The following is a 446,485-nucleotide window of genomic DNA, read 5'->3' as shown; positions in this document are numbered from 1 at the left end:
GTCACCGCACACGACGCGGGAACGCTGCTCAACCCTGCCCTGGCCGACGGGCAGATTCGCGGAGCATTTGCACAGGGACTGGGCGCGGCCCTGATGGAAGAGTTCCGCTACGGCACCGACGGGAGCTTTCAGTCGGGCACCTTCGCCGACTACCTCGTGCCAACGACCTGCGAGGTGCCCGACCCCTTGATCCTTCATCTGGAGACGCCAAGCCCCTTCACCCCGCTGGGCGCCAAGGGTCTGGGCGAGGGCAACAACATGAGCACGCCACCCTGCATTGCGAATGCAGTGGCCGACGCACTCGGCGTTTCCGATATCCGACTGCCCCTCAAACCTTCGCGGGTGCTCGAACTCCTGGGCATCGACGATCCTTTCCCTTCGAGCGGAAGCCGCACCGCAACGGACGCCGCCCGTACTGGGGTCGAGCATGGCGACGAACACTCACTGCCAGACGCTTCCCCACGCAAGAGCGGCAAGGCGCTTTCTGCACGGGGCGAAATCACGCTGCCCGCCACGCCGGAGGCGGTTTTCACGGTCCTGCTCGACCCGAAAGCGTTGGCACGCGTGATTCCAGGCTGCCATGCGCTCGAAGAGACCGCGCCCCATCACTATCGGGCGGATGTCACCGTAGGCGTCGGAATGATCAAGGCCCGCTACGCGGCAGAGGTTTCGCTGAGCGACCTCGACCCACCGCGACGCCTTCGACTCGCGGGATCGGGGATCTCGAGCATTGGCAGTGCCCGCGGCGAAGGACTTGTGACGCTGAGTGCCACGGACGGAGGAACGCTCCTGAAGTACGACTACGAGGCGGAGGTCTCCGGCAAAGTCGCGGCCGTTGGCGCACGCATGCTCGACGGAGCCGCCAAGATCGTGTTGCGCCAGCTCTTCGAACAGCTCGGACGCCAGGCGGGAGGACAAGAAGGGATCGACGCTGCCGCGGCTTCCACCAGCTTGTGGCAACGCTTGCTACGCCGACTGGGCGTGGGGGGTCATCGATGAAGCCGGCCGCTTTCGACTACGTCCGCGCCGAGAGCGCGGCCGAGGCTGCGCACGAGTTGCAGCGCCGGGGCACGAATGCGCGCATCCTGGCAGGTGGTCAGTCGCTGATGGCGGTGCTCAACATGCGGCTCGCGCAACCGTCCGCGTTGATCGACATCTCGCGCACCGCCGACCTCCACTACGCTCGTCCAGAGGGCGGGATGCTCGAGGTGGGCGCCGCGGTCACGCAGGGCCAGCTCGAATGGCGCGACGCTCTTTCATCCGAAGTGCCGCTGCTCGCGCAAGCGATTCCCTTCATCTCCCACTTCCAGATCCGCAACCGCGGTACTGTCTGCGGTTCTGTGGCCCACGCCGATCCCAGCGCGGAGATACCGCTGGTGCTGCTTGCCCTGGACGGCGAAGTGGTGTTGCGCAGTACCAAGCGGCGGCGCACCCTCCCCGCCGCCGACTTCTTCCAGGGCATGCTGTTGACGGCGCGCGAGCCCGATGAGCTGCTTGAAGCGGTCCGTTTCCCACTCGCCCCCACCGGACAGCGCAGTGCATTCGACGAGTTCTCGATGCGTCATGGCGACTTTGCGATCGTCTCGGTCGCGGCCGTGGCCGATGCTCGGGGACTTCGTCTTGCCATCGGCGGTGTGGCAGATCGTCCGCGCCTCGCACGGTGGCCTGCGGATCTTCGCGGCGCGGACCTGGAAGCCGCGCTCAACGATTTGGCCTGGGAACTCGAAGCGCAGGACGACGCGCATGCAAGCGCGGCATTCAGACGTCATCTCGTGCGCCGTCTCGGCGCGAAACTGGTTCGGCAGGTCACGGAGCCCGTCCAATGAAAGAAATCGCCCACGACAGCCTGCACATGGTGCGACTGAAGCTCAACGGACATGCGCGCGGTGCCCCGTGCACACCCCGCATGCTGCTGTCCGACTTCCTGCGCGAAGGACTCGGTGCCACCGGCACCCATGTTGGCTGCGAGCACGGTGTTTGCGGCGCGTGCACGGTACAGATCGATGGCGTGGCCGCCCGCTCATGCATGACGCTTGCCGTGCAGGTCGAGGACCGCGCGGTCGCCACGGTTGAGGGCCTGTGTGCGTCGGACGGCCCCCTGTCGGACCTGCAGGAAGCCTTTGCCCGCAACCACGCACTGCAATGCGGTTTCTGCACCGCAGGCATCCTGATGTCATGCGATGACTACCTGCGCAGGCGCCCCTTGCCGAGCGAACAGGAGGTCCGCGACATGCTCTCGGGCCATCTGTGCCGCTGCACCGGCTACACGCCCATCGTCCGTGCGGTCATGGAAACCGCCGCGCACCGCGCAACCTTGCAATCCCCCGCTGAAGAGAACTGACATGCTGGACCTCGGAACGACCTTCCTCCAAAGCGTGGAGCGCAGCCCGCACGCCATGGCGCTCGTCGATGGCGCGGTGCGGCTGACCTATCTCCAATGGCACGAACGGGTGGTGCGCGTCGCGGGCAGCCTTGCGGCGCTTGGCCTTCGGCGCGGCGACCGGTTGCTGTCGGTGATGCAGAACCGTCATGAGGCCGCAACCCTGCACTGGGCCTGCCAACTCAGCGGCATCGTGATCGTTCCGCTGAACTGGCGCGCCAAGGCCGAAGAGATCGACTATTGCATCGCCGATGCGCAGGCCAAGGCCGTGTTCTTCGAGCCAGTGAGCGAGGCCGCGGTGCGGGCCAGCGGCGCCGCGCACGGCCTTCCGTGCATCGGCGCCGGCGCGATCGGCGAAGGAGCCGCCACGGCGCATTGGGATGCCTTTTGCTCCGGCGCCCGCGACATCGGGCCCATCGGAGAAGAAAGCGCGGCGGACGCGCAAGACATCTCGCTCATGCTCTACACCTCGGGCACCACCGGCAAGGCCAAGGGCGTTCCCCGCCGGCATCGCCATGAGCGCGCGGCCGCACTTGCGCACGTGGCGCAGAACCAATACGGCCGTGGCGAGTGCACGCTCGGCGTCATGCCGCTGTACCACACGATGGGCGTGCGTTCGCTGCTCGCGATGGCGCTGGTGGACGGGTGCTTCGTCTGCCTGCCGCGCTTTGATACGCATCAGGCTTTGGCCCTCATCAAGAGCGAACGTGTCACTTGCCTCTATCTGGTCCCCACGCTCTATCACGACATGCTTGCTCAGCGTGAGCGCGATGGCGGTGGTTTCGGCCCCGCCCCGGACATCGCGTCGGTGCGCAAGCTGGGCTTTGCGGGCGCACCGATGCACGACGCACTGCTTCAAAGACTTCAGCGCGCCTTCGAGCCGGACCTCTTCGTCAACCATTACGGATCGTCGGAGGTCTACACCTTCTCGATCGACCCGGACGCCGTCCGCAAACCAGGCAGCGCCGGGCGCGCGGGCCTCAACACGCGGCTGCGTGTCGTCAGGCTCGACGCCACGGGTTCCAGCGAGGAGGCCGCCATGGCCGCTGCGCTGGAGGAAGGCCAGATCGTGGCGGACCTTCGAGGCGACGAGGCTTTCGAAGGCTATTGGCAGCGGCCCGATGCCGATGCGAAGTCGCTGCGCGACGGCTGGTACTTCACCGGCGATACGGGTTACTTCGATGCCGACGGCGATCTCTTCGTGACCGGGCGCGTCGACGACATGATCATCAGCGGCGGAGAGAACATCTCACCGGTCGACATCGAGTCCGTCATCTCTCTTTGTCCGGGCGTGGGCGAGGTGGCGGTCGCCGGCCTTTCCGACCCGCGCTGGGGACAGCGGGTGGTCGCATTCGTCACGCGCGCCGACGACTCGAACGAACTCGATGCACAGGCGCTGGACGCGCATTGCCGGCGCTCGGACCTGCCGAACTTCAAACGCCCGCGCGAGTACGTCTTTCTCACCGAGATTCCGAAATCCTCCGTCGGAAAGATCCTGCGTCGCAAGCTGGTGGCAGGCGAGTACGAGACCGCTCCCGACGGCCGCTGAGCCGGCCCCTCACTTTCCACTTCTCATGGCAGGAACTCTCATGACCACCGACCGCTCAGCCGAAGACACCGCGCCCGCTCCGTTCACCGATCTGCGCAAGTGGCTCACCCATCTGGCTCGCACGGGCCGCCTGGCCGTCATCCGCGAAGGCACGCCGCTGAACCATCGTCTGGCAGCCATCGCCAAGCGGCTCGACGGCAAGCAGGCCGCCTTCTTTCCCAAGCCCGACGGACATCACGGCGTACCCGTGGTATCAGGCTTCATGTCCCGCCGATCGTGGATCGCCGAGGCAATGGGCGTGCCGGAAGACCAGCTGCTGCGGCGCTTTCGCAAGGCCGCCGCGAACCCGTTGCCCTGGCGCGAGGTGCCACCAGCGGAAGCCCGCTGCCAGGAGGTGGTCCATCGCGACCGCGACGCCAGGGAGGTTCTGCCGATCCCGACGCACAGCGAGCACGACAACGGCCCCTACATCACGGCCGGCCTGGTCATCGCGCGAAACCCCAAGAGCGATATCCAGAACGTCTCGATCAACCGGATCCAGGTTCACTCGAAGGAGCGCATGGCGATCCTGATGCTGCCCCGCCACCTCTGGGCGTTCTACAAGGAAGCCGAATCGCGCAACGAACCGCTGGAAGTCGCGGTGGCGATCGGCATCGATCCCCTGACGCTGCTGGCCTCGCAAGCGATCGCTCCCATCGACTTCGACGAGCTGGAGATCGCGGGTGCCTTGCACGGTGCTCCTCTGAAAGTAGCGAAGTGCCTGACCAACGAAGTGCGCGTGCCCGCCGACAGCGAGATCGTGATCGAGGGCCGCATCCTGCCCGGGGTGCGCGAGTCCGAGGGGCCCTTCGGCGAGTTCCCCAAGTACTACAGCGCACGCGAGCACCGCGAGGTCATCCAGGTGGACGCCATCACGCACCGCCACCATCCGATCTACCACACCATCGTGCCCGCGGAAATGGAACACCTGCTGCTGGGCTCGATCCCGCGCGAGGCCACGCTGCTGGCTCACCTGCAGCGCAGCTTCCCGAACGTGAGCGACGTGCACCTGGCGATCGGCGGCGTGGGCCGCTATCACTTGTACGTGCAGATCCGCAAGACGCATGAAGGTCAACCCAAGAACATCATCTGCGCGGCCTTTGGCGCGCATTACGACATCAAGCAGGTGATCGTGGTGGACGAGGATGTGCAGGTCCACGATCCAATGCAGGTCGAATGGGCCGTTGCGACGCGCTTCCAGGCGGATCGCGACCTGGTCGTCATTACGGGTGCGCAGGGCTCGGCGCTCGATCCCTCCACCACCGTCGGGCAGGATTTCTCGGGGGGTGTGCCACCTGCACACTCGCAGGGATTGAGCGCCAAGATGGGACTGGACGCCACCCGACCCGTTGTCTATCCGGAGCATGTGTTCACCAAGGTGCGCATTCCGGGCGAAGGCGAAGTCGACCTTGCCGACGAGATCGACACCGCTTCGCGGATCGACTTCGAGGCGATCGGAGCCGGCACGTGAAACGCCGTCTGATCGTGGCCATCACCGGGGCGAGTGGCACGATCTACGGCGTGCGGCTCCTCCAATTGCTTCGTGCGATGCCCGACTGGGAAACGCACCTCGTGATGTCGGCATCCGGCGCCCTGACGGCCTCGCAAGAGCTCGACATCAAGCGCTGCGACATCGAGGCGCTTGCCGATGTGGTGCACAACGTGAAGGACATCGGCGCAGCCGTGTCCAGCGGTTCGTTCAGAACTGCCGGGATGGTGGTTGCCCCCTGTTCGATGAAGACACTCGCCGGTATCGCGCACGGCCTCGCGGACAACCTGGTGAGCCGCGCGGCCGACGTCGTTCTCAAGGAGCGCCGCCGCCTGGTCCTGCTGGCACGGGAGACGCCCTTCAATCTGGCGCATCTTCGCAACATGACCGTCGTGACCGAAATGGGAGGCATCGTCTTTCCTCCCGTGCCGGCGTTTTATGCCCGGCCGGCATCGATCGAGGACATGGTCGACCACACCGTGGGCCGCGTGCTCGACCTCTTCGACATCGAGCATCGGGATCTGGTGCAACGCTGGGAAGGCCTGCGCCGTCCGGAGCATGTCGCCTGATCGTTCCCGGACCGGACACGTCGATCTGCCCCGGTCCTGATCCATCGCTTCTTCATCACCCTTCTTCAGGAGTAACCATGCCCCAGCTTTCGCACCCTGCACACACACTGCTCGAGAAATTCGACGGCTTCCGCGTCGAGATCGACTCCGCACGCGAGCGCGCGGACATCGTGCTCATGCGACCGCCCTACAACATCATCTCGATGGCACAACGAGACCAACTTCGCCTGACCTTCGAAGCGCTCGACGTGAACCCGTCCGTTCGTGTCATCGTGCTGCGCGCCGAAGGCGAGCACTTCTCCAGTGGAGGGGACATCAAGGGCTTTCTGGAAGCTTCGCCCGAGCATGTGTCCAAGCTGGCCTGGAACATCGCCGCGCCCGCGCGCTGCGAAAAGCCCGTGATTGCGGCAAATCGCGGCTACTGTTTTGGCGTCGGCTTCGAGATTTCCCTGGCCTGCGACTTCCGCATCGTCACCGAGACGACCCGCTATGCGCTGCCCGAGCAGAAGCTGGGCCAGATCCCGGGTTCGGGCGGCTCCGCGCGACTCCAAAAGATGGTGGGCATCACCCGCACCAAGGACATCGTGATGCGCTCGCGCCGGATACCCGGCAAGCAGGCCTGCGAATGGGGCGTGGCAACGGAATTCGTCGCCGACGCGGACCTCGAGGCCGCGACCGACCGCCTTGCCGACGAACTGCGCGGCTTCTCGCCGCTTGCTCAGCGCACCGCGAAGAAGCTTCTCAACGACACGGAAGACTCCACGCTCGCCGTCGCGATCGAACTCGAGGGGCACTGCTACAGCCGGCTGCGCAGTTCGGACGACTTCCGCGAAGGCGTGGAAGCCTTTCACGGCAAGCGCGAGCCGAAGTTCAGCGGTCGCTGAATCGCACCTGGCCTTGCGAGGCGGGAGGAACGGATGTTTCGCCTCCATCTGTGACCTTTTTTCATCCTCGCTTTTCCGCGGGACGGCTCGAAGAACGGGCCAGGTCTTCCTACCATTCGTGAACCGACGCGGCACCAACCACACAAGGTGTCGCGGTGGCAACAACATCGAATGGAGACAAGCCCCGTATGACCGTATTCCTCGCGCCTGGCGCGGCACGCCGAACCTGGCGCCGACTGTTCGCCACCTTTCTCCTCGCAGCCGTCTGCGCAGGCTCCGCACAGGCGGAATGGCCGGAGCGCGAGATCGGCTTCATGGTCCAGTTCGGCCCCGGCGGCACCACCGACCTTGTCGGCAGGGCGCTCTCGGCGGAGCTCTCCAAGAGCCTGGGCCAGCCTATCGTCGTGCTGAACCGCCCGGGCGGCCAGGGCACCGTGATGGGATCGCTGCTCGCACGTGCGCAGCCCGATGGCTACCAGATCGGCATGCTTTCCAGCGGCCTGGCTCTCTGGCAGCTCGTGACCGACAAGCCCTACACGGTCAAGGATTTCAGCAGCATCGCGAGCGTTGGCCGTTACGTCTTCGCGGTCGTGGTCAATGCCGACTCGCCTTACAAGACGATCGAAGATCTCATTGCAGCTTCGCACAAAGCAAAGGGCGGCATCAATTTCGGGGGGCCAAGTTCGGTCAACACGCTGGGCATGCTGCTGCTGGCCGAGAAGACCGGCATGCAGTTCGAGACCGTCAACTACCGCTCAGGCTCCGACTCGGTGGTCGCATTGCTCGGAAACCAGATCGACGTGGTCGTTCAGAACCCGACGGACTTCATGCCCTATGTGAAAGCCGGCAAGCTGCGGGTGCTGGCGGCCTGCAGCGAGACGCGGCTGAGGGACCTGCCGGACGTTCCCACCTTGCGGGAACTGGGATACGACGTGGTCACCGATGCCTACTTCGGCGTGGGTGCGCCGGCCGGCCTGCCCGAGCCCCTGCGCGCGAAGCTGGAAGCCGCCACCCTGAGGGTGGCACGCGATCCCGCCTTCCAGAAGCAGCTGATCCAGACCTACGGCATCGAACCCGCCCCGCTGAGCGGCGCGGAATATCGCGCCGTCATCGAGAAGGCCCAGATCACCGTGGCCAAGCTCAAGAGCCGCTTCCCCTCTTCTTCTCCCAAGTAACGCCCTCCCATGTCCTCTCTGGAAAACCAAGCGGCCGGCACCGTCGCCGACCGTGTGGCCGCCGCATGCCGACGCCACGGCGTGCAAGTCGTCTTCGGCCAATGCAACCCGGTGCGCTTTCATCTGGCCGTACCGCACCACGGCATGCGCAACATCGGCTATCGCACCGAAAACGCTGGCGGCGCAATGGCCGATGGCTTTGCGCGGGTCGCGAGGCAGGCCGCCGTTGTCACCGCACAGAACGGACCGGCAGCCACCTTGCTGGTCGCGCCGCTGGCGGAAGCCCTGAAATCCTCCGTGCCCGTCGTGGCCCTGGTGCAAGACGTCCCTGTCGGCGCGCGAGAGCGCAACGCCTTTCAGGAATACGACCATCAGAAGCTGTTCGCCGGCTGCAGCAAGTGGGTGGGACGCATCGACACGCCCGAGCGCATCGACGAGTGGGTCGATATGGCTTTTCGGGTCGCGACCAGCGGCCGCTGCGGTCCCGCCGTGCTCTTGCTGCCGGTGAACGTCGGCGATGCACCAGCGAGTGGCGAATCAACGCGTCGCGCCCACAACGGCGGCTTCCCGCTCGACCCGGTGGTCGCGGCACCACAACGTCTGAAAGAGGCAGCAGAACTGTTGATGGCCGCGCGCAGGCCGCTGATCATCGCGGGCGGGGGCATTCACCTGTCAGGCGCATCCGAGGCGTTGGGCGTGCTTCAGGAGCGCTTCAGCCTGCCGGTGGCCACCACCATGATGGGCAAGGGTGCGGTGTCGGAGCAACATGCACTGTCGCTCGGCGTGATCGGCAATGTGCTGGCCGAGGGCGCGCCGGCCTGGGAAGCACGCGAACTCATCACCGAGGCGGACCTGGTGCTGCTGGTGGGTACCCGCACGGCAGCGAACGGCACCGATACCTGGAACCAGTATCCCCGCCGGGCTCGCTTCATCCACGTCGACATCGATCCCGTGGAGATCGACCGAAACTACGAAGCCCTGCGGCTCGTGGGCGATGCGCGCCTGACGCTCGAGGCGCTTGCCGACGCGATGACGGAACTCGACGGGTCGGCACGCCGCGAAGCGCGAGGCGTGCTGGAGGACACGATCGGTGCCTCGCGCCGCGCCGCGTTGCGGCTGCAACACCGGGTCCGCACGGAGGACCGGCAGCCGATCCGTCCCGAGCGACTGATGCATGAGCTCGAGCAGTTGCTTCCCTCGGACGCGATCGTCACAGCCGATGCGAGCTATGCGTCGATCTGGGTTTCCATGTACCTCACGGCTCGCCGGGCCGGCGACCGATTCCTGCTCCCGCGAGGGCTGGCGGGATTGGGATGGGGTCTGCCGCTGGCCATGGGCGCCAAACTGGCGCGGCCAGGAGCCACGGTCGTTGCGGTCGTGGGCGACGGGGGCTTCGGTCATGTCTGGAGCGAGCTCGAGACGATCCGGCGCCATGGAATCCGCCTGATCCTCCTGGTCCTCAACAACGGCGTGCTCGCCATGCAGGAGGACATGGAGGTGTTTCGCTACGGTGGGCGGACCGACACCCGGTTCGAGGCCGTCGACCATGCTGCCGTGGCACGGGCCTGCGGGCTGCGCGGTGTGTCTATCCACGCGCCGGACGCGCTGCGCGGAGCCCTGCGCGAAGCGCTCGCGGCCGACGTTTCGACAGTGCTCGACGTTCACGTCGACCCCGCGGCCTGCCCGCCTCTGACCGCGTATGCCAGCCGGCCAGGCCAGCTCAGATGAAGGGACATACGATGAATACGGCATCGCGCTCCCCTGTCGCACTGGTCACGGGTGGCCGCCAGGGCATCGGTCGCGCCTGTGCGCTGGCTCTTGCACGCCAAGGGTTCCACATCGTCGTCGCCGACCTTCATGACGACGCCCGCCTGCGCGAGACGCTCGGCGAGATACGCGAGACGGGCGCACGCGCCGATTTCGTGCGGGTGGACATCGCCGAACTCTCGGCCCACGAAGCGCTCGTCGAGCAGGTCTGGGCGCTGCACGGCCATGTGGATTGCCTGGTGGACAACGCGGGCGTCGCCGCACGCCCCCTGAAGGACGTGCTGGACATCACCCCCGAGGACTTCGACAGCAACTTCGACGTCAACATCCGCGGCACCTTCTTTTTCACCCAGGCCGTGGCACGCCGGATGATCCAGGATCCGGAGCCAGCATCGTACCGAAGCATCCTCGTCATCTCATCGATGGCAGCGCACTATGCGCGCATCCAGCGGTCCCAGTACTGCATGTCGAAGGCGGCGGTGGCCATGATGGCGAAGGTTCTCGCACTCAGGCTCGCACCGCACGGCATCCACGTGCATGACATACGCCCGGGGTTCATCCGGACCGCCATGACCGGCTCCCTGGACACCGGCCCTCAGGATGCACGCATCGCCAGCGGCGAAGTGCCGCTGCGGCGCTGGGGTGAAGCGGACGACGTCGGCCGCCTCGCCGCGACGCTCGCGGCTGGACTCGTGCCCTATGTCACCGGCGAACCCTTCGTCATCGACGGGGGGCTACGCGCCAACAGCGCCTGAAAAAGGAAACCCATGCTTGCACTGCGAAAAACCTCTCCCGACTTCGGCATCTCGTTGATGCAGGTCGCTCCTCCTGCGGCGCCCGGCCCCGGCGATGTCATCGTGAGCGTGGAAGCCGCCGGAATCTGCGGCAGCGACCTGCATATCTACGACGCCAAGGGCAACGCCTATGCCAACGTCTGGCCTCGATTGCCGCTTACTCTGGGTCACGAGTTCTGTGGCCGCGTGGTGAGCGCCGGCGAAGGCGTCGCACCCGGACTGCTCGGCCAGCGCGTCGTGGCCCTGCCGGTAGGCATCGGCATCCAGCGCGATGGCTGCTTCGCACCCTTGGTGAGCGTGGCCGCGGCGAATTGCTTGCCCGTGCCCGATGCACTGGACGGCGAACTCGGCGCGCTGATCGAGCCCCTCACCGTCTCCGAGAGTGCGGTCGCGCTCTCGGAAACCGGCCCGGGGCGCCGGCTGCTGATCATGGGTGCAGGTACCCTGGCGCAGGGTGCGGCGCTTTTTGCCCGCCTCGCAGGGACAGGCGAGATCGTTATCACCGGCTTCGCGGACAGCCATCGCTTCAAGGTGCTGCGCTCAATGGGTTTCGATCGGTTGATTGATCGCTCCGAGCCCGGTTCGGAAGAGCAGCTCACGGAGCTGGCGGGCGACGGATTCGACGCAGTGATCGAGATGACCGGTGCCACGGCCACGATCGGCGAGGGTCTGCGAGTCCTGCGCCGCGGCGGCATCCTGGTTGCCACCGGCATTCACCCGGAAGCCGCGCAGGTCGACATCACGTGGATGGTGCGACAGCGCCTTCAGCTGCGTGGAAGCTACGGCAACACGCGCGAAGGCTGGGAGAAAGTGATCGGCATGGTGGCAGCCGACCCCGAGGTCTTCCGACCGCTGATCACCCACCGCTTCAGCCTCGAGGACGGCGTCGAGGCCTTCCAGACCGCGTATGCACGCATCGCAAGCAAGGCCGTCCTGCGCCCCGCTCCTGCGGACTCGTGCTTCCCAGGCGATGCCCCTCATGAATGAATTTCTGTTCGGCGGCAAGCCGGAGACAGTCATCCAGGCCGGCCATGTGGTCGAGGATATCGACGCGGCGATCGTCTCCTTCGCCGCAACGCTGCAGATCGGCCCCTGGTATCGGTTCCGCACCTCGCAGCCACGCAAGGGTTCGCTCTATCGTGGGCGCGAAGTCAACCATGATCTGTCGATCGCACTGGCCTTCCACGGCTCGATGATGCTGGAGCTCATTCAGCAGCATGATGATGGTCCGTCGGTCTTCCGCGAAGGCGTGGCACGCACCGGCTGGGGGCTGCACCACTGGGGCATCGGAACGCGCCGTTTCGACGAACGGGTTGCCGAGCAAGTCGCCAGCGGCAAGGAAATGCTCTACACGGCGCGCACGGGCCGCGGTGCACGCATCGCCTACTTCGAGGGGCCCACGCCGTTGCACGCGATGGTGGAACTGATCGAGATCACCGAGACCAGCGAAACGTTCTACGCGGGCATCGCGGCGCAGGCGCGCAGCTGGAATGGAAAATCGCCCGAGTGGCCGGCATAGACGTCCATCCGTCCCGCATGCCGCCGCGCCCGGGACGGGGCCGTCATCGAGCTGCTGGAGGAAGAAAGGCCGGCGACGAAGCGATGCGCTCGCGCAGAAACTCGATGAAGGCCGCGGTTCGCGGGCTTGGATTCTGGTTGTGAGGATAGATCGCCCAGATCGGGTCGCTCTCGGGCTTGGTCGCGCTATCGAGCAACGCGACCAGCGCTCCGCTCGCAATGTCTTCACCGACCACGTAATAAGGCAGCTCGGTGATCCCCACGCCGGCCACGCACAGCCGATGCAGCATCTCGGCCTGGTTGCAGCTGATGTCTCCCTCCACCGAGGCAGGCTTGAGGGGAGACTCCGCGCGCAGACCCCAGTGGTAGTCATGCGTGCGGATCGAGAAGTTCAGGCAGTTGTGGTCCTTCAGGGCATCGGGCGATTCCGGGACGCCGCGTCGCGCCAGGTAGGAAGGCGCGGCGCAGATCACGTGCTTCGTGCTCCCGATGCGGCGGGCAAAGTACGCACTGTCCTGCAACACACCCAGTCGAATCGCCACGTCGATGTTTCGCTCGACCAGGTCGACCCGCTCGGCGCCGAGCTGAATGTCGATCTTCACCCGGGGAAAGCGCTCGACGAACGCGGCGATGAACGGAACCAGGGTATAGCCGAAGCTCGGCAACGTGTAGATCCGCAGGCGCCCGCTCAGATCGGCGGTGAGCGCGGCGAGATTGCGATGCGCATCGTCCATCGCCTCCACGACCCGACGTGCTCCAGCAAGGAATACCTCCCCTTCGTAGGTGAGCTGAAGCGATCGGGAGGTGCGGTTGAGCAGCCGCACGCCGAGGCGCTCTTCCATGCGCGAGATCGCCTTGCTGATCGCGGACGCGCTGAGTTCGAGTTGCCTGCCGGCCGCCGAGAAACTGCCGCTTTCGACGGCGCGGATGAAGACCGAAAGTTCGGCGAAGCGATCAAAGGACATCAGCTCCTTTTACCTTCTTTCTTACCTCCCGGTAAATGCCTATCAAAGGCGAGCGCTTTCTTGCAGCCTCGCGAGAGCGCTGCGGGTGTGGCGTGCTCCGAGTGCCATGGCCCGACGCAGATAGAGTCCCGCGTCGTGTTCGTCCGCGAACCCGATGGCACCATGGAACTGCACCACCTCCTGAGTCACGCGCAACGCCGTGGCGGATGCACGCACGATCGCCGCCGCGGCCGCCCAGTTGCCTCGAGGGCTGTCGGCGGCCCGAGCGGCCTCGTGCACCAGCGCACGACTTGCAGTCGCGTCGACATGGCAATCGGCAGCGTGATGCTGCAGTGCCTGAAAGGACCCGATCGGTACGCCGAACTGGTGGCGAAGACGCATGTACTCCAGCGCCAGCTTGAGTGCGGCATCGGCGAGGCCGCAAAGCGCCGCGGCATCGGCCAACCAGGCAAGCCGCAAACCGCGCGACCAGATCGACGCACCCTCAGCGCCCTGGAGAATACGAGGCGCATCGAACCAGGCCGCACGCTCCACCCGCGCATCGGCCAGCCGGCTGCCGTCGACCGCAGCGCGCACGGACAAGCCAAGGCCAGGCGAACCCACCCGCAGCAAGCGCGCCTCGAAGTCGGCCCCATCGCCTCGCACGGCCAGCCATAGCGACGCCGCATCGCCCTCCGGCACCAGGCCGATGTGGAAGATTTCCTCGCCTCGATCGGCCGTGGCGGCGCACGCCATGGCGACATGGCCCTCGCCGGCAAGCAACGCCTGCAATGCCTCGTCGGCCGGGCGCAACGAACGCGCGGCGGCGAGGACCGATGCCGCGGCCATTCCCGTGGCCAAGGGTTCGCTCAGCAACGCGCGCCCGGCCTCCTCCGCCACGACACACGCGGCGGCGGCGCCCAACGCGAGACCGCCGTCGGCCTCCGGCACCGCGATGCCGAACCAGCCGAGTCCTGCAATGGCTCTCCAGGTCTTCGGGTCAAAGGCCGAAGCGCCTTCGTGCACTCTCCTTGCGCGTTGCGGGCCGCCACGGGCGGCCGCGAAGTCGGCCGCGCTGGTGCCAATCATGCACAGCTGCTCGCGCAGTTCTTCGTTGCTCATGCTCTTCCTCCGCCCTTGACGCCGGCGACGGGGAGGCTCAGCACGCGCGTTGCAATCAGGTTGCGCTGGACCTCGCTGCTCCCGCCATAGATGCCGAGCCGGCGCGCCTGCAGGAACATTTCGTTCGCATCGAGCATGTCGTCCCCGTGACGCACCGCATCCCGCAGCGCACTCGCGGGGCCGGCCACCCGGCGCGTGAGCGCAAGCAGCCGATGCACCGTATCGGTAGCGAGCAGCTTGAGGTAGGAACTGTCAGTGACAACGCCCTGCTCGGCCGCCTCGGCGGCTTCAAGGTAGGCGGCGGTCAACGTCTCCACCTCCACCTCGACAAGCGCAATGGCCTCCAGCATCGCGGCATCGACCGTGCCAACGGGTGCCGCGTGCATCATCATGCGCAGTCGCTCCAGCGCCCGCAGCGCCTGGGCAGGCGCACCAATGCGAAGCCGTTCTTCGCTGAGCACCGCGGTGGCGACCTGCCAGCCCTTGTCGATGTCGCCGACGACATTCTCGAGCGGCACCGAGACACCGTCGAAAAAAACCTCCGCAAACTCCTCGTCGCCCGCGATGGTCCGAATCGGACGGCGACGGATGCCGGGCGTCTGCATGTCGATCAAGACGAAGGTGATGCCGTGCTGGGGTCTTGGGCTGGTGGCCGTGCGCACCAACGCGAACATCCAGTCTGCATGATGGCCCCAGGTGGTCCAGATCTTGTGGCCGTCGATGATCAGCCGATCCTCGCGGAGTTCCGCGCGCGTGCGCAGGCTCGCGAGATCGGAGCCCGAGCCTGGCTCGGAGTATCCCTGGCACCAGATCGCATCGCCCGACAGGATGGATGGCAGGTGGCGTGCCTGTTGCGCCGGCGTGCCTCGGGCGATCAGCATCGGTCCGATGTGATTCAGCCCCTGGGTCGGTATGTCCGGCGTTCCCGCGCGCGCCATCTCCTCCATCAGGATGACCTGCTCGACCGCGCTGGCGCCCATGCCGCCATACGCCTTCGGCCAGTGAGGCGCAATCCAGCCTTTCTGCGAAAGCGCTCGGTACCAGGGCATGCCCTCGGCCGGCAACGGCCTGAAGGTCTTGTGGCGCAGCGCTTGTGGCACGTTTGCAGCGAGCCAATCATGCACTTCGCCACGGAACGCCGCTTCGGCAGCGGATTCAGGTCTCAGCATGAACATGCACGGGGGCCCCGGGGGGCCACCGCTCTCCTCCTTGGACGACGGTCATGAATCGGTGTGAAGGGACCTGCGCCGGCCGAACGGTCGGCGCGGGCCTCAGGCGAGCTGCTCGCTGCCCGCCAGGCGCGCGAGCGCCATCTCGCGCAGATCGGCTTTCAGTACCTTGCCGACACCGTTGCGCGGCAGCGCATCGACGAAGAACACGTGCCGTGGCTTCTTGTAGCTGGCGATCCTCGAACGCGCATGCTCGACCAGATCGTCGGCATCGAGCCGCGCGCCCGGGTGCAGCTCGACGAAGGCGGCCACGGCCTCCCCGAAGATCTCGTCGGGTACGCCCACCACCGCGGCATCGGCCACGCCTTCGTGCTCCACGAGCACCTGCTCCACTTCCTTGGTGTAGATGTTGAAGCCGCCGCTGAGCACCATGTCCTTCTTGCGATCGACGATGTAGAGATAGCCGTCGGCATCGAAGCGCCCCATGTCGCCGGTGTGGACCCACCCGTCGACGATGGTCGAGGCCGTGGCATCGGGGCGACCGAAGTATCCCTTCATCGTCGTGAAACGACCCGCCTCGCCGGAGCGCACCAGGATCTCGCCGACATCGTCGACCGACACCTGCCGACCGGCGTCATCCACGAGCTTGACCTGCACGCCGGGAGTGACGCGCCCCACGGAAGAAGGATGCGTGAACTGCTCATCGTGGTTGAGCACGGTGACGGACCCCACCTCGGTCATCGCGAAGAAGGAATGCAGTCGGGCCTGGGGCAGGAAGCCGATCATGCGACGCTTGAGTTCGACTGGAAAGGCCTCCCCGGTGACGATGATGTGGCGCAGGCTTGCGCAACGCGCGGCCTGCTGTTCGAGCACCGGCATCAACATGCGGGCAACGGTCGGAACCATGCCGGCGGCCGTGACCTGCTCGCGCTCGATCGTGTCGACGGCCGCTTGCGCATCGAAACGCTCCATCACCACCAGCTTGGCTCCCAGGCACATGGAGTTCATGAGTCGAGCGAGGCCGGTTCGGTGTGCCAGCGGCGTGGTGACGAGGAACACCTCGTCCGCGGTCACGCCCCATTCCACCGCATTGATGAAAGCGTTTCCGATCACGAAGTTGGCGTGCGTCAGGATCGCGCCCTTGGGCTTGCCGGTGGTACCCGAGGTGTAAAGGATCATGGCATCGTCCGGCGCCAATGCGATCTCGGAAACGCGCTCGTCGGAGGGCGACAGCAATGCGTCGAAGGATTCGGCGCCCGGCACCTCGCCCCCCACCGAAAAGCGCCGAATCGCACCGAAATCGGCATCGACCTCTCGCATGGCGCTCGCCATGGTCGAGTGAAACACCAGCAGCCGCGCCTGGCTGTCCTGCACGAAGTAAACCAGCTCCCGGGGCGTGTTGCGGTTGTTCACCGGAATGACCACCGCGCCGATGGTGAAGGCAGCGTACAGCAGCTGCACGAACTCCACGCAGTTGGGCAGATAAACCACGATGCGGTCGCCTTGCATGACGCCGGCACGGCGCAGTCCCGTGGCCAGTGACCGCGCGCTGGACTGGAGCTCGCCATAGCTCAGCGCTTTGCCGCCGATGACGACAGCCGGCTTGGTGGGCGTGCGCAGCGCATGCGCCGCCATGAAATGTTCGAGACGCATGACGGTTCTAGGCCAACTCGAAGGCCGGATACGGATGCTCCGGTGCCAGATGATCCACTGCGAGCTTCACGCGCTTGCCGACAGTCAGATCGGCCGGCGCGCAGTTCAGCACGTTCGCGATGATGCGCACGCCTTCATCGAGCTCCACCGTCGCCACGCACAGCGGGATGCGGCCCTCGACACCAGGGCCGGGAATGCGCACGACGGTGCAGGCGTAAATCGTGCCGGTGCCCGACACCTCGCGCCACTCCAGGGTGCGCCTGCCGGTGAAGCCGCTGACAGGCTTTGGATAGTGCTGGAAGCGCTTGGCAACGGTGCAGTACTGCAGCACCAGCTTGCCTTTGGCGATGCCGTCCCAGAAGGGCTTGCTGTCGACGTAGACGCCCTGGCGCGGGATCGGCCGGGTCGGCGCGGATGCGGGGGTGGTTTCGATCATTTTCTTCAAGCCTCCAGAACCATGGCCGAGCTGGTACCCCAGTTGCGGCCGTAGGGGATGACACCGATGCCGGTGACCAGGGCATTGCACGGGTTCTCGACCTGGCGGCTGCCGCCTTCGCCGAACATCTGGCGCACGGCTTCCGCGAGGTTGAGTCCGCCACTGGCCAGGCCCGGCTGGCCCGCAGAGATCTGGCCCCCACCGGTGTTCAACGGCAAGTCGCCATTGAACGAAAGGTCGGTACGCAAGGTATAGGCCGACCCTTCGCCGCGCTCGCAGAAGCCGAAGGCCTCGAACTGCATCATCACGGCGATGGTGAAGTCGTCGTAGGGCTGGAACATGCGAACGTCCTTCGGTGCGAGTTGCGCCTTGCGCAGCACTTCGGGGCCGATCTTGGTGAAGCCCGACAAGGTGATGTCGGCCACCGGATCGGCACCGTTGAAGTTGGTCACTTCACCGTAGGCGACCGGATAGACCATCTTCTTCAGGCCCAGGCGCCTGGCGTTTTCCTCCGTCGTCACGATGAAGGCGTTGGCACCATCGCAGAACATCACGCTGTCGAGCACTCGCAGCGGATCCGAGATCACGCGCGACTTCATGTACTCCTCCATGGTGAGTTCCTTCTGGAACTTCTTGTACCCGTTCGGGTTGTGCAGTGCATGCGCGCGTTGCGTCACGGCAATCTTGCCCAGCGCTTCGGGCTCCAGGCCGTACTGGTGGATGTAGCGACTCATGAGCAGGCCGAAGGTCGCCGGCGGTCCTTGAACCCCCGGAGGGTCCTGGAACTCGCCGCGATAGGCACCATAGTTGGAGCGCCAATCGGAACTGGGTGCGTCCGCGGACATCACGACCGCCAGCTTGCACATGCCGTCCCGGATCGCCGACATGGCGCGGGCGATCCCGCCCGTGGCCGAGCAGCCACCCATTCCGCCGTAGTTCAGCCACGTCGGTGTGATGCCCAGCGCTTCGGTCATATAGACCGCGAAGAAGGGATTCTGCGCCTCAGACAGCGCGGTGGTCACCGACAGGCCGTCGATCTCGCTCTTGTCCAGGCCGGTACGCTCGAGCAGCTGGTCAAGCGCTTCCCCGGCCAGGTCGTAGGCGCTGCGACCGGTCTTGAAATCGATCGGGGTCTCGGCATAGCCCGCGATCACGATGTCTCTTTGCTTCATCTATTACTCTCCTCGGAAGCCAGGCGCGCGCTTTTCGCGGAAGGCCGTGAGCCCCTCCTGGCGGTCTTTCGTGAAATACAACATGAAGGACACGTCGCCCTCCGCGGCCATGCCTTCGGCCAACGGAAGATCCATGCCGCGGTCGATCACTGCCTTGGTGAACATGACCGAAAGCGGCGCGTTGCCCGAGATCGTGCGCGCCAGGTCGCGCGCCTTCTCCAGCGCCTTTCCCGCGTCGGTCACGTGGTTGACCAGGCGGTACTCACGCGCCTCGGCGGCGCTGATCCGCCGCCCCGTCCACATCAGCTCTTTGGCGAGCGCCGGTCCGATGAGCCGCGGCAGCGTCTGCGTTCCGCCCCCTCCGGGCATCAGGCCGAGGCGGATCTCGGGCAGGCCGAACTTGGCGTTCGCACCCGCAACGATCATGTCGCCCACCAGTGCAAGCTCGAGGCCGCCGCCCAGGGCGAAACCCTCGATCGCGCTCACGACCGGCTTGCTGAAACCCGGCAAGTCACGAAACAGCTGGTTGACCTTGCGTGAGCGCTTGCGCTTGCGATAGAAGTCGAAATACTCGTTGTCACCGATGCTGAACTCGCTGGTGTCGATACCGGTGCAGAAGGCCTTCTCGCTTCCTTGCAGGATCACAGCCGCGATGTCTCGTCGCGACTCCGCTTCGCCGAGCGCGTCGAGGATTTCTTCGGCGGTGGTCTCGCGCAGCGAATTGAGTTTCTCGGGCCGGTAGATGGTGACTTCGAGCCAGCCCTCCACCTGTTCAACGATGATGTCTTGATAGCTCATCTGAAGATCGCTTTCCTTTTCTAGTGCTGGGTCTTTGTTGTGTTGGTGGAAATTCCGTCGTCCTCGCCCGCCGACGCGTCTCCGCCGATGGCGCGCTCGATCTGGCGATGCATGCGGGCCATGCAGGCGGCATCGATGCGCTGCTCGGCGTCGATCGAGAGTTCGAGGCACACGCGCGCCGGTGCGGCCAGCACGAGGACGCGGTCCGCGATCTCCAGCGCATCCTCGATGCGATGGGTCACGAACACGCAGGTCTTGCGCTGTTCGCGCACGATTTCGGCGAAGTCGCGGCGCAGGGTCTGGGAGGTGACGTGGTCGAGTTGGCTGAACGACTCATCGAGCAGAACCAGCGCTGGATCGACCGCCAGTGCGCGGGCCAGGGAGACTCGCTGGCGCATGCCGCCTGACAGCTCCGAGGGGTACTTGTGACCCGCGTCTCCCAGCTTCACCCGTGCGAGCCACTCTCGTGCACGCTCGCGCGCTTCGGCCTTGGAGCGGTTGAGCAGCAGCAAGCCGAGCTCCACGTTCTCCTGCGCGGTGCGCCAGGGCAGCAGACGATCTGTCTGGAAGCTCACCGAGAGCTTGCCGCGCAGGGCGACGAAATCCCGCGAAGGATCGGCTCCCGCCACGAGCACCGTTCCCTCGTCGGCTGAAGCCGTGCCCATGAGCAGGGACATCACGGTGCTCTTGCCCGCACCAGTCTGGCCAAGAAGAGCGACCGTCTCGCCTTCGCGCACCTCCATCGACAGATGGTCGATCGCGGTGTGGCTGCCGAAACGCTTGCTGACGTCTCGCAACTCGATGATGAATGGGAGGGAAGCGTTCATCTCAGCGCACCTTCGCTTCCTTGCGCCAGCCCAGGAAGCGGCTTTCGGCGACTGCAGCCAGCCATTGAATGACGAGGTTGAGCACCACCAGCAGGAAGGTCCATGCCATCACCTGGTCGATGCGAAAAGTCGACTGCGCGAAACTCATGCGCGATCCGATGCCGAAGGCCGAAGCCACCAGTTCCGCGAAGATCACCATGCGGATGGCATAGCCGATGACCGATTTCGTCGTGAGGAAGATGTAGGGAACGATGTGAGGCGCCACCAGGTAGCCCAGCATCTGCCAGCGCGAGGGACGGAAGCTCTCCAGCATGTCCACCCATTCGGTCGACAGCGCGCGCACCCCCTCGTAGACGTTCAAGGCGTAGAACGGCAGCAGGATCACTGTCAGGATGAAGAAGATCCGTGCCTCCGCATCCTTGAACCAGAACACCGCCAGCAACATCCAGCTCAGGGCTGGAATCCCCGTGTCGACCACCACGAGCGCCTTGAGGTAGGGCCCGACCTTCTTGGACGTTCCCATCACCAGTCCGATGGCAACCCCGGCGACGGCGGAGAAGAGGATCGCGACGCACAGGCGCCCCAACGTGATCGCCACATGAAGCAGATCGGTGGTCAGCAAGTCGCCGAGCGCGCGCGCGATGACCACCGGCGAAGGCATCACGTAGTCCGGTACGTAGCCGCTCGCGACCTGCATCACGATGCAGATCAGCACGATGACCACGAAGAGCGCCTTGAGGTCGCTGCGGTCGCGCGCCTTGGCCGGGCGGGCCAGTGCAACCGACGCCGGAGAGGCACGCCCCGACGCCGCGGGGGAAGAAGGTGCCGGGGTGCCGCGCGATGGCGTCCCGGGGGCGGCGAGTCCTGCCTGTTTCATAGCGCGAAGAACCCGTTGTCGACGGTCTTGGCCAGCGCGCCGTTGCGCACCAGGAACTCGCTGGCCGCAATGATGGTTCGCCGCCCTTCGTCGGTCTGCATCGAGGTGTGCTTGAACTCCAGGCGCTTCGAGGCGATCGCGGTCTTCAGCACGTCGGAGGGGATGCCCGAGTTGGCGCCCGCGATCGTCACCGCTTCGTCGGTCTTGCTCGTGATGCCGTCGATGCACTGCGCAAATGCCTTGTTCAGCCGGGCGATGAGCGTGGCGTCGCGCGCGATCGCCTCCTTGCGAACGGCCACGCCAAAATACGGCAGATCGAGGCCGACCTTGCGGCGGTATTCCTCTCCGGCGTTGTAGAGAACGCGCATGTCCGGCACGCGCTTCAGTCCTACCGAGACATTGGGTTCCCAGGTCAATCCCGCGTCGGCCCGATTGGCCATGACGAGCGTCACCGATGCCGCCGGGTTGTCGACGTTCTGCACCACGGCGTAGCTCTCGAGATCGATCCCGGCCAGCTCCTTCACCACGGCGCGCATCATTCGATAGGTGCCGGTGGACTGCGGCGCTGCAAGGGTTTTCCCTTTGAGGTCCTGCACCGCCGACGGCCCCTTGCCCTGAGTGACGATGTTGATCATGTTGCCCGTGGTGACCGAGCACACGTACTGCAGGGGCACACCCGAGAGGTGGCGCGACGCGAAGGTGTCCCAGCTCCCGATGCAGACGTCGTAGTTGCCGGCCACGAAGTCGTTGTAGTAGGTAGTGACGGACGTATAGGCGGTGGGCTTGCCCAGCGGCAGATCGTTTGCCTTGTCGATTCCCTTGGCCACCATGTAGTCGGTGAGCAAGGTGGTGAAGCCCGGGGCCAGATTGGCCCATTTGAGGCCCGCCTGGGCGTGCGTCATGGCCGGCGCCAGTGTTCCGAGACCGAGGGCTGCGGACGGTGCCAGGGCCGAGGCGGCCCGAAGCAGCGCCCGGCGCGACAGGGCGTGAGCATGCATTGGTTTGTCTCCGTGCTTTGCGGTTTGAAGGTTTGGCGTCGCCTCTGGCGTCGACGCTCCCGTGCTTGTGCGGTCAATCCTAGGGAGCACCCCGCGTTCCGAATAGCTGCAGACATGGACCGGGCGTTCCACTCGTGGAACGTTCGTATTCCATCCGGCGCCGGTTGTGGTCTACGCTCGAGCAGCCTCGCCGACGCACGCAGGAGATACCGACCACCCATGGCCGAAAAACTCGATCTGAACTCGCTTCGACTCTTCCACGACGTCGTCAACGCCCAAAGCATCACGCGCGCCGCCACCGAACTCGGCATTCCCAAATCCACCATCAGCCGCAAGCTCACGCAGCTCGAGCAACAGGTGGGCACGATCTTGCTGAAGAAGGGTCAGCGTCGCCTCACCACGACGGAGATAGGAGCCCGCTTCTACGAGCACTGCAAGCGGGTGGTCGACGAAGTGGAACAAGCAGGCATAGAGACGCTGCAATTGCAGACCTCGATGCGAGGTACCCTGCGCGTGAGCATTCCCATCGACTTTGGGGTCTCGTGGATCGGAAAGGCCATCGCGGAATTCGTACAGGCCTATCCGGACCTGGAACTGGAGGTCGATGTGAACAGCCGACCGGTGAACCCCCGGGAAGACCCTTATGACCTCACCATTCAGCTCGGCCCCCTGAAAGACACGGACCTCACCTACCGTCGCATCGCCACCATCACCCGCGGGGTCTACGCCAGCCCCGAATACCTGCGCCGACGCGGCGTGCCGCTCGCGGTGGACGACCTGCACCGGCACGACTGCATCATCACGACGCAGCAGCGCGCCGACGGCATCTGGACGCTACGCAACGAAGCCCAGCATCGCTATGCCAACGTCGAAGGGAAAGTGGTGGTGAACAACATTTCGATCGCGCGCGAAATGGCCATCGGACATGTAGGCATGGCCATGCTGCCGAACGTGATGTGTGCCAACGACCTGCGCAACGGGAGGCTGGAGCGAGTGCTCAAGCACTGGGAAAGTCCATCCGTGCACGCCACCGCATTGGTACTCAGCCGCAAAGGAATGCCGAGCAAGATCCGGGCATTCCTCGATTTCCTGTCGGAACGCCTGAGTTCGGACCAACGCTCCACCGGCCAATAGCCCAAGCGCCGCCCGGCGGGGAAATCCCTACACGATGCCGTGCAGGCACATGTCGCTCGCCTGGTCGGCCAGCGTCTCGAGGCTCAGGCGCCCGGTGGGCTGGTACCAGGTGTAGGTCCAGTTCAGCATGCCGTACATCAGCATCGCGTGCGTGGTCGCGGCCTGGCGGTCCTTGAACTTCTGCGCGTTGATCTCGCGCAGCAGCGCGCACAGGAAGCCCACCAGCTTCTGCTCGTTGGCATTCACCTGCGCGCGCACCTCCTCGGGCAGGTGGTAGACGTCCTCGATCAGCACGGTGTGGCGGTCGCGCTGCTCGTAGTAGTACTTGAGGTGCGCGAGGAAGTAGTTGCGCAGCCGCGCGCGCGGATCGATCGGCGCCGACACCAGGTCCGAGGCGATCGCCACCAGCGCGCTCACGTGCTCGGCGAGCATCTCCGCGAGCATCGCTTCCTTCGACGGGAAGTAGTGATACATGCGCGACTTCGACGCGTTGCAGGCCGCGCCGATGTCGATGATGTTGGTGTTGCGAAAGCCGTTCTTGGCGAAGAGGGACGCGGCCACGTCGAGGATCGTGGCCCGGATGTCGTCGAAGTTCTCGGATTTGGTTCTGGCCATGTCGGCATCGCCCGCAAAAGAAAAATGGTTCGTTCGAAACACCCGCGCCTCGCGCATGTTTCGTCCGCCCGCCCTGTACGCACCCGGGCGAAACAGCGAAATTTATTCCGTCCGGACGGCCTACTCTAACCGAGGCCTCGCGACCTCGCGGCGGGGCCTCTTTCCGATCTTTCCGATCCACCCGCCCCACGGAGCCGCGCATGAATCCCTCGCTACGCCACGCCCTCGCCGCCCTCGTCGTCGCCATCGCCAGCACCGCGCAGGCGCAGGATGCGCCCGTGCGCATCGGCATCGCCGCGCCGCTGACCGGCGCCATCGCCCATCTCGGCAAGGACATGGAGAACGGGGCGCGGCTCGCCATCGAGGACCTCAACGCGCAGGGCCTCGCGATCGGTGGTCGCCGGCTGCGCTTCGAGGCGGTGATCGAGGACGACCGGGCCGATCCCGCCAGCGCCACCACCGTGGCGCAAAAGCTGGCCGATATGCAGGTCAACGGCGTCGTCGGTCACCTCAACTCGGGCACCACCATTCCCGCGGCGCGCGTCTACAACGACGCCGGCATCCCGCAGGTCGCGCCAGCCGCGACCAACCCGCAGTACACGCGCGCCGGCTACAAATACGCCGCGCGGCTCATGGCCACCGACGTGCAGCAGGCCGACGGCATCGCCGGCTACGTCGCGCGCACGCTGAAGGCGAAGACCGCCGCCGTGATCGACGACCGCACCGCCTACGGCCAGGGCCTGGCCGACCAGGTGGTGGCCGATCTCGGCAAGGCGCAGGTGAAGGTGCTCAAACGCGAGTTCGGCACCGACCGCGCGACCGACTTCTCGGCCATCCTCACCACCCTGCGCGGCCTCGAGCCCGACGTGATCGTCTACGCGGGCGCCGACGCGCAGGCCGCGCTGGTCAACCGGCAGATGAAGCAGCTCGGCCTGAGCGCGACCTTCATCGCGGGCGACGGCGTGTGCACCGGCGAATGGAGCAAGCTCGCGGCCGGCGCCAACGAGGGCGCCTACTGCTCGCAGGCCGGCGCGCCGCGCGAGGCCATGGCCGCCTTCGCGGCCTTCAACCAGCGCTACAAGGCGCGCTTCGGCACCGACGTGATCGTGTTTGCGCCCTATGCCTACGACGCGGTGATGGTGCTGGTGGAAGCGATGAAGAAGGCCGGCTCCACCGATCCTGCGGTGTACGGACCGAAGCTCGCGGGCGTGACGCTCACCGGGCTGATCGGTCCGATCGCCTTCGATGCGCGCGGGGACAACCTGCGCGGGACGGTGACGATCTATCAGGTGCGTGGGGGAAAGCTGGTGGTGGCGCCGTAGCGCGAACCACCGGCTTCACAGAAAGACTCAGGCCTTGACACTGCTCAAACGCAGCATCAAGGTCATCGGATGCAGTGGCGACTCGATGAACCCGTGGTGCGCATAGAACTCTTTTGCGCGCTCGTGCAGCGCGTGGACGAGCAAGGCGCGCACGCCGGTGTTCTGCGAAACCGCGATGGCTCGCAGCACCGCGTCCTGCAACAGGGCTGCGCCGAGCTGGATGCCCTGGGCACGCAGGTCGACCGCCAACCTGGCCAGGACCAGCACGGGAATCGGGTCCGACATGTTTCGACGGACACCGCTCGTGGCGTCCTGATGCGACACGGCACCGGCAGCCATCGCGTAGTAGCCATGGACCTGCCTGGCCGTATCGCACACCACGAAAGTGCGGCTGGCACCCGTGGCCTGATTGGCCAGCGCCCGCTTGCGAAGCCAGTCGTCGAGGCTGGCCTCCCCGCAAGCGAACTCGCTCAGGAGGTGGGCAAATTCCAGCGGCTCCGGCGCACCCAGCGTCAGGCTCATGCCCTGGAAGCCTTCTTCCACGGAACCTTCACGGCCATGAGCCGTTCGAGGCCTGGATTGGGCGCCAAGGGCGCATCCAGCATCGCGTTGAATGCCTGGAAGCGCGTGGCATCCAGATTGAAGAACACCTGATCGAGGATCACCGCCTGCGCACGATCGCAAGCGGCTTCGAGCATGAAGTCGGACCGGTTCTTCCCCAGCAGTTCGGCCGCGTGGTCGATCAGGTCACGCTGCTCGGGCAAGGCCCTGAGATTGATGGCTGCGTCGCGCACGGCAGGCCTCCTTGTCTACACAATTGATATACAAATCATAGCCGTGCGTGTAGCTATTGTCAACACAGAGAGATCGGCCCCCTGCGAGCCCTTGGGCGGTCTCCTACTTCGTGAACCCCTCGCGCTTGCGGATCTCGTCAAGGTAGTTGTAGATCGAGAAGCGCGACATGTCGAGCGCCACCGCACCACCCTGCCCTTCTCCAGATCGGCAACCTCCCCGGTAGCCTCAAGCTGCCGCCGGGCGGCATCGGCCCCGAGTCGAAGCAGGTGATGGAGAACATCAAGACCACGCTCGAGGCGCATGGCCACACCATGGCCAACGTGGTGAAGTGCACCGCCATGCTGGCCGACATGAGCGAGTGGGGAGCCTTCAACGAGGTCTACAAGACCTACTTCGCCGAAGGTCGGTATCCGGCGCGCAGTGCCTTCGGTGCGACCGCGCTGGCTTTCAATGCGCGGATCGAGGTGGAGTGCATCGCGGCGAAGTAGCTCGTTTGCCTTCAACGCCAAGGCAGCGATCCCACTGTTGGGGTATCCGGATATTTGTAGAAGTGCGCATCATCAAGAAAATGCGCACTTCCATTCCGGGGACCCTGCCATGCGAATTGTGACCGCCTCCAATTTCGAGAGCCTACTCGGCGAGTTTCTTGAGGCTGTCGAAAAGGACGAAGGTGTCAGCGTGTTGATCGAAGGGGATCGCCGCCCTGCGGTGATGCTCCTGAGCGCTCCAGTGGCCGAGAAGGCCATTTTGGGGGCCTATGCCCACGGCGTGCTGCCGCGCGCTGTCGCGATGCAGCTGCTTGGTCTGGACTGGTATGGCGATCTTCTGCAGCGAATGAATCTTTATGCCATAGAGCATCGGTCGGTCTCCGCCGAGGACGCGCGTTTCATGAAGCAAGCGGCGGATGATGCACTACGACTCCCGGTCGAAACGCATGGCCTTGCCGCTCCTCACTTGGCCACCAAGCTTACGAAGAAGGGAAATCCTCGGATGAAAGGCTCGGGCAGCGGGCGATAAGCACCCGCTATTGCCCAGCAGCCGCCGAGGATAGCGCCCCGTTCAATCCTCGACGAACGCCTCTTCCCGCTTCGCCTTCACCGAAGGCAGCAGAACCACCACCAGCAGCAGCAGCGCCGCCGCGAGCAGACCGGCCGACAGCGGCCGCGTGACGAACACGCTCCAGTCGCCGCGCGACAGCAGCAGCGCGCGCCGCAGGTTCTCTTCCATCATCGGCCCGAGGATGAAGCCCAGCAGCAGCGGCGCGGGCTCGCACTTGAGCTTGAGGAACAGGTAGCCCACGATACCGAAGATCGCAACCATCCAGACGTCGAAGGTGTTGTTGTTCTCCGAGTACACGCCCACCGCGCAGAACAGCACGATCGAGGGGAACAGCCACTTGTAGGGAATGGTCAGCAGCTTGATCCAGATGCCGATCATCGGCAGGTTCAGCACGATCAGCATCAGGTTGCCGATCCACATTGAGGCGATCAGGCCCCAGAACAGCTCGGGGTTGCTCGTCATGACCTGCGGACCGGGCTGGATGTTGTGGATCGTCATCGCACCGACCATCAGCGCCATCACGGCATTGGGCGGAATGCCCAGCGTCAGGAGCGGAATGAAGGAGGTCTGCGCACCGGCGTTGTTGGCCGACTCGGGGCCCGCCACGCCGCGGATGTTGCCCTTGCCGAACGGCACTTCGCCGTTCTGGAGCTTGATCTTCTTCTCGATGGTGTAGGCCGCGAAGGCCGACAGCAACGCGCCGCCGCCTGGCAGGATGCCCAGGGCCGAACCGAGCGCGGTGCCGCGCAGCACCGCGGGCGTCATGCGGCGGAAGTCTTCCTTGGTGGGCCACAGGCCCTTGACCTTGGCGGTGAAGACCTCGCGCTCATGCTCGGGCACCGCGAGGTTGGCGATGATCTCGCCATAGCCGAACACGCCCATCGCGATGGCGATGAAGCCGATGCCGTCGGTCAGTTCGGGGATGTCGAAGCTGTAGCGCGCCACGCCCGAGTTCACGTCGGTGCCCACCAGCCCCAGCGCGAGGCCGAGCAGGATCATGGTGATGGCCTTGAGCAGCGAGCCCGAGGCCAGCACCACGGCGCCGATCAGGCCCAGGATCATCAGCGAGAAGTATTCGGCCGGGCCGAACTTGAAGGCCAGCTCGGTCAACGGCGGCGCGAAGGCGGCCAGGATCAGCGTGCCCACGCAACCGGCGAAGAACGAGCCCAGGCCGGCTGCGGCGAGCGCGGGCCCGGCCCTGCCCTTGCGCGCCATCTGGTAGCCGTCGATCACCGTCACCACCGAGGAAGATTCCCCTGGCAGGTTCACGAGAATCGCGGTGGTGGAGCCGCCGTACTGCGCGCCGTAGTAGATGCCGGCCAACATGATGAGCGCCGACACCGGCGGCAGCGCATAGGTCGCGGGCAGCAGCATCGCGATGGTCGCGACCGGGCCGATGCCGGGCAGCACGCCGATCAGGGTGCCCAGCAGGCAACCGACGAAGGCGTAGACCAGGTTCTGCGCCGTGAAGGCGACGCCGAAGCCGATCGAGAGGTTGGTGATCAGGTCCATGGTTCTCTTGTCTTGTCTTTTCGTTCTTCTTGTAGCGAGATCAGCCGGCGATGAAGGTCGGCCAGACCTGGAACTGCAGCTTGAGCGCGACCACGAAGGCCAGGTAGCTGCCGAGCGCGAGCACGGTGGCCAGCACCGTCACGCCCTTCCAGCCGAAGTTGTCGCCCGCGAGGCTGGCGATGAAGGTCAGTGCATAGATCGCGACGATCAGCCCCATCGACGGCAGGCCGATGCTCGGCAGTCCGCCGAGCAGCACGCCGAAGACGAGATTGGCGCCGATGATGAACACCAGCGGCTTCCACGCGATGCGCCCCACGGGCTCGCCGTCGTCGGTCTCCACCGACAGCGCCTTGAGCGTGATCAGCACGCCCATCAGCGCGATGAGGATGCCCACGATCAGGGGGAAGTAGCCCGGGCCCATGCGGGCGCCGGTACCGACGTTGTAGGTCGTGGCGCCCCATGCGAAGGCCACGCCGAAGGCGCTGAAGAGCACGCCCGAGCAGAAGTCTCTCTGACTCTTGATTCTCACCGTTGATGTCTCCTGGGAAATGGCTGGGACCGCGGCGCGGCCCGTGCGGCTGGCACGAGGAAGTGCGAGCCGCCGATCCTAGGAATTCGCGGCCTTGCCGTGCGTGAACACAACATTGCCGTTCGGCAATGTGGCGACTCTCAGTCCTCGCCGGGCAGGTCGATGCGCGCGCGCAGCCCGGGTGCTGCGTCCTCGAACGCGAGCTGCCCGCCATGCAGCGCGATCACCGCGCGCACGCTGGCCAGGCCCAGGCCATGGCCCGGCGTGGCACGATCGAGGCGATGGAAACGCACGCCGATGCGCTCGCGCTCGCCGGCGGGAATGCCGGGGCCGTCGTCCTGCACGAACAGCTGCGCGCGGCCGTTCACGGTCTGCGTGCCGATGCGCACCACCGCGCCGGCGCCCGCGTACTTGAGCGCGTTGTCGACCAGGTTGGCGACCGCGCCCGCCAGCAGGTCGCGGTCGCCGAGCGCCGTGGCCGCCTCGCACGGTTCGCGCCGCAGCGCGATGCCCTGCACCTCGGCCACGGCCTCGTAGAGCTCGGCCACGTCGTCGGCGATCACGTCGAGCGCCACCGGCGCGAACTGCTGGCGCCGCGCGCCGGCCTCCACCTCGGCGATCTGCAGCAGCTTCTCGAACACCACCGCGAGCTCCTCGAGCTCGCGGATCGCCGTGCCGACCGCGCCGCGCTGCGCGTCGTCGGCCGGCAGGCCCGCCTCCACCGCGCGCAGCCGCACCAGCACGCGCGTGAGCGGTGTGCGCAGGTTGTGGGCGATGGTGTTGGAGACATGGCGCACGCCGTCCATCAGCGACTCGATGCGGTCGAGCATGGCGTTGATGTCGTGCTCTAGCAGCGCGAACTCGTCCTCCTCGCCCGATGGCGACACACGCTCCTGCAGCTCGCCCGCGGCGATGCGCGCGGCCGTGCGCCGCACCGCGCCCACGCTGCGCTCGAGTTCCTGCCGGAACACGAAGGTGCCGCCGATCAGCAGCAGCACCGCGACGATGCCGGCCGCCGCGCTCGCGCTCGCCACCAGCGATTCGATCGACTCCTGGTCGCGCAGGTCGTGCCCCACCACCAGCATGCTGCCGTCGGGCAGCGGCCGCATCACGAGGTAGGCGATGACGCCCTGGCCGTTGCGCAGCACGCGCCGGTGCACGCCGTCGCCCGCGTCGGGCGCGCTCGAGGGCATCTGGTCGAGGTTGCCCGCGAGCTTGCGGCCCTCGCGGTCCATCAGCAGGTAGACCTCGTTGTCGGAATGGCGGTCGTCGGCCAGCAGGTGCCCGATCTCGCCCGCCACGCCCTCGGCGCCGCGCGCCTCGTGGCGCACCACCAGCTGCTGCACACTGGCCGCCACCTGGCGCACCATGCGCTGCTGCAGCACGCCCACGGTCTGCATGTAGACGATCGCGAGCGAAGCCAGCATGGTGATCGCCACCAGCAGCCCGTAGTAGAAGGCCAGCCGGAATCCGACCGAGCGCCAGAGCTGGCGCAGCGCAGGAATCATCGACGCGCCGGCTCGGTTTCGGGCTCGGGCGGTGCCAGCCGGTAGCCCGCGCCGCGCACCGTCTGGATCAGGGTCGGCGCGCCGCCCGCGTCGAGCTTGCCGCGCAAGCGGCTCACCTGCACGTCGATGACGTTGGTCTGCGGATCGAACTGGTAGTCCCACACGGCCTCGAGCAGCATGGTGCGCGTGACCACCTGGCCCGGATGCATCATCAGGTAGGCCAGCAGCCGGAACTCGCGCGGCTGCAGCGCGATGGGACGGCCCGCGCGCTTCACCTGCCGGCTCGCGAGGTCGATCGAGAGGTCCGCCACCTCGAGCGTGCGGATCTCGGGCCCGGTGCGCGAGCGCCGCACCAGCGCCTCGGCGCGCGCGGCCAGCTCCGAGAATGCGAAGGGCTTGGCCAGGTAGTCGTCGCCGCCGGCCTTGAGGCCGCGCACGCGCTCGTCGAGCGCGCTCAGCGCGCTGAGCACCAGCACCGGCGTCTTCTTGCCGAGCGCGCGCAGGGTGGCGAGGATCGACAGGCCGTCGACCTCGTTCGGCAGCATGCGGTCGAGGATCACAAGGTCCCAGGCTTCGCTGGTGGCGCGCGCCAGCGCATCGGTGCCGTCGCGGCTGATCACGGCCACGTGGCCGAGTGCGCGGAAGCCCTCGGCGATGTAGCGGGCGTTGTCGGCGTCGTCCTCGACGATGAGGCAACGCCACAGGGGAGTGGGAGGGATCACGCCTGCGATTGTGCCGCCCGCCGGCGCTACAGGCTCGCGTCAGCGCGCGCGACGCGCACCACGCGGCCCTGCAACCCATCCACCAGCAGGTACAGCCCGCCATCGGGCCCCTGGCGGATGTCGCGGATGCGCTCGCCGAGCTCGGCGAACAGCGGCTCGCGCCGCACCACGCGCGGCGCGGCGTCCTCGCCCGCGAGCTCGATGCGCCACACGGCTTTGCCGGCCAGCGCGCCCACGAGCACGCTGCCCTTCCACTCGGGAAACTGGTCGCCGGTGTAGAGGATCAGGTTGCTCGGCGCGATCGCCGGCAGGCCCCAGTGCACGAGCGGCGACGCGAGGCCGGCCCTGGCAGTGCCTTCGCCGATCGGCGCGCAGGTGTTGTACTCGCAGCCGAAGGTCACGAGGGGCCAGCCGTAGTTGCGGCCCTTGCGCACCACGTTGATCTCGTCGCCGCCCTGCGGTCCGTGCTCCGCCACCCAGAGCTGGCCGGTGCGCGGATGCACGAAGGCACCCTGCGGATTGCGATGGCCGAGGCTCCAGATCTCGGGCCGCGCGCCCGCGCGCTGCGCGAAGGGGTTGTCGGCCGGAATGCCGCCATCGGTGCGGATGCGCACCGTCTTGCCCTGGTAGTAGCCCAGCGACTGCGCGCGCATGCGGTCCTCGGGCGCGTAGCGGTCGCCGAGCGTGAGGAACAGGTGGCCGTCGCCCGAAACCGCGAGCCGCCCGCCGAGGTTCTCGCCGATCGCGATCTTCGGCGTCTGGCGGAACAGCACCTTGAGCTGCTCGACGCGCGCGCCGTCGTCGCTGAGCCGCGCCCGCGCGACCGCGATGCCGTTGCGCCCGGCGCGGCTGCGGCGGCGATCGACCTCGGTGTAGCTCAGGTAGATGAGCCGGTTGGCCTCGAAGCCCGGATCGATGGTGACGTCGAGCAGCCCGCCATGGCTGCGCCGGTCGACGGCCGGCAGGCCGCGCACCGGTGTCGAGACCTTGTCGCCCTGCGCGTCGACGATGCGCAGGCGGCCCGCGCGCTCGGTCACCAGCAGGCGGCCATCGGGCATGAACTCCATGCCCCAGGGCAACTCGAGCCCGGCCGCGTAGGTGCTGGTCTGGAAGGCGGTGGGCGCGGGCCCGCGCGCCGCATCAGCGGCGTGCCCGAGCAGGAGGCCCGCGCTTAGCAGCCCGGCCCGCAAGCAGGTCGACAGGGAGGGACGGGGTGCGGTGTTCATGTCGAGCGGAACGGCGACCCCGTGACAGGGCAGCCATCGCTTCGGATCATAAAAACGATCGGGCGCGCACGAACGCCACGAACATTACCGTTTGTCCATGTTCGGCCGCTCGGTGCTCGGCCGCGATCAATTTGTTGCACATCTCCACCAGCCGCGCGGCCGCGGGCGAAAGCGAATGGCCGCGGATCGTCACGATGGCGATGGTGCGGCTGAGCGCCGGGCCGATGATGCGCACCACCTTGAACGGCGTGCGCCGCGGCAGCGCCACGCGCGGCAGCAGCGCGATGCCCAGGCCCGCCTCGGCCATCGCGACCAGCGTCGTGACCTGCATGAACTCGTAGTTGCTCTGGTGCGAAAGGCCGTTGGCCTTGAGCGCGTTGTCGACGTGGTCACGAAAGGCGGTCGAGCTCGACAGCTTGAGCAGCGGCAGCTTCGACAGCTCCCGCAGCGAGATGCTCGCGCGGCCGTCGTCCTGGTAGCCGCGCGGCAGCATCGCGTAGTAGTCGTCAACGAAGATCGGCGCGAACTCGAGTTCGCCCTTCTTCTCGGGCACCGGCCCGATCGCAAAGTCGACCTCGCGCCGGCGCACCGCCTCCAGCAGGTCCTGATTGGCGAGTTCTCGGCGAGGCGGTGTGGGGCCTGGGTGGCTCGGCGGCGAGCTATGCGGCGATGCGGATCGAGGAGATCGATGCGGCGTTCGATGATGTGCGCTGAGGGCGTGGGCGCTGCGGCTTCCTAGACGGTCCAGGGCGGATCTTTTTCAGGCCTTGTCGTGTCGCATGATGGCCAATTTGCCGCGAGTTGGTCAAAGTCGTTGATCCGAGCTGATCAAAGTTCGTGCACTTGCACGCGCGGTCGAGAAGTGCCGGCTATCGGCCGCTGCCGGCATTCGCAAAGGAAAAGACGATGACAGGCCCCGACATCCTGGAAGTCGTGCACCTGCAGGACGGCGCGGTATTCATCGACGACAACCTGATTGACCCTGTACCCGCATCAGTACCGCCCTGAAGTAGAAACTTCCGGCTCCTCTGACATCGCCGTTTCTGCCAGCAGGCAGCAACGGCGGGCGAAATCGGCAGGCGTCGCCCACCCCAGCGCAGAGTGGGGGCGACTCTCGTTGTAGTCCTGGCGCCAAGCCCCGATCTTGGCCTGCGCGTCGGCCAATGACAAGAACCAGTGCGCGTTCAGGCACTCCTGGCGCAGTCGGCCATTGAAGCTCTCCACGGCGGCGTTGTCGGTGGGCTTGCCTGGCCGGCTGAAGTCGAGTTCCACACCGCGCTCATAGGCCCATTTGTCCATCACCTTGGAGATGAACTCGCTGCCGTTGTCAGTCTTGATCGTGCGCGGCAGGCCGCGCTGCGCAGTGATGCCATTGAGCGTGCGCACGACGTCTTCTCCCTTGAGGCCCCGCCCGACCTCGATGGCCAGGCACTCGCGCGTGAACAGATCCACCACCGTCAACATGCGCAGCTTGCGCCCGTCGAACAGCGCGTCGGCCACGAAATCCATGCTCCAGATCTCGTTGATGGCGTGGGCCAATTGCTTGGGCTGGCGCAGCTTGGCGGCCTTGTTGCGCCGCGGGCGCTTCAGCCGCAGCGACAGCCCTTCTTCCCTGTACAAGCGATAGATCCGCTTGACGTTGTCGGTATGGCCTTCGCGGCGCAGCAGAACGTGCACCCGGCGGTCGCCGTAGTGCACTCGCGTGTCGGTGATCTCCTTGATGCGCATCTTCAGCGCCGACTCGTCCTTCTTGACAGGCTTGTACAGGTAGGCCGAGGCCGACATCTTCACCACGCGCAGGGCATTGCGCTGGATGCATCCAAAGCGCTGCATCAATTCGGGCACCAACGCCCGGCGCTGCGAAGGCCTCAGCTTTTTTGCGACCACCGCCTGCAGCATCGCCTTCTCCAGGCTCAGGTCGGCCACGATCTGCTTGAGCTTGCAGTTCTCTTCTTCGAGTTGGCGCAGCCGACGCAGCTCCGATGGCCCCACGCCTGCGTACTTCTTGCGCCACACATAGAAGGTCGCATCGCTGATGCCCATCCTGCGGCACACCTCCTCGACGCTGGTGCCCAGTTCCGCCTGCTTGAGCGCAAAGGCAATCTGATCCTCAGTGAACTTGCTCTTCTTCACGACATGCTCCTGGCCCGATTTGGGCCTTCATCATGCCGGTCGTTCTGTTACTGAACGGTACGGAAACCTGGGACAGGGTCACAGGTTCGCGCCCTGAGCGGAAGTTCAGCTTTTATTGAAAGCGGCCCTTGAGCAACTGCTCATCTCAACATCCGCGCGGGGGCATTCTCGACCTAATCAGCCCCTGCGCGTTCCCTCAACGGCAACCGCGAGGCTCGGCGCGCTCATGAACCACGTCTTACACGTATGCCCGGCGCCGTGAGAGCAGCGACCAATACGGTACCGTTAGTCGAGTCAGTCACGTACAGCGTCTTGTTGTCGGCTCCCCCGAAAGCCATATTCGTCGTTGAGGAACCATCTTGGCCTTTGAGCAGAGCGACTGGTTGCGCCTTCCCGTCAAGCATCCAAACTAGACCGAGTCCCGGATTGGCGACAAAGAGGTGGCCAGCCTCATCCGAGGCGAGCCCATCTGGACCTACGGGACCAAACGAGGTGAAGAACTGGCCAACCTTTCCGATACCACCATCCTTGAAGAGTGGAACGCGCCACACGCAATTGCCTCGAGTAGCCGCAAGGTAGAGGACTTGCTCGTCAGGAGCGAGAACGACCCCATTGGGGCTGGGAACATTAGAAAGAAGCTCCTCCAGTTGGCCTGTGGGCCGCAGGCGATATAGCCTGCCTGTGGGGTCTTGCAGGCCCGTCTGTCCCTGGTCTGTGAAATAGAGGTTGCCCTGCGAGTCAAACGTGAGGTCGTTCACACCCTTGAACCGCTCCGTGTTTCGACGAGTCAGAAATGGACGGACCTCACCCGTAGCAACGTCCAGCGACAGCAGCCCATTCATGTAGTCGGTGACCACCAAGCGCCGGTCATCGAGGAATTTCAAGCCGTTTGGCTCGCCGTCGTACTCGACAACAAGGTCCCAGTGGCCGCGAGGGTCAATCCGAAAGACCCGCCCCCAAGGAACGTCGGTTACATAAAGATTTCCCGCCTGGTCGAAAACCGGGCCCTCCAGAAACGAATGGGCAGGCCGACCGCCGCGATTGGCATCGGCCCAGTTGCTTCGCCGTCCATCTCGGCGATAGTGAGCCGGCATGCTGGAGAAGACTTCGAGTTCAATGACCTCCGGTTGCCGCAGGAAGAACATGCCTCTTTCCCTCCACCGTCACTGCTTTTCAATCTTGGAGGAATCGGCGACTTGCCCCCAAAGCCGCGAGTTCTCTCGCAGCAATTTGGTGAACTCATCACCGCTCAGAACGTTCGGAACCGAGCCGATGCTTTCAGCGAATTCCTGGACGTCCTTGCTCGCCATTGCTGTCACAATCTCCTTCTGAAGCTTGGCAACAACTGGCGCAGGTGTGCCCTTTGGGGTCCATAGGCCCGTGAAGTTAACGACGCTATAGCCTTTGAATCCGGCCTCAGCGAAAGTCGGCACGTCGGGCAGTGCCTTCAAGCGTTTGGCGCCGCTGATTGCCAGAAGGCGGACCTTACCTCCCTGGACCTGGCCGATGACACCTGCCGTCGACGCCAACTGGAAATCAATCTGATGTCCCAGCAGCGCCATCGTGGCTTCACCGTTGCCCTTGAAGGGGACGTGCGTTGCCTCGAAGCCCGCTGCAGCCTTCAGTGCCTCGGTTCCGAAGTGGGGCATGGTTCCAGCGCCACCGGTGCCGTAGTTCAGTTTGCCGGGGTTGGCCTTCGCGTACCTGACAAGGTCCGCCAGCGTCTTGAACTTCGAATCGCTGGCCACGACTACAGCCACCGGGGCGAAGTTGAATGCTGCGATTGGTATCAGGTCGTGGTCATAGTCCCACGGCAGTTTGTTGAATACGTACGGCAGGATGGAATAGGTCAAATCGTTCGCCACCAAGGTGTAGCCATTGGGTGCTGACCGCACGACTTGACCGATGCCGATGGTGCCGGTTCCCCCCGGCTTGTTGTCGACGAAGAAGCTTTGTCCGGTTTGCTCGGTGAGCTTCTGCGCGACGCGGCGTGTGACTTGGTCCACCGCGCCACCGGGGGGATAGGGCACGACGACCTTGACCGCCTTTGTCGGGTAGGTGTCGGCGGCTTGAGCCGAGACCTGAACAACGATGGCGGCAACAAGGGCAAGCCCCAGTTTCGACGCAAGCGACGGTGCTTTTGACATGTATCTCTCCACGCTGTTTGAACCAGGTCAGTCGACCTTGATGTTGCCGGCCTTGGTGACGCCAGCCCACTTGGCGGTCTCCGACTTCACGAATGCCGCAAAATCCTTGGAGCTTGAGCCCACGGCTTGAACCCCCATCTCGGCGAAGCGAGCTGCCACTGCCGGGTCAGCGACGACGGCGCGAGTCTCGGCCTCGAGGCGGTCGAGGATGGGACGAGGCGTGCCAGCGGGTGCAAACAAGCCGTTCCATTCGTTCACTTCGAAGCCCTTGACGCCGCTCTCCGCGACGGTTGGGACCTGCGGCCAGCTCTGTTGCCGCTTGGACGACGTGATGGCCAGCGGCTTGAGCTTGCCGCCTTTCACAAACGTTCCGCTCGCGGTGGTCGCGCTGAACATCAGGTCGACCTGGCCACCAATCAGGTCCGTGAGTGCCGGCGCACCACCCTTGTACGGAATGTGCGTCATGGAAATTTTCTCATTCTGGGCGAACAACTCCGCCGCCAGGTGCTGAGCACCGCCACTCCCGGCGGACGCATACGTGAGCTTTCCCGGAGTGGCCTTCGCTGCTTTGACGACGTCCGCAACCGTGACATACGGAGAGGTGGTTGGCACGACCATCAGCAGCGGGACCTGCATGATGAGCGAGACTGGTGCGAGGTCCTTCGCCGGGTCGTAGTTGAGCTTGGGGAAGAGGCTCGGATTCACCGTGTACGACGTCGCGTCCAGGAGCAGCGTGTAGCCATCGGCAGGTGCCTTTGCCACATACGAGGCGCCAATCGTTCCGCTTGCCCCCGGGCGGTTGTCGACGATGATTTGCTGCTTGAGTCGCTCGCCAAGGTACTGAGCCAAGATGCGTGCCGTGTTGTCTGCTGCGCCGCCCGCGGGATAGGGCACCACCAGCTTGATGGGTTTGTCTGGCCATTGCGCGTGCGCTGCGCTCGCCAGTCCCAGCGCAATCGCGGCGGCGGTCAGAACGGGCTTCATCCAGTGCTTCATTTTTTGTCTCCTGTAGAAAAGGGGGTCGGGCAAAGGCAGCGATTTCCCGCGCAGCCCAACGGTCCGGGATGCCGTGCGTGCGAGCGTGCGGGTTACACGGTCGCGATAGGGGTGGCAGGCGACCCCACGGCGCCAGGCAGGCGCAAGGGAGGTGCGGTCAGCAGGAAGCGGGAGCGTCCATGCTCTCGAAGCCATTTCGCCAGCGGCGTGAGATGCCACAACTCACCAAGGTGGATGCCGTTCTTGAACAGGCAGTGCTCGTGCAGGGGCAGGCGTGGACCTCGAATCGGCGTCGGCTGAGTCAGGCGAGGCATCACCAATTCAACCGCGGGGTTGTCCGCCAGAAGGCATGCAAGACGGACATCGACAATCCAGTTCAGCAGCTTGGCGTCGTTGCCGTCCAGCCCGCTGCCCGTCTCGTGCAGCCTCTCGAGGTCGGGTTGGCGATTCATCGCGAGCAGGGTGTCGGCGAAGCCGGTATGGATGCACACCATGTCGCCGGCTTCGATTTCGACGCGGTCCTCCTCGATGATTCGCATGAGCCGGTCGTAACCGACGGCTTCTCGGCGACGTCCGACGTGATGCTCCAGGTCGAGCAAGACGCCGCGCCCTTGGACGCCGTGTTCGGCCAAGTTCTCGATGCCCAACGCTCCTGCGCGAGGCGCCGGGAAGCGCATCCAATTTGCAAGTGCCTCCTTATCCTCCTCGGAGGAGTGAATCTCCACGCCAGCGCGGAAGCCGTTGTAGAAGACGGCTTCGGGTTCACCGTCGCCGTCTGCATCGAAGCGACTACCCATGTGTGCAAGGCTGTCCCATTGGGTCGAATACTGCGTATTCATGACCAGCACCTCGTCGCAGACCACGTCGGTCAGCGTCGGGTCCTCGTCGAGGTACGACCAGCAGAAGCCCTGCGCGCCGGCGCTCTTGCCATCGCGCAGGGTCGCGAAGGTCTGCGCCGGCATTCGCCGGGGATTCATGGTCATTCCGCCGGGCACGTCCAGAGGCAGAGACAGACAGAAGGTCTTACCGAGTTTCACTTCAGCCACGCCTTGAAGAACCTTCGAGCTGTCGACCAGGTTCATGCGACCTCGCTGGTCGTCGGCTCCGAATTCGCCCCAGGTGCTGCGGTCGGGAGCGTGCTTCCATCGCTGCATAGAACTCTCCTCAGGCCGCCTCAACTTGCTTGGCAAGCACGGCGAGCGCGTTCCTGGCGGCCGATTCGCCCATATTGATGTAGGCGTCAGACGTCACCGAGCCCACGTGAGGGCTCAACACAAAGCCGCGTTGGGATTGGAACGGATGGCCAGGCGCCATGGGTTCCACAGCGAAGCTGTCCAGGCCCGCAGAGCGGACGTGGCCGGTGCTGACGGAATCCAGAAGTGCGGCTTCGTCAATCAGAGCGCCGCGTGCCGTGTTCACGATGATGACGCCTGGCTTGCAACGGGGGAGAGACTGCGCATTGAGCAGCCCCTGATTGTCCTCAGTCAGGGGGCAGTGCAGCGAGATAACATCGGACCGACTGAATAGCTCCTCCAGGTCCACCAGCGTGACGTAGTCGGGCACATCCTTGGCGAACGGGTCGAAAGCGACGACCTTCATTCCGAAGCCCTCGGCCATTCGGGCGAAACGCCGGCCGATGGCCCCCAAGCCGACGACACCGACAGTGCGGCCAGAGAGCTCCAGGCTCGAATGACCGGCTTTGTCCCAATAGCCCGCGTGCATCCGCGCATCGACAGCCGGGATTGACTTGGCACAAGCCAGAAGAAGCGCAAACGCATGCTCGGCGACTGCGCTGGCGTTGGCTCCGACCGCTGCCACGACTTCGATACCGCGCTCCTTCGCGGCGACCTTGTCGATGTTGTCGGTTCCGGACCCGTGCTTGGAGATGACCCGCAGGGCCGGCGCGGCGTCCATGGCGTCTGCACCCACTTTGCCGTACCGCACGACCATGCCGACAGGGTTGTGCTGCTTGCACAGTGCCACGATGTCTTCGGGGGTTGGCGTTTTGCCCGTGTAGACAAGTTCATAGCCCTGCAGCAGTGCGACTGCGCTGGGCGCAATCGCTTCTGCCGTGATGACGATGGTGCTCACAGGCTTTCCCCTTCCTTGAGCACACCCGCGGCGCGCAGAGCGGACACCAACCACTTGGCGTTTGTGTCGCCGCCCTGAATGGCCTCGATGCGCGCCGCCTCATCCTTGACCTTCTTGGCCGCGATAGGCAGCAGCCCTCCAATCTTCTCGCGCTCGACGACCACGACCCCATCGGCGTCGCCGATGACGAAGTCTCCGGCGTGCACCATGACCCCGCCAACGGAGACGGGATGGCCGATTCGGCCGGGCACCAACTTGGTCGGACCGTTGGGGTTCGTTCCTACTGAGAAGACCGGGAAGTCCATCTCCTCGATTTCGAGGCTGTCGCGGGCGGCGCCATCGATGACCACGCCGGCGATGCCGAGCTTCTTGCAGGCGGTCATCATGATGGTCCCCATCAGCGCCGCCGTTTGGTCTCCCTTGCCATCGATGACGAGTACGTCGCCAGGCTTTGCCATGGCCATCGCTGCGTGAATCATGAGGTTGTCGCCCGGACGCACTTCCACCGTGAAAGCGGTGCCAGCCACTTTCATGTTCGGACGCAGCGCCTTGATGCGTCCGTGCATGGCGCCGCGCCGTCCAGCGACATCCGCCAGGATGGCGGGCTGGAAGGTCGACGCCTCCTTCACGATGTTTGCGGGTACGCGGTCGAAATCACGGATGATGTCGGGTACGTTGCTCATGGTTCGGATTCCAGGATTGAAGGGTGAGGTTGGCCCCGACCCCGCGCACGCAGGGTCGACTGGGAGGGAAGAGAAGAAGGTCAGTCGACCTTCGCGCCGGATTCCTTGACGACCTTGGCCCAGCGGCCGGTCTCGTCGCGTACCAGGGTGGCGAACTGCTCGGGGGTTCCGCCCAGTACGTCGGCACCCTGCTCGGTGAGCTTCTTCTTGACGTCGGGGGTCTCGAGTGCCTTGTTGAATGCGGCGTTGAGCTTCCTCACGGCATCCTTGGACACGCCGGCAGGCGCGGCGATGCCGAACCAGGTCACTGCCTCGAAGCTCTTGTACCCCGCCTCGGCTACCGTCGGAACGTTCGGCAGGTCGGCAGAACGCTTGGCAGACGTCACGGCGAGCGCACGCATCTTCCCGTTCTTGATGTGGCCGCTCAGTGTGACCACCGACGAGATGTACATCTGAATCTGGCCGCCGATCAGGTCAGTGACGCCCTGCGCCGCACCCTTGTAGGGGACGTGCGTCAGCTTGACGTTGGCGATGCGCTGGAGTTGTTCCGTCGCGAGGTGAGCGACCGTGCCGCTTCCGGAGCTCGCGTAGTTGATGCCCTCGGGGTTCGCCCTGGCTGCGTTGATGAGGTCCGCGAGCGTCTTGTAGGGCGAGTTGCTGGCCACCGCGATGACCAACGGGGCACTGGCGACCAACCCCACCGGGGTCAGGTCCTTCTGCGGGTTGTAGGGCAGCTTGGCATACAGCGACGGATTGATGGCCATGTTCGATGTCTGCCCCATCACGAGTGTGTAGCCGTCGGGCGCCGCCTTGGCGGCTGCATCCATGCCGATGTTCCCGCCCGAGCCGGGCTTGTTGTCGATGATGATGGTCCAGCCCTGCTGCGTTGTGACCGTCGTTGTGACTTCCCGTGCAATCAGGTCGGGACCTCCGCCAGGAGGAAACGGCACGATGAGCTTGATGGGACGCGCAGGATACGTCTCTGCCGCGGCGGCGCCAGAAGCGAACGCAAGGGCCAGCAAGCCGGCGGTGAAGGCGAATGCGCGAAGAGCGCGGACGTTGTGCAACGAGTTCACTTGATGTCTCCAGTGTGATGTGCGTCAGGCGCACCTCTATGGAACTGGAGTATTCGCTGCCCCCTTCATGCGGTCCAATCGAATTTTTCTTGGAATCGATAAATCCAACTTTGCCTATTCGGCCGCAGGCAGCCGGGCGTGCCTGGCCAGCAGTGCAATCAGCCGCTGGGCGGCAGGCGAGACGTAGCCGCTTTCCCGGAACGTCACCACCATTCGGCGCCGCATCGTGGCGCCGCGCAACTTCACCTCGCGCAACCTCGCTCCCGAACTTCCCTCCTGCAGATGCAGGCGAGAAATGAAGCTCAACAGGCCCGTCTCGCCAATCAACGTGGGCAGCATCAGCAGCATGGTGCTTTCAACCTGAACGACGGGACGCGGCAGATGATGCAGGTCGAAGGCCTGGTCCAGCCAGTCGCGGATGGGGGCTCCTTGCGGCTGCAGGACCCACTTGTAGTCCGTGAGGTCCCGGAGCGACACTTTTGTCTTCGCGAACAACTCGTGGTTCGCGATGGCAGCCACGACAATCTGGTCCTCTGCCAACAGGCGAGAGGTGAAGCCCGGTTCGCTCGGGCCTTCCGTGCCGACGAGGAGGTCGATGTCGCCGCTGCGCAGGAGCGGGGCAAGGACGTCGCCCAACGCCACCGTCGTTCGCACGGTCACGCCAGGCGCCTCCTTCAGCAGGTCCCGGGCGGCAGGGGGCAACAGGAACTGCGCCGCGGTGGGGACGATGCCAAGCTTGACCTGGCCGGAGAGCCCTTGGCCGATGTCGCCAATCTCACGGCGAGCACTTTCGACGTCGAATCGGGTCCGCTGCGCCCACTTCAGCAATGCCCGCCCCGCAGAAGTCAGTCGGATGCCGCGACCGGTCTTTTCCAACAGTATGGCGCCGTACGCTTCCTCCAGGCGACGCACGCAGCTTGTCAGGGCTGGTTGGGTCTTGTGCAGGCGCTCGGCGGCGCGGCCCATGTGCTCGAGCTCGGCAATGACTTCGAAATACCTCAAATCCCGCAGGTCCACGGGTCCCCTTTCAGCTGGCTCTGATGTCTGACGGCAAACCGCCCCCAAGGGCGGGACAACTTTCATGCGCCAGACGAGTGGCCGCCTGGACTACGCGAAAGTCTAGCCGTGTGCGCATGCTTCCGGTTTCGATGACATGGCCGCGCGCTTACGAGGAGGCAGCGGCGGCAGCGGGTGGGCCGGGCCACAAACTTGCGCCATGACGAACTCTGCCATCGCAATGGCCTTTGCTATCACAACAGCACCGTCAATCGCTCGCACTGCGATCCTCGAGAGTGGTTGTGACGAAGGGACTGCGCGGAGGGCAATGGGCCAGCAACACCCTAGGAAAGTTGACTCTCAGCGCATGAACTTCGAACAACGCTGCGGACGCGGTGGTCAAGAGTATTGCGAAGGCCGCTGAGCTGCGAACCGGTCCATTGCAGCAACTTCGACCACCGACACATGACGGCCGACGCAAGTTCCGTTTTTTCGTTCTTTTCCGATATTCGACGAAATTTCGGAACATCCGGCATCACCGATCTCCGCGCGCCAGGCCCTGGCCGGTGACCCTTCTCAGGGCACCGCGACACACCTCCAAGCACTCAAGGCCTGCGCCGTCGGAATCTCCCCCGAAGCATTGCGCGCCAGCGAAGGCGCCCCACTCCGCGCCTGGTCGTCGTGCACCCAGCGGTCGAGATCGGCCAGCGCGTTCCAGTTCAGCTGCAGGGGCGTGAGGCCGAGCCGCTTGAGCACCGCATTGGTGTTGTAGAAACCGTGGCTGTAGTCCTCGACGAAATAGGCGCGCACGGTGTTGCGGATGTCGGCGGCCGCGACCTGGCCGCCAGCGGGCAGGCCGTTCAGTTGCTTGACGAACTCGCCGGCCTGCGTGCAGGGCACGAGGAAGTCGGAGGTGCCCTGGTAGATCACGATCTTCTTGCCCTTGCCGCCGTCCCGCTTCTGCCGCGCCGACATCCGCAGGAAGGGCACGAGCTCGTCGGGCCGCACGTTCCACACCGGGGCCAGCTGGTCGAGAAGCCGGTGGTATCCGTCGTAGTCGGCGCCCGATTCGATCGCGACGTCGGCCAGGTAGCGCGAGGTCACGCCCATGCCGTCGCTCAGGGTCTGGGGCGACACGTCCTGGCCGAACAGGCTGGTGAGCACTGCCGAGGCGCTGGCCCAGTTGGTCGTCCAGTCGTTGACCGCGTCGGGCACCTGCAGGGTCTTCAGCAGGTTGGTCTCGTCGACCGGCGGCGCGCCCGCGACGATGCCGTCGTAGGCATCGGGCCAGTTGGCGATGGCCTTGAGCGCCTGCCGGCCGCCGGTGGAGATGCCGACGAAGTAGGTGTCGGTGGGCGCCGCGCCCGTGAGCTTCTTCAGCAGGTACAGGCCGACGTCGAGCGTTTTCTTAATCGAGTCCTGCCCGAAGTTCTTCACCATCTCCTGCTTCGCGACATCGGCGAGGTTGCGGCCCGGGCGCACGAAGTCGGGATCGAAGGCGCCGTTCGAGCCGTCGGCGCCCGCGTCGCTGAGCACCACGGCGTAGTTGGCCAGCGCCATGCCCTGCAGCGGCAGCGCGAACTGCTGGCTGGTCTGCGTGCCGGCGGCGACTACGTCGGACTTCCAGGCGAAGCCGCCGCCGCCGAGTTGCACGAACTTGCCGTTCCACTGCGCCGGGATGTAGATCTGGTAGTTGATGTCGCGCACGCGGTAGCTCGGGTCCTTCACGGCCGGGTCGACGCCGCCGGGCGAGGTGGGCTGGATCGTGCCCTTGACCAGGCAGTAGGCCGGCAACGCGAGCCAGACCTGCTGGACGGACATGACCTTGAAGCCGCCGGTCTTCGGCGAGGCAAAGCGGCTGCCGCGAAAGCCGTCGAGCACGGCGTCGCCGTACTGCGAACCATCGAGCTGGTTCGAGCAGGTGCGCACGAGGGTGTTGGAAATGTCGGTGGCCGCCTGGGCCCACGAAGCGAGTGCGCCGCAGGCCAATGCCACGAGCAGCGAGCGGATCCACCGCACGAGATTCTCTGTCTTGGTCAAGATGTGTCTCCAACGTGATCGGTTCGCATTCACAAGACCCCACGCCTGAGCCGGAGCGGGGACCACGCCTTCTTCCAGAGGCGGTGAAATTCTTGATCGCGCTGGAATGGACCGCACTATCCCTGCGGCGCCAATCGACTGACTTCGGGCGCTCGTGGCCCGCGCCCTCTCAAGCCTCGCGCTGGATCTGCGGCGCGGGCAATCCCTCGATCATCACGTTGAGGCACGCGGGCTTGCCGCTGGCGATCGCGCGCCGTGCCGCGTCGGGCAGTGCATCGGCCTCGGTGACGAGTTCGCCGTGCGCGCCGAAGGCCTGCGCCACCGCGTCGTAGCGCGTGGGCCGCAGCTCGCAACCGATCAGGCGCTTGGGCCCGTAGTCGCGCAGCTGGATCTGGTACTCGGCGTTCCAGCGCGCATCGTTGCCCACCACAGCCACGAAGGGCAGGCGGTGCCGGATGGCGGTGTCGAACTCGGCGATGTGGAAGCCCACGGTGCCGTCGCCCATGACGGCGATTACCGGTGCCTCGGGCTGCGCGCAGCGCGCGCCGAGCGCATAGGCGAGTCCGGCGCCGATCGCGCCCGCCACGCCGTTGTTGACGCGGTGCGGCGCGCTCAGGCAGGCCATGGCCCACTGGCCGATCTCGCCGCCATCGCAGACCAGCACCGACTCTGGATGACTGTCGAGCAGGGCCTGCAGCGGCCGCAGCATCTGCGCCGGATGCAGGCGCTGCGGCAGCGAGGCGCGCGCTTCGTCCCAGGCCGCTGGGCGGTAGGCCAGCCATGCATGCGCTTCCCGCAGCCACGACGGATCCCGGGCGCGAGCCGCGGCCGCTGTCAGCGCCTGCATCGCGGGCCAGGCATCGGCCTGCGCTTCGGTGCGCAGGCGCTCGCGGAGGGCACGGCGGCTGCGCGCGAGCTCATCCGCATCGGGATCGATCTGATGGACCCGTGCATCGGCGGCCAGCGCGGTGCCGAACTTCAGCGTGAAGTCGAGGCGCTTACCCAGCAGCAGCACGCAGTCCGCGCGCGCCAGCAGTTGCGCGAAGGCGCCGAGGCTCGCATCGCCGATGCCGCGCGGGCTCTCCATGCCGGCGACCGGCACGCCCGTGGCCTGCTCCAGCGCGGCGATCAGCGCGCGCCCATCGCGCGTGAGGCAGGACGGGCCCGCGAGGATCAGCGGGCGCTCGGCCTCGGCGAGCTGCCGGGCCAGCGCGGTCGCGAGCGCGGGGTCGAGCAACCGCTGCTCGGGCGCGAAGGCTTCAGGGCCGAAAGCGGGCACGGTGGTCGCGCCCTCGAGCACATCGCTCGGCAGGCTCAGGTGCACCGGCCCGGGCCGCCCCGACCTCGCGATACGGATGGCCTTCGCGACATCGCCCGCCACCGCGTCGGCACTGGCGCAGCGCCACGACGCCTTGCAGACCGGCTCGGCCATGTCGGCCTGGCGCATCTCCTGGAACGCACCCTGGCCCAGCTGGTCGTTCGGCGCATGGCCCGACAGCAGCACCACCGGCGCCTCGGCCATCTGCGCGGTGTACAGCGCGGCCACGGCATTCGCATGGCCGGGACCGCCGGTGACGAGCGCGATGCCGACCTCGCCCGACACCCGCGACCAGGCATCGGCCATGTGCACGGTGCTGGCCTCGTGGCGCACGTGCACGAGTTCGATGCCCGAGCCGAAGGCCGCGTCGAACACCGGCATGACGTGGTTGCCCGAGAGCGTGAAGATGCGCGCGACGCGGGCCGCGCGCAGGCATTCGATCAGCGCATCGGCGCCGCGAAAGGTTCGGGTGGAGGGCATGCGGCGGACAAGGGGGAGCTAGGACTTGCGCGATTTTCCGGGCAACAGCGCCGCGACCACGCCGAGCAGCGGCAGGTAGGCGATCGCCTGGTAGACGAAGGCGATGCTGGTGTGGTCGGCCAGCAGGCCCAGCACCGCGGCGCCCAGGCCGCCCATGCCGAAGGCGAAGCCGAAGAACAGCCCCGAGACCATGCCGACCTTGCCCGGCATCAGCTCCTGCGCATAGACGAGGATGGCCGAGAAGGCCGAGGACAGCACCAGCCCGATGACGATGGTCAGCGTGGTGGTCCAGAACAGGTCCGCGTGCGGCAGCAGCAGCGCGAACGGCGCCACGCCCAGGATCGACACCCAGATCACCGGCCTGCGGCCGATGCGGTCGCCGACCGGCCCGCCGAGCACCGTACCCACGGCCGAGGCGAACAGGAAGAAGAACAGGTGCAACTGCGCGCTCTGCACCGTGAGGCCGAAGCGGTCCATCAGGTAGAAGGTGTAGAAGCTGCTGATGCCCGCGACGTAGAAGTACTTCGAGAAGATCAGCACCAGCAGCACCGTGATGGCGCCCAGCACCACCCGGCGCGAATAGGGCGACTCGACCACGCCCTTCTTGCGCGCGCCGGCCGTGACGTGATGGAAGGCATACCAGCGGCTCACCTGCAACAGCAGGCCGATGCCCAGCAGCGCGGCCAGGCCGAACCAAGCCACGCTGTGCTGGCCGAAAGGCACGATAACCGCGGCCGCGAGCAACGGCCCGATGGCCGTGCCGAGGTTGCCGCCGACCTGGAACACCGACTGCGCGAGCCCGTGCTGCCCGCCCGAGGCGAGCCGCGCGATGCGCGAGGACTCCGGATGGAAGATCGACGAGCCGAGCCCCACGAAGGCCGCGGCCAGCAGCACGATGCCGAAGCTGGGCGCGAAGGCCAACAGCAAGAGGCCGATGAGCGTGGCCGTCATGCCGATGGGCAGCGAGTACGGTTGCGGGCGCCGGTCGGTGAACAGGCCGATCAGCGGCTGCAGCAGCGAGGCCGTCAGCTGGTAGGTCAGCGTGATCAGGCCGATCTGCGCGAAGCTCAGCGAGAACGCGCCCTTGAGGATCGGATACATCGCGAGGATCAGCGACTGCATCATGTCGTTGACCATGTGGGCGCTGCTGATGGCGCCGAGGATGCCGAAGGCGGGCTTGGCCTTCGCGGGACTGGCGGCGGCGCCAGCGGGCGTGGCCTGGGATTCGAGGGAAGCGGTCGCGGAGGGCGGCATGGGGACTTTCACACGGGGGAGACGGGACCGGCCGGCACGAGGGGCGCGAGTTCGGGAGGAACGGGCCGCCGGCGCCCCGGAATTATGAGAGGATGCGCTTCGCCTGTCTTGCGCCAACCGACCAACACCTTTCGCGAAAAGGACATGAACCACCCGCGCCGTCCCAAGTCATTGCCCGAGGTGTTGCGCGAGATCGAGGGTGAGTCCGCGTCGATCGCGGGCCGCGCCACCGACTATCCGGCCGGCTGGCACATCAAATCGCACCGGCACACCAAGCACCAGCTGATCTATGCCCTGCGCGGCGTGATGGTGGTGCAGGCCGAGGCCGGCCGCTGGGTGGTGCCGCCCACGCGCGCCATCTGGATGGCCGCGGGCATGGCGCACGAGATCCGCTGCGTCGGCGAGGTCCACATGCGCAGCCTGCTGGTGAAGCCCGAGGTGGCGCCCCGGACCCTGACGACGACGCAGGCCGTGGGCATTCCGCCGCTGCTGCGCGAGCTGATCCGCGCGGCGATGGAGGTGAAGCAACCCTATGCACCCGGCACCCGCGACGGCCGGCTGATGCGCTTCATCCTCGACGAGCTGCGCGGCCTGCCGGTGCTGCCGCTGCACCTGCAGATGCCCGCCGACCCGCGGCTCTTGCGCATCTGCGAACGGCTGCAGCAGCGCCTGGACGATGCCTCCACGCTGGCCGACTGGGCCGAACGGCTGTCGCTCGACGTGAAGACCATCCAGCGCCTGTTCGCGAAGGAGACCGGCATGACCTTTGGCCAGTGGCGCCAGCAGGCCCGGCTGCTGCGTGCGCTGGAGCTGCTGGCCGGTGGCGAGAAGATCATCGACATCGCCCTGCGCCTGGGCTACGACAGCCCCGGGGCCTTCGCCACCATGTTCCGCAAGCACTTCGGGCAAACGCCGAGCCAGTTCTTCGCCGAGCCCTGAGCCGGCGCGCCGCGGGTCAGGCGTCGGCGCACTCCAGCGCGAAGGTCGGCACGTCCGCCTGGCGGCTCAGCCACACGCCGCCGCCCATTTCCTTGAAGCCGCGCGTCAGCCCGCGCCGGTACACCTGGGCGCGGTGGCGGAACAGCCGCGGGTCGCTGAGGTCCTCGTCGACCACGTCCTGCTCGAAGTCCTCCTGCGTCACGGCCTCGAGGTAGAGCGCGCCCGCGCTGAGCGACCCCAGGTTGCGCAGCGCGGTCTTGAGATCGGAGGGTTCGAGGTAGGCCAGCACGCCCTGGCAGATCACGAGGTCGAAGCGCTCCCTGGCCCGGTAGTCGACCACCGAGCCCCGTTCCCAGCCGTAGCGCTCGCACAGGTATTCGCTGAACTCCACGCCGTGGTAGCTGGCCTTCGGAAAATGCAACGCGATGGCATCGCGCCAGTGGCCGATGCCGCAGCCCATGTCGAGCACGCGCCGCACGGGCACGCGCAGGTACTTGAGGTACGAACAGACGAAGGCCGCGAGGCGCTCGGCATGCTGCGGGTCGACCACCTTCGTTTTCTTGTCGAAGTAGTAGCGCCGGTAGTAGGCCTCGTCGAAGGTCGCCGCGTCGGCAGATTGCATGCAGGTTGTCTTTCAGGAAGGAAGTGCGGGCCTCCTCGCGAGGCCCGGCGCCATTTTCGCCCCGGAACCCACCCGCCCCCACGGTAAAGCCCGGCCGACGCCCGCCCGGCCTCAGGCAAAATGCCACGTCCCCTCCCCGCGCCCGGCGCGGTCCGTGACTTTCTCACCCTCACACAACGCGCGAAGCGCTCACCGCCACTTGGAACGGCCGCCCCATCCCACACCGACGCAGCCCGTCACCCTGGCGAACTGCGACAGCGAGCCCATCCACATCCCGGGCCTGGTGCAGCACCATGGCGCACTGTTCGCGTTCGATGCCTCGACCCTCACGCTGACGCGCGTCAGCGCCAATGCCCGTGCGCTGTTGGGCGACACGGCACCCGCCCTGGGCGAACGCCTGTCGGCCAGCCACTTCATGGGCGACGCGCTGGTGCACGAGGCACTGCACGAGGCCAACGGCGTCGCGGTCGATACCGGCGAGGGCTCGCCGATCAACTTCGAGGTCAGACTCGGCGAGCGCCGCTTCGACCTGATCCTGCACCGCGTCGGCTACGAGCTGGTGGCCGAGTTCGAGGCCCGCGACGCCACGGCGGACGCGGTGTCGGACTTCGCGCTCAAGGCGCACCGCGCGATGGACCGGCTCAAGCGCCAGGGCTCGATCGACGGACTGCTCAATCTCTCGGTGGAAGCCGTGCGGCAGCTCACGGGTTTCGACCGCGTGATGGCCTACCGCTTCCGCCACGACGACAGCGGCGAGGTGGTGGCCGAGCGCCGCCACGAGGCGCTCGAGCCCTTCGTGGGCCGCCGCTATCCGGCCAGCGACATCCCGGCGCAGGCGCGCCGGCTCTACGTGATCAACACCCTGCGCCTGATCGCCGACGTGCAGTCGACGCCGGTCGGGCTCGACGTGGCCGATCCGCAGCTGCCGCCGCTGGACATGAGCCACTGCACGCTGCGCAGCGTGTCGCCGATCCACATCGAGTACCTGCGCAACATGGGCGTGGGCGCGTCGATGAGCATCTCGATCGTCATCAACGGCCAGCTCTGGGGCATGCTGGCTTGCCACCATCGCAGCGCCCACCAGGTGCCCTACGCGATCCGCATGGCCTGCGACGTGCTCGCGCAGCTGCTGGCCTCGAACGTGCAGAGCCTGCTGGCGCGCGAGCAGGCAGGCTGGGTCTCGAGCGCGGCGCAGCTGCGCGGCTCGCTGATCGAGGCCGTGCTGCATGCCGAGGACACCTTCAGCGCGCTGATCGGGCTGGCGCGCCCGCTGGCCGATGCCTTCGACGCGCAGGCGGCGATCATCGCAGAGCAGTCGCGGCTGCATGTGGAAGGCGACATGCCGCGCGAGGCCGCGGCGGCGCTGATCCAGTGGCTCACCGCGTCGACGAACGGCGACGAGATCGTGGCGCTGCACGAGCGCGAGCGGCTGCCCGAGAACCTGCGTTCGCTGGGCGGCGTGTGGTGCGGCTTTCTCGCGCTGCGCTTCGACGCGATCGACAACGGCTGGCTGGTGCTCGCGCGCAAGGAGCAGGTCGAGACCATCAGCTGGGGCGGCAAGCCCGAGAAGCACTACGTGAGCGGCCCGCTCGGCCCCCGGCTCACGCCGCGCGGCTCCTTCGACGTCTGGAAAGAGACGGTGCGCGACACCAGCGTGCCCTGGGGCACCAACGACCTCGACTTCGCGCGCCAGTTGCGCGACGAGCTGATCCGCGCCAGCGCGGCGCGGCTGGCCGACACCTACAAGGCCCGCACCGAGCTGCTGGCCGTGCTCGGCCACGACCTGCGCGATCCGCTGCAGTCGATCACGATGGCGGCCAAGCTGCTCGAGCGCAGCCTGCCCGACGGCAGCAACGCCGGCGCGCGGCTGGGCCAGCGCATCCAGACATCGAGCAGCCGCATGGCGCGGCTGATCGGCCAGGTGCTCGATGCCTCGCGCCTGCAAAGCGGCATGGGCCTGCAGGTGGTGCCGGCGCAGATCGACCTGGCACGGCTGCTGGAAGACGCGGTCGACGAGTCGCGCACCGCCTACCCCGGCTCGCAGCTCGAGCTGGAGGCGCCCAGCACGCTGCCCGTGCTGGCCGACCCCGACCGCATGGCGCAGCTGGTCGGCAACCTCGTGAGCAATGCGCGCCACCACGGCCTGCCCGGCGAGGCGGTGCGCATCCGGCTCGAGCAGGCCGAAGGGCACGTGGTGTTCAGCGTGGCCAACCGCGCGCCGCCGATCGATGCCGCGCTGGTGCCCGACCTGTTCAGCGCCTTCAAGCAGCGCAGCGTGCCCAACGAGCGCAACAAGGGCGGACTGGGCCTAGGGCTGCACATCGCGCAGGCCATCGTGCGCTCGCACCGCGGCAGCCTCGGCTATGCGCACGACGACGGCTACGTGGTGTTCACCGTGCGGCTGCCACACACGCCCACGCCCGCCCCCGCGGCCTGAGCTTTTCGCGCCGGGCGGCGCAAGACCCGCTCCTATAATCCGCCCCGCCGGCCGATGCAAACGAAAGCATCACCGAAGCCGGCACGCGCGAAGGTGCGCCGGTTGCAGGACCGGCGTTAAACGGGAAGCAGGTGACGAGCCCTCCAGGGCCCCAGTCCTGCGCTGCCCCCGCAACGGTCGGCGGATTCGCGATTCTCACGGTCGATGCCCTCGCGGGCATCGTCAGTCACTGTGCCCCGGCATGGGAAGGCGAGGATCGCGGCAACGGCGCATCTCCCTGATGCACCGCGGCGCTCCGCAAGCCCGGATACCGGCCTTCGCCTCGTTCGGTCGCTGCGGGAGTGCAGGCAAGCCGTATCGGTCACGCGTGGGCGCGGGGCCGGTCGCTGGCGGGTCCCCTCGGCGTCCGGTTGTTCTCATGGCCCGCGGGAGCGCGGGCTCGAAGGAAACCCTCGTGCGCAACATCTCCCGGCGCGGCCGCGTCAGACCCCACCAAGCCCTCATCGGATCCGGCGTCATGCTGCTCGCCTCGGTCGCTTCGGCGCAGGACGCCGAACGCTCGCTGCCGCCCACCACCGTCAGCGACCGCAAGACCATCTCCACCGCCACGCGCCAGGAAGCCGACACGCTGCGCCTGCCCTTCGCCACCTATTCGGTCGAACGCGCGCAGCTCGACGCGGTGGGCGCCGTCACGCTCGAGGACACGCTGCGCAGCGTGCCGGGCCTGCAGTACGGCACGCAGGGCAACTACTACTCGCGCTTCGAGACCCGCGGCCTGCGCGACACGCAGGACGTGCTGGTGCTGATGGACGGCGTGCCGCTGCGCCTGCTGCAGGGCAATGCAGACATCACGCTGATCGCGCCCGACCTGGTGGACCGGCTCGAGTTCATCAAGGGCCCGGCCTCGGCGCTCTACGGCAAGAACGCGATCGGCGGCGTGGCGCAGTTCTTCATGAAGCCCGAGCGCGCGGGCGGCAGCCTCACGGCCACCGTCGGCAGCTACGGCCGCCTCGACGGCAGCCTGCGCTACCGCTGGGACTTCGAGCGCGGCAACCTCTATGTGGGCGTGGCCAACAGCGACTACAAGGGCTTCCAGCGCGATGCCGGCCGCGCGCAGTCGGCCCTGCTGGTCGGCGGCGATTTCGCCGTCACGCGCCACTGGACCACCGGCTTCCAGCTCTACGACACACGCGTGCGCGGCGACCGCGGCTCGATCGTGCCGCTGGTCAACGGCAAGCCGATCTTCGGCATCACCTCGCGCGACAACTACGGCATTCCCGACTCCTACGTCACGGGCGACTACCAGTCGTTCTCGTGGAAGAACCGCTTCGAGCTCGGCGCCGGCTGGTCGATCAACCACCTGAGCAGCTTCGCGCGCTACAACCGCTTCTTCGCCGGCGGCATCACCATCGTTCCGCCGCCCGCGGCCGTGAGCAAGGGCTATTCCGAGAGCTACACCGCCGACCGCGGCGTCTACCACGAGCTCGCCGCCACGCACCTGATGGCGGGCAAGGGCTGGAGCAACGAGTTCCAGGCCGGCTTCAACCTCGAGCGCGGCTGGCAGGGCCTCGACTCGCCGAGCTTCAGCAACGCGCCCACCTACCGCGGGCCGTTCTACGACATCCCCGTGAGCAACGTGCGCAACGATCCGCGCGGCGTGCGCGGCAGCATCACCTCCTCGCGCTTCGACCAGGAGGTGCGCAGCGTCTACCTGCAGGACCGCTTCGAGTACGGCCCGGTCGGCTTCACGCTGGGCGTGCGCCACGACCGCTTCGAGCAGACGCTCGGCCGCACGGGCACGCAGGTGATCTCGGCGCAGGAAGGCAGCCACACCAGCCCGCGCGCCGGCGTGGACTGGCTGTTCCTGCAGGGCGATGCCTCCTCGCACGCCCTGTTCGCGAACTGGAGCGAAGGCTTCCGGCCGCAGGCGGTGGCGCTCAACACGCGCGGCGGCGTGGTGGTGCCCGACATCCTGCGGCCCGAGATCACGCGCAGCAAGGAAGTGGGCCTGAAGGGCCGCGCGGCGGACGACCGCTGGAGCTATCAGGTCAGCCTGTTCGAGGCCGAGAAGATCGACGGCCAGCGCTCCTACCGCAACGGCCCCGACTCCTTCGTCTTCAGCAACGCGACCTCGCGCACCAAGGGCATCGAAACCCAGTGGCAGTTCCAGCTCTCGCCGCGCTGGAACGGCTACCTGCACTACACCTGGCAGGACGCGCGGCTCAAGGACTTCCAGACCTACACCGACAGCGGCGCGCGCAGCACCAACTTCGGCGGCTACCGCGTGCGCATGTCGGCCCACAACATCGCGGGCGCGGGCCTGACCTATGCGCACGGCGCCTGGGCCGTGACCGGCACAGCCAGCTACGTGGGCAGCCGCTACCTCCGCGACAATGCGGTCAATCCGCAGAAGCTGCCCGCCTACCTGCTGCTCAACGTCGCCGTGGCTTACCGCGTCAATCCTTCGCTCACACTGCAGGCCGGGGTGAACAACCTGACGAACAAGTACTACATCGCCGACGACCTGTCGGCGCAGGAAGCCGGCAACGCCGGTGCACCGAGGACGGTGTTCGCCCGCGCGCGCTACACCTTCTGAGCGTGAACCGGCGCGACGCGATCCTCGGCATGGTGTGCATGACGGCCGTTCTGCCCGCGGGCGCCGAGGGGGCGCCGTCGGCCGGCTTCCCGCGCGAACTCGTCGATGCGCTGGGCCGGCGCGTCGTCGTGCCGCGCGCGCCGCAACGCATCGTGGTGGTGTTCCCGAGCAACGTCGAGCTGGCCTGGGCGCTGGGCCTGGCCGACCGCGTGGTGGCCATCGGCGGGCGCGTGCGCTGGCCCGAGGATGCGCGCGCCAAGCCCAGCATCGGCAGCGCGCTCGGCTACTCGGCCGAGGCGGTGGCCGCCTTCCAGCCCGACCTGCTCGTGGTCACGCCCTCGCACCATTCAGCGCTGTCGCTTGTCGATGCCTTCGACCGCGCGAAGCTGCCCTGCGTGGTGCTCGCGCATCCCGACCTGCCCTCGGTGTTCCGCAACATCGACCTGCTCGGGCGCGCGACAGGTGCCGACGAACAGGCCCGCCGGGTGCGCGAGGACATGCAGGCGCGGCTGGCCGCGATCGAGCGCCGGCTCGAGGGCGCGCCGCGCCGCAGCGTCTATTTCGAGACCGCCGCCGCCGCGCGCGGTGCCTTCCAGACCGTGGGCACGGGCCACTATGCCAACGACGCGCTGGGCTGGGCCGGCGGACGCAACGTGTTCGCCGACCTCCAGGGCGCGGCCCAGGTCAGCGCCGAGGCGATCTTCGCGCGCGACCCCGACGTGATCGTCTCGCTGCAACAGGTGCCGCGCGATCCGGCGCTGATCGGCCAGCGCCCCGGCTGGCACACGCTGCGCGCCGTGCGCACGAAGCGCGTGGTCGTGCTCGAGCGCGGCCACAAGCTGATTCCCGGCCCGCGCCAGATCGAGGCCGTCGAGCAGTACGCGCGCGCGCTGCATCCGGAGCGCTTCGCATGAGGCGCGCCACCGACGGCCGGCGTGCATCGACGACCACGGTGTGGCTCGTGCTGCTCCTGCTGCTGGCCGCTGCCGTGGTGCTCGCGCTGAGCGTGGGCGCCGCCACGGTCTGGCCCACCCAGTGGTGGGGCACCGGCACCCTGCAGGCCGAACTGGTGCGCGTGTGGCGCGCGCCGCGCGTGGCCGGGGCCTTCTTTGTCGGCGCCTGCCTGTCGCTGGCGGGCCTGGTGTTCCAGGGCGTGTTCCGCAACCCGCTGGCCGAACCCTACCTGCTCGGCAGCGCCAGCGGCGCGGCCGTGGGCGCCGCGGTCTCGCTGCTGCTGCCGGCGCTGGTGCCCACCGCGCTGAGCCTGCCGGTGCTGGCCTTCGCGGGCGCCTGGGGCGCGAGCTGGCTGGTGCTGCTGGCCGGCAGGCTCGGCGGTGGCTGGCAAAGCAACCGCCTGCTGCTCGCGGGCGTCGGCCTGGCCGCGATCCTGGCCGCCCTGCGCAGCCTCATCGTGATCGTGTTCGGCGACGAGTCGACCAACCTGCGCGCCATCATCTCTTGGCAGCTCGGTGGCGTGCAGACGCCCACGAGCGCCGAGATCGCCGTGCTCGCGCCCGTGCTGCTGGTGCTGGTGCTGCTGGTGCGCGCACTGGGCCGCGGCCTCGACGCGCTCGGGCTGGGCGAGGACACGGCCCATGCGATGGGCGTGCGCGCCGCCTCCTTCTCGGCGCGTGCCGTGCTCGTGGCCTCGCTCGCGACGGCGCTGGCCGTGAGCTGGGGCGGCCTGATCGGCTTCGTGGGCCTGATCGTGCCGCACGTGATGCGCTGGTGGATCGGCCCGCTGCATGCGCGGCTCACCGTGCCCTGCGCCATCGCGGGCGGCGCCCTCATGGTGCTGGTGGATGCGCTGGCGCGCTCGGCCATGGCTCCGAGCGAGATCCCGGCGGGCCTGCTCACGGCACTGATCGGCGGCCCCTTCTTCCTTGCGCTGCTGCTGTGGAGACGCGGATGACGGCCGATGCCCTGCGCCTCGACGGCCTGCGGGTGCAGGCTTCGGGTCGCACCCTGCTCGACGGCATCGACCTCGCGATCCCCGAGCGCGGCCTGTTCGGCATCGTCGGCCCCAATGGCTCGGGCAAGACCACGCTGCTGCGCGCCGCGCTCGGGCTGGTGCGACCCCGCGAGGGTCGCGTCGCGCTGCTCGGGCGCGCACTCGACCAGTGGAAACCGGCCGAGCTTGCGCGCCACATCGGCTATGTCGCGCAGCACGGCGAGAGCCATTGGGACCTGACGGTGCGCGAGATGCTGCAGCTGCAGCGCCCGGGCCGCGCGCCCGATCCCGCGCTGGTCGCTCGCTTCGAGCTCGACGCGCTGATCGACCGCCGCCATGCCTCGCTGTCGGGCGGCGAGCGCGCCCGCGTCGGCGTGGCGCGCGCGCTCGCGCACGACCCGCGGCTGCTGGTGGCCGACGAGCCCGCGGCCCACCTCGACATTCCGCACCACCACCGCCTGATGGCCCTGCTGCGCGACAGCGCCCGCACGCGCGCCGTGCTCGTGGTGCTGCATGACCTGCATGTGGCCAGCACCTGGTGCGACCGGCTCGCGCTGCTCGGCCAGGGCCGGCTGGTGGCGAGCGGAACGCCGGCCGAGGTGCTGAGCGACCAACGCCTGGCGCAGGCCTATGGCCCGGGCATCGCCGCCTTCTCGAGCGGCGGCCTGCGCTTCTTCACGGCCGCTCCCGCGCCATGACCGCACGCGCGCTGCGCATCGACCTGGCCGGCTGGTCGCGCGAGGCCACGCTCGGCCCGTCGCGCGAGTTCTTCGCGTTCTTCGAGGAAGCCGAGCGGCTGGGCTTCGACGGCGCGTGGTTCCACGAATTCCGCCTGCTCGCCGAAGGCGGCCCCTATCCCTCGCCGCTGCTGCTGGCGGCCGCGCTGCTCGCGCGCACCGAACGGCTGCGCATCGGCGTCTCCGCGCTGGTGGTGCCGCTGCACCATCCGCTGCTGCTGGCCGAGGAGATCGCACAACTGGCGCTGCAGAGCGATGGCCGCTTCGACGCGGGACTCGGGCGTGGCACCGATGCATCGACCCTGCGCGCGCTCGAGATCGATCCGCAGCAGACGCGCGAGCGCTTCGCGCAGGGCTGCCGCCTGGTGATCGCGGCCCTGCGCGGCGAGAGCGTGTCGTCGAGCGACGGCCCCTGGCGCTTCGAGGCGCAGCAGATCCGCCACCTCTCGACCTCGGCACCGCCGCTGTACATCGCGGGCTCGACCGAGGAGACGATGCGCTTCGCCGTCACGGAGGACCTGCCGCTGCTGTTGAGCCTGGAACCACCGGAGCCGGCGCAGCTCGCGCATGTGGAGGCGGCTTTCGCTGCGCTCGACGATGAAGCGGTAGCGCCGCGACGTGCCGCCTTCCTCGCACGCTCCTCGCTGTCGCGCTACGTCTGTATCGGCGCGACCCCGGTCGAGGCGCGTCGGCAGTTCGACGCGCTGCTGCCCCTGCTCCATCGCCGGCGCGAGCATTTCGCGATCCTGCGCGGGCAGGCCCCTGGCACCTTGGCGATGCGCGATCCTGCCGAGGTGCTGCGCTCGCAGGCGATCGTCGGCGATCCGGCTTCGTGCCTGGAACAGATACAGACCCTCGTCGCGCGCACCGGCATCCGGCAACTGCGCTGCGTCTTCAATGGCAACGGCGTGATCGATCGCGCGGTGGCGATGCGCGGGATGCGGCTGTTCGCGCAAGAGGTGTTGCCGGAACTCAAGCGGGGCTGAAGGAACCGCCTTATCCTCCCCGCGAGCCCACTCCTTCGGTACCTCGCATGTCCGCTTCGCTTTTCACCTCCGACGACCTCGCGTTCCTGGGATCGCTTCTCGCCACTGCCGCGCGCGAAGAAATCATGCCGCGCTTCCAGACGATCCACACCGTCGACCGCCGGCGCAAGACCTCGTCCTTCGACATCGTGACCGACGCCGACGAGGCCTGCGAGGCCGCGGTGCTCGCCGGCTTGCGCACGCGCCACCCCGAGACCGTGCTGATCGGCGAGGAGGCCTGCGCGCGCGAGCCCGCATTGCTCGAGGCCATCGACGACGCCGAGCTCGCATTCATCGTCGATCCGCTCGACGGCACCAAGAACTTCGCGAGTGGCCTGCCTTTGTTCGGCACCATGGCGTCGGTGACCGCGCGCGGCGAGGTGATCGCGGCGGCGATCCACGACCCGGTGCGCGCAGACACGGCCTTCGCGATCCGTGGCGGCGGCGCGTGGATCGAATCGGCCTCGGGCGCAAGGCATCCATTGCAGGTCGCGCCCGCGGTCCCCGTCGAGAAGATGGAAGCCATCGTCGGCACGAACTTCCTGCCCGAGCCGCTGCGCAGCGAAGTCAACGCACGGTTGTCGCGCCTGGGCATGACCAACTGGTTCCGCTGCGCCGCGCACGAATACCGGCTCGCGGCCGCGGGCGACATCGACGCCCTGTTCTACAACAAGCTCATGCCCTGGGACCATGCGGCGGGCTGGCTGCTGCATCGCGAGGCGGGCGGCTATGCGGCGCATCACGACGGCACGGCGTACCGGCCCGCGCACCGCAGCGGTGGGCTGATCTGCGCGGCCGATCGCGCGAGCTTCGACGCGGTGCGCGCGGCCTTGCTGGGCTGATTCGCGTCCGAAGCTCAATAGCCGACAGCCAGGCCGTCGCGCCGCCCGTCGGAGGCGGCGATGTAGAAATCCTCGCCGCCGCGCTGCACCAGTTGCGCGGCGCCGAAATCCAGATGCCCGGTCGGCAGTATCTGGACGGCATGCCCCCGGGTCCGCAGCCCTTCGGCGACTTCCGCGGGCATGTGCGCTTCCAGCTTCACTGTGCCGTCGAGCGGCGAGACCATGAACCGCGGTGCGTCGTTCATGGCCTGCGGATTCTGGGAGAAGTCCGCGAGCCTGCACATCATCTGTACATGGCCCTGCGCCTGCATGAACCCACCCATGACGCCGAAGGCCATCACGGGCTGGTGGTCGGGGCCGGTCACGAAGCCGGGAATGATCGTATGCAGGGGCTTCTTGCCGGGACCCACTTCATTGGGATGTCCCGGCACGAGGCTGAAGTTCCATCCTCGGTTGTGCAGCGAGATTCCCGTTCCGGGCACGACGATGCCCGAGCCGAAGGCGTAGTAGTTCGACTGGATGAACGAGACCATCATGCCGCCCGCGTCGGCCGCGGCCAGGTACACGGTGCCGCCGGCCCTGGGCGTTCCGGCCTGCGGCCGGCCCGCGCGCGTGGGATCGATGGCAGCGGCGCGTGCGGCCAGGTAGTCGGGGTCGAGCAGCGCACTCGCACTGACCTTCATCGAGCGCGGATCGGCAACATGTGCGTGCAGATCGGAGAAGGCCAGCTTCATGGCCTCGATCTGCAGATGCAGCGTCGCTGCGGTATCGAGGCCACTGGCCCGCAGATCGAAATGCCGCAGCATGCCCAGCGCCATCTGGGCCGCGATGCCCTGGCCATTGGGCGGAATCTCGTGCAGCGTGAAGTCGCGGTAGCGCAAGGCCAGCGGCTGGACCCATTCCGCCCGATGCGCGGCCAGGTCCTCGGCGCTCAGTGCGCCGCCGTGGGCCTCGGAATGCTGCAGCATCCGTTGGGCCAGTTCGCCGCGATAGAACGATTCGCCACGGCTCTGCGCAATCTCGGCAAGCGTGCGGGCCTGATCGGCGAAGCGCCAGAGCTCGCCCGCTCGCGGCGCCCGCCCGCCCGGCAGAAAGGCATCGGCAAACCCGGGCTGGTCGGCCACCAGGGCGGCGAGCTGGGGCCAGACCGAGGCGATCACCGGCGACACGGGAAACCCCTCCCGCGCGTAACGAATCGCCGGCTCGAACAGGCGTTCGAACGGCAGCACGCCGAAGCGCTCCGACAACGCCAGCCATCCGGCCACCTGGCCGGGCACGGTGACCGAATCCCAACCGACGCGCGGCATCTCGGTGCGCCCCGCAAAACGCGAGGGACGCCAGGCCGCGGGTGCCGCGCCGGTGGCATTGAGGCCATGCAGTTCATGGCCGTCCCAGACCAGCGCGTACATGTCGCCGCCGATGCCGTTCATGATGGGCTCGACCACCGTCAATGCAATGGCCGTCGCCAACGCGGCATCGACGGCATTGCCTCCGATCTGCATCATCGAAAGCCCTGCCTGCGCGGCCAGCGGTTGCGAGGTCGAGACCACGTTGCGTGCCAGGGTCGGCATGCGATGCGATGCGTAGGGAAGTGACCAATCCATGGTGTGAAGCCGCTGCGAAGAGGGAAGTCCAGCGTAGCTTCGAGCCATTGCGTTGACAACAAGATCGGGTCGGTATGCGCGGCCGGGGCGCGATGTTTGCCAGTTTTCGATAGTGCGGGGCGCGGGCGCGACCTTCGCCTTCGATCACGGCACCGGCAGTTCGCCGTGTCGACCTTCGGTCCATCCACCTGTCGTGGGGAGTAGAGCCATGAGATTTCATTCACGCCTGTTGCGAGCGCTTCTTCTCTCCGCGCTCACGTGGGCGACGGTCACCGCGTCCCATGCGCAATCCGGCGAGGGGCCCCTGCGCATCGTGGTGGGATTCCCGGCCGGCGGATCGGCCGACACCATCGCTCGCCTGCTGGCCGACAAGTTGCGCCTGGACTTCCAGCGGCCCGTGCTCGTCGACAACCGCCCGGGTGCCGGCGGCCGCATCGCGGCGATGGCGCTCAAGGGTCTTCCTCGGGATGGCTCGGTCGTGATGCTCGCGCCGGACGCGCTGGTCACGACGAACCCGCTGGTCTTCAGGAAGCCCGGCTACGAAGTGGCGGACCTGGTGCCGATCTCCCTCGTCGCCGAGTTCGCCTTCGCGTTCGCCACCGGCGCGGAGACGGGCGCGAAGAGCTTTCCCGAATACGTCGCATGGGCACGCGCCAATCGCCCGCGCGCGGACTTCGGCTCGCCGGCACCGGGCAGCCCCTTGCACTTCATCGGCCTGATGGTGGGCAAGGACATCGGCGTCGACCTCGTTCATGTGCCGTTTCAAGGCGGACCGCCGCTGCTGACGGCCATGATCGGCGGCCACGTGTCGGCGGGCATCAACACACTGACCGACATGCTCGAGATGCATCGCAACGGCCGGGTGCGAATCCTCGCGGTGCCGGGCAGCACGCGCGACCCGCGGATTCCCGACGTGCCGACGTTCTCCGAGCTGGGGTTCAAGCAGGTCGTCGCGCGCGGCTTCTTCGGCCTCTATGCACCGGCCGGCACGTCGGCCGCCTCGGTCGAGCGCTGGAATGCCGCGATGCGCCGCGTGCTGGTCCTGCCCGAGGTGCGGCAGCGATTGGGCGAGCTCGCCTTCGACCCCAAGCCCAGCTCGCCCGAGGAGCTCGCGAAGAAGGCGAAGGACGAGACCGCCATCTGGGCGCCGGTGATCAAGGCCTCGGGCTTCTCGATGGATTGACGGCGCCCACCGCGGCCGGACCGGCTCAGAACTTGAACTTCTGCAGGTTCTTCGGCGTCACGATCTCGGCCTCTCCCAGCACGATCTCGCCGTTGTCGAGGATGGTGTAGCTGCCCAGGCGGCCCGCCGTGAAGCTCTCGCCCTTCTTGCCGGTGATCTTGCACTGGGCCAGTTGCTGTGCGGCGTGGTAGGCGAGATAGCCGAGGTCGCTCACGTTCCACCAGATGTCCTGCGCGGAGCCGGCTTCGATGTACTTCTTCATGAAGGTCGCGGGTGCGACGCCCGTGAGCTTGATCTTCTGGATGCCGCCCGATTGCTCGAGCGCGCGCGCCGCCGCCGGCAGGCCGATGCCCGCCGGCACCAGGATGCCCTTGAGGTTCGGGAAGGCCTCGGCCAGTGCCAGCGCCTGTTGCTGGTTGATCTGCTCGCTCTCCTCGCCGTAGGCCACCTGCACCAGCTTCATCTGCGCGAACTTGGGATTGTTCGCGAGTTGCGCCTTCATCACGGAGATCCACGTGTTCTGGTTGGTCGCGGTGGGCGTGCTCGACAGGATCGCGAACTCGCCGCTGTAGCCGATCAACGCGCCCATGCTGTCGAGCATCTGCAGCGCCAGGCTGTCGGAACGCGCCTGGTTGATGAACAGCGTGCGCGCCTCCTTGGTCGCATCGGAGTCGTAGGTCATCACGCGCACGCCCTGGGCACGCGCGCGCCGCAGCGCCGGTGCCAGCGCGTTCGCGTCGGTGCTGGAGACCACGAGCACGTCGACCTTCTGCGCCACCAGCGCATTCACGAACTCGATCTGCGCATCGGCCGTGGCGGTCGAGGGCGCCTGCTGAATCAGCTTGCCGCCGATCTCCTTCTGCGCCTCGAGCGCACCCTGGCGCGCCACATGGAAGTAGGGGTCCGTGTCCATCTTCGGCAGGAAGCCGATGGTGCCCGGCGCCTTCAGGCACGCGGGGTCGGCCGCCGAGGCCGGCAGGGCCGCGGCCATGCAGCCGCAGGCGATCAGGCAGCAAGCGAGGGTCTTCTTCAGTGTCATGGTTGTCTCCTCAGGGAACCGGTCCTTCGATCCGGCGGTTGGAAAAGCGCTGGACGAGCCGTCGCGCGAACGCGGTGTTCGCCAGCCTGCGAATGCCGTTGCTCAGCAACAGCGAAAAGATCAGCAGGAAGCCGATGGCCAGGCCCTGCGCGTCGCCGCCGGTCTGGTTCAGCGCGAGCAGGTTGCGGATCAACGCCACCAGCGCCAGGGCCCAGAAGACGCCGCCCATGCGCCCCCTCCCGCCGAAGACGCTGATGCCGCCGAGCAGCGCGATGGTGATGACATCGAGCTCGAAGCCCAGCCCGTTGCTGGCGCGCGCGCTCGACAGCCGCGCGGTGAGCACCACGCTGGCCAGCGCGCAGACCAGCCCGCTCGCCACGAACATGCCCATGCGCAGCCGCGCCACGCGAATGCCCGTGTAGAGCGCCACGTCGGGATTGCCGCCGATGGCATAGATGCGCCGGCCGGTCGCGGTACGGTGCAGGAACACGGCGAAGACGGGAGCCAGCAGCAGGAAGGGAACGAAGATCCAGGGCACGGCCGTTCCCGGCACGTTGTCGACCCCGAAATCGGTCAGCAGGGCCGGCAATTCACTGACCGAGTCGGTGCCCAGCAGGATGTAGCTCAGCCCGCGGAACAGCGCCATCGTGCCCAGCGTGACCACCAGCGAAGGCAGCAGCAGCCGCGTGACGAGCAGTCCGTTCATCGCGCCGGCGGCCGCGCCCACCGCGAAGGTGGCGGCCACGGCGGCGGCCAGCGGCACCTCGGCGCGCAGCAGCAGCCCCAGCACCACGCTGCACAGGCCGAGGATGCTGGCGACCGAAAGGTCGATCTCGCGCGCGATGATCAACAGCACCATCGGCAGCACCAGCAGCGCCTTCTCGGAGACGCCCGCCGCGATCTGCGACAGGTTGAACGAGGTGGCGAAGCCCGGCACGCGGGCCCACCCGTAGGCCGCCACCAACAGCACCAGCAGCGCGAGAAAACCTTCCCAGCCGGCCGCGCGGCCCAGCCATCGAACGAAGCGGTTCATGCGAGGCTCCTGGTCACGCGCCGGGGTTGGTTGGCGCGCCGCGTCACGACCGCGTCGATCGTGATGGCGGCGAGGATCGCGAGGCCGTAGACGGCCTGCAGCCACAAGGGATCGATGCGCAGCAGCACCAGCCCGTTGCGGATCAGCAGCAGCGCCACCACCCCCAGCACCACGCCGAGCACGGTGCCCGAGCCGCCGCGGATGGCGACACCGCCGACCACCACGGCGGCGATCACGGTGAGCTCGAAGCCGAAGGCGGTGCGCGAATCGATGGTCGCGTAGCGCGACGCCCACATCGCGCCGGTGAAGCCGGCCAGCATGCCGGCGATGCAGAACACGGCGAGCACGCGGCGCCCGATCGGGATGCCGATCAGCCGCGCGCCATCGGGGTTGGAGCCGATCGCATAGACGTCGCGGCCCACGGTCGCATAGCGCAGGCCGAGCCCCACGGCCAGCGCCGCGGCAAGCGCGAACCAGGCCGTGGCCGGCAGGCCCATCACCGCGCGGCTCGACACCTCGAGCCACGACGCCGGCACCTGGTCGGCGCTGACCTGGCTGCCGCTCGCGAGCATGCTGTCGAGCCCGCGGTACATCGCGAGCGTGCCCAGGGTCACGACGATGGCCGGCACGCCGCCATAGGTGACGATGGCGCCGTTGACCAGCCCGCAGGCCAGGCCCACGCCCACGGCCGCGCCGATGGCAGCGGCCGTGCCGAGCTCGGGATGCGCCCGCATCAATGCCGCGGCCACATAGGCCGACAACCCGACCACCGAGGCGACGGACAGGTCGATGTTGCGGGTCAGCAGCACCAGCATCTGCGCCAGCGCGACGATCAGCAGCAGCCCCGCATCCATCGCCAGCGCGCTCAGGTTGCTGGCGCTCAGCATGCGCGGGTTCAGCAGCGAGACGCCCAGCACCACGGCCGCGATGACCACGAGCAGGCCCAGTTCGCGCCGCGGGAGTGCGGCGGACAGCCGCCGCGCGGCGGTGTTTCGTCCGGCGGTGGCCACGGGGGTCGGCATCGCCACGTCGACGCGCGGCGCCGCCGATGCGGCCGCGCTCGCCCGCCCCGCATCGGTGGCCGCATAGATCACCGACTCCTGCGTGGCCTCGGAACGGTCGAAGCTGCCCGACATGCGCCCCTCGCGCATCACCAGCACGCGATGGCTCATGCCCAGCAGCTCGGGCAGCTCCGACGAGATCATCACGATCGCCATGCCGCCGCGCGCCAGGTCCGCCATCATGGCGTGCACCTCGGCCTTGGTCTGCACGTCGACGCCTTGCGTGGGCTCGTCGAGGATCAGCACCTTCGGGCCGGTCGCCAGCCACTTGCTCAGCACCACCTTCTGCTGGTTGCCGCCCGAGAGGTCGCTGATGGGCTGGTCGTAGCTGCGGTAGCGAAGCCGCAGGCGGTCCAGGTGCGGCGTGACCGCGCGCAGCTCGGCCTCGCGGTTCACCAGGCCCGCGCGCTTGACCTGGTCGAGCACCGCCAGGGTGGCGTTGGTGAGGATGCCGAAGTCCATGACCAGGCTCTGGCCCAGGCGGTCCTCCGACACGTAGGCGATGCCCGCCTCCATCGCCTCGGCGGCCGAGGCGAAGACGCGGCGCTCGCCGGCCAGCACGATGTGCCCGCTGGTGGGCCGGTCGATGCCGAAGAGCACGCGGGCGATCTCGGTGCGACCGCTGCCGACCAACCCGCCGATGCCGAGGATCTCGCCGGCCTGGAGGTCGAACGACACGTCCTCGAACGCACCGTCGCGCCCGAGTTGCTCCACCTCGAGCACGACCGGGCCAGCCGGCGGCGCGAGCGCCGGATACAGGTCCGCCAGTGGACGCCCGATCATCAGCCGCACCGCGCGGTCGTGCGGCATGTCGGCCACCGGCGCGACCTCGACGATGCGGCCATCGCGCAGCACCGCCACGCGGTCCGACACGCGGTAGATCTCCTCCATGCGGTGGCCCACGAACATCATCGCCACGCCGCGGGTGCGCAGCTGCGCCACGACCTCGAACAGCCGGTCGACCTCGCGCGTGGTCAGCGCGGCGGTGGGTTCGTCCATGATCAGGACGCGGGCCTGCACCGACAGCGCGCGCGCCACTTCCACCAGTTGCTGCTCGGAGCTGCGCAACCGGCCGAGCGGCGTGCGCGGCGCGCACGACAGGCCCACGGTCTCGAGCAGGCGCTCGGCCTCGGCATGCATGCGGCGATGGTCGAGCGCGCCGAACGGGCTCTTGAGCTGCCGCCCCATGAACAGGTTCTCGGCCACCGAGAGATCGGCGAACAGCCCCGGGTGCTGGTGCATCACGGCGATGCCCATGCGCTGGGCATCGAGCGGCGAGCGCAGCGTGACCGGCTCGCCGCCGACGTGCACCTCGCCGCGCGTGGGCTGGTGCACGCCGGCGAGCAGCTTCACGCAGGTGCTCTTGCCCGCGCCGTTCTCGCCCAGCAGGGCCAGCACCTCGCCGGGCATCAGGTCGAAGGACGCGTCGCTCAGCGCGACCGTGCCGCCGAACTGCTTGGTGACGCCGCGCAGTCCGGCCACGCCGCGGGGACTCCCCGTGAAGGGAGACGAAAGATCTTGCATGGAGTGCTCGCTGGTTGCGGCTATGCGCCGGCCGATTGGAGGAATGCCTTGTCGCTGCGGTACGCCGCCGGGGTCATCCCGCGAAGCCGGCGAAAGTGGCGATTGAAGTTCGAGATGTTGTTGAACCCGACCTGGTAGCAGATGCTCGATATCTGCTGGTCGGTGTGACGAAGCAGGTGGCATGCCTTGGTGATGCGCGTGCGCGTCACGAACTCGACGAAGGTGCAGCCCATCACCCGGTGAAAGGAGCGCGAGAAAGTCTGCGCGCCCATGCCCGCGAGCTCGCCCATCCCGCCCAGCGTGAGGTCTTCCATGTAGTGCTCGCAGATGTGGCCGACCACCTTGTCGATCCGGCTCGACAGCCGTTCGGTGACTTCCTGCGATGGCCGCGGGAGCGCGCGGTCCATCGACAGCGGATGGCTCTCGGGCCAGGTCGCGAGATAGCTCAGCAGTGCCACCAGCTCCGCGAAGCGCGCCAGGCCGCGGTAGGCCCGGATGCGGTGGAAGTGTTCGCGGATCTCCTCCCCCATGCCCGCGAACTCGATCCCGTGGCGTGCCCGCTCCAGCAGGCGCAAGGCCTCGCCCAGATCGGGGAACAGGCCCGCCGCCTGGCGCAAGGCATCGTCGCCGAACTGGATCGCCAGGCTTCGCACGGCCACGCCGCCCGCCGGTACGTCGTGGGAGACGAAATGGTGCGGCACCGATGGGCCGATCAGCGCGAGGAAGCCCGGCGCGAAATCGACGATCTCGTCGCCGATGTAGGCCTTGCCCCGGGTCTTGACGACCAGGTGCAGCTCGTATTCGTCGTGGTAGTGCCAACGGTCCAGCCGCGACGGCGCGCCGTGCACGAGGCAGCCGATGCCGCTGGATGGCGCGGTCTCGAAGCCCAGCGCCGGGTCGCGCAGCAGTGCGTGCTCGAAGGTGGCCTCGTGCGGCTCGCGCAGATGCGGTGCGCCTGCTAGCGCGTACGTGGCGCGGGCGACGGGAGCGAAGGCGGTGGCGATGCTCATTGCACGGACTCCATGAAGCGGGGAGAAAGCGCCTGCGCACGCGCGCCGAACAGGGGGGCCAGGACGCGGTACATGTCGCGGAAACTCCGGTAGCGGGTGTCGAACATCGAAGCCAGCGCTTCGTCGGGCTGGTGGCGCGACACCACGCGCGCGGGCCTGCACACGGCCCGTGGGTCGTGGCCGAGCGCGAGCCAGCCCAGCCGCGCGGCGCCCAGCGCGGCGCCGAGTTCGCCGCCCGCGAGCCGGTGCACCGGCTTGCCCAGCACGCTGGCGAGCATCTCGGTCCAGTAGATGCTGCGGGCGCCCCCGCCGACGACGGCCAGGGAGGCGATGCGCGTGCCGGTCGACTCGATCGCGGCCATGGCATCGCGCAGCCCGAAGCACACGCCTTCGAGCACCGAGTGCCCGAGCAGCGCGGCGTTCGTGTCGTGCGACAGGCCGAAGAAGACGCCGCGCGCATCCACGTCGTTGTGCGGCGTGCGCTCGCCCGACAGATAGGGCAGGAAGAGGGGCGCCTGTGCCGGATGCAAGGCCTGCGCGGGATGGCCCCCTCGTGCCATGTTGCCTTCGATCACGCGCAGCAACGCGTCTTCGTCGGGCTCGCCGACGACGCGGCTGATCCAGCGCAGGCAGCTCGCGCCCGAGAGCATCGCGCCCATCTGGTACCAGCGCCCGGGCAGCGCATGGCACCAGGCGTGGATCGATGCCGCCTCGTCGATGGCGGCGTGGCCCGTCACGGCCACGATCGATGCGCTGGTGCTCAGGTTGACGAAGGCGTCGCCCAGTTCGATCGAGCCGATGCCCAGGCCCGACACCGGCGTGTCGCCGCCGCCGGCAGCCACCACGACGCCGGCCGCTAGGCCGAGCTCGGCCGCGATCTGCGGCAGCAGCATCGCGCCCGGCTCGGTGGACTCGCGCACGCGCGGCAGTTGCGAGAGCGCGAGGCCGCTGGCCGCGACCAGCGGTTCGCTCCAGCAGCGCCGCTTCACGTCGAACCACAGCGTGCCCGCCGCATCCGAGACGTCGGTGGCGCGTTCGCCGGTCAGGCGCAGCCGCAGGTAGTCCTTGGGCGACAGCACGCAGTCGATGGCGGCGAAGCGCTCGGGCTCGTGCCGCGCCATCCAGCGCAGCTTGGGCGCGGTGAGGCCGGCCATCGGCCGGCTGCCGGCGATCGCCGCCACCTGCGGCACCGCGGCTTCGATCTCCCGGCTTTCCTTCACCGCGCGCCCGTCGTTGTGCAGCATCGCCGGGCGGATCGGCTGGTCGTCGCGGTCCAGCACGACCGCGCCGTGCATCTGGCCCGTGAGGCCGATGCAGGCGATGCACGGCCAGGCCCGTGGACAGGCGTTGCGCAGGTCGGCCAGCGCCTCGCGCACGGCGGCCCACCACTGGCGGGGATGCTGCTCCGACCAGTCGGGCTGCGGACGGGAGATCGGCAGGCGCTTGTCGACATGGCAGAGCACCGTGCCGTCCTCGTCCAGCAGCAGCACCTTCACCGCGGAGGTGCCGAGATCGATCCCCAGCGAAACGTTCGTGCTCATACGGGGATCGCTCCCCGCATGGCGCGCCGGTCAGCGTCGGCTAGGCACAGCCACAGGAACGGCGCACCATGAAGGTCGGCGCCAGGCGAACGGTCTGCCGTGGACCGTCGGGCGCCTTGATGCGCTTGTTGAGCAGCTTCATCGCGCGCAGGCCGATGTCCTGCACCGGCTGTGCCATGACCGTGAGGCGTGGCTCGAAGTACTCGGCCCAGTCGAAATCGTCGAAGCCCACCACGGCCACGGCATCGGGGATGTCCAGGCCCGCCTCGCGGATCGCGCTGACCACGCCGATGGTCATCAGGTTGTTGGCCGAGACGATGGCCGTGGGCGGCTCGGGCAGCGCCAGCAGCGCCTTCACCGCCTCGCGCGCCGGCCCGATCGTCGACTGCCCCTCGCGCACCAGCGATGCATCCCAGGGCAGCCCGGCCTGCGCCAGCGCGTCGCGGTAGCCCTGCAGGCGTTCCATGGAGGTCGAGAGCTCCGGCGCCCCCGAGACGAAGCCGATGCGCCGGTGGCCATGCCCGACCAGGTGCGCGACCATCTGCGCGGTCGATGCCACGTTCTCCACGCCGACCTGGTCGAAGTCCGTCGACATGAGCCGATCGACCAGCACCGTGGGCACATTGGCTTCCTGCAGGTACTTCAGCGCCCGCCGCTCGGGATCGGCGGCCGGGGCGAACAGGATGCCGTCCACGCGGCGCTGGTGCAGCGTCTTGATGGCCCGCAGCTCCTGGGCCGGATCGTCGTGCGTGTCCACGAACAGCATCGCCAGCCCGAGCCGGCTGCACTCGGCTTCGATCGCATGCACCGTGCCCGAGAAGTAGTGGTTCGACACCGCCGCGATCGCGACGCCGATCGTGCTCGAGGCCGAGCGCGCCAGCGAGCGCGCGAGGATGTTCGGCGTGTAGCCGACCTTGGCGATCGCCGCCTCGACGGCGCGCACCGTGTCCGGATGGACCACGCGGGTGCCGTTCAGCACATGCGACACGGTGGCTGTGGAGACCTTCGCCGCGAGCGCGACGTCGTTCATGGTTGGCAAGGGGAAGCTGCTCCTGTTGATCGCCCGGCGCCAAAAGCCGGGCGGACACGATTATTCCCTCGAACGGGGAGCTCCCTGGATGCATCTTGCTCAAGCCAGTGCCTCCGCGGGGAGGTCCTCGGGCCGCTTCGCACCGGTCATGACCGCGACCACGTCGCTCATGCCGATCGCGTTGGGGTTGACCACCGCGGCGCGGCGGCCGAGCCGCGCGATGTGGATGCGGTCGGCGATCTCGAACACGTGAGGCATGTTGTGGCTGATCAGGATGACCGGCAGCCCCTTGTCGCGCACGCGCCGGATCAGCTCGAGCACCATGTTGCCCTCCTTCACGCCAAGCGCGGCCGTGGGCTCGTCGAGGATCACCACGTGCCGCGCGAAGGCGGCGCTGCGCGCGACCGCCACGCCCTGGCGCTGGCCGCCCGAGAGCGTCTCCACCGCCTGCACCATCGAGCGGATGCCGATCTGCAGCAGCTTCATGTGCGCCTCGGCTTCGGCCAGCATGCGCTTCTTGTCGATGATGCGGAACAGCCGGCCCAGCAGGCTGTCGCGCAGCAGCTCGCGGCCGAGGAACAGGTTCTCGGCGATGGTCATGGCGGGCGCCACGGCGAGGTCCTGGTACACCGTCTCAATGCCCTTGCGGCGCGCATCCATCGGCGACTTGAACTGCACGGGCCGGCCGTCGAGCAGGATCTCGCCCTCGTCCGGAATGGTCGCGCCCGACAGCGCCTTGATCAGCGAGGACTTGCCCGCGCCGTTGTCGCCGATCACCGCGAGGATCTCTCCGGCGCGCAGGTCGAAGTCGGCGCCGTCCAGCGCCGTGACCTGGCCGTAGCGCTTGACCAGGCCGCGCGCCTGCATCACGAGCGGGGGAGGTGTTCTGGCGTTCATGTTCATCCCTTCTTACGCGAGAGTTCGTCGGTGGCCACCGCGAGGATCACCAGCACGCCGGTGATCAGCACCTGGTAGACCGAGGACACGCCCATCAGCGTGAGCCCGTTGCGGAACACGCCCACGATCAGCGCGCCGAGCAGCGTGCCCAGGAGGAGGCCGCGCCCGCCGAACAGGCTGGTGCCGCCGAGCACCACGGCCGTGATGGCGTCGAGGTTCTCCGTCTGCCCCGCGTTGGGGTCGCCCACGCTGGTGCGCGCCACGGACAGCAGGGCCGCGATGCCGTAGAACAGGCCGGCGACCATGTAGACGCCGAGCAGCACGCGATCGGTGGAGATGCCGGTCAGGCGCGTGGCCTCGGGGTTGTTGCCCACCGCATAGACATGACGGCCGGGCCGTGTGTCGCGCAGCACCCACCACATCAGCGCATAGAGGCCGAGCATGAGCACGGTGCCGTAGTTGATCTCCACGCCGCCCATCGACACCGTGCCGCCGAACCAGGTCAACGGCGACGGAAGATCGGTCACGGTCTGCGCATTGGAGTAGAGCTGCGTGATCGCGAACGCGATGTTCATCGTGCCGAGCGTGACGATGAAGGCCGGCAGCCGTACCCGCGTCACGAGCAGGCCGTTGAGCAGGCCGAAGGCCACGCACACCAGCATGCCGCAGGCGATCGCGAGATAGGGATCGAGGCCGGCGGCCGTCGCGAGCTTCGTCATGAAGATGCCGCCGAGCGCCATCACCATGCCGCACGAGAGATCGATGCCGGCCGTGAGGATCACCAGGGTCTGGCCGATGGCGATGGTGCCGACCACCATCACCTGCTGCAGCACCAGCGAGAAGTTCTCGACGCTCAGGAAGCGATCGCTCTGGAACGAGAAGAAGGTGCAGGCCAGCAGCAGCGCGATGACCGGTCCGAGCGAGGACAGCCGGGGCAGGCGATGCCGCAGGCTCGGGCCCGGCGACGGGCCGGCCGTTCGGCCGAGCGACGATGAAGTGGGGGATGCATGGCTCATGGCGGCCTCGTGGTTGGCGGTGGTGCCCTGCGTGCGGCATGGCTGCGCCCGACCGCCATGCGAGCCATGGCGGCTGGAGGAAGAAACGGGTGAACGGTGGCCGGGTGCTCGCGCGTGCGCCTACTTGGCGCCCCAGCACAGCCCGAGGCCGACGGCGCTGTCCTTGCTGTCGATGCCGGGCATGGGCTTGTCGGTGATCAGCGTGACGCCCGTGTCGGTGTAGCCGCTGGCCTTCTTGCCGGTCTTCGCGAAGGCGATGCCGGCCTCGACGCCGAGGCTCGCCATGCGCAGCGGATACTGCTGCGAGGTCGCGTCGATCATGCCGGCCTTGAGGTTCTTCACGCCGGTACATCCGCCGTCGACCGCGACGATGACGACACCCTTATCCTTGCCCGCCTTCTTCAGCGCCTGGTACGCGCCGGCGGCGGCGGGTTCGTTGATCGCGTAGACGAGGTTGATGTCGGGAGACTTCTGCAGGCAGTTCTCCATCGCGGTCTGCCCGCGCGGCTGGTCGCCGTAGCTGTCGGCCATGCAGACCACCTCGGGCGCGGTCGACAGCTGGTTGCTCCTGGCATCGGCCACGCCGGGCAGGCCGAAGCCCGCGAGGAAGCCGTTGTGCCGCTGCGCGCCCACCGGGTGCCCGGGGAACAGGTCGATGGTCGCGATCTTCGCGGGCTTCCCGCCGAGTGCCGCCTTCGCATACCGGCCGATCAACTCGCCGGCCGTGTAGTTGTTGGTCGCGAAGAGCGCGTCGCTGGCCTCGATGGGATCGGTCGGGCTGTCGAGCGCGATGACCATCACGCCCTTGGCCTGCGCCCGCTTGATCGTCGGCACGATCGCCTTCGAGTCGCTCGGGGTGATGAGCAGCGTCGTGGCACCCGCCGCGAGCATGTTCTCGATGGCCGTGACCTGACCGGCGTTGTCGTTGTCGAACTTGCCGGCACCCGTGAGCAGCTTCGCGCCACCGGCGTCCGCGGCCTGTTTGGCGCCTTCCTTCATCTTCACGAAGTAGGGGTTGGTGTCGGCTTTCGTGACCAGGCCGATGACGGGCTGGGCAGCGAAGGCGCCGGGTATCGCCGCGTGGGCGAACACGACGGCGATGCACGCCGCGGCGTGGCGAATCTTTATTAGCACTCTTGCCTCCTTGAAAACGGCATTCACCGCCGTTGGAGGCATTTTTCAACGACGTAAGCGCTTGCGCAAGCGCTTAACATTGCCAGATTCCTAGGGAAAACCAGACCATCGCGGGCTGACCGGCACGGAATGAGAACTGCGTCACACTTTGAAGGCCCGGGGAGTTCGGCCGGCGCGCTGCTGGCAAATGCGCCGATTCGCCGCCAGGCACGAGACGCGGCGCATGCCGGCTCCTATGCTGCGTTCATGACCGCCTCCGACCTCGCCACCCTCTACCGCCACTACATCGACTGCCTCAACGCCCAGGACTGGGCGCGCCTGGGCGACTTCGTGCACGACGACGTCCGGCGCAACGGCGTCCGGCTCGGGCTCGCGGGCTACAGGGAGATGCTCGAGACCGATTTCGCGCAGATCCCCGACCTGCGCTTCCTCATCGACTTGCTCGTGAGCGAGCCGCCCCGCATCGCGAGCCGGCTCGCGTTCGAATGCACGCCCAAGGGCCTGTTCATGGGACTGCCGGTGAATGGCCGGCGCATCGCGTTCGCCGAGAACGTCTTCTATGAGGTCGCCGACCAGCGGATCCGCGAGGTGTGGTCGGTGATCGACAAGGCATCGATCGAGGGACAGCTCTGACCGGGTGCGCGGGCCTCTGGCACGGCCCCTTCGTTCACACCGGCGCGCGTGCTTCGTCCTTGTTTCTCACGCAGTACTCGAGCGCCGCCTCGAGCATCGGCCAGTTGGCGAACACGTAGACCCGTTCGACCCGGTCCCAGCGCCCACCGAATTCCTTGAGCGTCAGCGCGAGCCCGGAGAGGCTGCCCAACACGGCGGGCTTGGATTTTCCATAGGGTTCGCAGTGCTCGGCCACTGTGCAGCCAAGCCGCGCCGCAAGGCCCTGTGCGCGGTCCGTACCGCTCGAAGGAGGAAGAAGCATGCGCGGATTTTCGCAAAAGCCCGGGGGCGCATGTTTCTCGTCGCATCCCCCAAACGTGGGGTTGTCAACCGCGATGCCGGTGTTCGGGCCGCGCTGGCTACCGAAAGCTGGCCTCAGGATGAGGGCAGTTCGATCAGTCCCGCGAGCGGCACCGCCTCGATCCGTTCGGCGCTTGCGATCACGATCGCGCGGTCGGACCGGCCGGCGCTCTCGGAGAGGGTGCGCCACAGACAGCGGATCGAGTTGGCATCGAGCGCCGCGGTGGGTTCGTCGAGCAAGATGAGTGCACGCCCCGAGGCCAGTGCCGCCGCCAGCCAGACTTTTCGTTTCGACCCGGTGGAGAGCATGTACATCGGCTTCTCGAGGTGCGGCGTCAGGGAGAAGCCCTCCACGAGCGCTTGCCACTTCGATGCATCAAAGCCTGGGTCGCCGGCACTCAACGATGCGGTGCACTGCGTCGCCGGGATCTCATTGAAGGCGTCGGTCTCCGGGTCGACGAAGAACAGGTTCCTGGCATAGGCGTCCCGGTCTTCGTCCAGGCGCGCTCCAGCGAGGTCCAGCTGGCCTTCGCCGCGAAGCTTCCCCGCCAGCAGCCGGAGCAGCGTCGACTTTCCGCTGCCGTCGTCACCGTGGATCTGGGTCACCCCGGCGCCGACGCTGGCGTTCCAGGCGGACAGGAGCGCGGGCCGCCCGGGGTAGGCGAAGCTCAGGCTCCTGACGACGAGAAGGGGCGAGACAGACGCTGGGTTCATGCCTCGACCCTAACGCAAAACCGGCGCGTGCCGCGCTCGTCGGGTCGACGCTCTCAGGACGCCGCGATCACCGGAAAGTCCGTCCCCAGCCACTTCTGATAGAGCTTGTTGAGCTCGCCGTTCGCGCGGTTGCGCGCGACGAACTCGTCGAGCGTCTTCTTGAGCTCGGCCTGGCCGGGCCGCATGGCGATGGCCATGACCTGCTCGCGCACGGTGAACTTCTTCTCGTAGGTGTCGGGCGGCACGCGCTTGGCGATCTGCGCGGCTACGGTGGTGGAACAGCCGATCGCATCGACCTGGCCCGAGATCAGCGCCTGCATGCCCGAGGCATCGTCGTCGAAGCGGCGGATCTCGGTGCCCTCGGGTGCCATGGCGGTCAGCGCCACGTCCTGGACGCTCGCGCGCGCCACCCCGATGCGCCGTCCCTTGAGGTCGGCCGCGCTCTTAATGTCGACCTTCTTCGCGCCGTACAGGATCACGGTGGCGGTCGCATAGGGCGCCGAGAAGTCGACCTGCTTGGCGCGCTCGGGCGTGATCGCGAGCGAGGCCACGAGCAGGTCGACCTTGTTGGTCAGCAGGAACGGGATGCGGTTGGGCCCGGTGACGGGCACGAGGTTGAGCTTGACGCCGAGGTCCTTGGCCAGCAGCCGCGCGACGTCGGCGTCATAGCCGTCAGGCTGGTTCTGCGCATTGGTGGTGCCGTAGGGCGGAAAGTCCACGAGCAGCCCGACCGTGAGCTGGCCCTTCTTCTGGATTTCCGCGGCGCTTTGCGCCACGGCGGCACCGGACAGGCCGGCCATGGCGGCACCGGCCGCGACCGCCAGCAGTTGCCGGCGCGACATCGAATCGAACATCTGAGTCTCCTTGTGAATGGGCGGCGGGGTACGAGAGAGAGGCGAGGCGGTCCCGTCACATCACGCCGAAGGTTTCGAAGGCCTCGACCGTGCTCATCCCGTTGCGGATGGCGGTGCGCACCGCGTTCTCGGTACTGGCCTTCTCGAGCGCGCGGCGCAAGGCCTCGACCTCGGCCTCCTTCGGCACGATCAGCACGCCGTCCTGATCGCCGAAGACGATGTCGCCCGGACGCACGCGCACGCCCTGGATCTCCACCGGCACGCGGTAGTCGACGACCTTGCCGCGCGGGCCCTGGTCCTGCGAATAGCCGCCGAGCGAGAAGACCGGCAGGCCCAACTCGAGCACCTCGTTGGTGTCGCGCGAATAGCCGTCGAGCACCGCGCCCGCCGCCTTCAGGTGCTGGGCGCGTGTCGTCATGAGCCCGCCCCAGAGTGCGAACTGCGGCGCGCAGCCGGTCGCGACATAGACCTCGTGGGGCTTCAAATCGTCGAGCGCCTGGAACAGCAGTCCGAAGGGTTGCCGGCTCAGCGGCGTCTTGCCCTCGGGCTCGGTGCGCGCGAAGCAGTTGGTCTCGAGCACCGGCATCGCGCGGCCCGCGATCACCATCGAGCGCTCCACCGGCCTGATGGCGGGCGGCAGGAACTGCCGCAAGAGCCCCATGGTGTCGAGGATGTCGCCCACGACGGCGGGGAACAGCTTGGTCTTCATGAGCTGGAACAGCTCGTCATCGTCTTTCCACATGCTTGTCTCGTTCGTTCGGTCGGCCGGTAATCAATGGCCCGATTGAACGGGGCGCCCGCGTGGGTCGCAAGCTCTCACCCTATATGATAGGTAGACGATGACCGCCCACCCCTTCGTCCTGGACAAGCTCGAGCGCGTGCCGCTCTCGGAGCAGGCCGTGCAGAGCCTGCTGGGCTACATCGAGCGCTCGCGGCTGGCGCCCGGCGCCGCGCTGCCCGGCGAAGGCCGGCTGGCCGAGATCCTCGGCGTGAGCCGGCCCGTAGTACGCGAGGCGCTGCGCACGCTCAAGGGCATGGGGGTGGTCGACATCGCCAACGGCAAGAGCCCGATCATCCGGCGCGACCTCGACGCCACCGCGATGTCGATCTACTTCGCACGCGCGCTGCAGGTGCTCGACAACTCCACCGAGGACCTGATGGCCGTGCGCGCGGCACTCGAAGGCCAGTCCGCGGCGCTCGCGGCCGCGCGCCGGCAGCCGGCCCAGATCGAGCGCATGACGGCGCTGGTGACCCGCATGCAGGGCTGCCTGCACGACCCGGCCACCTATGCGGCGCTCGACACCGAGCTGCACGTCGAGATCGCGCGCGCCAGCGGCAACCCCTTGCTGTGGCAGATGATCGGATCTATCCGCGCGTCGCTGGAATCGCAGTCGCGCCAGGGCATGGAGCGGCGCAAGACTCGCAAGAGCCTGCAGCAGGTGCAGGACGGCCATGCCGAACTCGTGGCGCGCATCTGCGAGGGCGACGTGGCCGGTGCCGCGGCTTCCATGCAGGCCCACATGGCCGCGGCGCTGCATGCGCTGCTGCGCGAACCTCAGGCGTGATCGGTCGAGCGCGTCACCGCTTCCCAGGCATCGATCTCTTCTGACATCGCCGCGAGCTTGGCGCGCACGAGCGCGAGCGCGTCGGTGCCCAGCAGCAGGTGCGCCGGCGGATTCGGCGCATCGACCAGCGCGAGCAGTGCCTGCGCCGCCTTCGCGGGATCGCCGGTCTGCGCCCCGCTCTTGGCCTGCCTGGCCTCGCGGATGGGATCGAAGAGCGCGTCGTAGTCCGCGATGCTGCGCTCCGATCGCACCATCGAGCGCCCCGCCCAGTCGGTGCGGAACGAGCCCGGCGCGACGGCGGTGACATGGATGCCGAAGCCCGCGACCTCCTTGCCGAGCACCTCGGAGATGCCCTCGAGCGCGAACTTGCTGCCGCAGTAGTAGGCGATGCCGGGCATGGTGATGAAGCCGCCCATCGAGGTGATGTTGACGATGTGGCCGCGGCGGCGAGTGCGCATCGAGGGCAGCGCGGCCTTGATCATCGCGACCGCGCCGAAGACGTTCACGTCGAACTGGCGTTGCATCTCGGCCAGACTGGACTCCTCCAGCGTGCCCTCGTGCCCGTAGCCCGCGTTGTTGATCAGCACGTCGATGGGCCCGTGCTCGGCGATCAACCGGGGAACGGATCGCTCGATCGCGTCGAAATCGGTGACGTCGAGCACCACGGCATGCGATCGGCCGGGCGCGCTGCGCTCGAAGGCTTCCTTGTTGCTTTCGCTCCTGACGGTACCGAGCACCGTGTGCCCCTGCGCGAGGGCGGCCGCCGCGAAGGCTTTTCCGAATCCCGAGTTGACGCCCGTGATGAGGAAGGTCTTGAGTGATGTCTGGGTCATGTTCGGCTCCTTGAAGATCAGGCACCTATCGTAGAAATCGCAGCACGGTCGCGATATGCCGAGTCCCACACATGGCTTGCCTAAAACTACGAAGCCGTGGACCCGGCGGCCCGGCTGTGGCAGATTCGCGACTCCCATGAACGACGCTCGTCCACGCAACGCACCACCCAAGGTCTACCCTATGCAGCGGCAGATGGTCGACCTGGTGCGGCCCTTGGCGCCGATCGAAGGCTACAACCTGACTGTGCTGCCCGATGTCCGGATCCTCCGGTCTGACCGGCCGCTGGCCCGCGCGCCGGTGCTCTACGAACCCGGCATCGTCATCGTGCTACAGGGCCGCAAGCGCGGCTTCCTCGGCGACGAGGTCTATCTCTACGACGCGCAGCACTACCTGGCCGTGTCGGTGCCCGTTCCCTTCTCGATGGACACGGACGCATCGGCGCAGGAGCCGCTGCTGGCGATCTACTTCCGCCTCGACTTCCAGGTCGCGGCAGAACTGATGATGAAGCTCGACGAACACGGGTTGGCCGAAGGCGCGGCACCCAAGGGCCTGATGTCGACCCCGATGGACGCTCGCCTGGCCCGCGCCGTGCTGCGCTTTTTAGAAGTGATGAATTCGCCGCTCGAGGCGCCGATCCTTGGCCCCGACCTGGTGCGCGAGATCTACTTCCGCGTTCTCACCGGCGAGCAGGGCAGCGCCATCCGGGCCTCGCTCACGCGCCAGGGCCACTTCGGCAAGATCGCGAAGGCCATCCGCACCATCCATTCGCGCTTCGATCAGAAGCTCGACATCGACGGCCTCGCCGACGAGGCCGGCATGAGCCCCACCTCGTTCCACGCGCACTTCAAGGCCGTCACCTCGACTTCGCCGATCCAGTACCTGAAGACCACGCGCCTGCACCAGGCGCGGCTGATCATGGCCCGCCACCAGGTCACGGCCGCGCATGCCAGCGCGCAGGTGGGCTACGAAAGCCCCTCGCAGTTCAGCCGCGAGTTCAAGCGCATGTTCGGCCGCGGCCCGGCCCAGGAGGCCGCGCGCATGCGCGAGGCCTTCGCGCGGCCCGATCCCTCGCCGCATGCGCTGTACGTGGCCGCGCACTGAAAGCCATGGGGCGTCTTTCAGCTTGACCTGTCGGCCAGCTTACTGAGGGCTCGTTGTCCGCCCCTGCCCCGTGGCCTGCGTGTTGGGGTTCTCGCCCGCCTTCGAACCCATCGACGAACCAGTGCCGGGGCGCGCCTTCTGGTTCGACGCCTTGCCCTGCGGATTCAGGTTGCCACCCGACATCGAGTTGCCCTGGCTGGTGGCGGAAGGCTGGGTGGTGGCCGAGGTCCCGCCGTTCTTCGGTTGCGTCGCGACACTGTCCGAGCTGTTCAGGCCCGGACCGCCGCCGCCGCTGCCACCGGACTGGGCCAGGGCGGGCACGACGGCCAAAGCAAAACCGCTGGCGCAAAGGATTCGGGTGATTCGGTTCATGAAGAAGTCTTTCCTGAAGTGGTGAAGAGAAGACTTCAATGAACCGCCTTGCCGCATCGGCCCGGGTGGGGCATCCGCGCCCTCCCCTGTCAGCCAATGCGCATCCCGCGCGACCCACGCCATGAACCGCGGGTTTCCTACGGCCGCCGAGGGAGGGCGCGGGCACGGTGTCGGCCATGGCCTCTTCCTCGACCCGCACCGCCCGCTCGCCCGGTCTTCTTCGCCTGTGCAAGGACGCCGTGATGGCATGGATCGACGATTTCGCGCCGAGCATGGGCGCGGCGATCTCGTACTACACGATGTTCTCGCTGGCGCCATTGCTGGTGATCGTGATCGCGGTGGCCGGCGCGCTGTTCGGCGCCGAAGCCGTACAGGGCCAGATCGCGGCGCAGCTCTCGGGCCTGATCGGCGCGGAAGGCGCACTGGCGGTGCAGGGGCTGATCCGAAGCGCCAGCGAACCCTCGCGCGGCCTGGTGGCCGGCGCGATCAGCATCGTCGTGCTGGTGGTCGGCGCCACCACGGTCTTCGCCGAACTGCAGAGCGCGCTCGACCGCATCTGGCATGTGCCCGAGCGCGTGAAGCCGCAGGGCGTGTGGGGCATTCTGCGTGCGCGCGTGCTGTCGTTCGGACTGATCCTCGGCCTCGCGTTCCTGCTCATGGTCTCGCTCGTGGTGAGCGCGGCGCTCGCCGCGCTGGGAAGCTGGAGCGCCGCGCTGCTGCCGGGATGGGAGGCGCTGCTGCAGGGCGTCAACATCCTCGTCTCGCTCGCGATCCTCACCGTGCTGTTTGCGATGATCTTCAAGTTCATGCCGAGCGCGCCCATTGCCTGGCGCGACGTGTGGGTCGGCGCCGGCGTGACTGCCGTGCTGTTCGAGATCGGCAAGGTGCTGATCGGCCTGTACCTCGGCAAGAGCGGCGTCAACGAATCCTTCGCGGCCGCGGGCTCGTTGGTGGTGCTCCTGGCCTGGGTCTACTACGCGGCGCAGATCTTCCTGCTGGGCGCGGAGTTCACCAAGGTCTATGCCAATGCCCATGGGTCGGTGGCCGCGGGCAAGGCGCAGGCGGCCACGGAGGAAGCCGCGCGGCAGGCGGAGGCGGGCACGGACAGCCAGGTCGCGACCGGTCGCGCGCCGCCCGAGCCTGTCCGTCGCGCGCCGCGCCGGCTGGCATCGCCACTGGCCATGTTCGTCGGCGGCGCGCTGTTCATGGCGCTGGCGATGCGCCGCACGCGGCGGATCAGGCCGGCACGGGCACCGCGAAGCTAGCGGCGCCCGACATCGCGAGTGCGGCGGGCGACTTGCGCGCCGCTCTCCGGCGGCTCACGTAGTCGGGATGGAAGCAGCGCCGGCTGCCATCCTCGAAAGCCACCGTGACCATCCCGTCGGTCGAGGACACGACGACGCCGGCGCCGAAGCGCTTGACCTTCACGGGATCGCTCTCGGCGAAGGGCATGCGCTCGCGCGTCGCGGCTTTCGCGACCTTGGCGGTTTGCTCGCTCACCACGATGGGCTGCGCCATCGCGGCCTCGTGCGCCGCGATGCGCCGGCAGTTGTCGCAGGTGCCGCAGCGCTTCGCCGTGGCCGAGGGATCGAGGTCGTCGAGCAGCAGTTGCCAGCGGCACTGGCCCGACTGCGCATAGGCCAGCATGCGCTCGAGCGTCTCGCGGTCCTGCTCGCGCCGCGCCTTGTAGCCGTCGAGCATCGCGCCGAAGTCGGCGCGCTCGGCCATCGCCTGCCGCAGCGCGATGCGCCCGCGCCGGTCGATGGCCAGCAGCTTCTGCTGTCGCAGCAAGGCGATCGCCGCCTGCATGCGCGTGCGCGGACGCTCCAGCGCATCGAGCAGGTTCGCGGCGGTCCAGCCCTCGGGCGTTGGTGGCTCCGCGAGCAGTTGCCGGTACACGGCATCGAGGTCCTCGAGCTGCGGATAGCGGCCCGCGAGAAAGAATTGCTGCACCGATCGGTCCTTGGCGTGGAACAGCAGCACGCAGCGCGCGCGCTCGCCGTCGCGGCCCGCGCGACCGGCCTCCTGGTAGTAGGCATGCAGGCTCGAGGGCATCTGGCAATGCACGACGAAGCGGATGTCGGGCTTGTCGATGCCCATGCCGAAGGCATTGGTCGCGACCATCACGCGCGCGCTGCCCGCCATGAACGCTTCCTGCGCCTCGGCGCGCTCGCGCGCACCGAGCTTGCCGTGATAGAGCGCGACCGATTGATCGGCCGCCTTCAGGGCATCGAAGGCCTCCTGCGCGGCCTTCACCGTGGCAGCGTAGACGATGCCGCTGCCGGCCTCCTCGCGCACCAGTTCGACGATGCGGCGCTGGCGCTCCGGCTCCTGCGTCGTCTGCTCGACCTCGAACCGCAGGTTGGCGCGGTAGGCGCCGGTATCGATCAGGCCCGCGCGCGGAATGCCCAGGTTCTTCATGACATCCGCCGCCACCTCCTCGCCCGCGGTGGCCGTGAGCGCGAGCACGGGCGGGCCGCCGAGCGCGCGGACGGCCGGACCGATCTCGAGGAAGGCGGGCCGGAAGTCGTGGCCCCATTGCGAGATGCAGTGCGCCTCGTCGACCGCCACCAGCGCCACGCGGTGCGCCGATAGCCGGCTCACGAACCCGGGGTCCGCCAACCGCTCGGGCGTGACCAGCACGATGCGCGCGCTGCCGTCGTCGATCGCCTGCTCGGCCCGTTCCAGCTCTTCGGCGCCCAGCGCGCTGTTGACCTGCACGGCGCAGATGCCCAGCGCCCGCAGCTTGTCGCACTGGTCCTTCATCAACGCGATGAGCGGAGACACCACCAGCGTGCGGCCCTCGAGCAGCAAGGCCGGCAGCTGGTAGCACAGAGATTTGCCGGCGCCGGTGGGCATCACGGCCAGGGTCGAGCGGCCGGCCATCACGCGCTCGATGACCTCGGCCTGGCCCGCGCGCAGGCGGGCATGGCCGAACACCTGGCGCAGCGTGTGCTTGAGGCGCGCGGCTGCATCGGGAACGCCTGGCATCAGGCGGTCTCTTCGTCGTCGTCCTCGCCGTTCTCGTCGGCGAGCTCCTCGGCATTCAGCGTTTCGGGGTCGTCGACGGCGTCGGCGACCTCCGTCGCGGCGTCCGGAAAGACGCCCACGCGGTCGGGCAGGATGTCCGCGTTGGTCGCCGGCTCCTCGCCGCCGTCGATGACGGCGCGGTCGTCGCCCGCGGCATCGCTGCCGCTGTCGCTGGAATCGCTGGGGCCGAGGGCGTCGGCGTCGGTGCCCTTGGGGGCGGTCGGGGCGTGCTCGCCGCCGAGGATGCTGCTGGTTGCCATGTGCGTCGTTTCCTTGGAAGACAGATGCACACAGACTGGGAGCCATCGCGCGCGGCGGAAGTAGGAGATTCGCGCATCCGGGCCGCCATCGATGTCTACGGATGCGGGTCGCCTCGACGGGCGCTTCAGACCGGCGGGTAGCTCCCGGTCCCGTCGGGCCAGTGCGTGAGCACCTCGTGGCCCTCGGGCGTGACGGCCACCATGTGTTCCCACTGGGCCGAGAGCGAGCGGTCCTTCGTCACCACCGTCCAGCCGTCGGGCAGGTGGCGGATCTCGCGCCCGCCCGCGTTAAGCATCGGCTCGATGGTGAACACCATGCCCGGCACGAGCCGCAGGCCCTCGCCGCGGCGTCCGTAGTGCAGCACCTGCAGGTCCTCGTGGTAGACCTGCCCGATGCCGTGGCCGCAGAACTCGCGCACCACGCCGAAGTGCTCGCGCTGCGCCACCGACTGGATCGCATGGCCGACGTCGCCCAGCGTGGCGCCGGGCCTGACGGCGAGGATGCCGGCGCGCATCGCCTCGTAGGTCGTCTCCACCAGCCGGCGCGCGAGCACGCTCGGCGCGCCGACGAAGTACATGCGGCTGGTGTCGCCGAACCATCCGTCCTTGATGACGGCCACGTCGATGTTGACGATGTCGCCCTTCTTCAGGATCTTGTCGGGCGAGGGAATGCCGTGGCAGACCACCTGGTTGACCGAGGTGAGGATGGTCTTCGGATACCCCTGGTAGCCCACGTTGGCCGGGACGAGGCCCTGCACGTTCACGATGTAGTCGTGGCAGATGCGGTCGAGGGTTTCGGTGCTCACGCCCGGCACCACGTGCGGCTCGATCATGGCGAGCACTTCGGCCGCAAGGCGGCCGGCCTGGCGCGCCTTGTCGATCTCTTCGGGGGACTTGATGTGGATGCCGGAAGCCATGGATGCTCGAACCTCAATGCATATCGCATATACGAAACATATATGAATCATACATTCTCCGTGGCATCCGCCCTCGCCTGGAAGGAGGGGCCGGCGTGACACAGGCGCTGCCTATACTGGCCCGCAGGAGGGGAACATGCTGTCATTCATCCGCCGCCTTTTCGACCGGAAGCCCGGCACCGAACATGTCGCCCGCTTGCTCCTGCAGGAGCTGCAACGCCTGCTGCCCGACGAGAAGCTGGTCCTCGATCCCGAGCAGTTCCTGATCCGCCGCGCGGACGGCGGCACGGTCTACCTGCACAACCTCTACACCGACTGCTGCCAGGCCCGGCCGGCGGAGCGGCGCGAGCAGATCGCGCGCTTCGCGCTGGGCGTCGCGGGCATCGGCAGCGACCGGCCCGCCGACCTCGACGAGGCCAGGCCGCGGCTGCTGCCCATATTGCGGCGCCTCGCCGGCGTGGACCTCGCGCGCATCTCGCATGGCGACTTCTCGAAGAAGCTCGAGGACACGATGGTGTGGACCCCGTTCTCGCCCACACTGGGCGCGGCCGTCGCCATCGACAGCGACCATGCGATCGCGCAACTGAGCCCCGACGACCTCGAGCGCTGGGGCATCGGCTTCGAGCAGGCCTTCGAGATCGCGGTCGACAACCTGCGCCACAAGGCCGCGCCGGCCTTCGGCCAGCTCGCGCCCGGGCTCTACGTGTCGAACTACGGCGACTACTACGACGCGGGCCGCATCTTCCTGCACGAACTGGCCTGGCAGTTGCCGCTCGATGGCGACCCGGTGGCGATGGCGCCGAACCGCACCTGCCTGCTGGTCTGCGGTGCCGGCGATGCGGACGCGCTCGAGAACATGATCGCCACCGCGCGCCGGGTGCTGCGCGAGCAGTCGCGCCCGCTGAGCGCCGAGATGTTCAGGCTGCGCGACAAGACCTGGTCGCTGTGGACCCCGCCCGGCCAGGCTGGCGTGCAGCTCGCGGCGCTGCTGCGCGAAGAAAAGGCGGTCGACTACAACGACCAGCAGGAGGTGCTCGAGAAGGCCCACGTGGAGGCCGGCATCGACGTCTTCGTCGCCAAGCACAGCCTGCTGCGGCGCGAATCCGATGGCGCTCTGGTCAGCTATGCGGTGCTGCCCAAGGGCGTCGACACCTGGCTGCCCGAAGCCGACCTGGTCTTTCTCTGCGAGGTCGCGGACGAAACGCCGACCATCGTCGCATGGCCGCATTTCGCCGAGCATGCGGGCCACCTGATCGAGCGGCTGCCGCTGGCCGTGCCGCGCTGGAAGGTGCTCGGCTATCCCGAGGGCGACTGCCTGCGGCGGCTGCGGGCGCTGGCGACGACGGTGGAGGCCGTGCAGCTGCAGTGAGCGGGACGGCGGCGGTTGCCCTCAGCCCGCCGCATCCTCCGCGCCGTCGAGCAGGCGCGCGGCCTCCTGCAGGTCCGTCGTCTCAAAGCCCTCGGCGAAGTTGGCGAACACCTCCGCGAGCAGATCGCGGCCTTCCTGCGCGCGCTCGCCATCGGCCCACAGCCGCGCCAGGTCCATTGCCACGCGCAGCTCCCACGAGCGTGCGCCCTGCTGGCGGCTGACCGCCAGCGCCTCGTCCAGGCATTGCCTCGCCTGCGCGAGGCGCGGGGCCGGCCCGCCCGACAGCGCGCGCGCCTTCACGCGCAGCAGCTCCGGCAGGTTGTAGAGGTCGCCCTTGGCATGGACCAGCGCGAGCGTGTCGTCCATCAGGGCCAGGGCTTCGTCGTGCCGGCCGGTCATGACCAGGCCTTCCGCGAGCGTGAGGTTGAAGGCCGAAGTCAGCAGCTCGTAGCGCGATTCGCGCAGCTCGACCAGGCAGCCCTGCAGCGCGCGCACGCCTGGCTCGGCATCGCCACGCCGCACGCAGAGCTCGCCCTTCACGCCGCGGCCCACCGCGAGGTAGGGCGTCAGCGAATGCGATTCGGCGAAGGCGATGAAGCTGTCGATGTCGCGCTCGGCGCGCTCGAGATCGCCGGCCCAGAGATAGACCGACACGGCCCAGATCAGCGCGATGCACAGCGTGACCGGATGGTTGAGCGCGCGCGCCTCGTCGACCGCGCGCTGTGCCAGTGCCATCGCCTGCGAGGGATGGCCCTGCAGCCACAGGGTGCGGGCCAGCGAGATGCAGGCGCGGTTGTGGAAGTCGAAGCCCGAGTAGATGCTGGTGCCCTGCCGCGACAGCGTCGACCCCGCGATCGCGGCCTCGAGAAAATGCCGCGCGCCCGCCTGGTCGCCCAGCAGGTGGTTCGACAGCCCCACGAGCGAATCCGCGATGGCCCGCGCGGTCGGGTCGTCGATCGAGGCCGCCACGCGCGCGCAGCGATTCGCATGGCTCAGCGACTCCACGAAATCGCCGATCCGCTCGTGGAAGATCTGCAGCCGCGCCAGCAGCTGGACCTGGCTCGCGCCGTCGCCGAGCGCCTCGGCCACCTGCAGGCTGCGCTCGAGCGCATGCCGCACCTCGTCGCTGTTGCCGCGCGTGAACATCTGAGAGAGACCGACGGCCGCCTGCAGATGCATCTCCACCGCGCTGCCGCGCGCGGCGGGCGTGAGTTCGGCCAGCGCGCGCTTCGACCAGGCATGGCATTCGGCCAGCAGCGACATCGCCATGAAGGCCGGCACGGCCGCCACCGCCAGCGAGAGGCCCAGGTCCTTGTCGCCGCCGCGGTCGAAGCACCAGGCGAGCGCCGAGCGCACGTTGCCGAGGTCGGCCAGGTCGGAGGCGCGGGCGGTGTCGCCCGAGAACGCATCGTGCTCGGCGGCCATGCGCTCGAGCCGCGTGCGGAAGTGCAGCGCATGGCGGCGCGCGCTCGCCTCGGAGGTTTGTGCATCGGCCTTGGCGAGCGCATAGGCGCGCGTGCTCTCGAGCAGGCGGTACTGCGCGGAGCCGCCCGCGCGATGCACCGCGAGCAATGATTTCTCGGCCAGGCTCGCGATCGCGTCGACCACCTGCGCCTGCGTCAACGCCTCGTCGGCCACCACCTGCCGCGCGGCCTCGAGCGAGAAGCGGCCGACGAAGACCGCGAGCCGGCACAGCACCTCGCGCTCGCGCGGGTCGAGCAGCTCGTAGCTCCAGTCCAGCGTGGCCTGCAGCGTCTGGTGGCGTGGCCGCGCCGTGCGCTGGCCGAGCCACGACAGCGCGAGCCGCTCGTCGAGCAGCGCGGCGGTCTGGCGCAGGCCATAGGTGGTCACGCGGCGCGCCGCGAGTTCGATCGCGAGCGCAAGGCCGTCGAGCTTCCTGCAGATGCCAGCGACGACCTGCGCGTCGGCATCGTCGAGCGCCGGCATCGCGCCGCTCGCGCCGGCCCGGTCCATGAACAGGCGCGTGGCCGGATACAGCAGCACGTCGCGCGCCAGCAGGCCCGGCTGGTCGGGCGGCGTGGCCAGCGGGTCGAGCGGATGGATGTGCTCGCCCGGCACGCGCAGCGCCTCGCGGCTGGTCGCGAGCAGGTGGATGCCGGGCGCGGCCTGGAAGATGCGCTCGGCCAGCAACGCGGCCGCCGCGATCACGTGCTCGCAGTTGTCGAGGATCAGCAGCATCCGCCTGCCGCGCAGGTAGGCGATGAGGCTGGGCACCGGATCGGCCGAGCGCACCGACAGCCCGAGCATCGAGGCGATGGCGCTCGGCACCAGACCGGGGTCGGCCAGCATCGAGAGGTCGACGAACACCACCGCGCCGTCGAAGCCGCTCAACATGCCCTGCCCCACGCGGATGGCGACCGAGGTCTTGCCCACGCCGCCCGAGCCCACGATGGTGACGAAGCGGCTCCTGGCGAGTTGCGCGGGAATCGCCGCGAGGTCCTTGGCGCGGCCCAGCAGTTCCAGCGGCTGCGCCGGCAGGCCCGGTTCGATCGGCCCTACCGCGGCTGCTGCATCGGCCCGGACTTCGGCCACGGCCTCGCCGCGCGTGACGCGTGCGACGAAGCAATAGCCGCGGCCCACCACGTTCGACAGGTAGCGCGCGCCGTCCTCGCCGTCGTTCAAGGCCTGCCGCAGCATCGTGATCTGGTAGCGCAGGCTGCCGTCGGACACCACCATGCCGGGCCAGGCGCGTGCCATCAGCTCTTGCTTGCTCACGATCGCGTTGGCCTTCGCGACCAGCACCAGCAGCACGTCCATCGCGCGACCGCCGAGCTCCACCAGTTCTCCGTCGCGCGCGAGTAGGCGTTCGCCCACGCGCAGCGTGAAGGGACCGAAGTGGAGGATGTCGTCGGCCCCGGAGGGCGGTGCGTCGCTCATGGCGGAAAGGGGATCTGGGGGCGTCGGGGCGCGCCGAGGATACCCGAGCGACATGCGCCGCGCGCGGGCGCCGCGTCACCCGTGCGCGGCGGATTTGTATGGCCGTGTGTCGCGCCGCCTTGCAGGTACTTGCGCATGCGAATCGGCCGAATCTTCACACACCCGGGATACATCGGCTGGCTTCAATCGAGTGGTTTTCACTTCACAGAGACCACACCATGACCGAACCGATTTCCTCCCTCACGCGCCGCCGCCTGCTCGCCACCTCGATGGCCTTCAGCGCCGCGTCGGCCGCCACCGGCGCTTTCGCCATGCTGCGCCCGCCTTCGGCCACCGGCCCCGACGACACCTCGGTGCGGCCCTTCCGCGTCGCCGTCGATCGCGAGGCGCTCGTCGACCTGCGCCGGCGCCTCGCCGCCACGCGCTGGCCGAGTGCCGAGACCGTGGCCGACACCTCACAGGGCGTGCGCCTCGCCACCCTGCGTTCGCTGGTGCGCTACTGGGCCACCGACTACGACTGGCGCAAGGGCGAGGCGCGGCTCAATGCCGTGCCGCAGTTCGTGACCACCATCGACGGCCTCGACATCCAGTTCGCCCACATCCGCTCGCGCCACGCCGACGCGATGCCGCTGATCATGACCCACGGCTGGCCCGGCTCCATCTTCGAGCTGCTCAAGGTCGTGGGCCCGCTGACCGACCCCACCGCGCACGGCGGCCGCGCCGAGGACGCGTTCCATCTCGTGCTGCCCTCGCTGCCGGGCTTCGGCTTCTCGGGCCAGCCCGAAGCCACCGGCTGGGACTCCAACCACATCGCGCGCGCCTGGGGCGTGCTGATGGCGCGGCTGGGCTACAAGCAGTTCGTCTCGCAGGGCGGCGACTGCGGCTCCGTGATCTCGCACCGCATGGCGATCCAGAAGGTGCCGGGCCTGATCGGCATCCACGTCAACATGCCCGGCACCGTGCCCGCCGAGATCGCCGCCATCCTCGCCGCGGGCGGCCCCGCGCCCGCCGGCCTGTTGCCGAGGGAGCGCGCCGCCTTCGACAAGCTCGACGACTTCTACAGGAACAGCTCGGGCTACTCCGCCATGATGGTCACGCGCCCCCAGACCCTGGGCTACGCCCTCGCCGACTCACCCGTGGGCCAGGCCGCCTGGATCTACGACAAGTTCGCGACCTGGACCTATTCGGGCGGCGTGCCCGAGCGCGTGCTCCCGCGCGACGAGATGCTCGACGACATCTCGCTGTACTGGCTCACCAACAGCGCGACCTCGGCGGCACAGATCTATTGGGAGGACCACTCGAACAACTTCAATGCGGTCGACATCTCGCTGCCCGCGGCCGTGACGGTGTTTCCGGGCGAGATCTACCAGGCGCCGCGCAGCTGGGCGGACCGGGCCTATCACAAGCTCATCTACTGGAACGAGGTCGACAACGGCGGGCACTTCGCGGCCTGGGAGCAGCCGGAGCTGTTCAGTCGCGAGGTGCGGGCGGCGTTCAGGTCGTTGCGCTGAGCCGGGCGCGCGAGCCCTGTCGTCAATCCGCCGCGTGCGGACTGGGCCCGCGTTCGACCAGCGTGCGCAGCGCCATCTGCGTGCGCGTTCCTTCCACGCCCTCGACCTCGTGGATGCGCGCCAGCAGCACTTCCAGCGCCTGCGCATCGCGCGTGCGCACCTTCAGCAGGAGGCCGCTGTCGCCGGTGACGATGTGGATTTCCTCGATATCGGGAAGCGATTCGAGCGCCGCGATCTGGCGGGCACGCTTCACGGTGCTGGTGATCACCTGCACGAAGCACAGCAACGGCCGCCCCAGCTTCGCGCCATCGAGGCGCGCCACGGTCGCGAGGATCACCCCGTCGCGTTTGAGCCGCTTCACCCGCTCATGCACCGCGGGCGCCGACAGGTGAAGCAACTCGCCCAGCGCGGCATAGCTGAGCGTGCTGTCGTTCGCGAGAAGCCCTAACAGTCTTCGGTCGACAGCATCCAGGCGGGCGGGTGCCTTGCTCTCCGGTTGAAGCTGGTTCGTATTTTTGGCCATGGTCCTGAAAGCGCTAGGGCAGCTGAATGATGTTCGGGAGAATAAGCCAAAGACAGAACATCATTCGGTGAACAACATGCCTGCACTTTCGGACCTCGCCTTTCCGCTCTCAGCATCAGAGGCAGCCCCACCCAGCCGCCTGCTCGGAGCGGTGCCACCGGACGCATGGGCACGGGTCCTGTCTCGCATGAGCCCGATCGGCCCTTCATCCCGCGAACAACGTACCGTGGACGTGATCGATCACGCCAGCGCCGAGTCGCTTCGCGCGATCGGCGTGCCCGCACAGGCCCGGCCGCTGGAAGAGGTGGTCGACCAGATGCTGGACGAGATCTACCCCTGGCGTGCGCGCATGGACCATCCCCGGTTCCTGGCCTTCATTCCGGGACCGTCTTCGCCGCTGTCGGCCCTGGGCGACTACTTGACCGCCGTTCACAACGTCCACGCCGGCAGCTGGTTGCAGAGCTCGGGGACCAGCGTCATCGAAGCGGCGCTCATTCGATGGCTGGCGGCGCAGGTCGGGCTCCCGCCTTCGGCGGGCGGCCTGTTCGTGTCGGGGGGCTCCATGGCCAACCTGACGGCGCTCGCGATGGCACGCGATTTCAAGCTCGAGCCGGCGCAGCGCCTGCAAGGCGTTGCCTACGTTTCGGAGCAAACGCATTCATCCGTTGCCAAGGGTCTGAAGATCCTCGGGCTTCTGCCGCATCAGATTCGCCGCATGCCCACCGACGCCGCGTTCCGCATGGACATGACGGCCCTGGCGGCCGCGGTCGAGCAGGACATCTCCGATGGGCTCAGGCCTTTTGCCGTGGTCGCAAGCGCGGGCACGACGAACACCGGCAGCATCGATCCACTGCGACGGATTCGCGCGCTGTGCGATGCGCACGACATGTGGATGCACGTGGATGGCGCGTACGGTGCATCCGCAGCGCTGTCGCCATCGCATCGGGGTTTGCTCGACGGCATCGGCGAGGCCGACAGCCTAAGCTGGGATGCGCACAAGTGGCTGTTCCAGACGTACGGCTGCGGGATGGTTTTCGTGCGTCAGCGCAAGCACCTCTCGCAAGTCTTCCATACCCGACCCGAATACCTGCTTGATGCGCATGCCGACACCGACGCCGACCAGATCAATTTCTGGGACCTCGGCGTCGAACTCACCAGACCGGCACGCGCAATGAAGCTGTGGCTCACCTTGCAGGTGCTGGGATCGGACGCCATGGGCGAGGCGATTGCGCATGGTTGCCGGTTGGCAACCTGGGCTCAGGACGAGCTCGAGAAGGATCCTCGCTGGGACATCGTGTCGCCCGCGCAGTTGGGCATCGTCACCTTCCGCATGACGGATGCGGCCATGAGCCCGGAGGCGCTCGATGCGCTGAACAGCGAGATTTCATCGCGGGTACTTCAGGAGGGCTTTGCGACGGTCTTGACCACGCGATTGCGCAATCGAACCGTGCTGCGAATTTGCGCGATCCATCCGGATGCCACTGAAAGCGATATGCGGAAGACGATCCGGATGCTGACGTCATATGCCGACGCGGTACTCGCTTCGGGCGTTCATATCTCCAAATCCTTTTCGTAACGAACCACCGGCCGTGCCCTTGAGCCGGTCGCTGACCAGGGAAGCCTTATTCGCCCGCGATGCGACGTAAGACTGAATAGGGGCACACCGGCGCGTCTCGATCTATAGCCCTTCTCCGTCCGCACCACACTGAGCGTGACAAATCCGCGCCGCCCCAATCGCACCCGCCCCACTCTCCTCTGCCACGGCGTCACGCCACCACCAACGGCAACGTCAACCGCGCCTCCACCCCTCCAGTACGCCGGTTCTGCAACAACAACTCCCCCTGCATCGACCGCGCCAACCGCCGCGCAATCGCCAGCCCAAGCCCAGACCCAGGCTTGTCCTCCTGCCCCTGCCGCCCCCGCACCCAAGGCGCGAACACCGCATCGATCTGCGCCGGCTTGATCCCCGGCCCCGAATCCACCACCGCCAGCACCAGCCGCTGCGCATCGACATGTGCGCACACCCGCACGTCGCTGCCATAACGCAACGCGTTGTCGATCAGGTTCGCCAGCACGCGCCGCAGCGCGAGCGGGCAGGCGACCACGGGCTGGCCGATGCGGCCGTCGAGCGCGATGGCGCGGCCGGCGTCGCGGTAGCCGCGCACGAGGTTGTCGAGCAGGCCGTCGGCATCGACGCGCTGCAGTGGCTCGGCCACGCTGCGCTGCATGCGCGCGCTGGCGACGCTGGCCTCGACCAGCTCCTGCATCTCGGCAAGATCGCGCTGCATCGCCTCCCGCAGCGCGGGGTCGTCGAGCATCTCGCAGCGCAGGCCCATGCGAGTGAGCGGAGTGCGCAAGTCGTGGGCATAGGCGGCCTGCACGTCGAGGTGCTCGGCCTCGCGCTCGACGCGGCGGCGCCGGCCCTTGTTGATGGCGCGTGCCAGCCGTGCGATGGCGCGCGGGCCGCTCTCGGGCAGTTCGGGCATGCGGGCATCGCCGCCGTGCGACTCGAGGGCGCGGGCGATGCGCACGGCGCCGGCGCGGTAGGCCAGTAGCTCGAGGCCGAGGCAGGCACCGATCAGCGCGAGCACGACGAGCACCGATACGCCGAGGATCCACAGCAGGCCGTCGTCGATGCTGCAGACCATGGGCGCGAGCGTGGCGGCGTGCGTGTTCTGGCCGAGGGCGGCGAGTGCCAACGCACGGGCGGCGTACAAGGCCAGGCCCTGCGTGCGCGGGATCGCCTTGGCGGGTGTTTCGGATGCGAGGTCGATGGGTGTCTGAAGGCTGCGGGTCATCTGGAATCTCCTGTCGCCGACGCACCGGCCGGCATGGAAGCGATGACATCACGCGAGGTGGGCCGCCCACCATCGCACCAGCGTTCGCCCAACCCCTACGAAGGTTTGCCCCCGGCATGCGCGCGGCTGGCGCGGCAAGAGACGATGGCGTGGGCGGCGCGCCTCAGCGCCGCGCCTCGGCGTCGTGCAAGGCGTGCCGGATCCAGGCCTCGAGTTCGGCGGCGTCGATCGGCTTCTCGATCAGGCACAGCGCGGTGCTGGCGCGCACGCGCTCGCGCGTGTGCGCCGAGGCATAGGCGGTGATGAACAGCGTGGGCACGCGCAGGCCATCGCGGTCGAGGCGCTCGAGCAGCTCGATGCCGTCCATGGCCTCCATGCGGATGTCGCACACGAGGCAGCGGGTCTGCCGCTGCAGGCCCGAGGCCAGGAAGTCCGACGCCGATTCGAACGCGCGCGCCTCCCAGCCGAACGAGCGCACCAGGCTGCTGGTGGCGGCGCGCACGAAGGGGTCGTCGTCGACGATGGAAACGAGATCGATGGCTGACAGGGACAAGAGGCTTCCCGTTCTCTACCGGGCTCTGGACGATGGCGCAGGACACGCGGGCACGACCCGGGCTTGCAGAATACCGGCGGCACGGCGCGACGCCATCATCTCTAGGTATGGTGCGCGACGGCCGGCTGCGCGCGCGGCAGGCCCTGCACGACGCCGAGCGCTTCCATCTTGCGCACCAGCTCGGCGACCGAGCGCGATTCCATCTTGCGCATGGCCTGGCCGCGGTGGATCTTCGCGGTGATCTCGGCAATGCCCATGCGGTCGGCGATCTGCTTGTTCATGAGGCCCGAGGCCACGTGCTGCACCACCTCGCGCTCGCGCGGCGTGAGCAGGGCCCAGCAGTCGCGCGCGGCCTGAAGCGCGCGGTCGGTGTCGAGCCGCCTGGCGTCGGCATCGAGCGCGGCGGCCACGGCGTCGAGCATGTCCTGGTCGCGAAAGGGCTTGGTGAGGAAGTCGACGGCGCCGGCCTTCATGGCGCGCACGGTCATCGCGATGTCGCCATGGCCGGTCATGAAGATGATCGGCATGTGCGGCCGGCCTGCCTCGCGCAGGGCCTGCTGGAACGCAAGGCCGCTCTGGCCGCGCAGGCGCACGTCGAGCACCAGGCACGAGGGCCCGGGCGCGCGCGGCGCGGCCTGGAACTCCTCGGTGGTGGCGAAGGCGCGCACCTCGAGGTCGACCGAGCGCAACAGGCTGCCGATGGCGGCGCGCACCAGGTCGTCGTCGTCGACGACGAACACCACGCGCGCGTCGCCGGCCAGCGGGGCGCCCGGGGATCTGTAGAGGAGGCTTTGGGAAGAGGTCATGGGGCGAGGCCAGGTTCGGACAGGGGCAAGGTGAAAACGGCGCGCGTACCCGCGGGCTCGCGCCGCGACAGCGACAAGGTGCCGCCATGCGCGTCGAGGATCGACTTGCAGATCGCCAGGCCCATGCCCATGCCGTCGGCCTTGGTCGTGAACAAGGGCTTCAGCAGGTGCTCGCCCGCTTCGTCGCCGATGCCGGTGCCGGCGTCGTCCACGGCCACGCGCACCCGGCCCTCGCCGTCGCCACCACCATCGCTGCCGCAGCTCAGGCACAGCGGACGCGGGCCCGGCGGCAGCGAAGCCATGGCCTCGGCGCCGTTCATCAGCAGGTTGACCACCACCTGCTGCAGCTGCACGCGGTCGCCGTGCACGAGCACGGCGGCCTCCAGGCCGCGCAGCTCGAGCGCCACGCCGAGCGTGTCGAGCGGGCCGGCCACCAGCACTGCCGCTTCGCGCAGTGCCTCGTTGAGGTCGAAGGCCGCGAGCCGCGGCTCGGCATTGCGTGCCTTGGCGCGCAGGGCCTGGATGATGCTGCGGGCGCGCAGCGCGCTCTTGCCGATGTGGGCGAGCATCTCGCGCGCCTCGGCGATGTCGGGCGGGCTGCGGTCGAGCCAGCGCAGCGCGGCGCTCGCGGAGGTGTCGACGGCGGCGATCGGCTGGCCGACCTCGTGCACGATCGACGCGACCAGCTCGCCCATGGCCTTGAGCCGGGTGGCGCGCTCGAGGTCGGTGAGCGCGCCGCGCAACTGCTCCTCGGCGCGGGCGCGCTGGCGGTTCTGGTCGACCAGCTCCTCGTAGAGGCGCGCGTTCTCGAGCGCGAAGGCGGCCTGCGACGCGATCACCTCGAGCACCTCGGCCTTGGCCGGCGTGAAGACGTGCGAGGCGAGGTTGTTCTCGAGGTAGAGCACGCCGACCAGGCGCGCATGGCGCATCAGCGGCACGCACAGCACGGAGCGCGGCCTGCGCCGGCGGATGTAGTCGTCCTGCGCGAGCGAAGCGTTCTCGCGCGCATCGTCGATCACCATGTGCTGCTGGGTGCGCGCGACGGCCTGCACGATGCCGAGCGGCAGAACGTCGGGACCGAAGGTCGCGGCCTCCTGCGTGACCGCGATCGTGCCGTCGACCACCGAGGCCCGGGCGCGCAGTTGCCATTCGTCTTCGCGCAGCAGCGCCAGCGAACCGTGCTCGGCACCGGCGTTCTCGAGCGCAGTGCGCAGCAGGGTGTCGACCAGGCGCTCGGGCACGATCTCGCTGGCCAGCGCGTTCGAGATGCGCAGCACGGCCTGCGCATCGAGCGCCTGCAGCCGGCTGCCGGCGCCCACTTGCTCGTCGCTCTCGAACAGGCCCGGGTACTCGGCCTGCAGCAGCCGCACCTTGGCCATGGCGCCCCAGCGCTGCCAGGCGCCGCGCGCATGCCGCAGGTTGCCATAGGCCGACAGCTCGTCGCCACGCGCCGCATGGAAAGCACCGGCGCATTCGGCGGCCAGCGCTTCCACTTGCGTGAAGCCATGCCGGCGCGCATGCGTCACGGCGCGCGCATAGGCCTCGACCGCGGCCGCGGGATCGCCGTCGATGCGCAGGCGCTCCGCGCGCACCAGCTCGTGCCGCGCGAGGAAGTTGCCCGGGCAGGCCAGGGCCCAGGTCTCGAGCTGGGCCAGGTCGCGCCGCAGCGCGGCCTGCTGCGCGTCGTCGCGCTCGGGCAGCGCGAGCAGCGCCAGCGCGCCATAGAACGGCAGGTCGCCGCTCTCGGCGAAGGTGCGTGCCGAATCGGCGCAGGCCTCGGCGCGGCGGCGCGCCTCGAGTGCCTCGTCGAGCCGGCCGAACAGCAGCGCGGCCTGCAGGCGGTAGACCCAGAACGCGAAGTCCACGAGCGTGGCGGGATCGCCCTCGCGCGGAACGCGCGGCTGCGCCTGCGGGTCGCCGTCGCTGCCGTCCTGCAGTTGCGACAGCAGCTGCTTCTGCGCGAGCAGCGCGTCGATCACGAGCTGGAAGTTGGCGTCGCGCGCAATTGCCAGGCCGCGCTCGACGGTGTCGCGCACGTCGCCCAGCAGTTCGCCCGCGAACAGCATGCCCGTGGCCTGGTTGCGCCCGCAGTAGATCGCGAAGGTGTGGTCGCCGCTCGCCACGGCGAGCTCGTAGGCGCGCCGGATGTAGTCGCGCGCCGCGCGCGCGGGCTGCGACCACGGGACGACCATGGTGCCGAAGGTCATGTAGACCCGGCCGCGATAGCGCGCGAGGCCGCGCTCGTCGACCAGGTGCAGCGCGAGCGCGCCGAACTCGCGCGCCGTGGCGTAGTCGCCGTAGCGCACGCCGAACACCTGCGTCATGCAGACGTAGCCGTCGGCCGAGGCATCGGCATGGCCGTGCGCGATGCCCAGCCGCGCCATGTGCAGCAGGATCAGGTCGACCAGGTTCTGGTCGGTGTAGAGCGCAGGCGGAATCAGGTCGGCAAAGATGTCGGTGATGGCGCGGCGCAGCGGGTCGGCCACGATCGGCAGTTGCCGGAAGGCGGCCATGCCGTGGCGCTCGATCCAGGCCCGCAGCGCCGCATGCTCGCGGTCCACCGCGGCGGCATCGGGCTGGCGCGGCAGCTCGATGCCGGCCTTGCGCAGGAAGGCCAGGCCGACGTCGAGCGCGCGGTCGAAACGGCCGAGCGTGGTGTAGAGCGCCGCGCGCAGGCGCGTGAGGTCGGCGCCGAAGATGCCCTCGCCCGCGACCTGCTCGAGCGCTGCCAGCCGTGCCTCGGCCACCTCGAGCGCACCGGTCATGAACTCGGCCTCGCCGCACAGGGCGCGTGCATGCAGGCCGTCCTCGCTCGCATCTTCTTCGCCCAGGAAGGCCAGCGCGGCACGGAAGAAGCCGAGCGCCGAGTGATGGGCGGTGGCGGCCTTCGCCTGCCGGCCGGCCTCGAGGTTGAGCCGGGCGAAGGCGCGGCGCTCCTCGGGCGCGTCGACGGCCGGTCGCGCGAGACTGGCCTGCACGGCGAGCGTGAAGCGCTGCGACGGCGCGCCTTGATGCGCGAGCTGGCGGCGCACGATCTGCAGGTGCAGGCCCGGACGCTCGCCGGCCGCGAGCGAGAGGTAGGCGGCTTCGCGGATGCGGTCGTGCCAGAACACCCAGTCCTCGCCCTCGCGGTGCACGCTGCCGGCCTCGAGCGCGGGTTCGAGCACCGCATCGAGCGCACGGGCCGCCTCGGCGCCGGGTGCCAGGCCCATGGCGACCGCGAGCGACTCGGCCGAGACACGGTGGCCGAGGCAGGCCATGACGCGCAGCGCCGCCTGCGCGGACGCGGGCAGCAGCTCGAAGCGGCGCGCCATCAGTTCGGCCACGTTGTCCACGCCCGGATGCGAGGCGAGGCGCTCGAGGCTCCAGCGCCATGAAGCGCTGTCCGCGTCATAGACGAGCACGCCGTCGTCGGCCAGCAGGTGCAGCAGGTGGTGCGCGAACAGCGGATTGCGTCCGGTCTTGTGGCCGATGGCGCGCGCCAGTTCGTCGACCTCGTCGGGTGCCTGCTGCAGCGCCTGCGCGATCATCTCGCGCAGCGCGGCTTCGTCGAGCGGGCCGAGTTCGATGCGCGCGGCGCCGGGCACCCGGGCCAGCTGGCCGGCGCGCAGCGGATGGTCCTCGGCCACCTCGCCCGCGCGGTAGGCGCCCACCAGCAGCAGGGCCGCGTCCTCGTGCTGGTGCAGCAGGCGCTCGAGCACCTGCAGCGTGCCGGCATCGGCCCATTGCAGGTCGTCGAGCAGGATCACGAGCGGCCGCGCCGAGCTCGCGAAGCAGGCCAGCAGCCGCGCCATGCCCTGCAGCACCCGTTCGCGCTCGAGGCCGGGAGCGGCGTCGGGCGCATCGGGCGGCTCGGGCTGCGCGCCGAGCACGACGGCGAGCGCGGGCAGCAGTCCCGAGAGTGTGCGGTCGACCGGCTTGGCCGCGGCGGCGATGCGGCGGCGCCAGAGCGCGAACTCGTCCTCGGCGCAGCCGAGCACGAACTGCAGCAGCTGCTCGAGCACATCGACCACCAACGCATAGGGCCGGCCGCGGCGCCCCTCCTCGCTCTTGGCCGTTGCCAGCAGCGGCGCGCACGACTGCTGCATGCGCAGCATGGCCTCGCGCAGCAGCGTCGACTTGCCGATGCCCGAGTGGCCCGAGACCCAGGCCACGCGCGAGCGCGCATCGAGCGCAACGCCGCGGTACAGCGCGAGCAGCGCCTCGAGCTCGGCATCGCGGCCCAGCACGCGCGTGAGGCGCGGCAGCCGGCGCAGCGCCGAGTGCGCATCGAGCGCGAAGCGCGGGATGCTGCCGCGCTCGCGCAGCAGGGTGTCGCAGCGGCGCAGGTCGGCCAGCACGCCGGCGGCGTCCGCGTAGCGCTGCTCGGGCGCCTTCTCGAGCAGCTTCATGATCAGCAGCGAGAGCTGTTCGGGCACATCCGCCACCAGCTCGCCCGGTGCGCGCGCGGTGCGGGTCGCATGCGCATGGACCCGTACCGCGGCATCCTCGCCCTGGAACGGCGGGCGGCCCGTCAGCAGCTCGTAGAGCACGCAGCCCAGCGAATAGAGATCCGCGCGCGCGTCCACGCGCAGGTTCATGCGCGCGCCCAGCTCGGGCGCCATGTAGTGGAAGCAGTCCTCGTCCCAGGCGGCCTCGCCGTGATCGGGCGCGGCCTCAGCGTCCGACATGGTGGCGGCATGGCCGAAGCCGGTGAGGCAGGCCCGGCCGTCGGGCGCGAGCAGCAGGCGGTCGGGCGTGATCGCGCGATGCAGCACGCCGGCCGCGTGCATCGCACCGACGGCGGCGACCAGCCGCAGCGCGAGATCGAGGAAGGCGGCAGTGTCGCTGGCGCCCGCACTCGCGCCGCTGCCGCGCAGGGTCTCGCCGCCCGGGTCGCGCAGCACCAGCAGCGCGCCTTCGCCGTGCGGCATCAGCGCGACGGGGAGCGCGGCCCAGTCGTCGCGCAGCACATGGCGCAAGCCGTACTCGCGCTGCAGCAGCGCGGCCGCGGCCGGCGTGGCCTGGCCCCGGCCCGCGACCAGCGAGGTGGGCCCGGCGCCCGCGCGCGCGCGTTCGAGCCGCGGCATGCCGCCGCTGAGCTCGCGAAAGTCCTGGAACCGCATTTCCGGCGGATGGGCCGGCCCCTCGGGTGGATCGGACGCCGCCGCGCTGTCACGTGTCCCGAGTTCCTGATCCTGCATGGTGTGAGCCTCCTGCCGGCTGCTTCCGACTGACGGCCTCGATTGGAACCGCGCTGGCCGCGCGAGAGCGGCGACTGGCGTTGGCGGGTGTTAGGCGTTGTTAGGCGACGGCGCGGAAGCGGGTTTTTGTCGTCGCGGCATGAAAAGTAATGTGCTCATGGGCCGCCTGGACACACAGGCATACAGAGGCCGGCGGCTCGCCGTGGCAGCGCCCCTAGATTCAGCGCCATCGGCCGATGCCGACCACCCCCCTCCCCCTGTTCAAGCAAGGAAAGACACCATGACCCCGATCTCCCGCCGCCTCGGCGCCACCCTCCTCGCCGGCGCCTTCGGCCTCGCCGCCCTCGCGCCGCTGGCCACCTTCGCGCAGCCCGCGCCCGGCGCGCAGCCGCCCAAGCCCACCATCGTGCTGGTGCACGGCGCCTTCGCCGATTCGTCGAGCTGGGACGGCGTGGTGCGCGATCTGCAGAAACGCCACTACCCCGTGATCGCGGCCGCGAATGCGCTGCGCGGTCCGGCTTCCGACGCGGCCTCGGTCGCCGCCGTGGTCGATTCGGTGAAGGGGCCGGTGGTGCTCGTGGGCCACTCGTATGGCGGCTCGGTCATCACGGCGGCCGCCAACGGCAAGCCCAACGTGAAGGCACTCGTCTACGTGGCGGCCTTCGCGCCCGAGGCCGGCGAAACCGCGCTCGGCCTCACCGGCAAGTTCCCGGGCAGCACGCTCGGCCCGACGCTCGCGCCGCCGGTGCCGCTGGCCGACGGCGGCAAGGACCTCTACATCGACCAGGGCAAGTTTCCCGCGCAGTTCGCCGCCGACGTGCCGCTGGCCCAAGCGCGCCTGATGGCCGTAGGCCAGCGCCCGATCGCCGAGGCCGCGCTCAACGAAGCGGCGCAGGCGCCGGCCTGGAAGTCGGTGCCCTCGTGGTTCGTCTACGGCGACCGCGACAAGAACATTCCGCCGGCCGCGATGGCCTTCATGGCCGAGCGCGCGCATGCGAAGAAGACGGTGGTGGTCAAGGGTGCCTCGCATGTGGTGATGACCTCGCAGCCCGAGGCGGTCACGCGCGTGATCGTCGAGGCGGCGGGCGGTTGAGAAGGAGCACACCATGAGCGACATGAATAACGAAAAGGCACTAACGGCGCGAGGACAGCACTCGTCTTCGGCGGCGCAAGAGGCATCGGGGCCGGCGGCCATGCCGTGGCCTTCACCTACGTGTCGCGCCCCGACAAGGCCAGCGGACTGGTGGCCACCGTGGAATCCGGCGGCGCACAGGCGCTGGCGATCGAGGCGGACAGCGCAGATCCCGGGGCGATCCGCCACGCCGTGACGCGTGCGGTCGAGCGCTTCGGCAGCATCGACGTGCTGGTGGTCAACGCCGGCTTGCTGCGCATGGGCACCATCGACACGGTGAGCCTCGAGGACCTCCACCGCATGCTCGACATGAACGTGCGCGGCGTGTACCTCGCGATCCAGGCCGCGCTGCCGCACCTGCGCGACGGCGCGCACGTCGTCACGATCGGCAGCAACGTGGCGATCCGCACCGGCCTCGCCGGCGCGAGCGTCTACCAGCTGACGAAGACCGCGGTCGCGGGCCTGGTCAAGGGCGTGGCGCTGGACCTCGCGCCGCGCGGCATCACGGTCAACAACGTCCAGCCCGGCCCGACCGACACCGACATGAATGCCGGCGCGATCGACGCGCTGGCCGGCATGAGCCCGCTCAAGCGGGTCGCGCAGCCGCGCGAGATCGCGGGCCTGATCGCCTACCTGGCGAGCGACGAAGCCGGCTACTTGACCGGCGCGAGCTTCACGATCGACGGCGGGCTCACGCTCTAAAGGCGTCGCCCGCGGCGCTCTCATGTCCGATGCCCGCGCCGCACAAGCACCTCGCCGGCCTCGACGCGGTAGCGCGTCGCATCGACCGCCAGTCCCGGCAGCGCCGCGAGGCGGGCGCGGAATTCCTTCATGTGGGGCGTCTCGAAATGGGCCTGCAGGGCGCCGTCGTCGTCCCACAGCTCGCTGAGCCATGCACGCCCCGCCACCTGCGCGTCGAATCCGATGGCGTAGTGGAGACAGCCCGGCTCCGCGCGCGTAGCGCACTCGAGCACCATGCCCAGTTGCCGCAGGCGTTCGGCGGCCCGAGGGTCGACCTCGATATGCCCGATCACCGCGATCATGCGTCGCTCCCTTCGATTGCGGCGGCATGCGCCACGGCCTCGATCTCGATCAGCCACTCGGGCCGCACCAGGCGCTTGACCACGACGAAGCTGCTGGCCGGCGGCCGCTGCGTGTTCACGAAGCGGTCGCGCACGACGACCACCGAGCGCAGGTCCACCTGAGGCACGCGCTCGTCGCAGAAGTAGTTGAGCTTGACGAGGTCGGCCATTGACGCGCCCACGGCTTCGAGCGCGTGTTGGATATTGAGGAAGCACTGCTGCAGCTGCGCGGTGAAGTCGCCTTCGCCGACCAGCGCGCCATCGGCGTCGCGCGCGGCCTGACCCGACACGTGGATGAGGCGGCCGCCCCGGGACTGCACCACGTGCGAGTAGCCCACCGGTGGCGGCAGGGTCGCGGGGTTGTGAAACAGCGTGGAGCTCGGTGTATGGGTCATCGGGAGAGGTCCTTTCAATGGCGGTGGAAGCATCGGCCCATCGGGGCCGCCGCCATTGCAAGGGCTCGAGTGCACTGGAGGTCAAGCACTTTCCGCGCGCGCGCAGCGACGCGGAAAACCCGCCTGGCGATGCGCCCGCGGCTGGCTAGGATCGACACACACGCAAGGAGACCTTAATGCACGACCTCGCCTCGCTCCAGCAACTGCTGGAACCGATCTTTCCCGGCCTGATGGGCGTGCGCCTCACCGTGCTCGAACCCGATCGCGTGGTGGCGCAGATGGAGGTGCGCGCAGACCTCTGCACTGCCGGCGGCATCCTGCACGGCGGCGCCTACATGGCATTCGCCGACACGCTGGGCGCGGTCGGCACGATCGCGAACCTGCCCGAGGGCAAACGCACGACCACCACCGATTCCAGCACCAAGTTCATCGCGGGCGCGAAGCTGGGCACGAGCGTGACCGGGACCTGCGTGGCGCTGCACCGCGGCCGCACGACGATGGTTTGGCAGACCTCGGTCACCAATGCCGACGGGCGGCTCTGCGCGCTGGTGACGCAGACGCAGCTCGTGCTCGGCTGAGGGATCAGGCGTCTTTCTTGCCGCCCTCGGCCTTCTCGGGCGTCTTGTGTTCGGCCAGGCCCGCCTCGTGGAGCTTTGGATTCTTCACTTCCTTCATCAGCTTCTCGCCCTCGGTGTCGCGACCATCCGTCGGCACCGACTCCTCGCGGGTGACCTCCGGCTCCTCGCGCGGAAGCGGCTCGGTGTTCTCTGCGTGCTCGGCGCTGCGGGTGCTGGCTGTCATGGGACCTCCTTTGGCGGGCTTGGGCGGGTGAAACACACAGCCTCGCCAGCGCGCACGGCACGGCACGCCATCCTTCGGCGACAGCGCGTGCAGGACATTGACCATGGTCGGCCGGTGCTTCCCTACTTCTTGAGCAAGGTCACGATGCCGGTGACCACCGACACGATCGCCGTCACGATCGGCGTGACCAGTGTGATGAAGTCGCGGATGCGCTCGGTGTACTGGCGCAGCCGCTGCGCCTTGCCCGGTGCGGGCGAACCGTCGGTGAGCGCGCTCGCGAGTCGGTGCGAGAGCCGGTCGATGCCGCGGTTGCGGCGATGGAACACCAGCAGGCCGGTGAAGATGCCCGTGATGTGGCTGAACGCGATGCTCGTCACGTAGTAGAGGATCTCGCGCCATTCGCGCGCGCCCTGCGGCATCAGCGGCACGTCGTCGGTGTAGGCGATGACCACCGCCATGCCGAGCACCGACAGCACGGCAATGGCCCCGGCCATCAGCAGCTGGTAGGGCAGCCGCACCCTGAACAGCGCGACGAACAGCATGCCCAGGCCCAGCGGCAAGATCACTGAGGCCACGCGCAGGAACAGCTCGTTGAGATCGAGCAGCACGATGGTCACGGCATGCATCGCGACCAGGCACAGCACGGGCAGCACGAGGAACAGCAGCACCGATCCGATGCCGGGACGCTGGGGTTGTGTCGGGGTTGGCGGGATCGCGGGCTCGGCTGCTTCCGGTGCCGCGACCGGCGCGTCCACGGGAACGGCAACGGGCGTCGCCACCGCGCTGCGCGAGGCACTCAGCACACTCTCGAGTTCCGCGACCCGCCGCGACAGCGCCTCGAGCTCGCGCCGCAACGGCGCGAAGAAGAACAGGTCGCGCCCGCAATGCCGGCAAGCCAGTGCCTGCTCGGCGATGGGCTCGGCGCAGTAGGGACAGGCGACCGTGAGCGGCGCGTCCGGCGAGATTGCGGCGACCCCCATGCGGACTACTGCGCCTTGAACTGGATCAACTTGCTGCTGACACGGCCCTCGGCATCGCCGACCTGCACGCGCAGCTGGTGTTCGCCCGCGGGCACGCGCGCGGCGTCGATCGCGATGCCGGTGTCGCTGATGTAGGGCCGCACGCGCTCGGTGAGATCGACCACCGGCTCCTTCATGTACTGCACCTTCACCGTCTTCGGATCGATCACGACGCCGCCGCGCGGCTTGAAACCGATCTTCAGCGCGACCGCCTCGCGGCCGGCTTCGGTACTCGGGCTCGCGACCTCGATGCCGGGCCCGCGCGTGAGCCCGGCGCGCTTGTTCTCGAGATAGGCCGAAGGCAGCTTCGCTTCGGCATCGGTGATCAGCTCGAGGCTGGAGGCGGCATGGCAGTACGCCGCGCCGCAGAGCAGGAAGACCAGGGTTGAGAACTTTTCTCTGAACATCGATTGCCTCGCCATTCGCCATTGCCGAAGACCAAAGTCTCGCGCCATCGCAGCGGGCCTCGCGCTACGAAAGCTCGTAGTCGAGAAGCCGCGCAGGCGCCCTTAGCTTCGGGGCATCCACCGCGAGAAAGATGCTCTTGCCCACGCCGCTCCACCGCCTCCTTCTTTCATTGCTCCTGCTGCCGCTGGCCGCCGCGGCCGCGCCGCCGTTTCCGCCCTTGGGCGCGGCCTATTCGGAAGTCGGCGGCCTCGTGCGCGAATCCGATGAGTTCGAGAAAGCCGGCCGCTTCCGCGACAGCGACGAACGGCTTCGCCGCGCGCTGCAGCAGTTGCCGCGCGAGCAGGCCGCCTCGCTGTCGATGGAGGCCTTTCTCGCGAAGGACCTGATCCTCGGCCGGCTCGCCGACAACAGCGATGCGCGTGCCGACGATGCCGCGCGGCTGGCCTGGCTCGAGCAACGCGCGGTCTGGCGCGATGCCTTCTGGGGCCGCGAGGCCAATGCGGCGCTGTCGGGCCGCAACGCACTCGCGCTGCAGTTGTGCAAGGTCGGCCGCTGCCGCGAGGCGCTCGCGCTGCAGGAAGAGATCTACCGCCTCACGCTGAAGTCGGCCGGCTCCACCTCGCGCAACACGCTGGTCGCGCGCCACAACCTCGCGGGCACGCTCGGCGAATCGGGCCGCTATGGCGAGGCGCTGGCGATCGGCGAGGAACTGGCCGCGGCCGCGCAGGCGCAATGGGGCGCCGACGATCCGACGACGCTGCGCATGCGCAATGCGGTGGCGGTGAACCTCAGCGACCTCGGCCGTTTCGCCGAGGCGCTGAAGCTGCACGAGCAGGTCTACGAAGCGCGCCGCCGCGTGCTGGGCACGCAGGCACCGGACACGCTGAGTTCGCTGGCCAGCCTGTCGGCCACCTACTCGGCGCTGTATCGCCACCGCGAGGCCCTGGCCTATGCGCAGCGCGTGCACGAACTCACGGCCGCGGCCCATGGCGACGCCGATCCGCGCAGCGCGCGGGCCGCGAGCGCCGAGGCCATCGAGCTGCGGCGCATGGGCCGACTCGGCGCGGCGCACGACAAGGCGCGCACGGCCTGGACGCAACTCGCGGCCGCGCGCGGCGCGGGCCATCCCGACACGCTCTATGCGCTCAACGTCTATGCGAGCGTGCTCGAGGCGCAGGGGCGGTACACGGAAGCGGCGCAGCGCTCGCGCGAGGCGCTCGACATCCGCGTCGCGCTGATGGGCGAGCAGCATCCGCTGACGCTGGCCGCGGTCCACAGCCTGGGCCGCTCGGTGCTGTCGGCCGGCGATGCGAACGAGGCGCTCGCACTCTTCGAACGCGCGCACGAGGGCCGGCGCGCGCTGCTGGGCGACGCGCATCCCGAAACGCTGCTGTCGCTGATCGAACGCATGGGTGCCGCGCTGGCGGCCGACCGGCTCGACACGGTGAAGCCGCTGATGCCGCGGTTCCAGCGCGACGTGGAAGCGCTGCGTGCGCAGCATGGCCTGAGCGTGAAGAGCCGCCGCGCGCTGTTCGAACGCTACGTGGAAGGCTATCGCCACCATGCGCTGACCAGCGTGCGCGACGGCGAGAACGCGCGGGCCTTCGAGATCGCGGAGCTGTCGAAGGCGCGCACGCTGATCGAGAGCACGGCGCTGCAGCAGGCCAACCGTGGCCGGCTGCTGCCCGCAAAGGAGCAGGAGGCGGTCGACCGGCACGAGGCCGAGCTGGCACGCATCGACCGCAGCCTCGACGAGACCGGTGCGCAGGTCGACCGCCGCCAGACGCTGGAGGCCGAACGCAACCGCGTGGTGTTGTCCTATGCCGACCTGCAGCGGCGGCTGCGCGCGCAGCATCCGAAGTACGCGCAGCAGTCGCAGCCGCACATCGCCTCGCTGGCCGATGCGAAGCAACTGCTGCCGGCCGACAGCGTGTTCGTGAGCTACCTGCTCGATGGCGACCGCGTGATGGCCTTCGTGGTCGACCGCAGCGGGCTGCTGCAGGCCGCCGAACTCGCACCGCTGCCCGGCCTGGCCGACAGCATCGATGCCTACCGGCGGCTGGTGGGCGATGCGCTCGGCGAGGGGCAGGCGGTGTGGCAGCTCGGGCCCGAGCGCTATCGCGTGGCACCGGCCGCGCAGCCGCCGCAGGAAGGCGCGCAACTAGTGAGCGATGCGGCGCCGATCGGGCAATGGCTGTCGAAGCGGCTGATCGCGCCGCTGCAGGCGAGCATCGGCGCGCGGCGGCGGCTGATCGTCTCGCCCGATGGCGCGCTCGCGATGCTGCCCTTCGAAACGCTGCCGGTCGACGGCGAGCTGCTCGCGCAGCGCCACAGCGTGGGCTACGTGCAGTCGCTCTCGATGATGGAACTGCTGCAGCGCCGCTCGGCCAGTTACGGCCGCCTGCCACCGCGCAAAGCGATGCTGGCGATCGGCAATCCGGTGTACGAAGGCAATGCACGGGCGGCACAGCCTTCGGCCAAACGCGGCGCGGCCGCCGGCGACGATGCGCTGCTGTCGGCCCGCGCCTCGGCCGAGAGCGAGGAAGGCATCGGCGCGGCGGTCGAGGAACTGCGCGAGAACAGCTGGGAGAACCTGCCCGGCACGCAGCGCGAACTCGAAAGCATCGCGCGCGTGTTCCGGCATCGCCAGGTCGACCTGGTCAGCGGCGCCGACGCGACCGAGCAGAACCTGCAGCGGCTCGACCGCGGCGGCGAGCTCGCGAAGTACCGGCACCTGCTGTTCTCGGTGCACGGCTACCTGAGCCCGAGCGTGCCGGCGCTGAGCGCGCTGGTGCTGGGCCAGGTCGACAACCCGCCGTCGGTGGACGGCTATGTCACGGCCGCGGAATGGCCGGGCTACACCTTGCGCAGCGACCTGGTCGTGATGTCGGCCTGCGAGACCGGCATCGGCAAGGTGGTGGCGGGCGACGGCGTGATGGGGCTGCCCTATGCGCTGTACGTAGCGGGCAACGTCAACACGGTGATGACGCTGTGGCCGGTCAGCGACGAGAGCACGGCGCGCTTCATGGAGGCCTTCTTCGCGCGCATCGAGCGCAGGCTGCCGGTGGAACGCGCGCTGGCGGAGACCAAGCGTGCCTTCGCCGAGGGCGAATACGGCGAACGCCTGCGCAAGCCCGCCTACTGGGCGCCGTTCGTGCTCTACGGCACCTGAAGCGCCGGTTGCAGCGGCACGTGGCGCGCCATCACCTCGGAGGTGGCGCGATCGCGCGGGAACCACATCTCGACGCGCAGCGAGGCCGGCGTCACGTCCTGCGGCAGCGCGAACACGCTCTGCATGACCTCGAAGGACAGCGCGCCGAACTCGGTGTCGAAGACGAAGCTGAAATACGGCACGCCGACCGCGCGGCCGCGCTCGGGCATGCGGCCCGGGTAACGGCGCTCGAGCGCGCGTGCGAGCCATTCGACGCGCGAGGCGAGCGCGGGCCGGCTCCAGGTTTCGGCGCGCAGTTGCGTGAGCAGCGCGGCGGCCGTGGCCTCGGGTTCGCGGGCGCGCGACAGCAGGCCCTGCGGATGCCCGATGGCCGTGATGATGTCCAGGCCCATGCCACCACCGCCGGCCGTGCGCCAGAGCCCGGGCATCACGACCGACGACAGCCAGCGTGCGCCGCGGTTCTGTTCCACCGTCTTCCAGTCGGCATCGAAGGCCAGGCCCGGATGCGGCAGGTGCGCCTCGAGCGTGCGGCGCACGGCCTCGCGCACGAGATTGGCTTCGGCGCCCTGCGTGTCCTCGTCGGGCTGCGGCAGCGCGAATCCGCATTGCAACAACGCTGCGTTGCGCACCGACACCGGCACGCCCAGCTCGGCCATCCACGCGAGGATCAGGCCGCGGCTCGGCAGCGCGCGGCCGGATTCGAGGAAGCTGACGTGCCGCTGCGAGACGTCGAGACGCCCTGCCAGCTCGAGCTGGCTGATGCCGTGCTCGAGGCGCGTGCGGCGCAGGATCAGCGCGATGCTCACGCGGCCGGCCGCTCGCCCATCGAGGAGATCGTGCCTTGCGCGACGGCCACCAGCTTCTCGCCGCCGTCGGCATCGAGCGCGAAGATCTCACAGGCACAGACGGCCTGGTGCTTGCCGCCATGCAGCACGCGGGAGCGCGCGAGCAGCGTGTCGCCCTGCGCGGGGCGCACATAGTTGATCTTGTACTCGGCGGTGACGACCGCATCGGACAGCGCGCTGCCGCCCGCGAAGGTCAGCGCGTTGTCGGCCAGGTAGCTGAGCACGCCGCCATGGGCGAAGCCGTGCTGCTGCTTGAGCTCGGGCCGCAGCGCGAGTCGCAGCTCGGTGAGCGCGGGGCCGAAGGCCAGGATCTCGGTGCCGAGCAGCACGCTGAAGGGCTGGGCCTGCAGCACCGCGCGTGCATGGGCCAGCTGCTTGGGCTCGCTCATGGCGCGGGCTTCTTCGGCGCCATCTGCGCGGGGTCGTAGAAGAACTGCTCCGACGCGATGCGCTCGCCCGACCAGCGCTGCCAGGCGATCTCCTCGATACGGCTGCTGCTGCCGTCGAGCCAGTCGAACTCGAAGATCCAGCGGATCGCGACATGGTCGCCCTGCACGAACGCCGGGCGCACGCACTGCGAACGGACCGCGGACGCGCGGGCCAGCGTGGCGCGCTCGCGCGCGATGTTGGCGGCCAGCCCCGCGCGCGGCGGCGACTGGTTCTCCTGCATGGTCGAGTCCTCGGTATAGAACTCGGCGAGGGCTTCGGCGTGGAAGTTGGACTCCACGCGCGCGATGAATTTCTCGAGGGTCTCTGCTGTGGGCATGGGAAGGGCTTTCGAATCCGGGAGGGGCGCGAGGCCGCGACGGGCCGGCCGACGTCGGCCATCATGCGACGCGACGGCCGGGTTGTCGATGACCTCCGACGTAGTCGGAGGCCCTCCCGCGGCAACTCAGGCCGTGGCTGATCCGGGCGTCGTGCGTCGCGCGACGCGACGCAGATCGTGCGTGTTGAGACGTCGAACCTGCGTTGCCTGCGCTTCGTCCATTCCCTGTGCAGCCTGGTGCAAGAAGCGCTTCATCGCCTTGTGAAGGCCCGAAGCGGACCAGGGGCTGGGCCGGGGCACCCCGGGGGAGAAGCGCGCCAGCACCGCGATACCGTGATTGCTTCGCGCGTTGACATGCGGCTCGAGTCCGTGACGCGCCAGTTCCTGCTCCAGTTCGTACACATGCTCAGCCGCAATCGGCAACCGCTTGGTCACGCGTGCAGAATCCCTCACCTCGAGCAGCCAGGGTTCTGCGCGGTGGGCACCTCCCTCGCCTCCGGGCGGCACCAGGTCTTCGCAGCGCAGTGCCGTCACCTCGCCGAGCCGCAGGCCGGTGGCGCGGATCCAGCGCAGCGCTCGGCGGAGCCGGCGCGCCGCCTCGTCGTCGCTATGCCGTTCCAACTCCCGATCAAGGTGATCCCATGGCATCGGATCTGCCCGATCAACTTGCGCTACCACTGGCGGAGTCGCGGGCAAGGCGTGTGCCGCAAAGGGGCTGTGCGTGAGATATCCCCGTTTCACAAGGTGGGCGAACAGGCCACGCAAGATCACCAGGGCCTGCCGCTGTGCCGCGGGAGAGAGTCCACCTTCAAAGGGTCGCCATAACGGTGACCAGCGTTGATGGTGACGCGGACCGCACCATTCGGCAGGCGGTGATACAAGAAATCTCTGGTAGGCAGGCACATCCTCAGCCGTGAGCGACGATAGGGGCTTGCCTCGCTCGAGCGTAGCCCACAAAAGCATACGCTCGGCCTCCTTGCGATAGGACCGTTGCGTGGCGCTGAGCACCGACGGCACGGACGAAGTGACCGCCCCCAGAGAAGTGCTTCGACTGCCAAGCCACTCGACGATGGCCTCGACATCGTTGCGCGCGGACGGGTTGCTATCGGCCGAAACTGCACTGCGAAACGCCCCTTGGCTGCCATCCAAGGCGGGTGGCAGCATCAGCTTCTCCAGCGGTCGAAGTTCCGGCGCAGGCGGCACCACCGCATGGAGTTCATTCAGCGCCAGTTGTGATCGTTTGCGCAGGGCGTGTCGCCCCACGGGCAGGCCAAGCGCTTGCTCATTCGCCTGCAGCCACTCCACCACGCGTGCCGCCTTGTGCGCGCCGATACCGGGCACCTTGGCCCACCAGCGCGCGCCGCTCTGATTAACGCGCTCGACCAGTTCTTGCAGCGTGCGCAATTGAGCCCTTTCCAGCCGGCCCGCCAGCAAGGGATGCAGCCACGCGCTGACGGGATCGTTGGGTCGTGGATCTTCAGCTGTCAGATCCTCGAGCCAGCGCAAGGCTTCCAGTTGGCGCTGCACGACCCGGGCCCGGCGCGAGCTCGCGCCGCCCTGCGCGGCGCCGTCGCTGGCACCCGCTTTCGGATGAGCCGCCTCGTACGCCTCGATCTGCTCGGCATGGGAGAAATCTTCCAGCCCCTGCTCGCGCGCGAAATCCTCCAGGGTTGGGAAACTGGGTGCGCTGGCGAAGCGCTCTGGGTCCAACAGGATCAGCCGCGCAGTACCAGGGCGGCGCTCGCGCCGCGCAGCGGCCGCGAAGGCATCGCGCATCCACCCGATGGTGCGCCGGACATTGCGCATGTCGGCCGACTCCCCCTCGAGCCGCAGATACCGATCCCAGCTCGCTCGAGCGTCGAGACCTTGGATCAACGCGCGCATAAACGCGAAGTGCGCGCGTTGCAGGCGTTGACGGTGGGTTTTCATGTGAAAAATCGGAGACGGGACGATCGCGACGCCGCGGCACGTCCTGCCGGACCACGCGCGCAACCCCGCCGCATCGGATGCTCTACCCTGACTGATTCTAGCTGGCGTCCCACGGCGTACCCGGCCGGCAAGGCGCTCCACGGGTCTTCACCCCCTTCCCGCGCTCATCGCGAACAGAAGCGATCGATCATCGCGACATCGATCGCGCGTCCGATTCGCTCGAGAACGTCCGGCGGCGGCTGGATCCGACCGAGTTCTAGGCGAGAGATCATCGCGCGAGACACGCCGGCGCGTCGTGCCAACTGCCTTTCGGAAAGGCACGCCGCATTCCGAAGATCGAACAAGTTCTTACCGCTGCGCATATCCCATCGGTCTCGTTGCAAGCTCAATGAGTCCCGAATTTTCAAGGGGCTTTGTGCGTCCCCGGGGGGCGAGGAAACACACGACGACCATTCATCCGCTCCAGGACCTAGCTGGCGGCCAAGCCATGTCACGTCGATCCACTGTCGCATGACGTCTTCATGACTTCAAGCTCGAGGCGACAGGCCTCGTCGATGATCAACGAATAGAGCGCTTGCAGAAAGCCGCCACGAATGCCATGGTCCGCGGCGAACGCAGACGCGAGTCGCTGGACGCGATCCATCCGCCAAGGCTCCAAAAGTGACATACCGTGCTTGCGCTTGTGGAGACCAATGCGAGTGCTGCAGTCCAACCGCTGCCGGAGTGCGTGGAGCAGACGTTCATCGATGCCATCGAGCTGATCGTGAAGCGCATTCAGTCTCGCGAGCGCTTGGTCGGGGCTGGCGCTCACTGTCCGACTGTCGAGCGCATAGAACGAAGATGGGGGTTGCATGAGTCCGATGGAAGAAATTCTTGGACCCCATCCTTATCGCTTCCGTGATCGACCGCAAGGCTTGCATGAGATGCAAAGTCATGTCGCTCTGACCTGAACGCGCGGCAAGCTCGAAACCGCGCCGGACAACGATACAAGTCAGTCGGAGCCATGCGCCTTTCGTGTGACGCAATTGTGGTCGGGGACTATGGCACCGTGGTGGCCTCTCCCGCCACGGCACACTGGTCCTTTTCTCGCCAGGAGACGGTCCGTGGTAGCGCTACCGTTTTGATCTGCACACGGCGAGCAACGTTGGCAGCCGTCACCGCCCCGCGATCCACGCTTGTCTCCGGTGCCAGATCTGGTAGTTCTCAAAGTCAGTGCGCTTTCATCTAATCCTTCAAGGCAAACTCAGTGAAAGCGAATCATGCACATCGTGGCAGGCACCGCGAACTCTTTGTCGACTAGCGCATTCGCGGCGATGGCGCACTACCGGTATCGCGTATTTGTCGAAAAGCTTCATTGGGAGCTTGAGAACGATGGCGTCACCGAACTAGACCAGTTCGATCGTCCGGACACCATGTACGTGATGGCGCGCGAGCGAGATGCTCGTCTGAAAGGTGTAGCCAGACTTCTACCCACCAATCAGCCCTACCTGCTGAATGACGTTTTCCCCCAGCTGCTTGACGGCCATCCCCCCCCGAACAGCGAAAAGGTATGGGAGCTGTCAAGATTTTCAGTCATCGATCTCGACGGTCCCCGCCTCGAAAGCCAAGTCTCAAACGACGCCCCCGAACGCGCCCTGGCACTGCTGGACGTCGTGATGCGCATGGCAGCTTTCGGCGGCGCGGACGAACTCGTCACCGTTTCGCCCCTCGGCGTCGAGCGCATTCTTCGTCGAGCCGGTGTCGTCGCACATCGCATGGGCAGGCCAGTTTGTCTGAACCAGCACTTCCTGTACGCATGCAGGATCGAAATCGCGCCATCGATCCGCAGGCGGGCAGGCCATTGACCTTTTCGATGAAGCCTCACGAGCGGCCTTGGCGTGTCAGCCGCTACCTTGCCGCAAGGCGACAGCAAGGCTGCAGAAAAGCATTGGGGTACTGCTGCCCAATCTCAGATCAGCAGTCGGAGACGAGCCAGACACGCTACCGCCGCAGCCTTGTTCGCAACCCGCAGCTTTCGGATTGCGTTCTTTACGTGGTAGTTGACCGTATTGGGCGAAACGCCGAGCAAGATAGCCACTTCGTCCGACGTCTTCCCGTCTGCCGTCCAACGCAAAACATCCAGTTCACGAGCCGTGAGAGCCGGGCACAGCCGCCGCTCGCTCGGCCAGAGTACCTCCGAAAGGTGCTGGTGTGCCGCATCCGACAACCATTGCACCTGCGCGCCTCGCGCCGATACTTCCGCTGCGGAGAGCGGCTCATGCGAGCGTGCCAGCGTAAGCATTCCGACACCTCCGGTGGCATCAAATGACGACTGGGCCCAACCCGCAAGCAAACCTGCCTCGCGGGCCTCCGTCCAGAGCTGCGGGACGTCCTTGAATACATCCTGTCGCCAGATCAACGGCGCGCGCGAGCGAACGCCGTGCGCTACGGTCGGGTCGATTGAGAGATAGTCTTGCTCACGATAGCGTTGCTGCCAAGCCGGCGCATAGTTGTTGACCATCAACGTCTTGGGATGGGCGAAAGAGTTGAAGACCCGAAATCCATAGGCACAGTGCTCGAACCCCAAGCATCGCGCACCACGGGCAATCGCTTCGAATTTGGACTCGACCCCCGTTGCGCGTTGCAACGCATCGTCAATCTCCAGAAAGAAGTTGTTTGTTCGAATGAGACTGTCGCTCCGTCGGGGTTTTGAGAGCCGCAGCACATTGCCATGGCGGTGACCCAGAGACGGTAGGTAGGATTTTTTCTTCACTGTCGGACTTTCATTCAACAAATGTCTACGTCCGTCGGTCTTTGCTTCGCCAGAGCATGAATGCAGAAAACCAAACCGGTCGCAGGCAGTCTAAGAACAGACTTCTTTCGTCACACCGACAAATATTCCATCCTTCCCGCCACGGAAGCGTGCTCGCGGCCATTTCGAAACGGCGACGTCTAGGATCGAGCAAGGGCACCAAGTCTGAGTGCCTCGACGCCCCCAATACCTCCATTCACCCTTGATGGCGCAAATCTGGTTGATCGTTGTCGATGGATTCGAACTGTTCGATGTCGCGGCAGCGATACGGGTCTTCGAGGCAGCCAACACGGCTCACGCCGAGATCTACGGGAGATCGTTCTATGAGATCCACATCTTTGCTCCGGCGGCAACTCCGGTTCGTGGCGCTGGCAGCACCATGCTGAACATGAGCGCACTGCCGGCAGATTTCGGCGAAAAAGTCCACACCACGATGGTGATCGGTGGCACTGCATCGCACATGTTGTCCGCATCTTCGACGCATACGAGCCATGCGCGTGATTGGATCCTTCAGCATCGATCGAAGATCGATCGCATTGCCTCGGTCGGAACCGTTGGCTTCACGGTGGCCGACGCCGCACACCGAAGGGCCGGGCGACCAGACGCGCGTCGCCTGTGGGATGCCGTGGCGGCCTCCGCAGGCATGAAGCTCGCACTCAAGCTGGTGGCGGACGACCTCGGGCAGCCTATCGCCATCAAGGTGACCGAGCAGATCGGCGCCTCGTGGGAGCCGATCTCTGCACCGTTCCGCTTTCGCAGCGGCCTTCCCGCACGCGCTACCGGGGACAGTCGTGTCATTGCCCTGCATGCCTGGATGGACGAGAACCTCCACGAGCGCCTGTCCGTGGAGACACTGGCGGAACGGGTGGCGATGACGCCAAGAACCTTTGGTCGCTTTTACCTCCGAACCACTGGCATCACGCCGGCGCGCGCGGTCGAGTTACTTCGTCTAAGTCGGGCTTGCGACGAGATCGAGACAACGCCGATGTCATTCAAGGCCATAGCCTTGCGTTGCGGCTTCTCGACAGAAGAAGTGATGCGTCGAGCATTCTTGCGGGTTCTCAAGATGTCGCCGAGCGACTATCGCCGGCAGTACCGGGCCGGTACGCAGCAAAGTAGCCAGGACTGACCAGCAATCAGCAGTAGTCTCTCAGGACTGCGGAAGGTGGTCAGGCCAAATGAGACGCAAGGACAAGATCCTCGCGCCGATCGATCGTCACTCAGTTGGCAAACTGCTCGCTGCCCACGATCCCGATCTTGAGGACGCCGAGACGCTGAGCGCTGGCCATGACGCCTGCCACATGCTTGTACGGAACACTCTTGCTGGGGCGCAAATGGACCTCGGGTTGATCGGGCTGCGCGGCAATCGTTGCCAGTCGTTGCTCGAGATCAGCGCGGCCGGACACGACCTCTCCGTTCCATCCGATTGTTCCATCGGCTTCGACCTCGATGCGGACCTCCTTTGTGACAATCGGCGGATGCGGATCGTTGCTGGGGACCGGCATATTCATCTTCACGGCGTGTGTCTGGATGGGGATCGTGATGATGAACATGATCAACAACACCAACATGACGTCGATCAGCGGTGTCGTGTTGATGTCGACGATGATCTCTTCATCACCATCGCCGCTATTCGCACTCATTGCCATTTTTTCTCCTACCGGCTCGCGCTGCCCGCAGGCGGCTCGGTGATGAATCCAACCTTGTGGATGCCTGCCCGTCGACAGGCGGCCACCAGTCGCCCGACTGCCTCATAAGGAACTTCTGCGTCACCGCGAATGTGGACCTCGGGTTGCGGCTCCTTGACTGCCATGATCTTCAATCGGGCGACCAAGGCTTCCACGTCGGGCATCCGTTCCACGCCCCAGTAGAGGTCACCGCCACGGCTGACAGCAAGCACGATGTTTTCCGGCTTGGTCTGCGTCGGAACGTTACGTTCCTTGGGGAGTTCGAGCTTGATGGATTGCGTCACAACCGGAATGGTGATGAGAAAAATGATCAGCAATACCAACATCACATCGACCAAAGGGGTCGTGTTGATGCTCGAGTTCAATGCCTCGTCATTCCCATCGGAACTGACGTTCATTCCCATTTCGCGGGCTCCGTCGTGATGACAGGCGACTGAGCCCCCGCCTGTCCGTAGGCGCGCAGCAGGTAGGCAGGCACTAGCACGACCAGGCTCATCGCTTGGCTCCGATCAGCACATTGTGAAGATCTCCGCTGAAGTTGCGCACCCTCTCCATCGCGCTCTTGTTGCGTCGGATCAGCCAGTTGTAGCCCATCACTGCGGGAACGGCGACCGCCAGCCCGATGGCTGTCATGATCAACGCCTCCCCGACTGGACCTGCCACCTTGTCAATCGATGCCTGGCCTGAGATACCGATCGCCGTGAGTGCGTTATAGATGCCCCAGACCGTGCCAAACAGACCCACGAAGGGCGCGGTGGAACCGACCGTCGCAAGAAAGGCAAGCCCATCCTGCAGCCTGCTCTGCACCTTCTCCACGGCGCGCTGGATGCTCATCGTCACCCATGTATGCAGATCGATCTGTTCAACCAGCGTGCCCTCATGGTGCTGACTGGCCGTCAGGCCCTGTTCGGCGATGTAGCGAAAGGCGCTTCCATTTCGCAGCGTTTGCGCTCCGGCTTGCACACTGCCAGCCTTCCAAAACGACTTGCTGGCCGCGCTGGCGGCATTCAGCAGCTTTTGCTGCTCGTACAGCTTGACGAAGATGATGCACCAGCTTCCGATGCTCATGAGCACCATGATGATCAGCGTCCCTTTGGCGACGAAATCACCCTGCGCCCAGAGGGCGCTCAATCCATAGGGATTCTCTACGGCGTGCGCGGACGTCGCTGCGCCGAGGCCTTGGGCCTGGATATCGGCGGGCTTTGGCGACGAGAGGTTTCCGTTGGCGCCCGCGGCTGTTGGAGCGCTGGCCGCCGGCGCTACCGGACTTGGCACCGCCTGGGCTGACGCCGTAAGTGCGCCAACCATCAGGGTGACAGACATGACAGCGAGCCTGGCGCTGCGAATGAAGTTGATGAGGGACATGAGTGCTTCTCCATTAGAAAATTTGACAAAACTTGCTTCACTGGCACGTGGATCGCGCGTGGCCATGCGCCCCGCACGAACAGACCTGTCGCGGCAGACGCGGCGAGCGCGCGACGGCGAGGCGGCTCTTACTCGAGCTTCCACACGTACTCGACGGTGGCGACCGCACCGCCTATCGGTTGCCCCTCCGAATCGGTGCCCGGCTTGAAGGGACACCTGCTCAACACCTCCACCGCCGCCGCATCCAACGAACGATGCTCCCGGGTCGGTCCCGAGGGCCTGTCGATCTCCGCTTTCGCCACGCGACCAGCCGCGTCGATCGTGAAGCGAATGCGCGTGGTCCCTGTGGCCTCCGCCCTCAATGCCGCTCTCGGGTACTCCGGCTTCTCGCAAGAAGACACGTCGATGCGCGCCGGTGTGCCCAAGGGTCGAGGCACAGACGGCGGCGCTGGCGGCGCGATGACCACGGGCGCGGGGGGCGGCGGCACCGAAGAGGCCGTGATCGACGGCTGCGCATCTGCAGGCGGCGCGACATTGAGCTCGGGCGGAGGCACATAGCTCGGTGGCGGCGGCGCGGCCTTGCGTGGAGGCGGAGGCTTTCGGGGCGTTTCTTTGGGCGGCGGGGGCGGCGGCGGCGGCGGGGGCGGCGGTGCCTTGGGCTCCTCCAGGATGCTGACTTCCACGGGTGCCTTCACGACTTCCACGACCCTGCGCGCCAGCCCGCTCACCAGCGCCCAGCCCAAGAGCAGATGCAGTCCGACCACCACGAAGAAGCCGACCGCCTTGCTTGCAGGTCTTCGGTTTTCACTGAAATCCATGGATCAATTTCCTAGCCGGGGATCTGCCAAGCAGATGTCGGCAAAGTGCGAGGCGACGCAACTGCGGCGTCGGCAAGTCAGAGCGTTGAGCAACCCGTTCATGCGAACCTCGAGGGTGAGAACGCCTTCGCCTCCGTGTAAGGCCGCTTGGACTCGATAAGGTCCGCCAGAAGGCGTGCCCCGGCCGGCCCCAACGTGAATCCATGGTGCCCATGACCAAAGTTGAACCACAGGCCGCGATGGCGATGCGCCCGCCCGATCACCGGCTTCATGTCCGCGCAACATGGCCGCGCGCCGACCCAGGGCTCGTCTTCGACGGGAATACCCAAGCTCAGCAGTTCACGGGCCTCGGCTTCAGCACCGGCGAGCTGACGTGGCGTCGGATGCGCATCGATACGCGCGATCTCTGCGCCCGTTGTGATGCGCAGGCCTCGACGCTGCGAAGACATCACGTAGCCGCGTTCGGCGTCCAGGGTCGGAACGAGCACGCCATCTCCCCCGATGTAGTGCCGGTGGTAGCCACGCTTGACGAACAGCGGCAACCGATAGCCCAGTGGTTTGATCAGCGAATCGGACCAGGGGCCGAGCGCAACCACCACGTGCCGTGCATGCAAGATGCCGCCATCGAGACGAGCCTCCCAACCGATCGATCGCTCCCTCAAGGCGATCGCGTCGGCACGGATGATGTGGCCGCCTCGTCGCTCGAACGCCTTGGCATAGCGTTCGACCAGTGCCCCTGGATCGCTCACGCTCCACGACTGCACCCAGTGAACGGCGCCGGCAACCGGCATGCGCAGCGCCGGCTCGGCCAAGGCCATCGCATGGGTGTCAAGTGCGTCAAAGGCGATGCCGTACTCCAGCTTCAGGCGCTCGGCCTGGGCGACTGCTCCCTCGAAGGCGCGCGGACTTCGGTACATCAAGCGAAGCCCCTTGCGGCGTACCAGATCTTCGGCGCCAGCAAGCGCCACAAAGCGGCCGTGCTCGTGCGTGGAATGTTTGATGAGCCCCGCGTACTCGCGACTGATGCGGCGATGCTTCGACGGGGCAGAATTCCGCCAATAGCGCACCAACTGAGGTAGAGCGGCCAACAGGTCCATGAAGTGATAGTTGATGTCCAGGCCCCGTCCGAGGGCGGCACCGACCAGCGCCTTCAGATCGCGCGGGAACGTATAGGGTTCGACAGCCTCGCGTTGGATGACTCCCGCATTGCCATAGCTGGTCTCGCGCCCGACCGGCGAGCGATCGACCAGCGTCACTGAATGTCCGCGCAGCGTCAGTTCCAGGGCCGTACAGGTGCCGACCATGCCGGCGCCCAGCACCACGATTTCATCTGGCATCGGACATGGCTTCGGTTTCGAGCCGCGCTGCGGCGGTCACCGTGATTTCGATGCGTGCGCCCGGCACCAGCAACTGTGCCACCACCGTCGTGCGCGTTGGATACGGCGTCTGAAAGTGCTTTCGGTACGTCGCATTGAACTCAGCGAAGTCCTCCGCGCGTGCGAGATGGACGGTGACCTGTACGACGTCGGCCAAGCTCAGGCCAACGGTGCGAAGCGAGGCATCGATGCGCTCAAGCGTCAGATTGGTTTGTGGCGCGATGCCATCGGGAATCGGTCCAGCGTCCGGGATCGGGAGCTCGCCGGAGAGGAAGACCAGTCCATTCGTACTGCGAATCTTGGAGAACGGAAGTTGGTTGTCGGTACGGTTCATCGTGTGCGCTGCGCCGTGCTTTGGCGCAGATAACTTCTGTGAAGTGAAAGGTTGGAAAACTTGTCGAGAGCCGGGGGAGCGCCTGCGAGCGATCGAGAGCCGGCCTTGCTAGAGCAACTCGCGCAGCGCGCCAAGCAACTGGGCGATCTGTTCAGGCGTGTGATCCGCGAAGGCAGCGCAACGCAACACGCCCATCGGTCCGGCGCCCACGTAGGTGGAATAGGCCACGAAAATGCCCTGTTCCCAGAGTGCGCGCTGGATCCGCTGCATCTGCAGACCATCCCCGTGCACAAAGGCGGCAATGGGTCCGGCGTTGTCCTCGACCTTCAGACCCAGGCCCCGCAGGCCCGCCTTGAGCGACCGCGCGTTCTCACGCAAGCGCAGAAGGAGTTCGGGGCGTCTGCGAATCAGGCGCAGGCTCTCCGCGGTCATAGCGGCGCCCGCGGAGCAGCCCAGCACCGCGCCACGCGCCACCGGGGTGCGCCACAGCTGCGCGATGGTTTGCGCATCACCAAGCGCAAACCCTCCGTGCGCGCCCAACGCCTTGGCAGTCGAGCCGCCGATCACCAGCCGGTCGAAGGGAAGCTGCGCGAGTTCTGCGCTCCCCCTTCCCTGCGGACCGATCGTTCCGAAGGCGTGAGACTCGTCAACCACCAGCCACCCGTTGAAAGGGGCGATCAGCTCCGCATACGCCGACAGTGGCGCAATGGCTCCCGTCGTCGCGAACACTCCGTCCGTGGCGACGAGTGGCCGCTGACCGCGCTCGAGTGTGTTTCCGAGCATGCGCGCCAGGTCTTGCACATCGCGATGCGCAAACGAATGGATTGGCTTGCCGGCCGCGTGGGCTCCTTCCCGCAGGCTGTAGTGGGCGGATTCGTCGATGTAGACAACATCACAGTCGGGCGCCAGTCCGGTGAGCGCGACAAGCCCGAACAGGTAGCCCGTTCCGAAATACATCGCAGCTTCCGTACCGAAGAACCGACGCGCTTCGGCCTCCGCTTGCTGGTTCGCGCCTGAACTGAAGCCATAGTGGCGCGGCAGGTGTGTGCTCGCACCAAACTGCCGCAGCGCAGCGCAGCCGATCTCGACGAGTTCCGGCGCGCCTCCCAGCCCGAGGTAAGCCGAGCCGCCGAAACAAAGCAGTTGCCGCCCGTCGACCATCATCGATGCGCCACTCGGCGATTCGACAAGACAAGGCGGTGATCCGCCGCTAGCCAAGGAGATCGTGGTGTTCATGCCAGATGCGGGGACGGGTTGTCTGTCGCGGGGAAGAAGTGCATGTGCCGATGGCGGTACGGGAGTCGTGCGAAGTCCATCGACAGCGCCGCACCGGTTTCAATGACGTGCCGATCCGTCGACAGCTTCGAGAACTCCCCGTAGTAGTGATGGCTCGACTTCACCGCGATGACCCGGGCTTCATGCAGAGGAACGCCCAACCCGGTGAAGGCGGATGGCGACAGCGTTTGTTGCCGCCGGCTGCTCAGGACGATGTCCGTGGCATTGACGCGGATCCAGGCGGCGCGACCCAGCGGATCACGAATACCCCCGACGCACTGCACGTGATCGGGCGCGAGCCCTCGAACGATTGCGAGCACCTCGAGAGGTTGTCCCGATACCGCTCCGCTCTTTCCGCCCAGGCTCAACCGCAAGCGCGTCCCGATCCCGGAATCGAAGCATGCCTGGACACTTTGCGGGTCGACCAGCATCCCCAGCGCGCTGCGAAGCTGCGTGCGCTCCAAGAGTTCGGCCAGCAGCACGGTGTGGTCGCCCGGCGCCCCGCCGCCCGGGTTGTCGCCTGCGTCCGCCAGCAGCCGAGGCGCTAGGCCCTGCGCGTCGAGACCTTCGAGCGCCTGGCTGACCGACTCCAGACGAGGCAGCATCGCATGGCGGATCCGATAAAGCGCCTGCGCAAGTTCTGTGGCCTGGGCCATTGCGAAGGCGGCGTCGCCGTCCGCCACCACCAGCACCTTCGTTCCCGCATCCGCCACATCGCCCCATGGGAAACCATGCACCAGGCTCACCGAAAGGACGCCCGGACGTTTCTCGACCTCGCTCATCTTGTCCACCAGGCCGCGCATCGGCTCGATGGTCGTGGGATAGAAGCCGACCATGCGGCAATCCGCGACGGCCATCACCGGACGGGTGACACCGCTTGCCGCGGCCCGGCAGGCGTCGAACAGCTCCGCGGCCCGGGCTTCGTAGTCCGTGTGGGGGTACTCGCGCATGAGGATGATGACGTCCGCATGCTGGGTCATGGTGGACGTCATGTGGCAGTGCGGGTCGAGCTCCACGCCAATCACGCATCGGGGACCCACGAGTTCGCGTACGGCGCGGATTAGGTCTCCCTCACAGTCGTCCTCGCCTTCGGCCACCATTGCGCCATGAAGGAACAGCAGCACCATGTCCAGCGGCATCGCCGCGCGCGCTGCGCTAAGGATCTCTCCGCGCAACTGCGCGTAAGCTTCGGCTCTGACCCGCCCCGCCGGTTGAGCGATGGCATACACGCCTTCGATCACCTCGTCGCCATAGCGGCGCGCGCGAAGGCGCCACTTTTCCACGATCGGGCCGACGTCGCCCAGCGCTCGCGCGGGTGTCGGTCCTCGAATGATGCCCAGTTCCTCGAACGACGCGAGGGTCGTGGGGTGCTCCGAGAATGTGTTGGTCTCCGTGACCAACGCGGATGTGAAGATCTTCATGAAAAAGAGCCTGTCTTAAAGCGCACGCAAGCGCGGTGCGAGCAAAGCGACGATCACTAGCGCGAGCACGAGTACTGATGCCGGCGCCGCCAGCCAGAGCAAAGCCAAGCGCTGTAGGGACGACGCATCGGGCGCCGCGCCCAGGGTTCCAACCCAGCCGAGCCCGATCCCCACAACGATGCCACCCAGTGATTGACCAAACTTCTCGGCGGAAAAGAGAACACCGAGGTATAGCCCGAGGCTTTCACCTTGCGCGGACGACTGTGTAGCGGTCTCCATCGCCAGTGTGGTGATTACTACCGTGAGCCCTCCACAAGCGACGCCGAACAGAACGGCTCCAGCAACCATCGGCGTGAGCGTGCGCGGTCCGGCAGTGAGGCAGACGACGCCGACGAGCGCCAAGAAGAGCGCGCCGCCAAGGATGCGAGCCGGGGCAACGCGACGCGCGACCCACGGAGCCACGGCAACGCCCGCCAACAGCGCGACAAAGATCGGCGTAAGAAGCAACGAGAGGCTTTCAGGACCTGCCTTGAGCAAATGCTTGTTGGCGTAGGGCAAAGCGCTGAGGAGCGCCGTCGAACTCGTGCCAAGTAGCAAAAGAACTAGCGCGACGCCATAGAACGCCTTGTTACGCAGCGTCGCGCGCAAAGCCTTCGGCAGCGACGGAGGCCGCTCGCGCTCGATCCCGGTGCGCATCGGGACCCTCCGCACGACGAGCCAGCAGACACCCAAAGCGACGAAAGCACCGGCGGCCAGCACCAGCGCGGCGACGAGGTAGCCGCCATGAAACTCGCTAAAGTGCGCAACGATCTGTGGCGCCAGTACAGTCACCAAGAGTCCTGCAATGGTCTGCCCAAGTGCACGGGATGACATCAAGGTGCTCCGGTGCTCCATGCCGTCGCACATATCACTCGCAATCGCTGTGTGGGCCACAGTGAAGACAGTGAGCAGCAACGATTGCAGGATCAAGATGGACCCCAGCACAAAGATCCTTATCGGCAGCGGAAAAGCCCACGTAGGCACAAAAAGCAGTACCAAAATGAAGGGGAGCGAGAAGGCACTGAAGGCAATCAAGTGACTTCGACTGCCCGCGGCACGCGCGGCGTTGTCACTTCGTCGCCCAATCCATGGGTCGAGCAGCAGATCAGCAAGCTTGGGAATCGCCAATAGCACGCCTGCCAGCGCGGGCGGTACCTTTGCAAACTCTGTCAGGTAGAACAGGAAAAGCAGAGGCACCACGCCAGAACTCAAGGTAGAGCCGAACGCCCCGGCACCAAATCCCGCCAGGGCTATGCGCGAGGGCGCGCGCATCTCAGCCATGGGAGCGATCCCTTGTGAACCGCAGCTGTCGAGTGCGTGCGGTATCCAACAATAGCTCGCGCTCCCCGTCCTTACCGGTCACCAGGCGCAGCGTGCCGTGCAAGGGTAATGCCGGATCTTCGCTGACCATCAGACAGGTATCGGCAATCAACGGCTCCAACTTGTAGGTGCTGCGTCCATACAGTCCCGCGATGCGCATCAACCCAGGGCGGCTGTCCTCAATCACGGCCTCGCCACCGAGTTCCCTGCTGCGCCACTTGCCCGCGAAGGCCTCGAGAACCTTCCGATCCTTCCCGGCGTTTTCGAGGCGATCACAGCGATAGCGCCGGCCTTGTTCGATCACGTCGATCGCGACAACCCTGTCAGCGTCGTTGCGCACCAGCTCGACCGTCAGGGCAATCACCGACAACAGATTCACCTGCAAGACGTCCGACGTCGATTGAGTCAAGGGGAGCGGAAGCCCGAAACTGCGCAGGACCAAGGTGTCCCCCTGCTTTGCAATGGCAAAGTGGCGGCCGTTCAAGGCACAGTGAAAGTCACCGCACAGCGCATCCGCAGAATCTGCGCTCACTGGTTCCTCCGCTGCTTCTAGTTCGTCCTCGAGCATCACGCTCAACAATCGCTGTGCAATCTCTACCGCGGTGACGTCGCTGCGGTTGCTCATGACCACGATCTGGACACCGTAATCAGGTGCCGCGATCATCTGACATGTTCCGCCCACCACGCCACCGGCATGATGAAGAATCTGCACGCCTCGCCATGTCTCACGAATGAGCCCAAAGCCGTAAGGGTGGAGGTATCCGTTGTTCAGTTCGGTTGGTGCCATCAACTCGTGTGAGAGCCGCTGCGGCCAGATCCTGGGCGTGATGAGGTGGCTCAGCCAGCGCTGCATATCATCCAAGGTGGACGCAATGCCACCTTCTCCGAGAATGACCGAGGGAAAGATCCCCTTCGAGAATCCGCCCTCGGCTCTCGCGATGTGCGAGGTCGCGCTTCCAAGCAGCGGATCAAGATCTGTACACCACAAGAAGGAATCGTTCATCGACAACGGCTCAAATAGCCGTTCACGCAGGCCTTCAGCCAAGGAGACCCCAAGCACGCGCTCGAGCACCTTGGACAGCATGCGGTAGCCCCCGTTGTTGTACATGAGCTGTTCGCCAGGCTTGAAGTTTTCTTCCTGCTGTCGGCACTGATAGTCGAAGGCCCCTTCGCTGGGCACAACGGTCATCCCGTTGGACAACAAGGAGAGGTCCAAATAGTCGCGCGTGCCCCCCGTGTGATTCATGAACTGCCGAAGTGTGCGGATTCCTTGAGTCGCTGGAAGCTCAGGCAGCCAGCGCCCGACGGGCTCATCGATCGAGAGCAAACCTTCATCACGAAGCAGCAGCGCGAGCGCTGAGGCGAAATGCTTGCTCGTCGAGCCGATGCGCATCTTCGTGGAGGGTGTGTTGATCAGGCCCGAGTCCAGGCTGGCCATGCCATAGCCGCGACGCAGAAGCGTCTTCCCATGGTGCTGGACGCTGGCCACCAGGCCGGGGGCGTCGTTGCGGTGAAGTTCGGAAAGCACGGCTTCCAGCTTTTCGGTGCGATGGAGGGTCATGGTTCTATTCGGTCCTAAAATGAATGATCAATCATTGTTTTTTCTGTGCAGCATGCCCAAACGAGATGAGAGCCACATGGCGTCGGTGCGTAAGCAAATCCTGGACGCCGCCCGCGTCGTGTTCGAACGCAAGGGAGTCGCTGACGCATCGATGGCCGAAATCAGCACGCAAGCGGGCCTTTCGATCGGCTCGATCTACGTTCACTTTCGTGCGAAGGAGGATGTCCTGCTTCAATTGATCGAAGCGGCGGATGTCAATGCCTCGCCCTTCGAGCAGTGCAGCAGTGCGGGAGAACTGCTGGGTCTTGTGGAAAGCCTGCTCAAAGCCCAGGAGCGCCCGGATGCCAGCAACCAGACGGCCCGCACGGCGCTCGAAGTCGCCGCGATCACGCGACGCAATCCGGACGTTCAGGCCGTTGTCACAAGAAACTTCAAGAGCTTGCGTCGCGCCCTGCTCGAGGCGGTGGCGCGCATCGGCCAGGCATCCGGTCATGCCGACGACGGCGAGATGCTTGCCATCGGAGAGTCGATCCTGGCGCTGCTGATCGCGGCCCAAGCCCAGATGCTGATCGGTGTTCCTACCAATGCTGAAGCCAAACTCAAGGCGGCGCGACTGCTGATCAAGTTGCTGCACGGCGCCCCCGTTCGGGTGAAGCGGTAGCCCACAACGGCTGCTCACTCGTATCGATGACAAAGGCTGCATCGTCAAAATCGATGTAGCCATCCGCGTAGGCTGCCGCCGGCGTGGTGTCTGAAGCCATCAGCAAGGGCGAGTCGAGGTCGACCAGGTCGGCCCACTGCGCTGCGATGAACGCCGGCTGGATGGCACGCGATCGTCCTCCCATGCACCCGACCATCACTTTCATGCCGCGCTCACGCGCTGCGTGAACGAGCAGCAAGGCAGCGCTCAAACCACCGCATTTGTCGAGCTTGATGTTCGCAACTTGGTATCTCTGCGCGACATCGTCCAGGTCTTCGATGGTCTGCAGAGATTCATCCGCGGCGATCGGAATCGGCGAGAAGTAGCCCTGCAGTTCGTGATCGTTCGCGGCGGGCAACGGTTGCTCGATGAGCACTACCCGGCAAGCGAGCAAGGCGCCCATCATTCGCTCAAGGTGGGCCATCGACCACCCTTCGTTCGCATCGACGGAGAGTGCCGCGTCCGGCCGTGCAGAGCGTACTGCCTTGATCCGTTCGATATCGAGCTCGTGCCCATCGAGCTTGAGCTTGAGAGCCTTGGCCGCCGAGTGCGACCGCGCTGCCAACGCCATGCATTGAGGCTCGTCCACCCCAAGCGTCACCATGGTGGGGAGTGGACGCAGCGAGGGCAGAAATGCCATGCGATAGGCGGGTTCCCCCCGTTGCGCGGCCATGAGCTGCCAGAGCACCCAATCGAGTGCGTTGCGTGCGCCACCCGCGGGCATCTTCTGGACCTCGCGCCAGGCACCAAGGAGGTCCTGCGGCAGCCAGTCGCGCATGGCCTCGATGTCTTGTTTCATCCGCAGCCCGTCCTCGCCGCGGTAGAACACGCCAGCGGCCTCGGCGCGCGCCACATGGCGCCCATGGCGCCCTTCCACGCCGAGGACACACTGCCCCGGCAGCACGCGCCCGGCAATGGCCAACGGCTGCTTGAAAAGGATGTCCTGCGCGGACGCGTGTATTTCCATCGCGTCTCGCCGCTCAGGAGAAGTCCATGGAGAACTGCAGCCCGATCGTGCGCGGGGTGATAAGGTTCACCCGCGCCGGTCCGCCCGCAGTGCTCAGGGTGGTATCGGCTGCAGTCTGCCCGCGGCGATTGGTCAAGTTACGCACAAACAGACCCACATTGACCTTGCCCACCTGCACGCCGCCGCGCAGGTCGATCGCCGTGTACGCCGGCAACCTGTATTGAGGGATCCCAGGGGAGGACTTGAAGCTGTTCAAACGGTCGCCGGTATAGCGCAGGGTCGCACCGAAGTACGCCGGGTAGCCGCTGACGCTGAAGTTGTAGTCGGCCTGCACGGCGGCCGAGACCCGCGCCGTGTTGGGCAGTCGCTCCCCAGCCCTTCCACCCAGATCGGGGCTGTCGTCGACGAGCTTCGCGTCGATCACGCTGAGCGATGTGGCCAATCGCAGCGAGTCGATCGGCGCCGCGCGCAGCGTCCATTCAAGACCGCGCGAACGCGCACGCCCCGCATTTCCTATGCCGGAAAAGCCCGCGCTCGACGTGAACACCTGCATGTCCTTCCAGTCGATCTGGTAGAGCGCCACCTCCGTCGACAGGCGGCCCGGTATCACGTCGCCTTTCCAGCCCAGTTCATAGCTCCACAGGCTGTCGGACTTGAAGGAGGAGTTGGTGAGCGGTGCTCCGGTCAGGGGATTCACGATAAGTGGCAGCGGTCCCCCTGGCCGGTATCCACTGGCAGCGCGTACGTAGATCGCTTGATGTTCGGCCGGACGCCATCTTCCTGTGAGCAGCCAGGTCGTCACGCCCTCCGATGACTGCGACGCAGGCTGGGGTTTTGGCGCGAAGATGCCGCTGAACTGCTGATCCAAGCGTTGACTGTTGCGGCTGTGGCGTACCCCCATGGTGACGTCGGCATCTGGCGTGATGTAGTAGGTGCCGGTGCCGAAGATGGCGGTTTCACGGAAGGTCGATGGAAACTTGGCATCTGCCAGAACCGGATTCGTCGGCTGCGCAAACGCGTTGAACGGGCTGAGATGCTGCGTCTTGGAGCCAGTCTCGTCGGTATAGAAGAAGCCCCCCAGCCATTCAAACTGCCGACTGCGCGGCGAGGTCAGTCGCACCTCCTGCGTGAACTTCCGGTTGTTGAACCCATAGTCCATGCCATACGCACTGTTGACGATTCCTTGCGGCGCGAGCAGCGGCACGTAAAGTGCAGAGGTGTCGACGCGGCCCGCGCTCGAGGTACGCTGCCATCCGGTGATCGCATCGAGCGTGGCCCACTTCAGATCGACTTTGAGTGCTGCAGAGACGAGGTCGTTGCGAACCTCGGATGGCTCGCTCAACATGAGCCGCTTGGTCCGTGCGCCGAAGAGGGGGCGACCTGTCGCGATGTCGGTGTCCTGGGTCGACGCTCCGTCGCGCTCCTGGTTCTGGGTCAGCGCGGTCAGCCGAACAGTCACGTCCTTCGAAGGCGTGAGGAGCAAAGCGACGCGAGCACCGTCCGTCTTCGAAGCGTCCACCAGGCGTCCGGAGCGATTGACGTCACGGATGAATCCGCCGTCCGAACGCTGATAAACGGTCGCCCGAAGCCCGGCGACGCCGTCGCTCAGCGGCGCGTTCAACATACCTCGCATGACGTGACCGGTCTTGCCGCCCTGCACACCGGAAGCTTCCGCGGTCACTTGGCCGCTGAACGCGCTCGAATCCGGCTCTACAGCCACATACTTGATCAGCCCCCCCATGGCGCCGGCGCCATAGAGCGTTCCCTGTGGTCCGCGAAGCGACTCGACGCTCGCGAGATCGAACAGGCCGAGATCGAGCGAGGAAGATCCCCCGCCTGCATAGGCGGAGCTCGAGCCGAATGGAACGTCATCCACGTACATGCCGACCGTCGCCCCAACTTGCGAGCCTGTCGAAATGCCGCGCATGGTGATCTGGCTTCCGCCCGTGCCGCCCCCCGACTGGTTGTGATTCATGCCGGGCAGCAATGCAGCCAGGTCACTCAGTGACTGGTAGCCACCACGCTCCATGTCCTCGCCTTTGAGCACATCCGCCGTCAACGGAACCTCCCTTGCCGGCTCTCTGCGTCGCTGCGCGGTGACGCTGATGGACTCGATCGATTTGGGCGCAGCGGACTCGGAGGTGGACACGGCAGGCGGCGCATCTGACTGCGCACTGGCGTACAGATGCACGCTGCCACAAGCAATGGCGATGGTGGCTCGCAGCCACGCAGGGCGCCGAGGTGCGCCAGAGTGATCCCGAAGAACTAACATTTGTCTCCTATCAAAATGAATGAGGCTTCGTTTTTTTTGAATTGTGCGGTTTTTCTCTTTCAGGTGCAAGTGGTAGTTCAAAAGGCTCTGCATGCGCGCGGATCAGCGCGGGTGCGACTGCTTTGACGGCGGCGAGACGACGGACAGAACCGCCAGACTTGGTGTATGGGTGCAAACAACTCAGGTCGCCCCGGGGACAGCTGCGGCGCCTTGTGCTCGACGGCGATACGAACAACACCTCGCGCACGGCACTTCGCGCTTCTTCACGTATGCGTGCGTCCGGGGACGGGGCCTGCCGTTCTTCATCGACAGCCGTCGCCGATCCGCTGCACCGGGACCACGGCGCCGCAGCCCACCGCGCCGCCGACGATCGGCGAGCACACCGATCGCATCCTGCGCGAGGTGCTGGAGATGGCGCCCGAAGCGATCGCATCGCTGCGCGAGCAGCGCGTCGTTTGAGAGGGCATCGATGACGCACAGCTTCGAAAACCTTCTTTGCGACGTGTCAGACGCAGGCGTCGCGACGCTCACGCTCAACCGTCCCGCATCGCTCAACGCCATCAACCGGTTGATGGCCGACGAAATGACGGATGCGCTGGAACGCCTCGCCGCCGACGCCAGGGTGCGCGTGCTGATCTTGCGCGGCGCGGCTCATGCGTTCTGCGCAGGCGGCGACGTGCGCGACATGGCGGGACAAGGCATCCGTCAAGCAGGCGAAGCCCTCGAAGGCATGAGCCGGTACCGCCGGCTCGTGCTCGCACTGCACGGTTTTCCGCGACCGGTGATCGCCGCCGTGGACGGCGTGGCCTCCGGCGCCGGCATGAGCCTCGCACTTCTGGCCGACATGGTCCTGCTGAGTGATCGCGCGAGGCTCTGCATGGTGTTCCAGCGTGTCGGCCTGATTCCTGACTGTGCCGCACTCTTCACCCTTCCGCGTCTCGTGGGCCTGCAGCGAGCGAAGGCCCTCACCCTGTCGGGGCCGAGATCGGCGCGCGAGATCGGCGCGACCGAAGCGCACGCCATGGGCCTGGCACTCGAAGTCCTGCCTTGGCAAACCCTGCATGCAAGGGCGGACGAAGTATCCGCCGCACTGGCCACCGGTTCGCCTACCGCGCTGTTGCTGACCAAGCAGGCATTGGACGCATCACTCCAAAGTGATTTGCCGACGATGCTGGCGATGGAAGCGAGTGCGCAAGCCATTGCCCTGGCAAGCGAAGAACACCGGATCGCGGTGCAGGCTTCGTGCGCAAGAAAAGGCAGTAAAGCGAATGGCCAGCGAGACGCGCTGAGAAAGCGGAGTCGTTATGCCTGAACGTCGAAAGAGAGCCTTCGGCGAGCTTGCATCGCGACCATCGCGCTGGGCAAAGCTTTTTCGAGCGACACCCGCGCCTGCTGCTCGACGAACCTTGCGAGTTGGCCTGACGCGGGCGCAATCTGCAGCCTCGACCCTCAATTGCAGAAGGACACAGAACGCACGAATTCGTTCGCATGCCGACGAACGGCCCCTGGCAGAATCGCAACATGCTTCTTCCAGCTCCCCTAGGTTCTCAGCGCGCGCAAGGACTTGCTGCCCAATTGGGCTGCACGGTGGGCGATTTCGCATCGTCGGATGGTCAGCCGGAGGCCGCGTTGCTCGGCAGCGTGGCCAGTCTTGCCGACATGCTCCTCGAGTTTGGCGCACGCTTCGATCCCGGCGAGAAGGTATATGTGTTCCGCAACTGGCCGACGCTCGAGGCTGCTCTGAGACACATCGTCGATTCGCGAAAATCGAGCTAAGCTGCTGGTGTTGCGGGATCAACGCCAGGTGCAAAGGCATAGATCTCGATGGTCTTGGCATTCCGTCGACGTTCAGGGCTGGAAATCCGTTGCGGGCGAAGCCGCGAATGCTGGGTGACAGATCGATGGCCTGCTGCACGTCGCGCTGAGGCGGCATGTAGGGTAGATGGCGTGCACAGTTCATTGACCGCGCGGGTGGTAAGGGCAGAAACCGGCGCCCTTCGCTTTCCTGTCGGCTAAGCGGTGATCAAACTCGGTTCAAAGGTTCTATCGGCTTCAGGTCGCTCGCCGATCATTTTTGCGGAGACGCGCCATCGGTCTTGCGAAGTCCGCGCAGGTTCATCGCGGCCAAGCAGACTTGGAGCGCAATCAGCGCCCAAGCGCTTGAATAAAGGCCCCAGACACCCCACAGCGCGTTACTTGCAAGAAATACCCAAAATCCAATGTTGCGCTTACTCTTCACGTTCGATGCAACAAGCCAGGCGGCGCCAACCGAGGCGACGAATGCGGGCCATTGCAGCCAAGAAATCCAGTCCATTGCGCTTAGCTCGCGGAAAACGTTGGCGGGTCTGCGGCCGCCGACCGGCTCCCTATCCAGGCGAGGCACTGTTCAAGTAACAGGTCGATCGATGCAAGCGCATTGCACTGCGGCTCGAAGATTGGCAACTCGCAATAGCGTTCGCCCCCGCGACGAATTTGCGTAGTTCCGAATAAGGTGGCGAGCGCGGGCGCCGGCATGAGTCTGTGATGAACCTCCCATTCCTTATAGCGCTCGGAATGCGAGAGCGCATCGCGCTCGTCACCGCGCACAGCGGGCGTCTTTGGCTGCTTTCGTACAACGAAGGAGTGGAAGGGCCGTGGCTGATGCATATATGACATGTCGGATGAGCAGAGACCGGGCGGAGCCCGGACTCGGAATGGGACTTCGTTTGATCCCAAGATGCAGAAGAGCGTACTCAACGGCTTTTGCAACGTTTGTCGGAAAAGATGCCGACAAGCGCGAGCCGGGTCCAGCAAGCGTCGGACCATCGCAGAAGTATCGCTGGACGTCCTAGACGAGACCGCGAGTTTCTTTCAACGTCGCGGATGTGCCGCGCCAAAATTTGAATGAACACCGTAGCTATCGACTGAGGATAAGCTGCAGAACGTGATCTACCAAGGCGATTGAAAGAGGCCAAAGGCGACGATGCGACCGCTCTGCTCGTTGGAGGAATTTCGATTTTTCGTTGCTGCGCATCTCCGCCGTGCGTGTACCCCTACGGGCACCATCCACAGGTTCTAGCGAAGAAGCAGCGTGACGACCTGCGGCGTGCTTTTCGCCAAGCCTCGATAGGGAACCGTGTTGAAGGCGAATCGCAGTTTGGTAAATCGGAACGGGTGTTCGACCCTGGCTGGGATGCTGGCCTTCACCTTCTCCATGTGCTCGGTCACGAACTCAGGTTGGATCAAGCACCCTGCCTGCCCGCGTTGTCACATGTCAGGCCGACCTTGCGGCGCGGCGCGCTCGCGCATGCCCGGGTAGCCTGAGTCGCCGAAGCCGTGTTTCGTCGATCTGATTCAAGAACTCAGGCACTTCCTGTCCGCCACCTCATCGCGCAGTTGAGCGCTCCCGAGGCCGGCCGGAGCCCGGGATGCTTCATCGAAAGTCACGGAGTTTGAGAGGCTGGACAGAAACGGCGACGCTCGAATGCATGAAGCTGGGCCTGAGCATGAACATCGTGAAGCTGCCCTCGATGGGCGGCGTGTTCCGCATCGCGCCGCCGCTCACCATCAGCGACAGCGAGATCGACCTCGGCCTCGAGCTGCTCGACAAGGCCATCGCCACCGCGGTGCGTTTGCAGCGGGCTTCCCGAGCGATCGCGATTTCATTCAAGCCGGCTTAAGTTTGGCGGCCGATACTGGCGTCGACGGTCTTCAGGCGTTGCTAGAGGTCGCTTCGGCGCCCGCTCTGGCAGCGGTTCCTCGAGCCGTGGGTCGTCACGAATCTTCCGCCATGGCCGCTTCGCATTGCGCCCATGCCGACAGCCGGGCGGTGCCATCGTCCTACGCTTTGCGCCGCCTGACATCGCACGATGGCGCCCATGACAGCGGAAGCGGCCAGCCTCCAGAGCCTTCCATTCGGCAGCGTGGTCACGTGGGATGTCGAGCCCGGCGCCTACTGCAGCGCGCACGAACGCGAGACGCGCGCCCATTTCGCGCGCCGGCTCGCCACGCTCAAGCGCTATGCCTACGCGGGCGACTGTGGCGGGCGCGCGGGGCCGAGCCTGCGCGCGGACGCGCCAAGGACCTATGGCGGGCATGTCTACTTCGTCCCGAGCGGCACCGTGACAGACCCCGTTCGCGCCCGCGCGATGGGTATCGCGGGTGCGGACGACCTGTTCGGCGGTGTCGTCGAATTCGCCTTCGTCGCCACCAAGGCGATCACCCACCCGTTGCCCGATGCCGGCGCCGCGCGTCCCGCGGGATGGTCGACGCACTTGGGGCACGCCGTCGCCGGCGCGGTGCTCGCGGGCTTTTCGGCCTTTTCGCCCGATGAGGCGCGCCGGGCCGGACGGCGCCTGCTCGAGGCCGGCGCGGTGCAGGTCAAGCCGGTGCGTGCCACGGGCGGCCGCGGCCAGACCGTGGCGCACGACACGGCCGAGCTCGACCGCCAGCTCGATGCGCTCGACGCCGGGGAGCTCGCCGCCCACGGCGTGGTGCTCGAGGAGAACCTGCGCGATCCCGACACCTTCAGCGTCGGCCAGGTCGTGGTCGACGAACTCACCGTGAGCTACCACGGCCGCCAGCGCATGACGCGCGACAACGCGGGGCTCGCGGTCTACGGCGGTTCCGACCTGATGCTGACACGCGGCGGCTTCGACGACCTGCTTGCCGCGCGCGACCTGAGCACGCCGCTGCGCACGGCCATCGACCAGGCCCGGCGCTACCACCAGGCCGTGCGCGACGGCTTCCCCGGCTTCTTCGCCTCGCGCGTCAACTACGACGTGGCGCAGGGCCGCAATGCCGCGGGCCGCTGGCGCTCGGGCGTGCTCGAGCAGTCGTGGCGCGTCGGCGGCGCCACCGGTGCGGAGATCGCAGCGCTGGAGGTCTTCCGCCGCGCGCCCGAACGCCGGGCGGTGCGGGCCTCGACCTTCGAGGTCTACGGCGCGGCCATGGTGCCGCCCCAGGCCATCGTGGCGTACCGCGGCGAAGACCCCGAAGTCGGGCCGCTCGCCAAGTACGCCCTGATCCAGAACCATGACAGCGACACGACATAGCACCATCGACATCCCCGTGGACGGCCAGCACATCGCCGGCACCCTGGTCGCCGCCTCGACCATGGTGCCGGGCGTGCTGCTGGTGCACGGCTGGGACGGCAGCCAGCAGCAGTACATGGCGCGCGCGCACGAGCTCGCGGCGCTGGGCTGCGTGTGCCTCACCTTCGACCTGCGCGGCCATGCGCAGCATGCGGACCAGCGCATGAGCGTGACGCGCGAGGACAACCTGCGCGACGTGCTCGCGGCCTACGACGCGCTCGTGGGCCATCCCTCGGTCGCTCCCGACGCGATCGCGATCGTGGGCAGCAGCTACGGCGGCTACCTCGCGGCGCTGGTCAGCAGCATGCGGCCGGTGCGCTGGCTCGCGCTGCGCGCGCCGGCGCTCTACCGCGATCGCGAGTGGCTCACGCCCAAGGGGCAACTGAGCCGCTCCGACCTCGTGGCCTATCGTCGCACGCTGGTCGGCCCGGACGACAACCGGGCGCTCGCGGCCTGTGCGGCTTTCAAGGGCGACGTGCTGATCGTCGAGTCGGAGGACGACCAGACGGTGCCGCACCCCGTGATCGAGAACTACCTCGCGGCCTTCAAGGGCGGCGTGCGCTCGGTCACCTACCGCGTGCTCGCGGGCGCCGACCACGCGCTGTCGCGCCAGGAGTCGCGCCAGGCCTACGGCACGCTGCTGGTGTCGTGGATGACCGAGATGACGCTGGGTGCGAAGTCGGTCGGCGCGCCGATCACCCGGCCGGTGCAGGCGGCGCCGGCCTGAAGGCGAGCATGGCCGCCGCCGCGATCCGCATCGGCATCTCGGGCTGGCGCTATGCGCCGTGGCGCGGCAGGTTCTATCCCGCGGGGCTCGCGCAGCGGCAGGAACTCGCCTTCGCCTCGCGCGTGCTGCCGACGATCGAGATCAATGGCTCCTTCTATTCGCTGCAGCGGCCTTCGTCCTACGAGGCCTGGCACGACGAGACGCCCGCGGGTTTCGTGTTCGCGGTCAAGGGGCCACGCTACATCACCCACATGCGGCGCCTGAACGACGTGCGCGTGCCGCTCGCGAACTTCCTGGCCTCGGGCGTGCTCGCGCTGCGCGACAAGCTCGGGCCGATCCTGTGGCAGTTTCCGCCGCGCATGGCCTGGGATCCCGAGCGCTTCGAGGCCTTCTTCTCGCTGTTGCCGCGAAGCAGCGCTGCCGCCCTGAAACTCGCGCGCGAACACGACGACAACGTGGCGGGGCAGGCCTGGCTGCACACCGGCGGCCGGCGGCGCATCCGGCATGCCGTCGAGGTGCGCGACGACAGCTTCGTCGACCCGGCGTTCATCGCGCAGTTGCGTCGCCACTGCATCGCGCTCGTGGTGGCCGATACCGCGAAGCGCTGGCCGCTGCTGGAGGACCTGACGGCCGACTTCGTCTATCTGCGGCTGCATGGCGACAAGGAACTCTACGCAAGCGGCTACAGCCGGCAGGCGCTGGCGCGCTGGGCCGAACGCATTGCAGCCTGGCGCAAGGGCCGGCAGGTGCGGGACGCGCGTCTGGCCTCCAAGGTCGCGGCGAAACGCGGCGCACGCGAGGTGTTCTGCTACTTCGACAACGACATCAAGGTGCATGCGCCCTACGACGCGGCGCATCTGGCGCGGGCGCTGGACCTGCCGACGCGGCTGGAGGAGGGCGCGCGCGACCGCTTCGCGCTGCCGGCGGAGATCTCGTTGCGGCCGGCGCGGAAGAAGCGGGCGTAGGACGCCCGCACGGCCGCGCCCGTCCGCCAAGTGCATCCAGGTAGCAGCAGCGTCCTACAGGTGGAGCGGGGGCCGCGCCCTACTTTCGGTTTCCCGAGGTCACCGACGAGGCGAGCATGCCGAGGCCGAACGAGCAGGACAAAAACAGCGAAGGTGCCGAGCCTTCCGGGAAACGCGGCTTCCTGAACCGCCTCGGCCCCGGCCTCATCACGGGCGCCGCCGACGACGATCCCAGCGGCATCGCCACCTACACCCAGGCCGGCGCGCAGTTCGGCTACGGCATGGGCTGGACCCTGCTGCTGACCTATCCGTTGATGGTGGGCATCCAGCTCGCGAGCGCGCGCATCGGCCGCACCACGGGCCGCGGCCTCACCTCGGCCTTCGCCACCCTGTGGCCGCGCCCGGTCGTGCTGCTCGCGGTCCTGCTGCTGCTGGTCGCCAATGTGGTGAACCTCGCGGCCGACATCGGTGCCATGGCCGAGGTCGCGCGGCTGGGCCTGGGCGGGCCCGAGGCGCTCTATGCGCTGGGCTTCGGCCTGCTGTCGCTGGCGCTGCAGGCCTGGCTGCCCTACCACCGCTACGTGCGCGTGCTCAAGTGGCTCACGCTCTCGCTGCTGGCCTACGTGGGCGTGGCGCTGGTGGCGCACGTCGACTGGAAGGCCGCGCTCGCGGGCGCGCTGCTGCCGCGCCTGCACGGGGATGCCGAGAGCATCAAGATGGTGGTGGCGATCCTCGGCACCACGATCAGTCCCTACCTGTTCTTCTGGCAGGCGGCGCAGGAGGTGGAGGAGATCGAGCGCATCCCCGGGGACCACGCGCTGCGGACCCATCCCGCGCAGGCTCGCGCGCAACTGCGCCGGCTGCGGCTCGACACCTGGGTCGGCATGGGCTTCTCCAACGCGATCGCCTTCTCGATGATCGTGGCCTCGGCCGCCACCCTGCATGCCCATGGCCAGACCGACGTGGCCTCGACCGCGCAGGCGGCCGAGGCGCTGCGTCCGGTGGCCGGCAGCGCGGCCTTCGCGCTGTTCGCGCTGGGGATCGTCGGCACCGGCCTGCTGGCGCTGCCGGTGCTCGGCGGTTCGGCCGCCTATGCCTGCGCCGAGTTCCTGCGCGTGCGCCGCGGGCTCGAGCAGCCGGTGGGCGCCGCGCCGGCCTTCTACGGCATCCTCGCGGCCGCCATGGTCTGCGGCATCGGCATCAGCCTGTGCGGCGTCGATCCGATGAAGGCGCTGGTTTGGGCGGCGGTGCTCAATTCGTTGATGTCGGTGCCGATCATGGTCGGCGTCATGTGGGCCGCCGGCAGCCGCCGCCTCATGGGCGAACTGGTGCTGCCGCTGCACTGGCGGGTGCTGGGCTGGGCCGCGACCGCGGTCATGGCGCTGGCGACCCTGGCCTTTCTCTGGACAAGCCTGCGGTCCTGACACGAGACGGTAAAAGTCCAACCGCAATGCAAGGCTGGTCAGCACGATGGCTTTGGGCCCCTGCTCAATATGATCTTCCTCGTCAGTAGCGATGTTTCCGCTCGTGGACTTCTTGCGATTGTGCCACTCACGGAGACCAATTTAATTTCGACAACCGTGGAGGTGAGAGCCGCAGAAAGCGTCGCCGCGGCAGAAGCGCGTCAGCGCTGTCCTGCCGCTCGCCGCGTACGGCCTACACGCAAGTTTTTTTTTCGCACACACGAATGGCGGGTTCGCCTTCGACACGGACCAAGGCTCTTGCCGACCGTTGATGCATGACAGATCAACTCCTCTCCCCAGCCGAAACGGAGCCCTCGTCCAACAGCTCTCGCATAGATGAAATGCGCGCGTTCATCTCGTCCAAGGGTTTTCCGTGCGTGGGCGCGAAATCCGCGCTCAACAAGAAGCGCATACGGTTCATTCAGCTGCAGACGTTGGGAGACCCATCTCAGACACCAGCGCTTTTCGACGCCCTTGTCGCCTACTCAACGGCCTTTCCCGACCCGGGCCTCGTGCCGGTGAGCTTCGTTGCCCTCTTCGACGGATTTCCCACTACCGAGATCGAGTTCGAAACAGCCCTGTGGACCCAACTTCAATCGCTGCATGACCTTGATCGAGCACGCGGCTATAGGTGGAACGGTGAAGTTAGCCACGATCCAGAGCGCAGCGATTTCTCATTTAGCGTGGGAGGCCGGGCCTTCTTCGTCGTGGGTATGCACCCGCAGGCTTCGCGCCATGCGCGCCAATCGCCCATCCCTTGCTTGGTATTCAACTTCCATGATCAGTTTGAAGCAATGAAATCGTCCGGGAAGTACCAGTCGATGCAGGAGGCCATCCGGCAGCGCGAAATTGCGCTGCAGGGATCAATCAATCCTGCGCTCGCCCGCTTCGGTGAAGCCTCTGAAGCGCGGCAGTACTCTGGCCGCGCCGTGGAATCGAATTGGAAGTGCCCATTTCATCATCACTCTTGAAAGGACTCGAATGACCGAGGAGAAATCGCTGACCCACACAGCTGGCTGCTGCCGTATTCCGCCGCAATCGGGCGTCGCCTTCACCTTGCGAGGCGGTCAGATCCTGCGCATCAACGATCCATTCGGCGAACAGGTTGCCGACCTGTACGCCTTCGCACAGGACGACCACAGTTGCAGCCTGTCCTCCGGACGGTCCATCGACTATGCTTCAAAGATCTACCTGACCAAGGGCGATCTACTCTACGCAAACAACAGCCGCCCAATGTTTCGCATTGTCGAGGACACGGTCGGTCGACACGACTTCCTGTTAACGCCGTGCAGCCAGGAGATGTTCGAAATTCTGTATCAGCACCACGGGCATCATCCCAGCTGCTTTGAGAATCTGTACCGAGCTTTTGAACCCTACGGAATTCGTCCAGACCAGATTGGAACGACGTTCAATGTTTTCATGAATGTCGGCGTCACCGCGACCGGTGAGGTTCAGGTCAAGCCGCCCATATCTCGCGCCGGCGACTTCATTGAGCTATGCGCCGAGATGGACCTCATCTGCGGATTGACAGCGTGTTCGGCTGAGAATTCGAACAATGGCTCTTTCAAGCCCATTGACTACGAGATACGCTAAGAGGTTCGCGGGGTACAGCAGTCAAGAGAGGCATCGAGGCGCGCACAACATCGTCCGGCTTTGGAGATGTCTCCATCATCCCCGCTGCAAGCAGCGCCATTTCTTTGACGCTGCGGCAGCGGCCTCTCAAGCTGCGCAGGACGGTTGCGTCGTTCTGGATGGTGCTCACCACCTTGCGCAGGGTTGCGAGTCGTTCTTCATCTCTCGGCGCCGACGCGTGGCGCGCCAAAGTCGACAGCAGGTTCCCGAGGTGGTCTCTCAAAAGCAACTGTTTCCGTGTCATCGGATCGACGTAGATTGCTTGCAGGCCGAACTTCGCGGCTTGATACTTGTTGTACTCGTACACGAGGTAATCTTCGTCCCGGGGGATAAACGGTTGTGACTCCAACAGCCACGTTCCGAGAAGTTGCGCGAAGCTGGCGAGTGCGGCGGCTCGCTCGATAGACAACGGGCTATCAAGGACGCGAATCTCGACAGTCCCATACTCAGGCTTCGGTCGGATGTCCCAATGCAAGTCCTTGATTGACTTGATGACCCCGCACGCAAGCCATTTAGACAGGTACTCGGTGAGTTCGTGCCAGGAGTTCGTAAATGGCGCGCGGGGTCCTGTAGGAAATGGGTTGGGGCAGTACGTCCGGGTGGAGTCGAATCCGGTGTCCCTTCCTTCCATGAAGGGACTGGACGCCGAGAGCGCAATAAAATGCGGCACGTATCTGGCGAGCTGGTGCATCAATAGCGGGACACGCTCAACGTCAGCGCATCCAAGATGAATGTGCTGCCCGAATACAGTTGTCTGCTTAAGTACTTCCCCGTACAGCGAAGTCAGGTCGCGATAGCGTGGGCTGTCGAAGATCTGCTGTTCCGACCAGTGCTTGGAAGGATGCAGCCCGCCGCCGGATATGCGGGCGCCGTGTTCGGCGGCTGCGCACGAGACCCTGCTCCGCAGAGATTCGAGGTCAGTAGCTACCTCACAGGCATTCGCACAAACGCCTGTGGAGATCTCGATCATGCCGGCGCTCACCTCAGGAACGATTGCCCCTCGTGCCAAAGGCCTGGGCAGACGTGCGGCCTGAAGGATCTGCGGGCTCCGCTGAGCGAGATCGCCCGTCTCTGCATCGATGAGCTGCAGTTCGAGTTCGACACCGAGGCTCATATCCGCGGACGGTGCAAAGTCGAATGAATGTTGAGCAGAGTTTGACATGGTGGCCTCGGTTTTGCTGATGAACCTCGCAGACGGCGCCTGTTGTGATTGGTGGGAGGTCTTGTCTCTGCGTCACAGATCACACAAGCCTTCAAGTGAACTCCACGTAGGACAAGTCGAATTGCTCATGTGCGGGGACGCGTGCAGAGCGCCGTAGGCAGGCGCGCGATCCAACAGCGCGGTGATTGGCGCTGCGGGTCCGCATCGCTGACGCTCACCCCGATCGTAAGGATCTGTCTTCCTGAATCAGGCATCGGTCGCGACTTGGTCTATCGATAAATGGAGGCGGGATTACAAGACCGCCCGATGTCGGCCGACGCCTCTTACGCTGTCGATCCCTAATCTACTGCGCCTCACTGCACGACGAGAGGATCATGACCACACCAGACTTCTTCGCTCAATTTTTCCGCGACGGCTGGGAGGTGCGTTGCGCAGTGACTCGCGCCGCCCCCGGTGGCAACCTTTCCGGCCGCGCAGAGATTGTTCAAGGCGATCAGGTCAGATTCACAATCAATTCGTCTGGGGTCTATAAGACGCGCCTCGAGCTCGCTGAAGCTCTGAAGAAAGATGCCTTCAGGTGGATCACCGGCCAGCAGCGCGACCGAAGGGCTTGAACAGCTTCGCGCGCACAGTTCCGTTGCACCCTAAACGTATCCCATAACGCCATCGCACTGCAGGTCATTCGCTGTGACACCTGAGTTTGCAACAGAGATCTCTTCGGTTCCTGAGGGGACGGTTTTCCTGCGGTGTACTGGCTGTTCGGCGTACGCCCGAGAGGTCCATAAGATGCCACTGTGCTCTCCCATCGCGCCAAAAATTTTTCCATGATCAACAAAGACAGAAACACCTCGGCCTCCGACACCGAATTCCTCGAATTCGCGCAACGGGTCTTTCAGTTGGCGCGCACCGGCGATGCTCAAATGTTGAAGCGCTTGTTGACAAAGGGGCTGCCGCCTAACATGAGCAATCACAACGGCGATACGCTCTTGATGCTCGCCGCGTATCACGGCCACGCGGAAGCTGCGGAGGCATTGCTGGAGGCCGGTGCCGAACCTGATCGATTCAATGACAAGGGCCAGACGCCACTGGCTGGAGCAATATTCAAGGGGTTTCAACCCATCGTTGAGTTGCTGCTGGAACACGGGGCTCAGCACGGCTTTGCGCCGCCCGGCGCAAAGACGCCGGTCATGTTCGCAGCGATGTTCAACCGACTCGAGATTTTGAAAGTGCTTCTAGAGCGTGGCGCGGACATCGATGCTCGGAGCACAGAAGGTTTGTCGGCACTTGACCTCGCTCGAACTATGCGGGCACCCGACTCGGTGGCCTTCTTGGAAGCGCTGAGGCCGGCCTGACGCTGATCCGTCAAGCGACGGACCGATTGGTGATTCCGAGCAACTTGGGAAGAGACTTGGCGGTCATTCGGCCTCGGTGGTTAGCTGGACACTCCGAGTTCCGCACGTGGCACCCAACGCGAATGCAGGAGAAGCGAGCTGTTCTGAGGCACGGGAGGCTTCCATGGATGACGAGCCGAAGAAATCCGGACTCAACAAGTAGCTGATCGACTTGAAGAAAATCCGCCGAGCGAGGTGTTGAGCCGAAGTACTTGGCCGCAGCAAATGCCGGATGCCGGACGCGACGAGAACAATGGACTGTTCCGCCGGACAGGTGCGGGTGGATTCCAGCGAGCGGACGCGCCCTGCTTTCGGCGAATCTCGGTGCACGTTTGACGAACCGGATCCTGGGACGTTCAACTGGGTGCCGATACAGGAAGACGGCTAGCGTCGGCTGGGACAAGAACTCCTCAAGCCCGCACATCTGCAAACGCTGGGTCAAGCCTAGCGATCGCCACTTCTCGCTGCTGGCCTCGCGGAAGATGACCGACACGGCCCCAGTATCAGTGTCGAGGAAAGGACGCGTCGCCTGCGGTGCCTTCCGTAGACCTTGCAGGCGCAGCCTTGAATGCCTGGATCGTAAAACCTTTGGGCGAGCCGGCGGTGGACTACCTTGCGGACTGGCCCGGCTTTGATCGCTTACTCGAGCGCGGAGCGATCCATGTAGGTAAGCGTCCGGCCAACCCATCTTGATCCCCGCCAGAAGGCCTAGGAGCATCGTGTCCACTATTCCACTTATTTCTTGGCGGACACGTGAACACTATCGAGACGACGGTCAAAGGAGATCGGCGCCGCAGGCGCCTCCATACCGATGAGTTCAAGGCGAGCCTGGTCGCCGCCTGTTCCCGGCCCGGAGTGTCGATCGCCTCGGTGGCATTGGCCAATGGCATCAATGCGAACCTGTTGCGCCGCTGGATCGAGCAAGGCGGTCAACGGTTGCCCAGCGTCGAGTCGATCGAGACGACTGTCGACATGCCGCGGGATCGAGCCAAGGCGGCGTTCGTGCCCGTGCAGCTCGACTCCACGCCCTCGTCGACAGCATCTGACATCCGCATCGAACTCCAGCGCGGCGCGACCACAGTGGTCGTGAACTGGCCATCCAGTGCCGCCGCGGCGAGCGCTGCTTGGCTTCGCGAGATCTTGCGTTGATCCGCGTCGAGTCGATCTGGATGGCGGTGCAGCCGCTGGACATGCGCGCCGGCACCGAGGCTGCCCTGGCCCGAGTCGTGTTGGTGTTCGGCGCTGCACGCCCGCACCATGCCTACCTCTTCGCCAACCGGCGCGCCAACCGCATGAAGGTGCTCGTGCACGACGGCATCGGCGTGTGGTTGGCCGCAAGGCGGCTGAACAGCGGCAAGTTCGCCAGGCCCAAGAACATCGACGGAACGCTCACACTGAGCCGGCCGCAATTCGATGCGCTGGTACTGGGACTGCCCTGGCAGCTCGTCGGTGAGGCCGGTGTGATCACCACGCTGTAGCGCGTCCGTTGTGGTATCTGCGGATGGCGTGTGGGCATGGTTGCCGGCACGATCACTGTCCGTGATCGCCGACGACATCGACACACTGGACCCACAGGAGCTTCGCGAGAGGCTGCGCAAGGTCGACGCGCAGTTGGTTCCAGAAGTCGATCATCGACAAGCTCACGCACGAGAACGCGATCCTCAAGCGACTGAAGTTCGCCGCCAAGAGTGAAGCTTACAACGCCGAGCAAAAGAGCTTGCTCGAGGAGACGCTGGACACCGATCTGGCCGCCGTCGCTGCGGAGATCGAAGCACTGCATGCAGCGAGGACGTCCCCTGCCGAGAAGCAACAACCCAAGCGCGAGAAGCTGCCGGCGAACCTGCCGCGCCGCGAGGTCCACCACGAGCCCGAGAACACCACCTGCGGGTGCGGCGAGCCGCTGCAGCGCATCGGCTAGGACATCGCCGAGAAGCTCGACTACCAGCCGGGCGTGTTCACGGTCGAGCGCCACATCCGCGGCAAGTGGGTGTGCAGGTGCTGCGAGAAGATCACCCAAGCGCCGGTGCCGGCTCACGTCATCGACAAGGGGATGCCCACCACCGGCCTGCTGGCGCAGGTGCTGGTGGCCAAGTACCTGGATCATCTACCGCTGTACCGGCAGGAAGCGATCTTCGAGCGCGCGGGCCACGTCATCGCCCGCTCGACGCTGGCCCAGTGGGTGGGTGAGTGCGGCACACAGCTGCAGCCGCTGGTGGATGCACTGGCAGCACAGCTGCTGCGACACGACGTGCTGCATGCTGACGGACCCCTGTGGCAATGCTCAAGCCCGGAGCGGGAAAGACGCACCGGGCCTACCTGTGGAGCTACTGCACGACGCAATTCAACCCGGTCCAGGGCGTCGTGTTCGACTTCGCCGACACCCGTGGTGGACAGCACGTGCGCGACTTCCTGAAGCTGAGCGCAGCCGGTGTCAAGCCGAGGTGGCAGGGCAAGCTCGTCACCGATGACTTCAGCGGCTACAAGGCCTGCTTCGAACTCGGGGTGACTGAGGTCGGGTGCATGGCACATGCGCGGCGCAAGTTCCACGAACTGTGGGCCAACCACGGCAGCCTGGTCGGCGAACAGGCGCTGAAGTTCTTCGGTCCACTGTATGACGTCGAGCGCGAGGTGGCGCGGGCTGATAGCGGCAGCAGGCTCGAACTGCGACGACTGCGATCAAGGCCGGTGGCCGATGCGTTGCATCAGTGGATGCGCCAGCAGCGCCAGAAGATCCCCGACGGATCGGCGACCGCCAAAGCGATCGACTACAGCCTCAAGCGCTGGGATGCGCTCACGCGCTTCCTCGAAGATGGAGACCTGCCGATCGACAACAACTGGGTAGAAAACCGGATCCGGCCGGTCGCGCTCGGCCGCCAGAACTGGCTGTTTGCTGGATCCCTGCGCGCCGGCAAGCGCGCCGCGGCGATCATGAGCCTGATCCAGTCGGCCAAGCTGAATGGGCATGAACCGTATGCCTACATCCGCGATGTACTTGAGCGGCTGCCTGCGCAGCCAGCAAGGCGCATCAGCGAACTGCTGCCCCACACCAATGGCAGCCACGGGTCCGCCACTAGCGCCGGCCCGCGTCCTTCAAGGCCTCAGCCATGGCCGACACGATTGGCCCAACTGCAGATGGCGGAAACGGGGACACGCTACTGACGTTGATCTCGCACAGGACGTAGCGCTCTGGCTCTTCGGGTGACGGTTCTCCGAACATGAAGTCGCAGTCCCACAGTAGCGGCAAGTGCTCACGGTGCAAGCCGACACGTTGCCGCAGGAGTTCGACCCACTGGGTCTCCAGCATGCGGCGCAGGTATTGGAGCTGCGGCAGGTCAGCCGGGTAGTACAGGCGGGGCCCGGCAGGTGGCGCGGGTTCTCCGTCTTGCCCCGGGGTACAGCGCATTGACGGCCTGGTGCCCGAATCCACCGACGCGATCCCCAACGAGATAGGCACGCACCATCCCCTCTATCAAGCGCGGCTGCCATGCCTGGTCAATCATGTGGCCACCGTTCGCCGTCTCGAAATACGGCGCCATGCGTTGCAGCAAGGCAGGCATGTCCAAGACTTCTTCCTCACTGCCACGCTGGGCGTGCCGCACCCGCAGTTGCGTCGAATCCGCGATGGCCTCGACCCGCCATACGCCTATGCCACTGTGGCCGCGATGCTGTTTGAGTACCCGCGCTCCCGTGCGCAGCCGTCCGGGTAGTTCTGTTGCAAGTCGATCGAGTGAATCCACGCGCACCACGTCGCTGCCAAAGGGCAAGTCGCGCACGTCCAGCAGCACGTCTTTGGTGCCCAGCCGCAGGATGGCATCCGGGTGCGCGCTCACCAAAACACCTCGCTGTGCGACCTCCCTGAGCATCGCATCGAGCTGATCACGTCTGCGCCCACTCTCGGCAGGGTTGTGCCAGACAAGCACCCCGTCAACGCGGTGCAACTGGGTCGCGACTTCGTCCGCAAAGTCGTCGTGGTACACGGCGGGCCCCGCGGCGATGCCAGCGGCCTTGAAGGCGTCGAACAAGGCGGCGAAGCGGCTCTCGCGCGAGTCGGCACGATCACGCATCGCGCGGTCGCCGGGGTAGAGCAACGCTACGGTAGTCGGGCGTTCCATCAGCATCTCCTGTATCGGCACAAGCTCAGTGCGGCAGCAGCGTGACCGCCAGCCCCACCACCGCGCAGGCCGCCAGCAGCGGCATGATGCCCAGCTTGAACCGGAACAGGGCTACGGCTGCTGCTACGGCGATAGCGGCGGCCGCCGCGTCGAAGCGCTCCGTGAAGCCCTGCGGCCACACGACGTGGTAGACGAAGAAAAGCGCCAGATTCAGGATCACGCCCACGACTGCGGCCGTGATCGCCGCCAGCGGCGCGGTGAAGCCCAGTCGGTTGTGCGTGGCCTCGATCAGGGGGCCACCGGCCAGGATGAACACGAAGGACGGCAGGAAAGTGAAGAAGGTCACTACCGTTGCTGCGGCCACCCCACTCGCGAACGGCCCCCAGGGCCCCAGTGCCTGATGCAGCCAGCCACCTACGAAGCCGACGAAGGCCACCACCATGATGAGCGGCCCGGGCGTCGTCTCGCCCAGGGCAAGACCGTCCATCATCTGCGGCCCGGAAAGCCAGTGGTACTGCTCCACGGCGCCTTGGTACACGTAGGGCAGGACCGCATAGGCGCCGCCGAAGGTCAGCAGCGCGGCCTTGGTGAAAAACAGACCCATCTGCGTCAAGGTCTGATCCCATCCCTGAAACATCACCAGCCCGGCAACAGCGGCCACCCAAAGGCCCACACCGCCCGCGAGCACCTTGGCCAGGAAGGCCGGCGACCAGCGCGCATGAGCCGGCGTGGGAGTGTCGTCATCAATCCGCGCTGCGCCATAGTGCTTCTCGACAGATCCATGTCCCCCGCCCAGGGCGAAAACACCGGGCACCCAGCGGGAACCGAGCCAGCCGATCAGCGCCGCCACCGCCACGACGGCGGGGAACGGGGTATCGAAAGCGAAGATGGCGATGAATGCAGCAGCGGCGATGCCCCACATCCAACGGTTCTTCAGCGCACGGCTGCCGATGCGATGGGCCGCGTGCAGCACCAGTGCCGCCACCGCCGGCTTGATGCCATAGAAGATGCCCGCCACCGCTGGCACGTGGCCAAAGCGCATGTACACCCACGACAGCGCGATGAGGATGAAAAGCGAGGGCAGCACGAACAAGGCGCCGGCGATGATGCCGCCCGCAGTTCGGTGCATGAGCCAGCCAATATAGGTCGCCAGTTGCTGCGCCTCGGGGCCCGGAAGCAGCATGCAGTAGTTGAGCGCGTGAAGGAAGCGCTTGTCGCTGATCCAGCGACGCTGCTCGACGAGCTCGGTGTGCATGATGGCGATCTGCCCGGCCGGGCCGCCGAAGCTGATGAAGCCCAGCTTGAGCCAGAAGCGGAACGCTTCAGCGAAAGTGACAGGCGCGGGGGCCTGGGAAGACGGTTCGGGCAAGGCGGTGTCCACGGACGAAGCTCCGGCAAGGTCACCAGCGCTTGGACGGACACCGTCTACCCCGAAAGGCCGGGAGGCTGTGTTCCCGATGGCGTGATCGTAACAGCCTCGTCGAGGCTGGCGGCCTTAGCCATGCAGTCCCTTGCAATCAAGCGGACAAATCCCGCCGGCCGTCAATGTGAGTTCGCCGGACGCTTACCCATGTAGCCCCGATGCCCAGAAAAAATTGGCAGTGGTGCGCGATCGTCGTCGGCAAGCCTGGTGGTCGCTTACCAGAAGGTCGTGGCCCCTGGCTGGAAGGCGTCACGCCACGGGTTGCCGTCGGGCGCGCTATCGTGGCCGCTCGATACGGCGGCGGGGTGCACGACTAAATGGGCGGCCTTAGAGAACAGACTCAGAAAATTCTCGAATTGAGTCAGCGACGGTAGCCGAACGCATTGCGATGACTGCGTTCGGCTACAAGCCTTGCGGCCGGTTATGCGACCTGCACGTCGATGCGCCGCGGCTGCGCATGCTCGGCCTTCGGAATACGAAGCTTCAGCACGCCCTGTGCGAGTTCCGCCGACACATTCTCGGTATCCAGCTCCTTGCTCAACGTGAAAACACGTCTAAACCGTGCCAAGCCAACTTCGGTATGTTGGGAAGTCAAGCCGTCCGGCACGGTCAGGTCGGACTCGGCCTCGATCGTCAGCGTGTCCGCTTCGACATGCAGGTTCAGCTTCTCGCGACTCACGCCGGGCAGATCTGCGAATAGGGTGATGCCGTTTGCATCCTCGACAACGTCCACCGGAGGCGTTAGCGCAGCGTCGCTGTAGCGCGACCGATCCTGCGAGGTAGGACCGCCACGCGCGGCGTTGCTGTGGGTGGCTCGGACATCGTTCGACATGACATATCTCCTTTCTCGGTTGGCGACCTGTGGGGTTACTGGATGGCGATGCGGCGCGGCTGTGCAGAGGCGCGGCGCTGCACCGTGATGTGCAACACGCCATCGCGCAGCTTTGCGTCGACAGCTTCCGGATCGGCGTCATCGGGCAACGTCAGCACGCGGCGGAAGCGTCCGTCGAAGCGCTCGTTGATGTGCACGGCCGCTTTGGCCTGTGCATCGGGCAGCGGGCTCTTGCGCTCGCCTGCGATGGTCAGCAAACCACGTTCCAGATTGACTTCGAGCGTGGAAGGATCAACGCCTGGCGAGAAGGCGTAGATCTCGATGGTCTTGGGCGTACCGCCGACATTGAGAGCAGGAAACCCGTTGCGGGCTAAGCCGCGAATGGTGGGTGACAGATCGAAGGCCTGCTGCACGTCGCGCTGCAGGCGATCCATCTCCGCGAAAACGTCACGAGGAAAAAGGGATCGGTACATAGCGAAAACCTCCATTCAAGTGTTGAACGGAGCGCCGGAGGCGTCTCCAGCGCTTCCGGTGAGTGACATAGCGATTCAGCACAGAGATTCAAGAGGCAAAAAAAGCTATCCGGAGCTTAAGCGCGATTGCTACGCGTAGGGCAGACAGCACTATCGGCGCCTCCAATCGCAACGAGCCGCCAGCCGTGCTGCGTGATTGCGCCGGCCTAGCAGCCCGGGGGGCCCGGCTTTACGCTGTGTTCACATGCTGACGTGGGCGGCGGCCTCAATGCCGACGGTCGATGAAAAAACTGCGGAGCTATTCACACCATTTGGACTGTTTCGGACTGTCCTGTGCAGGCTTTTTTACGCTCGCGGCACTCCGAACCCGGAGCCGAACAGCCCGCCCCTTCCGCTTGCGCGGTGGCGCTTCCGGATCCTCTTCGCGCGGCCCGACCGCAAGGTCTTCGATCATCCCCTGCAGTTGCACCAGGCCAGCCGCCATGGCTGCGCCGTAGGTCTTCTCGGAGTCCCGCTGCTCGTCAACCGCGAACCATTTCCCGTCGGGCGTGAGCTCCGCCATGCGCCAACGGTACGCCTTGTTGGCGGACTGGATCACGGTCACCGCTAGGTGGCGGAGGGGCTGCCTGCCTCTATCTTCCCGTGCGGCACGCGCGCCAACCGTCAGAAGCTGGCTCGTGATGCGTGCTCTCCGGCCCGCCCTGGGCGCTCCGAGCCTGCCGTGCCACTACCTTATCCGTGACCAGTCTTCAAACGCGAGCGCCTTGGACGCGAGCCCTTTGGGCTGCGGATCGCCAGTGCTCTACTGCATCCTGGTTGGCGCGGCCCGCGCACTAGGTGGCCGCGGGGGCCACCGATGCTTCGTGAAAATTCGCGGCATGCGTTTCCGCCACAGGGGTGGAGGAGCTTCGGGGTAATCGAGCTTGGCCAGTTCTTCCCGCCCCTTCTGCGTGACCGCCAGTACCTGGGCAGCCAGACCGTCACCCGAAAGCGTGAGCGGATTGGAGGGTGCAGGGATCAGCGCCACGACGAGTCCGGCCGCCCTGAGGATCCGTACTTCATCGATGTCTTCGGTTCGATAGAACGAGACCGGCAGGCGGGAACTCGCGATCTGCCGCAGCAAGTTCATGGTCATAGAAGCCTCCTTTTCGGTTGACCAAAACTTCGACGATGATCAATCTAGGAGCGGCTGCGGAAACTTTCAAGACCCAGTTGCCCAGCAGGTCCCAATCGAGCGTTGCGCCCAAAAAAGAGCCCGGCACGCGGCCGGGCTGAGGTTTACAGCAAGGTGCTACGGCAGGAGCCGCAGCGTGGGAAATGTAGGACTTGCGCCTTTTGAGACGTGTCGGACAAGCTTGACTTTTCGTGCTCAGCGGACTGACCTGCTCTATATGAAAAGACATAGAACAGATCTCTAAAATTCCAGCATGCTCTTTCCAAAAGAAGGGCCATCGCTATAGTTGCCTGGGCGGCGGCCTGCGAGCGGCTCCGGGTGGCGCTCACCCCTCCTGCTGGGTATCCAATACCGACAGGAGCGGACATCGAGGCCGCGTTCACGAACGCGGCCGAGCGGCTGCACACACTTCGAGCTCTCACGACGACGCCGGACGAGTGAGCAGCCAGCCCAAAGAGGCTAGGCCAGGGGTACGCGTAACGCGTCGCGGAGTTTGCCTACAAGGTTGAGCCGGAGACCATTCGACACTTTTGCCCCGTCGAAAACTTCATGCCTACGTCTCCGATGGCCCTCCATCTTCTTTCGTTAATTGCAAAGCGCTCAGTCCCCTGCGTGATCACGGATGGCGGAGAACTTCGCCTTCTCTCGAAACTGGTGTTCGCCGGGCTGGTCGAAGCTCAGTTTGACCCCGACGACCAAGGGGCTCTCCGGCGCAGCAGCGCGCAGACCGCGACCGTTACCGCGATCACCCCGGCCGGGCGCAAAGCCTTGGACGAGATGCAAACGCCTGCCTTCCGCCGCGGGGCGAGCTGATGGAAATCAGGCTCCACAAGGAGCGATGCCCTCGACCGACACAAGGACCAGCGGGGCGACCTATGGCGCAGGCTTTGGTGAGGAGCGCCGCCTGCTCCCGTGATCAGGCGGGGGCGGCGCGAGCAGCGAATCTCAGGGCGGTTCATCTCGTAGGATCTCTCGCGCTCGAGCCCAGATGCCAGTTTCATTGAGGGGATGGGTCGCTGGCCGCGCTCTCGTTTTGTTCCGACCAAAGCGCCACCCACAGCCTCCCCGATCGGCTTTCAACGGCGCCAACGCTTCCGCATCGACACCGCCAGGATCGTTCTGGGCCTCGATGACGGCCGCTTCGGCAACTGCCCACTCAGCATAGCGTTGCGCGAGAAAGGGATTCGGCATCATTGAACTCCGGTCTGCCAGGCGACCGATCATCGCGATCCGACGGAACTGCGCCCAAGTTGCCACGACCCACGTTGAAAGTGGGCGAGACCGAGGTCCGTGCGCCAACGAGCGCGGCGTACCTCTCATCGGCTATAGCCTTCATCAGACTGAACTTTTCCTCCCACTCGGTGGAGTGCTCCGATGGCCACTGATCCAGAGCCTCGTACAGATCCGCCTCCGCAGCGGTCCACGCTCCGAACAGCTTCTCAAACATCCCGCCCGCCATTCGCATCCTTCTGAGTCAAATTGGCGAGGCGAGAATCTAAAAGAGCTAGGTCAGTGTGTGATGTAGGAAGTCACCGCATGCAGCGCTCTCAGCCTCTAAGAGCGACGCACCCCGAGCGGAAGGTTCCCCATCGTTACTCGCACCAGGACCGCCCATCCTCTCGCCTCGATCAAGAGGAGCACGACTCGGTATGCAATGCGGGGTTCGCATCAGAGCCCCCGCGCTACTGCAGTCCCTCGTTGCGAGCGCTTCTCAGATGCTCGCGCCCGTGGCCGAGTCCGGACGAAATCGCTTCGGAAGCCAGATCTCGGTGCCGACTGGAACGTCAGCCTTCGACGCGCTCGGCAGGACGCAGGTCCAGCGAGGCTCGACAAGTGGCGGAGAGAAAAAAGAACGCTCGATCCTGAGCGTCGCCGTGGCGACTTCCCCGTCGGGCAGACGCAGTTCGACCTGAGGCGCGTCTGGCCCAGCGTACTCGTCAATTTTCGGGCAGGGAACGACGACCAACCCGCGTCCGGAAATCTGAAAAGAGTCTTCGACTGTCAAAAGTTTGCGCATCGCTGACACCTCGATTGCAGGTCCCAAACTCCCCTCGCGCAAATCATAGCGAGCCGAGTCGTTTGCTGCCCTAGCGCCGTTCACGTCTCGCGCGACCGTCCGAGTGCCCCCTCGCCGGTGCCCACGGCGGAGGTGCAACTCACTTCCAGCCCAACGCAGCGCCCTCACAAAGGACCCGCTCCATCGCTCGCGCTCCGGCGGCCTGGCCAGTTCAACTGACCAAAGGCGACGCCGTCCACGATGCGCTCGGGTAAGCATCAGCCACAGTCAGCCCACCTGCGCGAAGGGCCGGCGCGCACTCAAAAGCCCTCACGCTTGCCGCCGTCAGTGGGTTCAGGCAGAACAGGGGGGTTTGTCTCACCCCATAGTTCCGCCAGCAGCTGATTGGCAAGCTCGCGAAGGTGATCAACCTCGTCGTGGCCGAGCGGGCCATGCCTGTCCATGGCTTCATAGACTTTGGCCTCAGCTTCGGCCCAGGCGTCATAACGCTTGTTGAACGACCCCATCGATGAAAGCTCCTAGGAGAACGCGTCACACCCGATTGGCTTAGCCGATCTCGACACCACGGATGCGGGAAGAGGCGAAGGCCGGTGCTATTTTGGCAGCGGCCCGCTCTCTGCGGGTTGGTCAGTGATGAACGCGGACCGGACCGTCCGCTGAGGCGAGGATTCCAGCGGACCATAAGTCCATGAATCGCTTATTAGCCTCAAGCTTGAGGGCTGCAACTTCGTCCAACAGGCCTATAGGGGCGTCCGGCCCAAGTTGACGCAGCAGATCGTGGATCGTCGTCTCCGATGCCGCCCAAGCGGCAAACAGGCCTTCATCGAATCGAGCCATGTCTCCTCCTTCTCCTGGGGTTACTGCTGAAGTAGCAGTTTTTCTGCCCGTAGCGGCGATGCTAAAGGGTTGAGCCGAATTTCGTGTCAGAGACTTGCCCGAAAATACCTTGGCGCGTGCTCGCCTTCTCCAGACTCAACACGCTGGCCCATGGGACCGGTAAGACGTCAGGAACGGCGCGGCCTTTTGCTTCGCCACGAACCCTGGAGGCTTGCAAGCAACTCACGCCCGGCGGGGGTGATTGCAGTGACGGTCGCGTCGAGGTCTCCACGGTAGAGGTCAGAACGCCCGGAAGCGAAATGGAAGTCGGCCTCTATCAGCCCCGCACACACGAGTTTCGATACCGTCTAAGCGTTCGACGCGCCGTCGATCCTGAGCGGGAGGGCACTTGATGCCAGCACCTTGAGCAACGAAATCGGCATCATGCAGACGAACAACGAAGACTGGTCGAGCTCGTCCGTTCCCCTATTTCGCCGGGCCGACGCCGGTCGGTCCGTCAAGCACATCGCGCACACGCCGAGCCAAATCGAGGAGCCGGTACGGCTTCTTGATGAGTTCAAACTCCGACGGCGCAGCCGCCTCATACGAGCTCAGGTCGCGGTCGAATCCACTGGTAAGAAGGATCCGCATTGAAGGCGACACCTTCTGTATTTCTCTGGCGAGCATGTACCCGTTCATCTTGCCAGGCATCATCACGTCGCTGAACAACAGGTCGATCTGATCTGCGCCGATTTCTTCGACTTTTTTCAGCGCCGACTCCCCATCCTCCGCGATGTGGACCGTGTACCCAAGGCCTTCCAACATACCCTGTGCAACCGCTGCGACCTCCTCGCGATCCTCGACGAGGAGGATCGTTTCATCTCCGCCACGCATCGTCGAACGCGTAGGCGAAGTGATGTCGACCGAAAGCGCGGAAGCGGCGGTCGGAAAGTACATGCAAATCGTCGTGCCCGAGCCGATCTTCGATTCGATCGACGTGGCACCACCAGACTGCTTCACGAAACCGTAGACCATCGACAAGCCAAGCCCGGTGCCCTTGCCTTCTGCCTTGGTCGTGAAGAACGGGTCCATGACCCTCGGCAACATCGCCGGATCGATCCCTTCACCCTCATCGGACACGCACAGAGATGCGTAAGTCCCGGGCGCCAGAATGTCCGGCCCTGTGCCGGCATTCGAGGCGACGACCACCTGCCGCGTCCGCAAGGTGATCGTGCCACCATTGGGCATTGCATCTCGCGAGTTCACCAGCACGTTGAGAATCGCCACTTCGAGCTGTGTCGTGTCGATCTCGATGTTCCCCGCATCGTCAGCCAGGTCGAAGTCGATTCTGATCGACTCACCGAGCGTTCGCGCAGCGAGTTCGGACATGCCGCGCGCGACCGCATTCAGGCTGACGACCCGACCGCGCAGACGTTGACGGCGAGAGAAAGCGAGCAACTGCTGCGTCAGATTCGAAGCCTTCGAGATGGCCGACCTCAGATTCTCGACGCCGAGACGCATGCTCTGCTCATCCAACGCGCCCTTGTCCAGCCTCACGGCAAGAATATCCAGGTGGCCTGACATGACCTGCAGAAGGTTGTTGAAATCGTGCGAGATGCCGCCGGTGAGCTGACCAAGCGCCTCCATCTTTTGTGCCTGCGCCAACGCATCCTCGGCGTCTCGTCTGCGGCTGACATCGAGCTGCGAGGCAAAGAAGTAAATCAGCTGACCAGTCGGATCGTATACAGGAGAGATGAAGAGCGCATTCCAAAAGCTGGTCCCGTCCTTGCGATAGTTCAATATCTCGATATTGATCTGCTTGCGCGCAAGAACTGCTTCCCGAATGGCAGCAACCGATGCGCGATCGGTAGCCGCGCCCTGCAAGAATCGGCAGTTATTGCCGATGATTTCTTCCATGGAATAGCCAACCATGGCGACAAATGCCCTGTTGGCAAAGACAATTGGATTGTCTTCTTGCCGCGGGTCAGTCACCAGCATTGGCATCCGCGTCGTCTCGATTGCGGCAAAGAAAATGTCGTCTTTGTGGTCTCGAAACTCGTTCGGACCTCCTTCCGCACGAACGCTTGTGGATGTAAAAGACGGCTTCTCAGGAATTTCCATGGATTGTATTCTCAGGGCTATCGCCCACATGACCCGTCAATTTTCCCCGATTCTTTCGAAGGAAAATCCGTAATGTGAGTAACGGACAAAGCCATGCACTATGCGCGCGTTTACGCGCTTCTTGAATGTCAAAAGACATACAGAGCTGGTTTTCTGGACGTCGCACGTACCAATGGTCTACACGGCGGTGTTCAGAGGACAGCGTAGACGTTGCTGTGTCAGCACCTCGAGCGCCCTGGAGAGCAGCGATCGTCGCCTAAAATCTCGATTCAGCGTGAGCGCAGGACAAGCTCTCTCATGCGCTGCAGCTTTGGCGACGCGACCGGCACAGTCAGCATCGTGCTTGCCACCGCCATGATCAGCAGCGCCGTGAACGTCGCGTTGGTGATGATCGCCTTGTCCAGCAGCACGTTGGCGAAGATGATCATGATGAGGGCTTTGGTCTGCAGCAGCCACCCGATCAGGGAAGCTTCGCCCGGTTGCCAGCGCAGCAGCCGCCCGGCCAGGCGAAGCCCGATCAGTTTTCCGGCCACCGAAGCAACCAGCAGCATTGCCGCCACGAGGAAGACCGCGGCGCCACCAACCTGCCAATTGGTTCGCAGGCCGGTGCTCAGGAAGAACACCGGCATGATCACCAACAGCACGTTGTGACGCAGCCAGTCCATCTGCTGCTGGTCAAACCAGTCCGCGTCCATCACTGCGCCGGCGATAAAGGCACCCACCATATAGTGCAGGCCCGACCAGTCGGCGCCGAGCCCACAGGCTGCCAGCCAGATCAGCCCGGCGTACCAGCGATCGCGCTCCGGGACGCGGATCATCAGCCGGCGGAACAGGATCGAAGCAACGGCGAAGACTGCCAGGAAGCCCGCCTGCCTGCCGACCCGTTCCCAGTCCATGAGGATCAGCGCCAAGACGCCCCAGATGGCGATGTCGTCCAGGCTCGCGTAGCGCAGGATGCGCTGGCCTATCGGCTGACGCAGGATCTGCAGCTTCTCCATTAGCAGGATCAGGATGGGCAGGGCCGTCACTGCGCACGACATGCCGATGCCCAGCACGAACTGCCAGGACGTGCCACGGGCGCCCATCCAGCCCGGGTAGGGCAGCAAGGCAAGCGCTGCCACGGCACCGAAGGCCAACGGCACGCCGAGCGCCAAGCCTGCCGTGATGCCGCTTTCTCGGCGGTGCACCCAAGCCTTGCGCAAGTCGAGCTCGATGCCCGCGATCCAGACGAACATCATGACGGCCCATTGGGCGATGGCGTTGAGCGACTGGATCACCGGCCCGTTGAAGACGAACATGTAGTAGTCCGGAAGCGCCGTGCCCAGCACGCCCGGCCCCAACACGATCCCAGCAATGATCTGCACCACGACGAGAGGTGCGAAGTACTCGGTACGCCCCAGGCGCCAAACGAGGTACGGCACCGAGAAGATGATCAACATCGCGACGAGGAAGATCTCGGAGGTAGTCATTCAAGCAACGTTGAAGAGAAGGGCGGAAGTGCAGGAGCCAGCGATCTCGGCGGCGCGAAGCAGCTCCATTGAGCTGTGTTCAATCGTAAGTCGAGCTGTTGGGGCATCCGAAAGCAAGGGTAACCAAAATTCAGAAGTGCCACTGCGCAGATCTGGTTCTCGAAGGCGCGATCCTAGTAACGGGCAGAACCCATAGGTGCCCTTGTGCTTTCCATATGGCTAAGCGTTGCTCGAACGAAGACGCTGGGGGTGTTCTCCCGACGAGGCCATTTTCCGGCCCGTGTCCCTCGCCGATCAACTCTGCGAAGCACTCTCAGTCTTTTGGAGGCCGCGCAGATTCATGGCGGCCAGGCAAACCTGGAGCGCAATAAGCGCCCAAGCGTGTGAATATAGGTCCCAGATAACCTAAAGGGCGTTACTCGCGAGAAATACCCAGAACCCAGTATTGCGCTAGTCCTTCGCATTCGATGCAACCAGCTAAACGGCGCCGACCGAGGCGACGAACGCGGCCCATTTCACCCAGGATATTCAGTCCATGGCTCAGTTCGCGGAAGTCGCCGGCTGATTCGCCACAACCGGGCAGTTCTCGATCCACGCGAGGCATTGCTCGCGCAACAGGTCGATCGAGGCGAGCGCATTGCACGCGGTTCGAAGATCGGCAGCTCACAATGACGTTTGCCCTCACGATGGATTTGCGCGGTGCCGAAGAAGGCGGCGCGCGCCGGCACCGGCACCGGCACCGGCATAAGACTATAGTGAAATTCCCATTCCTGATAACGCTCGGAATGCGACAGCGCATCGCGCCCGCCACCGCTTAAAGCGGGCATCTTTGGCTGTTTTCTCAGAACGAACGAATGGAAGGACGGTGAGTTCATCAAAGACATTTCGGATGGGGCGGATAAGGGCGAAGTTGGAATCGAACTTCCGAGTCAAGACTTCCAACCTGTTGGAAAAGCATAGTCGGCGGCCTTCGCCACGGATGTCGGAAAGGATGCCGACAGGCGCAGGCCGGATCTAGAAGAGCAAATTCTTGTTCTGTACTCGGAGGCATGCGTAAACCGAAGCGTGAGCCTTCGGTTCCCTCAGGGCTCGCCCCTCCGCCATAGGCGGTCGTAACCTAGCATCCATGTGTTTCTGGGCCGTTTGCTTCTTTGTGCTCCATGAGGTGTTGGCTCCCGTGGAAGCTGACTGCTGAAATCTGCGCTCCAGCCCGGTGGGCGGTGAAAGCGTCAGTACGTAGGGGAACAGCCACCCTGCTATCCAGTCGGCCACTCGATCGATGCGAGCGCGGCGATCATCCCTAACTCCGACGTGAAACGCACGCTGATGACCATACGTGCCTACACCGAAGGCAGCCGTGCAATGCCATCGTGGACGCCGCGGCCCAGGAAACCGCGCGGCACCATCCCGATGTCGGCGCGCGCAAACACAACCAGGCCTTTTCCGATTCATGATGTCGCTGGTCAAGCGGCTACGGCACCGAGATGAGCCTGGAGATCACCTCGCTAGGCATGCAGGTGCATGGCTGCATGGGCTTCATCGAGGAGACCGGCGCAGCGCAGCACTACCGTGACGCGAAGATCCTCAAGATCCGCGCGCCTTGCAGCGCCTGGGCTTGATCGCGCCTTTCGTAACGGTGTTTGCCTCGACTACACGACTTCAATCCCTCTGCCTTTGACCGCTCCATGTCTTCGGGCCGGCCAAAGCCCGACAGAGCGATGGCGGGCCATCGACTGGCCTGCGGCAAGTTTCGCAGACGTACAGCGCCAACGCCGCCGACCTCGCCACCACCATCGGCGTCGAAGACGCGGCCTGCCCGTGAAGCAGCAGTCGTCGCCGCGCCAGGTGGCTGGCGGCCCACGCGCCGAGAGCATCTACAAGTGTCAGGTGAAGCCCTTGGACCTCGGCGACGCTACCGATGGCGGCGCGCGGTTCACCGATGATCAGAAGGCGCGGCTGGCAATCGTCTTCCCAGACAGCGTGTGCGACTGGGACAAACTCGGCGTCGGCCAAGTGCCGGTCACGCCCTGGCTAAGCTTCGCTGCCGGCCCTGGCGGCCGGCCCCTGGGCACGGCGCCCGTGTCAGTAGCAGTGCCTTGATGCGCATGGGCGTCGACACTGCCACTCGTTCAATATCGCCACGGCGCGCCGGACCGCGTCAGTCCGCGCCGTCGGCGACGAACTTTCGCTTCTGCGCCGCGAGTTGCATCAGGCAGCGGTCCCGCCACCCCGATCGCTCCGTAATCCGCGATAGCGGCAACCGGTCGCGGCGCTCTGCCTCCATCAGCCCGAGAGCCTCGGCATTCCAATCGAACGGTATGCTTTCCCGAGCGACGCGCTGGTAGGTCGGCCCGAACCGATCCGCGTAGTCGAGCAGACCGCCAGGCGCATTCAGGTCGATGGTTTCAAATGGCCCCATGAACGCCCACCGCATGCCCAGCCCATCCCGCATCACCGCATCGAGATCTTCCACCGAGGCATACCCCTGCTCGTGCAGCGACATCATTTCGTTGAGCACCGCGCCCTGAACACGGTTGACGAGAAAACCTTCGATCTCCTGGCGCAGGAGCACCGGCGACTGTCCGGCAGCCCGGTAGATACGCTGCGCGCACTCGACCGCCTCGCGCGAGGTCCAGGGGGCTGGACAGACTTCCACGAGAGGAACGACATGGGGCGGATTGATCGGGTGCCCGACGAGGCAACGATCACGATGCAACAGATCCTCGGTGAATCGCGAAGACGGAATCCACGAGGTCGAACTCGCGATGGGGACGCCCGGCGCCACCAGTTGGTCCAACTCCGAGAAGATCTGCCTCTTCGTCTCCAGCGTCTCTCTAACGTTCTCCTGCACGAAGATCGCTCCGTTCACGGCCTCCAGCAAGGAAGTGGTGGTCGAAATCCTTCGGACGATCGCCTCCGGGCTCTCCTCAAGAAGACCATAGCCATTCAGGTCCTCGAGGCTTTCTAGGACCGCTTGTTCGCAATCCTTCAAGGCCTGCGCCGACATGTCGTAGAGGCACACGTCGAAGCCCGATCGCGCGAATACGACCGCCCACGCGCGGCCGATCAGCCCCGCGCCAACGATGGCGATCCGGGAGTTCTCGTTGTTTCCATTCATCATGATCTTTGCTCATCGGCTGTTGCAATGCGGGCGAACGAGGCCCAGAGCGACGCGGCCATGCCGTCGTCGCCTCGAACCTCACTCGAAGTAGTTACCCGCTCGCACGATCACTCGTTGCGACTCGGGCCCGGTGCCCTCGGGAACGGCGCCTTCCTGGATCGCGCGGATCTGCCGGGTCAGGAGCCTCCTCAGCATCACGACGCCCTTGTCGCTCGTCGCGAGGTGCTCGTCGCTGTGGGCGGGGATGCTTCCCTGGCTGGACTGCGCTTCATAGTCGTCGGGAAACTGCTTGTGCTCCTGCTCGCTCATCTCCCACCACGTCTTGCCCTCGTGCGTCGCCATCCGCGAGCGGCGTGAATAGAGCGGTTCCTCGTTCTTCGGCACCCTGGCCACGCCGAACGAGCGGTGGTGATGGCTGTCGACGGGAACCAGCCACGCCACCTCGCGACCCTTGCCGGGCGTGAGCTCGATCGAGGGAACGATGCGCACGTTCGGAAGAAGGGTTTGCGTGATGCGCGTGAGCACGCCCGACTCGGTCTGGCGGACCGAGCGATACATCACGCCGTGGTCGCACAATTCCCACTCGACATTCGGCATGACGGCCATCTGCTGCCGGAACTGCACGCCGCTGAAGCGGGAGTGAAGGATCACGACATGGAAGGGATCCATCACGTTCTCGAAGTTCTGCAGCCAGCTGTAGGGCGCCACGGGGTTCTCGGCCGTTGTGCCGCCGCCGATGTAGAAGCTCTTATCCTCCTGCTGCAGTTCCTCGTCCGGGCCCAGCTCCTCCAGGACGTCATAGTGCGGCAAGGGGGGCATCGCGTCGAGCGGCCCCATGTAGGCGAACACCAGGCCGTAGCGCTCCTCCACCGGATACCAGGGCTGCCGGCACTTGTCGCGATGCTGTCCGCCGCCGGGCTCGCACGGCTGCTCGACGCATGCGCCGTCCACGGCGAACAGCCACCCGTGATAGCAGCAGCGGATCCCTTCGTCCTCCACCTTGCCGTAGTACAGCGAGCTGCCACGGTGCGCGCAATGCTCGTGCAGCAATCCCGCGCGACCCTTGCCATCACGAAAGAGGATCAGGTCCTCCCCCAGGATCTGCACCTTCGCCGGATCGCTCGTGACCTTGGCCGAGATCCCGACCGGATGCCAATAGCGGCGCATCAGCTCCCCGCACGGCGTTCCCGGCTCCACCAAGGTCAGGAAGTCGTCGGAACGCCCGGGTTGCTTGCCATAGCCACCGCCCTGCTGGCGCTTGCCGAGAAAAGCGATCGGTTGCTGACGAGGAGACGCGGTGTCGTTCATGGATGAGGGCTTGCGAAATGGACGCTGGCGACATTGCCTCGACCCCGTGATCGGGATCAATTAATTGCATTATGCAAATGATTATGTCGCCTCGCAAGTCGGCTTATGCCCGCGAAAAACGATGCGTCGTGCCCGCATGGCGCGAGCGCGGGCCCTTCAATCGTCTTCGCCTTGCCTCGTGGCCAGCACGCCTTGCGCGAGCGCCGCCACCTGCGCATCGATGCGTTCCAGGATGCTCTCGAGGCTGCGCACTTCCTGGCTGGTCAGCCCCGCGCGCAGGAAGAATTCGTTGGTCATCGCGCCCTGCTCGATCTCGTCGTAGATCGAGCGGCCACGCGGGGTCAGTTGAAGGCTGGCGCGCCGGCGGTCGGCGGGGTCCGCTTCGCGCGTGATCAGGCCCCGCTTCACCAGCAGATCGATTGAACGCACCACCCGATAGGGATCCGAGGAGGTCTTGGCGCCCAGTTCGCCCGCCGAAAGAGGCCCATAGCGAGCGATCACGGCCAACGAGCGCCAGGCCGGCATCGTGAGCTGGTGCTGTTCGACGTACTTGGCGGCCATCACCGCGCCGACGCGAGAGGCCACCAGGCCGAAACGGTAGGAGATCCAGTTCTCCAGGGGAAGCTTCTTCTTTGAGGCCATGACTGCCAGCGCGAGCTGCTTGAGCAAGGGTTTCCGAGGATAGCGCAGCGATCCGGTCGAGCGCGATCGCCCTGGACCGCCTCGCCAGTCCGTCCTGGGATGCCAAACACCGATTGCGGGCTTGGTTTTTTATTTTCATAATGCAAGTATCAAGGCGCGGTTTCGGGCCGAGACGGACCGGGACCGGATGCTTGGATGGATGGCGCCTTGCCGAGCAAGAGACAGAACATTCACAGGAGACAGACCCCCATGAAATACAGAAGCCGCTCTGCGCTCTTCCTGCTGCCGCTGGCGTTCGGCCCCTGGGCAGCCCGTGCGCAGGACCCCTGGCCCAATCATCCCGTCCGGCTGATCATTCCCTTTCCGCCGGGAGGGTCCACCGACTCGCAGGGCCGGCTGGTCGGCCAGCACCTCGGCGAACTCTGGAGACAGCCGGTCATCGCGGACAACAGGCCGGGGGCCGGGACCGTGCTGGCAACCAACACGGTGGCGAAGGCACAGCCCGACGGCTACACCCTCGGGATCGTGGTGTCCTCGCATGCCATCAATCCCACGCTGCGCCCGAACCTTCCCTACGACACCCTGAAGGATCTGCTGCCCATCTCGGAGATCGGCGTGCAGCACATCATCCTCGTGGCCAATCCATCGCTGCCGGCCAACAACCTGCAGGAGGTGCTCGAACTCGCGCGCAAGGATCCCGGCAAGCTCAGCTATGCCAGTCCCGGCAGCGGCACGGCCCATCACCTCGTGATGGAGCTTCTCAAGTCCAGGACCGGCGTGAACATCGTGCATGTCCCCTACCGCGGAGGCGCTCCCGCGCAGCAGGACGTAATGGGCGGGCAGGTGCCCCTGTTGATGGACACGTACTACGCCAGCGAGGCGCTCATCAAGGCCGGCAAGCTCAAGCCGATCGCCCTGTTCAGCCCGAAGCGGCCAGCCAGCGTGCCCGACATCCCCGTGGTCGCGGAGACGGTTCCCGATGTCTCGGCCACCAGCAGCGTCGGCCTGGTCGCGCCCGCGGGCACGCCCTCCGCCGTCATCGCCAGGATCAGTTCCGACATCGCGCGATCGGTGCGGACAAAGGCCTTCGCCGACCGCCTGCTGACGATGGGCCTCGACCCCGTGGGCTCCTCGCCGCAGGAGTACGACCAGCGGATCCGCGGCGACATCCTCAAGTGGGCGCCCGTGATCAAGGCGACCGGGGCCACGGCCGACTGAGCAGCGCCAACACGTGCATCGGGGGTCTGCCGAATTCATTGTTGACACATCAACGTTGATAGATCAACAATTAGCGTTTCGCAAGCTTCCGAACTCACCATGCCGGCCAAGAAAACGCCTTCCGCACCTCGGCGCGCCCAGCGCGCCAGCCCTCCCGCCAGGACGCAGGAGCGCAGACACGACGGCCATGACCCCGTCGTGGGACGGCCGGTGCCCGGGCTCGCCACCGACTTCATCGGCTGGCTGGTCACGAGCCTGTCCGTGCGATTGAGCCGCAGCGCTTCGAGCTACTACATGCAGCGCTGGGACATCGGGACCACCGAATACCGGCTGCTGCTGGCGCTGGGCGTCGAGCACGAATGCAGCGCCGCGTTCGTGGCCGCCGCCGCCGATGTCGACAAGGCTGCGGCCAGCCGAAGCCTCCAGGTCCTGAGCCAGCAGGGCCTGGTCGTTCTCGCCCGGCATGGGCGGGAGATGACGATCAGCCTGACCGAAACCGGGCGCTCGCTCTCGCAGGAGCTCTACAGCACCTCGCTGCAGCGCGAAACGCGCCTGACCCACGGCATGAGCGCGGCGCAGGTCAAGCGATTGCGCGCGGACCTGCACCAGCTGATCGAGAACCTGCCGCGGATGGGTGACGACAGCCTCGACGCCGATCCCGCGGACTGACTTCCTCCACTCCAAGACAACCCCACGCGAACCATGCTCAGCAAAGAAAACAACGACCTCCTGACCCGCACCGGCCCCGACACCCCCATGGGCCAACTGATGCGCTGCTTCTGGACACCGGCCATGACCGAGGCCGAAGTGCCGGCCGCCGACGAGGCGCCGGTGCGCCTGCAACTGCTCGGCGAAGCACTCGTGGTGTTCCGCGACACCGAAGGCCGGGTCGGCGTGCTAGACCAGCACTGCCCGCACCGCGGCGCCAGCCTCTTCTTCGGACGCAACGAGGAAGGCGGTGTTCGCTGCGTCTACCACGGCTGGAAGTTCGGCGTCGATGGCGAATGCCTCGACATGCCGACCGAGGCATCCGACAGCCCCATGCGATGCAAGGTGCGCGCGCGCGCCTACCCGGCGCGCATCGCCGGCGGCGTGCTCTGGGTCTACATGGGCGAGCCCGACAAGATGCCGCCACTGCCCGACTTCGAGTGGCTCGGACTGCCTTCCTCGCACGTCTACGTTTCGCGCTGGGAACAGGATTGCAACTATGCGCAAGCCATGGAAGGAGAGCTCGACAGCGCGCACGTGGGCTTCCTGCACAGCCTCGTCGACAAGACCCACGACGACGACCGCGCGCTGACGGGGCGCTTCTTCAAGAACGACAAGGCGCCGCTGTGGAAGATCGTGCCGACGCCTTCCGGCTTCCTGGCCTGCAATGGCCGTCGCGTCGACGAAAGCCAGCGCTACTGGCGCGTGAACCAGTTCCTGCTGCCGTTCTACACGATGATTCCGCCGCACCCCGCCGAAGCCCGGCTGGTGCGCATGTGGGTGCCGATGAACGACGAGCGCTGCTGGGTGCTGTGCGCCACCTTCCGGCCGGACCGTCCGCTGGAGGAGAAGGAGCTCACGGCCTGGCGCAACGGCGACTATGCGCACCGCCGGGTGATTCCCGGCACCACGCGTCCCACCGAGCGGCTGGACAACGACTACCTGATCGATCGGCAGCAGCAGAAGACTGTCTCCTTCACGGGCATCGCGGGCATCCGCGCGCAGGACGCGATGGTGTCGGAGTCGGCAGGTCCCATCGTGGACCGCACCCGGGAGCACCTGGGGAGCAGCGACCGTGCCGTGGTCGCGATGCGCCGCTCGCTCATGGAGGCAGCGCGCGCCTGCGTGGACGGCCAGCGGCCCGTCGGACCCGACCACCCGTACCTCTACGGCGTTCGCGCCACCCAGACGGTTCTGCCCGAAAGTCTCGATCCCACCGAGTCCGACGAGCTCATGGGCACCGCGCGTCCCAAGGATCTGCCAGCCGCCGCGGCCTGAGCCGGTTGCAAACAACGGCAGCACAAGAGGCGTCCACGCCCCGCTGCCCCGCCCCTACATGCCAAACACCAGGAGACCCACGATGAAATCCCCCCATGCCCGGTCCGGCGCGCGAGCGCTGATCCGTTCCATTGTTCTGGCCGGCCTCTTCAGCCTCGGCCTCGCGCAGAGCCAGGCGGCCGAGACCGATTACCCCAAGCAGCCGGTGAGCATCATCGTGCCCTTCGCACCCGGCGGCAGCCTCGATGCGACGGCGCGCGTCATCGCCGAGAAACTGCGCGACCTGCTCGGCCAGCCGGTGCTGGTGGTGAACCGCCCCGGCGCCGGCAGCGCCGTGGGAGCGCGCTACGTCGCCCAGGCCAAGCCGGACGGGTACACGCTGTTCATCGCCTCCGGTTCGGCCTTCGGCTTCCTGAACCTGATCGTTCCGAACTTCGAATACCAGCTGAAGGACTATGCCCCGCTGGGTGGCGTGGCCGTCTACACCTCGCTGTTCGCGACCAACGCGTCGGTGCAGGCCAAGACCCTGCCCGAACTGGTGAAGCTGTCGCACGAAAGGCCCGGTGGCCTGAGCTTCTGCACGACGGGCGTGAGCGGGCTGAACCACCTCCAGCTCGAGATGTTCAAGGGCCTGGTCAAGACGAAGACCGGGACCGCGCTCAACGTGATCCACGTGCCCTACAACGGCGTGGCACCGGCCCTCACCGCGCTGAAGGCCGGCGAGGTGCAGGCCTGCGCGCTGCCCTACAGCACCATCGTGCGCAACTTCGAGGGCAACGGCATCCACAACATCGCCGTGCAGCGCCATGAACGGCTCAAGGCCATGCCCCAGGTCGGCACGACGGGCGAGCAGGGCTACGCGGAGATGGACGACAACGAGCAGCTCGTGACCCTGTCGGCGCCCGCGGGCACGCCGGCACCGGTGATCGCCAAGCTCGAGTCCGCGCTGCAGACCACGATGAAGGACCCCGAGATCGTGAAGAAGCTCAACGACCTCGACGTGCAGCCCACCTTCGTGGGCTCCGCCGAGGCGCGCAAGTGGCTCGAGAAGGACGTCACCAAGTTCAGCAAGGTGATCAAGGCAGCCGGCCTGGCCGTGCAGCAGTAACGAGGAAGGATGACGAGGCCGCATCCGATGCGGCCTCGAATGGACATGCAGCAAACGACCACCGACATCCCCTCGCAGGCCGACGAGCTCCTGCGGGTTCAGGTGAGCGCCATGCGCCTGGAATCGCCCGACGTGCTCAGCATGGAGCTGAGCGGCGTCGATGGCCTGGAACTCCCCCCGGCGTCACCGGGCTCCCATGTCGACGTGCGCCTGCGCGATGGGCTGACCCGCCCGTACTCCGTCGTGCGTGGCGACGAAGGCATCTACGTGCTGGCCGTGAAGCGCGAGCCATCCGGCCAGGGTGGATCCGCCCATGTGCACGAGCGGCTTCGTGTCGGCGACGTGATCCGGGTCTCGGCGCCGCGCAATCATTTCGCCCTGGCCGACGACACGGGTCCCGCCGTGCTGATCGCGGGAGGCATCGGCATCACGCCGCTGCTTCCGATGGCGCGTGCGCTCGAGCGCGCGGGCCGTTCCTGGCGCCTGCACTATGCCGCGCGCGGTACCGCGGCGGCCCCTTTCGTGCGCGAGCTTCGACAGCTGGGCGACCGGGTCTGCCTGCACGACAGCGAGACCGCCGGACGCCTCGACCTGGCCACGCTGGTGGCGAAGGCGGAGCCCGGAGCGCATTTCTATTGCTGCGGTCCCGCGGGCATGCTGGATGCCTTCGCCGAGGCAACGCGGGATCTCGATCCGGCGCGCGTGCACATGGAACGCTTCGGCGCCGCCGCACTGCCCGCGGATGCGGGCAGCTTCGAGGTCCGGCTCGCGAAGAGCAATCGACGCGTGCTCGTGGGGCCGGACGTGAGCACCCTCGACGCATTGCTCGAGGCCGGCGTGGACGTGGACTACTCGTGCCGGCAAGGCATCTGCGGCGCCTGCGAGGTCCGCGTGCTCGAAGGCGTGCCGGACCACCGCGACGAGATCCTGACCGATGCCGAGCGGGCGAGCAACAGAACAATGATGGTCTGCTGCTCGCGAGCATGCAGTCCGACACTGGTACTCGACCTCTAACCGCCAGCCGTTTCGGCCGCCGCTACAACAAGCAGCTAGCCCACGCTGAATCACCTGTCGGTCTGATCACCGGTCGACGGAATCAAATTTGAACCAAAGGAACTGCAATGTCGATCGAGAGTCGGCGCTAGAAAAAGTCGAAGAAATCGGCGCAGATCGGATCGATCTTTCGAGGCCGGCCTCCTCGAGATACATCGTGATTTTTTGACCATTGGGGTCGGCCAGTAGTAGAAATCGATCATTGCTTGGTCCTAGGTTGAACGCGTTCGTTGCCTTCCAGCAGGGTCATCACCGGCCGCACCAGCCCTCGGAGCAGTTCCGGCTCGGGTCGGGAGCGCGCGAGAACGCGCAAGCCCATCAGCACGCTGAGCAACATGCGCGCAAGGTCCACTGCGGGCACGCCCGAATTGATCGTCCTCAGCGCCTGCCCCGCCCTCACGCAGCGAAGAAAGAAGCCCTCCATGTCGCGCAGGACGTCGGCCAGGACGGCCTGGAACTCCGGGTCGTGCGGTGCGAGTTCGAGCGCCGAGTTCACGATCAGGCAGCCCTTTCGCTGCGGATCGGCGAGCGACAGCTCGATGATCTCGTCGTAGAAGGCGCCGATCGCGTCTAGCGGTGCGAGCTGCGACTCGAAGCGCCTCACACGGTCACAGAAGCCTCGCTCAACATAGTGATCGAGTGCGCGCCGATAGAGAGTGCGCTTGTCGCCGAATGCGTTGTAGAGGCTCGGACCGGAGATGCCCATCGCATCGGCCAAGTCGCGCACGGAGGTTGCTTCGTAGCCTCGCGACCAGAAGCACTGGATGGCCACGTCGAGCGCGGCGGATTCATCGAATTCGCGAGGACGTGCCATAAGCAAGCAGCAGGTTTCGTGTTCGTGATGGAAAGGTATGCGTCGAGGATCGGGCTTCGTACGCGGCAAGCACCATGTCGCGCCGATGCCCTCACAGTGCGCTGTGGTCTTTTACCGACTCCTCCAGCGCAGCCTTGAGCGAAAGAAACCGTGCGTCGACCGCTGCAGGGTCGTCGCGATTGAGCGCGATCATCTTCGCGCGGGCCTCGCCGCCTCGCACGACCTCGAGCGCGTTCGACATCATGCCCTCGACGATGGCGTCGGCCACGGCCGAAGCGGGTTCGCGCGAGAAGCCCAGCTCGGGACCTGCTCGGTTGGTCTTCATCATCGGTGTGTCGGTTCCGCCCGGGTAGGCCGTCAGAACGTGGATTCGTTCGCCCTTGAGTTCGCGCCGCATGGCTTCGCCGAAACGCGCCAAGCCGGATTTCACCGCTGCATAGGTGGCATAGAACGGTGCACCGACGAGTGCGATGCCCGAGGCGACGTTCACGACCATCGCGTCGCCGCTCGCGCGCAGCGCCGGCATCGCCGCGCGCGTGAGCAGGATGGGCGCCAGCAGGTCCACGGTGACCATCGCCTCGATGTCGGCCTCGGCGGTATTCTCCAGCCGTCCGGCACGAACGCCACCGGCGTTGTTCACGAGGATGTCCAGTCCACCGAGGGCTGCCAGCGCCTGGGCCAGCGTGGCCTCTCGCCCCTGGGGCGTGGCGACATCCGCGCATCCGCCGCTCGCCGAACCGAGGACGCCAAGTGCCTTGTCGAGCGCTTCGCGACGCCGGCCGGTGATGAATACACGAGCGCCCTGGGCAAGCAGCGCTTGCGAAAGGGCCAGGCCAATTCCGCTCGAACCGCCGGTGACGAGCACGCGCTTGTTCTTTAATTCCATTTCAATGCTCCGATGGTTCTTCAGGCGTTGGCCGGATAGTTGGACGGGAACAGTGCCCGCTTGGTCTCGTCGTCGTTCACGGACTTGAAGACATGGCTCTTGGACAGTGCACGCGCACGAGCCACCGCAGACCGGGCATCCACGCTCGCGAACCAGCGCTTGAGCGCGGGATAGGCCGCGAGCGGATCTTCCGGCGTCTTGAGGACGCGGGAAGCCCGGTCGATCCAGCCCCACGCTGAGATGTCCGCGATGGTGAAGCCGTTACCGACGATATAGTCGCGCCCCGCGAGATGGTCTTCCAGCACCTGGTAGTGCCGCTGTGCTTCGCGTCGATACCGGTTCACCGCGTAGTCCAGCCCCTCGGGCGCCGCATGCTGAAAGTGCACTGCCTGTCCCGAGAACGGTCCGAGTCCCGACGCAATGAACATCAGCCACGACAGCAATTCCGGCCGATCCTCGGGTGCACCAAGCAACTGGCCGCTCTTTTCTGCGAGGTAGAGCAGGATCGCCGTCGAATCGAAGACGCGAGCCTCTCTGCCGCCGGGCCCTTGCGTATCGACGATCGCCGGCACCTTTCCATTCGGGTTGATGGCCCGGAAGGCCGCGGCATGCTGCTCGCCCTTGCTGGTGTCCACCGGGATCGCCTCGTAGGCAAGGCCGGTCTCCTCGAGAAGGAGCGCGACTTTCGCGGGATTGGGAGTGGGATGGAAGTAGAAACGGATCATGCGGGACGGTCTCCTTGGATGGGTGTGGCGGGTGGGGGGCCCGGAGAAGCCGGGGCATTCGAACGCGCTGGGCGAGCGGCCAGGAAGACGCCTGCAACTACCGCAGCCATCGCAATGCATTCCGCGATCGAAGGAAGCTCCCCCAGGACGGGGATGCCGAGCAGCAGTGCCGACACCGGTATCAGGGCGATGAGCGCCGTGGCGGCGGAGGGACCGAGCAGCGCCACGGAGCGGTTGAAGGACACGAGCGCCACGCCGCTCATGAGGATGCCCTGGTAGAAGGCCTGAAGCGCGATCTCGGGCCACGAGGCCAGCGCCAGCCGGCTGAGGCCGCACAGCAGATACACAGGAATGAAGACGAGCGCGGACCACACGCAGATCAGCGCCGCCGACTGGACCGCAGAAAGGCTGCTGCGGCGAAAAAGCACCGTATAGATGGCCCACATCGAGGCAGCGCACACCAGCGCGACGATACCGGCCAGACTGGGCGCGCCGGAAGCCGTGCCCCCGAAAGCCAGCATACAGGCAAGGCCCGCCACGATCGACGCGTAGCCCCAAAGGCGGACTTGGTCCGGCTTTTCCTTCAAGAACCACCACGCCAGCAAGCCGGCGAACACCGGCATGAGCGTCGGCGCGACCGCCGCCGCCTGCGCCGCCGATGTTTGCTGCAGGCCGAGAGCGACTAGCAGCACGAAAGGTACGCCCCAAAGAAAGGCGTACAGAAAACCCTCGCGCCATCGGGCAGCCGGCAACTGTCGTCCACGCAGCAAAAGCGAAGGCGCCAGCACGAGCGCGCCGATGCCGTACCGCAAGGCGGTGACATCCCACAGGCGAAGCTCGCGCGTCACGCTGAAGCGCGTCACGACGAACCAACCGGAGAAAATCGCGACCGTCAGAGCCGCCCACATCAAACCCATCAACAGTGGTCGCGACGCGCGTGGCGACACCGCATCTAACGACCCTTTTCGCGGCAACGGGGCCTGATTGTCTGGCTTGCCATTCACTTTGACCGCACCCCTCGCAGCGAGTTCGTGAGGTATTCGGAAGTGAGACGATGTCGATAGCCGATACCTACGAAGGCCATCGCGATCCGCCGGCCGCCCGCGACGACGTAGGTGGCCGGCAAAGGCACCTCCCAGCCTTCATCGCTCTTGATGTCCGACAACGCCTTGTTGCTGGGGCGCAGAGCATCATGCAAGAGCTCGGAAAGCGTACGAACAATTGCAACGCTTCGTGCGACAGCATTGCCGATGTCGCTCAACACGTCGAACCCGATCGCGTTGCGCCAGCCCGCCGACAAAGAGCCATCGAGGCGTTGAGGCGAGATGGCTAGCAAGCGCGCGCCGAAAAGCAGCAGGTTAGGCGGCCGCGCTCGGAGTGCGCGCAACTGCCGCTTGCAGTTGGGACACCATCCTCGGCGGTAGAAGGTAACCACGGCGGGATCGCTCTGGAGGACTTCGACCAACGAGATTAATCGAGCACCATGATTCGCGAGCGTGACTTTCGGCGCCCGAACACTCTCACCGAGCATGGCGTCATACGTGAAGCTCGCGCGCAGTTGCTCGATGCTGGCTTCATAGAGCGCAGCGCGCCCTGGGGGCGCGCTCCACGAGAACGCCTCTCGACGTGCGCGGGGCTGGAGTTCGGTGGCGAACATGAGTACTTGCTGGCATCGCTACATGAGGGAGCGCATGCGTAAATGCAGAGCGAAGATTTTGTATCGAGTGCTCTAATACTACTCGAAAAGCTCACCAATGCAAATCGGTATGCCTTGGAGCGCGACTTGTTGATTTCCATGGAGTCCTGCCCCCAACTGGCGGATGATCGGGCATATGCGGCCCAAGTTGGCCAGCGTCGCGCGCAGAGCAACCTTTCAGGCGTGTGCACCGAGTGGGTCAAAGCGCAAGTGGACTGCCCCTGGTCCGGTAGACAAACCCCGCCTATCCTTTGAGCATAGGAGGGAGTGCCATGAGCACCCAGAGGTTTACGCCGGAATTCAAGGAAGAGGCGGTCAAGCAGGTCATCGAGCGCGGGTACTCAGTGCCAGATGTCGCAGCGCGCTTGGGTGTGTCGGCCCATAGCCTGTACAAGTGGGTCAAGGCGGTTGCGCCGGATAAATCAGAACAACAGTCCAAGGAACTGCTGGAAGCCAAGAGCGAGATCCTTCGGCTACGCGCACAAAATGCGTCGAGTCGAAGAGGAGCGTGACCTGCTAAAAAAAAGCCGCGCGGTACTTTGCCAGGGAGCCCGGGTGAAGTACCGCTTCATGAACGAGCACCGTCATGAATACCCGCTGGCCATGATGTGCGGGGTTCTGCAGGTGGCACGGGCTGGTTTTTATGCGTGGTTGCAATGCCCCGTGTCCGACCGGGCCAAGGACGATACGCGGCTGCTGGAACTCATCCGCCACTCATACGCCGCCAGCCATGGTGTCTATGGTGCTCGTCGCGTCCTTGGCGACCTCCGCGAAGCCGGTGAGAGCTGTGGTCTGCATCGTGTGGAGCGGCCCATGCAGCGCCACAAAATCAAAGCCATACGAGGCTGCAAAAAGCTCCGTGCCATTGCCGGTCGCCCGTCCATCATCGCGCCCAACCATCTGCAGCGCGAATTCACGGTCGATGTGCCCAACAAGGTGTGGGTCACCGACATCACCTACATCCGGACCTGGCAAGGCTGGCTGTACCTGGCGGTGGTGCTGGACCTCTACGCCCGCAAGGTCGTGGGATGGTCTATGAAGCCGACGCTGGGCAGGGAGCTGGCACTGGACGCATTGCTGATGGCTGTGTGGCGCCGCAAACCGCAGCAACGGGTCCTGGTTCATAGCGACCAGGGCAGCCAATATGGAAGCGACGACTTCAAGCGCTTCTGCGCAGCCCACAACCTCGAGCCGAGCATGAGCCGACGGGGCAACTGCTGGGACAACGCCGTCGCCGAGTCCTTCTTCAGCAGCCTGAAAAAGGAGCGCATCCAGAAGCGCATCTACAAGACCCGGGATCAAGCGCGCGCCGATGTCTTCGATTACATCGAGGCGTTCTACAACCGAACCCGCCGCCACAGCCATCTGGGCGGCATCAGCCCCGAGGCGTTCGAACGCGCCTCGGCTTGAGGCAGGGGTTTGTCTACCGGATCGGGAGCAGTCCAACCTTAACAAGGTGTCTTTGAAACCGGCAGCAGTCCAAGCAGCCCAACCCCTTGTGCTGTACTCGGAGGCACGCGTAAACCGAAGCGCGAGCCTTGGATTCCCTCAGGACTCGCGCCTACGCCAAAAGCGGTCGTGGTGAACCGCCCCGGCGCCAACAGCGCCGTGGGAGCGCGCTACGTCGCTCAGGCCAAGACCTGCCCGAACTGGCGAAGCTGTCGCACGAAAGGCCCGACAGCCTGAGCTTCTGCACGACGGGCGTCAGCGGGCTGAACCACCTCCCGCTCGAGATGTTCAAGAGCCTGGTGGTCGAGATGAAGACCGGGACCGCGCTCAACGTGATCCACCGCCCCTACAACGGCGTGGCACAAGCCCTCACTGCGCTGAAGGCCGGCGAGGTGCAGGCCTGCGCGCTGCCCTACAGCACCTTTGAACTGCATCTTCTTTCATCCGTAAGTGCTTTTCGTTTGCTCACAAGTGAGTGGGAGGTGAACGGCAATGGTTGCCCAGACTTGCGCGAAGGATCGCAAACACCGCAGCAGGGCCTCGCGGCGCAGTGACATTTGGGAACGTTCTTCACCGTCGCGATGTGCGCAGTATTGGGTCGCCGTCCGTTGGAAGCGCATCAGGGCGATTCCCGCCCTCTGGAGTTGAAAAAATGATTCTCTCGCGAGCCGTCTTCAAGCTTGCCGCCGCAGGCCTTGTTGCCGCCGGCGCCCTGACCGTCGCCTCAACGGCCAACGCCGGCACCAGCTGGTCCGTCGGCATCAACGTCCCCGGCGTGGTCGTGAGCGAGCCGGCCCCCGTCTATACCTATCCGGCGCCGGCCTACTACCAGGCTCCGCGGCCGGTCTACTCCGTTCCGCCGCCCGCCTACTACGACCCGGCCGCGCGCTGGGAGGAACGTCGCGCCGAACGCTGGGAAGAGCGCCGTGCCGAGCGTCGCGAATGGCGCCGCCGCCAGTGGGAGCGCGAGCAGTACCGCCGCTACTACGAGGATCGCGACTGAGGCCGGCGGCCTCGCGCGCAGGGCCGCCTCCTCGGCATCTGCGCTTCAGCCCTGCGCGGGCAACGGCTTCGTGAGCGCTGCGGGCGCGACCTGTCGACCAACCAGCCCGCCCACCGCCAGCAGCGCGAGCACGTAAGGCAAGGCGATCAGCAGGGCGCTGGGCACCTCGATGCCCATCGCAGGAAGCTGGAACTGCAGCGCAGTGGCGGCTCCGAAGAGACAGCAGGCCATCACGGTCCGGCCGAGGCGCCAGTTGCCGAAGATCACCGCCGCGATCGCCAGGTAGCCGGCGCCGCCGGTCATGCCTTCCGTGAAGGTGTGGATGTCACCGATCGACAGGAAGCAGCCCGCCAGCGCGGACATGAAGCCGGTGAACAGCACGGCGCCATAGCGGATGCGGCTCACCTTCAACCCCGAATGGCTCGCCGCCTGCGGCGACGTGCCCGCGGCATGGATCGCCAGGCCGAGCGCAGTGGCGCGCATCACCCAGCCCACCAACACGATCAGCACGATGGCGGCATAGAGCAGCCATGCCTGCCGGAAGACCTGCTCGCCCAGGTGCGGGATCTCCGACAGCCCGGGTGGCGCCCACTTGTCCAGGCCCGGGATCTCGGCGCGCGAGCGGCTGCCGAAGATCGCCCGGTAAGCCAGGGTGGTCGCGCCGAGCACCAGGATGTTGATGCCGATGCCGGTAACGATCTGGTTGGCGCGCAGCGTGATGCTCAGAAAGGCCTGCAGCCACGCGATGGGCAGCACGCACAGCACGCCGCAGAGCAGGCCGAGCAACGGCGAGCCGGTGGCCCACGAGGCGGTGGCGCCTGCGAAGGCGCCGGCCAGCATGAGGCCCTCCACGCTCATGTTGAGCACGCCGGCCCGTTCGCTCACGAGCTCGCCGGTGGCGGCGAGCAGCAGCGGCGCGGCGAGCCGGATGCTCGAGCCGACGAAGACGGCGGCCAGTTCGGGATCGATCATTTGCGTCGCGCCTCCATGCGCTGGATACCGATGGCTGCCCCGGCGAGCGTCACGATGATGAGACCCTGGATCACCACGACCAGGGCGGTGGGCACTTGCGCCACCATTTCCATGTTGATCCCGCCCGAACGCAGGAAGCCGAAGAGCAGCGAGCCCGCAACCACGCCGCTCGCGCTGCCGCGTGCGAGCAGGCCCACCACCAGGCCGTCGAAGCCGTAGCCCGACGAGAAACCGGCCTTAAGCGTGTACTGCTCGCCCTGCAGCATGAAGGCGCCGGCAAGTCCGCCGAAGGCGCCGGCTGCGCAGAGCGCGCCGATGGCGAGGCGGTCGATGGGCATGCCGGCGCGGCGAGCCGCGCGCGGGTTCAGGCCGGTCGCGCGCAGCTGCAGTCCCGTCACCGTGCGGTTGAGCAGCAGCGCCACCGCCACCGCCAGCACCACCCCGATCAGCAGGCCGACGTGCAGCGGCGTACCCGCATCGCCGGTGAGTAGCGGCAGCTGGGTCGCCACCGGAATCTCCAGCGACTCGGGCAGCGTCGCGCTGCTCGTCATCGGCCGGCGCAGCAGGTGCTCGGACTGCACGCTGCCGTACACCATCCAGATGGCGATGAAGGAAAGCAGCAAGGTCGCGATGACCTCGTTGGTGCCCATCTTGACGCGCAGGACGCCGGCGATGCCGCCCCAGAACGCGCCCGCCGCGCAGGCGCCGAGCATCGGAACGATGAAGGCCAGCCCCCACGGCAGCTGCGCCACTGGTGGCCACAGCGCGAGCGCCGTGGCCGTGATGCCGCCAACGGCAATCTGCCCTTCTCCGCCCACGTTCGTGAGGTTTGCGCGCTCGGCCAGGATGAAACCCAGGCCGACCAGCATGAGCACCAGCGCACGGTTGATCGAGGCAGCCAGCGCATAGGACGAGCCCCAGGCGCCGTCCGCGAACGCGGCGACCGCATCGCCCACGGGCACGCCGAGCGCGGCGATCAGCAAGGCACCGACGCCAAAGGCCAGCAGCACGGCGGCTGCCGAGACCTGCAGCGCAGGGGTCGGCCTGAGCCGCGACCAAGCAAGTACAGGACCGCTCATGGGGCGACCTCCTCTGCAACATCTTTCTTGTCACGGTGCCCGGCCATCCAGGCACCGATGCGCGCGCGGTCCGCGCCCGCCGTAGGGCATGTGCCCATCACCCGGCCCCGGTAGAGCACCAGCACGCGGTCGGCGACGCTCAGCAGTTCGTCGAGCTCCGACGAGATGAGCAGCACGCCGACCCCGCGGTCCGCGGCGGCCCGGATGTGGCCGTAGATGGCCTCGACCGCGCCGACATCCAGGCCGCGCGTGGGCTGCGCCGCCAGCAGAAAGCGCAGGCCCTCGAGCGTGAGCTCGCGCGCGAGCACCGCCTTCTGCTGGTTGCCGCCCGAAAGGCCTCCGAACGGCACGTCGGGGCTGGCAGCGCGCACGTCGTAGCGCTGCATGAGGTCGAGCGCCTCGCGGCGCATGGCCGCGCGGTCGAGGAGGCCGAAGCGCCGGAACCGGTCCAGGCGGTCGAGCATGATGTTCTCTGCGACGTTCATGCCTGTCACGCAGGCCAGCGCATGCCGGTCTTCGGGCACCACGCCGCAGCCCGCAGCGCTGAGCTGGCGCGGCGTGGCGCGCGTCATGTCCTCGCCGCAGACGAAATAGCGCCCCTCGGTGGGACGCAGCATTCCCGAAAGCACCGCGCCCAGCTCGCCCTGGCCATTGCCCTCGACGCCGGCGATGGCCACGATCTCGCCCGGCTCCACCAGCAGGGTAAAGTTGTCCAGGCGCACCACGCCATCGACGTCGCGCACGGAGAGGCCGTCGGCCAGCAGCGCCGCCTCGCGCGCCGGGCTGCCCGGTGCCGGCCGGAATGCACGAGACCCCCGTACCGGCGTGGCGGCAGGCGCCTGCAGGTCGCGCTGGATCATCGCGCGCACCAGCGCGTCGATGTCCTGTGCGGGCGCGTCCGAGCGCGCCACCACGCGGCCGCCGCGCAGGACGGTCGCACGCCGCGCAACACGCTGGATCTCGGCCAGCTTGTGGGTGACCAGCACGACGCCGCAGCCCTGCTGCGCCACGCGCGTACACACCGAGAGCAATGCCTCGATCTCCTGCGGCAGCAACACGGCGGTCGGTTCGTCGAGCACCAGCAGGCGCGGCTCGCGCACCAGGCACTTCACGATTTCCACGCGCTGGCGCTCGCCCACCGACAGGTCCTGCACCTTCGCATGCGGATCGAGCGCGAGCCCGTAGCGCTCCCGCATCGCGGCGATACGCGCCGCGCCGGCCTTGCGGTCGAGCACGCCGCGCACCTGGCCGAGCAGCAGGTTGTCGAGCACCGTCATGTCGGGCACGAGGCTGAAGTGCTGGTGGACCATCGCGATGCCGTGCGAAAGAGCATCCGCCGGCGAGCGCGGGCGAAACGCCCCACCGGCCAGCGTCATCTGGCCCGCGTCCGCGGCGTGCACGCCGAAGACGAGATTGCACAGCGTGGACTTGCCGGCGCCGTTCTCGCCCAGCAAACAGTGGACTTCGCCGGGATGGAGCGCCAGCGATACGTCCTGCAGCGCCTGCAGCGCGCCGAAGCGCTTGGACAGCCCCTCCAGCTTCAGCAGCGGCGCGGCGGCCGGCGTTGCGGCGACCCCCGGGCCGCCGTCGCTGATGCCGTCACCCAGGCCGATGGCGTGGCGCTCGCGCATCAGCCCTCCAGCACCTTGATCTTGCCGGACAGGATGTCCTTCTTGATCTGCTCGAGCTTGGCCTTCTGTTCGTCGGTCGCCCCGCAGATGACCATGTCCGATGCGTTCGGCCCCATGGCCAGTCCGAAGGGCTTGTAGCCGGCCTTCCAGGTACCGCCGACGGCCTCCTTGATGGCGTACTGCACCTGATAGCCAACGCCGGTGATGCTGTAGGCGGGATAGAGCGGATCGGTGCCGCAGCGGCTGGTGTAGCTGCCGATGATCTTCGTGCCCTTCTCCTTGGCCGCCTGCTCCATGCCGCGCAGGCCGAGGTTCAGGATGTGATAGTGCACGTCGGCGCCCTGCGCGATGGCCGCCAGCGTGGCTTCCTTGGCCTTGGCCACGTTGTCGAAGTCGCCGGTGTAGTTCTCGAAGTACTTGATGCCGGGTTTGATGTACCTGGCGCCGTTGCCGAACTCCTTGCCAGCGTTGACGATGGAAGGGATCTCCATGCCGCCCACGTAGCTCACGGCCCCGTTCTTCGAGAGCATCGCGGCGGCGGCGCCCGCGACGAAGGCGATCTCGGCCTGCTTGACGTCGTAGCCGGCCACGTTGGCCGTCTCCTCGGCCTTGTTGCCGCCGACGATCGAGAAGTGCGTCTTGGGGAAGCGCTTGGCCACCTTGAGCACGGCGGCCTGGGTCTGGCCGCCGACGCCGATCACGAGCGCGTTCTTGCTGGCCAGGTTGGTCAGCGCCTGCTCCATGTCGGCGTAGTTGATGTTCTCGATCATCTGCACCTTGATCCTGGCGCCGTACTCCTTCTGTGCGGCCACGAGCCCGTCGTAGCCGGACTCCATCCATCCCTTGTCCGACTTGGACCCGGGAATGAGGATGCCGACCGCGATCGGATCGGCGGCCGAGGCCGGCAGGCTCAGCACGAGGGCGGTGAAGGCGCTGACGCCTGCGAGGACGGCGGCGCGGCGGGAGAGAGACGGAATCTGCATGGCATGCCTTTCGCTAGTTGTAGGGGTTAAGTAACTAATCAATTACTTACCGACAACGCATCGCAATAACAGTGCCAGTGAATTCGCCGACTTTTTGCCGCATATCGGTGCGGCGACCGCAACGAATGCACCAGCCTGCGGCGATGCGCCCTTCGCCCGCACACCACCGGAGCCTTTGATGAAACGCCACCCCTATCTTCCCGATGCCCGGCCCGACGGCGCCCTGGGCCTGGGCCAGCAGTACTACTGGGTCGCCAGCGAGCGCGAGGTCGATATGTCCGTGGAGCCGCCCGCGCCGCTGCGCGCTCGGGTGCAGGCGCAGCCGCAGAACGTGGTGCTCGACCTGCGCCGCACGGCCATCGTCATCATCGACCTGCAGAACGACTTCTGCACCGAGGGCGGATGGGTCGACCACATCGGCGGCAACTATGCGGCGGACCGCACGCCGATCGCCCCGCTGCAGAAGCTGCTGCCCGGGCTGCGCCGCGCCGGCGTGCCGGTCGTCTGGGTCAACTGGGGCAACCGCCCGGACCTGGCCAACATGCCGCCCAACCAGATCCACCTGTACAAGAACAGCGGCACGGGCGTCGGCCTGGGCGACCCGCTGCCCGGCGGCAAGGGCCACGTGCTGCAGAAGGACTCGTGGGCCGCGGCCATCGTGGACGAGCTCGCACCGCACGAAGGCGACTTTCTGGTCGACAAGCACCGCATCAGCGGCTTCTGGGACACGCCGCTGGACAGCATCCTGCGCAACCTCGGGGTGCGCAGCATCCTCTTCGCGGGCTGCAACACCGACCAGTGCGTGCTGCACACGCTCACCGACGCCAACTTCCTGGGCTACGGCTGCGTGATGCTGAGCGACTGCTGCGCCACGAGCTCGCCGGACTTCTGCACCGAGGCGACGATCTGGAACGTCAAGAAGTGCTTCGGCTTCGTGACCGACTCGGCCGCCGTGCTCACGGCGCTGCCCGCCTGATGCACACGGAGACAGCGCACGGCTCGGGCGGCTGGATGCCCGGCCCCCGCTGCGAGCGGCCCGCCACCGGCGTTGGCGCGCTGAATGGGGTGCGCCTGGGCGTGAAGGACCTCATCGATATCGCAGGCGCCGTCACGGGCGGCGGTAACCCGGACTGGGCCACCAGCCACCCGCCGGCCGTGCACGACGCCCCCTGCGTGGCCACGCTGCGCGGCGCAGGCGCGCGGGTTGTCGGCAAGACGATCAGCGACGAACTCGCCTTCAGCCTGGAGGGCGAGAACGCCCACTATGGCGCGCCGCGCCATCCGCGCGACCCCGATCGGCTGCCCGGTGGGTCGTCCAGCGGCAGCGCCGCCGCGGTCGCATGGGCGGAGGTCGACCTGGCGCTGGGCACCGACACGGGCGGCTCGGTGCGCGTACCGGCGGCGTTCTGCGGGCTCGCCGCGATGCGGCCCACGCACGGCCGGATCCCGCTCGACGGGGTCCTGCCCTTCGCACCGAGCTACGACACGGTGGGGTGGTTCGCCCGCGATGCCGAGCTGCTGCGCCGCGCCGGGCATGCGCTGCTCGGCACCGAAGCCCGCATCGGCAGCAACCGGCCCTCGCCGCCCCTGCGCCTGTGCGTGGCCACGGACGCGCTGGCGCTGGCGGAGCCCGCGGTGCGCGAGCCGCTGGCCGCGTGGGCCCGCCTGATGCGCATCGACAGCGAGCGCAGCGCCTATGGCGGCAGCGACTGGCGAGACTGGTTCGAAGCCTATGCCCTGCTCCAGGGCCTGGAGATCCAGGCCCACGTCGGCCCGTGGATCCGGCGACAGCGGCCGCGCTTCGGCGCCGCCATCGCGCCGCGCTTCGAGGCGGCGCTGGCGCTCGATGCCGCGCAGGGAACGCGCTGGAGCGACTGGCGCGCGCAGGCCGTCGCGCGGCTGGCGCAGAGGATGGGCCCCGACGAGGCGTGGCTGATCCCCGCCGCACCCTGCCTCGCGCTGTCGCGCCGTGCCGATGCGGCTCAGCGCGGCGCCTTCTACGAGCGCGCACTGGCGCTCGGCGCGGTGGCCGGCCATGCGGGGCTGCCGCAGGTGGTGTTTCCGCTGCCGGCTGCCGAGGGCCTGCCGCCTTGCGCATCCTTCATCTCGGCCAGGGGCAATGACGAACGGCTGCTCGAACTTGCCGCGACACTAGCGCCTGCATTCCCATCCACACGATGAGCAAACTTTCCCCACGGCGGGCGCCGGCCCAGGAGACGATCGCGCGGCGCGACGCCACACTCACGCGCGCGAAGCTCCTGGAAGCGGCGATCGACGAGTTCTCGAACGAGGGCTACAGCGGCGCGCGCACCGAACGCATCGCACGGCTCGCCGGCACGAACATCCGCATGCTGTACCACTACTTCGGGAGCAAGGACGACCTGTACGTCGCCGTGCTCGAGGCGGTGATGGCCGACCTGCGGCACGAAGAACTCCGACTGGACCCGGAAGCCGAGGAGCCGCTGACCGGCCTGCTGCACATCGCCGATTTCGTGGACCACCACTTCGCGACGCACCCGCGGCTGCGCAAGCTGCTGGCCTTCGAGAACCTCAACGAGGCGCGGCATCTCGCGCGCTCGAACCGGATCCCGGAGATGTCGTCGCCGGTGATCGCGCTGATCCGCCGCCTGCTGGTGCGCGGGGTGGCGGCGGGCGTCGTGCGCAGTGGCATCGATGCGCTGCACCTGTACGTGGCGATGGTGAGCCTGTCGTACTACGGCCGCGCCCATGCGTTCACGCTGTCACGCATCTTCAACAAGGACCTGCAGGCCGCGGCCTGGCAGAAGGCGCACCAGAAGATGACCCGCCAGATGGTGGCGGCCTTCCTGACGCAGGCGCCCTGAACGAATTTCCGCATGACTGCTTCCATGTCTGCTGAGCCCACACACCATCCCGCCGCACCTGCTTCGGCCACCTCCCGGCGAGGCATGGTGACGAGCCCCCATCCGCTGGCCAGTGCGGCGGGCCTGGAGGTGCTGGCCGATGGCGGCAATGCCATCGAGGCCGCCATCGCCATGGCGGCCGTGCTGTGCGTCGTGTGCCCGCACTTCACCGGGCTCGGAGGCGACGGTTTCTGGCTCATCACGCAGCCCGGTGCGCCCGTGCGCGGCATCTCCGGCGTCGGGCAGGCCGCCGCAGCGCTCCCGCCGCTGTCGGGGCCAGTCCCGCTGCGCGGCGGCGCGTCGGCATTGACCACGGCCGCGGCGGTGGACAGCTGGGCCCGGGCCTTCGACATCTCGGCGCGCAACTGGCAGGGCCGCCAGCGCTGGGCGTCGCTGCTGTCTCGCGCGATCGAGCATGCGCAGGAGGGCTTCGCCGTGTCGGCCTCGCAGCGCTTCTGGCACGAGATGCGGGCTGCGGAGGCGCAGCACTGGCACGGCTTCGACGCGGCGTTTCCCGTCGGGCCTTCGCATCAGCGCCAGCCCGGGCTGGCGCACACGCTGTCGCGGCTCGCGGCGCAGGGCCCGCGCGAGTTCTACGAAGGCGAAGTCGCGCACCGCCTCGCGGCCGGCCTGCAGGCCGCGGGTTCGCCGCTCACGCTGGACGACATGCGCGGCACCCGCGCTCGGGAAGTGACGCCGCTGGCCGTGCCCTACCGCGGCGGCACGCTGCTGAGCCTGCCGCCGCCGACGCAGGGCTTCGCCACGCTGGAAGCCATGGGCATCCTCGGCGAGCAGGATTTCTCCGGCATCGCCGAAGGCAGCGCCGAGCACTTCCACCGGATGGTCGAGGCGATCAAGCTGGCCTTTGTCGACCGCGACCGCTTCCTGGCCGACCCCGATTTCACCGAGGTGCCCGTGCAGCGGCTGCTCGACCCCGCCTACATCCAACAGCAGGCTGCGCGGGCGCAAGCCGGCGCACGGGCGATGCCCTGGCCCCAGCGATTCCGCCACGGCGACACCGTGTTCTTCGCGGCCGCGGACGCCTCCGGCCGCGGTGCGGGCGTGCTCCAGAGCATCTACTACGACTGGGGCAGCGGTGTCGTGGCCGGCGACACCGGTGTGCTGTGGCACAACCGCGGCGCGGCCTTCCACCACGATGGGAGCCATCCCAACGGGCTGCGCGGCGGCAAGCGGCCCTTCCATACGCTGAACCCCGTCGCCTTCATGCGCGACGGTCGGCCCGAGCTGCTGCTGGGCACGCAGGGCGCGGACGGGCAGCCGCAGACCCTGGTGGCGCTGCTCACCCGGCTGATCGACTTCGGCCTGGACCCCGCGCAGGCACTGGCAAGGCCGCGCTTTTTGCTCGGACGGACCTTCTCCGACAGCCGCGACAGCCTGAAGCTGGAGCAGGACGTGGGGCCCGAGGTGATGGCATCGTTGATCGCGCGCGGCCACGAGGTCGCGCCCATCGCCGCGCACAGCCCACTGGCAGGGCTGCCCGGCGTGATCCGCTTCGAAGCCGACGGTAGCCTGGCGGGCGCGCACGACCCTCGCGGTAACGGGGTCGCACTGGGTCTTTGAATGCCGGGCTGCCGGCGGCCCGGCACTCAGGCCTTCTTCGCCCAGGCGCTGCACCACCCCCTGGCGTTGACCTGCTTGCCGGAGAACAGCGCGCAGTTACCCTGCGGGTCGGTCGGCTTCGATTGCCACAGTGCGCAGCCGTTGCACAGCTGGGCGTTGTCGTGCTTCGGGATTTCTTCGTATCGGCCCTGGCCGAATCTGCGACATAGCCGAGCGCCACGGCTTGCGGCTCTTTCTCGTTGAGCTGGGCCTGCGCGAACGCATCGGAGGCGCAGGCGGCAGCGCCCGTCGGGGAGAGGGTCAGGATGAAGATGCGGCGGCTGGATGTCATCGCAACGCGCCTGCAACACCGATCAACAACAACGCCCGGTCGCGCGCCGCGCTCAACCGGCTTCTATAGGTTGACCAGAACCAACATCTCCAGAAGGTCTGCCTTCACTAGCTGTGAAGTGTCAAGAGGTTCTTTCGAGACATCGAGAGACGTGAGACGGGCACGGCGAGGTTGATGCCGTGGTGCGGCCGGTGCCAGTTATAGAAGTGGTTCCACACAGGCAGGGCCTCGCAGCGCTGGGCTGAGTTCGCGTAGGCGTGCCCGTAGGCCCACTCGCGCAGAGCCGACTGGATGAAGCGCTCGGCCTTGCCGTTGGTCTGCGGGCGACACGCCCTGGTGAACTTCTGCCCGATGCCCAGCTCGAGGCACGCTTCGGCGAACAGCCCAGAGCGAAACGACATGCCGTTGTCGGTCAACACCCGCTGGATCTGCACACCCATGCTTGCGAAGTAGCCCACCGCGGCCCGCAGGAATGCTTCGGCGCTGAACTCGGTCTCGTCGGGATGCACCTGCGTAAAGGCCAAGCGGCTGTGGTCCTCTCCGTCGCTTCGCAGACTCCGCCACCCATCGATACCCCCCGGACTTGTCATGCCACCTCTCTCACCATCGCAAACATGGTCGATCGCGCCCAAGGCAAGGTTGATCCCCGCCGCCACTCATCGGCTCGAACTCATCGAGGCCCTGCGTGGCTTTGCGCTGTTCGGCGTGCTGCTGGTGAACCTGCGCAGTTTCTCGCTCTTCGAATTCATGGGCAGCGCCGACGGCGCCCTGCTGCCGACGGCCGAGCGCCGCGATGGACCATTTTCGCGCGCGTTGCAGCCGATGCGGCTCCTGCCCCGCAGACTCCTAGGCATCGCCCGCGGCGTTGCACGCCCGCCACCGGGATGCGGTACAGCCGAAGGACTGCTGGAACCAGCGGCTGAAAGTGCTGAGGCTCTCGAAGCCGGTCTCGTCCGCGATCATCGACAGCGGTGAATCGGAGCCGGCCAGGGCGCGGCAGGCGACTTCCATCCGGATGCGTTGCAGGATGCCGGAGAACGTCTCCCCATCGTTCGCCAGCCTGCGGCTCAAGGTCCGGCGATCGATCTGGAAGTAGTCCGCCACGGACTGCGAATCGTAGTTCCCATCGTCGAGCAGGGTCCGCAGCAGGCGCTCGACCCGCGTCGAGAATCCGCCCGGCGAGCGCTTGATCAGAGGCTCGAGCTGCTGCCGCGCGAGCTTTCGCAGGAAGGGCGCCGATGTGACGGGCCGCCGTTGCAACACGCTTCGGTTAAGCACCAATCCGGATATGAGCTGCCTGAACTGGACCGGGCATTTGAAGAAGCGCTCGACCGTCGGCATTCTTTGAGGCTTGGCGAACGAAAAGGACACCAGGTCCGGCTGAAAGGCCTCCCCGATCAGCCATCGAATCTGCATGGTGATTCCCACCAGGCAGAACTGGGTGGCCTGGAAGGACTCCTCCCTGGTCCGGGCCTGGAGCTCCGTGACGATCAGCGGCGACTGGAATCGCTGGTCCAGCTGGATCAGCGTTCCATCGGCATGCAAGGCAAGGTGCGTGGTGTAGAAATGGATGGCCTCTTCCACCGTTTCCGCCTCGCGCATCAGCAGGCTGACCGCCCCCAGGTTGGGCACGCCACGCTCGATGGCGGCGCGCATGCCGAAGTCGGGACAGTTCCCCAGTCGAGCCGACTCGGACAGCAGGCGCCAGAAGGAATCCAGCGAGATCTGCGTCTCGAGATCGTCCATGCAGGAAGGGTCCAACCCCACGCGGCACAGCATCCGTTCGGGATCGAGCCCCGCCGCGCGAGCCGCCTCGAAGTAACCGATGAGCGTCGCGCTCCGGATCGATCTGGGTGCTGGCTTCCCTCTCATGGGCTGCGATCTCCAATGGACATGGGCAGAAGGCTCGTGCGTGCCTACTTCAGCGTCTCGAATGCGGTTTCCCTGATCGCGAACGTGAAGAGGGCCGAAAGTATCGCGCCGAAGATCAGGTAGTAGACCGGTGCGATCGGGTTCTGGAACGTCTGGATCAACCACACCGCGATGAATGGCGCGAAGCCGCCGAACACCGAAGCGGTCAACCCGTAGCCTATGCTCATCCAGGTCGTCCGGTTGCGCGTGGGAAACATCTCCACGATGGTCGTGGGCTGCACTCCATAGATCGACGCGAGGATGATCGCAAAAATGCACTGGACCAGGACGACGTCCTTCAAGGTCGCCGATTCGAGTGCGAGAAGATGGCCGAAGGCCGGGTAGGCCACCAGGAGAACGGCCGCGCACGAGAACAGTAGCACCTTCTTCCTGCCGATCAGGTCTGAGAGAAGACCGAAGCAGGGCGTGAGCACGAAAACGCAGACGAGGCCGACGGTGTTCGCCCACAGCGCATCGGCCATGGACAGCTTCAGGTTCGTCGTGACCCATGTCGGCATGTACAGCAACATCACATAGAAGCTGATGTTGGAGAGCACGGAGACACCCCCGGCCTTGATCGCCAGCTTGCAGCCCTCCTTGTCCTCGAGCATGGGAATGGGCGCCACGCGTTCGGCCACGGCTTTCTCGAACGCCGGTGTTTCGGCCACTGCGCGCCGCATCCACAGGGCGACGGGGCCGATCAGGCAACCGATGACGAAAGGCACTCGCCAGCCCCAATCCGCCATCTCCTGCGCGCTCAGCACCGAGTTGACGAGCGCAGCCACGCCCGACCCCAGCAGGAACCCGCCGATCACGCCGAACACATGCAGGCTGCCGAACAGCCCCCGCCGGCGCTCTGGCGACCATTCGACGATGTAACTGACCGATCCACCCCACTCTCCGCCGGCCGAGAAGCCTTGCAGCAGGCGCGCGACCACGAGCAGGGCCGGGGCGATGACCCCCGCCGTCGCGTAGGTTGGCAGGATTGCAAGCAGCAGCGTGCCTCCCGTCATCAGGTACATCGTGAGCAGCAAGGCGCTCCTTCGGCCACGCACATCGCCGATGCGGCCGATCACGAGGCTGCCCAGGGGACGTGCCAGAAAGCCGACGCCAAACACCGCGAACGAACTCAACAGCGCCGTTGCGGGCGCCGAGGTCGGAAAGAAGTTCTTGGCGATGTATGCCGCGATGAAAGCGTAGACGGCGAAGTCATACCACTCGAGAACGTTTCCCATCAGCGGCGCGGCCACTGCTCTGAACCTCGCCAGCCTGGAGCGGGGCCCTTTCGCGGCAAGCGAATGCCCTGGCGCGGCAACTGCAATGAAGGGGGGCGTGGACATCTTGTCTTTCCGCCAGAATGAATCTGGTCATGCTTGTGGTGGGTCGGGACGAGCGCCTCTTGCAAGGCGGTCGCCGTCTCTTGTCTCGACATCGAAGCGGCCGATCGGCCGATCGACAGCAGCGAGATTGCTCGCTTTGCCAGCTTTCGATTGACCTTTTGGGGCGTCGATTTTGCTGAATGGGGCATGTCCGGGGAACCTTCGATCCGCGGCGCCGTGCGATCGCACGCCGCATCCGCCGCCATCGCCAGCGAGATCGGCTCGTTGTTGGCGAAGAAAAAGCGCCACGCCCCAAAGCGCACATTCGCCGCCTCAAATGGCCAAGCATCGCCAGTGCGACTGGCTACCTTCCGTGTACCCCCAGAAGCGTCACACGCAAAGGAAGCAGACATGCCAATCGATCAGGAAAAGATGCAGCCATGGCAATGGCCGGAAGAGGAATGGCGCCGCCGCGTCAATCGCGTGCGCGCCGGCCGGCGCCTTCGCCCCCGCGCATGGAAGGACGGTGCCAGGTTCGCCGTGGCGCTGGCGTTCGATTCCGACCACGAGACCAACGAACTGCGCGACGGCGCCAAGTCGGTCAACCGCCTGGCGTGGGGCCAGTATGGCAATCGTGTCGGCGTGCCGCGCATCCTGTCGATGCTCGAACGGCATGGCGTTCCCGCGAGCTTCTATGTGCCGGCCGTCAGCGCGCTCCTCTATCCGGACGAGCAGCGAACCATCGTGAAAGCGGGACACGAAATCGGTGTGCACGGCTGGATTCACGAACTCAATTCCGGCCTTGCCTTGCCGGACGAGCGCGATCTGATTCGGCGCTCGCTCGATGCCCTCGAGGGCATCACGGGCGTTCGACCGACGGGCTACCGCTCGCCGTCGGGAGACTTCTCCCCGAACACGCTGCAGTTGCTGCGCGAGCTCGGGTTCGCCTACGACTCGTCGATGGCCGCGGACGACGATTGCTACGAACTCATGATGGACGGCGAACCGACCGGCCTGGTCGAGCTGCCGTTCGATTGGGTGCGCGACGACGCGGTCTACTTTCTGATGCACCGCTTCCAGGGCCTGCGTCCGTACACCCCGCCCTCGGATGTCTTCGACATCTTCAGGCGTGAACTCGAGGGAGCGCACGCCGAAGGCGGCCTCTTCGAACTCACCATGCACCCGCACGTGATCACCAACCGTTCCCGGCTCTGGATCGTGGAAGAGATCATCAAGCATGCCAGGACACTTCCCGGCGGCGTGTGGTTCGCCCGGCATGACGAGATCGCGCGCTTCGCGTTGGAACACACCGCCACGGAGGCCGAATGACAACCGTTGAATCCGATCCCGCGCGGCACGGCGTGGCCCGGCTCTTCTGCACCGAGTCCGGCACAGGCTCGAATATCCTGCTCCTGCATGGATGGACTTGCGACTCCCACGACTGGAGCTGGCAGTTGCCAGCGCTCGAAGCCCGGCATCGGGTCGTCGCCGTGGACCTGCGGGGACACGGCCGGTCCGACGTACCGGCCTCCGGCGGCTACAGTCCCGACCACTACCTGAGCGACCTGGAATCCTTGCTCGCCACGCGCCATGCCGGCCAGACCTTCGTGGTGATCGGCCACTCGATGGGCGCGCAGATCGCAGCGCGGCTTGCCGCGAAGAGACCCGACCTGGTCACCGCCGTGGTGTCCGTCGATGGCGCGCTCGGTTTCTCGCCGGAAGCGGCGTCCTTCTTCCTGAAGACCGCCGAAGCACTGGAGGCTGGAGATCCCGCGACTGTCGTGCCTGCGCTATTCGAAACAGCCTACCACCCGTCGACCGCGCCCGCTTTCAGACGATGGCACGCCAGACGCGTGCAAGGAATGGCCGCGCATGTCATCCGGGAGTCGTTCGCGCCGCTCTTCTTCGGCGCGGGCCAGGTCGGCGCGGGCGATGCGAGCGAAATCTTTCTGCGCGGTATCCGCCAGCCGTTCTTTCACCTCTGCCGAGACCCCGAGCAAGGATCGCGCATGAGCTCGTGGTTCTCGAACCCCAGGTCCAGGGTCGAGACCTGGCCGGAGGTCGGCCACTGGATCATGCAGGACCGCCCGGACGCCTTGAACGCCGCAATCACCGACTGGATCGCCGCGCTCTAGCGTCCTCTCGCCGCGACAGGCGGGTGCCTTGCCTTCTTTTCCCTTTTCCCCCTTCCCTACGGAACCCTCTCGTGAGTCATCTTTTTTCTCCTTGGCAGATCGGACAGGTCGATCTGGACAACCGGGTCGTCATCGCGCCCATGGCCCAGTACGCGGCCAGGGACGGCAGCGCTGGCGACTGGCATGCCCTGCATCTGGGCCGGCTCGCGCTGGCGGGCGCGGGCCTCCTGATACTGGAGGCCACCGCGGTGCTGCCGGAGGGCCGCGTCACCCCGGCGGACCTTGGCCTCTACTGCGACGACAACGAAGCAGCGCTGGGCCGCGTGCTCAAGATGGCGCGCGCCTATTCGCCGGTCAAGGTTGCCATCCAGCTGGGACATGGCGGGCGCAAGGCGTCGAGCCAGGTGCCCTGGCAAGGCGGTCAACAGATTCGGTCGAACGAGCCCGAGGGCTGGCGCGGCGTGGCGCCCTCGCCCTTGCCGCACGGACCTGAAGAAGAAGCTCCGATCGAGCTGGACAGCCAGGGCATGGCCCGTGTGATCGACGGCTTCGTCGCGGCGGCCCGGCGCGCGGCTCGTCTCGGCATCGATGGCATCGAGATTCACGCGGCGCATGGCTACCTGCTGCATGAGTACCTGTCCCCGCTGGCGAACCAGCGCACCGATGCGTACGGAGGCAGCCTGGAGAATCGGATGCGCTTCCCGCTCGAAGTCTTCGATGCCGTGCGCGCCGCGTTCCCCGAGGAGCGCCCGGTCTGGGTTCGCGTTTCGGCCACGGACTGGGTCGATGGCGGCTGGAACATCGAATCCACGATTCGATTCGCCCAGGCCCTGAAGGCACGCGGTTGCGCCGCCATTCATGTCTCCACGGGCGGCGTGTCGCCCTTGCAGAAGATCGCGCCCGCCCCGGGCTACCAGGTCGAGTTCGCCGAGAAGATCCGGGCCGAGTCGGGCTTGCCGACCATTGCCGTCGGCCTGATCACCGAGCCCGAACAGGCCGAGGCCATCGTGGCCCAGGGACAGGCCGATGCGGTGGCACTGGGCCGCGGCGTGCTCTACGACCCGCACTGGCCGTGGCACGCGGCGGCCGTCCTCGGTGCCCAGGTCGACGCACCGCCCCAGTACTGGCGCTCCCAGCCATCGCGCTACAAGGCCCTCTTCCGGGGCGCCCGAATCGGCATGCGCTGACAAGCCCACGCTACCGCCCCACATCTTCACCTCGACTCGAGACCCAACCATGACCCGTCCCTACGCACCCAGAAATCCCGAACTCTTCGACCAAGGGCTTGCCACGCGCCGCGCCGTCCTCGGGGCCGACTATGTCGACACGTCCCTCCAGAACGCCACCGACTTCAACATCGACATGCAGGAGCTGGTCACCCAATACTGCTGGGGCGATGTCTGGAACCGGCCCGGGCTGGACCGCCGCACGCGTTCGCTTCTCAACCTCGCGATGATCACGGCGCTCAACAGACCGCACGAGCTGCGCCTCCATGTGCGAGGCGCGATCAACAACGGCTTGAGCAGGAGCGAGATCAAGGAGGTCTTCCTGCAAGCGGCCATCTACTGCGGCGTTCCGGCCGCGATCGATTCCTTCCGCGTCGCCGCCGATGTCTTCAAGGAGATGGAAAGCTCGGGGCAGCAGCCATGACGCGCGTCGGATTCATCGGCCTCGGCATGATGGGCACACCGATGGCCCAGCGGCTGCTCGCCGCCGGCTGCTCGCTGACGATCCAGGATGCGAACCCGGTACGAGAAGAGGCCTTGCTCGCGCCGCATCCCGCCGTTCGACGCGCGGACGGTCCGGGCGATTTCTCCGGATGTTCCTGCATCTTCACGATGCTCCCCGACTCGGACATCGTCGATCGGGTCGTCCTGGCGTTGCTGCCACACCTCGCACCGGGGTCGACGGTGGTCGACATGAGTTCCGCCGATCCAGCCCGAACACGGCTTCTCGGCGAAAGGCTGAAAGACGCGCACGTCGATCTGCTCGACGCACCGGTCTCCGGAGGCGTGAAGAAGGCCGCGGTCGGCAAGCTCGCGATCATGGTCGGAGGAGCAGCCGATGTGCTGGCGCGCGTGAAGCCCTTGCTGAAGGCAATGGGCGAAGCCATCACGCACGTGGGCCCGATCGGCGCCGGACATGCCGCCAAGGCGCTGAACAACTACGTGTCGGCCGCCGCGCTCATTGCCACCGCGGAGGCCATCCATGTCGCCGCCGCATTCGGCATCGATCGCGAAGTCCTGGTCGAAGTCCTCGACGCATCGACAGGCAGGAACAACACCACACAGAACAAGGCGCGCCAGTTCATGCTGAACGGTGCCTTCGACTCGGGGTTCTCGCTGGCCTTGCAGGCCAAGGACGTAGCCATCGCGGCATCGCTCGGGCGCCGGCTGGAGATGCCGATGCGCCTGGCGGAACAGGTCGACGAGATCACCCGGGCCGCGGCCCGGAGCCTGGGGCCGACCGCGGACCACACCGAGCTCTATCGCCATCTGGGCCAGCGATAAGGACCCTCATGGACCTCGGATTCATCCTCTCTTCGGACCACCCGGTCCATCCGTCCTCATCGGGAACTTGAAAGAAAGCCATGCGCGTACTGTCAGCAGGGTTCAAGCACGAAACCAACAGCTTCGCCTCTCACCGCGCCGATTGGCCGGCGTTCGAGCGCGGTGACGCCTTCCCGAAGGCCGTTCGGGGCAAGGCGATGCTGGACATGATTTCCTCGGTGGACGTGTCCGCCACCGGTTTCGCGAGCTACGCCAGAAAGAAGGGGTGGGAACTCGTTCCAAGCCTGTGGTGCGGGGCGGTTCCGTCGTCGTATGTGACGGACGACGCCTTCGAGAAGATCTGCGAAGCCATCACCGCCGATGCGCGCAAGCTCGATTTCGATGCGATCTATCTCGAACTGCACGGGGCGGCCATGTCCGAGAGCTGCGACGACGCGGAAGGCGAACTGCTCGCGCGGCTGCGCACGATCGTCGGACCGTCGATGCCGATCGTCGCGAGCCTCGATCTCCATGCCAACGTCACGCGCGCCATGCTGGCCCATGCGGATGGGTTGGTCGCCTTTCGGACCTATCCGCATATCGACTACGTCAAGACCGGCGAACGCGCCGCGGTGCTGCTCGACCGATTGCTGCAGGGTGGAGGAAGGGAGCCACAGGCTTCGAGCCGCCTACCGTTCCTCATCTCGATCAACGTTCAGGGCACGGCAAGCGAGCCGGCCAGGGGGTGCTACAGGCTGATCGAAGAAGTCGATGCGCGTCTTGGCACGGTCTCCAGTTTCTGCATGGGATTTCCGGCCTCGGACTTCGAGGAATGCGGACCGGTCGTGTGGTCTCATGGAGCGCGCGCGCGGGAGGCCGTCACGCTCCTCGTCGATTCGATCGCCGAACCTTCGCAGTGGCGGCTGTCCGCCAGATCGGCGCGCGAGACGGTGGACACGGCATTGACCCGGGCGACGTCGAGCCAGCGGGCCATCGTCATCGCGGACACGCAAGACAACCCCGGCGTCGGTGGAACGAGTTCCACGACTGGCGTGCTGCACGCCTTGCTTCAAGCTAGCGCGGGGCGCGCTTTTCCCGAACGGGTGGCGCTGGGCGTGCTCTATGACCCAAAGGCCGCGGCATCCGCGCACCGCGCGGGTGTCGGGAAAACCATCCGATCCACCCTCGGCGAGTCGGTGCAAACGCCCACGGGTCCCAGCGAACCGCCTGTCGTCGGCGACTTCAAGGTTCTTGCCCTGTCCGACGGCATCACCACCTTCAAGGGCCCGAAGATGACGGGCTTTCAGACCCGTCTCGGTCCCACCGCATGCCTCGAGGTCGATGGCGTCCTGGTCGTCGTCGCCAGTGCCAGGATCGGCGCTCAGGATCGCGAGCTGTTCCGGATGGTTGGTATCGATCCGGAGACCATGAAGATCATCGTCGTCAAGAGCTCGCACCACTTCCGCGCGGATTTCGAGTGTGTCGTGGAGAGCCCCGAAGAAGACATTCTTTTCGCGATCGCACCGGGCATGTTTCCCATCGATCCGGCCGATCTTCCGTGGAAGAAGTTGGCCGCCGCCACCCGGCTTTCTCCCTGAAGATCGATGGCTGCCACACGCTCTCGCCGGCGCCGAAGGATGGATGGTGCTCCCGGGCGAAGGGGCGGCATCCCGCGCCCTGGGTTAACGGCTGGCTATCTGAACGCACTCAAGGCCTTCGAGGCCGCGGCGCCCCACCAGAGCTTTTCGGCGGCCGCCGAAGAGCTCAGCGTCACGCCGGCGGCGGTCGGCCAGTTGGTACGCAGCCTCGAGTCGTGGCCGGGTGCGCCGCTCTTCATCAGGGCGGCCAGCGGCACCGCCCGCCTGGTGCTCACCGATGCAGCCCCGCGCGCGCTGCCCGACATTCGCGAGGGCTCGACCGCCTGGGCCTGGGCATTGCGCAGCTGGAAGACGCGTCGCCGAATCTCACGCTCACCGTGACGGTCAGTTCGGCATTCCCAGCGAAGTGGCTGCTGCCGCGCATCGATCGGTTCCAGGGCCGGTATCCGGCGATGGATCTGCTGCTGGACACCAACACGCGGACCATCGATTTCCTCGCCGAGCGCATCGACATCGGCGTGCGCTAGGGAGGGGGACGCTGGGCGGGACTTGCAGCTCTCGCCCACCATCGACTGCTTCGATGGAATGATCGTCAGCTGGACCCTTTGGACCAGTCCGGATGCCGAGTTGGTCGACACGATGCTGGATGCGGCCATCGAGACGGTAGCGGACACAGCCGATCGGCCCGTGGTCCACTCCAGCCGAGGAGACCACTACCGCTAGCCGGGCAGGCTATCAAGAATGAGCGACGCGAAGTTCTCCCGCTCGATGTTTCGCAAGGCATGCTCCCCTGACAACGCAGCTTCCGAAGGCTTCTTCGGTCGGCTCAGGAACGAGCTGTTCTATCCTCAAGACCGGAAGAACGCCACCATTGAGCAATTCATTGAGGCGCTCGACTCGTACGTCCGCTGGTACAACGAGAAGCGGATCAAGATCGCTCTTGGCTCTGTCAGCCCCATCGAATTCCGGGTGAGTCTTGGACTTGCGGCATAAACCAGTCCAAGTTTTCATCCACCCCCTGGCGCCGTCGGCATTTGTCCAAACTGCCTTGCATGCCGATGCATGGGCACCGGCGACTTAAGGACGCAGGCCGTTCGCCCCCGAGGTCTGGAAACGGTACGACGGCTCCTGCCCTGCGAGCAGCATGCCCGCGAGCACCCTGTGCTTGGACTGTTCGATGTGCGAAATCATGTGGGCGAGCGCTGCGTCGAGGTCCCGCGACGCAAGCGCATGCAGGAACTCCAGGTGCTCGCGCATTGCGGGCACGACCTGAACGGGCCTCATCGAATCAGCGTCGTAACGGATCAGCCGGACGTGCAGGCTGTTGACGCGGTAGATCTCCGAGAGGATCTCGTTGCCGATCGTGTCGACCATGAGATCGTGCAGGCCCCAGTCGACGGCCTGCGCGTCGCGCTCCAGCGTCGCGTCGGGCTGGGGCTGCAAGGCGCGCTCGAGGATGGCTTCATGGCTCTCGATCAGCTTGGCCAGCGTTTTGGGGCTGGCCACGCGGGCGAAGTTGATCACCGCCTCGCGCTCGACCATGGCGCGCACCTGCCATGCGTTGCGGATCAGCTTCATGTCGACCGAGGCGATCTGCAATCCGCGCTTGGGCACCGTCTTGATCAGACCGGCAGCCTCCAGCCGCGGCACCAGCTCGCGAACGGCCGCCAGCGGCATCTCCAACAGCTCCATCAGCTCGCGCTGGGAAACGAACTGCCCGGGTCGGATCCGCGCATCGATGATCTGCTGGCGGAACCCCTCGTAGGCGCGGCTGCGCTGATTCACCGGCTCGCCCTCGCCACCTGGGGGCGAGGGCTTCGTGGTGGGCTCGGACGAGGCTGCGGCGGGAATGTTCATGGGGTCATCGTAAGCGGCTTGCATGCCGTCGAGCACATTGTCAACGATCTAGGGTTAACACTGACATTTCTCTAACATGTTAGTCAGCGTATAGTTCGATACCAGCGCGACAGCGGTCGCGTCTTCAATCACAGCATTCCGAACGGAGCAGTTCCATGGGTCTCGATCTCACCGGCGTCATCCCTCCTCTCGTCACTCCTTTCACCGCCGACGGCAGCATCGACGAGGCGGCCTACCGCAAGGTCATCCGCTTCAATCTCGACAAGAAGGTCCACGGCGTATGCCCCGGCGGCAGCACCGGCGAAGGCCACACCTTCACCGTCGACGAGTTCAAGCGCGTCATGGAAATCACCGCCGCCGAAGTGGCAGGCCAGGTGCCGATCGTGGCCGGCATCATCTCCAACAGCACCCGCGACGCGATCAACCGCGCCAAGGCGATCGCGCATCTGCCGGTCGCCGCCCTGCAGGTCACGCCCGTGCACTATCTCTTCAAACCGGACGAGCAGGCCACCCACAACCACTTCAAGGCCCTGACTGAGGCGGTCGACACGCCGGTGGTGATCTACAACGTGGTGCCTTGGAACTACCTGAACCCGGCCCAGATGATCCGCCTGATGAAGGAGCTGCCGGGCGTGCAGGGCATCAAGCAAAGCCAGGGCGACCTCAAGCTCATGGCCGACCTGCTGCTCGGCGTTCCCGGCGGCTGCAAGGTGTTCTCCGCCGTCGATGCCCTGCTGTACTCGTCGTTCGCGCTCGGCGCCCACGGCACCATCGCCGCCACACCCGCGGCCCTGCCCGGCGTCTGCGTGAACCTGTGGAACACGGTCCAGGCCGGCGACCACGTCAAGGCGCTGGAAATGCACAAGTCGATGCTGGCATTCTGGAACGCGCTGGTCGGCGACAACCTGCCTGCCAACATCAAGACCTCGATCACGCTGCAGGGCTGCGAAGCCGGCCTGCCGCGCGCGCCGATGCCGGCCACCGGCGAGGAGCAGCGCAGGAAGATCGAGGCCGCGATGGAAGACGTCCTGCGCTTCGACGCCTGAAGCGGGCCCCGCAAACAAGAAAGACAGGAGACATGAACATGAGAATCCAGCGTCGGCAGATCCTCGGCATGGGCGCCGCTGCAGCCTTGGGAACCACGCTACTGCCGGCCGCGTGGGCACAGGGCTTTCCGGCCAAGCCGATCACGCTCGTGGTGCCCTTCGCGCCGGGCGGCAACACGGACATCGTGGCGCGCACCGTCGCCGTCGCCCTTGGCAAGGTGCTGGGCCAATCGGTGATCGTGGACAACCGCGCAGGCGCCGGCGGCTCGATCGGCGCGATGCAGGTCTCGCGCTCGCCGGCCGACGGCTACACGCTGCTGCTGTGCGGGGCCGGCGTCATCGTCACGGTGCCGGAGATGGTCAAGACCAGCTACAGCCGTGCAAGCTTCGCGCCGCTGGGGCTGGTCAACAAGAGTTCCATGGTGCTGCTGGCGCGCAAAAACGAGACCCGCTTCAAGAACTTCAAGGAGTTCGCCGCCTATGCGCGCTCCGGCGACGGCAAGGTCACGGCGGCGCACTCCGGGCCCGGCACGCCCAACCACCTGGCGCTGCTCCAACTCGAGAGCCTGCTGAAGGCGAAGTTCACGACGGTCAGCTACAAGGGCTCCGGACCCGCGCTGGTGGACGTCATCGGTGGCCAGGTCGACGTGCATTTCGACCAGGTCACCAGCTCGCTGCAGCACATCAAGGGCGGCGCGCTGCAGGCGTTGGCGGTCCTGGGTCCGGTGCAGGACCCTTCCCTTCCCGGGGTCCAGACGGTCGCGGAGCTCGGGTTCGGCGACATCGACGGCACCACTTACGTGGGCGTGCTCGCACCAGCGGGAACACCGAAGGACATCCAGGACAAGCTGGCCGCGGCGCTCGCGCAGGCCGTGAAGGACCCGCAGACCGTGGCGAGCGCACGCGAACTCGGCAGCGTCGCGCTCTCGAGCACGCCGCAGGAATTCGCGCGGATCCTCGACGCCGAATACGCGCTGGCCACGCAGGCCACGCGGGACGGCCGCCTCAAGGTCGACTGAAGACCGCGCTCCCTGCGCATCGCGGGCCGGGTGCCCGCCAATGCGCCGGAAGCCCTCGCAGATTCATCCATTCGCACGGTGCGGCCCGGCCGCCACCGGCGCACGGACGCGCCCGCACGCAGGGGCGCTCCACAGAGCAAGGCAGACAGCAACGTGAAGAAGATCCTCAACGACCCTCAGGCCTACGTCGACGAAATGCTCGACGGACTTTGTCTGGCGCATCCGGAGCTGGCACGACGCGGCGAAGGCGGCCGCGTGGTGGTCAGGCGTGGCGGCGCCGTCGCTGGCAAGGTCGGCATCGTCACCGGCGGCGGTTCGGGCCACCTGCCCGTCTTCCTCGGCTACGTGGGCGAAGGCCTGCTGGACAGCTGCGCCGTCGGCAATGTGTTCGCCGGACCACGCATGGACGACTGCATCGAGGCGATGCGCGCGGCCGACGGCGGTGCCGGCGTGCTGCAGCTGTACGGGAACTATGGCGGCGACCGCATGAACTTCGAGATGGCCGCCGAGATGCTCGAACTTGAGGGCATGAAGACGGCCTCGGTGCGCGTGTCAGACGACGTCGCGAGCGCACCGCCCGAGCAGCGCGAGAAGCGCCGCGGGGTGGCAGGCCTCGTGCTGGTCTACAAGGCCGCCGGCGCCAGGGCGGCCGCGGGCGCGACGCTCGAGGAGGTGGCCGCCACGGCGCGCAAGGCCGACGCCGCCTGCCGCACGATCGGCGTCGCGCTCACGCCTTGCGTGGTGCCGGAGTCCGGCAAGCCCTCGTTCGAGATCGCCGACGACGAAGTGGAGTTCGGCATGGGCATCCACGGCGAGCCGGGCATCTGGCGCGGTCCGCTCAAGACCGCCGACGCCCTGGCCGACGAGATGCTCGCGCGGGTGCTGCCCGAACTGGCGGTCTCGCGCGGCGATCATCTGGCACTGCTGGTCAACAGCCTGGGCGCCACGCCGTCCGAGGAGCTCTACATCCTCTATCGCCGCATCGCGACCGTGCTCGCCGGGCGCGGCGTCGACATCGCCTTCTCGCTTGTCGGCCGCTACGCCACGTCGATGGAAATGGCCGGTGCCTCCCTCAGCGTGATGAAGCTGGACCGCGACCTCGAGGCGCTGCTGGCGGCGCCCGCAACCTGCCCGTTCTGGAGCGTGCGCTGATGCTCGATGCCATCGTCCTGGCCCGCGCGGTGCCGCGCTGGTGCGCCGCCATGCATGCCGCCGCACCGGAACTCAACGCCCTCGACGGCCGCCTCGGCGACGCCGACCTGGGCGCCACGCTCGACAAGTGCGCCACGCTGATGGAGCAGGCGCTGCCCGGGCTGCCCGACTCGCTCGAAGGCATCTTCAAGCGCTGCGCGCAGGCCTCGGCGAAGGCCTCCGGCTCGAGCTTCGGCACGCTGCTGACCGTCGCGCTCATGACGGCCGGCAAGCACTGTGCCGGCAGAGAGTCGCTCTCGACGCAGGACGTCGCGGCGCTGCTGTCCGAAGTGATCGCGACGCTGTCCGCGCGCGGCGGCGCCGCCCTCGGCGACAAGACCGTGCTCGACGGGCTGGATGCGATCCAGCGCGCCCTGTCCGGCGCCGCGGCCGACGCTCCCGCCCTCGCGCTCGCCGGCGCGGCGGTGCGCGAATCGCTCGATGCATTCCGCGACAAGCCCAACCGCATGGGCCGTGCCCGCATGTTCGCGGACAAGACCATCGGCCTGGACGACCCCGGCATGGTTGCGCTGCAGCGCATGGTCGACACGCTCTGACGGCACCCACCCGCGCCCCTCACCAAAGAAAAACGAACACGGAGACAGAACGAAATGCTCGGACAAGTGATCGTCAGCGGCCTCGCCATGGGTTGCATCTACGCGCTGATCGCGCTCGGCTACGCCTACGTCTGGAACACGATGGCGATCGTGAACTTCGCGGCCGGCGAGTTCCTGACCTTTTCCGCGTTTGTCTTCGTCGCCACCTTCACGACGAGCATGCACCTGCCCTTCTGGCTCGCCGCGCTGCTGACTGCCGCGGTGATGGCGTTGCTGGGGGCACTGTTCTCGCGGCTCGTGTTCGCCCGGCTGCAGCGCCAGAAGGCGCTGGTGGCCATCATCGCGACCGTGGGCTTCGGCATCTTTCTCAAGGAGATGGCCCGCATCATCTACGGGCCCGAGCCGCTGCTGTACGCCAGCCCGTTTGGCGATGGCGTGATCGACGTGGGCGGCCTGCGCATTCCGGTGCAGCAGCTCGTGATCATGGTCGTCGTGGTGCTGGTGATGGTGCTGCAGTACCTGGCCCTGCGCTACACCACCATCGGCAAGGTCATGCGCGCCACCGCGCTGGATCGCGAGACCGCCCAACTCATGGGCATTCCAGTCAACCGCGTGCTGGCCGGCACGTTCGCGTTCTCCTCGGTGCTGGCCGCGCTCGCGGGCATCCTGCTTGCGCCGCTGTTCTACGTGACGACCGAGATGGGCACGCTCGTGGGGCTGAAGGGATTCGTCGCGATGATCATCGGCGGCTTCGGCAGCGTGCCGGGTGCCATCCTCGGCGGCGTCCTGCTCGGGGTGATCGAGAACGTCGGCGCGTTCACCATCTCCTCCACCTACAAGGACGCGATCGCGTTCGGCGTGCTGCTGATCTTCCTGCTGCTGCGCCCGCAGGGGATCCTTCCGGAACGCAACGCAGACCGCGCCTGAGGAGTCCATCATGCACAACAACACCTGGATGCGCTCCCTGGCGTGGGTCGCCGTGCTCGCCGCGTTGGCGCTGCCGATCGCACTCGATCTCAACATCTACTACCTGCACGTACTCAACCTGGCATGGATCTTCGCGATCGCCGCGCTGGGCCTGCAAGTGGCAACCGGCATCACTGGGCAGATCGTGCTCGGGCAGGCCGCGCTCGTGGGCTTCGGCGCGTATGCCACGGCGCTGCTCATGATGCGCGTGTCGCTGCCCTGGTTCGTGGCGCTTCCCGCCGCCATGCTGCTGAGCGCCGGTGTGGGCGTGTTGCTGGGCGCGGTGAGCACGCGCATCAAGGGCCATTACCTCGCCATCGTGACGCTCGCGCTCAACGAGATCTTCCGCATGGTCGCGCTCAACGAAGAAGCCCTCACCGGCGGGCCGATGGGCATGCGCGACATCCCGACGTTGAACATCCCCGCGCTGGGCGATCACATCGACAAGCAGCTCTACTTTCCGCTGCTCGTGCTGAGCCTGGCGGCCTACGCCGCGATGGTCTGGCTCCAGCGCTCGCGCATCGGCCGCGACATGCGTGCGGTGCGCGACGACGAGATCGCCGCCGAGGCCATGGGCGTCGATTCGCGCCGCGTGAAGACCATCGCCTTCGCGGTGTGCAGCGTCTGGGCCTCGCTGGCTGGCGGCCTCTACGTCCTGCTGGTCGGGTTCGCGGCACCAAACAACTTCACGGTCTTCGAGAGCATCAAGATGATGTTGATGGTGGTGCTCGGCGGCCTGGGCTCGATCGCCGGCACCTTCCTTGGCGCGGTGGTGATCACCGTGCTGCCCGAGGCACTGCGCGGCCTCCAGACCTATTACCTGGCCGCGTTCGGCATCGGCGTGGTGGCGATCCTGCTGCTTGCGCCGCGCGGCCTCGGCGTGGTCGGCGACTGGCTGCTCGGCGCGTTCCTGACGGGCCGGCGCGATCCGGTGGGCGAAGCACCCGCCGCGCCGCTGAACCTCGGTGCGGCCGCCTGCGCCGCGAGCGCAGCCTTGGCCGGCCGCACGCCGGTTCCCGTGAGCGGCGAGCCCCTGCTCCAAGTGCGCCGCGTGTCGCGCAGCTTCGGCGGCGTCAAAGCCCTCGACGACGTCGCGTTCGACGTGCGCCGCGGCGAGATCCTCGGGCTGATCGGCCCGAACGGATCGGGCAAGTCGACCATGATCAACGCCTGCTCGGGCACCGTGGGCGTCGAAGGTGGCATCGAACTGGCAGGCGAGCGCATCGACAACCATGCGCCATGGTCGATCCACGCGAAGGGCGTGGCCCGCATCTTTCAGAACGTGCGGCTCTGGGAATCGATGACGGTGATGGAGAACGTCATGGTCGCGTGGCGGCCGCCGGAGGGCGCGTCCGGCCAACGCGAAGCGCTCTGCCGCACGGCTGCGCTCGAGGCCCTGAACAGCATGGGCGTCGCGCACCTCGCATACCGGCGCGGCGGCGACCTGTCCTTCGGCCAGAGCCGGTTGGTGGAGATGGCGCGCGCGATCGTCAACAGGCCCCGCCTGCTGCTGCTCGACGAGCCTGCGGCGGGACTGCGCGGCGGGCTGATCCTGGAACTCGCTCAGATCCTGCAGCACCTGCGCGCGCAGGGCATGTCGATCCTCGTGGTGGAGCACCGCATCAAGCTGGTCATGAACATGTGCGATCGCGTCGTGGTGCTCAACCTGGGCCACAAGATCGCGGACGGCGCGCCGGCCGAGGTTATGAACACGCCGGCGGTGATCGAGGCCTACCTGGGCGAACGCGTGCCCGAAGAGGCCGCGCCCCCGCTCACCGCCCAGCCGGTGGCGGGCTGAGCCGCCGGCTATGCGCCCTCCCAGTTTTCGTTCCCTCTTAGATCTATGCGCACCGCGCCATCCACTGGAGACTAAAGCATGAAGAAGACTACCGTTCCCTCGTCACGCCGCGCATGGATCGCCGCAGCGTCGCTCGCGCTCTCGCTGCCCGCGATGGCCGATGCGCTCATCGGCGTCTCGCTGCCGCAGACGGGGCCCAAAGCGCTCGTCGGACGCAACTTCAAGCAGGGCGTGGAGCTCGCGGTCGCGGAGATCAACGCCGCGGGCGGCGTGCTGGGCAAGCCGCTGGAGGTCGTGTTCGAGGATGACCAGGGCGACAATCCGAACGGCGCGATCAACGCGGTGAACAAGCTGATGCAGGTTAGCAAGGTGCCGGTGATGATCGGACCGCACTACTCGGTCACCCAGATGGCCACGCAGAAGACCTACTGCAACGGCAAGGTGGTGTCGCTCACCGGCGGTACCTCGGTGGCCATCACGCACAGCGGCTGCAACTACGTGATCCGCACGCGCTCCGATGACGACGTGCAGGCCAAGGCGCTGATCGCCTATGCCCAGAAGGAACTCAAGGCCGGGGAGAAGACGGCCATCTTCTATGCCAACGACGACTTCGGAAAGTCGGGGCAGGCGCGCGTGGTCGCCCAGATGGCTTCGCTGGGGCTGAAGCCCGTCGCCGTGGAAAGCCACAACCCCAGCGACAAGGATTACTCGGCGCAGCTCGCCAAGCTGCAGAAGGCCGGTGCGGAGCTGGTCATCCTGTGGGCGCACGACACGGATGCGGCGCTGATCCTGCGCCAGGCCAAGCAGTTCGGCTTGCCCTTCAAGTTCGCAGGCGCCGTGCTGTCCGAGGAAGCGTTCCTCAAACTGGCCGGCAGTGCCGCGGAAGGCTCGATGAGCGCCTCCTACTTCGTGCCGACGGATCCCAACCCCGCCGTACAGGCCTTCGTGAAGAAGTACGAGGCGAAGTACAGGATGGCGCCCGACGTGTGGTCCGCCACCTACTTCGACGCGACCATCCTCGCCGCCAGGGCCATCAACGAAGCACGGTCCCCCGACGTGGAGAAGATCCGCGAGGCGTTCTCCAGGGTGAGCTACAGCGGCCTGCTCGCGGACTACAAGTGCGACAAGGCCGGCGACTGCAACCGGCAGGTCAACATCGTGGAGATCAAAGGCGGTCAGCCGGTCGTTCGCTCGGCGGTGAAGTTCTGAGCCCCGGCGCAGCGAGGAACCCCATGATGCAAGCAGACCTGCCGCGTGCCATGGTCACCGAGCGGCCCGAACTCGAGCTCTCGCACGTCGACGTGTTCTACGGCAAGGTGCAGATCCTGTTCGACCTGTCGATCAGCGCCTATGCGGGCCAGATCGTCGCGGTCATCGGCGCGAACGGCGCGGGCAAGTCGACCACCCTGAACCTGATCGTGGGCCGGCTGAAGGCCGGCGCGGGGCGCGTGGAGTTTGGAGGCCATGACATCGGCGCGCTTTCCGTGGAGCAGATCGTCGCATCGGGCATTGCCTGCGTGCCCCAGCGGCGGCGGATCTTCTCGACACTGAGCGTCAAGGAGAACTTGGAGGTCGGCGCCTATGTGCGTCGGCGCGACAAGGGCGGGGTCAGCGCTACGCTCGACGAGATCTACGAGCTTTTCCCGGTGCTCAAGCACAAGGCTGGGGAAATGGGCGGGGTGCTGTCCGGCGGCGAACAGCAGATGCTGGCGATCGCACGCGGCCTGATGGCCGGTCCCCGCATCCTGCTGCTGGACGAACCGTCGATGGGCCTGTCGCCCAAGCTCACGACCGAGATGTTCCTCGACATCCGCCGCATCGCGCGCGCCGGGCGCACTGTCGTGATCGTCGAGCAGAACGCATTCGCTGCGCTGAGCGTTGCCGACCACGGCTATGTGCTCGAAGGCGGGCGAATCGCACTCGAAGGCGCCGCCGCGCAGCTGCTGCACGACGACCATGTGCGGGACGCTTACCTCGGGGCCTGACGCGACCACCCATAACAGACCATGGCCTTCCACCAGACACTTGCCCAGACCGCTGCCGCGGTCGAATCCCTCATGCCCGAGTTCCGGGCGATCTTTGAAAATCGCGCCGTCACGTCCGCGGCGGTACGCGCACACCACAGCCATGGTGAGGGCCTACCGGACCCCGGCCAGCCCGACGTGGTCCTGTTCCCCCTGAACAACGAGGAAGTGGCGGCCGCCCTGAAGCTGTGCCACCGTGAGGCGGTCCCGGTCATCGCCTTCGGCAGCGGCACATCGATGGAGGGCCATGTCGCGGCGATCCACGGCGGCGTCTGCATCGACGTCTCGCGCATGGACCGCGTGCTCGAAGTCTCCACCGAATCAATGGACTGCCGCGTGCAGGCGGGCGTGACGCGCGAGCAGCTCAACGAGCACCTGCGCGCCAGCGGACTTTTCTTCGCGGTGGACCCCGGCGCCAACGCATCGCTGGGCGGCATGGCCTCGACGCGGGCCTCCGGCACTGCCGCGGTGCGCTACGGCACCATGCGTGAAACCGTCATGGGCCTGACGGTAGTCACACCCGACGGACGCATCGTGCGTACCGGCACGCGCGCGCGCAAGTCGGCATCGGGCCTCGACCTGACACGGCTGTACGTCGGAAGCGAAGGCTTGCTGGGAATCATCACCGAGGTGCAGCTGCGCCTTTTCGGCTTGCCGGAGCACGTCACAGCGGCCGTGTGCCAGTTCGACAGCCTGCGCGCGGCCATGGACACCGTGATCGCCACGCTGCAGTTGGGCGTGCCGGTCGCGCGCATCGAGCTTCTCAACGAAGTACAGATGGACGCCTGCATCCGCTACTCGAAGCTCGACGAATTCGAGCCCCGCCCCACCCTGTTCATCGAGTTCCACGGCAGCGAAAACGCCGTGGCGGAACAGGTCGCGACAGTGGAATCACTTGCGCTCGACAATGGCGGCAGCGGGTTTCGTTACGCCCACCGACCCGAAGACCGCTCCAGGCTGTGGAAGGCGCGGCACTCCTGCTACCACGCCAACCTCGCGATGCACCCCGGCTGGAGCTCCATGGGTACGGACGCATGCGTACCCATCTCTGCGCTGGTGGAATGCATCACCGAAACCGAGGCCGCCATCCGTGAAAGCGGCCTGTACGCGCCCATCGTCGGCCACGTGGGCGATGGCAACTTCCATCTGGGCATCATCTACGACGACAACGATCCTGCGGCACGGGGCAAGGCGGAGGCCCTGGCCGAGGACGTGGCGCTGCGCGCGATCCGCCTCGGCGGCACCTGCACCGGCGAGCACGGCGTCGGCCTGCACCGCATCGGGCAAATCGAGATCGAGCATGGCGAAGCCATCGATCTCATGCGCGACATCAAGCGCGCACTCGATCCGCTCGGCATCATGAACCCGGGGAAGATGCTGAGGATGTAGCCACCTTGCGAACGTCCAACCACGGCTAGTGTGCTCTCCCTCTGGGAGGCCAGCAAAGTCGATGCGGTTCCTTAAGGATCGAGTCACCTGTGGCAGTCCATGCAAAGGGCCCGGACGATGCGGCGCAGGATGGCTTCTGGATAGCACATGGAATGGGCTGCTGCCGGTCTCATAGACACCAACCTAAGCTTTTTGAGCTTTCTCGAACTGTATCGGGCTGACGTAGCCGAGCGTCGAATGACGACGCGTCGGGTTGTAGAGCCGCTCGATGTAGTCGAACACATCGGCGCAGGCCTGTTCCCTGGACCGATACACCTTTCTGGCTGTGCGCTCGGTCTTCAATGAACTGAAGAAGCTCTCCATGGCCGAGTTGTCCCAGACCTCGCCCCGCGCGGCTCATGCTGCAGGTGATGCCTTCCGCCGAAGTTGCGCACTTCGGCGGCCAGAGGTGCGAGAAATCAGCAGGAGGACACCGTATCCATTGAATGCACAGCGCGTGTCGAATCCTTCCCGCGCCACCCAGAACGGGCGACGCGCGTTCTCTTGGTGAATGCCTTCACAGATCAGCCTATGCCAACACTGCTGCGTACACAGCGCCACTAAGCCTAGCTAGGTGACGTGCAGGTGAAGCTGGACGCCGCGTCGGGATCGCCGGTGCCGTTGTATTTTGGAAACTGCGGGTGCCTGCACATCGGCCGCTGCATGCCCTTGCCCGGCTCGACGCTGCGCGTGGCCACGATCTCGTGGGCGCTGGGATGGGTGCCGGTTTCGATCCAGTCGAACATCGGGGTGATGAGGTCGACGCTGTCCGGGCCCTTGCCGCCTGCCGGCGTGGCGGCGCAGTGGTCGTTGCCTGCCAGCACGTAGTACTCGACGAACCGGTCGGCCGCGGCCTGCCCGCCCGCTGCGGCGACGACCTTGCGGTAGTAGTCCGTGGTGTTGTTGTGCGTGATCAGCCAGTCGGTGGTGCCGTGCATGAGCAGCATCTTGCCGTTGCGGGCCCGGAACCCGCTCAGGTCGGGGTTGACTGCATCGATCAATCGGGCGAGGTGGTCGAGTCGGTTCGTGTACTGCAGCGGGTCGACGTTCAGCGGGTCTGCGGACGGGTCTTGCGCCACGAAGTACTTCATGTAGTCGCCGCCGAGAATCTGAAGCGTGGTGCCTCCGATGGCCTGCCACGATGCGTCGTCGGCGGTCTCGCCGCCGACATAGGGAAAGGCCGGCCATGTGTAGCGACCACCCGCCACGTCGGTGGGCTCGTACAGGACCTTGGCGGACGCCAGCTGCGCATCGGTCAGGCAAGAGTCTGCGTCGGCGCCCGTGCATCGGAGCTTGGCCAGATCGGGCTTGCAGGCCTCGGGGTGGCTGATGATGCCGTCCTTCAGGCCGTCGAGTGCATCGCATTGGGACTGCATGAAGTTCGCGAGTGTCTTGACCTTCGGGATGCTCAGGCCCGCCTCGGGCTGGGCCAGCTGCTTGAGTATTTTTTGATACCAGAGGAACTGGCCCGTGTAGGCATTGGCCGGGGCGCGCGCGATCACGCCGTCGAACAGATCGGGATGCCGTTGCGCCTGGATCAACGCCTGACGCCCACCGCCCGAACAGCCCTCGTAGACAAACTTCGAGCGGCCGACCGATTCGCCATAGCGCGAGCGGAGCACGGCCTTCGCCGATGCAAGCACCTTGGGCACGGCACCGTCCGCGTAGTCCTGAAGCAACTGGGGGTCCATAGCGAAGGAGCCATTGGGATGCTTGGCCGCATCGTGTCCATGGTTCGTCGCGATGGTCGCGTAGCCGCTTTCCGCGACGCCAGGGCTGTAGGCGCTGGGGTAGATGGCGCCGTCGAAGCCGCCGCCGCCGATAAACAGGACACGCTGGTTCCAGCTGCTAGGCAGCTTGACTTCGAAAGCGAGTTCCAGCGGCATCTCGCCGCGCACGGTGCAGGTCTCCGGCGTGATGTCTGTCTGGGGCGTCAGCGTCGCCTGCGTGATCGTGGCGCCTTCGAAGGCTCGGCTCAGGAAGCTGTTGCACGCAGCCTGCGCGCTTCCGGCACCGGACGGGAACAGCGGTGGTGGCGAGTTGCCACCACCGCTGTTCCCGTCCGGTGCCGCCGCAGGAAGCAAGCAGCGCCGCAGCAGCCACCACGGACCACGAGGTGATGCGCCGGTGGGTGTCGCGTCGGCATGTGAGAGGGGCCATCTTCATTCTTTGTCTCCTTGTTGGGGCCATGCCCCCGTGAACGCGCACGCTGGCGCGGAAGGCACTCATGCGGCGAGCGTGAAAAGCACCGTGCCCTGCGCGAGCACGCTGGTCCTGTCGTCTGCGCTCTTGATCGCACCTTGCAATTCGAGAACGCAGCCGCCCTTCGAATGCGCGGCCATCGACGTCACGCGCCACTCGATGAGTACCGTCTCGTTCGCCCGTACGGGACGCAGCAGGTCGACCGAGAAGTTCATGCCCAGCACCTTGCCCCTCGTGGCGAAGTGACTGGCGGTCAGCCCCATCAGCAGCGAGGTGGTGTGGGTCGCACTAGCGATCAAGCCGCCGAAGCGCGTGCCCTGTGCAAACGCGGCATCGTGGTGCAGCGGGTTCTCGTCTCCCGCGGCCAGCGCGAAGGCACGCACTTGCGCTTCGTCGAAGGTGTGGGGTCGCGAGAAGCGATAGCCGGGCCCGACAGGCCCCAGGGCCGCAGCCGCTTCGCACTCAACCATGGCTCGCGAGCCGGGTGATGGCGTCCTGGCTTCCGGCCTGCTGGCGCAAGCGGAACTTCTGGATCTTTCCCGTGGCCGTCTTCGGCAAGGGGATGAAGATCACGCGGCGCGGACACTTGAAGTGCGCCAGCCGCTCGCGGCAGAACGCAATGATCTCCTGCTCGGTGGGCGCGGCGACACCGGCCTTCAGCTCGATGAACACGCACGGCACCTCGCCCCACTTGGGGTCGGGCTGCGCCACCACGGCGGCATGCAGCACCGCCGGGTGTCCATGGATGACGTCTTCGATTTCGACCGACGAGATGTTCTCGCCGCCCGAGATGATCACGTCCTTCGACCGATCGGTGATCTGCGCATACCCGTTGGCATGCAGGACCGCGACGTCGCCGGTGCGGAACCAGCCATCGGCGAGCGCCTTGCGCGTTGCCGCCTCGTTCTTGAAGTAGCCCATCATCACGGTGTTGCCGCGCAACATGAGTTCCCCAGCCGACATGCCGTCGGGCACGACGGGCTCGAGGGTGTCGGCGTCGCCGACCATGAGGCCTTCGAACATGGCGGCGCGCACGCCCTGGCGCACGCGCAGCGCACCCTGCTCGGCGGGCGCCAGATCGTCCCAGCCGTCCTGCCACACGCAACTCACCGGCGTACCCGAAACCTCCGTGATGCCGAAGACGTGCTCCACGTCGAAGCCCATCGCCAGCACCGCATTCAGCACGGCGAGCGGCGGTGGCGAGCCGGCCGTGAGCACGCGCACGGGGCGCGGCAGCCGGGTGTCTTTCGCCGCGTCCGCGAGCATTGCCATCACGACTGGCGCTGCGCAGAGGTGATCGATCTGATGGCGCTCGATGGCCTCCAGCACGACGTCGGCAGACACCCGGCGCAGGCAGACATGGGTGCCCGCCGCCGCAGTCACGGCCCAAGTGAAGCACCATCCGTTCGCGTGGAACATGGGCAAGGTCCACAGGTACTTCGGCGCCCGTGGCATTGCCCAGTTCGTGATCTGCAGCAGGCTCATGAGGTAGGTGCCGCGATGGCTGGCGACCACGCCCTTGGGGTCTCCGGTCGTGCCGGAGGTGTAGTTCAGGGCGATGGGTTGCCACTCGTCGCTGGGCCAACGACCAGCAAAGTCCGGGTCTCCGTTCGCCAGCAGCGATTCGTAGTCGGTCTCGCCGATGGGTTCGGCGGGTGGTGCGAGGTGGTCGTTGATGTCGATGACCGCAGGCGCACGGTCGAGCAGCTTTAGCGCTGCGGCCACCGTGGCGGCGAACTCGCGATCGACCATCAGCAATTTGCACTCGCCGTGGCGCAGGATGAACGCGATGCCTTCGGCATCCAGGCGATGGTTGATTGCGTTGAGCACCGCGCCGGCCAGCGGAATGCCGAAGTGGGCCTCCAGCATGGCCGGCGTGTTGGGCGCGAGCACCGAGACGGTGTCGCCCGGTTCGATGCCTCGCATCGCCAGCGCGGACGCCAGGCGATGGCTGCGCTCGCGCGTCTGCGCCCAGGTTCGCCTCAACTCGCCGTGCACCACCGCCACGCGGTTCGGATGCGCGAGCGCCGCGCGGTCGAGAAAGCCCAGCGGCGTGAGCGGCACATGATTTGCCGCGCAGCGTTCGAGGCCCCGTGCATAGGATGGCGCGCTCATGCGGAGGTCTCCTTGGAGGTGTCGTGGAAGGTCGTAAACGCGGAGACTGGCTCGCGCTCGGTAACGAGCGAGTTCTCGACCGACGAGGTGTCGGCGTAGCCCAGGCTCATGCCGCAGACCAGCATCTGGCCGGCGGGAATGTCCAGCAGGTCCGCGATCTGGCGATGGAATTTCAGGAACGCGGCCTGCGGGCAGGTGTGGAGGTTGCGGCCGCGCGCGGCCACCATCACGCTCTGCAGGAACATGCCGTAGTCCAGCAGGCTGCCCTCCTCGAGTTCGCGGTCCAACGTGAAGAACAGGCCCACGGGCGCATCGAAGAAGCGGTAGTTGCGACCGTGCTGCAGGTGCATGCGCTGCTTGTCGCCCTTGGCGATGCCGAGCAATCCGTAGAGGTCCCAGCCGACCTTGCGGCGCCGTTCCAGGTAGGGAGAACACCATTCGCGCGGGTAGTAGTCGTAGGGCTCGAGCAGCTCGCCCGACCGGCCGGGATCGTCGTCGAGCGCGGCAATCGCTGCCGACAGACGGGCCTTGGCAGGCCCCGTCAGCACATGCACATGCCAGGGCTGCATGTTCATGCCGGAGGCGCTGTAGCGCGCCGTCGAGAGGATCGCCTCAACCTCTTCCCGGGGCACCGGCCGGGGCAAGAACGCCCTGACGCTGCGCCGGGTGGCAATGGCCCAGTCGACCGCTCCTTGCAGCGCGTGTGCCTCCAGCGGTGGCGCCATCATTCGGTTCATTGAGGTTTCCTTGCTATTTCGAAGCCGGGCGAATCGCCCCGCCCACACGGCCCACTTCGCCGGGGGCCGCGCGCGCGGCCTTGGCCTGGGTCGACGCGGCGCGCGACTGGTTCACGAACGACACCGCTGCCGCGCCGATGACGCCGGCCAGGGCGATCGCCATGAAGTTCTGCTCGATGGGCAGGCTCAGCGACACGAGCCAGCCGATCAGGATCGGCGCGGCAATGGCGCCGATGCGGCCGACACCCGAGGCAAAGCCAACACCCGTCGAACGCACGGCCGGAGGATAGAAATCGCCGGCGTAGGCATAGGCCAGCAGTTGCGTTCCGAGCGTGGACGCACCCACCACGAACACAGCAACGAACAGCAGCTCGGTCGATTTCGTGTATGCGAGCGCGGCCAGCGACGCAGCCCCGACCACGTAGAACGCCACCAGTACATGTTTGATGTTGAACTTGTCGCTCAGCAGGCCGCCGCCGATTGCGCCCACGATCGCACCGACGTTGAAGACGATCACGAAGTTCAGGGCCGAGCCCAGGCTGTATCCCGCCATGGCCATGATCTTGGTCAGCCAGGAGTTCAGCGCGTAGACCATGAACAGCCCCGTCATGAAGGCCACCCAGATCATCACGGTGCTGAACGCGCGCCCGGCATCGAACAGGGTGCGCACCGGCGCGTCGTGCAGGCGGTCGCTGGACGCGCCTACATACACGGTGCCGGCTGCGTTCGGCTGCTCCGGCGCGAGCTTGGCCGCGATCTCGCCGAGCTGCCGCTGGTCACCCTTCTTGAGGAGAAACGACAGCGATTCGGGCATCGTTTTCAGAATGAGTGGAATCAGCAGCACGGGCAAGCCGGCCACATAGAACACCCATTGCCATCCATGGCTCTCGATGAGCTGCTTGGCGGTGAGCGCGACCAGAATGCCGCCAACGGAGTAGCCCGCGAAAACCATCGTCACCAGGCGCGTACGCAGCTTTGCCGGTGCGAACTCGCCCATCTGCGCGGTCACGATGGGCAACACCCCGCCGATGCCGAGGCCCGCGATGAAGCGGGCGACGCTGAAGCCGATGGGTTCGGTGGCCAGCCCAGTCAGCGCCGTGAAGACACTGAAGAGCGCCACGCACACCGCGATCATGCGAGGGCGGCCGATGCGGTCGGCCAGGGTGCCCAGGAAGATCGCGCCCAGCATGGTTCCGAACAACGCCGACCCGGCCATGACGCCGGCGCTCGTGGCGTCGACGCCCATGTCTTTCATGATCGATGGCAGCGCGGCGCCCACGACCGCCAGGTCATAGCCGTCGATGACCAGGATCAACACGCACCACCAGAGCACGAGCCCGTGAAAGCCGTTGAACCGGGAGTGCCCCGCCAACGCGTGAATATCGACCTGCTTGCCGGCCTGCTGCATGTTTTTGTCTCCTGTCGTTTGATCTGTCGCGGGATGCGATGTCGACGGGAGGTTAGTTCTGCAGGCGGCGCGCTTCCATGCCCGCGCGTCTCGATCTGGATGGGGCGTTCGGACATGTCGGCGTCCCCGGCGAGCGCCGAAGGTTCGGCTTATTCCGGCGCGGGCGCGGACGAGCGATAAGCGCCCGGGCTGACGCCTGTCCATTTCTTGAAGGCGCGATGGAAGGCGCTGGTTTCCTGGAAGCCGGTGCGCGCGGCGACGTCGGCCACCGTCAGCGACGCGCTCGACAAGAGGTCGATGGCGATGTCCCGCCGCAGGTCGTCCTTCACGCGCTGGTAGCTCACGCCCTCCTGCTGCAAGCGGCGTTGCAGCGTGGTGCCGGAAACGCAGAGTTCCTGTGCGAGCTTTTCGAGTTCGGGCCACGCCTCGGGCATTTGGCTTCGCAACCTGTTGCGCACCTGGGCGCTGGTGCTGGCGTCGTTGCGGTACTTGACCAGCAGGTTGGCCGGCGCTTCCCTCAGGAAGTTGTCGACCGTTTCGGGCGACTCCGCAATCTTCAGGTCCAGCAGATCGCTGGCGAAACTGATGTGCGTGGTCTCGCCATTGAATTTCACGCTGTCGCAAAAGCGCGTGCGGTAGTGGCTGTCGTCACCGGGCGGCGGGCACCGGAACTGCATCTCGCGCAGGGGAATGCGCCGGTGCACGAGCCAGCAGGCCAGGCCATGGACCAAGATGAACCAGGTGCCGTAGCCAAACAACCGGCGCAGCACGCCGCCGTCATGCAGGATCACGCGCGCCTCGTCGCCGTCGCAGACCAGCTCGCCGCGGAAGTCGTCCAACGTGGCGTGGAGGAACCGCAAGATGCGGCGCAGCGCATGCGCCAGGTTGTCGGCGTTGACGGCGGCGCGCGTCATCAGCGCATAGCTGCCGCGGCGAAGCCCGTGGCTGTCGAGGCCGAAGAACTCGTCGTCCATCAGGTCGGCCAGCGCCACCCACATCTGCGAATACGCCGCCGCCGAGATGCGCGCACGCGGCGCGTTCAACAACTCGCGATCAATCTTGGCGCTTTCGAGGACGCTGCTGATGTCCATGTTCCTCAGCGCCGCGGCGTGGATCGCCTCGTGCACCAGTTCAATGGACACGGTTCCCTTCAAGCCTGCAGACTTCATACGCACTCGCTCAAGAATCAGTGGTGGGGCGAGCTCTTTATAAGCGCGTTTCGCGCTGTGCAGGATGCGACCTCAGGGGACCCGCAGCGTCTGCATCAATGAGATGCCGCCGACCTCTGTCATGGGCTGTCGCGGAAGTTGTGCGACTAGCTGATCGGGAAATCGGAAGAGCCAGGTGCCGTCGACGAAAGCCTCGACAGGACGGCGCTGCGGCAGACATCCAGAATTTCATCGGCCAGTGGCGAGTCGTCAGGACACGCCCGCGACAGCACGATGGCACCGACTGCCTGCGCAATGAGGTCGATCCGCCTGGCGCGTGCGTCGCCGCCCTGATCGTCCTCCTCTGGCGCGTCGAACTGGTTTCCCAGGGTCACCAGCAGGTTTTCAATGCCGGTCGCAAACGCCGTCTTGATCGACTCCGGTTGGCGCGCAGCATCTGCGCACAGGGCGGCCATCGTGCAACCGTCACCCGGTGCATCTCGGTGTTCACGGGACAGATAGTGATGGACAAATGCCATCGCATCGACGCCTTCGGCCTTGGCGGCCGTCTGCGCAAAACCACAAGTCGCGGCTTGCGCCATCAGGTCGGCTTTGGATTCGAAGTGCTTATAGAACCCGCCGTGGGTAAAGCCTGCGAACGCCATCAAGTCCGCAATCCCCACCCCGTCGTAACCACGCTCGCGAAACAGCGTGGAGGCCGTCTCGACGATGTGCGCCCGGTTCGCCTGTGCCTGCGCCTTGGTGACCTTCATGTCCAGGACCTCTCTAGATGTGCCATCGGTGAAGCCATGAATATACATTGATGTCGATCATCATCAAAGTCCTTGACATCAAAGATGATGATCGACATCATTAAGCTAACTTACCTTGGAAGGCTCCCGAAAATGTTCGATACCCACCTGACCGCACCCACCCGCTTCGTCGAAGTGGATAGCGACAAATTCGCCTATCGCCGCTGGGGCAACACCTCCAGCGGACAGCCCCCTCTGTTCTTCGTCCAACATTTCCGCGGCGGCCTGGACCACTGGGATCCCCTTTTGACCGATGGTCTGGCCGCAGGCCGCGAGGTCATCCTTTACAACGGTCGCGGCATTGCCTCCTCGACCGGCACGCCCCGCAACCGGATCGAAGACATGGCGGACGACATCGCCCTGGTGATCCGGGCGCTGGGTCTGTCCCAGGTCGATCTACTTGGTTTCTCGATCGGGGGCTTCCAGGTGCAGGAGGTCGTGCTGCGTCACCCGCAACTGGTTCGAAAGCTCGTCCTGCTCGGCACCGGACTGCGCGGCGGCGATCCGAAGATGGAACCCAGGGTGCTGGAGGTCGCGCCGAACCCCGTGCCGACCGCGGATGACTTTCTCTACCTGTTCTTCGGCCGCTCGGAAGCTGCCAAGCAGGCGGGTCTGGCCTTCTGGGAGCGCCGCCACCGGCGCGCCGACCAGGACCCGCCCAGCTCGATGGCCGTCGCTCAAGCCCAAGCCGAGGCGCACGCCGCCTACCTGCAGCCGTTGCCGGGTGCGAACCCCTATGCCTTCCTGAACGCCGTCACGCAGCCGACCCTGGTGCTCAACGGCGTCGACGACATCATGATTCCCACGATCAACTCCTGGCATCTGTCGCAGAACATTCCCAACGCGCAGCTGTTGATCTATCCCGACGCCGGACACGGCGCGCAGTTCCAGTATCCCGAGCGCTTCCTGCAACACGCGATCCAGTTCCTCGAGGAGTGATGCCGTAGCGCATCCCGTCCCCGCCCGATCAACGACGACACAGCAAACAAGCATGACTGACAAGACGCTCTTCGAGCCCTACACACTTGGCTCACTCCAACTGTCCAACCGCATCGTGATGGCGCCGCTGACGCGCAATCGGGCAGGCGCGGGTCTGGTGCCCAGCGAGTACGCCGCCACCTACTACGGTCAGCGCGCCTCGGCGGGCCTGATCATCACCGAGGCCACCCAGATCTCGGCCGATGCCCAGGGCTACCAGGACACCCCGGGCCTGTACACGCCGCAGCAGATCGACGGCTGGCGCAACGTGACCGACGCCGTTCACGCCAAGGGCGGGCGGATCTTCGTGCAGCTGTGGCACGTGGGCCGTATCTCCCACGTCGACCTGCGCCCTGGTGGCACCGCGCCGGTGGCCCCCTCCCCCATCCGCGCCGCGACCAAGACCTTCGTCAACAACGGTTTTCATGACGTCTCCGAGCCACGTGCCCTGACCCTGGATGAGATTCCAGGCATCGTCGAGGATTTCCGCCAGGCTGCGGCCCATGCGATCACTGCGGGGTTCGACGGCGTCGAGGTCCACGGTGCCAACGGCTACCTGCTGGAGCAGTTCATCAAGGACGGTGCCAACACCCGGACGGACGCGTACGGCGGCTCCATCGAGAACCGCGCGCGCCTGTTGCTCGAAGTCACGGCCGCCGTGGCGAAGGAAATCGGTGCCGAACGCACCGGTGTGCGCCTCTCGCCGGTGTCGTCGGCCGGCGCCATTTCGTCCAGCGATCCGCAGTCGCAGTACGACTACATCGCCGAGCAACTCAATGCGATGGGCATCGTCTACCTGCATGTGGTCGAAGGCGCCACCGGGGGGCCGCGCGATGCCGCACCGTTCGATTTCGACGCCCTGCGCACTCGCTTCAAGAACACCTACCTGGCCAACAACGGGTATGACCTCGAACTGGCCAACGCCCGCCTGATCGAGGACAAGGCCGACCTGTTCGTCTTCGGCCGCCCCTTCATCAGCAACCCCGATCTGGTCGAAAGGCTGGAGATCGGCGCACCCCTCGCCGCGCTGGACCCCACCACGCTGTATGGCGGTGGCGCCAAAGGCTACATCGACTATCCGACCCTCGCTGATTCCAGCGCCCGGTAGTCGTTTTTCCACGCTGCATATCGCGGCATGGACTCACCCTTTCGATCACCAGCAAAACACATGACCTCTCATTCCACTGTTCTCATCACGGGCGCCTCGACCGGCATAGGCGCCATCTATGCCGACCGCTTCGCACGCCGCGGCCACGACCTCGTGCTGGTGGCGCGCGACAAGGCGCGGCTGGAAGAGCTCGCGGCGCGCTTGCGTGAGGAAACCGGCGCTGCCGTCGATATCCTTGCGGCCGACCTGACCCAACCCGGCGATCTGGCCGCAATCGAGGCGCGCCTGCGCGAGGACGCCAGGATCGAAACCCTGATCAACAACGCCGGGGCCGCGCTGTCCGGCCAATTCATCGATCAACCGACAGACGACATCGCTCGCCTGGTCAGCCTCAACACCACCGCGCTGGTCAGGCTGGCCAGTGCCATCGCCCCGCGCCTGGTGCAGGCCGGCAAAGGTGCGATCGTCAACATCGGCTCGGTGGTCGGCCTGGCGCCCGAGTTCGGCATGTCGGTCTACGGCGCGACCAAGGCCTTCGTTCTGTTCCTGTCCCAGGGGCTGAACCTGGAGCTCGCGCCCCAGGGTATCTACGTGCAGGCGGTGTTGCCGGCTGGAACCCGTACCGAGATCTGGGAGCGCGCGGGCATCGATAGCCGTGCGATGCCTGACCTAATGGGAGTAGAAGAGCTGGTGGATGCCGCGCTGGCCGGATTCGACCGCCGTGAACTCGTGACCATCCCGCCGTTGCACGATGCCGCGCGCTGGGAAACGCTGAACACGGCACGTCAGGCCCTGGTCGCGGACATCCGGCAGGCGCACGTGGCAGAGCGCTATCGAAACGCCGCCTGATACGGAAAGAAGCGCCAGCACGGAAGGAACAGCACATGACATTCAAGGCACTGCTCGCCAGCAAGACCGGCGACACCATATCAAGCAGCCTGGTCGGCTTCAAGGAAGAGGACCTGATGCCGGGCGACGTCACCGTCGCGGTCGAGTACTCGACGGTGAACTACAAGGACGCGATGGCGCTCAGTGGCCGGTCACCGGTCATTCGCCAGTTTCCGCTGATTCCGGGCATCGATTTTGCCGGCGTCGTCGAGGCATCGACTTATCCCGGCATCGCAGCCGGCGACCGTGTGCTGGCCAACGGCTGGGGACTGAGCCAGACGCACCACGGCGGCTTTGCGCAGAAGGCGCGGGTGAGTGGTGATTGGCTGGTCAAGGTTCCCGAGGTGTTTTCGACCCGGGATGCCATGGCCATCGGCACCGCCGGGTACACCGCCATGCTGTCGGTGCTCGCGCTCGAGCATGGTGGCCTGACGCCCGAGCACGGCGACATCCTGGTGACGGGCGCCAATGGCGGCGCCGGCTCCGTGGCGATCGCGCTGCTGTCGAGCCTGGGCTATCGCGTGATCGCGTCGACCGGGCGTCTCGAGGAATCCGAATACCTGCGTGCGCTGGGCGCGGCGGACATCATCGACCGTTACACCCTGTCCGAAGCGGGCGCACCGATCGCCAAGGAGCGATGGGCCGGGGCCATCGATTCGGTCGGCAGCCATACCTTGGCAAACGTCCTGGCGCAGACCCGGTATCGCGGCGTGGTCGCGGCCTTCGGGCTCGCACAGGGCGCGGACCTGCCGGCATCCGTCCTGCCCTTCATCCTGCGCAACATCACCCTCGCCGGTATCGACTCGGTCAATGCGCCGCAGCCTGCGCGGCTGCAGGCGTGGTCGCGTCTGGCCAGCGACCTGGACCTGGACAAGCTGGCACGGACGACCAAGGTGATCGGATTGGCAGAGGTTCCTGACGTTGCCAGCCAGGTACTCGCAGGGAAGGTCCAGGGGCGCACCATCGTGGATGTGAACGCCTGACCGGATCGCGCATGCCCTACATCGATGCTCCCAACCTCTCGATCGATGTCGACGGGACTGCATTCGCGTACCGCGACCTGGGGCCGCGCGATGGCGTGCCTCTGGTCCTGCTCAACCACTGGGGCGCGGTCCTCGACAATTTCGACCCGCGGATCGTCGATGGACTTGCCCGCAGGCATCGCATCATCGCCCTCGACTACCGAGGGATCGGCGCTTCAGGCGGAACAGCGCCTGTGACCATCGATGCGATGGCGCGGGATGCGATCGCGCTGGTCCACGCACTGGGCTTCGAGAAGATTGATCTGCTTGGCTTCTCCCTCGGAGGATTCGTGGCGCAGGACATCGTGCTGAAAGCCCCCCGCCTGGTGCGCCGACTCATCCTGACCGGCACAGGGCCGGCAGGCGGCACAGGCATCGAACGGGTCGGAGCGGTCTCCTGGCCGCTGATAGTCAAAGGCTTGCTGACGTTGCGGGATCCGAAGACCTTTCTGTTCTTCACCTCCACGGGCAACGGTCGTCAAGCCGCGAAAGCCTTCCTGGAGCGACTGAAGGAGCGCAAGGCGGATCGGGACAAGGGGCCGACGCCCCCTACCTTCCTGCGACAGCTGAAGGCCATCAAGGCCTGGGGCCGGCAGGTGCCCCAGGATCTGGGCGGCATCCGCATCCCTGTGCTGATTGCGAATGGCGACAACGACATCATGGTGCCCACTGTGAACAGCCATGACATGGCGCGTCGCATCCCAGGCTCGCAACTGGTCATCTACAAAGACGCTGGGCATGGCGGGATTTTCCAGTACCACGGCGAATTCGTGCCCAAGGCGCTGGCCTTTCTCAATGACTGAACGACGGCATCTTTTGCAACCGGCTTCAGGCCGACTTTCCCGACCGCCCCCTGTGGGGCGGGGCTGCCCGAAGCGCATTCAACGAAACACTCTGGAAAAAAGTCGCCCATGAAAGCGTTCATCATCGATCGTTACGGAAAGAATGAGGTTGGCCGCATCGGCGAAACGCCCGAACCCGAGGTGCGGGACGATGACGTCCTGATCCAGATCCACGCGGCGAGCATCAATGCCCTGGACTCGAAGATCAAGAACGGCGAATTCAAATTGATTCTTCCCTACCACTTTCCCCTGATCCTGGGCAACGACCTGGCCGGTACGGTTGAGCGGGTCGGCGCTCGCGTTCGCAGCTTCAAACCTGGCGACGAGGTCTATGCGCGCCCCGACGACGATCGCATCGGCACCTTCGCCGAGTTCATCGCCGTCAAGGAATCGTCGTTGGCGCTGAAGCCCAACAATCTCAGCATGGTCGAGGCCGCATCCGTTCCTCTGGTGGCCCTGACCGCCTGGCAGGTGCTGGTCGAAACCGCCAAGCTGAAAAAAGGACAGAAGGTTCTGATCCATGCCGGCTCCGGCGGCGTCGGCACCATTGCCATCCAGCTTGCCAAGCATCTCGGGGCATTCGTGGCCACGACCACTAGCACGGCCAACGTCGCCTGGGTGAAGGCCTTGGGCGCGGACGTCGTCATCGATTACAAGCAGCAGGATTTCGCCACGGTGCTCCGCGACTACGACGTGGTGTTGAACAGCCTCGGCAACGGCGAGCTGAACAAATCCCTCCAGGTTCTCAAGCCGGGCGGGCATCTCATCTCCATCTCGGGGCCGCCCACCCCGGCGTTCGCCATCGCGCGAGGACTGGCCTGGCCGCTCAGGCAAGCGTTGCGCCTGTTGAGTTTCGGCATCAGGAACAAGGCAAAGAAGAACGGGGGCCACTACACCTTCGTCTTCATGCGGGCCGATGGGGCGCAGTTGCGAGAGATCACCGCCCTCATCGAGTCAGGCGCCATCCGCCCGGTCGTCGACAAAGTGTTCCCATTTCAGGACACACACAAAGCACTGGCCTACGTCGACAGTGGGCGCGCCAAGGGCAAGGTCGTGGTGCAAGTGGTGTAGCTGCCGCCTGCCTGCGCTAGCGTCTTTGATCAGGCCCTTGCCCCGCCGACTCAGGCCATCGCACGGCCGACGCGCAAGCCTCCGGTGGCCTTGGCGCTCTGTACCCGCTCTGCATGACCAGGAGATCGACCTTGAGTTCATACACAACCGCCCGCATCGGCAAGCGCGCACTGGTGAGCAGCGCATCTAGCGGCATCGGTGCGGCCATCGACGCGTGGACCCACATTTTCGCTGACGCTTGAACCGCCTGTATTCCAACGCGCACGCCTGTGGTTCTGCGCATCGGTGCGCAGAAGCGGGTCAGCGTTCGATGGAAAAGTGGGGCTAAGACGTTCCTTGGCTCTGGAAAGCGTACGCGAAATCTGCTTCACGGCATGCGAACCCGTATGCTGCCAGGAGATGAGCTCTGGGAATTTGACTACAGAGAAGAGGCCAAGGTGAGGCCTCGGGCTTTTACGGTTGGGCGCTCTTGCGGGACGGTCGTGTCGTGGGGTACTCGGCCGACGAGTGACTGCTTGGGACGCTTTTGCGACCGCTGTGCGCCCGGATACGTCGGCCATAACCTGTCATTTGCGGTGAGAATGGCCACCGCGTATTTGGCACTAAGGTTCACCGGCGTCCCGCAGCTGGTTTGGCGGCTCTTCTTCCCAATGGGGGCGATCCTGACCGCCACGCGGCCGCACGGACGCAGCTTCAAGTGAATATTCCATGGCAACACCACGCCGCAGGACTCCAACAAGCTGATCGAGCAGTTGGTGCAGTTCGCCGCCGCGGGCTTTCGTGCGCCGGCGCTTCGGTGATTCAGTGCATGTAGCCCGACACGCCGTCCCATAGCAGCTTGATGGCCGTGATCACGAGCAGGCCATAGCAGACCCGGTACATCTGCCGCTGGTCGAGCCGGGCATGCAGGCGCCAGCCCAGCCAGACGCCCGAGGGAATGGCGAAAAGACAGATGGCCATCAGCGTCCACACGCTGCCCGCAGGCCTGGCCAGGGCCAGCCAAGGTACGGCCTTGAGGATGTTGCCGACCGTGAAGAACATGCTCGTGGTTCCGGCGTAGACCTGCTTGCTGAGGCCGAGCGGCAGCAGGTACATGGCCAGCGGCGGTCCGCCCGAGTGCGCCACCATCGTGGTGATGCCCGATGTCAGGCCGGCGGCGATCGCCTTGGGCGACGAGCGTGGCCGCACCACCACCTCGCCACCGCGCACGAACCACAGCCCGACGAAGACCAGCGTGATCGCCGCCATCACGATGGCGATCGCACGGTGGTCGAGCACGCGGAACAGCACATAGCCCGCGCCGATGCCGACCACGAGCCCGGGCACCAGCAGTAGCAGGTCGGGCCTGGACCACGTGGAGGGCTTCCAGTAGCGCAGGCTGAACAGGTCCATCGCGATGAACAGCGGCGCGAGCAGGCCGCCGGCCGTCACCGGGTCCATCACCAGCGACAGCAGCGGAATGCCGATGATCGCGAAGCCGCCGCCGAAGGCGCCCTTCATGAAGCAGATCAGGAACACACCGGCGAAGGTGACGAGGATGGTCGTGAGCGTCAGTTCCATACGGCAAAAACGGGTGGGTCGGTGGAAGGCCCGGATCGTAGTTCCCTGATGCAGGACAATTAAATTATTGTCATGAATACAATGGCGCATGCCCCAGGCTCGCTACAAGCAGTTGGTCGACCGGCTCTCGGAGGACATCCGCCAGGGCCGCCTGAAACCCGGAACGGCGCTGCCCACGCATCGCCGGCTGGCCACGCGCGAGGGCATCTCGCTGGCCACCGCCACGCGCACCTACGCGGAGCTGCAGGCCATGGGGCTGGTCTCCGGCGAGGTCGGCCGCGGCACCTTCGTGCGCGAGCCCATCCCCTTCGGCGATGGCGTGGAGATGCATGTGGCCAGCGGCGACCTGCTGGACCTGAGCTTCAACTATCCGGCGCTGCCGATGCAGACGGACCTGCTGCGCACTGCTCTCCGGCAACTGGCCTCGGCGGGCGAGCTCGAGTCCGTGCTGCGCTACCAGCCGCATGGCGGCCGTCCGCACGAGAAAGCCATCGTGGCGGCGCACCTGGAGAGCCGGGGCCTGTCGGTCGCCGCCGACGAGGTGCTGATCACCAGCGGCGCGATCCATGGGCTCGCTTGTGCCGCCATGTCCCTGCTGCGGCCCGGCGATGCGGTGGCGGTGGACGCCCTGAGCTACCCGGGCATCCAGGTGGTGGCCGAGCTGTGCGGGCTGGAACTGGTGGCGCTGCCCGCGTCCGGCCCGGGGCTCGATCCGGACGCGCTCGACGCGCTATGCCGCCGGCGGAAGATTCGCGCCGTCTACTGCATGCCCACGCTGCACAACCCGCTCGGCTGGGTGATGCCGCTGGCGCAGCGCGTGGCCTTGATCGCGGTGGCGCGCCGCCGCGGCCTGCTGCTGCTGGAGGATGGCACCTACGCCTTCCTCGAGAAGAAGGCGCCCGCGCCGCTGGCGGCGCTCGCGCCCGACATCACCGTGTATGTCTCCAGCCTCTCGAAGAGCGTGGCGGCCGGCCTGCGCTTCGGCTTTGCATGCGCGCCCGCCGCTGTCGTTCCAAAGATCCATCGTGCGATCCGCGCCACGGTCTGGAACACGCCGACCCTGGTGACCGCCCTGTGCTGCGGTTGGCTGCAGGACGGCACGGTCGCGCGGCTGGAGCAGGAGAAGCGGCGCGACGCCGTCGCGCGCCAGCGCATCGTGTCCGCGGTGCTGACGCAGTTCGAGATGGTTCGCCACCCGGCTTCGTACTTCGTCTGGCTGCGCTTGCCTGCCGGGGTGCGGTCGGACGCGGTCGCCATGAGGTTGAAAGAGGACAACGTGTTGGTCTCCACCGCCGCGCCGTATGCCGTGGGCTCTCCCCCGCCGCACGCCATCCGGCTGGCGCTGGGCTCGGTGTCGCATGCCGACCTGAAGCGGGCTTTGGAAAAAGTCGGCGGAGTCGTGGCGAGTCTCGACCGCTGAGCCGGATGTCTGCCTCGAACGGAGCGCTCGCGGCTTCGAACGTCGGGGGACAGCGCTAGATTCGCTCGTGCGCGGAGCCCGCAGCGACGACGGGTTGCGGCCGCAACCGGACGTAGCCCAGATGGCTCTTGCGCATCTTCTCGAGCGCATGCGGTTCTTCGGGCTAGCGGCACCAGTTCGGCCGCGGCGCGTCGAGGGCCGCGAGCCGCGAGCCGTGCCATGAGCGAAGTGGCGCAAGATAGCAATCCGCGGCGGTGGCAACGTAGGACTTGCGCCACCGGGCGCGATGATAGACAAGTTGGATATCGGGTCTGGCTCACCTTGCGGCGATTCACCATACCGCGCGAACTGGATGGAATCGGATATGAGTTGCGGAACAGGACTCGTCTCCAAACTCCCGGAGTTCTCTTACCCAGCCAAATCTCGCTGGGCGCAACAGGCCGCTTGAGGGTCAGGTGGCCGTGGTGACGGGCGCAACGCGAGGCGTTGGCAAGGGCGTCGCGCTGGCGCTCGGTGAAGCCGGGGCGTTGGTCTATGCGACCGGGCGCACGCTCGAGGCCGGCGCGTCGAGCTGGCCGGGGTCCCTTCAGGAAACCGCCGACGAAATCGCCCAGCGCGGCGGCCAATGCATTCCGGTCGTCTGCGACCATGGTGACAACGCCAGCGTGAAGCGCGTCTTCGAGCGTGTGCACGATGAGCAGAAAGCAGCGATCGGCATCCTGGTGAACAACGTGTTTGCGGCCCCGTCTCATATGCCGGTCAACGTCCCCTTCTGGGAGCTCGAAGACGGCCTTTGGGAAGACCTGCTGCGCGTGGGTCTGCGCTCGCACTACATTGCCAGCCGCTGCGCGGCGCCGAAGATGGTTGCCCGCCGCAAGGGACTGATCGTCAATACCTCTTCGGGCGGCGCTGTGCGCTACTCCTTCAACGTGCCCTTTGGTGTCCAGAAGGCCGGCGTCGACAAGATGGCCAAGGACATGGCTCACGACCTCAAGCCCCTCAACGTCGCCGCGGTCGTGATCTGGCCAGGCTTTTTCAAGAGCGAGAAGTTCCTCGCTCAGCCGGACCGGGTCCCTGCACCACTGGCCAAGCGGATCATGGAAAGCGGGGAGTCCTCCGAGTTCGCGGGGCGGGCTGTGGTTGGCTTGGCGGCCGATCCGGCGATCATGGAAAAGAGTGGTCGACTGCATCTGGTTGCAGAACTGGCGCAGGAGTATGGGTTCACGGACATCGATGGCAGGATGCCCGCCGCGCCGTCGCGGGTCTGATTACCGAGGGAGGCATGATGGGTGGCTAGGGTTGGGGCAAGCCACAGAAAGCCTGCGAGGGCCGGTCAGCCCAGGCTTTAAGGGCGGGCTTGGCTGTCTGTCGGCTAAGCACAAGACCGCGCAGGGCTGAGGTGAATGGCGGCGGAAATCGTCACGAGGCTCGCTCGTCCGAGAGGCTCAAGCGGGTGGGTTCTATTGAATCGATGATCAGGCGGTCACTGGGGAGCGTGCGCGGTGAGCAGTCAAGCCACGCTGGCGTCGGGACTTTGGTGTGATGCTGTGGCCCGCCTCATGCGGCTTTTCAGCTTGCGACTGCCTTGAACCTGCGGGCCCCGCATCCCAGCCGTGCCCTCTCACCATCCACGCCGGAGATGCCGACCGCTGGCAACCCGTTGGGCGGAGAGATTGTGAGGAGAAGCTATGGTCGGCCGGCCGGCCCTTTGGCAGGATCTTGGCTAGACCAACCACGGAGAAAACACCTTGCGTCTCATCCTCGCCATTCTTCTCCCCTTCGTCGCCTTCTTCACGATCGGCCGCCCGATCGCTGGCATCATCTGTTTGATCTTGCAGATCACTCTGATCGGCTGGCTTCCGGCTGCGATCTGGGCGGTGTATGCGCTGAGTCAGTACAAAACGGATCGCAAGATTGAGGAGGCTCTGAGCGCGCGCAGAGGGACGTGAGGGGGATCGTCTGCAAGCGATTCTCGAACACCAGGGCGCCTCCGCCGGTGTTAGAAGGCTTTTTGGGGTCTGGCCGTCGCTTGCATGTGGCCAGTTCGGCATGCCGAACTTCTAAACACAGTATGAAGACTGCGCAGCCACGGAAGCATCCTGTTTCGAAGAAGCCGATTCGGAACCGAATTTGGCGAGCGTCGTTCGCGCCGGAGTCACTGTGACGGCATGCAACCTCGCTCGGTACCACCGAGTAGGCATTGCCGACTTTCTATCGGCGCACCGACCTTACGACCCCGAGGTCGCACGCCTGATCGACGCGGCGCTCTGTTTAGCAATGGGGCGGATCAGTATGTAGATACCAACAACTGACTGCTCGTCCCCAAGCTCGTCGGTCAGCGAGACTGCTTGCAACTGCTAGGCGTTCGGGGCTAAGTTGCGGGGCGCCAAGTATCAGTTGCGCAGCGCTAACGCCACAGAGAGATACGACACCGGACCGCTGTCAATCGCCTCGATCCCATGCAGCGCAGTGGCATCAAACAGCAACGAGTCCCCTGCGCTGACCGAAGCCGTCTTGTCACCGTAGCGGTACATCACCTTACCAGACAGGAAGTACAGAAACTTCAACCCGGCGTGCTGAACGGTGGCGTAAGGTTCCGCATCGGGCAAGAGCATGACTAGGTAGGGCTCCGCGAACAGGTTGCCGTAAAGCAGGTGACCAAGCAACTCATGCCGATGATCTGACGCTGCTCCACCCCGGTCGACAATTAAGCCTCGACCTGCTTGCACATGGCAAAAGTTGGAAGGGCCTTGTCCGTCGCCAAGCAAACGCGAAACTGGTACATGCAAGCTTTCAGCGATTCGATCCAAGGTATCCACCGACGGCGAGACTAGGCCGCGCTCGACGCGCGAGAGCAATGACGGCGATATGCCCGCTAGCTTCGCCAACCTGTACGCCGATGTGCCTGCGGCCATACGCAGCGTCCTCACCTGTGCGCCTATACGCGCCACTCGCGAACTGGGAGCTGCAAATTCAGCTCGCGGCGCCCCACCCTTTGTGGAGGAGATGGACAAACGAAGAGGACGGGCTACTGGCAAGGGCGATGCGACTCGCCCGCGTGTCACTTCAAGTTTCGTGGTCATCAAATTTTCCGATGTTGCGAACGATCCGCGATGACATGAGTTAAATATAACGTGGTTTTTATTGTCTCTTGGTTCGAGCCTTCTGTCTATGCAGAAGCAAGTTTCACGGAGAGGCAGACCGCTTGGAGCGAGAACGTTTGAGCTCGCGCCTGCCATTGCATTTGGGGCGGTAGTTCGATCACTCCGTACCGCTGATGGGATTGGCCAAGAGGCCTTGGCTCACACTGCCGGTGTAGAACGATCGCACATGGGAAAGATTGAACGCGGTGAGCACATGCCAACCCTCGCCATGATTTTGCGCATCGCACATGCGCTCGGCCGCTCAGCTGGTGAACTTTTGCTGGAGACTGAGGCCGCGTTAGCTGAACGGCATGGCTCCGCTCTTTCCGCAGGGAATGACTCTTGACTCGTCAATCGAGATTTTTTCACCCACGGCCACCGTGGAGTTGTTAAACGCCAATCGATCCTCGCGCGAGAAAGCGATTCGTTCAGGCGGCTCGGATGTGTCGTCGCCGAAGCGAAGTTGGACGCGAACCGGCGCAACTTTCGCAGTGTCGGGAGCATCTTCGACATAGATGTCCTGCAGGACGCGGCGCGTGGCTTTGCCGATCGCGGCGGCACGTTCATCGAACAGTTCCGGGCCACGTCCAGTTCGAGCTTCTCGGAGGTGAACCTTTTCGCCGTGCCGAAACAACAGCAATTCAAGCCTGGACATCTCCCGAGCGAGGCCCGATTTCTGCATTCCAACTCTGGAGTTGAACATCGAGCCACCATCACCTAGATCGCGCAAGGCACCGAGCCCGAGTTCGCCGACCTGGGCAAAATGCCGAAGCATGATCTGAAGGCATTCGACATGCAGATCGTCGTGCAGTCGGCCAACGGCCGTGCAGCGATGCATTGCAAGTACATCGATTCGCATGCGTCGCTCTATGGCTACCGTCCCTGACGACAGCACGGCAAAAACCTAGAACGGCTTGAACGTGCGCGCGAGTTCTCAGTGCAGAGTTACGTCGATGCCGCGCATGCGTTCCAGCGGCAAAAAAGGAGAGTCGATGCTGACAGATGGCCAAATCCTAAACAATTTGGAACGGCACCAAACCAAACCGAAGTTTCCGCTCGCCAGTATTTCCGTTCTTTGCAGAGACTGTTAGCGCCAGCGCAATCGAGATCAGCAGTGCCAGTCGAACATTGACCAGGGGCTGGAGCTGGTTCCGTTAGGAGCCAGCTGTGAATAACTATAGGTTGGATGCCTCGGTGGGTCCTCCTTTTCTTGAACTGATCGTTGGTATTCCCGAGCCGTCAGGCGAGGCCCCTTCCTCCGCGGCCTCGCTCACCTGGGCCGCCGCTGTCTTCCTGGTCTGCTCGCGCGTCTTGATGCGCCCCTTGGCTTCGTGCGTACTGTGGCGGAAGCGGTAGGACTCGTTGCCCGTCTCGATGATGTGGCAGTGATGGGTCAAGCGATCCAGCAGCGCCGTGGTCATCTTGGCGTCGCCGAACACACTGGACCACTCCCCGAACGTCAGGTTGGTGGTGATCATCACGCTGGTGTGCTCGTACAGCTTGGACAGCAGGTGGAACAACAAGGCGCCACCGGCCTGGCTGAACGGCAGGTAGCCCAACTCGTCGAGCACGACCAGGTCCATGCGCACCAGACTCATGGCGATGCGTCCGGCACGTCCCTGGCTCTTCTCATGCTCCAGGGCATTGACCAGATCGACCGTGGAGTAGAACCGCACTCGCTTGGCGTGCCGGGTGAGCCCGGCAATCCCCAGTGCCGTGGCCAGGTGGGTCTTGCCAGTGCCTGGGCCACCGACCAACACCACGTTCTGCGCATCCTGCGTGAACGACAGGTCCGCCAGTTTCTGGATCAACGCGCGGTCGACCTGTGAGACGGAGAAGTCGAACCCGGCCAGGTCGCGGTGCATGGGGAAGCGCGCCGACTTCATCTGGTGAGCAATGGAGCGCATTGCCCGGTCAGCATCTTCGGCCTGCAGCAGGTGCTCCACCAGCCAGCGTGATGCGGCCAGGGTCGTATCGCCGCCTTGCTCCGTCAGATCGGCCCAGGCCGTGGCCATGCCGTTGAGCCTCAGCGCCTTCAGTTGGGCCTGTACATCGATGGAGGTCTCACGCATGGCCAACCTCCTGTCCGTCCAGATGATCCTGGTGGGTGGGGCGCAGCCGGTCGTAGCGCGCGGTGTCGACCTTAGGCGCCTGGGTGAGTCGCAGGGACGTCTGCGCTTGGTCTGGCGTGGCCGGGTTGTTCAAGCGGGCCAGTACGTTGCGCACGTGCACAACGCTGATGCTGCCGCTGGGCGCTCTGCCTTCGAGCACCAACTCGATGGCCACCAGCACCGCTTCCAGCCCGGCCTGCGGCACCACGGCCAGCACCTGTGCCATGACCCGGTCTCCTCCAGGGTGCCTGAGCAGCGACTGGCGCAAGCGCAGCAATGGCGCCGGCAGGTCCAGGAACGGCGTGCCGTTGCGCAAGGCGCCCGGCTTGCGCTGCACCAGCTCGATGTAGTGCTGCCAGTCGTAGCTGGTCTGGCCGCTGCCCGGCAGCCGGGCATGGCTGGCCACGACGGCGTCTGCGGCCGCTACATCGATTCGCTCGGGATAGACGCGGGTGCTGACGATGTGGCCGGCCCACTCGCACGGTACGGAGTAACGGTTGCGCGCGGCGGCCACTAGGCAGGTGCTGCTGACCCGGGCCAGCCGCTCGACGTAGCCGTCGAAGGGGGCTGGCATGGACATGAGGTGAGGCTTCTCTAACTCCCACATCTCGGCCACGGTGAACTGCCGGTGGATCGGGTGCGTGGTGTCACTCCACACCGAACAACACCGCTCACTCAGCCAGGCATTGAGTTCGATGAACGAGCCGAAGCGCAGGGTTGCGGCTTCGATCCAGATGCGCCGGCGACTGTCCTGCACGTTCTTCTCGACCACACCCTTCTCCCAGCCGGAGGCGACGTTGCAGAAGTCGGGGTCGAACAGGTAGTGGCTGCACATGGCAGCGAAGCGCGCGTTGACGGTGCGCTGCTTGCCGCGCTGCACCTTGTCCACGGCGGTGCGCATGTTGTCGTAGATGCCGCGCCGGGTGACGCCACCGAGTGCCTGGAACGAGCGGGTGTGGGCGTCGAACAGCATCTCGTGGCCCTGGCTGGGGTAGGCCACCAGCCAGAAGGCTCGACTGGCGCACAGCTTCAGGTGCGCCACTTGCACGTTGTAGAACACACCACCGACGACCATGGCCTCGACGCTCCAGTCGAACTGGAAGGCCTCTCCCAGTTCGAAGCTCATCGGAACGAACGCCTTGGCCGGACTGGCTGCCGACTCCACCCGCCAGCGCCGGATGTAGTCGGTGACGGCGCTGTAGCCGCCGCGGTAGCCCTGAGCCTGTATCTGGGCAAACAGTGCACGGCCACTGCGCCGTCCTTGCTTGGGGCGATGGCTGTCGGTTGTGAGCGCTTGATGCAGGGCCGGCTCGAACGCTGTGAGCTTGCCGTCGAGCTTCACCCGCTCGTACTTCGGCACAACATCGCTGGGCGCCTTGAGCCACTTCTTGACCGTGTTGCGCGACAGGCCCGTGCGCTTTGCGATCTCACTGAGAGAGAGTTGGTCGCGCAGCCTCACGCGCCTGACCTTGCCAATCATGTCTATGGTGATCACCTTGAATCCCTGCTGAAATTCTCAGCAGGTCAGTGGAACACCCTGGTCAATATTGGATTGGCACTTTGCGGTTTAGCTGGCCAAGATTGCGCTGGCACTAACAATCGACGTGTAGTCGTGAAAGATGAATAGGAAGGACGCGTTCTTGGAGTAGATGATGCAGTCGCCATCCGACAGAACCTCCGAGTAGCGATTTTTCTCGAGATCGCGGAAGGGATTTGTGCCATGTTCATGCTCATAGCTGGCCTCCAATGTGGCGTGCACTGTCTTGTTCGCGAATGACACTACCATCACCTGACGATCCTCCCGGTAGATCACGCCGAACTTCCGAAAGTACTGTCCCTTGCCCAGGAAGATGATGTACTCCAACAACTCCGGCCCTGACACTGGGATCGTGAACTGGACTCCGTCGTTTGCTTGCTCAACCGTGTGCAATGTCGCCGGCTCTTTTTTGCTTCTCGAATCGGATACATTCCGAAATCCGTAAAGAATACGTAAAGATGCCTCGCACCTCCGACCGCCAAACCGCCCCGGTCAATCTACGCATGTCCCTAGAGGTCAAGGACCTGCTGCGCTTGGCTGCGGAACGTGAGCACCGCACCCTCTCGAACATGCTGGAGCGGCTGGTCCTGCAGCACTGCGAACGCGAAGGCATCGAACTACCGCCCGCCCCCGTATCTGGGAAGAACACGAAGTAGCGAATGAACCAGGACCTCAAGAAAACCCTTTGGGCCGCCGCTGACAAGCTCCGCTCGTCGATGGACGCAGCCGAGTACAAGCACATTGTCCTCGGCCTCATCTTCCTGAAGTACATCTCGGATGCCTTCGATGAGCGTCGTGCAGCGCTCGAGGCCACCTTTGTCGACGAAGGCTCTGAGTTCCACCTGCCCGATGCTGCCGACCACGCCGAGGCCCTGGAAGAGCGCGACTACTACACCATGGCCAACGTGTTCTGGGTGCCGGCCCAGGCACGCTGGGAAAGCATTCGTGCCCTGGCCAAGCAGGCCGATATCGGTGTGCGCATCGACGCGGCACTGGAAGCCATCGAGGCCGACAACCCGCGCCTGAAAGGCATCCTCGACAAGCGCTTCGGCCGTACACAGCTCGAACCAGGCCGCCTGGGCGAACTGGTCGACCTGGTGTCTACCATCGGCTTCGGTGAGGGTCACCACGCCAAGGACCTGCTCGGCGAGGTCTACGAATACTTCCTCGGCCAGTTCGCCAGTGCCGAGGGCAAGAAGGGAGGCCAGTTCTACACGCCGGCCTCCGTCGTGAAAGTGCTGGTCGAAGTGCTCGCCCCGCACCAGGGCCGCGTCTACGACCCCGCCTGCGGTTCTGGCGGCATGTTCGTGCAGAGCGAGAAATTCATCGAGGCGCATGGCGGCAAGGCCGACGACATCAGCATCTACGGCCAGGAGGCCAACCCCACTACCTGGCGTCTGGTGGCGATGAACCTCGCCATCCGCGGCTTCGCCGCCGACCTCGGCAAGGAGCCGGCCGACACCTTCCACCGCGACCAGCACCCTGACCTGCGCGCCGACCACGTGCTAGCCAACCCGCCGTTCAATATCAGCGATTGGGGTGGCGAGCGTCTGGCCGAAGACCGGCGCTGGGCCTATGGCAGGCCACCGGCAGGCAACGCCAACTACGCTTGGCTGCAGCACATCCTGCACCACCTGAGCCCGCGCGGCCAAGCCGGCGTGGTGCTGGCCAACGGCAGCATGAGCAGCAACCAGAACAACGAAGGCGCCATCCGCAAAGCGATGGTCGAGGCCGACGTGGTGGACGTAATGGTGGCCCTGCCGCCGCAGCTCTTCTTCAACACCCAGATTCCAGCCTGCCTGTGGTTCTTGGCCAAGGACAAGACCGGCGCTGCGGTCCCGGGCGGCAAGAAAGGTCGCGACCGCCGCGGCGAAGTGCTGTTCGTCGACGCCCGCAAGCTCGGCCGCATGGCCACGCGCGTGAACCGCGTGTTCAACGACGAGGACGTCGCGCTTATCGCCGCCACAGTGCACCGCTGGCGCACTGATGGCGAGGACGGCGCCGACCAGCCCTATGCCGACACGCCAGGCTTCTGCCGCGCCGTAAAGCTAACCGAGATTGCTGAACACGGCCACGTGCTGACACCAGGGCGCTACGTGGGCGCCGAGGTCGCCGAGGACGACGAAGAGACGTTTAGCGAGAGGATGGAAGCGCTGACCTCGCAATTTTCCGAACAGGTTGCACGCGGTGAACAGTTGGATATCGTCATTCGAACAAATCTAGCGAGGCTGGGCTATGACCTCTGACGAAGAGTGGTTCCGGCTACGGGAATTGAGCGTGCGTATCACGAAGGGAACGACACCGACCAAAGGTGAGGGTTTCGTCGCCCAAGGGGTCAACTACATCAAGTCAGAGTCCATCACCTCTAGTGGCTTGATTGATACATCCAAGTTCGCTTTCATTGACTCAGAGACACACGAAAAACTTGCTCGTTCGAAATTGCGCGCCGGCAATGTTCTGTTCTCAATGGCTGGGGTATACCTCGGCAAGACGGCGGTCGTTTTGCCAGAGCACTTGCCAGCAAATACGAACCAAGCGGTAGGAATAATTACACTAGACGAGTCGAAAGCCGACTCATACTTCATCCACTATTCTCTTCAATCCCCAGTTTGTCGTGACTGGGTGCTGCGCTCAGCAGCGCAATCTGCACAACCCAATTTCAATCTCCAAGAGATTGGAGACCTGAGAGTGCCAGCGCTTTCGCTTGAGCGACAAAGGGAAATAGCGAGCGTGCTGCGCTCACTCGACGACCGCATCGACCTCCTGCGTCAAACCAACATCACCCTCGAATCCATCGCCCAAGCCCTATTCAAGAGCTGGTTCATCGACTTCGACCCGGTACGCGCCAAGGCCGAGGGCCGTGTACCCGAAGCCCTGGACGCCGCCACAGCGGCCCTGTTTCCCGATGAGCTCGATGATTCGGCACTGGGGTTGATTCCGAAGGGGTGGCACATCAGCACACTCGCCGAGCACGTAGTGACCGAACGTGGCTTGAGCTACAAGGGTGCGGGCCTATGCAGCGCCGACGAAGGTTTGCCAATGCACAACCTCAACTCGGTGCTCGAGGGCGGCGACTACAAATATTCTGGAATCAAGCACTACGTGGGCGACTACAAGGACCGGCACATCGCTCTGGCTGGTGACGTCATTGTGGCGAATACCGAGCAAGGTCACGAACACCGACTCATTGGCTTCCCGGCTATCGTCCCTGCGCGATACGCGCGAGCCATCTACTCGCATCACATCTACCGAGTGCGACTGAAGCCGGAGAGCGCCTTGACGACTCATGTGCTGTACTACACGCTGATGGCACCGACAGTTCGAGAGCAAGTCATCGGATGCGCGAATGGCAGCACCGTGAACATGCTGAAGAAGGCAGGCTTGGAGATTCCGCAGTTTGTTTGCCCATCTGCTGACGTAGCGAGGGCGTTCGAGGAATTCGCATATCCGCTTCGCCAGCAAATGGAGGCCAATATCAAGCGGTCGGAGGTGCTCACGGCACTGCGCGACGCCCTTCTCCCCCGCCTCATCTCCGGCAAGCTCCGCCTGCCCGAAGCCCAAGTACAACTCGAGGACTGCCCGGCATGACCCCTCCGCTCGGCAAACTCCAGCGCCTCAACCTGCGCGAAGTCTGGAAGCACGAAACCACCGAGTTCACGCCTTGGCTGGCCCTTGAAGACAACCTTGACCTTCTGGCCAAGACGCTCGGCCTGGTTGAGCTGGAACTGGTGGGCACCGAGCACTGGGTAGGTGATTTCAAGCTTGATGTCCTGTGTTCGGACGATGAGGGTCAGGTCATCATCGAGAACCAGCTTGAAAAGACCAACCACTCCCACCTCGGCCAAATCCTCACCTATGCCGCCGGCGTCGGCGCCCGCAAGGTCATATGGCTGGCCGAGTCCTTCCGCGCCGAGCATGTGGCGGCGCTGGACTTCCTCAACCAGCACACTACCGAAGAGTTGAACTTCTTCGCCGTCGAGGTGGAGCTCTGGCGCATCGGCGATTCGCCCATGGCCCCCAGCTTCAACGTGGTGGCCAAACCCAACGACTGGACCAAGACCAGCAGGGAGAGCGCCAAGGCTGCCACGACCACCACGCCGACTAAGCAACGCCAACTGAAGTTCTGGACGGAATGGGCAGCCTGGTTGCAGGCCAAAAGCTCGACGCTGCGGACACAGAAGCCACTACCCCAGCATTGGACAAACATGGCACTCGGACGGGCGGGCCTGCATTTAGCGGCGACCGTGAACTCCAGAGAGAGCCGATTGGGCATGGAGGTCTATATCGGCCATGCCAACTCGAAGTCGATGTTCAAGCAGCTCCAAGGCCAGCAGGCCAGCATCGAGGAGGCCCTGAAGGTCAAACTGCAGTGGAACGAACTGCCGGACGGTCATGCCTGCCGCATCCTGCACGTCCGCCTAGATTCACCGCTGGAAGACGAGTCGCAATGGCCCGCCTACTTCGCTTGGCTGGAAGACGCGGCCCTGCGCATGTCCACCGTCTTCCGCCCTCTGGTTAAGGCGCTAACCTGAAGAGAGCAACTCACAAGAACAAGGAGGAGCCTCGTGTCCATTCTTCTGGAAGACCACCTCGAACAGGCCACGTTGCAGTGGCTAGCCAGCCTCGGCTGGGACACTGCTTACGGTCCCGCCATCTCTCCTCCTGACAGCAAGACCCCGGGCACGGAGCGCGACAGCTACCGCCAGGTCGTACTCGCGCACCGTCTGCGTGCCGCCATCCAGCGGCTGAACCCGCATATCCCGACCAGAGCCCAGGACGACGCCGTGCGTCGTGTACTGGCGCCCAATATTCCCGGCTTCGTCGCGGCCAACCGGCGGGTCTACCGGTGGCTGGTGGAGGGTGTACCTGTCGAGTTCCAGAAGGACGGCGAAACCCGCGGCGACCGCGTCAAGCTCATCGACTTCAATGACCCGGCACGTAACGACTGGCTGGCCACCAACCAGTTCTCCATTCAGGGCCCCAAGCGCACCTGCCGACCCGATGTGCTGCTGTTCGTCAACGGTCTGCCGCTGGTGCTGCTCGAGCTGAAGAACCCCGGCGACGAGAACGCCGACATCTGGTCGGCCCACAACCAGCTTGAGAACTACAAGCAGGACATCCCTGACCTGTTCGCCTACAACGCGCTGCTGGTCATCACTGATGGCATCTCGGCGCGCCTGGGCTCGCTGACCGCCGACCGCGAGCGCTTCATGGCTTGGCGCACCATCGACGGAGTGACCGCCGACCCGCTGGGCGAGATGCGCGAGCTGGAGACGCTGGTCCACGGCATTTTCGAGCGCCGCCTCCTGCTGGACTACCTTCAGCACTTCATCTTGTTCGAGGACGAGGGCCAGTTGGTCAAGAAGGTGGCGGGCTATCACCAGTTCCATGCAGTGCGCGCCGTGGTCGAAAGCGTGCTCGTCGCCTCCCGACCCGGCGGCTCCCGCAAGGGCGGCGTGGTTTGGCACACCCAAGGCGCCGGCAAAAGCATTGAGATGACCTGCCTGGCCGGCAAGCTGATGGGCCACTCGGCGATGGCCAACCCCACCCTGGTGGTGGTGACCGACCGCAACGACCTGGACAACCAGCTCTTCGGTGTGTTCGCCGGCGCGGCCGAACTGCTGCGGGAGACGCCGGTGCAGGCCGACACACGCCCCAAGCTGCGCGCGTTGCTGGCCAACCGGCCCTCGGGCGGCATCATCTTCACCACCATCCAGAAGTTCAGCCCTGGCGAGGATGAGGACAGCTTTCCGGTGCTCTCGGAGCGCAGCAACATCGTCGTTGTTTGCGACGAGGCCCACCGCAGCCAGTATGGCTTTTCTGCCCGGCTGACGGGTGGAGAGAAGAAGAGCAGGGCGGGCGCCACGCGCGTCGTCGCGGAGGACGCATACAACATCGCGATGGCCACGGCGCTCACGACGGGAGCGCCTGGGCAATCCGGAGTGAAGTACGGGTATGCCCAACATCTACGCGACGCCTTGCCCGGCGCCACCTTCGTGGCGTTTACCGGCACACCGGTCTCGCTGGAAGACCGCGACACCCGCACCGTATTCGGCGACTATGTGCATATCTACGACGTCGAGCAGGCCGTCAAGGATGGCGCCACGGTGCCCATCTACTACGAGTCGCGCCTGGCCCGACTGGAGCTACGCGAAGACGAGACACCAGCGCTCGACGACGAGGTCGAAGAACTCACCGAGGACGAAGAGGACGATGCCGCCCGCGCTGCACAAATGCGCCGCTGGGCCGCCCTGGAAAAGCTCGTTGGCGCGCCGCCGCGCATCCAGAAGGTTGCCGCCGACATCGTCGAGCACTTCGAGAACCGGCAGACGGTGATGGACGGCAAGGCGATGGTTGTGGCGATGAGCCGCGACATCTGCGTCCACCTCTATGACGCCATCGTCGCGCTGCGACCCGAGTGGCACGACGCCGACCCGGAAAAAGGCGCCGTCAAGATTGTGATGACAGGCTCGGCCTCCGACAAACCGCTGCTGCGACCGCACATTTACAGCAAGGACGTGAAGAGGCGGATGGAGCGCCGCTACAAGGACCCGGCCGACCCGTTCAAACTCGTCATCGTGCGCGACATGTGGCTGACGGGCTTCGACGCGCCGTGCATGCACACCATGTACATCGACAAGCCGATGAAGGGCCACAACCTGATGCAGGCTATTGCGCGCGTGAACCGGGTCTTTGGCAGTAAACCCGGCGGCCTGGTGGTCGACTACATCGGCATCGCAAACGAACTGAAGGCCGCACTGAAAGACTACACACAGGCCAAGGGCAAGGGCCGGCCCACCATCGACAGTGCGGAAGCACTGGCTGTGCTGGAAGAGAAGATGGATGTGCTGCACGACCTGTTAGACGGCTGCGACTACGCAGACTTCCGCGCCCAGGCTTGGCAGCTGCTGCCAACGGTCGCAAACCATGTGCTCGGCCTGGACGACGGCAAGCGCCGCTTCGCCGACAACGTGTTGGCCGCGACTAAGGCTTTCGCGCTATGCGGCACGCTGCCCGGAGCATTGGTCCACCGCGATGAGCTAGCTTTTCTGCAGGCGGTGAAATCGGCCATCACCAAGCACGAAACCAAGGACAAGAAACTCAGCGACGACCAAAAAGAACACGCGCTGCGGCAAATCATTTCCAAGGCGGTCATCAGCGCCGAGGTAATCGACATCTTCCAGGCGGCAGGGCTGAACAAGCCAAACATTGGCGTCCTGTCCGATGAATTTCTCGAGGACGTGCGCCACATGAAAGAGCGCAACCTCGCCGTGGAACTGCTGGAGCGGCTGCTGAAGGACGACATCAAGTCGCGTTTCAAGACCAATGTGGTGCAGCAGGCGAAGTTCTCGGAGCTGCTGCAGCAGAGCCTGACCCGATATCGCAACCGCGCAGTCGAAACTGCGCAGGTCATCGAAGAGCTCATCGAGATGGCAAAGAAGTTCCAGGAGGCTGCGCGCCGCGGCGAGGAACTGGGCCTCAATCGGGACGAGATGGCGTTCTACGACGCGCTGGCGGCTAATGAGGCCGCAGTACGCGACCTTGGGGACGCGACTCTGAAAAAGATTGCGGTAGAGCTGACGCTGAGCCTGCGCAAATCCGTCACGGTGGATTGGGCGGTACGTGACTCAGTGCGAGCCAGACTGCGTGTGATGGTGAAGACACTGCTCCGTCGCTACAAATATCCGCCAGACCGGCAGGAGGAGGCAACCGAGACTGTGCTGAGGCAAGCAGAATCACTGTCGACCGACTGGGTCTTTGACTAGCCCATTTTCAATCGCCAACTCTGGCTCACCCAAGTATTCACTCGAGTCCAAGCCGAAAATTCAAAGGAAAAAATGATTAATACGCTGCAGCGCATTTGCATCAAAGGCCTACACGGCCGAAAGAATATTGATGCCATCATTCGCGACAACTCTCTAATCCTCGTCGGCGAGAACGGCTCCGGTAAGACGACCTTTCTAAGAATAGTATTTTATTTTTTATCCGGACATTGGCTTTCACTCGCCCAATTCAAGTTTGACTCAATAATCGCGACCATCGGCGGGGTGGAGTACCGTGTTTCTCAGGAAGAGCTAGCAAAAGCCTTCAAAGAAACCGACCGCCGACTACTTGCAGAAATCCCGCCTCAAATGCGTCGACGCGTCATGAATTACCTAGAACGAGGAGAATTTGAGCAAGCCTCCGCAGAAATGGCGCGATTCGGACCGCGATACTCCGTGCCCCCCGAGCTAATTCTTCGCCAACTTGAATTCTTTGAAGACAAACCACGCGGCGCGAAAAAGGAATTGCAAGAGACGATTCAAAAGATTCGCAAGGCAGTGAACGCCCAAATTCTCTATTTGCCCACATATCGACGCATCGAGCGAGAGCTCGGGAGCATTTTTGAAGGCGTTGACTCGGAGGAATTTCGGCGCAACAAGGGCAGGGGCAGGCAAACAGATAGTGGCTCGTCGTTCATAGAGCTCGTCGAATTCGGAATGAAAGACGTTCAAGCTGCAATCGACAGAAATCTCGAGCAGCTAAAGGAATTTGCGCGAGAAAATCTGAACAATCTCACACTACGATATTTGGGCGACGTGGTTAACCGCGACTACCAGAATGTAGGGATGGAATTCTCGGCGGTCTCGGACGACACGGTGAGCTCCGTGCTTGACCGTATTCACGAGAATATCCTCACGCGAGAGCATAAAGAGCACATCTTCTCCGTCATCAACTCGGCACGCTCCTCACAAACACCAACCGAGCATGAGAAAATAATCTACCACTATTTCTTGAAGCTTCTTCATTTTCAAGAATCTCTTCAAGAAAAAGAAAGAAGTATCACAAGCTTCTGCGAACTCTGCTCGCAATATATCGTAGACAAAAGATTTGTTTATGATAGTGCAGCCTTTTCCTTCTGCATTGTGCCTTCGAACGAAAGCGAAAAAACTATCGAACCTGGCGAATTGTCGTCAGGGGAAAAGCAAATTGTCTCTCTCTTCAGCCACCTCTATCTTTCTGGACAAGATAGATTCTTCGTTCTAATAGACGAGCCGGAGTTATCACTTTCGGTACCGTGGCAGCGAAGACTCCTAAGGGACATTCGCAACGGCGGCTTCTGCGCCGGCTTAATTGCCGTGACCCACTCCCCATTCATATACGACAACGAGTTGCGAGAATATGCCCACTCGCTTGGCGAGTTCATGGCAAATTAAGGTCTAGGAGGAGATTTGCCAGATGGATATGCTAAAAATACACCAAGAGGCGCTGACCGAAACGCCCACGGCCTATCACGAATTTCTACTAAAGTATCGCCCGAACGATGGAGTGGTCTATGGCCTGGTAGAGGGCAAGCATGACCCGATGTACTACCAGAGCATCATTGAACAAGCGCTACCTGAAGGATGGAACGTTGAACTAATCCCGACAGGTGGCAGAAGCAGTACGCTTAAGGCAATGGAGAACTTCGATTGGAACCGCTATCCTCGCGGACGGATATGTTTCTTTGTGGACCGCGATTTGAGCGAGTTCATAGCCGAGATAACCCCGGATGCCGACAATCTCTACATCACAGACAAGTACTCCATTGAAAACGAAGCGATTTCAGTTGGCGTTCTTAAGAGAATTCTCTCCGAGGTTTTTAATATCTCCGAGTTGAGCGAGCAAGAACAATCTAAAGTCAAGGCAATATTCGAGGGTAATTTTCAGGTTTTTTCCGAATCCTTAAGCGTCGTCATGGCCCAAATTATTGCCTGGAGACGCAATAATGAACGTCCAAATCTAAACAATATTACTGTCGAAGACTACTTCACGTTTGAAGACACCGAGCTGAGACTCAAATCTGAATTCGCATCCAAGGATTCTAGGCTTCAGCATTCGGCAAAATGCGCCGGAGTCTCAGTGGCCTCTGCAGAGGATATTGCAACGGCGGAGCAGGAGTTTCTGGCGAAAGACGGTTTGCAAAAATTCGTCCGCGGAAAGTACTGCATCTGGTTTTTTCTCGCATGCGCATCGAATATCCACCGCAATATTTCCGGCATCGCTGCACGATACACGCAAACCCCAAAGCCGAAAATTGCCGTTGGGCCCAAAAATGCAATAGTGGTGATTGCACCTAGACTTCGATGCCCCGACTCCCTCAGGAGCTTCATTCGAGGGAATTATGAGAAGTACCTTCACGCGTGCAGGGACGGGACGAAAAACAATAGCCACATTCAATCGCAAAGGAAGAGCTTTCTTTCCTCCGTCTTCGGCAGACTGCTCGGTGCTTAACTGGTTGCGGGCGGCAAGCAATGAACGACGGCTCAATGCCTGACCTGCAGCGGGGCGTGCAACGTCTTCTTGGGCGTTGCATGTTGCGAATTCAGCAGTACGAACGCGTGATGAAAGCCATCATTGCGCATCACGAGCTGGCTGGGCCAGTCGACGTCCTCGAAGCGCAGCGCACCGAACGCGTTGCCAGGTGGTCAGACAAGACCCTGGGAACCTTGGTCAAAACGCTGTTCGACAGCTACGTGGTGCGTGACGGTTATGAGCGGGAGGTGCTGCCGGACGACAAGGTGGCGACTGACCGAATCTCGTTCGGCTTCAGTTTCCGGATGTCCATGCCTGAGGAGCGCTGGAGCATGACCAAGGCGGCGATTGAGGACCTGGTCAACATGCGAAACGACCTCGTGCACCACCTCATTGAACGCTTCGACTTGTGGACCGAGGAAGGTTGCGTCAACGCGGCCCTTCACTTGCAAGACTGCTACGAGGAAATTGACCGGCACTATGAGGAGTTGGTCGGCTGGGCCAAGTCGATGGACGACGCCAACGCCATGGTGGCTTCGTTCGCACAGACGCCGGACTTTCACAATTTCCTCTTCAATGGCATCGCTCCGGACGGCAGCTTCGAGTGGCAGGACGCGGGAATCGTCAGAGCGCTTCGGCACTCGGTCAACGCCTTGGGCGTAGGCGGATGGGCGTCACTCAACAGAGCCCAGGCACTGATTGCCGAGACGTCGCCAGAGCAGACGCCGGAAAAGTATGGGTGCCGGACGTGGCTTCAGGTTTTGAGCGAATCTCGCTTGTTCGACCTTGAATATCGGCCTGACGAGAACGGCCGCAAGACCGCATGGTTTCGCCTGCGGGCGTAGCTGCGAGTTGGCCTTCCCAGGGGAAAGGCGCCGGGCTACCAGGCCGCCTCAGTACTTCCAGGCGCGGTTCACGTGGTCAAACGGGTCAGCAACATGCAGATGCAGCAGGTCAAGTTCGTCGTAGCGCAGCTGTTTGATGGCCAGTGCCAACGGCGGGAAAGGGTATTGCCGGTCCTTGTCCTTCATGTATTCCCGCGATGAAACTTTCGAAAGCCAGTGCCCGGTGAGGGCATCCCGAACCTCATCGGAGATGCCGCAATCAGTGCATCGTTGTTTGAAGGTGTATCGAAGGCTATGGAAGACCAGCCGCGGGTCATTCAGCCCGATTTCGTCCAAGTACCGTCCGAACCACTTTCCGAGGGCGTTCGACCACAAGCGGTGCTCGTTGTCGTTCCTCTGAGACGGGAACACGTGCGTCTGGCCGTCTAGCTTTTGCCTTGCCACGTAGCTGAGGAAGCCACACTTGATGACTTCGTCATGCATCGGAACATATCGATAGCTACCCTTAGTCTTTTTTCTCTGGTCATGCTCCAGGTCTTCAATCCGAATACACCAGACCCCGTTGATTCGCAGAATGTCGGCGACACGAAGCTGCGCAATCTCCTCGATGCGCCCGCCAACGAATGGGCCAAGCAATGGGGCCCAGTAGCCTGATTCTTTATGTTGCCCGCCGAGCGGCCGCTTGCCCGTGTAGACGGGAGAACTGAACAACGTCACCAACTCCGACACTTCGAAACGGCGGCGGTCATCCGATGCGGGCCGTCGCGGAAGGCTGTCATATCGGACCTCCCTGAACGGATTGCTGGAGATGCGATTGGATTTCCTTTCGAAAAAGTCCCAGATGGTTGCCAGTCCACCCACGTTATTCATGATGGTGCGCCGGGTGAGCCCTTCTTCGTATAATTGGTCGCGGTACCCTTGGGCCTTCTCAAGGGTGATGCTGGTCATCGGAAGCTCGCGATGCTTAGCTTCGAACTGCTGAACGTAACGCCGAAAGTCGTTGATGGTCCGAACTTTGACCTGCGACAGCCGCCACGATTCGAAGGCAGTTTGCATCGTCGGGAGTTCTCGCGCAGCGACTGGGACCGCCGACGGTAGGACAAACAGGTTGCCTTGGATGGCATCGTATTGTTTCTGGAGCGTTTCGATATCGGCGCGCATCAGTTCGCGCAGAAGCAATCTGTAGGCCCCCGAACCCGGCGGAGCGATGAGCCGCTCGTCCTCAAGAAGAACTTGGGCCACCTCTTCCACGTGCGAGAAGTCCTCTCGCGCCGCGGCCCTCCTCTTCAGCTTCAGGCCGTACTCAAAGTCGGCCAGACGAGCGTCAAGCTCGCCGTCGTCCTCAACGACTTGCCGCTCTTCCATATCAGTCTGCAAGTGCGAGTACTCGAAACGCTCAAGGATGGGCGGAAACGAACTGCTCAATCTCCTCAGGCAGCCTTTGCAGTGCCTCTTGGAGCGAATCGGTTTTCAGTGACTGCCAGAACGTCTCGCTCTTGCCACCGAAAGCATGTGGAACATCGGAAGGAATCTTCCGCTTGAAGTAGTAAACCTCGCCACGTCGATGAAGGTAACGCTGGCTTGTTGGAGCGGAAGCTTGGGGACGTCTGCGAATGGCAAGTGACTTCAGTTGCAAGGTCGAGCATTGAGGTTCGCGCCGCCAGAACATGAAGTGAGTCGAAGCGTGCACGCGGCGTTTGAGATGCCAGGAATTCTCCGGAACCCCCTCGGCGAAGCCAAGCAAAAGAGAAACGGGTTTGTGAGCGCGCTCACAAACCCGTTCAAATAGTCGAGATGCGCGCACCGCTGCCCGAGGCCGGCGCCGAAGCGTGCCTTAGGCCAACAGGACTTCGACACCCTTCATGGGTTCGGCGACATGGAGATGCGAGATGTGCAACTCGTCATACCGCAGTAGCTTCAACGCCTCGACCAGCTTCGGAAACGGGTATTGCCGGTTTTCCGCCTTCATGTAGGTCCGTCCGGCGTCCGAGTTGCTGACCCAATGCCCCGTCAGCGCGTCGCGCACCTCGTTGTCGATGCCACAAGGCGAGCACTGCTGGCGAAACCTGTATCGGAACGAGTGGTAGTCCACGCGAGGGTCATCGAGGCCAATGGTGTCGAGATACCGACCGAACCACTTCGCCAGCGCATTCGACCAGGCGCCGTGGATGTTGTCGTTGCTCAGAGAGGGAAACACCCGGTCATGGCCTGCACTGACTTGGTCGGCCACATGCACCAGGAATCCACACCGAATCATCTCGTCGTGCAACGGAACGCGGCGGAAACTCCCGATGTTCTTCAAAACCTGGTCTTCACCCGGATTGCAGATTCGGATACACCATACGCCGTTGACGCGGTGGATGTCGGTCGTCCGCAGTTGCGCGACTTCCTCGATGCGGGCGCCCAGAAATGGCCCGAGCAACGGCACCCAATAGGCGGCGTCCCTCGCCTGCCCCTTCGGCAGATGACCTTCGGTGTACAGCCGGCTGCCATACAGTTGGTTGAGCTCGGCGATTTCATACGCGCGCCGCTCCTTCGGCGGCCGCGCCACCGTGACCGACTGAATCGCCATGTTCTCGAAGGGATTGAGAGCTAGGTGCTCAACGATTTCGCGCTGGTCGTGCCGAAACAAGGTGGACAGGTGGCCAATGCGGTTCTCGATGGTGCGCACCCCTAGCTGACGCTCGATGAGTTGGTCGCGAAGCGCTCGCGCTTGCTGACGGGTGATGGCCTCGACGGCGAGCGGCCCGTGAAGCTTGCGGAAATCCATGACCACCGACTCCACCGCGGCGATGCTGCGCTCACGCGTCTGTTTCAGCTTCCAATCCTCGAACAGATGCAGCATCGTCGGCCGAATGTCTCGCGTGGTCGTACCTCTGGAGCTCTGGCTGGCTCGTCGCGGTGCAGCTGGCGCCCGTCGTATTTCATCAGCGCGAGCCTGCGCTTGGGAGTCCGGGAATACAAGCGCGCGAAGCTGGGCCAAACTCGCTTCGATGCCCTTGAGGAGCTCCGCGTGAGGCGGCGGCGCAGCTGTTGATATACCGTGCTTCAAAGGCTTCAGGCCTAGGTCGGTGGCCAGGCCCGCTCGAGTCAGTCGTTGCCGCGCATGCGCCTTTCGATGGGTGGCCACGGTCAATTCGAACTCGGTGTTCTCGACGGCCAGCAGCACGCGGGCTTTTTCCAGCAAGTCCGTGCTTAAGGACCTCCACAACGTGCCTTGGCATTGCGGGAACGCCTCACCGCAGTCGGTTGGAATTTTTCGTTTGAAGTAGTAGGTGCCGCCGCGCCGGTACAGGTACCGGGGCAACGAAGCGGACGGTTTTCCAGAAGAAGCGCTGGTGGGGACGAGCGCCAGACGAGCGGACATGTCGATGTTCCATAGTCGGTTGGGCATCGACCCCTCGGGGAACAGCAGAGCTCAGAGCAAAAGGTGCCACCCGAGCGGTTGAAAGCTGCTATCCCGAAGGGCCATCGGGGTAGCACCGGCGCTCGTAAACGGAGTAGCAGAATCAGGCGCAAAAAAGGAAAAAACCGTTGCAAATCAGTGACTTGCAACGGCTCTTCGCTTTACTTGGCGGAGTGGACGGGACTGCCCAAACCGTTGTAAGTCGTTGATTTTGCTAGGTGTGGTAGCAAAAACACTCGAAAAACCGAGCGCAGTTATGCTACTACAACTATGCTCCGCCAACGGGCGTATTTGGCAATGACCAGTCGCTCACTCATGGCCGCGTCTTAGTACTTCAGGTCATTGGCAGGTCGGCCTAGGCTAGAACTTGGCGAAGACGTTCTGAATGAGGGTCTCGACATGCGCTGCCGCTTTGCTCTCGCCGACAGTCAATGTGTTGGGGTGGCCGCAGCCGTTCCTCAACTTCAGACATCCCTCAAGCTCGTCTTTGACGTTCTTGCCGAGCACCGAGATTGCCGCAAGGACTTGAAGGAATTCGTGCTCTTTCATCCGAGCAAGATCATCGGCGGTTTTTGCGACCTTCCACCTAACGTCGCGTTTGGTAGCTTCCGCGTTAAACGCCGCGAGGTGTGACTTGACCACTTGATCGTAAAGCACCGACACGGCGCCCACCCATGAAAACACGATCGCTGCTCGATACAGCTTTGCCTCAAGGGCGCCCAAGGCTTCCTCAAGGAATGATTTGGTGCCGACGTTGCTGATCGAAGGGAGGTGCTTGCGAAGTCCCGATACTGCCACAGTAGTTGCGCCCGGAAGGATCGGGCCGCAGATCGTAGCGACGTGCTTCTTCCCGGCCGACGTTAACTCCCAACCCATGTCAGTTCGGATGACTAGGTTCGACGCTTTCAAGAAGGCTGAGGAAATGCTCCAGTCTTTAGCCGAGCGTTGTCCAGCCTTGATTGCCAGCCTCCGAACGTCCTCGACCTTGCGCGCGGCGACCGGGTCAAGCGCCAAGCAGATCAGCAGCTTGTCGCGCTGAGAAAGGCCCTTGTTTGATAGAACCTCCTTGAGCTGCTCACTACTGAGCAAGGCTGGCCCTCAGGTCCTTTTCGGCCGCTGCAGTGAGCGCATAGGTGTTCTTCGACGGCTCATTCAGCTTCGATTCCTTGGTGAGCGTATAAAGGGCTCTAGAGAGATTATTTACATAGGTTTGCTTGAAATGCGACGTTGCGGTGCGCATCTCATCGATCAGCGTTTGACGACTAAAAGTGGGCAGCCTCTTGACCAAAGCGAGGTGGGCAGCCGCAGCCAACACTAGTTCGCTCCCCGACTTGACCTGAAGCCTCGCAGCAATCGTTCCAGTCGTCATCTGCAATTGACCGGCGTCCACAGATGCCGGTGCCGGCTGTTGGAGGGGGGCGGCTGCGTCATTGGTGGTTGGGGGCGCTATGTTCGACTTCTGATATAGCTCCGCTACTGCAGATAGAAGAGCCGGGAGTTCAACCCTCAAGAAGTCCTCCGAACCCTCGTACTCGACCTCGATGGGACCGAGTTTGATCTTGATCTTGCTGACTGACACAGGCCTCCTACCAATTGGTTGTGTGCCTCAATTTTGCAACAAAAAATCCAGTAGTGGTACTGGCCAAATGCCTACTACCTCAGGACTTGGCCAACCCTACCTTCTTCCCGCTCCATGAGAAAGGATGACCGACCGGAAGGGAGGCCGCCCAACTCAAGGACCGCTCTCAGTCATGCAACCCGGAGAGCGCAAGCTCGCCTGGGTCTCAAAGCGGACAGCGCGGGACGACCATTTCCGCAAGCTCTTCCAGCGAGTATTCCTGGCCGTAAACTTGAACGTTTACATGGTCCAATTCGTGGCCAATGATCTGGCAGCGAGCTTCAATTGGGACCTTGCTGTGCATCAAAAAATTGTTGAAGGTCTTGCGAAAACTGTGGAAAGTTTGCTTGCCGCCTTCGTAGCCAATCGCCTTTTTATGCGCGTCCAGGAGCTTGCGAACTGGGTCACTTGCCCCCTTCCCGTCCGGCCTTTCTTGGAAATTAAACCCGCCGCTGGACTTCACGAACTCGAACAACGGAACGAAGAATTCCTTGGGCAGCGGCACAGGCCGCTTGCCCGCTTCGGTCTTGTCCTTGTCGATATAAATGTAGTGAGTGCCGGCCGGTGAGATTTTGAAAGCCGCCTTGGTGAGCGCCGCCAAAGCCGACACGCGAACTCCCGTGATCAGGCCCAACGTGGTGATCCAGTAGAAGCCCGGTTCCGTGGTCTTGCTCTGTGCGAACTGGGCGTTGCCGAAGAGAGTTTGAATGTCGGCCAGATCAAAGGGCTTGGAGCCTGCCGCGTTCTTTTGCTTGCGAGTGAGCAAGTTGCGATCAGCGGCCGGATTCTCACCCTTGAAGAGCTTCTGCTTTTTCGCAAAGTTGAACAGCGCGCGAACGGCGCCGACCTTCTTATCAATCGTGCGCGGTGTGTTGCCACGCGCAGCCAGGAACTCCATGTACTTCGTGACACTGTCTTCGCCAATGTCTACCAGTGCAGGGCCCTTCAAAACTCATCCAGCTCCTTGGCCGTGGCGGTGTAGTCGGTTTTCGTTGCGTCGCTCAAGGTGCTCTTCAGAGTGAAGAACTTGCCCACCAATCCGGGCAGCGTCAACGCGCGTTCAGTGGGAGCAGTCACCTTCGGTGGCTCAACGACAGCCGCAGGCTGTGGGCCCTGCGCAGCCTTAGCCATGAGCTTGAGAGCTTGCATGAGGCGCTTGTGGTCTGCCGGGTCCGTAGCGCTCGCGATACCCCGAGACAAATCAATCTCATACTTCGAGGGGTCGAGGCCTTCGAACCTGAAATTTTCAAGCTTGGGTTTGTGCAGATCGATCACACGCAAGAACTCGATAGCTCGCAGTTTAGCGGTGAGGGGGTCGTCCGTTCCAAGGCTGCGCTTGAACTGGACGCCCCGAATGCGGGTGTGAATGTAGTAGGTGCTACCCCGCAGGTACACAGGCAGTTTCAGCATAGATTGCTACCAAAACTGCTACCACCACCAAAGGAAAAGCCCTTGCAAGTCATTGACTCACAAGGGCTTCTAAGCTTGGCGGGGTGGACGGCACTCGAACCCGCGACCCCCGGCGTGACAGGCGCGGGGTCGCATGTTCAGAATGGACGCATCCTAATTGTTTGCTTGAGAAACGTATGCATATTGTGTGCTCGCATCTGAGATCCGAGCGTCAACGTTGCGCTCGTTGCGGTTCGACATGCCCAGGAATTCCGAGGCAGTATCTATTGTGGGTCCTGTGTAGTTACACCAGCAGGCCGCGGCTCACAACGCGTGCGATGGCAGCTACCTTATTGGCCACGGACAGCTTCTCGATCACTTTCTTCATGTGAAACTTGATCGTGTTTGGAGAGACCTCGAGCAGGATGCCAGCTTCTTCGGATGTTTTGCCGTCTGCCGTCCAGCGCAACACCTCGAGCTCTCGATCCGACAGAAGCGGAAAGTCGTCGGGTTCGTCCACGCGCACTTGAGCTGACAAGTGCCGGTGGGCGGCATCGGCGAGCAAGTGAAGATGGTAGCCAGGGATTGCAAGTTCGATGGACGTGAGCTTTTCGTGGGAGCGAGCAACTGTCAGCATGCCAACGGATCCATCTGGGTCGAAGAACGATTTAGCCCATCCGTAGCGCAAGCCGCTTTCGCGTGCCTCGTCCCAAAACTGAGGGGTGCTCCTGAAAAGTTGGGCACTCCATATGAGTGGTGCATGGGATCGCAAGCCGTGCGCCACGCTTGGATCGATGGCGAGGTAGCCAGCCTCTTGGTAGCGCTGCTGCCAAGCCGCGCTATAGTTGTTGATCATCCGCGTCTTAGGACGCGTGAACGAGTCAAAAATTCTGACGCCGTAGGCGCAACGCTCGAAACCAAGCCGTCGCGCGCACCGCGTGATCACGTCGAACTTAGCCTGTAGGTTGTTGGCGCGGACCAGTGCCCTCTCCATGTCGAGAAAGAATTCGAAAGGTGAGGCGGAGTCCTCATTCACTCGAGGCTTGTAGAGCCGAATGCCGCCGCCAGGGCGTCGCTCAAGAAGCGGCGCCTTCCTTTTCTTTCGCATGGATCGGTTCCCTTACTCGAATGTGATGCTGGGGATGCTGGGCTTCTCGCGACGTGCGGCAGTCGACCCGGTGGCTTCTTGGTTCATTCGAGTGCAGTCTAGAAAGGACCATCTCGCCGCACAGCGACAAAACTTCCACCCTTTCCGCCAATGCTTAAAAGCGGGCCACGCGTCGAGAAGTTGCGCTGCGCACGATGAATACCTTTGTCCGACTGACGATGAGGAAGTAGGCAGGAAGGCTGATACCGACGTGACAGAAAGGCCTCGTCGCAGCGGACCGCGCAAAGCAGGCGTATCACGCCATGCTTTTTCTCAGGACTCGACCACGCGGGGACTTCACGAGCCGACCAATAAACGCGCAGGATCAGCCGGGTCGAGTAAACGATGCCTGATCCAGTTCACCCGGGGAACACACGGCACGTAAATGCACTAACGCCGTTCGTACTCACAGACTCGTAACGTTGTACGCCGCGTCATGCCTGAAGCCAGCGAAGACTCACCAGCTCGTGCAGCACCTTTCACCATGCTGAGCACGGCCATTCGTGCATGACATCCAGAGGCTCGGAAATGTTTTGAACAACTCGCACGTTCCGCGCACGTACATACGCCGCTGTTCCCTGCCCTGCATCCTCAAGGGAGGAAGTTCGCTCTACAAGCCCGAAACAATGGCGTGATGTCGAGCCAGGTATGGCGAACGAGTCAGGCAACGCGATCACAGCCGTCGGCGCTCTCACTACTGCTGAGGCCAAGTAGCGCAGGAGCCAGCACCGATGTGTTGCTTTGCCTCGCACTTTGTGATCGCACCGAATGCGCGCTGGACTCCGTATCTCGAATGCCATCAACTGGGCAGTAGCCCGGCCCTCGGCTCGTCGGTTTCCGCCATGGGCCGCGGTGGAAGCTCAGCCTTCTTCCGAGGATTCGACTTCTCGCTGTTGACCTGCCTCGGCCGCCTCGGGCACGGTCGGCGCCGGTGCGGCGTCGATCAGGTGAACGGGGATGAGCTCGACCATCTCTCGGGCCTCCTGCGGTGAGCAGGTGAGCCAGCGATCAATGTCGTGCTCCTCGATGGCGACGACCGAGCGCTTGTCTTGCACCTCGATTGGCCTCTTCGTCGCCTTGTCGACCTCCGGCTTGTGCATCCTGGCCATGATCGGGTGCAGGTTGGCGCTGATCGTGATCATGGTGAAGCTCTCCCACATCTCACCGGTCTCCCGGTCCAGCCAGGGGCTCCATAGGCCCGCGAGCGCCCAAGGGCGGCCGTCCGTGCGTTTGAAGCGCCACCACACGTTGGCGCCAGTTTCCCAGCAGGGTTCATCGAAGCTGTCGGCGAGGATCACGCACCGCCGGCTGTGGGTCCATGCATCCTTGAAGGTCGGCTTCTTCTCGATCCCATCGAACCGGGCGTTGTAGGTCGACAGCCGCTTGGACTTCGTCTCGCCTCTTCGCGGCTTGTTTTGGGGGATATGGCTCGGCGAGTGCGCTGGGATCAGCCCCCACTGCCCTGCCACCAACTCACGCTCGTACTCGGTTCGCTCGCGATCGCGGCGGATGAAGACGCCGGTGGAAAGCGGCCGCATGCTGCGCATCCAGCGCTCCGCGCTGCGCGCGCCGATGTACCAGGCAAATTCGATCTCGCGGTCTTCGGGGGTGATGTAGCGGGTGCACATGGCTTGGCTGAATTCTGCACTCGGGAACCCATTGACGGTCGGGTTGGGACGGGTCGATACTGTATTTTCATACAGTTATTGGAGATTATCCATGGACATCACCCCGCCCCTGCCAGGCGCCGAGTCGGCGCCCGACGACCCCGTTTCCAATGGGGAGTTCATCCGCCTTGCGACGCGACGTGACGCCAAGCGCGACTGGACTCGACGCTTCAGCGACGAGTACCAGCGCCTGCATCAGGGCCGCGTCGACATCGAATACCTGACGTTCGAAGCTCATGCGGTGTACCCCTTCCTGAGCCATCGGCCTCCCGAGGAGTGTGCGCGTCAGCGCTTCGGTTTCGACACGGGCGCGGACCGCTTCGAAGTTCAAGCCGAACAGAAATTCCGCACGCTGGCCGGCAACATCGGCCTGATCAATCACGGGCAGCCGCTTCCGGAAGATCTCAAGGAATTTGCGCACGGCGTCGCGGAGCTCTGCGCAGCGTCCGCGGAGCAGTACCGCCATCCGCGAGACGGTAGCGCTGGCGATCACATCCGGGCGACCTTCTGTGCGCTGCCCTTTTGATGGACAAGTTGGCGCCTTCTCTGTGTGTCCGAAGCAGGCTGCAGGCCCGAGAGCCTGCGTCGTTCCAGGGAGTCCGCACTCGCCACCGCTTAGCGGGTGTTTTCTTTCGACGCAAGCGATCCGTCGTTTGCCGCTGGCGCGCAGCGCGAGCGGGCGGGCGTCGTTGCTTCGCGATCGCAGTGAAGGCCTCATTCCCCCGCGGCTTGCCGTGTTGACCTCAACCTTTTTCATCGACAACCGGACCACACAGAAAGCACGAAGCCTTGACTGGATGCGCCATGAACAACACTGAACTTTTTGAGGTCGAGGCGGCGATCGACGCGCCGCTGAACTTCGACATCCTGCTGCAACCTCACCGCGTTGCCTTCATCGCCAAGCTCTTGGACTACCCGCACGCCACGGCCGATGTGGTGCGTGTGTCCGAGCAGCGCTTCACGCGTGAGCTCGAGCGCCAGCTCGGCGAGGATGTGATGCCGGCGCTGCGTGCCTATCAGAACGCCTACGAGTCCAGCGGCGCGGACCTCACGAAGGACGAGCTGGCGCTGGCGCAACGCTGGGCCAAGGCCTATGACGCCGCACGAACCGCGGGCTTCCGAGATCTCGGGGACACCGACGAGGCGTTCTTCGAAGTTCGGCCGGTTTGAAGTGGACATCCAGGCCGAGTACGCGGCCATGGCCAGACGGGCCGGCGAGCTGGCGCCGGACGAGCCGCTGCGCCCTACCCTCCTTGAATTTGCCGAACTTGTGGTCGGCATGTGTGCCGAAATCGGCCAACACTATGGTGACTGGGACCGCAACGCTGGCGATCACATCCGGGCGGTCATGTACGACGTGCCCGGTCTTCTCCCCCCACCTCGACAATCGCCGGATGAGCCAAGCTGATTTTTTCCTGTCCGAGACCTCCGTGCTGGTCACACCCGTCTGGTACAGCGACGAGGTGCAAGACATGCGCGAGCTGCCGATGGCGCCGGGCGACTACAAGGTGACGCCTGGTGCGCGTTGGTCTGTCACGTCGGTCAAGGACGGCGCGACGATCTACGAGGGCATCGGTCCCGTGGTGATCCGGCGCGCCAACGGCGCGTGATCCCATTGAGCCGATGAGTCTCTCTTGATTGAGAGACTTGTTGCACAGGAGGCAAGCTAACGGCCTTCGTCCTTAGCCGCAGGCTTCGCTCAGGAAGCGGCCGCGAGCCGCGGCTGCCACCCACGCTGCACTGGCCAGGTTGCATCTGGCATATCGATGCATTCTTGCCCGAACGGGTCGTCAGGCGACAGCGGCCCCTCCGCGCTCGACCTTGGCCTCGCCGGCAGGACGAGTCTGCCGCTTGCGCGCAACGCCAGACGCGCGCGTGCGACGCGGCGCCGACGGTTTGGCAAGGGAGCTCAGACTATCAAGCATGATCACAGTGCCCGTTTCAGTTCTGACAGCTACGGTCAGTTCTCCGCCCATTGCTTCTATGTACTTGCGCAATGTAGAGAGCAGCAGGTCTGGACGCTTCTCCAGCTGAGCCACAGCGTTTTGTCTGACATTGAGAACGCGCGCCACTTCCTCCTGGGTCTTGACCAACGCAGCGCGGACCTCCGCCAATGAATCCGCATGACGAACCATCTCCTCTGCCAAGACGGTCGCTTTGCTCTGGATGAGCTTTTGATCCTCGACGGAAAACTCTTCGATGATGCTTCGCAGCGTGGCGCTCGTGTTGATCCTTCTTGTCCTTGGCGAATTTCTTCAGGTGGGCGTCGAACCTCTTGTCGGCCGTGTTGATCAGGGCCTTGTAGAACGCCGCCTCGTCCTGCCCCTGCTTGTCTCCGGCTACCAGCACTTGGGCTTTTCACTGCGTATCGAAGGCGAAGGCCGCCCGTCAGATCTCCGAGCCGTTGTGAGCCTTGAAGCGCAGCTCCTTCATGTTGGCATGCTTCGATCCATTGAGCTCGTCGACATGGGGTCGTCCCGTCTTCGGCCCCCCCAACTCGATGCCGCTAGTCAGCGTGCGCGGCCTCGGCCGTGCGAAATCGGTGTAGGAGCAGTCCAGACCATCCAAGCACCGGAAGAACCTCTCGTGCGCAGGTGGCCGAAGTCTTCTTTTTTTTTCGCTCGCTCAAGTCGCCATAGATAGTGGGCTGCGCCGAGTCTGCTCCGCGATTTCTACCAAGGAGGCAACGGTTGGACGTGCACAGCGAAACCTGTGGTCGGACTGGGTGAGCCTTGGCGATCGCCGTTGGTCCAGAGTTGCTGCCTTCTGCCCAACGGAACAACATCGGACAGCGCTCAAGCGCTGAGGGTCGAAGTGGCGTTCGAATCTCATGTTGGCATCGCCCCGTCTAGCGCTGACCTGCCTATGCCCTTGGGCTCGTGAAGTTAGTCTTCACCCTTCGACGTTGCGGAGGAAGACGGCGGCGAGCATTGCCGCGGCTCGCTCGTCGCTCGCGAGGTCCTCAACGGACAGGCGGGGTTCATCGTCCTGCGAGAGATCGCGAACTTCAACGAGGTACTTCAGTACCAGGTCTTGGTCGGTCATGGCCTCTCCGCTTTTCCCGAGGAGCCATCGGTTCACCTCCTCCCGGGAAGCCACATGGAACACGGCACGGACCGGACGCGACACGCGTACGCGGTCGTCCAACTGCCTTGGCAAATCGAAAACCTGCGAGATGGTGTCTGTCATGGGCAACCTCTCCGGAGGGCGTTTCCGGCTGATCCAAACGGTGGTCACGCACGCGAGGCGCACTTCTTCCGCCGGTCTCAACCCGCGCACCGAGACAATGTAATCATTTGGTTGCAATGCTAAGCCCAATGAAACAAAATGCAATCAAATCACAGGTGCTGCGCCTCGCGACCGGCATCAAGGGAAGAAAAGCGCGCCATGTGTGATGCGCCTCACCATGGCCACGACAAGCGAGGGACCCGTCACGCTTGTCGGCAACGATGGACGCAACTCTTCTCTTTGCGAACATGTCTTTCTTCTCCGCCTGCGACTGCACTGCCAATCACCTGGGACGCGTGGAGCGACGGGGGTGGATGCGCTTGTTCTCTCAGCGTCGCCTGTATCAGTGCTCGAGCTGCCGAAAGCTGCAGCTGCTGCCCGAAGAGGCAGTCAACCGGGCCAAGGCGGAATACGCCTCGCGCGAAGCCATGCCGAATCGACGTCCGCGTTCCGCGGCGGCTTGATCGTCAAGGCCAGCAGTTATTGCCAGAGTACCGCTGGGAGTGGGTGCTCACCGGCCGTGACCCTTTCATGTGCGCGCTGGTGCTGGCCCTGAGATGGGCCTTGGGCCAAGTCACGCTGGATCGGCGCGGGGCCGCTACGATGCTGCGCGGCTGCGTCCGGCGGCCAAAAAGCAGGCACTCCGGGTAGGGTTGGTGTTCCGCGCGATCGCGGGCCTTCGACCTGCCCGCCCATCCGACGCGCAGCATGACCATTTTTCGCTTTGTCCCAGCACTCGCAGCGTTGCTCGCCCTGACTGTGGTGGAGCCTTCGCCGGCGTCGGCTCAAGGCTTCGACCTCGCGGCCCAGGTCCGCGACAAGGCCGCACTGGCCGTGTCCCAGTTTCAGGCGCGCGCCGGCGGACGGCTCGATTACTCCGAACAAAGTCTGGCCACCGTCGAGGAGATGTTGGCGGAGGCGTCACCATATGCCAAGGAGATGCCGCCTGCGGATGTGAAGGCCTTGGTCGAGCTGATGGGGTCTTACATCCTCGAAGTTGGGCGTCGACAACACGGTGGCACCTACCAGTGGCATGAAGCCCGGTCGCAGCCCGTCCTGGTCGTCGGGCCACCGAAGTTCAGCGTGGCGATGATGACCTTCGACAAAGTCAGGGCAAGACTGTCGGGTGACCCGGCGGACAGCATCGTTTTCTTCTACGAGGGATTTTCCGCGCGAGCCAATGCCGCCTCGCCGGGCACGGACGCCCTCTATGTCTGAGCCAACGACGAATTCCACCCGTTTGTGCCGCGAACCAGCTGCGGCCGGGAGAGCGTCGAGACACGACATGCTGGATCGCCGGCTCTTTCAGCGCCCATGGTCGGGCGAGTCCAGTCAGTTCACCATGGGCAGTGGCTCGCGTTTCGGCCGCCGTCGGCTGAGGACGCAGGCGCCGACGGCCTCTCGCCTCATGGACGGGTTGTTGATTTTCCGTCGAATACTGACTTCCGGCTGGACAGCATGTCCGAGGTGTTCATCAAGGATGCGCCGCCACGGAGCCCGCCGGTTGCCAAGCAGATACGCTGTCAATTCAGAACTCGACAAACTGCGCGCGCAGTACCGTGATGCATGAGGCCCTAACAGCGGCCTTACCCCTCACGGTGTCGCCACTGTGAGACCTCGCCCTGGTGTCAGAGCCAGGGTCTTAAGCCCGACCAGGCCATGCCTGGTCGAGTTTCTTTTGGGGAGGGTGCTGGGATCGGCGCGGCCGAAGAAAAAGGGCCCGAAGGCCCTTTCCTTGACAGCCCGAGGGCTATCGCTGCGAGGCTCTGTTACCCCTGCTGGTGTGCAGGACCTGTTTACAGGCAGCTAGTTCGTATACGCACTCGCTCTCGAACTGTCTTTGATTGGTCATGATAACAGTTGGGGGGGCGCCGACGTTCTGCACACCTTGAAGCAGGTCTTTGAGTACCTTGGGAACAGGCCAGTTGCACCAGGGGGATGTTCACCCCCCAACGCCGAGATGAAGGCTGCCCTCTCCTTCGATCGGCCGGTTGACTGCGCCCGGGCTCCTACATCAATAGCTGCTCTGCGCGCTTAGGCTTGTCTTCAGCCGGCCATGGCCTGCATGGCTGGCGCGACCGACGACATGGAGTGCCTTCGATGAGATCCGAGAAACAGAAGATGCTGGCCGGCGAGCTTTATGACGCGGGCGACGCCGAGCTTCAGGGTAACCTGGCGGCGACCCGGGAGTGGCTGGTGCGCTACAACGCCGCGCTGGGCATGGCCACCGCCGATCGACGCGTGCTGCTGGCGGAGCGGCTGGGCTCGGTGGGAGATGGCTCGACGATCCGGCCGCCCTTTCACTGCGACTATGGCTTCAACATCCATCTGGGGTCGGGCGCGTTCCTCAACTTCGGCTGTGTCATCCTGGATGTGGTGGAAGTCCACATCGGGGACAAGACGCAAATCGGGCCCAACGTGCAGATCCTGACCGCGGACCACCCGCGCACCGCTGCGGAACGCGAGACCGGCCTCGAGTTCGGCCGCCCTATTCGGATCGGGCGCAACGTATGGATCGGGGGCGGCGCCATTTTGTTGCCCGGCATCACGGTAGGTGATGATGCGGTCATCGGAGCCGGGAGCGTGGTCACCCGCGACGTGCCTCAAGGCGCGACGGTGGTCGGGAACCCCGCGCGCATCAAAGCCCAGACTTCGCCCGCTCGCTCATAGCCCTGGCGGGCATAAGGAGGTCGAGTGCATTCGCAACCGATGCCATGACTGCGGCTTTGCGCAAAGCCAGAACGGTCACGGGTGCGCGTCGTCTCGAAACGCAGGCCGCTTATGCGGAGCGACACCGCCCTCCGCCAACTTGCCATCTAACTTTTCTCAGCCTGCGCGAGGGTCCGCCGAGGGCACTCCATCGTGCCGGCTGGGCGCGGCACGATGCAACCTGAATCCAGAACCGACCTCAAGCCGTCATTGCTTCAGTCTTCGCAAAGCAGCATCAACGTCTCGTTGTCGCTGGGACTGCACCTTCGCGCCCCTCTTCTCCCGCTTGGGGGCATGCGATTGGTATGTGACCATCTTTGCAGGCGCTCTACGAACCACGATGGAGCAGTGAGTCACGGCGAGACGGTGTCGCATGCAAGACGCACTGCGACACCGTCAAGCATTGCTTACCAGGCGTAGCCGACCTGCACCCGCGTGGCCACGTGGTTGGCGCTGCCGCTGGTTCCGGTCGACACGCCCAGCCCGAGGTTCAGGCGCTCGCTGACCTGGTAACCGAAGGCCATGCCCAGCGCGGAGGCGCCCGCGTAGTTGCCGACCGCGGCGCCCACCCAGCGCTGTCCGGGCGCGAGCATGGGGATGCTGGGCATGGCCAGCGCCGACGCGATGCCCTGAGCGGCGAAGCTGCGGAGCTCGTTGGTCGCGGTGGCGACGGCTTGCTGCATCTGGCCGACGTTGACGGCATCGCTGGGCAGCACGCCCGGCGCGACGTTGGTGATGGTGCGTGCGAGCCCGGTAGCCTGGTTGCCCACCGACACGCTGTTGTCGCGCGTGGCGACCGACCCCTGGCCTAGTGCCACGGCATTGCGGCCGGTGGCGAGCGTGTTGGCGCCGAGCGCGACCGAATCGTTGCCGAGGGCCTGGGCGTTGTTGCCGACCGCGGTGGTCGGATCGGCCAGCGCGCGCGCGCCCGCGCCGATGGCGACCGAGCCCGCATGGCTGGCCTGCGCGCCGTTGCCGACCGCCACGGTGTCGTTGCCGTTGGCCTGCGCATTCGGGCCGAAGGCGGTGGCGCCCTGGCCAGTGGCGCTCGCGCCCGTGCCGCAGGTGACGTTGCCGCCCGAGAAGCTGCACAGCCCGTTCGAGAACGCCTGATTCATGAGCGTCTGCAGTGCCATGACCTGCTGGCTGGTGAAGTTGTTCGCGCTGGTGATAGCGCCTTGCTGGGCCTGCTGCACTTGGCCCACGTTGGCCGCATCGGTGAGCGCCGCGCCGGCACGCACGTTGCTGATGGTCGAGCCTGCGCCGCCGTTGGCGTTCAGTTGCAGGTTGGTCCCGCCCGCGCTGTATTGTGCCGAGTTGTTCGCCACGCCCAGGGCGGTGTTCGCCGTCGTCTGAGCCGCGCCTGCAGCTGCAACGCCTGTGTTGGCCGTCGTTTGTGCCGCGGCGGCCGCGCTCACTGCGGTGTTCGCAGTCGTCTGTGCGTCGGCAGCCGCAGCCACGCCTGTGTTTGCCGTCGTCTGCGCAGCCGCAGCAGCAGCGACGCCGGCGTTGGCAGTCGTCTGCGCAGCGGCAGCCGCGGCCACGCCCGTATTCGCCGTCGTCTGCGCGGCCGCAGCAGCGGCAACACCGGCATCAGCCGTGGTCTGTGCGTTGGCAGCCGCGCCTAGAGCCGTGTTCGCGGTTGTTTGGGCATTGGCAGCAGCGGCCACGCCTGTGTTGGCAATCGATTGTGCAGCCGCGGCCGCGCTCACCGCCGTGTTGGCCGTGGTCTGTGCATTGGCGGCCGCGCCCAGTGCGGTGTTCGCGGTCGTTTGTGCGTTGGCAGCAGCAGACACGCCTGCGTTGGCCGTCGTCTGGGCGTTGGCGGCCGCGGCAACCCCGCTGTTCGCCGTCGTCTGTGCAGCGGCGGCAGCGGCAACGCCTGAATTCGCGGTCGTCTGCGCGTTGCCCGCTGCAGCGAGGGCGTTGTTCGCAGTGTTGTTGGCCGTGTTTCCCACGCCGAGAGCCACGCCAGCCAGGTTGTTGGCCGTGTTGGCTGTCTGCTGGGCACCGAAGGCTGCCTTGTCTGCCGTCATGGCGGCAGCAAACGCGCTGTCGGCAGTGGACTGCGCGTTGGTGGCGGCGCCCTGAGCTTTGCTTGCCGTCGCCTGTGCGGTATTCGCGCTGGACTGCGCCACCCCTGCCGCCGCAGACGCGCCTTGCGCGGTGCTCAGCGCATTATTTGCCGTATTGTTCGCCGTATTGCCGACGCCGAGGGCCACACTGGCCACGTTGCTGGCGGAGTTGGCTGTTTGCTGCGCGATGAACGCGGCCTTGTCAGCTGCTTGCGCCGCTGAAACAGCGCCGTCAGCGGTAGTTTGTGCATTGCCGGCCGCGCCCAGCGCTTTGCTGGCGGTGGCCTGGGCGTTGTCCGCGGCAGCTTGCGCCGTGCCTGCTGCCGTCGTTGCTGTCTGCGCCGTGCTCAGCGCATTGGTGGCCGTGGTCTGAGCCTTGTTGCCGACGTCCAGTGCAGTGCCCGCAATGGAGTTTGCTGCGTTCGCAGACTGCTGGGCTGCGTTGGCATCTTTGCCCGCCTGACCCGCAATCGCCGACGCAAATTCAGCGGTGGCCTTCGCCTCGTTCGCGGTCTGCTGCACGCTGAACAACTGACCGCCAGTGACGGCGTCCGTGCTGCCACTGGCAACGTTTCCTGAAGCGACATTGGTGAGCGTACGGGTCACACCATTGCCACCAACCGACACGGTGTTGGCTGCGCTGGCCACGGAGCCGGCCCCCAAGGCAACGCTGTTGGTCGCAGCACCAGTGACTTGGCTGCCAGCGCCCAACGCAACGCCGCTGGCGGCCGCGGCGCTTGCGCCACTTTGCGTTCCAGACGCGCCACCAATCGCCATGCTCGATTCGCCCGAGGCGACTGCACCTTGTTTTCCGCCAGACGCACTTCCAATCGCGATTGCCGACGCGCCGCCAGCCTGCGCGCCGGATGCAGAGCTGCCGCTGCCCACAGCAATAGATCCTGTTCCAGCAGCAGCAGCACCTGCACCGCCAGCGGCCGCTGTTCGACCATTCGAACCTGCGTCGCCCGATCCCCCCGCGCCGATGGCCGTCGCTCCAGCGCCGCTTGCCACGGCACCAGCTCCTCCGTTGCCGCCGGTTCCGCCGGTCGTCGCACCGCCACCGTTGCCTCCGGTGCCGATCGCCGTCGTGCCCAACCCGCTTGCGGTCGCGCCTGCGCCCCCAAGTCCGGCGGTTGCCCCATTGCTTGCAGAGCCGCCTGTGCCGCCAGCACCGATCGCTGAAGCGTTCGATCCAGCGCTTGAGCCGCTGCCACCCGAGCCAGCAACCCCACCTGAAGTTGCAGATCCTCCATTGCCCCCGGCGCCTATGGAAGTCGCAGCATCCCCAGCCACAACAGCCGCGGAACCGCCCGCGCCAGCGGTGCCGCCGCTATTTGAGCCGCCAGCACTACCAGATGCCCCCAAATTCAGATTGGCGCCAAAGGCAGTGCTGGAAGCCAGCAGAACGGTGAGAACGGCGGATGCGGCAGCGGTGCGGCGGAACTTCGAATTAGTCATGTCTCTTCGGTTGTAAATGTTTCAGAAAGATACATCATAAAACACATACATAGAACTTTGGCGCTAATCGGAGGATGGCTGTGAGGAAAAACACAGAGAACCTTCTCTGCCCTGCCGCAGCGCCCGTGTGCCTGTGGTTCGGAACCACAGCTGGTCAATGACAGCTAGCGAGCCTTGGCTTAAAGGGCGGGGGCGTGCTGCTGACGGGCGGGCGGGTGCATTGCCAGTCCGCGGGATTTGTTGGGGGAAGCCTCGCGTCACGAGGGCACTTGCGCGTGGAGCGACCAGCTACAGGATCGACACCACAGGCAGCGCTCTGAATTGGCTGGAGCTCTTGCACCACGGCTGGCCCGACCAAGATGAGCTGGTGAGCATGGGGGAGCCTTTTGCGCGCGCGGGCCGGCTTGGGACAAAACACCGGTCGCGACCCGCAAGCGGTCTTGACCTGTGGCGCGCTGTGGGACGGTCCTGTCGCGCTCACAGCGGACTGAACGGTCGCCCGATGCTGGGTGCATGGATCGACTTGCGTTGGGGGACTACTGCCTGTCGTGATCACTGGCCGTCGAGGCTCGAACTCGCCACTGGTTACTGGCTGGAAACGCGAAGGCGAGATCTCGGCCGGCTCTCTCTAATCGCCGGCGCCGTCGTGGCCTACACAGCGGATTCGGCAATGTGGGCGCCTCTCTCGTATGCGTACAAGCGTGCAGTCGTTCAGCTTCGGCCACTGCTTGGAGCGCCTATGCCCTGTCTCCTGTCATTGGGAGCTGCGCGCCGCACGCAATAATCATCCATGCTATTTTTCGATGCACAAACCCCTCATGCAAAAGCAGGTTCACCGGATCTCCTGATAAATCAATGACTTAGCGCACACTTTTGATGCCGGCGAGTGGCGGCTTACTTTGTTCCGATTCACTCTCAAGGCGGCGCTTCGTGCTCCGATGAATACTTTAGGACGAATCAATGCGGCGCTGCATGGTGAGTCGTTTTGGCTTTACCAATGGGAATGTGGCCCAGTGGGGCCGACGTCCCATTCTCGAGCTCCACGGATCACTGCACCAAGTCCGCTGCGCTTGCTAGGTTGAACGAACAATTGCACTGACGACCGGAAACGTCACGGCGCTCGCGCGCCACCAGGATTCCGCGGCTGATGTGTGATTAGAGTAAGCGCACACTTCATTGCGAACAATGGCGTTTGGACATGACGGATGTGCGCGAGGGAGCGCTTTCCGTCTGGAAAATAGTAGCTGCTGGGACACAACACCATTGGAGTTGGAGCAGGGAAAATGCCAGTGCTAGCTACGCGAGGCGCTTGACAGCAATCAGCGTCTCTAACCGTCGCTATTCCGAGCTCATGGCGGCAGTCAGGACGAAGGTTTCGCGCCGCGCAGCTGGATGTCAGTGGCGTCGGATGATTGAATCAAGACGCGATGCAGTGACTCTGTTGCGACTTCGACAGCTCCGAGTTAAGGGGAAAAGTACGCGGCGAACTTTGAATTTTCGTCGCCGACCATGTTCGGGGGCCCGTCCCGAAAGAAGCAGTAGCAACTACGACACACGGCAGTTCAGGGCCGAGTAAAGCACGGACGGTTTGCTCGCTCTCGCCCCTCATGGATCGAAACGCGTCCCGGGCTGCGATGTGGCCTGGAGGTACTGCTACCAAGCCACCAAGTGGGGGCAAAGTGTTCGGCAAGCACCGATGTGCGAGATCGTTCACCGCTTAAAGAAAGTTGGACGCATCACACCCCGAGCTAATCCATCTTGGGTTTAGGGGTGTGGTTCGGAACCACACCCCACCATGGTCGCTTGCAGTCGCGCTCGATCTACAAAATTTCGCATGTTGGAGGCGGCTCGTCGTAGTAGTTGTGCGGTCGGATCCTTGCGCAGCGTGCTCCGCCGCGGGTGCAAACGGGCAGGCAAGTCAACGTGATTCTTGTTATCCACCAGGGAAGGTTGAACGCCTGCAACTAGGCGATCGGAGCCAAGTTTCGCCATCTCTGTGGTCTTCTCGCATCGCTCGACAGCCGTGCGAGCGATGCGGTCAGACTTAACGCCAAGGCGCACGAGCTGGTGCCGAGCGTGAGAGCCGCACACCCGTTGCGCAGTGATCTCGAAATCGCCATCCAACCGGGTTCAAGCAAGGGATGTGGTTTGGAACCACAGCCGAGGGATTGGTCGGGTTATTTGACGGCACCCCAGGGTGACTGGATTTCGGCCGGAAAGCATTCTGGCGGACGCCCGTTGGCCTATGGCAGTTCGGCCTCTGAACGGGCTGGAGTCCCAAATAAACAGAACCGATGCGGCTTCGCAACTCCCGGGACGGACTCCTACTGATGTGCAGCCCAAAGCACTTTCGGGTCTCCGTTGGGGCCCCCGGGACGGCCGGCAGGGCTCCGGCGTACGCGCGAACTGTCGTCCCATGAACTCCTCTCGGCCACAAGGTGGGGCGGGTGTGGTTCCGAACCACACCCTGAGTTTGTCCGATGAATTGGAGCATTCGAGGCGGGGTCCTCACGCTGACGAGTAGATCGCTACGCGGACTTGGTAGCTTCCCTCCCGCAGACCAGCCTTCCGTTGCGTCGATCAGGACACTTCGAGCGGCAAGATTCCCCAGACTCATCTGTGCGTACGCCCTGCCCCAAACGTCGCGGCCCTCGTGCACAGCTTCCGCCCCGCGCCCCATTCCGCTTTACCCTTCACGATCGGACAGCGTTGCACTGAGACATCGCTGGTTGCCGGGTGCGAACCGCGGAGGCGCAAAGTGCAAGCGACAAAAAAAAAGGGGTGTGGTTCGGAACCACACCCCTCTGCTGCCTGGCGCCGCTGCCTGTGGCGCCCTGCCTACTCGTTCTGCAGGAACTCGGCCAACAGCTTCTCCAGGGACGCTCGCCGCTCAACTGAAAGCGGCACATGGATACGCACATTCGCCCTCCCGTCCGCGTCGAAGCTCAGCGTTGCTGCCTTCTTATTCTTGACCGTCAACGTGTGGGGTTTTGCATCGACCTGAAGTTCGGTATCGGCGACCAACAGCTTGGCCAGCACTTCCTTAGCGGCCGGACGCGAGGGTTGGGTCAACAACTTCTCGGCCCGGGCCCGCACGCCGTCCGCGTCCGACTCGAGCGCGCGGTTGAGCAAGGGCGCCCAGCGCAACTGGATCTCCAGTGGTGAGCGGAAGGCAGCGACAACTTCGTCCGGAAGCCGCGCCAGCGCGAGAGACTTGCCCACGTTGCTGTGATCAATGCCCAGCGCCGTGGCCAAGGCGCGGTTCGAGGTGAAGAGGCCCAGGTCCAGCGCGCGCCGGTACATCATCCCCTGCTCCCACGGCGACAAATCCTGGCGCTCGCGGTTCTCGCGCTCCATCTCGACGAAGAGCGACCGATCATCGAGGTTGTCGATGACGGCCAGCACGGGAAGGCCGAGCTGCGTACACGCCTCGAGACGCCGGTGGCCGAAGACCACCTCGTAGTCGAACTCGCCGCCCGGCTTGCTGGCCGGACGCACCTTGATCGGCTGCACATTGCCGCCCGATTCCTGGATCTCGCGCTTAAGCCGTTCGAAATCCTCACCCACAAAACTGCTCTCATGGCGGTTCGCATACCGACTGCGTCCGATGCGCTTCGGGTCCAGGTGACGCGTCGCGCGAGCGCCCTCCCAGCCGTCGAGCTCCGTGCGGACTTCCTGCAGCTGTGCCTCGAGGCCCGCGGCCTTGTCCGCGGCTTCCTTGAGCATCTCGTTCTCGCGCAGCAGGTCCGAACGCGCGTCGTTCGCGAAAGCCATCATGGCGCCAGGCGCCGTTTTGGGCTGCTTGGTTTCGGGCGTCACCGAAACGGGGGCAGTCAGCGAAGCAAAGTCGATCTTGGAAGCTTTGTCTCTCAAGCCCATATCAATCTCCTGCCACCAGCATGGCGTTTTCGGACAGCTGACGTGCCCAGACTGCCCGTATCTGTTGCTCCACCAACTCGCACATCCTGTCGTACGCATCGCGCGCCCGTGCGAAGGTTTTCGAACTCACCGAACCACGCGGGAGGTCGTACACCGTCCCGAACTCGGCGCTCGCCGTGGCCGCGACGGCCGTCTTCGGAATCTCGATCGGCAGCACCTTGTCGCCGTAGCCCTCGAGCACCCATTGCCGAACCACCGAGCTCGCGGCATCGGAGGCCTCCACCCGCGAGAGCAGCACGTCGATGAACTCGAAGCTCTTGTTCTTGCCGCGGCTGCGGATCAGTTGGTTGCACAGGTCGGAAAACAGGTCCCAGAACTGGGCCGAGCTCGCGAAGTCCAGTGCAGACGGGGGCAAGGGCATGATCACACCATCCGCCGCCATGAGCGCGTTGATGGTCACGTAGCTCAGCGAGGGTGGGGTGTCGATGACGATCACGTCGTAGGCCTCGCGCAGGGTGTCAAGGCCACGGTCGAGCACGCGCCAAAACTCGAACCCCGGGTCCTTGGCTTGCCGCGCCGGTAGCACGAACTCGGCGCCGTAGAGCAGCGGCGCCGCACAGACCAAGTCGATGCTTGGCCAGTAGGTCGTGCGGATCGCGTACGCCAGGTCGTCTTGGTCGCCGGCAAAGAGCGGCATCGCAGTGTGTTCGGTGTCAACCTCGGCATCGGGCAGCACGCCGAAGAGGGTGGTCGCCGATCCCTGTGGGTCCAGATCGAGTAGCAGGACTTTGTGACCCCGCATCGACAAACCTTGGGCCAGGGTCACGGCGGAGGTGGTTTTAGCGACGCCACCCTTGAAGTTGGCCACCGTGATGGTGATGCCGGCGGCACCCTTGGGGCGCATGTGCTCACTGCGGAAATCGCGCGACCACAGTTGGGCTTCGCCCATCGACCATTCGCGGCGATTTCCCTGGATCGAACCCGCCGGCAGATCACCGCGGGTGAGGCGATAGGCGATCTTCGATTTGTCGACGCCACACAGGTCTGCCAGTTGCGCAGAACCCAATGCCGGTGCAAGCTTGGTGGCGGTCGGCGCCAGCATCGCCGTGCGGATGTGATCCATCATGCCGGCGATGCGTTGCGCCTGTGCCTCGATATCTTCGAGGGACTGACGTTTGATGGTTTGTTTGATATCCACGAGCGAAACTCTCAAAGTGCTGATGTCATGCGATTATGCCCAGCACTCGTCGAAATTCGAAGAATCTGCAATCCACCAGCAGAGGTTTCGCCGAAGTTCTCTTCAATTGTGGATAACTTCTCCCGAGTTTAAGAAGGTATTAATACCTTTAAAGAAGTTAGCAGAGACTTATACTCGTAATTTTCCCTTTAAAATCAACGACTTACGATGATTTTTAGAGGCAAATTGTCTGTGCTTTACGCGGATCCGTCCGCGTTTTACTCGGATCTGTCCGTGCCCTGCTCGGAAGTCGTCCGTGGTCTAACAGCACCCCGCCGGGTTGTCCACAGGACGACTTGGCCGCCGTCAAGCCGCGTTCTTGGCGCGCGTCCGTGATCTAACCAGGGGCAAATCGACCCAAAATGGAGGAGGACTCGGTCTCGTGTCCGCGATTTACTCGCGGGCATGAGGCGCTGGGCTGTCTTCGAATTCGCCCCGTGTCCGTGTTTTACTCGGGCTAAAAGTGCCTCGTTAGGCGAAGTGTCCGCGGTTTAACCAAGCTTCGGACACTTGCCACCGCCAAAATTGGTAGGCAGGCCCGCTTGGTGTCCAGGTCGACTTGGACATATGATCGCGAGATGACAGCTTCCAGCCCGCTTTCGTCCTCGGCGCCCACCCGCGTCGTGGGCACCGACGGGCTCGAACTGCGCAAGCCACACGAGATGATCGTGATGGTCCCGCGCTCCGCACGGGTGACGTTGACCGCCCGGCGCATTTACACGGTGCTGCTGCAGGTGTCGCAGGCTCGCCTGACCGCCATGGCCTCGATGCCGTTGGCGGACTTCATGTTCGAGGCACCCCTGGCGGCCGTGCTGCGCACCACCGGGTCCGATGGGGCCGATCGTACGGCCGCCAAACGCTACCTCGGCGAAATGAGAAGCCTGGAGGTCGATTGGGAGTCCACGGCGCCAGGCGACGGGGTCAAATGGCGCGGTTTCTCCATGCTGTCGGAAGTCGCGCTGGAGGTTCGTCGCGGCGAGACCTGGGTCAGCTGGTCTTTTCCGCCGTCCATCATGACGGCGCTGCGCGAGCCTTCGCGCTGGGCCCGCATTGAGCTCGACGTGCTTGCCCGCTTGAGCACCTATGCCGCGATCGCCCTGTACGAGATCTGCGTGCGCTACCGGGACAATCCCGGCGGCGTGACGAGCCGCAAGCCGGTGGGGTGGTGGACCGACGCGCTGAGCAATCTGCCTGGTGGCGACCGCCGCGAATGGCGCAAGTTCAAGAACGAGCGCGTGAAGGAGGCGGTGGCCGAGATCAACCAGGAGACGGATCTGGAGATCGAGCTCATCGAGCATCGCCAGGGCAGGGTGGTCGATGAAGTGCAGTTTGCGGTTCGCCGTCGTGCCCGTTCGCCCTTTGCGACGAGCGCGGACAAGCCGGTGGACGCCAACCTTGTGCTCCGCGCAGAAACCCTGGGCATTCGAGAGATCAAGCTCGACGGCCTGATCAAGGAGTTCGGCGACGATCGGGTGCGCGAGCAGCTCGATGCATTGGAGAGGCGTGCGGCCAACAACTCGCTGCGCGCCGTGGACAACGCCTATTCCTATCTTCGCTCGTTGCTGCGCAACGAGCGCGAGGCGCCTGCGCCTGCGCCGGCGGACGTAGACGAAGAGCCGGATCTCGAGTCGCCGCCGGCACAGGCCGCCGCGGAAGCTGTCGCATCGTCGGGCGCTGCTGCCGCCACGACGGCCGTCACGGTTGCCACACCATCCGCGACCCCGACCCCTCCCGTCGATTCCGCCGGCGAGCGGATCCGCACGATGCGTAGAGAGATCGAGGCGTTGCCGCAGGCACAACGTCAGGTATGGGTGGATCGCGCGCTGCAGGCGTTGGCCGCCAAGGGACTGTTGACCGCGATCGTGAGCCGGCGCGCGGCGCAAGGTGACGTGATGCACGGCCTGCTCGGCTCGATGGTGGTCCAGACCTATGCCGCCGCCACGTACGGCGCCGACTGGAACACGGCGTAGACGCCCCTGAGCTGCTCGCAGTGTGCATCTCGCCGCCGGTGGTGCAAAGCCGAGCAGACAACTGCCCGTCAGATCATTCTGATCAGCCCCAGCACTCGAGGATGAGGTCATGCTGGGGGCGGAAAATGCCGGGCATGCGGCGTTGAAAGCAGCGGCTTCGCTACGATGCCGAGCAGCCGCCATCGGCCAGGCGCAGCCACTTTCAGTACCGTGACCTCGGCCGACGTCCGACAGCGAACTTCTAACTTCACTGGTGCCAGTGATTCAACAACTGCCTGCAGAGATATGTCTGATACCTGGGCTTTCGAAGATGCCCCGAACGTTGCCTGCTTCACCGTGAAGTCCATCATGAATGGCACTGAGCCAATCCTGCAGGTGTTCCACGACGAGGACGACGGTGCTTGGCAGATGCTGCCCGCCAGCGGTGCCGCCGCGTCGGAGGCGATGATCGTCGGGCTGGGTCAGCTGGTGCAGTCGGACCAGACGCTCGCTCAACTCGCGGACCTGCCACAGGGCTGGGTTGCTTGGCGCGGACGCAGGAACTCGCCATGGCTGCGCCGGCCAACGTCGCAACTGCCAGTGGCCTGAATGACGTGTGCGGTGCGCCTGTTCGAGCGTTGAGTGTGTTGGGACAGATGCCCTGAAAGGCTGGCGCCCACGCGCACATCAAATTGCGTTTCGCGCAACCTGTTCAGCTCGTCTCGTGCTTACTCGTGAACGGGATGCACTTTCGGCTCGCGGCCAGCCGGTTCATGGCTTCTCATGGCCGACCGCGCGGCGCATGAGGTGAAGCTTGTGATGGTGGATTGCAGCTGGATCAGCGCTTGCAGTACTGGAGCGACAGCATCAGTGCTTCGACATCGCATTGGCCAGTGCGAAGACCGAATTGGGGGCGCGGGTGCGCAAGGGTTTCACGGGGGCTGGCGAGGTGATCGCACGCTTGGCCGGGGTGGGTGCTTCGAGCTGCGCGCCCTTGGCGACTTGATCTTCGACCAGCTTTTGCAAAGTGACTGTGCGCAGAAAATCAAGCATGCGCTGATTCAGCGAAGCCCAGAGTTCTTCGGTGCTTCGCGCCAGTGACGACGACGAGGCACCCGGCGCGCTCAGGTCGTCAGCATCATCCGCATCGTTGCCGAGGGCGGCTCTCTCATCGACGGCCGCAATGATGTCGGCCACCGAGATGTCCGCGCTTTGGCGAGCAAGACGGTAGCCCCCGCCGGGCCCACGGACCGATTCAACCAGGTTGTGCTTGCGGAGTTTGCCGAAGAGCTGCTCGAGGTATGACAGCGAAATCTGCTGTCGCTGGCTGATGGCGGCCAGATTCACAGGCCCTAGCTGTCGACGCAGCCCGATGTCGATCATCGCGGTCACGGCAAAGCGACCTTTGGTGGTCAATCGCATCACAAGCTCCTTCTCATCGATTCCGTTCGTTAGACACGTCGCGTCGCCAGACGGGCCACCGTGACTTGCTGGCGGTCGACTTGGGTCTGGTGGCACCAGACTTACGTTTTCAGTTGAAGCTACTTGCGCTTCCTGTGCAGGACCCAAGACATCAGAGCGATCAGCCGTCAGATGAGGCGCTACGGGCTTTCCCGTGCAAGGCTGCGGGCCCAGGCAGACATGTATCTCGAGGTGCCTCGGACATAGAGCTCAGTCGACGGCGCCAGCGGGTGTTAACTGAGCGGTGCCATCTCACAAACGCCGTTAGCATATTTTTCTGGTTCTCCATTGGGCGCGACCGGCGCCTGGGGACCGGTTGAAGCCAGAAAAAGAATGCCCCGCGCAAGGCGGGGCACAGAGGAAGGCAGGGGGGTACGCCTGATTGCGTACCCCTTGTCTTGCCGTCTCGGGATGGGTTTAGCCCTTCATCGCTTTGATGTCGGCCTTGGCCTTGTCATGGTCGGCCTTGGCTTGGCTCACGCAAGAGTTCTTGGCATCGCCCGATTGGTCGTCGCACTTTTCCTTGGCAACGTCGTAGGTCATGTTGGCCTTTTCCTCGGCGACCTTCTTCGCGTGTGCGGCGCTGGGCTTGTAGTCCTGCTCCAGCTGCGCCTTCGCCACGTTCTCCGTGCCCTTGGCTTCCTTCTCGCAGACGTCCTTGGCGTTGTCCTTCATCGTGTCGCACTTGGCCTTGGCGACCTTGTAGTCGGCCTCGATCTTTTCCTTGGCCACGTTGTACTGGTCCTTGGTCATGCCTTCGGCGGCGTTGGCCGCGCTCATGGCGAAGCAGGTGGATGCGATGGCGAGAACGAGAAGATGCTTTTTCATGGGTGAGTCCCCTGGGCTTGATGATTGATGGAGTCGCCCCGTGCGTCTCCAATGACTGTCAATCTAGGAACCCACGTGCGGACCCAAAGTAGGACGATGTCCGTCGGGTCATTAGGTAAGGACCGCACTTGCTTGCAAGCGCAAGTGTGAGCGCACTGCCGCTTGCGGCTTGGTCGGCGCGAAGTCGCTCAAGGCGAGCGGAAAGACAGCGGTGAACTGGACAGGCCGTTTGCTCGCCGGCATCCTATCGCCGCAGATCGTCTTGACTCATCCTGTCGCCAGCATGCTCGCACGCAAGATCGCCTCCTTGTTCGCCTCCCGCTCCGCGGCGCCGACGCCTTCGCGTTTGATGCAACTCCACGAATACCTGGCGCTTCTCCAGGAGGGCACTGAGGAGTTCGCGGCAGGGGAACGCATCAAGCGCGATGCCCTTTCGCTTGCGCAGCGTCTTCGCGAAGAGCTTCGCTTGCCGCTCGGACCGGAACCCAGTCTTGAGTTGGTGCTCGCGAGGCGCTGCAAGGTGCAACGAATCTCCCTCGTTCATGTCCCGCTCGCTGCCAAGGATTGCTTCTTCATCGCGATGTACCACCAGGACGCATCGAGCGCGCATGCCCACCTGGTCTTCGATATCGGCGCAGAGTACCAGCGCCCCTTCCTGGAGTGCCCCGACTTTGGTGTCGGCGAGGAGGCGACGGAGGACAATCTGCGCCACTGGATTCCTCGACTGGCCGAAGCGCCCGATGCCTTCGCGATCGTGGAGCGACGCGATGGAACCTACATGCAGGTCTACGCCGACGATCGGGGTTTTCATCTCGAGCACCAGCTGGTCACGACGGGCTGTCACTATCGGACTGCGCAGCCGGTGAGCAGCGAAGCCGCGGTGGACACGCTCGTCTCCTATGCTTGCGGAAAGTATGAGTGGGCAAATCGGGCGTGGGACCGGATGGTCCTTTGAGAAGCCAGGAAGCGTTGCAGCGCGGGGCGTTAACCTTCCCATCCATCATCGGCGAAGGCTTCGAGTCGAGACCTGTGGATGAAGATGAGCTTCATGGCGAATGCGGCTACCTCACGATCGAAGTGCTGACGACGTCTGCTCGATTCAACAAGCCGCCTGCAGATCCTTCATCGCCGCAGTGGATCGGCAGCGAAGGTACATCCACAGCAACGCGCCGGCTGCCTGCGCATTGCAGCGCCCAAGCAAGGCCCGGCGGCGAGCCTTGTCCTCGCGTGTGCGGCGTTCCTACGTCGTTTGCGCTAGGCAGTCGCCCCGATTCGCAAACACCTGGCCGGCATTAAGCTTGGCCGTTCGCAGCGCCACTTCGTCGGTCACGTGGCGCATCAGCAAGCTCCTTCGCGAGGAATCGGCATGCAACTGGGAGACAAGACCCTTGCTCGCTGGGTCGCCCTGAGTGCCCTGGGCGCAGTGACGCTGGTAGCGTGCACGATGGGGGACTCCCATTCGGTGGGCGGTGCAGGAGGTCCCGGCGCGATGCCTGAGTGGTCGGCAAACCCATCGGCGCAGCGCTCGGCAACGTCAACACCGCGTGCATCAGCGCCGCTGCCGGGTCCTCGTCCGGCCTCTCCATCGCGCTCAACAGGGCAAGCGAGATCGAGCGGGTCGCAGGCATCCGTCGCCGGCGGGCCTGGGTTGAGCAGCGCGGGTGCGATCGCGGGTCGAGCGCGTACTTTTTCCACTCGGTTGGCCACCTACACCTCGGTGGGCTTCGAGCTCTTGCCGGGCTGGCGGCAGGATGATTTCTCGGAGACATGGCCGGCGTTTCTCGGCAGCTGCAAGGTCTTGTCGGGGCGAGCACAGGCGTGGCGGCAAGTCTGCGATCGTGCACGAAAAGTAGATCGTGCCGATGACTTGGCCATCCGCCATTTTTTCGAGCGCGATTTCTCGGCCTATCAGATCCGAGACGATGATCGGCGCCCTGACGGCGTCGTCACCGGCTACTTCGAGCCTGAGATCAGCGGCAGTCGGCACTACGGCGCCCCCAACATCTACCCCGTGTATGCACAGCCCCAAGACATGCTGTTTGCGGATGCGCGAAAACTTCCCAAAGGCGATGGGATCGTCGCTGCGCGTGTGACGGGGCGCAGTGTTGTGGTGCAAGCGGGACTGAGCACGCGTGACATGGGCCGCGCAGGGTTGTACGCGCTCGATCTCTCGCGCATCACCAGAGACACGTTGGATCGCAAGGTGCGTCTTCGTGTCGAGGGAAAGCGGCTCCTGCCCTACTACACACGCAAGGAAATCGAAACCAAGGGTGCGCCGAATGCCAAGGTCATCGCCTTCGTGAACAACGCTTCTGCGCTCTACGAGATGCAGATCCAGGGCTCTGGCCGCATTCGTCTGGACTCGGGCGAGGTGATTCGCATCGCTTACGCGGAGCAGAACGGTCAGCCGTTCAGGCCCACGCTGGCCCAGGCGGCGTCCGGCAAACCTCGCAGCCCCGTGAAAGTGCGCGGCTCCTCGCTGGAACTCGAGCTCGACAATGACGATGAGGAGGACGAAGCAGTGCAACCCGCGGCCGCCAGCAGCGCCGACGTCTCCGTGGTTCGCACGCGTGGCTTCACACTCGCCCTGCCCAAGGTCAATGGCGCTGTTGCGGTGCCCGGACGCCGCGCCGCACAGCGGGTGACTGGCTCGGGCATCGAGGATCCAAGCTACGTGTTTTTCAAGGAGGCCAATGCGCCTGGCGGAGGACCGGTTGGCGCGCTGGGGGTGCCGCTATCGCCTGGACGCTCGATCGCAGTGGATCCGCGAAGCACGCCGCTCGGGTATCCCGTGTTCGTGTCCACGCGCGCGCCAGGCAGCGGGGCGCCGATGCGCCGCTTGACGATCGCGCAGGACACGGGCGGTGCCATTCGCGGCGCGGTGCGCGCGGACTACTTCTTCGGCAATGGCCAGCAAGCTGCGACGCAGGCTCGGCGCATGAAGGAGCGAGGACAACTCTGGGTCCTCCTGCCACGCGACTTGGCAGTGGCACAGGCGGCCTCCACGGCGGTGCGCACGCGCGGCGGTGCCGTCGGGGAAGATCTTCCCGAATGCCTTGTCGCGGACGAGAACAGCTGCGTCAACGATTGAAGCGCGGAGGAAGAGGCACCATTCCGGATGCGGGGCCGCAGGGCGTCTCGCAGCTTCTCAGGAACTGCCCACGGCAGCGGACACAGGCCGCGCCGCAGCCACTGCGTGGTTCACTGTCGGCGGCCGAGAGATAGCCAGCCCTCGGGCGTGATCGCGGTGACCGTTGCCTCGAGCGGATCGCAGTAGCCCGTCGACCGCCCGCTGAGCGTGCGAAACCTCGCTTCCACAAGGCCAGCGTAAACCAGGCGAGACACCTTCTGCACGTCCGCTCTCGCGATGACAGTGAGCGGCAGCTTGATTGCAGCAATTTCAGAAAGCAAAGCGAGTGCCATCGGTCAACACCTTTTGCGAAGAAAAAGTCCAATGTGCACCTTGTTCTCGAAGAGTGCAATGTCGAGGCGCTGGATGCGCTGCCGTGAGCCTGCTCCGGCATCTGCCTAGGTGTGAAGCGTCAAGAGGTTGTTTCTTGACGAGTTGAGTCTGGACATAGGCGCGATGCCGCCAATGCCGCTGTGCGGGCGATGCCAGTTGTAGTGGTGCTGCCAATCCGCCAAGGCATCGGTTCGGTGGGCTGAGTTCTGGTAGACCCAGCCATAGGCCCACTCACGCAACGCGGACTGGATGAACCGCTCGGCTTTGCCGTTGGTCTGCGGCCGGTAGGGCCGCGTGAAGCTGTGCTTGATTCCGAGTTCGATGCAAGTCGCCCTGAACTCTCGCGAGCGGAACGCTGAACCGTTGTCCGTCAGCAGCCGTTGTACGCGAATGCCCAAGCCGGCGTAATAGGCCACGGCGTTGCGCAGGAACAGGACGGCCTGTGCCTGCTTCTCGTCTGGATGCATGGCGGTGAAGGCCACCCTGGCGTGATCATCGATGGCCACGAACAGCGTTTCCCAGCCTGCTCCATCGACCGAGTCGCGCCGATTGCCCGTCACGCGATGACTGGGTCGCACGATGCGCCCAAGCTTCTTGGTGTCGATATGCAGCAGGCTGCCCGGAGCTTCGTGCTCATAGCGCACGATCGGCTCGGCAGGCTCCAGGTCACTCAGCTTGGACATGCCTGCTCGCGCCAGCACACGGCTAACAGTCGAGGCCGAGACGCCCACGCTGCGTGCAATGCGTGCCTGCAACATCCGGCGCTTGCGCAGCTCGACGATGAGTAGCGCTTTACCTGCATCGATGGCCCTGGGCGAGCGTGCTGGCTTGGAAGAGGCATCGGCCAAGGCAGCTTCTCCGCCTGCCAAGTACAGCCCGAGCCACTTCCTGGCCGTGGGTGCAGTGACACCGTGCGCCGCTGCAGCACTCACGGCATTCAAGCCTTCCAAAGTCATCTGCTTGACCATCTCGATTCGGCGGGCAAAGGTAAGTCGGGCATGCTTATGGGTGTTCATCCGGTTGGGCGTCCTGAGTGGATTGGGTGTTTGGCGACTTCCAGTCTCTCAAACCCAGTCCGGATGAACACCGGATACAACCTATTGAAGCTTCACACCTAGGCCTTGGATGCGCCGTGCGACTACAGCTGCGCCAGGGGGATGGCGACATCGCTTGGCAGCCACCGGCAGCAGGCTGTCGGCATGTGCTCTCCGCCTTCCATCGACTTTGGCGTTTCGTCACCCGAGCTCGCGCGAGCATTGATCGGTGCGTCGCTTTGGGTGGAAGGGGTCGGGGGGCGCATCGTCGAAACGGAAGCCTATGACGTCTTGGACCCGGCCTCGCACAGCTATGGCGGCCGATCGGTGCGCAACGCCACGATGTTCGGTCCGCCAGGCCGCGCTTATGTGTACCGCTCCTACGGCTTGCATTGGTGCTTGAACTTCGTCTGCCGGGAGGAGGGCCACGGCGCCGGTGTCCTGATTCGCGCGCTGGAGCCGACGGACGGTCTCGATGCGATGCAGGCACGCCGAGGGCTTCTCGAGCCGCGGCTCTTGTGCGCGGGGCCGGGGCGGGTCGCCCAGGCGCTGGGGATCACCGGTTCGCATGACGGCCTGCAGCTCGACCGCGCGCCTTTCGAGTTGAAGGGTCCGAGCGTGGCACAGGATGTGGTGGTCGGTGTCCGCATCGGCATTTCGAAGGCGATGGATGTGCCTTGGCGTTTTGGGCTGAAAGGATCGCGCTTTGTCAGTCGCAGGTTTGGTTGACGCGGGAGGCCAGCAGCCATGAGCGTTGCCTCACGGACGGTCGTGACGAACGAGGCCGTCGAAGCGGAAATCTTCGAGCTGCTGGCCCGTCGTGCGCCTGGAGCCAGCATCTGCCCTTCGGAGGTTGCGCGAGCCCTGGCGAGCGCGCCGTCGGACTGGCGGGCCCTGATGCCGCAGGTGCGCGAGGTGGCCCAGGAACTCGCCCTTCGCCGGCGACTGCTCGTCACCCGCAAAGGGGCGCGTGTCGAAGCGATGGGGCAAGGTGGGCCCATTCGTCTCTCGTTGCTCTTTGAGAAGGAGCGCAAGTGAGCGGGAGCAACAGCCGATCGCAGGCCGTCGACGGCCCCCTTATGACACCCGATGGCCGCTATCTGGTGATACGTGGACGTCTGTGGCGCGCAACGAACCCCGGACTGCCGGAAGACGAAAAAGACTTCTGGGTTTGCCAACTGATGGCGGCACGGCGCGCGCTGCGCGCATCTGCCTCCGTCGAGAGGCGCGCGGACGCGCGCGCCCTTGTCGACCATGCGAAGCGTCGGCTGGGCGAGCGCGGCCCGCCGTGGTGGACCGACGGCTCCCCCGATATGAATCGCAAGCTGGTCAAGAACACACCGTATGGCGAATGGTTTCGCCGTCTGAATGAGGAAGCGCCTTGATCGAGGCGCGTTCATGAACGGCCGCTGGCATTGCTGTCTGCCGACCGTTGGCTCAGGTGTCGAGCATCCGGGCAATGCGCCGCTTGAATTCGCCCAGCTCGAAAGGCTTGGTCATCACTTCCATCCCAGGCTCCAGAAGACCATTGCCCACGGCGGCGCCGGCCGCGTAGCCCGTGATGAACAGCACTTTGAGGTCGGGTTTGCGCAGGCGCATGACATCGGCGACCTGGCGTCCATTCATGCCACCGGGAAGTCCGACATCGGTGATCAGGATCTGGAGGTCGTTGTTTGGCCCGTCATCCAGGCACGCAAGGCCTTCCCGGCCGTCTGCCGCGGCAGTGACTTCGTAGCCCGCGGCGACAAGTTCTTCCTGGAGCAGGGCTCGAAGCGGTGCCTCGTCCTCGATCAGAAGCACGCGCGCCGACCTCGGTGCTGAGAATGCCGCCGTATCGCTTGTTGGGTTGCGCTGACCAACCGCAGCCTCCGTGTCGTTCGAATCGCCGTCGATACGGGGCATATAGATACTGACGGTGGTGCCTTGACCCAATTCCGACTCGATGCGCATTTGGCCACCCGATTGGCGGGCGAATCCGTACACCATCGACAAACCCAGGCCGGTGCCCTGGCCCAAGGGTTTGGTTGTGAAGAACGGCTCCGTGGCATGAGCCTTGGTTTGCGCATCCATGCCGCAACCCGTGTCGCGCACCTCGAGGCACACGTAGTCACCAGGCGCGTTCCCGATGGGCGTGCTTGCGTCGTGGGGAAATGAACAGTTGTTGCCCGTCACCGTCAAGCTTCCCCCACCGGGCTGCATCGCGTCGCGCGCATTGATGCACAGGTTGAGCAGCGCGTTCTCGAGTTGCGCGCTGTCTGCGCGCACGGGCCAAAGGTCCGCCGGAACATTGAACTGGACGGCGATCGATGGCCCGACGCTGCGACGAACAAGTTCCTCGAACTGGTTCAGGCGAGGGCGAAGATCAATTCGCCGCGGATCCAAGGTCTGGCGGCGAGAGAAGGCCAAAAGACGCTGGGTCAGTGACGCCGCCCGCTCCACTGTTTCCTTGCCGACAGTGACGTACCGCTGGGCTTGCTGCGTGTCGCCGGAACGCATGCGCAGTTCGAGGAGCTCGAAGCTGACCTTCAGGGTGCCGAGCAGGTTGTTGAAATCATGTGCGATGCCCCCGGTGAGCTGCCCAATCGCCTCCATCTTCTGGGCTTGGCGCAGCGCATCCTCGGCTTCCACGAGCGCGCGCGTGCGCTCCTCGATCCTCGCTTCGAGCGTTTGATTGGCCTTGCGCAGCTCGCGCTCTGCCATCACCTTGCCCGTGGTTTCGGTCACCGTTGCCATCACTCCAGCGAACCCTCCGGCGGCATCCGGCACCGGCGAATAGTCGAGCGTGAGCCACACACTTTCCGGCGAACCGTTGCGCAAGAAGGTGAACTCGTGGTCTTCGAAGGATTGAGGTTTGCCGGCCAGCACCGTCTTCATGAGGCGATCGTTGAACTCGGACACTTCCGGCCACGCTTCGCGCAAGGGTTGACCCAGGCAAGCTGGATGCCGCCCGCCTGCGACGACGGCATAGGCATCGTTGTAGATCATGATGCCGGCTTCGCCCCAAAGAAGCGCGATGGGCTTCGGCGAATGCAGCACGATGCCCACGGCGCAGCACAGATGCTGAGGCCATTGATCGATCGGGCCCAAGGGCGTAGACGCCCAATCAAGCTGGGCAATCAGCGCGGCGAGTGCCGAGTCGGGTGGCAAAAATGCCGCTGAGATGGAAGCAGGCGCCACGGTGCTTTCGATCGGGATTCGGTGAAAACGAAAGCTATCACAGCCTGAGGCGAGCTGGCGTAGGAGGGGCCTGCGACCGCTGAACTGCCCAGCGTCGACGCGCATTGTCCAGCCCTGCCGGCAAACATGCGCCAAGCTGCCCCGGAGATCTCGGGTTTGGGCAGACAGCTGTCCTGCATGGGAATGACCATGAGGCTGGTCGGCGACGGCAAAAAGGTGGTCGAGGAGATGGGCAAGGCGGTCGTCGCCTGAGCGCGTCGACGGCGGCGGTTCAAGGCGCGTTCAACAGGCTCGCCAGTTCCGCCTTGTCCGTCAGCCCGAGCTTGATGTAGATCTCGCGCAGGTAGTGCCTGACGGTGGCCGGCGACAGCTGCAGCGCGCGGGCGACTTCCTTGTACGACTGGCCCGAGGAGAACGCGCGCGCCACGTCCGATTCGCGCGGCGTGAGGCGATCGATGGCGCGCAGCCTGCGGATCGAGAGCCGCTGCAGTGCTCCCGCGGCCTCGATCGAGAAGACCAGGTCCGAGAAAACGCTTCGCGCGCCGTCGCGGCGCAAGGCCGAAACGAGCGCCGGTGGCAGCGCTGGCGGCGCCCACGCGGGCCAGATCCGGGTCACGCAGTCCTGGAAGCCCGCCGACTTCTCGATCACGCCCCACTGGAGGTCGACGAAGGCCGACGCCAGCAGGCCACCGGCCGGCTGCGCATCGGCGCGCTCCTGATTGCGCCCGAGGTTGTGCCGCCAGCCCATGAAGACATGCGGCATGAGGAACTGCTTGGCCCAGGCCTCGGAGGCGTCGAACGCGGGGCTGCGGCCGCCACGGAACAGCGAGACGAACAGGAAGTCCCCGGGACGCTCCGCGAGTTTGATCGCGGTGCACAGCGCATGCTGGTTGCCGACCCCCGCGTTGATCTCATACAGGCCCGGCGTGCTGTGGAGCTGGTGGGTGTCGAAGCGCACGGTGTGGGTGGGCGCGTCGCTGACGCTGCTGGCCAGGCGATCGTCGGGCGTGCAGGTGTCCCAGGTCTCGACGTAGGACGCGGGCAGGTTGGCCCGGTAGGAGCTCAGCAGACGAAAGCCGCCTGCGGCGACGGGCGACATGATCCCCCACCACGCGCGATCGAAACCGATCACGCGATCGATGTCGCTCAGCACGCGCGCCTGGAAGTCCTCCTCGCGCGTCTCGTAGGCCGCCTCGTTGATCCGAAGAATCAGATTGCCGCACTCCTGAAGGTTGTTCAGCATGGGAGTTCCAACTGGGGGCGTTCCAACAAGCAAGCCATATGCCATCGCATGGTGTGGCGGGCCATCCTAGCCTTGCGTCTCCGCCTTGCCAATGCGGCTTGCCCGCCCTCGCGAACCGACCCCGTTCATTTGAACGGTGCACGCCGAAGGACGGCGCTCCTAGAGTCCGTCGCGATGCGATGGATCCGCCTCGCAGACCTCGTACCGGCCCTTTTCCCTCCCGCAGCCCGCGGCCTTCCTGGAAGCCTCCCATGCCCCTCGCGACACTTCCACGGCTACCCGCCTCGATCCGGTGGTGGTTCCTGCTCAATGCGCTGCTGCTCCTGCTGCCGCCCGTGCACTGGCTCGTCAACGACCACCGGGCGCCGGTCCTCGGCCTGCCGCCGACCCTGTTCTATTTCCTCGCGCTCAGCGTGTCGATCGCGGCCAGCGTGGTGGCCGCCTATGTCGCCGAATACGGCGAAGCGGGAAGGGGGTGAAGCCATGGCGCTGACATTCGGCCTCCAGCTGGCCTTCTTCCTCGTCATCATCTACGTGCTGCACCGCAGCTACCGCAAGGACCGGTCCTTCACCGACTACGCCGTGGGCGGCCGCTCGTTCGGGGCCAACTACCAGGCGATGTCCTTCCTCAACACCTGGTATCCGGGCGCGATGTTCACCGCCTTCGCGGGTCTGGCCGTCAGCGCCGGCGTGATCTCGTTCTACGTGCTGGCCTACAGCCTGATGACGGTGGTGCTGATGTACGCCATGTCGCAGCGCGTATGGACCTGGGGCCAGCGCTTCGACCTGCGGACACAACCCGATCTGTTCGCCCTGCGCTACGGCTCCAGGCACATCCGCACCATCGCGGCGCTGATCGGTATCGTGTCGGGCTTCCCGTGGCTGGTGCTCGCGATGCAGGCGATGGGTGGCCTCTTCCACTTCATGTCGCTCGGTGCGCTGCCCTTCTCGGAGGCGGTGATCCTAGGCGTGGTGGTGGTCGCGATCCGCCAGATCTGGACCGTGCGCATGGGCATGCGCGGCGTGATCATCTCGGACATGTACCAGGGTATCGTGGCCTACATCTTCGGCAGCCTCATGCTGTGCGGCCTGGTCGTGTGGCTGTGGACGAGCAAGGGCGTGCGGCTGCAGTCGCTCGATCCCGCGATGTTCTCGCTGCCGTCCTTCGGCTCGAAGGAAGGGCCGCTCTACCTGTTCAGCCTGCTGTTCACGAGCACCATCGGCGGCTGGTGCCTGCCGTTCATCTTCGTGCGCCTGTTCACCGCCGACGGCGTGGCGGCGCTGAAGAAATCGGCGGCCATCGCGATGCCCGCGTCGCTGGTCTTCTGCATCCCCCTGCTGATCTTCGGCATGCTCGCCTCGCAGCTTCCCTCCGTGGCCAGCCACCCCGAGGACGTGTGGTTCATCGTGAGCCAGGAAGCGGGTGGCCTGCTGCTGCTCGGGCTGGCCGGCGTGGTGCTGCTGGCGGCATCGATCGGCCACACCGACGGCAGCATCCAGGCGACGGGCGCGCAGATCGCCAACGACCTGGTCGGGAACTACGCCACGTTGAGCCAGCGGCAGCTGGTCACGGTGTCGAAGATCGGCATGGTGGTTCTAACGGCCCTGGCCGCCTGGGTCGCCTGCCTCAAGCTGCCGGCGCTGTTCACGCTCGCGGTGCTGGCCTACCAGGGCGTCATCCAGCTCGCGGTGCCGCAGTTCCTGGGCATCTTCTGGAAGCGCGGCACCAAGGAAGGGGCGATCGCGGGCATGGTCGTGGGCTTCGCGCTCGTCATCGTGCTCGAGAGCTTCTTCGCCCGGCAGCTCGAAGCCGCCTGGGGCCTGACCTCGGGCGTGATCGCGCTGGCTGTGAACCTGGCCATCTACGCCGGCTTCGCATGGCTGCGGCCCCACGGCGCGGCCGAGCGCCAGCGCATCGACGGCCTGTTCGGGCTGACCCGCGAGGCCGTGGCCGAGCCGGTGCCGCCGCCAGCGAGCGTCGGTGCCTCCGCGCGCGCCTGAGTCTTCCCCCACCCATTCCCTCATTCACCCATCCCTCGAGGAGCGCTTCGTCCATGAATGCATCCACCGGCGCGCCGTCGCCCCTTTTCCCTCCCAAGTTCCTAGCGGCCGTCGTGCAGGCCGCGCCGGGCTTCTGCGACCACGACGCCGCCATCGACCTCACGGTGCGCTACATCGAGGAGGCGGCCGGCAAGGGCGCCGCCATCGTGGCCTTTCCGGAGGACTGGATTCCGGGCTACCCCTGGTGGGTCTGGCTCGACGCGCCGGCCTGGGGCTTTGGCAAGGGATGGGTGCGGCGCTTCTTCGAGAACGCCTTCAGCTACGACGGCGAGGGCGCGCGACGCATCGCCGCAGCCGCGAAGCAGTTCGGCATCTTCGTGTCGCTTGGCGTGGTCGAGCGGCTGGGCGCGAGCCTGTACGTCGGCAACTGGATCATCGACGACCGGGGCGAGACCGTTTCGCGCCGGCGCAAGCTCAAGCCGACGCACATGGAGCGCACCGTCTTCGGCGAAGGCGATGGCAGCGACCTCGTGGTGAGCGACACGCCGCTGGGCCGCATCGGCGCGCTCTCCTGCTGGGAGCATCTGCAGCCGCTCACGAAGTTTGCGATGTACAGCCAGAACGAGCAGCTGCACATCGCCGCCTGGCCCGGTTTCAGCCTCTACAAGGAGAACGCTTACGCGCTTGGCGCGGAGGTCAGCCTCGCGGCGACGCAGACCTATGCGCTGGAAGGTGGCTGCTTCGTGCTGGCCCCATCGGCCGTGACCTCGGCGTCGATGGTGTCGCAGATCTGCGATACGCCGGCCAAGCATGCGCTGTTCACGGTCGGCGGCGGGCACTCCGTCATCTACGGGCCGCATGGCAACCCGCTGTCCGAACGCATGCCTGACACCTGGGAGGGCGTCATCTGCGCCGAGATCGACCTGGGCGAGATCGCGGTGGCCAAGGCGGCCGCCGATCCCGCGGGCCACTATGCGCGCGCCGATGTCATGCGGCTGATGATCAATCGGGCACCGAACCATCGGGTCCACGCCTTCGACCTGGCGCTTCAGGCCGAGGGCGGCGCGTCCGGGCAGGTGCCGCGCCTCGATACCGATGCGGTGACTGAGCACGCGGTCGGCGCGAACAGCCCGGCTTGACGAGGCTTCCCGCCCACTCGGCGGGTCATCGACGCTCGTCTCACCTCATTAGCGCGGTGACTCGGTCCGCAAGCCCGGGTCGCAGACCTAAGGCCGCGTCGTCTCAGCGGTAGTCCGCTTCGCGCTGATGATGAACGACCAACACCTTCATCTGCCGGGCGGGAAGGATTTCGCGGAGGTCATCTCAACCCCGCGAGCCCTGGTCATGTGTTTGGGTCTTGAAGCTCGCGACGTCGTGCATCAATGCGGGCCTGGATGCGATCGAACACCTCGGCCACAGGTTGCGAAACACCAGTTCGTAGATATTCTTGCCAAGCGATATCCCCACGCGCGTAGAACTCGCCTTGAACACGGCAGCGTTCGACGGCTCGGCACGCCCCATCGGCGGCAGAAGTGCTGACGGGTCCGTCAGCATCCGCAACCGATTCGAGTTCGGCACGCAGTTCAGGCTCGACGTCAAAGGTAGTCACGATGGGTGAATTCATGGTGGCCACTTTGTCACGTTTGTACTTGAATCGCCACCTCCGGCCGCGCTGACACCTTCGATAGGTTTGAGTCGGGCCGATTCGGCTGCGCCAGCGAGTGGCTGCACTTCAGGGGCCGTTACGAGGTTCGTCGCAACTTGTGAGCATGCCCGCGCACAGCGCGGTGTGCTGGCGAAGTGCAGCGCAAGGGCAAGAACGAACAGGTGGGCGGGGTAGAAGGCATAGAAGACCCATCGCCGCCGTTCAAGGGGAACATGAATGCGGCTGAACCCCCAGATCAGCGGCAGCGCGGCCATGGCAGCGAAGTTGCCGTTGACGAGCCATAGGGACGCGGTCGCAAGCAGCCAGGCGATCGCGGTCTTGATGCTTGGACGACGAATGAAAGAGCGCGCGCCCAGGCAGCACAGCAATCCCGGCCACCAGAATTCAACCACGGTGCCGCCCACTACAAAGGTGACCAGGGCCAAACATCGATGGCCGACGGTCCGGAGTTCCAGCAGCCAGGCGATCAAGGTCGCGACGAGCAACGTCGCCATGATGTTCAGTGGCCACCATCCGACCAGCAGGACGAACGCGGGCGTTGCGAGCACACCGAAGGCCGCAAGCCGCTTCACCACACGTCGATGAACACTCGCGGCCTTCATGCGAGGGCGCGCGAGGTTGTACATGAGCACAAAGCCAAAGAGCGGCATCGCCATGCGACCGAGCAGGTAGAGCGTCGTGACCTGCCCGCTCAGAAGGTACTTGTTGACATGGTCCCCCACCATCAACGCCAGCGCGAGCCACTTGAGCGACTCGAGCGATCCATCCGCCACGTGCCAGCGGCCGCTGGCCGTCGCTTCGCAACGGCTGCTGCTGTGCGTTGTGGGCATCAAGGTCTTCTCGTGCGCATCACGACGCATGGTCATCTGGCAGCGTGCGGCTCAAGTCCGCAGCGGCCGGCGAAGGGCGCGCGCCTCTGCGTTGCGAGTTCACGTCCGCTCATGGGCATGCCTGTCCCACTCGGTGGCGCGTCCCGGCCCTGAGAGGACGGGCGCTCGCGCCATCGCCACCCGCCTGTCTGGAAGATGGAGGTCCAGCCCATCCACGAGCGCATCAGCGATGCGATGGCGAATGGATGCGAGTAACTGATGCTGAGAGTGCGGATCTACGGTGAGGCGCCGCGCATACTGTGCAGCCAGTTGCAGCCCGGCCATGGCGTACGTCAGACGGGGGTCGCGCTCCATGCTCCCTGGCGACAGCGTTCGTTTGACGCGCAGCTGCTGAGCTTCTTGTGCGAGCATGTGCATATGGTCTAGCGTCTCGATGCGCCAGTGACGCCGCTGCGCAAGCACCCGCTCTTCACCGACAGCTTCCGAGTGGCCGTCCTGGGCGGGCACGCGAAGCCGGACGGGTTTCGTGCCCAGGGGCAGGACGACGACCTCGTCTCCGATGCGTGGCTGGGAGACCGCTCGCTGGAGTGCGGCTTCCAGGTCGGCGCCCCAAAGGCTGCGCTCTCCAACCTCTGTGCGCAGGAGCACGTAGAACGAGCGTCGTGCTGCCGGATCGAACCGATAAGGCGCTGCGGCGGCCTCCAGCAACACGCCGCGCACGGGCGCGCGGCCACCGCGCGGGCGCCTTGTGTCGCCGGTCTCCTGCGGATCATCGGATCCCGATGGCGGCGGAGGTGCGGCCCCTGGCGGCTGCGCGCCGAGTGGGGCGGCGTTGGATGAGGAGTGCATGCGATGGCCTTGGTTGGAATGGACCGCTCAGACCAGCAGGCGGGCCATGAACTCGTCGGTGCGCCGCTTCATCTCCGCCTCACTCAGTGGCTCGGTGGGGATGTCGACGTCGTCGAAATCGAAAGAAAAGTCCTTCAGATCCAAGCTGCCGTCGAGCACGGCCTGGGCCATCTGCAGGTCGTCCTTCGCCCGCGCATGGCCCGTGCCCGTGGCGGGCGTCGTCGAAGTCGCAGCGCTCGATCCTGCCGGTGGCGCAGGCGAAGGCATCGCATTCCCGGCAGGTGCCGTGGTTGCACGAGCGGCCATCTCAAGCTTCGGGACTTCGGGTGGGGCGATTTCCCGCCGGGCAAAGGATTTGTCCTTGAAGTAGATGATGCGGTGAGCGAGGACGGGCCGAAGTCCTTCATAGAAAAGGATCATGCGCGCCGGGTCGAGCTCCTTGACTTCCTGGGGCAGCAGCAGCCGGCGCGGCTGTTCGCTGATGCTGACGCTGCCCGATGTGCCTGAGCCGCCCCACATCGGGCGGCTGACGCTTTTCTGGCGAACCGTGTAGGTGCCAAGCTCGCGCGAGATGGCCTCGGCATCCTCGTACTCTTTGGGCGGAAAAACGATGCGCGCGGCGAGCATCTTTCGAATCGACTTGGCACCCTCCACGCCGTACTTCTCGATCAGCTGCGAGTTGGACTGGACGATCACCACGGTGCGCACGTTGTAGCCGGGCAGGAACGCCGTGGATTCCGCGATCACCGGAATGCGCCCGAGCGCGGGGAACTCGTCGAGCATGAGCAGCAACTGGTGCTTCAGGGCCGGGTTGCTCTCGGGCAGTTCCCGCGTCTGCAAACCGATGGCCTGCTGGAAGAACAGGTTGAGCAAGGGCTGCAGACGCGCGATGTTGTCTGGGTTGATCTGCACATAGATCGAGATCGGACGCTTGCGCAGGTCGCGAAGATCGAAGTCGTTGGCCGAAGTGGCCGCGTCGATCAGGGGGTTGAGCCACAGATCAAGTCGACTCGTGAAGGTCTTGCGGATGCTCGAGGCGGTCGTTGGCGCGAGGTCGATGACGTCGTACAGACTGCGCACAGCTTCCTGCGACAGCGGGTAGCCGGCGCGCTCGCACGATTCGATGACGCGCTTCCAGTGTTTCTGGAAGCCCTCCGCATCGCTCGCCATGCCCTGGCGCAGGACTTCACCCAAGGTGCGTGTCGCCCCGGGTGTCTCGAACAGGTACAGCGCGATCCCGAGGAACAGTGATCGCGCGGACGAGGTCCAGAAGGGATCGCCCGCCAGGGGATCCGGGAACAGCATCGTTCCGATGCGCTGCAGGTCGTCGATGCAGCGGTACGGCGTTTGCGACACATAGCCCAGCGGATTCCAGCGCGAGGAGCGCTCCTGCTCGGACAGGGGATCGAACAGGTGCACTTCCTGGCCCTTTGAAAGCCGGAATCCCGCTGTGCGCATGAAGTTCTCTCCCTTCACGTCGCTCACGATGGTGGAGCCGGGCCAGTTCAGCAGGTTGGGCACCACGACGCCCACGCCCTTGCCGCTGCGAGGAGGTGCTTCAACTTCGGCGCCTTGTTGACCGGCGAGCACGAGGTAGCGCGCGCCCAGGCGCCCGAGAACGATGCCGTTGTCTGCGAGCAGCCCGGCCTTCCGAATCTCGCGGTGCGTGGCGAAGCGGGCCTCGCCATGCAGCGCGCGTCGGCGCGGGACCATCGCGATGGCGACGCCACCGAGCGTGATCCCTTGTGCCCCCACCAAAGCGGCCAGCAGCGATCGACGAACTTCGGGTCGGTCACCGTAAGCAAGCCAGTAGTCAACGATCGTCGACAGCGTGGCGCTCTCGGGCGGCAGCTTCATGAGCATCAAGAAGGCGTAGCCCGCCGCCCACAGGCCTACCATGGCCGCGACAAGCAAGGCGCCCCCGATCCTGAAAGCACTAGGCCAAGGCTCGACGCTTGGTGCTGGGGTCATGCCAGATCTCCTGCACGATGCGTCGCTGCCGCACACGTGCGCATTGGATGACGACGTCCACGCTCAGCTGAGAAAGCTCCACGCCTTCACGCGTGGTCATGCCGTGGCCTGCGGCACTGCGCTTCATCAGCTGCGCGAGTGCCACGAAGGCCATTTGGGCGCTGTCGGCATGAACGCTGGTGATCGAGCCCGGATGGCCGGTGTTCACCGAGACGAGGTAGTCATAGACTTCATCGCCGGTTCGCAGTTCGGACAGGAAGATGCGGTCGGGACGCTGGCGCTTGGCACCAGCCAGGAGCTGCCCTGGCGTCACGATCGCCTGTCCCTGAGCGCCCTGGGAGTAGAACAGACGCACGTGATTGGGCTGGTTGCGAAGGGACAGCTCCCTGACGTCTTCGATCGTAATCAGCCGGTCCTCGGGGGGAACTTCGAGAATCAATGCCTTGCTCAGCGTCGTCTTGCCCGATCCGGTGGCGCCCGACAGCAAGATGTTGCGGCGCAGTTGAACTGCGCGGCGCAGGAAGTCTCCGAACCTGCGTTCGCGAAGCAGGCCCGCAAGCTCGCGGTCTTCGAGGCCGGCCGAGCTCGCCTCCGACGCTGCCTTCAATACCGCTTCGTTGTAGCGTGTCGCCTCGAACACGCCCATCGATTCAAGTTGATCGAGCGACCACAGTGCACTGGAGGGACGACGAATCGTGATGGAGACGGTCTGCTCGGAGGTCGCCGGCGGCAGCACGATCTGTATGCGTTCGCCCCCAGGCAAGGTGGCCGACAACAACGGTTCTTGAGCCGAGACGCGCTGCTTCGTGAAGTTGGCAACGAGCTTGGCGATTGACATGCACCATTCGAAGCTCGCGAACGCGACGATTTCGCGTGTCCATCCTGTCTGCCGTTCCACAAAAGCGATTCCTGGTTCGTTGATGCAGATCTCCGTGACCTCGGTGTCCTCGAGCAGCGGCATCAGCGGGTCGAGAAACAGCGCGAGCGAGGAGGGCGGCGGTGGCGTGGCTGTCGTCGCCAAGCCTGAAGCTTCCGCTTCTTCAGGGTTGGGCAGGCGCGACGCGTAGGGCATAGACATCGCGGAAGTCCACGTCTCGGGCCACCAGGATTTGGATGCGTTCGCCCTGGTTCTTGATCACGGTTGGAGGTATCGCAATGGTGCTGCGCAGTACCTCGGTCAGGATGTCCCGGCTGCCTTGGGGACCGACCACCAGCGCGCCGCGGTTGGTCAGGCCCGCGCCACCTTGCTGCTGGGCCGTCATCGCCTGCATCGTGCCGTCGATGACCGACACGAGGATCGCTGCGCCAAAGCGCTCCCAGAAGTGGGTGTCCACAAATCCCGGTAGGCCGTTGCGCCCCAGCTCGTCGGTGCCCGGCGATGCCAGCTGGACCACCACCCCGGTGGGTGTTCTCGCCTCGCTCCAAAGCACGAAAACACGGCCCTGCCCCTGACGGGGCGAGCCGCGCTGCTCACCTACGTACTTTGTGCCGCGCTCGAGCAGCACCACCTTGCCGTCGGCACTGTAGATGTCGCTGGCACCGATGCAGGTGGTGAGACCTTCGTAGGTCGAATCGATCGCGGTCTCCAAGGTGCAATCGATGAACGCGCCCTTGGGCAGAAGAAAACGGCGCGTCGGCAGGACCTGTGCTGTAACGGCGGGGGTGCGGGTCGGCCGGAGACCGCCCTCGAGGCCGGGAGGGCTGGGAGGGGCGGAGGGGCTGGAGGGTGGCGGCTGCAAGGCCCCCAGGATTTGCGCCATGTTGGGTACGCCGCTTGCCGCCGGCACGGTGGGGCCGCCGACGAAAGCGGCCGTTGCTGCTGCTGCGTCAGGCGACAGCGCGTGCCGCATCACGGGCGACCCGAGCTTGCGCTCGAGCGCAAGCTGGGCCGGCGTCTTTGGCGGTGGCCCGCCGGGCGGTGTCGCCGCCGCTGCGGCCGGTGGAGCGCCGGGCGGCGGTGCGGGGGTCTGGGGCGGCATCGGCGGCGGGTCGATCCGGCCCAGCGGCGGCACCTTGGTTTCGCCGCCGGCGCGGGCCGCCGAGGCCTTCTGTGCGGCCAACTGCGCCTCGCGACCCCTGGCGTACTGGGTGCTGTAGTACCAGAACAGGAAACCGGCACCCAGCAGCAGCATGGTGCCGATGGCCACGAAGCTGCTGATCCTCGACTGGATCGTGCGTTCCCGATTCACCGAGGGAATGGTCCGCTCCCCGTCGATCGCATGGCCGCGCCCGGTGTGGGAGGCATCAGGGCGCTCCGGACGACGGGGAACGGAATAAAGCTCGCCAGTGTCTGGATCGACCGCGCCCGCACTGCGGCGCCCATCGGGCGCTTCGTTGTCGGCGGATGAATTCGCCGGTGGGTTGAGTCCCGGATTCGGTGCATCGCTCATGGTTGCTCTCCCACGGTTGCGCGTTGCACATCGGGCGCCACCGTCGCGCCGGGCGTGCGCGCGCCGCTTGCGAATGCCTTGTTGACCACGCACCCCACGAGCTGACCCCGGCGCAGCACGAGGCGACGCGCGAGGCGATGGATCACGATCTCGTCGGCGTCGATGTTGAAGTTCAGCAATGACTCCGTGCCGTCGTCGTTCTGAACGAAGATGGCCGGCAGTTCAGCCTGTTCGGCGAAACGAAGGCGGATGTGGTGGCCGTCGTCGGAGGCGCGGATCGGCCTGAGCGACTCACTTCCGCAGAACCAGTAGTCCCAGTTGCGCGTGGCTGCCGTGCGGGTGAGCTTCGCGTCCACCTCAGCGCGCTTGCTCGCCTCTTCGGCAGCGCGCAGCGTGTCGGCCGGATAGTTGAACCGGATCGAGTAGATCATTCGTCGAGCCGCGGCCCCGGCGGGCGCCCGGGCTGAGACGATGTAGTCGAAGTGATAGGTGCGACGGTCGGTGAGGATCGTGAGATTCGTATTGGCCTGCGCTTCCTTCGGCTTGAGGAAGAGGTGGTTGCGCTGCGCACCTACGTCGAAGGAGCCGTTGTCGCCGGAGCCCAGGTTCACGAAGGTCTCGCCTTCGGCGAACTGCAGGTGAATCTGGTAGCCCACGTAGCCATGCAGGCTGATGACGTCTTCCGGGTCGTAGTCGATTGTGCGCACGCGCGCATCCACGTGCCCCTCGGGCGGGATCGTTGCGGCGCGCACCGCCGTGTGGGTGGTGCACAGCCAGCCGATGACGAGCACCAGCACGAGCGCGGGCCGGCGAAGAGATGCAAGACGATGGTTCATCAGCGCGCCTGCTTTGCGGGGGAGAGGGGGACGGCGACGGTCGGTGCGACTTCGGGCTCGCGCCGATACTCGACCACCCTGAAACCCAGGGGATTGAGCGAGCGCCATTTGTCATCCTTCGATGGCGGCACGTAAGCGAACTCGATCGTCGCCACCCAATGGGTCGTCTGCTCATCGCCCGTGCCGCCGGCTCGGGCGTAGCGGCTGAAGCGAACTTGTGCAAGCTTCTCCTTGCCGCTTTCCAGCTTGAGGAAGGTCACAGCACGCACCTGCGCGCGAATGGCCGTGCCGTCCTTGAAGGTGTTGAGCGGCGAGAGTGGATTGTTGGCGGCCCACGACGCCGCCCAGGCCTGGTTCAGGAGAGGCGAGTTCTGGGAGGCGACCAGCTCGTAGTCGGCTTCGGCGGTCGCGTAGAAGTAGCGCTCGCGTGCAATGACGTAGTTCTGCAGCAGGTTGCGCGTCACGACCTCTTGAATGTCGGTGGTACCTTCGTAGGTCGGCACGATGTCGACGATGCCGCTGCTGCTGTCCACGCGAATGACCACCGGCACCGGCTGCTTGAGGGGCGTGAGTCCAGCGACAGCGGCCACGGCGAATACCGCGACGGCCGTGGCGGCAGCGGCCACGGCCCAGGCGGTCTTGGCGGAGCCTTGGGCGCGACGTGCGCGATCGAGCTCCCAGCTCTGAGCTTCGAGCGTGTAGCGCTCGAGCGCCTCGTCACGATGCATCGGAGCCTCCTGCAGGAAGGGGTGCCGGGGAGCCATTGATGGGTGTGAGGGCGCCTTCGCAGGTCGGAGGACGGGGTGCTCGCGTGCCGCAGCCGCCAAGCGCCAGAGTGAGCAATAGTGCGACCATGAATCTCACGTGAGAGCTCCTATAAAGTCGTTTTGGAAGGTCAAGTCCGAGAGGAAGAGGGGTTCATCACTCGGTCTCTGGGCAGGGTGGGGCGCTGCGCGCCTGCACCCCTGCCGGCCAGCGAAGCGATCGACGACCCGACCCGGTTGCCTCCCAGGCGACGGAAGGAGTCCCATCGGCTGCCGCGTTCGCCGTGCAGGCCGTCGAGCACGCCGCGGCCGAATTCGTACGCGCTGCGCCTGGTGCCACCGAGCGCCCACTTGGTGAGCCCACCGACAGCGCTGAAGGAACTGAGCGCAACGCCACTGGCAAGTCCGGCGGCGATCGGCATCACCTGGCACATCACGAGCAGCACCACCGCTGCGATCAAGGCCATGTTGATGGCATCCACCGTCGTGAGCGCCGCGCCACGTTCCGCGGTTTGAGCGGCGTAGTTCGCAACGACTTGCAGCATGAGCGAGGCGACCATGCTTGCGAGCACCGCGACGAGCGCGTAGTTCGAGAGCTGGGCGACCCATGCCTCGAAGAAGCGCCGTGTCGCTTCGAAGAAGAGCAGGGAGATGAAAATCGGGCCCAGCGCCAGCACGACGGACAGCGCGATCTTCGACAGGGCGAAAAGGAAAAGCGCGTAGACCGCGACGGCGCCGATGATGAGGTAGATGACGGCGCCGGCGATGTAGAAGCCCACATCCCCATTGAGCACACCGCCCCTGCTCCACAGGCTGAATGCGACCTCTCCCCCCTTCTCCCAGATCGTGTCGATGGTCGAGACGGGATCCGTGGCGCCGACGATCGCTGCCGCGAGTTGGGTCGGGGCGTTGAAGAAGGTGTCGACGATGAGCTCGTTGAAAGCCCAGAGTCTCAAAGCCACACCCAGGATGACCGCGATGAAGAAGATCCGCTTGATCCCCTCCAGAATGGGTTCCTGAATCTTGCCGGTGAGCGAAAGGTATCCCCAGATCATCACGTAGAGCGTTGCCAACGTGATCACCGCGGGCTCGACCGCAGTCGCCAGTGCGGCAGACTTCGCGCCTATGAACTCAGTGAGCTGCGAGACGAGCTGCGTCCAAAGCTGTCGAAAGAACATGGCTTGGCTCCTGAAGTTTCAAAAATCGTGAGACGCCACTTTGACCTCAGCCACTGGATGCGCCGCCGGCCTTCTGCGTGGGGTCGCATGGCTTGTGGTTGGTGCGCATGCTGCAAGCGCAGCGGGTGATTGGCAGCCCGCTCGCCGTTTGAGAAGCCAGTGGCTTTCCCGAAGCCGCCGTGGCGATGACCACGACGGTGGCGCGCCAAAGCGGTGTGTCGATGCGGCAGGGGCGGCTAGGGTGTCGGTGTGAATCGCCTGGAGAAGTCACCGTGGCCGGACACCACGCGTTCTCGGGTTCGCTGGCGCAGTCTTGCCTCATCAGCCTGGGACAACTGGTAGAGCGCCTGGAGCTTGGTCTGCTCGTTCGTCAACATGTTCTGCTCCCCCTGGATTCGCGCTTGCAGCTCCTGAATGGCCTTGGGGTCTCGGGCTCGCGCGATGGCGGTGATCAGCGTCTGCAGTGCAGAGAACCTCTGGCTGGTATTCTGAAAAGCCGTCTGGGTCATGCCATCCAGCAAGGCGGCAGATTGACGGCCTTGTTCGACGAGTTGCCTGAGCTCAGGGCTCAGCGCGTCCATCTGCGTCGTCGACAGCACGCTGTTGGCGCTCACGATCGATCGCACCTGTTCCGACAGGCCTGCATAGCCTGGCACGGGCGTGTCGAGCGACCTCCTCAGGTCGGCGTAGTTGCTCGGCAAGTAGTTGCGTGCTGCGTCGGAAGTCGCAAGAAGCTGCTCCATGCCGCGCGAGCCGCTCATCGACTCGTAGGTCTGCTTGAGTTGCTCCTTGGAGGCCTTGAGCTCGTCGAACTGCTTTTGCATGGCAGAGATCTGCTGTTGCCAGTACATGATCTGCTGGATCAGGTTGGCGATGGCCGCGAAGTCGATGACCGGAATCCCCGCACGCGCTTGCAGTGGAGCCAGTAGCGCAGCGCAGGTGACAAGCAAGAGAAGCAGCTTTCTAGGCATGTGGAAACTCCTGGGGCGAAGGTCGTTGCGAGCCGTGCTGTAGCAGCGCCTCGCGAAAAGGGGCGAGCCACTGGGTGGGGGCGTCTCCATGGCGCTTCATCAGCGCCTGCATGAGCCGGACGTTGCTGGTACGGCCCGAGATGACGCCCAGCGCATCGTCCAGATGCCTGAGGTCCAACTGGGCCACGACGCTGTCGCGGTTCTGCTTGATGAGGAACTGACGCGATCCGGGCACGAGTTCCTGCTTGACCAGCGCGAACTCACGCTCGGTGAGGTTGAAACCCTCGGTGCAATCCGCGTGGTTGGCCTCGGGGTTCGGAAAGAGGATCTTGGTGGGCGTTTGCTCCACGATGGCTCGCGCGATGCTCGAGCCCAGCACATGGTGCGTGCTCTGCGTGAAGGTCACGATGTTCGCGTTCTTCTTGCGCCACGTCTCCAGGCCGTTCTTCGCGAAGCTCGCGAATGCGGGGTCATCGAGCAGCTTGGCGAACTCGTCCATCCAGCACACCAGCGGCCGGCCATCGACCATGCAGTTGACGAGATGGAAGAGGTACATGGTCAACGGGGCGCGCACCACGTCGTTGTCGAGGAAGTCGGTGACGTCGAAGCCGACCAACGCATGGGCCTCGAGCAGTGGCGCGACGACGTCGTGGTCGTTGTCGAACACCCACGCGTAGTCACCGCGCTCCGAGGCGCACCATTTGCGCAGCCGCGCATGGACACCTTCCGGATCGGTGACGTCCAGGAAAGCCAGCAAGCGCGACAAGCGGCGGTAAGGCGGCGCGAGTGCGAGCGTCCCGTGCAGGGCCTGATCCAGGTCGTCTTCCTGTCGCACGCTCAGGAGCTCGTGAGGCGAGCGCATCACGAGGCGGCGCAGCCATTGCCGCAGGAACTCGAGATTCGTGGGGACCCCTGCGTCGAGCTGCAGCGGGTTGCAGCCGGTGGGAATGCCGTTCTTCAACGGAAGGTACTGGCCTCCCAATGCCCGCACGAGGATGTGGAGGCCCTCGTCCTTGTCGAAGATGATCTGGGTGGCGTCCAGACGGTTGCAGATCGCGACGATGCAAAACCCGAGAAAGGTCGTCTTGCCCGTACCAACGGGCCCGACGCCCGTGACATGGCCCACATCGCGACGGCTGCCACCATCGGGGCTGCGCGGGTCGCTCGCATGCAATGAGAAGTAGTAGGGCGAGCCTGCGCGTGTCGTGAGCATCGCCAGCGCATCACCCCAAAAGTTTCCGCGCGCGCGACCCGTCGGGAAGTTGTGAAAGGGCGACATGGCCGCGAAGTTGCGGCTCGTGATCGGCGCCTTGCGCGTCCGGTAGCCGAAGTTGCCCGGTAACTGCGCCCAGAACGCGGCCTCGAGTGCCAGGTCCTCGCGTGCGACAACCATCCCGGTGTCGCCGAGCAGGTAGCGAGCCCGCGCGATGTGGTCGTTGAGTTGCTTGAGCCGCGGTACGCCCTCGACGGCGCCCGCGCCTTCCTCGGCATCGGCGAGCACATGCAGGCTGAAGTGATGATCGCCGACGACGAAACGGTTGCTGACCAGGTCATCCAGCGCGTCTGCGAGCTCGTCGACCTGCGAGACGGCCAGATCGCCTGCGGCCGCCATGCGGTTGTGCTGCCGGCGCATCACGTCCACCGCGGTGCCTTTGGCCAGGAATGTGAAGCTCTGCGCGAGGATGAACGGAAAGTCGGCCGTGAGAAGGCCGCTGAACATGCCGGGCGCCGTGGGCGTCGGGTACTCCTTGATGCCGAGGAAGGCACCGATGCGACTTTGCGTCCCCGAGCGGTACTCCATGGCTTCGTTGCCGAAGAAGGGGCGGGATGTGGCAAGTACCTCGTTGAGCGGAGATCGTGGCAGCGGCATGCGCTGCCACTCCCCATTGATCAGCATTGCGAAAAACTCGAGCAGCGAGGAGAACGGTTTTTGTGTGCCTATCGGTCGGTAGATGCCCAGTGGCTCGGGGTCGTAGCGCTCCAGTGAGGCCAGTAACTCCTGGCGAAGCTTGGTGCATGTGTCCAGGGAGTCCTTGAGCTCTGCCAGGGCGCCCTGTGCGTCGGTTCGCTTGAGGAAGGCCAGCGCCGCGTTGCCGACACGGGTGGACTGGGGACGGTAGACGACGGACAGATAGAGCTCGTTGACCATGAGCCGCTCCTCGGCCATCTTGCGGCGGTAGCGCTGCTCGAGCTCATCGGCAAAGCCGGGGACGGTGCGCCCGGCGGGGTAGCCTGTCTCTCGCCTGCGTACGACGTGGGTCCACAGCGCCAGATGTGGTGATGCGATGTTGCGCAGCAGCACGTTCAGGCGTTCATGCCAGTTGTTGAGGTCCTCGTCGTCAGCGCTCTCGAAGCTTGCGCCCCCCAGGCGCAGGGTCTGGACATAGTCTCCTGAGCGCAGGCGAACCACATGGGCATCGACGTGCGAGGAGAAGGGGATCATCGAGGCCGCGCTCGCTTCGCGGCGCAATGTCGATTCAGAACGGGTGGTCAATCGCACAGCGCACCCTCCACGGCGATCAGCACCTGCACGTGTCGGTCCCGGCGGCGGCCGCGGGCACCAGGCAGGGTCAGAGCGAGCGGGCTGTAGGAGTTGGCGCGCCAGAAGCGCAGGTTTCCGTTGAGCGCCCCTGGCAAGCGCGTGCGGCCCCACAACTGCAGCAGGTCGAAGAAACGTGGCTCGTAGAGGCATACGAGGTAGAGCACGCCATGGATCGGGACGAAGGCGAGCAGCCAGGCGAGGTTCTTCGTGACGATGAAGGATTCGATGGTCACGACGATGTTGAACATCATGGCGGAGTAGGTCACGCCCCAGACCATGGAGGGCCGGGTCATGCCGACAAAAAGAGGGTCCGCCGTGATGCCGTGGTTGCGATGCATGGCCGCCCCTCAGACGCCGAAGAGGCCACGGATCCACGAGACGATCTGCGGGCCGCCGAACACCAGCACCGTGCCGATCACCACCGCCACCAGCCACCACCAGCTCAGCCGCCCGAACCAGGCCATCGCACCCGAGACCATCACCGCGACGGCTGCAATGGGTGTCAGGATCGCAACGAGTTGCTGCTGCGCGGCGTTGGCGCCGGTTGCAAACGGGCTGCCCGCATGCGCCATGAGGGGCCACAGCACACACAGAGCGGCGGCGAGCAGGACGCGCAGGGCAAGCGTCGGCGCTCTTGAATGGCGCGTCGCCGGACGGTGGATATCACGAGTGTTGAAGTTCATGTGCCACTTTCTTTGTTTCTCACGCTGGGCGGAACAGGGGAAAGAGATCCCGCGGGCGGTGGCGCCGATGGGTCCGCGCTGCCGATGCGTTGCCGATACACGTCCCACCAGCGCGCGGGTGCTGCCGCATCCGAGCGGCGCGCGGTGGGCTTCGTGTCCGTCGACCGTGGTCTGTTGGCGCTGCGCTGCCGCGGCGCAGACGGGCTTTCTTGTAAGGCCGTTGCGAGCTCTCGCTCGAGCGCGACCAGATCCCCGAGCGCGCGTGCACGCTCCGTGTCGACTTCGGCCGCGCCCTCGGCATCTGCGGCCTTCAGACGCGCCGCATGACGGCGAGCCAAGGCGTCGATGGACGCTTTGGTGTTCTGGAGCTCCTGTCTGAGGATGGCGACGCGCTCGCTGTCGCGCGTTGCTTGCACGATGGGCGGCATGCTGGGCTCGGCGCCGGCGGATAGGCAAGCCAGTGCAGCGAGGATTGTTCCCAGGAGCGTCTTTAGGAGCGCTCCTGAGAACATCTGAAGGCGCGTTCCTTGGCACGTTCCCTGGGGCCTTTCTGGCCATGCCGTCAAGCGCGGTGCCGCAGATGCCTTCGCTAGGCGCGTATTGCATCGCATGCAACGCTGGATGGGCCGTTGCACCCCAAGAGGAGGGTTCGAGAAGTTGGTGGAGATTTGCATCGGGTGCAATGTCTGTGCGCGAGGGCTACCACGCCACTATCAGTTCGGGTAGTCATCGGCCGGGCACCTCTGGTCTCCAATGCGCACCTTTGCCGGCAGGCGTTCTCGACGCCGTCGACCGGCGTCGACGCACGGGTCCTCTCAGGCCAGCGAACTGCTCCGCACACTGCGGTGGCTGCACGCTTGCGTCGAACAAACCTTCGACCAAGGGGATGGCATGGGCAAGGTGGTGGTCTTCAGCAATCAGAAGGGCGGGGTAGGGAAGACCACGCTCGCGGTGCTTTACGCGTTCTGGCAACGCGAGAAGCACGACAGATCCGTGTGCCTCATCGACCTTGACACGCAAGGCAATGCCTCCAAAACGCTGCGTGCATATGCCCAGGGTATGCGCGCAGCCGGGCTTTTCGCGCACGAAACCGAGGTGAACGATCAGCTCGCAGGAGAAGGCCGGCTTGCATTGGCGCCGGCCTCGAAGAACCTTGCAGACGTCGAACTCGCCAAGGCGGAGGTTGCCATCCCGGTGTTTCGCCGGAACGTCGAGGCTCTGAGCTCGCTGTTTGACGTGGTGGTCATCGACACGCCACCCGCGCTCGGCTTGCGAATGAGCGCCTCACTGATCGCCGCCACCGATGTGGTCTGTCCGATCGAGTTGGAGGAGTACAGCATCGATGGCGTGACCGACATGCTCAAGACGGTCTTCGGTGTGCGTCAGCGCTACAACCCTCAGCTGCGCCTCGCCGGCATCGTGCTCAATCGCTTCAACCCTCACTCCGTGCGGCAAAAGGCAGCGATGCGGCAACTCGTCCAAAGCTTTGCCGAATACATCGTTCCCGCACACATCTCGACGCGCTCGGCCATTCCGGAAGCGTTGTCGCAGGGTGTGTCGGTCTGGACGCTGGCCAAGGGCTCAGCACGTGACGCGTGCTTGGAGGTAAGGGAGGTTTTCGAGCTGCTACAGCGTCGCATGGACGCGCAAGACGTGGCATCTTCGGGCATGCCATCATGAAGGACATCAAGCCACTCGACCTCAGCGGGCTCCACAAGTTTCGGGCTTCCGAGCTTCTCGATTCAGCTGGCACTGCAAGTGCGCTGCAAGCGCCCCTGGAGATCGCGCTCGCGTTGATCGATCCCGATCCCGACCAGCCGCGTCGTCGCGTCGGCGAGCAGGCTCTGGTCGAGCTGAGCGAATCGATTCGTGTGCACGGGGTGCTCGAGCCGGTGTCCGTGCGAGCGAACCGGGCTGCAGCTGGACGCTATCTGATCAACCGCGGCGAGCGGCGCGTGCGTGCCGCTCGACAGGCAGGCCTGATCACGGTGCCCGCATTTCTGGACGATCGAGCGGACCCGTTTGCTCAGGCGGTGGAGAACCTGCATCGCGAGGACATGTCCCCACTGGACCTCGCGCTGTTCGTCCAACTGCGCGAGGCCGAGGGAATGTCGCGCGCGGACATCGCTCGCAGGCTGGCCAAGTCCCGATCTTTCGTCACGGAGGCGGCCGCGCTGAACGATATGCCGCCGCCGCTCAGGCAAGCGATCGACGAAGGGCGCATCGGCCTTGACCTTCGTGGCCTCTACCGACTTGTCACGGCCTGGCGCCGCGCGCCAGAAACGGTGGCGGCCGCCTTTGAGCGGGACGCACCGACCACCCGCGCGGAGGTTGAAGCGATGCTGGCCACGCAGGAAGCGCCAGAGCCTGCTCCGACGGAGAAGGCCGAGCGCTCTGTTGCCCGGGCGACAGCGACGCGCAGCGCGGGCCGTACGGTGCTGGTGGTCGAACACGGCGGGCGCCGGGGGACATTGCGCATCAAGGCCCACGACGCCGACAAGGGCGAGGTGCGCTTTGCCGACGGGAGTCATGTGGCGCTGCCACTGAGTGAGCTGCGTTTGGTGTGCTGGGCCGCGCAGGAGTAGTGGTCGCATCGCAGCAGCTGATTGGCATTCCATCCGGCGCCGGCCGAAGTAAGCAATTTTCCTGGGACCGGGAGCGCTCAGCGAAGGGGCACCAACTGCTTGAGTGCGCAGGCAATCCACGCGTTGCCATCAGATGGTCCGGCACTTGCAGGCGCCGAGCCGCCGTACTCTCTTGCGAGCGGAGGCCCTTCGCGGCTATCGCCCGCCATCTTTAAGCTGCCGGCGCGGCGGTGCAGGCGGCTCAGCCTTGGGGCTCAGCCCTGGATTTCTTTCGTCCGATGGGCGTCGGATTTCGCTCCCTGTAGCGGTCCCACCAATACAGGGCTGGAAGGGCGATGGCATGAGCGGCGGCGCAGGCGAAGCCGATGACCATGACGATGACGGCTAGAAATGGGAACACCGCGATTCCGATGAAGGTTCTGAGCACACTCATAGGTGGAGAAAGGCGCAAAGTTTCTCTTGAGCCGAGGCCGATTCCGTAGGGCGCTTCCGCTGCACTTGCGGCAAGGACGTCGATGCTGGAAATTCTCGGCGCGGCGGGCCAGCAGTTGGCGACTCTGACATCGGGCTTCAAGAGCCAAGCGGTGCGGTTCGGCCGCTAGCCGCATGGCTCATTTTGACGACGGGCAGACGCTTGCTTCTGCGGGGCTCGGTGGCTTGTCCGCACTGTCGTGCGGCGGGTGGCCCGGCACAGGGGGGCGTGCGGCGGCACTCGCCGATTTGCTGGAACGGGTGGCCGGACGCCACCGACGGTCCAGCGGGCATCAGTGCCGCTTGTTGAAGCTTGCGGTGCTGTCTTTTGCCTTGGACCACGGCGCAGGTCGATGCGATCTCGGATGGACGCGAAGCCTAGATGCATAGTCGACCAGCGCTTGGTCGACCGCATCCTTGCGGAGCAACTGCACCTTTGCGCAGTTCCCACACTGGTAGGCCTCTAACCACGGGAACACTCGCATCCAGGGACGGCGCTCTACGCTCTTCAAATGGACGATGCTGCAGGAGCAGCTGTTGAGAACTGTCATGCTCAATCCGAGGGTATGGGTGGAGCCATCGATTGTCGCATTTGAACGAGGAAATGCATACCATCCGCCGATTTCTTGGGCGAAGGGTCGTATTTGTGACTGATCGGTTATATTTTGTATGTAGAGTATCGGCATGCGCCGAGTGCGTTGTTGCGTGAGACGGCGCTCCTGCGGCGGGGAGCTTTCAGGCGATCGAGTGAGGATGCTTCGACGCCTGGACGCCTGGACGCCTGGACGCCTGGACGCTGGACAACTTGTGGCCTCGGTGGAGGGGCGCGCATTCAGGCGAGTGCGTCTCGCGGTGCGTCAACATGCTCAGCGACGCAGCCCCGCAGGCTTGCTGGAATGTTTGATGGCCCATGCACGGCTCAAAAGAAAGCCCGCCGAAAGGCGGGCTCTTGCGGGCGCGACGAAGCTCATGCGCCGGCCATCACCTCGGCCATCAATTCTTCCTTGCGCGCCATCAACTGCTCGCGCATGGCCACGAGGTCCAGACCCTTGGCGGCACGGGCCTTCGGGAACATCTCGTTGCGCTCTTCCTTCACATGGTGGTCGATGTACTCGCCGAGCACCTTCACCTTGGCATCGAACATCTCGTCGATGTCCTCGGCTTCCTGGATCTGAGCGATGAGATCCTTGGCGCTCGCGTGTTCGACCTCAGCCTCGTCCAGCAAGTCGGTCTCCTTGATGGCCTCCCGCACCGCGGGGTAGAAGATTTCTTCCTCGAGCTGGGTGTGTACTGTGAGTTCTGCGCAGATCTGCTGCGCAAGCTCGCGCTTTTGTGCGGTTGCGCGGGCCGACTTCGAGCTGGCGACTTCGTCGTAGGCGGTGAACATCTTCTTGACGTTCTTGTGGTCGGTGTCCAGCAGGCTGCAGGCATCGGGCTGGGAACGATTCGTGGTCATGGCATAGCTCCTGTGATATGGGTCATGGGGAGCTCAAGATCGGATCCTCGTCTCGATAGGGCCGTAGGCGATAGGCGCATCGCTTCGCCAGAATTCTCGAAAGCCCGCCAAACGCTATGGCAGTCAGAAAGGTCCGATTCGTTGGTGCGACGAGCACATCGGATCCCGACAGCACTTGCGTTCGGCCAAGATGCGCTGCGCCAGGCGTGCGTGGGCACCGCTGCAACGGCGAATGAGGCTGAGCGGGTTGATTGCGGACGCTCTTGAAATTTTTTGCCGCTGCCGCTAACTTGAACCCGTCGAAGTTTGGGTCGACGAAGAGGAGGTTTGTATGACCACAAGCTTGCTTCAACAGATCGAGACTTCTCGTCTACCGATGCCGATCTATCGAAACGAAGAGCTCGATCAACTCCGCATCTTGCGGGCTGCCGGGCTTGTCGTCGCGGCTCTTCCCGATCCGGCGGATTCGCCGGTCCGTTCGGTGAAGGTCTCGCAGCGCAGGTGCTGACCGTGACGCAGAAGGGTCGTGAGGAATTGGATCGATTTGAGTATTCCGGCGCTCGGGCGCCGCTTTGGCGACAGCGCATGCCGCGCATCTTCACGCGGCACCGCACCACGCCGCCGTCCTCAAGCAACTCTTCATCCGCACGCTGCAGTAGCGAGGCGCCCGACCTGCTGCCCTTCTCGGCCGCAAGAGGAATTGCCTAGGGCTTGGGGTGCGAACCGTGTAGCGGGGGCAAGCCTGGGTCTGCCTGCGGCACTCAAGGTGAACAGGTCCGAGTTTCTTTCGGCCCGTTGGCGAGGAAATTTGATTCCCGCAGCGACTCGTTCGAACTGAACGCGCCTCGAGGCATGGTTGGCAGCGCCTGTCAGCGCGTGAGGAGGCGGCGTAGGCCAGGCGATCAAGCATCGCCGTTTGACGCCTCCTGTAACCGTCGAGCGCGACGGAAAGCAGGTCGATCTGCTGAGGGGGAGCGCAGGGATTTCATCCCCGGCGATGGGTGGGGCCGTACAGCACCGCTGCCGAAGCGGGCAAGGACGTGTATCCCCTGGTGGGCGGCTGGCGTCGCGCGCTGTCAGCTTGCCGGAGAAAGAAACTCGATGAGCGCCGCATTCACTCGCGGGGGCTCCTCGTGATGGAGCCAGTGTGTGGCCTTCTCGAGCCGAACGATGTCTGCGTCTCGGCAAAACGGCAGCGCTGTGGCGGCAAGCCCCGGTTCAAGCGCAGCATCCGCTTCACCCCAGATGATGCGCACCTTCGCGTCGATCAAGCCTCGATGTGGTCGCGCGAGCGGCAGCGCGCGATACCACCGCAGCATCGCGGCGACCGCTCCCGGCTGCGCCCAAGCCTCACGATAAGCGCGCAGTTCGGCATCCTTGAAGGTGTGGGGGCGTGCACTGCGAGTCAGCGCCTTCTCCAGCAGCGCGAAGTTCCGTGCTGCGAGCACAGCGTCTGGCACAAAGGGCACTTGGAAAAATGCGATGTAGCTGCTGCGCAGCATTTGAAGGGGATGGCTGAGCGTGTACAAGAACATGCTGGCCGGGTGAGGCGCGTTGAGGATGACGAGACGATCGACGGCCGTCTTGTCGCGAGCGGCCAGATGCCAAGCCACCATGCCGCCCCAATCGTGGCCCACCAGGCTGAATCGAGGCGCCTGAAGATGCTCGGCCAGCTCGCGAATGTCGTCGGCCAGGGTGTCGAGGGCGTAGGCAGAGATCGAACCGGGTTTGTCCGAGTTTCCGTAGCCGCGCTGATCAGGGATCGCGACGCGAAAGCCTGCATCGACCAGGGGACCGATCTGCTTGCGCCAAGCACCCCAGTATTCTGGAAAGCCATGCAGCAGGATGACCAAAGGCGCATCCTCACTGCCTGCGAGAGCCACGTGCAAGGCGATGCCGTTCACGTGAATGATGCGATGCGTGAGGGTGGCTAGGCTCGACATGGTTAGTTTCGATCGGCAAGGCAGGGCTCTGGGTGTTGGTGTTTCAAGCCGGCCCGCCCTGGCTGCCCTGTCTCCCCTTCATGTGCGCCTGCTGCGCTCTTCGCTCCTGTTCAGGAGCGCTTGCGGACGGCGCCGTAGATGGCCAGCACGACCACTGCACCGACGACGGAAGCCACGAAGCCTGCTCCAGCGCCCGCTTCATACCACCCCAGGGCGCGTCCGAGATAAGTCGCGAGCAGGGCGCCGACGATGCCCAGGACGGTGGTCCATATGAAGCCAAGAGCTTGGCGCCCAGGCAACACGGCACGCGCGACCAAGCCTGCGACGAAGCCGATCAAAATGGTCCAGAGGAGTGACATAAGCACTTCGATATTTGTGGAGGAACAACAAGCGCACAGTTCAGTCGCGCCCCAAGCGGTCGCTGCGATAGCCAAGGCCGATGTTCAGGAAGCCGAGTGCAAGATCCCGTAGGCCCGGGAGCCGTCGCCGCGAATGATCCCAACATTGAGGCTTGGGCGGTGGTGTTGCTTGTAGGCGCAATCCGAGAAGCGGGTCGGATGTCAAATCTCCGACCCGGCATTTCGTCGGCCGGCCCTGAGGCCGCCGCGGGAATACAGCCCCTGCTGCCGTGAGCAAGCATGTCCGTTGACGGTTGTCGCGCCGGGGTGGACGATCGATGGCATCGAGTCCGAGAACAAGGAGCTTATGAGAACGACCGTCACGATCGACGACACGTTGTATGAGGAGGCGCTCAAAGTAGCGGATCCGAGTATGAACAAGGCGGATCTATTCAGGGAAGCGATCAAAACTTTTGTGAGAGTGCAGTCCGCAAAACGGCTTGCGGCGCTTGGGGGACGGATGCCCGAGATCTCCGATGTTCCTCGTCGGGACGCGGCACCTGTTCATGACGCTGGTGCAAATTGATACCTCGGTTTGAGTTGATCATTTTCGCGCGCGGAACTCCACCTTGGAGCAGCTGCTTGGACTTGACCAAGTATTGATTCATCCGATGGTGATAGGGGAGCTTGCATGCGGTACACCGCCAGCGCGTACCCAGACGCTCGGATATCTGCATCACCTGCAACATGTGCAGCAAGCCAGCCTGCGCGAAGTGCTCCTCTTCATCGAAAAAGAGCGTCTCTTTGGATTGGGGTGTGGCCTCGTGGACCTGACCCTTGTGGCATCGACGCTGATGACGCCTGGCGCCGAACTGTGGTCTCTAGACAAGCGCCTGAACGATATGACGCAAAGGTTTGCGGTCGGGTACCGACCCGCTGTCCATTGAACGTTGGATTTCCAACATCTCGTGGGGTGCGGATGCGATCGCTGATGAACAGGTGTCGGATTCGACAGATCGTTGCGCGATGCCCGTTGGGCGGCCCTGCACGATAGGCAGTGTGCTCGTTGCCCCCTTGGTTCCGTCGTTGACTCGCCATGGTCTTGAGGATGCATTTCTAAGCAGTGCGAAGCAGCGGCCTGGCTTCGCACCGCAACGGCTCGCGGTGCTCGGGCGCCGCGATCGACACCATGGCCTCCACGCGCTCGCGGATCGTCAGCCCTCGCAGCCGGGCCATGCTGTGCTCGGTGGCGATCACGTCGACATCGCCGCGGGCCGTCGTCACCGGTCCATGGAGCCGGCTGGCGATCTTCGAGCGGCCGTCCTTCCCGGTGGAGGCAGCACGATGATCGAGACCCCACCGTCAGATTGCAATGCGGCGCGCACGAAATCGACCTAGCCCGCGACCGCGCCGATGTGGTCGCCCTCGATGCGGCGTGGCAAGCCTGAAAAGAGAAGCCCCCTTGCCTGCGATCGGGCCGTCGTGGAGGCTCTAAGCGGAGGGAACGGTGTGCTTTTTCGACGCGCCCTTGGCGACGGCATCGACATATACATTTCCACCGCTGGAGATGTGCATCGACATGGCGCGGTCGGCGCCGTCTTCGTCCCCATTCAGGATCGCCTGCACGATCGCTCGGTGTTCGACCATCGAGTTGCGCACCCGGTTGGGCCGGTCGAACAGCGAGCGCTGTGGATGCCGCATGCGCAGGCGCATGAGTCGCAACTGGCGCGCGAGCACCTCGTTGAGGCTGCCGTCGTACACGGTCTCGTGGAACCAGCGGTTGGCGCGCTCGTAGGCAACAGGATCGTCCTGGGCCGCGGCCTCCTCGCAGGCCCGCATCGAGGCCTCGAGGTCCTTGCGCAGCGCCGCGGGCATGCGGCGCGCCGACAGGCGGGCGGCCAGGCCTTCCAGCTCGGTGAGCATCTCGAGCATCGCGACGTACTCCGTGAGCGAGAGCGTCGCGACCACGGCGCCGTGGCGCGGCACGATGTCGACCAGGCCAGCGGTCGCCAGTTGCTGCAGCGCTTCGCGCGCGGGCGTGCGCGAGACGTTGAAGCGCTCCATCAGTTCCTGTTCGTCGAGGCGGCAGCCGGCGTAGAGCTTGCCGGAAACGATCTCGTCCTCGAGGGCTTCGCGAATCTTGTCGCTGAGGTTGACGCGGGAAGTGGTGGCCATGTTGTGTCGCCCGGATGATAGTACGCGGGCCTGGTGCGTCGGTCTCGCTTCAGTGGCCGGCCGTGCTGGCGTGTTCGCGTTGCTGGAGCACCTCGCCGAAGGCCTGCAGCCGCGCGGCCGCGAAGGCCGGCCGTTGCCGCACGGCCTCCCACCAGGCATGCACGCGCGGGCTGGCTGACGCATCGAGCGCCTCGGGCGCGATCTCGGCGATGCGGGCGATGAAGGGCACGGCGGCGATGTCGGCCAGCGAGTAGTGCTCGCCGATCAGCCAAGCCGAAGGTGCGGGCGACGCCGAGCCGGCGAGCATGGCCTCCATCTTGTCGACGAGCAGCAACAGCTTGCGCCGGGCCTCGGCCTTCTCCTCGTCGGAATAGGGCTGGCGCGCGATTCGGACCCAGGCTTCGCGCCGCTCGGCCGTGGGGATGCGGGCGATCTTCTGCTGCAGTTCCTCATCGCTCCACTGCCGGGCCATCGGCTGCAGCATCAGGCTCCAGTTGAGGATCAGCAGGTTGGGCAACGCCTTCTCGTCGGTCCAGCGCACGAAGTTGCGCAATTGGGCGAGCGCGTAGGGGTCGACGGGACGCAGGGGCGGCGTGGGCTGGATGTCGTCGAGGAACTCGCAGATGGTCGAGCTCTCGTGAAGAAAGCGACCCGGCGCGATCTCCAGCGCGGGCACCACGCCGTTCGGGTTCATCGCGAGAAATGCGGGCGCGTGCTGCTCCTGCTTGCCGAGGTCGACGGCAACGCTTTCGTAGTCGATCTGCTTCTCGGCCAGGCACAGGCGCACGCGGCGCGAGGCGCTGGACAGCCAGGCATGAAAAAGTCGCATGGTGGTCGTCCTCTCGTTCAGGGAATGAGCACGGTCGCGCCGGTGGTGGCGCGGCCTTCGAGTTCGCGGTGGGCGCGCCGCACGTCGGCCAGCGCATAGCGGTGACCGATCTCCAGCCGCACCTGCCCCTCGGTCAGGGCGCCGAAAAAGGCCCGCGCCGCAGCGCGCAGTTCCTGGGGATCGGCGATGAAGCTGCGCAGGGTCGGACGGCACACGCTCAGCGACTTCGCGTGGAGCAACTGCAGGTCGAAGGCCTCGACGTCGCCCGAGGCGGTGCCGTAGCTGATCACGATGCCGCGCGGACGCGTGCATTGCAGCGAGGGCAGGAAGACGTCCTTGCCGACCGCGTCGTAGACCACGTCGACGCCCGCGCCACCGGTGAGCGCCAGGGTGCGTGCCGCGAAGTCTTCGCGGCGGTAGTCGACCGCATGGTGGCAGCCGTGCGAGAGCGCGACGCGCGCCTTCTCGGGCGAGCCCACGGTGCCGATCACGGTCGCGCCGAGCGCGCGCGCCCATTGCGACAGGATCACGCCCATGCCGCCGGCGGCCGCATGCACGAGCACGGTCTGGCCGGGTCGCACCACGTGCAGCCGTCGCAGCAGGTACTCGGCGGTGAGACCGCGCAGCAGGGTGGCGCCGGCCAGTTCCTGCGACACGGTGTCTGGCAGCGGCACCACGCGGTGCGCCGGGAGGTTGCGCGTCACCTGGTAGGCGCCGGCATGGACGTACGCCACCGCCTGCCCGCGCGCGAAACCCGTCACGCCCGCGCCGATCGCCTCGACCACGCCCGCGCCCTGCGCGCCCAGCGTGATCGGGAACGGGGTCGCTGCGTGCGGGCCGTGCGAACCGCGGCGCTGGTAGATGTCGGCGAAGTTCAGCCCGATGGCGCTCTGGCGGATCTGCAGTTCGCCCGCGGCGGGCGGCGGCACCTCGACCGTCGTGTCTGACAGAACCTCGGCATCGCCGTGGCGATGGATGTGGATGGCGACGCTTTGTGTCATGGACCGCGATTAGACGGCTGCACTCGCCATCAATGGATTCATACAAACACCTAGTGTATTTATTGTTTGATGTTGTGCATACTTTGTTGGCCGACGCCGATCGGTCCCGATTCAAGGAGACATCCATGCAGTTGCGCAGACGAGAGTTCGGCCTCCTGGCCGCCGGTGCCCTGGTCGCCCCCTATGTCGTGCGAGCCCAGCCCATCAACCTGGCCACGCTGCACGAGGCGGCGCGCAAGGAGGGCGAGCTCACCTGGTACACGGTGCCGCAGACCTCCGAGGTGGCCGAGAAGATGGGTCGAACTTTCAGCACCCGCTATCCGGGCGTGAAGGTCAACGTCGTGCGCACCACCGCCCAGGTGGCGTTCCAGCGCCTGAACCAGGACCTGAAAGCCGGCACGCCCAACTGCGACGTGTTCACTTCCACCGATCTGGCGCACTACGTCGACCTCAAGGGCCGCAACCTGCTGCTGAAGTACCTGCCGGCCGCGGTCGCGCGGCAGGACAAGCGGGTGCAGAACATGGACCCGGATGCGTACTTTCACGCTTCCAGCTGTTTCATGATGGGCCTGATCTACAACACGCAGAAGGTGCAGGCCGCAGCCGCGCCCAAGAGCTGGAACGACCTGCTCGATGCGAAGTGGAGCGGTGCCGCGCTTGTGGCGCACCCGGCCTACAGCGGCGCGGCAGGCGCCTGGTGCATCGAGATGCGCAAGCTCTTCGGAGAGGGCTGGTTCGCCAAGCTCGCGGCCGCCAAGGCGCACGTGAGCCGCTCCACCATCGATGCGGTGACCACCGTGATCTCCGGCGAGGCGTCGATCTCGGCCGGCCCGATGAGCCTGGCTGCGCGCTCGGCCTCGCGCGGCAACCCCGTGGCCACGCTGGCGCCGAAAGAGGGCCCGGTGCTGATCCTTTCGCCATCGGCGATCATGGCCAACACCCGGCGGCCGAACGCCTCGCGGCTGTTCATGGAATGGCTGCTCGGTAGCGAGGACACTGAGCGCATCTCGGTCGAGGAATTCAGCGTGCCGCTGCGCGCCAATGCCAAGCCCGCGCCCGGCGTGCTCGGCCTGAGCGACGCGAGCCCGCTGCTGGCGCCCACGCCGCCGCAGATGGTGGCGCAGATTCCCAAGGTGATCGAGCTCTGGCGGGATGCCTTCGGTGTCTAAGGCCGCCGTTCTCGCGCTGCCGGTGGCGCGCCGCACGCCGCATCGCCTGGGCGACCCGGCGATCTGGTTCTTCGCCGTGCTGATCGCGGTGCTGTTGCTGCTGGTGGCCAACCCGATCCTGCGGCTGGTGTGGGACAGCTTCCATACCGCCGAGGGCCAATGGTCGCTGCAGAGCTATGCCCAGGCACTCGGCCGCAGCCGCAACCTGCAGGCGCTGCTCAATTCGCTCTATCTCGGCGCGGCGGTCACCGCGCTGGCGTTGCTGCTGGGCGTGCCGCTGGCGCTCGCGGTCTCGCGCACCAACATGCCGGGCCGAGGCTTCACGCACCTGAGCGTGCTCGCGGCCTTCGTGATGCCCAACTTCCTCGGCGCCATCGCCTGGATCCTGCTCGCGGGCCCGAACGCGGGTTGGCTCAACCGACTGGTGGTCGAGCTCCTGGGCACCGCCAAGGGGCCGTTCAACATCTTCAGCTTCTGGGGCCTGGCCTTCGTCATCGCGCTGTACACCTACCCGCTGATCTACGTGTTCACGAAGTCGGCGCTCGACCTGGTATCGACCGAGCTCGAGGATGCGGCATCGATCCATGGCGCCGGCAAGTTCCAGACCATGGCACGGGTGACGCTGCCGCTGGTGCTGCCCTCGATCGTGGGCGCGGCGATCCTGATCTTTCTCGAGGCGATCGCGCTCTACGGAACGCCGGCGCTGATCGCGATTCCGGCGCGCATCAACCTCGCGACGACGCAGATCGTGTCGTTCTTCCAGTATCCGCTGCAGGTCGAGCGCGCCGCGGCCTTTTCGATGCCGATCCTGCTGTTGACCATCGTGCTGCTGATGCTGCAGCGCAAGCTGCTCGCGCGCCGCGGTTACGTGTCGGTGTCGGGCAAGGGCGGCGAGCGCCGGCCCTTCGACATCGGCTCGTGGAAGTGGCTGCTGCTGGGCTATTCGGTGCTGGTCGCGCTGCTCACGGTGATCCTGCCGCTGGCCATCCTGATCCTGGCGTCGCTGTCCAAGGCCTGGGGCCGCGGGCTGTCGCTGGACAACCTGACGCTGGCGAACTTCCACAGCATCTTCTTCGAGCAGCTGACCGTGCGCGCGGCCATCCTCAACACCGTGCTGTACTCCGGCGCCACCGCGCTGGTGTGCGTGGGCATGGGCATCTGCATCGCCTACGCCACGCAGCGGCGCATCACCCCTTTTCCCACCTTCGTGCAGTTCATGGCGCTGGCACCGGTGGCCGTCCCGGGGTTGATCCTGGCCATCGGCCTGTATGCGGCCTATGCCGGGCCGCCTTTCAGCCTCTACGGCATGGGCGTGCTGATCGTGATCGCCTTCACAACGCGCTTCCTGCCGATCTCGGTGGCGGCGAGTTCGGCCGGCGTGCGCGCACTCAACCCGGAGCTCGAGGAGGCGGTGCGCATCCTCGGCGGCGGACGCCTCACGGTGCTCACGCAGGTGGTGGCGCCGCTGCTCAAGAAGACGCTGGTGGGGGCCTTCATCCTGGTGTTCGTCATCTGCACGAAGGAGCTGTCGACCGCGGTCTTCCTCACCGGTCCCGAATCGCGTGTGGTGTCGGTGCTGACGCTCGACCTCAGCGAACAGGGCAACTACGAGACGCTCGCCGCGATGGGCGTGGTGCTGGTGGTGATCGTGACCATCGTCGTGGGAATCGGCATGAGGCTCGCGGGCCGCGACTTCATGCTGCGCCGCTCCTGAACCCGCATGCACACAAAAGAGAACCGACGCATGTCCAAACTCGAACTCAGGAACCTCAGCAAGCGCTACGGCGCGACGCCGGTGGTCGATGCGGTCTCGCTGCAGCTGCAGCGCGGCGAACTGGTCACGCTGCTGGGCCCCTCGGGCTGCGGCAAGACCACCACGCTGCGCATGATCGCGGGCTTCATCGAGCCGTCGGACGGCACGATCGTGGTCGACGGCGCCGAGATCTCGTCGCCCGCGCGCTCGGTGTCGCCCGAGCACCGCGGCATGTCGATGATCTTTCAGAGCTACGCGATCTGGCCGAACATGACGGTGGCGCAGAACGTGGGCTTCGGCCTGCGGGTGCGCAAGACACCCGATGCGGAGATCGCGCGGCGCGTGGCGGAGATGCTCGACGTGGTCAAGCTCGGCGCCCTCGCGCAGCGTTATCCGGCCGAGCTCTCGGGCGGACAGCAGCAGCGCGTGGCGCTGGCGCGCGCGATGATCGTGCGGCCCGAAGTGCTGCTGCTCGACGAGCCGCTGTCCAATCTCGACGCGAATCTGCGCGAGGAGATGGCCACCGAGATCCGCCGGCTGCACGACCAGTTCCACTTCACCACGGTCTACGTGACGCACGACCAGGCCGAGGCGATGGCGATCTCCGACCGCATCGCGGTGTTGCACCAGGGCCGGCTCGAGCAGATCGACACCCCGTGGAACCTCTACAACCGCCCGCGAACGCCCTTCGTCGCGGGCTTCATCGGCAAGACCAACCTGGTCGAGGGCGAGCTCGACGGCGACCGCCTGCGGCTCGACGGGCTGGCGGCGGGCTTCGCGCTGCCCGGGGGCGCGGCCGGCGGCGCCCGCCTGCTGGCCTCGATCCGGCCCCAGTCGCTGTACCTCGATGCCGCGCCCGCGGGCGCGGTGGCGCTGGGCGACGTCTCGGTCGTCGGACGCACCTACCTCGGCGAATACTGGAACTACCTGGTGCGACCCAGCGGAGGCGGGGCGTCGCTCAAGGTGCACGCGGCGCCGTCCACGGTGCTCGAGATCGGCCAGCGCTCGACGATCTATGTCGACCCCGGCGCCGTGGCCGCCATCCAGTGATGCATCCACCGCACGAGTCCACCATGCCCCATTCCATCGAATCCGATCTGCCGCTCACGGGCTGCCGCGTGCTCGACCTCACCATCGCGCGCGCGGGCCCGGTCGCGGTGCGCCTGCTGGCCGACTGGGGCGCCGACGTGGTGCGCATCGACCCGCCCGACCGCAAGCCCACGCTCGGGCCGCGCCGCGGCTCCGACGAACAGAACCTGCACCGCAACAAGCGCAGCCTGAGCGTCAACCTCAAGACCCCTGAAGGCATGCGCGTGCTGCGCCAGCTCGTCGAGCGCAGCGACGTCGTGGTCGAGAATTTCCGCGCCTCGGTCAAGGAGCGCTTGGGCCTGAGCTACGAGGCGTTGCGCGCGATCAATCCGCGGATCATCCTGGCCAGCATCTCGGGCTTCGGCCAGACCGGCCCGTACGCGGGCCGCCCGGGCCTCGACCAGATCGTGCAGGGCATGAGCGGGCTGAGTTCGGTCACGGGCGAACCCGGGCGTGGTCCCTACCGCACCGGCATCGCGATCTCCGACACCACCTCGGGCATGTTCCTGGGCCAGGGCATCCTGCTGGCCTTGCTGCACCGCCAACGCACGGGCCGCGGCCAGTGGGTGCATACCTCGCTGCTGGAGGCCATGCTCAACAAGCTCGACTTCCAGGGCGCGCGCTACACGGTCGAGGGCGAGGTGCCGCGGCAGGAGGGCAATTCGCATCCCACGCTGGTGCCGATGGGCACGTTCGATGCCCGCGACGGAAAGGTCAACATCTGCGGGCCTGGCGCCGCGATGTGGGCCCGGCTGTGCGAGGTGCTCGGCGCCCCGCATCTGGCGCAGGACGAGCGCTACAAGGACCAGCCCTCGCGTCTCGCGCACCGGCGCGAGCTCGAGGAGGCCATTAGCGCCATCACGCGCGGCCTGGGCGTGCGCGAACTGGTGGAGCGGCTGAACGATGCAGGCGTGCCCTGCGGCCCCGTCTACGACATCGGCCAGGCCTTCGAGGATGCGCAGGCCCGGCACCTGCGCATGACGCGTCCGGCGCCCCATGCGGCGCTGGGTACGCTGGAACTGCTGCGCTCGCCGATCAACCTGTCGGACTGCCCGCACGCCGAGGCCTTCCATCGCGCGGCGCCCGATGCGGGCGAGCACACCGATGAAGTGCTGCGCGAGCTCGGCTACGGCGACGAGTCCGTCGCGTCGCTGCGCAAGGAAGGGGTGGTGGCATGAAGGCGCAAGACCGAGTCCTGCAGTCGCTGGGCACGGGCCGCATCCTTGGCGAAGTGCGCGAGGGCATCGGCTGGATCACTTTCAACCATCCCGAGCGCCGCAACGCGATGTCGCTGGACATGTGGCAGGGACTGGGCGCGGTGGCGGAGGCCTTCGAGCGCGATCCGGGCGTGCGGGTGGTCGTGATGAAGGGCGCGGGTGGCAAGGCCTTCGTCTCGGGCGCCGACATCTCCGAGTTCGAGCAGCACCGCGCCGACGCGGCGCAGAAGAAGAGCTACGACGAGGTGGCCGCTCGCGGCCATGCCGGCCTGGCCGCGTTGAGCAAGCCGCTGGTCGCGATGATCCAGGGCTACTGCGTGGGCGGCGGCCTGGCCATCGCGCTGGCTGCCGACATCCGGATCGCGGCGTCGTCCTCGCGCTTCGCCATTCCGGCCGCCAGGCTCGGCCTGGGCTACGACTACCGTGGCGTGGCCGCGCTGGCGCGGCTGGTCGGGCCGTCGGCCGCGAAGGACATCCTCTTCAGCGCGCGCTTCCTCGAAGCCCCCGAGGCCTTGCGGCTCGGTCTGGTCAACACGGTGGTCGAGGATGTCGCGCTCGATGAAGCCGTGAGCGCCTATGCGCAGAGGATCGCCGCGAATGCGCCGCTCACGGTGCACGCCGCCAAGAAAGCCATCCAGGCGTTCGAACGCTACTCGGACAGCGCCGCGGCCGACGAGATCGCGCCGCTCGTGCTGCAATGCTTCGACAGCGAAGACTACAGGGAGGGCCGCCGCGCCTTCCTCGCCAAACGTCCTCCCATTTTCCAAGGCCGATGAACGCGATCACCGAACCCACCGAGTCCTCCGACCTGCCCGAGCTTCGCATCGAGGGCGCGGTCGCGACCATTCGCCTGCGGCGCCCCGCACAAGCCAACCGCCTGAGCGCCGACGACCTCGAGCGGCTGGCCGCGCTGATTGCCGAGGTCGACGCGCGGCCCGAAGTGCTGGTGCTGCTGTTGCGCGGCAGCGGCAAGTATTTTTGCAGCGGCTACGACATCGGCAGCATCGGCGCAGAGCGCAAGGTCGACTTCGAGGGGGTGGTCGATGCGCTGGAGATGGCGCGTGCAGTCACGGTGGCGGTGCTGCATGGCGGCGTGTACGGCGGCGCGACCGATCTCGCCCTCGCCTGCGATTTCCGTGTCGGGACCACGGGCATCGACATGTTCATGCCCGCCGCACGCCTCGGCTTGCACTACTACCGCTCGGGCCTGGAGCGCTACGTGAGCCGCCTCGGCCTGGACAACGCCAAGCTGCTGTTCCTGACGGCGCGCAAGATCGATGCCGTGGAGATGAAGCGCATCGGCTACCTGACGCAGCTCGTCGAGCCCGATCAGCTGGAGGAGGAGATCAGTGCCCTGGTGCGCGACTGCGCGTCGATGGCGCCGATCGCGCTGACCGGCATGAAGCATCACCTCAACCGCATCGCGCGCGGCACGCTCGACCCGCAGGCGCTCGACGCGAGCATTCGCAGGGCCTACCTCTCGGAAGATCTGCGCGAGGGGCAATCGGCCTGGGCGCAGAAGAGAGCGGCGAAGTTCCAGGGGAAATAGAGAGCAGCGGCGCTGGAAACCATGGCCTCGAGTGCGGCCGCCAGCGCTCCGTTTGATCGCCAGAGCAACTCTGCCAAGTCGCGACGAGGACGCAGACAAGTGTGTTCGGCGTCGCTCAATGCCTCGTAGTCGTCAGCACTCGCTGCGGACCGACCATCCCGATCTCAGGGAGCCTCGTTGCCGCGCTTGATGCAGGCGGGCCCAGAAATTTCGACCTCATGGCCTGGGTCGATACAGCGCGACACCGACCCAGTTTCAGCTTGGCGTCGATGGGTTGACTCATGTGAAGGTCGCCGTGGCAAAGCAGCCTACACAGACGACGCTAATAAGGTGGTCGAGGAGATGGGCAAGGCGGTCGAATAGAGAATCCGGCGCCATTCACTTGCGTTGCAGCATCACCCAAGCTTGCCTCTTGTCGGCGTCTACGCGGCGAGCCATGTTTCGGTGGAAATCTACGAAGGGCGTGTAACCAGCAGTCATCTCTTGTCGAACGAAGCCCTGAGCAAGCGCCAGGCCGGCGTTTTCTGGCTGCTTGCCAAGCTGTTGAAAGGGCATGAGATGAAAAGTTCTAAACACACCCACTACCTGCTGTCTGATCGCGGTGCGTTCCGTGGTTCAGCCAGCGAGTCGACTCATAACGGGTCGCGATCGACACCCCGCTGGGGCGGGATGCGGCTCCCTCCATCGTTCCATCCAGTGCCGAGTTGCACAGCATCTTGTGGAGCGCCCATCGCTTCCTGGCGTTCTGCTTGTTCGCCGTCTTCTTGCTGCACTTCGCCGCCGCGCTTCTTCATGCCTGGGTGCGAAGGGATGGCGTGTTCGAGACCATGACGTTTGGTCGACGAGGTGGTCGCTGATTCATTGGGCAGATCGTGAAGGCGCCCGAGTTTCAGGACCGAAGCGGCCCCGTGGTGACCGTTCAGCGTGTCTCATCAGTCCGAGGCGCTTGCTGCAATCGCGGCGCTAGGACGAAATCGGCGATGGCGTCGACGACCCCTGGTGCCAGTGGAAGGTCCGAACGGCCGTAGGTGGCGAGATTGGCGGCCCGATCGTCGGTCTCGACGGCTTTCAGCACATGGTTCGCCTCCGGAAGCAGCACCAGCTTCGACTGCGCCGCTGCCTGACGCAGCCGCTGTGCGTCCGCGACACCGACTTGGAGGTCGCGCCCGCCTTGCACGATCAGCAGGGGCTTCGTGTACCGGCCGGCCAACTTCGCGGGGTCAATGGCGAATGCGCTGATCAGGAACCCTTGCACTTTCGGGTGAAACACAGGCCGCAGCGGCGGTTGCATATCGGCCATCTCCACTCGGCGGCCGGCTTCTAGCGCATCGATGGCGGCCATGGCCTGGTCGAGCAGCAGCGCGTTGGCGGGATTGGCCCGCAACTGCTCACGCAGTACTTGACCCATTGGCCGGCCCGTGCTCGCCACCAGGACCACGCCGCAGAGGGCCGGATCCTGCCGCGCGGTCGCCGCCGCCAGTGCGACCAGTCCGCCCTCGCTGTGGCCCAGCACCCAGACGCATCCGGCGCCGGACTCTTCACGGATCGTGTCGAACCAGCGGCGCACGTCGTCCGCGTAGTCCTCGATGGTGACCGCGTCGGGGTCGGCAACCGCGCCGGCGCTGCCGTGCAGTCCGCGCTTGTCGATCCGCACCGTCGCGATCCCCTTCGCTGCGAGGCCTTCGGCCAGGAGTCGGTACGTCGAGGCCTTCACTCCCAGCGGGTTGTTGCCGTCGCGGTCCGTGGGGCCAGAGCCGGGCACGATCAGTACCACCGGAGCGCCCAGCGTATCCGGAGCAGCCGGCGACAGCAGGGTGCCCCGCAGCGGACCCCGCGGGCCGAGCACCTCCAGCGGCTTCTCGCGCGGTTCGGCGTCAGCTGCGCTGACGACAGTGACAGTGACGGCGACGGCGACGGCGACGGCGGCCCTCGCCAACAGATGGAGGAGGCAGGCATTCATTTGTTCATGGACCTTCGACTCGATCCCGCAGGAGCGGGTCGGCTAAGTCTATAAGGCCACTATCGCCATCTCGAATTGAAGACCGCGAAGAGCGACCCGAACCTGGACTTCGTCGCGGTGTCTGCACATCTTACGGTCGTACTGCGGGGGCGATTCGCGTTCTCGGCGGTGGCTCCGCTGGAATGAACCGCAGGCCATGGGGCGACTGATCGGTCTTGTTTTCCTCGCAGGCCCGGTCCATGATCAGCTGCAACGACTGGCTCGTGAGCCCCACGCGTTGAAGCAGCCGCCTCCGTTCGGGTCCGTGGTGGGTCTGTCCAGGCGACCGACTGAACGCCGCCGCCGTTCGGGCATCCGCGGCAACCCGATGGAACTCCGCCGTGCTCTCCAGGCCAAGCAGCTTCAACCATCCCGTCCGGAATTGGGTGGTGCCAACAGCCCTTAGTTGGGTGCCGGCCGGGGAGCGACGCTGCTTCCCGACCTCGAAGCCACAACGGACAGGATGGCCGCAACGGTCAGACTGGCCCCGATGCAAAGCATGGCGGCGATCAGTCCCTTGGCCATGGAGCTCGTGCCCGGCGAAGTACCCGCGACGCTGAAGAAGACGCCGCCGATGACCGCGACTCCGAGGGCGGCGCTGATCTGCAAGGCTGAGTTGGTGATGCCGGCAATCATTCCGGAGCCGCTCACCGGTGCACGGTCGATGACCGAGCGCACGAGGGTAGGCAGTGCCCATCCCTGCCCGAAACCCAGAAGTCCCACCGCAACGATGAGCGGAAACTCGGCCGGCATTTGTGCGGGGGCGCCAGCAACCAGCGCCGCAAGGTACAGGCACCCGGCCACCTCGAGCAGCATGCCGATGGCGGGCACCCAATTGCCGAAGAGACGGATGGCCAGCGGTGTCGTCAACGGACCGATGAAGAAGCCGACGCCGAAGGGCAGGAACACCAGTCCCGTTGCCAAAGGATCTAGTCCCAGGGCCGACTGTAGGTAGACGGAGAACACCAGGAAGAAGGCAGAGACGACGTAAAAGAAAAGAACGCCGGCGAGACCGCTCATCAATCCCGGCATGCGGACCAGGTCGATGCTGACGAGCGGGACGCCGCCTCGTCGAGAAAACGCCTTTTCATAGCGCCAGAAACCGAGCGCGGCGACAGGTGTCGCGATGAGCATGGCGCATGCCCACCATGGCCAGCCCCTTTCGCGCCCTTCCACCAGGGGCACGATCAGCAGGCTCAGCGTGAGCGCGCAGAGCAGAACACCGCCCCAGTCGATGGGCGCGGGGCTATCGCCACGAACGTTCGGCAGCAAGGGCAATCCACCGATCAGCACCGCGGCCACCACGGGCAAATTGATCAGGAAGATGATTCGCCACTGGAGGTGAAAGACGTCTGCGGAGATCAATGCGCCGCCCAGGGTTTGCGCGATCACTGCCGCCAGCCCGACGGTGGCGCCATAGAGGCCCAGCGCACGCGAGCGCTCCCGCACCGGGAACAGCGCATGAACGGAGGCCAGCCCTTGTGGGGCCATGGCGGCTGCGCTGAGACCTTGGAGTATGCGTCCCACGATGAGCATGGAAGGCGAGCTTGCGAGGCCGCACAGCAAGGACGTGAGTCCGAAGCCGCTGATGCCCAGCAGGAACATGCGCCGTCGGCCGAAGAGGTCGCCAAGCCGCCCACCGGTGATGAGGAAGACCGCGTAAGCCGCCGCATATCCGGAGATCACCAGTTGCAATTCAGCAGCACTCGTGCCGAGTTCGCCCTGAATGGACGGCAACGCGACATTGACGATGAAGAAGTCGAGTGGAGGCAGGAACGCCCCCACCAGCAACACCGCGAATGCGAGCCACCGACGCGAGTCTGAAGTTGTTTCTTGCATGATTTCGGTTGCGGCGGCGCGCATCAGATGGGGCGACCGAAGCGTTCCGTGCCCATGATGGGGGTCCAGTTCTGCAGCGGCGTGGCGAAATGCATGTCGAAGATGCGCTGCTGGAACGCCCATCGCCCGTCTCTTCGCTGGTAGAGGTCCTTGTACTGGCCGCTCACTTGCAGTGGTCCCTTCTCGACGTCGTAGAAGAGGCAGTCCGCCGCAACCAGGCCATGGCCGTTGTCGCCGTCGAGCGTGATGATCGCGTTCGCCATCCAGTGATGCATGTGCGGCATGCGTTTCATGTTGACGCGTGCTTGCGCCAGGATCTCATCGAGTCCTTCCGAGTTTCCATTGGCGCCGAGCAAGAGCCGAGAGTCGGGATGCCATAGGGTGGCGAGGAGTTCCACATTCATCGTGTCGAACGCTTCCGCATAGTTGGCGATCAAGGCATCGATGGCGAAGCGGCTTTCGATGGCGTCGAGGCGAGCTTCAAGTTCTTGGGACATGCGGGTTCTCCGTGAGTGAGCGGTGCGAGCGATCTGTGAGCGCACCGGGAAAATGTACCGAGTGGTACAAAAATGAGTAAAAAAAAGCGCGACTGGAGCGACCGGGGCGTGGAGCCCGCTTCCTGCGCGGGCGCCTGGTGTTCAAGCGCATGCTTCAAACGCGTCGATTTAAATATCGATTGGTACAAATATATGGCGGCGTTCGAATGCTGTCAACGGCTCGGTTCCCCCCGGTCGATTTGCCAGCCGGGAGAGGAGGTCTTTGCTTGCCGATTTATTGTGTATCGACTAGTATGTAATTTTGAACTGGCGGAGATCTTCATGGCTCAGCGAGGCCGACCGCGCGCATTCGACCGGGATGCGGCCCTTACCTCGGCCATGCACCTGTTCTGGGAGCATGGCTTTGAATCGACCTCGCTGTCGCAACTGAAGGCGGCGATGGGCAGTGGCATCTCCGCGCCCAGCTTCTATGCGGCCTTCGAGTCCAAGGAAGCGTTATACAAAGAGGCGCTGGATCGATACATGGAGATCTACGGCCACTTGACCAGAAGCCTGCATGATCCTTCCCTAGAGCCGCGAGAAGCGGTGTTCCTTGCATTGAAGCGCTCGGCAAAGATGCAGTGGGAGGGAGGGCACCCCAAGGGTTGCATGGTTGCGTTGGGCGTGATGGGAGCCTGTTCGTCGGGCAGCGAAACCATCACCGCAATGCTCCGAGAGGTGCGCAGTCGCACCCGCGCTGGATTCCATGCCTGCGTCGAGCGGGCCATCAAAAGCGGGGAACTGCGCAAGTCCACGAACCCGGCTTCGATGGCCGCCGCGTTCGACAGTTTCTTCTTGGGTCTGTCCGTCCTGGCCCGCGATCGTGTGCGGCTCGCGGTCGTCGAGGAATCCGTGGTCGAAGCCATGGGCATCTGGGATGCCGCGCTGGATCGATCCGATCATCCAGCCTGAGCTTTCGGTCGACTGGCAATGAACGCGCAGAGCATTGCGCTGCCGTGCGCCACGCTCTGGCGAACGGTCGGCTAGCCAAGGCCTGCGCCACCCGACCACCTCTATCCGCGGCAACGTCTTCGGCATGACCGGCATGGCGATCGCCGTGCTGACCACCGGCGCGCTGATCTACAAGCTCGCCAGCGGCAACCTCGAGGGCCTGGCCTACGTGCTGGTCGCGCGGGTCGTGGGCGGGGGCCTCGGCGCCTACATGGCCAACAAGGTCGAGATGACCAAGATGCCCGAGCTCGTGGCCTTCATGCACAGCATGATCGGCCTGGCGGCCGTGTTCATCGCGGTGGCCGCCGTGGCCGAGCCGCCTGCCTCCAACATCGCGCTCAAGGGGACCCGATCCCCGCGGGGAACCGCCTGGAGCTGTTCCTGGGCGCGGCCATCGGCGCCATCACCTTCAGCGGCTCGGTGATCGCCTTCGGCAGCGCCCCCGCCGGCGGCTGCGCGCGAGGCGAAACCTTGGGCAAGCCCGCGTGGCGTGGCGTTCAGGGAAAGGCGCTGGCCAAGCCGGTGCGCGGCGTGGCACCGCCGCCCGGCCCGATTTCCAAGTAGGCGTCGCTGGCAGGCGTGTAGGCTTTCCACTCCGGCGCGTCCATGCTGGGATTGCCATCCTTCGCGAAACGGGTCCATAGCGTCATGGTGGTTTCAGTGATGGCTTCGTCGTTCGGTCCCCAGCCCATCGACGCCTGGACATCGGCCGCATCCCCAGCGGTGCCGGTGATGCCATTGCCATTGAGGTCACCGATGGGCGCCTTCGCGCCGGCCGGCGTGAGCACCAGACCCATCACGTAGTTCGTCACCATGCCTTGCGGGTAGCCGAACAGGTAGGGCAACTCGCCGCTGTGGCCGCTGCGCAGGCCCATCGCCGACCAGCCGTCCGGGACGCGGCTGAACCGGTACACGTACTGGGGCGAGCGATAGGTTGCCGCGCGCTGCGCCATGAATACCGGCAGCGACGCGCGCAGCGAGGGATAGTCGCCAGAGGTCGCTCCCACCATCAGCGGCACGTCGCTGGGCATACCCTCCGCCATGTTCTGACCGTAGGTCTTCACCATGTGACGATGATCCACATTGGGTCGGTAGGTCTCGCGCGGGATGCCCGCGTCGAGGTCGGCTTGGGTGTAGGCGGTCCACGGCAAGGCGCGTGCCTGTGCCAACGTGGTCGCACCGACGCGCTCGAACACGGCCTTGCCGATCGCCTCGCCGCCGGCCAGCGAGCTCGCTGGTGTTCCGCCTGTCGCGATGGCATTGGCGCCGCTCTGCACAATGGCCTTGTGGAACAAGCCGACAGCCTCGGGCGCGTTCATGAGGCCATAGACCTTCCCGCCGCCACCCGATTGGCCGAAGATGGTCACGTTGCCGGGATCGCCGCCGAACGCAGCGATGTTCGATTTCACCCACTGGAGCGCCATCACCAGGTCCATCTGGCCGTAGTTCCCCGAGCCGCCGTGGCCGCTTTCCGCACTCAGCAGCGGATGCGCGAGATAGCCGAACGGCCCCAGCCGGTGGTTGACGGTGACCAGCACCACGCCCTTGGTGGTCAATCCATCTGGATTGTTGTACTGCTTGGAGTTGGCTGTGAGGATTGCGAACGAGCCACCGTGGAACCACACCATCACCGGCAGCTTCGACGCGCTTTTGGGCGCCGTCACATGCAGGTACAGCGAATCCTCGCTCATGCCGCCTTCGCCCAAAGCTTCCATCGTCGGGTTCTGCGCCGACTGGTCGGGCCAGGCGATGGCCTGGCGCACACCGCTCCAGGGTGTGGGCGATTGCGGTGCGCGCCAACGCAATGGACCGACCGGCGGTTGCGCGTACGGAATACCGAGGTACTGCCACGTGCCGGCATTTGCCTCGAAGCCCCGTAGCGAACCGCCCGTGGTGGCCACGAGGTGGCGCGTGCGCGCGCTGCGCGTGTAGTGTTCCTGTGCCGCTGCGGTGGTCCTGGCCGTGCGCGGTCGCGGGTCGAGGTCGGAGAAGGCGCCTGCCGTTTCGATCGCTGCGAGCAGGGGCGCAATGCTGGCACGGAACGCGGCCGCGGGCTGTGCGAAATCGATCGCGGCGGCATGACGCGAGACCGCTTGGCGGATCGCTTCGGTGATCTGTATGCCGTTGTTGAGGTCACCGTCGGCATCGAGGGATTGCAGCAGCACCAGGCGGTTGCTCACACGCACGTCACTGGTCGTGCTGTCGGCCCCGACCCAGGCGAGCGGCGAGACGGCGGCCGATGCCGGTGTCGAGCCCAGCGGCAATGTACCGATCGAGAAGCTCAAGGTCTCGCCGGCCGCATAGCGGTACCGGCCTTCGGCATCGGTGGTGCGCGCGCCGCTCAGTGAGCCGCGGTAATCGAGTCCCGACACAGGGTCACCCGTGAACGTGCCCGTGAGCTTGGGCTGAGTATCTGGCGCGGTGTCGCCCGCAGGCGGCGCGACGAACGCGAGGCTGGCGCCATTGCCGCCACCTCCGCAGCCGAGCAGGGCGACGGTGCTCGCCCAGGCTGCGAGGCAAAGGACGCGCGAGCGGCGCCGCTCGGCGCGGGCCGTGTGTGAGTGCATGAAGGTCTCCTTGTGGTGTGATGTGCGGGAACGAAAGGCCCGGCCGCGCCGCCGCGCCGCCGCGCCTTCCGCGCTCTGGCGATACGGCGCTCAGGCAGCGCGCTCAGGGAAAGACGCTCGACAGGCCGGTGCGGACCACGGGCGCGGCGCCGAGTTCGACGAAGCGGTCGTTCGCGGGCGTGTAGGCAGGCCAGTCAATCAATCCCGCGACGCTTGGGTTGCCGGTTTTGGCGAACTGGGTCCAGATCGCCATGCTGTTCTCGATGGCCTTCGCATCAGCGCTGTCGAAACCGGCCGAGGCAAGGATGTCCTGCGTGTCGCCCGCGGAGCCGCTGACGCCGTTGCCGTTGAGGTCTCCAATGGCGAGCTTGCCGCCGGTGGCTGGGTCGATCACCAGGTCGAGCAGGTAGTGGGTGACGACGCTCTCAGGCGCATTGAAGACGTAAGCCAGCTCGCCCGCGTGATACGTTTTCACGCCCCTGGCGCGCCAGCCGCCCGGCACCTGGCTGAAGAGGGCCGCATAGTGCCGGCTGGCGCTGTGCGTCGTCATCCAGGGAAACACGTTCTTCACCGTCTCGATCGGGTCGGGGGTGTCGTTGGTGTTGACCACGATCATGAAGGGCACGTCGTTGTGTCGGCGCGACTCGAAACTCACGCGCTCGCTGTACGGCAGATAGCCGTTGTCGATGTTGGTGTAGGGCACGAGCACGGAAGCCGCTGCGACCACCTCGGTCCAGGGGCGGCTGCGCATCTCCTCGAGCGAGGCCGCGCCCAGCCGCTTCTGGAGCGCGAGTCCGACCGCCTCGGCCGAGGCCAGCGTGCGGGTGTCGGGAATCAGCGTGCCGCTCTGGCTGATCGCCTTGTGGAAAAGGCCGGCCGCGCTCGGCGATGCCATGAGTGAAAGCACCTTGCGCCCGCCACCGGACTCGCCGAAGACGGTCACGTTGTCGGGGTCGCCGCCGAAGGCCGCGATGTTCGCCTTGACCCACTGCAGTGCCATCACCAGGTCCATCTGCCCGTAGTTGCCCGAGCCGCCGTGACCGCTCTCGGCGCTGAGCGCGGGGTGCGCGATGTAGCCGAGGGCGCCGAGGCGATGGTTCACCGAGACTTGCACCACGCCCTTGCTGACGAGGGCATTCGGGTTGTTGAAAGGCTTGGTGTTGCTCGTGAGCGAAGTGAACCCGCCGCCGTGGAACCACACCATGACCGGCAGCTTGGAGGCCGACTTGGGTGCCGTCACGTTGAGATACAGCGAGTCTTCGCTCATGCCGCCCTCGCCGAAGCGCTCGAGCGCTTGGACCTGTGCGGCCTGATCTGCCCAGGCCACCGCCTCGCGCACCCCGCTCCAGGGCTGGGGCGCTTGCGGCGCGCGCCAGCGCAGCGCGCCGACCGGCGGCTGCGCGTAGGGAATGCCAAGGTATTGCCAGGTCGTGGCGCTGGACTCGAAGCCGCGCAGCGGACCGCCTGTGGTGGTCACGACGTTGCGCGCGGCGGTGGCGCGGGTGTAGTGCTCCTGCGCGGCGACGGCGCCGCGCGCGCTGCGCGGACGCGGATCGAGATCCGTGAAGGCGCCGGCCGCATCGAGCGCTGCGAGCAATGGTGCGAGGCTTGCGCGGAAGGCCGTGGCCGTTTGGGAGAAATCGATGGCCGCGGCATGCCTGGACACGATATCGCGAATTGCGCCGGTGACCTGAATGCCGTTGTTGAGGTCGCCGTCGGCATCGAGCGTCTGCAGCAGTACGAGGCGATTGGTGGCGCGGGGGTCGGCCGGCGAACTGGCGCCGCCGATGCTCAGCGGCGACAGCGCGTCCGCGGCGGGCGCGGTGCCTAGCGGCAATTCACCAATCGAAAAGCTCAGCGTTTCGCCTGGCGCATAGTCGTAGCGCCCCTGCGCGTCTGTCTTACGCGCCCCTGTGACGGAGCCACGGTAGTCGAGGCCAACAACCGGTCCGCCTGCGAACACGCCGATGAGCCGGGGCTGGTTGTCCGGTGCAGGCTCATGGCTGCCGTCGGGCGCCGGCACCGTGGGCCACGATATGAAACTGGCGCTGCTCCCTCCTCCGCCGCCACAGCCCAGCAAGAAGGCGGTAGCGGCGCAAGCGGCCATCCACCGCGTGCCGCAACGGCGCCCCTCGGGCGATGCCATGCCTTTGATCATCCATATCTCCTTCGGTTATTTGACGTACGGGGGTCCCCGCGCGGGGCCGAGCCGGCCCAGATGGAATGGGTGAATAATTCCATTGAATTAATTCAATCGAATTAGAACTAACCCTAGCCGGGCCAGCGGTCACAATCTGCGTCCCATGCCCAGTCCTGCAACGAGCCCGAAGGAAAAACGCCCACCCGCGCTGGCGGCGTCGGCCGCCGCCACGCGCGAGCGCCTGCTGCTGGAAGCCATGCGGTTGTTCGCGCGCGAGGGCATGAATGCCGTGTCGCTGCGCAGGATCGTCGCGGCCGCGGGCGCGGGCAACCTGTCGGCGCTGCACTACCACTTCGGAAATCGCGAGAGTGTGGTGACCGAGGTGGCGCGGATGCTCCAGCGTATCCTCGAGCCGCGCTGCCGCGCGCGGCTCGAGGCGCTGGACAGGGGACCGCACACCGTGCGCGACGTGCTGGACGCGGCCTTCGGTCCGATGATCGACATGCTGTCCGAGGCCGGGCTGGGCCGCGACGCCGTATGCTTCATCGGCCGGCTCGGCTGGGATTTCGGCGAGGAAGGCCAGAAAATTTCGGCCGACATGCACCGCGACATACTGACGCTCGCACTGGACAGGCTTGCCGCGCTGATCCCGGCGGTACCCCTCGAAGTTCTGAAGTTCCGCCTCCTCCTGACGATGAACTCGTTGTACTACGGCATCTCGTACCGCAGCTACGCCATGCGCTCACCCTTCGGGCCGCTGTCGATCGGGCGACGTGGCAACGAAGTACAGGAGCGGGCGCTGTTCATGGACTATCTCGAAGCCGGTATCCGGCATCCGTGACGCTCGAGCTTGAGCAGGATCGGCAGGCGTGCCGTTGAATGCAGTGCGCCCGGCCAGACGCCACGGCTTCCATGATCAGCTTCATCGACCATGGCTTGTGGCGCCGACCGACACCGCGCACCCTTTGGCGAACGGCTTGTCTTGCGGATAGTCAAAAGTCCTACATCGATCTTGCAGGCCCCAGGGTAGAAACGATGACCCAGGAGTTCGGAATGACCACCATTGCATTCGATAAACGCTATGAGGCGTGGGCTGCAGCTGAGGCGGCGGTCTATGAGGCGATGATTCGGCTCGGTCCGCTCGGCCATGCGGAGGTCACGCCTTTGCGTGTGCGGGCCGATGAGCTGCTGCGCGAACTCTGGGAAGAACCAGATCTCTTTGAGGCCATCAGCGAGTCCCGCGATCAGTTTGAGTTTGCGCATGCCTCGCGGGCTGTCTAGGTGCCCGTGTTGAGATCAGCGGCAAGCTTGCCTCCGACAGCGTGATCTTTGGCCGGACCACCGGTTGGGAAACAAGATCTCATCGAGGCGTTCCTCTCGCCTCCGGCTGGGAGCGCCAGGTTGCAGCAAGCTTGCAGTAGGCGCTCGGTCGCCGCCAGCTTCTGTTCACGTTCTCGGCGTCACCCGCGTTCCTCTTGCTCTTCGCGTTCCCGCGTCCTCGCGCCGCCGCGCCTTCGACGTGCAAAGAATCAAAGCTGTCTGACATGGCGTAAAGCGCGGGAACCCTACATTTCTGACGCCACGGCTGCGTCGTGGCACCTTGCTGTAAACCTCAGCCCGGCCCAGTGCCGGGCTCTTTTTTGGGGATCGCTGTGACAAGTCGAACGTCTCTTGAAATCTTGCCGAGTGGGACCTAGATTGATCACCGTCGAAGTTTTGGTCAACTGAAAAGGAGGTTTCCATGACCATGAACTTGTTGCGGCAGATCGCGACGTCCCGCCTGCCGGTCTCGTTCTATCGACCCGAAGATATCGACCAAGTCCGCATCCTCAGAGCAGCGGGGCTGGTTGTGGCGCTGGTTCCGGCGCCAACCAATCCGCTCACGCTGGCGGGCGACGGCTTGGCTGCTCAGGTGCTCGCAGTCACGCAAAAGGGGCGTGAAGAGCTCGCCAAATTCGACTACCCGCAGTCGCCGTCGCGGCCGCCGCTGTGGCGCCAACGAATGTCACGCATCGTCACGCGGCGTCGCAGATCACCGTCTTCCGACTCACCCACCTCTGCACGAATGCAGTAGCACAAGAAAAGATGGGTCCGCTCGAGCGCGCGCTGCTTTGATCATTCACGGCAGCGCGTGCCGTCTCGACGGCCGAGCTTGTAGCTTCGCCGTGTTTGTCGGGTTCTTGGATTTCGATTCGGACGTCGTGTGGCTATTCTGCCCGTGTCGCAACGATGGCCTCGGAGCCTTCAATGGACCGTAGGTCACTGCGAGCCTGCCGGCCATGCTGACCCTAGGGTTCGCCCTGCTCGGAAACATCAATCGCAGCGATGTGCCTGCAGATTCACTCTTAACTATCGGCCGCGATGTCTACCAACGGTCATTCACGCTGTTCGGGTGAGGACCTTGTGAGCACGCGCGAATGCTTCCAGCGAAAGGAAAGCGCCATCACAGCAACGAGACCTCGACGCCGTCGGCCGCCACCATCAACCCGGGAGTGTCCTCAGCGATCTCGATCGGCACTCCCATGTGGGTGAAAAAGTCGCTCTTGTTCGAGCCGCAGAGCTTCAGCACGCGCACGTATTCCGCGTGCTGTGCGCGCGTCATCAGAAATTTTTGCGGGTAAGCATTGGCGTGGGCCTTCCAATGGGCCGACAGCTTTTCGGTCATTGAGAGATAGAGAGACGGCATACGTAAAATGACATTGCTGAGGGCACAGGGATTTAGTAGATTTTCGTGCCCGTTGGAGAAGGCTGGCATGCCAATGGATTTTTTGCGTCGCATCAAGGACGCCAGGTTTCCGCTCGAGCTTCATGACGAAGCAGATATTCGAAATTCGATTGTTCTCGAAGCGGCCGAATTGATCAAAGCCCAGTTGCCGGGCGTCGGCGCCCCGCCTGCGGACGCCAGCGTCATCATTTTTCGCATCACGCCTCAAGGAAGAGCCGCCCTGTCCATGGGCAAGCCGATATAGCTTGGTCGGAGAATGCTTGGGCCCCCATCTGCTCTCGACTCGAGATCATCATGGTCGGTCGCTCCATGCGTCGTTACTCTGAGTGTCCAGCCAGCTCGAAAGGGCGCTCTTCCGCCGGTCGGATGCGAAAGGGACAGGCCTTTCTCGACGCGCAGGGGCGTAGTTCGATGCACGAGTCTGAGTGCTTGGCGAGCGCGGTTAGCGCTGCTCAGCCTTGTGCCGGCAGCAGCGTGGACGCTCGCACGTGCAGACGCTTTTCGAGGTGACACCAAAGGAAGTTTGCTGTCGTCTTTTTTCTGCAGGCTCTCATTGGCGTTCGCAGCACCCGTTCGCGTTGCTCGGTAGGTCCTCCGTGGGGAGACGCAGCGAGACAAGCCAGCAGACAAAGCATTTGCGAGAATGGATACATGCTTCTTCCTCCTCCAAACGGTACGGACCGTGTGCAGGGCCTCGCGGCGCGCCTCGGGTGCACCGTGGCCGATCACTGTGAACTCTATGGGCAATTCAAGCCCGCTCTTCTGGGCAGCTTCTCAGGGCTCGCGCTGACGCTCAAGGAATTTGGGGGGCGTTGGGACAAGGTGGAACGTGTGTACGTTTTCGCCAGTTGGCCCATGCTTGAGGCCGCTTTGGAATACTGCATCAGGCACAAGGAAGAAGCCCGCCCTTCGATTTGAATGCTGCGGCCTGAAACGGCGCGGTCGATTGTCGAGCGCGCCGCGGCGGTCTTCTTTTTTGCGTCCCAGCTCGATGTCAGCCGTCGCCGCGACGCCGAGGAAGCACTCGCACAAGCGCACAAGATGGAGGCTCTCGGGCAACTCACAGGCGGTATCTCGCACGACTTCAGTAACCTGCTTCAGGTGATGTCAGGTCATCTGGACATACGGAGGTGAAGTTGGAAAGGGGCATGCTCGAAGAGGGCACCGTTCGTCGAGGGGTTGAGAGCCTGCGTTCGACAATCTTTAAAGCATCAACGCTGACCCAGCAGCTGCTTGCTTTCTCGAGGTGCCAAAGACTGCGCGGCCGAGTGGTAGGGATCAACGCGGTGGCACAAGGAATGTCCGAGTTGGCCGCGCGCACTCTCGGTGATTTGATCTATGTCGAATTCGACCTGGCGCCCAACGCGGGGAATTTGGAGATCGACGTGACGCAACTTGAGGTGGCCAGCTTGAATGTTTTGGTCAACTCACGCGATGCAATGCCCGGCGGAGGGTCGATCAAGCTGCGTACGCACCCGTTGAGGTTGCGCTTGGCAGTCCGACGGCGCTCGAGGGACTGGCGCCAGGCCCGTATGCTGCTGTCTGCATCTCCGATTCCGGCCTGGGAATAGATTTGGCAATCCCGCCTCGGGTGATGGCCCCCTTTTTTACGACAAAAGACGAGGGGAAGGGGACAGGCCCTGATTTGAGGAACTGCGGCGCACCCGCGCCGCGCCGATGCACCAGTCAGAGAACGCTTTTCGGGTGCTGACCGCGTCACTGAAGCCCCCGATGTCGGGCTTGAGCTTGGCAGGCTTGTCGAGTTGAACAGCGGTCCTTCACCTTAATGTTCCTCATCAAAGGCTAAGAAATCTATGAAGGAAAACTTTGTAGTTTGACTTTGTATCGGCTAGCATGGCTTGATGAATGAGCCGGTAAGCGCCCCTCACGATCTACGCGCGCACACTCTCGCTGCGGAACTGCGCATGCTGGTGGCCAAGCTCAACCGGCGACTGCGCGAGCAGTCGCATGCCGGCGATCTCACGGGCTCCCAGAAGACCGTGCTCCTGCATCTCGAGCGCGAAGGTCCGGCCACGGTGACGACGCTGGCGCGCACGGTGGGGGTGCGTCCTCAATCTATGGGCGCGACCGTGGCCGCGCTGCAAGGGGCCGGACTTGTCAGCGGTGCGCCCGACCCGGCCGATGGACGCCAGACCATCTGGTCGGTCACGCCGGTCTTTCGCCAATGGATCAAGGACGCCCGCGCCGCGCGCGAGGACTGGCTGTTCCAGGTGATCCAGACCAGGCTCGCCCCGCGCGAGCAGGAAGCGCTCGCGGCATCCATCGAACTCTTCAAACGCCTCGCCGAAGATTGAAAGCGACCCACCATGCCCGTCACCACCCTCGATCCCCAAACCGCCCTCATCGTCATCGACCTGCAAAAGGGCATCCTCGCGCTGCCCGTCGCGCATGCCACCGGCGAGATCGTGCAGCGCGCCAGCGCCCTGGCGTCTGCCTTCCGCCAACGTGCCCTGCCCGTGGTGCTCGTCAACGTGGCAGGCGGTGCCAAGGGCCGCACCCAGCAGCAGCGCCCCGGCGGCGAACTGCCCGCCGACTGGGCCGAGTTGGCCGCTGAACTCGATCGCCAGCCCGGGGATCACCTGGTCACCAAGCACACGTGGGGTGCCTTCACGAATACCGGGCTCGAATCGCACCTGAAGGCGCTGGGCGTCACGCAGGTCGTGATCGTCGGCATTGCCACCAGCATCGGCGTGGAGTCGACTGCACGCCAGGCCTACGAACTGGGTTTGAACGTCACGCTCGGCATCGATGCCATGACCGACATGAACGCCGATGCTCACGCCAACAGCATCGCCCGCATCTTTCCGCGCCTGGGCGAAACCTGCACCACGCAGGAAATCATCGACCTGCTTGCTCGGTGAGCAGCAGCACTTTCCGTTCGCTCCGGGGCTACAACTAACGCGTGTGGGCCGGTGGCGCGGCGGTGTCCAACGTGGGCACCTGGATGCAGCGCACCGCGCAGGACTGGATCGTGCTCACGCAGCTCACGCGCCACAACGCCGCCGCGGTCGGCATCGTGATGGCGCTGCAGTTCGGCCCGCAATTGCTGTTGCTGCCGCTCACCGGCTGGGCGGCCGACCATCTCGACCGGCGCAAGCTGCTGATGGTCACGCAGGCCACCATGGGTGCGTTGGCGCTCGGATTGGGTCTGCTGACACTCACCGGCCTCGTGCAGCTGTGGCATGTGTACGTGTTCGCGCTGCTGCTGGGGTGCGTGGCCGCCTTCGATGCGCCGGCGCGCCAGACTTTCGTGTCGGAACTGGTCACCGAGATCGATCTGCAAAATGCGGTGGCGCTGAACTCCACGTCGTTCAATGCCGCGCGCATGATCGGCCCGGCGGTCGCAGGCGTGCTCATTGCCGCGGTCGGCACGGGCTGGGTCTTCGTGATCAACGCGGCGTCGTACGTGGCCGTCATCGGCGCGATGAGGATGCTGCGCGTGCACGAGCTCCATCTGCGCCAGCGCGCGGTGCGCACCCGTGGCAGTTTTCTCGAGGGCTTTCGCTACGTTTGGCGGCGCCCCGACCTGAAGACCGTGCTGTTCATGCTTTTTTTCGATCGGCACCTTCGGCTTGAACTTCCCGATCTTCATTTCCACGATGTCGGTCACCGTCTTTCATGCGGGCGCTCACCAGTACGGCCTGCTGTCTTCGATCATGGCGATCGGCTCCGTCGTGGGCGCACTGCTGGCCGCGCGGCGCGACAAGCCGCGCATGGGCGTGCTCGTGGTGGGTGCTTCCGTTTTCGGCGCGGGCTGCGCGCTGGCCGCGCTGATGCCCGGCTACTGGCTCTTCGGCATGACGCTGATCGTGGTGGGTGTGGCCGCGCAAACCTTCACCACCACGGTCAACAGTTGGGTGCAGCTGTCGACCGAGCCCGCCATGCGCGGGCGCGTGCTGGCGATCCTGCTGGCGATCCTGCTCGGTTGCACGCCGATGGGTGCGCCCCTGGTCGGCTGGGTGGCCGACGCGTTCGGGGCGCGTTGGGCGATGGGAGTGGCGGCGCTGTCGGGGCTGGCCGCGGCTATCGTCGGGTGGCGCTACCTGTCGCTGTACCACCGGTCCTCGCAGGTGGGTGCTTCCCAGGAAAACTCCGAGCCATAGGACAAGTGGAAGCAATGCTGCGCCGCCGTCAGGGCGGAGCTTGTGGCGCGGGTGCTTCGCGTGGTCGCCCGATGGCGACCCACGCAGGTTGGCTGAGGTGCGGCGAGCCGGTGTCCTGTCAACCTCCGGCCTGCATAACAACTGGTCTGCGAAGTGTCGGCTGCTTCAGCATGTGTTGCACACCTTGGTAAGAAAAGCGCGCTGTTGCTAGCTCGACAACGCCGCGGTAGAAGTATTTGCTTTCAGTTCGTCGACTGAGATTGCCATCTCGGTGACTTCAAGCGGCCCATAGTTCGAGAGGAACGCAACATCAGCCGCATCGCGCCCATAGGCCAAGACGATTCGACCGCCTTGCGGTTCTGCCTGCGTCGCGTCGAAGGTATACCACCGCCCGCCGACGAAAGCCTCGAACCAGGCGTGCATGTCCATGGGCTCGAGTTGGTACAAGTAACCGACCACCATGCGGGCGGGGATGCGCAGGGCACGGCACATGCCGATAGCCACGTGTGAGAAGTCACGACACACGCCTGCGCCATCAGAAAGGGTGTCGAGCGCATCCGTGGATCCATCGCTCACGCCATACCTGTACTCAAGGTGTTCGTGGATCCAGCGTCGAATGACTTCGACTTGGGCATAGCCCGATTTGGTGTCCCCGACGATCTGGAGCGCACGGTCCTCCATCTTGTCAGAAGGGCAGTAGCGGCTTTGAAGCAAGTATTGCAGCGTGTCCGAGGGCAGGTCGCGGACCGCTACTGCTTCTGCATCGGGCGCGACGGCGATCGCAGCCTCGGCTTCCATGATCATCTCAACCTCGATGCGCATCTCGCCTTTTGGCACGGTGAGGCGCTGACACAGGTTGCCAAACACGTCGACGTATTCCGTGGTTGTCACCCACGGCTGAAGTTCGTAGCGCTCACTGACCATCCACTGCGCATCGCCACTGCGGGGGCGAAGCATCGCGACGACAGGGCAGTCACTACTTGCTTGCACTCTCATCTTGCATGTGGCGTGAAGTCGCATAGTTCTTTCTCAGTGGAGAGTGGATTTGAAAGTTGGGCGCGCGGGAATCAGCCCTGGTTGTAGCCTTTGCAGGGTGCTGCTTCTGTCAGCGAAGATCGAGTTTTCACCAGCGTTTTGATTCGCAAAAGCTTGGGCATCTAGTTCATCCGCCATGCGCGCGGTTATTAACCTACGCATTGCCAGAGCAAAACTCGTGCCCTGCCAGGTGAAGCCGTCGCGCGATGGATCGCTAGAGGCCGATGTGATGTCGGCCGCTGAAGCCTGGAGATCCCTCTCGCACGAGACGATGAGGAGGCGAGTATGCGAGATAGACACGCACCGCACCGGTCACTGATGGGGGCGTCGGAAAATCTCCCCCGTGATCTACTGCGCTGGCTTGCTTCAAGCTGTCGAGGCTGTCGCCAGAACAAGAGGTCGTTTGTACTTTGGGAAATCAATGCAAAGGAGAAAGCAAAAATTTGAAATCCATTTGCCCTCCCACTATTGCCGAAACTTACATCCCGATCAGGCTGGCCATTGCGCGTGCAATCGGACTATCAAATCGCATCTTGCCTTCGACTGCGGCGAAGCAGATGCAGTCGGTCCCGGGTGCGACGGTTGGACAATGATGGATGCTGTGATCTGCGGCATCAAAGTCACCGGTGCCAAATACCTCACGTCCGTCTGCAAAAGCGCCGTGAAGCACCTGGGTTAGCTCGGTGCCATTGTGGGTATGAAAAGGTAAGCTGCGGCCCGAGCCGATGCGCAACAGGAATAGCTTTGCATCCGGATGTGAAGGAAGGCGAAGTCTGCTCCATCGCATGCCAGGAGCGAGAAATCTCCAGGGGGTTGAGGTGCAGGCCTCTAGGGCGCGAGGCCACGCCATGCCGGCAGGCAGCGAGGGCCGCTCACCTCGTTCGAAGGTGCGCGAAGATGGCGTCTTGTGAACCGACGCTGGCTGATCAATCGCCGCGAGTGTTCGTGCCAGTGCTTGCGCCGAAAGAGATGCAGGCGGCAGGTCCTCAACTATGACCCCGCCGACTGCTTCGAAGAGTCCAAGGCGCTCCTGGCATTGAGCGCAGGTCTCGATGTGAGTGCGCACTACGAGCGTTGCGCCGATGGAGAGCGTTCCCGCGGCGAGTGAAAGCAAGAGGTCGTCAGCGGGATGATGGCGGATCATTGTTGCATTCCTTCAAGCAACTCGCGCAGGCGCGCAAGCGCCCTTCGAATGCGCGACTTCACAGTGCCTAACGGAAGCCCAAGCTCTTGCGCGATCTCTGGATGGGGGTGATCTTTGAAAAATGACAGGCTCAGCAGATGCTTCTGCTCTGGAGAAAGCTGCGACATAGCCAGTCGAATGCGTACTGCATTCTCTCCAGTCCACACACCTTCTTCCAGGGCCGGACCAGGGTCAACCAACTGCGTCGCCAGATCCTCTTCGTCTGGCACCAAGGGGACGCTGTCGCGCCGTAATGAATCCACCCGAAGATTCCTTGCGATCGCGAAGATCCATGTGGACAATGCCGCTCGCTTCGGGTCGAAGAGCTTGGCCTTTCGCCAAAGGCTCACCATCGTTTCCTGCGCCAACTCCTCGGCGGACGTCTCCGAAGAGCCACAGAGCATCATGTAAGCCTTGACCCTAGGGGCAAAATGCTTAAAGAGAGCGGCAAACGCCTGTCGGCTATTGGTCGCCGCTACCGCCTCCACCCACTCATTGAGTTGTTCGCTGGTTGGCACGGTACCTCGTCGTTGCACCTTGGTTACGACAGACAGCCAAGGCAGCTTGGACACGCCCGTGTCGGGTTCGGGCACTACGACTTCTTGAACGGCGCTCATGCCTCATATACGCCCCTTAAGCCTACTTGGATCACAAGTGAGCCATGACGGCAGGCGGAAATTGTAACAACCGAGCTGCGCAAGCCATTTTCCGGAGAGGCTGACCGCGCTCGAACTTCCGGTGGCCGTCGTTTGCGCTTGTGCGCGCACCATCAACGGCGCGGCAGCCGCGCCTTTGTGGCGGTGCGCTGGACGCGTGCCGCGCCCTGACATGAAAACCGGCCGGGTGTCGCCAGGCCGAAGCTGCTTGAAACGCCGTTGCGCCGAGGTTGAGTGTCGCTGGGAATCTGGGAAGATTTGGCGTCGCGGCCCTGGCGGCCCTCTGCTTGGAATCCCTCAATGTCGTCTCTTCAAGCCCCTCCTGATGCACTGCTGCAGGCGTTGTTGGTTCATGGCGGATGCGCCGTGTGCTGTTACGACGCTCAGAATCGCATCACCGGTTGGAACGCTCTCTATACGGAGTTCTTTCCGGAAGTCGCTTCCTGGATCCGGGTGGGAACGACGTTCGAGGAAACGTTGAAGGCGTTTCTGCGGCTACAGCATCCGGCGTCGACGCCGGAGCAGATGGTTGAGGCGACGGAAAATGGTATGTCGAGGCACCTGAACGAACAGGGACCGATCCAGTATCAGCGGGCCGACGGCCGATGGCTCGAGCTTCGCATGTTCTTGCTGCCGGAAGGTGGGCGCTTCAAGTTATGGAGAGACATCAGTACCCAAATCGCACCCGGCACGGACAGCGAACTTTTGCATCGACTTATTGCGGCGGTGAACGTGGGCATCACGGTCCATGATGCCGATGGAAGTCTGCGCTACGTGAATACGAGATTTTTCTCGGAACACTTTCTCAGTCTAATTCGGGGTGTTCCAGCAATTGAACGAAGAGTTACCCAAGCGAGCTACTGGAAGAAGTTTCACGAGATATTCGAGCGCGACGCTGAGTTCGAAAAGTTGTGCCTGAGCGAAGTTGAAGGGCCGCTGCATCACCCGGTGACACTTCAGGCGCGGTCAGGTCGCTTCTATCGTATCCAAGAACAATGGTGGGAAGATGAACTGGTCAGCATCTGGACTGATGTGACCGACGTGATTTCTCGGAAGAGAGCGCTGCAGCAGGCGCACTCAGAGCTTTCGGCGCTAAATCGCCAGTTGGTCGAGCTGTCGGAAACGGATTCGCTGACAGGTTTGGCCAATAGAAGACGATTTGGAGTACAGCTTGAACGTGCTCAGCAAGCAGTCGTTGAAGGTGCGCAAGCGGCTGTCGCAATATTCGACCTTGACTTCTTCAAGGCCGTCAACGATCGCTATGGGCATGATGCAGGAGATGTCGTATTGGTCGAAGCCGCAAAAATGCTCCAGGTTCATCAAGGTGACGACATCTGTGTTGCCAGACTTGGTGGAGAGGAGTTCGGAATGGTGTTTCGCGGCATGGAGGTTGCCAAGGTGCTAGCGGTTTGCGAGGAATTGCGTCGCGCGTTCTCTCAAGGCCATTTTAGGATCGGAGCGCAGCGTTTGCGTGTCACCGTCTCGGTTGGGGTTGCTCCATTGACCGAATACCGGAATCAGTCAGTTTCTTTGAAAAAAGCAGATGACTCGCTATGGAAAGCAAAGTCGGCCGGTCGCGACTGTGTCATGTTTGAGTTGAGCTGGCCCTATGTCCGTGACGGAGTCGACGATCTCCAAGTTGTCACGGATATCCGGGCCGACGATGAGCCTCTCAGTCCGGAAGCCTTGCGTGACAAGTATGCTCTGCCGGTCAATCAGCATCCTGTATTCACTCGGCCGCATTGGCAAGAAGCCGTACGGCGCAGAGAAACCGTAGACGACTATTGGGGATGGGTCAGCTACAAGATTGAAGCGCGAAGCCAAGACCAGTGAGCAGCGTCCATCGGTGCCACGTTGTCGGTAGGATTGGACGACGCGATTTGTCGATCCTCCTTCGGGCGCTTTGACTGGATGAAGGTGGTCGCATCGACTGGACGATTAGATGACTCTGAAATCCACGGGCTAAACATCGGCCGTTGGCTGAAGCTGCCCATTCGTCGAGCTGGCAAGTCCAGTCGGTGAGTGCAGTTTTGGCTTCGTGGCGCGAGCTGAGATTGTTGCTGGCAGGGAACTCCTGAGGCGCTACGGCCGCGCAACCGCTGAAGGCGTCTCCGGCCAGCGCTGCGGCACACGGCGGAGGCTGTCCACCGAATAGCCGAGTTCCTTCAGACGCGCCACCGCATTCTGGTAGGACGTCTCGGAGATTTGCGGCGTGCGCGCCATGATCCAAGCGTAGTCGCGGTCGCTGCGACCTATGATGGTCAGCTGGTAATCGCTGTCGATGTCGACGATCACGTATTCGGCCTTGATCGGCCAGACGAACTGCATGCCCCAAACCGCATTGTTGGTCCCGGGCACTACAGTGGCAATCGGGTTCATCGTCTTGAGCTCGCCGTCAAAGGCGCCTTCACGATAGCGGAACCGAGTGGCGATTCTGCCGTCGGGCTGCAGCGTATACGACTCGACCGCGTTGAATGCGTTGCGCTCGGGACGCGTAGGGATGTTGCCGATGACATACCAGTCGCCAACGAAGCGGTGCAGGTCGACCTGCGGCACCGGCCGGATCTTGACATTCGGTGAGACAGCACAGCTGGCGACGAATAGCGTCGCGCATAAGGCTGCAACAAGCAGTACGGTCGGCTTGACCAGCCGCGGAGAGAGGTGCTGCATAGGGGCGGGTCCGGAAGTTTGGTGCAAAGTACGGGTCGGTGCGCGCTGGATACGTCGGACGGCGCCCCGCGGCTTTGCAAGCCCGCTCAGCGCATTGGCCTGGTACGCTCCATCAACCTGGGGCGAATCCCGTGTCCTGCCCTGCCGAGGTCGTCGGGAGGGGTAGCCTTCCAGAAGATGAGGCCATTGCCAGAACCTGTCTAGGGGGTAAGGCGGCTCGCGCTGGAGGGCTTACGCATGGCTATCGATTAGCTCGACGATAAGGCGCTTGACCTGCGCACGTCCCCATCAGCCCCGCTAGTAACGACGCATCGGCTGTCCGCGTGAATCATCACTTTATGCGACCCCAGTGGGTGTCAGCTCCGGCTCTCGATGCCGTGAAGCTGACATGGAAGAAAGGTTGTTCGCGACATGGTCAATCAAATGGCGCAGACTGCTCTGCCCAACGCGCCCACACCAGTCGCGTTTAACGAAAGAAAGCCTCTTATGGTCACAGTCGCGTTATTCGTTCGCCTGGAAGCGAAGCCCGGGAAGGAGAAAGACGTCGAAGATTTTCTTCTGAGCGGTCTTCCCCTCGTCATGCAAGAGCCTGCCACTACCGCTTGGTTTGGCATTCGCCTGGGGCCAACAACCTTCGGAATCTTCGACGCCTTTCCGGACGAAGCAGGCCGCCAAGCCCATCTTTCTGGCAAGGTTGCGGCGGCTTTGATGGCACAGGCAGGTGAGCTGTTTTCCGAACCGCCGTCCATTCAGAGAGTTGACGTGCTCGCGGCAAAGTTACCCGGCTGAATATCTCTCCCGGAAATCGATGGTCGAGAGACCTTCGCCGCGCACTACACGCTGAAGCCGTCGTGCATAGGAATGTTGATGCGCAGGCGTATTGGCGAACAAGTGGCCGTGGTGGGCGTTTCCGCCTCCCAGTGCGCGGACTACGTGCGCACGCAGTCGCTGTGCGCCGGAGCGTAGCTACACCGACTTTATGCACAGTGTGACAGCGCATCGATGCGGCTCATCGCAGGACGCCCATGGTGGCGGCAAGGAGAAGTCACGATCAGGCTATTCTCTACGGCAAGTTGCGGAATTTTGGGTTACAAGCGATCGCTGCATGATCGATCCGCCACGGCGGGCTCTTATGGCGAAGGTAGAGGCGTAAGCCCATCCCGTTGGGGATCGCGAAGGAAGGTGCCGGCAGTCATGTTCGCTGCAGGCCAGTAAGCTCCATGCCGACGCCAAACGCAAAAATCGACAGGGTGCAGCGGTTGTCCGATGAAAAAGCGTCTGAGCCAACGCACACCTGAGGAATGGCTGCAACCGCTGGACGAGACTTTGCTCCGTCCAGGGCTCTTGGTGCGGCCGAGCGATTTCGCTCCCGCTGCGGTCGCATGCGATTCTTCCATGAGAGGCGTCAGCCGTCCCTCCGCTGAGCGGAAAGCCTGAGGACGGGTCACCAGATGCCCGCTTGCTCTACAGCTCCGAGACGAGACGTACTTCCTGCGCCGGGTCCTTATGAAGTATCAGCGCCCAAGTCAACTCGAACCGTTGTAGTGCTTTCTCATGGAGCGAGCTCGCTTCGAGTTGTGCTTGCGAAAACTGTCGCTGCTGCACGAACTCGTCAGCGAGAAGGGTTGGATGCGGATGCGCCTTGATCAGAGCGCGTAGAGCGGCGGTCAGCGCGATCTCCGTTCCAAGAACGCTGGCCGCTGACGCGTTTTCTGTTGCCTCATCCGGTGTGGCCATTGTGTGCCTGCCTTGCGGGTTCCGTGTTGAGGAACTCCGACTTTACTGCAAGAGGGGGCCCACGTTCCGAACACGCCAGGGCCCGGCCCATCTTCTTTCGTCTGAGCTGACGAAGATACTCGGGTCTGTGGTACCCCTCGCGCAGTGGTGCCGAAGGCGAGACCGCCACATGCGAGATGAGCTGCCGATCTTGCACGGCGCCCGTCGACATGAATTTCATGCTGCGCCTGCCCTTGTTGCTCGTGATTTGTGATGCGGCGAGGGCAGCCGTGAGGGCTGTGCGACATCCCGTGTCGCCCGTGACCCGCGACCTTCGTATGCGAACGCCGAAGCTGCAGGGAAATGTCAAGAGCTGCGCGATCGAACTCTCTCTAGGCTGTCCTCGTTTCGCCGGCTCTTGAATGCTCGTGTTTCGGCGCTCTGGACTTCCACACCCCCTCTTTTGACCGCATCACGCGGTGATGGGCGAGTCCTTTTGAAGGATCGGCTTGCAAGGTCGAGCTGAGCCTTGCCGTTGCGGTGGTTCGATTCGCATCCGACTGCGACTCATGCTTTCAGGAAAGTTGTAGCGCCGCACGGACTGGCTGGCAAGGGCAACTCCTCATCTCGCGCACGCGGAGCCAGATATGTCCTTTGCTTGAACGATCAGCTCACGCACGACCGACGCGGCCGCCTTTCCGACGACGTCATGTTGGTCGGCACCAAGATGGATTCCGTCGATTTCGCTGCGGCCCGTGATGGGGTTCAGGTCGAAGAAGTGAACAGATTTCGTCGCCGCCATCTCCGCCAACGCCGCGGCGAACCCTTTGCTTCGCTCGACCGCACCTTCAAACTTCTTCTCGTTGCCGCCCTTTGGCTGAATGATCTCCGGCGGCGCGACGACCAGGATGCGAGGCCGGGGCATGCCGGGCTCCACCGGGGCTTGGCGTACGGTCTCAACCAGCTTTCCGACGCCGGAGGCGGCTGCCCAGGCCTTGATGCCGAACGGGGCCTGGAAGTCGTTGGTTCCCAATTGAATGATCACCAACTCCAGTGGCGAGCACATCTCGATCACCTCGCCGAGACCTGACGCGCCATTTCGGCCCGGACGAAATGGATCGTCCCAGATTGTTTTTCGGCCGGGAAGGCAGTTCTCCACGATGCGAATCTCCCGCAAACCGGCGCTGTGAAGTGCGGCTTCCAGAACACCCGGCCACCGTTGGTCGAAGGCGTAACGTTCGCGGGTGCCGGGGACCATGCCCCAACTTATGCTGTCCCCGTACACAAGGATTTGCTTCATGGTCTGACCGTCTTTGTCAAAGCGGGTGTTGCCTCACGAGCATGGGCGCCCAGCTCATCAGGGTGTGCATTCGTCTCGCAGCAGCACGCTTGCCAGCGCCGCCGAGTACACCTTGGATTCGAGACTGTCCGTGCGGCTGGTGAGGACTACAGGCCTTTTCGTTCCCAGCACGACACCGGCACACGACGCGCCAGCCATGTAAACGAGGGACTTGTAGAGGGCATTGCCAGCTTCGAGGTTCGGCATCAGCAGAATGTCTGCTCTGCCGGCGACGGATGAGTCGATGCCCTTGGCGGTCGCAGATGCCGTGGACACCGCGTTGTCGAAGGCAAGCGGACCATCCACAGCCGCATCGAAGATCTGACCGCGTTGCGCCATCTTCGCAATGGCTGCGGCATCGAGCGTGCTCGGGGCACCCTGTAAGACCGATTCGGTGAAGGAGATGACGGCAGCTCTTGGCCGGACGATGCCGAGCGCTCTTGCCAAATAAATGGCATGTTCAAGAATTTCCACCTTCTCGCCCAACGTCGGTGCCACGTTCACGACGCAGTCGGAGATGATCAGCGGCGATGGGCGGCCCGGCACTTGAAGCACAAAGGCATGAGAAATGCGCCGCTGCGTGCGCAGCCCGTCGTTGCGCGCGACCACCGCGCGCATCAGTTCGTCGGTATGGAGTGAGCCCTTCATCAACATGTCGAGGCTTCCTGCGGCTGCAAGCTTGCAAGCTTTCTGAGCAGCCGACGCAGCGCCGGCGCCGGTGTCGATCAATTCAAATCGCTGCAGATCGATGCCTTCGCGCGCCCCGAGCTCAAGCAGACGATCGCGCGGGCCGAACAAGCTCACGTCGGCGATGTTTTCTTCGGCCAGCCGAGAGCCTGTCTCAAGCGCGGCTGTGTCGCAGGGAAACACCATGGCGATCTTCCGCCGGCCGCTCTGACGCGCGGTCGCGAGCAGGTCGTCGAGAAAGGTGCTGCTGCTTTGCCCGACGACGCAGGTAGGCGATGAATTGGGGGTGGTCATAGAGTGCGACGTTGAAGATGGCCGGGAGTGCCGGTCAGGCGGCGGGTTCCTGTGCGGAGGTCGCCGGCACTGCGCTCGAATGACGCAGCCGTGTCTTTGTCAACGCGCCGGCTGTCTCGAGGATCGGATACGCGATGGAGCAGATGAGGGAGTTGATGCGCTTGAGATCGCTGATGAGATCGAGGTGCAGTGAGCTCGTTTCGATGCTTTGGCTCGTCTGCATCTGGAGACGTGCAAGATGGTTGGCCGCATACGCGTGTTCCAGCTCGCGGAACCGAGCCTTCTCCTCAAGCAGTGCTTTCGCATCGTGCACCTGGCCGTCCAGGAAAACGCTCATCGCCAGTCTCAGGTTGGCGATCAATCGCGAGTGCAGATCCGCGATTTCTCCCATCCCGGCATCCGAGAAGCGGCTGGCCTTGCGGATCTGCTTGTCCTCGAGGTCTTGGATCACATGCTCGACGAGGTCGCCAACCTGTTCCATGTGGATGGTGAACGAGACAATGTTCGACCAGCGGCGTCCTTCTTTCTCCGGCAACGCATCGCGAGGGATCTGTGTGAGGTAGAACTTGATCGACGAGCAGATTTCGTCGACGCGGTCGTCCATCTTGCGCAACTGCTCGGCCAGCGTGAGGTCGGCGTTGCGAAGCACCGGAAGAATGCCGGTGAGCATGGCTTCAACCAGATCCGCTTGGCGCAGGGCCTCGCGAGCCGCACAGCTGATCGCAAGGGAAGGGGTCGCCAAGGCGGCAGGATCGAGATGTTGCGGGCGAATCTCGCCGAGCGGCGCGGCAGGGGTGGGCAGCAGCGTTTCGACAACCTTCGCCATCGGTCCCGTCAGTCCGATCAGAAGCACGGCCCGCGTGAGGTTGAACCCCAGGTGAAAGGCAATCACCTGGGTATGCAAGCTCGAGAAGTTCTGTTGCAGCAGATGTTCAATCTGGGGGAGCATGACCACTGCCAGGGCGCATCCGAGCAGCTTGAACAGCAGGCTGCCGAGCGGGAGCCGCATGCGGATCGCACGTGGTCCCGAGCTGGTGAGCAGCGCCAGAATTCCGCTACCGATGTTCGCGCCTAACACGAGGCACATTGCCATTGGCATCGGCAGGACGCCCGAAGCCGTCAATGTCGCGGTCAGGAGCACAAAGGCGAGACTTGAATAGGTCGCCATCGTCAGCAGGGCGCCGACGGCGATCTCCAGAAGCACATCGTCGGGCAGCGCGAGCACCAAGCTGCGGAACGTTGCAGAGGCGAGCAGGGGCTGGGTCGCACTGACGATCAGTTGCAGCCCGAGCGTGATCAGCCCGAAGCCAATCAGCACATGGCCCACGCGGGCGCGCGGTCGCTTGTCTGAGCCGGTGACGAGCACGACCCCCGCGAGCACGAGCAGCGGTGAAAGCCAGGACAGGTCGAAGGAGAACACCACCGCCATCAGGCTGGTGCCGACCTCCGCGCCGAGCATCACGGCCAATCCAGCGGGCAGGCCGACCAGGCCGCTGCCGACGAACGATGAGACGAGTACCGCCGTGGCCGTGCTCGACTGGACGATGCCTGTCACCGTCACGCCCGCGAACATCGCCAGAAAGCGATTTCTCAGGCTGCGCGAGAGAACATCGCGCAGGTTGGCACCAAAGAGTTGAATGACGCCGGTGCGCACGATTCCCGTGCCCCACACGAGCAGAGCGATCGCAGCGAGAAGGTTCAGCAAGTGGATCATCGAGGTGACACGACGGAGGGCGTCGGGCCTGTGAGAGGCGCAGTGAAGGAGGCCGCGATTCTGGGTTTCGGGGGCTTCACGATCAATCGACCATTGCTCACATGCCGGGTGAGTTTTTATGCAGACTAACGGATGTATGCTTTTTGATCGTCCTCCTCAGTTCTGATGCATGCCATGCGAGCCCTACCTCCGCTGAATTCGATCAAGGCCTTCGACGCCGCCGCGCGCCACCTCAGCTTCACGAAGGCTGGCGATGAGCTGTGCGTGACGCATGGCGCGATCAGCCGGCAGATTCAGGTGCTCGAACAATGGCTGGGCACCGCTTTGTTCCTGCGGCTACCGCGCGGGCTGCAGCTCACGGCCGATGGCATGCGCTTTCACACCGAGGTCAATGCCATGCTGAACAGCCTGGCCTCCGTGGCTGACCAGATCCGGCGGCCGCAGACGACCCGCATCATCCGCGTGCAGTCCTTGCCGACGTTCACGATGCGTTGGCTGATACCCAGGTTGCCGGATTTTCAGAGAAGGTATCCCGATGTCGAGATCCGGCTGTCGATCGCGGCCGATGCCATGCCGCCTCGCGTCAACGACTTCGAAGTGTTCCTGACCGGCGGCCCGGAAAGTCATCATGGCTTTCGTTCTGGGCGATTCCTTGACGAGCAACGGATCGCCGTCGCGGCGCCGGAGTTGTTGCTGCGTTCACCGATCCAGCAGCCCAGTGACCTGAAGCAGCATGTGCTGCTTCACACCAGCAGCTGCAAGCTCTACCGTGCTCAACAGGTGGTATGGTCGAACCGGCGGAAGCTGACGCCTGAAACTGCCCCCTGTCCATCGGAAGACCTGCGATGATCAACATGTCGGCCGTTAATGATCGACTTCTTCTCTTCGTGATGACAATCAACGAGGCCTTCGTTATCATCTTATTCCCCACTTTCACCGTGAAGCTGCTGGCTGACCTTTTTCAAGGAACGGGAGAACCAAAGATTTGGCTTACCACGGATGAATATGTCCCCACTCGTGGATCATCGTCTTACGGTTGACCGTTCCCAACCACCGTTCTCGACTTGGGACGGGTCCAGGCGCGTTCGAAAAATACGAACTGTCTCAACCGTCGGGTCATTCGGAACGACCGAAAACTAACATCTTTCGTTTCCTTTCCGGGAAAAGGGCGAGCACTGACTTTGAATACCGTGAAGATCGTCGGTACGTTTGATGTTATTCGGCGGCCGGCTCGAGGACGCCAACGAAAACGTCCTGACGAACTACCTACAGACCTTATCTGGACGCCCGTCGAAGGCACCGACGAACCGTCATGCGGCCTTCCACTGCGACCGGAAGAGGCGGAACATCGATCGTCATTTCGTGGCAAAAAAAGCATGAAGAGGGGCACCAGTTTCGGACCGGCGGATCACCTTTGTTCGGTGAAACGACCTTACCAAGAAAAATGGTACGCTGACTTTCTGATTCTTGCCATTCCAAGCACGATGGATCAGTCCATCGATTAAAAGATGGGGCAAGCTGCTATTTTCATGCAGTCGATCCTTCAACGCCGCGAAACCCCGATTTCCCCCTGTCCATTCTTGCCCAGGCTGCAGGGCATCTCCCCCGGAGGAGAGGCAGTTGCTGGCTGTGCCCGCGCCAGCCCTCAGGCTCCATGGCTTCTCCTCGGATGTGGCTTTGTCAGGGTGCCCCGTCGAGAGGCACCCAATTCATTTTTGTTTGGTGTCTCCTCAAAGGGCTCTGCCTTCTGAAGCCGCACGGCTGCTCAGGTAGGCAAAGCAAGCTGCTGAGCCTCCGTGAGTCCGTCTTGCTGTCATTGACCTGATGCCTCCCCCCAGTCTTCTTCCTCTTCCCCTTCTCCGTGGCCGCTTTTCTGGTGCGTTGTGCTTCCTGTCCTCAGTGCCCGGCATTCTTCAATGAGCAGTCTCGCTGGCCTGGTGGATCTGACCTGCACGTGCAGATCTGACAGCTTGTTCTCATGTTTGTACTTCTGGCACCATGTGTCTCTGGCCCTCTCAGATTGCAGTGTGCCGGCGGTCCAGAAGCATGATGTGTGTGTGCCAGATGATGATGTGATCTTCCCCTTCAGCCACGTGTGTGACAGTGAGCAGGGACAATCTAGTCACAGCACTGTCATTTGGTTGCTGGACTTGACTTTCCTTTGTCAGGTTGTGCTCCTGGTGGTGGGTTTTCTCTTCGGCTCGCTCTTGGAGGCCGTGGCGGGGACTGGTACGCCCATTGCCATCACGTCCGCTTTGCTCGTCACGCTCGGCTTTCCGGTGCTCGATGCGCTGGTATTCATGCTGATCTTCGATACGGTTCCGGTCGCGTTCGGCGCCATGGGCCTGCCGATCACGGTTCTGGCTGCCGTCACCGGGCTGCCTGCCGCGGAGCTGGGTCAGATGGCAGGGCGCCAGCTCCCCTTTTTCGCTTTCCTGCTGCCCTTCTATGTGCTGACGATCTACAGCGGCGTGAAAGGCTTGCGCGCCGTTTGGCCGCTGGCGCTCGTGGCGGGGGGAAGCTTCGCGATCACCCAATTCCTTGCCGCCAACTTCTTGAGCTATGCGATCTGTGATGTGCTGGCGGCGATTGTGGCGATCGTGGTGACGATGACCTTTCTGCGGTACTGGAAGCCGGCACCCGATGCTCACTACCATGTCAACATCGACCGGGCGAGCATTGCCCGAACGAGCGTGACAGGTCGGCAAAGTTGGTATCCATGGCTGATCGTCGCAGTGATTGCCGTGGGATGGACCGTCGCGAATCTCGGAAAGATCGGGGAAGTCTCTATCCCCTGGCCCGGGCTCGACAAGGCGGTGTACATCACGGTGTACCAGAAGGCTTACCCGGCGATTTGGAGCTTCCAGCCGCTGACGACCGGTACGGCGGTGCTGGTTGCTGCGCTGGTCTCGGCTCTTGTCATGCGCTTGTCAGTCAAGGACTTCTTCGGCGCCGCGAAGGACACCTTGCGGCAAACAGCGGTGCCCGTGGCCACTGTCGCCATGATCATCGGCCTGGCCTACCTCATGAACTATTCCGGGATGACGTACAGCCTCGGCCTGGGCATCGTGGCGGTGGGTCCATGGTTCCCCTTCGTGTCTGCCTTTCTTGGGTGGATCGCGGTCTTCCTTACCGGCAGCGATACCTCTGGCAATGCCCTGTTCGGCAATATGCAGGTGGTGGCAGCGAACCAGCTGGGGCTCAGCCCCACGCTGATGGCAGCCACGAACTCGACCGGGGGCGTCTTCGGCAAGATGATCTCCCCGCAGAGCATCGCGTGCGGCGTTGCAACCACGGGGATGCATGGCAAAGAGGGGGCCATCGTCGCGCGCACGTTCAAGCACAGCATCTTCCTGACCCTTCTGCTGGGTGTGTTGGTATGGCTGCAACAAAACCATCTTCACTGGATGATCCCTGGTCACTGACTCCCCGCACGACGACGTGATGCGCTTGGTGCTGTCCCGCCTCGCTTGCGGAGCTCGGGTAGCATCGCCGCATGTTGCGCGCGACTCCTACCGATCCTCCGCTGGCTGGCATTCGAGGGGCGCGCGTGCTCACGCCTGAAGGCTTGGCGCCGGCCTCCTTCGCCGTGGACGAAACGCTGCTGCGCAGGGCCGCGTCGTCCGATGCGTTCCTGGATGCCGGCGACCTGCTCGTCCTGCCTGGCATCGTTGACATCCATGGCGATGCCTTCGAGCGGGCACTCAGGCCCCGGGGAGGAGTTCAAGTGCCGCATGTGACGGCGCTCACGGATGTCGACGCCCAGCTGTTGGCCAACGGCATCACCACGGCCTATCACGGCGTGACCATTTCGTGGGAAGGCGGGCTGCGCAGCTTGGCCGTTGCCGAGCAAATGATTCACGCCTTGCAGGAGCGCGGCGTTCGATGGGGCGCCGACCACCGATTTCACTTGCGACTGGAAGCCAGATTCGTGGAGGGGTGGGCTGCCGCAAGTCGATGGATCGAAGCTGGCCATGTTCACTTCCTGTCCATCAATGACCATTGGCCGCAGCTGGCGGCCAAGCTGGACGATCCCTTGCATCTCGCCCGGTACGCGGAGCGCGCGGAATGCGATGTGCAGACCTTTGTTCAGCGCGTAGAGGCGGCCAGTCAGGCAGTGCCCGAAGCGCCGGGGTTGGCACAGCTCGTGGCACAGGCCAGGCGAGCCGGACTGAGTGTCGCGTCGCATGACGATACGGATGCGACGCAGCGGCGGCAGCTAAGCCTCTGGGGCTGCAATGTGGCCGAGTTTCCTCTGAGCGAGGGTGCGGCGAAAGAGGCGAGGGCGTCGGGTGACCTCATCGTGTTCGGTGCGCCCAACGTGTTGCGCGGTGGCAGTCACGTGGGGGCGCCAGGAGCTGAGGACATGGTCCGCAAGGGCCTGTGCGATGTGCTGGCGTCCGACTACTACTATCCGTCGCCTTTGCTCGCTGCATTCGACCTTGCACGTCGAGAGGTGCTTTCGTTCTCCGAGGCGTGGAGCATGGTCTCGCGCCATGCCGCCACGGCGGTGGGGTTGACGGACCGGGGGCGCTTGGAGACTGGGCAGCGGGCAGACTTTCTGCTGGTGGATGACGCGGTTCCCGGGCCGCCGCGTGTTGTCGCCAGCGTGGTGGCGGGAGCGTTGCGCTTCGCGTTGCGTGCCTTCGAAAGCGGCACGCTGCGTTGAACAGCCGCTACTTGCCGCCCGTCACGTCGAGGAAGGTGCCGGTGACGAAGGAGGCTTCGGCGCTGGCCAGCCACAGGATCGCTCGCGCCACTTCTTCGGGCTGGCCGCCTCGACCCATCGGGATCGAGTCCTTGACACGATCCACTCTGCCGGGCTCGCCGCCACTGGCATGCATCTGCGTGTAGATATGACCCGGGCGAACGCAGTTGACGCGGATGCCCTCGCGAGCGACCTCCTTGGCGAACCCGGTCGTGAAGGTTTCGAGCGCGCCCTTCGATGCGGCGTAGTCGACATATTCGTTGGGGCTGCCAAGTCGCGCGGCTGCCGACGAGACATTGATCACCGATCCCCCTCGCGCGTCGTGGCGGCTTGACATGCGCTTGATCGCTTGCTGTGCGCAAAGGATCGGGCCGATGGCGTTGACCGCAAAGATGCGGTGCATCCGCTCGAAGTCGAGATCTTCCAGTCGACATTGCTTTTGCAAGATGGCGGCGTTGTTCACGAGCACATCGAGGCGTCCGAATGTCCGGTCGAGCTCCGCGAACAAACGAGCGACTTGCGCGGGATCTGCGCTATCAGCTCGCACCGCCAACCCCTGCCGGCCCGCGGCTCGTACGTCCGCGATGACGGTATCGGCAGCCGATTCGTCTGAGAGATAGCTGATCACCACGTCATAGCCTTGCGCGGCTGCGAGACGCGCTGTGGCCGCACCGACGCCGCGGCTGCCGCCTGTGATCAAGATGACGGGTGCCTGAGAAGCATTTTCCATGGGGTGAAGTTCCAGAGAGTGAGAAGAAGGCAGGATGGTCCTGCTCGTCGTCGAGTGGCTGCCGTCAGATCGTTTGCTGGGTGAGCGTCAAACGCGCGCGCAACGCCAGTGCCAATGGGACCACGGTGATGGCAGTCAGTGCCGTCGCGCATGTAGCCCACTGGATGCCGACCCGATCCCCCAGGAGACCGTACAACACCGGTGAAATCGCGCTCGAGCCGATGGTGCCTGTGTAGAAGAGCGCAAAGGCACGTTCATCATTTCCCCCGGGGGCCAGTTCGGGTACTGTGCCGTACAGTACGGACGAAGTTCCGTTCATGAGCGCGCCCAGCAACGGCAGCAAGGCCAGCGCGGGAATCAGGGGACACAGCATCACGGATAGGATGCACACCGCAGTCCCGCATTCGGTTGTGAGCACGGTGCCGATGACGCCCATGCGCTGGCCGAGCCAGCCGCAAATGAACTTCCCGGCGGCCCCGCCGATGAAGACCATCGCCAGAGCTGTGCCCAGCATCGACGTCGATATGCCCTTGCCTTTGAGCAGGAACGGCAAGAAGGTCAGCAGCCCCATGCGCACGCCGCTGTCCAGCACACCGATCGCCAGAAGGAGCCGGAAGCCGGTGGCTGACGGATTCTTTTCATCGGCGCCGTCAACGTCTTCGATCGCCGGGTCGCGAGGTGTTGACGGAAGCCAAAGTGCCAGACCTGCAGCGATCAATCCACCGAGCATGGACATGGCCCACAGTGCATGACGCCACGGCATCATGGTGGCCAGCAGCGAGATCGCCGCAGGCAGGGCGGCCTTGCCCAGATCTCCGGCAAAGTTGTAGATACCGAGGGGGCCGCGGGCGTTGCGGCCATAGGCGCGCGACACTGCACCAGAAGCCAATGGATGCTGGGTACTTGAACCGCTGCCCGACAAGGCCAGTGCGACGCACAAGCCAAGCAGGCCACCCGACAGGCCCGCCGCTGCATAACCCAGCGCGGCGAGCAGCGTCCCGAGCGCCAGCGTGGCACGGCCTCCGATCCAACTCGCCAGACGACCTGCGGAGAGCTGGAGCATAGCCATCGTTCCGGTGTAGACGCCCCGCACCAACGCCAGCGAGGCATAGCCGAGTTGGAACTCCGCCTGCCAGATCGGCAGCAGCGCGTAAATCATGTCGCCGTAGCCGTCGTGCAGTGCATGTGCAGCACAGGTCGCCCATAACACGCGGGTGCGACTGCTGGATGCCTTTTTCGCCTCAGTCGGCTGCGAAACTGCGGTAGGCATCGTCATGGTGCGATGCTAGAGCGCCGCCTTCGTCGACACCATCGACGATATGTCACATCAGCTGCTAGGAAAACTCACATCGGCCACCTGGGAGAATCTGGAGCGCTAGGCAGACCTCAACCTGTGGTGAAACAGACCCGATGATGGCTGCGCCGGGTTGAGGCCCAATCTGCTTGCACCTGGAAACGCTTTGCGCCGTACGGTGTTGAGCGGCTGGACATGTTGGGGCGCCCCGACGTTTCCCGCCAATGACTTTGTGACACTCCTTGACAGCGAGCACCCAGCACGCTCAGCCCGCCCACGCCGCTGTCGAACACGCCGACGGGCGAAGCGGAAGCGGGCGGCTGCGGACGCGCGGCGAGGCTCAAGCGGGTTCCAGCGTGATGGTCTTGAATTCGCCGCTGGCGATGCGCTTCTGCCACTCGGCCGGGCCGGTGATGTGCGCGCTGGTGCCGCCGGCGTCGACCGCCACCGTCACCGGCATGTCGACCACGTCGAATTCGTAGATGGCTTCCATGCCCAGGTCCTCGAAGCCCACCACCTTGGCGGTCTTGATCGCCTTGCTCACGAGGTAGGCGGCGCCGCCCACGGCCATCAGGTAGGCGCTCTTGTGCTTCTTGATCGCCTCGATCGCGACCGGGCCGCGCTCGGCCTTGCCGATCATCGCGATCAGGCCGGTCTGGGCCAGCATCATCTCGGTGAAGCCGTCCATGCGCGTGGCGGTGGTCGGGCCGGCCGGGCCCACGGCCTCGCCCTTCACCGGATCGACCGGGCCCACGTAGTAGATGACGCGGTTGGTGAAGTCCACCGGCAGTTTCTCGCCCTTGGCCAGCATGTCCTGGATGCGCTTGTGCGCGGCGTCGCGGCCGGTGAGCATCTTGCCGTTGAGCAGCAGCGTGTCGCCGGGCTTCCAGCTCGCCACTTCGGCCGGCGTGAGCTTGTCGAGGTCGACACGCTTGCTCTTCTTCTCGTCGGGTGCCCAGTCGATCTTGGGCCACAGGTCGAGCGAGGGCGCCTCGAGGTAGACCGGACCGCTGCCGTCCATCACGAAGTGCGCATGGCGCGTGGCCGCGCAGTTCGGGATCATCGCCACCGGCTTGCTGGCCGCGTGGGTCGGGTACATCTTGATCTTGACGTCGAGCACGGTCGCGAGGCCGCCCAGGCCCTGCGCGCCGATGCCCAGGGCGTTGACCTTCTCGAACAGCTCGAGGCGCAGGGCCTCGACCTTGGTGAGCTCTTCCTTGCCCTCCTTGGCGAGTTGGGCCTTGGCCTGCAGCTCGTGCATGTCGAGGTCGTCCATCAGGCTTTCCTTGGCCAGCAGCGCGGCCTTCTCGGCCGTGCCGCCGATGCCGATGCCCAGCATGCCCGGCGGGCACCAGCCGGCGCCCATGGTGGGCACGGTCTTCAGCACCCAGTCGACCACGCTGTCGCCGGGGTTCAGCATCACCAGCTTGCTCTTGTTCTCGCTGCCGCCGCCCTTGGCGGCCACCGTCACCTCGACTTTGTCGCCGGGCACGATCTCGGTGAAGATCACCGCGGGCGTGTTGTCCTTGGTGTTCTTGCGATCGAACTGCGGATCGGCCACGACCGAGGCGCGCAGCGTGTTGTCGGGGTGGTTGTAGCCACGGCGCACGCCTTCGTTGATCGCGTCGTCGAGGCTGCCGGTGAAGCCGCCCCAGCGCACGTCCATGCCCACCTTGAGGAACACGTTGACGATGCCGGTGTCCTGGCAGATCGGGCGCTGGCCGGTCGCGCTCATCTTGCTGTTGGTGAGGATCTGCGCCATCGCGTCCTTGGCGGCGGGACTCTGCTCGCGCTCGTAGGCCTTGGCCAGGTGGGCGATGTAGTCGGCGGGGTGGTAGTAGCTGATGTACTGCAGCGCGGCGCTGATCGATTCGATCAGGTCGGCCTGCTGGATCGTGGTGGTCATGGTGAGGAAGCGTTCAAAGCGGCGACGCGATCTCGCGCCGGACGTGGTCAGCCTTGGTCATCGAGGTCGAGGCCAGGACGATCGTGCACGCTCGACACCGCGACGAAGGACACGGCAGCCATCAAGGCGATGTAGACGCCGACCAGCCACGACTGGCCCCACGTGGAGATGATCCACTGAGCGATCGTGGCCGCGAATGCACCACCCAGGATGGAGCCCAGCGCGTAGCCCACGGACACACCCGAATAGCGGACCTTGGCCGGGAACATCTCCGCATAGAGCGCAGCCTGTGGTCCATAGGTCAGTCCGAGCGGGATGGACAGGACCAACAAGGCCACCAGGAACAGGCCAATCTGCGCCGTGTCGATCAGGAACCACATGGGGATCGCCCACACGGCGAGCATCACATAGCCGATCTGGAAGGTTCGCACGCGCCCGATCCGGTCACCGAGCACCCCGCCGATCAACGTCGAGACCAACCATCCCACAGCTGCCACCGTACAGGCGGCCAACAGTTGCTGCGACGGCAACTGAAGCACGCGCTGACCGTAGCTCAGAAAGAAGGCGACGAGCAGGTAGCCCGCGGCATTGTTGCCCACGAAGATCAACGCCGTCTGCAGCACCTGCCTGCGGTGATGGCGAAAGAGCTGACCCAGCGGCGCAGCGGATTCGCGGCGCCGCTCGTGCATGCGCAAGAAGACGGGCGACTCCTCCACCGAACGGCGGATCAGTCCGCCGACCACCACGAGCGCGATCGAGAACAGAAACGGAAGGCGCCATCCCCATTCGAGAAACCGCTCCTTGCCAAGCACCGAGGTGACAGCCCAGAGCACACCCGTGGCGACGATCATGCCGATCGGCACGCCGATCTGGGGGAAGGCGCCGAAGAACGAACGCTTGTCGGCCGGCGCGTGTTCCACCGACATCAACGCGGCACCGCCCCATTCGCCGCCGGCCGAAAAGCCCTGCAGGATGCGCAGCAGGATCAGCAGAACCGGAGCCCAAACCCCGATCTGGGCGTAGCCGGGGAGCACCCCGATCAGGGTGGTTGCCGCGCCCATGAGAATCAGCGTGGCGGCCAGCACGGCCTTGCGTCCGAAGCGGTCGCCCAGGTGGCCGCAGATGATGGCGCCCAGCGGCCGAAACAGGAAAGCCACACCGATGGTGGCGAACGCCAGCAACAGCGACAGACCCGGATTGTTCTGTGCGAAGGGTGCGAAGAACAACGGCCCGAGCACCAGGCCCGCCGCCTGGGCGTAGATGAAATAGTCGTACCACTCGATGGCGGTGCCGACGAGGGTGGCGGTCAGGACTTTCTTGTCCTCGCGCGTCGCGGGCGGGTCCTGTGAGATCGGGAGAGAGGCGGTAGGGGGCACGGTTGTCTCCGAGGAAATGTGAACGTCCTTCAGGGCGACGTCCGGTTGTCGTTATGAGGGTTCGAGTCAGGAAGGCGACGACGTCGGCGCGTCGGGCTGGCGCTCGGGGCGCGCCGCATCGAAGGCCGCGAGGCTCTCGCAGGCTGCGGCGATGGCCAGGATGCGCGGGTAGGCGGCCATCGGCACCTCGTAGCGCCTCGCGTTGTAGATCTGCGGTATCAGGCAGCATTCGACGATCGAGGGTCGCGCGCCCAGCGCGAATGGGCCGGCCTCGAAAGACTCCAGCGCGGACTCGAGGGCCTGAAAGCCTTCGTGGCACCAATGCCGGTACCAGTCGGCAACCTGGGCATCGTCCGCGCGCAGCGAACCGCGCAGGCGCTTGAGGACGCGCAGGTTGTTGAGGGGATGGATTTCGCACGCCACGAGCTGGGCCAGTGCACGTGCTCGCGCGCGTTGAGCCCGGTCGCCTGGAAGAAGCGGGGGCGCGGGATTGCGCTCCTCGAGGTACTCGATGATGGCGAGCGACTGTTGCAGCCGCAGGCCATCGATCTCCAGCATGGGCACCAGGCCGAAGGACGCAAGATCGCGGTAGCGCTGCTGCAGGTGCTCGCCATTCGCCATGTGCCAGCAGACGGATTCGAAGGCGATGCCTTTGAGGCCCAGCGCGATTCGCACGCGATAGGCGGCGGAGCTGCGCCAGTAGCTGTGCAGGCGCACGGAGGAGGCGGAACTCACGGCGATGCCCCTTCGATACGCACGACCTGATCGATCGCGCCGAAGATGCTGGCGTCCCCGTCATCGCGCATCTCGATGCGGACACGGTCCCCGTGCTTGAGGAACGGTGTGTGCATCCGGCCTTCGCGCAGCTGCTCGCGCACGCGTGCCTCGACGAGGCAGCACACACCCGCCTCGTCGCCGCGGTTAGACACGGTGCCGCTGCCCAGGACGGTTCCGGCGATCAATCGTCGCGTGCGCGCCGCATGGGCAATCAGTTCGCCGAAATGGAACTGCATCTCCTCGCCGGCCTGTGGACGTCCGAGCTGCCTGTCGTTGAGCCAGACTTCCATCGTGCGGTGCAGCTTGCCGCCGCGCCAATGGCTGCCCAGTTCGTCGGGCGTGACGAGCACCGGAGACAGCGCGGAGGCCGGCTTGGACTGGATGAAGCCGAAGCCCTTGGCCAGTTCGGGCACCACCAGCGAGCGCAGGGTAACGTCGTTGACCAGGCCCAGCAGCCGGATATGCCCCAAGGCCTCCTGTGCGTTGACGCCCAGCGGAACGTCACCGGTCACCACGATCACCTCCGCCTCGAGGTCGACCCCCAGTTCCTCGCTGGCCGCCACGATGTCATCGCGCGGGCCGATGAAGTCGTCCGAGGCGCCCTGGTACATCACGGGATCGGTGAGGAAGGACGGCGGCATTTCGCCGCCGCGCGCGCGGCGCGTCATCTCGACATGGTTGAGGTAGGCGGAGGCGTCCAGCCACTGATAGGCGCGTGGCAGCGCGGCGGCGCAGCGGGATGCGTCGAAGGCTTCTCCCGCGTCAATGTGCGCGTTGAGCGCTTCGTAACGCGCCTGGAGGTCGGCCCGAAACTCAGGCCAGCGGTCCAGCGCTTGCTGCATGCTGTTCACCGATGCGGGCGCCGCGGTCATGCGTTGCAGATCGCGGCTCACGATGACCAACTGTCCGTCGCGCGTGCCGTTCTTGAGGGTGGCAAGTTTCATGATGGGCGTCTGCGTTCAGTCGTTGAGGGCGCTCCACATGTCCCGATCGCGTTGCGCGGTCCATACGCGCGGCACCTCGATGCCGCTCGCTTCGTCGTAGGCGCGCGACACGTCGAAAGGAATGCAATGCTCGTAGATGAAGACGTGGCCGAATTCCGGGTCCATCGCCTGGCGTGTCGCTGCATACACCTCGCGCAGCGATTTCCCCTCGCGCACGCCCTGCTGGGCGCAGCCGTAGAGCGTTTGCACCCAGCGGCGCGTGTACGCGATGCCGGCGCGGCTGTCCTCGGGCGTCTTCAATGCGGGGCCGCGGCCCGGCACCAACTGGCGGGGTTGCAGCGCTTCGAGCGCGTCCAGGGTGGCGGGCCATTGCGCCAGATGGGCGTCGCCCGTGTAGACGCCGGCGTTGTACTCGACCAGATCGCCTGAAAAGCAGATGCCTTGCGAAGGGATCCAGGCCACCGCATCGCCCTTCGTATGCCCGGCGCCCAGGTGCATCAGCTTCACTTCGAGACTGCCCAGGTGCAGCGTCAGCTCGCGCTCGAAGACGATCGTCGGCCAGGTCAGCCCCGGAATGTCCTCGGCCGACTGGAAAAGACGGGGGAAGCGCCCGATCTCCGAGTCCATGTCGGCCTGGCCACGTTCGGCGATCAGTTCGAGGGTGCCGCGGCTGGCGAAGATGTTGACCGCACCGTGCGCCGCGTAGGCCGAAGCGCCCAGCACGCGCACCGCGTGGTAGTGGGTGAGCACCACATGGCGGATGGGCTTGTCGGTGACGCCGCGGATGGCCTGGATCAGGCCTTGCGCCATGGCGGGCGTGGCGGTGGCGTCGATCACCATGACGCTGTCGTCGCCAATGATCACGCCCGAGTTCGGATCTCCGTCGGCGGTGTAGGCATAGGCGTTGTCGGAAAGGCGCTCGAAGGAGATCGTTTTCTTGGCGAGATCGGCGTGCGAGGCGAAGGCTTTGTTGTTCATGGTGCTGGGGTGGAATTCGTCGTCAATGGGAAGTGGGGTTGTCGTGTCGCGCCCGGCTGCTGGTGCCGCTTTGTCCCGGGCGCAGGCCTCGGGCCTTGTCGCGCGTCCACGCGGCGAGTTCTTCGTGCGCGATGCGGCGCTTTTGCTCGACGTAATCGGCGATGGGTGCCGCATCCAGGCGCACGGTCAGCTCCAGACGCAGACCATTGGGGTCGAAGAAGTAGATGGAGCGGATGAAGTGGTGGTCGGTGACGCCCACCACCGCCACGCCGTGCGCGAGCAGCCTTTCGCGCATCTGCGTCACCTCCGCTTCGCTGTCCAGCTCCATCGCGAAGTGATTGACCCAGCCCGGTGTGTGCGGGTCCTGCCGGGTGACGGCGTTGTCGCCCAGGTCGAAGAAGGCGATGTGGGAGTGGTCGGCGAATTCGAAGAACAAGTGCACGAAGGGGCAATGCTCCCCTGTGGACGGCACGACTTCCTCCTTGACGACATGCACCAGCGGCAGGCCGAGGATGTCTTCATAGAAATGCCGGGTTTCTTCGGCGTCTCGGCAACGCCAGGCGAAGTGATGCAGGCCGCGGGCCTGGATGGCGGGTGTCATGGCGGGTCCTCGAAATGGATCAGGGGATGGCGAGCGCGAAGCCTTGTGTGTCATGACGCAGGACCTCCGCGATGGCTGCATGCACGGCCTGCGGGTCATCGAGGGACTCCGCCAGCAGCAGCACCAGGCATGCAAGGCGATCGCGTTGCGCAGTGACGTCGGGCAGGTCGGTCAATGCGACCAGGTGTTCCAGTACATCGTCCAGTTGTTGTTGCGTTGCGGGCACGTCTCAAGCCTCCTCACAGGCGATAGGGGTTGCATCCAGCGCTGTCTGCAGCAGAGCGGGAAGTCTCTCCATGGCATCGGTCTCGTCGATCGCCAGCACGGCCATGACGTGCTGATCGGGTCGAATGAGCCACACCGCACCGGTTGCGGCGTGCGGGCCCAACTGACGGGCCAGCGCCGCGCGGCCTGCCCCGTCGCAGTACCGTCCGACGGCGACCCAGTGCAACAGCGGATGCGCTGCGCGATGCGAGGGCAGCTCGTCCGAGAGCACCAGTGCGGTGAACCAAGGGCCGAGAACCTGGTGCAGCGTTGTGCGCGGCCGCGACGCGCCAACGTCTTCGCTGGAGAGCACCACATTCGGAAGCGCCGCGCCGGTCTGCGCATGCCTGCCGGCTGCGAGCGCTGACGCGGGGTAGATGGCGGGCGTGCAAAGGCGTCCGGTGTTGATCATGCGGGCCGCCCAATCGTGGTCCGGCGCCAGCGCGATGATGGCGTCGCGCCACAGCGCGGCCGAGCTGTGCGCCCCCGGGTAGACGAAGCGCGAAGACCGGCGTGCCTGGCGAATGTTCTCCTGCGCCGCGTGCTTGCGCTCGTGGCCGTAGCTGTCCAGCACGGCCTCGCCAGCGAGCCCTTGCAGATGCAGCGCCAGTTTCCAGCCGAGGTTGTCGGCATCCTGAATGCCGCCATTGCCGCCACGTGCGCCAAAAGGCGCCACCAGGTGGGCGGCGTCGCCCACGAAGAGGACCCGTCCCGTGCGCAGATCGTCCAGGCACTCGTGGCGATAGCCCCAGGCGCCTGACCAGGCGATGTCGAACGCAACGTCCGGTCCCACGAGCCTGGCGACCCGCTCGCGCATCGCTGACTCCGTTGTCGCGATCGCGGTGTCTTCATCCGGTGCCAACTGGAAGTCGAGGCGCCAGGTATCGTCCGCCATCTTGTGTCGCCAGACCGCGCGTCCATCGTTGGCGCTCGCATCCAGCCAGGTCCAGCGCTCCTCGGGCCATTCACCCGTGCGCAGGATGACATCGATGATGATCCAGCGGTCTTCGGTGCGGTCGTGAAGCCGGGGCGCGATTCCCAGGGCTGTGCGCACCCGGCTGTTGGCGCCATCGCAGGCCAGAATCCATTGCGCACGGGTGGTGTAGGCCCCCTCGGGCGTCGTCACGTCGAGCGCGACGTGGTCCTCGGTCGGACGGACGGCGACGACCTCGTTCAACCAGCGCAACTCGGCCAGCGGCTCGCGTTGCAGGGCTTCGACGAGAAACTTCTCGACGTAGTACTGCTGCAGATTCGCGAATCCGTTGTGACGCATGTCGGGTTGCGCCTGCAGGCTGAACGAGGTGACGGCGGCATCGCGGCACAGGACCCGACCGAGGTTCCAGCGCACGCCCTTGGCGACGACTTCGTGCGCGATGCCCAGGCGCTCGAAGATGTCCAGCGTGCGCTGGGCCCAGACCATGCCGCGCGAGGCCAACCCACGCACGCCCACGGTGTTGTCATCGTCCAGGACCACGACGCGGATGCCGCGTCGCGCCAGGTCGAGCGCCGCACTGAGGCCGCTGAGTCCGCCACCCACCACGATGACAGGGTGCGGCGTGTCTTGGGGGCGGTCGAGCTCGCCGGGGCGTTTGTAGGAATAGACGGGAAGTTCTAACATTCAAGGACTGCGGTTCGTGCCGCTCAAGGTGACCGGCACGAATTTAGGAGCCGGCCCCTTTTCGGTCTGTCCTGTCGAGTGAGGACATCGACAAGGGACGAGGCCCGTCGCCGCGGCAGGAGAATCAGAAAGATGGAGACGAACGAACTGGCCACCTTGGCCCCGATGCGGGATGTCTGGGCACCCCAGGCGATCCTCGACCTGGGGCGGCCGATGTTTCACGCGACCTTGCTGCGCGGGCTCCACGAGGTGGTGGGTGTGGATCACATGTCCCACCTGCGCTACGACCGCACGGGCCGCATCGGCTATGCGCGTTGCGCGAGCCTGCTCGATCAGTCGATGATCGAATGGACCACGGACGTCTATGTGAATCGGCTCTATCAGCGCGATCCCAACTACCAGCGCGTGTGCGAGTCCATACGCGATCCTGTCTCGGACGTGCAACTGGTATCTGTCTCGCCCGAGAGCATTCGAGATCGCGAGTACCGTCAGCAGTTGTTCGAGAAGCCTGGCTTCGCAAGCAAGATCTCGTTGTTCGGTACCTGGGGCGAGCGGACTTGCTACATCAACCTGTACTTCTCGCGCGCGGTGTCGAGCAGAACCACGGCGCTGCTGCGCTACTGTAGCCCTTCGTTGATCGCCCTGGCACAGCGCCATGACGAGTTCGCCACGCAACCGCCGCCGTCGATTTCCGCGGTGACCATCGACATGGCGTCACTCTCCGTGCGTGAACGGCAGGTCGCCGAACTTCTTTGGCGCGGCCACACGGCCAAGGAGGTCGCCCGCGCGCTGAACCTCTCGCCCACCACCGTGCTGACTTACAAGTCCCGTCTCTTCGAGAAGACGAACTCCGCCAACCTCAAGGAATTCCTGCTTCGCTCGCCCGGTCGAGTTCACGGCGCAGTTCACTAGCCCGGACTTCGCATCTTGCTGGTTCGGCAAGCCTCGAGAATCGCTGTCTCCCCGTGCATGGTGTTGAGCCCGAAGGAGGCGTCAAAGTGCCGAAGTTGGGTTTCATCGCGTCCGGGGTCCTTTGTCATGGGCCAGAGCCGTCGGGTCCGGGCGGCGCTCGGCCTGCGTCTTCCAACGTTCTGCGAGCCATCTGGCGTCGGTCTGCACTGCAGGCATGCTCGCGACAAAGCGATCGACCTGCACTGCCAGTTCGGCCTCGCCCTGCCGGCGCAGCTGCTGAGCCGTGGCGCGCCAATCATGGAGTACTCCTTGTCGCGTGCGTTGCATCGCCTCGAGACCTTGATCGATGACGTGCTCCTGGGTGCCGAGGAGACGAAGCACTTTTTCGATCTTGGCTTGCATGAAGGTGGAAGTCTTTGGCGCCTGATGCTGGCTTTTCTCTCCCGGTGGTAACCGAGCGGCCGCCTGGAGCGCCTGCAGGCGGTGATGGACTGCCGTACTGTAGGGGGTGCGAATCTGTCCACGCACCTGCCTGGCGGTCGCGTTCGCCGTCACGCCTTCCTCGCGCAAGAGTGCCGCGAACTGCTCACGCCACTGCCTGAGCGTGGCTTTGTAGATGCACAGCCGCTTTGTTGGCTCGTACTCCTGCTCGCTTTTGACGACCAGATGGACGTGCGGATGCGCCTGGTCGACATGCAAGGTCATCGCGTATCGGTGGCGCTGCCCGAAGTTCGTGCGTGCGAATGCGCGCACGGTCGTCAGCAGCTTGTCCGACGGCGTACCTTGCGGCATCGATAGCACGATGTTGTGAGCGACCTTGGGACGGCTGTCCGTTTGACCTTTGCGCGGCTTGGACTTGTACTGACCTTTGCAGAGCTCCAACTGCCAGTCGCTTGCGAGTTCGCGAGCGGCGTCTCTTCCTTGATGGGTGCGTCCTTCATCGTCTTCGAGGGGGAGTTTTCCCTGCCGGCCGATGTAGTCCAAATGGACCTGAACGCTGGAGGCGTCGCGTCCGCCGCCGGTCACTTTCACCATCACCTCTGGTGCACGATCGACCGTGCGCCGGATCTGCGCGATCTCGTCGGAACTGAAGCGCAAGACGCCGCCTGGCCCCTTGCGACCATAGCTCACGATGTCCAGCGACATGTCGGGTGTGGTCCCGAACGGTGCGGCGCCCTGCCGACTGGCTTGCGCGTTTCTCGCAGGCATTTCAGTCCGGCGCGCCGGTTTCCCAGCAAATCAGGTTTCTGCGAACAACGGCCGCCACTTCTTCGCGCGCTGTTTCCACCTGGCTTCGGGCCTCCTCAAGCAACTCGCCCACTGCCGTGGGCACTCCGACCGGCGTGTTCGGCGTGCCGAACGACTCGAGTTGCCGTCTTAGCGCGGCCAGGTGCGCGCAGAGGACCTTGAGCTGTGTCAGTTCGCAAGGGGGTGGCACCGCCGAGCGGCGTACATGGTTGCGCACCAGCAGGACCAAGTAGCTGCTGAGCTTCATGCCGCATGCTTCGGCACGCAGCGTCGCCAAGGCGCGGTCACCCGGCCGAAGGCGAAGTGCGACGCGAGGCAGGGTTGAATCGTCCGCCTCGAGTGCAGGCGTTGCATCCTTTTCGGGGTGGGCCTGTTCGTCTGAGTTCGAACTTTTGAGAACCTCGTTCACCATCCGTGCGAGCAGGTGTGACTCGCAGAGGCCATGAAGTGCTGCCAGCGCGGAAAAGCGTGCCCGAGTTTCCGATGACACGCGGGTTCGGATCATGCTGGGGCGACAGTTGGAAGTCATTGCGCGACGACAACGTTCGATAGTTCAGTTGAACTCTATCGATTCACTGTCGACGGACAAGGACTTTGCGGTCGAACCCTCGAAGGCGTGCGCGGAAGCGCTCGCGCCAACGACGCTGCTGGGCGAGGTACCGCGCGGTTCGAGCTAAGTGTTGATAGCGTATCGCTCTGGCACTTATCGGAAATGGTAGTGGTTCAAAATGTGCTCCCACCCCAAGCTCGCGGCCTGAACGAGCTCTCCGTGATGCCCAGAATGCCGAAAGCCACCCGAACTGCTGAGCAGCTGCAAGAGCTGCTACTGGAGAGAATCAGTCGAATCCCAGGTCTTCGAGGCGAAGACACGGACGTCTACAGAGGCGGCGTGATCTGGATGGAGGCCGGCGAGGGGTACCCGAACTGGACCGTCCGCGTCATGAGCGATCGAGGTACGCATCGCAATGACATCGCTCGTGCCATCCGCGAACTCCAGTTGAAGTTCGATCTGGAGGCATGAGAGGTGCCGGCATGAGGATCAGACTCTGTGCATGCTCACCGCCCTCTTTGCGTCAGGAGCGGCGGCCTCTGATGGTTTTCCATGTGGAATTGCCAGCATCAAGCCGCTCAGAGGCACCGTTGAATTCGCTTCAATGGTCAAGCCTACTGGTACATCACGGCGAGCCAGCTCCAGTACATAAGCGGGTCAAAAATCATTGTCAACATCGAGGATGGCGAAAACTTTCCCTCCGTTGAAGCGGATGCTCTGTATGTCCCAGACGGTTAGCAACTGCAGCTCTGGATTCCACACATGTCTTGCCGAGTCCGTGTCAGCCTGAACACAGAACTGCCAGGCGTGTACGTGACTGAGAGCACGGCGGGCGTGCTTGGCAAATCAAACACTGGAGAAGTTTTTTACCCTTTGCGTGACCTGCAGACAGGACGGATGACGGTCAGTGGTCCAATTATTGCCGGTGTGGCCAGACACGTGCCCTAAAACCGCCGCGCTGCCTTGGCAGCGAGCTCATGCAGTGGGGTTGGGGTGTAATTCTTGGATCAACTCGACAAACGGCGTGCGGTTCTGGGGGCTCGGTTGAGATCCCGTCCCATGCGCTACAGCCGTTGCCATCCTGTTCAGATTGGCTCACTTATGCTCGGTGAGTGAGCGTCCAAGCGCTCAGCAATGGCCGCTTTCTGAGGCAGTCCAAACGCGGTCGCAAGCCATTGGGCAGCAGTTCTGGGTGCGAGATGCAGATCCGTAGGCCAGCGCTGCAGCGCATTCGCAGATGTCTGGGATACGATTGATGAGTTCTTGAACCTTCTGACTGGTAGGCAGGATTTGTCCGACGTTTTTGAACAGGTGCGGCATCGTCTCTATTCCATCGGGTATCGAATGTTGGCTTCCGCGCACGAGGCAGAAGATCTGGTTCAAGACGCCTGGCTGCGATGGCATGAATTCCGCAGGGAGAGCCAAAACAAGGTGCTCAATGCCGAGGCTTGGCTCGTGAAGATGACGACTCGGATGGCAATCGACCGGCTGCGCGCGGCGAAGCTAAGGCGCGAGACCTATCCAGGCTATTGGTTGCCCGAACCGCTGCTTGAGGATGACCACACCAATCCGGAGGAAATCTACTCGCTGGCCGACGACGTTTCTGTAGCATTTCTGATTCTTCTTGACCATCTCTCACCAGAGGCCCGCGCCGCATTTCTTCTGCGCGAGGTCTTCGATGTTGACTATGACCAAGTAGCTCAAATCTTAGGGAAAACAGAAGCGGCAGCGCGACAGATCGTGCACCGTGCACGGCGCGAACTGGAGAAAGCTCGCGCAAAAGATCCGCGCCCGCCGGCATTGCCCGTACGCAACGAGCACCAACACCAGGTGCTGCGGGACTTCGCTCATGCGATTTCACGTGGCGACTTCGCGGGGCTGCAAGCTCTTCTTGGCGAACACGCTAAGCTGTTCAGTGACGGCGGTGGCTTGGTCCCGAGCTTTGGTACGCCTCTTCTGGGCGCACGTCGCATCGCTTTGATGTACTTTGCATCACACCGCCGTTATGGCGGGGCGATGCAGGTCCAACTGGTGAAGCTCAATGGTCGATGGGGCCTATTGCGCTACATCGACGGGCAATTGGAATCGGCGCAGTCCTTTGAGATCGGCGACCAGCAGATCCAAAAGATCCATGTGCAGCGCAACCCAGAAAAGCTGGCGCGTCTTGCCGCCACTCTGGTTCGCTTGCCTGCAGTCGTGTGATGGCAAGGGCTGGCCGTTATTCGACTTTCGCACGGGGTTTTAGACGGAAACTGACGCCGAGGCGGTTGATGGCGTTCATGGTTGCGATCGTGAGGGTAAGGTCGACCAGTTCCTTCTCGCTGAAGACGGCCGCTGCGGCTGCATAAGCTTCATCGGACGCATGCGTTTCACTGACCAGGGTCACTTCTTCGGCCCACGCGAGGGCTGCGCGCTCTTGATCCGAAAACAGGTAGGCCGCTTCGTGCCACACCGGGACCAGCACAGCCTTGTCGACCGACATACCCGACTTGATCAAATCGCGTGTGTGGATGTCGATGCAATGGGCGCAGCCATTGATCTGGGAGACCCGGAGAAAAACCAAGTCGATGAGCTGAGCCGGAAGGTCAGTGTCCTTGGTGACGAAGTGATGAAGGCCCCCAATGGCCTTCGCACCTTCGGGCGAGACTTGAAACCAATTTGCGCGTTGCATGATCTTTCTTTCCTTTTGTGTGAAGACTGGCAACATCACCAGCCTTCGCTTGTAAGACGGCCGACATCGACTTGTTGTGACATGCCCGCCGGAGCATTCCGGCATTCCCACCTTGAAGTCGTGGCTGCGATCGTTGTCGCGTTGCCAGTCATGTGTCAGCAGGCTTTTCTTGGTCCGGCGCCTGGAAGTTGAACGAAGGCTGCGGGCGCGACATTCCGCCCCAGTTCGGCCGCCAGTCGCGCTCCCCTTGTACCTCCCACGTGCCGTCGCGTCACTCGAAGACTTGCTCCTGATGTTCGCTAGGCGTTGCGTTGTGGCAGTACGCCTCTGGGGCCTGATGCAACGCACAGAAACTCCAGGGGTGCTGCGTTCGCACCTCAAAAACCCGCCAAATTTGTAAACCTTCTTGCTAAACGGCTGGAGGCTCAAGGATACTGTATTTCCATACAGCATCGGAGTCCACATGGTCGCCTCCCTGTCGTGGGTGGGTGGCGACGACGCGTCCCCCACCCCTTTCGCTTCCCATGCACCGCGCGACCCGAAAGGCCGTCCGCTGCTCCTTCCGCCCGCGGTGGAATCCGCGATCTGGCGGGGGGATGCCCTGGGTAGCCCCGTGACCCGCATCGTCAGCAGTGGCTTCGAGGCCCTGGACGCAGAACTGCCCGGTGGTGGGTGGCCTTGCGGTTCGCTGACCGAAGTTCTGCAGGTGCAGGCGACGGTTCTCGAATGGCGACTCTTCGCGCCCGCCGTGCGTGCGCTGGTCTTGCAAGGCAAGCAGATCGTGGTGGTGGGGCCTCCCAAGGCTCCGCATATCCCAGGGCTTGTTCATCTGGGACTCGACGAGCGTCATCTGGTCTGGATTCACGCGGACAAGCCCGTGGAGCGGCTGTGGGCGATCGAACAGCTGCTCAGGGCCAACGCAGCGGGCATGGTGCTGGGATGGGTGCCGCAGGCTCGTCAGGAGCAGATTCGTCGCCTGCAGGTTGGCGCGCAGAGCTGCGATGCGCCGATCATCCTCTTTCGACCGGCTGCGGCCGCGCACGAGGCGTCGGCCGCGCCGCTGCGCCTGCAAGCGCGATTCGGCATCGATTGGGAACTGCGAGTGCAACTGCTCAAGCGCAAGGGGCCCGCGCACGATACGGAGCTGCGTCTGCCATCGATCCCCGGTGGTCTGGCGGACATCCTCACGCCGCGCCTGCAACACCCGAGCCGTCTGATCGCGGCGCGTCATTCCAGAGAGTTCCCTCATGCTGTGGGCAGCATTGCTCCCGGACAACCTGCCGGACGATCCGAAGCCGCGCACTGAAGCGCTCGACGGTCTGGCGACCTGGTGCCTGCAGTTCACCCCGCGTGTTGCCGTCCTCGAAGCGCTTTTGTCGTGTCCCGGCATCGTGATGGAACTCGAGCAAAGTTTGCGACTGTTTGGCGGCAAGCGCCGGTTGGTGGAGCGGGTGCGCGAAGAGTGCGTCGATCTTGGCGTGCGACACCTCGCATGGGCTCCCACAAGCTTGGCCGCGCTCGCACTCGCGCGAGCGGGCCTGTCCAATGGCTTTGCGAAGCCCTTGGCGCAACTGTTGGATGCATTGCCGCTGGAGACACTCACGCAGGTCGCCGTGCACCAAGCCACACTGGCACGCCTGGGTTGCCAGACCTTGGGACAGGTCCGCGCCCTACCGCGCGGTGGCCTGAGCCGGCGCTTTGACGCGCAGTTGCTTGGAGCCCTGGATCAGGCGTACGGCTTGCGCCCTGACGGTCATGCGTGGACCCAGCTGTCGGAAACTTTCCATGCGAAGCTCGAGCTGATGGCGCGTGTGGAGCATGCGCCGGCGATGATTTTCGGTGCTCGTCGACTGATGCTGCAGATGGCGGGGTGGCTTCTGGCACGGCGCTCAGGCGTGACTGCCTTCACCTTGCGCTGGTGCCATGACGCCATGCGCTCGAAGGCGGCAGGTGATGGCGGCGAAATGACTGTGCGAACGGCCCATGCCACGCGCGACACCGAACACCTGATGCGGCTTCTGGCTGAGCACTTGGTCAAGGTCGAACTGCTGGCGCCAGTGGGCGATCTGGAGCTAGTGGCCAACGAGGTGCACCCGTTGGAGGAAAAAAGCTTCTCCATGCTGCCCGAGACGAAGCAGTCGGGTGAGAGCCTGGCGCTCGTCCTCGAGCGCATCGCAGCACGCCTGGGCCCGGACCGCGTGTTGCGCCCGGTCCTCGTCGAGGACCACCGGATGGAATGGATGTGTCGTTGGCGACCGGCGCCCGAACGCGCGCCTCGCATCGGGTGCAGGCCGCTTGACGTGCCGCAGCCGAGCTTCATGCTCGCCAAGCCGCTGCGTCTTGCCGTTCAGGACAACCGGCCGATCTACCAGGGTGTGCTTCAACTGCTGGCGGGCCCCCATCGCGTGGAGGGCGGCTGGTGGGATCGCACAACAGGTGTCGAGGCCGGCAACAACGAGGGAGCGTTTTCCGCCGTTCCGCCGCCGGAGACCACTCGCCATGTCGCACGCGACTACTGGGTGGCCGTGAGCGAGCATGCCGGTGTGCTATGGATTTTTCAGATGCGCCTGGCCCGGGAAGAGATCGCCTGGTTTCTCCATGGCACCTTCGCTTGAGGGCTCTAAATGCAACTGCCCCTGTATGCCGAGCTGAAGTGCTTGAGCAACTTCAGCTTTCTTCGTGGGGCAAGCCGCCCAGAGGAACTGGTCGAGCGCGCGAAGAAGCTTGGCTACTCGGCCTTGGCGATCACGGACGAGTGCAGCCTGGCGGGCGTGGTTCGCGCCCATGTTGCCGCCAAGGAGCACGATATGAAGCTGCTGATCGGAAGCCAGTTCCGAGTGGACACGGAGGGGGCGCATCCCGACGCGGTTTCCTTCACGCTCACCGTGCTCGCGTGCCATCTGGAAGGTTATGGCAACCTGTCGCAGTTCATCACCAAACTGCGCCGTGCTTGCGCGAAGGGAAGCTATCGCCTTGATCTGCAGGACATCAGGGGGAGCGAGCTGGACGGCTGTGTCGTCTTGGCTTCGCCACAGCGCATGGCGACTGCCGTCCAGCTCGAATGGATCGGGCGCTGGCTGCTGGCCGAGTTCACAGGACGTTGCTGGTTCGCGGTGGAGAAGCTGCGATTGCTGGACGACGAGATGTGGCTGCACCGATTGGAGCGCGTCGGCCGGGACACGGCGATTCCGCTGGTGGCTGCCGGCGATGTGCATTTTCATGTTCGCTCTCGCAAACCGCTCCAGGACGTGATGACCGCCACGCGGCTGGGCAAGCCATTGACCGAATGCGGGCTCGACCTGCAGCCCAATGCCGAGCGGCACTTGCGAACCCGTTTGCGCCTCGCCCAGACCTACAGCGTAGAGCTGCTCGCGCGCACGCTCGAGGTCGCCCAGCGATGCAGCTTCAGCCTGGACGAGTTGCGTTACCAGTACCCTGACGAGGTGGTGCCCGCAGGGGAAACACCCGCCAGCTACCTGCGCCGAATTACCTATGAAGGGGCGGGCCGCCGCTGGCCGGACGGCATTCCGGCCGCGATGCACACGCAGATCGAGCACGAGCTTGCGCTGATTGCAGACCTGGGCTACGAACACTACTTCCTCACGGTGGCCGACATCGTGGCCTTCGCACGGTCTCGGCACATCTTGTGCCAGGGCCGCGGCAGCGCCGCCAACAGCGTGGTCTGCTACTGCACGGGTGTCACGGAAGTCGATCCGGGCCGCATGAGCGTGCTGTTCGAGCGATTCATCTCCAAAGAGCGCAATGAGCCGCCCGACATCGATGTCGATTTCGAGCATGAGCGCAGGGAGGAGGTGCTGCAGTACCTGTATCGGAAATATGGACGTGATCGCGCAGCGCTCACGGGGGTGGTGATCAGCTACCGTCCCAAGAGCGCCATTCGCGATGTCGGCAAGGCGCTGGGGATGTCACTGGAGACAGTGGACGCGCTGGCCAAGGGGCATCAATGGTGGGATGGCGCCCAGGTTCACCCCGAGCGGTTGCCGGAAAGCGGCCTCGCGCTGGATTCGTTGCAGGTTCAGCAACTAATGCATCTGACGGGCGAGCTCATTGGTTTTCCTCGGCACCTGAGCCAGCACACCGGCGGCTTCGTGCTCACCAAGGGACCGCTGTGCCGCATGGTGCCGATCGAGAACGCCGCGATGCCAGATCGCACCGTGATCGAATGGGACAAGGATGACCTGGATTCGCTCGGCCTGCTCAAGGTCGACTGTCTGGCGCTGGGCATGATGACTGCGATACGCAAGGCGCTGGACTTCATCGGGCAGCGCAAGGGCTGCGTGTTCAGCGTGCAGGACGTCCCTGCCGAAGACCCTGCCACGTACGACATGATCTGCAAGGCAGACACGGTGGGCGTTTTCCAGATTGAGAGTCGCGCACAGATGAGCATGCTGCCCAGACTCAGACCTCGATGCTTCTACGATCTGGTGATCGAGGTGGCCATCGTTCGGCCGGGGCCGATTCAAGGAGGCATGGTGCATCCGTACCTCAACCGGCGCCAGGGCAAAGAGCCCGTGGTCTACCCGAGCGAGGCGCTGCGCGAAGCACTGGGTCGCACGCTGGGCGTTCCTGTGTTCCAGGAGCAGGTGATGCAGATCTCGATCCTGGCAGCAGGCTTCACCCCTGGGGAAGCCGACGGTTTGCGTCGCGCGATGGCAGCGTGGCGCCGCAAGGGTGGCCTGGAGCACTATCACACGAGAATCGTCGAAGGCATGAAGGCGCGTGGCTACGACGAGGGCTTCGCGCGCGCCATCTTCGAGCAGATCAAGGGTTTCAGCGAATACGGCTTTCCCGAGAGCCATGCCGCTTCGTTCGCCCTCTTGGTCTACACGAGTTGCTGGATCAAGTGCCACCACCCGGCTGAGTTCCTGGCGGCGATGCTCAACTCGCAGCCACTGGGCTTCTACTCCCCTTCGCAACTCGTGCAGGATGCGCGCCGCCATGGCGTGGAAGTACGAGCGGTCGATGTCATGCACAGCGATATCGACTGCACGCTCGAGGACCTGGTGCATGAACCGGCGGTGCGCCTGGGACTGCGGATGATTACCGGCTTTCAGACTGCTTCGGCGCAGCGTGTTGTCGATGCTCGCGCGCAATGTCCTTTCGACAGCGCCGAGGACCTCGCGCTGCGCGCAGGGCTGGAGCGTCATGAAATGAAGCGGTTGGCTGCCGCGGATGCGTTGATGAGTCTTTCGGGACATCGGCGGCAGCAGGTGTGGGACGCGGCCGGGCTGCTAGCGGGGCCCGGAATTCTGCGCGAGGCGCCTATCGACGAGGACTTGCTCGAGCTCGCTCCTGCGCCAGAAGGCGAGGAAATCATGTTTGACTATGCGTCGATAGGCTTGACGCTGCGCAGGCATCCTTTGTCCTTGCTACGGGAGCGCTTGGCGCATCGAGGAATGATGACCGCGGAAGAACTGGATACCGTGGGCAACGGAGCGCAGGTCAGCCATTGCGGCATCGTGACGTTGCGGCAGCAGCCCGACACAGCCAAGGGAACAATCTTTGTTTCCTTGGAGGATGAAACGGGCGTCGTGCAGGTGATCGTGTGGAAAGGCTTGAGGGAGTTGCAGCGAAGCGAACTCCTGGCCTCCAAACTGATGGCGGTGCACGGAATCTGGCAGCGCGAAGGAGAGGTCAAGAATCTCATCGCCTCTCGGCTGGAGGACCTGACGCCTTTGTTGGGAAGGCTAGCGAAAGCAACCGAAAGCCGGGATTTTCGGTAGGCGGACTGCAGCCAGAACCCCCTGCGCATGTGCGCCGAGGCCGCCTCGATCAGAAAAATGCCATCGAGTTGGAGAACAGTCCGATGGAATGAATGAGCAACGAAACCGGTGAGACTTGCGAGTGACGCTGTGCGCGGCAGGCAACGGTTGATGTGGCATCGCGTTGCTCTCACGCGAACGTGCACGACCCGGAACGCCAGCCGTGGTCAGTCTTTTTGGATCACGGTGGCTCATCCCTGGTGCCAGCACCTCTTTCAAGCTCTTGAATTGAGGATTACGTTGGTTGCGTCGGAAAAGTTCGAAGATCATCAGATCTGGCGATGACCGCGCAAGGGATAAGTTCAATCAGGCTGAGATCAGGTTAGGTGGATGGCTCTTCCTTGATCGCTTGACAGTCCGTTTCTCGGAAACAACCCGATGTGTGCAGATTTGGATTCTTTCGATGTATTTCAAGAAAATGGCAAGCCTCACTTTTTTGAGAGCGTCGATATCTATGATAAAAATCGATACCTCAAAATTAAATGAACCACCAAGCAATGGCAAAAAAGACTTTCCTCGAGATTCAAAAGCAAATCGAACAGCTTCAGCAAGAAGCCGATCAGTTGCGCAAACAGGAGTCCAATGAGGTGCTCGCGCGGATCAAAGAAGCCATCGCCGTGTACGGCTTCACCGCTGCGGAACTCGGCGTCGCGGGGGGCGCCAAGCGCGGTCGCACACCGAAGGCCTTATCGGGTAAAGCGGGTCGCAAGTCCTCTGGCAAGGGGGGTGCATCGGCACCGAAGTATCGTGATCCGAACGGCAATGTGTGGAGTGGCCGCGGTCCGCGCCCGGCTTGGTTCAAGGCCGCTTTGGACGCCGGCAAGTCGGCAGAAGACTTTCTCGCCAAGTAGCACTCGGGACTGCCGCCTGCAGGAGGTGGCAACTGTCAAAACCGGACGCTTGGGTTTGCCCCTCGCGCTTGAGGCTCATGAAGCGCGCCATCAGCCGTCAACCAACGCGTGGCTGAAGAGCCTCATGTGACCGCAAACACGCGTGGTCCCTAAGTGGAGGGCGACCTCTCGATCCTGCCCGGAGTGCCTTCCGCAAGGCACAGGAACGAGCGGCGCCGGAGAAAAGGTAAACGTCTGGGACCGATTCAAAGGAACGGCACGCCACCGGTCACGGGAATCGTCGCGCCCGAGATGTAGCTGCCCTCGTCGGAGGCCAGCAACACATAGACGGCCTGCAACTCGCGCGGCTGGCCCGGGCGCTTCATGGGCGTCTGCGTGCCAAACTCCTTGACGTTGTCTTCCGGCAAGGTTGAGGGGATCAGGGGTGTCCAGAAGGGGCCGGGCGCCACGCAGTTCACGCGAATGCCCTTGTCGGCGAGCAGCTGCGCCATGCCGCCCGACAGGTTCTGAATCGCGCCCTTGGTCGCGGCATAGGCCACGAGGGTGGCGTTGGGCTTGTCGGCGTTGACCGAGGCGGTGCTGATGATCGAGCTGCCGGGCTTCATATAGGGAACCGCGGCCTTGCAGAGATAGAAGTTCGCGTAAACGTTGGTGCGGAAGGTGCGATCGAACTCTCCGGCGCTGATGTCCTCGAGCGACTTGTGCGACATCTGGAAGGCGGCGTTGTTCACCAACACGTCGATGCGGCCGAAGTGCTCGAGCGTGCTGGCCACGAGGGCCTGGCACTGCGCCTCCTCGCGGATATCGCCGGGTGCGAGCACACAGCGGCGACCGGCACCCTCGACGAGGCCGCGGGTGACCTGGGCATCGGACTCTTCCTCGGCCAGGTAGGAGATCACCACGTCCGCGCCTTCGCGGGCGAAGGCCAGCGCGACTGCGCGGCCGATGCCGCTGTCGCCGCCCGTGATAAGGGCCGCCTTGCCGAGGAGCTTGCCGGCGCCCACGTACGAGTGTTCGCCGAAATCGGGGCGCGGCGACATCTCGGACTCGAGGCCGGGCGGTTGTTGCTGGGAGGTGGAGAAGGGAGGCCGGGGGCCCGCGTCGCGTGGATCGGTCATTGCTGTTCCTCTGTGCCAAGGGAAGGGATTCGGTGTTGCGCCCGCCGCATGCGGAGTCGGTGTGCCTGCCGAAGTAGTGATCGCCGATGCTCCCGCCACGGTAGGCGTAACGCGCATGCACGCGTGCGTCGCCACTGGCTTCAAAGGTTCCGCATGCGCGGGCGCAAGCCCTTGCTCTTGGTCGCAAGCGATGGTTCGAAGCCCAGGCGGGTGCGCCTGTTTCTACGAGATTGCTCGCAAAGAAGACGGCCCAATCCCATCGGGAGCGGAGAATCCGCGAAGCCGCCTACGGGCGGCACCAATGCGAGCGCATCGAGCCATCCTGTCCCGAACAATGCCGAGTTGCGGCGCGCTCAATTGAAGGCGCCAGCCAAGCGTGTGGGCGTGCCTGTTTCCGGCTCACTGTTGACCGAAGACGTGGTGGCTTTTGCCGAGGGCGTGATTGCGCTGATAGCGCCGGAGTGGCAAGACTGCCCGCGAGAGCCCTTTGAGCCGTTGCGCAGTACTGTGCCAGGCACAAGGACGAAGGACGCGCCCTCTTAAACGGCATGTTCCCACCTCCTGGGCGTCGGTGGCCATCAGGCGGCCGCCGGCTTGCCGAGGAATTGCGAGGCCACCGCGTTCAGCAGCGCATCGGCGAAACCTCCCGGAGCACGCCCCACCTTTCTCGCGCTCGTGCGAACGCGCGGCCGCGCGCTCCAGCAGATCTTCGAGCCGGTGCGCTCCAGTTCGGTGACCAGGGCCACGTCCTCGCTGCAGGCTAGCTCCTGAAAGCCTCCGGCACGCAGATAGGCATGCGCCGCCACGCCGAGGTTCGCTCCGTGCACATGGCGGTGCCCATCGGCATCGCGGTAGCTCGTGGCGAAGTGCCGTGACAGAAAAAGAGCGTTCTCGCCATGAGGCGTCCAGTCGTCCACCGCGACCGTGCCGCACACCGCATCGGCGTCGAGCGCGAGCTGCTGCGACAACCAGTCCTCGGCGACCAGGGTGTCGGCATCGGTGAAGGCGAGCCAGCGTGCGCCGAGCGCGAGCAGCGCGTTGGCACCGGCCGCGCGTGCCCACCCCACGTTGCGCGCGTCGATAGCCAGAACGTTCGCGCCCGAACGCGCGGCGATCGCGGCCGTCGCATCGCTGCAGCGATCCGCGACCACCATGATCTCCACGCGCTCTCCTCCGAGCAGCGGATCGCTGGCACAGGCCAGTGCGTGCGCCATGCAAGGCTCGATCACCGACTCTTCGTCGTGCGCGGGGATGACGATTCCGATCATGGTTCTGCCTCAGAAGGCCTGGAAGGAGGCCACAAGGAGCTGGCGCGCCAGCGCGACGCGAGAGGAGCGCATCAGTTCTTCGGCGGATCGTTCTCTCGATCGAAATGGCGCAACGGCATGGCCGCGATGAATGCCGCGATCGCCGCATCGGCATCGGAAGCATCCGCGAGCACCAGCCCCGCATCCGGCGAGCCATCGGGCAGCGCCAGCGGGATCTGCGCTTCGGCCAGCAGGGCTTCCGAGGCGCCGAAGGCCAGGATCGTCTTGCAGTGCCAGTACTGCGCGCGCAGGAACTCCAGCGTGTGGGCATCGGCGTCGAGCGCCTCCACCGCCGCGGCGCCATCGGGCAGGACAAGCGCGTCGAACAGGAAGCCCGGCGAGTTCTCCATCGTGGCGTCCGCTTCGAAGCTTTCGCCCGCGGCACCGCTGTAGGTCCCGAGTCTGGCGGCGACGAGGCGCGGCACCGCGCCAGCCTCGACCAGCGCACTGATGAGCTTCGCGAGCGACGTTCCTTCCACGCCATGCGCGATCAGGATCGCTACCTTGCGCGTGCGGATGCCGCCATCGCCCGGCCGGGCCAGCAGGGACAGCGGCGGCGAGACCTCGACTTCGGGCCGGAGCGGGTTCTCGAGTGCCTTGGGCAGAGGCGCGGGCAGTGCCATGCCCAGGTCCTGCGCAAGCCGCGCCGCCAGTTCGGGCGATGCATTCGCGAGGCTCGCGACCACGCGTTCGCGGATCGCGGGCACCGTCACCTTGGACAACTCGAAGCGGAAGGCATTGCCGATGTGCGCTTTCTCGACCTCCGACTGGCTCTCGAAGAAGAGCCGCGCCTGGGTGTAATGGTCGGCGAACTTCTCGGGCTTGATGCGCACCTTGTCCGCGTTCTCCTTCGCATCGAGGCGCCTGGCGACGCTCGTAAAACCCTGCGCGGCGCCGGCCTGGAACGGGCAGCCGCCAGCGAGCGAGTTGGGCTCGTAGGCGACGCGGCCGCGGTGGATGGCCTGGCGGTGCATGCCGTCGCGCTGGTTGTTGTGCACCTGCGCGACCGGGGCATTGATCGGCAATTCGTGGAAGTTCGGCCCGCCCAGGCGGCTGATCTGCGTGTCCACGTAGGAGTGGATCCGGCCCGCCAGCAGCGGGTCGTTGGTGAAGTCCAGGCCGGGCACGATGTGCGCGGTGCAGAAAGCCACTTGCTCGGTCTCTGCGAAGAAGTTGTCGGGGTTGCGGTTGAGCACCATGCGCCCGACGATCTGCACCGGCACCAGCTCTTCGGGGATCAGCTTGGTCGCGTCGAGGATGTCGAAGCTGAACTGCTCGGCCTGTTCCTCCGTGAAGATCTGCAAGCCCAGTTCCCACTCCGGGTACTCGCCGGCCTCGATTGCCTCCCACAGGTCGCGGCGATGGAAGTCCGGGTCGGCGCCCGAAATCTTCACCGCCTCCTCCCACACCAGCGAGTGGGTGCCGAGCTTGGGCTGCCAATGGAACTTGACGAGGAAGGACTCGCCCGCGTCGTTGACGAGGCGGAAGGTGTGGACGCCGAAGCCCTGCATCATCCGGTAGCTGCGCGGGATCGCGCGGTCCGACATCTGCCACATCAGCATGTGGGTCGACTCGGGCATCAGCGAGACGAAGTCCCAGAAGGTGTCGTGCGCGCTCGCGGCCTGCGGCATCTGGTGATGGGGCTCGGGCTTCACCGCGTGGACGAGGTCGGGGAACTTGATCGCGTCCTGGATGAAGAACACCGGCATGTTGTTGCCGACCAGGTCCCAGTTGCCTTCGTCGGTGTAGAACTTGACGGCGAAGCCGCGCACGTCGCGCGCCGTGTCCTTGGAGCCGCGTTCGCCCGCGACGGTCGAGAAGCGGACAAACACCGGCGTGATCTTTCCGGCCTCCTTGAAGGGCGCGGCCTTGGTGTACTTCGTCAGCGGCTCGTAGGCTTCGAAGAAACCGTGCGCGCCCGAGCCACGCGCATGCACGATGCGCTCGGGGATGCGCTCGTGGTCGAAGTGCGTGAGCTTCTCGCGCAGGATGAAGTCCTCGAGCAGCGCCGGCCCGCGCGCGCCGGCCTTCAGGGAGTTCTGGTTGTCGGCGATCGGTACGCCCTGGTTGGTGGTGAGCATCTGGCCCGAAGAGTCCACTCGCACGCGGTCCAGCGAATCGATGGTCGCGTTCACGCCCTCAGGGGCTGCGGTTCCCGTCTTCGCCGAGGCATTGGCCTCCGAGAGCGTGCTGCCGGTGGCCAGGCGCGATGCCGGTGTGGCGGTCGCGCCCACGGGCGCGGACTGCGCGTTCGCGATGCCATGCTCGAGCGCCTTGTTCGGATTGCCGGGCATGGCGGCGGCCAGGGCCTGCGCATCGATCATCTTCTGCGCCGGAAGGTCGTTGCTACCAGCGGCCGCGGGTGCCGGTGCTGCGGGACCGCTGTCAGTGTTGCGTGCCGCCGCACGCGCCGCATCCAGGGTGGCTACGGAAGAAGTGGTTTTTTTCTTGGACATGAGGCCTCGCATGGAGATGGGTCGTGGGAGGAGCGCGACTCTGAGGACGGGCGGGGATCCCGTGCGTAGGACAAAGCCCTCTTTGACCCATATTCGTCGCATAGCGCTCGCGCAGCTGCAAACTTGATCCAGGTTAATGCAGCACGCCGCGATGCGGTGCACCATCCGACTCAAGGAATCCTCCATGCTGACCGATGACGTACTTCGCAACCGCGCTGCAGAAATCTCAGATGCCGAGCGCAACCTGCTCGAAGGTGCCATCTCCCATACACAGACCTACGCGGCCGGCAGTGTGGTCGTTCGCCAGGGCGTGCCAGTCGACATCAGCACGCTGCTCGTCGAGGGATTCATGACACGCCATGTCGACGCACCCGATGGCAGGCGCCATCCCGTCGCGCTGCATGTGCCGGGAGACTTCGTCGACCTGCACGCCTATGCGCTGAAGGAGCTCGACCACGATGTCGCCGCATTGACCGACGTTACCGTCGCAGTCTTTCGGCATGCCGCGCTGGAAGAGATGCAGGCAGCGGAGCCCGGCCTCGCGAGGCGGCTGTGGTTCCTCACGCTGCTGGACGCGGCGATGCACCGGCAGTGGATCTACCGCTTGTCGAGCCTCAACGCGCTGCAGCGCGTGTCGCACTTCCTTTGCGAGACGCACGCCCGCCTGCTGGCGATCGGCGCATCCGACGGGCATGCCTTCTCGCTGCCGATGACGCAGGCCGATATCGGCGAGGTCTGCAGCCTCACGAATGTCCACGTCAATCGCGTGCTGCGCGAACTGCGAGAAGCCGGGCTGTGCAATGTCCGCGGCGCAAGCGTGCAGATCCTGGACTTGAAGAGCCTGGTCGAGAGAGCGCGGTTCGACCCCCAATACCTCTACCTGAACCAGCAGACCGCGGCACGCGCGGTTGCACGAACCGGGAGTTCCGCATGACCGATCGCCGCACCGTGCCCGGGCTGCGCGAAGATGCCGGCCACGCCACCGCGGAGGATGGCGTGGTGATTCTCGATGGACCCAATGGCGTGGCCGTGACGATGACGGCGGATGCCGCGGCCTTGACGGCGGAGCGTCTGCACGCGGCCTCGTTGCTGGCGCGCGAGCAACTGGCCGCCTCGAAGCCCGAAAGCGAAGGTCCGTCGAGTGCGTAGGAAGGCATTGAGCGAACGCGAGCTGCGCGTGCTGGCCAGCATGAAGCTGCTGGCGTTCTTCGAACAGCAGCAGCTCCCCGCTGAGTGCACCTCTAGGGATGACGTCGAGCGGCTGCTCGGGCTGCACGCGGCCAAGCTGCTCAAGGCAAGCTTCGACCCTCCGATCCGCGAACTTTCGGGGGAGGTCTACATCGCGCGCGCATGCGTGTCGGAGGTGACGGCGGAAGGCTTTTCGGCCCTCGCGCGCGCCCGACGCCAGCAGCCGGAGCATTTCGATGACAGGTCGCCGCGGCGGCCGCGCGCGAGGCGATTGTCGAAGATCGGCGACGCCGCGGGTGAAGAGAAGGCCGGGCCCGCTTGAGCTGACGCTGACAGCGCGTGGTGCTGCTGCGCGCTACCAGTTGCGCAACGACACGTCCATCCCGCTGGCGGAAGGATTTTCATGCGTATTTACTGCTCGCGGCCCTTCGCGCACGTCGCCCGCCAGGTCGATCAGCGCGGCCATGCCATCGGTCAATGCATGGTTCCAGTGCTTGCATGGCTTCTGGCTCTCGAGCATGTCGACCCAGGCCGCCCCCTCGGTGCCCTGCTCGAGCAGCACCCAGAAGTAACGGCCCGGGGCGGGCTCGATCACGTGCACGGAAATGTGCCGCAAGCGATTCGCGGCGAGCCCATTGCGCATCCCTGAACGTTCGTCTCCCGTGCCTTGGGCATCCTCGGCCATGTGTATCTCCTGGGGCGGTTTCGACAAGAAAGCGGGAACCCTCCGTTCTTTCGTCGCCGCGGCACGTAGGCGGGCCGCGCTTTCAGCGGCAAGGGAGTTTCGGCGCGTGCGGTTCCGGCCGGGACGCCGCCTCGCTGGCGAAGCGTTGCACAATATGCGGCGGCGCAGAGGTGAACTCGAGCGCCATCTCCTCACTCTCCGTATGTCCCCAGAATGAAAAGACTGCCCACCCATGTCGACGGCTTCGACAGCATCCTCAACGGCGGCTTGTTCGAAGGAGGCGTCTACATCTTCGAGGGGCCACCGGGCGTGGGCAAGACGACGCTGGCGAATCAGATCGCCTACACGCTGGCTCGCCGCGAGACCCGCACGCTCTACGTCACCATGCTCGCGGAATCGCATTCGAGAATGCTCCAGCACATGGAAGGGCAAGTTTTCTTCGAACAGCGCGAGGTCAACGCCAAGGTCTTCTATGTCAGCGGCTATCGAGAGCTCGAGCAAGGCGGCCTGAAATCGGTGGTTGCCTTGCTGCAAGGCGAGCTGGTTCGCCACCGCGCCGGCTTGCTGGTCATCGACGGTCTCGTAGTGGGCGGGCCGGTCTCCATGTCGGACGACTCGGTGAGGCAGTTCGTGCATGAACTCCAAAGCCTCGTGAGCGCGATGTCGTGCACATGCCTCGTGCTGACGAGCGGCAACGGGAATGCCCTGAGTGCCGAGCAGACGATGGTCGATGGCATTTTTTCCTTTGAGGACTACGGTTTCCACTGGCGCGCCGAGCGCCGCATGCAGGTGCGGAAGTTTCGCGGCAGCCAGGTCATCCGCGGCCGGCATACCTTCTGCATTTCTTCGAGCGGCCTTCAATTTTTTCCGCGCCTGGAAAGTCTCCCTGTCACGGCATCGCCTGGAACCCTGGGGCCGGAAACCCTCTCGTCCGGAATACCGGCGCTCGATGCAGTCCTACGGGCCGGCGGGGTTCTTTCCGGCAGCGCTTCGGTGGTCATCGGTCAGAGTGGTGCCGGCAAGACCACTCTGGCGCTCGCGTTTGCTGCAGCAGCAACTGACGACGCGCCCGGTCTTCTTCTGCCGTGCACGGAATTGGTGGGGGACTTGAAGCGCATGGGGCAGGAGTTGGGCCTGGCCGTCGCGCAAGCCGCTGATTCCGGTGCGCTCACCGTTCAACCGCTCGGTCACGAAGACGAATCCATGGATGAGATGGGGCACAAGCTGCTGCGACTGGTCGACGAGTTGAAGGTCCGCCGATTGGTCGTGGACGGTCTGGCTGGCATGGCCGACACCCTGGCTTTCTCCGAACGGGGCTATCGCTTCCTGGGGCGCCTGCTCGGGGAGCTCAAGTCTCGAGGCGTGACATCGCTGTTCACCGTGGATCCCGCCGCCCTTTCGGCCGCGGCCGCCTCGCCGCTGGCGGAAGGCGTGGTCGGCTGGTTCGACAACGCGTTCGAGTTTCTCCCGCGCGACAGGCATGGCGCGCGAATCCTGTCGATTTCCAAGGTTCGCGGCAGCCAGGCCTCGACAGCGACACTGGATGTCAACCTGAACCTGCTCGATGCCGGCGGGCAGCCGAGCGTCTGATCGAAAGTCCGTCCCGATGAAACTCATCCTGGTTGTCGAGGACGAATACGGTAACGCTCAGATTCTCCGGCTCCTGCTGGAATCGGAAGGCTACCGCGTTGCTTCCGCCTCCAATGGCAAGGCAGCGCTGGAGCTTCTCTCGGGCGAGGTCCCCGCCTTGATTCTCTCGGACTTCATGATGCCGATCATGAACGGCGGTGAACTCGGCGAAGCCGTGCGCCGCAACCCCGCGCTCTGCCGCATACCCTTCGTGATCATGAGCGCCACGGACGAAGAGGTGGTGCGCAAAGTCTTTCGTGGCTACGACGCGTTTCTCGTCAAGCCCTTCGAAATCGATCCCCTGCTTCTGTTGATCGAGCGCCTTGTCGCGAACGGGCGTCCGCCGCGGCCGCGCAGCGAAGAGATTGGGGAGTCGATGAAGCAGCTGATGCGCGGAATCAAGCTGCCCGGGTCTTCCGACTGAGCATGGTTTCTTGCCGGTTGGATCGATGACCACCGGCTGAGCGTCCTACGCCCGCTCGGGCGAACCCCGCGCGTCGCCGGGCCCGCCCGCCTCCTAGCTTGTCGAGGCGATCACTTCCGGGGCTTTCCGAGGCCTCCTCATGCACGCAGCTTCTTCCTTCCGCACGGTGCTCTCATCGGGCTCTTTTTATGTTGCGAGCGCAGTGGCGCAGCTGCCGTTGGCGATGGCCCGAACCTGGTGTCCACCGTGGTGCTCGATCCGTCGCCGGTCAACTACCTGGAGATCCGAATGATCAACGAACATGCTTTTGTCTACAGGGGCCACGCGTTCCGGCTGGTGCTCGAGCCCGACCCGCGCGGGCAATACCAGGTCGCGGTGGACTGGATGACGCAGCCCGACCAGGCCACGCGGCTGCCGCAGGACGCCGATCCTTACGCGACCGCCGAAGAGGCCCTGCGGCACGGCCAGCAGCAAGCCATGCGGTGGGTCCATGACCGCACGGGCGACGGACAGGGGCAGACCTAGAAGGCTGCTCTGCAGGACTTTTCCATCCATTTTTTTCCACAGGAGACGCCATGCCATCCACGAATCCGCCATCCCAGTCCATCGATGCGAAGAGCGCTTCGGACATCGAGCAACTGGCCCGCAAGCTCGACGCCACGCACGAGCAGGTCGAAGAATCCATCCGCGCCGTGGGTACGAACGCCTCGGACATCGAACTTCATCTCAAGGGATCGCGCAGTACCACCAATGCCGAGCGAACGGACGAGGCTGGCAAGGGCTGATCTTGTGGAGCTGGCGCTGGGGGACTGAATGTACTGCGCTGCGTCGAAGCGCCCTCGGCTTCCTTATTCGCGAACAGGGACGCGCTTGTCCTACGTCCATGCCGTCGCGGGCTTCAAGAATCGATCTCTTTCTGGAGGCCCACCATGCACATTCGAAAGCCGCTTGCGCTTCTTTCACTCTCGCTGGTTCTTGCAACACCCTTTGCAGGTGCACAGCAATCGTCCACCGGAAATCCAAAGGGATCGGTCGCTCCTGCTGCGGGAAACTCCACGCCCAAGGCCCAGGGGGCCACGGGTCCGCGCGTTGACACGGGACGCGGCACCGAGCCGTTGAGCAGCGAGCACGGCCCCGCCGAGGCGCGCACAGGCCAGAACCGCCCACCCGGCGGCGGTCCGAACGGCGGGCTGACGCGCACCAATCCTCAGGACACCACGCCTTCGGACAATGGGCGCAGCGCCCAGGGATCGTCGGCGCGGCCGGTGCCGTCCTCGGAATCGAAGGAACGCGAACGCAATCGGTGAGGGGCGGGCGGGCCACGTAGGTGCATCAGGTGCTGCTGCGTCGCGCCGGCCCCTGCTCGATCCTTGTGTCCATGGCGCGTCGCCTGACCCATGCTTTGCTGCTGTTGCAGCAGTTGAGCTATGCGCACACCCTTTGCGAGTTCCAGCGATTGTGCGAGCGCTGTGGTCGCGTGTCACCTTCGAGCGCCGAAATCGCGCAGAGCTTTCGGCGAATGACGGAGTGTGAGCGGCGTTGGGCTCGATGCCGCGAGGGCTTGGCTGCGGCAGACATGGCGGCATTGCGTGTTTTGAGAGCGCTCGATCTGCAGCGTCTCCTGGAAAGCGCTCACGTGCGGCTGGGTTCGTGGAGCGATGCTTCGAGCATGGACCGGATGCCCGCGTCGCATCTCTTCGAGTGGGTCTCGCACGATTGCGAAAAACTCGAACTGGCTCAGCTCGAGGATGCCATGAGTCCCGCGGAGGCTGCGATTTACGTGCAGTCCCTCGACCGGCTTCAGGGCTGATCGGGCCGATCGTCAGGCGTCGTCGAAAGGACGCGCAGCGTGTGCAAGCGCTCGGCCGCGTCCGAGAAAACCGCGTTCAACTCCTCCGCGGACATGGACGGATAACCGGCGGGCGGGCGCAGCGCCTTGCGAAGGCGCTCGCACGCGGCCTCCCAGGCCATCTGGGCGATCAGCCGGGCTTTGAGGTCCGAATCGGAAGCGAGCATGAGGCATCATGTTCCGCTCAGCCTGCCGCGCAAGCCCAATGAACTTTTCGGGCGCTTCGTCCTACAGTTCGCACTCGGCGTTCTGCTTCTCAACCGTTGAGTCGGTGCGGAGACTTCCGAGTATTTTTGCAGTCGACGCCGCTTGCATCCTTGGCGCGGCCGGCGGATTGCGCCAACGGGTGGGGTGTGTGAGACAACTGGCTTTCCCTACCGAGCTATGGCTCCGCCCGATCAGCGCACTTGGCCATGTCCCGGCCCAGCGCCACTTTCTGCGCGGCCTCGCTCGCCAGGCTGCCGGTCTTCGCCCGTTCCGCCAGCCGCGCATAGAAGGCGGCCACGCGCTGCAATTCCTGTTCGTCGAGATCCTCGATGCCGATCATGCGGTTGCTGGCGCGCTTGTGGGCCGCCAGCAGTTCGTCCAGCTTGAGGTGCATGGCTACGCTGTCCTTGTTCTGGCTCTGCTGGATCAGGAAAACCATCAGGAAGGTCACGATCGTCGTGCCGGTGTTGATCACGAGCTGCCAGTCCTCCGAGAAACCGAACAGCGGTCCGCAGATCGCCCACAGCGCCACTGCCATCAGCGCGACGCAGAAGGCTGTCGGCGTGCCAGCCCAGCGCGTGACGCGGCTGGCGAAGCGATCGAAGCGCGCCAGCCAGCGCGACCTGCCAGCGTAGGCGACGGTGGCGGTGTTTGGCATTCCGCCCACAGGGCCATCCTCGTCTTCTTGAGGATATGTGTGTTGGCTGCGCTGGATGTCTGACATGTGGAAAGCGAAAGTGCTCCTATGACCTGTTGCAGCATGCACATGAAGGCAGCTTGCCTGCGACATCTCTGCGCGCATCCTCTTGCAGGAGTCCTCCTTCTCCCGCCTCCTAGCGCGCTGGCCATCAACGTTCTGGGTGAGTAGGGCATGCTCCTACGAGATTCTTCGCCAGCACGAGACGCCGCCGTCGCTCGGCGCACCTACCGTTCCTCCAACTCAACTGCATAGGAGCTTCTGATGGCAAGTTCAAACAACGGCGGCGACCAACCTTTGGTCGCGCCTGCGGGCGGTGCTAATCCACCCATCGAACCGCTCACTGAAGGACGGGACGCCGCCGCGGCGGCGCCGCCGAAGGAGACGGGTCAAGCCGATCAGGAACGAGTGATACGTGAGGCGGCCTATTCCGCCTACGAGCGGCGCGGCAAGACCGAAGGCGATGCCGTACAGGACTGGCTGGCTGCAGAGGCAGAGGTCAATGCGAGGAATTCTTCGAAAGTCGCGGAACTCGCCCGCAAGCTCGATGCCACACCCGAGCAAGTCGAGGAGGCCATCCGGGCCGTTGGTCCGAATGCCTCGGACATCGAACTTCACCTCAAGGGTACGCGCAGCACCACGAATGCCGAGCGTACCGACGCCACCGGCAAGGAATGACCATGCCCCAGGACACCAATATCCCCGTCCCGAACAATGCCGAGTCGCGGCGCGCGCAATGGCAGGCGCTCGCCGAGCGTGTCGGTGTGCTCGTACCCGGATCGCCGTTGACCGAGGAACTGGTGGCCTTTGCCGAGGGCGTGATAGCGCTGCAGCGGCAGGACCGCGAGAATCCCTTCGAGCCGCTGCGCTAAATCCAGGCAACGTCGTTCAGGCGATCGCGCTGCGCCTCACGCGCACGGGAATCGCTTTCGCCGCGGGCACCATGCTTTCGCGCGCGAAGTACTCGAGGGGAATCAACGGATTGCACTCGGGGTAGTAGCCGCCTACGCTGCCTTTGGGCAGATCGAAGCACATGACGCGAAGACACCTCACTTGTCGCTCGCCGTCCTCGAAGCCTTCGGCGCACACGTCGACCATGTCGCCGTCGGTCAGCGACAGCCGTGCCATGTCACTGGTGTTCATCAGCAGTACGCGACGCGTGCCGTGGATGCCGCGGAAGCGGTCGTCGAGGCTGTAGATGGAGGTGTTGAACTGGTCGTCGCTGCGCAAGGTCATGAGTCGTAGCGCGTGCGAGGATGGTGCCGCGCCCTCGCGCAACAAACCATGGCCCTTGAAGTTGGCTTTGCCGTTCTTCGTCTTCCACACGCGTTCGCGCGCGGGCAGCGGCCGCGCAAAGCCCGCCGGATCTTCGAGCCGCGCATTGAAGTCATGGAACACCTCGGGCAGCACCTGCGCGATGTGCTCGCGGATGCGCGCATAGTTCTCGACCCAGGCCTCCCATGGCACAGCCGGGTTCGGCGGCAAGGTGGCGAGCGCGATGCCCGCGACGATCGCGACCTCGGAACGCAGCGTGTTCGCGGCCGGCTCGGCGACGCCGCGTGAGGCATGCATCACGCCGGTCGAGTCCTCGATCGACACCATCTGCTCGCCGCGCGCCTGACGGTCGATCTCGATGCGGCCCAGGCAGGGCAGCAGGTACGACACCTCGCCGTGCACGAGGTGGCTGCGGTTGAGCTTGGTCGCGATGTTGACCGTGAGCCGCAGCTTCTTCCACGCGGGTTCGATGCGGTCGGTGTCGGGCACGGCGCGCGTGAAGTTGCCGCCGAGCGCGACGAAGGCGCGCACCGAGCCGTCGAGCACGCCCCGGCAGGCCTCGACCGTGTTCAGACCCTTCTCGCGCGGCGGCTCGAAGCGGTAGAGCCTCGCCATCGCGTCGAGCGGCGCGAGTTCGGGCTTCTCGGTGATGCCCACGGTGCGCTGGCCCTGTACGTTCGAATGGCCACGCACCGGACAGATGCCTGCGCCGCGGCGGCCGATGTGGCCGCCCAGCAGCAACAGGTTCGACACCATCTGCACGGCCGCCACACCCTCGACATGCTGGGTCAGGCCCATGCCGTAGATGCCGATCACGGCGCGCGATTCGGCGAAGGTGGCGGCCGCCTGTTCCAGCGCCTCGCGCGACAAACCCGATTCTTCGGCAATCGAGGCCCACGAGGTCCCGCGCAGCCAGGCGGCGAATTCTTCGTAGCCCTCGGTGTGCTCGGCGAGGAAGCCGGCATCGAGCACGCGCGGCGCCCCTTGCGCAATGGCGTCGCCGTCGGCCGCCACCAGCGCCCTGCACAGGCCCGCCAGCGCCGCCAGGTCGCCGCCGTTGCGCACTTGCAGGTACTGGGTGCTGACCTGCGTCTCGGCGGGCGTGAGCATCTGCACCGGCGACTGCGGATTGGCGAAGTGCACCAGCCCCGGCTCGCGCAGCGGGTTGAAGGTCACGATCCGCGCACCGCGCTGGCGCGCTTCCTGCAGCTGGTGCAGCATGCGCGGGCTGCTCACGCCGGTGTTGTGGCCGAAGATGAAGATTGCGTCGCAATGCTCGAAGTCATCGAGCCGCACCGTGCCCACGGGCACGCCGATGGTCTCCGGCAGCGCCACCGAGGTGGTCTCGTGGCACATGTTCGAGCTGTCGGGTAGGTTGTTGTTGCCGTACAGGCGCGCCAGCAGCTGGTAGAGGTAGCTGGTCTCGAGCGAGGCGCGGCCCGAGGCATAGAACACCACCGAGGCCGGGTCCTCGCGGCGCAGCGCGCGCAGTTCGGCGCCGATCTCCGCCAAAGCGTCATCCCACGAGACCTCGAGGTACCGGTCGCTCGTCGCGTCCCACCGCATCGGCCGCGTCAGGCGGCCGCCGGATTCGAGTTCATGGTCGCTCCAGCCGAGCAATTGCGTGACCGTGTGCTGCTCGAAGAAGGCCGGCGGCATGCGCTTGGCCGTGAGCTCCCAGGCCGTGGCCTTGGCGCCGTTCTCGCAGAACTCGGCCGGGCGCGGATGACCGGGCTTAGCCCAGGCACAACTCACGCAGGCGAAGCCGCCGGGCTTGTTCTGCTTGAGCAGGGCCTGCGTTCCCGCGATCGGAATGTGCTCGCGCAGCAGGATGCCGCCCACCGCCTTCAGCGAACCCCAGCCGCCGGCCGGGTGTTCGTAGGGCTCCGGTGCTGCCGCGTCGTTCACGTCGTCTAACGCTGGCCGGGACCGGGATTGGGCTGCTGCGCGAGGTCTTCGTGCAGACCGAAGGCGGCCGAATCGTCGTGCCGGGTGTTCTCGACGTTTTTGCGCTTGTCCCGCATGCGCTCGTTGGGGGCGGGCGAGGCCACGTCCTCGCCCGCGGCCGTGCGTTGGCTCGAGAAGCGCTCGCCGCCACCGATGTTGTCTACACCGCCGCTGGTGGTGGGCCGCGTGCCGTCGCCGCTGCCCGCGATGATGGGTTGGGTCATGGGATGCTCCTTTTTAAGCACTTCAACCTAAACAGCGCGCTGCGGCGTGCTTGTAGGAACCGGTGCCGTCACTGTGCGCGGCACTGTTGCGCTGCCGACTGCGCTCTCCTCAGGCCGTGTCATCGATGGGGCCGACAGGCGGCGCGCCCTCGTCCTCGCCGCCGCTGCGCGGGCCGGAGCGTTCGTCGGGCACCATGCGCACGAGTTCGGCGCATCCGTCCTCGAAGGCGTCGAGCCACAGGTCGTAGGCCATCGGGCTGGCGGACAGCTCGATCCATTCCGAGGCATCCGCGCCTTGCTCGTGCAAGACCCAATGAAAGTTTCCCGCGCCCACCTCCTCGACGAATACGGCGATGCGTCGAAGCCGGGTCATTTCAACTTCTTGGCCAGGTACCGGCGCACCTAAGCGTTGTCCTTGCCCGAGGCGGGCGGGGCAGACTGCTTGGCGGCGCGCGCGGCGGGCGCGGGGTCATGACCGCGCTCGCCCGGGTCTCCCGAAGGCTTCTTAGCCTCGCGGCCGATGCGACTGCCGTCCGCGGGCGTGTCGATGCCCGCCTCGCCATTCTGATCGACGTTCACAGGCGACATCGACTTGCGTGTGGACATGTTCAACCCTTGGCCTTGTACTGATCGCGCAGATCACGGATCTGATCGTGGTTGCGCTGGGCGCCCTCGGCCTGGCGCTCGACCAGCGTGCGCACCGCAGGCGGCAGTTCGGACTTCAGCGCCTTGCGATAGCGGGCGACGGCTGCATCCTCGCCACGCTCGCATTCCTCGAGCATGGACAGCGCGCTGTCCGCGCCCAGCGTTCCCTTGACGTGAACCCAGCCGCGATGCAGCGCCCCGCTGGCGGTGCCGCCCGTGTCGGTCTCTCCGCCGAGCGAGCGGATCAGCGTCGCCAGTTCGGCGGCTGCCTCCGCGCACTGGGCTGACCGGCTCGCGAAGACCTGCTTGATCTGTGCGTCGTCGACCTCGTCCGCGCAGGCACGGAAACCGTACTCGCCATCGCGGGAGTTTTCGAGCAGGTCGGACAGGATCGAAACGACTTCGTCGTTGGTGCGAGTGGCGGTGGTCATGATGCTGTTGCTCCTGATTGGTTGGTGGTTGGAAAAAGGAGTCGTGAACATCCCGCGTTGGTCGTTGGAGGCATGTAGGCAAGGGCCGCGCGCGCCCGTCATGGCGAAGCCATGAGATGCACTCGGCTGGACGTTTGGCTTGCGCACAGAGTGGCGGGCTGCCGTCCGACGTGCCCAGGACAGGCCCCTGCTTAAACCCCTCGAACTGTGCCTCACCACCCGAACAACCGGTCCCGCGAGCCATCGCGAACAACGCAAAAAGGTCCCCGATGAGCCATAGCCATGCCCCGGATCCGCCCACTCCTGCGAACACGGGCCCATCGCGCCACATCGTTTGGCTGAAAGTGAATGGTCAGACGGAGACGCTTGACCTTGAGGCCTGGGTCAGCCTGTTGGACCTGCTGCGCGATCGGCTTGGCCTGACGGGCACCAAGAAGGGCTGCGATCATGGACAGTGCGGTGCCTGTACCGTGCTTGTCGATGGGCGTCGCATCAATGCCTGCCTGCGGCTCGCCGCCATGTGCGAGGGCGCGGAGATCACGACGATCGAGGGTGTGGGGCAAGGTTCGACGCTGCACCCCCTGCAGCAGGCGTTCATCGACCACGACGCGCTCCAGTGCGGCTACTGCACGCCCGGCCAGATCTGTTCCGCGATGGGGCTGCGCAACGAGGGCCAGGCCTCGAGCGCCGATGAGGTGCGGGAACTGATGAGCGGCAATTTGTGCCGCTGCGGCGCCTACCCGCAGATCGTGGCCGCTGTTTCCGAGGTGGTGCTTCAGGTGCAGGAACGATGAATCCCTTCACCCTCATCTCTCCCCCGAGCCTCGAGCGGGCATTGCACGAGTTCGCGCCCGGCAGCCAATGGATCGCTGGCGGCACCAATGTTCTCGATCTGATGAAGGAAGGCGTGGCGCGGCCCGGCAGGCTGATCGACATTACCGGGCTGGGGCTGGACCGCATCGAGACCACGGAGGGTGGCGGTCTGCGCCTCGGCGCGCTGGCGCCCAACGCCGACACCGCCTGGCACCCGCTGGTGCGGGAGGGCTACCCGTTGCTGAGCGCGGCGATTCTCGCCGGCGCCTCGCCGCAGATCCGCAACATGGCGACCAACGGTGGCAACCTGCTGCAACGCACCCGCTGCGTCTACTTCTACGACCTGGGTGCACCCTGCAACAAGCGCGAACCCGGCACCGGCTGTCCAGCCATCGGCGGTCTCAGCCGCCAGCATGCGGTGCTGGGTGCGAGCGAGCGTTGCATCGCCACGCACCCGTCCGATATGTGCGTGGCGCTCGCCGCGCTCGATGCCGTGGTGCATGTGCGTTCGGCCGCGGGCGCACGGGCGATTCCCTTCGGGGAGTTTCATCGGCTGCCGGGCGATGACCCGCAGCGCGATTCCACGCTTGAGGACGGCGAGCTTGTCGTGCACATCGAACTGCCCCCGGCGAAACGGTTCGCGAATCACAGCGCTTACATCAAGGTGCGCGACCGCGCTTCTTATGCCTTCGCGCTGGTATCCGTGGCGGCGGCGCTTGAGTTTGACGCCGCCGGCGCGATCGGCGCGGTGCGGGTCGCGCTGGGCGGCGTGGCCCACAAGCCCTGGCGGAGAACCGACGCCGAGGCGGTGCTGGTCGGGCAGCGCCCGTCCGACGCTCTCTTCGAGGCGGCCGCCGACTTGCTGCTCGAAGGCGCGACCTCGCAAGGACAGAACGGATTCAAGATCACCATGGCACGACGCGCGATCACAAGAGCCCTTTCCACCGCGACGGCGGGAACGCCGCGCGCCGGACGCAACGACGGCCCGGGCCGCCCCGACCTGAAGGAGCCGCAATGACGCGCATACCTCAGGCGTGCCGCGTGCCGGTGGCCGAACCTGGCACGGGCGACGTGCGCATCGGCGAGCCGGTCTCGCGCATCGACGGCCGGCCCAAGGTCACAGGCGAGGCGCGCTACGCGGCGGAACACCCGGCCGAAGGCTTGGTGCACGGGATGGTCGTGAACAGCACCATTGCCAAGGGCCGCATCGTGCGCATCGATGCGAGCCGGGCACTCGCGGTGGACGGTGTGCTGGACGTGCTCACGCACGAGCGGCGCCCTCACGCTCGCTCGCTCGGCATCTTCTACAAGGACATGACCTCGCCGGGGGGCACGCCCTTCAAGCCGCTGCACGACGCGCAAATCCGCTATAGCGGCCAGCCCGTGGCCCTGGTGTTGGCCGAGAGCTTCGAGGCCGCGCGTCACGCGGCGCGGCTCATCGAGGTCGAATGCAGCGCCGAGCCGCACCAGACCGGCTTGCTCGACCACACCGATCGCGCCCGCAAGCCGAGCCGCCTGAAAGCCGGATATTCGCCACCGCCCGAAGAGAAAGGCAATGCGCAGGCCGCATTCGAGGCCGCGCCGGTCAAGATCGCATCGGACTTCTACAGCGGCGTCGAGCACCACAACCCGATGGAGATGTTCGCCACCACCGTGATCCGCGGCGAGGACGGCCACTTCACGGTCTACGACAAGACCCAGAGTTCGCAGAACAGCCGTTGGTATCTGTCGCGCGTCTTCGGGCTTTCCAAGAAGAAACTGACGGTGCGCAATCCGTACGTCGGTGGCGCCTTCGGCTCTGCACTGCGGCCGCAGTACCAACTCTTCCTCGCGATGATGGCTGCGCTGCACCTGAAACGCTCGGTGCGGGTCGTGCTCACGCGTCAGCAGATGTTCACCTTCGGCCATCGCCCCGAGACGCTGCAGCGAGTCCAGCTCGCTGCCGAGCGTGATGGCACGCTGCGCGCCATACGGCATACCGCGATCGCCGAGACTTCGCGCTTCGAGGACTACGTGGAAGTTGTGGTCAACTGGTCGGGACAGCTCTACCGCTGCGACAACATCCAGCTCGACTACAAGGTGGTGCCGCTCGACCAGTACAGTCCGATCGACATGCGCGCACCCGGTGCGGCGCATGGCGTGCACGCGCTCGAGGTGGCGATGGACGAACTGGCGCACAAGTTGCGCATGGATCCGCTGGCGCTGCGGCTGCACAACTACGCCGAGCGCAATCCGATGGACGACATGCCCTACTCGACCAAGGAACTGCGCGCCTGCTACGAGCAGGGCGCACGCCGCTTCGGCTGGGAACGCCGTGCACCGCTGCCGCGCGCCACGCGCGAGGGCCACGAGTGGGTGGGCTGGGGCATGGCGACCGGCACCTGGGATGCGCTGCAGATGTTCGCTCGCGCCCGGGCGGTGCTGAAGCCCGATGGCTACCTGGTGGTGAGCAGCGCCGCGACCGACATCGGCACCGGCACCTACACGGTCATGGCCATGATCGCGGCGGCCGCGATGGGGCTACCGCTCGAGCGCGTGCGCTTCGAGCTCGGCGACTCCACGCTGCCGGTGGCGCCCATCGAGGGGGGCTCCTCGCATGTGACCACGGTGGGGTCGGCGGTGCAGGGCGTTTGCGACAAGCTCAAACGCCGGCTGTTCCGGCTCGCGCGCGGTATCGCGGGATCGCCCCTGGCCCGGGCGAAGTTCTCCGAGGTGGAATTCGCCGATGGCACGATCCGGCTGGTGAAAGCGCCGTCGACGGCGGTGGCGTTCGAGGCCGTGCTCGCCGCGAACGGCGCGCGCCCTGTGGAGGACAAGTACCTGTTGCTGCCGAGCATGCTCAAGCAGCGCAAGTACGTTCGCGCCACGCACTCGGCGGTGTTCTGCGAGGTGAAGGTCGACGAGGAACTCGGCACGGTGCGGGTGACACGCGTGGTCAGCGCGATCGCCGCGGGCCGGATCATGAGCGCGAAGACCGCGCGCAGCCAGGTGACCGGCGCCGTCGTCTGGGGCATCAGCCAGGCCCTGCACGAAGAGACGCATCCGGATCACCGGCTGGGCCGCTTCATGAACCACAGCTTTGCGGAATACCATGTGGCGGTGAACGCGGACATCCACGACATCGACGTGATCTTCGTGCAGGAGGATGACCGCGTGGTCAGCGAACTGGGCGCCAAGGGCGTCGGCGAGATCGGGATCGTCGGCGTGGCCGCCGCCGTCAGCAATGCGATCTTTCACGCGACCGGAAAGCGCATTCGCAGCACACCCATGACACCCGAAAAAGTCATGCGCTGACCCTCTGCAGAGACGATTTAGGCCAGGAGCGACCTTCGATCCGGCACGTGCAGCAAGGGAAATCTTGTTGCCTGACGCGGGCTTTCGTTAAGATCGGCGCCCGCCGAGGGTCGAGTATGCCAATGGATTTTTTGAGACGGATCGAGGATTGCCAGTTCCCGCTGGCGCTACATGACGAAGCTGACATCCGCAACGCGATCGTCCTTGAAGCCGCCGGGCTGATCGAGGCACAGCTTCCACCGGTTGGCGTGCCTTTGACCGAAGGCGCATCGGTCATCTACCGTGTGACAGCTGAGGGTAGAGCCGCCCTGGCCAAGGCAAAACGCTCGGGATAGTAGAAAAGTGCGCCAGGGCGGTGCTGTCACGGGCACCGGGCCAACCGGGTCAACCGGGTCAGGCAGACGCTGTCAGCTCCGCCATCAGTTCTTCCTTGCGCGTTGCGAGCAACTCACGCATGGTCACGAGATCGAGGCCCTTGGCCGCGCGCGCCTTGGGGAACATCTCGTTGCGCTCTTCCTTGACGTGGTGATCAATGTACTCGCCCAGGACCTTGACCTTGGCGTCGAACATCTCGTCGATCTCCGCGGCGTCCTGGATCTGGGCGATCAGGTCCTTGGCGCTCGCGTGCTCGACCTCGGCCTCGTCGAGCAGGTCGGTCTCTTTCAGGGCCTCGCGCAACGCGGGGTAGAAGATCTCTTCCTCGATCTGTGTGTGCACGGTGAGTTCGGCGCAGATCTGCTGGGCAAGGTCTCGCTTTTTGCTGGCGGCGCTGGCGGCCTTTGAGCCCGCGAGGTCCTCGTAGGCCGTAAACATCTTCTTCACGTTCTTGTGGTCGGTGTCGAGCAGGCTGCACGCATCGGGTTCGGCGCGTTTGGTAGTCATGGAGTAGCTCCTGATTGATTCGTGGGAGCCGTAAGTTCAGCCAAGGCTCGTGAATGTCTCGTAGGCGCGTTGCGCATCGCGTCGAAGGAACTGCTCCGACGATCCGACGGCTAGCGCAGCTAGCGCGTGTTGCGGGTGCGGGGCCTCGGCTTCGAGGAGCGCAGGCCCTGATCGACCTCGCCAAATGGGCGGCACCATTTCCTACAGGGTCAGGTTGCGATCGCCGATCCGCGGCCATGACTGGCCGAGAGACACAAGAGTCGATCCGTGCGCCGACATCAAGCTCATGCGCGCTGTGGCGGCCTTTTTCCATCCCTTCCTCCCAGGAATTTCTCATGGCACTCACTTCAACCGGCACCCCCGTCTCCACCAGCAACGTCATCTCGTCGGAGCGCGTCGAGGGAACGGCCGTCTACAACACTGCGGGCGACAAGCTCGGCACCATTGATGACTTGATGATCGACAAGCTCAGTGGGCAGGTCCAGTACGCCGTCATGGAGTTTGGCGGTTTCCTGGGCATCGGGACGGACCGCTATCCGATTCCGTGGTCCGTCCTGAAGTACGACACCTCGCAAGGAGGCTATGTCGTGCCGATCGACAAGGCCGCGATCGAAGGTGCTCCGCGCTATGCCTCGGATCGCGTGCCGGATTACGACGACGTCTACAGCAGCTCGATCAACAAGTACTACGGTCTTTGAGCTGCGAGCGCGAAGGAAGCGACTGTGGCGTCTGATCCGAAGGTCATCGAAGGGATCGACGCTTGGTGGCGCGCGGCCAACTACCTGTCCGTGGGCTAGATGTGAAGGCCCAATAGGTTGTTTAAGGTGTTCACCCGGAGAAGTTTTGAGAGACTGGAAATTGCCAAACCCCCAATCCACTCAAGACCCCGACCCGGATGAACACCCATAAGAATGCCCGATTGACGTACCTGCGGCGCCTAAAGATGGTTCAAGACATCACTGAACGTGGCGTCAGTGCATCAGCTGCTGCCGCCTCGCACGGCGTCAGCGCCGTCACGGCCCGCATATGGCTGGCGCGCTACCTCGTCGATGGTGCGGCAGGCCTGCTGGACAAGTCTTCTCGCCCCGAGAAGTCGCCTCGCTCCATCGAACCTCATGTCGCTCTGGCCTTTGTCGAGTTGCGGCGCAAGTTCTTCTTGCAGGCACGCATCGCTTCCTACATGGGCGTATCCCGAGCCACCGTCAGTCGCGTGCTGCGTCGTGCCGGACTGTCGAGATTGAGTGACCTGCGCCCGGACGAGCCCGTGCAATGCTACGAGCGAGACAGCCCTGGCGAGCTGCTGCACATCGACATCAAGAAGCTGGGGCGCTTCGACAAGGTCGGCCACCGCATCACCGGCGACCGCACTCAGCGTGCGCGCAGCGTTGGCTGGGACTTCGTCTTCGTTGCCGTGGACGACCATAGCCGCCTGGCCTTTACGCAGGTGCATCCCGACGAGACCAAGTTCAGCGCCGAGGCGTTCTTGCGGGCCGCGGTAGACTACTTCGCAAGCATGGGTGTGCAGATCCAGCGGGTGTTGACCGACAACGGCATGCCGTTTCGCTCTGGGCTGTTCGCCGAAGCTTGCCTCTAGTTGGGCATCGGGCAGAAGTTCACCAGGGCGTACCGCCCGCAGACCAACGGCAAGGCCGAGCGCTTCATCCAGTCGGCCCTGCGTGAGTGGGCCTACGGGCACGTCTACGCGAACTCATACCAGCGCTGCGAGGCCCTGCCTGCGTGGAACCACTTCTACAACTGGCATCGGCCGCACTACGGCATCAACCTCGCCGTGCCCGTCTCACGTCTCTCGATGTCTCGAAAGAACCTCTTGACACTTCACACCTAGGCCTTGCGTGGCAACGCGATTCGGAGGTCCTCCAGCCAAGCCTTCCATGCGTCCTCGCACTGCGCGGGATCGCCGCGCAGCAGGGCCGAGGGATGGAGCGTCACCAGCACAGGCCTTCCAGCGGGATCCTCCTGCCATCGGCCTCGCTCGCGGGTCACTGCCACCGGGCGGCCCAGATGCGCGCGCGCGGCAGTCGCGCCGAGCGCGAGAAATGAGTGCGGACGTACCAGGTCGATCTCGTCCTCGAGCCAGTGGTGGCAGGTTGCCGCTTCGCGCTGTGCCGGTGTTTTGTGCAGACGGCGGTTGCCTCGTAACTCGAACTTGAAGTGCTTGACCGCGTTGGTGACGTAAAGTTGTTCTCTTCGCCAGCCCAGTTCCTCCAGTGCGCGATCGAAAAGCTTGCCTGCCGGACCCACAAAGGGGTGCCCGTCCCGGTCTTCCTTGTCGCCTGGCTGCTCGCCGACGACCATCACAGCAGGACGCGGCCTTTCCTCACCGCACACCGCTTGCGTGGCTCGGGCGCCAAGCGGGCATTCCCGGCAACGGTCCGTCGCGTGCTTCAAATCGGCGAGCGCCTTCCGGGCGTTCGCGATGGAGAGCCGTGTAGACATGGGGATGCGTTTTCCGGGATCGGTCGCGATCTGAGGCCCGTCACGCCATGTCGGGCTGCCCGTTTGAAGCCATGAGGCCACCGTCCACCGGCAGCGCCACGCCCGAGACGAAGCTCGCGTCGTCGCTGGCGAGGAAGGCCACCACCGCTGCAATCTCCGAGGGGTCGGCGCCGCGCCCCAAGGGAATGCGCTCGCGGAATTTCGCCATCAGCTTTCGATTGCTTTTCATGTCCTCGGTCATCGGCGTGAAGGTCAGGCTCGGGCAGACGGCGTTGACGCGCACCCCGTCCTTGCCATGGTCGAGCGCAAGCGCCTTGGTGAAGTTGACGATCGCGCCCTTCGATGCGTTGTAGAAGCCCATGCCCCAATCGCCGCCGAGTCCGGAGACCGAGCCCGTGTTGACGATGCAGCCGCGGCTGGCGATCAGGTGCGGCATCGCCGCGCGGCAGCCGTGGAACACGCCGCCGATGTTGGTCGCCATGGTCTTGCCCCAGCCATCAAACGGCGCCTCGGTCACGGTGCCCTCGACCGCGATGCCGGCATTGTTGAACAGCACGTGGAGCGCGCCAAAGCGCTTGACGGTGGCCGCGACCAATGCCTGCACCTGCTTGTAGCTCGACACGTCGGCGACCTTCACCAGCGTGCGCTCCGGCGGCAGGTCGGCGGCGACGCGCTCGAGCTTGGCCTTGGTGTCGCCGGCGAGCACGACGTGGGCGCCTTCCTGCGAGAAGCGACGAGCCGTAGCCTCGCCAATCCCGGAACCGGCGCCCGTGACGATGACGACGCGATCTGTGAAACGTTGCATGCTGCTGCTCCTGAACATGGAAGCGCCGCAGCTTGCGCAGGTGAACCGGCTCTCGATGTCGGCGCGCGGCGATTGCGTTGTCGGACGCCAGCCTGCGCACGTTCAACGCCGATACTTGAACACGCTCAGCTCTCCGCCGGGCTCCAACCGCGCAATGCGCACCTCGGAGAGATCAGAAACGCCTTTCTCGCGAAGCTTGGACATCAGTTCCTCCGTGGTGATGAGTTCGCGGCGCAGCGTCCGGTGCATGATCCGGCCGTGCTTGACCAGCGGCTCGGCCGGCGGCTCAAGAAGGCGTGAGACGGTCGGCGATCGATAGATGACCCAGTCGAGCGCGTAGTTCCACGCGATCAACGTCGAAATGAGCACGAGCCCATCGCCGATGGTCTTGTAGTCGCCTTGCATGGCATTGCTCGAAGCATCGGCGATCAACACGACGAAGAGCAGGTCCGCCACGCCCAACGACCCAACGTCGCGTCGCAGTAAGAAGCGGAACACGATCAGCAGAAACCAGTAAACGGCGGTACCTCGCAGCACCATTTGCCATGGCGGTGTCTCGAGACGCAGAAGATCCAGCAGCGAATCCATGAGTTCATCGCGGAAGAAGCTGAGGATGTTTACTCTCCGGGGAGGTTTCAGACGTTGCGTGTAGGCCGGTATGACGCGAGTGCGCCCGAATAATGAGGGGACCGAGCCGGATGCGATAACAGTGTCGGACGAAGCCGCTAATTGGGGTGTGGTGCGCTCGCGGCAGTCGCCTCGCAATGAAGAATGGCGATGCTCTTTCTTACCAAGCAGTGAGCTTTTGTCATGCCTTCACGATCCTCAGGCCTGCTCGCACCCGAGCGCGCGGCGGGCCAGACAGCACTTCTGATCATCGACATGATCAACTGCTGGGATTTTCCCGATGCTGAGAAGTTGCTGCCTTGCGCCGCGTCGATCGCACCGCGCATCGCAGCATTGAAGGCGCGATGCCGCCGGTCGGGTGTTCCCGTGATCTATGCGAACGACAACCGCGGCCGATGGCGATCGGACTTTCCAGCGTTGGCGCAGGAGGCGCTGCGCCAGGGTGGTCCAGGCGCGGAAATCGCAAGTGCCCTGAAGCCCGACGCCGACGACTACTTCGTGCTGAAGCCCAAGCAGTCGGCATTCTTCGGCACGCCGCTGGAACTGCTGCTGCAGCATTTGAAGGCGAGCCGCCTGATCCTGACCGGTGTCGCCAGCGACCAGTGCGTTCTCGTTACTGCGACCGAGGCCGGCATGCGCGATCTCGCGGTGGTGGTGCCGCGCGACTGCGTGGCATCCCAATCGACGGCCCGCAATGCGCTGGTGCTGCGGCAGATCGAGGAGTTTCAGAAGTTGCCGACCACGCCCAGTACGCGGTTGCGGCTGATCCCGCATGCGCGCCACCTGCAAGGACGCAGGCGAGACTGAGCTGCCCGTCTAGCAGCCGCCTGCCTGATTGATGGATTTGCTGGGAAGCAGTTCTTCGACGGGCAGCCTATAGCGCTCCTGTCTGACCGTCGCCGGCCGTTGCTCGCGGCACTATCGCCCCATGGCTCCGCTTCGCCACCTTGCCGTCACCGTCTTCCAGGCCAACGCTAACGCCTTTCGGTGGCGACTGGTGGAGCTCTTGCCAGATGGACAGTGGAGCGTCATCGAAGAGCAGGCTTCTACGGTGAAGAGCTACAGTGCCGCGATGGCGGCCGGTCTGGTTCGGTTGCAGGGTATGGTCGAAGACTTGAGTGTCGGACCACGCGAGGAAGAGGCGGATGCGCCTGCAGCAAAAGCGGCTTCGGGCATGTTCGGCTTTGGATTCGGTCTGCCGAAGTAGCCCGCTCCCCCGTCCGAGTGACTGCATTGGTACGCGTCGACGTCCGACAGGCAGCTCCTGCGCGAGATCGGAAGTTGGGTGCCTTCCAGCTATTCTCGAAAGGAAGCGACCATGAGACTTGAACAAGCCAGAAGCGACGAGCGCGACGGACGACGGGTCTTTCGCTGGGGTATCGGTGCAGTGATCGTGGTGGTCCTGCTGGTTGTCATCTACAACGTCATGTCCCACCGCCGCAATGACGCGGCACCCGCGGGTGGCCAGGGCATTACCCAGCCCGCGCCACAGTCGGCGCCAGCAAGCCCGAACGGTGGCGGTGCTGCAGGCGTTGGAGGGGTCACGGGCAATGGCGGTGACGGGGGGCAGAGCCAGACCGGTACGCAATAGCCCCGTGTGAGCCGGTGCTCCGCTCATGGGTCGCGCGTTTATTCGCCCGTAGTGGCGCGGCGCAATGCCGATCCTGCGCTACGCTGGTTCTTCCCACGAAGACGAGAGGCATGCGTTGCGGGCCTTTGATCGTCCCGTTACTTGGGGAGTAGCACTTTGTCGACGACGTGGATCACACCATTCGATTGGTAGACATCAGCGATCGTCACCGTGGCCGTGCCACCCTTCTCATCGGTGATCATGACCTTGCCACCTGCTGACTTGGCGATCAAGTTTCCGCCGGCGGCGGTCTTGAGTGTTGCCGAGCCATTGCCGTCCTTAATCATGTTCATCAGCGCTGCCGCGTCGAGCTTGCCGGGAACTACGTGGTACGTCAAAACCGTGGTGAGGGTACCTTTGTTCTCCGGTTTCAGAAGCGTATCGACGGTCCCGGCCGGAAGGGCCGCAAAGGCATTGTTGGTCGGTGCAAAGACAGTGAACGGTCCCGTACTCTTGAGCGTGTCCACCAATCCGGCAGCCTTGACGGCCGCGACAAGCGTGGTGTGATCCTTCGAGTTGACGGCGTTGTCCACGATGTCCTTGGCCGCGTACATGGGAGCACCGCCGACCATGACTTGTGCAGTCGCGACCGCGGCGGTTCCCAGCATCGCCATCGCGACAAGGCATGAGGAAAGCAGGCGGGGCAGGGTAAAAGAACGCATGAATAGCTCCTTGAAGGTGTTGGCCTGAGCAGACTGCAGCAGGTCACTCTTCTACGGATGCCCTGAAAAGGTGGATGAGGATGGTGAGCGCGCCGCATGGGCATGAATCCGGCATCGTGGCGACTGCGTAGCGCGAGCCTGTGCCCTTGGCACTGTCAAGTCCCGCGGTTAGTCCCAGCTGGCTGCTAGCCGGTTCGAACTTTTCCGACAGTACGCTTCTTCTTTTTCCGACGCCGTGGCCCATGACATCGCGCCATGCTTCTCGTACCCAAAAGTGTGACAGCTAACGGGCTTGCGCTCGGCTTCTGCCGGGCGCTTTTCTTTGTGCGGCCTGCGTGTGTCCACGAAGAAAAGAGGAACGACCGGCGGTTGCTGGCCTCCGGGATTTGCTTGGCGAAGCCGATGTGAATGGATTGAACTTGACGCGACGTAGCCTGCCTCTCGAGGCGCTTTGCCGGTGCATAGACGGCGCCCGGGCATGGTGAAAACCCTCGGTAAAAAAATCGCATCCGGTTGAACTTGCGGCCCGTACTCATCCAGAGCCGACGTTCGCGTCGGACGAGTCGTGCCTGCCGAATCCACCATTTACACCGAGGTGATGCCGATGAGATTCTCCCTACCGCCCGCAAGGGCCTGTGTCCTCGTGCTCAGTGCCGTGACCGCCGTGGGTGCCATCGCATCCAGCCACCGCGAGGCACCGTCGATCGCGGGCATGCCCAAGCTCGATGCCACCGACTTCTACATGTTCCGCAGCTACGAAGCCGGCCGCCAGGACTTCGTGACGCTGATCGCCAACTATCAGCCCGACCAGAGCCCGTACGGCGGCCCGAACTACTTCACCATGGACCCGAACGGCCTGTACGAGATCCACCTCGACACCGACGGCAACGCAGTCGAGGACATCACCTTCCAGTTCAGGTTCAAGAACACGCTGCGCGACATCCAGCTGCCGATCGCGGGCAAGCAGGTGTCGATCCCGCTGGTGCAGGCCGGCGGCATCAGCGCGCCGAACCAGGCCACGAGCAACCTGCGCGAGACCTACACGCTGAACATCGTGCGCGGCGACCGCCGCAAGGGCAAGGTGGAGGCCGTGACCAAGGCCGGCGGCGGCACCGAGTTCGACAAGCCCACCGACAACATCGGCGACAAGACCTTCGGCGGCCCGACCGGCTACGCCAGCTATGCCAACCAGCATCTCTACACGGTCAACATCCCGGGCTGCGCCACGCAGGGCCGCGTGTTCGTCGGCCAGCGCAAGGACCCGTTCAGCGTGGCCCTGGGCCAGGTGTTCGACCTGATCAACCTCAATCCGGTGGGCTCGAGCTCGGCCAACCCCGACGCGCTGGCCGGCAAGAACGTGACGACGCTGGCGCTCGAGGTGCCGATCTCGTGCATCACCACGGCCGGCCAGCCGATCGTGGGCGGCTGGACCACGGCCAGCGTGCGCCAGGGCCGACTGATCGCCAGCCCGCCCAAGAGCGGCCATGGCACGACCGCGATCAACGGCGGTGCCTGGGCCCAGGTCTCGCGCCTGGGCATGCCGCTGGTCAACGAGGTGGTGATCGGCCTGAAGGACAAGGATCGCTTCAACAGCTCCAAGCCGCAGGACGACGCGCAGTTCGCCGACTACGTGACCAACCCGACCCTGCCGGCGCTGGTGCAGACGCTGTTCCAGGCGCCCGCGCCCACGAACTTCCCGCGCACCGACCTGGTCGCGGCCTTCCTCACGGGCGTCGAGGGGGTGAACAAGCCGGCCAACGTCAAGGCCTCGGAGATGCTGCGGCTGAACACCTCGATCGCGCCCACGATCAAGGCGAACCAGAGCAACCTCGGCGTGCTCGGCAACGACCTCGCGGGCTTCCCGAACGGACGCCGGCCGGGCGACGACGTGGTCGATGCCGAACTGCGCGTGGCGATGGGCGTGCTGTGCGTGGCCACCGGTGCCAGCGACACGCTCAAGGTCGGCTGCAAGCCGGCCGACGCGCCCGCGGGTAGTGCCCCTCTGACCGACGGCGCGGCGCAGAGCCCCACGGAGTTCCCCGATGCCTTCCCGTACCTGAACACGCCGCTGCCGGGTTCGACCTCGGCCTCGGCCGCGCGCTGAGGAGGATGCCGGCATGAACCGCAACATTCCTCGCATCGCCGGCCTGCTGCTGGTGGCCGCTTTCCTCGCCGGCTGCGGCGGGGGCGGCGGCGGTGGCGCCGCGTTCTATCCGTTCCCGCCGGTGAGCGGCAACAACCCGCCCGAGAACCCGCCGCCGCAGGCCGACGCGTACGACAGCTTCATCGCCTACGTGCAGTCGCTGGTCGCCTCGGTGCTCGACACGGCGGAGCCGGCCAACGTGGCCGCCTTCGACCCGGCGCCGACGTCGGAGACCAAGGACCCCGTCGCCACGCAATGAGGCTGGCGCAGCGGTCCGCGGCGGCACTGCTCCTGTCGCTGGCCGCGGCCGGCGCCGCGCTCGCGGCGCCACGGGTGCCGGCCAGCGACGACGAGGTGGTCGAGAAGCTGCCCGCGATCGCCGGCTGGCTCGATGCGCAGCGCAAGCTGCGCCGCGAACTGGCGCAGCGGCCCGGCGACGAGGCCACCGCGATCGAGGCCGCGACCGCCTACCTCGACCTCGCGCGCTCGCAGGGCGACGCGCGCTACGCCGGCCAGGCCGCGGCCGCGTTGCAGGCCTGGGACGCCACGCCCATCGCCCGGACGCCGCCCGCGGTGCTCGTGATGCGCGCCACCGTGGCCCAGTTCCTGCACGATTTCGACGGCGCCGAGTCCCTCTTGAAGGCCGCGCTCGCGCGCCGGCCCGCCGATCCCCAGGGCTGGATCACGCTCGCGACCGTGCTGCGCGTGCGCGGGCGCTACGACGAATCCGATGCCGCCTGCCGCGCGCTGGGCCGCGTCGGCCCGGCGCTCTATGGCGTGGCCTGCCTCGCGGAGAACGCGGGCCTGCGCGGCAACCATGCCGCCGCGCGCGATGCATTGCGAGGCCTGCTGGCCGACCCCGCGCTGGCCGGCGCGCCGCAGGCCGCAACGCGGCAGTGGCTGTGGACCTCGATCGCCGAGATCGAGGAACTCGCGGGGCGGCCCGCCGAGGCGGATGCCGCCTACCGCAAGGCGCTCGCGGCCGAGCGCTCCGGCTATCTGCTGCTGGCGTACAGCGATTTCCTGCAGCGTGCCGGGCGGTCCGGCGAGATCCCGTCACTGCTCGCGAAGGAAGCGCGCAGCGATGCGGTGCTGCTGCGGCTGGCCATCGCGCGCACGCATCCGGACCCGCGGCCAGCGCCGCGTGCAGTGGCCCCCGAGGCCGAGGAACTGCGCGAACGCTTCAAGGCCGCGGCACTGCGCCCCGGCACCACCGCGCAGCATGCGCGCGAGGAGGCGATGTTCGCGCTCGATGTGCAGGGCGATGCGAAGCGCGCCGTCGAGCTGGCGCGCCTCAACCTGCGCCTGCAGCGCGAGCCGGTCGACCTGCTGGTGTTCGCGCGCGCGGCCTCGGCCGCCGGCGATGCGGCCGCGCGCGAGGAGGCGAGGGCGCTGATGCGCGAGATCGGACTGAAGGACGCCCGTGTCGATGCCATTCCCTGAGCCACGCCGCATCGGGCTGGCCTCCGCCTTGCTGTTCGTGCTGGCGCTGCTGCTGGCGCTCGCGCCGAGCGCCGCGCGCGCCCACAAGGCCAGCGATGCCTACCTGCAGATCCAGCGCGATGCCGAGGGCGTCGACCTGCGCTGGGACATCGCGCTGCGCGATCTCGACGCGACGCTCGAGCTCGACCGCGACGGCGACCGCCAACTGCGCTGGGGCGAGTTGCGCGCGCGGCTCGACGACATCCGCGCCTACGCGCTCGCGCGGCTCCAGCTGCAGCAGGGACGCTGCGCACTGGCCGAGACGCGGCCGCCGGCAGTCGAGGACCGCGTCGACGGTGCCTACCTCGTGCTGCAACTGCACGCGCGCTGCGATACGGGGCCCGCGCTAGAGATCGACTACCGGCTGTTTCGCGAGATCGATCCGACGCACCGGGGACTGCTGCGCTTGGCTTCGGACGGCGGCGCTTCGCCCGCCGTGCACTCGCTCGATCCCGCGGCCGGCAGCGTGACGTTGCCATGGCCGGGCGCGGCGGCGGGATCTTCCACGCCTGCCCCGAACGCCGAGAGCGACAGCCCCGGCTTCTTCCGCGACGGCATCCATCACATCCTGATCGGCTACGACCACATCCTGTTCCTGCTGTGCCTGTTGCTGCCCGCGGTACTGCTGCGGCGCGGCGATGGCGGCTGGACACCGGTGAGGCATTGGCGCGACGCGATCTGGCCGATGCTGGGCATCGTCACCATGTTCACCATCGCGCACTCGATCACGCTGGCGCTGGCCGGGCTCAAGATCGTGAGCCTGTCGCCGCGCATCGTCGAGCCGGGCATCGCGATCACGATCATCCTCGCGGCCGTGGACAACCTGCGGCCGCTGCTGCGTGGCCGGCGCAAGCTCTTCAGCTTCCTGTTCGGCCTGATCCATGGCTTCGGCTTCGCGGGCGCGCTCGGCGAACTCGAGCTGCCGCTGCGCGGCTTCGTGCTCGCGCTGCTGCAGTTCAACCTCGGCGTCGAAGCGGGCCAGCTCATGGTGGTGGCCGTGGCGCTGGTCGTGCTGCTGTCGCTGCGCGGCTGGCGCGGCTATGCGCCGGTGGTGCTGCGCGGCGGCTCGGTCGTGGCCGTGGCGGTGGCGGCCATCTGGTTCTGCGAGCGCGTGTTCGACGTGAAGATCCTGCCGTTCGCTTGAGCGGGGGCGTCCGATCTAGAAGGTCCAGCGCGCGCTGACCCGCGCGCTGCGCGGCTCCATCGGATGGATGTGGCGCCCATCGATGCCGTCGCCGCAGGCACCGCGCGCTACTTCGCCCGCGCTGCACGAGGCGTAGAAGTATTCGATGTCGTTGCCCTTGCGGCCCGCGAGGTTGAACACGTCGAGGCCCAAGGTGAGCTGCTTGTTCACTGCGTAGCGCGCGCCGAAGTTCAGCAGCGTGGTGGCGCGCGAGCGCACCGTGTTGAGCGTGTCGAGCGCGCGCGGGCCCATGTAGCGCAGGCGAAGCGAGGCCGTCAGCGGGCCTTCCGTGTAGATGACGCCCGCGGCGAACACGCGCTCCACCGCGTTGTCGATGTGGTTGCCTTCGCCCTCGGGCGCCAGGCCCCGGAAGCGCGCGCGCGAGATCGCCGCATCGGCCTCGAAGCGCCAGCGCGAACCGAGCTTCCAGCGCAGCGTGGCTTCGATGCCGCGGCGGCTGCTGGCGCGGCCGGGTTCGGTGGTGCCCGCATCGCCGACATAGACCAGCTCCGAGTCGAGCCGCAGCTGCCACAGCGCCGTGGTGAGGCTGAAGTCTTCATCGGGCTGGAAGCGCCAGCCGATCTCGGCGCCGCGCCCCTTCACGAGCGCGGGCACGCGCTCGGCGGGCAGGCCGCTCATCGGGTCGACGTTGATCGTCGCGCCGCGCACGTCGTTGCTGTGGAAGCCGGTGCCCAGGTTGAGATACAGCTCGTGGGCCGGTGTCACGGTGAAGGCCAGGCCGGCCTTGGGGCTCACGAGCGAATCGTGGCCGCGTCCGCTGTTGATCGGGCCGTAGAGCGGTTCGCGCCCCTGCACGCCGTAGCGCAGCAGGTCGCCGCGCAGGCCCACGTAGCCGCGCCAGCGCTCGCTGAGGTTCACGAGCTGCTGGGCGTGCACGGAGAACAGGTCCTGTTGCACCTTGTCGTTGCGTACGGTCGAGATCCGTTCGCGGGCCACGGTGTTGTAGAGCCCGACCTCGCCGATGCGGTCACCGCGCCAGCTGCCGCCGAAGCTCAACACGCCGTCCAGCCCGCCGATCTGATTTGGCCGGCTGTGCGTGCCCTGCAGCCCGAAGACCCGACGGCGGTCGGTCTGCTCGAACTGGTCGCCCTGCTCGGGGTTGTTGAGGAAATAGGTGAAGTCCGAGAACAGGCCGAAGCGGTAGTCGATGACATAGCCACTGAGTTGCGTCTGCCCCTCGGGGCTGTTGTCGAACCACTTGCCCGACAGGCTGATGCGCCGTGTCCTGCCGCCATCGGTGGTGTTGAGCGAGCCGAAGCGCGAGAGCTCGCCGCTGTCGACCAGGCGCTCGGGGATCTGGTCGGTCGAATTCCAGCGGCTCTGGTAGGCCATGGCCGTGAGGCTGAAGCCGCGCACCGGCGAGCCTTGCGAATAGCGCAGTACCGCGTTCAGCTTGCGCAGTCGCTCGGGCGTGTCCCAGGGTCCGTTGTTGCCTTCGAGCTCGATGGCACCGAGCCAGGTCTGGTCCTGCACGGTGCGCGAGCCTGCCGCGAGCAGGCGGCGGAAGTTGTTGGCGCCCAGCGTGACTTCGGTGAAGGGCGCGTCGAGCGCGCTCACGTAGTCGAGCGAGGCACTGCCCGCGAGCGCGAAGTCGCCGCCATCGGCGAAGTAGGGGCCCTTGCGGTAGCGCACGCCCGAGACCAGGTCGGGGATCAGGAAGTTGAGGTCCGCGAAGCCCTGGCCGTGGCCGTGCGAAGGCATGTTGACCGGCATGCCGTCGACCGTGACCGCGAAGTCGGTGCCGTGGTCGAGGTTGAAGCCGCGCAGGAAGTACTGGTTGGCCTTGCCGTCGCCCGAGTGCTGGGTGGCGACCACGCCCGGCACGGCCTCGACGATGTCGCCCGGGCGCAGTTTGGGGCGGGCCTGGAAAGAGGCTTTCTCCACCGCGCCTTCGCTCGCGCTGTCGGCCGTGCCGATGGCCGCGTCGCGCGGGCCGCTGACCTCGATCGGTGGCAGGTGCACGGGTTGGGACCAGGCCGCGGCGCTGCCGAGCAGGGCGCCGAACATCCAGGGTTGGCGCGCGAGGCGGATCGAAGCTTTCATGGGTCTCCCGCGTCTTCAAAGTTCTGGAGAAGCGGAATACCTCTCGCAGGGACGCCACGCTGATACGCAGAGAAACAATTTTCAGATTCGGCGGGAGAGAGACCATCGCTGCCAGGGTCTGGACGACACTCCGACGGTGTCGGCCCGCCGGTCGACCGCGCCGACACTCTGCGCGTGCTGCGCGGCGCCTACGCTATGGCGGTCCAGCGTAACATGCGGGTTTTGCATGGGCTTTGCTTGCAGCCCTGGACGTCGGCGTCGAGGCTGCTGAACGTTACTGTCCAGGAGAAGCAATGAATCCAAGTCCACAGGTCGAGCCACCGCGGGCCGGAAGCGGACACCCAGCCGATTCGCTGCCCCTCAATTAGGATGCGCCGTCCAAGTACCGAACTCTGGCCGAATTCATCGACGAAGGGTTCTGTGTCATTCGACCGATCTTCAACGACCAGGGAGTGGGGGTCGACTACACGTTCTTGGAAGTGAATCGGAGATTCGAGACGGAGACCGGGCTGCGCCAGGCAATCGGAAGGCGGATGTACGAGCTCGCGCCGGCACACGAACCGTTCTGGGCCGAACCTACGGACGCGTCGCGCAAACCGGGGTGCCGACCAGATTCGAGCATCAGGCAGAGGCACTGGACCGCTGGTATGACGTGTTCGCGTTCCGGGTAGGCCGCCCCATCGAACGGCAGGTTGCACTCTTGTTTCGAGACATCTCCCATGAAGTTCGGGCTCGGACTGCTGCGGGAAATGCGGCTCGGCGGAAGGACGAGTTCATGGCCATCCTCGCGCACGAACTACGCAATGCTCTTTCGCCCATGCGTCTCGCCGTCCGACTGGCTCGCATGGCGCCAGGCAAGGACGACGTGACCAGCGCTCTCGACATGATTGACCGGCAGATCACGCATCAGGAGGCGCTTATCACCGACCTCAGCGATCTCGGAGAGATCGCGCGCGGTGATCTCAAGCTTGGCATGACGCTGTGCGACCTAAGACAGGTCGTCGAGCTGGCATCAGACATGGTTAGAAATTCGATCGAGTCACGATCGCAGACCTACAAGAAGCATTTGCCCCATGAGAGTGTCATGGTCCGGGGTGACGTGCGCCGGTTGGTGCAAGCGGTTTCCAACCTGCTTCTCAACGCATCGAAATACACGCCCACAACTGGCAAGCTCGTAGCGAGCATCAGCGTTGAAGGAAGAGCCGCGGTCATAAAGGTCAAAGACAACGGGGCAGGCATTCCCGCCAACCGTCTCGCAGACATCTTCGACCTGTTCTCCCAGATCGATGCCACTCGGCACCGCTCGGAAGGAGGGCTTGGCATAGGTTTGGCCGTGGCTCGAAGCGTGGCTCAGCTTCACGGAGGAACCATTGAGGCGCACAGCAATGGTCCCGGAACGGGTAGCGAGTTCGCATCACCCTGCCTCTGGCGGAAGACCGCGCAATGCACCGAGCTGGCCGGACTTCAAGCCCAAATACAGCATTGTCTGCATGCATTTCCTGTGGGGATTTTGTGGGGATTTGCATCGCTCGCTGCTTGACAGCGAGAGAGTCGGCCTTGTAACTTCAGGTCGTCTCCTCAAGCAGCCTCGGCTGCACTTCGCCCGCCGGGCTCCCCCGCGCGGGTATTTTTGTCGAGCGCCAGGCAACGTCTGGTCTATGGCACCTAGATGGACTCTGTCGGACTCCTTCGCCTCTGAGACTGCGCGCTCAGCGCATGCCCATCCATCGGACACATAGGGGATGTTGCCGGGATTTCAGGTTGTACCTCGGAGGGGATCGCTCTGCACCTCATGCCCGTAGCTTGTCGTCGTCGAAAGGTAGCGTGCACATGATGCGGAGGGCATGCAGTCGCTCGGCAGCATTCGTGAAGGCGGCTTCGAGTTCCTCATCGGTCACCTCTGGATGTCCAGCCGGTGGACAAAGATGGGCCGGTTTTTTTCGTACAACCCGTCAAGTTTTTTGCAGGCCAACGAGTCATACCGTGGAGGCAATCTCCTCCGTGAGATACGAGTCTTCCAGCGCGCACCTGCCGTCAGTTCGATTTCGGCGGGCAAGTCCGCTGCTTGGGATATGCCGGCAATTTGGAGGCTAGCGATCTTCGCGAGTATGAAACATGCGAACGATGTAGATCGTGTCCGCATCAATGTGGCAGCGGAGTTCGTAAGTTCCCACCAGCAGGCGTCGGACTTCGTGCGGCTGAAAGCCTTCGAGCAGACGGCCGATGCGAGGATTCGCCAGCAGGGTAGCCGGCGCCGCTGCGAGCATCTGCACCGTGCGCGCTGCGGCGTCCGGGTTGGCCGGCTCGAGAAATTCATGCAGGCGCTGGAGGTCGGACAACGCCTTCGAGGTCCAACGGACTTCCATTACCTGGATTTCGGAACAGGCAACGGCTGGGCAGTCCCCAAGGATTGCGCCCACCGATGAACCTCACCATGCTCCACGGTGCGTCCTGCTCTGATGTCGGCAAGACCTTCCAAGGTGAGGCGCCGGCGCTCGTTCTCCTGCTCGACCCATGCCGAAAGCGCCTGTTTGACCACCCACGCGCGCGATCGATCGAGTTCCGCAGCGTAGCCGTCGATCTGGTCTGCGAGTTCAGTCGACACGTGGGCCGTGATCACCTTGGTCGATGCAGATTGAGTCATAAGTAAATCATATCGAATCAAGACGACTCGATCAAGTATGGGTAGGGTTTCGACGCTCAGACGTCCCTGGCTCAACGCAGAGTGGTTACACAGGAAGCGCGGCGCGGCAGAGATTCCGCATTCCTCGCGCGAGCCGATCCACATCGATGCGGACCGTTGCTGCGCTGCTTCACGTCGCGAGCAGCGGCATCCATTGCACCGCGAGCGCGCCGATCGCCGTCTGCGCGCTCGCGCCATGCCACAGCGGCTGCGTGTTGTCGATCGTCGCGCGCGCATCGGTGCGAAGCCGGCCGCTCCACGAGCGCGCGAGCACATAGCCTCCCATCAACAGCAGCACCGCGAGGTGGAAGCCCTGGTAGCCCAGCAGCATCGCCACGCTCGCGCTCCATGCCTGCGCGCGCGGATCGAGGCCGGTTTGCGCATGGCTCCAGAGGTCGACGCCGAAGCCCGCGGCCGCACAGGCCATCGCGAGCATGACCAGCCAACGCAGGCCACGTTGTCGCGCTGCGTCGTCATGGCGCAGGCCGCGCGTCGCGAACACCAGCGCGAGCGAGCCCGCGAGCATCAGCAGCACGGCCGCGGCGGGCCAGCGCAACGCCGGCAACGCGGCACCGGCCGGCGGGCAGATTTCGGCTGCCATCGACACATGCACGTGTGCCCACAGCAGCGAGGCAAAGATGCTCATGTCGACCGCGACCAGCACCACCATGCCCCACCATGAGTGCGAGGCGCGGCCGACCGCGCCGACCGGCAGCCGTCGGCCATGCCCCACATCGGCCGTGGACACGGGCGGCGGGCTGTCCGCCCCCCAGAGCCAGAACACGATGACCCCCACCGCGAGCACGCCGCACAGCCCCGCGAGCAGCACCTGCTCGACCGTCAGTAGCAGGAAGAAGCCGGCCGTGCCCGCGGCCGCCACCAGCGGCGACCAGCCGTCGGTGGGCAGGCGCAGCAGGTGCAGCGGCCGCGCATCGCGCGGGCTCGTGACCAGCGTCTCGCGGCCGCCGAAGACCGTGCCCGGCAGCCAGTGGCGGCCTTCCTCGACCTCGCGCGCCAGCGCGGGACGGCGCCACAGCGGATAGCGCGAGGCGATCTCGGGAATGCTGCGCACCGCGTACTCGCGCGCGGGCAGCCATTCGAGCGTGCCCGCGTTCCAGGGGTTGCCGTGTTCGCGCCCGGGCTTGCGCAGCGTGCGCGCCACGTCGACGACGAACAGCAGCACGCCCGCGGCGAACACGAAGGCGCCGATGGTCGACAGCAGGTTGAGCGCGTTCCATCCGAGGTCGCCCGGGTAGGTGTAGACGCGCCGCGGCATGCCCATCAGGCCCGCGATGTGCATCGGGAAGAAGGCGAGGTTGAAGCCGCCGAATATCAGGCCGAAGGCCCAGCGCCCGCACCGTTCCGAGAGCCGGTGGCCGTTGAACAGCGGCGCCCAGTGGTAGAGGCCCGCGAACACCGGGAACACCATGCCGCCGATCAGCACGTAGTGCAGGTGCGCGACGATGAAGTAGCTGTCGTGCGCCTGCCAGTCGAAGGGCAGCACCGCCACCATCACGCCGGTGAGTCCGCCCAGCACGAAGATGAAGTGGAAGCCCAGCAGGAACAGGGTGGGCGTGTCGAGCCGGATGCGGCCGCTCCAGAAGGTGGCGATCCACGAGAACACCTGCAGGCCGCTGGGCAGCGCCACCGCGAAGCTCGCGGCCGACACCAGCCGCAGCGACCAGGTCCCCAGGCCGGCCGTGAACATGTGGTGCACCCACAGCAGGAAGCTCAGGGCGCCCACGGCCATCAGCGCGATCACCACCGCGCGGTGGCCCACCAGCGGCGTGCCCGCGAGCGTGGCGGCCATCATCGAGACCAGGCCAGCGGCCGGCAGGAAGATGATGTAGACCTCGGGGTGGCCGAAGAACCAGAACAGGTGCTGCCACAGCACGGGATCGCCGCCGCGCGCGGCGATGAAGAAGGGCCAGTCAAAGGCGCGCTCCATCTCGAGCAGCAGCGTGGCCGCGATCACGGCCGGGAACGCAAACACGATCATCAGCGCGCTGACCAGCATCGCCCACGCGAAGATCGGCATGCGCGCGAGCGTCATGCCCGGCGCGCGCGTGAACAGGATGCCGATGATCAGCTCGATCGCGCCCGCGATCGCCGAGATCTCGATGAAGCCGATGCCCAGCAGCCACCAGTCGGCGCCGCGCCCCGGCGAGAACTCCTTGCCGGTGAGCGGTGGGTACATGAACCAGCCGCCATCGGGCGCCTCGCCGAAGAACAGCGTGCCGAAGAACACCAGGCCGCCGATCGCATAGGCCCAGAACGCATAGGCCGACAGGCGCGGAAAGGGCAGGTCGCGCGCGCCCAGCATGCCCGGCAGCAAGTAGACCGCGATCGCCTCGACGATCGGCACCGCGAACAGGAACATCATCACCGTGCCGTGCATGGTGAAGAGCTGGTTGTAGGTCCTGGGGTCGATCAGGTCGTTGTCGGGCACGGCGAGCTGCGCGCGCATCACCAGCGCGAGCACGCCGGCGAGCACGAAGAACAGCATCGCGGTCGCGATGTAGAACACGCCGATCTGCGTGTTGTTGACGGCCGAGAGCCGGCGCCAGCCCGAGGGCGGGCGCCAGGCGCGCTCGAGCGCGTCGCGCCCGGCTTCGGGTTGCGGCGCGTTGGCCACCGGGTCCAGGGGGGCGTTCATGGCGGTGCTCATTGCAGCTGCGCGAGCCAGCGCGCGATCGATTGCAGCGTCGGATCGTCGATCCGTTCGTGGGAGGAAGGCATGCGCGCGCCCGGCTTGGCCTGCTGCGTGTGCGCGACCCAGGCCGCGAGCTGGTCGGGCGTGTTGGGCACGGTGCCGGCGCCGAGGTAGAGCCGGCTGCCGACGTGCGTGAGGTCGGGGCCGAGCCGGCTCTCCTCGCTCACGCCGCGCACCGTGTGGCAGGCGTTGCAGCGGTTCGCGAGGAAGGCGTCGCGCCCGCGCGCGAGGTTGGCCGTCAGGTCGGTGCCAGCCGGCCGCGCCTGCGCCGCGAGCCAGGCATCGAAGGCCGCGGGTTCCTCGGCCACCACGTGCAGCGCCATGCGCGCGTGCTGCTCGCCACAGTACTCGGCGCATTGGCCGCGCCAGGCGCCGGGCCCGTCGGCCTGCAGCAGCAGGTGCTGTACGCGGCCCGGCAGCATGTCCATCTTGCCGCCGAGCGCGGGCACCCAGAAGCTATGGATCACGTCGGCGCTCGTGAGGCCGAAGTACACCGGCCGGCCCGCGGGTATGCGCACCTCGTTCGCGGTGCGGATCTCGGCACCGCTGGCCGGGTCGCGGTAGCGCACCTCCCACCACCACATGTGGCCCGTGATGCCGATCACCAGCGCATCGGCCGGTGGCACCGGGCGCCACGCGGGGCGATGGCGCTCGTCGTAGAAGAACAATGCGACCAGCACCACGGCCGGAAACGCGAGGCCGCCGCCATAGAGCCACCACCGGGCCTGCGCGCGCGGCATCGCACGCGGTGCGTTCCGGCGCGCGCGGCGCACCGCGAGCGCGAGCAGCGCCATCACGAGCACGAAGATCGCGGCGGTGCCGCCGATCAGCACCCAGCTGACCTCGAGCAGCATGTCGGCCACCGGTCCCGCGGCATCGAAGGCCGAAGGCGAGGGCGGCGCGGTGGCGGAACGGCTCATTCGAGCGCCAGCAGGTAGGCCGCCATGTCGCGCGCGTCGCGCGGCGATACGCCCATCGACGGCATCGCGGTGCCGGGCACCAGCGCGGCCGGTGCCTCGATCCAGCGCGCGAGCGTCTCGGGCCGGTTCGGCAGGTGGCCCGCGATGTAGCTTCGGCGCCCGAAAGCATCGAGTGGCGGCGCGAGGCTGGCGCGCGCGGCCGGCACCTTCGGGATCGCATGGCAGCTGCCGCACTGGTATTGCGCGAGCAGTTCGCGCCCGCGTTCGCGTTGGGCCGCGGGCGCATCGCCGTGAGGCAGCGGCGTGGGCCCGAACGCGGGCAGGCCGCGGCCCGAGAGTTCGCAGCCGCCCGCGAGCCCGACGGCCGCCACCGAGAGCGCGGCCAGCGCGGCGCGGCCGCGGCGTGCGCGAGGCGGCGGGCAGGCGGGCGACGCATGGGGCATGGTCGATTCTTGCTGGGGCGGACGCGGTTTGCGCCGACAGAGCGGCCCGCACCTGCGTCGGACAATGCCGCCACATGAATGCGCCCAAGACCGTCGCGCTGACCCTGGCCGCGCTGGCTGGCGGCGCCGCGATCGGCGCGGCGGTCATGGTATGGGGCGGCGTCTACGACGTGGCCTCGAACGTGCAGCACACGCAACCCGTGTATTCGCTGCTCGAGACCGCGATGCGCCAGTCGGTGCGCTGGCGCGCGCGCGGCATCGAGGCGCCACCGCTGGGCGATGCGCGGCAGCTCGCGCAGGGCGCCGCCTGCTATCGCGCGCGCTGCGTGCAATGCCATGGCGCGCCGGGCGTGGCGCAGGACGACATCGGCAAGAGCATGCAGCCGCTGCCCGGTCCGCTGGTCGACGCGCGCCAGCGCTGGAGCGCGCGCGAGCTCTACTGGCTCACGCGCAACGGCATCAAGATGAGCGGCATGCCGGCGTGGGAATACCGGCTCTCGGATGAGGAGCTGTGGGCCGTGGTGGCCTTCGTCGAGCGGCTGCCCGACATGACGCCGCGGGCCTATGCGCAGGCCACGGCCTTCGAGCTCGTGCCCGGCACGCCGCGCAGCGGGGCGACAGGTGCATCGATCGGCTGCAATGCGTTGGCCAGGCGTCCCGCCACGCGGCCAGGCGATGCATTGCGCGGGCGCACCGCGCTGACGCAGTACGCCTGCAATGCCTGCCATGCGATTCCCGGCGTGACGGGCTCATACCCGAACGTCGGCACGCCGCTGGCCGGCATCGGCGGGCGCGGCCTGATCGCGGGCCGGCTCGCCAACACACCCGAAAACATGGTGCGCTGGCTGCGCCACACGCGCGAGGTCGATCCGCTCACGGCCATGCCCGAGATGGGCGTGACAGAGCAGGATGCGCGCGACATCGCGGCCTACCTGGGCACCTTGAACTGAACCGTCGCTGCTCAGGGCAAACACACCCCGCGCGGATGGCTGGCCGCCGCCTCGCCGGGGCCGTATTGCGCCTTGCTTCAGCCCATTGCCGGGATGGACGGCGACGTGTTGCGCCAGATGGCGATGAAATCCGGGCTTCCGTTGAGCGCGCGGGAGTACAGCCAGGGCGGCGTGATCTTCTCGTGCGGAAGCGACAAGATGGGCTTGCACCGATGTACCTGTTCGTTGCCGATGAAGATGTACTCTTCACAATTTCGGAGGATGGCAGCCTCATCCACGCCTGTGACGCTCCCCCCTCGTTGGGGAGCGGCTTCATCGAAGCGGTGCGTGACCCAGCAGGCGATGACCACCTGCGGCCGGTACTTGGCGACCGCATGCTCAGCATCAAGTTTTTCGACGTGATTCCCATAGCGAATCGTCGGCTGACCGATCGATTGATAGTACGCGCCGATCGTCGGGTCTTCCTGCTGGCGGTTGTCGGTGGCGGGGATGGAGAGCGCCTGAGCCAGCATCCCATGACCCGCACCGATCTCTATCGCGCTGCGGCCGGCAAGACGCGCGCGCAGAAACTTCAGAAGTTCCGTTGTAGGCAAGCCGTAGATGCCATGACGTACCCCAAACAACAGCCGTTCTTCGGCCGTGGTCTGCGCAAGCTCGCGGGCATCGCGAACCAGAAGCTGACCCTTGGCATCCAACAGAAGGTGCGCGAGGTCTCGCGTCTTTTTTGGATCGAGGACGAAGGCTTCGCTGGCGTTGCTCATGCCGCGATTGTCAGTGAAGCAAGGCGTGATGGCATTCGCTCACATCAAGCCCAACGGCGAAGCGGGGCTGTGGCCTGGTGGTGCGGGCGAAACGTCCGGCTTTCCGGCCGCTTTCCGCTCGTGGTCGCAGCAATGCTGACGATTCAAGAAGATGAAGCTGCCGCGCCCGCGCCCCGGCCGTCAGGCCGTGGCGCACTCAGGCTCTGCGCGCCTCGATCGGCTCATGAGGGCCCAATCGACGCATTTTGTCGTACAAGGTTTTGCGTGGCACGCCCAGCCGCTCTGCCGCGGCCGCGGCCGAGCCGTTGCACGCCTCGAGCGCCTCGTGGATCAGGTAGCGTTCGAACCGGGCCATCTGCTCATCGAGCGAACGTTCGCCTTGCGTCATGCCGCGCGCGGCCTCGTTGCCGTCCCACAGTCCGAGCACGAAGCGATCTGCGATGTTGCGCAACTCCCGCACGTTGCCGGGCCAGGCATGCGCCATGAGCGCATCGAGATGGTGGGGTGCCACGACCGGCAGCTCTCGCTCATGGCGCAGCGCGGCCTGCATGGCGAAGTGGGTGAACAGTAGCGGAATGTCCTCGCGTCTTTCGCGCAGCGGCGGAAGATTCAAGACCACGACGCCCAGGCGGTAGTAGAGGTCGTCGCGGAACTTGCCTTCGCGCGCTGCGGCCAGCAGGTCGGCCTTGGTCGCGGCGATGACCCGGCTGTCCATCGGTCGCAGTTCGTTCGACCCCAGGCGCTCGAACTGGCGCTCCTGGAGGGACCGCAGCATCTTGACCTGCAGGTTCATCGGCATCGTCTCGATCTCGTCGAGAAACAGCGTCCCGCCGCGCGCGTGTTCGATCTTCCCGATGCGCCGCTTCGCAGCGCCGGTGAAGGCGCCTGCCTCGTGGCCGAACATCTCGCTTTCGAACAACGCCTCGGGCATGCCGCCGCAGTTGATGGCCGCAAAGTTGCCTTCCTTGCGCCGACTGCAATCGTGCAGGCAACGCGCCACGAGTTCCTTGCCCGTTCCGGTCTCTCCGAGGATCAGGACGTCGGCATCGGAGTTGGCCACGTCCAGCACCAGGCGTCGCAACCTGTGCATGGCCGAGGAGCGACCGATGAGCTTCGCCTCGATCGATTCAAAACCCGCGATCCTGCGCCGCAGATGTTCGACTTCCAGGCTCAACGCGCGCTTGTCCAGCGCGCGCTGGACAACTTCGGTCAGCTGGTCGGGAGAGAAAGGTTTCTCGAGGAAATCGTACGCCCCCAGGCGCATGGCCTGCACCGCCATCGTGATGTCGCCATGGCCAGTCACGAGGATCACAGGCAGGCTCGGATCAAGCTTCAGGGCGTGTGAAAGCAGCTCCAGGCCGTCGATGCCCGGCAGCTTGACGTCCGTGACCAGCACGCCCGCAAAGCCCGGTGTCAGCTTCTGAAGTACCTGTTCGGCCGAACCGAAGCCGGTGACGCGAATGCCGGCGAGCTGTAGCGCCTGCGTGCTGCCCAAGCGCACGGGCGGATCGTCTTCGACGTAGAGAACTTCGAGGTTGCGCGTTTCAATCATGAAGTGTCCGTTCCTCTGCTTTTCGCAACGTGACGGAGAAGACCGCCCCGCCGAGATCGCTGCGAGCGGCGCGCAGCAGTCCACCGAAGTCGCGAACGATGCCGGCGGAGATGGCCAGGCCGAGGCCCAATCCGAGGCCTTGCTCCTTGGTGGTGAAAAATGGCTCGAACAGCCGTGGCATGACGTCCGGCGCAATGCCGGTACCGTTGTCATGAACTTCGAGCACGACACCGTCGGGTGCACTGCGCGCCACCACTCGCACGCAGCGCGGATCGACGCCCGCGGAGGCCGTGGCGTCGAAAGCGTTCACCAGCAGGTTGACCAGCACCTGTTCGAGCCGATTGCCTTCGCACAGGGCATGCAGGCCGGGTTCGATCTCCTGCGACAACGCGACGCGCTCCTGGCGGATGCGCTGGCTGAGCAGAAACAGCGCGTCGGCGACGGTGTCGGCCAGCGCCACCGATTGCAGCTGGACGGTCGACCGTCGCGCAAACTTCTTCAGCTGCGAGGTGATCTGGCCCATGCGGTCTGTCAGGTCGCAGATGGTGCGAAGGTTGAGATCGACCTGGTCGGTGTGTCCGCGCTCGAGAAAAACGACGGCATTGGCCGACAGCGTACGCAGCGCGGCGAGCGGCTGGTTGAGTTCGTGCGTGATGCCTGCGGACATCTGGCCCAGCACGGCCATCTTGCCGGTCTGCACCAGGTCGTCCAGCGTGCTCTTGAGGATGTCCTCGGCGCGCTGGCGCTCCGTGATCTCCGTCTGCAGGTGTTCGTTGGCATGGCTCAGTGCTTCGGTGCGGACCTGCACCATCTGCTCGAGCTCGTCGTAGGCGCCTTGCAGCGCCTCTCGTGCCGCGAGCCGCTGGTGCACGATGCGCCGGCGCTGCTGGATGTAGAGCACCAGCAGCGTGAGGAACACCAGTGCGAACGCCGTGCCCACGGCCGATGTGCGCGCGATCGCATGCACGGGCTTCATGTCGGACAGGATGATCAGCTTCCAGTCCGTGCCTTCGACGGGGCGACTGTCCAGCAGGTAATCGGGTCCGAAAGGCTCTTGCGTCGCGGAGCGGCGCGGCCCATCGGCGTTCAACTGCACCACCATGGCGTTACCACCCGACAGCGGTCGATGCTCGCGCATGTCGATGGGGCGCAGCGCGCCTGCTTCCGTGTACTGCCTGGTCTGGGCGAGCTGCTGAAGGGTTTCGCTCGACAACGGACGCAAGGCGCGGAATTTCCAGGCCGCTTCGGATGCGAGGAACACCACCCCATTCCCATCGATGGCCAGCACCTTGTCGGTGGAGCGTGACCATGCGGCATCGAGCTTGTCGAGGTTGACCTTGACGGTGGCCACGCCGAGCTGGCGGTTGCCGTCGACGATGCCGTGCGAGAAGTAGTAGCCGGGCTCACGGCTGACCGTCCCGATCCCATAGAAGCGTCCGGGCATGCCGCGCACCGCGTCCTTGAAGTACGGGCGGTAGGAGAAGTTCATGTCCACGAAGCTGCTGCCTGGCTGGTTCCAGTTGCTGGCGGCGAGCGTAAGGCCCGTGGTGTCCATCACGTAGACCGCGGAGGCCTGCGCATGCGCATTGACCGTCTCGAGGTACACGTTCGCTTCGAGCTGCAGGGTCCGGTCGGTCGGCGCGCGCAGCAGGTCGAGCACGTCGGGGCTGAGTGCAACGACCTGCGGCAGATACTCGTAGCGGCTGAGTTCGCTGCGCAGGCTGGTGGAATAGATGTCGAGCCGGTGCAACGTCCCTTGCTGCAGTGCACGGATGCCCGTGCGCTCCCCGATCAGATACGCCAGCGCACCGCCCGCGGCGATCAGGCACAGCCATGCACCCACCGCGGTCCAGCGGCGCCAGCGGGTGGTGGTCGAGGTGGTTGTCGTACCCTTGAAGCGCGCAAGCACGGCCTGGTCTCGCAGATCGTCGGGGGAGCCCGCGAAGCCATGGCGGTACGGTGCGGACAGCTTCAGCACGGCGCGACCTGCCGAAAGCAGCATTGACACGAGAGTGGGGGGCGGAGGGCTGCGCGAATACGTAAACAGCGGACGATCGTACGCAGAGCCTCGCGATTCGCCGAGGCGGAATTACCCTGCATCGGCGTTCTCTCGTGCATCACCGGGGTCCATCAATCCGCGTACACGCCCGCAGCCTTGATGACCGGGCCGAAACGCGCGACCTCGGCCTGTACGAACTTCTTGTGTTCCGCCGGCTCCACGCGCTTGTCGGTCACGACCACCGCGCCCAGGCCTTCCTCCTTCTTGATGAACTCCGCATCCTTGAGCGCGACCTTCAATGCGTCGTTGAGCTTCTTGAGCACCGGCGCCGGCGTGCCCTTGGGCGCATACAGCCCATGCCAGATCGTGACCTGGAAGCTCTTCAGGCCCGACTCGTCGAGCGTGGGCAGATCCTTCAATGCCGGCGTGCTCAGGCGCTTGAGCGTCGTGACCGCATAGGCCTTGACCTTCTTGGCTTCGATCTGGCCTGTGGTGTTGGTGGTCTGATCGCACAGCAGGTCGATCTGGCCGCCGAGCAGGTCTGCGATGGCCGGTGCCGTTCCCTTGTAAGGCACGGTGGTCATCTCCGCCTTGAGCTCGCTCTGCAACAACAGGCCGCACAGGTGCGAGGCCGAACCGATGCCGGCGTTGCCAAGATTGGTCTTGCCGGCGTTCTTGCCGATCCACTCCCGCAGTTCCTTGAAGCTGTTGGCCTCGAGCTGCGGCTTACCGATCACGGTCATCGGCACGTCGTTGATCATGCCCAGGTACTCGAAGTCGGTCTCGTAGTTGTAGGGCAGCTTGCGATAGAGCACGGGGGTCGTGGCCATGCCGACGTGCGTGAGCAGCAGCGTGTAGCCGTCGGCCTTGGCGCGGGCGACCTTCGCATTGCCGATGGTGCTGCCCGCGCCGGCGGCGTTGTCGATCACGATCGTTGCGCCGTCGAGCGGCTTGCGCAGCGCTTCGGCGAGGTCGCGCGCCACGCGGTCGGTGGGGCCGCCCGCGGCGAAGGGCACGACGATGGTGATGGGTTTGCCGCCGGGAAAGTCCTGCGCGTGCACGCCCAGGGACACGGTGACCGCGGCAAGAACGGCCAGGCTTCGTTTGAAAATCGATCGGTTCAAGGAAATGGCTCCGGTGGAAAGAAAAGAGGTCGGTCGGACCGCCGCCGCGAGATCGACGGCGGTCTTCGCGGGTCAGGTCGGCGATGTCAGAGCATCGACGGCGTGATCTGCTTGGTGACGTCGAACAGCAGGTTCAACGGCGAGGGGCCGAAGGACAGCCAGGTGCCACTCAAGGGTTGCTGGCCCACGCCGGGCTTGGTCCAGTCGCACACGCCATCGGGGAAGGCGGCAGTCAGACGGGCCCATTGCGTGGGCGTGAAGAACACGCGGTAGTCCGAGGGGTTCAGCGGCTTGAGCTGGCACTTGGCGATGTCGTCGGTCAACGGGCCGCCGGCGGCCATGCGCGGCGTCGTGCCGGCCGGATAGAAGGTGTTGCACGCGCTCGCGCCGAAGGCGGTCTGCTCTTCCGTGTACTTCAGGCCGTTGTTCCAGCACGCGTCCTTCAGGTCGGCCGGCCGTGCGGCGGCGATCTTCTGTGCAAGCGGACGGTCGGAGCGGTCTGCCTTGCTGGCGCGCAGCCAGACGTCCATCGCATCGAAGGCCTCGGCGCTGCTCGCGCCCTTGGTCCACATCACGTGGTTGTCGATGTTGCCGTTGGCACGGCGCAGCCGCTCCCGCATCGAGAACGAGTGGATCTTGGTGTGGATGTCTCCGCCCACCGTGCCGTCGTTGTAGTCGCGCAGGTCGATGATCGCGGTGGAGGCCAGTCCCCCCGCGCCATTGACGATGCGCCCCGACTGGTAGGCACGGGTCAGCGCATCGAGGTCGCCCACGGTGCGCTTCGTGGTGCGATTCATGTCGCGGTCCACGCCGCCAGCGCGCTCGTTGAGATCGATGAATTTGTCGATGCCGAGCTTGCCCTCGTTGAGCGCGTTCAGGCCGTACTGGATGCCCACGTTGTCGATCGGGCGCAGCGCGAAGCCTTCGGCGGTCTTGCCGTAGACGTTCACCGTGTGGTCGAACACCGTGGCGCGCGCACCCGTCGGGTTCGTCGCGGCGTTGTAGCGCTTCTCCACCGGCACGCCAGCGGGGAAGGACACGGTGGGATCGAGCCGCCCGGCCTGTCCGCTCATGTTGGAGATGTTGCCGATCTGCAGGTAGCCCGAGATCGCCTGCTTTTCGGCCGCGGTATAGTTCAGCGCCGCGGTGGCCGGGTCGTTGAAGTAGTTGTTGAGCACGCGCGAGTCGTGCAACTTGAAGATCGTGGAAGAGGTCACGTCGGCGAACACCTGGCTCACCACCACGCCGTCGAAGAGGCCGGGGTAGTTGTCGCTGGTCTGGTGGCTCTGGTAGGAGCCGCCCGAGCCACCGGTGCCGATGGTGTAGGTGGGCGTGCCGAAGTTTTCGATGAACCGCTCCTTGACCATGGCGATGGTCTCGGACGACAGCTGGTCGTTGCAGTTCGTGCCGAAGACGTTCAGCGTGGAGGTGGTCACCGCGAGCCCGCGGCTTTGGTAGGTCGGATTGATCAGCGTGGCGAAGTCGTTGCCTTGCTGGAACCAGCCGCCCTGGCAGCCGCCGCCGAGCGGATAGATCAGTCCGCCCTTCCAGCCCGCGGTACGGTAGGTCGGAGACGGGGGCGGCTCATTGAGCACGTCGTGCAGGATCGCCGACTGGTAAAGGCCGCGGTTGATGGTGCCGCTCTCCAGCCGGATCACGTACGGCACCTGCTTGCCGTCGATGGCGAGGTAGGCGATGTTGGCCGGATAGGCACTCAGGCTGCCGGGCTCGAAGCGCGTGTTGGTGCCCGCGGTGGTCCGGTAGTAGTAGTCCACGCGCGTCTCGACCGAGCACTTGCCGTCGTCGAGCGACTTGAGCTTCTGGCCGCCCATGCGCGTGAAGGTCTCGTAGCCACACACGAAGGGCTCCTCGTGCGGCCCCGAGATCACGGGGCCGGTGATCGGATAGGCCGTCAATGCGAGCGTTGCCTTGTAGCCGCCGTAGCTCGCGACCAGCTCGTTGGCACCGGTCTTCAGTCCCGTGACCTTGCCCACCAGCCTTCCGTTCGCGGGATTGGGCGCGAAGGCGGCCGTGACATCACGCCCGTCGACCGTCACCGACAGGCTGCCGGGCGACTGCTCGCTCAACAACTCGAGCTCGACGAGTGCGTCGTCTCCGGTCACCAGCTGAGGCGGCGACGACAGCACACCGACCTTCAGCGTTGCCCCTGCCGGTGGCGTGGCCGGATCGGGGTTGTCGGGGTCCGTGGGATTGCCGCCACCACCGCCGCCGGCGATGGGCGGTATGAATCCACCGCCCCCGTCGCTTCCGCCGCCGCAGGCGGCAAGGATCAGGGCGGCCAGCAGGGTGCTGATGCGCAGTGGTGCCTTCGCCTTGGCGAAGCGGGTCTCGATCTCGGGTCTTGCGGTCATTCTCTCGGTCTCCGTTGTGGTTCTGGTTGCAGGGAAGGAAAGCGGGAAGCGGGTGGCCGGGCGCGCCCGCCATGGGATGGACATGCGGCGGCGCGACCCGGCGAAGCGGGGTCGTTGGCCTTGCGGCGCATGTCAGGGCAGGGGCAGAGGCGGGTGTGGACGCGGGCGCTCAGGCAACGAAGCGGGAGGCCGCGTGGAAGGGCTGTGTAAGGGGATGTGGCGCATGGTTGTCTCCGTCCTCTGTCTTGGGGATGCGCTCTGGAATAGCAACGCGTGTGCCACGCCGGCCTTGCGGTGCAAGTCGTTGAAATGAATGGGGTTTTCTGGCTCGCCCCCAGGTTTTCCCGCGGTTTTTCGGCTGGAAGTCCAGCCGCGGCGGGCATGGGGTGGCCGGGAATCCGCACACGGCCCCTCCAGGCAAATCGCCGACAGAGCGTTGCGCTCGATGCAGACATCGCGCCCGTGCCGAGGGCCTGCAATCTTTGGCAGCCCGATCCCGGGCCACGAGATCATTCGAATTGGAGGGAGTCGACGATGAACCTTGCTCGCCTTGTTGCCGGTACCGTCGGGGCCGGCGCGCTCATTGTCTGGAACGCGGCGGCTCATGCCCAGCAGCCCCCGGCGTCCAGCCAACCCTCTCCAGGGACGACCCAGGTTGCCTCATCGGGGCGCACGCTCGCCAGCTCCAGACTGGCGACGGACATCCTCAACCGCATCGCAGGCCATGTTCGTACGGTCAAGGGTTGCCAAACGCTGTCCGAGGTGCGCATGGAGGTGATGCCGCGCGGCTATGTGCCGGTGCAGCCCGCCGTGTCTGCCAACTCGCGTGGGGGCCACTTCGAACGCTGGAGCGTGAACGCCTGCGGCGAGCGCCAGCTGTTCCAGATCGGCATGTGGCCCGCGCAGCGCGGAGGCAGCGATTTCGCGGTGACTCCGCTGGCTCTCGCGTCGGCTCCCTCGGGGGCGGGCGCAGCCGCTGCGCGTCCTGTTCCGTCCACCGCGTCTTCTTCCGCATGGCACGGCCGCTACGTCTGGGAAGAGTCGGTCGGCCGCATCGGCGGCTCGGCGCCCTCCGAGGGCGTGGCCGCGTTCATCGAACACACCCTGGTGCTCGGGCCTTCCGCGGGCGCGACGAGTTGCGCGCTCAACGGCGATGGCTACCAGACCCATCGACGCATCATTTGCACGGCGACTCCCGAGGGACAGTCGCTCGCGATCAAGTTCTACAAGTTCGCTCCCGGCAACGCGCTGGGGCGCCATCAGGTCGGCGAGCGCCTGTTCACGTTGACGCGAGGACCCGAGGGGCTCACGACCCGATTGGAGGGCCTGGGGCGGGCCGTCGACAATATGCCGCGCAGCGGCGTGCTTTTCAGGTCGACGCGCTGAGGGACATGCCTGGGCCATTCCCGCGAGCAGATCGACGCTCGGGTGCGCGGTCGGCGGTCTCGCGCACTCGCGCCACAGCGACTTCGACTCGCGGCTTCCTGGCTCTTCAGGCCAGCGTGTAGGCCGTCTTCACCGTGGTGAAGAACTCCTGCGCATAGCGCCCCTGCTCGCGCGGACCGTAGCTCGAACCCTTGCGCCCGCCGAAGGGCACGTGGTAGTCCACGCCCGCGGTCGGCAGGTTCACCATCACCATGCCGGCCTGGCTGTGGCGCTTGAAGTGCGTGGCGTACTTGAGCGACGTGGTCGCGATGCCGGCCGACAGGCCGAACTCGGTGTCGTTGGCCGTGGCCAGCGCCTCCTCGTAGTTCTTCACGCGGATCACGCTCGCGACCGGGCCGAAGATCTCTTCCTTGTTGATGCGCATGGCCGCGGCCGATTCGCTGAACAGCGCGGGCGACATGTAGTAGCCGTCGGTCTCGAGCTTCAGCCGTTCGCCGCCGGCGGCCAGCACCGCGCCCTCGGCCTTGCCGATGTCGACGTACTCCAGGTCCTGCTCGAGCTGCGACTTCGAGGACACCGGGCCCACGTCGGTGCCCTGCGCGAGCGCGTCGCCGACCTTGATCTTGGCCATGCGTTCCTTCATCGCCGCGATGAACTTCGGGTAGATGCCTTCGGTGACGATCAGCCGGCTCGAGGCCGTGCAGCGCTGGCCGGTCGAATAGAAGGCGCTCTGCGTGCTCAGCTCCACCGCCTGCGCGAGGTCGGCGTCGTCGAGCACCACCTGCGGGTTCTTGCCGCCCATCTCGAGCTGCACCTTCTTGCCGTTCTTCACGCACTGCACCGCGATGTTGCGGCCCACGCCCACCGAGCCGGTGAAGCTGATCGCATGGATGCCCGGGTGGCTGACCAGCGCATCGCCGATCACGCTGCCGCGGCCCATCACGAGGTTGAACACGCCGGCCGGAATGCCGGAGCGGCTGATGATCTCGGCCAGCGCCCAGGCGCAGCCCGGCACCAGGTCGGCGGGCTTGAGCACCACGCAATTACCGAAGGCCAGCGCGGGCGCGATCTTCCAGGCGGGAATGGCGATCGGGAAGTTCCACGGCGTGATCAGGCCGACCACGCCCAAGGGTTCGCGCGTGATCTCCACGCCGATGTTGGGCCGCACCGAGGGCAGCAGCTCGCCCGACAGGCGCAGGCACTCGCCCGCGAAGAACTTGAAGATCTGGCCCGCGCGCGTGGCTTCGCCGATGCCTTCGGCCCTGGTCTTGCCTTCCTCGCGCGCGAGCAGCGTGCCGAGTTCCTCCTTGCGCGCGAGGATCTCGCTGCCGATCTTGTCGAGCGCGTCGGAGCGTGCCTGCACGCTGCCCGTGGCCCAGGCCGGGAAGGCCGCGGTGGCGGCGGCCACGGCCGCTTCGACATGGCTCGCGTCGCCTTGCGTGTAGTGGCCCAGCACGTCGCCGAGGTTGCTGGGGTTGACGTTGGGGCTGTAGCTCGCGCCGGCGCGCCATTCGCCGCCGATCAGGTTGTCGTGGTTCTGCATGCTTCTTCGTTTCTTCAGAGGTCGTTGGCGAGGAGTCCGCGGCGCGCGAGGTTGGCGATGAAGGCGCGCAGGCCGAACCGCCATGGCGCCGCGTCCTCGCTGTGAGCGACGCGATTGCGCAATTCGCCCAGTCGCGCGCTGCGAATGCTCACCACGTCGCCGACACGGTGGGTGAAGCCGCTGCCCGGCTGCGAGCGATCCTGGATGGGTGCGAACAAGGTGCCGAGAAAAAGCATGAAGCCATCGGGATACTGGTGAGCCGCCATGGTCTGCGCCACCAGGTCCAGCGGATCCCGGCTGATCTGCGACATCGAGCTGATGCCCGCCAGCTCGAAACCCTCGGGCCCTCGCACGGTCAGATGCACCGTTTCGCCGCGAACGGCATCCAGCCCGAAGGAGGCGTCGAAGAGCCGGATGAACGGGCCGATCGCGCACGAGGCGTTGTTGTCCTTGGCCTTGCCCAGCAGGAGGGCGCTGCGGCCTTCGATGTCGCGCAGGTTGACGTCGTTTCCGAGCGTGGCGCCAACGATCGCCCCCTCGCTGCTGACCGCCAGCACGACTTCAGGCTCCGGGTTGTTCCAGGCCGAGTCGCTGCGGATGCCGATCTCCTGGCCCGTGCCGACGGCGGACAGTACCGGCGCCTTGGTGAACACCTCGGCGTCCGGGCCGATGCCGACCTCGAGGTATTGCGACCACACGCCACGTTCCTGCAGCAGGCGCTTGAGCGCCATGGCCTCCTCGGAGCCGGGCTTGATGAGCGACAGGTCGTCGCCCACGGTCTCGCGCACCTGCGCGCGGGCCTCTTCCGCGCGCGATGGATCGCCCCCGGCCTGCTCCTCGATCACGCGCTCGATCAGGCTGGCCGCGAACGTCACGCCCGCGGCCTTGATGACCTGCAGGTCGCATGGCGCCAGAAGGTAGGGGCGGCGCATGTCGCATCCAGGGTGGACGCTGTTCGACAGCAGTTCCTCGAGGCTTCCCATGCGCGATCCGGCGGTCTCGCGCACCCGCCGTGCCGGGTCGTCGGCATCGAGCAAGGTGGACATCGTCGGGAAGGCGCTCGACAGGTCATAGACCCCGTCAGCGCGGATCGCGACCACCGCGGGACCGGGCACCTCGCCGGTCAGCCAGGCGCGTCCGACCAGGGTGCCCGCGTAGCCGTCGTCCGGCAGCACCGCGGAGGCGGCAAGTGTCAGGGGCGGGGAGGAAACAGGATCAAGCGTCATGCCGTTCCATTCGATCGGTATTCGGAAAATTCGGGAAAGATGGCTGAAGAAGGGAATGCAGCCGGCGCCTAGGTGACCACGCTGATCTGCCAGGGCACGAATTCGTTCTGCCCATAGCCGTGCTGCTCGCTGCGCGAGCGCTCCCCGGAGGCAACCGACAGCATCATGCGAAACAGCTCCTCGCCGAGCTCGGCGATCGAGCGCTCGCCGGACAGCACGGTTCCGCAGTTCAGGTCCATGTCGTCGGCCTGCCGTTCCCACAGGGCGGTGTTGGTCGCGAGCTTGATCGACGGCGATGGCGCGCAACCGTAGGCCGAGCCGCGGCCGGTGGTGAAGCAGATCAGGTTCGCTCCGCCGGCGACCTGCCCGGTGGCGGACACGGGGTCGTAGCCCGGGGTGTCCATGAAGACCAGCCCTTTGGCGGCGACCGGCTGCGCATATTCGTAGACTTCGTTGAGCGAGGTCGTTCCGCCCTTGGCGATGCCACCCATCGATTTCTCGAGGACCGTGGTGAGCCCGCCGGCCTTGTTGCCCGCGGACGGGTTGTTGTTCATCTCCGCGCCGTTGCGCGCGCAGAATTCTTCCCACCACTGGATGCGCGCCACCAGCTTGCGGCCGATGTCCGGCGCGCGCGCGCGTCGCGTGAGCAGGTGCTCGGCTCCGTAGATCTCCGGCGTCTCCGACAGGATCGCGGTGCCGCCGTGCCGTACCAGCAGGTCCACGGCGGCACCCAGCACCGGATTGGCCGAGATGCCGGAATAACCGTCGGAGCCGCCGCACTGCAAGCCCACCACCAGATGGCTCGCGGGAACGCTCTGCCGCTGCACGGCGTTGGCCGCCGGCAGGAGGCTGCGCACCAGACCCACGCCGCGCTCGACGGCGTTCGTGGTCCCGCCCACGTCCTGGATGGTGTAGCTGTGCACCCGATCGTCGTGCGTCAATCCCTGGCTGGCCAGCAGCCCGGAGATCTGATTGGTCTCGCAGCCCAGTCCGACGACGACCACCGCGGCGAAGTTAGGGTGGCAGGCATAGCCTCCCAACGTGCGTTGCAGGATCCGCAGGCCTTCACCCTTCGCATCGATGGCGCACCCCGCGTCATGGGTCAGCGCCACGACGCCGTCGATGTCGGGGTAGGCGCCCAGGGCATCCGGATGAATGTCGCGGCGAAATCGGTCGGCGATGGCCCGCGCAACCGTGGCGGAGCAATTGACCGTCGTCAGGATGCCGATGTAGTTGCGGGTGCCGACGCGCCCGTCCTTGCGCACGATCCCCTGGAACGTGGCTGGCTGCGAGGCGGCCGGGGTGGCCCGGGTCTCGGCCGCGTGCGCGTAGTCGCGGCTGAACTCGCCCATCGTCACGTTGTGCGTATGCACATGCTGGCCCGCGCGGATCGCCACGCTGGCGAAGCCGATGATCTGGCCATAGCGGCGCACGACCTCGCCCACGGCGATTTCGCGGGTTGCCATCTTGTGGCCGGGTGGAACCAGTCCGGAGACGACCACGTTCTCGCCGCGCACGAGCGTGCCCGACAGCAGCTGGTCGAGTGCGACCACCACGTTGTCTTCGGGATGCAGTCGTATCACGCGCGGCGCGGCCGAGAACGAGGCAGTCGGCGCGAGGCCATGGCGATCATTCATTCGCTGGTCCTCACTGCAGCGGCGAGTAGCGCGTGGGAACGAGCAATTGGTTCTCGATCCGCGCGACGATGGGCCCTTCGGACTCGAAGCGCTCCCGCGCGGCCAGCCATTCCGCATCGTTGGAGAACGCGCTCCAGATGCGTTCGCGCGCGGCCAGGCTGTCCCAGCGGATCATGAACGTCAGCGCCTGGTTGCTCGGGCCGACCTCGGTGGTCCAGAAACCCACCGCCTCGATGCCGTGGCGGCGCCACAGCGGCAGCGTGGCTTCCTCGAAGCGTCGGTGCAGTGCCGCGAGGCGACCCTGGGCGCAGTGGTAGATGCGCAGTTCGTGAACGGCGCTCATTGCGCGGGCAGCGGCGGCAGTTCGCTGTGGTGATACTTCTTGAAGATCTCGTTGAGCTTGCCATTGGCGCGGTTGGCCTTGACCCAGTCGTTGATCCACGCCAGGAGCTTGGGTTCTTCCTTGCGCATGCCGATGCCCAGGTTGAACTCCTTCACGACGAACTTGGTTTCGAGTTCCCTGCCGGGCGCCTTGGTCTGGATCGCCTGCAGCAGGGTGGTCGCGGTGGAAACGATCGGCGCCTGCCCGCTCACGCCGGCGGTCACCAGCGTCGCGTCATCGTCGTAGCGCACGATCTGCGCGCCCACGGCCTTCTGCACGAGCTCCATCTCCTGCACGTTGCCGCGGGTGATGGCGATCTTCTTGCCGACGAGGTCGCCATAACCCTTGATGTTCATCGACTTGGGCGCGGCAACCACGATCTGCACGACCGAGTACGGCACGGAGAAGTCGATTACCTTCTGGCGATCGGGACTGATCGACAGCGTGGCGATCGCGAGGTCCGCCTTGTTGGTCTGCAGGAACGGGATGCGTGTGGGACCGGTGGCCGGAACGATCTCCAGTTCTACGCCGAGGTCCTTCGCCAGGAGCTGCGCGGTCTCCACATCGGAGCCGTAGGGTTGCATCTTGTCGTTGGTCATGCCGTAGGGCGGCAGCGCCAGCTCGATGGCGACGCGCAGCTTCCTGGCCTGCTTGATGTTGTCGAGCAGATCGGCCTGTGCTGCGCCCGCGGCGGCCAGTAGCGAGAAAGCCAGCGCGATGCGCCCGAGGGTTGGCTTGATCATGGTCATGTCTCCTGATGTGGATGTGGATGGGGAAGAAAGAGGGACGGTGAAGGTCAGAGTCCGTTGCCGACGAATTGCGCGAGCTCCGGTGTGCGGGGTGCGGCCAGGATGTCCGCGCCGCCCATCTCATGCACCCGTCCGGCATGCATGAAGACGATCTTGTCCGCCACCTTGGCGGCAAATGCCATCTCATGGGTCACGAGGATCATGGTCATTCCGCCCCTGGCGAGCGATTCCATGACCTGCAGCACCTCGCCCGTCAATTGCGGATCCAGTGCGGAGGTCACCTCGTCGAAGAGCATCAGCTGCGGTTCCATCGCCAGGGACCGGGCGATGGCCACGCGCTGCTGCTGCCCGCCCGAAAGCTGTTCGGGATAGGCCTGCAGCTTGTCGTGCATGCCGACCTGGCGCAGCACGCGATCGGTGATGCCGGTGGCTTCGGCGGCGGACTTGCCGCGCACCTTCCTGAGTGCGAGCGAGACGTTCTGGGCCACCGTGAGGTGCGGAAAGAGGTTGTAGCTCTGGAAGACGATGCCAACCTCGCGGCGTAGGCGGCGCAGGTCCAGCGAGGCGCTGCTCAGCGACTGGCCGCACACGGTGATCTCGCCGCCATCGATGGTCTCGAGGCGGTCGATGCAGCGCAGCGCCGTGCTCTTGCCGGAGCCGCTGCGGCCGATGATGGCCACGACCTGGCCGCGGTGCACGTCGAAGGACACGCCATCGAGCACTCTCGCCGTGCCGAAGCTTTTCCGAACCTGGTCCAGTCGAACCAGTGCTGTGTTGTCGTTCATGTCTCAGGTTCCAGGAGAGGCGCGTCGACCGACGCGCAGACGCGTTTCGAGCGCGTGTGCCCACAGCGAGAGCGGGTAGCACAGCGCGAAGTACAGGAGCGCCATGATCGAGAACACCAGGAAGGGTTCGAACAGGGCGTTGTTGATGACCTGGCCGGCCCGCGCGAGCTCGATGAAACCCACCACCGAAGCCAGCGAGGTGTTCTTCACGATCTGCACGAGAAAGCCGACCGTTGGCGGCGTGGCGATGCGCAGGGCCTGGGGCACGATGATCAGGAACAGGCGCTGCGAGGCACTGAAGGACAGGCACTCGGCGGCTTCCCACTGCGTCCGGGGCACGGACTGCAGCGCACCGCGCCAGATCTCCCCGAGGTAGGCGCTGGTGTAGATCGTCATCGCCAGGCCGGCGGCCGCGAGAGGTGGAACGTCGAAGCCCATGATGCCGAGGCCGAAGTACGCCAGGAACATCAGGATCAGCAGCGGCGTTCCCTGGATCAGTTGCACGTAGATGCCCACGAGTCCGCGGCACAGTCGGCTGGGCGCGATGCGGCCCAGGGCCACGAGGAACCCGAGCAGACCGCCGCCCACGAAGCCGGTGGCCGACAGGCCGAGCGTCCAGGCTGCGCCGTGGAGCAGGAAGAGCAGGTGGTTGGTGTTGAATTCGTTGTTCATCGGGTCGACTCAAATCGCGGTGCCGAGCCTGCGTCGACGAGGGAAGATGAGGAGGCCCAGGAGCCAGAACCCGGCACGCATCGCGAGCGACAGCAGGAGGTAGCAGCAGGCGACCACGAGGTAGGTCTCGAAGGCGCGAAAGGTCATCGACTGCACGCGGTTCGCGACGGCGGTGAGTTCCTCGGCCGAGATCTGCGACATGATCGAGGTGGCCAGCATGAGCAGGATGAACTGGCTGGTCAGGGCCGGGTAGACGCGCTCCATGGCCGGCTGGAGCACCACGTACCAGTAGGTCTGGATGCGCGAAAGGCCGAGGCATTCGGCGGCCTCGATCTGGCCTGGATGCACCGACTCGAAACCGGCGCGCATGATCTCAGTGGTGTAGGAGCCGACGTTGATCACGAGGACCAGCAGCGATGCTACCGCGGCATGCATCGTCAGCCCGAGGCTCGCGAAGCCGAAGTAGAAGAGGAAGACCTGCACCAGCAGCGGCGTGTTGCGGATCACTTCCACATAGATGCCGCAGGTGCGCCGCAGCCACGCGAGCTGGCTGCGGCGGCCGATCGCGCACAGCGAGCCGAGCACGAAGCCTAGCAGCGTGGCCGCGAACGAGAGCTGGATCGTGAGCCAGGCGCCGTGCAGGAAGTCCGGCCAGAATGCCGCGACGCTGCTGAAGTCGAACTTGTAGTTCATGGGCCGTCAGACCGTGGCGACCGGTGTGGCCGGGGAGCCGACCGCGCCGGGAAGCCGCAAGGGAGGCGCCGTCAGCAGAAAGCGGTTGCGCCCGCGCGCGCGCAGCCATTCGGCCAACGGCGTGAGGTGCCACAGCTCGCCCAGGTGCACGCCCAGCTTGAACAGGCAATGCTCGTGCAGCGGCAGTGCCGCGCAGCATCCGTCGAAGGCGCGCGCGGGTTGGGCTTCGACCGCGTAGTTGTCCGCGATCAGGGCGGACAGGCCCGAGTCCGTGATCCATTGCAGCAGGCGCTCGTCGCGCCCATCCAGCACCGCGCAACTGCGGTCCAGAACCGTGGCATCCGGCTGCCGGTTCATGTCGAGCAGGCGCTGCGCGTAACCGGTGTGCAGGCACACCATGTCGCCGCTCTCCACCTCGACGCGGTCGGCATCCAGGATGCGCATGAGGGTGTCGTATCCGACGTTCACGCGGTCGTCGCCCAGGTGCGCGCGCAGGTCGATCATCACCGCGCGGCCCTGCACGCAGCGCTCGGCCATGTTCTCGATACCCAGCGCCTTGGCATGCGAAGTGGAGTGCGTCACGCCCGCGATCGGCGGCCCCGCATCCGCGGGGTCTTCCGGGCCGATCATGTCGATGTGCGCACGGTAGCCGTTGTAAAAGACAGGCACCGGCACCCCGTCTCCGTTCGCGTCGAACATCTGGCCGACATGCGCCAGCGAATCCCACTGCGTGGAGTACTGCAGGTAAAGCACGGCCAGGTCGTCGCAGAGCACGTCGGTCAGGTTGAGCAGCTCCGTGAACATCTTGTAGTTCATGTTCGGCCGGCCATTGCGCAGCGTGGGACGCAGGATCGGGGGCCGGCGCTTCTCGTTGAGCACGTTGCCGCCGGGGAAATCGAGCGGCAGGCTCAGGCAGAAGGTGCGCCCATCGCGCACCTCCGCCAGGCCCTCGAGGACCTTGCTCGGCGTCAGCAGATTCATCCGGCCCGCCTGGTCGTCGGGGCCGAAGTCGCCCCAGTTGGAGCCGGGTGGGCGTTGTCGCCAGCGCGGCGAGGCTGGCGTCGTGTGTTCGATCATGAGAGGGGATGCCGCTGCAAGAGTGACTAAATTTTGAGACAATATCCAATTATTGGTTCTAAACCTTTTGGACTCACATAGGGCTATCCCTAGGCAGTCGCGTGTCAGCCGTGGCTCCCGCCCCTGGATGCAGAGGCGCCGCGCACTGGGGAGCGACACGGTCGATAATGAGCAGATGTCTAATTTTTGAAACAACGAGGCAGCCGTATGGCCTTTGACTTGGCCGACATCGGCGCGCGGGTGCGTGCCTACCGACTTGGTGCTGGTTACAACGCAGACGAGCTCGCTGCGCGACTGGGGGTGTCGCGTGCCGCGCTCTATCGCATCGAGCAAGGGGAGATCGTCAAGATCGACGTGATCCAGAACATCGCCTCCATCCTCGGTACCAGTCTGGCCTCGCTGCTCGGGGCGGGGGCCGAGTACCACGCGAACGCCGCGAGCTACCAGGCACGCATGCAGCAGCTCGAGAAGAATGCGAGTCACATCGTCGCGCTCTTCAGTCCGCTGTCATACCTGTTGACCACCGAGGAGTACGACGAGTACCTTGCACTCATGATCGAGGAGGCGGAAGCGCCCGTCAGCCGCGTGCGCGCTGGTGCCCGAAGCGACCGCGGGACCGCGCTGCTGGAGACCCTCGGGCAGCGTCGGATCCAGGCCCGCGAGCACTCGCCGTCGATCACCTGTCTCTATTCGCTCGAGGAGCTGCGGCGACTGCTGACCCTAGGTTTGGTCGGGCGCCTTGGACTGCCGGCTGCCACGGTCGCGAAGCGCAGGCAGGCAGCTCAGCGCCAGGTGGAACACCTGGCCAGGCTGATGCGCACGGAACCGCTGGGCATCCAGATCGGCCTGGTTGAAAACGTGGTGCCGAACGTGGCATTCCAGCTGTTCTACCAATCCGATGCGGCGGTTCTCGGCACGAGTCCCTTTCGGATCGGCGAATTGCCGAACCTGGACGTGGGCGTGGCGATGATCACTTCCGCGAAGGAGGCTGTCGACCTGCACGTGCAGCTGTTCGATCGGCTATGGAGCCGTTGCAAGCGTGGGACCGATGGCGCCAGGCTGTTGGAAGAACTGCTCGATTGAGCGTGGCGAACGTCCTTCCAGCGAGCCTGTGGCAATCCCATTTGCCACATCGCGTGACGTCATCTAGCGCTCTTTGAAGAAAGCTGCCGGCCTGCTCTCCAGGAACCGGCCGAAGCCCACCAGCCATCTGCGCGGTCGACGTCGGCCGGCTTGCCGAGAGCTCTCTCGAGGGGGCGCTCGACCCCAAGGCCTTCGGCATCGTCCCCCGATTCGAGGAGCAAATCGCGCGCCTTGAACACGATCATGGTCGGCAACAACAACGGTTGCCTCGCGCAAGGACTCACGAGCTTGCGCAAGGCGCAGATCGATGGCGAGCGGATGCAGGACTGCTACCAAATTCATCCAGCGGGACTTTGCGGAGATCGCCCGCAACTTCGGATGCCTGGGTCTGCCAGTCGACCGCCACCGCGATCCGCCGGACGCGCTGGACGAGGCGTCGTGCAGCGGGCTTGCGGCGGTGATCGACGTGCGGCATCGATCCCGCGGCTTTGGCGCCGTTGCCCTGGATGCCTTCTCTGTAAGCCTTGCTGTAAGGCCTGCAAGTACTTCGGGCAGCTTGGGCCAGGGAACTACGACACGATATCCTTGGCAGCGGCTTCAAGGGGCACAAGGATCGTGGTTCATCTCCGCTCAGATATGCTCAGCCGCACATCAGCGGGACCCGCCATGCGAGAAGCCGAGTATTTCGTACTGAGGGCATTTGTCGCAGTGCAGGAGCAAGGGAGCTTCCACCGGGCGGCAGAACAGCTGCGCTTGAGGACGAGCATCCGCACGTAGTTTTTCTTGTATGCGCCGCGCAGGGCGACTTTCGTCGATGTAATGATGTACCTTTTGCGATGAAAAGGAGTGGCCAGACGTCACCACGTCTTTTGTCGAGGGTTCGGTCCTGCGGGAGTTACGGGCGTCAGACATGCTTGCAGTACTCACCGTCTGCGGCACCTCAAAATGCCTCGGCATCGCTCTCGAACCTTTGAGCCAAGCCTTCACGCGGAATGTCCTCGGCTGGGGTCGACCTCGGGCAACTTCGTTTCCGCTGATGCGATTGGTGCGATGGTCTGGTTGCTGTGCGGAGTTCGGCGCCGACGGGGCACCTCAGACGCGCGCTCGGATGCAGGCTCGAGATTTATCCGCTACATACCTTGCACGACGAGGAAGTGAACATGCGATGGATGTTGATTCAAGGAAGCTGACTGGCTGATACAAGAGCCGCGGCAAAAGAAGTTGCTGGCGCAATGATGCGCCGTCGAGATTCAATGGGATTGTTTCTAGAGCGCCACTCGACCAACTCGATCGAAATCAACGCCCGCCCGGAATTACCGCCAGCGTGAAGATTTGGTTGTGCTCACCATTTTGAGCACGTCCAGGACTGGATCGGTTAGTTCGCGACTTTTTCGGGGAGCAGTTGATCGTCAGCTCGGTGCAACCCAATTCCGTCAAAGAACAGATCTACCAAGTGCGCGATACGCGCTTTTCCGCTGTGGGACTGCTCGACAGCAAGAGAGATCGCCGTGACCATGCACAACAGATCGTCCAGGGACAGATCCTCGCGAATCGCTCCCGCTTCTTGCGCACGCTGGAGCAGCCGCAGACCCTCATCGCTCCCCGCTTTGCAGCCGGGAGTGCCGCTTTTAAGTACCGCGCCCAGCGATGCAGCTAGTCCGTGATAGTGGCTGGCATGCATCACGAGCGCTCGAACGAAAGCGCGTATGGAGGCTGTGGGTTCGGGCGCAGGGTCTGCGGCTCGACTCGCCGCTGCGAGCGACAACAGGCGCTCATCGCTTAGTGCGGCAAGCAGGGCCTCGCGCGTCGGGAAGCGGCGATAAAGCGTCCCGATCCCCACCTTCGCACGCTTGGCAACATCGTCGAGCGAGGCATCAGCACCACGCTCGAGAAACACCTCTTCGGCAGCTGCAAGGATACGCTCCCGATTGCGCGCTGCATCGGCGCGTAGTGGCGCCTCATCGGTGGCAGGACTTTCTTTCATATCCGGTCTTGGTTACAAGTGGATGATAGCTCCGCTTCAAAAGTGGATGGTTCCTCCATATAATAAGTGGAGGAACACTCCACTTTAGAGATGAGGTACGCATGGGCAAGCGATTTGTAGACAAAGTTGTAGCGATTACCGGTGGCAGCGAAGGCATTGGACTGGCAACTGCCAAGCTCTTCGCCGCAGAGGGCGCGCGGGTCTACGTCACCGGACGCAGACAGGAGCGACTCAACGACGCCGTCCGGGAAATTGGCAACGGTGCTATCGGCGTACAGGGAGATGCCGCGAACCTCACCGACCTCGATCGCCTCTACGAGCGCATTCAGCGCGAGAGCGGCAAGCTGGATGTTGTGTTTGCCAACGCTGGCATCGCCGAGGGCGAGCCGCGCCCGCTGGGCACGATTGACGAAGCCGGCTTTGACCGCCTATTCGACTTGAATGTACGCGGCGTGCTTTTTACCGTGCAGAAGGCATTGCCACTGATGACCGCTGGCGCCGCAGTCATCCTGAACGGCTCGGTCGCCGGCAGTAAAGGCTTTCCCGACCAAACGCTCTACAACGCGAGCAAGGCGGCAGTGCGTTCGTTCGCGCGAACCTGGACGGCCGACCTGAAGGAGCGCGGAATCCGCGTCAACGTGGTATCGCCGGGCGGCACTGAGACCAGCCTGATGCGTAGCTACCTTGATTCGCGACCGGGCGTCGAAGACATGCTGAAGCAGGTCGTGCCTCTCGGTCGCCTGGGTCAGCCAGACGAGATCGCGCGCGCCGTGCTGTTCCTTGCATCAAATGAGAGCAGCTACATTGCCGGCATTGAACTCTTCGTGGATGGCGGCTCGATCGCTGTTTGAGACTCTTTCCGACGAAGACTTCCTACAAGCTGCGCAGCGCTAGGTCACGGGAACAAGTCCTTGCCGACGGTGTCGAACGCCAGGATCGGCGTACCCATGCTTCGCGCTGATTGCGAGCGCCACGTCTGTTCGGTGTGCGCTAGACGCAGGGCGCGGCCTCCGGTCGATTGATCGAGGTGCCCTGAGAGTCACGCGAACGCTCTAGGTGGGCCTTGTGGACACCTATCTGTAGTTTCCCAAGACATAGGGGATGGCGCGCTGTTGTTCGCCGCTGTTTCGATGCAGATCGAACTGCGCCATGCCTCAGAGGGGCGAGTGTTCGTCTGCGAAAGAGCCCCACTGGGCCTGTACGGCGTTCCAGCCGTCAGCGCATGCATCGGCCCAATGGCGTTGTTGCTGGATCCGTTCCTCGCCGCGTGCACGGGGAGCTTCCTGCAATTCATTTATCTCTTGAGGAGAAATGATGTAAGCCGCGGGACGGCCGCGTTGGGTGATGGCGACGGGCTCGCGTTGAGCAGAGCCCAGCAGTTGCCCGAAGCGATTTTGTGCTTCGGCCGAGGTGACATTGAGCATGAACATTCCCAAATTGGCTAAATACAGTTTAGCTGGCGTATGTCATGAATTGCCGAGGTGCAAGCGTCTGCTTAGTAGCCAGAGCCGTGGATCGCCGTGGTCTCCCCCTCGAGCACCAGCGTCGGCGGACTGGCGAGCACGCCCTCGCCGCGGTAGGCCGCTCGCGGCCTCCCAGCCGAGCGGGTGAGGCTCCAGAAGGCCAAGCCCTCGATGTAGATCGTCGGCGTGGTGCTCATGGAAGTACCTTCGTGCTTCGCACCGCGGTCCGAGCTTGCTTGGGGCGGCCTGGGGCGGTGCTCATGCCTGCGCCGCCTTACCGAACACCAGTGCGCAGTTGTTGCCGCCGAAGCCGAAGGAGTTGGAGAGCGCGTAGCGCACCTCGCCGTGCGCCGGCGCGAGCCGGATCTGCGGGCCGAAGCCCGGGTCCAGCGCGGCCGAGTTGACCGTGCCCGGCATCAGGCCGCGCTCGATCGCCAGCAGGCTGATCACCGCCTCGACGATGCCCGCGGCACCCAGCGTGTGGCCCGTGAAGCCCTTGGTCGAGCTCGCATGCGTGCGCGCCGGGAAGCGGCGCGCCACCAGCGCGCCCTCGACCTCGTCGTTCTTCTGGCTCGCGGTGCCATGCATGTTGATGTAGTCGATCGCCTCGGGCGCGAGGCCGGCGCGCGCCAGCGCCTCGTCGAGCGCGCGCTCGGCGCCCAGGCCCTCGGGGTGCGGCGTCGACATGTGGTGCGCGTCGCTGGCCTCGCCGTAGCCCAGCAGCTGCAATCCTGTGGCGGAAGCCGCGTCGGCGCGCTCGAGCAGCGCGAAGCCCGCGGCCTCGCCCAGGCTGATGCCGTCGCGCTCCGGATCGAAGGGCCGGCACGGTCCGCCGGACACCAGCTCGAGCGAGTTGAAGCCGAACAGCACGCTGCCGCACAGCGTGTCGACGCCGCCGACCACGGCCGCGTCGACCAGGCCCAGGCGGATCAGCCGCTCGGCCGAGGCGAACACCTTGGCGCTCGAGGAGCAGGCGGTGGAGATGGTCTCGCTCGGCCCCTCGAGGCCCAGCACCTCCTGCACGAACATCGCGAGCGAATGCGGCGTGTGCACCTTGGGGCGTCGCTGTGCGGTCGGAAAGGCGCCGCTGGCGTCGAGTTGGGTATAAGCAAGCTCGGCCTCACCGATGCTCGAGGTCGAGGTGCCGAGGATCAGCGCGATGCGCGCCGCGCCATGGCGCCCGCGCGCCTCGGCCACGGCCTCGAGGAAGCCGTCGGCTTGCAGGCCGAGCCAGGCCAGCCGGTTGTTGCGGCAGTCCCAGTGCGCGAGGGCGTCGGGCAGGCGGAGCTCTTCGAGGCCGTCGACGCGGCCGATCCAGGTCGGCAGCGGCGCGGGGCCGAAGTCGTTGGCGCGCAGGCCGCTGCGCGAATGTTCGAGCGCTTCGGCAAGCGGCTCCTTGCCGACGCCGACGGCCGAGGTGGCCGTGTAGGCGCTGATCTGGAGGGGGGGAATGCGGGCGGGCATGGCGCTGGCTGGGCGGGGCAAGAGATCGTGGGTCGCACTTCTTCCGAGACTTGTCGACGATATGCAAAGCTTAACAATTGAGGGTGAGGACTCCTGTCAGTGGTGGGCTATGGGTGTCGTCTCCCGAAGAGCCGTCATCGTGGCGCACCGCGAAGTAGCCGCCGTCAGCGCCGTGGGCATCGGCGCGCGAGCAGGTTGCGACATGCGATCGGAGCGAGGTCAAAGACGGCGACGAACATGCCGGAGCTTGCGAGGAGCTTCGCGACGGTCGCATCCGCGGGCTGAACCGCGCGTACGGCGAGACTTGTTCCTGAGACTCAGGTACGGGCGAGGAGGGGGGAGGAGGGGGCAGCCTGTTCCCCGGGTGCGCCGACTCAGAAAGGATCGGAGCGCTCTTCGAAGCTCGCGCACGCGGCGGACAATTGTGATGGTCCCAAAAGCTCAGCATCGCTCGCGCATTCCTGGCCAGCGCCCCGGCCGATGGCTTCGCCAGTCAGAACCTTTGATTGACGGGGGGACGGTCTGGGCACGCTGCAGCTGTTGCAGAGTAAACTGCAGTCGGCCCCCGTCTTAGGTTGCGCCGCCAGCGCGCAATGCCGCCCCTCGGTACCACCGACGCACGGCTCTTGTGAAGCCATGAACGTTAGGCAACTGCGCTACTTTCTCCAAATCGCCGAACTCGGCAGCGTGACGCGCGCTGCGGAGGTCTTGCACATCGCCCAGCCGGCGCTGTCGCGTCAGATGCGCTCGCTCGAAGAAGACCTCGATGCGACGCTGCTACACCGTTCCGAACGTGGTATCACGCTTACGGAGGCTGGGGAATGTCTTCGCGGAAGTGCCGTCGAACTGCTGCGCCATTTCGATCGGGTCCGCTCCGAGGTCCGAGATCGGTCCGGTGACGCCAGCGGTGAGCTCACGATCGCGCTGCCTCCGTCCATGTCGGAGTTGCTCGCGTTTCCGGTCGTACAGCGATTCAGGACCAGTTTTCCTAACGTCTTGCTGAGGGTATTCGAAGGATCAAGCGGAGTCCTCGACGCCTGGTCAATGGTCGCACAGGGCAGGGCCGACCTGGCAGTGGTCGCCTCCGGGGAACCCCTCGCCAGTCTTGAGGCCTTCCCTTTCATCGAAGAGCCAATGTGTCTGATCGGCCCAGCCGAATCAGGTCTTTCCATGGACAAGCCGTTGGCCCTGGAAGATCTTGTCGATCGGCCAATGGTTGCGATGAGCCGCCCGAATGTGGGACGCATGATCGTGGAAAGCGCGATGGCCGAACGGAATTTGCGCCTCAACATTGCGATGGAGGTCAACACTCGGCAACTGGTGTTGAGGGCGGTGGAATCGGGCTTGGGGTTCACGACCCTGCCGGTGTGCTCCGGGAGCGACCTGCTTGAGCGTGGTGCCATCTCCATGGCACCCATCAAGGACGTGATGATCTCCTGGCTTCTGATAAAAGGCCGCGAACAAGGTTTGTCCGTTGCGGGCCAGCGCATGCAACTCATGCTGCGGCAAGTCGCCCATGAGCAGATATCAGGCGGTCGCTGGCCACTTGCCAGACTGAAGGGGTTCATCCCGTCAGGGACGGACGTTGCTCGCCTGCCTTGACGTGACACCGGGATCGGCATGGTCGCCATGCCGAGAAAGCATTTCCGCCGCCATTGCCTCGTTGCTAACCTCTTCTCCAGTCTAATTACTACTAGAGGAGACAGTCGTATGAACAGGCGAAACATGATCGCCGGGTCGCTGGCGTCGATGCTGGGAACCCAACTGCGCGCGCAGGGCGGCAACGGCTATCCGCACCGTCCGGTAACGCTCATTTTCCCCTTTCCCCCTGGATCGCCGGGGGATGCGGAAGCGCGAGAGATCGGCATCTCGATGCAGAAGGCGACTGGTCAGCCGCTCGTCATGGACTATCGCCCCGGCGCAAGCGGCATTATCGGCACGCTGCGCGCCCTGCGAGCGGCACCGGACGGCTACACGCTGCTGTACGGCTCGACGACATCGATCGTGACGGGACCCGCCGTCACCATGAAGTCCCCCTATAGCGGGACAACCGACTTTGAGCCGCTCACGGGAATCGGGCGGATCGACGGGCTCCTGGTTGTGCCGGCCAATTCCAAGTACCACACGGCGCAGGAGCTTGCCGAAGCGCTCAAGGCAAATCCAGGCAAGTTGAACTACGGCACGATCGGGCCCGGCTCGATGTCGCACCTGATCGGCGAGCTCTACCTGCGGACCGTTGGCGCGAAGGCGACGCCTGTCGCGTACAAGGGAGCACCGCAGGCCTTGCAGGCGCTGGTTGCCGGAGAAATCGACTTTCTCGCGGACAGTGTGGCGTCAGCCGGCGGCCTCATCGACGCTGGAAGGGTTCGTCCGCTGGCGGTGGCAACCAGCAAGCGCCTGTCACAGTTGCCTGATGTCCCGACACTCACTGAGACCGGACTCAAATTGGTACTCGGGGTGTGGCTCGGGTTGTTTGCGCCGAAAGGGACGCCTCGCTCGGTGCTGGATCAATGGGCGCTATGCGCGAGCGACTATCTGCGCGACGCGGACGTGCGTTCAAAGTTGCTTGCGAGGGGGATAGAGCCGACTCCGAGCACGCCCCAGGAATTTGCGCGTCAGGTTGCGGCAGACGAGGCGCAGTGGCGGCCGCTCATCAGGTCGTTGAACATCCAGACTTGAGAGTTTCGAGTCCGAATACAGCGGGCGACCTTTTGGTCGCCCGCTTTTTTTTGCCTTTCCGCCCATCGCATACACGCCACTGTCCAGGGCATGCCAGCCATGCCACGACAGTATTTCCCGAGCGGGCATGCAATTCCTATTCTTGCCGGCATGGAAAGACAAAAAAGGACGACGCAATGAACCCAATGAAAGAGACTGAAGCTGCCGCGATCATCGACGCCATCGTTGTGGACTGGGACGTCCCCATCACGATGGATGATGGAACGGTTCTGCGTGCCGATGTTTTTCGTCCGGTGGAGGAAGGGCGCTATCCCGTACTGCTGAGCTATGGACCCTACGGCAAAGGACTGGCCTTCCAGGAGGGCTATCCGGCTGCTTGGGAGGGCATGGTCCGCAGCCACCCCGATGTGGCAGAGGGATCCAGTGGCCGGTACCAGAACTGGGAGACGGTCGACCCCGAGAAATGGGTGTGCGATGGTTATGTGTGCATCCGCATCGACAGCCGCGGCGCCGGTCGCTCCCCCGGATTGTTGGATCCCTGGTCAGAGCGAGAGATCAGCGACATTTGCGAGTCGATTGCTTGGGCTGCAGCACAGCCATGGAGCAGCGGCAAGGTCGGCATGAACGGGATCTCCTACTACGGCGTGAACCAGTGGTTCACTGCATCGCGCCGTCCTCCGTCGCTGTCGGCGATCTGTGTCTGGGAAGGTGCAGCCGACATCTATCGGGACGCAGTGCGCCACGGTGGCATCCCTTGCACGGCGTTGTGGAAGTCCTGGTACGGACCGCAGGTCGTGAACGTCCAGCACGGCGCCGGTGACCGCGGGCCGCGCAGTCGCGTGACAAGTGAGCTGGTTGCGGGTCCGGAGACACTGGATGACGAGACTCTTCGCTCTAACCGAGTGGACCTTGAGCACGAGCTGACGAGCCGACCCCTCCCGGACTCGTATTTCGAGGCGCGGTCGGGACGATGGGACTGCGTTGACGTACCGCTCCTCTCGGCGGGCAATTGGGGAGGGCTCGGCCTGCATCTGCGAGGCAATATCGAAGGGTTCACGCAAGCGAGCTCGAAGCAGAAGTGGCTCGAGCTGCATGGCGGCGATCACTGGTCTTCGTTCTACATCGCCAGTTCGGTCGCTCTGCAAAAGAGGTTCTTTGATCACTTCCTAAAAGGAGCTGACAACGGCTGGGACGCCGAACCTCCGGTGAATCTGAACATCCGGCACGTGGACCGGTTCGTCGCTCGGAAGGAGCAGGCATGGCCCATTCCGGACACGCGATGGACCCCGTATTACCTGGAGCCGGGGCAGGCGGCCCTTGGCAGCTCCGTCCCGGTGGACAACGCTTCCGTCACCTACGAGGCCCTTGGGCCGGGCTTGGTATTCATGCTGCCGCCCTCGACCAGTGAACTCGAGGTAACGGGCCCCTTGGCAGCTCGCCTCTACATTTCTTCCGAGACCACCGACGCGGATCTCTTTCTCACCGTTCGCCTGTTCACGCCCGACATGAAGGAGGTCACCTTCCAGGGCGCCAACGACCCTAACACGCCGATCGCGCAAGGGTGGCTGCGTGCGTCGCACCGGAAGCTGGACGCGGATCGTTCCAAACCCTGGCGCCCCTGGCATGCGCACGACGAGATCCTTCCACTCGTGCCCGGCGAAGTTTATCCAGTCGACGTGGAGATCTGGCCGACCAGCATCGTCGTCCCCCCGGGCTACCGATTGGCGCTGAGCATCCGTGGCAAGGACTTCGAGTACGCGGGCCCACCCGTGATGGCGTTGCACCCCGCACACGAAATGCGAGGCTGTGGAGCGTTCGTTCATGACAACGAGCGGGACCGTCCGCGGTCAGTTTTCGGGGGGAAGGTAACGATCCACACCGGCCCGTCGCACCCGTCATCTGTCCTTCTGCCCGTGATCCCGACGCGGGCGTGATTCATCTGTCCTGGAGACTACTTTTGTGAAGCAACAGCGAGTAATCATCAGCTGCGCGGTGACAGGCGGCGTGCATACGCCCACAATGACGCCGCACCTGCCGATCACCCCCCAACAAATCGCGGATGCAGCCGTGGGCGCTGCCGAGGCTGGCGCCGCCATCATCCACTTGCACGCGCGAGACCCCGTTACGGGGCGGCCGGACCAGTCGCCGGAAGCATTCGGCAAGTTCTTGCCGCAGATCAAGGAGCGATGCGACGCGGTGATCAACATCACCACGGGCGGTGCGCCCGGCATGGCTGTAAGCGAGCGCATTCGGCCTGTGATCGAGTTCAAGCCGGAAGTCGCCTCGCTGAACATGGGGTCGATGAACTTCGGCATGTATCCCATGCTGGAGCGCTTCAGCAACTTCAGGTTCGATTGGGAGGCTCCGTTCCTGGAGAGCACCCGCGACCTCGTGTTCAGGAACACCTTCAAAGATATCGAGCACATCCTGGGGGTGGGGTCCGAGGCGGGCACGCGTTTCGAGTTTGAGTGCTACGACACCGCGCACCTGTACAACCTTCGACATTTTCTGGACCGTGGAATGTTGAAGGCCCCTCTCTTCATTCAATCTGTCCTCGGCATTCTGGGAGGGGCGGGGACGCACCCGGAGGATGTGATGCACATGAAGCGGACAGCCGACCGGCTGTTCGGCGATCAGTACCACTGGTCAGTGATCGGAGCAGGCGCCGCGCAGATGCGAGTGGCGGCGCAGGCGGCAACGATGGGCGCAAATGTGCGCGTCGGCCTGGAGGACTCGATCTGGCTTGGCCCCGGCAAGCTGGCTGAGTCGAATGTGGATCAGGTCCGGGCCGTGAGAAAGCTGATCGAAGGATTGGGGCTGGAGATCGCGTCTGCCGAGGAGGCCCGCGAGCGCCTGCACCTCAAGGGCGCTGCAGGTGTCAACTTCTGAAGGAACGAATGTGTCGAAAGTGCTTGTTGTGACCGGTTCCAGCCGGGGTATCGGTGCCGCGATTGCGCTCCTCGGGGCGAAAGAGGGGTACGGGGTTGCGGTGAACTACCGCAGTGATCGTGATGGCGCGGAAGCGCTCGTCCGAAATATTGCGCGCCAAGGAGGCAGGGCCGCTGCGGTCTGTGCGGATGTGTCGACCAGTGCCGGAGCCGCGAAGCTTTTCGCCGAAGTCGATCAGACATTGGGCAGCGTCTCCGTGCTGGTGAACAACGCCGGCATCTCCGGCAGCCGGTGCGCTATCGATGCAATCGACGAGGACAGGCTGCAGCGGATCTTCGAGACGAACGTGTTTTCCGCCTTCTTCTGCTCCCGCGAAGCGGTCAGGCGCATGAGCCGCACCAGCGGAGGCGAAGGCGGATCGATCGTGAACATCTCATCGGCTGCGGCACGGCACGGCGGTATGCCCGAACTTGCTCACTATGCGTCCACCAAAGCCGCGTTGGACGGCATGACCATCGCGCTGGCCAAGGAGCTCGGGCCGCAGGGCGTTCGGGTCAACAGCCTTCGACCGGGTGTGATCGTCACCGAAATGCACGATGAGTTCGGAGGCGCAAAACTCATCGAAAGCATTGCGCCTACGATTCCGATGCAACGCCCGGGCACGGTGGACGAAGTCGCTGAGGCTGTGCTTTGGCTGGCGTCGGAACGCTCATCGTACGTCCATGGTGCTGTCATCGATATCACGGGCGGAAGATAAGATGCTCTTCGAGATGCGGACCTACCAGGTGCTGCCGTCCCGCCTGAAGGACTACCTCAGCATCTACGCAGAGAAGGGCAAGTCGCTTCAGTGTGAAGTCCTTGGGCACTTGGCCGGGTGCTACATGACCGAGGTCGGTGACCTGAACCAGGTGATCTTCATTTGGGGGTTCAGTTCGTTCGAGGACCGTGTGCGCCGGCGTGGCGCGCTCGCCGCGCTTCCTGCGTGGCAAGCGTACGTCGCACAGGTCGCTCCTCTCTTCGTCCGTCAGGAGAGCAGGCTGCTGATGCCGGCAGCTTTCGGCGAGGCTGCGCCGATGAAGGACGAGATGCGGCATTCGCGGGACGTCGGTTAAGCGATGCCGCGCCCGCTTGTCGCCGCACTGGTGTGCGGCAGTCCCCACCGTAACCACGATTTTGATTTCGCGCGGCTGCGGCTCGCCCAGGCTCTCTACGACGCTCACGGCATTCGCACCGATTGCTACAACGACTATGAGGAGTCGGCCGACCTCCTCGGAGTTGACCTGCTCGTCAGCTACACGTCGCAGGTACCGGTGAGTGAAAAAGCGAGTGCAGCGATCCGGCGCTTCCTCGATCGAGGCGGGCGCTGGTTCGCGTTGCATGCGACCAATTCGGTCGCGGGCAATCAGGCGATGCCGAGCATCCTCGGCACACGCTTCATCTCACACCCGAAGTACATGACCTTCCCGGTCAAAGTGACGCGGCAGGAAGAGCCGCTGCTACAAGGCATCCGCGATTTCGACGTGTCCGACGAGCTGTATTGCATCGAGGATGTCACCAGAGACCTCGACGTGTTGCTCCACGCGAACTGGGGCGGTGAAGCGTTCGGCGGCATTCATTTCGAGGAGGCCGATCGCCCGATCCTCTACCGCCGGGCAGTCGGCGATGGCGGCGTACTCTATCTCGCGCTCGGCCACGCCAACCGGCCCTATGACAAGCCTTTCCCGCACCTGCCCGATCAGCTCGACCATCGGGGCCCCTGGGACCTGCCGATGTTCCAAGAGCTGGTGAAGCGTGGCGTCGAATGGGCGGCACAGCGGCGCCCGTTCTGATCACACCCCGCCGCTCGTGCCCGGTCTTTCGAGCGGCGAACCTTGCAACCATTCAACTCGGCGTTCAACGTGGAAGAAAAAATCTCGGATGAGTCGCTCCAACTGCGCTCTGTCGTCACTCATGGAGGACAGGTTGTGCTTTCCCTTGTCAGAGAGCCGCTGGCAGCCCTGAAGCCTGAAGATGTGCTCATTCGCGTCGAGGCCGCTCCAATCAACCCGTCCGACATTGGCGCGATGCTTGGCGCCGCGGACCTCAGTCTGGCGTGGACTGCAGACGGTGCTGCTGGGCCGGAACTTGTGGCGCCTGTACCTGCAGCATCCCTGCCGGCGATGCGATCGAGCAGGGCTGCTTCCATGCCGGTCGGTCTCGAAGGGGCAGGTACGGTCGTGGCGGCAGGAAGTTCACAGGCTGCGCAGTCCTTGATGGGGAAAACGGTTGCAGCGATGGCCGGGGGCATGTACGCGCGCTATCGTTGTGTAGCGGCGGCAGAATGTCTCGTGCTCCCCGAGGGCACCAGTGCGGTAGAGGCTGCCTCCTGCTTCGTCAATCCCCTCGCCGCGTTAGGGATGGTGGAGACGGCTCGCAGGGAGGGCCACACGGCGATTGTCCAAACGGCTGCTGCCTCGAATCTCGGACAGATCCTTCTTCGAATCTGCCTTGCTGATGGTGTCCCGCTCGTCAACGTGGTGCGGTCGCAGCAGCAAGAGGAACTCTTGCGCGCGCAGGGCGCCCGCTACGTGTGCAACTCGAGTTCCGGCGATTTCAGAGATCGACTTGTTGACGCCATTGCGGCCACGGGGGCAACGATTGTCTTGGACCCCATTGGAGGGGGTAGCGGCGGGCAGATTTTGAGCTGCATGGAGGTGGCCATCAGCCGCCGTCCCGGTCAGGCAGCCTCCCGCTACGGCTCCGAAGTTCTTAAACAGTTGTATGTGTACGGCGCTCTCGATCCTCGCCCCATCGAGATACCGCGCGACATCGGTGCTGCATGGGCCGCTGGCGGATGGCTTCTTCTGCGGTACCTCAAGGTGACGCAGCCGCAAATCCTCGACAGGCTCAAAGCTCGGGTTGCCGCAGAAGTCAAGACCACGTTTGCGAGCCACTACGCCCGAGGCATTTCGCTGAAGGAGGTCATCTCACCGGAGGTCCTCAAGGTCTGCGCACATCCCGCGACAGGAATGAAATTCCTGATCGAGCCCTGGAAAAACTGTTGACCGAGCCGTCGGAAATGCCGAGCTCGGATCCGCTGGCCGCAAGAGTGCACGGCCTCCGTCAACTTGAGATGGGAATTCTCCGCGTCCGGGCGCGCCACGCGTTGGTCGAAGTCCTTCGGAGATCACGACCGGGCTCAACTTCCTTGCGACTGAATAGGTGACATCCATGGACACTCCGCTCTTCGACCGGGACCTTCCCCGGACCTCCGCGAACTACGCGTCGCTTTCTCCCTTGCCATTCCTCCAACGAAGCGCCGAGGCATATCCACAGCGCTTGGCCATCGTGCACGGGAACCTGCGCCGCACCTGGTCCGAGGTGTACGTCCGATGCCGACGGTTGGCCTCTGCGCTTCAGCGGCGCGGCATCGGCAAAGGGCAGACGGTGGCGGTCATGCTGCCCAACACGCCTGCGATGGTCGAGGCGCACTTCGGCGTGCCCATGGCCGGCGCGGTACTCAACACCCTCAACACGCGGCTGGATCCCCAAAGCATCGCCTTCATGCTGGACCACGGCGAGGCCCAAGCGGTCATTGTTGATATGGAGTTCGCGCCGGTGCTAAAGAAGGCATTGGCATTGCGTAAGAGTCACTCGCCGCTGCTGCTGGTGGACGTCGATGACCCACTCTACGCCGGACCAGTGGAGCGCATCGGCGAGTTGACCTATGACGTGTTCGTTGCCGAGGGCGATCCACACTTCGCCTGGGATCTGCCGCAAGACGAGTGGGATGCCATCGCCCTGAACTACACCAGCGGCACCACCGGTAACCCCAAGGGCGTCGTCTACCACCACCGTGGCGCGGCATTGAACGCCGTGTCGAATATTCTCGAGTGGGACATGCCCAAGCACGCAGTCTACCTCTGGACGCTGCCGATGTTCCACTGCAATGGCTGGTGCTTTCCCTGGACTATCGCGGCGCGCGCCGGGGTTAACGTGTGCCTGCGAAAGGTCGATGTCGACGCGATGGTGGACGCGATCCGCGAGCACGGGGTCACGCACTACTGCGGCGCGCCGATCGTGCATTCGATGCTCGTCAACGCGCCCGACGAACTGACGAGAAAACTGCCGCGCGGGGTCAAGGCGATGGTGGCCGGCGCGGCGCCGCCTGCCTCGATGATCGAGGGCATGGAGCGGCTCGGCTTCGACCTCACCCACGTGTACGGCCTGACCGAGGTTTACGGCCCGGCAATGGTCTGCCCGAAGCACCCTGAATGGGACGGAATGGACATCGGCGAGCGCGCGCGGCTGAACGCCCGCCAGGGCATGCGCTACCACCTGCAGCAGGGCGCCATCGTGATGGATCCGCAGACGATGGTGCCCGTACCATGGGACGGCGTCACCATGGGCGAAATCATGTTCCGCGGCAACATTACGATGAAGGGCTACCTTCGGAACCCGAAGGCAACGCAAGAGGTGTTCGCCGGCGGTTGGTTCCACACGGGCGACCTCGCTGTGCAGTACCCGGACGGCTATATCAAAATCAAGGACCGCAGCAAGGACATCATTATCTCCGGCGGGGAGAACATCTCCTCGATCGAAGTGGAGGATGTCCTGTACCGGCATCCAGACGTGCTGGCTGCCGCGGTGGTGGCCAAGCCTGATCTCAAATGGGGCGAGTCACCGTGCGCTTTCGTCGAGCTCAAGGCGAGCGCGAAGCTCGTGCCCGAAGACATCATCGCGCACTGCAAGAAGCACTTGGCCGGGTTCAAAGTACCGCGAGCTGTGGTCTTCGGCGAACTGCCCAAGACCTCCACCGGCAAGATCCAGAAGTTTGAGCTGCGACGGCTGCTCGAATGAACCGGCGCCGAGCTCGAAGATGGTCGCGAAGCTCGTTGACCGTCGAGCGCCTGGGGCCGCGGTTCTGGCGTCGCCCCTGGACTGCGGCCTGTCTTTAGCACACCGCGCCGGTTGCGGTTGACCGTGCGAAGTTCGAGTCGTTCACCCGCGCTGCCGCCCACCTCAGTTCCGGGATCGTGACACCCGGATCGGCATGGCCTCCATGCCGAGAAAGCATTTCCGCCGCTATTCCCTCGTCGCTAACCTTTGCTTCAGTCACATCATCAATGGCGAAGACGGTCGCATGAACAGGCGAAACATCGTCGCGATGAGCGACATTGCCTGCGCGGCCAGTTCATCGCCGAGCTGCTTTCTTCGTCTCGACATCTTGAGAAGAGGCCAGATGAAATTGCCGTCCTTCGCTCTTGTTCGGGGCCTCCTCTCGACGACTTGACGCAACCCGGCGCGATGCGCTGCCCCACCCAACCCCCCACCAACAGAGATCATCCATGCAACATCTATCCGACCCCGCCGAAGCCTTAGCGGCGGCGCTGCGCGACGCCGAGCATCAGCGCTCCCCCTGCACGCCGTTGCGGCACCAAGCCGAGTCCCTCGGCTGGTCGGTGACTCAGGAGAACGCCTATACCGTGCAGCGCATCAACGAGGCGCGCCGCATATCGAGCGGCGATCGCGTCACGGGCCGCAAGATCGGGCTTACTGCCGCCAGCGTGCAGCGACAGCTTGGCGTAGACCAGCCGGACTACGGCGCGCTCTGGAGCTCCACGGCCTTTGGCGACGGCGCGGAGATTCCGCTGACCGGCTTTATTCGGCCCAAGCTGGAAGCCGAAGTCGCGATCGTGCTCGACAAGGATGTGACGGCCGCCGACGCAACCTTGGCCGACCTCTTCGCGGCCACGGCCTATGCGGTGCCTGCGCTCGAAATCGTGGACAGTCGCATCGCGGCCTGGGACATACACCTGTTCGACACCATCGCCGATAACGCATCGGCCGCCGGCTACGTACTGGGCGCGGACCCGAAACGACTGGATCGGCTGAGTCTGCGCGATGCCGGCATGACACTGACCGAAGACGGCCGCAGCGTGAGCCAGGGCAGCGGCGGCGAGTGCATGGGCCATCCCTTGAATGCTGCTGTCTGGCTGACGCGGCAACTGGCCCGGCTCGGCACCCCGCTGCGCGCCGGCGATGTCGTACTGACCGGGGCGCTCGGACCGATGGTGACGATCACTGCGCCCTCGTTCTTCGAGGCGCATATTGAAGGTCTCGGCCGCGTCGCGGCGCGGTTCGCGTGAACATGCAAGGAACCTTCATGAACAAGATCAAAGCTGCCATCATCGGCAGTGGAAACATCGGCACCGATCTGATGATCAAGGCCCTGCGCGGCGCACGGAACCTCGAGGTGGTCGTGCTAGCCGGCATCGATGCAAACTCCGACGGCCTCGCGCGTGGGCGCCGCCTCGGCGTGGCAACTACCGACCAGGGGGTCGAGGGCCTCGCGCGACATCCCGCCTTCGGCGACATCGACATTGTGTTCGACGCAACCTCGGCTGCCGCGCACGTCCGCAACGACGCCTTCCTGCGCGAGCGCAAGCCGGCCCTCCGCATGGTGGACCTCACGCCGGCCGCCATCGGTCCCTACTGTGTCCCTGTGGTGAACCTTGAAGAACACCTGGACGCGCTAAACCTCAACATGGTCACATGTGGCGGTCAGGCGACCATTCCCATCGTGCATGCTGTCTCGCAAGTGGCGACCGTGCACTATGCCGAGATCGTCGCGTCGGTGTCGAGCCGCTCTGCGGGCCCGGGCACGCGGGCCAACATCGACGAGTTCACGGAGACCACGGCCCGCGCTATCGAAGTTGTGGGAGGGGCGAGGCGGGGCAAGGCCATCATTATTCTTAACCCTGCAGAGCCGCCACTGCTGATGCGCGACACCGTCTACACGCTGAGCGTGGGCGGTGACGAGGCCGCAATCGAAGACTCGGTGCAGGCCATGGTGGCGGCCGTGGAGGGGTACGTGCCGGGCTACCGCCTCAAGCAAGCCGTGCAGTTCGAACACATTCCGCCCGGGCAGGCGCTGCAGATTCCCGGCGTGGGAGGGCTCGCCGGACTGAAGACTTCCGTGTTCCTACAGGTTGAAGGCGCGGCGCACTACCTGCCGGCGTATGCGGGCAACCTCGACATCATGACCAGTGCCGCGCTCGCGAGCGGCGACCGCATCGCGGCGCGCCTGCTGGCCACCCGTGCCATGGCGAACGCGTGAGGAGAATTCCATGAATGACAAAAAGATCTACATTTCTGATGTGACCCTGCGCGATGGCAGTCACGCCATCCGGCACCGGTACACCGTGGAGCAGGTGGCGCAGATCGCGGCCGCGCTCGATGCAGCGGGCGTTGACTCCATCGAGGTCGCCCACGGCGACGGGCTCGCCGGCTCCAGCTTCAATTACGGCTTTGGCGCACACACCGACGTCGAGTGGATCGCCGCGGCGCGCAATGCCGTTCGTCGGGCGCGCATCGCCACCCTGCTCGTGCCAGGCATCGGCACCGTGCACGACCTGAAGGCCGCCCACGCGGCCGGTGCCAGCGTGGTGCGCGTGGCGACGCATTGCACGGAAGCCGACGTCGCAAAGCAGCACATCGAGACCGCGCGCGAGCTTGGCATGGACACCGTCGGCTTCCTCATGATGAGTCACATGACCAGCGCGGCAGAGCTCGCGCAGCAGGCGCTGAAGATGGAAAGCTACGGTGCCACCTGCGTTTACGTCGTCGACTCGGGCGGAGCCTTGGGCATGCAGGACGTGCGTGACCGCTTCCGCGCCCTCAAAGACGTATTGCGCACGGAGACGGCGACCGGTATGCATGCCCACCACAACCTCAGCCTCGGCGTAGCCAACAGCATCGTAGCCGTGGAGGAAGGCTGCGATCGCGTAGACGCGAGCCTGGCTGGAATGGGCGCCGGCGCCGGTAACGCGCCGCTCGAGGTCTTCGTGGCCGCGGCCGAGCGGCTGAATTGGGATCATGGCTGCGACGTCAAGGCGCTGATGGATGCGGCCGACGATATCGTGCGGCCATTGCAAGATCGGCCCGTTCGGGTAGACCGGGAGACTCTGTCGCTTGGCTATGCCGGTGTCTACTCCAGCTTCCTGCGGCATGCGGAAGCCGCCGCGTCACGTTACGGCCTGCCGGCCGTCGAGATTCTGCTCGAACTTGGACGGCGCCGTATGGTTGGCGGTCAAGAAGACATGATTGTGGACGTCGCGCTCGACCTCGCGCGGTCGCGTGACGCCGACTCCGCTACCGATGTCGCTGCGGCAGTCGCCTGATTGCCGGAGATTCCCGCACGACTTTCTGTCCATTCCCTGAACCTGCGTCACGCTCTCTTCCACGAGTGGCTGTCTCGAGCAAGCCGAGCAGGTCATTTGCATGTGGCCGCGCGGCACGCTACCAACTGTACCCAGCGGTCACATAGACGCTGCGACGCTCGCCGTAGTAGCAGCCGGTCGACGACAGGCAGGTCGCCACATAGGTCTTGTCCGCAAGGTTGGACACGTTCAGCGCCAGGCGCAGGCCCTTGAGCGACGGGCGCCAGCGCCCGAGGTCCCAGCGCAGGGCCGCATCCATGAGGGTCACACCGGGCACGCGGAACTGGTTCGCGGCATCGCCGTAGGTGGTGCTGATGCGGCGCACGCCCGCGCCCAGCGACAGCCCGGGCGCGATCTCCATCGGAAAGGCGTAGTCCAGCCACAGGGCCGCCTGGTGCTCGGGCACATAGGGGAAGCGCTTGCCCAGGGTGCTGGCGCCCGACGCGTTGGCGTTGGCGCGCGTGACCCGGCTGTCGGTGTAGGCATAGGAGGCGATCACATCCAGGCCGCGCGCCAGCGGTGCCTTGGCTTCCAGCTCGAGGCCGCGCACACGCACCTCGCCGGTCTGCTCGCTGAACGATCGGCTCAGTGGATCCGGGGTCAGCACATTGCGCTGCGTCAGCTCGTAGACGGCTGCCGTCACCATGGCCTTGGATCCGGCCGGTTGGTACTTCAGGCCGGCCTCGATCTGCCGGCCCGTGGTGGGCTCGAAGGGATTGCCCTGCCGGTCGGTGCCGGCGGCCGGCTGGAACGAGGTGCTGTAGCTCAGGTAGGGCGCGAAGCCACTGTCGAAGTTGTACATGAGCGCGGCGCGCCCGGTGAACTTGTCGTCGTGCTGGTCGACGCGTGCAATGCGCGCCGTCGCGGTCGTCAGCGTGCGGGTGTCGGTGTCGGCCTTGTCGTAGCGGCCGGCCAGCACGAGGCTCCAGCGGTCCAAGTGGATCTGGTCCTGCAGGTAGAAGCAGGTCTGGCGACGCTTCTGGTCGATGTGGGTCGCGACGCTGGGCACCGCGCCGGAATCGGTGCCGAAGACCGGGAGGTAGGCGTTGAAGGGCCGCGTGATGATGCGCAGGTTGGTTTCGTCGAACGCGGACTTCTCATTGGAGAAGTCCACGCCGGCGAGCAGCGTGTGCCGCAACGTGCCGGTGGCGAAGTCCGCCTGCAGCTGCGTGTCAGCGGTCAGCAGGCTGGCTTCCTCGGGGAATGCCCATGCGTAGCGCAGCAGCGAGGACGGGTTGCAGGCCGCCAGGCAGACGGCCTGAATGCGTTGGGTGTACGCGTCGACCTTGCCGTAGCGCAGGTTCTGGCGCACGGTGAAGGTGTCGTTGAAGCGGTGTTCGAATTCGTAGCCCACGAAGCGCTGCCGGTTGCTGAAGCGGTCGTAGCCTGGCTCGCCGACGAAGGTGCGCGTGGGCAGCGCAGCGTAGCGGCTGGTGTCGAGGGTGCTCGCGGCGGGCAGTGCCGGCGCGCCGCCGCCGCCGGGAGAGTCGAGCGACTGCCATTGGCCGAGCACCGTGAGACGCGTTGCGCTGGAAGGGCGGAAGGTCAGCGACGGGGCGAAGTAGGTCTTGCGCTCGGAAACGTGGTCGTAGGACGTGTTGGCCTCTCGGTGCAGCGCGACCAGCCGGTAGCTCCAGACGCCATCGGCATCGATGGCACCGCCGAGATCGAGCGCGGCCTGGCGCCGGTTG

428 protein-coding genes, 12 pseudogenes and 1 riboswitch (2 of these 441 cut by a window edge) are annotated in these 446,485 nt (G+C 65.2%); of the genes and pseudogenes, 200 read left to right on the top strand and 240 right to left on the bottom strand.

The window, feature by feature from the left end:
* From ACEN9J_RS39360 to ACEN9J_RS39305, 12 genes are all read left to right on the top strand, one after another.
* A protein-coding gene (locus ACEN9J_RS39360) for a xanthine dehydrogenase family protein molybdopterin-binding subunit (RefSeq protein ID WP_413765162.1) crosses the window boundary here: on the top strand, positions 1-999 show its end. The gene continues 2,061 nt to the left of window position 1, outside the view; only the last 999 of its 3,060 coding nucleotides appear in the window; its start codon lies beyond the left edge, outside the window; its stop codon occupies positions 997-999.
* On the top strand, positions 996-1,826 hold the full coding sequence (locus ACEN9J_RS39355) for an FAD binding domain-containing protein (RefSeq protein ID WP_413765161.1): 831 nt from the start codon (positions 996-998) through the stop codon (positions 1,824-1,826). The genes ACEN9J_RS39360 and ACEN9J_RS39355 overlap by 4 nt, the downstream gene beginning before the upstream one ends.
* Positions 1,823-2,341 carry a (2Fe-2S)-binding protein gene (locus ACEN9J_RS39350; protein ID WP_413765160.1) on the top strand — a complete coding sequence of 173 codons (519 nt, stop codon included), beginning with the start codon at positions 1,823-1,825 and terminating at the stop codon, positions 2,339-2,341. The genes ACEN9J_RS39355 and ACEN9J_RS39350 overlap by 4 nt, the downstream gene beginning before the upstream one ends.
* A gap of 1 nt (position 2,342) precedes the next feature.
* Positions 2,343-3,929: an AMP-binding protein gene (locus ACEN9J_RS39345; protein ID WP_413765159.1), complete on the top strand. Its 1,587-nt coding sequence runs from the start codon at positions 2,343-2,345 to the stop codon at positions 3,927-3,929.
* 40 nt (positions 3,930-3,969) lie between these two features.
* Positions 3,970-5,439 carry a UbiD family decarboxylase gene (locus tag ACEN9J_RS39340; RefSeq protein ID WP_413765158.1) on the top strand — a complete coding sequence of 490 codons (1,470 nt, stop codon included), beginning with the start codon at positions 3,970-3,972 and terminating at the stop codon, positions 5,437-5,439.
* On the top strand, positions 5,436-6,026 hold the full coding sequence (locus ACEN9J_RS39335; protein WP_413765157.1) for a UbiX family flavin prenyltransferase: 591 nt from the start codon (positions 5,436-5,438) through the stop codon (positions 6,024-6,026). Before ACEN9J_RS39340 ends, ACEN9J_RS39335 begins: the two co-directional genes overlap by 4 nt.
* 77 nt (positions 6,027-6,103) lie before the next feature.
* A complete protein-coding gene (locus ACEN9J_RS39330; RefSeq protein ID WP_413765156.1) occupies positions 6,104-6,910 on the top strand; it encodes an enoyl-CoA hydratase/isomerase family protein in 807 nt (268 codons plus the stop codon).
* Positions 6,911-7,098: 188 nt separating this feature from the next.
* Positions 7,099-8,085 carry a tripartite tricarboxylate transporter substrate binding protein gene (locus ACEN9J_RS39325; protein ID WP_064262190.1) on the top strand — a complete coding sequence of 329 codons (987 nt, stop codon included), beginning with the start codon at positions 7,099-7,101 and terminating at the stop codon, positions 8,083-8,085.
* Positions 8,086-8,094: 9 nt separating this feature from the next.
* Entirely contained in the window at positions 8,095-9,813 is a 1,719-nt protein-coding gene (locus ACEN9J_RS39320; protein WP_413765155.1) for an acetolactate synthase catalytic subunit, read from the top strand.
* A gap of 11 nt (positions 9,814-9,824) precedes the next feature.
* Entirely contained in the window at positions 9,825-10,607 is a 783-nt protein-coding gene (locus ACEN9J_RS39315; protein WP_413765154.1) for a 3-ketoacyl-ACP reductase, read from the top strand.
* A gap of 12 nt (positions 10,608-10,619) precedes the next feature.
* Positions 10,620-11,633 (top strand): zinc-dependent alcohol dehydrogenase, encoded by a 1,014-nt coding sequence (locus ACEN9J_RS39310; RefSeq protein WP_413765153.1) that lies wholly within the window; start codon positions 10,620-10,622, stop codon positions 11,631-11,633.
* The gene (locus ACEN9J_RS39305) at positions 11,626-12,165 is read left to right on the top strand and encodes a VOC family protein (protein WP_413765152.1); all 540 of its coding nucleotides are present in this window, start codon (positions 11,626-11,628) and stop codon (positions 12,163-12,165) included. The genes ACEN9J_RS39310 and ACEN9J_RS39305 overlap by 8 nt, the downstream gene beginning before the upstream one ends.
* Before the next feature lie 43 nt (positions 12,166-12,208).
* Here the strand turns inward: ACEN9J_RS39305 and ACEN9J_RS39300 are convergent, their stop codons facing one another.
* The 10 genes from ACEN9J_RS39300 to ACEN9J_RS39255 all read right to left on the bottom strand — a co-directional run bounded on the left by ACEN9J_RS39300 (position 12,209) and on the right by ACEN9J_RS39255 (position 22,160).
* On the bottom strand, positions 12,209-13,129 hold the full coding sequence (locus ACEN9J_RS39300) for a LysR family transcriptional regulator (RefSeq protein ID WP_413765151.1): 921 nt from the start codon (positions 13,127-13,129) through the stop codon (positions 12,209-12,211).
* Between the two features lie 42 nt (positions 13,130-13,171).
* The gene (locus tag ACEN9J_RS39295) at positions 13,172-14,230 is read right to left on the bottom strand and encodes an acyl-CoA dehydrogenase family protein (RefSeq protein ID WP_413765150.1); all 1,059 of its coding nucleotides are present in this window, start codon (positions 14,228-14,230) and stop codon (positions 13,172-13,174) included.
* Positions 14,227-15,405 (bottom strand): acyl-CoA dehydrogenase family protein, encoded by a 1,179-nt coding sequence (locus tag ACEN9J_RS39290; RefSeq protein WP_413765149.1) that lies wholly within the window; start codon positions 15,403-15,405, stop codon positions 14,227-14,229. Before ACEN9J_RS39290 ends, ACEN9J_RS39295 begins: the two co-directional genes overlap by 4 nt.
* 96 nt (positions 15,406-15,501) lie before the next feature.
* Positions 15,502-17,052, bottom strand: coding sequence for a class I adenylate-forming enzyme family protein (locus ACEN9J_RS39285; RefSeq protein WP_413765148.1), 1,551 nt, complete (start codon positions 17,050-17,052; stop codon positions 15,502-15,504).
* Between the two features lie 7 nt (positions 17,053-17,059).
* Positions 17,060-17,488: a Zn-ribbon domain-containing OB-fold protein gene (locus ACEN9J_RS39280; RefSeq protein ID WP_057589867.1), complete on the bottom strand. Its 429-nt coding sequence runs from the start codon at positions 17,486-17,488 to the stop codon at positions 17,060-17,062.
* Between the two features lie 5 nt (positions 17,489-17,493).
* The gene (locus tag ACEN9J_RS39275; protein ID WP_413765147.1) at positions 17,494-18,660 is read right to left on the bottom strand and encodes a thiolase family protein; all 1,167 of its coding nucleotides are present in this window, start codon (positions 18,658-18,660) and stop codon (positions 17,494-17,496) included.
* Between the two features lie 3 nt (positions 18,661-18,663).
* Positions 18,664-19,458: an enoyl-CoA hydratase/isomerase family protein gene (locus tag ACEN9J_RS39270; RefSeq protein WP_413765146.1), complete on the bottom strand. Its 795-nt coding sequence runs from the start codon at positions 19,456-19,458 to the stop codon at positions 18,664-18,666.
* Between the two features lie 20 nt (positions 19,459-19,478).
* Positions 19,479-20,285, bottom strand: a complete 807-nt coding sequence (locus ACEN9J_RS39265; protein WP_413765145.1) for an ABC transporter ATP-binding protein — start codon at positions 20,283-20,285, stop codon at positions 19,479-19,481.
* A 1-nt stretch (position 20,286) separates the two neighbouring features.
* Entirely contained in the window at positions 20,287-21,162 is an 876-nt protein-coding gene (locus ACEN9J_RS39260; RefSeq protein ID WP_413765144.1) for an ABC transporter permease, read from the bottom strand.
* A complete protein-coding gene (locus tag ACEN9J_RS39255; protein ID WP_413765143.1) occupies positions 21,159-22,160 on the bottom strand; it encodes an ABC transporter substrate-binding protein in 1,002 nt (333 codons plus the stop codon). Before ACEN9J_RS39255 ends, ACEN9J_RS39260 begins: the two co-directional genes overlap by 4 nt.
* Positions 22,161-22,379: 219 nt before the next feature.
* Here ACEN9J_RS39255 and ACEN9J_RS39250 point away from each other — a divergent pair, with 219 nt between their 5' ends.
* Entirely contained in the window at positions 22,380-23,294 is a 915-nt protein-coding gene (locus tag ACEN9J_RS39250) for a LysR family transcriptional regulator (RefSeq protein ID WP_057589735.1), read from the top strand.
* 27 nt (positions 23,295-23,321) lie between these two features.
* Here ACEN9J_RS39250 and ACEN9J_RS39245 read toward each other — a convergent pair whose 3' ends face one another.
* On the bottom strand, positions 23,322-23,909 hold the full coding sequence (locus ACEN9J_RS39245; protein ID WP_057589865.1) for a TetR/AcrR family transcriptional regulator: 588 nt from the start codon (positions 23,907-23,909) through the stop codon (positions 23,322-23,324).
* Between the two features lie 200 nt (positions 23,910-24,109).
* Here ACEN9J_RS39245 and ACEN9J_RS39240 point away from each other — a divergent pair, with 200 nt between their 5' ends.
* The gene (locus tag ACEN9J_RS39240; RefSeq protein ID WP_413765142.1) at positions 24,110-25,231 is read left to right on the top strand and encodes a branched-chain amino acid ABC transporter substrate-binding protein; all 1,122 of its coding nucleotides are present in this window, start codon (positions 24,110-24,112) and stop codon (positions 25,229-25,231) included.
* Positions 25,232-25,258: 27 nt separating this feature from the next.
* Here the strand turns inward: ACEN9J_RS39240 and ACEN9J_RS39235 are convergent, their stop codons facing one another.
* Entirely contained in the window at positions 25,259-25,753 is a 495-nt protein-coding gene (locus tag ACEN9J_RS39235; RefSeq protein WP_413765141.1) for a GNAT family N-acetyltransferase, read from the bottom strand.
* A complete protein-coding gene (locus ACEN9J_RS39230) occupies positions 25,750-26,025 on the bottom strand; it encodes a DUF1778 domain-containing protein (RefSeq protein WP_057589732.1) in 276 nt (91 codons plus the stop codon). Before ACEN9J_RS39230 ends, ACEN9J_RS39235 begins: the two co-directional genes overlap by 4 nt.
* Before the next feature lie 204 nt (positions 26,026-26,229).
* On the opposite strand from ACEN9J_RS39230, the gene ACEN9J_RS39225 reads away from it, so the two are divergent.
* Together ACEN9J_RS39225 and ACEN9J_RS39220 are read left to right on the top strand one after the other, a co-directional pair.
* On the top strand, positions 26,230-26,514 hold the full coding sequence (locus tag ACEN9J_RS39225) for a RidA family protein (protein ID WP_413765717.1): 285 nt from the start codon (positions 26,230-26,232) through the stop codon (positions 26,512-26,514).
* 109 nt (positions 26,515-26,623) lie between these two features.
* Positions 26,624-27,043 (top strand): hypothetical protein, encoded by a 420-nt coding sequence (locus ACEN9J_RS39220; protein ID WP_413765140.1) that lies wholly within the window; start codon positions 26,624-26,626, stop codon positions 27,041-27,043.
* A 42-nt stretch (positions 27,044-27,085) separates the two neighbouring features.
* On the opposite strand, the gene ACEN9J_RS39215 is transcribed toward ACEN9J_RS39220, so the two are convergent.
* The 18 genes from ACEN9J_RS39215 to ACEN9J_RS39130 form a co-directional block, all read right to left on the bottom strand.
* A complete protein-coding gene (locus ACEN9J_RS39215; protein ID WP_057589729.1) occupies positions 27,086-28,597 on the bottom strand; it encodes a tripartite tricarboxylate transporter permease in 1,512 nt (503 codons plus the stop codon).
* Positions 28,598-28,637: 40 nt separating this feature from the next.
* Positions 28,638-29,126, bottom strand: coding sequence for a tripartite tricarboxylate transporter TctB family protein (locus ACEN9J_RS39210; protein WP_057589728.1), 489 nt, complete (start codon positions 29,124-29,126; stop codon positions 28,638-28,640).
* Between the two features lie 140 nt (positions 29,127-29,266).
* Positions 29,267-30,634, bottom strand: a complete 1,368-nt coding sequence (locus tag ACEN9J_RS39205; protein ID WP_413765139.1) for an ATP-binding protein — start codon at positions 30,632-30,634, stop codon at positions 29,267-29,269.
* On the bottom strand, positions 30,631-31,338 hold the full coding sequence (locus ACEN9J_RS39200) for a response regulator transcription factor (protein WP_057589864.1): 708 nt from the start codon (positions 31,336-31,338) through the stop codon (positions 30,631-30,633). The genes ACEN9J_RS39205 and ACEN9J_RS39200 overlap by 4 nt, the downstream gene beginning before the upstream one ends.
* A gap of 44 nt (positions 31,339-31,382) precedes the next feature.
* A complete protein-coding gene (locus ACEN9J_RS39195) occupies positions 31,383-32,582 on the bottom strand; it encodes a PQQ-dependent sugar dehydrogenase (protein WP_413765138.1) in 1,200 nt (399 codons plus the stop codon).
* Between the two features lie 46 nt (positions 32,583-32,628).
* Positions 32,629-33,183, bottom strand: coding sequence for a LysR substrate-binding domain-containing protein (locus tag ACEN9J_RS39190; protein WP_413765716.1), 555 nt, complete (start codon positions 33,181-33,183; stop codon positions 32,629-32,631).
* A gap of 392 nt (positions 33,184-33,575) precedes the next feature.
* Complete coding sequence (locus tag ACEN9J_RS39185; protein ID WP_413765137.1) at positions 33,576-34,715, bottom strand: IS3 family transposase; 1,140 nt, start codon at positions 34,713-34,715, stop codon at positions 33,576-33,578.
* Between the two features lie 224 nt (positions 34,716-34,939).
* On the bottom strand, positions 34,940-35,860 hold the full coding sequence (locus ACEN9J_RS39180; protein WP_413765136.1) for an SMP-30/gluconolactonase/LRE family protein: 921 nt from the start codon (positions 35,858-35,860) through the stop codon (positions 34,940-34,942).
* Between the two features lie 18 nt (positions 35,861-35,878).
* The gene (locus tag ACEN9J_RS39175; protein ID WP_413765135.1) at positions 35,879-36,862 is read right to left on the bottom strand and encodes a Bug family tripartite tricarboxylate transporter substrate binding protein; all 984 of its coding nucleotides are present in this window, start codon (positions 36,860-36,862) and stop codon (positions 35,879-35,881) included.
* Positions 36,863-36,889: 27 nt separating this feature from the next.
* Entirely contained in the window at positions 36,890-37,858 is a 969-nt protein-coding gene (locus ACEN9J_RS39170) for a tripartite tricarboxylate transporter substrate binding protein (RefSeq protein ID WP_413765134.1), read from the bottom strand.
* Between the two features lie 92 nt (positions 37,859-37,950).
* Positions 37,951-39,012, bottom strand: a complete 1,062-nt coding sequence (locus ACEN9J_RS39165) for a cyclase family protein (RefSeq protein WP_413765133.1) — start codon at positions 39,010-39,012, stop codon at positions 37,951-37,953.
* A 10-nt stretch (positions 39,013-39,022) separates the two neighbouring features.
* Complete coding sequence (locus ACEN9J_RS39160) at positions 39,023-39,949, bottom strand: hydroxyacid dehydrogenase (protein ID WP_413765132.1); 927 nt, start codon at positions 39,947-39,949, stop codon at positions 39,023-39,025.
* On the bottom strand, positions 39,946-40,632 hold the full coding sequence (locus ACEN9J_RS39155; protein ID WP_413765131.1) for an RraA family protein: 687 nt from the start codon (positions 40,630-40,632) through the stop codon (positions 39,946-39,948). Before ACEN9J_RS39155 ends, ACEN9J_RS39160 begins: the two co-directional genes overlap by 4 nt.
* Positions 40,633-40,712: 80 nt before the next feature.
* Positions 40,713-41,699: a Bug family tripartite tricarboxylate transporter substrate binding protein gene (locus ACEN9J_RS39150; protein ID WP_413765715.1), complete on the bottom strand. Its 987-nt coding sequence runs from the start codon at positions 41,697-41,699 to the stop codon at positions 40,713-40,715.
* Positions 41,700-41,822: 123 nt separating this feature from the next.
* Positions 41,823-42,725 carry a LysR family transcriptional regulator gene (locus ACEN9J_RS39145; RefSeq protein WP_413765130.1) on the bottom strand — a complete coding sequence of 301 codons (903 nt, stop codon included), beginning with the start codon at positions 42,723-42,725 and terminating at the stop codon, positions 41,823-41,825.
* A 555-nt stretch (positions 42,726-43,280) separates the two neighbouring features.
* On the bottom strand, positions 43,281-44,744 hold the full coding sequence (locus ACEN9J_RS39140; RefSeq protein ID WP_413765129.1) for a tannase/feruloyl esterase family alpha/beta hydrolase: 1,464 nt from the start codon (positions 44,742-44,744) through the stop codon (positions 43,281-43,283).
* Between the two features lie 169 nt (positions 44,745-44,913).
* Positions 44,914-46,542, bottom strand: a complete 1,629-nt coding sequence (locus ACEN9J_RS39135) for a thiamine pyrophosphate-binding protein (protein ID WP_413765128.1) — start codon at positions 46,540-46,542, stop codon at positions 44,914-44,916.
* 18 nt (positions 46,543-46,560) lie between these two features.
* Entirely contained in the window at positions 46,561-47,796 is a 1,236-nt protein-coding gene (locus tag ACEN9J_RS39130; protein ID WP_413765127.1) for an MFS transporter, read from the bottom strand.
* A gap of 144 nt (positions 47,797-47,940) precedes the next feature.
* Between ACEN9J_RS39130 and ACEN9J_RS39125 the strand changes: the two genes are divergently transcribed.
* Positions 47,941-48,735 (top strand): AraC family transcriptional regulator, encoded by a 795-nt coding sequence (locus ACEN9J_RS39125; RefSeq protein WP_413765126.1) that lies wholly within the window; start codon positions 47,941-47,943, stop codon positions 48,733-48,735.
* A gap of 16 nt (positions 48,736-48,751) precedes the next feature.
* Here the strand turns inward: ACEN9J_RS39125 and ACEN9J_RS39120 are convergent, their stop codons facing one another.
* A complete protein-coding gene (locus ACEN9J_RS39120; protein WP_413765125.1) occupies positions 48,752-49,357 on the bottom strand; it encodes a class I SAM-dependent methyltransferase in 606 nt (201 codons plus the stop codon).
* Between the two features lie 199 nt (positions 49,358-49,556).
* Here ACEN9J_RS39120 and ACEN9J_RS39115 point away from each other — a divergent pair, with 199 nt between their 5' ends.
* The 7 genes from ACEN9J_RS39115 (at position 49,557) to ACEN9J_RS39085 (ending at position 58,945) form a co-directional block, all read left to right on the top strand.
* Positions 49,557-51,794 carry an ATP-binding protein gene (locus tag ACEN9J_RS39115; protein ID WP_413765124.1) on the top strand — a complete coding sequence of 746 codons (2,238 nt, stop codon included), beginning with the start codon at positions 49,557-49,559 and terminating at the stop codon, positions 51,792-51,794.
* 74 nt (positions 51,795-51,868) lie between these two features.
* A riboswitch (cobalamin riboswitch) is annotated at positions 51,869-52,128 on the top strand.
* Between the two features lie 183 nt (positions 52,129-52,311).
* On the top strand, positions 52,312-54,390 hold the full coding sequence (locus tag ACEN9J_RS39110) for a TonB-dependent siderophore receptor (protein ID WP_413765123.1): 2,079 nt from the start codon (positions 52,312-52,314) through the stop codon (positions 54,388-54,390).
* 2 nt (positions 54,391-54,392) lie between these two features.
* Positions 54,393-55,304 (top strand): ABC transporter substrate-binding protein, encoded by a 912-nt coding sequence (locus ACEN9J_RS39105; RefSeq protein WP_413765122.1) that lies wholly within the window; start codon positions 54,393-54,395, stop codon positions 55,302-55,304.
* Positions 55,301-56,302 carry a FecCD family ABC transporter permease gene (locus ACEN9J_RS39100; RefSeq protein WP_413765121.1) on the top strand — a complete coding sequence of 334 codons (1,002 nt, stop codon included), beginning with the start codon at positions 55,301-55,303 and terminating at the stop codon, positions 56,300-56,302. The genes ACEN9J_RS39105 and ACEN9J_RS39100 overlap by 4 nt, the downstream gene beginning before the upstream one ends.
* Positions 56,299-57,039, top strand: a complete 741-nt coding sequence (locus ACEN9J_RS39095) for an ABC transporter ATP-binding protein (RefSeq protein ID WP_413765120.1) — start codon at positions 56,299-56,301, stop codon at positions 57,037-57,039. Before ACEN9J_RS39100 ends, ACEN9J_RS39095 begins: the two co-directional genes overlap by 4 nt.
* Positions 57,036-58,064, top strand: coding sequence for an LLM class flavin-dependent oxidoreductase (locus ACEN9J_RS39090; RefSeq protein ID WP_413765119.1), 1,029 nt, complete (start codon positions 57,036-57,038; stop codon positions 58,062-58,064). Before ACEN9J_RS39095 ends, ACEN9J_RS39090 begins: the two co-directional genes overlap by 4 nt.
* A gap of 47 nt (positions 58,065-58,111) precedes the next feature.
* Complete coding sequence (locus ACEN9J_RS39085; protein ID WP_413765118.1) at positions 58,112-58,945, top strand: inositol monophosphatase family protein; 834 nt, start codon at positions 58,112-58,114, stop codon at positions 58,943-58,945.
* A 14-nt stretch (positions 58,946-58,959) separates the two neighbouring features.
* Here the strand turns inward: ACEN9J_RS39085 and ACEN9J_RS39080 are convergent, their stop codons facing one another.
* Positions 58,960-60,549: a gamma-glutamyltransferase family protein gene (locus tag ACEN9J_RS39080; protein WP_413765117.1), complete on the bottom strand. Its 1,590-nt coding sequence runs from the start codon at positions 60,547-60,549 to the stop codon at positions 58,960-58,962.
* Positions 60,550-60,757: 208 nt separating this feature from the next.
* Here ACEN9J_RS39080 and ACEN9J_RS39075 point away from each other — a divergent pair, with 208 nt between their 5' ends.
* A complete protein-coding gene (locus ACEN9J_RS39075; RefSeq protein ID WP_413765116.1) occupies positions 60,758-61,732 on the top strand; it encodes a Bug family tripartite tricarboxylate transporter substrate binding protein in 975 nt (324 codons plus the stop codon).
* A 25-nt stretch (positions 61,733-61,757) separates the two neighbouring features.
* Here the strand turns inward: ACEN9J_RS39075 and ACEN9J_RS39070 are convergent, their stop codons facing one another.
* From ACEN9J_RS39070 to ACEN9J_RS39030, 9 genes are all read right to left on the bottom strand, one after another.
* Positions 61,758-62,771: a rhamnose ABC transporter substrate-binding protein gene (locus ACEN9J_RS39070; RefSeq protein WP_413765115.1), complete on the bottom strand. Its 1,014-nt coding sequence runs from the start codon at positions 62,769-62,771 to the stop codon at positions 61,758-61,760.
* Positions 62,772-62,781: 10 nt separating this feature from the next.
* Complete coding sequence (locus tag ACEN9J_RS39065) at positions 62,782-63,804, bottom strand: ABC transporter permease (RefSeq protein WP_413765114.1); 1,023 nt, start codon at positions 63,802-63,804, stop codon at positions 62,782-62,784.
* A complete protein-coding gene (locus ACEN9J_RS39060) occupies positions 63,801-66,389 on the bottom strand; it encodes an ATP-binding cassette domain-containing protein (protein ID WP_413765113.1) in 2,589 nt (862 codons plus the stop codon). Before ACEN9J_RS39060 ends, ACEN9J_RS39065 begins: the two co-directional genes overlap by 4 nt.
* 20 nt (positions 66,390-66,409) lie before the next feature.
* Positions 66,410-67,399 carry an AraC family transcriptional regulator gene (locus ACEN9J_RS39055; RefSeq protein WP_413765112.1) on the bottom strand — a complete coding sequence of 330 codons (990 nt, stop codon included), beginning with the start codon at positions 67,397-67,399 and terminating at the stop codon, positions 66,410-66,412.
* Positions 67,396-68,940 carry a xylulokinase gene (gene xylB, locus ACEN9J_RS39050; RefSeq protein ID WP_413765111.1) on the bottom strand — a complete coding sequence of 515 codons (1,545 nt, stop codon included), beginning with the start codon at positions 68,938-68,940 and terminating at the stop codon, positions 67,396-67,398. Before xylB ends, ACEN9J_RS39055 begins: the two co-directional genes overlap by 4 nt.
* 40 nt (positions 68,941-68,980) lie before the next feature.
* Complete coding sequence (locus tag ACEN9J_RS39045) at positions 68,981-69,970, bottom strand: LacI family DNA-binding transcriptional regulator (RefSeq protein WP_413765110.1); 990 nt, start codon at positions 69,968-69,970, stop codon at positions 68,981-68,983.
* A 99-nt stretch (positions 69,971-70,069) separates the two neighbouring features.
* Positions 70,070-70,867: an ATP-binding cassette domain-containing protein gene (locus ACEN9J_RS39040; protein WP_261216354.1), complete on the bottom strand. Its 798-nt coding sequence runs from the start codon at positions 70,865-70,867 to the stop codon at positions 70,070-70,072.
* A gap of 2 nt (positions 70,868-70,869) precedes the next feature.
* On the bottom strand, positions 70,870-71,883 hold the full coding sequence (locus ACEN9J_RS39035; protein WP_413765109.1) for an ABC transporter permease: 1,014 nt from the start codon (positions 71,881-71,883) through the stop codon (positions 70,870-70,872).
* Positions 71,884-72,003: 120 nt separating this feature from the next.
* Positions 72,004-73,059 carry a sugar ABC transporter substrate-binding protein gene (locus ACEN9J_RS39030; protein WP_413765108.1) on the bottom strand — a complete coding sequence of 352 codons (1,056 nt, stop codon included), beginning with the start codon at positions 73,057-73,059 and terminating at the stop codon, positions 72,004-72,006.
* 204 nt (positions 73,060-73,263) lie between these two features.
* Between ACEN9J_RS39030 and ACEN9J_RS39025 the strand changes: the two genes are divergently transcribed.
* Positions 73,264-73,650: an ester cyclase gene (locus tag ACEN9J_RS39025; protein WP_261216352.1), complete on the top strand. Its 387-nt coding sequence runs from the start codon at positions 73,264-73,266 to the stop codon at positions 73,648-73,650.
* A gap of 34 nt (positions 73,651-73,684) precedes the next feature.
* Here ACEN9J_RS39025 and ACEN9J_RS39020 read toward each other — a convergent pair whose 3' ends face one another.
* The 4 genes from ACEN9J_RS39020 to ACEN9J_RS39005 form a co-directional block, all read right to left on the bottom strand.
* Complete coding sequence (locus tag ACEN9J_RS39020; protein ID WP_261216351.1) at positions 73,685-73,951, bottom strand: hypothetical protein; 267 nt, start codon at positions 73,949-73,951, stop codon at positions 73,685-73,687.
* A gap of 113 nt (positions 73,952-74,064) precedes the next feature.
* Positions 74,065-74,703, bottom strand: coding sequence for an ATP-binding cassette domain-containing protein (locus ACEN9J_RS39015; RefSeq protein WP_261216350.1), 639 nt, complete (start codon positions 74,701-74,703; stop codon positions 74,065-74,067).
* 53 nt (positions 74,704-74,756) lie between these two features.
* Positions 74,757-75,557, bottom strand: a complete 801-nt coding sequence (locus ACEN9J_RS39010) for a transporter substrate-binding domain-containing protein (protein WP_209547073.1) — start codon at positions 75,555-75,557, stop codon at positions 74,757-74,759.
* Positions 75,558-75,612: 55 nt separating this feature from the next.
* A complete protein-coding gene (locus ACEN9J_RS39005; protein ID WP_203207963.1) occupies positions 75,613-76,299 on the bottom strand; it encodes an RraA family protein in 687 nt (228 codons plus the stop codon).
* A gap of 97 nt (positions 76,300-76,396) precedes the next feature.
* Between ACEN9J_RS39005 and ACEN9J_RS39000 the strand changes: the two genes are divergently transcribed.
* Positions 76,397-77,122, top strand: coding sequence for a FadR/GntR family transcriptional regulator (locus tag ACEN9J_RS39000; protein WP_413765107.1), 726 nt, complete (start codon positions 76,397-76,399; stop codon positions 77,120-77,122).
* Here ACEN9J_RS39000 and ACEN9J_RS38995 read toward each other — a convergent pair.
* Positions 77,113-77,955 carry an oxidoreductase gene (locus ACEN9J_RS38995; RefSeq protein ID WP_413765106.1) on the bottom strand — a complete coding sequence of 281 codons (843 nt, stop codon included), beginning with the start codon at positions 77,953-77,955 and terminating at the stop codon, positions 77,113-77,115. The two genes, ACEN9J_RS39000 and ACEN9J_RS38995, sit on opposite strands and share 10 nt — an antisense overlap.
* Before the next feature lie 136 nt (positions 77,956-78,091).
* Between ACEN9J_RS38995 and ACEN9J_RS38990 the strand changes: the two genes are divergently transcribed.
* Complete coding sequence (locus ACEN9J_RS38990; protein WP_413765105.1) at positions 78,092-79,057, top strand: AraC family transcriptional regulator; 966 nt, start codon at positions 78,092-78,094, stop codon at positions 79,055-79,057.
* A 39-nt stretch (positions 79,058-79,096) separates the two neighbouring features.
* Here the strand turns inward: ACEN9J_RS38990 and ACEN9J_RS38985 are convergent, their stop codons facing one another.
* The gene (locus ACEN9J_RS38985) at positions 79,097-79,429 is read right to left on the bottom strand and encodes a hypothetical protein (RefSeq protein ID WP_172705659.1); all 333 of its coding nucleotides are present in this window, start codon (positions 79,427-79,429) and stop codon (positions 79,097-79,099) included.
* Between the two features lie 176 nt (positions 79,430-79,605).
* Between ACEN9J_RS38985 and ACEN9J_RS38980 the strand changes: the two genes are divergently transcribed.
* A complete protein-coding gene (locus tag ACEN9J_RS38980; RefSeq protein WP_413765104.1) occupies positions 79,606-80,694 on the top strand; it encodes a YihY/virulence factor BrkB family protein in 1,089 nt (362 codons plus the stop codon).
* Here ACEN9J_RS38980 and ACEN9J_RS38975 read toward each other — a convergent pair.
* From ACEN9J_RS38975 to map, 3 genes are all read right to left on the bottom strand, one after another.
* Positions 80,666-82,420, bottom strand: coding sequence for a RecQ family ATP-dependent DNA helicase (locus tag ACEN9J_RS38975; RefSeq protein ID WP_413765103.1), 1,755 nt, complete (start codon positions 82,418-82,420; stop codon positions 80,666-80,668). The genes ACEN9J_RS38980 and ACEN9J_RS38975 overlap by 29 nt on opposite strands.
* Positions 82,420-82,719 (bottom strand): hypothetical protein, encoded by a 300-nt coding sequence (locus ACEN9J_RS38970; protein ID WP_057596244.1) that lies wholly within the window; start codon positions 82,717-82,719, stop codon positions 82,420-82,422. The genes ACEN9J_RS38975 and ACEN9J_RS38970 overlap by 1 nt, the downstream gene beginning before the upstream one ends.
* A gap of 125 nt (positions 82,720-82,844) precedes the next feature.
* Positions 82,845-83,636, bottom strand: a complete 792-nt coding sequence (map, locus tag ACEN9J_RS38965; RefSeq protein WP_413765102.1) for a type I methionyl aminopeptidase — start codon at positions 83,634-83,636, stop codon at positions 82,845-82,847.
* Positions 83,637-83,772: 136 nt separating this feature from the next.
* On the opposite strand from map, the gene ACEN9J_RS38960 reads away from it, so the two are divergent.
* The gene (locus ACEN9J_RS38960; protein ID WP_413765101.1) at positions 83,773-85,005 is read left to right on the top strand and encodes a hypothetical protein; all 1,233 of its coding nucleotides are present in this window, start codon (positions 83,773-83,775) and stop codon (positions 85,003-85,005) included.
* 21 nt (positions 85,006-85,026) lie between these two features.
* Here ACEN9J_RS38960 and ACEN9J_RS38955 read toward each other — a convergent pair whose 3' ends face one another.
* Positions 85,027-87,903, bottom strand: a complete 2,877-nt coding sequence (locus tag ACEN9J_RS38955) for an ATP-binding protein (protein WP_413765100.1) — start codon at positions 87,901-87,903, stop codon at positions 85,027-85,029.
* A 218-nt stretch (positions 87,904-88,121) separates the two neighbouring features.
* On the opposite strand from ACEN9J_RS38955, the gene ACEN9J_RS38950 reads away from it, so the two are divergent.
* Positions 88,122-89,414: an epoxide hydrolase family protein gene (locus ACEN9J_RS38950; protein ID WP_413765099.1), complete on the top strand. Its 1,293-nt coding sequence runs from the start codon at positions 88,122-88,124 to the stop codon at positions 89,412-89,414.
* Positions 89,415-89,436: 22 nt separating this feature from the next.
* Here the strand turns inward: ACEN9J_RS38950 and ACEN9J_RS38945 are convergent, their stop codons facing one another.
* Positions 89,437-89,937 carry an Lrp/AsnC family transcriptional regulator gene (locus ACEN9J_RS38945; RefSeq protein ID WP_057595974.1) on the bottom strand — a complete coding sequence of 167 codons (501 nt, stop codon included), beginning with the start codon at positions 89,935-89,937 and terminating at the stop codon, positions 89,437-89,439.
* A gap of 187 nt (positions 89,938-90,124) precedes the next feature.
* On the opposite strand from ACEN9J_RS38945, the gene ACEN9J_RS38940 reads away from it, so the two are divergent.
* Complete coding sequence (locus ACEN9J_RS38940) at positions 90,125-91,513, top strand: pyridoxal phosphate-dependent decarboxylase family protein (RefSeq protein WP_413765098.1); 1,389 nt, start codon at positions 90,125-90,127, stop codon at positions 91,511-91,513.
* A gap of 190 nt (positions 91,514-91,703) precedes the next feature.
* Here the strand turns inward: ACEN9J_RS38940 and ACEN9J_RS38935 are convergent, their stop codons facing one another.
* The 4 genes from ACEN9J_RS38935 to ACEN9J_RS38920 all read right to left on the bottom strand — a co-directional run bounded on the left by ACEN9J_RS38935 (position 91,704) and on the right by ACEN9J_RS38920 (position 99,199).
* Entirely contained in the window at positions 91,704-92,735 is a 1,032-nt protein-coding gene (locus ACEN9J_RS38935; RefSeq protein WP_413765097.1) for an ATP-binding protein, read from the bottom strand.
* A gap of 163 nt (positions 92,736-92,898) precedes the next feature.
* Entirely contained in the window at positions 92,899-93,288 is a 390-nt protein-coding gene (locus ACEN9J_RS38930) for a response regulator transcription factor (RefSeq protein ID WP_413765096.1), read from the bottom strand.
* A 101-nt stretch (positions 93,289-93,389) separates the two neighbouring features.
* Positions 93,390-94,094, bottom strand: a complete 705-nt coding sequence (locus tag ACEN9J_RS38925; protein WP_413765095.1) for a response regulator transcription factor — start codon at positions 94,092-94,094, stop codon at positions 93,390-93,392.
* The gene (locus tag ACEN9J_RS38920) at positions 94,091-99,199 is read right to left on the bottom strand and encodes an AAA family ATPase (RefSeq protein WP_413765094.1); all 5,109 of its coding nucleotides are present in this window, start codon (positions 99,197-99,199) and stop codon (positions 94,091-94,093) included. The genes ACEN9J_RS38925 and ACEN9J_RS38920 overlap by 4 nt, the downstream gene beginning before the upstream one ends.
* 358 nt (positions 99,200-99,557) lie before the next feature.
* On the opposite strand from ACEN9J_RS38920, the gene ACEN9J_RS38915 reads away from it, so the two are divergent.
* On the top strand, positions 99,558-100,370 hold the full coding sequence (locus tag ACEN9J_RS38915; RefSeq protein ID WP_413765093.1) for an alpha/beta fold hydrolase: 813 nt from the start codon (positions 99,558-99,560) through the stop codon (positions 100,368-100,370).
* A gap of 51 nt (positions 100,371-100,421) precedes the next feature.
* Positions 100,422-101,111, top strand: a pseudogene (locus ACEN9J_RS38910) (SDR family oxidoreductase); the annotation flags it as partial.
* A gap of 20 nt (positions 101,112-101,131) precedes the next feature.
* Here the strand turns inward: ACEN9J_RS38910 and ACEN9J_RS38905 are convergent.
* Together ACEN9J_RS38905 and ACEN9J_RS38900 are read right to left on the bottom strand one after the other, a co-directional pair.
* Positions 101,132-101,452 carry a putative quinol monooxygenase gene (locus ACEN9J_RS38905; protein ID WP_413765092.1) on the bottom strand — a complete coding sequence of 107 codons (321 nt, stop codon included), beginning with the start codon at positions 101,450-101,452 and terminating at the stop codon, positions 101,132-101,134.
* Entirely contained in the window at positions 101,449-101,886 is a 438-nt protein-coding gene (locus ACEN9J_RS38900) for a RidA family protein (protein ID WP_413765091.1), read from the bottom strand. Before ACEN9J_RS38900 ends, ACEN9J_RS38905 begins: the two co-directional genes overlap by 4 nt.
* Positions 101,887-102,062: 176 nt before the next feature.
* Between ACEN9J_RS38900 and ACEN9J_RS38895 the strand changes: the two genes are divergently transcribed.
* Positions 102,063-102,464 (top strand): PaaI family thioesterase, encoded by a 402-nt coding sequence (locus ACEN9J_RS38895; RefSeq protein WP_413765090.1) that lies wholly within the window; start codon positions 102,063-102,065, stop codon positions 102,462-102,464.
* A 4-nt stretch (positions 102,465-102,468) separates the two neighbouring features.
* On the opposite strand, the gene ACEN9J_RS38890 is transcribed toward ACEN9J_RS38895, so the two are convergent.
* The 3 genes from ACEN9J_RS38890 to ACEN9J_RS38880 all read right to left on the bottom strand — a co-directional run bounded on the left by ACEN9J_RS38890 (position 102,469) and on the right by ACEN9J_RS38880 (position 104,113).
* Positions 102,469-102,687, bottom strand: coding sequence for a hypothetical protein (locus tag ACEN9J_RS38890; RefSeq protein ID WP_057595963.1), 219 nt, complete (start codon positions 102,685-102,687; stop codon positions 102,469-102,471).
* A 122-nt stretch (positions 102,688-102,809) separates the two neighbouring features.
* A complete protein-coding gene (locus ACEN9J_RS38885; protein ID WP_413765089.1) occupies positions 102,810-103,667 on the bottom strand; it encodes a zinc ribbon domain-containing protein in 858 nt (285 codons plus the stop codon).
* Positions 103,668-103,672: 5 nt separating this feature from the next.
* Entirely contained in the window at positions 103,673-104,113 is a 441-nt protein-coding gene (locus ACEN9J_RS38880; protein ID WP_057598166.1) for a hypothetical protein, read from the bottom strand.
* A gap of 137 nt (positions 104,114-104,250) precedes the next feature.
* Here ACEN9J_RS38880 and ACEN9J_RS38875 point away from each other — a divergent pair, with 137 nt between their 5' ends.
* Positions 104,251-107,286 carry a CHAT domain-containing tetratricopeptide repeat protein gene (locus ACEN9J_RS38875; protein WP_413765088.1) on the top strand — a complete coding sequence of 1,012 codons (3,036 nt, stop codon included), beginning with the start codon at positions 104,251-104,253 and terminating at the stop codon, positions 107,284-107,286.
* Here ACEN9J_RS38875 and ACEN9J_RS38870 read toward each other — a convergent pair.
* The 6 genes from ACEN9J_RS38870 to ACEN9J_RS38845 form a co-directional block, all read right to left on the bottom strand.
* The gene (locus ACEN9J_RS38870) at positions 107,274-108,092 is read right to left on the bottom strand and encodes a helix-turn-helix domain-containing protein (RefSeq protein WP_413765087.1); all 819 of its coding nucleotides are present in this window, start codon (positions 108,090-108,092) and stop codon (positions 107,274-107,276) included. The two genes, ACEN9J_RS38875 and ACEN9J_RS38870, sit on opposite strands and share 13 nt — an antisense overlap.
* A complete protein-coding gene (locus tag ACEN9J_RS38865) occupies positions 108,089-108,520 on the bottom strand; it encodes a PaaI family thioesterase (RefSeq protein WP_413765086.1) in 432 nt (143 codons plus the stop codon). The genes ACEN9J_RS38870 and ACEN9J_RS38865 overlap by 4 nt, the downstream gene beginning before the upstream one ends.
* Positions 108,517-108,897: a nuclear transport factor 2 family protein gene (locus ACEN9J_RS38860; protein WP_413765085.1), complete on the bottom strand. Its 381-nt coding sequence runs from the start codon at positions 108,895-108,897 to the stop codon at positions 108,517-108,519. The genes ACEN9J_RS38865 and ACEN9J_RS38860 overlap by 4 nt, the downstream gene beginning before the upstream one ends.
* A 126-nt stretch (positions 108,898-109,023) precedes the next feature.
* Positions 109,024-110,826 carry a phage integrase family protein gene (locus tag ACEN9J_RS38855; protein ID WP_413765084.1) on the bottom strand — a complete coding sequence of 601 codons (1,803 nt, stop codon included), beginning with the start codon at positions 110,824-110,826 and terminating at the stop codon, positions 109,024-109,026.
* Positions 110,827-110,990: 164 nt separating this feature from the next.
* On the bottom strand, positions 110,991-111,188 hold the full coding sequence (locus ACEN9J_RS38850; protein WP_413765083.1) for a helix-turn-helix domain-containing protein: 198 nt from the start codon (positions 111,186-111,188) through the stop codon (positions 110,991-110,993).
* A gap of 128 nt (positions 111,189-111,316) precedes the next feature.
* Positions 111,317-111,679 (bottom strand): chorismate mutase, encoded by a 363-nt coding sequence (locus ACEN9J_RS38845; protein ID WP_057595955.1) that lies wholly within the window; start codon positions 111,677-111,679, stop codon positions 111,317-111,319.
* A gap of 406 nt (positions 111,680-112,085) precedes the next feature.
* Between ACEN9J_RS38845 and ACEN9J_RS38840 the strand changes: the two genes are divergently transcribed.
* Complete coding sequence (locus ACEN9J_RS38840) at positions 112,086-112,670, top strand: acyl-homoserine-lactone synthase (protein WP_413765082.1); 585 nt, start codon at positions 112,086-112,088, stop codon at positions 112,668-112,670.
* A gap of 104 nt (positions 112,671-112,774) precedes the next feature.
* Here ACEN9J_RS38840 and ACEN9J_RS38835 read toward each other — a convergent pair whose 3' ends face one another.
* The gene (locus tag ACEN9J_RS38835) at positions 112,775-113,578 is read right to left on the bottom strand and encodes an autoinducer binding domain-containing protein (RefSeq protein WP_413765081.1); all 804 of its coding nucleotides are present in this window, start codon (positions 113,576-113,578) and stop codon (positions 112,775-112,777) included.
* A gap of 244 nt (positions 113,579-113,822) precedes the next feature.
* Between ACEN9J_RS38835 and ACEN9J_RS38830 the strand changes: the two genes are divergently transcribed.
* Positions 113,823-114,746: a GlxA family transcriptional regulator gene (locus tag ACEN9J_RS38830; protein WP_296724458.1), complete on the top strand. Its 924-nt coding sequence runs from the start codon at positions 113,823-113,825 to the stop codon at positions 114,744-114,746.
* 91 nt (positions 114,747-114,837) lie between these two features.
* On the opposite strand, the gene ACEN9J_RS38825 is transcribed toward ACEN9J_RS38830, so the two are convergent.
* The 10 genes from ACEN9J_RS38825 to ACEN9J_RS38780 form a co-directional block, all read right to left on the bottom strand.
* Positions 114,838-115,266 carry an ExbD/TolR family protein gene (locus ACEN9J_RS38825; RefSeq protein WP_296724332.1) on the bottom strand — a complete coding sequence of 143 codons (429 nt, stop codon included), beginning with the start codon at positions 115,264-115,266 and terminating at the stop codon, positions 114,838-114,840.
* Positions 115,267-115,274: 8 nt separating this feature from the next.
* Positions 115,275-115,709, bottom strand: coding sequence for an ExbD/TolR family protein (locus ACEN9J_RS38820; RefSeq protein WP_261216318.1), 435 nt, complete (start codon positions 115,707-115,709; stop codon positions 115,275-115,277).
* Positions 115,710-115,797: 88 nt separating this feature from the next.
* Complete coding sequence (locus ACEN9J_RS38815) at positions 115,798-116,670, bottom strand: MotA/TolQ/ExbB proton channel family protein (protein WP_057595950.1); 873 nt, start codon at positions 116,668-116,670, stop codon at positions 115,798-115,800.
* A 128-nt stretch (positions 116,671-116,798) separates the two neighbouring features.
* Positions 116,799-117,488, bottom strand: coding sequence for an energy transducer TonB (locus tag ACEN9J_RS38810; RefSeq protein ID WP_413765080.1), 690 nt, complete (start codon positions 117,486-117,488; stop codon positions 116,799-116,801).
* A gap of 98 nt (positions 117,489-117,586) precedes the next feature.
* Entirely contained in the window at positions 117,587-118,825 is a 1,239-nt protein-coding gene (locus tag ACEN9J_RS38805) for an NAD(P)/FAD-dependent oxidoreductase (protein ID WP_261216316.1), read from the bottom strand.
* Positions 118,815-119,198: a RidA family protein gene (locus ACEN9J_RS38800; protein WP_261216315.1), complete on the bottom strand. Its 384-nt coding sequence runs from the start codon at positions 119,196-119,198 to the stop codon at positions 118,815-118,817. Before ACEN9J_RS38800 ends, ACEN9J_RS38805 begins: the two co-directional genes overlap by 11 nt.
* Before the next feature lie 108 nt (positions 119,199-119,306).
* Positions 119,307-120,434 carry an aminotransferase class I/II-fold pyridoxal phosphate-dependent enzyme gene (locus tag ACEN9J_RS38795; RefSeq protein WP_413765079.1) on the bottom strand — a complete coding sequence of 376 codons (1,128 nt, stop codon included), beginning with the start codon at positions 120,432-120,434 and terminating at the stop codon, positions 119,307-119,309.
* The gene (locus ACEN9J_RS38790; RefSeq protein ID WP_413765078.1) at positions 120,431-121,894 is read right to left on the bottom strand and encodes a M81 family metallopeptidase; all 1,464 of its coding nucleotides are present in this window, start codon (positions 121,892-121,894) and stop codon (positions 120,431-120,433) included. The genes ACEN9J_RS38795 and ACEN9J_RS38790 overlap by 4 nt, the downstream gene beginning before the upstream one ends.
* Positions 121,895-121,909: 15 nt before the next feature.
* The gene (locus tag ACEN9J_RS38785; RefSeq protein WP_413765077.1) at positions 121,910-123,214 is read right to left on the bottom strand and encodes an MFS transporter; all 1,305 of its coding nucleotides are present in this window, start codon (positions 123,212-123,214) and stop codon (positions 121,910-121,912) included.
* Positions 123,207-124,814, bottom strand: a complete 1,608-nt coding sequence (locus ACEN9J_RS38780; protein WP_413765076.1) for a serine hydrolase domain-containing protein — start codon at positions 124,812-124,814, stop codon at positions 123,207-123,209. The genes ACEN9J_RS38785 and ACEN9J_RS38780 overlap by 8 nt, the downstream gene beginning before the upstream one ends.
* 76 nt (positions 124,815-124,890) lie before the next feature.
* Between ACEN9J_RS38780 and ACEN9J_RS38775 the strand changes: the two genes are divergently transcribed.
* Positions 124,891-125,475: a TetR/AcrR family transcriptional regulator gene (locus tag ACEN9J_RS38775; protein ID WP_413765075.1), complete on the top strand. Its 585-nt coding sequence runs from the start codon at positions 124,891-124,893 to the stop codon at positions 125,473-125,475.
* Here the strand turns inward: ACEN9J_RS38775 and ACEN9J_RS38770 are convergent.
* The 3 genes from ACEN9J_RS38770 to ACEN9J_RS38760 form a co-directional block, all read right to left on the bottom strand.
* Entirely contained in the window at positions 125,435-126,481 is a 1,047-nt protein-coding gene (locus ACEN9J_RS38770; protein ID WP_413765074.1) for a dipeptide epimerase, read from the bottom strand. The genes ACEN9J_RS38775 and ACEN9J_RS38770 overlap by 41 nt on opposite strands.
* 13 nt (positions 126,482-126,494) lie before the next feature.
* On the bottom strand, positions 126,495-128,846 hold the full coding sequence (locus tag ACEN9J_RS38765; protein WP_413765073.1) for a TonB-dependent receptor: 2,352 nt from the start codon (positions 128,844-128,846) through the stop codon (positions 126,495-126,497).
* A gap of 209 nt (positions 128,847-129,055) precedes the next feature.
* Positions 129,056-129,220, bottom strand: a complete 165-nt coding sequence (locus ACEN9J_RS38760; RefSeq protein WP_413765072.1) for a hypothetical protein — start codon at positions 129,218-129,220, stop codon at positions 129,056-129,058.
* A gap of 2 nt (positions 129,221-129,222) precedes the next feature.
* On the opposite strand from ACEN9J_RS38760, the gene ACEN9J_RS38755 reads away from it, so the two are divergent.
* Entirely contained in the window at positions 129,223-130,065 is an 843-nt protein-coding gene (locus ACEN9J_RS38755; RefSeq protein ID WP_413765071.1) for an enoyl-CoA hydratase/isomerase family protein, read from the top strand.
* A 176-nt stretch (positions 130,066-130,241) separates the two neighbouring features.
* Positions 130,242-130,529, top strand: a complete 288-nt coding sequence (locus ACEN9J_RS38750; RefSeq protein WP_413765070.1) for a hypothetical protein — start codon at positions 130,242-130,244, stop codon at positions 130,527-130,529.
* 292 nt (positions 130,530-130,821) lie between these two features.
* On the opposite strand, the gene ACEN9J_RS38745 is transcribed toward ACEN9J_RS38750, so the two are convergent.
* Complete coding sequence (locus tag ACEN9J_RS38745) at positions 130,822-131,067, bottom strand: hypothetical protein (protein WP_261216297.1); 246 nt, start codon at positions 131,065-131,067, stop codon at positions 130,822-130,824.
* Between the two features lie 1,141 nt (positions 131,068-132,208).
* Here ACEN9J_RS38745 and ACEN9J_RS38740 point away from each other — a divergent pair.
* The 7 genes and pseudogenes from ACEN9J_RS38740 to ACEN9J_RS38710 form a co-directional block, all read left to right on the top strand.
* A pseudogene (locus ACEN9J_RS38740) lies at positions 132,209-132,412 on the top strand (hypothetical protein); the annotation flags it as partial.
* 198 nt (positions 132,413-132,610) lie between these two features.
* Complete coding sequence (locus ACEN9J_RS38735; RefSeq protein WP_413765069.1) at positions 132,611-133,786, top strand: DUF3182 family protein; 1,176 nt, start codon at positions 132,611-132,613, stop codon at positions 133,784-133,786.
* A complete protein-coding gene (locus ACEN9J_RS38730; RefSeq protein ID WP_413765068.1) occupies positions 133,767-134,552 on the top strand; it encodes an alpha/beta hydrolase family protein in 786 nt (261 codons plus the stop codon). Before ACEN9J_RS38735 ends, ACEN9J_RS38730 begins: the two co-directional genes overlap by 20 nt.
* 8 nt (positions 134,553-134,560) lie before the next feature.
* On the top strand, positions 134,561-135,517 hold the full coding sequence (locus tag ACEN9J_RS38725) for a DUF72 domain-containing protein (RefSeq protein WP_413765067.1): 957 nt from the start codon (positions 134,561-134,563) through the stop codon (positions 135,515-135,517).
* A 116-nt stretch (positions 135,518-135,633) separates the two neighbouring features.
* Positions 135,634-136,941 carry an Nramp family divalent metal transporter gene (locus ACEN9J_RS38720; RefSeq protein ID WP_413765066.1) on the top strand — a complete coding sequence of 436 codons (1,308 nt, stop codon included), beginning with the start codon at positions 135,634-135,636 and terminating at the stop codon, positions 136,939-136,941.
* A gap of 314 nt (positions 136,942-137,255) precedes the next feature.
* A complete protein-coding gene (gene gntA / locus ACEN9J_RS38715; protein ID WP_413765065.1) occupies positions 137,256-137,951 on the top strand; it encodes a guanitoxin biosynthesis heme-dependent pre-guanitoxin N-hydroxylase GntA in 696 nt (231 codons plus the stop codon).
* A gap of 10 nt (positions 137,952-137,961) precedes the next feature.
* Positions 137,962-138,573 (top strand): DUF1989 domain-containing protein, encoded by a 612-nt coding sequence (locus tag ACEN9J_RS38710; protein WP_413765064.1) that lies wholly within the window; start codon positions 137,962-137,964, stop codon positions 138,571-138,573.
* On the opposite strand, the gene ACEN9J_RS38705 is transcribed toward ACEN9J_RS38710, so the two are convergent.
* Entirely contained in the window at positions 138,545-139,774 is a 1,230-nt protein-coding gene (locus tag ACEN9J_RS38705) for a YbdK family carboxylate-amine ligase (protein WP_413765063.1), read from the bottom strand. The two genes, ACEN9J_RS38710 and ACEN9J_RS38705, sit on opposite strands and share 29 nt — an antisense overlap.
* 374 nt (positions 139,775-140,148) lie before the next feature.
* On the opposite strand from ACEN9J_RS38705, the gene ACEN9J_RS38700 reads away from it, so the two are divergent.
* The 8 genes and pseudogenes from ACEN9J_RS38700 to ACEN9J_RS38665 all read left to right on the top strand — a co-directional run bounded on the left by ACEN9J_RS38700 (position 140,149) and on the right by ACEN9J_RS38665 (position 144,324).
* Positions 140,149-140,388, top strand: coding sequence for a hypothetical protein (locus tag ACEN9J_RS38700; protein ID WP_413765062.1), 240 nt, complete (start codon positions 140,149-140,151; stop codon positions 140,386-140,388).
* Between the two features lie 210 nt (positions 140,389-140,598).
* On the top strand, positions 140,599-141,126 hold the full coding sequence (locus ACEN9J_RS38695; RefSeq protein ID WP_413765061.1) for an ankyrin repeat domain-containing protein: 528 nt from the start codon (positions 140,599-140,601) through the stop codon (positions 141,124-141,126).
* A 792-nt stretch (positions 141,127-141,918) separates the two neighbouring features.
* Positions 141,919-142,314: an IS66-like element accessory protein TnpA gene (tnpA, locus tag ACEN9J_RS38690; RefSeq protein WP_413765060.1), complete on the top strand. Its 396-nt coding sequence runs from the start codon at positions 141,919-141,921 to the stop codon at positions 142,312-142,314.
* Positions 142,311-142,643, top strand: coding sequence for an IS66 family insertion sequence element accessory protein TnpB (gene tnpB / locus ACEN9J_RS38685; protein ID WP_413765059.1), 333 nt, complete (start codon positions 142,311-142,313; stop codon positions 142,641-142,643). Before tnpA ends, tnpB begins: the two co-directional genes overlap by 4 nt.
* A gap of 61 nt (positions 142,644-142,704) precedes the next feature.
* Positions 142,705-142,857: a hypothetical protein gene (locus ACEN9J_RS38680; RefSeq protein ID WP_413765058.1), complete on the top strand. Its 153-nt coding sequence runs from the start codon at positions 142,705-142,707 to the stop codon at positions 142,855-142,857.
* The gene (locus tag ACEN9J_RS38675; protein ID WP_413765714.1) at positions 142,793-143,083 is read left to right on the top strand and encodes a transposase domain-containing protein; all 291 of its coding nucleotides are present in this window, start codon (positions 142,793-142,795) and stop codon (positions 143,081-143,083) included. The genes ACEN9J_RS38680 and ACEN9J_RS38675 overlap by 65 nt, the downstream gene beginning before the upstream one ends.
* 33 nt (positions 143,084-143,116) lie before the next feature.
* Positions 143,117-144,108 (top strand): annotated as a pseudogene (tnpC, locus tag ACEN9J_RS38670) (IS66 family transposase); the annotation flags it as partial.
* A complete protein-coding gene (locus ACEN9J_RS38665) occupies positions 144,094-144,324 on the top strand; it encodes a transposase domain-containing protein (protein ID WP_413765713.1) in 231 nt (76 codons plus the stop codon). The pseudogene tnpC and the gene ACEN9J_RS38665, both read left to right, overlap by 15 nt.
* On the opposite strand, the gene ACEN9J_RS38660 is transcribed toward ACEN9J_RS38665, so the two are convergent.
* From ACEN9J_RS38660 to ACEN9J_RS38630, 7 genes are all read right to left on the bottom strand, one after another.
* A complete protein-coding gene (locus ACEN9J_RS38660; RefSeq protein WP_413765057.1) occupies positions 144,236-144,469 on the bottom strand; it encodes a hypothetical protein in 234 nt (77 codons plus the stop codon). The two genes, ACEN9J_RS38665 and ACEN9J_RS38660, sit on opposite strands and share 89 nt — an antisense overlap.
* A 28-nt stretch (positions 144,470-144,497) precedes the next feature.
* The gene (locus tag ACEN9J_RS38655) at positions 144,498-145,277 is read right to left on the bottom strand and encodes a Cj0069 family protein (RefSeq protein WP_413765056.1); all 780 of its coding nucleotides are present in this window, start codon (positions 145,275-145,277) and stop codon (positions 144,498-144,500) included.
* A 25-nt stretch (positions 145,278-145,302) separates the two neighbouring features.
* The gene (gene chrA, locus ACEN9J_RS38650; protein WP_413765055.1) at positions 145,303-146,658 is read right to left on the bottom strand and encodes a chromate efflux transporter; all 1,356 of its coding nucleotides are present in this window, start codon (positions 146,656-146,658) and stop codon (positions 145,303-145,305) included.
* A gap of 463 nt (positions 146,659-147,121) precedes the next feature.
* Complete coding sequence (locus ACEN9J_RS38645; protein WP_413765054.1) at positions 147,122-147,532, bottom strand: Hsp20/alpha crystallin family protein; 411 nt, start codon at positions 147,530-147,532, stop codon at positions 147,122-147,124.
* 35 nt (positions 147,533-147,567) lie between these two features.
* Positions 147,568-148,005, bottom strand: a complete 438-nt coding sequence (locus ACEN9J_RS38640) for an Hsp20/alpha crystallin family protein (protein ID WP_413765053.1) — start codon at positions 148,003-148,005, stop codon at positions 147,568-147,570.
* Between the two features lie 298 nt (positions 148,006-148,303).
* The gene (locus ACEN9J_RS38635; RefSeq protein WP_413765052.1) at positions 148,304-148,609 is read right to left on the bottom strand and encodes a hypothetical protein; all 306 of its coding nucleotides are present in this window, start codon (positions 148,607-148,609) and stop codon (positions 148,304-148,306) included.
* 198 nt (positions 148,610-148,807) lie between these two features.
* A complete protein-coding gene (locus ACEN9J_RS38630) occupies positions 148,808-149,140 on the bottom strand; it encodes a hypothetical protein (RefSeq protein WP_413765051.1) in 333 nt (110 codons plus the stop codon).
* Positions 149,141-149,743: 603 nt separating this feature from the next.
* Between ACEN9J_RS38630 and ACEN9J_RS38625 the strand changes: the two genes are divergently transcribed.
* On the top strand, positions 149,744-149,992 hold the full coding sequence (locus tag ACEN9J_RS38625) for a hypothetical protein (protein WP_413765050.1): 249 nt from the start codon (positions 149,744-149,746) through the stop codon (positions 149,990-149,992).
* A gap of 898 nt (positions 149,993-150,890) precedes the next feature.
* Here the strand turns inward: ACEN9J_RS38625 and ACEN9J_RS38620 are convergent.
* From ACEN9J_RS38620 to ACEN9J_RS38600, 5 genes are all read right to left on the bottom strand, one after another.
* Positions 150,891-151,196 carry a hypothetical protein gene (locus ACEN9J_RS38620; protein WP_413765049.1) on the bottom strand — a complete coding sequence of 102 codons (306 nt, stop codon included), beginning with the start codon at positions 151,194-151,196 and terminating at the stop codon, positions 150,891-150,893.
* Positions 151,197-151,495: 299 nt separating this feature from the next.
* The gene (locus tag ACEN9J_RS38615; RefSeq protein ID WP_296723157.1) at positions 151,496-151,702 is read right to left on the bottom strand and encodes a hypothetical protein; all 207 of its coding nucleotides are present in this window, start codon (positions 151,700-151,702) and stop codon (positions 151,496-151,498) included.
* A 121-nt stretch (positions 151,703-151,823) separates the two neighbouring features.
* The gene (locus ACEN9J_RS38610) at positions 151,824-152,033 is read right to left on the bottom strand and encodes a hypothetical protein (RefSeq protein WP_296723158.1); all 210 of its coding nucleotides are present in this window, start codon (positions 152,031-152,033) and stop codon (positions 151,824-151,826) included.
* Positions 152,034-152,498: 465 nt separating this feature from the next.
* Positions 152,499-154,133, bottom strand: coding sequence for a histidine kinase famiy protein (locus ACEN9J_RS38605; protein WP_296723159.1), 1,635 nt, complete (start codon positions 154,131-154,133; stop codon positions 152,499-152,501).
* A 269-nt stretch (positions 154,134-154,402) separates the two neighbouring features.
* A complete protein-coding gene (locus tag ACEN9J_RS38600) occupies positions 154,403-155,602 on the bottom strand; it encodes a cation:proton antiporter (RefSeq protein WP_413765048.1) in 1,200 nt (399 codons plus the stop codon).
* Between the two features lie 1,260 nt (positions 155,603-156,862).
* On the opposite strand from ACEN9J_RS38600, the pseudogene ACEN9J_RS38595 reads away from it, so the two are divergent.
* Together ACEN9J_RS38595 and ACEN9J_RS38590 are read left to right on the top strand one after the other, a co-directional pair.
* Positions 156,863-157,194: pseudogene (locus tag ACEN9J_RS38595) on the top strand (acyl-CoA dehydrogenase family protein); the annotation flags it as partial.
* 226 nt (positions 157,195-157,420) lie between these two features.
* On the top strand, positions 157,421-157,702 hold the full coding sequence (locus ACEN9J_RS38590) for a DUF6351 family protein (RefSeq protein ID WP_296723165.1): 282 nt from the start codon (positions 157,421-157,423) through the stop codon (positions 157,700-157,702).
* 58 nt (positions 157,703-157,760) lie between these two features.
* Here ACEN9J_RS38590 and ACEN9J_RS38585 read toward each other — a convergent pair whose 3' ends face one another.
* From ACEN9J_RS38585 to ACEN9J_RS38575, 3 genes are all read right to left on the bottom strand, one after another.
* Entirely contained in the window at positions 157,761-158,723 is a 963-nt protein-coding gene (locus ACEN9J_RS38585; protein ID WP_413765047.1) for a 3-hydroxyacyl-CoA dehydrogenase, read from the bottom strand.
* A 78-nt stretch (positions 158,724-158,801) separates the two neighbouring features.
* Positions 158,802-160,031, bottom strand: coding sequence for a Rieske 2Fe-2S domain-containing protein (locus ACEN9J_RS38580; protein ID WP_413765046.1), 1,230 nt, complete (start codon positions 160,029-160,031; stop codon positions 158,802-158,804).
* Between the two features lie 156 nt (positions 160,032-160,187).
* Positions 160,188-160,700 carry a MarR family winged helix-turn-helix transcriptional regulator gene (locus ACEN9J_RS38575; protein WP_413765045.1) on the bottom strand — a complete coding sequence of 171 codons (513 nt, stop codon included), beginning with the start codon at positions 160,698-160,700 and terminating at the stop codon, positions 160,188-160,190.
* A gap of 222 nt (positions 160,701-160,922) precedes the next feature.
* Between ACEN9J_RS38575 and ACEN9J_RS38570 the strand changes: the two genes are divergently transcribed.
* The 5 genes from ACEN9J_RS38570 to ACEN9J_RS38550 all read left to right on the top strand — a co-directional run bounded on the left by ACEN9J_RS38570 (position 160,923) and on the right by ACEN9J_RS38550 (position 165,999).
* Positions 160,923-161,891 carry a Bug family tripartite tricarboxylate transporter substrate binding protein gene (locus tag ACEN9J_RS38570; protein WP_296723173.1) on the top strand — a complete coding sequence of 323 codons (969 nt, stop codon included), beginning with the start codon at positions 160,923-160,925 and terminating at the stop codon, positions 161,889-161,891.
* Positions 161,892-161,990: 99 nt separating this feature from the next.
* A complete protein-coding gene (locus ACEN9J_RS38565; protein ID WP_172705342.1) occupies positions 161,991-162,560 on the top strand; it encodes a MarR family winged helix-turn-helix transcriptional regulator in 570 nt (189 codons plus the stop codon).
* 33 nt (positions 162,561-162,593) lie between these two features.
* Positions 162,594-163,877: a Rieske 2Fe-2S domain-containing protein gene (locus tag ACEN9J_RS38560; protein WP_261205983.1), complete on the top strand. Its 1,284-nt coding sequence runs from the start codon at positions 162,594-162,596 to the stop codon at positions 163,875-163,877.
* An 82-nt stretch (positions 163,878-163,959) separates the two neighbouring features.
* Entirely contained in the window at positions 163,960-164,985 is a 1,026-nt protein-coding gene (locus ACEN9J_RS38555) for a Bug family tripartite tricarboxylate transporter substrate binding protein (RefSeq protein ID WP_413765044.1), read from the top strand.
* 45 nt (positions 164,986-165,030) lie between these two features.
* Positions 165,031-165,999 (top strand): PDR/VanB family oxidoreductase, encoded by a 969-nt coding sequence (locus tag ACEN9J_RS38550; protein ID WP_413765043.1) that lies wholly within the window; start codon positions 165,031-165,033, stop codon positions 165,997-165,999.
* Between the two features lie 238 nt (positions 166,000-166,237).
* Here ACEN9J_RS38550 and ACEN9J_RS38545 read toward each other — a convergent pair whose 3' ends face one another.
* The 5 genes from ACEN9J_RS38545 to ACEN9J_RS38525 all read right to left on the bottom strand — a co-directional run bounded on the left by ACEN9J_RS38545 (position 166,238) and on the right by ACEN9J_RS38525 (position 170,120).
* Positions 166,238-166,852, bottom strand: coding sequence for a TetR/AcrR family transcriptional regulator (locus ACEN9J_RS38545; protein ID WP_296723183.1), 615 nt, complete (start codon positions 166,850-166,852; stop codon positions 166,238-166,240).
* Between the two features lie 91 nt (positions 166,853-166,943).
* A complete protein-coding gene (locus ACEN9J_RS38540) occupies positions 166,944-167,738 on the bottom strand; it encodes an SDR family NAD(P)-dependent oxidoreductase (RefSeq protein ID WP_261211672.1) in 795 nt (264 codons plus the stop codon).
* A gap of 20 nt (positions 167,739-167,758) precedes the next feature.
* Positions 167,759-168,463 carry a glutathione S-transferase family protein gene (locus ACEN9J_RS38535; RefSeq protein ID WP_296723188.1) on the bottom strand — a complete coding sequence of 235 codons (705 nt, stop codon included), beginning with the start codon at positions 168,461-168,463 and terminating at the stop codon, positions 167,759-167,761.
* Entirely contained in the window at positions 168,460-169,371 is a 912-nt protein-coding gene (locus tag ACEN9J_RS38530; protein WP_413765042.1) for a DMT family transporter, read from the bottom strand. Before ACEN9J_RS38530 ends, ACEN9J_RS38535 begins: the two co-directional genes overlap by 4 nt.
* A gap of 92 nt (positions 169,372-169,463) precedes the next feature.
* The gene (locus tag ACEN9J_RS38525; RefSeq protein WP_413765041.1) at positions 169,464-170,120 is read right to left on the bottom strand and encodes a peroxiredoxin-like family protein; all 657 of its coding nucleotides are present in this window, start codon (positions 170,118-170,120) and stop codon (positions 169,464-169,466) included.
* 311 nt (positions 170,121-170,431) lie between these two features.
* Here ACEN9J_RS38525 and ACEN9J_RS38520 point away from each other — a divergent pair.
* The 3 genes from ACEN9J_RS38520 (at position 170,432) to ACEN9J_RS38510 (ending at position 172,611) form a co-directional block, all read left to right on the top strand.
* Positions 170,432-171,569, top strand: a protein-coding gene (locus ACEN9J_RS38520; RefSeq protein ID WP_413765040.1) for an IS3 family transposase whose coding sequence is annotated in 2 segments (ribosomal slippage) — positions 170,432-170,644 and positions 170,646-171,569 — 1,137 coding nt in all. Because the reading frame shifts where the segments join, the coding sequence is not laid out codon by codon here.
* A gap of 128 nt (positions 171,570-171,697) precedes the next feature.
* On the top strand, positions 171,698-172,162 hold the full coding sequence (locus tag ACEN9J_RS38515; RefSeq protein WP_413765039.1) for a tripartite tricarboxylate transporter substrate-binding protein: 465 nt from the start codon (positions 171,698-171,700) through the stop codon (positions 172,160-172,162).
* Positions 172,163-172,260: 98 nt separating this feature from the next.
* Positions 172,261-172,611 (top strand): hypothetical protein, encoded by a 351-nt coding sequence (locus ACEN9J_RS38510; RefSeq protein WP_296723197.1) that lies wholly within the window; start codon positions 172,261-172,263, stop codon positions 172,609-172,611.
* 45 nt (positions 172,612-172,656) lie between these two features.
* Here ACEN9J_RS38510 and ACEN9J_RS38505 read toward each other — a convergent pair whose 3' ends face one another.
* Genes ACEN9J_RS38505 through ACEN9J_RS38490 form a run of 4 tightly spaced genes read right to left on the bottom strand, consistent with a single transcriptional unit; the run spans position 172,657 to position 177,276 of the window.
* Positions 172,657-173,583 carry an ABC transporter permease gene (locus ACEN9J_RS38505; RefSeq protein ID WP_296723199.1) on the bottom strand — a complete coding sequence of 309 codons (927 nt, stop codon included), beginning with the start codon at positions 173,581-173,583 and terminating at the stop codon, positions 172,657-172,659.
* Positions 173,580-174,662, bottom strand: a complete 1,083-nt coding sequence (locus ACEN9J_RS38500) for an ABC transporter permease (RefSeq protein ID WP_413765038.1) — start codon at positions 174,660-174,662, stop codon at positions 173,580-173,582. The genes ACEN9J_RS38505 and ACEN9J_RS38500 overlap by 4 nt, the downstream gene beginning before the upstream one ends.
* Positions 174,659-176,293, bottom strand: coding sequence for an ABC transporter ATP-binding protein (locus tag ACEN9J_RS38495; protein ID WP_413765037.1), 1,635 nt, complete (start codon positions 176,291-176,293; stop codon positions 174,659-174,661). The genes ACEN9J_RS38500 and ACEN9J_RS38495 overlap by 4 nt, the downstream gene beginning before the upstream one ends.
* Positions 176,293-177,276 (bottom strand): BMP family protein, encoded by a 984-nt coding sequence (locus ACEN9J_RS38490; RefSeq protein WP_413765036.1) that lies wholly within the window; start codon positions 177,274-177,276, stop codon positions 176,293-176,295. The genes ACEN9J_RS38495 and ACEN9J_RS38490 overlap by 1 nt, the downstream gene beginning before the upstream one ends.
* Before the next feature lie 178 nt (positions 177,277-177,454).
* Between ACEN9J_RS38490 and ACEN9J_RS38485 the strand changes: the two genes are divergently transcribed.
* The 4 genes from ACEN9J_RS38485 to ACEN9J_RS38470 all read left to right on the top strand — a co-directional run bounded on the left by ACEN9J_RS38485 (position 177,455) and on the right by ACEN9J_RS38470 (position 181,739).
* The gene (locus ACEN9J_RS38485; RefSeq protein ID WP_413765035.1) at positions 177,455-178,252 is read left to right on the top strand and encodes a cysteine hydrolase; all 798 of its coding nucleotides are present in this window, start codon (positions 177,455-177,457) and stop codon (positions 178,250-178,252) included.
* A complete protein-coding gene (locus tag ACEN9J_RS38480) occupies positions 178,252-179,457 on the top strand; it encodes an amidase (protein WP_413765034.1) in 1,206 nt (401 codons plus the stop codon). Before ACEN9J_RS38485 ends, ACEN9J_RS38480 begins: the two co-directional genes overlap by 1 nt.
* The gene (locus tag ACEN9J_RS38475; RefSeq protein WP_203208107.1) at positions 179,454-180,119 is read left to right on the top strand and encodes a TetR/AcrR family transcriptional regulator; all 666 of its coding nucleotides are present in this window, start codon (positions 179,454-179,456) and stop codon (positions 180,117-180,119) included. Before ACEN9J_RS38480 ends, ACEN9J_RS38475 begins: the two co-directional genes overlap by 4 nt.
* Before the next feature lie 84 nt (positions 180,120-180,203).
* Positions 180,204-181,739 carry a gamma-glutamyltransferase family protein gene (locus ACEN9J_RS38470; protein ID WP_413765033.1) on the top strand — a complete coding sequence of 512 codons (1,536 nt, stop codon included), beginning with the start codon at positions 180,204-180,206 and terminating at the stop codon, positions 181,737-181,739.
* 26 nt (positions 181,740-181,765) lie between these two features.
* Here ACEN9J_RS38470 and ACEN9J_RS38465 read toward each other — a convergent pair whose 3' ends face one another.
* From ACEN9J_RS38465 to ACEN9J_RS38450, 4 genes and pseudogenes are all read right to left on the bottom strand, one after another.
* Positions 181,766-182,089 carry a high-potential iron-sulfur protein gene (locus ACEN9J_RS38465; protein ID WP_413765032.1) on the bottom strand — a complete coding sequence of 108 codons (324 nt, stop codon included), beginning with the start codon at positions 182,087-182,089 and terminating at the stop codon, positions 181,766-181,768.
* 88 nt (positions 182,090-182,177) lie between these two features.
* Positions 182,178-182,636 (bottom strand): annotated as a pseudogene (locus ACEN9J_RS38460) (integrase core domain-containing protein); the annotation flags it as partial.
* Positions 182,637-182,916: 280 nt separating this feature from the next.
* Positions 182,917-183,942, bottom strand: coding sequence for an AraC family transcriptional regulator (locus tag ACEN9J_RS38455; RefSeq protein ID WP_261211695.1), 1,026 nt, complete (start codon positions 183,940-183,942; stop codon positions 182,917-182,919).
* Between the two features lie 44 nt (positions 183,943-183,986).
* Positions 183,987-185,231, bottom strand: coding sequence for an MFS transporter (locus tag ACEN9J_RS38450; RefSeq protein WP_413765031.1), 1,245 nt, complete (start codon positions 185,229-185,231; stop codon positions 183,987-183,989).
* A 123-nt stretch (positions 185,232-185,354) separates the two neighbouring features.
* Here ACEN9J_RS38450 and ACEN9J_RS38445 point away from each other — a divergent pair, with 123 nt between their 5' ends.
* The 8 genes and pseudogenes from ACEN9J_RS38445 to ACEN9J_RS38410 all read left to right on the top strand — a co-directional run.
* Positions 185,355-186,629, top strand: coding sequence for a polysaccharide deacetylase family protein (locus tag ACEN9J_RS38445; RefSeq protein WP_413765030.1), 1,275 nt, complete (start codon positions 185,355-185,357; stop codon positions 186,627-186,629).
* Positions 186,626-187,435 (top strand): alpha/beta fold hydrolase, encoded by an 810-nt coding sequence (locus ACEN9J_RS38440; protein WP_413765029.1) that lies wholly within the window; start codon positions 186,626-186,628, stop codon positions 187,433-187,435. The genes ACEN9J_RS38445 and ACEN9J_RS38440 overlap by 4 nt, the downstream gene beginning before the upstream one ends.
* Before the next feature lie 71 nt (positions 187,436-187,506).
* A complete protein-coding gene (locus tag ACEN9J_RS38435) occupies positions 187,507-188,622 on the top strand; it encodes an NADH:flavin oxidoreductase/NADH oxidase (protein ID WP_413765028.1) in 1,116 nt (371 codons plus the stop codon).
* A gap of 49 nt (positions 188,623-188,671) precedes the next feature.
* Positions 188,672-189,085, top strand: coding sequence for a 4-carboxymuconolactone decarboxylase (pcaC, locus tag ACEN9J_RS38430; RefSeq protein WP_413765027.1), 414 nt, complete (start codon positions 188,672-188,674; stop codon positions 189,083-189,085).
* Positions 189,082-189,945: an NAD(P)-dependent oxidoreductase gene (locus ACEN9J_RS38425; protein ID WP_413765026.1), complete on the top strand. Its 864-nt coding sequence runs from the start codon at positions 189,082-189,084 to the stop codon at positions 189,943-189,945. The genes pcaC and ACEN9J_RS38425 overlap by 4 nt, the downstream gene beginning before the upstream one ends.
* Positions 189,946-190,025: 80 nt before the next feature.
* Positions 190,026-191,522, top strand: a complete 1,497-nt coding sequence (locus ACEN9J_RS38420) for a M81 family metallopeptidase (protein ID WP_413765025.1) — start codon at positions 190,026-190,028, stop codon at positions 191,520-191,522.
* Positions 191,523-191,561: 39 nt separating this feature from the next.
* Positions 191,562-192,046 (top strand): annotated as a pseudogene (locus ACEN9J_RS38415) (LysR family transcriptional regulator); the annotation flags it as partial.
* 31 nt (positions 192,047-192,077) lie between these two features.
* Positions 192,078-192,515, top strand: a pseudogene (locus ACEN9J_RS38410) (transposase); the annotation flags it as partial.
* An 84-nt stretch (positions 192,516-192,599) separates the two neighbouring features.
* Here ACEN9J_RS38410 and ACEN9J_RS38405 read toward each other — a convergent pair.
* Positions 192,600-193,379 carry a GntR family transcriptional regulator gene (locus ACEN9J_RS38405; protein WP_413765024.1) on the bottom strand — a complete coding sequence of 260 codons (780 nt, stop codon included), beginning with the start codon at positions 193,377-193,379 and terminating at the stop codon, positions 192,600-192,602.
* 155 nt (positions 193,380-193,534) lie between these two features.
* Here ACEN9J_RS38405 and ACEN9J_RS38400 point away from each other — a divergent pair, with 155 nt between their 5' ends.
* The 9 genes from ACEN9J_RS38400 (at position 193,535) to ACEN9J_RS38360 (ending at position 203,369) form a co-directional block, all read left to right on the top strand.
* Positions 193,535-194,425: a dihydrodipicolinate synthase family protein gene (locus ACEN9J_RS38400; RefSeq protein WP_413765023.1), complete on the top strand. Its 891-nt coding sequence runs from the start codon at positions 193,535-193,537 to the stop codon at positions 194,423-194,425.
* 38 nt (positions 194,426-194,463) lie between these two features.
* Positions 194,464-195,444 (top strand): Bug family tripartite tricarboxylate transporter substrate binding protein, encoded by a 981-nt coding sequence (locus tag ACEN9J_RS38395; RefSeq protein WP_413765022.1) that lies wholly within the window; start codon positions 194,464-194,466, stop codon positions 195,442-195,444.
* Between the two features lie 153 nt (positions 195,445-195,597).
* The gene (locus tag ACEN9J_RS38390) at positions 195,598-196,596 is read left to right on the top strand and encodes a dihydroxyacetone kinase subunit DhaK (RefSeq protein ID WP_296739087.1); all 999 of its coding nucleotides are present in this window, start codon (positions 195,598-195,600) and stop codon (positions 196,594-196,596) included.
* The gene (locus ACEN9J_RS38385) at positions 196,596-197,192 is read left to right on the top strand and encodes a DAK2 domain-containing protein (protein ID WP_413765021.1); all 597 of its coding nucleotides are present in this window, start codon (positions 196,596-196,598) and stop codon (positions 197,190-197,192) included. The genes ACEN9J_RS38390 and ACEN9J_RS38385 overlap by 1 nt, the downstream gene beginning before the upstream one ends.
* A 54-nt stretch (positions 197,193-197,246) precedes the next feature.
* Complete coding sequence (locus ACEN9J_RS38380) at positions 197,247-198,119, top strand: branched-chain amino acid ABC transporter permease (RefSeq protein WP_208509521.1); 873 nt, start codon at positions 197,247-197,249, stop codon at positions 198,117-198,119.
* A 10-nt stretch (positions 198,120-198,129) separates the two neighbouring features.
* Entirely contained in the window at positions 198,130-199,956 is a 1,827-nt protein-coding gene (locus ACEN9J_RS38375) for an ABC transporter permease subunit (RefSeq protein WP_413765020.1), read from the top strand.
* Between the two features lie 78 nt (positions 199,957-200,034).
* Positions 200,035-201,165 (top strand): ABC transporter substrate-binding protein, encoded by a 1,131-nt coding sequence (locus tag ACEN9J_RS38370; RefSeq protein ID WP_296739076.1) that lies wholly within the window; start codon positions 200,035-200,037, stop codon positions 201,163-201,165.
* 23 nt (positions 201,166-201,188) lie between these two features.
* On the top strand, positions 201,189-201,941 hold the full coding sequence (locus tag ACEN9J_RS38365) for an ABC transporter ATP-binding protein (protein ID WP_413765019.1): 753 nt from the start codon (positions 201,189-201,191) through the stop codon (positions 201,939-201,941).
* Positions 201,942-201,962: 21 nt separating this feature from the next.
* On the top strand, positions 201,963-203,369 hold the full coding sequence (locus ACEN9J_RS38360; protein ID WP_413765018.1) for an FAD-binding oxidoreductase: 1,407 nt from the start codon (positions 201,963-201,965) through the stop codon (positions 203,367-203,369).
* Between the two features lie 183 nt (positions 203,370-203,552).
* On the opposite strand, the pseudogene ACEN9J_RS38355 reads toward ACEN9J_RS38360, so the two are convergent.
* The 8 genes and pseudogenes from ACEN9J_RS38355 to ACEN9J_RS38320 form a co-directional block, all read right to left on the bottom strand.
* A pseudogene (locus ACEN9J_RS38355) lies at positions 203,553-203,784 on the bottom strand (IS3 family transposase); the annotation flags it as partial.
* A gap of 190 nt (positions 203,785-203,974) precedes the next feature.
* On the bottom strand, positions 203,975-205,492 hold the full coding sequence (locus ACEN9J_RS38350; RefSeq protein WP_413765017.1) for a tannase/feruloyl esterase family alpha/beta hydrolase: 1,518 nt from the start codon (positions 205,490-205,492) through the stop codon (positions 203,975-203,977).
* Positions 205,493-205,633: 141 nt separating this feature from the next.
* On the bottom strand, positions 205,634-206,080 hold the full coding sequence (locus ACEN9J_RS38345) for a MaoC family dehydratase (RefSeq protein ID WP_413765016.1): 447 nt from the start codon (positions 206,078-206,080) through the stop codon (positions 205,634-205,636).
* Positions 206,073-207,725: an AMP-binding protein gene (locus tag ACEN9J_RS38340; protein WP_413765015.1), complete on the bottom strand. Its 1,653-nt coding sequence runs from the start codon at positions 207,723-207,725 to the stop codon at positions 206,073-206,075. The genes ACEN9J_RS38345 and ACEN9J_RS38340 overlap by 8 nt, the downstream gene beginning before the upstream one ends.
* Entirely contained in the window at positions 207,722-208,462 is a 741-nt protein-coding gene (locus ACEN9J_RS38335; protein ID WP_413765014.1) for a nitroreductase, read from the bottom strand. Before ACEN9J_RS38335 ends, ACEN9J_RS38340 begins: the two co-directional genes overlap by 4 nt.
* A gap of 13 nt (positions 208,463-208,475) precedes the next feature.
* A complete protein-coding gene (locus ACEN9J_RS38330; RefSeq protein WP_413765013.1) occupies positions 208,476-209,870 on the bottom strand; it encodes an MFS transporter in 1,395 nt (464 codons plus the stop codon).
* A 149-nt stretch (positions 209,871-210,019) separates the two neighbouring features.
* Positions 210,020-211,039 carry an AraC family transcriptional regulator gene (locus ACEN9J_RS38325; RefSeq protein WP_413765012.1) on the bottom strand — a complete coding sequence of 340 codons (1,020 nt, stop codon included), beginning with the start codon at positions 211,037-211,039 and terminating at the stop codon, positions 210,020-210,022.
* Between the two features lie 146 nt (positions 211,040-211,185).
* Positions 211,186-211,791 (bottom strand): TetR/AcrR family transcriptional regulator, encoded by a 606-nt coding sequence (locus tag ACEN9J_RS38320; RefSeq protein ID WP_413765011.1) that lies wholly within the window; start codon positions 211,789-211,791, stop codon positions 211,186-211,188.
* Positions 211,792-211,923: 132 nt separating this feature from the next.
* Here ACEN9J_RS38320 and ACEN9J_RS38315 point away from each other — a divergent pair, with 132 nt between their 5' ends.
* The 6 genes from ACEN9J_RS38315 (at position 211,924) to ACEN9J_RS38290 (ending at position 217,739) form a co-directional block, all read left to right on the top strand.
* Positions 211,924-212,769, top strand: coding sequence for an alpha/beta fold hydrolase (locus ACEN9J_RS38315; RefSeq protein WP_413765010.1), 846 nt, complete (start codon positions 211,924-211,926; stop codon positions 212,767-212,769).
* Between the two features lie 52 nt (positions 212,770-212,821).
* The gene (locus ACEN9J_RS38310; RefSeq protein ID WP_413765009.1) at positions 212,822-213,916 is read left to right on the top strand and encodes an alkene reductase; all 1,095 of its coding nucleotides are present in this window, start codon (positions 212,822-212,824) and stop codon (positions 213,914-213,916) included.
* Positions 213,917-213,976: 60 nt separating this feature from the next.
* A complete protein-coding gene (locus ACEN9J_RS38305) occupies positions 213,977-214,765 on the top strand; it encodes an SDR family NAD(P)-dependent oxidoreductase (protein ID WP_413765008.1) in 789 nt (262 codons plus the stop codon).
* A gap of 35 nt (positions 214,766-214,800) precedes the next feature.
* Positions 214,801-215,787: an MDR family oxidoreductase gene (locus ACEN9J_RS38300; RefSeq protein ID WP_413765007.1), complete on the top strand. Its 987-nt coding sequence runs from the start codon at positions 214,801-214,803 to the stop codon at positions 215,785-215,787.
* An 11-nt stretch (positions 215,788-215,798) separates the two neighbouring features.
* Positions 215,799-216,629: an alpha/beta fold hydrolase gene (locus ACEN9J_RS38295; protein WP_413765006.1), complete on the top strand. Its 831-nt coding sequence runs from the start codon at positions 215,799-215,801 to the stop codon at positions 216,627-216,629.
* Positions 216,630-216,737: 108 nt separating this feature from the next.
* Positions 216,738-217,739 carry an NADP-dependent oxidoreductase gene (locus tag ACEN9J_RS38290; protein WP_413765005.1) on the top strand — a complete coding sequence of 334 codons (1,002 nt, stop codon included), beginning with the start codon at positions 216,738-216,740 and terminating at the stop codon, positions 217,737-217,739.
* Between the two features lie 801 nt (positions 217,740-218,540).
* Here the strand turns inward: ACEN9J_RS38290 and ACEN9J_RS38285 are convergent.
* On the bottom strand, positions 218,541-219,299 hold the full coding sequence (locus ACEN9J_RS38285; protein WP_413765004.1) for a sulfite exporter TauE/SafE family protein: 759 nt from the start codon (positions 219,297-219,299) through the stop codon (positions 218,541-218,543).
* Between the two features lie 88 nt (positions 219,300-219,387).
* Between ACEN9J_RS38285 and ACEN9J_RS38280 the strand changes: the two genes are divergently transcribed.
* The 3 genes from ACEN9J_RS38280 to ACEN9J_RS38270 all read left to right on the top strand — a co-directional run bounded on the left by ACEN9J_RS38280 (position 219,388) and on the right by ACEN9J_RS38270 (position 222,668).
* The gene (locus ACEN9J_RS38280) at positions 219,388-220,719 is read left to right on the top strand and encodes a PLP-dependent aminotransferase family protein (RefSeq protein ID WP_413765003.1); all 1,332 of its coding nucleotides are present in this window, start codon (positions 219,388-219,390) and stop codon (positions 220,717-220,719) included.
* A gap of 455 nt (positions 220,720-221,174) precedes the next feature.
* Complete coding sequence (locus ACEN9J_RS38275; protein WP_413765002.1) at positions 221,175-221,987, top strand: SDR family NAD(P)-dependent oxidoreductase; 813 nt, start codon at positions 221,175-221,177, stop codon at positions 221,985-221,987.
* Between the two features lie 480 nt (positions 221,988-222,467).
* The gene (locus tag ACEN9J_RS38270) at positions 222,468-222,668 is read left to right on the top strand and encodes a YqaE/Pmp3 family membrane protein (protein WP_413765001.1); all 201 of its coding nucleotides are present in this window, start codon (positions 222,468-222,470) and stop codon (positions 222,666-222,668) included.
* A gap of 444 nt (positions 222,669-223,112) precedes the next feature.
* Here the strand turns inward: ACEN9J_RS38270 and ACEN9J_RS38265 are convergent, their stop codons facing one another.
* Entirely contained in the window at positions 223,113-223,670 is a 558-nt protein-coding gene (locus ACEN9J_RS38265; protein WP_413765712.1) for a helix-turn-helix domain-containing protein, read from the bottom strand.
* Between the two features lie 220 nt (positions 223,671-223,890).
* Here ACEN9J_RS38265 and ACEN9J_RS38260 point away from each other — a divergent pair, with 220 nt between their 5' ends.
* The gene (locus tag ACEN9J_RS38260; protein ID WP_413765000.1) at positions 223,891-224,208 is read left to right on the top strand and encodes a helix-turn-helix domain-containing protein; all 318 of its coding nucleotides are present in this window, start codon (positions 223,891-223,893) and stop codon (positions 224,206-224,208) included.
* Here the strand turns inward: ACEN9J_RS38260 and ACEN9J_RS38255 are convergent.
* The 4 genes from ACEN9J_RS38255 to ACEN9J_RS38240 form a co-directional block, all read right to left on the bottom strand.
* Positions 224,161-224,721 (bottom strand): hypothetical protein, encoded by a 561-nt coding sequence (locus tag ACEN9J_RS38255; RefSeq protein ID WP_413764999.1) that lies wholly within the window; start codon positions 224,719-224,721, stop codon positions 224,161-224,163. The genes ACEN9J_RS38260 and ACEN9J_RS38255 overlap by 48 nt on opposite strands.
* 316 nt (positions 224,722-225,037) lie before the next feature.
* Positions 225,038-225,934 carry an IS21-like element helper ATPase IstB gene (gene istB / locus ACEN9J_RS38250; protein ID WP_413764998.1) on the bottom strand — a complete coding sequence of 299 codons (897 nt, stop codon included), beginning with the start codon at positions 225,932-225,934 and terminating at the stop codon, positions 225,038-225,040.
* Complete coding sequence (gene istA / locus ACEN9J_RS38245) at positions 225,927-227,459, bottom strand: IS21 family transposase (protein ID WP_413765711.1); 1,533 nt, start codon at positions 227,457-227,459, stop codon at positions 225,927-225,929. The genes istB and istA overlap by 8 nt, the downstream gene beginning before the upstream one ends.
* An 81-nt stretch (positions 227,460-227,540) precedes the next feature.
* Positions 227,541-227,837, bottom strand: coding sequence for a hypothetical protein (locus tag ACEN9J_RS38240; protein WP_413764997.1), 297 nt, complete (start codon positions 227,835-227,837; stop codon positions 227,541-227,543).
* Between the two features lie 131 nt (positions 227,838-227,968).
* Here ACEN9J_RS38240 and ACEN9J_RS38235 point away from each other — a divergent pair, with 131 nt between their 5' ends.
* From ACEN9J_RS38235 to ACEN9J_RS38200, 8 genes are all read left to right on the top strand, one after another.
* On the top strand, positions 227,969-228,166 hold the full coding sequence (locus tag ACEN9J_RS38235; RefSeq protein WP_413764996.1) for a hypothetical protein: 198 nt from the start codon (positions 227,969-227,971) through the stop codon (positions 228,164-228,166).
* 3 nt (positions 228,167-228,169) lie between these two features.
* Complete coding sequence (locus tag ACEN9J_RS38230) at positions 228,170-229,756, top strand: N-6 DNA methylase (RefSeq protein WP_413764995.1); 1,587 nt, start codon at positions 228,170-228,172, stop codon at positions 229,754-229,756.
* Positions 229,746-231,098 carry a restriction endonuclease subunit S gene (locus ACEN9J_RS38225; RefSeq protein ID WP_413764994.1) on the top strand — a complete coding sequence of 451 codons (1,353 nt, stop codon included), beginning with the start codon at positions 229,746-229,748 and terminating at the stop codon, positions 231,096-231,098. The genes ACEN9J_RS38230 and ACEN9J_RS38225 overlap by 11 nt, the downstream gene beginning before the upstream one ends.
* The gene (locus ACEN9J_RS38220; protein WP_413764993.1) at positions 231,095-232,042 is read left to right on the top strand and encodes a DUF4268 domain-containing protein; all 948 of its coding nucleotides are present in this window, start codon (positions 231,095-231,097) and stop codon (positions 232,040-232,042) included. Before ACEN9J_RS38225 ends, ACEN9J_RS38220 begins: the two co-directional genes overlap by 4 nt.
* A gap of 33 nt (positions 232,043-232,075) precedes the next feature.
* Entirely contained in the window at positions 232,076-235,276 is a 3,201-nt protein-coding gene (locus ACEN9J_RS38215; RefSeq protein WP_413764992.1) for a type I restriction endonuclease subunit R, read from the top strand.
* Positions 235,277-235,348: 72 nt separating this feature from the next.
* Positions 235,349-236,707 carry an AAA family ATPase gene (locus ACEN9J_RS38210; protein ID WP_413764991.1) on the top strand — a complete coding sequence of 453 codons (1,359 nt, stop codon included), beginning with the start codon at positions 235,349-235,351 and terminating at the stop codon, positions 236,705-236,707.
* Between the two features lie 22 nt (positions 236,708-236,729).
* Complete coding sequence (locus tag ACEN9J_RS38205; protein WP_413764990.1) at positions 236,730-237,764, top strand: DUF4435 domain-containing protein; 1,035 nt, start codon at positions 236,730-236,732, stop codon at positions 237,762-237,764.
* 35 nt (positions 237,765-237,799) lie between these two features.
* Entirely contained in the window at positions 237,800-238,630 is an 831-nt protein-coding gene (locus ACEN9J_RS38200) for an OST-HTH/LOTUS domain-containing protein (RefSeq protein WP_413764989.1), read from the top strand.
* A 48-nt stretch (positions 238,631-238,678) separates the two neighbouring features.
* Here the strand turns inward: ACEN9J_RS38200 and ACEN9J_RS38195 are convergent, their stop codons facing one another.
* The 9 genes from ACEN9J_RS38195 to ACEN9J_RS38155 all read right to left on the bottom strand — a co-directional run bounded on the left by ACEN9J_RS38195 (position 238,679) and on the right by ACEN9J_RS38155 (position 247,818).
* The gene (locus ACEN9J_RS38195) at positions 238,679-240,055 is read right to left on the bottom strand and encodes a site-specific integrase (RefSeq protein ID WP_413764988.1); all 1,377 of its coding nucleotides are present in this window, start codon (positions 240,053-240,055) and stop codon (positions 238,679-238,681) included.
* Entirely contained in the window at positions 240,027-240,299 is a 273-nt protein-coding gene (locus ACEN9J_RS38190; RefSeq protein WP_413765710.1) for a DUF6538 domain-containing protein, read from the bottom strand. The genes ACEN9J_RS38195 and ACEN9J_RS38190 overlap by 29 nt, the downstream gene beginning before the upstream one ends.
* A 165-nt stretch (positions 240,300-240,464) precedes the next feature.
* Entirely contained in the window at positions 240,465-241,997 is a 1,533-nt protein-coding gene (locus tag ACEN9J_RS38185) for a DUF6538 domain-containing protein (protein WP_413764987.1), read from the bottom strand.
* Between the two features lie 399 nt (positions 241,998-242,396).
* The gene (locus ACEN9J_RS38180; RefSeq protein ID WP_413764986.1) at positions 242,397-243,125 is read right to left on the bottom strand and encodes a hypothetical protein; all 729 of its coding nucleotides are present in this window, start codon (positions 243,123-243,125) and stop codon (positions 242,397-242,399) included.
* Positions 243,115-243,615, bottom strand: coding sequence for a hypothetical protein (locus ACEN9J_RS38175; RefSeq protein WP_413764985.1), 501 nt, complete (start codon positions 243,613-243,615; stop codon positions 243,115-243,117). Before ACEN9J_RS38175 ends, ACEN9J_RS38180 begins: the two co-directional genes overlap by 11 nt.
* Positions 243,616-243,820: 205 nt before the next feature.
* The gene (locus ACEN9J_RS38170) at positions 243,821-244,552 is read right to left on the bottom strand and encodes a hypothetical protein (protein ID WP_413764984.1); all 732 of its coding nucleotides are present in this window, start codon (positions 244,550-244,552) and stop codon (positions 243,821-243,823) included.
* A 47-nt stretch (positions 244,553-244,599) separates the two neighbouring features.
* Positions 244,600-245,064, bottom strand: coding sequence for a hypothetical protein (locus ACEN9J_RS38165; RefSeq protein WP_413764983.1), 465 nt, complete (start codon positions 245,062-245,064; stop codon positions 244,600-244,602).
* 283 nt (positions 245,065-245,347) lie between these two features.
* On the bottom strand, positions 245,348-246,151 hold the full coding sequence (locus ACEN9J_RS38160) for an autoinducer binding domain-containing protein (RefSeq protein ID WP_413764982.1): 804 nt from the start codon (positions 246,149-246,151) through the stop codon (positions 245,348-245,350).
* An 899-nt stretch (positions 246,152-247,050) separates the two neighbouring features.
* The gene (locus tag ACEN9J_RS38155) at positions 247,051-247,818 is read right to left on the bottom strand and encodes an SOS response-associated peptidase (protein ID WP_413764981.1); all 768 of its coding nucleotides are present in this window, start codon (positions 247,816-247,818) and stop codon (positions 247,051-247,053) included.
* A gap of 91 nt (positions 247,819-247,909) precedes the next feature.
* Between ACEN9J_RS38155 and ACEN9J_RS38150 the strand changes: the two genes are divergently transcribed.
* The 4 genes from ACEN9J_RS38150 (at position 247,910) to ACEN9J_RS38135 (ending at position 249,467) form a co-directional block, all read left to right on the top strand.
* On the top strand, positions 247,910-248,383 hold the full coding sequence (locus ACEN9J_RS38150; protein ID WP_413764980.1) for a hypothetical protein: 474 nt from the start codon (positions 247,910-247,912) through the stop codon (positions 248,381-248,383).
* Positions 248,384-248,661: 278 nt separating this feature from the next.
* Positions 248,662-249,027 carry a hypothetical protein gene (locus ACEN9J_RS38145; protein ID WP_413764979.1) on the top strand — a complete coding sequence of 122 codons (366 nt, stop codon included), beginning with the start codon at positions 248,662-248,664 and terminating at the stop codon, positions 249,025-249,027.
* Position 249,028: 1 nt separating this feature from the next.
* Positions 249,029-249,265 (top strand): hypothetical protein, encoded by a 237-nt coding sequence (locus ACEN9J_RS38140; RefSeq protein WP_281081775.1) that lies wholly within the window; start codon positions 249,029-249,031, stop codon positions 249,263-249,265.
* On the top strand, positions 249,252-249,467 hold the full coding sequence (locus ACEN9J_RS38135; RefSeq protein WP_203208192.1) for a hypothetical protein: 216 nt from the start codon (positions 249,252-249,254) through the stop codon (positions 249,465-249,467). Before ACEN9J_RS38140 ends, ACEN9J_RS38135 begins: the two co-directional genes overlap by 14 nt.
* 180 nt (positions 249,468-249,647) lie before the next feature.
* Here ACEN9J_RS38135 and ACEN9J_RS38130 read toward each other — a convergent pair whose 3' ends face one another.
* Together ACEN9J_RS38130 and ACEN9J_RS38125 are read right to left on the bottom strand one after the other, a co-directional pair.
* Positions 249,648-250,004, bottom strand: coding sequence for a helix-turn-helix domain-containing protein (locus ACEN9J_RS38130; RefSeq protein WP_413764978.1), 357 nt, complete (start codon positions 250,002-250,004; stop codon positions 249,648-249,650).
* A gap of 745 nt (positions 250,005-250,749) precedes the next feature.
* Positions 250,750-251,046, bottom strand: coding sequence for a hypothetical protein (locus tag ACEN9J_RS38125; RefSeq protein ID WP_413764977.1), 297 nt, complete (start codon positions 251,044-251,046; stop codon positions 250,750-250,752).
* 747 nt (positions 251,047-251,793) lie between these two features.
* Between ACEN9J_RS38125 and ACEN9J_RS38120 the strand changes: the two genes are divergently transcribed.
* Both ACEN9J_RS38120 and ACEN9J_RS38115 read left to right on the top strand, forming a co-directional pair.
* Entirely contained in the window at positions 251,794-252,303 is a 510-nt protein-coding gene (locus ACEN9J_RS38120) for a hypothetical protein (protein WP_413764976.1), read from the top strand.
* 882 nt (positions 252,304-253,185) lie between these two features.
* Positions 253,186-253,755 (top strand): sugar O-acetyltransferase, encoded by a 570-nt coding sequence (locus tag ACEN9J_RS38115; RefSeq protein WP_296736328.1) that lies wholly within the window; start codon positions 253,186-253,188, stop codon positions 253,753-253,755.
* A 446-nt stretch (positions 253,756-254,201) separates the two neighbouring features.
* On the opposite strand, the gene ACEN9J_RS38110 is transcribed toward ACEN9J_RS38115, so the two are convergent.
* The 4 genes from ACEN9J_RS38110 to ACEN9J_RS38095 all read right to left on the bottom strand — a co-directional run bounded on the left by ACEN9J_RS38110 (position 254,202) and on the right by ACEN9J_RS38095 (position 262,404).
* Positions 254,202-256,517: a YadA family autotransporter adhesin gene (locus ACEN9J_RS38110; protein WP_413764975.1), complete on the bottom strand. Its 2,316-nt coding sequence runs from the start codon at positions 256,515-256,517 to the stop codon at positions 254,202-254,204.
* Positions 256,472-257,122, bottom strand: a complete 651-nt coding sequence (locus tag ACEN9J_RS38105) for a hypothetical protein (protein WP_296736334.1) — start codon at positions 257,120-257,122, stop codon at positions 256,472-256,474. The genes ACEN9J_RS38110 and ACEN9J_RS38105 overlap by 46 nt, the downstream gene beginning before the upstream one ends.
* A 3,043-nt stretch (positions 257,123-260,165) precedes the next feature.
* Positions 260,166-261,206: a ParB/RepB/Spo0J family partition protein gene (locus ACEN9J_RS38100; protein WP_413764974.1), complete on the bottom strand. Its 1,041-nt coding sequence runs from the start codon at positions 261,204-261,206 to the stop codon at positions 260,166-260,168.
* 1 nt (position 261,207) lies between these two features.
* Positions 261,208-262,404, bottom strand: coding sequence for a ParA family protein (locus ACEN9J_RS38095; RefSeq protein ID WP_261211752.1), 1,197 nt, complete (start codon positions 262,402-262,404; stop codon positions 261,208-261,210).
* A 617-nt stretch (positions 262,405-263,021) separates the two neighbouring features.
* Between ACEN9J_RS38095 and ACEN9J_RS38090 the strand changes: the two genes are divergently transcribed.
* Together ACEN9J_RS38090 and ACEN9J_RS38085 are read left to right on the top strand one after the other, a co-directional pair.
* Positions 263,022-264,413, top strand: coding sequence for a replication initiation protein (locus tag ACEN9J_RS38090; RefSeq protein WP_413764973.1), 1,392 nt, complete (start codon positions 263,022-263,024; stop codon positions 264,411-264,413).
* 285 nt (positions 264,414-264,698) lie between these two features.
* Positions 264,699-265,001 (top strand): hypothetical protein, encoded by a 303-nt coding sequence (locus ACEN9J_RS38085; protein ID WP_296736347.1) that lies wholly within the window; start codon positions 264,699-264,701, stop codon positions 264,999-265,001.
* A 258-nt stretch (positions 265,002-265,259) separates the two neighbouring features.
* Here the strand turns inward: ACEN9J_RS38085 and ACEN9J_RS38080 are convergent, their stop codons facing one another.
* Positions 265,260-265,814 (bottom strand): Rrf2 family transcriptional regulator, encoded by a 555-nt coding sequence (locus tag ACEN9J_RS38080; protein ID WP_296736350.1) that lies wholly within the window; start codon positions 265,812-265,814, stop codon positions 265,260-265,262.
* Positions 265,815-266,270: 456 nt separating this feature from the next.
* Positions 266,271-266,681 carry a hypothetical protein gene (locus ACEN9J_RS38075; RefSeq protein WP_057596354.1) on the bottom strand — a complete coding sequence of 137 codons (411 nt, stop codon included), beginning with the start codon at positions 266,679-266,681 and terminating at the stop codon, positions 266,271-266,273.
* 211 nt (positions 266,682-266,892) lie between these two features.
* Between ACEN9J_RS38075 and ACEN9J_RS38070 the strand changes: the two genes are divergently transcribed.
* Together ACEN9J_RS38070 and ACEN9J_RS38065 are read left to right on the top strand one after the other, a co-directional pair.
* A complete protein-coding gene (locus ACEN9J_RS38070) occupies positions 266,893-267,636 on the top strand; it encodes a hypothetical protein (RefSeq protein WP_413764972.1) in 744 nt (247 codons plus the stop codon).
* A 744-nt stretch (positions 267,637-268,380) separates the two neighbouring features.
* The gene (locus tag ACEN9J_RS38065) at positions 268,381-269,772 is read left to right on the top strand and encodes a murein transglycosylase A (RefSeq protein ID WP_261211758.1); all 1,392 of its coding nucleotides are present in this window, start codon (positions 268,381-268,383) and stop codon (positions 269,770-269,772) included.
* Between the two features lie 110 nt (positions 269,773-269,882).
* On the opposite strand, the gene ACEN9J_RS38060 is transcribed toward ACEN9J_RS38065, so the two are convergent.
* Complete coding sequence (locus tag ACEN9J_RS38060) at positions 269,883-270,104, bottom strand: hypothetical protein (protein ID WP_057596352.1); 222 nt, start codon at positions 270,102-270,104, stop codon at positions 269,883-269,885.
* 105 nt (positions 270,105-270,209) lie between these two features.
* Positions 270,210-271,160: an IS481 family transposase gene (locus tag ACEN9J_RS38055; protein WP_413764971.1), complete on the bottom strand. Its 951-nt coding sequence runs from the start codon at positions 271,158-271,160 to the stop codon at positions 270,210-270,212.
* A gap of 141 nt (positions 271,161-271,301) precedes the next feature.
* Here ACEN9J_RS38055 and ACEN9J_RS38050 point away from each other — a divergent pair, with 141 nt between their 5' ends.
* The 3 genes from ACEN9J_RS38050 to ACEN9J_RS38040 are packed head-to-tail and all read left to right on the top strand — an operon-like array spanning position 271,302 to position 272,563.
* The gene (locus tag ACEN9J_RS38050) at positions 271,302-271,907 is read left to right on the top strand and encodes a DNA-3-methyladenine glycosylase (RefSeq protein ID WP_261211761.1); all 606 of its coding nucleotides are present in this window, start codon (positions 271,302-271,304) and stop codon (positions 271,905-271,907) included.
* A gap of 18 nt (positions 271,908-271,925) precedes the next feature.
* Positions 271,926-272,216 carry a DUF3253 domain-containing protein gene (locus ACEN9J_RS38045; RefSeq protein ID WP_261211762.1) on the top strand — a complete coding sequence of 97 codons (291 nt, stop codon included), beginning with the start codon at positions 271,926-271,928 and terminating at the stop codon, positions 272,214-272,216.
* A complete protein-coding gene (locus ACEN9J_RS38040) occupies positions 272,213-272,563 on the top strand; it encodes a hypothetical protein (RefSeq protein WP_261211763.1) in 351 nt (116 codons plus the stop codon). Before ACEN9J_RS38045 ends, ACEN9J_RS38040 begins: the two co-directional genes overlap by 4 nt.
* A 52-nt stretch (positions 272,564-272,615) precedes the next feature.
* Here ACEN9J_RS38040 and ACEN9J_RS38035 read toward each other — a convergent pair whose 3' ends face one another.
* Positions 272,616-274,355 carry an ATP-binding protein gene (locus ACEN9J_RS38035; RefSeq protein ID WP_413764970.1) on the bottom strand — a complete coding sequence of 580 codons (1,740 nt, stop codon included), beginning with the start codon at positions 274,353-274,355 and terminating at the stop codon, positions 272,616-272,618.
* A gap of 126 nt (positions 274,356-274,481) precedes the next feature.
* On the opposite strand from ACEN9J_RS38035, the gene ACEN9J_RS38030 reads away from it, so the two are divergent.
* Positions 274,482-274,607 carry a hypothetical protein gene (locus ACEN9J_RS38030; protein WP_296736368.1) on the top strand — a complete coding sequence of 42 codons (126 nt, stop codon included), beginning with the start codon at positions 274,482-274,484 and terminating at the stop codon, positions 274,605-274,607.
* Between the two features lie 19 nt (positions 274,608-274,626).
* On the opposite strand, the gene ACEN9J_RS38025 is transcribed toward ACEN9J_RS38030, so the two are convergent.
* A complete protein-coding gene (locus ACEN9J_RS38025) occupies positions 274,627-275,598 on the bottom strand; it encodes a helix-turn-helix transcriptional regulator (RefSeq protein WP_296736370.1) in 972 nt (323 codons plus the stop codon).
* Positions 275,599-275,849: 251 nt separating this feature from the next.
* On the opposite strand from ACEN9J_RS38025, the gene ACEN9J_RS38020 reads away from it, so the two are divergent.
* Genes ACEN9J_RS38020 through ACEN9J_RS38010 form a run of 3 tightly spaced genes read left to right on the top strand, consistent with a single transcriptional unit; the run spans position 275,850 to position 278,738 of the window.
* Positions 275,850-276,077, top strand: a complete 228-nt coding sequence (locus ACEN9J_RS38020; RefSeq protein WP_057596348.1) for a hypothetical protein — start codon at positions 275,850-275,852, stop codon at positions 276,075-276,077.
* 4 nt (positions 276,078-276,081) lie between these two features.
* Positions 276,082-277,599, top strand: a complete 1,518-nt coding sequence (locus ACEN9J_RS38015; RefSeq protein WP_413764969.1) for a sodium:solute symporter family protein — start codon at positions 276,082-276,084, stop codon at positions 277,597-277,599.
* A gap of 53 nt (positions 277,600-277,652) precedes the next feature.
* Positions 277,653-278,738, top strand: coding sequence for a carbon-nitrogen hydrolase family protein (locus ACEN9J_RS38010; RefSeq protein WP_413764968.1), 1,086 nt, complete (start codon positions 277,653-277,655; stop codon positions 278,736-278,738).
* A gap of 203 nt (positions 278,739-278,941) precedes the next feature.
* On the opposite strand, the gene ACEN9J_RS38005 is transcribed toward ACEN9J_RS38010, so the two are convergent.
* The 14 genes from ACEN9J_RS38005 to ACEN9J_RS37940 all read right to left on the bottom strand — a co-directional run bounded on the left by ACEN9J_RS38005 (position 278,942) and on the right by ACEN9J_RS37940 (position 292,707).
* Positions 278,942-279,223, bottom strand: a complete 282-nt coding sequence (locus tag ACEN9J_RS38005) for a hypothetical protein (RefSeq protein WP_261211771.1) — start codon at positions 279,221-279,223, stop codon at positions 278,942-278,944.
* Positions 279,220-280,131, bottom strand: a complete 912-nt coding sequence (locus tag ACEN9J_RS38000) for a TraX family protein (RefSeq protein WP_413764967.1) — start codon at positions 280,129-280,131, stop codon at positions 279,220-279,222. Before ACEN9J_RS38000 ends, ACEN9J_RS38005 begins: the two co-directional genes overlap by 4 nt.
* A 63-nt stretch (positions 280,132-280,194) precedes the next feature.
* Complete coding sequence (locus tag ACEN9J_RS37995; protein ID WP_413764966.1) at positions 280,195-280,944, bottom strand: hypothetical protein; 750 nt, start codon at positions 280,942-280,944, stop codon at positions 280,195-280,197.
* Positions 280,945-280,971: 27 nt separating this feature from the next.
* Positions 280,972-282,915, bottom strand: coding sequence for a type IV secretory system conjugative DNA transfer family protein (locus ACEN9J_RS37990; protein ID WP_261211774.1), 1,944 nt, complete (start codon positions 282,913-282,915; stop codon positions 280,972-280,974).
* Complete coding sequence (gene virB11 / locus ACEN9J_RS37985) at positions 282,881-283,993, bottom strand: P-type DNA transfer ATPase VirB11 (RefSeq protein WP_261211775.1); 1,113 nt, start codon at positions 283,991-283,993, stop codon at positions 282,881-282,883. The genes ACEN9J_RS37990 and virB11 overlap by 35 nt, the downstream gene beginning before the upstream one ends.
* The gene (virB10, locus tag ACEN9J_RS37980) at positions 283,956-285,305 is read right to left on the bottom strand and encodes a type IV secretion system protein VirB10 (protein WP_413764965.1); all 1,350 of its coding nucleotides are present in this window, start codon (positions 285,303-285,305) and stop codon (positions 283,956-283,958) included. The genes virB11 and virB10 overlap by 38 nt, the downstream gene beginning before the upstream one ends.
* Positions 285,302-286,141: a TrbG/VirB9 family P-type conjugative transfer protein gene (locus ACEN9J_RS37975; protein WP_413764964.1), complete on the bottom strand. Its 840-nt coding sequence runs from the start codon at positions 286,139-286,141 to the stop codon at positions 285,302-285,304. The genes virB10 and ACEN9J_RS37975 overlap by 4 nt, the downstream gene beginning before the upstream one ends.
* Positions 286,141-286,869, bottom strand: a complete 729-nt coding sequence (locus tag ACEN9J_RS37970) for a virB8 family protein (protein ID WP_296736398.1) — start codon at positions 286,867-286,869, stop codon at positions 286,141-286,143. The genes ACEN9J_RS37975 and ACEN9J_RS37970 overlap by 1 nt, the downstream gene beginning before the upstream one ends.
* Before the next feature lie 167 nt (positions 286,870-287,036).
* Complete coding sequence (locus ACEN9J_RS37965) at positions 287,037-288,083, bottom strand: type IV secretion system protein (RefSeq protein WP_413764963.1); 1,047 nt, start codon at positions 288,081-288,083, stop codon at positions 287,037-287,039.
* Between the two features lie 236 nt (positions 288,084-288,319).
* Positions 288,320-289,054, bottom strand: coding sequence for a type IV secretion system protein (locus tag ACEN9J_RS37960; RefSeq protein ID WP_413764962.1), 735 nt, complete (start codon positions 289,052-289,054; stop codon positions 288,320-288,322).
* On the bottom strand, positions 289,047-291,548 hold the full coding sequence (locus ACEN9J_RS37955) for a VirB4 family type IV secretion/conjugal transfer ATPase (RefSeq protein WP_413764961.1): 2,502 nt from the start codon (positions 291,546-291,548) through the stop codon (positions 289,047-289,049). The genes ACEN9J_RS37960 and ACEN9J_RS37955 overlap by 8 nt, the downstream gene beginning before the upstream one ends.
* Complete coding sequence (locus tag ACEN9J_RS37950) at positions 291,545-291,934, bottom strand: type IV secretion system protein VirB3 (protein WP_296736409.1); 390 nt, start codon at positions 291,932-291,934, stop codon at positions 291,545-291,547. The genes ACEN9J_RS37955 and ACEN9J_RS37950 overlap by 4 nt, the downstream gene beginning before the upstream one ends.
* Before the next feature lie 9 nt (positions 291,935-291,943).
* A complete protein-coding gene (locus ACEN9J_RS37945) occupies positions 291,944-292,279 on the bottom strand; it encodes a TrbC/VirB2 family protein (protein WP_296736412.1) in 336 nt (111 codons plus the stop codon).
* Positions 292,276-292,707: a hypothetical protein gene (locus ACEN9J_RS37940; protein WP_413764960.1), complete on the bottom strand. Its 432-nt coding sequence runs from the start codon at positions 292,705-292,707 to the stop codon at positions 292,276-292,278. Before ACEN9J_RS37940 ends, ACEN9J_RS37945 begins: the two co-directional genes overlap by 4 nt.
* 463 nt (positions 292,708-293,170) lie before the next feature.
* Here ACEN9J_RS37940 and ACEN9J_RS37935 point away from each other — a divergent pair, with 463 nt between their 5' ends.
* Positions 293,171-293,959, top strand: a complete 789-nt coding sequence (locus tag ACEN9J_RS37935) for a ParA family protein (protein ID WP_296736416.1) — start codon at positions 293,171-293,173, stop codon at positions 293,957-293,959.
* Positions 293,956-294,864 (top strand): ParB/RepB/Spo0J family partition protein, encoded by a 909-nt coding sequence (locus ACEN9J_RS37930; RefSeq protein WP_296736420.1) that lies wholly within the window; start codon positions 293,956-293,958, stop codon positions 294,862-294,864. The genes ACEN9J_RS37935 and ACEN9J_RS37930 overlap by 4 nt, the downstream gene beginning before the upstream one ends.
* Before the next feature lie 241 nt (positions 294,865-295,105).
* Here the strand turns inward: ACEN9J_RS37930 and ACEN9J_RS37925 are convergent, their stop codons facing one another.
* Positions 295,106-295,438, bottom strand: a complete 333-nt coding sequence (locus tag ACEN9J_RS37925) for a hypothetical protein (RefSeq protein WP_296736422.1) — start codon at positions 295,436-295,438, stop codon at positions 295,106-295,108.
* Positions 295,439-296,302: 864 nt separating this feature from the next.
* The gene (locus ACEN9J_RS37920; protein WP_261211787.1) at positions 296,303-296,791 is read right to left on the bottom strand and encodes a hemerythrin domain-containing protein; all 489 of its coding nucleotides are present in this window, start codon (positions 296,789-296,791) and stop codon (positions 296,303-296,305) included.
* A gap of 331 nt (positions 296,792-297,122) precedes the next feature.
* On the opposite strand from ACEN9J_RS37920, the gene ACEN9J_RS37915 reads away from it, so the two are divergent.
* Positions 297,123-297,299 carry a hypothetical protein gene (locus ACEN9J_RS37915; RefSeq protein WP_296736426.1) on the top strand — a complete coding sequence of 59 codons (177 nt, stop codon included), beginning with the start codon at positions 297,123-297,125 and terminating at the stop codon, positions 297,297-297,299.
* 568 nt (positions 297,300-297,867) lie between these two features.
* On the opposite strand, the gene ACEN9J_RS37910 is transcribed toward ACEN9J_RS37915, so the two are convergent.
* Both ACEN9J_RS37910 and ACEN9J_RS37905 read right to left on the bottom strand, forming a co-directional pair.
* A complete protein-coding gene (locus ACEN9J_RS37910; RefSeq protein ID WP_413764959.1) occupies positions 297,868-298,734 on the bottom strand; it encodes an alpha/beta fold hydrolase in 867 nt (288 codons plus the stop codon).
* A 110-nt stretch (positions 298,735-298,844) separates the two neighbouring features.
* Positions 298,845-299,093, bottom strand: a complete 249-nt coding sequence (locus tag ACEN9J_RS37905) for a GlsB/YeaQ/YmgE family stress response membrane protein (RefSeq protein WP_413764958.1) — start codon at positions 299,091-299,093, stop codon at positions 298,845-298,847.
* Positions 299,094-299,439: 346 nt separating this feature from the next.
* Between ACEN9J_RS37905 and ACEN9J_RS37900 the strand changes: the two genes are divergently transcribed.
* Positions 299,440-299,658 (top strand): type II toxin-antitoxin system VapB family antitoxin, encoded by a 219-nt coding sequence (locus ACEN9J_RS37900; protein WP_413764957.1) that lies wholly within the window; start codon positions 299,440-299,442, stop codon positions 299,656-299,658.
* A gap of 43 nt (positions 299,659-299,701) precedes the next feature.
* Positions 299,702-300,019: a VapC toxin family PIN domain ribonuclease gene (locus ACEN9J_RS37895; protein ID WP_413764956.1), complete on the top strand. Its 318-nt coding sequence runs from the start codon at positions 299,702-299,704 to the stop codon at positions 300,017-300,019.
* A 169-nt stretch (positions 300,020-300,188) separates the two neighbouring features.
* On the opposite strand, the pseudogene ACEN9J_RS37890 reads toward ACEN9J_RS37895, so the two are convergent.
* The 4 genes and pseudogenes from ACEN9J_RS37890 to ACEN9J_RS37875 form a co-directional block, all read right to left on the bottom strand.
* Positions 300,189-300,398: pseudogene (locus ACEN9J_RS37890) on the bottom strand (acetyl-CoA hydrolase/transferase C-terminal domain-containing protein); the annotation flags it as partial.
* Between the two features lie 165 nt (positions 300,399-300,563).
* Positions 300,564-301,247, bottom strand: coding sequence for a GntR family transcriptional regulator (locus ACEN9J_RS37885; RefSeq protein ID WP_057590462.1), 684 nt, complete (start codon positions 301,245-301,247; stop codon positions 300,564-300,566).
* Positions 301,248-301,296: 49 nt separating this feature from the next.
* The gene (locus ACEN9J_RS37880; protein WP_296736594.1) at positions 301,297-302,076 is read right to left on the bottom strand and encodes a glutathione S-transferase family protein; all 780 of its coding nucleotides are present in this window, start codon (positions 302,074-302,076) and stop codon (positions 301,297-301,299) included.
* A gap of 17 nt (positions 302,077-302,093) precedes the next feature.
* Positions 302,094-303,077, bottom strand: coding sequence for a quinone oxidoreductase family protein (locus ACEN9J_RS37875; RefSeq protein WP_413764955.1), 984 nt, complete (start codon positions 303,075-303,077; stop codon positions 302,094-302,096).
* A gap of 125 nt (positions 303,078-303,202) precedes the next feature.
* Here ACEN9J_RS37875 and ACEN9J_RS37870 point away from each other — a divergent pair, with 125 nt between their 5' ends.
* Genes ACEN9J_RS37870 through ACEN9J_RS37845 form a run of 6 tightly spaced genes read left to right on the top strand, consistent with a single transcriptional unit; the run spans position 303,203 to position 309,854 of the window.
* Positions 303,203-304,246, top strand: coding sequence for an ABC transporter substrate-binding protein (locus tag ACEN9J_RS37870; protein ID WP_413764954.1), 1,044 nt, complete (start codon positions 303,203-303,205; stop codon positions 304,244-304,246).
* Positions 304,230-305,960, top strand: a complete 1,731-nt coding sequence (locus tag ACEN9J_RS37865; RefSeq protein WP_413764953.1) for an ABC transporter permease — start codon at positions 304,230-304,232, stop codon at positions 305,958-305,960. Before ACEN9J_RS37870 ends, ACEN9J_RS37865 begins: the two co-directional genes overlap by 17 nt.
* 30 nt (positions 305,961-305,990) lie before the next feature.
* Positions 305,991-307,049 carry an ABC transporter ATP-binding protein gene (locus ACEN9J_RS37860; protein WP_057590457.1) on the top strand — a complete coding sequence of 353 codons (1,059 nt, stop codon included), beginning with the start codon at positions 305,991-305,993 and terminating at the stop codon, positions 307,047-307,049.
* A 23-nt stretch (positions 307,050-307,072) separates the two neighbouring features.
* Entirely contained in the window at positions 307,073-308,266 is a 1,194-nt protein-coding gene (locus ACEN9J_RS37855; protein WP_413764952.1) for a CaiB/BaiF CoA transferase family protein, read from the top strand.
* Positions 308,263-309,081, top strand: a complete 819-nt coding sequence (locus ACEN9J_RS37850; protein ID WP_296736611.1) for an enoyl-CoA hydratase — start codon at positions 308,263-308,265, stop codon at positions 309,079-309,081. Before ACEN9J_RS37855 ends, ACEN9J_RS37850 begins: the two co-directional genes overlap by 4 nt.
* Positions 309,078-309,854: an enoyl-CoA hydratase/isomerase family protein gene (locus tag ACEN9J_RS37845; RefSeq protein WP_413764951.1), complete on the top strand. Its 777-nt coding sequence runs from the start codon at positions 309,078-309,080 to the stop codon at positions 309,852-309,854. Before ACEN9J_RS37850 ends, ACEN9J_RS37845 begins: the two co-directional genes overlap by 4 nt.
* A gap of 378 nt (positions 309,855-310,232) precedes the next feature.
* On the opposite strand, the gene ACEN9J_RS37840 is transcribed toward ACEN9J_RS37845, so the two are convergent.
* Both ACEN9J_RS37840 and ACEN9J_RS37835 read right to left on the bottom strand, forming a co-directional pair.
* Positions 310,233-310,409, bottom strand: coding sequence for a hypothetical protein (locus tag ACEN9J_RS37840; protein ID WP_413764950.1), 177 nt, complete (start codon positions 310,407-310,409; stop codon positions 310,233-310,235).
* Positions 310,410-310,486: 77 nt separating this feature from the next.
* Positions 310,487-310,648: a hypothetical protein gene (locus ACEN9J_RS37835; protein WP_413765720.1), complete on the bottom strand. Its 162-nt coding sequence runs from the start codon at positions 310,646-310,648 to the stop codon at positions 310,487-310,489.
* Between ACEN9J_RS37835 and ACEN9J_RS37830 the strand changes: the two genes are divergently transcribed.
* Positions 310,592-310,711 (top strand): hypothetical protein, encoded by a 120-nt coding sequence (locus ACEN9J_RS37830; RefSeq protein WP_413765709.1) that lies wholly within the window; start codon positions 310,592-310,594, stop codon positions 310,709-310,711. The two genes, ACEN9J_RS37835 and ACEN9J_RS37830, sit on opposite strands and share 57 nt — an antisense overlap.
* 62 nt (positions 310,712-310,773) lie before the next feature.
* Here the strand turns inward: ACEN9J_RS37830 and ACEN9J_RS37825 are convergent, their stop codons facing one another.
* From ACEN9J_RS37825 to ACEN9J_RS37815, 3 genes are all read right to left on the bottom strand, one after another.
* Positions 310,774-311,814 carry an alpha/beta hydrolase gene (locus tag ACEN9J_RS37825; RefSeq protein ID WP_413764949.1) on the bottom strand — a complete coding sequence of 347 codons (1,041 nt, stop codon included), beginning with the start codon at positions 311,812-311,814 and terminating at the stop codon, positions 310,774-310,776.
* 441 nt (positions 311,815-312,255) lie between these two features.
* A complete protein-coding gene (locus tag ACEN9J_RS37820; protein ID WP_413765708.1) occupies positions 312,256-313,692 on the bottom strand; it encodes an MFS transporter in 1,437 nt (478 codons plus the stop codon).
* 23 nt (positions 313,693-313,715) lie between these two features.
* Positions 313,716-314,189: a nuclear transport factor 2 family protein gene (locus tag ACEN9J_RS37815; RefSeq protein ID WP_413764948.1), complete on the bottom strand. Its 474-nt coding sequence runs from the start codon at positions 314,187-314,189 to the stop codon at positions 313,716-313,718.
* A gap of 72 nt (positions 314,190-314,261) precedes the next feature.
* On the opposite strand from ACEN9J_RS37815, the gene ACEN9J_RS37810 reads away from it, so the two are divergent.
* Together ACEN9J_RS37810 and ACEN9J_RS37805 are read left to right on the top strand one after the other, a co-directional pair.
* The gene (locus ACEN9J_RS37810; RefSeq protein WP_413764947.1) at positions 314,262-315,140 is read left to right on the top strand and encodes a TetR/AcrR family transcriptional regulator; all 879 of its coding nucleotides are present in this window, start codon (positions 314,262-314,264) and stop codon (positions 315,138-315,140) included.
* A gap of 34 nt (positions 315,141-315,174) precedes the next feature.
* Positions 315,175-315,614: pseudogene (locus ACEN9J_RS37805) on the top strand (NAD(P)(+) transhydrogenase (Re/Si-specific) subunit beta); the annotation flags it as partial.
* Positions 315,615-315,676: 62 nt separating this feature from the next.
* On the opposite strand, the gene ACEN9J_RS37800 reads toward ACEN9J_RS37805, so the two are convergent.
* Complete coding sequence (locus tag ACEN9J_RS37800; protein ID WP_413764946.1) at positions 315,677-317,746, bottom strand: carboxylesterase/lipase family protein; 2,070 nt, start codon at positions 317,744-317,746, stop codon at positions 315,677-315,679.
* A gap of 103 nt (positions 317,747-317,849) precedes the next feature.
* Positions 317,850-319,904 (bottom strand): carboxylesterase/lipase family protein, encoded by a 2,055-nt coding sequence (locus ACEN9J_RS37795; RefSeq protein WP_413764945.1) that lies wholly within the window; start codon positions 319,902-319,904, stop codon positions 317,850-317,852.
* A gap of 145 nt (positions 319,905-320,049) precedes the next feature.
* On the opposite strand from ACEN9J_RS37795, the gene ACEN9J_RS37790 reads away from it, so the two are divergent.
* The 3 genes from ACEN9J_RS37790 (at position 320,050) to ACEN9J_RS37780 (ending at position 321,960) form a co-directional block, all read left to right on the top strand.
* Complete coding sequence (locus ACEN9J_RS37790) at positions 320,050-320,727, top strand: TetR/AcrR family transcriptional regulator (protein WP_057591499.1); 678 nt, start codon at positions 320,050-320,052, stop codon at positions 320,725-320,727.
* A 71-nt stretch (positions 320,728-320,798) separates the two neighbouring features.
* A complete protein-coding gene (locus ACEN9J_RS37785; protein WP_413764944.1) occupies positions 320,799-321,167 on the top strand; it encodes a hypothetical protein in 369 nt (122 codons plus the stop codon).
* A 460-nt stretch (positions 321,168-321,627) separates the two neighbouring features.
* On the top strand, positions 321,628-321,960 hold the full coding sequence (locus ACEN9J_RS37780) for a hypothetical protein (protein WP_261217573.1): 333 nt from the start codon (positions 321,628-321,630) through the stop codon (positions 321,958-321,960).
* 369 nt (positions 321,961-322,329) lie between these two features.
* On the opposite strand, the gene ACEN9J_RS37775 is transcribed toward ACEN9J_RS37780, so the two are convergent.
* A complete protein-coding gene (locus ACEN9J_RS37775) occupies positions 322,330-322,641 on the bottom strand; it encodes a hypothetical protein (protein ID WP_261217571.1) in 312 nt (103 codons plus the stop codon).
* On the opposite strand from ACEN9J_RS37775, the gene ACEN9J_RS37770 reads away from it, so the two are divergent.
* The 6 genes and pseudogenes from ACEN9J_RS37770 to ACEN9J_RS37745 all read left to right on the top strand — a co-directional run bounded on the left by ACEN9J_RS37770 (position 322,640) and on the right by ACEN9J_RS37745 (position 326,735).
* On the top strand, positions 322,640-322,855 hold the full coding sequence (locus ACEN9J_RS37770) for a hypothetical protein (protein ID WP_261217568.1): 216 nt from the start codon (positions 322,640-322,642) through the stop codon (positions 322,853-322,855). The genes ACEN9J_RS37775 and ACEN9J_RS37770 overlap by 2 nt on opposite strands.
* A gap of 407 nt (positions 322,856-323,262) precedes the next feature.
* On the top strand, positions 323,263-323,529 hold the full coding sequence (locus ACEN9J_RS37765) for a hypothetical protein (protein ID WP_261217566.1): 267 nt from the start codon (positions 323,263-323,265) through the stop codon (positions 323,527-323,529).
* Positions 323,530-323,759: 230 nt separating this feature from the next.
* A complete protein-coding gene (locus tag ACEN9J_RS37760) occupies positions 323,760-324,182 on the top strand; it encodes a hypothetical protein (RefSeq protein ID WP_261217565.1) in 423 nt (140 codons plus the stop codon).
* A gap of 291 nt (positions 324,183-324,473) precedes the next feature.
* Positions 324,474-324,926 carry a MarR family winged helix-turn-helix transcriptional regulator gene (locus ACEN9J_RS37755; RefSeq protein ID WP_409976602.1) on the top strand — a complete coding sequence of 151 codons (453 nt, stop codon included), beginning with the start codon at positions 324,474-324,476 and terminating at the stop codon, positions 324,924-324,926.
* A gap of 12 nt (positions 324,927-324,938) precedes the next feature.
* The gene (locus ACEN9J_RS37750; protein WP_413764943.1) at positions 324,939-325,493 is read left to right on the top strand and encodes an isochorismatase family protein; all 555 of its coding nucleotides are present in this window, start codon (positions 324,939-324,941) and stop codon (positions 325,491-325,493) included.
* 41 nt (positions 325,494-325,534) lie between these two features.
* Positions 325,535-326,735, top strand: a pseudogene (locus ACEN9J_RS37745) (MFS transporter).
* 207 nt (positions 326,736-326,942) lie between these two features.
* Here ACEN9J_RS37745 and ACEN9J_RS37740 read toward each other — a convergent pair.
* The 3 genes from ACEN9J_RS37740 to ACEN9J_RS37730 form a co-directional block, all read right to left on the bottom strand.
* The gene (locus ACEN9J_RS37740) at positions 326,943-327,731 is read right to left on the bottom strand and encodes a transglutaminase family protein (protein WP_261217560.1); all 789 of its coding nucleotides are present in this window, start codon (positions 327,729-327,731) and stop codon (positions 326,943-326,945) included.
* A 517-nt stretch (positions 327,732-328,248) separates the two neighbouring features.
* On the bottom strand, positions 328,249-328,914 hold the full coding sequence (locus ACEN9J_RS37735; RefSeq protein WP_082322163.1) for a ChrR family anti-sigma-E factor: 666 nt from the start codon (positions 328,912-328,914) through the stop codon (positions 328,249-328,251).
* Positions 328,911-329,570 carry a sigma-70 family RNA polymerase sigma factor gene (locus ACEN9J_RS37730; RefSeq protein ID WP_082322164.1) on the bottom strand — a complete coding sequence of 220 codons (660 nt, stop codon included), beginning with the start codon at positions 329,568-329,570 and terminating at the stop codon, positions 328,911-328,913. The genes ACEN9J_RS37735 and ACEN9J_RS37730 overlap by 4 nt, the downstream gene beginning before the upstream one ends.
* Before the next feature lie 339 nt (positions 329,571-329,909).
* On the opposite strand from ACEN9J_RS37730, the gene ACEN9J_RS37725 reads away from it, so the two are divergent.
* Positions 329,910-331,442, top strand: a complete 1,533-nt coding sequence (locus ACEN9J_RS37725; protein ID WP_413764942.1) for a diguanylate cyclase — start codon at positions 329,910-329,912, stop codon at positions 331,440-331,442.
* A gap of 249 nt (positions 331,443-331,691) precedes the next feature.
* On the opposite strand, the gene ACEN9J_RS37720 is transcribed toward ACEN9J_RS37725, so the two are convergent.
* Positions 331,692-332,279, bottom strand: coding sequence for a lipocalin family protein (locus ACEN9J_RS37720; RefSeq protein ID WP_413764941.1), 588 nt, complete (start codon positions 332,277-332,279; stop codon positions 331,692-331,694).
* A gap of 486 nt (positions 332,280-332,765) precedes the next feature.
* Here ACEN9J_RS37720 and ACEN9J_RS37715 point away from each other — a divergent pair, with 486 nt between their 5' ends.
* A complete protein-coding gene (locus ACEN9J_RS37715; RefSeq protein WP_057598578.1) occupies positions 332,766-333,068 on the top strand; it encodes a putative quinol monooxygenase in 303 nt (100 codons plus the stop codon).
* 675 nt (positions 333,069-333,743) lie between these two features.
* On the opposite strand, the gene ACEN9J_RS37710 is transcribed toward ACEN9J_RS37715, so the two are convergent.
* The 4 genes from ACEN9J_RS37710 to ACEN9J_RS37695 all read right to left on the bottom strand — a co-directional run bounded on the left by ACEN9J_RS37710 (position 333,744) and on the right by ACEN9J_RS37695 (position 338,029).
* Complete coding sequence (locus ACEN9J_RS37710; RefSeq protein ID WP_296724095.1) at positions 333,744-334,016, bottom strand: hypothetical protein; 273 nt, start codon at positions 334,014-334,016, stop codon at positions 333,744-333,746.
* Positions 334,017-334,617: 601 nt separating this feature from the next.
* On the bottom strand, positions 334,618-335,295 hold the full coding sequence (locus tag ACEN9J_RS37705) for an SGNH/GDSL hydrolase family protein (protein WP_296724100.1): 678 nt from the start codon (positions 335,293-335,295) through the stop codon (positions 334,618-334,620).
* Positions 335,296-335,352: 57 nt separating this feature from the next.
* Positions 335,353-336,315, bottom strand: a complete 963-nt coding sequence (locus tag ACEN9J_RS37700) for a bifunctional enoyl-CoA hydratase/phosphate acetyltransferase (RefSeq protein WP_261217549.1) — start codon at positions 336,313-336,315, stop codon at positions 335,353-335,355.
* Positions 336,316-336,349: 34 nt separating this feature from the next.
* On the bottom strand, positions 336,350-338,029 hold the full coding sequence (locus ACEN9J_RS37695) for a Na/Pi cotransporter family protein (RefSeq protein ID WP_284454567.1): 1,680 nt from the start codon (positions 338,027-338,029) through the stop codon (positions 336,350-336,352).
* Positions 338,030-338,203: 174 nt separating this feature from the next.
* On the opposite strand from ACEN9J_RS37695, the gene ACEN9J_RS37690 reads away from it, so the two are divergent.
* The 3 genes from ACEN9J_RS37690 to ACEN9J_RS37680 all read left to right on the top strand — a co-directional run bounded on the left by ACEN9J_RS37690 (position 338,204) and on the right by ACEN9J_RS37680 (position 342,698).
* Positions 338,204-338,878 (top strand): LysR family transcriptional regulator, encoded by a 675-nt coding sequence (locus tag ACEN9J_RS37690; protein WP_413764940.1) that lies wholly within the window; start codon positions 338,204-338,206, stop codon positions 338,876-338,878.
* A 1,067-nt stretch (positions 338,879-339,945) separates the two neighbouring features.
* Entirely contained in the window at positions 339,946-341,454 is a 1,509-nt protein-coding gene (locus ACEN9J_RS37685) for an L-lactate permease (RefSeq protein ID WP_413764939.1), read from the top strand.
* 71 nt (positions 341,455-341,525) lie between these two features.
* Positions 341,526-342,698 carry an alpha-D-ribose 1-methylphosphonate 5-triphosphate diphosphatase gene (locus ACEN9J_RS37680; protein WP_413764938.1) on the top strand — a complete coding sequence of 391 codons (1,173 nt, stop codon included), beginning with the start codon at positions 341,526-341,528 and terminating at the stop codon, positions 342,696-342,698.
* A 7-nt stretch (positions 342,699-342,705) separates the two neighbouring features.
* Here ACEN9J_RS37680 and ACEN9J_RS37675 read toward each other — a convergent pair whose 3' ends face one another.
* The 10 genes from ACEN9J_RS37675 to ACEN9J_RS37630 form a co-directional block, all read right to left on the bottom strand.
* Entirely contained in the window at positions 342,706-343,467 is a 762-nt protein-coding gene (locus tag ACEN9J_RS37675; protein WP_284454563.1) for a glucose 1-dehydrogenase, read from the bottom strand.
* A gap of 64 nt (positions 343,468-343,531) precedes the next feature.
* Positions 343,532-344,737, bottom strand: coding sequence for an MFS transporter (locus ACEN9J_RS37670; RefSeq protein WP_284454568.1), 1,206 nt, complete (start codon positions 344,735-344,737; stop codon positions 343,532-343,534).
* A 364-nt stretch (positions 344,738-345,101) separates the two neighbouring features.
* Positions 345,102-346,667 (bottom strand): fumarate hydratase, encoded by a 1,566-nt coding sequence (locus ACEN9J_RS37665; protein WP_203201291.1) that lies wholly within the window; start codon positions 346,665-346,667, stop codon positions 345,102-345,104.
* A 47-nt stretch (positions 346,668-346,714) separates the two neighbouring features.
* Positions 346,715-348,043: an MFS transporter gene (locus ACEN9J_RS37660; RefSeq protein ID WP_261212706.1), complete on the bottom strand. Its 1,329-nt coding sequence runs from the start codon at positions 348,041-348,043 to the stop codon at positions 346,715-346,717.
* Between the two features lie 66 nt (positions 348,044-348,109).
* Entirely contained in the window at positions 348,110-348,778 is a 669-nt protein-coding gene (gene maiA / locus ACEN9J_RS37655; RefSeq protein WP_413764937.1) for a maleylacetoacetate isomerase, read from the bottom strand.
* Positions 348,775-349,764: a fumarylacetoacetate hydrolase family protein gene (locus tag ACEN9J_RS37650; protein WP_413764936.1), complete on the bottom strand. Its 990-nt coding sequence runs from the start codon at positions 349,762-349,764 to the stop codon at positions 348,775-348,777. Before ACEN9J_RS37650 ends, maiA begins: the two co-directional genes overlap by 4 nt.
* 15 nt (positions 349,765-349,779) lie before the next feature.
* Complete coding sequence (locus tag ACEN9J_RS37645; protein ID WP_413764935.1) at positions 349,780-350,742, bottom strand: MBL fold metallo-hydrolase; 963 nt, start codon at positions 350,740-350,742, stop codon at positions 349,780-349,782.
* Positions 350,743-350,764: 22 nt separating this feature from the next.
* A complete protein-coding gene (locus ACEN9J_RS37640) occupies positions 350,765-351,343 on the bottom strand; it encodes a VOC family protein (protein ID WP_413764934.1) in 579 nt (192 codons plus the stop codon).
* Between the two features lie 19 nt (positions 351,344-351,362).
* Positions 351,363-351,569, bottom strand: a complete 207-nt coding sequence (locus ACEN9J_RS37635) for a DUF2783 domain-containing protein (protein ID WP_413764933.1) — start codon at positions 351,567-351,569, stop codon at positions 351,363-351,365.
* Positions 351,570-351,572: 3 nt separating this feature from the next.
* Positions 351,573-353,225: an FAD-dependent oxidoreductase gene (locus tag ACEN9J_RS37630; RefSeq protein ID WP_261212695.1), complete on the bottom strand. Its 1,653-nt coding sequence runs from the start codon at positions 353,223-353,225 to the stop codon at positions 351,573-351,575.
* 132 nt (positions 353,226-353,357) lie between these two features.
* On the opposite strand from ACEN9J_RS37630, the gene ACEN9J_RS37625 reads away from it, so the two are divergent.
* A complete protein-coding gene (locus ACEN9J_RS37625; RefSeq protein ID WP_413764932.1) occupies positions 353,358-354,137 on the top strand; it encodes a response regulator transcription factor in 780 nt (259 codons plus the stop codon).
* 102 nt (positions 354,138-354,239) lie between these two features.
* Here ACEN9J_RS37625 and ACEN9J_RS37620 read toward each other — a convergent pair whose 3' ends face one another.
* Positions 354,240-355,283 (bottom strand): relaxase/mobilization nuclease domain-containing protein, encoded by a 1,044-nt coding sequence (locus ACEN9J_RS37620; protein ID WP_413764931.1) that lies wholly within the window; start codon positions 355,281-355,283, stop codon positions 354,240-354,242.
* Between the two features lie 64 nt (positions 355,284-355,347).
* Entirely contained in the window at positions 355,348-355,890 is a 543-nt protein-coding gene (locus ACEN9J_RS37615) for a hypothetical protein (RefSeq protein ID WP_413764930.1), read from the bottom strand.
* Positions 355,891-356,166: 276 nt separating this feature from the next.
* Here ACEN9J_RS37615 and ACEN9J_RS37610 point away from each other — a divergent pair, with 276 nt between their 5' ends.
* On the top strand, positions 356,167-356,406 hold the full coding sequence (locus ACEN9J_RS37610) for a hypothetical protein (RefSeq protein ID WP_057591516.1): 240 nt from the start codon (positions 356,167-356,169) through the stop codon (positions 356,404-356,406).
* 792 nt (positions 356,407-357,198) lie between these two features.
* Positions 357,199-358,137 carry an RNA polymerase sigma factor SigJ gene (gene sigJ, locus ACEN9J_RS37605; RefSeq protein WP_261212689.1) on the top strand — a complete coding sequence of 313 codons (939 nt, stop codon included), beginning with the start codon at positions 357,199-357,201 and terminating at the stop codon, positions 358,135-358,137.
* Between the two features lie 16 nt (positions 358,138-358,153).
* Here the strand turns inward: sigJ and ACEN9J_RS37600 are convergent, their stop codons facing one another.
* Positions 358,154-358,606 (bottom strand): carboxymuconolactone decarboxylase family protein, encoded by a 453-nt coding sequence (locus ACEN9J_RS37600; protein ID WP_057591514.1) that lies wholly within the window; start codon positions 358,604-358,606, stop codon positions 358,154-358,156.
* A 463-nt stretch (positions 358,607-359,069) separates the two neighbouring features.
* Here ACEN9J_RS37600 and imuA point away from each other — a divergent pair, with 463 nt between their 5' ends.
* The 4 genes from imuA (at position 359,070) to ACEN9J_RS37580 (ending at position 365,240) form a co-directional block, all read left to right on the top strand.
* A complete protein-coding gene (gene imuA, locus ACEN9J_RS37595; RefSeq protein ID WP_413764929.1) occupies positions 359,070-359,912 on the top strand; it encodes a translesion DNA synthesis-associated protein ImuA in 843 nt (280 codons plus the stop codon).
* Entirely contained in the window at positions 359,854-361,221 is a 1,368-nt protein-coding gene (locus tag ACEN9J_RS37590; RefSeq protein WP_413764928.1) for a Y-family DNA polymerase, read from the top strand. The genes imuA and ACEN9J_RS37590 overlap by 59 nt, the downstream gene beginning before the upstream one ends.
* A 9-nt stretch (positions 361,222-361,230) precedes the next feature.
* Positions 361,231-364,350, top strand: a complete 3,120-nt coding sequence (locus ACEN9J_RS37585) for an error-prone DNA polymerase (protein WP_413764927.1) — start codon at positions 361,231-361,233, stop codon at positions 364,348-364,350.
* Between the two features lie 521 nt (positions 364,351-364,871).
* Positions 364,872-365,240, top strand: coding sequence for an H-NS histone family protein (locus tag ACEN9J_RS37580; RefSeq protein ID WP_261212685.1), 369 nt, complete (start codon positions 364,872-364,874; stop codon positions 365,238-365,240).
* 245 nt (positions 365,241-365,485) lie between these two features.
* Here ACEN9J_RS37580 and ACEN9J_RS37575 read toward each other — a convergent pair whose 3' ends face one another.
* From ACEN9J_RS37575 to ACEN9J_RS37565, 3 genes are all read right to left on the bottom strand, one after another.
* Positions 365,486-366,358, bottom strand: coding sequence for an SDR family oxidoreductase (locus tag ACEN9J_RS37575; protein ID WP_261212684.1), 873 nt, complete (start codon positions 366,356-366,358; stop codon positions 365,486-365,488).
* Between the two features lie 578 nt (positions 366,359-366,936).
* Entirely contained in the window at positions 366,937-367,626 is a 690-nt protein-coding gene (locus ACEN9J_RS37570) for a glycosyltransferase (protein WP_261212683.1), read from the bottom strand.
* A 71-nt stretch (positions 367,627-367,697) separates the two neighbouring features.
* Complete coding sequence (locus ACEN9J_RS37565; RefSeq protein WP_413765707.1) at positions 367,698-370,121, bottom strand: catalase; 2,424 nt, start codon at positions 370,119-370,121, stop codon at positions 367,698-367,700.
* 184 nt (positions 370,122-370,305) lie between these two features.
* Between ACEN9J_RS37565 and ACEN9J_RS37560 the strand changes: the two genes are divergently transcribed.
* Genes ACEN9J_RS37560 through ACEN9J_RS37550 form a run of 3 tightly spaced genes read left to right on the top strand, consistent with a single transcriptional unit; the run spans position 370,306 to position 371,631 of the window.
* Positions 370,306-371,055 carry a Crp/Fnr family transcriptional regulator gene (locus ACEN9J_RS37560; protein WP_413764926.1) on the top strand — a complete coding sequence of 250 codons (750 nt, stop codon included), beginning with the start codon at positions 370,306-370,308 and terminating at the stop codon, positions 371,053-371,055.
* Positions 371,052-371,270, top strand: coding sequence for a hypothetical protein (locus tag ACEN9J_RS37555; RefSeq protein ID WP_413764925.1), 219 nt, complete (start codon positions 371,052-371,054; stop codon positions 371,268-371,270). Before ACEN9J_RS37560 ends, ACEN9J_RS37555 begins: the two co-directional genes overlap by 4 nt.
* A gap of 7 nt (positions 371,271-371,277) precedes the next feature.
* On the top strand, positions 371,278-371,631 hold the full coding sequence (locus ACEN9J_RS37550; RefSeq protein WP_413764924.1) for a hypothetical protein: 354 nt from the start codon (positions 371,278-371,280) through the stop codon (positions 371,629-371,631).
* 33 nt (positions 371,632-371,664) lie between these two features.
* Here the strand turns inward: ACEN9J_RS37550 and ACEN9J_RS37545 are convergent, their stop codons facing one another.
* Positions 371,665-371,994, bottom strand: coding sequence for a hypothetical protein (locus tag ACEN9J_RS37545; protein ID WP_413764923.1), 330 nt, complete (start codon positions 371,992-371,994; stop codon positions 371,665-371,667).
* Between the two features lie 213 nt (positions 371,995-372,207).
* Here ACEN9J_RS37545 and ACEN9J_RS37540 point away from each other — a divergent pair, with 213 nt between their 5' ends.
* The 6 genes from ACEN9J_RS37540 to ACEN9J_RS37515 all read left to right on the top strand — a co-directional run bounded on the left by ACEN9J_RS37540 (position 372,208) and on the right by ACEN9J_RS37515 (position 375,857).
* Positions 372,208-373,584 carry an RAD55 family ATPase gene (locus tag ACEN9J_RS37540; RefSeq protein WP_057591461.1) on the top strand — a complete coding sequence of 459 codons (1,377 nt, stop codon included), beginning with the start codon at positions 372,208-372,210 and terminating at the stop codon, positions 373,582-373,584.
* Positions 373,585-373,600: 16 nt separating this feature from the next.
* Positions 373,601-374,047, top strand: a complete 447-nt coding sequence (locus ACEN9J_RS37535) for a response regulator (RefSeq protein ID WP_413764922.1) — start codon at positions 373,601-373,603, stop codon at positions 374,045-374,047.
* 237 nt (positions 374,048-374,284) lie between these two features.
* The gene (locus ACEN9J_RS37530; protein WP_413764921.1) at positions 374,285-374,572 is read left to right on the top strand and encodes a hypothetical protein; all 288 of its coding nucleotides are present in this window, start codon (positions 374,285-374,287) and stop codon (positions 374,570-374,572) included.
* 50 nt (positions 374,573-374,622) lie between these two features.
* A complete protein-coding gene (locus ACEN9J_RS37525) occupies positions 374,623-374,832 on the top strand; it encodes a DUF3606 domain-containing protein (RefSeq protein ID WP_413764920.1) in 210 nt (69 codons plus the stop codon).
* A gap of 144 nt (positions 374,833-374,976) precedes the next feature.
* On the top strand, positions 374,977-375,354 hold the full coding sequence (locus ACEN9J_RS37520) for a hypothetical protein (protein WP_413764919.1): 378 nt from the start codon (positions 374,977-374,979) through the stop codon (positions 375,352-375,354).
* Between the two features lie 29 nt (positions 375,355-375,383).
* Positions 375,384-375,857: a hypothetical protein gene (locus ACEN9J_RS37515; RefSeq protein ID WP_413764918.1), complete on the top strand. Its 474-nt coding sequence runs from the start codon at positions 375,384-375,386 to the stop codon at positions 375,855-375,857.
* Here ACEN9J_RS37515 and ACEN9J_RS37510 read toward each other — a convergent pair.
* Positions 375,848-376,063, bottom strand: coding sequence for a hypothetical protein (locus tag ACEN9J_RS37510; protein ID WP_413764917.1), 216 nt, complete (start codon positions 376,061-376,063; stop codon positions 375,848-375,850). The genes ACEN9J_RS37515 and ACEN9J_RS37510 overlap by 10 nt on opposite strands.
* Positions 376,064-376,278: 215 nt before the next feature.
* A complete protein-coding gene (locus tag ACEN9J_RS37505; RefSeq protein WP_413765706.1) occupies positions 376,279-376,761 on the bottom strand; it encodes a low affinity iron permease family protein in 483 nt (160 codons plus the stop codon).
* A gap of 303 nt (positions 376,762-377,064) precedes the next feature.
* On the opposite strand from ACEN9J_RS37505, the gene ACEN9J_RS37500 reads away from it, so the two are divergent.
* Complete coding sequence (locus ACEN9J_RS37500; protein ID WP_413764916.1) at positions 377,065-377,478, top strand: DUF2934 domain-containing protein; 414 nt, start codon at positions 377,065-377,067, stop codon at positions 377,476-377,478.
* Positions 377,479-377,480: 2 nt separating this feature from the next.
* Complete coding sequence (locus ACEN9J_RS37495; protein ID WP_413764915.1) at positions 377,481-377,672, top strand: aminoglycoside phosphotransferase; 192 nt, start codon at positions 377,481-377,483, stop codon at positions 377,670-377,672.
* A 16-nt stretch (positions 377,673-377,688) separates the two neighbouring features.
* Here ACEN9J_RS37495 and ACEN9J_RS37490 read toward each other — a convergent pair whose 3' ends face one another.
* From ACEN9J_RS37490 to ACEN9J_RS37470, 5 genes are all read right to left on the bottom strand, one after another.
* Positions 377,689-379,983, bottom strand: a complete 2,295-nt coding sequence (locus ACEN9J_RS37490; protein ID WP_413764914.1) for an FdhF/YdeP family oxidoreductase — start codon at positions 379,981-379,983, stop codon at positions 377,689-377,691.
* Between the two features lie 5 nt (positions 379,984-379,988).
* Complete coding sequence (locus ACEN9J_RS37485) at positions 379,989-380,246, bottom strand: hypothetical protein (protein ID WP_261212670.1); 258 nt, start codon at positions 380,244-380,246, stop codon at positions 379,989-379,991.
* A 109-nt stretch (positions 380,247-380,355) separates the two neighbouring features.
* The gene (locus ACEN9J_RS37480; protein WP_261212669.1) at positions 380,356-380,619 is read right to left on the bottom strand and encodes a hypothetical protein; all 264 of its coding nucleotides are present in this window, start codon (positions 380,617-380,619) and stop codon (positions 380,356-380,358) included.
* A gap of 29 nt (positions 380,620-380,648) precedes the next feature.
* Complete coding sequence (locus tag ACEN9J_RS37475) at positions 380,649-380,852, bottom strand: hypothetical protein (protein ID WP_413764913.1); 204 nt, start codon at positions 380,850-380,852, stop codon at positions 380,649-380,651.
* Positions 380,853-380,854: 2 nt separating this feature from the next.
* Positions 380,855-381,322, bottom strand: a complete 468-nt coding sequence (locus ACEN9J_RS37470) for a PA2169 family four-helix-bundle protein (protein ID WP_261212667.1) — start codon at positions 381,320-381,322, stop codon at positions 380,855-380,857.
* Positions 381,323-381,591: 269 nt separating this feature from the next.
* Between ACEN9J_RS37470 and ACEN9J_RS37465 the strand changes: the two genes are divergently transcribed.
* The 4 genes from ACEN9J_RS37465 to ACEN9J_RS37450 all read left to right on the top strand — a co-directional run bounded on the left by ACEN9J_RS37465 (position 381,592) and on the right by ACEN9J_RS37450 (position 385,764).
* Positions 381,592-382,116: a (2Fe-2S)-binding protein gene (locus ACEN9J_RS37465; RefSeq protein ID WP_261212666.1), complete on the top strand. Its 525-nt coding sequence runs from the start codon at positions 381,592-381,594 to the stop codon at positions 382,114-382,116.
* The gene (locus ACEN9J_RS37460) at positions 382,113-383,153 is read left to right on the top strand and encodes an FAD binding domain-containing protein (protein WP_261212665.1); all 1,041 of its coding nucleotides are present in this window, start codon (positions 382,113-382,115) and stop codon (positions 383,151-383,153) included. The genes ACEN9J_RS37465 and ACEN9J_RS37460 overlap by 4 nt, the downstream gene beginning before the upstream one ends.
* Entirely contained in the window at positions 383,150-385,429 is a 2,280-nt protein-coding gene (locus ACEN9J_RS37455; protein ID WP_261212663.1) for a xanthine dehydrogenase family protein molybdopterin-binding subunit, read from the top strand. Before ACEN9J_RS37460 ends, ACEN9J_RS37455 begins: the two co-directional genes overlap by 4 nt.
* A 122-nt stretch (positions 385,430-385,551) precedes the next feature.
* On the top strand, positions 385,552-385,764 hold the full coding sequence (locus ACEN9J_RS37450; RefSeq protein ID WP_261212662.1) for a hypothetical protein: 213 nt from the start codon (positions 385,552-385,554) through the stop codon (positions 385,762-385,764).
* A gap of 58 nt (positions 385,765-385,822) precedes the next feature.
* On the opposite strand, the gene ACEN9J_RS37445 is transcribed toward ACEN9J_RS37450, so the two are convergent.
* Positions 385,823-386,311 carry a hemerythrin domain-containing protein gene (locus ACEN9J_RS37445; protein ID WP_261212661.1) on the bottom strand — a complete coding sequence of 163 codons (489 nt, stop codon included), beginning with the start codon at positions 386,309-386,311 and terminating at the stop codon, positions 385,823-385,825.
* A gap of 335 nt (positions 386,312-386,646) precedes the next feature.
* Between ACEN9J_RS37445 and ACEN9J_RS37440 the strand changes: the two genes are divergently transcribed.
* Together ACEN9J_RS37440 and ACEN9J_RS37435 are read left to right on the top strand one after the other, a co-directional pair.
* Positions 386,647-387,009, top strand: a complete 363-nt coding sequence (locus ACEN9J_RS37440; RefSeq protein WP_057591444.1) for a PRC-barrel domain-containing protein — start codon at positions 386,647-386,649, stop codon at positions 387,007-387,009.
* 197 nt (positions 387,010-387,206) lie between these two features.
* A pseudogene (locus ACEN9J_RS37435) lies at positions 387,207-388,157 on the top strand (IS481 family transposase).
* On the opposite strand, the gene ACEN9J_RS37430 reads toward ACEN9J_RS37435, so the two are convergent.
* From ACEN9J_RS37430 to ACEN9J_RS37420, 3 genes are all read right to left on the bottom strand, one after another.
* The gene (locus ACEN9J_RS37430) at positions 388,154-388,768 is read right to left on the bottom strand and encodes a UdgX family uracil-DNA binding protein (RefSeq protein WP_261212659.1); all 615 of its coding nucleotides are present in this window, start codon (positions 388,766-388,768) and stop codon (positions 388,154-388,156) included. The pseudogene ACEN9J_RS37435 and the gene ACEN9J_RS37430 sit on opposite strands and share 4 nt — an antisense overlap.
* A gap of 40 nt (positions 388,769-388,808) precedes the next feature.
* The gene (locus ACEN9J_RS37425; RefSeq protein WP_413764912.1) at positions 388,809-389,591 is read right to left on the bottom strand and encodes an SDR family NAD(P)-dependent oxidoreductase; all 783 of its coding nucleotides are present in this window, start codon (positions 389,589-389,591) and stop codon (positions 388,809-388,811) included.
* An 84-nt stretch (positions 389,592-389,675) separates the two neighbouring features.
* On the bottom strand, positions 389,676-390,161 hold the full coding sequence (locus ACEN9J_RS37420; RefSeq protein ID WP_413764911.1) for a DUF421 domain-containing protein: 486 nt from the start codon (positions 390,159-390,161) through the stop codon (positions 389,676-389,678).
* Between the two features lie 222 nt (positions 390,162-390,383).
* On the opposite strand from ACEN9J_RS37420, the gene ACEN9J_RS37415 reads away from it, so the two are divergent.
* From ACEN9J_RS37415 to ACEN9J_RS37405, 3 genes are all read left to right on the top strand, one after another.
* Positions 390,384-391,007 (top strand): isochorismatase family cysteine hydrolase, encoded by a 624-nt coding sequence (locus ACEN9J_RS37415; RefSeq protein WP_413764910.1) that lies wholly within the window; start codon positions 390,384-390,386, stop codon positions 391,005-391,007.
* 121 nt (positions 391,008-391,128) lie between these two features.
* The gene (locus tag ACEN9J_RS37410) at positions 391,129-391,407 is read left to right on the top strand and encodes a hypothetical protein (RefSeq protein WP_261212656.1); all 279 of its coding nucleotides are present in this window, start codon (positions 391,129-391,131) and stop codon (positions 391,405-391,407) included.
* 111 nt (positions 391,408-391,518) lie between these two features.
* Positions 391,519-391,791, top strand: a complete 273-nt coding sequence (locus ACEN9J_RS37405) for a hypothetical protein (protein ID WP_261212655.1) — start codon at positions 391,519-391,521, stop codon at positions 391,789-391,791.
* A gap of 137 nt (positions 391,792-391,928) precedes the next feature.
* Here the strand turns inward: ACEN9J_RS37405 and ACEN9J_RS37400 are convergent, their stop codons facing one another.
* Positions 391,929-392,444, bottom strand: a complete 516-nt coding sequence (locus ACEN9J_RS37400; protein WP_413765705.1) for a fasciclin domain-containing protein — start codon at positions 392,442-392,444, stop codon at positions 391,929-391,931.
* Positions 392,445-393,096: 652 nt separating this feature from the next.
* Here ACEN9J_RS37400 and ACEN9J_RS37395 point away from each other — a divergent pair.
* The 4 genes from ACEN9J_RS37395 to ACEN9J_RS37380 are packed head-to-tail and all read left to right on the top strand — an operon-like array spanning position 393,097 to position 397,261.
* Positions 393,097-394,596 carry a DUF4331 domain-containing protein gene (locus tag ACEN9J_RS37395; RefSeq protein ID WP_413764909.1) on the top strand — a complete coding sequence of 500 codons (1,500 nt, stop codon included), beginning with the start codon at positions 393,097-393,099 and terminating at the stop codon, positions 394,594-394,596.
* Positions 394,597-394,609: 13 nt separating this feature from the next.
* Positions 394,610-394,894: a hypothetical protein gene (locus ACEN9J_RS37390; RefSeq protein ID WP_057591434.1), complete on the top strand. Its 285-nt coding sequence runs from the start codon at positions 394,610-394,612 to the stop codon at positions 394,892-394,894.
* Positions 394,891-396,078 carry a hypothetical protein gene (locus tag ACEN9J_RS37385; RefSeq protein WP_413764908.1) on the top strand — a complete coding sequence of 396 codons (1,188 nt, stop codon included), beginning with the start codon at positions 394,891-394,893 and terminating at the stop codon, positions 396,076-396,078. The genes ACEN9J_RS37390 and ACEN9J_RS37385 overlap by 4 nt, the downstream gene beginning before the upstream one ends.
* On the top strand, positions 396,065-397,261 hold the full coding sequence (locus tag ACEN9J_RS37380) for a HupE/UreJ family protein (protein WP_413764907.1): 1,197 nt from the start codon (positions 396,065-396,067) through the stop codon (positions 397,259-397,261). The genes ACEN9J_RS37385 and ACEN9J_RS37380 overlap by 14 nt, the downstream gene beginning before the upstream one ends.
* Positions 397,262-397,276: 15 nt before the next feature.
* Here the strand turns inward: ACEN9J_RS37380 and ACEN9J_RS37375 are convergent, their stop codons facing one another.
* Positions 397,277-399,364: a TonB-dependent receptor gene (locus ACEN9J_RS37375; RefSeq protein ID WP_413764906.1), complete on the bottom strand. Its 2,088-nt coding sequence runs from the start codon at positions 399,362-399,364 to the stop codon at positions 397,277-397,279.
* 392 nt (positions 399,365-399,756) lie between these two features.
* On the opposite strand from ACEN9J_RS37375, the gene ACEN9J_RS37370 reads away from it, so the two are divergent.
* Both ACEN9J_RS37370 and ACEN9J_RS37365 read left to right on the top strand, forming a co-directional pair.
* Complete coding sequence (locus tag ACEN9J_RS37370; protein WP_413765704.1) at positions 399,757-400,035, top strand: hypothetical protein; 279 nt, start codon at positions 399,757-399,759, stop codon at positions 400,033-400,035.
* A 104-nt stretch (positions 400,036-400,139) separates the two neighbouring features.
* Positions 400,140-400,904 (top strand): sensor histidine kinase, encoded by a 765-nt coding sequence (locus tag ACEN9J_RS37365; protein ID WP_261218025.1) that lies wholly within the window; start codon positions 400,140-400,142, stop codon positions 400,902-400,904.
* Positions 400,905-401,454: 550 nt separating this feature from the next.
* Here ACEN9J_RS37365 and ACEN9J_RS37360 read toward each other — a convergent pair.
* The 5 genes from ACEN9J_RS37360 to ACEN9J_RS37340 all read right to left on the bottom strand — a co-directional run bounded on the left by ACEN9J_RS37360 (position 401,455) and on the right by ACEN9J_RS37340 (position 406,123).
* Positions 401,455-401,730: a type II toxin-antitoxin system RelE/ParE family toxin gene (locus ACEN9J_RS37360; protein ID WP_413764905.1), complete on the bottom strand. Its 276-nt coding sequence runs from the start codon at positions 401,728-401,730 to the stop codon at positions 401,455-401,457.
* Positions 401,730-402,008: a CopG family ribbon-helix-helix protein gene (locus ACEN9J_RS37355; protein ID WP_057597130.1), complete on the bottom strand. Its 279-nt coding sequence runs from the start codon at positions 402,006-402,008 to the stop codon at positions 401,730-401,732. Before ACEN9J_RS37355 ends, ACEN9J_RS37360 begins: the two co-directional genes overlap by 1 nt.
* A 169-nt stretch (positions 402,009-402,177) precedes the next feature.
* Positions 402,178-404,703, bottom strand: a complete 2,526-nt coding sequence (ctaD, locus tag ACEN9J_RS37350) for a cytochrome c oxidase subunit I (protein WP_413764904.1) — start codon at positions 404,701-404,703, stop codon at positions 402,178-402,180.
* An 8-nt stretch (positions 404,704-404,711) separates the two neighbouring features.
* Complete coding sequence (gene coxB / locus ACEN9J_RS37345; RefSeq protein WP_413764903.1) at positions 404,712-405,680, bottom strand: cytochrome c oxidase subunit II; 969 nt, start codon at positions 405,678-405,680, stop codon at positions 404,712-404,714.
* Positions 405,677-406,123: a c-type cytochrome gene (locus ACEN9J_RS37340; protein ID WP_296732724.1), complete on the bottom strand. Its 447-nt coding sequence runs from the start codon at positions 406,121-406,123 to the stop codon at positions 405,677-405,679. The genes coxB and ACEN9J_RS37340 overlap by 4 nt, the downstream gene beginning before the upstream one ends.
* A gap of 74 nt (positions 406,124-406,197) precedes the next feature.
* Between ACEN9J_RS37340 and ACEN9J_RS37335 the strand changes: the two genes are divergently transcribed.
* A complete protein-coding gene (locus tag ACEN9J_RS37335) occupies positions 406,198-407,073 on the top strand; it encodes a c-type cytochrome (protein WP_261218019.1) in 876 nt (291 codons plus the stop codon).
* Positions 407,074-407,150: 77 nt separating this feature from the next.
* Here the strand turns inward: ACEN9J_RS37335 and ACEN9J_RS37330 are convergent, their stop codons facing one another.
* From ACEN9J_RS37330 to ACEN9J_RS37310, 5 genes are all read right to left on the bottom strand, one after another.
* Positions 407,151-407,834, bottom strand: coding sequence for a hypothetical protein (locus tag ACEN9J_RS37330; protein WP_296732726.1), 684 nt, complete (start codon positions 407,832-407,834; stop codon positions 407,151-407,153).
* A gap of 196 nt (positions 407,835-408,030) precedes the next feature.
* On the bottom strand, positions 408,031-409,386 hold the full coding sequence (locus ACEN9J_RS37325) for a sigma-54-dependent transcriptional regulator (RefSeq protein WP_296732729.1): 1,356 nt from the start codon (positions 409,384-409,386) through the stop codon (positions 408,031-408,033).
* A complete protein-coding gene (locus ACEN9J_RS37320; RefSeq protein WP_413764902.1) occupies positions 409,379-411,364 on the bottom strand; it encodes a sensor histidine kinase in 1,986 nt (661 codons plus the stop codon). The genes ACEN9J_RS37325 and ACEN9J_RS37320 overlap by 8 nt, the downstream gene beginning before the upstream one ends.
* Before the next feature lie 152 nt (positions 411,365-411,516).
* Positions 411,517-412,509 (bottom strand): tripartite tricarboxylate transporter substrate-binding protein, encoded by a 993-nt coding sequence (locus ACEN9J_RS37315; RefSeq protein WP_413764901.1) that lies wholly within the window; start codon positions 412,507-412,509, stop codon positions 411,517-411,519.
* 86 nt (positions 412,510-412,595) lie between these two features.
* Positions 412,596-414,881, bottom strand: a complete 2,286-nt coding sequence (locus ACEN9J_RS37310; protein WP_413764900.1) for a DUF6351 family protein — start codon at positions 414,879-414,881, stop codon at positions 412,596-412,598.
* Between the two features lie 534 nt (positions 414,882-415,415).
* On the opposite strand from ACEN9J_RS37310, the gene ACEN9J_RS37305 reads away from it, so the two are divergent.
* A complete protein-coding gene (locus ACEN9J_RS37305) occupies positions 415,416-416,267 on the top strand; it encodes a DUF5991 domain-containing protein (protein WP_296732736.1) in 852 nt (283 codons plus the stop codon).
* 106 nt (positions 416,268-416,373) lie between these two features.
* Here ACEN9J_RS37305 and ACEN9J_RS37300 read toward each other — a convergent pair whose 3' ends face one another.
* From ACEN9J_RS37300 to ACEN9J_RS37260, 9 genes are all read right to left on the bottom strand, one after another.
* Positions 416,374-417,810 (bottom strand): aldehyde dehydrogenase family protein, encoded by a 1,437-nt coding sequence (locus ACEN9J_RS37300; RefSeq protein WP_413764899.1) that lies wholly within the window; start codon positions 417,808-417,810, stop codon positions 416,374-416,376.
* Between the two features lie 14 nt (positions 417,811-417,824).
* Positions 417,825-419,036, bottom strand: a complete 1,212-nt coding sequence (locus ACEN9J_RS37295; RefSeq protein ID WP_261215269.1) for a fumarylacetoacetate hydrolase family protein — start codon at positions 419,034-419,036, stop codon at positions 417,825-417,827.
* A gap of 68 nt (positions 419,037-419,104) precedes the next feature.
* The gene (locus tag ACEN9J_RS37290) at positions 419,105-420,673 is read right to left on the bottom strand and encodes a UxaA family hydrolase (RefSeq protein WP_413764898.1); all 1,569 of its coding nucleotides are present in this window, start codon (positions 420,671-420,673) and stop codon (positions 419,105-419,107) included.
* 10 nt (positions 420,674-420,683) lie between these two features.
* A complete protein-coding gene (locus tag ACEN9J_RS37285) occupies positions 420,684-421,016 on the bottom strand; it encodes an NIPSNAP family protein (protein WP_203206412.1) in 333 nt (110 codons plus the stop codon).
* On the bottom strand, positions 421,013-421,798 hold the full coding sequence (locus tag ACEN9J_RS37280; protein WP_057595234.1) for a transporter substrate-binding domain-containing protein: 786 nt from the start codon (positions 421,796-421,798) through the stop codon (positions 421,013-421,015). Before ACEN9J_RS37280 ends, ACEN9J_RS37285 begins: the two co-directional genes overlap by 4 nt.
* Before the next feature lie 53 nt (positions 421,799-421,851).
* Positions 421,852-422,589: an amino acid ABC transporter ATP-binding protein gene (locus ACEN9J_RS37275; RefSeq protein ID WP_057595189.1), complete on the bottom strand. Its 738-nt coding sequence runs from the start codon at positions 422,587-422,589 to the stop codon at positions 421,852-421,854.
* 3 nt (positions 422,590-422,592) lie between these two features.
* Positions 422,593-423,261, bottom strand: a complete 669-nt coding sequence (locus tag ACEN9J_RS37270) for an amino acid ABC transporter permease (protein WP_057595190.1) — start codon at positions 423,259-423,261, stop codon at positions 422,593-422,595.
* Positions 423,262-423,270: 9 nt separating this feature from the next.
* Complete coding sequence (locus tag ACEN9J_RS37265) at positions 423,271-423,954, bottom strand: amino acid ABC transporter permease (RefSeq protein ID WP_057595192.1); 684 nt, start codon at positions 423,952-423,954, stop codon at positions 423,271-423,273.
* Positions 423,955-423,960: 6 nt separating this feature from the next.
* Positions 423,961-425,031, bottom strand: coding sequence for a cyclase family protein (locus ACEN9J_RS37260; protein ID WP_296742506.1), 1,071 nt, complete (start codon positions 425,029-425,031; stop codon positions 423,961-423,963).
* A 207-nt stretch (positions 425,032-425,238) separates the two neighbouring features.
* Between ACEN9J_RS37260 and ACEN9J_RS37255 the strand changes: the two genes are divergently transcribed.
* The gene (locus ACEN9J_RS37255) at positions 425,239-426,114 is read left to right on the top strand and encodes a helix-turn-helix domain-containing protein (RefSeq protein WP_413764897.1); all 876 of its coding nucleotides are present in this window, start codon (positions 425,239-425,241) and stop codon (positions 426,112-426,114) included.
* A gap of 1,375 nt (positions 426,115-427,489) precedes the next feature.
* Here the strand turns inward: ACEN9J_RS37255 and ACEN9J_RS37250 are convergent.
* On the bottom strand, positions 427,490-428,098 hold the full coding sequence (locus ACEN9J_RS37250; protein WP_203206416.1) for a TetR/AcrR family transcriptional regulator: 609 nt from the start codon (positions 428,096-428,098) through the stop codon (positions 427,490-427,492).
* A gap of 101 nt (positions 428,099-428,199) precedes the next feature.
* Between ACEN9J_RS37250 and ACEN9J_RS37245 the strand changes: the two genes are divergently transcribed.
* Positions 428,200-428,949: a glucose 1-dehydrogenase gene (locus tag ACEN9J_RS37245; RefSeq protein ID WP_261215279.1), complete on the top strand. Its 750-nt coding sequence runs from the start codon at positions 428,200-428,202 to the stop codon at positions 428,947-428,949.
* Positions 428,950-429,252: 303 nt separating this feature from the next.
* Here ACEN9J_RS37245 and ACEN9J_RS37240 read toward each other — a convergent pair whose 3' ends face one another.
* The 3 genes from ACEN9J_RS37240 to ACEN9J_RS37230 all read right to left on the bottom strand — a co-directional run bounded on the left by ACEN9J_RS37240 (position 429,253) and on the right by ACEN9J_RS37230 (position 431,025).
* A complete protein-coding gene (locus ACEN9J_RS37240; RefSeq protein WP_203206418.1) occupies positions 429,253-429,522 on the bottom strand; it encodes a type II toxin-antitoxin system Phd/YefM family antitoxin in 270 nt (89 codons plus the stop codon).
* Between the two features lie 71 nt (positions 429,523-429,593).
* Positions 429,594-429,758, bottom strand: coding sequence for a hypothetical protein (locus ACEN9J_RS37235; protein ID WP_203206419.1), 165 nt, complete (start codon positions 429,756-429,758; stop codon positions 429,594-429,596).
* A gap of 61 nt (positions 429,759-429,819) precedes the next feature.
* The gene (locus ACEN9J_RS37230) at positions 429,820-431,025 is read right to left on the bottom strand and encodes a beta-ketoacyl-[acyl-carrier-protein] synthase family protein (protein ID WP_413764896.1); all 1,206 of its coding nucleotides are present in this window, start codon (positions 431,023-431,025) and stop codon (positions 429,820-429,822) included.
* A gap of 636 nt (positions 431,026-431,661) precedes the next feature.
* On the opposite strand from ACEN9J_RS37230, the gene ACEN9J_RS37225 reads away from it, so the two are divergent.
* The 12 genes from ACEN9J_RS37225 (at position 431,662) to dmpG (ending at position 444,755) form a co-directional block, all read left to right on the top strand.
* Entirely contained in the window at positions 431,662-432,627 is a 966-nt protein-coding gene (locus ACEN9J_RS37225) for a LysR family transcriptional regulator (protein WP_203206421.1), read from the top strand.
* Between the two features lie 108 nt (positions 432,628-432,735).
* Positions 432,736-433,704, top strand: coding sequence for a Bug family tripartite tricarboxylate transporter substrate binding protein (locus ACEN9J_RS37220; RefSeq protein ID WP_413764895.1), 969 nt, complete (start codon positions 432,736-432,738; stop codon positions 433,702-433,704).
* Positions 433,705-433,880: 176 nt separating this feature from the next.
* Positions 433,881-435,638: a CocE/NonD family hydrolase gene (locus tag ACEN9J_RS37215; protein WP_261206564.1), complete on the top strand. Its 1,758-nt coding sequence runs from the start codon at positions 433,881-433,883 to the stop codon at positions 435,636-435,638.
* Positions 435,639-435,663: 25 nt separating this feature from the next.
* The gene (locus tag ACEN9J_RS37210) at positions 435,664-436,593 is read left to right on the top strand and encodes a 3-keto-5-aminohexanoate cleavage protein (protein ID WP_203206424.1); all 930 of its coding nucleotides are present in this window, start codon (positions 435,664-435,666) and stop codon (positions 436,591-436,593) included.
* A 10-nt stretch (positions 436,594-436,603) separates the two neighbouring features.
* Positions 436,604-437,350 carry an SDR family oxidoreductase gene (locus ACEN9J_RS37205; protein WP_203206425.1) on the top strand — a complete coding sequence of 249 codons (747 nt, stop codon included), beginning with the start codon at positions 436,604-436,606 and terminating at the stop codon, positions 437,348-437,350.
* Position 437,351: 1 nt separating this feature from the next.
* Positions 437,352-437,705: an NIPSNAP family protein gene (locus tag ACEN9J_RS37200; RefSeq protein WP_209542299.1), complete on the top strand. Its 354-nt coding sequence runs from the start codon at positions 437,352-437,354 to the stop codon at positions 437,703-437,705.
* A gap of 3 nt (positions 437,706-437,708) precedes the next feature.
* Positions 437,709-438,422, top strand: coding sequence for a ThuA domain-containing protein (locus ACEN9J_RS37195; protein WP_261206556.1), 714 nt, complete (start codon positions 437,709-437,711; stop codon positions 438,420-438,422).
* 42 nt (positions 438,423-438,464) lie between these two features.
* The gene (locus ACEN9J_RS37190; RefSeq protein WP_261206554.1) at positions 438,465-439,637 is read left to right on the top strand and encodes an alcohol dehydrogenase catalytic domain-containing protein; all 1,173 of its coding nucleotides are present in this window, start codon (positions 438,465-438,467) and stop codon (positions 439,635-439,637) included.
* A gap of 166 nt (positions 439,638-439,803) precedes the next feature.
* Complete coding sequence (locus ACEN9J_RS37185; protein ID WP_296734666.1) at positions 439,804-441,432, top strand: acyl-CoA synthetase; 1,629 nt, start codon at positions 439,804-439,806, stop codon at positions 441,430-441,432.
* Positions 441,433-441,920: 488 nt separating this feature from the next.
* Complete coding sequence (locus ACEN9J_RS37180; protein WP_261206547.1) at positions 441,921-442,721, top strand: 2-keto-4-pentenoate hydratase; 801 nt, start codon at positions 441,921-441,923, stop codon at positions 442,719-442,721.
* A gap of 17 nt (positions 442,722-442,738) precedes the next feature.
* On the top strand, positions 442,739-443,692 hold the full coding sequence (locus ACEN9J_RS37175) for an acetaldehyde dehydrogenase (acetylating) (protein ID WP_209542296.1): 954 nt from the start codon (positions 442,739-442,741) through the stop codon (positions 443,690-443,692).
* 10 nt (positions 443,693-443,702) lie between these two features.
* The gene (gene dmpG / locus ACEN9J_RS37170) at positions 443,703-444,755 is read left to right on the top strand and encodes a 4-hydroxy-2-oxovalerate aldolase (protein WP_203206431.1); all 1,053 of its coding nucleotides are present in this window, start codon (positions 443,703-443,705) and stop codon (positions 444,753-444,755) included.
* A gap of 118 nt (positions 444,756-444,873) precedes the next feature.
* Here the strand turns inward: dmpG and ACEN9J_RS37165 are convergent, their stop codons facing one another.
* On the bottom strand, positions 444,874-446,485 hold the 3' portion of the coding sequence (locus ACEN9J_RS37165; RefSeq protein ID WP_413764894.1) for a TonB-dependent siderophore receptor. The gene runs 908 nt beyond the window's last position; only the last 1,612 of its 2,520 coding nucleotides appear in the window; its start codon lies off the right edge, out of view; the stop codon is at positions 444,874-444,876.

This window comes from Variovorax sp. Varisp41, assembly GCF_047325085.1.
Classification (GTDB): Bacteria; Pseudomonadota; Gammaproteobacteria; order Burkholderiales; family Burkholderiaceae_C; genus Variovorax.
This window is presented reverse-complemented; position numbering and strand designations above follow the sequence as displayed.

Excerpts from the sequence above, each read along its gene's own strand:
- ACEN9J_RS37920 (WP_261211787.1), bottom strand. The coding sequence starts at position 296,791 with ATGACCACGAATCGTTCCCAGCCCGATGCCTGCAGCCTGCTGGACACC.
- ACEN9J_RS39285 (WP_413765148.1), bottom strand. The coding sequence starts at position 17,052 with ATGCGTCTCGAACATTTCATGGCGGCGCATGCGCTGCGCACGCCCACC.
- ACEN9J_RS39125 (WP_413765126.1), top strand. The coding sequence starts at position 47,941 with ATGAACCACCCGCGCCGTCCCAAGTCATTGCCCGAGGTGTTGCGCGAG.
- ACEN9J_RS37865 (WP_413764953.1), top strand. The coding sequence starts at position 304,230 with ATGCCTTCGGTGTCTAAGGCCGCCGTTCTCGCGCTGCCGGTGGCGCGC.
- ACEN9J_RS37875 (WP_413764955.1), bottom strand. The coding sequence starts at position 303,077 with ATGACACAAAGCGTCGCCATCCACATCCATCGCCACGGCGATGCCGAG.
- ACEN9J_RS37580 (WP_261212685.1), top strand. The coding sequence starts at position 364,872 with ATGAACCACCAAGCAATGGCAAAAAAGACTTTCCTCGAGATTCAAAAG.
- ACEN9J_RS37575 (WP_261212684.1), bottom strand. The coding sequence starts at position 366,358 with ATGACCGATCCACGCGACGCGGGCCCCCGGCCTCCCTTCTCCACCTCC.
- ACEN9J_RS39250 (WP_057589735.1), top strand. The coding sequence starts at position 22,380 with ATGGCCGAAAAACTCGATCTGAACTCGCTTCGACTCTTCCACGACGTC.
- ACEN9J_RS38490 (WP_413765036.1), bottom strand. The coding sequence starts at position 177,276 with ATGCAGATTCCGTCTCTCTCCCGCCGCGCCGCCGTCCTCGCAGGCGTC.
- ACEN9J_RS37680 (WP_413764938.1), top strand. The coding sequence starts at position 341,526 with ATGTTGCGCGCGACTCCTACCGATCCTCCGCTGGCTGGCATTCGAGGG.
- ACEN9J_RS39120 (WP_413765125.1), bottom strand. The coding sequence starts at position 49,357 with ATGCAATCTGCCGACGCGGCGACCTTCGACGAGGCCTACTACCGGCGC.
- ACEN9J_RS39045 (WP_413765110.1), bottom strand. The coding sequence starts at position 69,970 with ATGAACGACGTCGCGCTCGCGGCGAAGGTCTCCACAGCCACCGTGTCG.
- ACEN9J_RS37535 (WP_413764922.1), top strand. The coding sequence starts at position 373,601 with ATGAAACTCATCCTGGTTGTCGAGGACGAATACGGTAACGCTCAGATT.
- ACEN9J_RS38135 (WP_203208192.1), top strand. The coding sequence starts at position 249,252 with ATGAGCCAAGCTGATTTTTTCCTGTCCGAGACCTCCGTGCTGGTCACA.
- ACEN9J_RS38200 (WP_413764989.1), top strand. The coding sequence starts at position 237,800 with ATGCCTGACCTGCAGCGGGGCGTGCAACGTCTTCTTGGGCGTTGCATG.
- ACEN9J_RS38525 (WP_413765041.1), bottom strand. The coding sequence starts at position 170,120 with ATGTTCGCCACCGAACTCCAGCCCCGCGCACGTCGAGAGGCGTTCTCG.
- ACEN9J_RS37220 (WP_413764895.1), top strand. The coding sequence starts at position 432,736 with ATGAACAGGCGAAACATGATCGCCGGGTCGCTGGCGTCGATGCTGGGA.
- ACEN9J_RS39245 (WP_057589865.1), bottom strand. The coding sequence starts at position 23,909 with ATGGCCAGAACCAAATCCGAGAACTTCGACGACATCCGGGCCACGATC.
- ACEN9J_RS37440 (WP_057591444.1), top strand. The coding sequence starts at position 386,647 with ATGGCACTCACTTCAACCGGCACCCCCGTCTCCACCAGCAACGTCATC.
- ACEN9J_RS38260 (WP_413765000.1), top strand. The coding sequence starts at position 223,891 with ATGCAGAAGCAAGTTTCACGGAGAGGCAGACCGCTTGGAGCGAGAACG.
- ACEN9J_RS38090 (WP_413764973.1), top strand. The coding sequence starts at position 263,022 with ATGACAGCTTCCAGCCCGCTTTCGTCCTCGGCGCCCACCCGCGTCGTG.
- ACEN9J_RS38455 (WP_261211695.1), bottom strand. The coding sequence starts at position 183,942 with ATGAGAGGGAAGCCAGCACCCAGATCGATCCGGAGCGCGACGCTCATC.
- ACEN9J_RS38380 (WP_208509521.1), top strand. The coding sequence starts at position 197,247 with ATGCTCGGACAAGTGATCGTCAGCGGCCTCGCCATGGGTTGCATCTAC.
- ACEN9J_RS38970 (WP_057596244.1), bottom strand. The coding sequence starts at position 82,719 with ATGGCAACCAGCAGCATCCTCGGCGGCGAGCACGCCCCGACCGCCCCC.
- ACEN9J_RS38025 (WP_296736370.1), bottom strand. The coding sequence starts at position 275,598 with ATGCTGAACAACCTTCAGGAGTGCGGCAATCTGATTCTTCGGATCAAC.
- ACEN9J_RS38475 (WP_203208107.1), top strand. The coding sequence starts at position 179,454 with ATGAGCAAACTTTCCCCACGGCGGGCGCCGGCCCAGGAGACGATCGCG.
- ACEN9J_RS38495 (WP_413765037.1), bottom strand. The coding sequence starts at position 176,293 with ATGCGCGAGCGCCACGCCATCGGCCTGGGTGACGGCATCAGCGACGGC.
- ACEN9J_RS37970 (WP_296736398.1), bottom strand. The coding sequence starts at position 286,869 with ATGCATCGTGACGAGGCGCTCGAGCGCTACACGCTCGAAGCTCAGAGC.
- ACEN9J_RS39170 (WP_413765134.1), bottom strand. The coding sequence starts at position 37,858 with ATGAAGCACTGGATGAAGCCCGTTCTGACCGCCGCCGCGATTGCGCTG.
- ACEN9J_RS37500 (WP_413764916.1), top strand. The coding sequence starts at position 377,065 with ATGGCAAGTTCAAACAACGGCGGCGACCAACCTTTGGTCGCGCCTGCG.
- ACEN9J_RS38655 (WP_413765056.1), bottom strand. The coding sequence starts at position 145,277 with ATGGAACGCCCGACTACCGTAGCGTTGCTCTACCCCGGCGACCGCGCG.
- ACEN9J_RS38815 (WP_057595950.1), bottom strand. The coding sequence starts at position 116,670 with ATGTCCCTCATCAACTTCATTCGCAGCGCCAGGCTCGCTGTCATGTCT.
- ACEN9J_RS38600 (WP_413765048.1), bottom strand. The coding sequence starts at position 155,602 with ATGACTACCTCCGAGATCTTCCTCGTCGCGATGTTGATCATCTTCTCG.
- ACEN9J_RS38315 (WP_413765010.1), top strand. The coding sequence starts at position 211,924 with ATGTTCGATACCCACCTGACCGCACCCACCCGCTTCGTCGAAGTGGAT.
- ACEN9J_RS38235 (WP_413764996.1), top strand. The coding sequence starts at position 227,969 with ATGCCTCGCACCTCCGACCGCCAAACCGCCCCGGTCAATCTACGCATG.
- ACEN9J_RS38120 (WP_413764976.1), top strand. The coding sequence starts at position 251,794 with ATGACCATTTTTCGCTTTGTCCCAGCACTCGCAGCGTTGCTCGCCCTG.
- ACEN9J_RS38470 (WP_413765033.1), top strand. The coding sequence starts at position 180,204 with ATGGTGACGAGCCCCCATCCGCTGGCCAGTGCGGCGGGCCTGGAGGTG.
- ACEN9J_RS37855 (WP_413764952.1), top strand. The coding sequence starts at position 307,073 with ATGCCCCATTCCATCGAATCCGATCTGCCGCTCACGGGCTGCCGCGTG.
- ACEN9J_RS38980 (WP_413765104.1), top strand. The coding sequence starts at position 79,606 with ATGGCCTCTTCCTCGACCCGCACCGCCCGCTCGCCCGGTCTTCTTCGC.
- ACEN9J_RS38015 (WP_413764969.1), top strand. The coding sequence starts at position 276,082 with ATGGCGCTGACATTCGGCCTCCAGCTGGCCTTCTTCCTCGTCATCATC.
- ACEN9J_RS38750 (WP_413765070.1), top strand. The coding sequence starts at position 130,242 with ATGCCGACGAACGGCCCCTGGCAGAATCGCAACATGCTTCTTCCAGCT.
- ACEN9J_RS37445 (WP_261212661.1), bottom strand. The coding sequence starts at position 386,311 with ATGACTACCAAACGCGCCGAACCCGATGCGTGCAGCCTGCTCGACACC.
- ACEN9J_RS37560 (WP_413764926.1), top strand. The coding sequence starts at position 370,306 with ATGCTGACCGATGACGTACTTCGCAACCGCGCTGCAGAAATCTCAGAT.
- ACEN9J_RS37760 (WP_261217565.1), top strand. The coding sequence starts at position 323,760 with ATGCTCGAAGAGGGCACCGTTCGTCGAGGGGTTGAGAGCCTGCGTTCG.
- ACEN9J_RS37195 (WP_261206556.1), top strand. The coding sequence starts at position 437,709 with ATGCCGCGCCCGCTTGTCGCCGCACTGGTGTGCGGCAGTCCCCACCGT.
- ACEN9J_RS38585 (WP_413765047.1), bottom strand. The coding sequence starts at position 158,723 with ATGATGAATGGAAACAACGAGAACTCCCGGATCGCCATCGTTGGCGCG.
- ACEN9J_RS37795 (WP_413764945.1), bottom strand. The coding sequence starts at position 319,904 with ATGATCAAAGGCATGGCATCGCCCGAGGGGCGCCGTTGCGGCACGCGG.
- ACEN9J_RS38285 (WP_413765004.1), bottom strand. The coding sequence starts at position 219,299 with ATGGAACTGACGCTCACGACCATCCTCGTCACCTTCGCCGGTGTGTTC.
- ACEN9J_RS38920 (WP_413765094.1), bottom strand. The coding sequence starts at position 99,199 with ATGCGGTTCCAGGACTTTCGCGAGCTCAGCGGCGGCATGCCGCGGCTC.
- ACEN9J_RS37720 (WP_413764941.1), bottom strand. The coding sequence starts at position 332,279 with ATGCAGCACCTCTCTCCGCGGCTGGTCAAGCCGACCGTACTGCTTGTT.
- ACEN9J_RS37325 (WP_296732729.1), bottom strand. The coding sequence starts at position 409,386 with ATGATTGAAACGCGCAACCTCGAAGTTCTCTACGTCGAAGACGATCCG.
- ACEN9J_RS37695 (WP_284454567.1), bottom strand. The coding sequence starts at position 338,029 with ATGATCCACTTGCTGAACCTTCTCGCTGCGATCGCTCTGCTCGTGTGG.
- ACEN9J_RS39010 (WP_209547073.1), bottom strand. The coding sequence starts at position 75,557 with ATGTTCGATTCGATGTCGCGCCGGCAACTGCTGGCGGTCGCGGCCGGT.
- ACEN9J_RS37480 (WP_261212669.1), bottom strand. The coding sequence starts at position 380,619 with ATGACCCGGCTTCGACGCATCGCCGTATTCGTCGAGGAGGTGGGCGCG.
- ACEN9J_RS38005 (WP_261211771.1), bottom strand. The coding sequence starts at position 279,223 with ATGAATTCACCCATCGTGACTACCTTTGACGTCGAGCCTGAACTGCGT.
- ACEN9J_RS37305 (WP_296732736.1), top strand. The coding sequence starts at position 415,416 with ATGAACCTTGCTCGCCTTGTTGCCGGTACCGTCGGGGCCGGCGCGCTC.
- ACEN9J_RS37785 (WP_413764944.1), top strand. The coding sequence starts at position 320,799 with ATGATCAGCTTCATCGACCATGGCTTGTGGCGCCGACCGACACCGCGC.
- ACEN9J_RS39030 (WP_413765108.1), bottom strand. The coding sequence starts at position 73,059 with ATGCCTCCAACGGCGGTGAATGCCGTTTTCAAGGAGGCAAGAGTGCTA.
- ACEN9J_RS38290 (WP_413765005.1), top strand. The coding sequence starts at position 216,738 with ATGAAAGCGTTCATCATCGATCGTTACGGAAAGAATGAGGTTGGCCGC.
- ACEN9J_RS38880 (WP_057598166.1), bottom strand. The coding sequence starts at position 104,113 with ATGTTCAGAGAAAAGTTCTCAACCCTGGTCTTCCTGCTCTGCGGCGCG.
- ACEN9J_RS39080 (WP_413765117.1), bottom strand. The coding sequence starts at position 60,549 with ATGGATTGGTCACTTCCCTACGCATCGCATCGCATGCCGACCCTGGCA.
- ACEN9J_RS38210 (WP_413764991.1), top strand. The coding sequence starts at position 235,349 with ATGATTAATACGCTGCAGCGCATTTGCATCAAAGGCCTACACGGCCGA.
- ACEN9J_RS38950 (WP_413765099.1), top strand. The coding sequence starts at position 88,122 with ATGACCGAACCGATTTCCTCCCTCACGCGCCGCCGCCTGCTCGCCACC.
- map (WP_413765102.1), bottom strand. The coding sequence starts at position 83,636 with ATGGCTTCCGGCATCCACATCAAGTCCCCCGAAGAGATCGACAAGGCG.
- ACEN9J_RS37960 (WP_413764962.1), bottom strand. The coding sequence starts at position 289,054 with ATGCCTAGAAAGCTGCTTCTCTTGCTTGTCACCTGCGCTGCGCTACTG.
- ACEN9J_RS37940 (WP_413764960.1), bottom strand. The coding sequence starts at position 292,707 with ATGCCGCCCATCGTGCAAGCAACGCGCGACAGCGAGCGCGTCGCCATC.
- ACEN9J_RS39090 (WP_413765119.1), top strand. The coding sequence starts at position 57,036 with ATGACCGCACGCGCGCTGCGCATCGACCTGGCCGGCTGGTCGCGCGAG.
- ACEN9J_RS38720 (WP_413765066.1), top strand. The coding sequence starts at position 135,634 with ATGCCGAGGCCGAACGAGCAGGACAAAAACAGCGAAGGTGCCGAGCCT.
- ACEN9J_RS37520 (WP_413764919.1), top strand. The coding sequence starts at position 374,977 with ATGCACATTCGAAAGCCGCTTGCGCTTCTTTCACTCTCGCTGGTTCTT.
- ACEN9J_RS38280 (WP_413765003.1), top strand. The coding sequence starts at position 219,388 with ATGCCCCAGGCTCGCTACAAGCAGTTGGTCGACCGGCTCTCGGAGGAC.
- ACEN9J_RS37800 (WP_413764946.1), bottom strand. The coding sequence starts at position 317,746 with ATGCACTCACACACGGCCCGCGCCGAGCGGCGCCGCTCGCGCGTCCTT.
- ACEN9J_RS38160 (WP_413764982.1), bottom strand. The coding sequence starts at position 246,151 with ATGCGAAAGAAAAGGAAGGCGCCGCTTCTTGAGCGACGCCCTGGCGGC.
- ACEN9J_RS39060 (WP_413765113.1), bottom strand. The coding sequence starts at position 66,389 with ATGCAAGATCTTTCGTCTCCCTTCACGGGGAGTCCCCGCGGCGTGGCC.
- ACEN9J_RS37525 (WP_413764920.1), top strand. The coding sequence starts at position 374,623 with ATGCCATCCACGAATCCGCCATCCCAGTCCATCGATGCGAAGAGCGCT.
- ACEN9J_RS38955 (WP_413765100.1), bottom strand. The coding sequence starts at position 87,903 with ATGAGCGACGCACCGCCCTCCGGGGCCGACGACATCCTCCACTTCGGT.
- ACEN9J_RS38730 (WP_413765068.1), top strand. The coding sequence starts at position 133,767 with ATGACAGCGACACGACATAGCACCATCGACATCCCCGTGGACGGCCAG.
- ACEN9J_RS37945 (WP_296736412.1), bottom strand. The coding sequence starts at position 292,279 with ATGAACTTCAACACTCGTGATATCCACCGTCCGGCGACGCGCCATTCA.
- ACEN9J_RS38425 (WP_413765026.1), top strand. The coding sequence starts at position 189,082 with ATGACGCGCGTCGGATTCATCGGCCTCGGCATGATGGGCACACCGATG.
- ACEN9J_RS38580 (WP_413765046.1), bottom strand. The coding sequence starts at position 160,031 with ATGAACGACACCGCGTCTCCTCGTCAGCAACCGATCGCTTTTCTCGGC.
- ACEN9J_RS37810 (WP_413764947.1), top strand. The coding sequence starts at position 314,262 with ATGAGTAAAAAAAAGCGCGACTGGAGCGACCGGGGCGTGGAGCCCGCT.
- ACEN9J_RS37235 (WP_203206419.1), bottom strand. The coding sequence starts at position 429,758 with ATGAGCACCACGCCGACGATCTACATCGAGGGCTTGGCCTTCTGGAGC.
- ACEN9J_RS37380 (WP_413764907.1), top strand. The coding sequence starts at position 396,065 with ATGCCATTCCCTGAGCCACGCCGCATCGGGCTGGCCTCCGCCTTGCTG.
- ACEN9J_RS37755 (WP_409976602.1), top strand. The coding sequence starts at position 324,474 with ATGAATGAGCCGGTAAGCGCCCCTCACGATCTACGCGCGCACACTCTC.
- ACEN9J_RS38345 (WP_413765016.1), bottom strand. The coding sequence starts at position 206,080 with ATGGTTGAGTGCGAAGCGGCTGCGGCCCTGGGGCCTGTCGGGCCCGGC.
- ACEN9J_RS37705 (WP_296724100.1), bottom strand. The coding sequence starts at position 335,295 with ATGAAGCAAATCCTTGTGTACGGGGACAGCATAAGTTGGGGCATGGTC.
- ACEN9J_RS38295 (WP_413765006.1), top strand. The coding sequence starts at position 215,799 with ATGCCCTACATCGATGCTCCCAACCTCTCGATCGATGTCGACGGGACT.
- ACEN9J_RS38885 (WP_413765089.1), bottom strand. The coding sequence starts at position 103,667 with ATGGGGGTCGCCGCAATCTCGCCGGACGCGCCGCTCACGGTCGCCTGT.
- ACEN9J_RS39055 (WP_413765112.1), bottom strand. The coding sequence starts at position 67,399 with ATGAGCATCGCCACCGCCTTCGCTCCCGTCGCCCGCGCCACGTACGCG.
- ACEN9J_RS38385 (WP_413765021.1), top strand. The coding sequence starts at position 196,596 with ATGCTCGATGCCATCGTCCTGGCCCGCGCGGTGCCGCGCTGGTGCGCC.
- ACEN9J_RS37395 (WP_413764909.1), top strand. The coding sequence starts at position 393,097 with ATGAGATTCTCCCTACCGCCCGCAAGGGCCTGTGTCCTCGTGCTCAGT.
- ACEN9J_RS37690 (WP_413764940.1), top strand. The coding sequence starts at position 338,204 with ATGCGAGCCCTACCTCCGCTGAATTCGATCAAGGCCTTCGACGCCGCC.
- ACEN9J_RS39130 (WP_413765127.1), bottom strand. The coding sequence starts at position 47,796 with ATGCCGCCCTCCGCGACCGCTTCCCTCGAATCCCAGGCCACGCCCGCT.
- ACEN9J_RS39075 (WP_413765116.1), top strand. The coding sequence starts at position 60,758 with ATGAGATTTCATTCACGCCTGTTGCGAGCGCTTCTTCTCTCCGCGCTC.
- ACEN9J_RS38830 (WP_296724458.1), top strand. The coding sequence starts at position 113,823 with ATGGCGCAAATCTGGTTGATCGTTGTCGATGGATTCGAACTGTTCGAT.
- ACEN9J_RS38725 (WP_413765067.1), top strand. The coding sequence starts at position 134,561 with ATGGCCGCCGCCGCGATCCGCATCGGCATCTCGGGCTGGCGCTATGCG.
- ACEN9J_RS38620 (WP_413765049.1), bottom strand. The coding sequence starts at position 151,196 with ATGCGCAAACTTTTGACAGTCGAAGACTCTTTTCAGATTTCCGGACGC.
- ACEN9J_RS39280 (WP_057589867.1), bottom strand. The coding sequence starts at position 17,488 with ATGATCGAAACCACCCCCGCATCCGCGCCGACCCGGCCGATCCCGCGC.
- ACEN9J_RS38555 (WP_413765044.1), top strand. The coding sequence starts at position 163,960 with ATGAAATCCCCCCATGCCCGGTCCGGCGCGCGAGCGCTGATCCGTTCC.
- ACEN9J_RS37555 (WP_413764925.1), top strand. The coding sequence starts at position 371,052 with ATGACCGATCGCCGCACCGTGCCCGGGCTGCGCGAAGATGCCGGCCAC.
- ACEN9J_RS37250 (WP_203206416.1), bottom strand. The coding sequence starts at position 428,098 with ATGAAAGAAAGTCCTGCCACCGATGAGGCGCCACTACGCGCCGATGCA.
- ACEN9J_RS38320 (WP_413765011.1), bottom strand. The coding sequence starts at position 211,791 with ATGAAGGTCACCAAGGCGCAGGCACAGGCGAACCGGGCGCACATCGTC.
- ACEN9J_RS37630 (WP_261212695.1), bottom strand. The coding sequence starts at position 353,225 with ATGTTAGAACTTCCCGTCTATTCCTACAAACGCCCCGGCGAGCTCGAC.
- ACEN9J_RS38645 (WP_413765054.1), bottom strand. The coding sequence starts at position 147,532 with ATGTCGAACGATGTCCGAGCCACCCACAGCAACGCCGCGCGTGGCGGT.
- ACEN9J_RS39305 (WP_413765152.1), top strand. The coding sequence starts at position 11,626 with ATGAATGAATTTCTGTTCGGCGGCAAGCCGGAGACAGTCATCCAGGCC.
- ACEN9J_RS37265 (WP_057595192.1), bottom strand. The coding sequence starts at position 423,954 with ATGAACTACAAGTTCGACTTCAGCAGCGTCGCGGCATTCTGGCCGGAC.
- ACEN9J_RS38060 (WP_057596352.1), bottom strand. The coding sequence starts at position 270,104 with ATGGCACTCGCTTTGCTTTCTGAAATTGCTGCAATCAAGCTGCCGCTC.
- ACEN9J_RS38420 (WP_413765025.1), top strand. The coding sequence starts at position 190,026 with ATGCGCGTACTGTCAGCAGGGTTCAAGCACGAAACCAACAGCTTCGCC.
- ACEN9J_RS37505 (WP_413765706.1), bottom strand. The coding sequence starts at position 376,761 with ATGCCAAACACCGCCACCGTCGCCTACGCTGGCAGGTCGCGCTGGCTG.
- dmpG (WP_203206431.1), top strand. The coding sequence starts at position 443,703 with ATGAATGACAAAAAGATCTACATTTCTGATGTGACCCTGCGCGATGGC.
- ACEN9J_RS38735 (WP_413765069.1), top strand. The coding sequence starts at position 132,611 with ATGACAGCGGAAGCGGCCAGCCTCCAGAGCCTTCCATTCGGCAGCGTG.
- ACEN9J_RS37255 (WP_413764897.1), top strand. The coding sequence starts at position 425,239 with ATGGCCTTTGACTTGGCCGACATCGGCGCGCGGGTGCGTGCCTACCGA.
- ACEN9J_RS39215 (WP_057589729.1), bottom strand. The coding sequence starts at position 28,597 with ATGGACCTGATCACCAACCTCTCGATCGGCTTCGGCGTCGCCTTCACG.
- ACEN9J_RS38665 (WP_413765713.1), top strand. The coding sequence starts at position 144,094 with ATGAGCCTGATCCAGTCGGCCAAGCTGAATGGGCATGAACCGTATGCC.
- ACEN9J_RS37845 (WP_413764951.1), top strand. The coding sequence starts at position 309,078 with ATGAACGCGATCACCGAACCCACCGAGTCCTCCGACCTGCCCGAGCTT.
- ctaD (WP_413764904.1), bottom strand. The coding sequence starts at position 404,703 with ATGAACGCCCCCCTGGACCCGGTGGCCAACGCGCCGCAACCCGAAGCC.
- ACEN9J_RS38230 (WP_413764995.1), top strand. The coding sequence starts at position 228,170 with ATGAACCAGGACCTCAAGAAAACCCTTTGGGCCGCCGCTGACAAGCTC.
- ACEN9J_RS39065 (WP_413765114.1), bottom strand. The coding sequence starts at position 63,804 with ATGAACCGCTTCGTTCGATGGCTGGGCCGCGCGGCCGGCTGGGAAGGT.
- ACEN9J_RS37365 (WP_261218025.1), top strand. The coding sequence starts at position 400,140 with ATGGCCATCCTCGCGCACGAACTACGCAATGCTCTTTCGCCCATGCGT.
- imuA (WP_413764929.1), top strand. The coding sequence starts at position 359,070 with ATGGTCGCCTCCCTGTCGTGGGTGGGTGGCGACGACGCGTCCCCCACC.
- ACEN9J_RS37640 (WP_413764934.1), bottom strand. The coding sequence starts at position 351,343 with ATGACACCCGCCATCCAGGCCCGCGGCCTGCATCACTTCGCCTGGCGT.
- ACEN9J_RS38695 (WP_413765061.1), top strand. The coding sequence starts at position 140,599 with ATGATCAACAAAGACAGAAACACCTCGGCCTCCGACACCGAATTCCTC.
- ACEN9J_RS38545 (WP_296723183.1), bottom strand. The coding sequence starts at position 166,852 with ATGGCACGTCCTCGCGAATTCGATGAATCCGCCGCGCTCGACGTGGCC.
- ACEN9J_RS38660 (WP_413765057.1), bottom strand. The coding sequence starts at position 144,469 with ATGCTGGAGACCCAGTGGGTCGAACTCCTGCGGCAACGTGTCGGCTTG.
- ACEN9J_RS39255 (WP_413765143.1), bottom strand. The coding sequence starts at position 22,160 with ATGCATGCTCACGCCCTGTCGCGCCGGGCGCTGCTTCGGGCCGCCTCG.
- ACEN9J_RS39265 (WP_413765145.1), bottom strand. The coding sequence starts at position 20,285 with ATGAACGCTTCCCTCCCATTCATCATCGAGTTGCGAGACGTCAGCAAG.
- ACEN9J_RS38790 (WP_413765078.1), bottom strand. The coding sequence starts at position 121,894 with ATGAAGATCTTCACATCCGCGTTGGTCACGGAGACCAACACATTCTCG.
- ACEN9J_RS37620 (WP_413764931.1), bottom strand. The coding sequence starts at position 355,283 with ATGTCGCTGGACATCGTGAGCTATGGTCGCAAGGGGCCAGGCGGCGTC.
- ACEN9J_RS38895 (WP_413765090.1), top strand. The coding sequence starts at position 102,063 with ATGCACGACCTCGCCTCGCTCCAGCAACTGCTGGAACCGATCTTTCCC.
- ACEN9J_RS38205 (WP_413764990.1), top strand. The coding sequence starts at position 236,730 with ATGGATATGCTAAAAATACACCAAGAGGCGCTGACCGAAACGCCCACG.
- ACEN9J_RS39310 (WP_413765153.1), top strand. The coding sequence starts at position 10,620 with ATGCTTGCACTGCGAAAAACCTCTCCCGACTTCGGCATCTCGTTGATG.
- ACEN9J_RS37485 (WP_261212670.1), bottom strand. The coding sequence starts at position 380,246 with ATGACCCAACCCATCATCGCGGGCAGCGGCGACGGCACGCGGCCCACC.
- ACEN9J_RS38395 (WP_413765022.1), top strand. The coding sequence starts at position 194,464 with ATGAGAATCCAGCGTCGGCAGATCCTCGGCATGGGCGCCGCTGCAGCC.
- ACEN9J_RS38100 (WP_413764974.1), bottom strand. The coding sequence starts at position 261,206 with ATGGGCTTGAGAGACAAAGCTTCCAAGATCGACTTTGCTTCGCTGACT.
- ACEN9J_RS37820 (WP_413765708.1), bottom strand. The coding sequence starts at position 313,692 with ATGCAAGAAACAACTTCAGACTCGCGTCGGTGGCTCGCATTCGCGGTG.
- ACEN9J_RS37715 (WP_057598578.1), top strand. The coding sequence starts at position 332,766 with ATGGTCACAGTCGCGTTATTCGTTCGCCTGGAAGCGAAGCCCGGGAAG.
- ACEN9J_RS37645 (WP_413764935.1), bottom strand. The coding sequence starts at position 350,742 with ATGAACAACAAAGCCTTCGCCTCGCACGCCGATCTCGCCAAGAAAACG.
- ACEN9J_RS37665 (WP_203201291.1), bottom strand. The coding sequence starts at position 346,667 with ATGACCACCACGATCCAGCAGGCCGACCTGATCGAATCGATCAGCGCC.
- ACEN9J_RS39040 (WP_261216354.1), bottom strand. The coding sequence starts at position 70,867 with ATGAACGCCAGAACACCTCCCCCGCTCGTGATGCAGGCGCGCGGCCTG.
- ACEN9J_RS38330 (WP_413765013.1), bottom strand. The coding sequence starts at position 209,870 with ATGCAGCAGGCCGGCAAGCAGGTCGATATTCACGCGTTGGCGGGGCAC.
- virB11 (WP_261211775.1), bottom strand. The coding sequence starts at position 283,993 with ATGTCTATGCCCTACGCGTCGCGCCTGCCCAACCCTGAAGAAGCGGAA.
- ACEN9J_RS38855 (WP_413765084.1), bottom strand. The coding sequence starts at position 110,826 with ATGAAAACCCACCGTCAACGCCTGCAACGCGCGCACTTCGCGTTTATG.
- ACEN9J_RS37770 (WP_261217568.1), top strand. The coding sequence starts at position 322,640 with ATGCCAATGGATTTTTTGCGTCGCATCAAGGACGCCAGGTTTCCGCTC.
- ACEN9J_RS37470 (WP_261212667.1), bottom strand. The coding sequence starts at position 381,322 with ATGACCACCGCCACTCGCACCAACGACGAAGTCGTTTCGATCCTGTCC.
- ACEN9J_RS38865 (WP_413765086.1), bottom strand. The coding sequence starts at position 108,520 with ATGAGCGAGCCCAAGCAGCTGGCCCATGCACGCGCGGTGCTGCAGGCC.
- ACEN9J_RS38570 (WP_296723173.1), top strand. The coding sequence starts at position 160,923 with ATGAAATACAGAAGCCGCTCTGCGCTCTTCCTGCTGCCGCTGGCGTTC.
- ACEN9J_RS37475 (WP_413764913.1), bottom strand. The coding sequence starts at position 380,852 with ATGTCCACACGCAAGTCGATGTCGCCTGTGAACGTCGATCAGAATGGC.
- ACEN9J_RS37700 (WP_261217549.1), bottom strand. The coding sequence starts at position 336,315 with ATGACCACCCCCAATTCATCGCCTACCTGCGTCGTCGGGCAAAGCAGC.
- ACEN9J_RS39355 (WP_413765161.1), top strand. The coding sequence starts at position 996 with ATGAAGCCGGCCGCTTTCGACTACGTCCGCGCCGAGAGCGCGGCCGAG.
- ACEN9J_RS37540 (WP_057591461.1), top strand. The coding sequence starts at position 372,208 with ATGAAAAGACTGCCCACCCATGTCGACGGCTTCGACAGCATCCTCAAC.
- ACEN9J_RS38765 (WP_413765073.1), bottom strand. The coding sequence starts at position 128,846 with ATGCAGAGCCTTTTGAACTACCACTTGCACCTGAAAGAGAAAAACCGC.
- ACEN9J_RS38505 (WP_296723199.1), bottom strand. The coding sequence starts at position 173,583 with ATGATCGATCCCGAACTGGCCGCCGTCTTCGTCGGCTCGAGCATCCGG.
- ACEN9J_RS37465 (WP_261212666.1), top strand. The coding sequence starts at position 381,592 with ATGAGCCATAGCCATGCCCCGGATCCGCCCACTCCTGCGAACACGGGC.
- ACEN9J_RS39260 (WP_413765144.1), bottom strand. The coding sequence starts at position 21,162 with ATGAAACAGGCAGGACTCGCCGCCCCCGGGACGCCATCGCGCGGCACC.
- ACEN9J_RS37240 (WP_203206418.1), bottom strand. The coding sequence starts at position 429,522 with ATGCTCAATGTCACCTCGGCCGAAGCACAAAATCGCTTCGGGCAACTG.
- ACEN9J_RS38775 (WP_413765075.1), top strand. The coding sequence starts at position 124,891 with ATGGCGTCGGTGCGTAAGCAAATCCTGGACGCCGCCCGCGTCGTGTTC.
- coxB (WP_413764903.1), bottom strand. The coding sequence starts at position 405,680 with ATGAGCCGTTCCGCCACCGCGCCGCCCTCGCCTTCGGCCTTCGATGCC.
- ACEN9J_RS37450 (WP_261212662.1), top strand. The coding sequence starts at position 385,552 with ATGGATTTTTTGAGACGGATCGAGGATTGCCAGTTCCCGCTGGCGCTA.
- ACEN9J_RS37815 (WP_413764948.1), bottom strand. The coding sequence starts at position 314,189 with ATGTCCCAAGAACTTGAAGCTCGCCTCGACGCCATCGAAAGCCGCTTC.
- ACEN9J_RS38150 (WP_413764980.1), top strand. The coding sequence starts at position 247,910 with ATGGACATCACCCCGCCCCTGCCAGGCGCCGAGTCGGCGCCCGACGAC.
- ACEN9J_RS37725 (WP_413764942.1), top strand. The coding sequence starts at position 329,910 with ATGTCGTCTCTTCAAGCCCCTCCTGATGCACTGCTGCAGGCGTTGTTG.
- ACEN9J_RS37600 (WP_057591514.1), bottom strand. The coding sequence starts at position 358,606 with ATGCAACGCGCAAATTGGTTTCAAGTCTCGCCCGAAGGTGCGAAGGCC.
- ACEN9J_RS39095 (WP_413765120.1), top strand. The coding sequence starts at position 56,299 with ATGACGGCCGATGCCCTGCGCCTCGACGGCCTGCGGGTGCAGGCTTCG.
- ACEN9J_RS37245 (WP_261215279.1), top strand. The coding sequence starts at position 428,200 with ATGGGCAAGCGATTTGTAGACAAAGTTGTAGCGATTACCGGTGGCAGC.
- ACEN9J_RS38340 (WP_413765015.1), bottom strand. The coding sequence starts at position 207,725 with ATGAGCGCGCCATCCTATGCACGGGGCCTCGAACGCTGCGCGGCAAAT.
- ACEN9J_RS38960 (WP_413765101.1), top strand. The coding sequence starts at position 83,773 with ATGCTGTCATTCATCCGCCGCCTTTTCGACCGGAAGCCCGGCACCGAA.
- ACEN9J_RS38705 (WP_413765063.1), bottom strand. The coding sequence starts at position 139,774 with ATGTCAAACTCTGCTCAACATTCATTCGACTTTGCACCGTCCGCGGAT.
- ACEN9J_RS39070 (WP_413765115.1), bottom strand. The coding sequence starts at position 62,771 with ATGACACTGAAGAAGACCCTCGCTTGCTGCCTGATCGCCTGCGGCTGC.
- ACEN9J_RS38115 (WP_296736328.1), top strand. The coding sequence starts at position 253,186 with ATGAGATCCGAGAAACAGAAGATGCTGGCCGGCGAGCTTTATGACGCG.
- ACEN9J_RS37860 (WP_057590457.1), top strand. The coding sequence starts at position 305,991 with ATGTCCAAACTCGAACTCAGGAACCTCAGCAAGCGCTACGGCGCGACG.
- ACEN9J_RS38190 (WP_413765710.1), bottom strand. The coding sequence starts at position 240,299 with ATGTTCTGGCGGCGCGAACCTCAATGCTCGACCTTGCAACTGAAGTCA.
- ACEN9J_RS39325 (WP_064262190.1), top strand. The coding sequence starts at position 7,099 with ATGACCGTATTCCTCGCGCCTGGCGCGGCACGCCGAACCTGGCGCCGA.
- ACEN9J_RS39350 (WP_413765160.1), top strand. The coding sequence starts at position 1,823 with ATGAAAGAAATCGCCCACGACAGCCTGCACATGGTGCGACTGAAGCTC.
- ACEN9J_RS37670 (WP_284454568.1), bottom strand. The coding sequence starts at position 344,737 with ATGCCTACCGCAGTTTCGCAGCCGACTGAGGCGAAAAAGGCATCCAGC.
- ACEN9J_RS39330 (WP_413765156.1), top strand. The coding sequence starts at position 6,104 with ATGCCCCAGCTTTCGCACCCTGCACACACACTGCTCGAGAAATTCGAC.
- ACEN9J_RS37930 (WP_296736420.1), top strand. The coding sequence starts at position 293,956 with ATGAAGGACATCAAGCCACTCGACCTCAGCGGGCTCCACAAGTTTCGG.
- ACEN9J_RS38085 (WP_296736347.1), top strand. The coding sequence starts at position 264,699 with ATGTCTGATACCTGGGCTTTCGAAGATGCCCCGAACGTTGCCTGCTTC.
- ACEN9J_RS37260 (WP_296742506.1), bottom strand. The coding sequence starts at position 425,031 with ATGATCGAACACACGACGCCAGCCTCGCCGCGCTGGCGACAACGCCCA.
- ACEN9J_RS37270 (WP_057595190.1), bottom strand. The coding sequence starts at position 423,261 with ATGAACAACGAATTCAACACCAACCACCTGCTCTTCCTGCTCCACGGC.
- ACEN9J_RS38975 (WP_413765103.1), bottom strand. The coding sequence starts at position 82,420 with ATGCCAGGCGTTCCCGATGCAGCCGCGCGCCTCAAGCACACGCTGCGC.
- ACEN9J_RS38055 (WP_413764971.1), bottom strand. The coding sequence starts at position 271,160 with ATGAACACCCATAAGCATGCCCGACTTACCTTTGCCCGCCGAATCGAG.
- ACEN9J_RS37230 (WP_413764896.1), bottom strand. The coding sequence starts at position 431,025 with ATGCCCGCCCGCATTCCCCCCCTCCAGATCAGCGCCTACACGGCCACC.
- ACEN9J_RS38785 (WP_413765077.1), bottom strand. The coding sequence starts at position 123,214 with ATGGCTGAGATGCGCGCGCCCTCGCGCATAGCCCTGGCGGGATTTGGT.
- ACEN9J_RS37885 (WP_057590462.1), bottom strand. The coding sequence starts at position 301,247 with ATGGCCACCACTTCCCGCGTCAACCTCAGCGACAAGATTCGCGAAGCC.
- ACEN9J_RS38560 (WP_261205983.1), top strand. The coding sequence starts at position 162,594 with ATGCTCAGCAAAGAAAACAACGACCTCCTGACCCGCACCGGCCCCGAC.
- ACEN9J_RS39005 (WP_203207963.1), bottom strand. The coding sequence starts at position 76,299 with ATGTGGAAAGACGATGACGAGCTGTTCCAGCTCATGAAGACCAAGCTG.
- ACEN9J_RS37585 (WP_413764927.1), top strand. The coding sequence starts at position 361,231 with ATGCAACTGCCCCTGTATGCCGAGCTGAAGTGCTTGAGCAACTTCAGC.
- ACEN9J_RS38995 (WP_413765106.1), bottom strand. The coding sequence starts at position 77,955 with ATGACCCAGACATCACTCAAGACCTTCCTCATCACGGGCGTCAACTCG.
- ACEN9J_RS37995 (WP_413764966.1), bottom strand. The coding sequence starts at position 280,944 with ATGCACTCCTCATCCAACGCCGCCCCACTCGGCGCGCAGCCGCCAGGG.
- ACEN9J_RS37460 (WP_261212665.1), top strand. The coding sequence starts at position 382,113 with ATGAATCCCTTCACCCTCATCTCTCCCCCGAGCCTCGAGCGGGCATTG.
- ACEN9J_RS39315 (WP_413765154.1), top strand. The coding sequence starts at position 9,825 with ATGAATACGGCATCGCGCTCCCCTGTCGCACTGGTCACGGGTGGCCGC.
- ACEN9J_RS38510 (WP_296723197.1), top strand. The coding sequence starts at position 172,261 with ATGATTCTCTCGCGAGCCGTCTTCAAGCTTGCCGCCGCAGGCCTTGTT.
- ACEN9J_RS38745 (WP_261216297.1), bottom strand. The coding sequence starts at position 131,067 with ATGGACTGGATTTCTTGGCTGCAATGGCCCGCATTCGTCGCCTCGGTT.
- ACEN9J_RS38700 (WP_413765062.1), top strand. The coding sequence starts at position 140,149 with ATGACCACACCAGACTTCTTCGCTCAATTTTTCCGCGACGGCTGGGAG.
- ACEN9J_RS38075 (WP_057596354.1), bottom strand. The coding sequence starts at position 266,681 with ATGAAAAAGCATCTTCTCGTTCTCGCCATCGCATCCACCTGCTTCGCC.
- ACEN9J_RS38020 (WP_057596348.1), top strand. The coding sequence starts at position 275,850 with ATGCCCCTCGCGACACTTCCACGGCTACCCGCCTCGATCCGGTGGTGG.
- ACEN9J_RS37685 (WP_413764939.1), top strand. The coding sequence starts at position 339,946 with ATGAGCAGTCTCGCTGGCCTGGTGGATCTGACCTGCACGTGCAGATCT.
- ACEN9J_RS38850 (WP_413765083.1), bottom strand. The coding sequence starts at position 111,188 with ATGCGCAGCGGTAAGAACTTGTTCGATCTTCGGAATGCGGCGTGCCTT.
- ACEN9J_RS37900 (WP_413764957.1), top strand. The coding sequence starts at position 299,440 with ATGAGAACGACCGTCACGATCGACGACACGTTGTATGAGGAGGCGCTC.
- ACEN9J_RS37910 (WP_413764959.1), bottom strand. The coding sequence starts at position 298,734 with ATGTCGAGCCTAGCCACCCTCACGCATCGCATCATTCACGTGAACGGC.
- ACEN9J_RS38255 (WP_413764999.1), bottom strand. The coding sequence starts at position 224,721 with ATGCGAATCGATGTACTTGCAATGCATCGCTGCACGGCCGTTGGCCGA.
- ACEN9J_RS38440 (WP_413765029.1), top strand. The coding sequence starts at position 186,626 with ATGACAACCGTTGAATCCGATCCCGCGCGGCACGGCGTGGCCCGGCTC.
- ACEN9J_RS38305 (WP_413765008.1), top strand. The coding sequence starts at position 213,977 with ATGACCTCTCATTCCACTGTTCTCATCACGGGCGCCTCGACCGGCATA.
- ACEN9J_RS38935 (WP_413765097.1), bottom strand. The coding sequence starts at position 92,735 with ATGACCCGCAGCCTTCAGACACCCATCGACCTCGCATCCGAAACACCC.
- ACEN9J_RS37950 (WP_296736409.1), bottom strand. The coding sequence starts at position 291,934 with ATGCATCGCAACCACGGCATCACGGCGGACCCTCTTTTTGTCGGCATG.
- ACEN9J_RS37990 (WP_261211774.1), bottom strand. The coding sequence starts at position 282,915 with ATGACCCCAGCACCAAGCGTCGAGCCTTGGCCTAGTGCTTTCAGGATC.
- ACEN9J_RS39195 (WP_413765138.1), bottom strand. The coding sequence starts at position 32,582 with ATGAACACCGCACCCCGTCCCTCCCTGTCGACCTGCTTGCGGGCCGGG.
- ACEN9J_RS37340 (WP_296732724.1), bottom strand. The coding sequence starts at position 406,123 with ATGCCCCATGCGTCGCCCGCCTGCCCGCCGCCTCGCGCACGCCGCGGC.
- ACEN9J_RS38905 (WP_413765092.1), bottom strand. The coding sequence starts at position 101,452 with ATGATCGCGGTGATCGGGCATATCGAGGTCGACCCTCGGGCCGCCGAA.
- ACEN9J_RS37330 (WP_296732726.1), bottom strand. The coding sequence starts at position 407,834 with ATGAGCAACGCCAGCGAAGCCTTCGTCCTCGATCCAAAAAAGACGCGA.
- ACEN9J_RS38860 (WP_413765085.1), bottom strand. The coding sequence starts at position 108,897 with ATGCCCACAGCAGAGACCCTCGAGAAATTCATCGCGCGCGTGGAGTCC.
- ACEN9J_RS38945 (WP_057595974.1), bottom strand. The coding sequence starts at position 89,937 with ATGGCCAAAAATACGAACCAGCTTCAACCGGAGAGCAAGGCACCCGCC.
- ACEN9J_RS37225 (WP_203206421.1), top strand. The coding sequence starts at position 431,662 with ATGAACGTTAGGCAACTGCGCTACTTTCTCCAAATCGCCGAACTCGGC.
- virB10 (WP_413764965.1), bottom strand. The coding sequence starts at position 285,305 with ATGAGCGATGCACCGAATCCGGGACTCAACCCACCGGCGAATTCATCC.
- ACEN9J_RS37400 (WP_413765705.1), bottom strand. The coding sequence starts at position 392,444 with ATGGCGATGCTGGGAACCGCCGCGGTCGCGACTGCACAAGTCATGGTC.
- ACEN9J_RS37180 (WP_261206547.1), top strand. The coding sequence starts at position 441,921 with ATGCAACATCTATCCGACCCCGCCGAAGCCTTAGCGGCGGCGCTGCGC.
- ACEN9J_RS37295 (WP_261215269.1), bottom strand. The coding sequence starts at position 419,036 with ATGACGCTTGATCCTGTTTCCTCCCCGCCCCTGACACTTGCCGCCTCC.
- ACEN9J_RS37215 (WP_261206564.1), top strand. The coding sequence starts at position 433,881 with ATGAACCCAATGAAAGAGACTGAAGCTGCCGCGATCATCGACGCCATC.
- ACEN9J_RS37415 (WP_413764910.1), top strand. The coding sequence starts at position 390,384 with ATGCCTTCACGATCCTCAGGCCTGCTCGCACCCGAGCGCGCGGCGGGC.
- ACEN9J_RS38710 (WP_413765064.1), top strand. The coding sequence starts at position 137,962 with ATGACCGAGGAGAAATCGCTGACCCACACAGCTGGCTGCTGCCGTATT.
- ACEN9J_RS38990 (WP_413765105.1), top strand. The coding sequence starts at position 78,092 with ATGAACGACGCTCGTCCACGCAACGCACCACCCAAGGTCTACCCTATG.
- ACEN9J_RS38915 (WP_413765093.1), top strand. The coding sequence starts at position 99,558 with ATGACCCCGATCTCCCGCCGCCTCGGCGCCACCCTCCTCGCCGGCGCC.
- ACEN9J_RS37650 (WP_413764936.1), bottom strand. The coding sequence starts at position 349,764 with ATGAAACTTGCCACCCTCAAGAACGGCACGCGCGACGGACAGTTGGTC.
- ACEN9J_RS37570 (WP_261212683.1), bottom strand. The coding sequence starts at position 367,626 with ATGATCGGAATCGTCATCCCCGCGCACGACGAAGAGTCGGTGATCGAG.
- ACEN9J_RS38770 (WP_413765074.1), bottom strand. The coding sequence starts at position 126,481 with ATGGAAATACACGCGTCCGCGCAGGACATCCTTTTCAAGCAGCCGTTG.
- ACEN9J_RS38480 (WP_413765034.1), top strand. The coding sequence starts at position 178,252 with ATGCACACGGAGACAGCGCACGGCTCGGGCGGCTGGATGCCCGGCCCC.
- ACEN9J_RS38795 (WP_413765079.1), bottom strand. The coding sequence starts at position 120,434 with ATGAACACCACGATCTCCTTGGCTAGCGGCGGATCACCGCCTTGTCTT.
- ACEN9J_RS39015 (WP_261216350.1), bottom strand. The coding sequence starts at position 74,703 with ATGAACCCAGCGTCTGTCTCGCCCCTTCTCGTCGTCAGGAGCCTGAGC.
- ACEN9J_RS38800 (WP_261216315.1), bottom strand. The coding sequence starts at position 119,198 with ATGAACCGTACCGACAACCAACTTCCGTTCTCCAAGATTCGCAGTACG.
- ACEN9J_RS38375 (WP_413765020.1), top strand. The coding sequence starts at position 198,130 with ATGCACAACAACACCTGGATGCGCTCCCTGGCGTGGGTCGCCGTGCTC.
- ACEN9J_RS37375 (WP_413764906.1), bottom strand. The coding sequence starts at position 399,364 with ATGAAAGCTTCGATCCGCCTCGCGCGCCAACCCTGGATGTTCGGCGCC.
- ACEN9J_RS37300 (WP_413764899.1), bottom strand. The coding sequence starts at position 417,810 with ATGCAGAACCACGACAACCTGATCGGCGGCGAATGGCGCGCCGGCGCG.
- ACEN9J_RS38890 (WP_057595963.1), bottom strand. The coding sequence starts at position 102,687 with ATGACAGCCAGCACCCGCAGCGCCGAGCACGCAGAGAACACCGAGCCG.
- ACEN9J_RS39180 (WP_413765136.1), bottom strand. The coding sequence starts at position 35,860 with ATGTTCTTCCTGCGGCAACCGGAGGTCATTGAACTCGAAGTCTTCTCC.
- ACEN9J_RS37850 (WP_296736611.1), top strand. The coding sequence starts at position 308,263 with ATGAAGGCGCAAGACCGAGTCCTGCAGTCGCTGGGCACGGGCCGCATC.
- ACEN9J_RS39295 (WP_413765150.1), bottom strand. The coding sequence starts at position 14,230 with ATGAGCAACGAAGAACTGCGCGAGCAGCTGTGCATGATTGGCACCAGC.
- ACEN9J_RS37410 (WP_261212656.1), top strand. The coding sequence starts at position 391,129 with ATGGCTCCGCTTCGCCACCTTGCCGTCACCGTCTTCCAGGCCAACGCT.
- ACEN9J_RS39135 (WP_413765128.1), bottom strand. The coding sequence starts at position 46,542 with ATGCCCTCCACCCGAACCTTTCGCGGCGCCGATGCGCTGATCGAATGC.
- ACEN9J_RS37780 (WP_261217573.1), top strand. The coding sequence starts at position 321,628 with ATGACCATGAACTTGTTGCGGCAGATCGCGACGTCCCGCCTGCCGGTC.
- ACEN9J_RS38405 (WP_413765024.1), bottom strand. The coding sequence starts at position 193,379 with ATGAACATTCCCGCCGCAGCCTCGTCCGAGCCCACCACGAAGCCCTCG.
- ACEN9J_RS37175 (WP_209542296.1), top strand. The coding sequence starts at position 442,739 with ATGAACAAGATCAAAGCTGCCATCATCGGCAGTGGAAACATCGGCACC.
- ACEN9J_RS38310 (WP_413765009.1), top strand. The coding sequence starts at position 212,822 with ATGACTGACAAGACGCTCTTCGAGCCCTACACACTTGGCTCACTCCAA.
- ACEN9J_RS39345 (WP_413765159.1), top strand. The coding sequence starts at position 2,343 with ATGCTGGACCTCGGAACGACCTTCCTCCAAAGCGTGGAGCGCAGCCCG.
- ACEN9J_RS38610 (WP_296723158.1), bottom strand. The coding sequence starts at position 152,033 with ATGGCTCGATTCGATGAAGGCCTGTTTGCCGCTTGGGCGGCATCGGAG.
- ACEN9J_RS38335 (WP_413765014.1), bottom strand. The coding sequence starts at position 208,462 with ATGAACCGAATGATGGCGCCACCGCTGGAGGCACACGCGCTGCAAGGA.
- ACEN9J_RS37545 (WP_413764923.1), bottom strand. The coding sequence starts at position 371,994 with ATGGCCGAGGATGCCCAAGGCACGGGAGACGAACGTTCAGGGATGCGC.
- ACEN9J_RS38780 (WP_413765076.1), bottom strand. The coding sequence starts at position 124,814 with ATGACCCTCCATCGCACCGAAAAGCTGGAAGCCGTGCTTTCCGAACTT.
- ACEN9J_RS37285 (WP_203206412.1), bottom strand. The coding sequence starts at position 421,016 with ATGAGCGCCGTTCACGAACTGCGCATCTACCACTGCGCCCAGGGTCGC.
- ACEN9J_RS38755 (WP_413765071.1), top strand. The coding sequence starts at position 129,223 with ATGACGCACAGCTTCGAAAACCTTCTTTGCGACGTGTCAGACGCAGGC.
- ACEN9J_RS37905 (WP_413764958.1), bottom strand. The coding sequence starts at position 299,093 with ATGTCACTCCTCTGGACCATTTTGATCGGCTTCGTCGCAGGCTTGGTC.
- ACEN9J_RS38810 (WP_413765080.1), bottom strand. The coding sequence starts at position 117,488 with ATGGATTTCAGTGAAAACCGAAGACCTGCAAGCAAGGCGGTCGGCTTC.
- ACEN9J_RS39320 (WP_413765155.1), top strand. The coding sequence starts at position 8,095 with ATGTCCTCTCTGGAAAACCAAGCGGCCGGCACCGTCGCCGACCGTGTG.
- ACEN9J_RS39300 (WP_413765151.1), bottom strand. The coding sequence starts at position 13,129 with ATGTCCTTTGATCGCTTCGCCGAACTTTCGGTCTTCATCCGCGCCGTC.
- ACEN9J_RS38565 (WP_172705342.1), top strand. The coding sequence starts at position 161,991 with ATGCCGGCCAAGAAAACGCCTTCCGCACCTCGGCGCGCCCAGCGCGCC.
- ACEN9J_RS39165 (WP_413765133.1), bottom strand. The coding sequence starts at position 39,012 with ATGCAGCGATGGAAGCACGCTCCCGACCGCAGCACCTGGGGCGAATTC.
- ACEN9J_RS38360 (WP_413765018.1), top strand. The coding sequence starts at position 201,963 with ATGGCCTTCCACCAGACACTTGCCCAGACCGCTGCCGCGGTCGAATCC.
- ACEN9J_RS38845 (WP_057595955.1), bottom strand. The coding sequence starts at position 111,679 with ATGCAACCCCCATCTTCGTTCTATGCGCTCGACAGTCGGACAGTGAGC.
- ACEN9J_RS37310 (WP_413764900.1), bottom strand. The coding sequence starts at position 414,881 with ATGACCGCAAGACCCGAGATCGAGACCCGCTTCGCCAAGGCGAAGGCA.
- ACEN9J_RS37590 (WP_413764928.1), top strand. The coding sequence starts at position 359,854 with ATGCTGTGGGCAGCATTGCTCCCGGACAACCTGCCGGACGATCCGAAG.
- ACEN9J_RS39000 (WP_413765107.1), top strand. The coding sequence starts at position 76,397 with ATGACCGCCCACCCCTTCGTCCTGGACAAGCTCGAGCGCGTGCCGCTC.
- ACEN9J_RS38840 (WP_413765082.1), top strand. The coding sequence starts at position 112,086 with ATGCACATCGTGGCAGGCACCGCGAACTCTTTGTCGACTAGCGCATTC.
- ACEN9J_RS38540 (WP_261211672.1), bottom strand. The coding sequence starts at position 167,738 with ATGGAATTAAAGAACAAGCGCGTGCTCGTCACCGGCGGTTCGAGCGGA.
- ACEN9J_RS37730 (WP_082322164.1), bottom strand. The coding sequence starts at position 329,570 with ATGAGCGCCGTTCAAGAAGTCGTAGTGCCCGAACCCGACACGGGCGTG.
- ACEN9J_RS38625 (WP_413765050.1), top strand. The coding sequence starts at position 149,744 with ATGGCCCTCCATCTTCTTTCGTTAATTGCAAAGCGCTCAGTCCCCTGC.
- ACEN9J_RS37455 (WP_261212663.1), top strand. The coding sequence starts at position 383,150 with ATGACGCGCATACCTCAGGCGTGCCGCGTGCCGGTGGCCGAACCTGGC.
- ACEN9J_RS37750 (WP_413764943.1), top strand. The coding sequence starts at position 324,939 with ATGCCCGTCACCACCCTCGATCCCCAAACCGCCCTCATCGTCATCGAC.
- ACEN9J_RS38500 (WP_413765038.1), bottom strand. The coding sequence starts at position 174,662 with ATGAGCGGTCCTGTACTTGCTTGGTCGCGGCTCAGGCCGACCCCTGCG.
- ACEN9J_RS37510 (WP_413764917.1), bottom strand. The coding sequence starts at position 376,063 with ATGCTCGCTTCCGATTCGGACCTCAAAGCCCGGCTGATCGCCCAGATG.
- ACEN9J_RS39240 (WP_413765142.1), top strand. The coding sequence starts at position 24,110 with ATGAATCCCTCGCTACGCCACGCCCTCGCCGCCCTCGTCGTCGCCATC.
- ACEN9J_RS39155 (WP_413765131.1), bottom strand. The coding sequence starts at position 40,632 with ATGAGCAACGTACCCGACATCATCCGTGATTTCGACCGCGTACCCGCA.
- ACEN9J_RS39025 (WP_261216352.1), top strand. The coding sequence starts at position 73,264 with ATGACCGCCTCCGACCTCGCCACCCTCTACCGCCACTACATCGACTGC.
- ACEN9J_RS39085 (WP_413765118.1), top strand. The coding sequence starts at position 58,112 with ATGTCCGCTTCGCTTTTCACCTCCGACGACCTCGCGTTCCTGGGATCG.
- ACEN9J_RS38820 (WP_261216318.1), bottom strand. The coding sequence starts at position 115,709 with ATGGGAATGAACGTCAGTTCCGATGGGAATGACGAGGCATTGAACTCG.
- ACEN9J_RS38300 (WP_413765007.1), top strand. The coding sequence starts at position 214,801 with ATGACATTCAAGGCACTGCTCGCCAGCAAGACCGGCGACACCATATCA.
- ACEN9J_RS38640 (WP_413765053.1), bottom strand. The coding sequence starts at position 148,005 with ATGTACCGATCCCTTTTTCCTCGTGACGTTTTCGCGGAGATGGATCGC.
- ACEN9J_RS37360 (WP_413764905.1), bottom strand. The coding sequence starts at position 401,730 with ATGGAAGTCCGTTGGACCTCGAAGGCGTTGTCCGACCTCCAGCGCCTG.
- ACEN9J_RS38535 (WP_296723188.1), bottom strand. The coding sequence starts at position 168,463 with ATGATCCGTTTCTACTTCCATCCCACTCCCAATCCCGCGAAAGTCGCG.
- pcaC (WP_413765027.1), top strand. The coding sequence starts at position 188,672 with ATGACCCGTCCCTACGCACCCAGAAATCCCGAACTCTTCGACCAAGGG.
- ACEN9J_RS38080 (WP_296736350.1), bottom strand. The coding sequence starts at position 265,814 with ATGCGATTGACCACCAAAGGTCGCTTTGCCGTGACCGCGATGATCGAC.
- ACEN9J_RS38925 (WP_413765095.1), bottom strand. The coding sequence starts at position 94,094 with ATGACCTCTTCCCAAAGCCTCCTCTACAGATCCCCGGGCGCCCCGCTG.
- ACEN9J_RS37870 (WP_413764954.1), top strand. The coding sequence starts at position 303,203 with ATGCAGTTGCGCAGACGAGAGTTCGGCCTCCTGGCCGCCGGTGCCCTG.
- ACEN9J_RS39235 (WP_413765141.1), bottom strand. The coding sequence starts at position 25,753 with ATGAGCCTGACGCTGGGTGCGCCGGAGCCGCTGGAATTTGCCCACCTC.
- ACEN9J_RS37765 (WP_261217566.1), top strand. The coding sequence starts at position 323,263 with ATGCTTCTTCCTCCTCCAAACGGTACGGACCGTGTGCAGGGCCTCGCG.
- ACEN9J_RS39100 (WP_413765121.1), top strand. The coding sequence starts at position 55,301 with ATGAGGCGCGCCACCGACGGCCGGCGTGCATCGACGACCACGGTGTGG.
- ACEN9J_RS37430 (WP_261212659.1), bottom strand. The coding sequence starts at position 388,768 with ATGTCTACACGGCTCTCCATCGCGAACGCCCGGAAGGCGCTCGCCGAT.
- ACEN9J_RS37290 (WP_413764898.1), bottom strand. The coding sequence starts at position 420,673 with ATGAATGATCGCCATGGCCTCGCGCCGACTGCCTCGTTCTCGGCCGCG.
- ACEN9J_RS37740 (WP_261217560.1), bottom strand. The coding sequence starts at position 327,731 with ATGAGAGTGCAAGCAAGTAGTGACTGCCCTGTCGTCGCGATGCTTCGC.
- ACEN9J_RS38045 (WP_261211762.1), top strand. The coding sequence starts at position 271,926 with ATGAGCGTTGCCTCACGGACGGTCGTGACGAACGAGGCCGTCGAAGCG.
- ACEN9J_RS37975 (WP_413764964.1), bottom strand. The coding sequence starts at position 286,141 with ATGAACCATCGTCTTGCATCTCTTCGCCGGCCCGCGCTCGTGCTGGTG.
- ACEN9J_RS38615 (WP_296723157.1), bottom strand. The coding sequence starts at position 151,702 with ATGGGGTCGTTCAACAAGCGTTATGACGCCTGGGCCGAAGCTGAGGCC.
- ACEN9J_RS38605 (WP_296723159.1), bottom strand. The coding sequence starts at position 154,133 with ATGGAAATTCCTGAGAAGCCGTCTTTTACATCCACAAGCGTTCGTGCG.
- ACEN9J_RS37335 (WP_261218019.1), top strand. The coding sequence starts at position 406,198 with ATGAATGCGCCCAAGACCGTCGCGCTGACCCTGGCCGCGCTGGCTGGC.
- ACEN9J_RS38365 (WP_413765019.1), top strand. The coding sequence starts at position 201,189 with ATGATGCAAGCAGACCTGCCGCGTGCCATGGTCACCGAGCGGCCCGAA.
- ACEN9J_RS39110 (WP_413765123.1), top strand. The coding sequence starts at position 52,312 with ATGCTGCTCGCCTCGGTCGCTTCGGCGCAGGACGCCGAACGCTCGCTG.
- ACEN9J_RS37565 (WP_413765707.1), bottom strand. The coding sequence starts at position 370,121 with ATGTCCAAGAAAAAAACCACTTCTTCCGTAGCCACCCTGGATGCGGCG.
- ACEN9J_RS39275 (WP_413765147.1), bottom strand. The coding sequence starts at position 18,660 with ATGAAGCAAAGAGACATCGTGATCGCGGGCTATGCCGAGACCCCGATC.
- ACEN9J_RS37390 (WP_057591434.1), top strand. The coding sequence starts at position 394,610 with ATGAACCGCAACATTCCTCGCATCGCCGGCCTGCTGCTGGTGGCCGCT.
- ACEN9J_RS38145 (WP_413764979.1), top strand. The coding sequence starts at position 248,662 with ATGAACAACACTGAACTTTTTGAGGTCGAGGCGGCGATCGACGCGCCG.
- ACEN9J_RS38155 (WP_413764981.1), bottom strand. The coding sequence starts at position 247,818 with ATGTGCACCCGCTACATCACCCCCGAAGACCGCGAGATCGAATTTGCC.
- ACEN9J_RS39290 (WP_413765149.1), bottom strand. The coding sequence starts at position 15,405 with ATGTTCATGCTGAGACCTGAATCCGCTGCCGAAGCGGCGTTCCGTGGC.
- gntA (WP_413765065.1), top strand. The coding sequence starts at position 137,256 with ATGACAGATCAACTCCTCTCCCCAGCCGAAACGGAGCCCTCGTCCAAC.
- ACEN9J_RS37495 (WP_413764915.1), top strand. The coding sequence starts at position 377,481 with ATGCCCCAGGACACCAATATCCCCGTCCCGAACAATGCCGAGTCGCGG.
- ACEN9J_RS38125 (WP_413764977.1), bottom strand. The coding sequence starts at position 251,046 with ATGACAGACACCATCTCGCAGGTTTTCGATTTGCCAAGGCAGTTGGAC.
- ACEN9J_RS39270 (WP_413765146.1), bottom strand. The coding sequence starts at position 19,458 with ATGAGCTATCAAGACATCATCGTTGAACAGGTGGAGGGCTGGCTCGAA.
- ACEN9J_RS38985 (WP_172705659.1), bottom strand. The coding sequence starts at position 79,429 with ATGAACCGAATCACCCGAATCCTTTGCGCCAGCGGTTTTGCTTTGGCC.
- istB (WP_413764998.1), bottom strand. The coding sequence starts at position 225,934 with ATGCGTGAGACCTCCATCGATGTACAGGCCCAACTGAAGGCGCTGAGG.
- ACEN9J_RS37790 (WP_057591499.1), top strand. The coding sequence starts at position 320,050 with ATGCCCAGTCCTGCAACGAGCCCGAAGGAAAAACGCCCACCCGCGCTG.
- ACEN9J_RS38170 (WP_413764984.1), bottom strand. The coding sequence starts at position 244,552 with ATGGAGTTCCTGGCTGCGCGTGGCAACACACCGCGCACGATTGATAAG.
- ACEN9J_RS37775 (WP_261217571.1), bottom strand. The coding sequence starts at position 322,641 with ATGCCAGCCTTCTCCAACGGGCACGAAAATCTACTAAATCCCTGTGCC.
- ACEN9J_RS37825 (WP_413764949.1), bottom strand. The coding sequence starts at position 311,814 with ATGAATGCCTGCCTCCTCCATCTGTTGGCGAGGGCCGCCGTCGCCGTC.
- ACEN9J_RS37280 (WP_057595234.1), bottom strand. The coding sequence starts at position 421,798 with ATGATCAAGCCAACCCTCGGGCGCATCGCGCTGGCTTTCTCGCTACTG.
- ACEN9J_RS39035 (WP_413765109.1), bottom strand. The coding sequence starts at position 71,883 with ATGAGCCATGCATCCCCCACTTCATCGTCGCTCGGCCGAACGGCCGGC.
- ACEN9J_RS39020 (WP_261216351.1), bottom strand. The coding sequence starts at position 73,951 with ATGCTTCTTCCTCCTTCGAGCGGTACGGACCGCGCACAGGGCCTTGCG.
- ACEN9J_RS38370 (WP_296739076.1), top strand. The coding sequence starts at position 200,035 with ATGAAGAAGACTACCGTTCCCTCGTCACGCCGCGCATGGATCGCCGCA.
- ACEN9J_RS39175 (WP_413765135.1), bottom strand. The coding sequence starts at position 36,862 with ATGTCAAAAGCACCGTCGCTTGCGTCGAAACTGGGGCTTGCCCTTGTT.
- ACEN9J_RS37625 (WP_413764932.1), top strand. The coding sequence starts at position 353,358 with ATGGAGACGAACGAACTGGCCACCTTGGCCCCGATGCGGGATGTCTGG.
- ACEN9J_RS38000 (WP_413764967.1), bottom strand. The coding sequence starts at position 280,131 with ATGACCATGCGTCGTGATGCGCACGAGAAGACCTTGATGCCCACAACG.
- ACEN9J_RS39220 (WP_413765140.1), top strand. The coding sequence starts at position 26,624 with ATGCGAATTGTGACCGCCTCCAATTTCGAGAGCCTACTCGGCGAGTTT.
- ACEN9J_RS38550 (WP_413765043.1), top strand. The coding sequence starts at position 165,031 with ATGCAGCAAACGACCACCGACATCCCCTCGCAGGCCGACGAGCTCCTG.
- ACEN9J_RS37840 (WP_413764950.1), bottom strand. The coding sequence starts at position 310,409 with ATGCCCTTTCAACAGCTTGGCAAGCAGCCAGAAAACGCCGGCCTGGCG.
- ACEN9J_RS37915 (WP_296736426.1), top strand. The coding sequence starts at position 297,123 with ATGACCACAAGCTTGCTTCAACAGATCGAGACTTCTCGTCTACCGATG.
- xylB (WP_413765111.1), bottom strand. The coding sequence starts at position 68,940 with ATGAGCACGAACGTTTCGCTGGGGATCGATCTCGGCACCTCCGCGGTG.
- ACEN9J_RS38630 (WP_413765051.1), bottom strand. The coding sequence starts at position 149,140 with ATGACCATGAACTTGCTGCGGCAGATCGCGAGTTCCCGCCTGCCGGTC.
- ACEN9J_RS37420 (WP_413764911.1), bottom strand. The coding sequence starts at position 390,161 with ATGGATTCGCTGCTGGATCTTCTGCGTCTCGAGACACCGCCATGGCAA.
- ACEN9J_RS38940 (WP_413765098.1), top strand. The coding sequence starts at position 90,125 with ATGAGCCCGATCGGCCCTTCATCCCGCGAACAACGTACCGTGGACGTG.
- ACEN9J_RS38010 (WP_413764968.1), top strand. The coding sequence starts at position 277,653 with ATGAATGCATCCACCGGCGCGCCGTCGCCCCTTTTCCCTCCCAAGTTC.
- ACEN9J_RS37385 (WP_413764908.1), top strand. The coding sequence starts at position 394,891 with ATGAGGCTGGCGCAGCGGTCCGCGGCGGCACTGCTCCTGTCGCTGGCC.
- ACEN9J_RS37880 (WP_296736594.1), bottom strand. The coding sequence starts at position 302,076 with ATGCGACTTTTTCATGCCTGGCTGTCCAGCGCCTCGCGCCGCGTGCGC.
- ACEN9J_RS39340 (WP_413765158.1), top strand. The coding sequence starts at position 3,970 with ATGACCACCGACCGCTCAGCCGAAGACACCGCGCCCGCTCCGTTCACC.
- ACEN9J_RS38900 (WP_413765091.1), bottom strand. The coding sequence starts at position 101,886 with ATGACCCATACACCGAGCTCCACGCTGTTTCACAACCCCGCGACCCTG.
- ACEN9J_RS37425 (WP_413764912.1), bottom strand. The coding sequence starts at position 389,591 with ATGTTCAGGAGCAGCAGCATGCAACGTTTCACAGATCGCGTCGTCATC.
- ACEN9J_RS38325 (WP_413765012.1), bottom strand. The coding sequence starts at position 211,039 with ATGAAGTCTGCAGGCTTGAAGGGAACCGTGTCCATTGAACTGGTGCAC.
- ACEN9J_RS37735 (WP_082322163.1), bottom strand. The coding sequence starts at position 328,914 with ATGATCCGCCATCATCCCGCTGACGACCTCTTGCTTTCACTCGCCGCG.
- ACEN9J_RS39205 (WP_413765139.1), bottom strand. The coding sequence starts at position 30,634 with ATGATTCCTGCGCTGCGCCAGCTCTGGCGCTCGGTCGGATTCCGGCTG.
- ACEN9J_RS37405 (WP_261212655.1), top strand. The coding sequence starts at position 391,519 with ATGAGACTTGAACAAGCCAGAAGCGACGAGCGCGACGGACGACGGGTC.
- ACEN9J_RS38185 (WP_413764987.1), bottom strand. The coding sequence starts at position 241,997 with ATGTCCGCTCGTCTGGCGCTCGTCCCCACCAGCGCTTCTTCTGGAAAA.
- ACEN9J_RS38225 (WP_413764994.1), top strand. The coding sequence starts at position 229,746 with ATGACCTCTGACGAAGAGTGGTTCCGGCTACGGGAATTGAGCGTGCGT.
- ACEN9J_RS37200 (WP_209542299.1), top strand. The coding sequence starts at position 437,352 with ATGCTCTTCGAGATGCGGACCTACCAGGTGCTGCCGTCCCGCCTGAAG.
- ACEN9J_RS37935 (WP_296736416.1), top strand. The coding sequence starts at position 293,171 with ATGGGCAAGGTGGTGGTCTTCAGCAATCAGAAGGGCGGGGTAGGGAAG.
- ACEN9J_RS37675 (WP_284454563.1), bottom strand. The coding sequence starts at position 343,467 with ATGGAAAATGCTTCTCAGGCACCCGTCATCTTGATCACAGGCGGCAGC.
- ACEN9J_RS38030 (WP_296736368.1), top strand. The coding sequence starts at position 274,482 with ATGCGCCAAGCTGCCCCGGAGATCTCGGGTTTGGGCAGACAGCTGTCC.
- ACEN9J_RS37615 (WP_413764930.1), bottom strand. The coding sequence starts at position 355,890 with ATGATCCGAACCCGCGTGTCATCGGAAACTCGGGCACGCTTTTCCGCG.
- ACEN9J_RS37275 (WP_057595189.1), bottom strand. The coding sequence starts at position 422,589 with ATGAACGACAACACAGCACTGGTTCGACTGGACCAGGTTCGGAAAAGC.
- ACEN9J_RS38400 (WP_413765023.1), top strand. The coding sequence starts at position 193,535 with ATGGGTCTCGATCTCACCGGCGTCATCCCTCCTCTCGTCACTCCTTTC.
- ACEN9J_RS37610 (WP_057591516.1), top strand. The coding sequence starts at position 356,167 with ATGCCGAAAGCCACCCGAACTGCTGAGCAGCTGCAAGAGCTGCTACTG.
- ACEN9J_RS37965 (WP_413764963.1), bottom strand. The coding sequence starts at position 288,083 with ATGTTCTTTCGACAGCTTTGGACGCAGCTCGTCTCGCAGCTCACTGAG.
- ACEN9J_RS37355 (WP_057597130.1), bottom strand. The coding sequence starts at position 402,008 with ATGACTCAATCTGCATCGACCAAGGTGATCACGGCCCACGTGTCGACT.
- ACEN9J_RS37835 (WP_413765720.1), bottom strand. The coding sequence starts at position 310,648 with ATGAAGAAGCGCGGCGGCGAAGTGCAGCAAGAAGACGGCGAACAAGCA.
- ACEN9J_RS38165 (WP_413764983.1), bottom strand. The coding sequence starts at position 245,064 with ATGCTGAAACTGCCTGTGTACCTGCGGGGTAGCACCTACTACATTCAC.
- ACEN9J_RS38220 (WP_413764993.1), top strand. The coding sequence starts at position 231,095 with ATGACCCCTCCGCTCGGCAAACTCCAGCGCCTCAACCTGCGCGAAGTC.
- ACEN9J_RS38805 (WP_261216316.1), bottom strand. The coding sequence starts at position 118,825 with ATGCCAGATGAAATCGTGGTGCTGGGCGCCGGCATGGTCGGCACCTGT.
- ACEN9J_RS38050 (WP_261211761.1), top strand. The coding sequence starts at position 271,302 with ATGGCGACATCGCTTGGCAGCCACCGGCAGCAGGCTGTCGGCATGTGC.
- ACEN9J_RS38760 (WP_413765072.1), bottom strand. The coding sequence starts at position 129,220 with ATGCCCTCTCAAACGACGCGCTGCTCGCGCAGCGATGCGATCGCTTCG.
- ACEN9J_RS38485 (WP_413765035.1), top strand. The coding sequence starts at position 177,455 with ATGAAACGCCACCCCTATCTTCCCGATGCCCGGCCCGACGGCGCCCTG.
- ACEN9J_RS38530 (WP_413765042.1), bottom strand. The coding sequence starts at position 169,371 with ATGTGGGCGGCTCTGACGGTCGCGATTTTCTCCGGTTGGTTCGTCGTG.
- ACEN9J_RS38105 (WP_296736334.1), bottom strand. The coding sequence starts at position 257,122 with ATGGAGGATCTGCAACTTCAGGTGGGGTTGCTGGCTCGGGTGGCAGCG.
- ACEN9J_RS38825 (WP_296724332.1), bottom strand. The coding sequence starts at position 115,266 with ATGGCAATGAGTGCGAATAGCGGCGATGGTGATGAAGAGATCATCGTC.
- ACEN9J_RS37710 (WP_296724095.1), bottom strand. The coding sequence starts at position 334,016 with ATGGCCACACCGGATGAGGCAACAGAAAACGCGTCAGCGGCCAGCGTT.
- ACEN9J_RS37185 (WP_296734666.1), top strand. The coding sequence starts at position 439,804 with ATGGACACTCCGCTCTTCGACCGGGACCTTCCCCGGACCTCCGCGAAC.